This is a genomic window from Burkholderiaceae bacterium (assembly GCA_024235995.1).
Lineage (GTDB): Bacteria > Pseudomonadota > Gammaproteobacteria > Burkholderiales > Burkholderiaceae_C > Ottowia.
This window is the reverse complement of sequence record JACKLI010000001.1, coordinates 3,201,084-3,655,911: the sequence shown is the minus strand read 5'-3', so window position 1 is coordinate 3,655,911 and position 454,828 is coordinate 3,201,084. Positions and strand designations below refer to the sequence as shown.

General features: G+C 68.2%; 418 protein-coding genes, 6 tRNA genes, 1 other RNA gene, 10 pseudogenes and 1 riboswitch (2 of these 436 only partly in view). Of the genes and pseudogenes, 238 read left to right on the top strand and 197 right to left on the bottom strand.

What is annotated here, in order from left to right; genetic code table 11:
* From H6927_17485 to H6927_17460, 6 genes are all read left to right on the top strand, one after another.
* Positions 1-128, top strand: partial view of a biotin synthase gene (locus H6927_17485; GenBank protein ID MCP5219877.1) — the 3' end only. Its footprint begins 790 nt before the window's first position; 128 of the gene's 918 nt are visible here — the last part of the coding sequence; the start codon falls outside the window, past its left edge; it ends in the stop codon at positions 126-128.
* A 226-nt stretch (positions 129-354) separates the two neighbouring features.
* Positions 355-1,545, top strand: a complete 1,191-nt coding sequence (coxB, locus tag H6927_17480) for a cytochrome c oxidase subunit II (protein MCP5219876.1) — start codon at positions 355-357, stop codon at positions 1,543-1,545.
* 62 nt (positions 1,546-1,607) lie between these two features.
* The gene (gene ctaD, locus H6927_17475) at positions 1,608-3,239 is read left to right on the top strand and encodes a cytochrome c oxidase subunit I (protein MCP5219875.1); all 1,632 of its coding nucleotides are present in this window, start codon (positions 1,608-1,610) and stop codon (positions 3,237-3,239) included.
* Between the two features lie 173 nt (positions 3,240-3,412).
* A complete protein-coding gene (locus H6927_17470; GenBank protein MCP5219874.1) occupies positions 3,413-4,036 on the top strand; it encodes a cytochrome c oxidase assembly protein in 624 nt (207 codons plus the stop codon).
* Complete coding sequence (locus H6927_17465) at positions 4,033-4,281, top strand: DUF2970 domain-containing protein (GenBank protein MCP5219873.1); 249 nt, start codon at positions 4,033-4,035, stop codon at positions 4,279-4,281. Before H6927_17470 ends, H6927_17465 begins: the two co-directional genes overlap by 4 nt.
* Positions 4,282-4,358: 77 nt before the next feature.
* Complete coding sequence (locus H6927_17460) at positions 4,359-5,240, top strand: cytochrome c oxidase subunit 3 (GenBank protein ID MCP5219872.1); 882 nt, start codon at positions 4,359-4,361, stop codon at positions 5,238-5,240.
* A gap of 60 nt (positions 5,241-5,300) precedes the next feature.
* Here the strand turns inward: H6927_17460 and H6927_17455 are convergent, their stop codons facing one another.
* Positions 5,301-5,558: a DUF2909 domain-containing protein gene (locus H6927_17455; GenBank protein ID MCP5219871.1), complete on the bottom strand. Its 258-nt coding sequence runs from the start codon at positions 5,556-5,558 to the stop codon at positions 5,301-5,303.
* Positions 5,559-5,633: 75 nt separating this feature from the next.
* On the opposite strand from H6927_17455, the gene H6927_17450 reads away from it, so the two are divergent.
* The 5 genes from H6927_17450 (at position 5,634) to H6927_17430 (ending at position 9,831) form a co-directional block, all read left to right on the top strand.
* Positions 5,634-6,326, top strand: a complete 693-nt coding sequence (locus H6927_17450) for an SURF1 family protein (GenBank protein MCP5219870.1) — start codon at positions 5,634-5,636, stop codon at positions 6,324-6,326.
* The gene (locus H6927_17445) at positions 6,280-7,014 is read left to right on the top strand and encodes a hypothetical protein (GenBank protein ID MCP5219869.1); all 735 of its coding nucleotides are present in this window, start codon (positions 6,280-6,282) and stop codon (positions 7,012-7,014) included. The genes H6927_17450 and H6927_17445 overlap by 47 nt, the downstream gene beginning before the upstream one ends.
* Positions 7,015-7,020: 6 nt before the next feature.
* Complete coding sequence (locus H6927_17440) at positions 7,021-8,196, top strand: COX15/CtaA family protein (protein MCP5219868.1); 1,176 nt, start codon at positions 7,021-7,023, stop codon at positions 8,194-8,196.
* Between the two features lie 88 nt (positions 8,197-8,284).
* A complete protein-coding gene (locus H6927_17435; GenBank protein ID MCP5219867.1) occupies positions 8,285-9,205 on the top strand; it encodes a protoheme IX farnesyltransferase in 921 nt (306 codons plus the stop codon).
* A gap of 14 nt (positions 9,206-9,219) precedes the next feature.
* Complete coding sequence (locus tag H6927_17430) at positions 9,220-9,831, top strand: SCO family protein (GenBank protein MCP5219866.1); 612 nt, start codon at positions 9,220-9,222, stop codon at positions 9,829-9,831.
* 165 nt (positions 9,832-9,996) lie between these two features.
* Here H6927_17430 and H6927_17425 read toward each other — a convergent pair whose 3' ends face one another.
* The 3 genes from H6927_17425 to H6927_17415 all read right to left on the bottom strand — a co-directional run bounded on the left by H6927_17425 (position 9,997) and on the right by H6927_17415 (position 13,335).
* Complete coding sequence (locus H6927_17425) at positions 9,997-11,151, bottom strand: porin (GenBank protein MCP5219865.1); 1,155 nt, start codon at positions 11,149-11,151, stop codon at positions 9,997-9,999.
* Positions 11,152-11,315: 164 nt separating this feature from the next.
* Positions 11,316-12,209, bottom strand: a complete 894-nt coding sequence (locus tag H6927_17420; protein MCP5219864.1) for a LysR family transcriptional regulator — start codon at positions 12,207-12,209, stop codon at positions 11,316-11,318.
* A 109-nt stretch (positions 12,210-12,318) separates the two neighbouring features.
* On the bottom strand, positions 12,319-13,335 hold the full coding sequence (locus H6927_17415) for a LysR family transcriptional regulator (protein ID MCP5219863.1): 1,017 nt from the start codon (positions 13,333-13,335) through the stop codon (positions 12,319-12,321).
* A 99-nt stretch (positions 13,336-13,434) separates the two neighbouring features.
* On the opposite strand from H6927_17415, the gene H6927_17410 reads away from it, so the two are divergent.
* The 3 genes from H6927_17410 (at position 13,435) to H6927_17400 (ending at position 16,552) form a co-directional block, all read left to right on the top strand.
* Positions 13,435-14,463: a hypothetical protein gene (locus tag H6927_17410; GenBank protein ID MCP5219862.1), complete on the top strand. Its 1,029-nt coding sequence runs from the start codon at positions 13,435-13,437 to the stop codon at positions 14,461-14,463.
* 21 nt (positions 14,464-14,484) lie between these two features.
* Positions 14,485-15,600 (top strand): DUF2817 domain-containing protein, encoded by a 1,116-nt coding sequence (locus H6927_17405; GenBank protein ID MCP5219861.1) that lies wholly within the window; start codon positions 14,485-14,487, stop codon positions 15,598-15,600.
* 79 nt (positions 15,601-15,679) lie between these two features.
* Positions 15,680-16,552, top strand: a complete 873-nt coding sequence (locus H6927_17400; GenBank protein ID MCP5219860.1) for an MFS transporter — start codon at positions 15,680-15,682, stop codon at positions 16,550-16,552.
* Here H6927_17400 and H6927_17395 read toward each other — a convergent pair.
* Positions 16,543-17,631 (bottom strand): IS5 family transposase, encoded by a 1,089-nt coding sequence (locus tag H6927_17395; protein MCP5219859.1) that lies wholly within the window; start codon positions 17,629-17,631, stop codon positions 16,543-16,545. The genes H6927_17400 and H6927_17395 overlap by 10 nt on opposite strands.
* Before the next feature lie 24 nt (positions 17,632-17,655).
* Here H6927_17395 and H6927_17390 point away from each other — a divergent pair, with 24 nt between their 5' ends.
* Both H6927_17390 and kynU read left to right on the top strand, forming a co-directional pair.
* The gene (locus H6927_17390) at positions 17,656-18,321 is read left to right on the top strand and encodes an MFS transporter (protein ID MCP5219858.1); all 666 of its coding nucleotides are present in this window, start codon (positions 17,656-17,658) and stop codon (positions 18,319-18,321) included.
* A 175-nt stretch (positions 18,322-18,496) separates the two neighbouring features.
* Positions 18,497-19,780: a kynureninase gene (kynU, locus tag H6927_17385; GenBank protein MCP5219857.1), complete on the top strand. Its 1,284-nt coding sequence runs from the start codon at positions 18,497-18,499 to the stop codon at positions 19,778-19,780.
* Positions 19,781-19,840: 60 nt separating this feature from the next.
* Here kynU and H6927_17380 read toward each other — a convergent pair whose 3' ends face one another.
* Positions 19,841-20,836 carry a tripartite tricarboxylate transporter substrate binding protein gene (locus tag H6927_17380; GenBank protein ID MCP5219856.1) on the bottom strand — a complete coding sequence of 332 codons (996 nt, stop codon included), beginning with the start codon at positions 20,834-20,836 and terminating at the stop codon, positions 19,841-19,843.
* A gap of 136 nt (positions 20,837-20,972) precedes the next feature.
* On the bottom strand, positions 20,973-21,917 hold the full coding sequence (rpoH, locus tag H6927_17375) for an RNA polymerase sigma factor RpoH (protein ID MCP5219855.1): 945 nt from the start codon (positions 21,915-21,917) through the stop codon (positions 20,973-20,975).
* 147 nt (positions 21,918-22,064) lie between these two features.
* Here rpoH and xseB point away from each other — a divergent pair, with 147 nt between their 5' ends.
* The 4 genes from xseB to dctP all read left to right on the top strand — a co-directional run bounded on the left by xseB (position 22,065) and on the right by dctP (position 26,314).
* Entirely contained in the window at positions 22,065-22,301 is a 237-nt protein-coding gene (gene xseB / locus H6927_17370) for an exodeoxyribonuclease VII small subunit (GenBank protein ID MCP5219854.1), read from the top strand.
* Positions 22,294-23,199, top strand: a complete 906-nt coding sequence (locus H6927_17365) for a polyprenyl synthetase family protein (protein ID MCP5219853.1) — start codon at positions 22,294-22,296, stop codon at positions 23,197-23,199. Before xseB ends, H6927_17365 begins: the two co-directional genes overlap by 8 nt.
* Positions 23,200-23,201: 2 nt before the next feature.
* Positions 23,202-25,118: a 1-deoxy-D-xylulose-5-phosphate synthase gene (dxs, locus tag H6927_17360; protein MCP5219852.1), complete on the top strand. Its 1,917-nt coding sequence runs from the start codon at positions 23,202-23,204 to the stop codon at positions 25,116-25,118.
* Between the two features lie 113 nt (positions 25,119-25,231).
* A complete protein-coding gene (dctP, locus tag H6927_17355; GenBank protein ID MCP5219851.1) occupies positions 25,232-26,314 on the top strand; it encodes a TRAP transporter substrate-binding protein DctP in 1,083 nt (360 codons plus the stop codon).
* Positions 26,315-26,540: 226 nt separating this feature from the next.
* On the opposite strand, the gene H6927_17350 is transcribed toward dctP, so the two are convergent.
* The 5 genes from H6927_17350 to modA form a co-directional block, all read right to left on the bottom strand.
* On the bottom strand, positions 26,541-28,373 hold the full coding sequence (locus tag H6927_17350; GenBank protein MCP5219850.1) for a TRAP transporter large permease subunit: 1,833 nt from the start codon (positions 28,371-28,373) through the stop codon (positions 26,541-26,543).
* 24 nt (positions 28,374-28,397) lie between these two features.
* Complete coding sequence (locus H6927_17345) at positions 28,398-29,009, bottom strand: TRAP transporter small permease subunit (GenBank protein ID MCP5219849.1); 612 nt, start codon at positions 29,007-29,009, stop codon at positions 28,398-28,400.
* 445 nt (positions 29,010-29,454) lie between these two features.
* Complete coding sequence (gene modC, locus H6927_17340; protein ID MCP5219848.1) at positions 29,455-30,579, bottom strand: molybdenum ABC transporter ATP-binding protein; 1,125 nt, start codon at positions 30,577-30,579, stop codon at positions 29,455-29,457.
* Between the two features lie 44 nt (positions 30,580-30,623).
* Positions 30,624-31,298, bottom strand: a complete 675-nt coding sequence (modB, locus tag H6927_17335; protein MCP5219847.1) for a molybdate ABC transporter permease subunit — start codon at positions 31,296-31,298, stop codon at positions 30,624-30,626.
* Positions 31,299-31,400: 102 nt separating this feature from the next.
* Positions 31,401-32,159, bottom strand: coding sequence for a molybdate ABC transporter substrate-binding protein (gene modA / locus H6927_17330; protein ID MCP5219846.1), 759 nt, complete (start codon positions 32,157-32,159; stop codon positions 31,401-31,403).
* 116 nt (positions 32,160-32,275) lie between these two features.
* Here modA and H6927_17325 point away from each other — a divergent pair, with 116 nt between their 5' ends.
* The 6 genes from H6927_17325 (at position 32,276) to H6927_17300 (ending at position 38,135) form a co-directional block, all read left to right on the top strand.
* Positions 32,276-33,031, top strand: a complete 756-nt coding sequence (locus H6927_17325; protein MCP5219845.1) for a LysR family transcriptional regulator — start codon at positions 32,276-32,278, stop codon at positions 33,029-33,031.
* 142 nt (positions 33,032-33,173) lie between these two features.
* The gene (locus H6927_17320; GenBank protein ID MCP5219844.1) at positions 33,174-34,385 is read left to right on the top strand and encodes an amino acid ABC transporter substrate-binding protein; all 1,212 of its coding nucleotides are present in this window, start codon (positions 33,174-33,176) and stop codon (positions 34,383-34,385) included.
* Between the two features lie 43 nt (positions 34,386-34,428).
* The gene (locus H6927_17315) at positions 34,429-35,292 is read left to right on the top strand and encodes a branched-chain amino acid ABC transporter permease (protein ID MCP5219843.1); all 864 of its coding nucleotides are present in this window, start codon (positions 34,429-34,431) and stop codon (positions 35,290-35,292) included.
* Positions 35,289-36,242: a branched-chain amino acid ABC transporter permease gene (locus H6927_17310; protein MCP5219842.1), complete on the top strand. Its 954-nt coding sequence runs from the start codon at positions 35,289-35,291 to the stop codon at positions 36,240-36,242. The genes H6927_17315 and H6927_17310 overlap by 4 nt, the downstream gene beginning before the upstream one ends.
* 340 nt (positions 36,243-36,582) lie before the next feature.
* On the top strand, positions 36,583-37,404 hold the full coding sequence (locus H6927_17305; protein MCP5219841.1) for an ABC transporter ATP-binding protein: 822 nt from the start codon (positions 36,583-36,585) through the stop codon (positions 37,402-37,404).
* Positions 37,401-38,135 carry an ABC transporter ATP-binding protein gene (locus tag H6927_17300; protein ID MCP5219840.1) on the top strand — a complete coding sequence of 245 codons (735 nt, stop codon included), beginning with the start codon at positions 37,401-37,403 and terminating at the stop codon, positions 38,133-38,135. Before H6927_17305 ends, H6927_17300 begins: the two co-directional genes overlap by 4 nt.
* A 36-nt stretch (positions 38,136-38,171) precedes the next feature.
* On the opposite strand, the gene crcB is transcribed toward H6927_17300, so the two are convergent.
* The 5 genes from crcB to H6927_17275 form a co-directional block, all read right to left on the bottom strand.
* The gene (crcB, locus tag H6927_17295; protein MCP5219839.1) at positions 38,172-38,558 is read right to left on the bottom strand and encodes a fluoride efflux transporter CrcB; all 387 of its coding nucleotides are present in this window, start codon (positions 38,556-38,558) and stop codon (positions 38,172-38,174) included.
* A gap of 4 nt (positions 38,559-38,562) precedes the next feature.
* Positions 38,563-39,558 carry a recombination-associated protein RdgC gene (locus tag H6927_17290; protein MCP5219838.1) on the bottom strand — a complete coding sequence of 332 codons (996 nt, stop codon included), beginning with the start codon at positions 39,556-39,558 and terminating at the stop codon, positions 38,563-38,565.
* 62 nt (positions 39,559-39,620) lie between these two features.
* Positions 39,621-40,916 (bottom strand): TRAP transporter large permease subunit, encoded by a 1,296-nt coding sequence (locus H6927_17285; GenBank protein MCP5219837.1) that lies wholly within the window; start codon positions 40,914-40,916, stop codon positions 39,621-39,623.
* Entirely contained in the window at positions 40,909-41,421 is a 513-nt protein-coding gene (locus tag H6927_17280; GenBank protein ID MCP5219836.1) for a TRAP transporter small permease, read from the bottom strand. The genes H6927_17285 and H6927_17280 overlap by 8 nt, the downstream gene beginning before the upstream one ends.
* 179 nt (positions 41,422-41,600) lie before the next feature.
* Positions 41,601-42,587 (bottom strand): TRAP transporter substrate-binding protein, encoded by a 987-nt coding sequence (locus H6927_17275; protein MCP5219835.1) that lies wholly within the window; start codon positions 42,585-42,587, stop codon positions 41,601-41,603.
* Positions 42,588-42,815: 228 nt separating this feature from the next.
* On the opposite strand from H6927_17275, the gene H6927_17270 reads away from it, so the two are divergent.
* The gene (locus H6927_17270; protein ID MCP5219834.1) at positions 42,816-46,610 is read left to right on the top strand and encodes a hydantoinase B/oxoprolinase family protein; all 3,795 of its coding nucleotides are present in this window, start codon (positions 42,816-42,818) and stop codon (positions 46,608-46,610) included.
* 6 nt (positions 46,611-46,616) lie between these two features.
* On the opposite strand, the gene H6927_17265 is transcribed toward H6927_17270, so the two are convergent.
* From H6927_17265 to H6927_17255, 3 genes are all read right to left on the bottom strand, one after another.
* Positions 46,617-47,432 carry a thioesterase family protein gene (locus tag H6927_17265; GenBank protein MCP5219833.1) on the bottom strand — a complete coding sequence of 272 codons (816 nt, stop codon included), beginning with the start codon at positions 47,430-47,432 and terminating at the stop codon, positions 46,617-46,619.
* Positions 47,433-47,453: 21 nt separating this feature from the next.
* Entirely contained in the window at positions 47,454-48,038 is a 585-nt protein-coding gene (locus H6927_17260; GenBank protein ID MCP5219832.1) for an HdeD family acid-resistance protein, read from the bottom strand.
* 175 nt (positions 48,039-48,213) lie between these two features.
* Positions 48,214-48,744 carry an N-acetyltransferase gene (locus tag H6927_17255; GenBank protein MCP5219831.1) on the bottom strand — a complete coding sequence of 177 codons (531 nt, stop codon included), beginning with the start codon at positions 48,742-48,744 and terminating at the stop codon, positions 48,214-48,216.
* 159 nt (positions 48,745-48,903) lie between these two features.
* Between H6927_17255 and H6927_17250 the strand changes: the two genes are divergently transcribed.
* Positions 48,904-49,257 (top strand): helix-turn-helix transcriptional regulator, encoded by a 354-nt coding sequence (locus H6927_17250; protein ID MCP5219830.1) that lies wholly within the window; start codon positions 48,904-48,906, stop codon positions 49,255-49,257.
* On the top strand, positions 49,254-50,507 hold the full coding sequence (locus H6927_17245) for a HipA domain-containing protein (protein ID MCP5219829.1): 1,254 nt from the start codon (positions 49,254-49,256) through the stop codon (positions 50,505-50,507). The genes H6927_17250 and H6927_17245 overlap by 4 nt, the downstream gene beginning before the upstream one ends.
* Position 50,508: 1 nt before the next feature.
* On the opposite strand, the gene H6927_17240 is transcribed toward H6927_17245, so the two are convergent.
* The 9 genes from H6927_17240 to trxB all read right to left on the bottom strand — a co-directional run bounded on the left by H6927_17240 (position 50,509) and on the right by trxB (position 59,536).
* Positions 50,509-50,582: transfer RNA gene (locus tag H6927_17240), tRNA-Gly, on the bottom strand.
* Between the two features lie 15 nt (positions 50,583-50,597).
* The gene (locus tag H6927_17235) at positions 50,598-51,968 is read right to left on the bottom strand and encodes an FAD-dependent oxidoreductase (GenBank protein MCP5219828.1); all 1,371 of its coding nucleotides are present in this window, start codon (positions 51,966-51,968) and stop codon (positions 50,598-50,600) included.
* Positions 51,969-52,016: 48 nt separating this feature from the next.
* Complete coding sequence (gene hpnD, locus H6927_17230; GenBank protein ID MCP5219827.1) at positions 52,017-52,856, bottom strand: presqualene diphosphate synthase HpnD; 840 nt, start codon at positions 52,854-52,856, stop codon at positions 52,017-52,019.
* A 22-nt stretch (positions 52,857-52,878) separates the two neighbouring features.
* Positions 52,879-53,766, bottom strand: coding sequence for a prenyltransferase (locus H6927_17225; protein MCP5219826.1), 888 nt, complete (start codon positions 53,764-53,766; stop codon positions 52,879-52,881).
* A gap of 133 nt (positions 53,767-53,899) precedes the next feature.
* Entirely contained in the window at positions 53,900-54,883 is a 984-nt protein-coding gene (locus tag H6927_17220) for an extracellular solute-binding protein (protein MCP5219825.1), read from the bottom strand.
* An 18-nt stretch (positions 54,884-54,901) separates the two neighbouring features.
* The gene (locus H6927_17215) at positions 54,902-56,548 is read right to left on the bottom strand and encodes an iron ABC transporter permease (protein ID MCP5219824.1); all 1,647 of its coding nucleotides are present in this window, start codon (positions 56,546-56,548) and stop codon (positions 54,902-54,904) included.
* A 16-nt stretch (positions 56,549-56,564) separates the two neighbouring features.
* Entirely contained in the window at positions 56,565-57,644 is a 1,080-nt protein-coding gene (locus tag H6927_17210) for an ABC transporter ATP-binding protein (protein MCP5219823.1), read from the bottom strand.
* A gap of 66 nt (positions 57,645-57,710) precedes the next feature.
* Positions 57,711-58,559 (bottom strand): squalene synthase HpnC, encoded by an 849-nt coding sequence (hpnC, locus tag H6927_17205; protein MCP5219822.1) that lies wholly within the window; start codon positions 58,557-58,559, stop codon positions 57,711-57,713.
* Positions 58,560-58,582: 23 nt separating this feature from the next.
* On the bottom strand, positions 58,583-59,536 hold the full coding sequence (trxB, locus tag H6927_17200; GenBank protein MCP5219821.1) for a thioredoxin-disulfide reductase: 954 nt from the start codon (positions 59,534-59,536) through the stop codon (positions 58,583-58,585).
* Positions 59,537-59,730: 194 nt separating this feature from the next.
* On the opposite strand from trxB, the gene H6927_17195 reads away from it, so the two are divergent.
* From H6927_17195 to lolA, 3 genes are all read left to right on the top strand, one after another.
* Positions 59,731-60,405 (top strand): Crp/Fnr family transcriptional regulator, encoded by a 675-nt coding sequence (locus tag H6927_17195; GenBank protein ID MCP5219820.1) that lies wholly within the window; start codon positions 59,731-59,733, stop codon positions 60,403-60,405.
* A gap of 76 nt (positions 60,406-60,481) precedes the next feature.
* Positions 60,482-62,821 (top strand): DNA translocase FtsK 4TM domain-containing protein, encoded by a 2,340-nt coding sequence (locus H6927_17190; protein MCP5219819.1) that lies wholly within the window; start codon positions 60,482-60,484, stop codon positions 62,819-62,821.
* A gap of 83 nt (positions 62,822-62,904) precedes the next feature.
* Positions 62,905-63,564: an outer membrane lipoprotein chaperone LolA gene (lolA, locus tag H6927_17185; GenBank protein ID MCP5219818.1), complete on the top strand. Its 660-nt coding sequence runs from the start codon at positions 62,905-62,907 to the stop codon at positions 63,562-63,564.
* On the opposite strand, the gene gluQRS is transcribed toward lolA, so the two are convergent.
* The 3 genes from gluQRS to H6927_17170 all read right to left on the bottom strand — a co-directional run bounded on the left by gluQRS (position 63,554) and on the right by H6927_17170 (position 66,854).
* Positions 63,554-64,513 (bottom strand): tRNA glutamyl-Q(34) synthetase GluQRS, encoded by a 960-nt coding sequence (gene gluQRS / locus H6927_17180; GenBank protein ID MCP5219817.1) that lies wholly within the window; start codon positions 64,511-64,513, stop codon positions 63,554-63,556. The two genes, lolA and gluQRS, sit on opposite strands and share 11 nt — an antisense overlap.
* Positions 64,514-64,856: 343 nt before the next feature.
* Entirely contained in the window at positions 64,857-65,909 is a 1,053-nt protein-coding gene (locus H6927_17175) for an FAD-dependent oxidoreductase (protein ID MCP5219816.1), read from the bottom strand.
* Positions 65,910-65,918: 9 nt separating this feature from the next.
* Positions 65,919-66,854, bottom strand: a complete 936-nt coding sequence (locus H6927_17170; protein MCP5219815.1) for a LysR family transcriptional regulator — start codon at positions 66,852-66,854, stop codon at positions 65,919-65,921.
* A gap of 86 nt (positions 66,855-66,940) precedes the next feature.
* On the opposite strand from H6927_17170, the gene H6927_17165 reads away from it, so the two are divergent.
* The 3 genes from H6927_17165 to dnaE are packed head-to-tail and all read left to right on the top strand — an operon-like array spanning position 66,941 to position 71,703.
* Positions 66,941-67,642: a pirin family protein gene (locus tag H6927_17165; GenBank protein ID MCP5219814.1), complete on the top strand. Its 702-nt coding sequence runs from the start codon at positions 66,941-66,943 to the stop codon at positions 67,640-67,642.
* Positions 67,643-67,690: 48 nt separating this feature from the next.
* Positions 67,691-68,116: a DoxX family protein gene (locus H6927_17160; protein MCP5219813.1), complete on the top strand. Its 426-nt coding sequence runs from the start codon at positions 67,691-67,693 to the stop codon at positions 68,114-68,116.
* Between the two features lie 59 nt (positions 68,117-68,175).
* On the top strand, positions 68,176-71,703 hold the full coding sequence (gene dnaE, locus H6927_17155) for a DNA polymerase III subunit alpha (GenBank protein MCP5219812.1): 3,528 nt from the start codon (positions 68,176-68,178) through the stop codon (positions 71,701-71,703).
* Positions 71,704-71,769: 66 nt separating this feature from the next.
* Here dnaE and tolA read toward each other — a convergent pair.
* The 9 genes and pseudogenes from tolA to arfB form a co-directional block, all read right to left on the bottom strand.
* A pseudogene (tolA, locus tag H6927_17150) lies at positions 71,770-72,827 on the bottom strand (cell envelope integrity protein TolA).
* Complete coding sequence (locus H6927_17145) at positions 72,824-73,234, bottom strand: biopolymer transporter ExbD (protein MCP5219811.1); 411 nt, start codon at positions 73,232-73,234, stop codon at positions 72,824-72,826. Before H6927_17145 ends, tolA begins: the two are co-directional and overlap by 4 nt.
* A gap of 1 nt (position 73,235) precedes the next feature.
* A complete protein-coding gene (tolQ, locus tag H6927_17140) occupies positions 73,236-73,955 on the bottom strand; it encodes a protein TolQ (protein MCP5219810.1) in 720 nt (239 codons plus the stop codon).
* Positions 73,952-74,368, bottom strand: coding sequence for a tol-pal system-associated acyl-CoA thioesterase (ybgC, locus tag H6927_17135; GenBank protein ID MCP5219809.1), 417 nt, complete (start codon positions 74,366-74,368; stop codon positions 73,952-73,954). The genes tolQ and ybgC overlap by 4 nt, the downstream gene beginning before the upstream one ends.
* Positions 74,369-74,379: 11 nt before the next feature.
* Positions 74,380-75,597, bottom strand: coding sequence for a pyridoxal phosphate-dependent aminotransferase (locus H6927_17130; GenBank protein ID MCP5219808.1), 1,218 nt, complete (start codon positions 75,595-75,597; stop codon positions 74,380-74,382).
* Complete coding sequence (gene nusB, locus H6927_17125; GenBank protein ID MCP5219807.1) at positions 75,594-76,127, bottom strand: transcription antitermination factor NusB; 534 nt, start codon at positions 76,125-76,127, stop codon at positions 75,594-75,596. The genes H6927_17130 and nusB overlap by 4 nt, the downstream gene beginning before the upstream one ends.
* Positions 76,124-76,588 carry a 6,7-dimethyl-8-ribityllumazine synthase gene (locus tag H6927_17120; GenBank protein MCP5219806.1) on the bottom strand — a complete coding sequence of 155 codons (465 nt, stop codon included), beginning with the start codon at positions 76,586-76,588 and terminating at the stop codon, positions 76,124-76,126. Before H6927_17120 ends, nusB begins: the two co-directional genes overlap by 4 nt.
* 2 nt (positions 76,589-76,590) lie before the next feature.
* Positions 76,591-77,736, bottom strand: coding sequence for a 3,4-dihydroxy-2-butanone-4-phosphate synthase (gene ribB, locus H6927_17115; GenBank protein ID MCP5219805.1), 1,146 nt, complete (start codon positions 77,734-77,736; stop codon positions 76,591-76,593).
* A 323-nt stretch (positions 77,737-78,059) separates the two neighbouring features.
* Positions 78,060-78,464 carry an aminoacyl-tRNA hydrolase gene (gene arfB / locus H6927_17110; GenBank protein ID MCP5219804.1) on the bottom strand — a complete coding sequence of 135 codons (405 nt, stop codon included), beginning with the start codon at positions 78,462-78,464 and terminating at the stop codon, positions 78,060-78,062.
* Between the two features lie 232 nt (positions 78,465-78,696).
* Between arfB and H6927_17105 the strand changes: the two genes are divergently transcribed.
* Positions 78,697-79,611 carry a DUF3014 domain-containing protein gene (locus H6927_17105; protein ID MCP5219803.1) on the top strand — a complete coding sequence of 305 codons (915 nt, stop codon included), beginning with the start codon at positions 78,697-78,699 and terminating at the stop codon, positions 79,609-79,611.
* Between the two features lie 232 nt (positions 79,612-79,843).
* Here H6927_17105 and H6927_17100 read toward each other — a convergent pair whose 3' ends face one another.
* Positions 79,844-80,464, bottom strand: a complete 621-nt coding sequence (locus H6927_17100; protein MCP5219802.1) for a serine hydrolase — start codon at positions 80,462-80,464, stop codon at positions 79,844-79,846.
* 204 nt (positions 80,465-80,668) lie between these two features.
* Here H6927_17100 and H6927_17095 point away from each other — a divergent pair, with 204 nt between their 5' ends.
* On the top strand, positions 80,669-82,195 hold the full coding sequence (locus tag H6927_17095) for an IS21 family transposase (protein ID MCP5219801.1): 1,527 nt from the start codon (positions 80,669-80,671) through the stop codon (positions 82,193-82,195).
* Positions 82,164-83,003, top strand: a complete 840-nt coding sequence (locus tag H6927_17090; GenBank protein ID MCP5219800.1) for an ATP-binding protein — start codon at positions 82,164-82,166, stop codon at positions 83,001-83,003. Before H6927_17095 ends, H6927_17090 begins: the two co-directional genes overlap by 32 nt.
* Positions 83,004-83,273: 270 nt before the next feature.
* Here the strand turns inward: H6927_17090 and H6927_17085 are convergent.
* Positions 83,274-84,496, bottom strand: a protein-coding gene (locus H6927_17085) for an IS3 family transposase (GenBank protein MCP5219799.1) whose coding sequence is annotated in 2 segments (ribosomal slippage) — positions 83,274-84,229 and positions 84,229-84,496 — 1,224 coding nt in all. Because the reading frame shifts where the segments join, the coding sequence is not laid out codon by codon here.
* Between the two features lie 23 nt (positions 84,497-84,519).
* Between H6927_17085 and H6927_17080 the strand changes: the two are divergent.
* Positions 84,520-84,836, top strand: a pseudogene (locus H6927_17080) (hypothetical protein).
* A gap of 34 nt (positions 84,837-84,870) precedes the next feature.
* On the opposite strand, the gene H6927_17075 reads toward H6927_17080, so the two are convergent.
* The gene (locus H6927_17075; GenBank protein ID MCP5219798.1) at positions 84,871-85,074 is read right to left on the bottom strand and encodes a type II toxin-antitoxin system HicB family antitoxin; all 204 of its coding nucleotides are present in this window, start codon (positions 85,072-85,074) and stop codon (positions 84,871-84,873) included.
* A 194-nt stretch (positions 85,075-85,268) separates the two neighbouring features.
* Between H6927_17075 and H6927_17070 the strand changes: the two genes are divergently transcribed.
* The 5 genes from H6927_17070 (at position 85,269) to H6927_17050 (ending at position 90,452) form a co-directional block, all read left to right on the top strand.
* The gene (locus tag H6927_17070) at positions 85,269-86,576 is read left to right on the top strand and encodes a replication-associated recombination protein A (GenBank protein ID MCP5219797.1); all 1,308 of its coding nucleotides are present in this window, start codon (positions 85,269-85,271) and stop codon (positions 86,574-86,576) included.
* Between the two features lie 230 nt (positions 86,577-86,806).
* Positions 86,807-87,736, top strand: coding sequence for a branched-chain amino acid ABC transporter permease (locus H6927_17065; protein MCP5219796.1), 930 nt, complete (start codon positions 86,807-86,809; stop codon positions 87,734-87,736).
* An 18-nt stretch (positions 87,737-87,754) separates the two neighbouring features.
* Entirely contained in the window at positions 87,755-88,942 is a 1,188-nt protein-coding gene (locus tag H6927_17060; protein ID MCP5219795.1) for an ABC transporter ATP-binding protein, read from the top strand.
* Positions 88,943-88,957: 15 nt separating this feature from the next.
* Positions 88,958-89,734, top strand: a complete 777-nt coding sequence (locus H6927_17055; GenBank protein ID MCP5219794.1) for an ABC transporter ATP-binding protein — start codon at positions 88,958-88,960, stop codon at positions 89,732-89,734.
* 1 nt (position 89,735) lies between these two features.
* The gene (locus tag H6927_17050) at positions 89,736-90,452 is read left to right on the top strand and encodes an ABC transporter ATP-binding protein (protein ID MCP5219793.1); all 717 of its coding nucleotides are present in this window, start codon (positions 89,736-89,738) and stop codon (positions 90,450-90,452) included.
* 56 nt (positions 90,453-90,508) lie between these two features.
* Here H6927_17050 and H6927_17045 read toward each other — a convergent pair whose 3' ends face one another.
* The 9 genes from H6927_17045 to H6927_17005 all read right to left on the bottom strand — a co-directional run bounded on the left by H6927_17045 (position 90,509) and on the right by H6927_17005 (position 98,952).
* Positions 90,509-91,693 carry an acetyl-CoA C-acyltransferase family protein gene (locus H6927_17045; GenBank protein MCP5219792.1) on the bottom strand — a complete coding sequence of 395 codons (1,185 nt, stop codon included), beginning with the start codon at positions 91,691-91,693 and terminating at the stop codon, positions 90,509-90,511.
* A 177-nt stretch (positions 91,694-91,870) separates the two neighbouring features.
* Positions 91,871-92,641 (bottom strand): SDR family NAD(P)-dependent oxidoreductase, encoded by a 771-nt coding sequence (locus tag H6927_17040; protein ID MCP5219791.1) that lies wholly within the window; start codon positions 92,639-92,641, stop codon positions 91,871-91,873.
* A gap of 28 nt (positions 92,642-92,669) precedes the next feature.
* On the bottom strand, positions 92,670-93,281 hold the full coding sequence (locus H6927_17035; GenBank protein MCP5219790.1) for a twin-arginine translocation pathway signal: 612 nt from the start codon (positions 93,279-93,281) through the stop codon (positions 92,670-92,672).
* A gap of 325 nt (positions 93,282-93,606) precedes the next feature.
* Entirely contained in the window at positions 93,607-94,287 is a 681-nt protein-coding gene (locus tag H6927_17030; protein MCP5219789.1) for an RluA family pseudouridine synthase, read from the bottom strand.
* Between the two features lie 231 nt (positions 94,288-94,518).
* Positions 94,519-95,676: a hypothetical protein gene (locus H6927_17025; protein MCP5219788.1), complete on the bottom strand. Its 1,158-nt coding sequence runs from the start codon at positions 95,674-95,676 to the stop codon at positions 94,519-94,521.
* A gap of 120 nt (positions 95,677-95,796) precedes the next feature.
* Positions 95,797-97,089, bottom strand: coding sequence for a c-type cytochrome (locus H6927_17020; protein MCP5219787.1), 1,293 nt, complete (start codon positions 97,087-97,089; stop codon positions 95,797-95,799).
* On the bottom strand, positions 97,086-97,796 hold the full coding sequence (locus H6927_17015; GenBank protein MCP5219786.1) for a c-type cytochrome: 711 nt from the start codon (positions 97,794-97,796) through the stop codon (positions 97,086-97,088). The genes H6927_17020 and H6927_17015 overlap by 4 nt, the downstream gene beginning before the upstream one ends.
* A gap of 53 nt (positions 97,797-97,849) precedes the next feature.
* Positions 97,850-98,437 (bottom strand): OmpA family protein, encoded by a 588-nt coding sequence (locus H6927_17010; protein ID MCP5219785.1) that lies wholly within the window; start codon positions 98,435-98,437, stop codon positions 97,850-97,852.
* A complete protein-coding gene (locus tag H6927_17005; GenBank protein MCP5219784.1) occupies positions 98,437-98,952 on the bottom strand; it encodes a FecR domain-containing protein in 516 nt (171 codons plus the stop codon). The genes H6927_17010 and H6927_17005 overlap by 1 nt, the downstream gene beginning before the upstream one ends.
* A 137-nt stretch (positions 98,953-99,089) precedes the next feature.
* Between H6927_17005 and H6927_17000 the strand changes: the two genes are divergently transcribed.
* The 3 genes from H6927_17000 to H6927_16990 all read left to right on the top strand — a co-directional run bounded on the left by H6927_17000 (position 99,090) and on the right by H6927_16990 (position 102,111).
* Complete coding sequence (locus H6927_17000) at positions 99,090-100,091, top strand: tRNA-dihydrouridine synthase (GenBank protein ID MCP5219783.1); 1,002 nt, start codon at positions 99,090-99,092, stop codon at positions 100,089-100,091.
* Between the two features lie 37 nt (positions 100,092-100,128).
* Positions 100,129-101,103: a DUF808 domain-containing protein gene (locus tag H6927_16995; protein ID MCP5219782.1), complete on the top strand. Its 975-nt coding sequence runs from the start codon at positions 100,129-100,131 to the stop codon at positions 101,101-101,103.
* 169 nt (positions 101,104-101,272) lie between these two features.
* Positions 101,273-101,429: riboswitch (FMN riboswitch) on the top strand.
* 91 nt (positions 101,430-101,520) lie between these two features.
* A complete protein-coding gene (locus H6927_16990) occupies positions 101,521-102,111 on the top strand; it encodes a 6,7-dimethyl-8-ribityllumazine synthase (GenBank protein MCP5219781.1) in 591 nt (196 codons plus the stop codon).
* On the opposite strand, the gene H6927_16985 is transcribed toward H6927_16990, so the two are convergent.
* The 4 genes from H6927_16985 to H6927_16970 all read right to left on the bottom strand — a co-directional run bounded on the left by H6927_16985 (position 102,101) and on the right by H6927_16970 (position 106,355).
* Positions 102,101-102,943 carry a hypothetical protein gene (locus tag H6927_16985; GenBank protein ID MCP5219780.1) on the bottom strand — a complete coding sequence of 281 codons (843 nt, stop codon included), beginning with the start codon at positions 102,941-102,943 and terminating at the stop codon, positions 102,101-102,103. The two genes, H6927_16990 and H6927_16985, sit on opposite strands and share 11 nt — an antisense overlap.
* 117 nt (positions 102,944-103,060) lie before the next feature.
* The gene (locus tag H6927_16980) at positions 103,061-103,804 is read right to left on the bottom strand and encodes a LuxR family transcriptional regulator (protein ID MCP5219779.1); all 744 of its coding nucleotides are present in this window, start codon (positions 103,802-103,804) and stop codon (positions 103,061-103,063) included.
* Positions 103,805-103,886: 82 nt separating this feature from the next.
* Positions 103,887-105,440: an acyl-CoA synthetase gene (locus tag H6927_16975; protein MCP5219778.1), complete on the bottom strand. Its 1,554-nt coding sequence runs from the start codon at positions 105,438-105,440 to the stop codon at positions 103,887-103,889.
* Positions 105,441-105,467: 27 nt separating this feature from the next.
* The gene (locus tag H6927_16970; GenBank protein MCP5219777.1) at positions 105,468-106,355 is read right to left on the bottom strand and encodes an NUDIX hydrolase; all 888 of its coding nucleotides are present in this window, start codon (positions 106,353-106,355) and stop codon (positions 105,468-105,470) included.
* A 60-nt stretch (positions 106,356-106,415) separates the two neighbouring features.
* Here H6927_16970 and H6927_16965 point away from each other — a divergent pair, with 60 nt between their 5' ends.
* Positions 106,416-107,327 carry an SDR family NAD(P)-dependent oxidoreductase gene (locus H6927_16965; GenBank protein MCP5219776.1) on the top strand — a complete coding sequence of 304 codons (912 nt, stop codon included), beginning with the start codon at positions 106,416-106,418 and terminating at the stop codon, positions 107,325-107,327.
* A 249-nt stretch (positions 107,328-107,576) separates the two neighbouring features.
* On the top strand, positions 107,577-109,139 hold the full coding sequence (gene gshA / locus H6927_16960) for a glutamate--cysteine ligase (protein MCP5219775.1): 1,563 nt from the start codon (positions 107,577-107,579) through the stop codon (positions 109,137-109,139).
* 113 nt (positions 109,140-109,252) lie between these two features.
* Here gshA and lapB read toward each other — a convergent pair whose 3' ends face one another.
* The 9 genes from lapB to gyrA all read right to left on the bottom strand — a co-directional run bounded on the left by lapB (position 109,253) and on the right by gyrA (position 120,326).
* Positions 109,253-110,413 carry a lipopolysaccharide assembly protein LapB gene (gene lapB / locus H6927_16955; protein ID MCP5219774.1) on the bottom strand — a complete coding sequence of 387 codons (1,161 nt, stop codon included), beginning with the start codon at positions 110,411-110,413 and terminating at the stop codon, positions 109,253-109,255.
* Positions 110,403-110,693, bottom strand: a complete 291-nt coding sequence (locus H6927_16950) for a LapA family protein (GenBank protein ID MCP5219773.1) — start codon at positions 110,691-110,693, stop codon at positions 110,403-110,405. Before H6927_16950 ends, lapB begins: the two co-directional genes overlap by 11 nt.
* A gap of 39 nt (positions 110,694-110,732) precedes the next feature.
* Positions 110,733-111,023: an integration host factor subunit beta gene (locus H6927_16945; GenBank protein ID MCP5219772.1), complete on the bottom strand. Its 291-nt coding sequence runs from the start codon at positions 111,021-111,023 to the stop codon at positions 110,733-110,735.
* A gap of 58 nt (positions 111,024-111,081) precedes the next feature.
* Positions 111,082-112,764 carry a 30S ribosomal protein S1 gene (gene rpsA, locus H6927_16940; protein MCP5219771.1) on the bottom strand — a complete coding sequence of 561 codons (1,683 nt, stop codon included), beginning with the start codon at positions 112,762-112,764 and terminating at the stop codon, positions 111,082-111,084.
* A 219-nt stretch (positions 112,765-112,983) separates the two neighbouring features.
* Positions 112,984-114,987, bottom strand: a complete 2,004-nt coding sequence (locus H6927_16935; protein ID MCP5219770.1) for a bifunctional 3-phosphoshikimate 1-carboxyvinyltransferase/cytidylate kinase — start codon at positions 114,985-114,987, stop codon at positions 112,984-112,986.
* Positions 114,988-115,032: 45 nt separating this feature from the next.
* Positions 115,033-115,905: a prephenate dehydrogenase/arogenate dehydrogenase family protein gene (locus H6927_16930; protein MCP5219769.1), complete on the bottom strand. Its 873-nt coding sequence runs from the start codon at positions 115,903-115,905 to the stop codon at positions 115,033-115,035.
* Positions 115,898-117,004, bottom strand: a complete 1,107-nt coding sequence (pheA, locus tag H6927_16925; GenBank protein MCP5219768.1) for a prephenate dehydratase — start codon at positions 117,002-117,004, stop codon at positions 115,898-115,900. The genes H6927_16930 and pheA overlap by 8 nt, the downstream gene beginning before the upstream one ends.
* 55 nt (positions 117,005-117,059) lie before the next feature.
* Positions 117,060-117,662 (bottom strand): hypothetical protein, encoded by a 603-nt coding sequence (locus H6927_16920; protein MCP5219767.1) that lies wholly within the window; start codon positions 117,660-117,662, stop codon positions 117,060-117,062.
* Between the two features lie 6 nt (positions 117,663-117,668).
* Entirely contained in the window at positions 117,669-120,326 is a 2,658-nt protein-coding gene (gene gyrA, locus H6927_16915) for a DNA gyrase subunit A (protein ID MCP5219766.1), read from the bottom strand.
* Between the two features lie 231 nt (positions 120,327-120,557).
* On the opposite strand from gyrA, the gene H6927_16910 reads away from it, so the two are divergent.
* The 4 genes from H6927_16910 to ssrA all read left to right on the top strand — a co-directional run bounded on the left by H6927_16910 (position 120,558) and on the right by ssrA (position 123,147).
* Positions 120,558-121,220 carry an OmpA family protein gene (locus H6927_16910; GenBank protein MCP5219765.1) on the top strand — a complete coding sequence of 221 codons (663 nt, stop codon included), beginning with the start codon at positions 120,558-120,560 and terminating at the stop codon, positions 121,218-121,220.
* A 149-nt stretch (positions 121,221-121,369) separates the two neighbouring features.
* On the top strand, positions 121,370-122,089 hold the full coding sequence (gene ubiG / locus H6927_16905) for a bifunctional 2-polyprenyl-6-hydroxyphenol methylase/3-demethylubiquinol 3-O-methyltransferase UbiG (GenBank protein ID MCP5219764.1): 720 nt from the start codon (positions 121,370-121,372) through the stop codon (positions 122,087-122,089).
* Positions 122,089-122,757, top strand: a complete 669-nt coding sequence (locus tag H6927_16900) for an HAD-IA family hydrolase (protein ID MCP5219763.1) — start codon at positions 122,089-122,091, stop codon at positions 122,755-122,757. The genes ubiG and H6927_16900 overlap by 1 nt, the downstream gene beginning before the upstream one ends.
* 14 nt (positions 122,758-122,771) lie before the next feature.
* Positions 122,772-123,147: a transfer-messenger RNA gene (gene ssrA, locus H6927_16895) on the top strand.
* A 324-nt stretch (positions 123,148-123,471) separates the two neighbouring features.
* On the opposite strand, the gene H6927_16890 is transcribed toward ssrA, so the two are convergent.
* From H6927_16890 to H6927_16855, 8 genes are all read right to left on the bottom strand, one after another.
* Positions 123,472-124,566, bottom strand: coding sequence for a hypothetical protein (locus tag H6927_16890; GenBank protein MCP5219762.1), 1,095 nt, complete (start codon positions 124,564-124,566; stop codon positions 123,472-123,474).
* A gap of 172 nt (positions 124,567-124,738) precedes the next feature.
* Positions 124,739-125,167: a LacI family transcriptional regulator gene (locus tag H6927_16885; protein MCP5219761.1), complete on the bottom strand. Its 429-nt coding sequence runs from the start codon at positions 125,165-125,167 to the stop codon at positions 124,739-124,741.
* The gene (locus H6927_16880) at positions 125,164-126,519 is read right to left on the bottom strand and encodes a recombinase family protein (GenBank protein MCP5219760.1); all 1,356 of its coding nucleotides are present in this window, start codon (positions 126,517-126,519) and stop codon (positions 125,164-125,166) included. The genes H6927_16885 and H6927_16880 overlap by 4 nt, the downstream gene beginning before the upstream one ends.
* On the bottom strand, positions 126,516-127,022 hold the full coding sequence (locus H6927_16875) for a DUF2924 domain-containing protein (protein MCP5219759.1): 507 nt from the start codon (positions 127,020-127,022) through the stop codon (positions 126,516-126,518). Before H6927_16875 ends, H6927_16880 begins: the two co-directional genes overlap by 4 nt.
* Complete coding sequence (locus tag H6927_16870; protein MCP5219758.1) at positions 127,019-127,237, bottom strand: hypothetical protein; 219 nt, start codon at positions 127,235-127,237, stop codon at positions 127,019-127,021. The genes H6927_16875 and H6927_16870 overlap by 4 nt, the downstream gene beginning before the upstream one ends.
* 125 nt (positions 127,238-127,362) lie before the next feature.
* The gene (locus H6927_16865; GenBank protein MCP5219757.1) at positions 127,363-128,577 is read right to left on the bottom strand and encodes a hypothetical protein; all 1,215 of its coding nucleotides are present in this window, start codon (positions 128,575-128,577) and stop codon (positions 127,363-127,365) included.
* Positions 128,578-128,594: 17 nt separating this feature from the next.
* Positions 128,595-129,506, bottom strand: a complete 912-nt coding sequence (locus tag H6927_16860; GenBank protein MCP5219756.1) for an ImmA/IrrE family metallo-endopeptidase — start codon at positions 129,504-129,506, stop codon at positions 128,595-128,597.
* Positions 129,503-129,823, bottom strand: a complete 321-nt coding sequence (locus tag H6927_16855; GenBank protein MCP5219755.1) for a helix-turn-helix transcriptional regulator — start codon at positions 129,821-129,823, stop codon at positions 129,503-129,505. Before H6927_16855 ends, H6927_16860 begins: the two co-directional genes overlap by 4 nt.
* Positions 129,824-130,028: 205 nt before the next feature.
* Here H6927_16855 and H6927_16850 point away from each other — a divergent pair, with 205 nt between their 5' ends.
* The 14 genes and pseudogenes from H6927_16850 (at position 130,029) to H6927_16785 (ending at position 144,854) form a co-directional block, all read left to right on the top strand.
* Positions 130,029-131,258, top strand: a complete 1,230-nt coding sequence (locus tag H6927_16850) for a hypothetical protein (protein MCP5219754.1) — start codon at positions 130,029-130,031, stop codon at positions 131,256-131,258.
* Positions 131,221-132,225 (top strand): hypothetical protein, encoded by a 1,005-nt coding sequence (locus H6927_16845; GenBank protein MCP5219753.1) that lies wholly within the window; start codon positions 131,221-131,223, stop codon positions 132,223-132,225. The genes H6927_16850 and H6927_16845 overlap by 38 nt, the downstream gene beginning before the upstream one ends.
* A gap of 182 nt (positions 132,226-132,407) precedes the next feature.
* Positions 132,408-132,482 (top strand): annotated as a pseudogene (locus tag H6927_16840) (DNA-binding protein).
* A 116-nt stretch (positions 132,483-132,598) separates the two neighbouring features.
* The gene (locus H6927_16835) at positions 132,599-134,125 is read left to right on the top strand and encodes an IS21 family transposase (protein ID MCP5219752.1); all 1,527 of its coding nucleotides are present in this window, start codon (positions 132,599-132,601) and stop codon (positions 134,123-134,125) included.
* The gene (locus H6927_16830) at positions 134,094-134,933 is read left to right on the top strand and encodes an ATP-binding protein (GenBank protein MCP5219751.1); all 840 of its coding nucleotides are present in this window, start codon (positions 134,094-134,096) and stop codon (positions 134,931-134,933) included. The genes H6927_16835 and H6927_16830 overlap by 32 nt, the downstream gene beginning before the upstream one ends.
* A 415-nt stretch (positions 134,934-135,348) precedes the next feature.
* Positions 135,349-137,025 (top strand): DEAD/DEAH box helicase, encoded by a 1,677-nt coding sequence (locus tag H6927_16825; protein ID MCP5219750.1) that lies wholly within the window; start codon positions 135,349-135,351, stop codon positions 137,023-137,025.
* Positions 137,022-137,444, top strand: coding sequence for a hypothetical protein (locus tag H6927_16820; protein MCP5219749.1), 423 nt, complete (start codon positions 137,022-137,024; stop codon positions 137,442-137,444). Before H6927_16825 ends, H6927_16820 begins: the two co-directional genes overlap by 4 nt.
* On the top strand, positions 137,444-138,199 hold the full coding sequence (locus tag H6927_16815) for a hypothetical protein (protein MCP5219748.1): 756 nt from the start codon (positions 137,444-137,446) through the stop codon (positions 138,197-138,199). Before H6927_16820 ends, H6927_16815 begins: the two co-directional genes overlap by 1 nt.
* Positions 138,196-140,385 carry an AAA family ATPase gene (locus tag H6927_16810; GenBank protein MCP5219747.1) on the top strand — a complete coding sequence of 730 codons (2,190 nt, stop codon included), beginning with the start codon at positions 138,196-138,198 and terminating at the stop codon, positions 140,383-140,385. The genes H6927_16815 and H6927_16810 overlap by 4 nt, the downstream gene beginning before the upstream one ends.
* A 314-nt stretch (positions 140,386-140,699) precedes the next feature.
* Entirely contained in the window at positions 140,700-141,161 is a 462-nt protein-coding gene (locus tag H6927_16805; protein MCP5219746.1) for a hypothetical protein, read from the top strand.
* Between the two features lies 1 nt (position 141,162).
* Positions 141,163-141,375, top strand: coding sequence for a hypothetical protein (locus tag H6927_16800; protein ID MCP5219745.1), 213 nt, complete (start codon positions 141,163-141,165; stop codon positions 141,373-141,375).
* Complete coding sequence (locus tag H6927_16795; GenBank protein MCP5219744.1) at positions 141,368-141,772, top strand: helix-turn-helix domain-containing protein; 405 nt, start codon at positions 141,368-141,370, stop codon at positions 141,770-141,772. The genes H6927_16800 and H6927_16795 overlap by 8 nt, the downstream gene beginning before the upstream one ends.
* A 407-nt stretch (positions 141,773-142,179) precedes the next feature.
* Positions 142,180-143,595 carry a site-specific DNA-methyltransferase gene (locus H6927_16790; GenBank protein ID MCP5219743.1) on the top strand — a complete coding sequence of 472 codons (1,416 nt, stop codon included), beginning with the start codon at positions 142,180-142,182 and terminating at the stop codon, positions 143,593-143,595.
* The gene (locus tag H6927_16785; protein MCP5219742.1) at positions 143,592-144,854 is read left to right on the top strand and encodes a site-specific DNA-methyltransferase; all 1,263 of its coding nucleotides are present in this window, start codon (positions 143,592-143,594) and stop codon (positions 144,852-144,854) included. Before H6927_16790 ends, H6927_16785 begins: the two co-directional genes overlap by 4 nt.
* On the opposite strand, the gene H6927_16780 is transcribed toward H6927_16785, so the two are convergent.
* The 3 genes from H6927_16780 to H6927_16770 all read right to left on the bottom strand — a co-directional run bounded on the left by H6927_16780 (position 144,818) and on the right by H6927_16770 (position 146,147).
* Positions 144,818-145,183, bottom strand: a complete 366-nt coding sequence (locus H6927_16780; GenBank protein ID MCP5219741.1) for a hypothetical protein — start codon at positions 145,181-145,183, stop codon at positions 144,818-144,820. The genes H6927_16785 and H6927_16780 overlap by 37 nt on opposite strands.
* 99 nt (positions 145,184-145,282) lie before the next feature.
* Positions 145,283-145,846: a DUF3489 domain-containing protein gene (locus tag H6927_16775; protein ID MCP5219740.1), complete on the bottom strand. Its 564-nt coding sequence runs from the start codon at positions 145,844-145,846 to the stop codon at positions 145,283-145,285.
* 94 nt (positions 145,847-145,940) lie between these two features.
* Positions 145,941-146,147: a hypothetical protein gene (locus tag H6927_16770; protein MCP5219739.1), complete on the bottom strand. Its 207-nt coding sequence runs from the start codon at positions 146,145-146,147 to the stop codon at positions 145,941-145,943.
* 107 nt (positions 146,148-146,254) lie between these two features.
* Here H6927_16770 and H6927_16765 point away from each other — a divergent pair, with 107 nt between their 5' ends.
* Together H6927_16765 and H6927_16760 are read left to right on the top strand one after the other, a co-directional pair.
* Complete coding sequence (locus tag H6927_16765; GenBank protein MCP5219738.1) at positions 146,255-146,821, top strand: elements of external origin; 567 nt, start codon at positions 146,255-146,257, stop codon at positions 146,819-146,821.
* Positions 146,821-148,161 (top strand): annotated as a pseudogene (locus tag H6927_16760) (phage terminase large subunit family protein). Before H6927_16765 ends, H6927_16760 begins: the two are co-directional and overlap by 1 nt.
* A 151-nt stretch (positions 148,162-148,312) precedes the next feature.
* On the opposite strand, the gene H6927_16755 reads toward H6927_16760, so the two are convergent.
* Positions 148,313-149,401: an IS5-like element ISCte5 family transposase gene (locus H6927_16755; protein ID MCP5219737.1), complete on the bottom strand. Its 1,089-nt coding sequence runs from the start codon at positions 149,399-149,401 to the stop codon at positions 148,313-148,315.
* 82 nt (positions 149,402-149,483) lie between these two features.
* Between H6927_16755 and H6927_16750 the strand changes: the two are divergent.
* The 24 genes and pseudogenes from H6927_16750 (at position 149,484) to H6927_16635 (ending at position 171,989) form a co-directional block, all read left to right on the top strand.
* Positions 149,484-150,104, top strand: a pseudogene (locus H6927_16750) (phage terminase large subunit family protein).
* 22 nt (positions 150,105-150,126) lie between these two features.
* The gene (locus H6927_16745; protein MCP5219736.1) at positions 150,127-150,333 is read left to right on the top strand and encodes a hypothetical protein; all 207 of its coding nucleotides are present in this window, start codon (positions 150,127-150,129) and stop codon (positions 150,331-150,333) included.
* Positions 150,333-151,826 carry a phage portal protein gene (locus tag H6927_16740; protein MCP5219735.1) on the top strand — a complete coding sequence of 498 codons (1,494 nt, stop codon included), beginning with the start codon at positions 150,333-150,335 and terminating at the stop codon, positions 151,824-151,826. Before H6927_16745 ends, H6927_16740 begins: the two co-directional genes overlap by 1 nt.
* 1 nt (position 151,827) lies before the next feature.
* Positions 151,828-153,147, top strand: coding sequence for a S49 family peptidase (locus H6927_16735; GenBank protein MCP5219734.1), 1,320 nt, complete (start codon positions 151,828-151,830; stop codon positions 153,145-153,147).
* A 3-nt stretch (positions 153,148-153,150) separates the two neighbouring features.
* Positions 153,151-153,528, top strand: a complete 378-nt coding sequence (locus H6927_16730) for a head decoration protein (GenBank protein ID MCP5219733.1) — start codon at positions 153,151-153,153, stop codon at positions 153,526-153,528.
* A gap of 14 nt (positions 153,529-153,542) precedes the next feature.
* Positions 153,543-154,547: a major capsid protein gene (locus H6927_16725; GenBank protein ID MCP5219732.1), complete on the top strand. Its 1,005-nt coding sequence runs from the start codon at positions 153,543-153,545 to the stop codon at positions 154,545-154,547.
* Entirely contained in the window at positions 154,547-154,849 is a 303-nt protein-coding gene (locus H6927_16720) for a hypothetical protein (protein ID MCP5219731.1), read from the top strand. The genes H6927_16725 and H6927_16720 overlap by 1 nt, the downstream gene beginning before the upstream one ends.
* Positions 154,850-154,853: 4 nt before the next feature.
* Positions 154,854-155,300: a hypothetical protein gene (locus tag H6927_16715; protein ID MCP5219730.1), complete on the top strand. Its 447-nt coding sequence runs from the start codon at positions 154,854-154,856 to the stop codon at positions 155,298-155,300.
* 5 nt (positions 155,301-155,305) lie between these two features.
* Positions 155,306-155,527, top strand: a complete 222-nt coding sequence (locus H6927_16710; GenBank protein MCP5219729.1) for a hypothetical protein — start codon at positions 155,306-155,308, stop codon at positions 155,525-155,527.
* Positions 155,524-156,276 carry a hypothetical protein gene (locus H6927_16705; GenBank protein ID MCP5219728.1) on the top strand — a complete coding sequence of 251 codons (753 nt, stop codon included), beginning with the start codon at positions 155,524-155,526 and terminating at the stop codon, positions 156,274-156,276. The genes H6927_16710 and H6927_16705 overlap by 4 nt, the downstream gene beginning before the upstream one ends.
* Positions 156,277-156,293: 17 nt before the next feature.
* Positions 156,294-156,695 carry a hypothetical protein gene (locus H6927_16700; GenBank protein ID MCP5219727.1) on the top strand — a complete coding sequence of 134 codons (402 nt, stop codon included), beginning with the start codon at positions 156,294-156,296 and terminating at the stop codon, positions 156,693-156,695.
* 180 nt (positions 156,696-156,875) lie between these two features.
* Positions 156,876-157,520, top strand: coding sequence for a hypothetical protein (locus H6927_16695; protein ID MCP5219726.1), 645 nt, complete (start codon positions 156,876-156,878; stop codon positions 157,518-157,520).
* Between the two features lies 1 nt (position 157,521).
* Positions 157,522-161,574: a phage tail tape measure protein gene (locus tag H6927_16690; GenBank protein ID MCP5219725.1), complete on the top strand. Its 4,053-nt coding sequence runs from the start codon at positions 157,522-157,524 to the stop codon at positions 161,572-161,574.
* Between the two features lie 36 nt (positions 161,575-161,610).
* The gene (locus H6927_16685) at positions 161,611-162,018 is read left to right on the top strand and encodes a hypothetical protein (protein MCP5219724.1); all 408 of its coding nucleotides are present in this window, start codon (positions 161,611-161,613) and stop codon (positions 162,016-162,018) included.
* Positions 162,019-162,034: 16 nt separating this feature from the next.
* Positions 162,035-165,640: a hypothetical protein gene (locus tag H6927_16680; protein ID MCP5219723.1), complete on the top strand. Its 3,606-nt coding sequence runs from the start codon at positions 162,035-162,037 to the stop codon at positions 165,638-165,640.
* A 10-nt stretch (positions 165,641-165,650) separates the two neighbouring features.
* Positions 165,651-166,919: a hypothetical protein gene (locus H6927_16675; GenBank protein MCP5219722.1), complete on the top strand. Its 1,269-nt coding sequence runs from the start codon at positions 165,651-165,653 to the stop codon at positions 166,917-166,919.
* 3 nt (positions 166,920-166,922) lie between these two features.
* Positions 166,923-167,903 carry a hypothetical protein gene (locus H6927_16670; GenBank protein ID MCP5219721.1) on the top strand — a complete coding sequence of 327 codons (981 nt, stop codon included), beginning with the start codon at positions 166,923-166,925 and terminating at the stop codon, positions 167,901-167,903.
* Positions 167,900-168,289 carry a hypothetical protein gene (locus H6927_16665; protein ID MCP5219720.1) on the top strand — a complete coding sequence of 130 codons (390 nt, stop codon included), beginning with the start codon at positions 167,900-167,902 and terminating at the stop codon, positions 168,287-168,289. Before H6927_16670 ends, H6927_16665 begins: the two co-directional genes overlap by 4 nt.
* Positions 168,290-168,292: 3 nt before the next feature.
* Positions 168,293-170,173: a hypothetical protein gene (locus H6927_16660; GenBank protein MCP5219719.1), complete on the top strand. Its 1,881-nt coding sequence runs from the start codon at positions 168,293-168,295 to the stop codon at positions 170,171-170,173.
* Positions 170,166-170,387, top strand: coding sequence for a hypothetical protein (locus tag H6927_16655; protein MCP5219718.1), 222 nt, complete (start codon positions 170,166-170,168; stop codon positions 170,385-170,387). Before H6927_16660 ends, H6927_16655 begins: the two co-directional genes overlap by 8 nt.
* A gap of 78 nt (positions 170,388-170,465) precedes the next feature.
* Positions 170,466-170,771, top strand: a complete 306-nt coding sequence (locus tag H6927_16650; protein MCP5219717.1) for a hypothetical protein — start codon at positions 170,466-170,468, stop codon at positions 170,769-170,771.
* Complete coding sequence (locus tag H6927_16645; GenBank protein ID MCP5219716.1) at positions 170,768-170,995, top strand: hypothetical protein; 228 nt, start codon at positions 170,768-170,770, stop codon at positions 170,993-170,995. The genes H6927_16650 and H6927_16645 overlap by 4 nt, the downstream gene beginning before the upstream one ends.
* The gene (locus H6927_16640; GenBank protein ID MCP5219715.1) at positions 170,992-171,492 is read left to right on the top strand and encodes a lysozyme; all 501 of its coding nucleotides are present in this window, start codon (positions 170,992-170,994) and stop codon (positions 171,490-171,492) included. The genes H6927_16645 and H6927_16640 overlap by 4 nt, the downstream gene beginning before the upstream one ends.
* The gene (locus tag H6927_16635) at positions 171,489-171,989 is read left to right on the top strand and encodes a hypothetical protein (protein MCP5219714.1); all 501 of its coding nucleotides are present in this window, start codon (positions 171,489-171,491) and stop codon (positions 171,987-171,989) included. The genes H6927_16640 and H6927_16635 overlap by 4 nt, the downstream gene beginning before the upstream one ends.
* Before the next feature lie 14 nt (positions 171,990-172,003).
* Here the strand turns inward: H6927_16635 and H6927_16630 are convergent, their stop codons facing one another.
* The 5 genes and pseudogenes from H6927_16630 to pglZ (H6927_16610) form a co-directional block, all read right to left on the bottom strand.
* On the bottom strand, positions 172,004-173,017 hold the full coding sequence (locus H6927_16630) for a DUF4917 family protein (GenBank protein MCP5219713.1): 1,014 nt from the start codon (positions 173,015-173,017) through the stop codon (positions 172,004-172,006).
* A 6-nt stretch (positions 173,018-173,023) separates the two neighbouring features.
* The gene (gene mcrC, locus H6927_16625) at positions 173,024-174,163 is read right to left on the bottom strand and encodes a 5-methylcytosine-specific restriction endonuclease system specificity protein McrC (GenBank protein ID MCP5219712.1); all 1,140 of its coding nucleotides are present in this window, start codon (positions 174,161-174,163) and stop codon (positions 173,024-173,026) included.
* On the bottom strand, positions 174,163-176,385 hold the full coding sequence (locus tag H6927_16620; protein ID MCP5219711.1) for an AAA family ATPase: 2,223 nt from the start codon (positions 176,383-176,385) through the stop codon (positions 174,163-174,165). Before H6927_16620 ends, mcrC begins: the two co-directional genes overlap by 1 nt.
* 8 nt (positions 176,386-176,393) lie before the next feature.
* On the bottom strand, positions 176,394-177,116 hold the full coding sequence (locus H6927_16615; GenBank protein ID MCP5219710.1) for a hypothetical protein: 723 nt from the start codon (positions 177,114-177,116) through the stop codon (positions 176,394-176,396).
* Positions 177,113-178,168 (bottom strand): annotated as a pseudogene (gene pglZ / locus H6927_16610) (BREX-3 system phosphatase PglZ). The gene H6927_16615 and the pseudogene pglZ (H6927_16610) overlap by 4 nt, the downstream one beginning before the upstream one ends.
* Positions 178,169-178,283: 115 nt before the next feature.
* On the opposite strand from pglZ (H6927_16610), the gene H6927_16605 reads away from it, so the two are divergent.
* Both H6927_16605 and H6927_16600 read left to right on the top strand, forming a co-directional pair.
* Positions 178,284-179,810 (top strand): IS21 family transposase, encoded by a 1,527-nt coding sequence (locus H6927_16605; protein ID MCP5219709.1) that lies wholly within the window; start codon positions 178,284-178,286, stop codon positions 179,808-179,810.
* Positions 179,779-180,618 carry an ATP-binding protein gene (locus tag H6927_16600; GenBank protein ID MCP5219708.1) on the top strand — a complete coding sequence of 280 codons (840 nt, stop codon included), beginning with the start codon at positions 179,779-179,781 and terminating at the stop codon, positions 180,616-180,618. The genes H6927_16605 and H6927_16600 overlap by 32 nt, the downstream gene beginning before the upstream one ends.
* A gap of 72 nt (positions 180,619-180,690) precedes the next feature.
* Here the strand turns inward: H6927_16600 and pglZ (H6927_16595) are convergent.
* From pglZ (H6927_16595) to H6927_16555, 9 genes and pseudogenes are all read right to left on the bottom strand, one after another.
* A pseudogene (gene pglZ / locus H6927_16595) lies at positions 180,691-181,656 on the bottom strand (BREX-3 system phosphatase PglZ).
* Complete coding sequence (locus H6927_16590) at positions 181,653-184,460, bottom strand: DEAD/DEAH box helicase family protein (GenBank protein MCP5219707.1); 2,808 nt, start codon at positions 184,458-184,460, stop codon at positions 181,653-181,655. Before H6927_16590 ends, pglZ (H6927_16595) begins: the two are co-directional and overlap by 4 nt.
* A gap of 12 nt (positions 184,461-184,472) precedes the next feature.
* Positions 184,473-185,771: a hypothetical protein gene (locus H6927_16585; GenBank protein ID MCP5219706.1), complete on the bottom strand. Its 1,299-nt coding sequence runs from the start codon at positions 185,769-185,771 to the stop codon at positions 184,473-184,475.
* Positions 185,768-187,498: pseudogene (locus tag H6927_16580) on the bottom strand (DNA methylase). The gene H6927_16585 and the pseudogene H6927_16580 overlap by 4 nt, the downstream one beginning before the upstream one ends.
* A 42-nt stretch (positions 187,499-187,540) precedes the next feature.
* Positions 187,541-188,560 carry an IS30 family transposase gene (locus H6927_16575; protein MCP5219705.1) on the bottom strand — a complete coding sequence of 340 codons (1,020 nt, stop codon included), beginning with the start codon at positions 188,558-188,560 and terminating at the stop codon, positions 187,541-187,543.
* A 53-nt stretch (positions 188,561-188,613) separates the two neighbouring features.
* A pseudogene (locus H6927_16570) lies at positions 188,614-189,519 on the bottom strand (DNA methylase).
* A 48-nt stretch (positions 189,520-189,567) separates the two neighbouring features.
* Positions 189,568-193,296, bottom strand: coding sequence for an ATP-binding protein (locus tag H6927_16565; GenBank protein ID MCP5219704.1), 3,729 nt, complete (start codon positions 193,294-193,296; stop codon positions 189,568-189,570).
* Positions 193,297-193,331: 35 nt separating this feature from the next.
* Positions 193,332-193,787: a BREX-3 system P-loop-containing protein BrxF gene (gene brxF / locus H6927_16560; protein MCP5219703.1), complete on the bottom strand. Its 456-nt coding sequence runs from the start codon at positions 193,785-193,787 to the stop codon at positions 193,332-193,334.
* Between the two features lie 10 nt (positions 193,788-193,797).
* Positions 193,798-194,712, bottom strand: a complete 915-nt coding sequence (locus H6927_16555) for a WYL domain-containing protein (GenBank protein ID MCP5219702.1) — start codon at positions 194,710-194,712, stop codon at positions 193,798-193,800.
* Positions 194,713-194,871: 159 nt separating this feature from the next.
* On the opposite strand from H6927_16555, the gene H6927_16550 reads away from it, so the two are divergent.
* Together H6927_16550 and H6927_16545 are read left to right on the top strand one after the other, a co-directional pair.
* Positions 194,872-195,063: a hypothetical protein gene (locus tag H6927_16550; protein ID MCP5219701.1), complete on the top strand. Its 192-nt coding sequence runs from the start codon at positions 194,872-194,874 to the stop codon at positions 195,061-195,063.
* Between the two features lie 86 nt (positions 195,064-195,149).
* Positions 195,150-196,484, top strand: coding sequence for a hypothetical protein (locus tag H6927_16545; GenBank protein ID MCP5219700.1), 1,335 nt, complete (start codon positions 195,150-195,152; stop codon positions 196,482-196,484).
* Between the two features lie 304 nt (positions 196,485-196,788).
* Here H6927_16545 and H6927_16540 read toward each other — a convergent pair whose 3' ends face one another.
* Positions 196,789-197,817: an NAD-dependent dehydratase gene (locus H6927_16540; GenBank protein ID MCP5219699.1), complete on the bottom strand. Its 1,029-nt coding sequence runs from the start codon at positions 197,815-197,817 to the stop codon at positions 196,789-196,791.
* A 12-nt stretch (positions 197,818-197,829) separates the two neighbouring features.
* On the opposite strand from H6927_16540, the gene H6927_16535 reads away from it, so the two are divergent.
* The 3 genes and pseudogenes from H6927_16535 (at position 197,830) to H6927_16525 (ending at position 201,134) form a co-directional block, all read left to right on the top strand.
* The gene (locus tag H6927_16535) at positions 197,830-198,747 is read left to right on the top strand and encodes a LysR family transcriptional regulator (GenBank protein ID MCP5219698.1); all 918 of its coding nucleotides are present in this window, start codon (positions 197,830-197,832) and stop codon (positions 198,745-198,747) included.
* Positions 198,748-198,770: 23 nt separating this feature from the next.
* Entirely contained in the window at positions 198,771-200,219 is a 1,449-nt protein-coding gene (gene sbcB, locus H6927_16530; protein ID MCP5219697.1) for an exodeoxyribonuclease I, read from the top strand.
* 79 nt (positions 200,220-200,298) lie between these two features.
* Positions 200,299-201,134, top strand: a pseudogene (locus H6927_16525) (pyridoxal-phosphate dependent enzyme).
* Position 201,135: 1 nt separating this feature from the next.
* On the opposite strand, the gene serB reads toward H6927_16525, so the two are convergent.
* From serB to mfd, 4 genes are all read right to left on the bottom strand, one after another.
* The gene (gene serB / locus H6927_16520) at positions 201,136-201,870 is read right to left on the bottom strand and encodes a phosphoserine phosphatase SerB (GenBank protein MCP5219696.1); all 735 of its coding nucleotides are present in this window, start codon (positions 201,868-201,870) and stop codon (positions 201,136-201,138) included.
* A 66-nt stretch (positions 201,871-201,936) separates the two neighbouring features.
* Positions 201,937-202,542: a L,D-transpeptidase gene (locus H6927_16515; protein ID MCP5219695.1), complete on the bottom strand. Its 606-nt coding sequence runs from the start codon at positions 202,540-202,542 to the stop codon at positions 201,937-201,939.
* The gene (locus tag H6927_16510; protein MCP5219694.1) at positions 202,521-203,009 is read right to left on the bottom strand and encodes a GAF domain-containing protein; all 489 of its coding nucleotides are present in this window, start codon (positions 203,007-203,009) and stop codon (positions 202,521-202,523) included. Before H6927_16510 ends, H6927_16515 begins: the two co-directional genes overlap by 22 nt.
* Before the next feature lie 25 nt (positions 203,010-203,034).
* Positions 203,035-206,523: a transcription-repair coupling factor gene (gene mfd / locus H6927_16505; protein ID MCP5219693.1), complete on the bottom strand. Its 3,489-nt coding sequence runs from the start codon at positions 206,521-206,523 to the stop codon at positions 203,035-203,037.
* Between the two features lie 241 nt (positions 206,524-206,764).
* On the opposite strand from mfd, the gene H6927_16500 reads away from it, so the two are divergent.
* The 3 genes from H6927_16500 to H6927_16490 all read left to right on the top strand — a co-directional run bounded on the left by H6927_16500 (position 206,765) and on the right by H6927_16490 (position 210,365).
* Positions 206,765-209,095, top strand: a complete 2,331-nt coding sequence (locus H6927_16500; GenBank protein MCP5219692.1) for a xanthine dehydrogenase family protein molybdopterin-binding subunit — start codon at positions 206,765-206,767, stop codon at positions 209,093-209,095.
* Positions 209,096-209,169: 74 nt separating this feature from the next.
* Positions 209,170-209,871 carry a 2-C-methyl-D-erythritol 4-phosphate cytidylyltransferase gene (locus H6927_16495; GenBank protein ID MCP5219691.1) on the top strand — a complete coding sequence of 234 codons (702 nt, stop codon included), beginning with the start codon at positions 209,170-209,172 and terminating at the stop codon, positions 209,869-209,871.
* Positions 209,868-210,365, top strand: a complete 498-nt coding sequence (locus H6927_16490) for a 2-C-methyl-D-erythritol 2,4-cyclodiphosphate synthase (protein ID MCP5219690.1) — start codon at positions 209,868-209,870, stop codon at positions 210,363-210,365. The genes H6927_16495 and H6927_16490 overlap by 4 nt, the downstream gene beginning before the upstream one ends.
* 8 nt (positions 210,366-210,373) lie before the next feature.
* On the opposite strand, the gene H6927_16485 is transcribed toward H6927_16490, so the two are convergent.
* Positions 210,374-211,852 carry a HAMP domain-containing protein gene (locus H6927_16485; GenBank protein MCP5219689.1) on the bottom strand — a complete coding sequence of 493 codons (1,479 nt, stop codon included), beginning with the start codon at positions 211,850-211,852 and terminating at the stop codon, positions 210,374-210,376.
* A gap of 28 nt (positions 211,853-211,880) precedes the next feature.
* Positions 211,881-212,612, bottom strand: a complete 732-nt coding sequence (gene ompR, locus H6927_16480; protein MCP5219688.1) for a two-component system response regulator OmpR — start codon at positions 212,610-212,612, stop codon at positions 211,881-211,883.
* A 177-nt stretch (positions 212,613-212,789) separates the two neighbouring features.
* Here ompR and H6927_16475 point away from each other — a divergent pair, with 177 nt between their 5' ends.
* The 10 genes from H6927_16475 (at position 212,790) to H6927_16430 (ending at position 220,214) form a co-directional block, all read left to right on the top strand.
* Positions 212,790-213,113: a hypothetical protein gene (locus H6927_16475; GenBank protein MCP5219687.1), complete on the top strand. Its 324-nt coding sequence runs from the start codon at positions 212,790-212,792 to the stop codon at positions 213,111-213,113.
* A 109-nt stretch (positions 213,114-213,222) separates the two neighbouring features.
* Positions 213,223-213,945, top strand: a complete 723-nt coding sequence (locus H6927_16470; protein MCP5219686.1) for an SIMPL domain-containing protein — start codon at positions 213,223-213,225, stop codon at positions 213,943-213,945.
* A 189-nt stretch (positions 213,946-214,134) separates the two neighbouring features.
* Positions 214,135-215,067 carry an alpha/beta hydrolase gene (locus H6927_16465; protein MCP5219685.1) on the top strand — a complete coding sequence of 311 codons (933 nt, stop codon included), beginning with the start codon at positions 214,135-214,137 and terminating at the stop codon, positions 215,065-215,067.
* Positions 215,064-217,271: a bifunctional (p)ppGpp synthetase/guanosine-3',5'-bis(diphosphate) 3'-pyrophosphohydrolase gene (locus H6927_16460; protein MCP5219684.1), complete on the top strand. Its 2,208-nt coding sequence runs from the start codon at positions 215,064-215,066 to the stop codon at positions 217,269-217,271. Before H6927_16465 ends, H6927_16460 begins: the two co-directional genes overlap by 4 nt.
* A 54-nt stretch (positions 217,272-217,325) precedes the next feature.
* A tRNA-Val gene (locus tag H6927_16455) sits at positions 217,326-217,402 on the top strand.
* Positions 217,403-217,666: 264 nt separating this feature from the next.
* Positions 217,667-217,807, top strand: coding sequence for a hypothetical protein (locus H6927_16450; protein MCP5219683.1), 141 nt, complete (start codon positions 217,667-217,669; stop codon positions 217,805-217,807).
* 24 nt (positions 217,808-217,831) lie between these two features.
* Entirely contained in the window at positions 217,832-219,037 is a 1,206-nt protein-coding gene (locus H6927_16445; GenBank protein ID MCP5219682.1) for a hypothetical protein, read from the top strand.
* Positions 219,038-219,219: 182 nt separating this feature from the next.
* Positions 219,220-219,357, top strand: a complete 138-nt coding sequence (locus H6927_16440; GenBank protein ID MCP5219681.1) for a hypothetical protein — start codon at positions 219,220-219,222, stop codon at positions 219,355-219,357.
* Between the two features lie 255 nt (positions 219,358-219,612).
* The gene (locus tag H6927_16435) at positions 219,613-219,912 is read left to right on the top strand and encodes a type II toxin-antitoxin system RelE/ParE family toxin (GenBank protein ID MCP5219680.1); all 300 of its coding nucleotides are present in this window, start codon (positions 219,613-219,615) and stop codon (positions 219,910-219,912) included.
* 2 nt (positions 219,913-219,914) lie between these two features.
* Positions 219,915-220,214 carry a putative addiction module antidote protein gene (locus H6927_16430; protein ID MCP5219679.1) on the top strand — a complete coding sequence of 100 codons (300 nt, stop codon included), beginning with the start codon at positions 219,915-219,917 and terminating at the stop codon, positions 220,212-220,214.
* An 11-nt stretch (positions 220,215-220,225) separates the two neighbouring features.
* Here H6927_16430 and H6927_16425 read toward each other — a convergent pair whose 3' ends face one another.
* From H6927_16425 to H6927_16400, 6 genes are read right to left on the bottom strand one after another with little or no spacing between them, the layout of a single operon-like run.
* On the bottom strand, positions 220,226-220,921 hold the full coding sequence (locus tag H6927_16425) for a hypothetical protein (GenBank protein ID MCP5219678.1): 696 nt from the start codon (positions 220,919-220,921) through the stop codon (positions 220,226-220,228).
* A gap of 16 nt (positions 220,922-220,937) precedes the next feature.
* Positions 220,938-221,318 (bottom strand): single-stranded DNA-binding protein, encoded by a 381-nt coding sequence (locus H6927_16420; protein MCP5219677.1) that lies wholly within the window; start codon positions 221,316-221,318, stop codon positions 220,938-220,940.
* Complete coding sequence (locus tag H6927_16415; protein MCP5219676.1) at positions 221,315-221,641, bottom strand: hypothetical protein; 327 nt, start codon at positions 221,639-221,641, stop codon at positions 221,315-221,317. The genes H6927_16420 and H6927_16415 overlap by 4 nt, the downstream gene beginning before the upstream one ends.
* Positions 221,622-221,966: an AlpA family phage regulatory protein gene (locus H6927_16410; protein MCP5219675.1), complete on the bottom strand. Its 345-nt coding sequence runs from the start codon at positions 221,964-221,966 to the stop codon at positions 221,622-221,624. Before H6927_16410 ends, H6927_16415 begins: the two co-directional genes overlap by 20 nt.
* Positions 221,967-222,023: 57 nt before the next feature.
* Complete coding sequence (locus tag H6927_16405) at positions 222,024-222,716, bottom strand: hypothetical protein (protein MCP5219674.1); 693 nt, start codon at positions 222,714-222,716, stop codon at positions 222,024-222,026.
* The gene (locus H6927_16400; GenBank protein MCP5219673.1) at positions 222,713-223,864 is read right to left on the bottom strand and encodes a tyrosine-type recombinase/integrase; all 1,152 of its coding nucleotides are present in this window, start codon (positions 223,862-223,864) and stop codon (positions 222,713-222,715) included. Before H6927_16400 ends, H6927_16405 begins: the two co-directional genes overlap by 4 nt.
* Before the next feature lie 321 nt (positions 223,865-224,185).
* Here H6927_16400 and H6927_16395 point away from each other — a divergent pair, with 321 nt between their 5' ends.
* The gene (locus H6927_16395; protein ID MCP5219672.1) at positions 224,186-224,572 is read left to right on the top strand and encodes a DoxX family protein; all 387 of its coding nucleotides are present in this window, start codon (positions 224,186-224,188) and stop codon (positions 224,570-224,572) included.
* Between the two features lies 1 nt (position 224,573).
* On the opposite strand, the gene H6927_16390 is transcribed toward H6927_16395, so the two are convergent.
* Positions 224,574-225,170 carry a peroxidase-related enzyme gene (locus H6927_16390; protein MCP5219671.1) on the bottom strand — a complete coding sequence of 199 codons (597 nt, stop codon included), beginning with the start codon at positions 225,168-225,170 and terminating at the stop codon, positions 224,574-224,576.
* Between the two features lie 119 nt (positions 225,171-225,289).
* Here H6927_16390 and H6927_16385 point away from each other — a divergent pair, with 119 nt between their 5' ends.
* From H6927_16385 to glmM, 9 genes are all read left to right on the top strand, one after another.
* On the top strand, positions 225,290-225,706 hold the full coding sequence (locus H6927_16385) for an FKBP-type peptidyl-prolyl cis-trans isomerase (GenBank protein ID MCP5219670.1): 417 nt from the start codon (positions 225,290-225,292) through the stop codon (positions 225,704-225,706).
* A 100-nt stretch (positions 225,707-225,806) separates the two neighbouring features.
* Positions 225,807-226,514 (top strand): CoA transferase subunit A, encoded by a 708-nt coding sequence (locus H6927_16380; protein ID MCP5219669.1) that lies wholly within the window; start codon positions 225,807-225,809, stop codon positions 226,512-226,514.
* A 3-nt stretch (positions 226,515-226,517) separates the two neighbouring features.
* Complete coding sequence (locus H6927_16375; GenBank protein ID MCP5219668.1) at positions 226,518-227,156, top strand: CoA transferase subunit B; 639 nt, start codon at positions 226,518-226,520, stop codon at positions 227,154-227,156.
* An 85-nt stretch (positions 227,157-227,241) separates the two neighbouring features.
* Positions 227,242-228,015, top strand: a complete 774-nt coding sequence (locus tag H6927_16370) for a 3-hydroxybutyrate dehydrogenase (GenBank protein MCP5219667.1) — start codon at positions 227,242-227,244, stop codon at positions 228,013-228,015.
* Positions 228,016-228,198: 183 nt separating this feature from the next.
* Positions 228,199-228,972 carry a peroxide stress protein YaaA gene (yaaA, locus tag H6927_16365; GenBank protein ID MCP5219666.1) on the top strand — a complete coding sequence of 258 codons (774 nt, stop codon included), beginning with the start codon at positions 228,199-228,201 and terminating at the stop codon, positions 228,970-228,972.
* Positions 228,902-229,828, top strand: coding sequence for a 2OG-Fe(II) oxygenase (locus H6927_16360; protein MCP5219665.1), 927 nt, complete (start codon positions 228,902-228,904; stop codon positions 229,826-229,828). The genes yaaA and H6927_16360 overlap by 71 nt, the downstream gene beginning before the upstream one ends.
* Positions 229,829-230,710 (top strand): alpha/beta fold hydrolase, encoded by an 882-nt coding sequence (locus H6927_16355; GenBank protein ID MCP5219664.1) that lies wholly within the window; start codon positions 229,829-229,831, stop codon positions 230,708-230,710. It abuts the gene before it with no gap.
* Between the two features lie 14 nt (positions 230,711-230,724).
* A complete protein-coding gene (queF, locus tag H6927_16350; protein MCP5219663.1) occupies positions 230,725-231,585 on the top strand; it encodes an NADPH-dependent 7-cyano-7-deazaguanine reductase QueF in 861 nt (286 codons plus the stop codon).
* An 82-nt stretch (positions 231,586-231,667) separates the two neighbouring features.
* Positions 231,668-233,011 carry a phosphoglucosamine mutase gene (gene glmM / locus H6927_16345; protein ID MCP5219662.1) on the top strand — a complete coding sequence of 448 codons (1,344 nt, stop codon included), beginning with the start codon at positions 231,668-231,670 and terminating at the stop codon, positions 233,009-233,011.
* A gap of 65 nt (positions 233,012-233,076) precedes the next feature.
* Here the strand turns inward: glmM and H6927_16340 are convergent, their stop codons facing one another.
* Positions 233,077-233,898, bottom strand: coding sequence for a mechanosensitive ion channel family protein (locus H6927_16340; protein ID MCP5219661.1), 822 nt, complete (start codon positions 233,896-233,898; stop codon positions 233,077-233,079).
* A gap of 78 nt (positions 233,899-233,976) precedes the next feature.
* On the opposite strand from H6927_16340, the gene H6927_16335 reads away from it, so the two are divergent.
* The 8 genes from H6927_16335 to H6927_16300 all read left to right on the top strand — a co-directional run bounded on the left by H6927_16335 (position 233,977) and on the right by H6927_16300 (position 242,039).
* Positions 233,977-234,732: a spermidine synthase gene (locus tag H6927_16335; protein MCP5219660.1), complete on the top strand. Its 756-nt coding sequence runs from the start codon at positions 233,977-233,979 to the stop codon at positions 234,730-234,732.
* Positions 234,729-236,528, top strand: coding sequence for a Flp pilus assembly complex ATPase component TadA (gene tadA / locus H6927_16330; GenBank protein ID MCP5219659.1), 1,800 nt, complete (start codon positions 234,729-234,731; stop codon positions 236,526-236,528). The genes H6927_16335 and tadA overlap by 4 nt, the downstream gene beginning before the upstream one ends.
* Positions 236,529-236,664: 136 nt before the next feature.
* Complete coding sequence (locus H6927_16325) at positions 236,665-237,153, top strand: tripartite tricarboxylate transporter TctB family protein (GenBank protein ID MCP5219658.1); 489 nt, start codon at positions 236,665-236,667, stop codon at positions 237,151-237,153.
* 21 nt (positions 237,154-237,174) lie between these two features.
* Positions 237,175-238,686, top strand: a complete 1,512-nt coding sequence (locus tag H6927_16320; GenBank protein MCP5219657.1) for a tripartite tricarboxylate transporter permease — start codon at positions 237,175-237,177, stop codon at positions 238,684-238,686.
* 84 nt (positions 238,687-238,770) lie between these two features.
* Positions 238,771-240,117 (top strand): DUF3422 domain-containing protein, encoded by a 1,347-nt coding sequence (locus tag H6927_16315; GenBank protein MCP5219656.1) that lies wholly within the window; start codon positions 238,771-238,773, stop codon positions 240,115-240,117.
* Between the two features lie 43 nt (positions 240,118-240,160).
* Positions 240,161-240,313: a hypothetical protein gene (locus H6927_16310; GenBank protein ID MCP5219655.1), complete on the top strand. Its 153-nt coding sequence runs from the start codon at positions 240,161-240,163 to the stop codon at positions 240,311-240,313.
* Entirely contained in the window at positions 240,306-241,250 is a 945-nt protein-coding gene (locus H6927_16305; GenBank protein MCP5219654.1) for a DMT family transporter, read from the top strand. The genes H6927_16310 and H6927_16305 overlap by 8 nt, the downstream gene beginning before the upstream one ends.
* 3 nt (positions 241,251-241,253) lie before the next feature.
* Positions 241,254-242,039 carry an SDR family oxidoreductase gene (locus H6927_16300; GenBank protein MCP5219653.1) on the top strand — a complete coding sequence of 262 codons (786 nt, stop codon included), beginning with the start codon at positions 241,254-241,256 and terminating at the stop codon, positions 242,037-242,039.
* Between the two features lie 9 nt (positions 242,040-242,048).
* Here the strand turns inward: H6927_16300 and H6927_16295 are convergent, their stop codons facing one another.
* Both H6927_16295 and H6927_16290 read right to left on the bottom strand, forming a co-directional pair.
* The gene (locus tag H6927_16295; GenBank protein MCP5219652.1) at positions 242,049-243,017 is read right to left on the bottom strand and encodes an NADPH:quinone reductase; all 969 of its coding nucleotides are present in this window, start codon (positions 243,015-243,017) and stop codon (positions 242,049-242,051) included.
* 73 nt (positions 243,018-243,090) lie between these two features.
* The gene (locus tag H6927_16290; protein ID MCP5219651.1) at positions 243,091-243,789 is read right to left on the bottom strand and encodes an HAD-IA family hydrolase; all 699 of its coding nucleotides are present in this window, start codon (positions 243,787-243,789) and stop codon (positions 243,091-243,093) included.
* A gap of 16 nt (positions 243,790-243,805) precedes the next feature.
* On the opposite strand from H6927_16290, the gene H6927_16285 reads away from it, so the two are divergent.
* The gene (locus H6927_16285) at positions 243,806-244,837 is read left to right on the top strand and encodes a ferrochelatase (GenBank protein ID MCP5219650.1); all 1,032 of its coding nucleotides are present in this window, start codon (positions 243,806-243,808) and stop codon (positions 244,835-244,837) included.
* 21 nt (positions 244,838-244,858) lie between these two features.
* On the opposite strand, the gene H6927_16280 is transcribed toward H6927_16285, so the two are convergent.
* Positions 244,859-245,986: a homogentisate 1,2-dioxygenase gene (locus H6927_16280; protein MCP5219649.1), complete on the bottom strand. Its 1,128-nt coding sequence runs from the start codon at positions 245,984-245,986 to the stop codon at positions 244,859-244,861.
* A gap of 142 nt (positions 245,987-246,128) precedes the next feature.
* On the opposite strand from H6927_16280, the gene H6927_16275 reads away from it, so the two are divergent.
* Positions 246,129-246,887: an IclR family transcriptional regulator gene (locus tag H6927_16275; protein ID MCP5219648.1), complete on the top strand. Its 759-nt coding sequence runs from the start codon at positions 246,129-246,131 to the stop codon at positions 246,885-246,887.
* 12 nt (positions 246,888-246,899) lie between these two features.
* Here H6927_16275 and H6927_16270 read toward each other — a convergent pair whose 3' ends face one another.
* The 7 genes from H6927_16270 to H6927_16240 all read right to left on the bottom strand — a co-directional run bounded on the left by H6927_16270 (position 246,900) and on the right by H6927_16240 (position 254,527).
* Positions 246,900-247,787, bottom strand: coding sequence for an alpha/beta fold hydrolase (locus H6927_16270; protein MCP5219647.1), 888 nt, complete (start codon positions 247,785-247,787; stop codon positions 246,900-246,902).
* 2 nt (positions 247,788-247,789) lie between these two features.
* Positions 247,790-248,869 carry a branched-chain amino acid ABC transporter permease gene (locus H6927_16265; protein ID MCP5219646.1) on the bottom strand — a complete coding sequence of 360 codons (1,080 nt, stop codon included), beginning with the start codon at positions 248,867-248,869 and terminating at the stop codon, positions 247,790-247,792.
* 183 nt (positions 248,870-249,052) lie between these two features.
* Positions 249,053-250,036, bottom strand: a complete 984-nt coding sequence (locus H6927_16260; protein ID MCP5219645.1) for a branched-chain amino acid ABC transporter permease — start codon at positions 250,034-250,036, stop codon at positions 249,053-249,055.
* A gap of 76 nt (positions 250,037-250,112) precedes the next feature.
* Complete coding sequence (locus H6927_16255) at positions 250,113-250,841, bottom strand: ABC transporter ATP-binding protein (GenBank protein MCP5219644.1); 729 nt, start codon at positions 250,839-250,841, stop codon at positions 250,113-250,115.
* Positions 250,838-251,605: an ABC transporter ATP-binding protein gene (locus H6927_16250; protein ID MCP5219643.1), complete on the bottom strand. Its 768-nt coding sequence runs from the start codon at positions 251,603-251,605 to the stop codon at positions 250,838-250,840. Before H6927_16250 ends, H6927_16255 begins: the two co-directional genes overlap by 4 nt.
* Positions 251,606-251,690: 85 nt before the next feature.
* Positions 251,691-252,878, bottom strand: coding sequence for a substrate-binding domain-containing protein (locus tag H6927_16245; protein MCP5219642.1), 1,188 nt, complete (start codon positions 252,876-252,878; stop codon positions 251,691-251,693).
* Positions 252,879-253,054: 176 nt separating this feature from the next.
* Positions 253,055-254,527 (bottom strand): sigma 54-interacting transcriptional regulator, encoded by a 1,473-nt coding sequence (locus H6927_16240; GenBank protein MCP5219641.1) that lies wholly within the window; start codon positions 254,525-254,527, stop codon positions 253,055-253,057.
* 72 nt (positions 254,528-254,599) lie between these two features.
* Between H6927_16240 and H6927_16235 the strand changes: the two genes are divergently transcribed.
* The 4 genes from H6927_16235 to H6927_16220 all read left to right on the top strand — a co-directional run bounded on the left by H6927_16235 (position 254,600) and on the right by H6927_16220 (position 258,514).
* Complete coding sequence (locus H6927_16235) at positions 254,600-255,202, top strand: DUF2239 family protein (protein MCP5219640.1); 603 nt, start codon at positions 254,600-254,602, stop codon at positions 255,200-255,202.
* A 14-nt stretch (positions 255,203-255,216) separates the two neighbouring features.
* A complete protein-coding gene (locus tag H6927_16230; GenBank protein MCP5219639.1) occupies positions 255,217-256,566 on the top strand; it encodes an MATE family efflux transporter in 1,350 nt (449 codons plus the stop codon).
* A 64-nt stretch (positions 256,567-256,630) separates the two neighbouring features.
* Positions 256,631-257,443, top strand: coding sequence for a universal stress protein (locus H6927_16225; protein ID MCP5219638.1), 813 nt, complete (start codon positions 256,631-256,633; stop codon positions 257,441-257,443).
* Between the two features lie 153 nt (positions 257,444-257,596).
* The gene (locus tag H6927_16220; protein MCP5219637.1) at positions 257,597-258,514 is read left to right on the top strand and encodes a LysR family transcriptional regulator; all 918 of its coding nucleotides are present in this window, start codon (positions 257,597-257,599) and stop codon (positions 258,512-258,514) included.
* Positions 258,515-258,520: 6 nt separating this feature from the next.
* Here the strand turns inward: H6927_16220 and H6927_16215 are convergent, their stop codons facing one another.
* Both H6927_16215 and H6927_16210 read right to left on the bottom strand, forming a co-directional pair.
* Positions 258,521-259,456: an amidohydrolase gene (locus tag H6927_16215; GenBank protein MCP5219636.1), complete on the bottom strand. Its 936-nt coding sequence runs from the start codon at positions 259,454-259,456 to the stop codon at positions 258,521-258,523.
* Positions 259,457-259,479: 23 nt separating this feature from the next.
* Positions 259,480-260,430 carry a tripartite tricarboxylate transporter substrate binding protein gene (locus H6927_16210; protein MCP5219635.1) on the bottom strand — a complete coding sequence of 317 codons (951 nt, stop codon included), beginning with the start codon at positions 260,428-260,430 and terminating at the stop codon, positions 259,480-259,482.
* Between the two features lie 181 nt (positions 260,431-260,611).
* Between H6927_16210 and H6927_16205 the strand changes: the two genes are divergently transcribed.
* Positions 260,612-261,040, top strand: a complete 429-nt coding sequence (locus H6927_16205; protein MCP5219634.1) for an RNA-binding S4 domain-containing protein — start codon at positions 260,612-260,614, stop codon at positions 261,038-261,040.
* 7 nt (positions 261,041-261,047) lie between these two features.
* Positions 261,048-261,974, top strand: coding sequence for an alpha/beta fold hydrolase (locus H6927_16200; protein MCP5219633.1), 927 nt, complete (start codon positions 261,048-261,050; stop codon positions 261,972-261,974).
* Here H6927_16200 and H6927_16195 read toward each other — a convergent pair.
* Positions 261,943-262,839, bottom strand: coding sequence for a LysR family transcriptional regulator (locus tag H6927_16195; protein ID MCP5219632.1), 897 nt, complete (start codon positions 262,837-262,839; stop codon positions 261,943-261,945). The genes H6927_16200 and H6927_16195 overlap by 32 nt on opposite strands.
* A 112-nt stretch (positions 262,840-262,951) precedes the next feature.
* Here H6927_16195 and H6927_16190 point away from each other — a divergent pair, with 112 nt between their 5' ends.
* Both H6927_16190 and H6927_16185 read left to right on the top strand, forming a co-directional pair.
* Positions 262,952-263,725: an SDR family oxidoreductase gene (locus H6927_16190; protein MCP5219631.1), complete on the top strand. Its 774-nt coding sequence runs from the start codon at positions 262,952-262,954 to the stop codon at positions 263,723-263,725.
* A 170-nt stretch (positions 263,726-263,895) separates the two neighbouring features.
* Positions 263,896-264,549: a DsbA family oxidoreductase gene (locus H6927_16185; protein ID MCP5219630.1), complete on the top strand. Its 654-nt coding sequence runs from the start codon at positions 263,896-263,898 to the stop codon at positions 264,547-264,549.
* 46 nt (positions 264,550-264,595) lie between these two features.
* On the opposite strand, the gene H6927_16180 is transcribed toward H6927_16185, so the two are convergent.
* The 5 genes from H6927_16180 to H6927_16160 form a co-directional block, all read right to left on the bottom strand.
* Positions 264,596-265,408 (bottom strand): zinc-dependent peptidase, encoded by an 813-nt coding sequence (locus H6927_16180; protein MCP5219629.1) that lies wholly within the window; start codon positions 265,406-265,408, stop codon positions 264,596-264,598.
* Positions 265,409-265,412: 4 nt separating this feature from the next.
* Positions 265,413-266,183: a UDP-2,3-diacylglucosamine diphosphatase gene (locus tag H6927_16175; GenBank protein MCP5219628.1), complete on the bottom strand. Its 771-nt coding sequence runs from the start codon at positions 266,181-266,183 to the stop codon at positions 265,413-265,415.
* 6 nt (positions 266,184-266,189) lie between these two features.
* On the bottom strand, positions 266,190-266,696 hold the full coding sequence (locus tag H6927_16170; protein MCP5219627.1) for a peptidyl-prolyl cis-trans isomerase: 507 nt from the start codon (positions 266,694-266,696) through the stop codon (positions 266,190-266,192).
* A gap of 11 nt (positions 266,697-266,707) precedes the next feature.
* Positions 266,708-267,388 carry a peptidylprolyl isomerase gene (locus H6927_16165; protein ID MCP5219626.1) on the bottom strand — a complete coding sequence of 227 codons (681 nt, stop codon included), beginning with the start codon at positions 267,386-267,388 and terminating at the stop codon, positions 266,708-266,710.
* A 63-nt stretch (positions 267,389-267,451) separates the two neighbouring features.
* Positions 267,452-268,003, bottom strand: coding sequence for a tetratricopeptide repeat protein (locus H6927_16160; GenBank protein MCP5219625.1), 552 nt, complete (start codon positions 268,001-268,003; stop codon positions 267,452-267,454).
* A gap of 201 nt (positions 268,004-268,204) precedes the next feature.
* On the opposite strand from H6927_16160, the gene H6927_16155 reads away from it, so the two are divergent.
* The 3 genes from H6927_16155 to H6927_16145 all read left to right on the top strand — a co-directional run bounded on the left by H6927_16155 (position 268,205) and on the right by H6927_16145 (position 271,324).
* Complete coding sequence (locus H6927_16155; protein MCP5219624.1) at positions 268,205-269,581, top strand: cysteine--tRNA ligase; 1,377 nt, start codon at positions 268,205-268,207, stop codon at positions 269,579-269,581.
* A 46-nt stretch (positions 269,582-269,627) separates the two neighbouring features.
* A complete protein-coding gene (locus H6927_16150; GenBank protein MCP5219623.1) occupies positions 269,628-270,281 on the top strand; it encodes a DNA-3-methyladenine glycosylase 2 family protein in 654 nt (217 codons plus the stop codon).
* 68 nt (positions 270,282-270,349) lie between these two features.
* Complete coding sequence (locus H6927_16145; protein MCP5219622.1) at positions 270,350-271,324, top strand: acetyl-CoA carboxylase carboxyltransferase subunit alpha; 975 nt, start codon at positions 270,350-270,352, stop codon at positions 271,322-271,324.
* Between the two features lie 3 nt (positions 271,325-271,327).
* On the opposite strand, the gene H6927_16140 is transcribed toward H6927_16145, so the two are convergent.
* Complete coding sequence (locus H6927_16140) at positions 271,328-271,612, bottom strand: DUF1232 domain-containing protein (GenBank protein MCP5219621.1); 285 nt, start codon at positions 271,610-271,612, stop codon at positions 271,328-271,330.
* A 141-nt stretch (positions 271,613-271,753) separates the two neighbouring features.
* On the opposite strand from H6927_16140, the gene tilS reads away from it, so the two are divergent.
* From tilS to H6927_16125, 3 genes are all read left to right on the top strand, one after another.
* Positions 271,754-272,770, top strand: a complete 1,017-nt coding sequence (gene tilS, locus H6927_16135; protein ID MCP5219620.1) for a tRNA lysidine(34) synthetase TilS — start codon at positions 271,754-271,756, stop codon at positions 272,768-272,770.
* A 57-nt stretch (positions 272,771-272,827) separates the two neighbouring features.
* Positions 272,828-274,099: an aspartate kinase gene (locus tag H6927_16130; protein MCP5219619.1), complete on the top strand. Its 1,272-nt coding sequence runs from the start codon at positions 272,828-272,830 to the stop codon at positions 274,097-274,099.
* Between the two features lie 38 nt (positions 274,100-274,137).
* Positions 274,138-274,230: transfer RNA gene (locus H6927_16125), tRNA-Ser, on the top strand.
* A gap of 58 nt (positions 274,231-274,288) precedes the next feature.
* On the opposite strand, the gene H6927_16120 is transcribed toward H6927_16125, so the two are convergent.
* Positions 274,289-274,534, bottom strand: a complete 246-nt coding sequence (locus H6927_16120; protein ID MCP5219618.1) for a cold-shock protein — start codon at positions 274,532-274,534, stop codon at positions 274,289-274,291.
* A gap of 186 nt (positions 274,535-274,720) precedes the next feature.
* Between H6927_16120 and clpS the strand changes: the two genes are divergently transcribed.
* Positions 274,721-275,074: an ATP-dependent Clp protease adapter ClpS gene (clpS, locus tag H6927_16115; protein MCP5219617.1), complete on the top strand. Its 354-nt coding sequence runs from the start codon at positions 274,721-274,723 to the stop codon at positions 275,072-275,074.
* 107 nt (positions 275,075-275,181) lie between these two features.
* Positions 275,182-277,515 carry an ATP-dependent Clp protease ATP-binding subunit ClpA gene (gene clpA / locus H6927_16110; protein ID MCP5219616.1) on the top strand — a complete coding sequence of 778 codons (2,334 nt, stop codon included), beginning with the start codon at positions 275,182-275,184 and terminating at the stop codon, positions 277,513-277,515.
* Between the two features lie 63 nt (positions 277,516-277,578).
* Here the strand turns inward: clpA and H6927_16105 are convergent, their stop codons facing one another.
* The gene (locus tag H6927_16105; GenBank protein ID MCP5219615.1) at positions 277,579-278,478 is read right to left on the bottom strand and encodes a DMT family transporter; all 900 of its coding nucleotides are present in this window, start codon (positions 278,476-278,478) and stop codon (positions 277,579-277,581) included.
* 123 nt (positions 278,479-278,601) lie between these two features.
* Here H6927_16105 and H6927_16100 point away from each other — a divergent pair, with 123 nt between their 5' ends.
* From H6927_16100 to H6927_16080, 5 genes are all read left to right on the top strand, one after another.
* Positions 278,602-279,582 (top strand): quinone oxidoreductase, encoded by a 981-nt coding sequence (locus tag H6927_16100; GenBank protein ID MCP5219614.1) that lies wholly within the window; start codon positions 278,602-278,604, stop codon positions 279,580-279,582.
* Positions 279,583-279,673: 91 nt separating this feature from the next.
* Positions 279,674-279,820, top strand: coding sequence for a hypothetical protein (locus tag H6927_16095; GenBank protein ID MCP5219613.1), 147 nt, complete (start codon positions 279,674-279,676; stop codon positions 279,818-279,820).
* Between the two features lie 124 nt (positions 279,821-279,944).
* The gene (locus H6927_16090) at positions 279,945-282,080 is read left to right on the top strand and encodes a CHAT domain-containing protein (protein MCP5219612.1); all 2,136 of its coding nucleotides are present in this window, start codon (positions 279,945-279,947) and stop codon (positions 282,078-282,080) included.
* A complete protein-coding gene (locus tag H6927_16085; protein MCP5219611.1) occupies positions 282,077-283,708 on the top strand; it encodes a ShlB/FhaC/HecB family hemolysin secretion/activation protein in 1,632 nt (543 codons plus the stop codon). Before H6927_16090 ends, H6927_16085 begins: the two co-directional genes overlap by 4 nt.
* Positions 283,709-283,722: 14 nt before the next feature.
* Entirely contained in the window at positions 283,723-287,379 is a 3,657-nt protein-coding gene (locus H6927_16080) for a filamentous hemagglutinin N-terminal domain-containing protein (protein ID MCP5219610.1), read from the top strand.
* Between the two features lie 50 nt (positions 287,380-287,429).
* On the opposite strand, the gene H6927_16075 is transcribed toward H6927_16080, so the two are convergent.
* Positions 287,430-289,337, bottom strand: coding sequence for a response regulator (locus H6927_16075; GenBank protein MCP5219609.1), 1,908 nt, complete (start codon positions 289,335-289,337; stop codon positions 287,430-287,432).
* A gap of 186 nt (positions 289,338-289,523) precedes the next feature.
* Between H6927_16075 and phnD the strand changes: the two genes are divergently transcribed.
* The 23 genes from phnD to H6927_15960 all read left to right on the top strand — a co-directional run bounded on the left by phnD (position 289,524) and on the right by H6927_15960 (position 322,972).
* Positions 289,524-290,594 (top strand): phosphate/phosphite/phosphonate ABC transporter substrate-binding protein, encoded by a 1,071-nt coding sequence (gene phnD / locus H6927_16070; GenBank protein ID MCP5219608.1) that lies wholly within the window; start codon positions 289,524-289,526, stop codon positions 290,592-290,594.
* 247 nt (positions 290,595-290,841) lie between these two features.
* Positions 290,842-292,173: a type VI secretion system baseplate subunit TssK gene (tssK, locus tag H6927_16065; GenBank protein ID MCP5219607.1), complete on the top strand. Its 1,332-nt coding sequence runs from the start codon at positions 290,842-290,844 to the stop codon at positions 292,171-292,173.
* Between the two features lie 82 nt (positions 292,174-292,255).
* A complete protein-coding gene (locus tag H6927_16060; GenBank protein ID MCP5219606.1) occupies positions 292,256-293,581 on the top strand; it encodes a DotU family type VI secretion system protein in 1,326 nt (441 codons plus the stop codon).
* Positions 293,581-297,240 (top strand): type VI secretion system membrane subunit TssM, encoded by a 3,660-nt coding sequence (gene tssM, locus H6927_16055; protein ID MCP5219605.1) that lies wholly within the window; start codon positions 293,581-293,583, stop codon positions 297,238-297,240. Before H6927_16060 ends, tssM begins: the two co-directional genes overlap by 1 nt.
* Positions 297,237-297,824, top strand: a complete 588-nt coding sequence (gene tagF / locus H6927_16050; protein MCP5219604.1) for a type VI secretion system-associated protein TagF — start codon at positions 297,237-297,239, stop codon at positions 297,822-297,824. The genes tssM and tagF overlap by 4 nt, the downstream gene beginning before the upstream one ends.
* The gene (locus tag H6927_16045; protein ID MCP5219603.1) at positions 297,821-299,701 is read left to right on the top strand and encodes a protein kinase; all 1,881 of its coding nucleotides are present in this window, start codon (positions 297,821-297,823) and stop codon (positions 299,699-299,701) included. The genes tagF and H6927_16045 overlap by 4 nt, the downstream gene beginning before the upstream one ends.
* Before the next feature lie 228 nt (positions 299,702-299,929).
* Entirely contained in the window at positions 299,930-301,528 is a 1,599-nt protein-coding gene (locus H6927_16040; GenBank protein MCP5219602.1) for an MltA domain-containing protein, read from the top strand.
* A 51-nt stretch (positions 301,529-301,579) separates the two neighbouring features.
* Entirely contained in the window at positions 301,580-302,362 is a 783-nt protein-coding gene (locus tag H6927_16035; GenBank protein MCP5219601.1) for a hypothetical protein, read from the top strand.
* Between the two features lie 12 nt (positions 302,363-302,374).
* The gene (locus H6927_16030) at positions 302,375-303,499 is read left to right on the top strand and encodes a hypothetical protein (protein MCP5219600.1); all 1,125 of its coding nucleotides are present in this window, start codon (positions 302,375-302,377) and stop codon (positions 303,497-303,499) included.
* Entirely contained in the window at positions 303,496-305,487 is a 1,992-nt protein-coding gene (locus tag H6927_16025; protein ID MCP5219599.1) for a caspase family protein, read from the top strand. Before H6927_16030 ends, H6927_16025 begins: the two co-directional genes overlap by 4 nt.
* 44 nt (positions 305,488-305,531) lie before the next feature.
* The gene (locus tag H6927_16020) at positions 305,532-306,098 is read left to right on the top strand and encodes a hypothetical protein (GenBank protein MCP5219598.1); all 567 of its coding nucleotides are present in this window, start codon (positions 305,532-305,534) and stop codon (positions 306,096-306,098) included.
* The gene (locus tag H6927_16015; GenBank protein ID MCP5219597.1) at positions 306,095-306,934 is read left to right on the top strand and encodes a tetratricopeptide repeat protein; all 840 of its coding nucleotides are present in this window, start codon (positions 306,095-306,097) and stop codon (positions 306,932-306,934) included. The genes H6927_16020 and H6927_16015 overlap by 4 nt, the downstream gene beginning before the upstream one ends.
* Positions 306,934-307,449: a type VI secretion system baseplate subunit TssE gene (gene tssE / locus H6927_16010; GenBank protein ID MCP5219596.1), complete on the top strand. Its 516-nt coding sequence runs from the start codon at positions 306,934-306,936 to the stop codon at positions 307,447-307,449. Before H6927_16015 ends, tssE begins: the two co-directional genes overlap by 1 nt.
* Before the next feature lie 22 nt (positions 307,450-307,471).
* Complete coding sequence (gene tssF / locus H6927_16005) at positions 307,472-309,394, top strand: type VI secretion system baseplate subunit TssF (GenBank protein ID MCP5219595.1); 1,923 nt, start codon at positions 307,472-307,474, stop codon at positions 309,392-309,394.
* On the top strand, positions 309,370-310,521 hold the full coding sequence (tssG, locus tag H6927_16000; protein MCP5219594.1) for a type VI secretion system baseplate subunit TssG: 1,152 nt from the start codon (positions 309,370-309,372) through the stop codon (positions 310,519-310,521). Before tssF ends, tssG begins: the two co-directional genes overlap by 25 nt.
* A gap of 24 nt (positions 310,522-310,545) precedes the next feature.
* Positions 310,546-313,284 carry a type VI secretion system ATPase TssH gene (gene tssH / locus H6927_15995; protein ID MCP5219593.1) on the top strand — a complete coding sequence of 913 codons (2,739 nt, stop codon included), beginning with the start codon at positions 310,546-310,548 and terminating at the stop codon, positions 313,282-313,284.
* A gap of 20 nt (positions 313,285-313,304) precedes the next feature.
* A complete protein-coding gene (tssI, locus tag H6927_15990; GenBank protein MCP5219592.1) occupies positions 313,305-315,677 on the top strand; it encodes a type VI secretion system tip protein VgrG in 2,373 nt (790 codons plus the stop codon).
* Positions 315,678-315,689: 12 nt separating this feature from the next.
* Entirely contained in the window at positions 315,690-318,344 is a 2,655-nt protein-coding gene (locus H6927_15985; protein ID MCP5219591.1) for a DUF2169 domain-containing protein, read from the top strand.
* Entirely contained in the window at positions 318,341-319,399 is a 1,059-nt protein-coding gene (locus tag H6927_15980) for a pentapeptide repeat-containing protein (protein ID MCP5219590.1), read from the top strand. The genes H6927_15985 and H6927_15980 overlap by 4 nt, the downstream gene beginning before the upstream one ends.
* Positions 319,400-319,417: 18 nt before the next feature.
* A complete protein-coding gene (locus tag H6927_15975) occupies positions 319,418-320,056 on the top strand; it encodes a DUF3540 domain-containing protein (protein ID MCP5219589.1) in 639 nt (212 codons plus the stop codon).
* A gap of 18 nt (positions 320,057-320,074) precedes the next feature.
* Positions 320,075-320,473 carry a DUF4150 domain-containing protein gene (locus H6927_15970; GenBank protein ID MCP5219588.1) on the top strand — a complete coding sequence of 133 codons (399 nt, stop codon included), beginning with the start codon at positions 320,075-320,077 and terminating at the stop codon, positions 320,471-320,473.
* 24 nt (positions 320,474-320,497) lie between these two features.
* Entirely contained in the window at positions 320,498-322,159 is a 1,662-nt protein-coding gene (tagH, locus tag H6927_15965; GenBank protein MCP5219587.1) for a type VI secretion system-associated FHA domain protein TagH, read from the top strand.
* A 42-nt stretch (positions 322,160-322,201) separates the two neighbouring features.
* Positions 322,202-322,972 carry a serine/threonine-protein phosphatase gene (locus H6927_15960; protein ID MCP5219586.1) on the top strand — a complete coding sequence of 257 codons (771 nt, stop codon included), beginning with the start codon at positions 322,202-322,204 and terminating at the stop codon, positions 322,970-322,972.
* Positions 322,973-323,108: 136 nt separating this feature from the next.
* On the opposite strand, the gene H6927_15955 is transcribed toward H6927_15960, so the two are convergent.
* From H6927_15955 to tssA, 5 genes are all read right to left on the bottom strand, one after another.
* The gene (locus H6927_15955; protein ID MCP5219585.1) at positions 323,109-323,609 is read right to left on the bottom strand and encodes a peptidoglycan-binding protein; all 501 of its coding nucleotides are present in this window, start codon (positions 323,607-323,609) and stop codon (positions 323,109-323,111) included.
* A gap of 39 nt (positions 323,610-323,648) precedes the next feature.
* Positions 323,649-324,128, bottom strand: a complete 480-nt coding sequence (locus H6927_15950) for a type VI secretion system tube protein Hcp (protein ID MCP5219584.1) — start codon at positions 324,126-324,128, stop codon at positions 323,649-323,651.
* A gap of 134 nt (positions 324,129-324,262) precedes the next feature.
* Positions 324,263-325,756, bottom strand: a complete 1,494-nt coding sequence (tssC, locus tag H6927_15945; protein ID MCP5219583.1) for a type VI secretion system contractile sheath large subunit — start codon at positions 325,754-325,756, stop codon at positions 324,263-324,265.
* Between the two features lie 31 nt (positions 325,757-325,787).
* Complete coding sequence (tssB, locus tag H6927_15940) at positions 325,788-326,300, bottom strand: type VI secretion system contractile sheath small subunit (GenBank protein ID MCP5219582.1); 513 nt, start codon at positions 326,298-326,300, stop codon at positions 325,788-325,790.
* A 14-nt stretch (positions 326,301-326,314) separates the two neighbouring features.
* Positions 326,315-327,349 (bottom strand): type VI secretion system protein TssA, encoded by a 1,035-nt coding sequence (gene tssA / locus H6927_15935; GenBank protein ID MCP5219581.1) that lies wholly within the window; start codon positions 327,347-327,349, stop codon positions 326,315-326,317.
* Between tssA and tssJ the strand changes: the two genes are divergently transcribed.
* Both tssJ and H6927_15925 read left to right on the top strand, forming a co-directional pair.
* On the top strand, positions 327,348-327,950 hold the full coding sequence (gene tssJ / locus H6927_15930) for a type VI secretion system lipoprotein TssJ (protein ID MCP5219580.1): 603 nt from the start codon (positions 327,348-327,350) through the stop codon (positions 327,948-327,950). The genes tssA and tssJ overlap by 2 nt on opposite strands.
* 394 nt (positions 327,951-328,344) lie before the next feature.
* A complete protein-coding gene (locus H6927_15925) occupies positions 328,345-329,022 on the top strand; it encodes a response regulator transcription factor (protein ID MCP5219579.1) in 678 nt (225 codons plus the stop codon).
* A gap of 19 nt (positions 329,023-329,041) precedes the next feature.
* On the opposite strand, the gene H6927_15920 is transcribed toward H6927_15925, so the two are convergent.
* The 3 genes from H6927_15920 to H6927_15910 form a co-directional block, all read right to left on the bottom strand.
* Positions 329,042-329,557 (bottom strand): lipoprotein signal peptidase, encoded by a 516-nt coding sequence (locus H6927_15920; protein MCP5219578.1) that lies wholly within the window; start codon positions 329,555-329,557, stop codon positions 329,042-329,044.
* 1 nt (position 329,558) lies between these two features.
* Complete coding sequence (ileS, locus tag H6927_15915) at positions 329,559-332,393, bottom strand: isoleucine--tRNA ligase (GenBank protein ID MCP5219577.1); 2,835 nt, start codon at positions 332,391-332,393, stop codon at positions 329,559-329,561.
* Positions 332,394-332,526: 133 nt separating this feature from the next.
* A complete protein-coding gene (locus H6927_15910) occupies positions 332,527-333,549 on the bottom strand; it encodes a bifunctional riboflavin kinase/FAD synthetase (GenBank protein ID MCP5219576.1) in 1,023 nt (340 codons plus the stop codon).
* 169 nt (positions 333,550-333,718) lie between these two features.
* Here H6927_15910 and H6927_15905 point away from each other — a divergent pair, with 169 nt between their 5' ends.
* Both H6927_15905 and H6927_15900 read left to right on the top strand, forming a co-directional pair.
* A complete protein-coding gene (locus tag H6927_15905) occupies positions 333,719-334,276 on the top strand; it encodes an HNH endonuclease (GenBank protein ID MCP5219575.1) in 558 nt (185 codons plus the stop codon).
* Positions 334,277-334,316: 40 nt separating this feature from the next.
* On the top strand, positions 334,317-334,898 hold the full coding sequence (locus tag H6927_15900) for an ATP-binding protein (GenBank protein MCP5219574.1): 582 nt from the start codon (positions 334,317-334,319) through the stop codon (positions 334,896-334,898).
* A gap of 9 nt (positions 334,899-334,907) precedes the next feature.
* On the opposite strand, the gene H6927_15895 is transcribed toward H6927_15900, so the two are convergent.
* Genes H6927_15895 through H6927_15885 form a run of 3 tightly spaced genes read right to left on the bottom strand, consistent with a single transcriptional unit; the run spans position 334,908 to position 337,597 of the window.
* Positions 334,908-336,095 carry an amidohydrolase family protein gene (locus H6927_15895; protein MCP5219573.1) on the bottom strand — a complete coding sequence of 396 codons (1,188 nt, stop codon included), beginning with the start codon at positions 336,093-336,095 and terminating at the stop codon, positions 334,908-334,910.
* A gap of 24 nt (positions 336,096-336,119) precedes the next feature.
* Positions 336,120-336,827: a TetR family transcriptional regulator gene (locus tag H6927_15890; GenBank protein ID MCP5219572.1), complete on the bottom strand. Its 708-nt coding sequence runs from the start codon at positions 336,825-336,827 to the stop codon at positions 336,120-336,122.
* Positions 336,824-337,597 (bottom strand): ferredoxin--NADP reductase, encoded by a 774-nt coding sequence (locus tag H6927_15885; GenBank protein MCP5219571.1) that lies wholly within the window; start codon positions 337,595-337,597, stop codon positions 336,824-336,826. Before H6927_15885 ends, H6927_15890 begins: the two co-directional genes overlap by 4 nt.
* A 189-nt stretch (positions 337,598-337,786) precedes the next feature.
* On the opposite strand from H6927_15885, the gene H6927_15880 reads away from it, so the two are divergent.
* From H6927_15880 to H6927_15825, 12 genes are all read left to right on the top strand, one after another.
* Positions 337,787-339,409, top strand: coding sequence for a 6-hydroxynicotinate reductase (locus H6927_15880; GenBank protein ID MCP5219570.1), 1,623 nt, complete (start codon positions 337,787-337,789; stop codon positions 339,407-339,409).
* A 3-nt stretch (positions 339,410-339,412) separates the two neighbouring features.
* Positions 339,413-340,333, top strand: coding sequence for a UPF0280 family protein (locus tag H6927_15875; GenBank protein ID MCP5219569.1), 921 nt, complete (start codon positions 339,413-339,415; stop codon positions 340,331-340,333).
* On the top strand, positions 340,330-340,971 hold the full coding sequence (locus H6927_15870) for an amino acid synthesis family protein (protein MCP5219568.1): 642 nt from the start codon (positions 340,330-340,332) through the stop codon (positions 340,969-340,971). The genes H6927_15875 and H6927_15870 overlap by 4 nt, the downstream gene beginning before the upstream one ends.
* A gap of 27 nt (positions 340,972-340,998) precedes the next feature.
* A complete protein-coding gene (locus H6927_15865) occupies positions 340,999-341,583 on the top strand; it encodes an amino acid synthesis family protein (GenBank protein ID MCP5219567.1) in 585 nt (194 codons plus the stop codon).
* A 74-nt stretch (positions 341,584-341,657) separates the two neighbouring features.
* Positions 341,658-342,857, top strand: a complete 1,200-nt coding sequence (locus H6927_15860) for an ABC transporter substrate-binding protein (protein MCP5219566.1) — start codon at positions 341,658-341,660, stop codon at positions 342,855-342,857.
* A 177-nt stretch (positions 342,858-343,034) separates the two neighbouring features.
* Positions 343,035-344,930, top strand: coding sequence for an ABC transporter permease (locus tag H6927_15855; GenBank protein ID MCP5219565.1), 1,896 nt, complete (start codon positions 343,035-343,037; stop codon positions 344,928-344,930).
* The gene (locus tag H6927_15850) at positions 344,927-345,709 is read left to right on the top strand and encodes an ABC transporter ATP-binding protein (GenBank protein ID MCP5219564.1); all 783 of its coding nucleotides are present in this window, start codon (positions 344,927-344,929) and stop codon (positions 345,707-345,709) included. Before H6927_15855 ends, H6927_15850 begins: the two co-directional genes overlap by 4 nt.
* Positions 345,706-346,455: an ABC transporter ATP-binding protein gene (locus H6927_15845; protein MCP5219563.1), complete on the top strand. Its 750-nt coding sequence runs from the start codon at positions 345,706-345,708 to the stop codon at positions 346,453-346,455. Before H6927_15850 ends, H6927_15845 begins: the two co-directional genes overlap by 4 nt.
* A gap of 14 nt (positions 346,456-346,469) precedes the next feature.
* A complete protein-coding gene (gene pncA, locus H6927_15840) occupies positions 346,470-347,186 on the top strand; it encodes a bifunctional nicotinamidase/pyrazinamidase (protein MCP5219562.1) in 717 nt (238 codons plus the stop codon).
* A gap of 50 nt (positions 347,187-347,236) precedes the next feature.
* Positions 347,237-347,686: a winged helix-turn-helix transcriptional regulator gene (locus tag H6927_15835; protein MCP5219561.1), complete on the top strand. Its 450-nt coding sequence runs from the start codon at positions 347,237-347,239 to the stop codon at positions 347,684-347,686.
* Between the two features lie 17 nt (positions 347,687-347,703).
* Positions 347,704-348,198, top strand: a complete 495-nt coding sequence (locus H6927_15830) for a (2Fe-2S)-binding protein (GenBank protein MCP5219560.1) — start codon at positions 347,704-347,706, stop codon at positions 348,196-348,198.
* Positions 348,195-351,815, top strand: a complete 3,621-nt coding sequence (locus tag H6927_15825) for a molybdopterin-dependent oxidoreductase (protein MCP5219559.1) — start codon at positions 348,195-348,197, stop codon at positions 351,813-351,815. The genes H6927_15830 and H6927_15825 overlap by 4 nt, the downstream gene beginning before the upstream one ends.
* Here the strand turns inward: H6927_15825 and mdtD are convergent, their stop codons facing one another.
* From mdtD to H6927_15805, 4 genes are all read right to left on the bottom strand, one after another.
* A complete protein-coding gene (gene mdtD, locus H6927_15820; protein MCP5219558.1) occupies positions 351,816-353,246 on the bottom strand; it encodes a multidrug transporter subunit MdtD in 1,431 nt (476 codons plus the stop codon).
* Between the two features lie 88 nt (positions 353,247-353,334).
* Positions 353,335-354,450, bottom strand: a complete 1,116-nt coding sequence (locus H6927_15815) for an acyl-CoA dehydrogenase family protein (GenBank protein ID MCP5219557.1) — start codon at positions 354,448-354,450, stop codon at positions 353,335-353,337.
* A gap of 152 nt (positions 354,451-354,602) precedes the next feature.
* Complete coding sequence (locus H6927_15810; protein MCP5219556.1) at positions 354,603-355,811, bottom strand: acyl-CoA dehydrogenase family protein; 1,209 nt, start codon at positions 355,809-355,811, stop codon at positions 354,603-354,605.
* 15 nt (positions 355,812-355,826) lie between these two features.
* A complete protein-coding gene (locus H6927_15805) occupies positions 355,827-356,528 on the bottom strand; it encodes a YceH family protein (protein ID MCP5219555.1) in 702 nt (233 codons plus the stop codon).
* A 23-nt stretch (positions 356,529-356,551) separates the two neighbouring features.
* On the opposite strand from H6927_15805, the gene H6927_15800 reads away from it, so the two are divergent.
* Together H6927_15800 and H6927_15795 are read left to right on the top strand one after the other, a co-directional pair.
* Positions 356,552-357,133: a phosphoribosylglycinamide formyltransferase gene (locus tag H6927_15800; GenBank protein ID MCP5219554.1), complete on the top strand. Its 582-nt coding sequence runs from the start codon at positions 356,552-356,554 to the stop codon at positions 357,131-357,133.
* Positions 357,134-357,209: 76 nt separating this feature from the next.
* Positions 357,210-358,475: an RsmB/NOP family class I SAM-dependent RNA methyltransferase gene (locus H6927_15795; protein MCP5219553.1), complete on the top strand. Its 1,266-nt coding sequence runs from the start codon at positions 357,210-357,212 to the stop codon at positions 358,473-358,475.
* Between the two features lie 7 nt (positions 358,476-358,482).
* Here the strand turns inward: H6927_15795 and H6927_15790 are convergent, their stop codons facing one another.
* The 5 genes from H6927_15790 to H6927_15770 are packed head-to-tail and all read right to left on the bottom strand — an operon-like array spanning position 358,483 to position 363,169.
* Positions 358,483-359,451, bottom strand: coding sequence for a branched-chain amino acid ABC transporter permease (locus H6927_15790; GenBank protein ID MCP5219552.1), 969 nt, complete (start codon positions 359,449-359,451; stop codon positions 358,483-358,485).
* Positions 359,448-360,341 (bottom strand): branched-chain amino acid ABC transporter permease, encoded by an 894-nt coding sequence (locus tag H6927_15785; GenBank protein MCP5219551.1) that lies wholly within the window; start codon positions 360,339-360,341, stop codon positions 359,448-359,450. Before H6927_15785 ends, H6927_15790 begins: the two co-directional genes overlap by 4 nt.
* Positions 360,338-361,078, bottom strand: coding sequence for an ABC transporter ATP-binding protein (locus H6927_15780; GenBank protein MCP5219550.1), 741 nt, complete (start codon positions 361,076-361,078; stop codon positions 360,338-360,340). Before H6927_15780 ends, H6927_15785 begins: the two co-directional genes overlap by 4 nt.
* Entirely contained in the window at positions 361,075-361,899 is an 825-nt protein-coding gene (locus tag H6927_15775) for an ABC transporter ATP-binding protein (GenBank protein ID MCP5219549.1), read from the bottom strand. Before H6927_15775 ends, H6927_15780 begins: the two co-directional genes overlap by 4 nt.
* Positions 361,900-361,903: 4 nt before the next feature.
* Positions 361,904-363,169 (bottom strand): ABC transporter substrate-binding protein, encoded by a 1,266-nt coding sequence (locus tag H6927_15770; protein ID MCP5219548.1) that lies wholly within the window; start codon positions 363,167-363,169, stop codon positions 361,904-361,906.
* Between the two features lie 230 nt (positions 363,170-363,399).
* On the opposite strand from H6927_15770, the gene H6927_15765 reads away from it, so the two are divergent.
* Positions 363,400-364,530 (top strand): FAD-binding oxidoreductase, encoded by a 1,131-nt coding sequence (locus tag H6927_15765; protein ID MCP5219547.1) that lies wholly within the window; start codon positions 363,400-363,402, stop codon positions 364,528-364,530.
* 28 nt (positions 364,531-364,558) lie between these two features.
* Here the strand turns inward: H6927_15765 and H6927_15760 are convergent, their stop codons facing one another.
* The 4 genes from H6927_15760 to H6927_15745 all read right to left on the bottom strand — a co-directional run bounded on the left by H6927_15760 (position 364,559) and on the right by H6927_15745 (position 366,219).
* Positions 364,559-365,188 (bottom strand): Crp/Fnr family transcriptional regulator, encoded by a 630-nt coding sequence (locus tag H6927_15760; protein MCP5219546.1) that lies wholly within the window; start codon positions 365,186-365,188, stop codon positions 364,559-364,561.
* Positions 365,189-365,500: 312 nt separating this feature from the next.
* Positions 365,501-365,734 carry a ribbon-helix-helix protein, CopG family gene (locus H6927_15755; GenBank protein ID MCP5219545.1) on the bottom strand — a complete coding sequence of 78 codons (234 nt, stop codon included), beginning with the start codon at positions 365,732-365,734 and terminating at the stop codon, positions 365,501-365,503.
* Positions 365,731-366,009, bottom strand: coding sequence for a PIN domain-containing protein (locus tag H6927_15750; GenBank protein MCP5219544.1), 279 nt, complete (start codon positions 366,007-366,009; stop codon positions 365,731-365,733). Before H6927_15750 ends, H6927_15755 begins: the two co-directional genes overlap by 4 nt.
* Before the next feature lie 134 nt (positions 366,010-366,143).
* Positions 366,144-366,219, bottom strand: a tRNA-Thr gene (locus tag H6927_15745).
* 82 nt (positions 366,220-366,301) lie between these two features.
* Between H6927_15745 and H6927_15740 the strand changes: the two genes are divergently transcribed.
* Together H6927_15740 and H6927_15735 are read left to right on the top strand one after the other, a co-directional pair.
* The gene (locus H6927_15740; protein MCP5219543.1) at positions 366,302-367,213 is read left to right on the top strand and encodes a dienelactone hydrolase family protein; all 912 of its coding nucleotides are present in this window, start codon (positions 366,302-366,304) and stop codon (positions 367,211-367,213) included.
* Positions 367,214-367,310: 97 nt separating this feature from the next.
* Entirely contained in the window at positions 367,311-368,186 is an 876-nt protein-coding gene (locus H6927_15735; GenBank protein ID MCP5219542.1) for a ZIP family metal transporter, read from the top strand.
* Positions 368,187-368,369: 183 nt separating this feature from the next.
* Here H6927_15735 and H6927_15730 read toward each other — a convergent pair whose 3' ends face one another.
* The 5 genes from H6927_15730 to H6927_15710 form a co-directional block, all read right to left on the bottom strand.
* Complete coding sequence (locus tag H6927_15730) at positions 368,370-369,341, bottom strand: tripartite tricarboxylate transporter substrate binding protein (GenBank protein ID MCP5219541.1); 972 nt, start codon at positions 369,339-369,341, stop codon at positions 368,370-368,372.
* Between the two features lie 37 nt (positions 369,342-369,378).
* Positions 369,379-370,431 (bottom strand): adenosine deaminase, encoded by a 1,053-nt coding sequence (gene add, locus H6927_15725; GenBank protein MCP5219540.1) that lies wholly within the window; start codon positions 370,429-370,431, stop codon positions 369,379-369,381.
* A 13-nt stretch (positions 370,432-370,444) separates the two neighbouring features.
* Entirely contained in the window at positions 370,445-371,302 is an 858-nt protein-coding gene (locus H6927_15720; protein MCP5219539.1) for a sulfurtransferase, read from the bottom strand.
* A complete protein-coding gene (locus H6927_15715; GenBank protein MCP5219538.1) occupies positions 371,302-372,189 on the bottom strand; it encodes a DMT family transporter in 888 nt (295 codons plus the stop codon). Before H6927_15715 ends, H6927_15720 begins: the two co-directional genes overlap by 1 nt.
* Before the next feature lie 71 nt (positions 372,190-372,260).
* Positions 372,261-373,397 carry an aromatic ring-hydroxylating dioxygenase subunit alpha gene (locus tag H6927_15710; GenBank protein MCP5219537.1) on the bottom strand — a complete coding sequence of 379 codons (1,137 nt, stop codon included), beginning with the start codon at positions 373,395-373,397 and terminating at the stop codon, positions 372,261-372,263.
* Positions 373,398-373,461: 64 nt separating this feature from the next.
* Between H6927_15710 and H6927_15705 the strand changes: the two genes are divergently transcribed.
* Entirely contained in the window at positions 373,462-375,507 is a 2,046-nt protein-coding gene (locus tag H6927_15705) for a hypothetical protein (protein MCP5219536.1), read from the top strand.
* Here the strand turns inward: H6927_15705 and H6927_15700 are convergent.
* The 3 genes from H6927_15700 to H6927_15690 are packed head-to-tail and all read right to left on the bottom strand — an operon-like array spanning position 375,504 to position 378,098.
* Positions 375,504-376,409 carry a putative molybdenum carrier protein gene (locus tag H6927_15700; GenBank protein ID MCP5219535.1) on the bottom strand — a complete coding sequence of 302 codons (906 nt, stop codon included), beginning with the start codon at positions 376,407-376,409 and terminating at the stop codon, positions 375,504-375,506. The genes H6927_15705 and H6927_15700 overlap by 4 nt on opposite strands.
* Positions 376,402-377,148: a hypothetical protein gene (locus tag H6927_15695; GenBank protein ID MCP5219534.1), complete on the bottom strand. Its 747-nt coding sequence runs from the start codon at positions 377,146-377,148 to the stop codon at positions 376,402-376,404. The genes H6927_15700 and H6927_15695 overlap by 8 nt, the downstream gene beginning before the upstream one ends.
* Positions 377,145-378,098: a metallophosphoesterase gene (locus tag H6927_15690; GenBank protein ID MCP5219533.1), complete on the bottom strand. Its 954-nt coding sequence runs from the start codon at positions 378,096-378,098 to the stop codon at positions 377,145-377,147. Before H6927_15690 ends, H6927_15695 begins: the two co-directional genes overlap by 4 nt.
* 75 nt (positions 378,099-378,173) lie before the next feature.
* On the opposite strand from H6927_15690, the gene H6927_15685 reads away from it, so the two are divergent.
* On the top strand, positions 378,174-378,857 hold the full coding sequence (locus tag H6927_15685; protein MCP5219532.1) for an NUDIX hydrolase: 684 nt from the start codon (positions 378,174-378,176) through the stop codon (positions 378,855-378,857).
* A gap of 125 nt (positions 378,858-378,982) precedes the next feature.
* On the opposite strand, the gene H6927_15680 is transcribed toward H6927_15685, so the two are convergent.
* The 10 genes from H6927_15680 to H6927_15635 all read right to left on the bottom strand — a co-directional run bounded on the left by H6927_15680 (position 378,983) and on the right by H6927_15635 (position 392,082).
* Positions 378,983-379,579, bottom strand: coding sequence for a hypothetical protein (locus H6927_15680; protein ID MCP5219531.1), 597 nt, complete (start codon positions 379,577-379,579; stop codon positions 378,983-378,985).
* Between the two features lie 142 nt (positions 379,580-379,721).
* Positions 379,722-382,289, bottom strand: a complete 2,568-nt coding sequence (locus H6927_15675; GenBank protein MCP5219530.1) for a hypothetical protein — start codon at positions 382,287-382,289, stop codon at positions 379,722-379,724.
* A 9-nt stretch (positions 382,290-382,298) separates the two neighbouring features.
* Positions 382,299-382,595, bottom strand: coding sequence for an AlpA family phage regulatory protein (locus H6927_15670; GenBank protein MCP5219529.1), 297 nt, complete (start codon positions 382,593-382,595; stop codon positions 382,299-382,301).
* 99 nt (positions 382,596-382,694) lie between these two features.
* Positions 382,695-383,474 (bottom strand): hypothetical protein, encoded by a 780-nt coding sequence (locus H6927_15665; GenBank protein MCP5219528.1) that lies wholly within the window; start codon positions 383,472-383,474, stop codon positions 382,695-382,697.
* Positions 383,475-383,496: 22 nt separating this feature from the next.
* Positions 383,497-386,355, bottom strand: coding sequence for a DEAD/DEAH box helicase family protein (locus tag H6927_15660; GenBank protein MCP5219527.1), 2,859 nt, complete (start codon positions 386,353-386,355; stop codon positions 383,497-383,499).
* Positions 386,356-386,371: 16 nt separating this feature from the next.
* Complete coding sequence (locus tag H6927_15655; protein ID MCP5219526.1) at positions 386,372-386,659, bottom strand: BrnA antitoxin family protein; 288 nt, start codon at positions 386,657-386,659, stop codon at positions 386,372-386,374.
* Position 386,660: 1 nt separating this feature from the next.
* Positions 386,661-386,942, bottom strand: coding sequence for a BrnT family toxin (locus tag H6927_15650; GenBank protein ID MCP5219525.1), 282 nt, complete (start codon positions 386,940-386,942; stop codon positions 386,661-386,663).
* A gap of 40 nt (positions 386,943-386,982) precedes the next feature.
* The gene (locus H6927_15645; GenBank protein MCP5219524.1) at positions 386,983-388,629 is read right to left on the bottom strand and encodes a site-specific DNA-methyltransferase; all 1,647 of its coding nucleotides are present in this window, start codon (positions 388,627-388,629) and stop codon (positions 386,983-386,985) included.
* 256 nt (positions 388,630-388,885) lie between these two features.
* Positions 388,886-390,373, bottom strand: coding sequence for a site-specific DNA-methyltransferase (locus H6927_15640; GenBank protein MCP5219523.1), 1,488 nt, complete (start codon positions 390,371-390,373; stop codon positions 388,886-388,888).
* Between the two features lie 59 nt (positions 390,374-390,432).
* A complete protein-coding gene (locus H6927_15635; GenBank protein ID MCP5219522.1) occupies positions 390,433-392,082 on the bottom strand; it encodes a hypothetical protein in 1,650 nt (549 codons plus the stop codon).
* 71 nt (positions 392,083-392,153) lie between these two features.
* Between H6927_15635 and H6927_15630 the strand changes: the two genes are divergently transcribed.
* Positions 392,154-392,864 carry a hypothetical protein gene (locus H6927_15630; GenBank protein MCP5219521.1) on the top strand — a complete coding sequence of 237 codons (711 nt, stop codon included), beginning with the start codon at positions 392,154-392,156 and terminating at the stop codon, positions 392,862-392,864.
* A 15-nt stretch (positions 392,865-392,879) separates the two neighbouring features.
* On the opposite strand, the gene H6927_15625 is transcribed toward H6927_15630, so the two are convergent.
* The 5 genes from H6927_15625 to H6927_15605 form a co-directional block, all read right to left on the bottom strand.
* On the bottom strand, positions 392,880-394,124 hold the full coding sequence (locus tag H6927_15625) for an integrase arm-type DNA-binding domain-containing protein (GenBank protein ID MCP5219520.1): 1,245 nt from the start codon (positions 394,122-394,124) through the stop codon (positions 392,880-392,882).
* 316 nt (positions 394,125-394,440) lie between these two features.
* Positions 394,441-394,517, bottom strand: a tRNA-Arg gene (locus H6927_15620).
* A 44-nt stretch (positions 394,518-394,561) separates the two neighbouring features.
* A tRNA-Pro gene (locus H6927_15615) sits at positions 394,562-394,638 on the bottom strand.
* A 76-nt stretch (positions 394,639-394,714) separates the two neighbouring features.
* The gene (locus H6927_15610) at positions 394,715-395,296 is read right to left on the bottom strand and encodes a hypothetical protein (protein ID MCP5219519.1); all 582 of its coding nucleotides are present in this window, start codon (positions 395,294-395,296) and stop codon (positions 394,715-394,717) included.
* A 73-nt stretch (positions 395,297-395,369) separates the two neighbouring features.
* Positions 395,370-397,700: an FdhF/YdeP family oxidoreductase gene (locus H6927_15605; protein MCP5219518.1), complete on the bottom strand. Its 2,331-nt coding sequence runs from the start codon at positions 397,698-397,700 to the stop codon at positions 395,370-395,372.
* 242 nt (positions 397,701-397,942) lie between these two features.
* Here H6927_15605 and H6927_15600 point away from each other — a divergent pair, with 242 nt between their 5' ends.
* Both H6927_15600 and H6927_15595 read left to right on the top strand, forming a co-directional pair.
* On the top strand, positions 397,943-398,134 hold the full coding sequence (locus tag H6927_15600) for a DUF4160 domain-containing protein (GenBank protein MCP5219517.1): 192 nt from the start codon (positions 397,943-397,945) through the stop codon (positions 398,132-398,134).
* A complete protein-coding gene (locus H6927_15595; GenBank protein MCP5219516.1) occupies positions 398,131-398,580 on the top strand; it encodes a DUF2442 domain-containing protein in 450 nt (149 codons plus the stop codon). The genes H6927_15600 and H6927_15595 overlap by 4 nt, the downstream gene beginning before the upstream one ends.
* A 133-nt stretch (positions 398,581-398,713) precedes the next feature.
* Here H6927_15595 and H6927_15590 read toward each other — a convergent pair whose 3' ends face one another.
* From H6927_15590 to H6927_15575, 4 genes are all read right to left on the bottom strand, one after another.
* Positions 398,714-399,037: a DNA-binding transcriptional regulator gene (locus H6927_15590; GenBank protein ID MCP5219515.1), complete on the bottom strand. Its 324-nt coding sequence runs from the start codon at positions 399,035-399,037 to the stop codon at positions 398,714-398,716.
* Positions 399,034-399,405, bottom strand: coding sequence for a type II toxin-antitoxin system RelE/ParE family toxin (locus H6927_15585; GenBank protein ID MCP5219514.1), 372 nt, complete (start codon positions 399,403-399,405; stop codon positions 399,034-399,036). The genes H6927_15590 and H6927_15585 overlap by 4 nt, the downstream gene beginning before the upstream one ends.
* A 74-nt stretch (positions 399,406-399,479) precedes the next feature.
* Complete coding sequence (locus tag H6927_15580; protein ID MCP5219513.1) at positions 399,480-401,066, bottom strand: NAD(P)H-hydrate dehydratase; 1,587 nt, start codon at positions 401,064-401,066, stop codon at positions 399,480-399,482.
* Positions 401,067-401,102: 36 nt separating this feature from the next.
* Positions 401,103-402,347, bottom strand: coding sequence for a D-amino acid dehydrogenase (locus H6927_15575; protein ID MCP5219512.1), 1,245 nt, complete (start codon positions 402,345-402,347; stop codon positions 401,103-401,105).
* A gap of 217 nt (positions 402,348-402,564) precedes the next feature.
* On the opposite strand from H6927_15575, the gene rpsB reads away from it, so the two are divergent.
* The 24 genes from rpsB to H6927_15455 all read left to right on the top strand — a co-directional run bounded on the left by rpsB (position 402,565) and on the right by H6927_15455 (position 425,505).
* Positions 402,565-403,320, top strand: a complete 756-nt coding sequence (gene rpsB / locus H6927_15570) for a 30S ribosomal protein S2 (protein ID MCP5219511.1) — start codon at positions 402,565-402,567, stop codon at positions 403,318-403,320.
* Between the two features lie 114 nt (positions 403,321-403,434).
* On the top strand, positions 403,435-404,328 hold the full coding sequence (locus H6927_15565) for an elongation factor Ts (GenBank protein ID MCP5219510.1): 894 nt from the start codon (positions 403,435-403,437) through the stop codon (positions 404,326-404,328).
* Positions 404,329-404,432: 104 nt separating this feature from the next.
* Complete coding sequence (locus tag H6927_15560; protein MCP5219509.1) at positions 404,433-405,155, top strand: UMP kinase; 723 nt, start codon at positions 404,433-404,435, stop codon at positions 405,153-405,155.
* A gap of 16 nt (positions 405,156-405,171) precedes the next feature.
* Positions 405,172-405,732, top strand: a complete 561-nt coding sequence (gene frr, locus H6927_15555; protein MCP5219508.1) for a ribosome recycling factor — start codon at positions 405,172-405,174, stop codon at positions 405,730-405,732.
* A gap of 159 nt (positions 405,733-405,891) precedes the next feature.
* On the top strand, positions 405,892-406,617 hold the full coding sequence (gene uppS, locus H6927_15550) for a di-trans,poly-cis-decaprenylcistransferase (GenBank protein ID MCP5219507.1): 726 nt from the start codon (positions 405,892-405,894) through the stop codon (positions 406,615-406,617).
* A 2-nt stretch (positions 406,618-406,619) separates the two neighbouring features.
* Positions 406,620-407,483, top strand: coding sequence for a phosphatidate cytidylyltransferase (locus H6927_15545; GenBank protein ID MCP5219506.1), 864 nt, complete (start codon positions 406,620-406,622; stop codon positions 407,481-407,483).
* A complete protein-coding gene (locus H6927_15540; GenBank protein ID MCP5219505.1) occupies positions 407,480-408,676 on the top strand; it encodes a 1-deoxy-D-xylulose-5-phosphate reductoisomerase in 1,197 nt (398 codons plus the stop codon). Before H6927_15545 ends, H6927_15540 begins: the two co-directional genes overlap by 4 nt.
* Positions 408,677-408,725: 49 nt before the next feature.
* Positions 408,726-410,114, top strand: a complete 1,389-nt coding sequence (gene rseP, locus H6927_15535) for an RIP metalloprotease RseP (GenBank protein ID MCP5219504.1) — start codon at positions 408,726-408,728, stop codon at positions 410,112-410,114.
* A 53-nt stretch (positions 410,115-410,167) separates the two neighbouring features.
* Positions 410,168-412,465, top strand: coding sequence for an outer membrane protein assembly factor BamA (gene bamA, locus H6927_15530; GenBank protein ID MCP5219503.1), 2,298 nt, complete (start codon positions 410,168-410,170; stop codon positions 412,463-412,465).
* A complete protein-coding gene (locus H6927_15525; protein MCP5219502.1) occupies positions 412,465-412,980 on the top strand; it encodes an OmpH family outer membrane protein in 516 nt (171 codons plus the stop codon). Before bamA ends, H6927_15525 begins: the two co-directional genes overlap by 1 nt.
* Positions 412,981-413,027: 47 nt before the next feature.
* Positions 413,028-414,014, top strand: coding sequence for a UDP-3-O-(3-hydroxymyristoyl)glucosamine N-acyltransferase (gene lpxD, locus H6927_15520; GenBank protein MCP5219501.1), 987 nt, complete (start codon positions 413,028-413,030; stop codon positions 414,012-414,014).
* Positions 414,015-414,073: 59 nt separating this feature from the next.
* Entirely contained in the window at positions 414,074-414,517 is a 444-nt protein-coding gene (fabZ, locus tag H6927_15515; GenBank protein MCP5219500.1) for a 3-hydroxyacyl-ACP dehydratase FabZ, read from the top strand.
* Positions 414,518-414,525: 8 nt separating this feature from the next.
* Positions 414,526-415,326, top strand: a complete 801-nt coding sequence (lpxA, locus tag H6927_15510; protein ID MCP5219499.1) for an acyl-ACP--UDP-N-acetylglucosamine O-acyltransferase — start codon at positions 414,526-414,528, stop codon at positions 415,324-415,326.
* Between the two features lie 4 nt (positions 415,327-415,330).
* On the top strand, positions 415,331-416,539 hold the full coding sequence (gene lpxB / locus H6927_15505) for a lipid-A-disaccharide synthase (GenBank protein ID MCP5219498.1): 1,209 nt from the start codon (positions 415,331-415,333) through the stop codon (positions 416,537-416,539).
* Positions 416,511-417,143, top strand: a complete 633-nt coding sequence (gene rnhB / locus H6927_15500; GenBank protein MCP5219497.1) for a ribonuclease HII — start codon at positions 416,511-416,513, stop codon at positions 417,141-417,143. Before lpxB ends, rnhB begins: the two co-directional genes overlap by 29 nt.
* Positions 417,140-417,916 (top strand): RNA methyltransferase, encoded by a 777-nt coding sequence (locus H6927_15495; GenBank protein MCP5219496.1) that lies wholly within the window; start codon positions 417,140-417,142, stop codon positions 417,914-417,916. Before rnhB ends, H6927_15495 begins: the two co-directional genes overlap by 4 nt.
* Before the next feature lie 37 nt (positions 417,917-417,953).
* Positions 417,954-418,244, top strand: a complete 291-nt coding sequence (locus H6927_15490; protein ID MCP5219495.1) for a type II toxin-antitoxin system RelE/ParE family toxin — start codon at positions 417,954-417,956, stop codon at positions 418,242-418,244.
* 7 nt (positions 418,245-418,251) lie between these two features.
* Positions 418,252-418,554, top strand: a complete 303-nt coding sequence (locus tag H6927_15485; GenBank protein MCP5219494.1) for a putative addiction module antidote protein — start codon at positions 418,252-418,254, stop codon at positions 418,552-418,554.
* Positions 418,555-418,753: 199 nt separating this feature from the next.
* On the top strand, positions 418,754-419,929 hold the full coding sequence (gene carA, locus H6927_15480; GenBank protein MCP5219493.1) for a glutamine-hydrolyzing carbamoyl-phosphate synthase small subunit: 1,176 nt from the start codon (positions 418,754-418,756) through the stop codon (positions 419,927-419,929).
* 10 nt (positions 419,930-419,939) lie between these two features.
* Positions 419,940-420,302, top strand: a complete 363-nt coding sequence (locus tag H6927_15475) for a hypothetical protein (protein ID MCP5219492.1) — start codon at positions 419,940-419,942, stop codon at positions 420,300-420,302.
* Positions 420,295-423,591, top strand: a complete 3,297-nt coding sequence (gene carB, locus H6927_15470) for a carbamoyl-phosphate synthase large subunit (GenBank protein ID MCP5219491.1) — start codon at positions 420,295-420,297, stop codon at positions 423,589-423,591. The genes H6927_15475 and carB overlap by 8 nt, the downstream gene beginning before the upstream one ends.
* 115 nt (positions 423,592-423,706) lie before the next feature.
* On the top strand, positions 423,707-424,183 hold the full coding sequence (greA, locus tag H6927_15465; GenBank protein ID MCP5219490.1) for a transcription elongation factor GreA: 477 nt from the start codon (positions 423,707-423,709) through the stop codon (positions 424,181-424,183).
* A 9-nt stretch (positions 424,184-424,192) separates the two neighbouring features.
* Positions 424,193-424,618 (top strand): DUF4149 domain-containing protein, encoded by a 426-nt coding sequence (locus H6927_15460; GenBank protein ID MCP5219489.1) that lies wholly within the window; start codon positions 424,193-424,195, stop codon positions 424,616-424,618.
* Positions 424,615-425,505 carry a Kdo hydroxylase family protein gene (locus H6927_15455; GenBank protein MCP5219488.1) on the top strand — a complete coding sequence of 297 codons (891 nt, stop codon included), beginning with the start codon at positions 424,615-424,617 and terminating at the stop codon, positions 425,503-425,505. Before H6927_15460 ends, H6927_15455 begins: the two co-directional genes overlap by 4 nt.
* 6 nt (positions 425,506-425,511) lie before the next feature.
* Here H6927_15455 and H6927_15450 read toward each other — a convergent pair whose 3' ends face one another.
* Both H6927_15450 and H6927_15445 read right to left on the bottom strand, forming a co-directional pair.
* Positions 425,512-426,234, bottom strand: coding sequence for a glycosyltransferase (locus tag H6927_15450; protein MCP5219487.1), 723 nt, complete (start codon positions 426,232-426,234; stop codon positions 425,512-425,514).
* Positions 426,235-426,285: 51 nt separating this feature from the next.
* Positions 426,286-426,759 (bottom strand): YhbY family RNA-binding protein, encoded by a 474-nt coding sequence (locus tag H6927_15445; GenBank protein ID MCP5219486.1) that lies wholly within the window; start codon positions 426,757-426,759, stop codon positions 426,286-426,288.
* Positions 426,760-426,778: 19 nt separating this feature from the next.
* Here H6927_15445 and H6927_15440 point away from each other — a divergent pair, with 19 nt between their 5' ends.
* From H6927_15440 to folP, 3 genes are all read left to right on the top strand, one after another.
* Positions 426,779-427,444, top strand: coding sequence for an RlmE family RNA methyltransferase (locus tag H6927_15440; GenBank protein ID MCP5219485.1), 666 nt, complete (start codon positions 426,779-426,781; stop codon positions 427,442-427,444).
* A 133-nt stretch (positions 427,445-427,577) separates the two neighbouring features.
* On the top strand, positions 427,578-429,497 hold the full coding sequence (locus H6927_15435) for an ATP-dependent metallopeptidase FtsH/Yme1/Tma family protein (protein ID MCP5219484.1): 1,920 nt from the start codon (positions 427,578-427,580) through the stop codon (positions 429,495-429,497).
* A gap of 55 nt (positions 429,498-429,552) precedes the next feature.
* A complete protein-coding gene (folP, locus tag H6927_15430; protein MCP5219483.1) occupies positions 429,553-430,413 on the top strand; it encodes a dihydropteroate synthase in 861 nt (286 codons plus the stop codon).
* Here the strand turns inward: folP and H6927_15425 are convergent.
* Complete coding sequence (locus tag H6927_15425; GenBank protein MCP5219482.1) at positions 430,410-431,252, bottom strand: enoyl-CoA hydratase/isomerase family protein; 843 nt, start codon at positions 431,250-431,252, stop codon at positions 430,410-430,412. The genes folP and H6927_15425 overlap by 4 nt on opposite strands.
* A gap of 108 nt (positions 431,253-431,360) precedes the next feature.
* Here H6927_15425 and H6927_15420 point away from each other — a divergent pair, with 108 nt between their 5' ends.
* Positions 431,361-432,569: a beta-lactamase family protein gene (locus H6927_15420; GenBank protein MCP5219481.1), complete on the top strand. Its 1,209-nt coding sequence runs from the start codon at positions 431,361-431,363 to the stop codon at positions 432,567-432,569.
* On the opposite strand, the gene H6927_15415 is transcribed toward H6927_15420, so the two are convergent.
* From H6927_15415 to H6927_15405, 3 genes are all read right to left on the bottom strand, one after another.
* Positions 432,548-433,759, bottom strand: a complete 1,212-nt coding sequence (locus tag H6927_15415) for a DNA polymerase IV (protein ID MCP5219480.1) — start codon at positions 433,757-433,759, stop codon at positions 432,548-432,550. The two genes, H6927_15420 and H6927_15415, sit on opposite strands and share 22 nt — an antisense overlap.
* Before the next feature lie 155 nt (positions 433,760-433,914).
* Complete coding sequence (fahA, locus tag H6927_15410) at positions 433,915-435,231, bottom strand: fumarylacetoacetase (GenBank protein ID MCP5219479.1); 1,317 nt, start codon at positions 435,229-435,231, stop codon at positions 433,915-433,917.
* A 61-nt stretch (positions 435,232-435,292) separates the two neighbouring features.
* The gene (locus tag H6927_15405; GenBank protein MCP5219478.1) at positions 435,293-435,949 is read right to left on the bottom strand and encodes a hypothetical protein; all 657 of its coding nucleotides are present in this window, start codon (positions 435,947-435,949) and stop codon (positions 435,293-435,295) included.
* Between the two features lie 396 nt (positions 435,950-436,345).
* Between H6927_15405 and H6927_15400 the strand changes: the two genes are divergently transcribed.
* Positions 436,346-437,932 (top strand): DEAD/DEAH box helicase, encoded by a 1,587-nt coding sequence (locus H6927_15400; protein MCP5219477.1) that lies wholly within the window; start codon positions 436,346-436,348, stop codon positions 437,930-437,932.
* Positions 437,933-437,938: 6 nt separating this feature from the next.
* On the opposite strand, the gene H6927_15395 is transcribed toward H6927_15400, so the two are convergent.
* Positions 437,939-439,357, bottom strand: coding sequence for an FAD-binding oxidoreductase (locus H6927_15395; protein MCP5219476.1), 1,419 nt, complete (start codon positions 439,355-439,357; stop codon positions 437,939-437,941).
* Between the two features lie 61 nt (positions 439,358-439,418).
* Positions 439,419-439,862 (bottom strand): DUF2069 domain-containing protein, encoded by a 444-nt coding sequence (locus H6927_15390; protein MCP5219475.1) that lies wholly within the window; start codon positions 439,860-439,862, stop codon positions 439,419-439,421.
* Positions 439,863-439,869: 7 nt separating this feature from the next.
* Between H6927_15390 and H6927_15385 the strand changes: the two genes are divergently transcribed.
* Positions 439,870-441,099, top strand: a complete 1,230-nt coding sequence (locus H6927_15385) for a YihY family inner membrane protein (GenBank protein ID MCP5219474.1) — start codon at positions 439,870-439,872, stop codon at positions 441,097-441,099.
* 80 nt (positions 441,100-441,179) lie between these two features.
* Here H6927_15385 and H6927_15380 read toward each other — a convergent pair whose 3' ends face one another.
* From H6927_15380 to H6927_15355, 6 genes are all read right to left on the bottom strand, one after another.
* Positions 441,180-442,061, bottom strand: coding sequence for a LysR family transcriptional regulator (locus tag H6927_15380; protein MCP5219473.1), 882 nt, complete (start codon positions 442,059-442,061; stop codon positions 441,180-441,182).
* Between the two features lie 18 nt (positions 442,062-442,079).
* Positions 442,080-443,168, bottom strand: coding sequence for an ABC transporter ATP-binding protein (locus tag H6927_15375; protein MCP5219472.1), 1,089 nt, complete (start codon positions 443,166-443,168; stop codon positions 442,080-442,082).
* Between the two features lie 3 nt (positions 443,169-443,171).
* On the bottom strand, positions 443,172-444,842 hold the full coding sequence (locus H6927_15370; GenBank protein MCP5219471.1) for an iron ABC transporter permease: 1,671 nt from the start codon (positions 444,840-444,842) through the stop codon (positions 443,172-443,174).
* Between the two features lie 144 nt (positions 444,843-444,986).
* Positions 444,987-446,312, bottom strand: a complete 1,326-nt coding sequence (locus H6927_15365; protein ID MCP5219470.1) for an extracellular solute-binding protein — start codon at positions 446,310-446,312, stop codon at positions 444,987-444,989.
* Between the two features lie 125 nt (positions 446,313-446,437).
* A complete protein-coding gene (locus H6927_15360; protein ID MCP5219469.1) occupies positions 446,438-447,244 on the bottom strand; it encodes an alpha/beta hydrolase in 807 nt (268 codons plus the stop codon).
* Positions 447,245-447,246: 2 nt separating this feature from the next.
* Positions 447,247-448,557: an O-acetylhomoserine aminocarboxypropyltransferase gene (locus tag H6927_15355; GenBank protein ID MCP5219468.1), complete on the bottom strand. Its 1,311-nt coding sequence runs from the start codon at positions 448,555-448,557 to the stop codon at positions 447,247-447,249.
* Positions 448,558-448,611: 54 nt separating this feature from the next.
* On the opposite strand from H6927_15355, the gene H6927_15350 reads away from it, so the two are divergent.
* On the top strand, positions 448,612-449,073 hold the full coding sequence (locus tag H6927_15350; GenBank protein ID MCP5219467.1) for a CBS domain-containing protein: 462 nt from the start codon (positions 448,612-448,614) through the stop codon (positions 449,071-449,073).
* Between the two features lie 147 nt (positions 449,074-449,220).
* Here H6927_15350 and H6927_15345 read toward each other — a convergent pair whose 3' ends face one another.
* Positions 449,221-449,859 carry a Smr/MutS family protein gene (locus tag H6927_15345; protein ID MCP5219466.1) on the bottom strand — a complete coding sequence of 213 codons (639 nt, stop codon included), beginning with the start codon at positions 449,857-449,859 and terminating at the stop codon, positions 449,221-449,223.
* A 141-nt stretch (positions 449,860-450,000) separates the two neighbouring features.
* Between H6927_15345 and H6927_15340 the strand changes: the two genes are divergently transcribed.
* On the top strand, positions 450,001-451,011 hold the full coding sequence (locus tag H6927_15340) for a putative sulfate exporter family transporter (protein MCP5219465.1): 1,011 nt from the start codon (positions 450,001-450,003) through the stop codon (positions 451,009-451,011).
* A gap of 26 nt (positions 451,012-451,037) precedes the next feature.
* On the opposite strand, the gene radC is transcribed toward H6927_15340, so the two are convergent.
* Entirely contained in the window at positions 451,038-451,715 is a 678-nt protein-coding gene (gene radC, locus H6927_15335) for a DNA repair protein RadC (GenBank protein MCP5219464.1), read from the bottom strand.
* Between the two features lie 139 nt (positions 451,716-451,854).
* On the opposite strand from radC, the gene H6927_15330 reads away from it, so the two are divergent.
* The 3 genes from H6927_15330 (at position 451,855) to serS (ending at position 454,803) form a co-directional block, all read left to right on the top strand.
* On the top strand, positions 451,855-452,298 hold the full coding sequence (locus H6927_15330) for an FKBP-type peptidyl-prolyl cis-trans isomerase (protein ID MCP5219463.1): 444 nt from the start codon (positions 451,855-451,857) through the stop codon (positions 452,296-452,298).
* Positions 452,299-452,396: 98 nt separating this feature from the next.
* Positions 452,397-453,362, top strand: coding sequence for a 4-hydroxy-3-methylbut-2-enyl diphosphate reductase (gene ispH, locus H6927_15325; GenBank protein ID MCP5219462.1), 966 nt, complete (start codon positions 452,397-452,399; stop codon positions 453,360-453,362).
* Positions 453,363-453,492: 130 nt separating this feature from the next.
* Positions 453,493-454,803 carry a serine--tRNA ligase gene (gene serS / locus H6927_15320; GenBank protein ID MCP5219461.1) on the top strand — a complete coding sequence of 437 codons (1,311 nt, stop codon included), beginning with the start codon at positions 453,493-453,495 and terminating at the stop codon, positions 454,801-454,803.
* Here the strand turns inward: serS and H6927_15315 are convergent.
* On the bottom strand, positions 454,770-454,828 hold the 3' end of the coding sequence (locus H6927_15315; protein ID MCP5219460.1) for a LysR family transcriptional regulator. It continues 856 nt past the right edge of the window; the window shows 59 of its 915 coding nt (coding positions 857-915); the start codon falls outside the window, past its right edge; it ends in the stop codon at positions 454,770-454,772. The two genes, serS and H6927_15315, sit on opposite strands and share 34 nt — an antisense overlap.

The following is a 454,828-nucleotide window of genomic DNA, read 5'->3' as shown; positions in this document are numbered from 1 at the left end:
CGTTCGAAATCATCTACGGCCACGCGCTGCGGCCCTCGGCGCAGCGCGGCGCGCCGCGCGAGGGACTGACGGTGCACCGCACGCGCGCATCGTTGCGCGAGAGTTCCGCGCCGGTGCGCAAGCCTTGAGATTTGTCACGGAACGTCGAGATTGGAGTTGCGAGTCGGTTAAACTTATGTCCAACCACGCATGGAAGGCGCGGCGCCGCGGGTTGCCGCGCTGCAATGACCGACGATGCGTGATGCGACGCACGGGCAGGGCCTGGCGCGATGGCAGTGCCTGCTGCGGTCCGGGTGTCTCGTGGCCGCCGGCCAACGGGCGCATAAGGTTTGTGTTTGTGGAAGACGTGACACGATGAAGAGCATGATGAAAACCGTGGCGGGCATGGCCGGCCACAGCGCCGTCGCACTGATGGCTTGGGCCGCCACCGCCGCGCACGCGGCCAAGGTGAACGATCTGCCCGGTGGCCCGGGCGTGAATCAGCTCAACCTGACGACCGGCGTCACCCAGATCTCGCAGGCCCAGCACGAGCTGCACTGGATGCTGCTGATCATCTGCACGGTGATCTTCATCGGCGTGTTCGGCGTCATGTCGTACTCCATCTGGCACCACCGCAAGTCGCGCGGCGCCAAGTCGGCGCACTTCCACGAGTCGCTGGTGGTCGAGATCGCCTGGACCGTGGTGCCGTTCCTCATCGTCATCGGCATGGCGGCGCCGGCCACCAAGGTCATCATCGCGCAGAAGGACACCAGCAACCCCGACCTCACCATCAAGGCCACCGGCTACCAGTGGAAGTGGGGCTACGACTACCTGACGGGCGAGGGCGAGGGCATTTCCTTCCTGTCCACGCTCGACTCGTCGCAGCGCGCGCTGTCGGACGCCGGCACCCCGGCCGGCGACGACTACCTGCTGAAGGTCGACCACCCGCTGGTGGTGCCGGTGAACAAGAAGGTGCGCGTCATCGTCACGGCCAACGACGTGATCCACGCCTGGTTCGTGCCGGCCTTCGGCGTCAAGCAGGACGCCATTCCCGGCTTCGTGCGCGACACCTGGTTCCGCGCCGAGAAGGCGGGCGACTACTACGGCCAGTGCGCCGAGCTGTGCGGCAAGGAGCACGCCTACATGCCCATCCACGTGAAGGTGCTGCCGCAGGAAGAGTACACCGCGTGGGTCGAGGCGCAGAACAAGAAGATGGCCGCGGCCGCCGACGACCCCGGCAAGGTCTGGACCCTGGCCGAGCTGGAGGCCCGCGGCGCCAAGGTGTACGCCGCCAACTGCGCCGCCTGCCACCAGGAAAACGGCAAGGGCGGCGGGGCCATCAAGCCGCTGGACGGCAGCGCCATCGTCAACGGCCCGGCGGCCGAGCAGATGCACGTGGTGCTGGAAGGCCGCCTGAACGGCGCCATGCCTTCCTGGAAGCAACTGTCCGACGTGGAACTGGCCGCGGTGGTCACCTACACCAAGAACCACTGGAGCAATGCGACCGGGCAGCTCGTCCAGCCGTCCCAGTTCGCGGCCGCCCGGACCGGCAAGTTCCCCGGTTGAGCCGGGCCGCCGCCTCCTGACGCCCCTTCCATCGAACAAGCCTGATATCCGGAGAAATCTCCATGAGCGCCGTACTTCCCAACCCCCACGCCGGTCACCTCGATCACGCGCATGACGATCACGGCCACGCGCCGACGGGCTGGCGCCGCTGGGTGTTCGCCACCAACCACAAGGACATCGGCACGATGTACCTGCTGTTCTCGTTCACCATGCTGATGGTGGGCGGGTTGCTGGCCATGCTGATCCGCGCCGAGCTGTTCGAGCCCGGCCTGCAGATCGTCAACCCGGAGATGTTCAACTCGTTCACCACCATGCACGGGCTGATCATGGTGTTCGGCGCCATCATGCCGGCCTTCGTGGGCTTCGCCAACTGGATGGTGCCGCTGCAGATCGGCGCCTCGGACATGGCCTTCGCGCGCATGAACAACCTCAGCTTCTGGCTGCTGATCCCGGCCGGCATCACGCTGGCGTCCACCTTCTTCATGCCCGGCGGCGCGCCCGCCGGCGGCTGGACGCTGTACGCCCCGCTGTCGGCGCAGATGCCGATGTCGCTGGACGCGGCCATCTTCTCGCTGCACATCATGGGCGCGTCCTCCATCATGGGCGCCATCAACATCATCGTCACCATCCTGAACATGCGCGCGCCCGGCATGACGCTGATGAAGATGCCCATGTTCTGCTGGAGCTGGCTGATCACCGCCTACCTGCTGATCGCCGTGATGCCGGTGTTCGCCGGCGCCATCACCATGACGCTGACCGACCGCCACTTCGGCACCAGCTTCTTCAACGCCGCCGGCGGGGGCGACCCGGTGATGTACCAGCACATCTTCTGGTTCTTCGGCCACCCCGAGGTCTACATCATGATCCTGCCGGCCTTCGGCATGATCAGCCAGATCGTGCCCACCTTCGCGCGCAAGAAGCTGTTCGGCTACACCTCGATGGTCTACGCGCTGGCCTCCATCGCCACGCTGTCGCTGATCGTCTGGGCGCACCACATGTTCACCGTCGGCATGCCGGTCACGGGCCAGCTGTTCTTCATGTACGGCACCATGCTGATCGCCATTCCCACCGGCGTGAAGGTGTTCAACTGGACGGCCACCATGTGGCGCGGCTCCATGACGTTCGAGACCCCCATGCTGTGGGCCGTGGGCTTCATCTTCGTGTTCACCATCGGCGGCTTCACCGGCGTGATCCCGGCCGTGGTGCCGATCGACACCCAGATCCAGGACACCTACTACATCATCGCCCACTTCCACTACGTGCTGGTGGCCGGCTCGCTGTTCGCCATCTTCGGCGCCTACTACTACTGGTCGCCCAAGTGGACCGGCGTGATGTACAACGAGACGCGCGGCAAGATCCACTTCTGGTGGTCCATGGTGTCGTTCAACGTCGCCTTCTTCCCGATGCACTTCCTGGGCCTGGCCGGCATGCCGCGCCGCTACGCCGACTACCCCATGCAGTTCGCCGACTTCAACATGATCGCGTCCATCGGCGCCTTCTTCTTCGGCGCCGCGCAGCTGTACTTCTTCTTCGCCGTCGCGCTGCCCATGCTGCGCGGCAAGGGCGAGCCCGCGCCCCAGAAGCCCTGGGAAGGCGCCGAAGGCCTGGAGTGGGAAGTGCCCTCGCCGGCGCCCTTCCACACCTTCGAGACGCCGCCCAAGCTGGATGCGTCGGCCACCCGCATCGTCGCCTGACACGAACCCCAGGCGAGCGGACCGCGGCCATGACGAAGGACACGCCCGAACAGCGCGAACTGCGCCGGCGCAACGTGCGGCTGGGCTTGATCCTGGCCAGCGTGGTGGCGGTGCTGCTGATCGGCTTCGTGGTGCGGCGCTACATGCTGCTGGGGCATTGAGGGCGTGGCGCGATGAGCTTGCGGCTTGAAAACCTCAGGATGGTGGGCAAGCTGGCGGTGGTGGCCGCCGGCATGTTCGCCTTCGGCTATGCGCTGATCCCCCTGTACCGCACCATCTGCGAGGTGACGGGCATCAACATCCTGACGCTCTCGGGCGGCGCGCTGCCTGGCGACGCAGCCGCCACCGGCGAGGAGGCACGGCGCGTGGCGGCCAACACCCAGGTCGACCGCAGCCGCACCATCACCGTCGAGTTCGACGCCAACGCGCGTGGCGCCTTCAGGTTCAAGCCCGCGCTGCGCAGCCTGAAGGTCCATCCGGGCGAGCTGTCCACGGTGATGTACGAGTTCCAGAACGTGCAGGACCACCGCGTCACGGCACAGGCCATTCCCAGCTATGCGCCGCGGCAGGCCGCGCCGCACTTCAACAAGGTGGAGTGCTTCTGCTTCAACCAGTACACGCTGGAGCCGGGCGAGAAACGCGAGTGGCCGGTGGTGTTCGTGATCGACTCGCGCCTGCCCAAGGACGTGGCGACCATCACCTTGTCCTACACCTTCTTCGAGGTGGGCGGCAAGACGCCGGCCGCGCCCGACACCCGCAGCGCCGCCGTGGCGCGCACGGACGGGAAGGGCGCATGAACCGGCTTGACGCGAAGTCCGCGCGACCGGCGGCAGCCCCGGGTGCCGGCGCTGGCGCGCCCTCCCTGGGGCACTCGCTGAAGATCGTGGCCTGGGGCCTGCTGGGCATCCGCAAGTCCAGCGCGCACCGCGCCGACGTGGCGCGGGTCAGCCCCACGACCATCGTGGTGGCGGCCCTGCTGACCCTGCTGGTGTTCGTGGGCCTGCTGGTCGCGGTGGTGCGATGGGTGGCGGCCGGCGCCTGAAGGGCGCGGACCGAACGGACGACAGACGAGAACCAAGACCAGCAACAGAATCGAGAGAGAACAGGAGTGACGTTGACATGAGCAGCACCGCGAGCGGCACCGCGCCGTATTACTTCGTACCGCACCCCTCGCGGCACCCCATCATGGCGGCCATCGGCCTGTTCGCCATGATCATCGGCGGCACGCTGTGGATCAACCGCATGGACGCCGGTCACTGGATTTTCCTGGCCGGCATCCTGTGGTGGCTGTTCACCCTGTTCCAGTGGTTCCGCGAGGCCGCGCACGAAAGCGAAGGCGGGCTGTACGGCCGCCGGGTCGACACCTCGTTTCGCTGGAGCATGAGCTGGTTCATCTTCTCCGAGGTGATGTTCTTCGGCGCCTTCTTCACCACCCTGTGGTGGGCGCACAAGCACTCGCTGCCCGAGCTGGGCAACCTGAACAACGCCTTGCTGTGGCCCGACTTCAAGGCCGTGTGGCCCAGCGCCGCGCCCGGCACCACCGCCTCGCCGGCCGGCATCGTCGAGCCCTTCCAGACCATGGGGCCGTTCTGGCTGCCCACCATCAACACCGCGCTGCTGCTGTCCTCGGGCGTGACGCTGACCATCGCGCACCACGCGCTGCAGGCCGGCCACCGCGCGCGCTGCATCGCCTTCATGTGGGTGACGGTGCTGCTGGGCCTGACCTTCCTGTGCGTCCAGGGTTACGAATACCACCATGCCTACACCGAACTGAACATGACGCTGGCCTCGGGCATGTACGGCTCGACCTTCTTCATGCTCACCGGTTTTCACGGCTTTCACGTGCTGGTGGGCATGCTGATGCTGTTCTTCATCACGCTGCGCCTGATGAAGGGGCACTTCACGCCGCAGCACCACTTCGGCTTCGAGGGTGCCGCTTGGTACTGGCACTTCGTGGACGTGGTGTGGCTGTTCCTGTACATCCTGGTGTACTGGATCTGAACCTCCGCCGCGGTTTTGAATCCAACACAAAAGAGCGCCGCCTGGCGCTCTTTTGCTTGGTCACGGCTGGATCGGCAGCCCCGAGGGGTGGAGATAGCCCAGCTCCCAGGCCAGCAGGATGCACACGAACACCAACACCGACAAACCCACGCGCAGCGCCAGCGACCAGAACATGCCGCGCGCGCGGTGGCGGTCGTCCTGCAGGCGCTGCTCCTCCGAGCTACGCTCGCCATCGGGCCTGCGCAGCATGAAAAACAGGGCCGAACCGAGGCTGGCGACGATGGCCACGAACGCGATGCCAAGCAGCAATGACTTCATGGGCGCGATTATCCGGCGGTGGTGCGCGGCATGACGGGACGCCGGATTTTGCTGCTGGCGATTACCCTGGTCGGCATGGCGGTCACGGCGGGCCTGGGGCGCTGGCAGCTCGCCCGCGCGGCCGAGAAAGAGGCGGTGCTGGCCGCCGAGCAGGCGGCCGAGACCCTGCCGCCCGTCGACGCGCAGGCCCTTGTGGCGGCCCGCACGCAAGCGGAGCTGGGCGCGCTGGCCCAGCGCCGGGTGGCGCTGACGGGCCGCTGGGTCAGCGAGCGCACGGTCTTTCTGGACAACCGGACCATGGGCCAGCGCAGCGGCTTTTACGTGGCCACGCCCTTGCGCCTGGACGGCGGCGGCGCCGACGTGCTGGTGCTGCGCGGCTGGGTGCCGCGCAATTTCGACAACCGCCTGGCGCTGCCGCAGGTCGACACGCCTGCCGGCGAGGTGCGCGTGAGCGGGCGCGTGCTGACGCACGTGCCGTCCCTGTTTGCCCTTGGTCCGGAGTCGCCGGGCCCGATCCGGCAAAATATCGACCTGCCGGCCTACGCCCGCGAAACCGGCCTGCCCCTGCTGGCCGCCGTGGTGCAGCAAACCGGCGGCCCTGGCGAAGGCCTGGAGCGGGACTGGCCGCTGCTGGTGAGCGGCGCCGGCACCAATTACAGCTATGCATTTCAGTGGTTCAGCCTGTGCGCCTTGATCGGCGGGCTTTTTATCTGGTTCCAAGTTGTCCGACCTCTACGTTTCATCCGGCGCGGCTCCCGCGGCTCCTGACGCCGAGCAGCCGCTGGGCCTGACGGTGCACGCCCTGCCCACGCCCGACGCCACCCTGGCGCCCAACGCCCGCCGCACGCGTGTCGGACGTTGGCAGATGCTGCTGCTGGCGCTGGTGTGCGCCGCGCCCGTCGTCGCCTCGTACCTCAGCTACTACGTGATCCGGCCCCAGGGCCGCACCAACTACGGCCAGCTGATCGACCCGCAACGCCCCATGCCCGCGCTGCAAGCCACCGACCTGGACGGCAAGACCGTCGATCTGGAGCGGCTCAAGGGCCAGTGGCTGCTGATCAGCGTGGCCAGCGGCGCCTGCGACGCCGGGTGCGAAAGCAACCTGTATCTCGAGCGCCAGCTGCACGAGAGCATGGGCAAGAACCGCGACCGCATGGACTGGGTGTGGCTGGTGGACGACGAGCAGCCGGTGCGCGAGGCGCTCAAGCCGGCGCTGCGCGAGGCCGTGGTGCTGCGGGTGCCGCGCGCCGCGCTGACCCAGTGGCTGCAACCGGCCGAGGGCCAGCGCCTGGAGGAGCACCTGTACGTGGTCGATCCGCTGGGCCACTGGATGATGCGGTTTCCGGCGCGCCTGGACAAGGACGGCGCCGGCAAGGCCCGGCAAGACCTGGATCGGCTGATGCGGGCCTCGGCCGGCTGGGACAATGCCGGGCGTGAGTCGCCGGCCACCCAGTAAACGGTCATGGATTCGGTCGCCCTGTACAACCTGAGCCCGGCCCTGCACCTGATGGGCATGGGACTGGCCGTCGCGCTGGGGCCGCTGGCCTGGCTGGGGCTGCGCCACCGCGGCGCGGCGCCGGCGACGCAGTTGCGCGCGCTGACCCTGCTCACCCTGTTCCTGACCTTCGACCTGGTGCTGTTCGGCGCCTTCACGCGCCTGACCGACTCGGGCCTGGGCTGCCCCGACTGGCCGGGCTGCTACGGCCACATGAGCCCGGTGGGCGCGCGCGACCAAATCCAGGCCGCGCAGACGGCCATGCCGACCGGCCCCGTCACCCAAGGCAAGGCCTGGGTGGAGATGGTGCACCGCTACCTGGCCACCGGCGTGGGCGTGCTGATCATCGTGCTGTGCGTGGCCACCTGGCTGCAGTGGCGGCGCGCGCGGCGCGTGGCGGGCGCCGCGCCGGCGGCGGTCAGCCCGGGGTGGCCGCTGCTCACCCTGCTGTGGGTGCTTGCCCAGGGGGCGTTCGGCGCGCTGACGGTGACCATGAAGCTCTTTCCCGCCATCGTCACCCTGCACCTGCTGGGCGGCGTGGGCCTGCTGGTGCTGCTGACGATGCAGGCCGAGCGCTACCGCCAGGCGGGCGATGCCGGCGCGGCCGAGACCCTGGCACGCGGCCTGCGCGCGCTGCTGTGGCTGGCGACCGCGGCCGTGGGCCTGCAGCTGGTGCTGGGCGGCTGGGTCAGCACCAACTACGCGGTGCTGGCCTGCAGCGACTTTCCGACCTGTCAGGGCAGCTGGTGGCCGCCCATGGACTTCGCCCAGGGCTTCGAGTTGTGGCGCCCGCTGGGCGAGCAGGGCGGCGGCGGGCTGCTGAGCTTTGCCGCGCTGACGGCCATCCACTACACCCACCGCCTGTTCGCCTACCTCGTGCTGGCGCTGCTGCTGGCGCTGGTGTGGGGCCTGCACCGTGCGGCGGCGCTGCCGCGGCAGCGGCGGGCACTGCTGCTGCTGGCGCTGCTGCAGCTGGCCACGGGCCTGTCCAACGTGGTGCTGGGCTGGCCGCTGCTGGCCGCGGTGGTGCACACCGGCGGCGGCGCGGCCCTGATGACGGTGCTGGTCTGGGCGCTGTGCGCCAGCCGCGCCGCGCAACGCGAGCCGACGGGCGCGGGCCGGCCCGCAGGAGTGCATGCATGAGCCCCCGCCCGGCCGCCCCCGGCAAGCGAAGCGCAGCCTTCGGCAGCGCGGGGGCTCGCACCGCAGTGCGAAGCACGAAGGTTATCCCATGAGCCATGGTCCCATTCCCGCCGCGGCGGCGCAGGTTGCCGGCACGCCCGCCTTGCCGGTCTGGCGCCAGTACTACGAGCTGACCAAGCCGCGCGTGGTGCAGCTGATCGTGTTCTGCGCCCTGATCGGCGCCGTGCTGGCCGTGCCCGGCGTGCCCAGCTGGGCGCAGGCGGGCAAGATCGTCGTGGCGTCGCTGGGCATCTGGCTGGTGGCGGCGGCGGCGGCGGCGTTCAACTGCCTGATCGAGAAAAGCATCGACGTGCACATGAAGCGCACCGCCTGGCGCCCCACGGCGCGCGGGCAGCTGTCGGACATGCAGGCGCTGTGGTTCTCGGCCGGGCTGTGCATCCTGGGCTCGGCCATCCTGCTGGTGTGGATCAACCCGCTGACCATGTGGCTGACGTTCGCCACCTTCGTCGGCTACGCCATCGTCTACACCGTCATCCTCAAACCGCTGACGCCGCAGAACATCGTCATCGGCGGCGCCTCGGGCGCCATGCCACCGGTGCTGGGCTGGGCCGCCATGACCAACCAGGTCGGGCCCGAGGCGCTGATGATGTTCCTGATCATCTTCATCTGGACGCCGCCGCACTTCTGGGCGCTGGCGCTGTACCGGGTGGAGGACTACCGCAAGAGCGGCCTGCCCATGCTGCCGGTGACCCATGGCAACGCGTTCACCCGCCTGCAGGTGCTGCTGTACACGCTGATCCTGCTGGCCGCCTGCCTGCTGCCCTTCATCTACGGCATGAGCGGCTGGTTGTACCTGGCCGCCGCGCTGGTGCTGAACGCCGGCTTCATCTGGCAGGCCTTCAAGTTGTGGCGCGCCTATTCCGACGCGCAGGCGCGCAAGACCTTCCGCTTTTCCCTGATCCACCTGTCGCTGCTGTTCGCCGCGCTTCTGGTCGATCACTACGTTTGAGGCCCCGGGACCGCATGCAACGCCGATTAGCTCTTAAAAAAATAGCTGCTGGCGCCCTGTTGACGGGCGCCGTGCTTGGTTTTTCTGCCTGTTCGCCGGGCAAGGCGTCGTTTCATGCCACCGACATCACGGGGGCCGACTACGCCAAGGACTTTGCGCTCGTCGACTTCGACGGCAAGCCGCGCACGCTGGCCGACTTCAAGGGCAAGGTGGTGGTGGTGTTCTTCGGCTACACCCACTGCCCGGACGTATGCCCCACCACCATGAGCGAGTTGGCGCAGGTCAAGCAGGCGCTGGGTGCCGAGGGCGACAGGCTGCAGGTGCTGTTCGTCAGCGTCGACCCGGAGCGCGACACGCCGGCCGTGCTCAAGGCCTACATGCAGCCCTTCGATCCGAGCTTTCTGGCGCTGTACGCCCCCACGCCCGAGAAGCTGGCCGCGCTGGCCAGGGACTTCAAGGTGTTCTACCAGAAGGTGCCGCGCAAGGATTCGGCCGACTACAGCGTCGATCACACCGCGGCCAGCTACGTCTACGACCCGCAGGGGCGGCTGCGCCTGTTCGTGCGCTACGGCACGCCGCTGCAGGACTGGACGGACGACATCAAGCAGCTGCTGGGCGGCGCCTGAGACCAGGTTGCGGAGCGCCACAGCTGGCGCAGGTGTGGGTCGGCACCGGGACTTAGCCTACTGGCCGGGCGCACAAAAAAAACCCCGCCATGGCGATTGCCATCACGGGGTTTGCAACGTCGCGTGCGCGACGCACGCGGAACTTGCTCGGTGTTGTCCTGGCCTTTAGAACACGTGGCGGATACCCACCATCGTGGAGAACTGCGATCGTGATGAGGAAGCCAGCGCAGTAAACAGCTGGGCTTGGTTGTTGTTGGGACCCGACGCGCGCAGCGACGCGAAGTTGGCATAGACGTTGGTGCGGCGTGAGAAGAAGTACTGCACGCCACCCGTCAAGGTGGTCCAGCGCTTGTCGTCCATCTGGTAGAAGGACAGGGCGCCGCCGACCACCCAGCCGGGCGAGAACTGGTAGCTGGCCCCGATGTCCTGCATGTTCATCCGGGCCGAACTCCCGCCGCGGACCAGTTGGGCGGTCGTGAGCATGGCGCCCGCATACAGGCGGTCCTTGGCATAGCTCACGCCGATGCCGCCGGTGGTCAGCTTGTCGAACACGGCGCCGCTGGCGAAATTGATCAGCGAATAGCCCAGCACCTGGGTGCCGATGCCCAGCACCTGCGCGTGGTTGGCGACCGAGGTGTAGGCAGCGCCCACGCTCCACGGGCCGGCCGCATAGCTCGCCGTGAAGCTGCGGCCGACGTTGGAGGCGGGGTTGGCCGCCACCGCATCCCACGAGTACATGGCGCCGACCCTGAACCCACCCCATGACGGCGACTTGTACCGCACGCTGTTGTTCATGCGATCGCCGGCGGTCCGGTCCAGGTTGCCCAGGTGGAAGGCGTACAGGCCGCCGTTGCCCGTCGCCGCGGCGGAATAGCCCACCAGGTCGTACATGAAGTCGTACTGGTTGCCCAGCGTCACCTCGCCCCATTGCTGGTCGCGCAGGCCCACGATGGTGAGGCGACCGAAGGTGAGCCCGCCCTGGAGCGCCGCGCCGGTGCTCATGTTGATGCCGCCCTCGAGCACGAAGAACGCCTGCTTGCCGCCGCCCAGGTCCTCCCGGCCACGAACGCCCCAGCGGTTGCCGCGGTCGCCGCCCACGCCGAGCTGGGACAGCCTGCTGCTGCCGCCCTGGTTGTCGATGTAGGAAGCGGCCACGTCGACCAGGCCATACAACTCGACCCCGGGCCCCTGGCTGGGGGGCGGCCCCATCTCGAGCGCCAGCGTGCTCTGCGCACTGGCGGACAGGTGCAGCGCACCTGCCAGCGCGACGCACCACACCCCTTGGCGCTTTCCCAATCCTCTCGCAATCGCTGCTTTCATGTGTCTCTCTTCTTGTGTTTTCCGATGATGGAAACCGAGTCTAGAAGAGCCAAAACAATACGAACAGCGACTTTTTCCTTCCACTCGGGAACCAAAAGTTGGAGCGGCGAGAGCTTGTCCGGCAAGGGGCCGGCACGGGCGGGCCTGCAGCCCGGCGGACCTCTCTACCAGGGCAGCTGCGCCATCACCTGTCTGATGTGGTTCAGGCACTGGCGCGCCGTGGGCGTCAGGCGTATGTCTTTCCTGTGGATGATGCCGAGGCGGATTTCGGGCAAGGTGTCGGCGACCGGCACGATCCGGATGCCGTGGCGCACCAGCGGATGCTCGGCGTAGGGCCGGGAGAACAGGCCCAAGGTGTCTCCCTGCAGCATCAGTCCCAGGGCCAGCAGGGCCGAATCGCACGCGGTCACGCGCTCCGGCGCCCTGTGCCCCAGCGCCAGGAACACGTCGTCGAACTGCGCCCGGTCCACGACCGGCGCGGGGTAGAGCCATTCGTACGCCGTCAGTGCCTGCAGCGATGTCGCCTGCACGGCGGGGTGGCCGCTGCGCGCGGCGGCCACCAGGCGGCCCCTGGCAAGCTCCGTGGCGTCGCAGTCCGGCGGTATGACGGCCGGAAAGGGCGAGACGAAGAAATCGAGCGTGCCGTCCCGCAGGCGGTCCAGGTAGGTCCCCAGGGTCCACTCCGAGACCTCGATGCTGGCGTAGGGCAGGGACTGGCGCATTCTTTCCAGCACCGCGGGCATGGCGAACAGCGCCAGCGCCGAGGTCAGGCCGATGGCCACGCGGCCGCCCTGCCCGCCCTTGAGCTGGTGGATCTCTTCCTCGGCCCGGCGCAGGTCGGCCAGCACCTGCCTCGCCCGCACGCACAGCGTCTCTCCGTGCGCCGTCAGGGTGACCCCCTGCGCGCTGCGCACCACCAGCGGAACCCCCAGCGATACCTCCAGCTCCCGCACCGTCTTCGTCACCGCGGGGTGGGACAAGGCCAGGGCGTCGGCGGCCGCCCGCAGGCTCCGATGGTCGGCGCAGGCGACCAGCGCGCGCAGTTGATGTAGCTTCATCGCACACCCCCTTCTGGAAACGTGTTCACGATCGACCCATGGTATCTGCCGCGCCCCGCCAAGGCGGTGGCGGCAAGGCGCGGTGCGCCATCCCTGGCATGGCGTGTTGTCATGGCGCCAGGGGTCCGCTGGAGCCGCTGTCCGGCGCCTGAGCACCCTGCGGGCCGTTCTGCACGGGCCTGCGTGCCGCGCCGCTGCGCCAGCGGGCCGTCACGGCCCGCCGCAGGCAGTCGATGAACAGACGGGCCGCGGGGGTCAGCGCGGCCTCGTCGCGCACCAGCAGGTAGATGCGCAGATGCGGCAAGGGGGTTTCGGTCAGGGACAGCCAGCTCAGGCCGCGCGAATAGCGGCTGTCGCTGGCCATGTCCGAGGACATCAGCGCCAGCGCATCCGCACGGTGCATCAGCTGGGTCCCCAGCTGGGTCGACTGGCAGGCGATCACGTCGGGCGGAGGCGGCAGGCCATGGGCGGCGAACAGCCGCTCCAGCAGGGCCAGCCCGTAGCTGGGCGCCACCCACAGCGCGCCATGCAGGCGCTTGAGGGAGCGCGCCCGCGCCAGCGCGTGCCCCTGGCGCAGTCCCACCCGCAGCGGCACCTCGAGCAAGGCCTCGCTCTGCGCGCCATCCATCGGCGTGACGGCGCTCTCGCTGACCACGGCGAAATCGAAGCTGCCGGACTGCCAGCGCGGGTCGCTGCCGGCGGAGATCATTTCGTGCAGCTCCAGGGACACGCCGGGCCGGCGGGCGCGGAAATCGAGCAGCGCCGGCGGCAGCAGGGGGCCGGCGGCCGAGCTGAAGGCGATGGACAGCCGGCCGCCGGTGCCGTCGCGCAGCTCCCGGATCTCATCCTGCGTCCGGCGCAGCTCGTTGAAGACCAGCTCGGTGCGCCGCATCAGCACCGCCCCGACGTCCGTCAGCGCGACGCCTTTGGCGCTGCGCACGAACAAGGCGGTGCCCAGGCTCTGCTCCATGTCGCGCACGGCATGCGTGACCGCCGGCTGCGTCAGGTGCACCTGCCGCGCCGCCGAGCGCAGGCTCCCCGACTGCGCCACCGCGCGGAAGATGGCCATCTGCCGCAGGCTCAAGCGCCATCCGTCGTCGAGCATCACTCGGGTTGTGTTTGCCATATAAATTTTGATGTGATGTTGAAAAAATAATTGATCTTTTTTTTATACCCACAAGTTTCTACATTTCAGGCCTGATCCGCAACTCCCCTGGAGCACGACATGCCAACGAACCGCGCACCCCGCACACCTTCGACCGCATCGCCCCGCCGCTTGCAATGCCTCAGGGGCATCGCCCTGGTGGCCATGGGCTGGATGGCGGCGCTCACCGCGCCGGTGGCGCTGGCCCAGTCGGCGCAGCAGCCCATCCGCATCCTCGTCGGCTTTCCCCCGGGCGGGGGGCTGGATGCATCGGCCCGCATCCTTGCCGAAGGCCTGTCGACCGCGCTCGACCAGCCCGTCATCGTCGAGAACCGGCCCGGTGCCGGCGGCCTGATCGCGGCGCAGGCCCTCAAGGCCGCCGCGCCGGACGGCAAGACGCTGCTGCTGACCAACGACCACACCGTGGCGATCCTGCCGCACACGCTCAAGAACCCCGGCTTCTCGCCGCCGCGCGACTTCACGGCGGTCGCCCTGGTCACCGACAAGGGATTCATCGCGCTGGCCACCCACGCCAGCACGCAGATCACCCAGGTGAAGGACGTTGCCGAATGGGCGCGCAAGCATCCCGGGCAGGTCAACATGGGCGTGCCCGCGCCGGGCAGCATCCCGGAATTCGCCGTCGGCCTGCTGGCCAAGTCGCTGCACGTCGAAACCACCCCGGTGCCGTACCGGGGCGGCGCGCCGCTGCTGGCCGACCTGGTCGGGGGCCAGATCCCCTTCGGCATCACCTCCTCGGTGGAGCTCGCCCCCTACGCCAAGAGCAAGAAGGTGCGCCTGCTGGCGGTTTCCGGCACCAGCCGCCTGGCCGAATTTCCCGACGTTCCCACCTTCGGTGAAGCGGGCATCGCGGGCCTGGAGTCGAGCAATCTGGTCGGCATCTACGCGCCGGCCGGCACCGCCCCGAGCCTGATCGGCCGCTACAGCGAGGCGGTCCGCGCCACGCTGGCCAGCGACAAGACCAGGGCCCGGCTGGAAGGCCAGGGGGTTCCCATCAACTACGGCGGACCCGATGCGCTGGCGCAATCCGTGCAGCGCATCTCCGACAGCTGGGGCGCCGTCATCCGCCAGTCGGGCTATCAGCCCCAGTGAAGCCCACCCTCCACGCACACGATGTCCACGAACACGCCCGCCCATCCCGCATGGGTCCGTCATTGCTTTTCCGACAACTACGCGCAGGCGCGCCAGAAGTTCATCGCGGCTGCTGGCAAGGCCGGCGCCCGGCTTGAGCACCACGTGCTCGACAACGGCCCCCTCGGCGCCCAGGGCGAGCCCCTGGCCACCGACGTGGCCTTGTGGGGCGACCCCGATGCCCGCTCCCTGCTGATCGTCACCTCCGGCGTGCACGGGGCCGAGGGCTTCTGCGGCTCGGGCTGCCAGGTCGCATGGCTGGAGGACGAACCCGCCATGTCCCTGGCCCGGCGCCAGGGCGTGGCGGTGCTGCTGATCCACGCCGTCAACCCCTACGGCTTCTCGCACCTGTGCCGGGTCAACGAAGACAACATCGACCTGAACCGCAACTTCATCGATTTCGGCCGCCTCACCGACAACCCCGGCTACGCCGAGCTGCACGACCTGCTGCTGCCCGAGACCTGGCCCCCCACGCCCGACAACGAGAAAGCCATCGCCCAGTACATCGCGGCGCACGGCCGGACCGCCTTCCACCAGGCCATCAGCACCGGCCAGTCGGCCTTTCCGGACGGCTTGTTCTTTTCGGGCACCGCGCCTTCCTGGAGCAACCGCACGCTGCGCGGCATCCTGCGCCAGCACGGCGCGGGGCGCAGCCGCATCGCCTGGATCGACGTGCACACCGGACTGGGCCGGTTCGGCCATGGCGAGAAAATCCACGGTGGCCTGCCGGGGGCCACGGAAAACCTGCGCGACACCCGGGCCATCTGGGGCGCCGACGTGGTGGCGGCGTGGGAGGGCGAGTCCGCCTCCCGCCAGGTGGTCGGCCACGCCATCGGCGCCCTGTTCGACGAATGCCCGCAGGCCCATGGCGTGGGCATCGCGATGGAATACGGCACCCGCCACGACGCCGATTTCAACGTGCTGCGCGCCAGCCACTGGCTGCGCCGCTATCCGGGCCGGAGCACGCCCGAGCAGCAGGCACAGATCCGGCAGACGCAGTTCGAAGCCTCCTACGTGAACGACGACGAATGGCACGGGATGATCACCGGCCAGTTCCGCACCGCGGTCATCCAGGCCTGCCTGGGACTGGGCCGCTGACAACAAGCATCCCGGGCCCCCATCGCCTCCGCGCCTCGAGGGCATAGCCCCGCCATCCTTTCACCCCAAGGACTCTGTCATGCCCCAAGCAACTTCCATCGGCCATCCGCCCAGCCGGCGCACGACGATCGTGGCAACCACCATCGGCAACGCGCTCGAGTTCTTCGACTTCACGGTTTTCGGCTTCATGGCGATGCTGATCGGGAAATTGTTCTTCCCCACCTTCAGCTCCTACGGGCAGCTGTTGCTGGCGGTTGCGACATTCGGCGTCGGCTTCGTGATGCGGCCGTTGGGCGGCATCGTCATCGGCGCCTATGCCGACCGTGCCGGCCGCAAGAAGGCCATGCTGGTGACCCTCTTCCTGATGGCGCTGGGGTGCGGCCTGATCGCCGTGGCCCCCACCTATGCGCAGATCGGCGTCGCGGCGCCGGTCCTGATCGTGGTGGCGCGCCTGCTGCAGGGCTTCTCGGCCGGTGGCGAGGTCGGCGCATCGACCACGCTGCTCGTCGAGCATGCGACGCTCACCAACCGCGGCTACATGGCCAGCTGGCAGACGGCCAGCCAGGGGCTGGGCATCCTGGTCGGCGCCCTGGTCGTCAGCGCGCTTTCGTTCGGACTCGGTCCCCAGGCCATGGAGGCCTGGGGCTGGCGCGTGCCCTTCGCGCTGGGCCTGCTGATCGCGCCGGTCGGCATGTACATCCGCCGCCGCCTGCACGAATCGCTGCACCAGACAGAAACGCCGGCCATGGCCGCTCCCCGGCAGCGCAACAGCGTGGCCGAGCTCTGCCTTAACAGGCCGTTGAAAAAATGCTCATCGAACGCGCCAGGGTCGTGGATTTCGAAGAAACGGATCGCCCAAACTGGCCTGCGCAGCGATTGGAGCGGCCATTTCGGCCTGTTTGCAGGCCGTTTTGCCCGTTCCGGGCGCACGTATCCCATGGTTCACGCATGATGCGCGTCCCACCAGCCGCCCAGACTGCCCATGCGCACCAGGTTGTAGGTGGCAAAGCACAGCAGCGCCTGGCCCGCGAGCTTGGCCTGACCGATCAATTTGGTCTTGGCCAGACCACCCACTGTCTTGATCCAGCCAAAGGCCTCCTCGATGCGCTTGCGCACTTTGAGGCTGGTCTTGTAGCCCTCGTGGCGCCGGATGCGGCCATCGACCGCCGAGTGCTTGTCCTTGGCCGCCACGTGTGGCGTGACTTTGAGCTTTCGGCAGCCCTTGATGAAGGCCTGGCTGTCGTAACCTTTGTCGGCCCCGACCGTGGCCCGCTTGTTCTTGTTTCCCCGGCGTTTGAGCATCGCCAGCGCCGCCTCGCGCTCGGCGGTGCCACTGGCATGTGTGATCTCCACATCCACGATCAGCCCGTTGCGGTTCTCCATGAGGATGTGCCCCATGTGGCACAGGCGAGATTTGTCGCCCGCGCTCTTCTTGAACAGCCGGGCATCGGCATCGGTGGTGCTGGCGTGGGTGTCGTTGCAGCGCTCCTGCCCTTTGAAGTTCACCTCGGGGTTGCGTCCGGGTGGCGTGCCGCTGTCGTCGTCTTTGCGTTTGAAACTCTTGTGCGAGGCCCAGGCCTCAATCAGCGTGCCGTCCACGCTGAAGTGTTCGTCGCTGGCAAGCCGGCCCCACTGGGCGCTGAGCTTGACGCGCTCGAAGAAGGCGCGCGCCAGGTCTTCGTTGAAGAGGCGTTCGCGGTTGGCGCTGAAGGTGGAGTGGTCCCAGACCTTGTCTTCAATGTTCAGGCCCACGAACCAGCGGTACAGCAGGTTGTAGTTGACCGCCTCGACCAGCTGGCGTTCGCTGCGGATGGAGAACAGGATTTGCAGCAGCAAGGCCTTGAGCAGCATCTCCGGCGGCACCGAGGGGCGGCCACGGCGGGCGTACACCGCTTCGAACTCGCTGTTCATGCTCGACAGCAGCGCATCCACCACGGCGCGCAACTTGCGCAGCGGGTGTGCCGCTGGCACTCTTTCTTCAAGGCTGATGTAGCTAAACATCGCCCCCTGGAAGTCTTGGTTGCCTCTCATCTTTCTTGTCGCAGTTGTTCCGGGATGGCTTCAGATCGTAGCGGCCGACGCGGACGCTCGCAGGGGATTTTTCAACGGCCTGTTAAGTATCCGGGGACCTTGCTGACCGCCACGCTCAGCTCCATTGGGCCGACGGTCGCGGCGTTCGTCACGACCTTCTACATGCCCAACTACGCCATCCGCGAACTCGGGATGTCGCCCGTGGTCGCCCTGTTCGGCGCCGCGCTGACCGGCCTGGTGACCTTCTCCGGCTCTCCGCTGGTGGGCCGGTGGAGCGACCGCATCGGCCGCAAGCCCCTCATTTTCTGGAGCCGGATCGTGCTGGTCTTGTCGGTCTACCCAGGCTTCTTGTGGCTGAACGCATCGCCGACGCCCGCGGTGCTCTACACCGTCATGGGTGGGCTCAGCGTGTTGCTGACGATCCAGGGAACCCCCACGCTGACCATGCTGCCGGAGATGTTCCCGCGGCACCTGCGCGCCAGCGGCATGTCCCTGGTCTACAGCGTGGGCGTGACGATCTTTGGCGGCTTCTCGCCCTTCATCTCCACCTGGCTCGTGAACGCCACCGGCAGCAAGTTCGCGCCCGCCTGGTACCTGATGGGCATGACGCTCGCATCGCTGGTCGGCCTCAAGCTGCTCAAGGACTACACCGGCCGCGACATCGACGCCCTGCAAGCCGCCAACGCCTGAAAGCCTTCAGGCCCCAGGGCTTGGCCCGCAGGCATCATCCCCCCATGCCCCAGGCATGGATCGGGGAGCACCTGGCCCACGCCTGGCCGGTGCGCCCCCTGCCATCCTGAATTTGAATCAAACCCCCCGCTCGCGCCCGCCAGATGGGCGCAAGCAGCTATCTTTTGGAGAGCCAATGACTTCCCTGTCCGACTGCCAGGCGCATGACCGCGCCGATGTGCTGGCCCCGCTGCGCGAGCTGTTCGACCTACCTGCCGGCGTGATCTACCTGGACGGCAACTCGTTGGGCGCGCAGCCCCGCGCCGTGCCCGCGCGCGTGGCCGCCGTGGTGGCCCAGCAGTGGGGGCGCGACTTGATCACCAGCTGGAACAAGGCCGGCTGGTTTGCCCTGCCGCGCCGCGTGGGCGACCGCATCGCCCCCTGGATCGGCGCCCAGGCCGGCCAGGTGGTGGCCGCCGACACCACCTCGATCAACCTCTACAAGGCGCTGTCGGCCGCGCTGTCCATCGCCCGGCAGCAGGACGGCACGCGCCGCGTGGTGGTCAGCGAACGCAGCAACTTCCCCACCGACCTGTACATCGCCGAGGCCCTGTGCCGCGAGCGCGGCTGCACGCTCAAGCTGATCGAGCCGCACGAGGTGCTGCAGAGCCTGCAGCCCGACGTGGCGGTGCTGATGCTCACCCAGGTCAACTACCGCACCGGCGCGCTGCACGACATGGCGCACATCACCGCCGCCGCGCATGCCGCCGGGGTGCTGACGGTGTGGGACCTGTGCCACAGCGCCGGCGCGGTGCCGGTGGACTTGACTGGTGCCGATGCCGACTTTGCCGTCGGCTGCACCTACAAGTATTTCAACGGCGGCCCGGGCTCGCCGGCCTTCGTGTGGGTGCATCCGCGCCACGTGGCCCGCTGCTGGCAGCCGCTGGCCGGCTGGTGGGGGCATGCGGCGCCGTTCGACTTCACGCCCGAGTACCAGCCGGCCATGGACATCACGCGCTACCAGTGCGGCACGCAGCCGATCATCAGCCTGGCCGCACTGGATGCGGCGCTGGACGTGTTCGACGCCGCCGCCGGCCTGGGCGGCATGGCCGCGCTGCGTGCCAAGTCGCTGCAGCTGACCGATCTGTTCATCGAGCGGGTCGAGGCCCAGTGCCCGGGCCAGTTCGAGCTGGTCACCCCGCGCGAGCATGCCCGGCGCGGCTCGCAGGTGTGCCTGTCGCCGACGGCCAGGCTGCCGGCGGGCAGTGCGTATGCCATCGTGCAGGCGCTGATCGCGCGCGGCGTGATCGGGGACTTTCGCGCGGGCGACGCGCAGCAGCCGGACATCGTGCGCCTGGGCTTTACGCCGCTGTACCTGCGCCACGAGGACGTGTGGCACGCCGCGCGCCATCTGGCCGAGGTGCTGCAGAAGCAGGAATACCTGAAGCCCGAGTTCAATCAGCGCCATGCCGTGACCTGATCCGCTATCTCCTTCCCCGCCACGGGCAGCGGCCGATGGCGCCCAGGCCGGCTGGGAGGTTCACTGCACGCGGATGTTCTGCGCGCGGATGATGGTGCCCAGGCTGGTGGTGTCGGCCTTGATGCGGCGGGCCAGCCCCTCGGGCGAAGAGCCCACGGCCTGCCAGCCCTGCTGGAACAGTTGCGCGCGCATCTCGGGCGTGCGCACGATGGCGCCCAGCACCTCGGCCAGCTTGGCCACGTGGGCCGCCGGCATGCTGGCGGGGGCCACCACGGCGTTCCAGATCTCGAGGTTGAAGTTCTTCACGCCCGCATCGGCCAGGCTGGGCAGCCCGGGCATCAGGGGGCTGCGCCCGCTGCTGGTGACGCCGATGCCGCGCAGCTTGCCGGCGGCGATCTGGGTCTGGGCCAGCGCCGGCGGCAGCATCGACAGCTGCAGCTCGCCGCGCACCAGGCCGCTGAAGACCTGGGCGTAGCCGGGGTAGGGCACGTGCACCGGGGCGATGCCGGTGCGCGCCTTCAGCAGCTCCATGCCCAGGTGGCCCACGGTGCCGACGCCGGGCGAGCCGTAGCTCCAGCTGTTGCCGGCCTGGCGCGCGGCGTCCAGGAAGGCGCGCGCGTCGGCGCCCGGTGCGCTCACGGGCGCCACCAGCACCAGCGGCGCCACGCCGATCAGGCTGATGGGCGCGAAGTCGGTCGCCGGGTCGTAGCGCAGCGCGGGGTTGAGCAGCCTGGCGATGGTCAGGTTGCCGTTGATCATCAGGCCGATGGTGTCGCCATCGCGCGCCTTGGCCACCGCGTCGGCGCCGATGTTGCCGCCGGCGCCCACCTTGTTCTCGACGATCACGGGCTGGCCGAGCGCCTTGGCCAGCGGATCGGCCAGCGCGCGCGCCGTCAGGTCGGGCGAGGAGCCGGCCGGAAAGCCCACGATCATGTGCAGGGGCCGGTCGGGCCAGGCGGCGGCCGACTGGGCGCGTGCCTGCGGCAGCACGGCCAGGCCGGCCAGCAGGGCGGCGCCGGCCAGGGCGGCGCGGCGGCGGAGGATGGAATGGGTCATGGTGTCGATCGGGCGATGACTATGAAATATGTAGCTGCTCGCGCTTGCTTCACGCGGGCCAAGGGCCGATTTGATGCAAAAAAGCCCTGCCACCATGATAGCGGCAGGGCTGCGGGTCTGGGCGACCGGGCGAGATTCAGGCGTACTCGGCCAGCGCGGTCTTCATCTTCTTCATGGCCGCCACCTCGATCTGGCGGATGCGCTCGGCGCTGACGCCGTACTCGGCCGCCAGCTCGTGCAGCGTCATGCCGCCCGAGCCGTCGTCGTTGACGTTCAGCCAGCGCTCGGTGACGATGCGGCGGCTGCGCTCGTCCAGGCCCTTGAGCGCGCTGGCGATGCCGTCGGTGGCCAGGCGGTCGCGCTCGGCCGATTCGAGCATGGCGGTGGGCTCGTGCCGGTCGTCGGACAGGTAGGCGATCGGGCCGAAGGCGTGTTCGCCGTCGCCGTCGGCCGGCGTCGGGTCCAGCAGCACGTCGCCGCCGGACAGGCGCGTTTCCATCTCGCGCACCTCATTGGGTTTGACGTTCAGCTCGCGCGCCACCACGTCCACCTGCGCCGCGGTCAGCGCGTCGCGGTGGGTGATCTCGTCGGCCGCGTCCTCGGTCTTGAAGCCCTGCTTCATCGAGCGCAGGTTGAAGAACAGCTTGCGCTGCGCCTTGGTGGTGGCCACCTTGACCAGGCGCCAGTTCTTCAGGATGTATTCGTGGATCTCGGCCTTGATCCAGTGCAGCGCGTAGCTGACCAGGCGCACGCCCTGGTCGGGGTCGAAGCGCTTGACGGCCTTCATCAGGCCCACGTTGCCCTCCTGGATCAGGTCGCCGTGCGGCAGGCCGTAGCCCAGGTACTGGCGCGACACCGACACCACCAGCCGCAGGTGCGACAGCACCAGCCGGCCGGCGGCCTCCAGGTTGCCGTCCTCGCGCAGCTGGCGCGCGTAGCGCTGCTCCTCCTCGGGGGTGAGCAGCGGCAGGCGGTTGACGGCGGTGATGTAGGCGTCCAGATTGCCCAGCGGGGGCACCATCGCCCACGGATTCGCCAGGGCGACGGCGGTTGCCGGTGCGCTCTTGTCCAGTGAGGTCATCCTTGAATGTCCTTTCATCCCAGTTGGGAATTTTAGCACTCGCTTGAGTTGAGTGCTAAGACCGGGTGCCCCGTCCATAGTTCCGTCCATGCGGCCGCGCCGGGCGGGATCGAGGGCCACCGCCTAAAATAATGCCCTTCGCCTGCCATGACCAAGAAACCCCCACCGATTTCCGCCGCCCCCGCCAGCTACGGCGACGCCGTGCAGCAGCTCGAGCAGCTGCTGGCGCAACTGGAATCCGGCCAGCTGCCGCTGGAGGACCTGCTGGGCCAGTACCAGCGCGGCGCCGAGCTGCTGCGCTACTGCCGCGAGCGCCTGCAGGCGCTGGAGGAGCAGGTCAAGGTGCTGGACGAGCAGGGCGCCGTGCATGGGCTCGATGCCTGACATGGCGGTGCTGGATTTTTCAGCCTGGGCGCAGGCCCGGCGGCAACGCGTCGAGGCCGCGCTGGCCGACTGGGTGCCGCCCGACGCGCCGGCCGGCCTGGGCGCGGCCATGCGCTACGCCGTGCTGGGTGGTGGCAAGCGCCTGCGCGCGCTGCTGGTGCTGGCCGCCAGCGAGGCGGTGCATGGCAACCCGGACGCGGCCCTGCGCGCCGCCTGCGCGGTGGAGCTGATCCACGCCTATTCGCTGGTGCACGACGACCTGCCCTGCATGGACGACGACGTGCTGCGCCGGGGCAAGCCCACGGTGCACGTCAAGTTCGGCGAAGCCCAGGCGCTGCTGGCCGGCGACGCGCTGCAGGCGCTGGCCTTCGAATGCCTGCTGCCCGAGGGGCCGGCCGTGCCGGCCGCCATGCAGGCCAGCCTGGCGCGCCTGCTGGCGCGGGCCTCGGGCGCGCAGGGCATGGCCGGCGGGCAGGCGATCGACCTGGCCAGCGTCGGCAAGCCGTTGACCGAATCCGAGCTGCGCCACATGCACCAGCTCAAGACCGGCGCGCTGCTGCAGGCCAGCGTGGCCATGGGCGCCGCCTGCGCGCCGCAAGCCCTGGGCGGCCGTGCCCAGGCCGCGCTGGGCGACTATGGCGCGGCGCTGGGCCTGGCGTTCCAGGTGGTCGACGACATCCTGGACGTGACCGCCGATTCCGCCGCCCTGGGCAAGACCGCCGGCAAGGACGCCCAGGCCGACAAACCCACCTACGTATCCCTGCTGGGCCTGGCGCCGGCGCGGGCGCTGGCCGAGCGCCTGCGCGCGCAGGCCCACGACGCGCTCGGCGCCTGTGGCCTGCCCGACGTCGCCGCCCTGCGCGCGCTGGCCGACCAGGTGGTGCAACGCACGCATTGACCATGGCCAGCGACTTTCCCCTGCTCGACACCATCGACGACCCGGCCGCGCTGCGGCGCCTGCCGCGCGCCCAGCTCAAGCGGCTGGCCGACGAGTTGCGCGAGTGCGTGCTCACCAACGTGGCACGCACCGGCGGGCACCTCAGCTCCAACCTGGGCACCGTCGAGCTGACGATCGCGCTGCACACCGTCTTCAACACCCCGCACGACCGGCTGGTGTGGGACGTGGGCCACCAGACCTATCCGCACAAGATCCTCACCGGCCGGCGTGAGCGCATGCCCACGCTGCGCCAGCTGGGCGGCATGTCGGGCTTTCCGCGCCGCGACGAGAGTGCGTACGACACCTTCGGCACCGCGCACTCGTCCACCAGCATCTCGGCCGCGCTGGGCATGGCGCTGGCGGCGCGGCAAAAGGGCGAGGACCGCAAGGCCGTGGCCATCATCGGCGACGGCGCCATGACGGCGGGCATGGCCTTCGAGGCGCTCAACAACGCCGGCGTCGAGCGCGACGCGCGCCTGCTGGTGGTGCTCAACGACAACGATATGTCCATCAGCCCGCCGGTGGGCGCGCTCAACCGCTACCTGGCGCAGCTGATGAGCGGCAACTTCTACGCCGCGGCCAAGAACGTCGGCAAGACCGTGCTGGGGCCGGTGCCGCCGCTGTTCGAGCTGGCCAAGCGGCTGGAGCAGCAGGCCAAGGGCATGGTGGTGCCGGCCACCTTGTTCGAGAAGTTCGGCTTCAACTACATCGGCCCCATCGACGGGCACGACCTGGACGCGCTGATCCCCACGCTGGAGAACATCCGCGGCCTGATGGCCGCCAAGGCCGGCCCGCAGTTCCTGCACGTGGTCACCCGGAAGGGCCAGGGCTACAAGCTGGCCGAGGCCGACCCGGTGGCCTACCACGGCCCCGGCAAGTTCGACCCGGCCGTGGGCCTGGTGCCTCCGGCCAAGCCCGCCAAGCAGAGCTTCACCCAGGTGTTCGGCCAGTGGCTGTGCGACATGGCCGCGCACGACGCGCGCCTGGTGGGCATCACGCCGGCCATGCGCGAGGGTTCGGGCCTGGTGGAGTTTCACAAGCGCTTTCCCGAGCGCTACTACGACGTCGGCATCGCCGAGCAGCACGCCGTCACCTTTGCCGCCGGCCTGGCCTGCGAGGGGCTCAAGCCCGTGGTGGCCATCTACTCCACCTTTTTGCAGCGCGGCTACGACCAGCTCATCCACGACGTGGCGATCCAGAACCTGCCGGTCGTCTTCGCGCTCGACCGCGCCGGCCTGGTTGGCGCCGACGGCGCCACGCACGCGGGCAACTACGACATCGCCTTTCTGCGCTGCATTCCCAACGTCAGCGTGGCCTGCCCGGCCGACGAGCGCGAATGCCGCCAGCTGCTGAGCACCGCCTTCGAGCAGGACCACCCGGTCGCCGTGCGCTACCCGCGCGGCGCCGGCGTGGGGGTGGCGCCCCTGGCCGACTTGAGCAGCCTGCCCTTGGGCAAGGGCGAGCTGCGCCGCGCCGGGCAGCGCGTCGCCATCCTGGCCTTCGGCACCCTGCTGTATCCGGCCCTGGAAGCGGCCGAGCGGCTGAACGCCACCGTCGTCAACATGCGTTGGGCCAAGCCGCTCGACCTTGAACTGCTGCGGCAGGCGGCCGCCGGCCACGAGGCCCTGGTGACGGTGGAAGACGGTGCCATCATGGGCGGCGCCGGCAGCGCCGTGGCCGAGGCGCTGGCCGCCGCCGGCGTGGTCAAGCCGCTGCTGCAGCTGGGCCTGCCCGACCGCTTCATCGAGCACGGCGACCCGGCGCGCCTGCTGGCGCTGGAGGGGCTGGACGCCACCGGCATCGAGAATGCCATCCGCCGCCGCTTCGGCGCGCTGGTGGGCGCCGCGGGCGAGTTGCGCGCGGTGGCCGGGCAGAACTGAGTTATTGATCCCATGCCGCCGCTGGGGATAGTCCCCGGTGCGCCAGGGTCACATATGAATACACTCAAGCTTCCCCCGCGGATTTCCGCACCCATCAACCAGGAGAGAAACCTATGGATCGTCGTTCCCTGATCAAAAACGCCGGCATCGCTGGCGTGCTGGCCGCAGGGGTTGCCCCCGCGGTACACGCACAGCAAACCGTGCGCTGGCGCCTGGCCACGAGCTTTCCCAAGGCGCTGGAGACGCTGCACGGCTGCGCGGTCAAGTTTTCCGAGACCGTCAAGGCGCTGTCGGGTGGCAAGTTCGAGGTCTCGGTGCACGCCGCCGGCGAGCTGATCCCGGCCTTCGGCATCGTCGATGCGCTGGCCGACGACTCCATCGAAATGGGCGAGACCGCCGCCTACTACTTCACCGGCAAGGACCCGTCGTTCGCCTTCAGCTGCGCCATTCCGTTCGGCTTCACCGCCCAGCAGAACCAGGCCTGGAAGCTGCACGGCAACGGCCACAAGCTGCTCGACGAGCTGTTTGCCAAGTACAACTTCCACGCCCGCAGCGCGCTCAACACCGGCACCCAGATGGGCGGCTGGTACCGCAAGGAGATGAACAAGCCCGAGGACTTCAAGGGCTTGAAGATGCGCCTGGGCGGCGGCGTGTTCGGCGAGTCCATGGCCAAGCTCGGCGTGGTGGCGCAGAACATGCCGGGCGGCGACGTGTACCAGGCGCTGGAGAAGGGCACGCTGGACGCGGCCGAGTTCGTCGGCCCCTACGACGACGAGAAGATGGGCTGGAACAAGGTCGCCAAGTACTACTACTACGGCGGCTGGTGGGAAGGCGGCGCCGACCTGGAGTTCTTCATCAACAACAAGGCCTACGCCAAGCTCTCGCCTGAGTACAAGGCGATCGTGAAAGCCGCCATGGACACGGCGTACAACGACGGCACGTCCAAGTACCTGTACCTGAACCCGATCTCGCTCAAGCGCCTGGTGGCCAGCGGCACCCAGCTCAAGCGCTTCAACAAGGAGATCGTGCAGGCTGGCTTCAACGCCGCGCAGGAGGTCTACGCCGAGCACAGCGCCAAGGACCCGCAGTTCAAGAAGATCTTCGACGACCTGCGCGCCTTCCAGCGCGACCAGATCCTCTGGAACCGCATCTCCGAGCTGGTGTTCACGCAGGACATGGCCTCTCTCAAGATTTGAGTACAACCCCCTGAGCCGCTTCGCGTCTTCCCCCTTCTCTCACGCTGCGCGTGGGAAGGGGGACGCCACCAGCGCTGCGGGGCGGCCCTTGCGCGGTGACCTTGGTTTGGGCTGTGCCAGATTGAGGCGTCGCGGGTTACGCGATGCGTCGTGAAAAACTGAGAAGGTGTTGCCCACGAAAAACCGCGGCCATGGCCGCGGTTTTTTTGCGTCCGCGCCGGCGGCGCTACTTGCCGATCGCGTCCTGGATGGCCTTCATCGGGTCCGGGGCCTCGCCGCCGGCCGGGCCCGAGTGCTCGTCGCCGGCGCCCGGCAGGCCGCTGCCATTGGCCGGAGCCTGGCTGCCCTGGCCCGCGTCGCTGCCGCTGCCGGGCAGCGCCGGCGCGCTGTTGAAGTCCGAGCCGGTGTTCTGGTCCAGGTCGTGCAGCATCTGCTCGCCCACCGCCTTCATGTCCACCTTGGCCTGCTTGTCCAGGCCGCCCGTCACCAGCGCGGGGAAGGCGATCAGGATGGCCACCATCGACAGCTGCAGCAGCAGGAAGGGAATGGCGCCCTTGTAGATCTGCATGGTGGTGACCGGCTCCATGGTCTTGCCGGTGTGGCTGTCCACGTAGGGCTTCTCGGGCGCGACCGAGCGCAGGTAGAACAGGGCGAAGCCGAACGGCGGGTGCAGGAACGAGGTCTGCATGTTCACCGCCAGCAGCACGCCGAACCAGATCAGGTCGATCCCCATCTTGTCGGCGATCGGCGCCAGCACCGGCACCACGATGAACGAAAGCTCGAAGAAGTCGAGGAAGAACGCCAGGAAGAACACCAGCACGTTCACGAAGATCAGGAAGCCCAGTTGCCCGCCCGGCAGCTTGGCCAGCAGGTGCTCGACCCAGACCGGCCCATCGGCGGCCTGGAACACCATGCTGAACACGGTGGCGCCGATCAGGATGAACATGACGAACGAGGCGAGCTTGGTCGTCGTGTCCAGCGCCTGGCGCAGCAGCGCCCAGCTCAGGCGCTTGCGCATCACCGCCATGATGAGCGCGCCCATGGCGCCCATGGCACCGCCCTCGGTCGGCGTGGCCACGCCCAGGAAGATGGTGCCCAGCACCAGGAAGATCAGCAGCAGCGGCGGGATCAGCACGAAGGTCACGCGCTCGGCCAGCTTGGACAGCAGCCCCAGGTGCGTGACGCGGTTGGCGACGGCGATCAGCCAGGCGAAGAAGCTGCCGCCGCACATGGCGACGACGATCTTCTCGTCGGTCGGCACGAACTCCACCAGCTCGCCCTGCCACCAGGTGTGGATGGCCGCCATGTTCTTGCCCAGGAGCACGGCGACCGCGGTGGACAGCAGCGCCAGCAGCGTGAGCGAGAGGTAGCCGGAGCGGCCGCTGGGCTCGCGGAAGGTGCGCGCCTCGGGCGGCAGCGCTGGCACCATCTTGGGCCGGAAGATGGCCAGGGCGAAGACGAACAGGATGTACAGCCCCATGAGCGTGAAACCCGGGATGAACGCGCCCTTGTACATGTCGCCCACGCTCTTGCCCATCTGGTCGGCCAGCACGATCAGCACGAGGGACGGCGGGATGATCTGCGCCAGCGTGCCCGAGGCCGCGATCACGCCGCTGGCCAGGCTGCGGCTGTAGCCGTAGCGCAGCATGATGGGCATGGAGATCAGGCCCATCGAGATCACCGAGGCCGCGACTACGCCGGTGGTGGCCGCCAGCATGGCGCCGACCAGCACCACCGCCAGCGCCAGGCCGCCGCGCAGCGGGCCGAACACCTGGCCGATCGATTCGAGCAGGTCCTCGGCCATGCCGCTGCGCTCCAGGATCAGGCCCATCAGGGTGAAGAAGGGCACGGCCAGCAGCGTCTCGTTGGCCATGATGCCGATCAGGCGCAGCGGCAGCACGCTGAGGATGGCCGACGGGAAGATGTCCAGGTACACCCCGAGCAGGCCGAAGAACATGCCGGCCGCGCCGAGCGAGAAGGCGACGGGAAAGCCCAGGAGCAGAAAGAGGATCAGCCCCACGAACATGATGGGGGCGAAGTTGGATGCGATGAATGCCATGGTGTGGGTGCTCTCGCGCAGCGTTCAGTGGGCCTGCGCGCGGGCGGCGGCGGCTCGGGCGGTTTCCTGGCGCAGCGCTTCGATCAGCGCCTCCTCGTCGGTCTTTTCGCCGCCCTTTTCAGACGGGTCCGGCCCGAGACCCTTGAGGAACGCGATGCACTTGATCAGCTCCGACCAGCCCTGCAGCAGCAGCAGGGCGAAGCCCAGCGGCAGCGCCAGCCATACCGGCCAGCGGATCAGGCCGCCGGGGTTGCTCGACATCTCGCCCGTCTGGAACATCTGCAGGGTCAGCGGGATGGTGAAGTACAGCACCATCAGGCACAGCGGCGTGAGGAAGAACACCAGGCCGAGGATCTCGACCGCGACCTGCAGCTTCTTCGGGAAATGGCTGTTGAGCACGTCGATGCGCACGTGCTCGCGCTTGAGCAGCGTGTAGCCGGCCGCGATCAGGAACGACCAGGCGAACAAATACCACTGCACCTCCAGGTAGGCGTTGGAGCTGTAGTCGAAGAGCTTGCGGACGACGGCGTTGATCGCGCTGATGGCGGTGGCGCCGAAGATCAGCCAGATGGCGTATCGGCCGACGAAGGCATTGAGCCGGTCGATGGCTCGGGACAGTTTGAGCAGGGCTTGCATCGGGATCTCCGTGGACGGGGCGCGCGAGCGGTTGGCATGCGCTGGGCACGTGGGTGGGCCGGTCGGGCGCCACCGTGTGCAGGCCAAAGGCCGGCGGTTGCCGATTGTAAATAGCTGCCCCCGCGCTCCGGACGCAGGTATACCCGGTGTGAGGCGGTGGGAGCGATGCCTAGTCCAGTGAAACGGTGAAATCGGCTGTGCGTGAATACCTGGCAGGGCCGCAATCGAGGCGTCGGGCGCAGCCGGGTTGGACACCCGGCGAGCCCGGTAACGACGAGTGCGGCCCTGCCAGGCATTCACCCGAAGGGCTGCAGTTGCAGCAGGCGCATGCCGGCGTTGCGCACCTTGCCAAGGCAGCCAGCCTTGGCTGCGGCGCGCGCCTTGTCCTGCACCGCTGCAACTGCAGCACACAGCCGATTTCACCGTTTCACTGGACTAGACCGGCTCAGTCCAGCACCGCCACCCCCTTGATCTGCGCAAACACGCGCTGGCCGGGGCCCAGGCCCAGCTGCGCGGCCGACTTGCGCGTGATGCGCGCGAGCAGGCGCGTGCCGGACAGATCCAGCGCCACCAGCAGCTGGGCCGGCCCGTCGTCGGCCAGGGCCTGCACGGTGGCGGGCAGCACGTTCAGGATGCTGCTGTCGCGCGCCTGGGTGAGGGCCAGGCTGACGTCGCGCGCCAGCACCCGCACGCGCAGCGGCTGGCCGACGGCGCGCGGCGCCGACCCCGGCGGCGGCACGCAATGGATGGCGCCGCCGGCAAAGTCCAGTTGCAGCAGGTGGTGCGTGCCGTCGATGGCGCCGATGCGGCCGTCGATGATGGCGCCGGCGGCGTCGCCGTGGGCGCGGGCGATGTCCAGCTGCCCCAGCAGGGCTTGGGCCGGGCCCTGCGCGCGCACGCGCCCGCCCTCCAGCAGCAGCAGGTGGTCGGCCAGGCGCGCCACCTCGTCCAGCGCGTGGGTGACGTACAGCACCGGGATGCGCAGCTCGCGCGCCAGCCGCTCGAACCAGGGCAGCAGCTCGGCCTTGCGCGCGGCGTCCAGCGAGGCCAGCGGCTCGTCCATCAGCAACAGGCGCGGGCTGGTGGCCAGCGCGCGGGCGATGGCCACGCGCTGGCGCTCGCCGCCCGACAGGCCGGCGGGCCGGCGCGCCAGCAGGTGGCCGATGCCCAGCAGCTCGATGGCCTGCTCCAGCGACACGCGCCGCTCGGCGGCCGGCACGCGGCGCCGGCCGAAGTCCAGGTTGCGCTGCACCGTCAGGTGCGGGAACAGGCTGGCCTCCTGGAACACCATGCCCAGCGGGCGGCGGTGCGTGGGCCGCCAGACGCCGGCCGCGTCGTCCTGCCACACCTGGCCGCCCACCGCGACGTAGCCGCTGGCCGGCCGTGTCAGGCCGGCGACGCAGCGCAGCAGCGTGGTCTTGCCGCAGCCCGAGGGGCCGAAGATCGCGCTCACGCCCTGGCCGGGCAGGCGCACGTCCACCTCCAGGCTGAAGCCGGTGGCACGGCGCAGGGCCGCGCGCAGCGCCACGCCGGCGCCGGAATCCGAATCGAATGAGCCTTCAGCCAGCATCGAATATGCGCCAGATGCTCCTGAAATGAGAGTATCGGAAGGGCTCATGCAGGTTGGTGGCGCGTCTGCGTCAGGTGCAGCGCCAGAAGCACCGCGAAGCTGAAGGCCAGCATGCCGCCGGCCAGCCAGTGGGCCTGCGCGTAGTCCAGCGCCTCGACCTGGTCGTAGATCAGCACCGACACCGTGCGCGTCTGTCCCGGGATGTTGCCGCCGATCATCAGCACCACGCCGAACTCGCCCAGCGTGTGCGCAAAGCCCATCACCGCGCCGGTGACGTAGCCGGGCCGCGCCAGCGGCAGCGCCACGCTGCAGAAGGCGTCCAGCGGGCTGGCGCGCAGCGTGGCGGCGGCCTCCAGCGGGCGCTCGCCCAGGCTCTCGAAGGCGTTGACGAGCGGCTGCACCACGAAGGGCAGCGAGTAGATCAGCGAGCCCAGCAGCAGGCCCCAGAAGGTGAAGGCCAGCGTGCCCCAGCCCAGCGCCTGCGTGAGCCGGCCCAGCGGCCCGTTGGCGCCCAGCGCCACCAGCAGGTAAAAGCCCAGCACCGAGGGCGGCAGCACCAGCGGCAGCGACACCAGCGCGCGCACCGGCGGGCGCCAGCGCGAGCGCCCGCGCGCGATCCACCAGGCCAGGGGCGTGCCCAGCACCAGCAGCACCAGCGTGGTGACGAGCGACAGCTCGATCGTCAGGCGGATGGCGGCCAGGCTGTTGGCGTCGAGCATGGGCGAGGGGATGTCGGGTGTCGAATCGGAGCGATTCAAAAACAATAGCTTGTCGGGCTTGCAGGACAGGCGCTTGAGCTCGATTTTGCCTAAATTTTTGTCTTATTTCACCGCATAGCCGTAGCTGCGGATCAGGTCCTTGGCGCCGGCCGAGTGCAGCAGCTTGATCCACGCCTGGGCGGCCGGGTTGCCGGCGGCGCGCTTGAGCATCACGGCGTCCTGCACGATGGGCGCGTGGTACTGCGCCGGCACGACCCAGGCCGAGCCGGCCTTGAGCTTGCCGCCCTCGAGCACCTGCGACAGCGCGACAAAGCCCAGCTCGGCGTTGCCCGTGGCGATGAAGGTGTAGGTCTGGCCGATGCTCTCGCCCGTCACCAGCTTGGGCTGCAGCGCGGCCGCCAGGCCCAGCTTGTCCAGGGTCTGCATGGCGGCGGCGCCGTAGGGCGCCAGCTTGGGGTTGGCGATGGCCAGCTTGTTGAAGGCGCCGCCCTTGAGCACGGCGCCCTGCCCGTCGACGAAGCCGGGCCGGGCCGACCACAGCACCAACTGGCCGGTGGCGTAGGTGAAGCGCGAGCCGGGCACGGTGTCGCCTTCCCGTTCCAGCTTCAGCGGACGCTCGTCGTCGGCGGCCAGGAACACGTCGAAGGGCGCGCCGTTCCTGATCTGGGTGTAGAACGCGCCGGTGGCGCCGAAGGACAGCCTGGCCTCGTGGCCGGTGGTGCGCGCCAGCACCTCGGCCAGCGCCTTGGCCGGCGCGGTGAAGTTGGCGGCCACGGCCACCTGCACCACGTCGGCGCGGGCGGCACCGGCCAGGGCGAGGGCGGCAATCAGGGCAAGCAGGCGGCGCGGCAGGGGCGGCATGGCGGGGCTCCTTGGAGGGGGTGGGCGGTTGAAACGCTATTCACAAATGGAATAGCGAGTGTAGCGCCTTGGTCCGCTGGCCGTTCGGACGTAGCCGCGGCGGCACAATCGCGGGCATGAGGATCAAGCCCATGTCGCCCCGGTCGCTGGGCTACGCGCCGGCCGACAAGCGCATCGAGCTGCTGCGCCGGGTGGGCGAGTGCGGCTCCATCTCGCAGGCCGCGCGCAGTGCCGGCGTCAGCTACAAGGCGGCCTGGCAGGCGATTCACACCCTCACCAACCTGGCCGGCGAGCCGCTGGTCGACAGCAGCGTGGGTGGCGCGGGCGGGGGCGGCGCGCGGCTCACGGCGGCCGGCGCGCGCCTGCTGCGGGCGGCCGAGCAGATGGACGCCGCGCGGCACGACGTGCTGGCGCGCATCAACGACCCGGCCGCCCAGGCCCTGGCCGCGCCGCGCACCAGCATGCGCAACCACCTGCCGTGCACGGTGGCGCGGCTGGACAGCGTCGGCCCGGGCGATCCGCTGGTGCGCGTGGTGCTGGCGCTGCCCGAGGGCGGCGAGATGACCTCGCTCATCACGCGCGAGAGCGCCCAGCTGCTGGGCCTGGCGCCCGGCCTCGACCTGCTGGCGCTGTGCAAGGCGACGGCGGTGCGCATCGGGCCTTGGGGCGACGACGCGTCGCCGGCCGATGCCAACCGGTTGCCGGGGCGCGTGCTGCGCGCGGCGCGCGGCACCCGGCACGACGAGCTGACACTGACGCTGGCCGGCGGCCTGCAGCTGGTGGGCTTTGCCGCGCACCCCAATCGCCTGCGCGCCGGCAGCCGCGCGCAGGCGCAGGTGGAGCCCAGCGCCGTGGTGCTGGCCCTGCGCTGAGAGCCTGTGCAGCGGGCCCAGGCCCCGAAAGACACTGATGGCGGCAGCACTATGGGCACAGGAGTAGGCTGGTCGCGCCTGAGCGTTGCGCCATCAGGGCTGACGGCGAGCTCGACAAACAAAGACAAAGGGGACGACCGCCATGCAGTTCAAGCACTCGTTTTTGCTTTCTTCCTTGTTCGCGGCCGTGCTGGCCGCCGCGCCGGCCGCGTCGGCCTGGGCGCAGGACATCGTGCTCGGCGCCTCGGTGCAGTTGACCGGGCCGGTGGCCAACACCGGGCGCTACTACCGCGACGCCTACCAGATGGCCATCGACAAGATCAATGCCGAGGGCGGCGTCAAGGTCGATGGCAAGGCGCACAAGCTGGCGCTCAAGCTGTACGACAACCAGTCGGACGTGAACCTGTCGGTGCGCCAGTACACGCAGCTGGTGACGCAGGACAAGGTGAACCTGCTGCTGGGCGGCTTTGCCAGCAACTTCCAGCTGGCCGACTCGGTGGTGTCCGAGAAGTACAAGATTCCGATGGTGCAGGGCGGCGGCGCGTCCAACGAGATTTTCTCGCGCGGCTTCAAGTACATCTTCGGCACGCTGGCGCCGGCCAGCAACTACTTCGGCAGCACCATCCAGATGATGAAGGCGCTGAAGGACCCGCCCAAGTCGGTCGCGCTGCTGTATGCCGACGATTCGTTCGACGTCTCCACCGCCGACGGCACGCGGCCCTTGCTCAAGCAGGCCGGCTTCAACCTGGCGATGGACGAGCGCTACAGCAGCAACACCAGCGACTTCAGCACGCTGCTGTCGCAGGTCAAGGCCAAGAACGTCGACGCCGTGCTGGTGGCCGGGCACGAGACCGAGATCCTGAACTTCGTGCGCAACGCCAAGAGCCTGGCGATCGCGCCCAAGCTGTATTCGTTCACCGTGGGCGTGCCCAGCGAGGACTTTCGCAAGGCGCTGGGCAAGGATGCGGACTACGCCTTCGGCATGACGGCCTGGCTGCCCGAGGCTGCGCTGAAGGACCGCTGGTTCGGCGACGCGGAGCAGTTCGCCAAGGCCTACAAGGCCAAGTACGGCTATGACCCGGACTACCACGCCGCCTCGGGCGCGGCCGACGTGGAGGCGCTGGCGATGGCGATCGAGAAGGCGAGCAGCCTGAACCCGCAAAAGGTGCGCGACGCGCTGGCCAGCACCCGGTTCGACAGCCTGTATGGCCCGATCGCCTTTGCCGCCAACGGGCAGATCGACCTGCCGCAGCTGGTCATCCAGGTGCAGGGCGGCCAGGTGGCCGAGGTTTACAACGCCAAGGGCTTCGTGACACCGCCCAAGTACCCCATGCCGGCCTGGAACGCGCGCTGATCCTGCCCCATCGCTTAAGCGACGCCCGTCGGGAGCGGACGCCTTGGAATTGCTGGCGCAAGTCCTTGCCAACGGCGTCCTGCTGGGCGGTCTGTATGCCGTGATGGCGCTCGGCCTGGCGCTGGTGTGGGGCGTGCTCAACATCGTCAACCTGGCGCACGGCTCCTTCATCATGCTGGGGGCGTACTGCTCCTGGCACCTGTTTCGCTACCTGCACATCGACCCCTTCCTGGGCTTGCCGATCACGGCGGTGGTGATGTTCGCCGTGGGCTATGGCGTGCAGCGCGGCCTGCTCAACCTGATCGTGCGCGCGCCCATGTTCAACACCCTGCTGCTGACCTTCGGGCTGGACGTGGTGCTGACCTACCTGGCGCAGCTGGCGTTCTCGGCCGACTTTCGCGCCATCAACCCGGCCTACGCCGGCAACCAGGTGCACTGGGGGCCGATGGTGCTGCCGGTGGTGCGGCTGGGCGCGTTCGCGGTGGCGCTGGCGCTCACGGTGGGCATGTGGCTGTTCCTGCTGCACACGCGCCTGGGGCGGGCCATTCGCGCCACGGCGCAGAACCTGGTGGCGGCGCGCCTGCACGGGGTGGAGCCGCGCCACCTGTACGCGCTGACCTTCGCCATCGGCATCGCGCTGGCGGGCACCGCCGGCGGGCTGTACGGCACGGTGTCGCAGATCAACCCCTACATCGGCGCCTCGCTCACGCTCAAGTCCTTTGCCATCGCCATCATCGGCGGGCTGGACAACCCGCTGGGCGTGCTGGTGGGCGGGCTGTTCCTGGGCGTGGTCGAGGCGCTGACCACGCTGTACGTCGGCCCCACCTTCGTCGACGTGGCCAGCTTCGGCATCCTGGCGCTGGTGCTGATCGTGCGGCCCACCGGCCTGCTGGGGAGAACGGCATGAAGGCCTGGCGGTGGATCGGCCTGGCGATCGCCCTGGCGGTGCTGGCGAGCCTGCCCTGGTGGGGCTCGGACGTGATGGTGCAGTTCGGCATCAACGCGCTGCTGCTGGCGGTGCTGGCGCAGGGCTGGAACATCATCGGCGGCTACACCGGCTACGCCTCGTTCGGCAACTCGGTGTTCTACGGCCTGGGCAGCTACGGCGTGGCCATTGCCATGGTGCAGTGGCACCTGCCGTTCGGCGTGGGCCTGGCCTTCGGCGTGCTGCTGGCGGTCGCCTTTGCCCTGCTGCTGGGCGTGCCGGTGCTGCGCCTGCGCGGGCACTACTTTGCCATCGCCACGCTGGCGCTGGCCGGGGTGATGGCCGCCATTGTCTCCAACGTGCCGCTGGCCGGCCAGAACATCGGCCTGGTGCTGCCGCCGCTCAACGACGACCGCCTGTTCTACGGCCTGGCGCTGGGCCTGCTGGTGATCGCCACCGCCGTGGTGTGGTGGCTCACGCGCAGCCGCTTCGGCTTCGGGCTGATCGCCATCCGCGAGAACGAGGACGGCGCGGCGGTGATGGGCGTGAACACCACGCTCTACAAGGTGCTGGCCTTCGCGCTGTCGGGCGTGCTGAGCAGCCTGGCCGGCGGCATCCATGCGTACTGGATCACCTTCCTGGACCCCGAGAGCGCGTTCGACATCGGCCTGAACGTCAAGATGATCATCATGGCCGTGTTCGGCGGCGCGGGCACCGTGCTGGGGCCGGTGATCGGGGCCTTCACGCTGTCGGCCATCTCCGAGTGGCTGTCCAGCGAGGTGACCAGCATCGCCACGCTGTTCTTCGGCGTGGTCATCATCGCGGCGGTGGTGCTGATGCCCCACGGGCTGATGGACCTGGCGCGGCGCGCGCGCCTGCGCACGCTGACGTGGCGCTACCTGGGCGAGAACGTGCGGGCGAACAATCTATGAGCACCGCCGGGCCGCCCCAAGGTGCGAGCGCCCCCTCGGGGGGCAGCGAACCACGCGCAGCGGGGAGCGTGGGGGCCAATCTATGAGCACCGCCGGGCCGCCCCAAGGTGCGAGCGCCCCCTCGGGGGGCAGCGAACCACGCGCAGCGGGGAGCGTGGGGGCCAATCTATGAGCACCGCCGGGCCGCCCCAAGGTGCGAGCGCCCCCTCGGGGGGCAGCGAACCACGCGCAGCGGGGAGCGTGGGGGCCAATCTATGAGCACCGCCGGGCCGCCCCAAGGTGCGAGCGCCCCCTCGGGGGGCAGCGAACCACGCGCAGCGGGGAGCGTGGGGGCCAATCTATGAGCACCGCCGGGCCGCCCCAAGGTGCGAGCGCCCCCTCGGGGGGCAGCGAACCGCGCGCAGCGGGGAGCGTGGGGGCCAAGTCTCTCTCCTTGTTAGAAGTTCGCCACGTCACCCGGCGCTTTGCCGGCCTAGTGGCCGTGCACGACGTCGACTTTGCGCTGGGCCAAGGCGAGATCCTGGGCCTGATCGGCCCCAACGGCGCGGGCAAGACCACGCTGATCAGCCTGATCAGCGGCACGCTGGAGCCGAGCGAGGGCGAGGTGCTGTTCGACGGCCAGGCCATCACGCGCCTGCCGGCGTTCCGGCGTGCGCGGCTGGGCATCGGCCGCACCTTCCAGATCATGCGGCCGTTTCCCGGCCTGTCGGTGCTGGACAACGTGGCCATCGGCGCGCTGTTCGGCCACCGGGGCGGCCAGGCGCAGCTGGTGCGGGCGCGCGAGCAGGCGCGCGAGTGCCTGGATTTCGTCGGCCTGGGCGCCTTCATCGGCAAGCGCGCCGACGAACTGGGCGGGCCGGGCCGCAAGCGCCTGGAGCTGGCCAAGGCGCTGGCCATGAAGCCGCGCCTGCTGCTGTGCGACGAGGTGATGGCGGGGCTGAACCACGTGGAGATCGAGGAGGTGATCGCGGTGATCCGCAAGGTGCGCGAGCAGGGCATCAGCGTGCTGGTGATCGAGCACGTCATCAAGGCCATCCGCAGCCTGTCGGATCGGCTGCTGGTGCTGCACCACGGCGAGCTGATCGCCGACGGCACGCCCGAGCAGGTGCTGGCCGACGCCACGGTGGTGCAGGCCTACCTGGGCGCGAGGCGCACGCGATGAGCCCGACGCCAGCGCCATCGGCCGAAGCCCTGCTGCGGGTGGAGCAGGTGTCGGCCGGCTATGGGCTGATGCCGGTGCTGCACGGCCTGTCGATCGAGGTGCGCGCGGCCGAGATCGTGGCCCTGGTGGGCAGCAACGGCGCGGGCAAGACCACGCTGCTGCGCGTGCTCTCGCGCCTGCTGCCGTGCACCGGCGCGCTGCGCCTGGGCGGCCGGGACCTGGCGGCCATGACGCCGGACGAGGCCTTTGGCCACGGCCTGGTGCAGGTGCCCGAAGGGCGCCAGCTGTTCGACCGCATGACGGTGCAGGACAACCTGCTGATGGGTGCCTTTCGCCGCCGCGACAAGGCGGCGGTGGCGCGCGATCTGGATCGCATGTACGCCCTGTTTCCGCGCCTGGGCGAGCGCCGGCGGCAGCTGGCGGGCAGCATGTCGGGCGGCGAGCAGCAGATGTGTGCCATGGCGCGCGCGCTGATGGCTGCGCCGGTGCTGATGATGATCGACGAGATGAGCCTGGGGCTGGCGCCGGTGATCGTCGACCAGCTGACCGGGGTGCTGGCCGAGATCCGCAGGAACGGCGTGACGGTGCTGCTGGTGGAGCAGGACGTGCAGGTGGCGCTGGGCGCGGCCGACCGCGCCTACGTGATCGAGAACGGCCGCGTCACGCTGGCCGGCGCGGCGCGCGAGCTGATCGACGACCCGGCGGTGCAGCAGGCCTATCTGGGGGTTTGAGATTTTTGGATCGAATCGGCCTCTGGCCCGCATCGATCAAGCGCGAGATGCTTCAAAAAACAGAGCGCTGCGCAACCCCAGGAAGGTCAGCAGCAGCGAGCCGCCCAGGTGCGCCGCCAGCGTGGCCAGGGCCTGCGGCCAGCGCGCTTGCATCAGCATCTGCACCAGCTCGGCGCTGAAGCTGGAGAAGGTGGTCAAGCCCCCCAGCAGGCCGGTGACCCAGAACAGGCGCCAGGCCGGGTGCAGCTGGGGGTGCTGCTCCAGCAGGCCGATGACCAGGCCGACCACGTAGCCGCCGATCAGGTTGGCCGCCAGCGTGCCCCAGGGCAGCCAGGCGCCGTCGTGGTTGAGCGCCAGGCCCAGGCGCCAGCGGGCCAGCGCGCCGATGCAGGCGCCCAGGCTGATGGCGATGACGGGGTGCATTTATTCAAAACGGCGGATCGTCGGCGCTGGCCGCAGCCTCGTCGTGCGCGCGGTCGCCGGGCGCCGGCGCGTCGGTGAAGCCGGAGGGCTGGCCGGGCTCGGCCTCGCCGCCCAGGGCGGCCACCAGGTCGGTGATCAGGCCCGTCAGCTCGCCCGTGGCCAGCGCCACGTCGGCGTCGAAGCGCTCGTCGGCCGAGGCGCTGGTTTTTTCCTCGAACACGCCTTCGAGGAAAGCGATCTTCTTGAGCTGCAGCGCCTGCGTCAGCGCAAAGCCCACGCGGCCCTGCCAGCTGAGCGCCAGCCGCGTCGGCAGCTTGCCCTCGGCGATGTGCTGGCGCACCTCGTCGGTCACCAGCTCGTGGCGGCTGAACTTGACCACCGCCGGCTCCTCGCCGCTGCCCTTGAGCTCGCACTCGCGCTCCACGTGCAGGCCGGCGGGCCACTCGTCGGGGCTGGGCGCGGCCAGCCACGCTGTCATGGCCGCCTGGGGCGACTGCTGCGTCTGCAGCAGCGCGATGGTGAAGTCGCGCCCGGCCACGCGCACCAGGCTGGCAATCACCTCGTCGGCCTTGCCCTGGCTGCCGGCGTCCAGCGCCAGCAGGCGCGTTTGCGGGTTGATCCAGGCGGTGACCTGCGTGCGCCGCGCGAAGGCCTGCGGCAGCAGCGCCAGCAGGGCGTCGTCGCGCAGGTCGCGCAGCTCCTTCTTGCCCGGCTTGCGGCCGCTGGTCTGCTCGATGTGGTCCACGGCCTGCTGCACCTTGCGGCGCACCGCCTCGCCGGGCACGGCCTTGGTCTCGATGGCCAGGCGGGCGATCCATTGGCCGTCCACGGCCTCGACCAGCGCGCCGTGCTCTTGGCCGCGCGGCGGCACCCAGCCGCAGGACTTTTGCTGCGTGGCGCCGCATTCGGCAAAGGGCTCGCGCGCCAGCGCTTCCTCGAGCTGGGCCGCCGAGGCGGGCCAGGCGCCCGCCAGGCGGTAGAGCATCAGATTCTTGAACACGATGAAGACTTCCAAAAAACACGGCCCGCGCGGTGGCGGGCCGGGTCGTCATCATAGTGGGCTCACATGTGCCCCGGCATCCAGGTGGCGATCTGCGGGAAGAACCACAGCAGCAGCACCATGGCGCACATCAGGAAGAAGAAGGGCAGCGTGACGCGGGCGATGTAGGCGATGTCGCGCTTGGTCATGCCCTGCAGCACGAACAGGTTGAAGCCCACCGGCGGCGTGATCTGCGCCATCTCGACCACGATGACGACGAAGATGCCGAACCAGATCAGGTCCAGCCCGGCGGCCTGCACCGTGGGCAGGATCACGCCCATGGTCAGCACCACCATCGAGATGCCGTCCAGAAAGCAGCCCAGGATGATGTAGAAGATGGCCAGCGCGACGATCAGCATGAAGGGCGACAGGCCCAGGCCGCCGATGTATTCGGCCAGGTGGCGCGGCAGGCCGATGTAGCCCATGGCCAGCGTGAGGAAGGCCGCCCCGGCCAGGATCAGCGCGATCATGCAGTACAGGCGCGTGGCGCCCAGCAGCGCGGTCTTGAAGGTGTCCCACGACAGGCTGCCCTGCACCAGCGACAGCAGCAGCGAGCCCACCACGCCGACGGCCGCCGCCTCGGTGGCGGTGGCAAAGCCGGTGTAGATGGAGCCCAGCACGGCCGCGATCAGCAGCACCACCGGGATCAGGTGGCGCGACTCGTGCAGCTTCTCGCCCAGGCTCATGCGGTGGTCGGGCTCGGGGATCTGGCCCGGGTGCATGAGGGCCCACACCATCAGGTAGCCCGAGAACAGCGCCGCCAGCAGGACGCCCGGCAGCACGCCGGCGATGAACAGCTTGGCGATCGACACGTCGGCCGTGACGCCGTAGACGATCATGATGATCGACGGCGGGATGAGCAGGCCCAGCGTGCCGGCGCCGGCCAGCGAGCCGATGGTGATGTCGCGCGGGTAGCCGCGGCTGCCCAGCTCGGGCAGGGTCATCTTGCCGATGGTGGCGCAGGTGGCCGCCGACGAGCCCGACACCGCGGCGAAGATGGCGCAGCCGATGACGTTGGTGTGCAGCAGCCGCCCGGGCAGCCAGTTGACCCAGGGCGCCAGGCCGCGGAACATGCTCTCCGACAGCTTGGTGCGAAACAGGATCTCGCCCATCCAGATGAACAGCGGCAGGGCGGTGAGCGTCCAGCTGGAGGACGAACCCCAGATGGTCACGGCCATGGCATCGCCCGCCGGGCGGGCCGAAAACAGCTGCATGCCGATCCAGGCCACGCCGGTCAGCGTCAGGCCGATCCACACGCCGCTGCCCAGCAGGGCGAACAGCGAGACGATCAGCAGGGTGGTGATGGCGAAGTCACTCATTGTGCAGCGCCTCCTCGCTGTCGGCCTCGTGCGCGCGCAGGCCGCGCAGCTCCAGCACCCATTCGTCGACGAAGGCGATGAACAGCACCACGGTGCCCACGGCCATGGTGAGCTGCGGAATCCACAGCGGCGTGGCGTCGTTGGCGGTGGACATGTCGTTGTAGGCGTGCGAGAGCCAGGCCAGCCGGATCGAGAACCAGGCGAACAGCCCGGCCAGGAACACCGCCGCCGTCAGCGCCCAGATCTCCAGGCCGCGCCGCGCGCCGCCCGTCAGCCGCCCGATGACCAGCGACACCCGGATGTGCTCGTTCTTCTTGAGCGTGTGCGCCAGCGCCAGAAAGCCCGCCGCCGCCATGCAGTAGCCGGCGTAGGCGTCGGTGCCCGGCAGGTTGAAGTGCAGCAGCCGGCCCAGCACCGAGGCCAGCACCATCGCCAGCACCCCGATCATGGCCAGCGCGGCCAGCCAGGCCGCGGCGTCGTACAGGAAATCAAGACTTCGGCGCATCGCGCGCTCCCGGGTGGGGGTTCAACAAAAAGCTCCCTCGAGGCGGGCCTGGAGAGAGCCTGAAATGACAGGAATGACCGCCCGGCTATTGCCGGGCATGACGAAATGACCGATGGCGCTGGTCATTGACGCGCAGCGAAGTCATTTTTCATTCCGTCATCTTTGAATGCGAAACGGTATTACTTGCCCGCCCGATAGGCGTCGACCACGGCCTTGCCCTCGGGGCCGGCCTTGTCCAGCCATTCCTTGAGCATGGTCTCGCCCACCTTGTGCATGTCGGACTGCAGCTGGGCCGAGGGTGCGTACACGGTCATGCCGTTCTTGCGCAGCAGGTCCAGGTACTCGTTGGTTTTCTTCTCGCTGGTGGCCCAGCCGCGCTTCTCGGCCTCGGCGGCGGCCTTCAGCAGGCCGGCCTGCGTGGCCTTGTCCAGCGCGTCGAACGCCTTCTTGTTGGCGATGACCGCGTTCTTGGGCAGCCAGGCCTGGGTGTCGGCAAAGAACTTCAGGTGCTCGTAGGTCTTGGTGTCGTAGCCGGTGGAGCCCGAGCTCATGTAGCTCTCGACCACGCCGGTGGCCATGGCCTGCGACAGCTCGGCCTGCTGCACGGTGACGGGCTGCGCGCCCACCAGCTCGGCGATGCGAGCGGTGGCCGGGCTGTAGGCGCGCCACTTGATGCCCTTGAGGTCGGCCGCGCTCTCGATCTTCTTCTTGGTGTAGATGCCCTGCGGCGGCCAGGCCACGGCGTACAGCAGCATCATGCCCTGCTCGCCCAGCTTCTTCTCGATCACCGGCTTGCTGGCCTGGTACAGCTTGTAGGCCTGGGCGTAGCTGGTGGCCAGGAAGGGGATGCCGTCCAGGCCCCACATCGGCCATTCGTTCTGGAAGTTGACCAGCAGGATCTCGCCCGCCTGCGCCTGCCCGCCCTGCACCGCGCGCTTGATCTCGGGCGCCTTGAACAGCGCCGCGTTGTCGTGCACCTGGATTTTCAGCTTGCCGCCGGTGTCCTGCTCCACGTCCTTGGCGAACTGCGCCAGGTTCTCGGTGTGGAAGTTGCTGGCCGGGTAGGCGCTGGGCAGGTCCCACTTGGTCTGGGCGCCGGCGGGCAGGGCCAGGGCGCCCAGGCAAAGCGCGGCCACGGTGGCGGCGGTGCGGCGGGTCAGGCTCATGGGGTCTCCTCGGATTCGGGTTGAAAAGTGCCGCGAGCATAGTGCCCGCCGCTGCCGGCGAAAACGGTGAAAACACCAGTCGGGACGCGCCGGCGACAGGACGCCGCGCGGCCAATAATCGGGCCCACCGGCGCCCCCGGCTGCGGACAACTATTGAAACGATAGCTGACCGCGCACGGCCGATGCGGGCCAGAGCCCTGTTTTATTCAAATTTTGATGCCAGAACCGATGTCCGACACGCCCACCCAACCCGCCCGCTGGCAGTTCTGGATCGACCGCGGCGGCACCTTCACCGACATCGTGGCGCGGCGGCCCGACGGCGGCATCGCCACGCACAAGCTGCTGTCGGACAACCCCGAGCAGTACGCCGACGCGGCGGTGGCCGGCATGCGCCACCTGCTGGGGCTGCGGCCCGGCGAGCCGATCACGCCGGCGCAGGTCGAGTGCGTGAAGATGGGCACCACCGTGGCCACCAACGCGCTGCTGGAGCGCAAGGGCGAGCCCACGCTGCTGGTCACCACGCGCGGCTTTCGCGACGCGCTGCGCATTGCCTACCAGGCGCGCCCGCGCATCTTCGACCGCCACATCGTGCTGCCCGAGCTGCTGTACAGCGCGGTGGTGGAAGCCGACGAGCGCGTGGGCGCCGACGGCGCGGTGGTGACCTCGTTGGACGAATCGCTCCTGAAACAGGAGCTGCTCGGGCATTATGGGCGCGGGCTGCGCAGCGTTGCGATCGTGTTCATGCACGGCTGGCGCCACATTGCGCACGAGCAGGCGGCGGCGCGCATCGCGCGGCAGATCGGCTTCACGCAGGTCAGTGCCAGCCACCAGACCAGCCCGCTGATGAAGTTCGTCAGCCGCGGCGACACCACCGTGGTCGACGCCTACCTCTCGCCCATCCTGCGCCGCTACGTGGACCAGGTGGCGGCCCAGATGCCGGGCGTGCCGCTGTTCTTCATGCAGTCCTCGGGCGGGCTGGCCGACGCGCACGCCTTCCAGGGCAAGGACGCGATCCTCTCGGGGCCGGCCGGCGGCATCGTCGGCATGGCGCGGACGGCGGAGCTGGCCCATCGCCATGACGCGGCGCCGGCCGCCGGGCCATGCCGCGTGATCGGCTTCGACATGGGCGGCACCAGCACCGACGTGAGCCACTACGCCGGCGCCTTCGAGCGCGAGTTCGAGACCCAGGTGGCCGGCGTGCGCATGCGCGCGCCCATGATGAGCATCCACACCGTGGCGGCGGGCGGCGGCTCCATCCTGCGCTTCGACGGCGTGCGCTTTCGCGTCGGGCCCGACAGCGCCGGCGCCAACCCCGGGCCGGCCAGCTACCGGCGCGGCGGGCCGCTGGCCGTGACCGACGCCAACGTGATGGTGGGCAAGCTGCAGCCGGCGCATTTCCCGCGCGTGTTCGGCCCCGGCGCCGACCAGCCGCTGGACGCCGACGTGGTGCGCGCCCGCTTTGGCGACATCGCCGCCGCCGCCGGCCGCACGCCGGAGGACGTGGCGCACGGCTTCATCCAGATCGCCGTGCAGCAGATGGCCAGCGCCATCAAGAAGATCAGCGTGGCGCGCGGCTACGACGTCACGCGCTACACGCTGCAGTGCTTCGGCGGCGCGGGCGGCCAGCACGCCTGCGCCGTGGCCGACGCGCTGGGCATGACCCGCGTGCTGGTGCACCCGCTGGCGGGCGTGCTGTCGGCCTACGGCATGGGCCTGGCCGACCAGAACCTGATGCGCGAGCACGCGCTGGAGCTGCCGCTGGCGGCGCCCCACGTGGCCCAGCTGCGCGCCGCGCTCGACGCGCTGGCGCGGCAGGCCCGCGCCGAGCTGCAGGCCCGCCAGCCCGGCGGCGGCGACGCCGTGCAGGTGCACCACCGCCTGCACGTGCGCTACGCCGGCACCGACTCAGCCCTGGTCGTGCCCTTCGATGCCGGCGGCGAGCTGGGGGACGATGCCGCGCTGCAGGCCATCGCCCAGGCCTTCGAGGCGGCCTATCGCCAGCGCTTTGCCTTTTTGATGGAGGGCAAGGCGCTCGTCGTCGAGGCCGTGTCGGTCGAGGCCGTGGTGCCCGGCGCCGCCCCCGCCGAGCCCGAGCACCCGCTGCACCCGCCACGCGCCGCGCCGCGGCGGGGCACGGTGCCCATGTACACCAGCGGCGCCGACGGCCAGGCTGCCTGGCACGAGGCGGCGCTGATCGTGCGCGAAGACCTGCGGCCGGGCGACGCCATCATGGGTCCCGCCATCATCGCTGAGCGCAACGCCACCACGGTGCTCGAGCCCGGCTGGCGCGCCCGGCTGACCGCGCTGGACCACCTGCTGCTGGAGCGCACGGCCCCGCGCGCGCAGCGCTTTGCCGCCGGCACGCAGGTCGATCCGGTGCTGCTGGAGGTGTTCAACAACCTGTTCATGAACATCGCCGAGCAGATGGGCCTGCAGCTGCAGAACACGGCCTACTCGGTCAACATCAAGGAGCGGCTGGACTTCTCGTGCGCGCTGTTCGACGCCGCCGGCAACCTGATCGCCAACGCGCCGCACATGCCGGTGCACCTGGGCTCGATGGGCGAGAGCATCCGGACCGTCATCGACCGCAACCGCGGCGCCATGCACCTGGGCGACGTGTACGTGCTGAACGACCCCTACCACGGCGGCACGCACCTGCCCGACATCACGGTGATCACGCCGGTGTACCTGGACGGCCATGCCGAGCCCGATTTCTACGTCGGCTCGCGCGGCCACCATGCCGACATCGGCGGCCTCACGCCCGGCTCCATGCCGCCGTTTTCCACCCGCATCGAGGAGGAGGGCGTGCAGCTCGACAACGTCAAGCTGGTCGACCGCGGGCGGTTGCGCGAGTCGGAAATCCTGGATTTGCTCGGTGGCCGCGCCGTCGCCGGGCCGCCCCAAGACGGCGCAGCCCCCTCGGGGGGCAGCGAACCACGCGCAGCGGGGAGCGTGGGGGCCAAGTACCCCAGCCGCAACCCGCAGCAGAACCTGGCCGACCTGAAGGCCCAGATCGCCGCCAACGAAAAGGGCGCGCAGGAACTGCGCAAGATGGTGGCGCAGTTCGGCCTGCCCGTCGTGCGGGCCTACATGCGGCACGTGCAGGACAACGCCGAGGAATGCGTGCGCCGCGCCATCGCCAAGCTGGCGGCGCGGATCAAAAATGGGCGCTTCACGCTGCCGCTGGACAACGGCGCGCAGATCCAGGTGGCCGTGGCCATCGACGGCGCGCGGCGCACGGCGCGCATCGACTTTTCCGGCACCTCGCCGCAGCAGGCCAACAACTTCAACGCGCCCACGGCGGTGGGCATGGCGGCGGTGCTGTACGTGTTCCGCATCCTGGTCGATGACGACATTCCGCTCAACGCCGGCTGCCTGAAACCCATCGAGGTCGTCATCCCCGAAGGCAGCATGCTGCGCCCCGAGCCGCCGGCCAGCGTGGTGGCGGGCAACGTCGAGACGTCCACCTGCATCACCAACGCGCTGATCGGCGCGCTGGGCCTGATGGGCTCCAGCCAGTGCACGCTCAACAACTTCACCTTCGGCAACGCCGAGCACCAGTACTACGAGACCGTCTCCGGCGGCTCGGGCGCCGGCGGCGAGTTCGACGACCAGGGCCGGCTGGTCGGCGGCTTCGATGGCACCAGCGTGGTGCAGACGCACATGAGCAACTCGCGCCTGACCGACCCCGAGGTGCTGGAGTGGCGCTTTCCGGTGCGGCTGGAGAGCTACGAAATCCGCAGCGGCTCGGGCGGCGCGGGGCGCTGGCGCGGCGGCGACGGCGGCGTGCGCCGCCTGCGCTTTCTGCAGCCCATGACGGCCAGCATCCTCAGCAACGGCCGCGTGCACGGCGCCTTCGGCATGGCCGGCGGCGGCGCCGGGGCCGTGGGCATCAACCGCGTGCTGCGCGCCGACGGCCGGGTACAGGAGCTGCGCCACATCGGCAGTGCCGAGATGCAGCCGGGCGACATCTTCGAGATCCACACCCCCGGTGGCGGCGGGTTTGGATCGGGCGCGTCCTGACGTGCCTTATTGCTCGCGCAGGCGCACCGCCAGGCTTTGCGTCGCGTGCCCGACCAGGCCTTGCGCGTCGTACAGCGCCGACTGGGCCAGGCCGCCGCCGTGCGGGCCCCAGGCGGTGCGCGCATCCAGGCAGATCCACTCGCCTTCCGGCGGGCGCAGCAGGTTGATCGTGAGGTCGGAGTTGACGAAGGTGTAGCGCTCGTAATCGAGCACCGCGCTGATGCCGTTGCCCGAATCGGCCGCCACCGCCACGCGCTGCCAGGGGCTGGGCGCTTCGCCCGCGACCAGCGCATGGCGCATGCGGAACCACACCGCGCACGGCCCGTGCCAGAAGTCGCCGCCGGCCAGCCGCGTCTCGACCAGGTCGGCGTAGCCCGTCACCCTGCCGGCGAACGGAAACCGCGCCGCCGGCGAAGCCTCGGGCGGGCGGGGCGCCTGCGGCAGCGGATGCCCCGCCATGCCGGCGGGCAGCGCCACGTCCAGCTCGCGCTGGGCCAGCAGCGTGAAGCGCCCGACCTCCTTGCCCTGCGCCAGCAGGCGCGCCGAAAAATGGCCGGCGTTGCGCCCCACGTAGTCCTGCGCCACCTCGACGCTCAGGGTGTCGAGCGGCACCGGCCGCAGCAGGTTGGCCGTCAGCCGCGCAATGTGCGTCAGGCCATGCCCGCGCGCCACCTGCTCGACCGCGCGGCACACCAGCGCCACCGGCGGGCCGGCATGCTGGTGCCCGTGGTTCCAGGGGCCGCGGGTGAGTTCGCTGGAGGCAAAGCTGCCGTCCGCGAGGGCGGTGTAGGCGGCGTCGGGAAGAGCGGGGGTGGCGGGCATGAGGGGTTCGTTCACAGCTTCTCAGGGGGTCGCGCTGCGCACCAGGCGGCGCACCCGGAAGGCAAAGATGACGCGCAGAATGCCGATCGCCAGCGACCAGGCGCCCGCCATCAGGGACAGGCTCAGTCCGCCGATGCCCGGCGCCCATGCCAGCAGCAGGCCGAACAGGACCGAGACCACGCCGGTCACGTACAACACCCATTCGCCGCGGACGGCCTTGCGGATGTTGACGCCGAACATGAAGACCGTCACGCCGAACACGATGGCCTGGAAGGCGATCACGTAGACGAACAGCAGCACCGAGGTCACCGGCCCGAGCAGCGCGTACAGCCCGACCACGATGCTGAGCAGGCCGCCGAAGAACACCCACCACCGGCCGTCGGCCCCCTTGGCGCCGAGTGCGCGCACGACACTGAAGACCCCGTCCACCAGCAGGAACGCGGCGAACACCATCGCCAGGGCGAGCAGCGCGTTGGCCGGCCGCGCGAGCGCCAGCACGCCGAACAGGACGTAGAGCACGCCACCCAGCAAAAACGTCCACCAGTTGGCCTTGGCAAATTCCAGCGCGTCGCGCAGCAGGGGGGATGGGTTCGCATCGGTGCTCATGGTTTCATCCTTCTTGGTCAATCGAGCGAAAGGTGGACCTCCGCGGTGCCTGCCGGTGCGCCGCCACTGGGCGCCGCCCGGCGCGGCCCGCGGGGCTGCGTCGAATGCATGGTACATCCAGGCAAAAGGTTCGGCGTGTCGTCCGCTCGGGGGGCGGACCGGTTGACACGTGGGCTCAACCGTCCACCGGGTGCGGCGGCCCATCCAGCAGCAGCTGGTAGAACGCCAAATCGAGCCAGCGCCCGAACTTGAAGCCCACCTGCGGCAAGGTGCCCACATGCCGGAAGCCCAGGCGCTCGTGCAGCGCGATGCTGCCGGCGTTGCTTGCGTCGATGCCCCCGACCATGGCGTGCACGTCGCGCTGGCGCGCCGCCGCGATCAGGGCCTGCATGATTTCGCGGCCCAGTCCGCGGCCGCGATGGTCCTGGTGCACGTACACCGAGTGCTCGACCGTGTACTTGTACGCCGGCCAGGCCCGAAACGTGCCGTAGCTGCCGAACGCCAGCAACGCGCCGCCCTCGTCCTCCAGGCCGATGACCGGAAAGCCACCCTCGACCTTGGCCGCGAACCACGATCCCATGCTCTCGGGGGTACGAGGCCGGTAGTCGTACAGCGCGGTCGAATTCAGGATCGCCTCGTTGAAGATGTCCAGAATGGCCGGCGCGTGCCGATGCTGCGAGCACGCAACGAGGTGGTGTCGTGTCATGCCGATCAACCCATTGATTTGTAAAAATTTTTCCTGTTCGGAGAACGGGAATGGTCCCTATTTTGGACCCCTTCCGTGTCGGCTGAACAATGACCATTCAGACGCTAAATATTTATCTATAATGGACAAAAAATTGATTTTTTGACTTTAATAGCGAACATGCCACGCAAGCCGCCCCTTGTTTTTCCACAGGAGCAGCGCCTGCTCTCCGGGCTGGGCGAACGGCTGCGTCTGGCTCGGAAGAGGCGCCAGCTGAGCAATAGGGTGGTGGCGCAACGTGCGGGGGTTTCCAGAACCACCGTGTACAAGGTCGAGGCGGGCGATCCTGGTGCCACGTTGGGCGCCTATGTCCGGGTGCTGGCCGTGCTGGGCCTCGAAGGCGATCTCGATCTGCTGGCGGCCGACGACCGGATCGGGCGCAAGCTGCAGGACTTGGCGCTGGAGCCGTCACCCAGCGCCAGGCGCCGCAGGGTCACCCCTTCATTGGCTCGGAATCGCGAGGGGTCCTCATGACCAGGCAGAACAACGCCCTGGAAGTCTGGCTGGATGACGACCTTGGCCCTGCACGCCAGGTTTGCACGCTGGCCCATGACCGCGGCCAGATCCGCTTTCACTACGAACGGGACTGGCTCAAGGACCCTCGCGCCTTCGCGCTGGACCCTGACCTCTCCCTGGACGAGCACCCCTTCTTTCCGAAGCCGGAGCTGGGCAACTTCGGCATCTTCCTGGACTCATCGCCTGACCGCTGGGGCCAGACGCTCATGAAGCGCCGCGAGGCGCTGCAAGCCAGGGACGAGAAGCGGCCGCCCCGCACGCTCTACGCCTGGGACTTCCTCATCGGGGTGCAGGACCAGACCCGCCAGGGCGCGTTGCGCTTTCGCCGGCCGGGCACGGAAACCTTCCTCGGCGACGACAAGATGGCGGCTCCGCCGGTGACGACCTTGCGCGAACTGGAAGCGGTGGCCTACCAGCTCAGCAACCGGCGCATCGACGACCTCGATGCCCTGCGTAGGTGGCTGGCGGTGCTCGTCGCGCCGGGTGCCTCGCTGGGCGGGGCAAGGCCGAAGGCCAACTTCACCGAAGCCGACGGCTCGCTGTGGATCGCCAAGTTTCCCGCCCGCGACGATGACCGGGACGCCGGCGCCTGGGAGTATGTCGTTCACCAACTGGCTCAAAAAGCCGGCCTGGATGTGCCGCCCGCAAGGCTGATCAAGCTGGGCAACGGCTTCCACACCTTCTGCGTGCAAAGGTTCGATCGCGCGCAGGGTGCCAGGCGCTTCCATGCCTCGGCGATGACGCTGCTGCGCAAGACGCAGAGCGAAGGCACGAGCTACCTGGAACTGGCCCAGTTCATCCGGGCCCAGGGCGATGCGGAGCATGCAGGCGCGGATCTGGCGCAGCTGTTTCGCCGCGTGGCGTTCAACGTCGCGGTTGGCAACCGCGACGATCACCTGCGCAACCACGGCTTCGTGCTTGGCAAGACGGGGTGGCGCCTTGCACCGGCGTTTGATGTCAACCCGAACATCGACAAGGCGGAGCATGTCCTGAACATCGACGATGTCGACAACCGGCCCAGCCTACAGACCGTGCTGGCTACGGCAGCCTTCTACGGGCTCGGTGACGGACAAGCCCGGCGGCTTGTGGACGAGGTCGTCGCGGCGGTCGATGGCTGGAAGGAAACGGCTCGCAGCGCGCATATTGCCAGCGCGGACGTTGCACTGACGGCCGGGGCGTTCGGGGCGTGGGAAGAATTCCGAGGGTGATTGGAGCGGGTGAAGGGAATCGAACCCTCGTATGAAGCTTGGGAAGCTGCCGTTCTACCATTGAACTACACCCGCAAAGCAGGGCCGATTCTAGCCGAGCGCTGCCGGGGCGATGGCAGCGGCGGCGGCGATGCCGCTGCGCACCGCGCCTTCCAGCGTGGCGGGGTAGGGGCCGGCCACGTAGTCGCCGCAGGCCAGCAGGCCCGGCGCGATGAAGGCCGGCGGGCGCTGCAGCGCGGCGGTGCAGGCGAAGGTGGCGCGCCGTTCGGTCACGGTCAGCAGCGGCTGCACGGCCAGGCCCAGCTCGCGGCTGGCCTGGGCGACGATGGCGGCCTGCAGCGTCGGGCGCTCGCCGGCGCTGTCGCTGGCGACGAAGGCCAGCAACCCGGTCGGCTCGCGCGTGCCGGTGATGGCGTCGCGGTCGAACACGAACTGGGCCGGTGCATCGGGGCCGCTGCGCAGGGCCAGCATGGGCTGCGGCAGCAGGGCGGCGGATGCGGGCGCCTGGGCGTAGACCGTGGTGATGGCGCGATGCGCCAGCCGCGCCGTGGTGGCGCACCAGTCGCGCAGGCCGATTGCTATGTTATTTGGAGCTTCTGAGGCAGATTGGGTGAGGGCTTTAACCGCATGGGGCGCTGAAGTGGCCCAGATCACCCGGTCGAACGCCTGTCCGCCCACGTGCCAGTGCAGCCCTTGCGCGTGCAGCGTGTCGATGCGCTCGCTACGGCGCAGCACGGCGCCGCGCTGCTGCAGCCAGCGCGCGGCGGCCTGGGGCAGCAGCGCGCCCAGGTCGATGCGCGGCAGCAGCAGCCGGGAGTGGCCGCGCCCACCCAGCAGCGCGTCGTGCAGCACGCGCAAGAACACGGGGCCGCTGGCCTGGTCGACGGGCGTGTTGAGCGCCGCCACGCACAGCGGCTCGACGAACTCGGCCATCAGGCGCGGGGGCAGGGCGCGGCACAGCGTGGCCACGGTGACGTCGCTCGCGCAGGCAAAGCCGGCGCGCCGCCAGCCGAGGGCCGCGCGCAGCAGGGCCAGGCGCTCGGACCAGCGCCAGCCGCGGGCGCGCAGGATGCCGGCCACCGCGTCCAGCGGCTCGGGCGCGTTGGGCCAGCGCAGGCCCATGCCATCGGCAAAGCGCAGGGTGAGCGGCAGGCGCAGCAGGGCGCTTTCGGGATCGACGCCGACGGTGCGCATCAGCCGCAGCGATTCGGTGTAGGCGCCGATCAGGATGTGCTGGCCGTTGTCGACCATCAGCTCGCGCCCGTCGGGCAGCGTCAGGGGCACGCCGCGCGCGCGTCCGCCGGGCTGCGGCGCGGCCTCGAACACGGTCACCGCGTGGCCCGCCTGCACCGCGTGCACGGCGGCCGCCAGGCCGGCCCAGCCCGCGCCGACGATGGCGATGCGCAGCGGCGGGGCCGGTTGGGTGTTCATGGGTCGAAATGGGCTGTAGCCCGCGTGCATCAAGCGCGAGAAGCTATCAAATCGGGAATCATCGAAGCCGGGGCGAAATCAAAAACGCCCCAGCGCCTGCATCTTCCAGGCCAGCCAGAACTTGCGCAGCGGCGTCAGCGCGATGCGCTGGTGCAGCACCTGGAAGTCGGCCGCCTCGATCTCGCGCAGCAGGGTGCGGTAGATACTGGCCATCATCAGGCCGGGCTTCTGGCTGCGCCGGTCCACGGCGGGCAGCAGGCTGAGCGCCTCGTCGTACAGGCCGTGCGCGCGCTGGGCCTGAAAGCGCATCAGCGCCGCGAAGCGCTCGGAGTACTCGCCCTTCAGGATCTCGTCCGCACGCACCTCGAAGCGCTGCAGCTCGCTCACCGGCAGGTACACGCGCTCGCGCCGCGCGTCCTCGCCCACGTCGCGGATGATGTTGGTGAGCTGAAACGCCAGGCCCAGCGTGTGCGCATAGGCAGTGGTGGCCGGATCGGTCTGGCCGAAGATGCGCGCCGACACCTCGCCCACCACGCCGGCCACCCGGTGGCAGTAGCGCTGCAGCTCGGCAAAGTCGAAGTAGCGCGTGGGCTGCAGGTCCATCTGGCAGCCCTCAATGACGTCCAGCAGCGGGCCGGGCTCGATGCTGAAGGCCGCCGCATGCGGCATCAGCGCCTGCATCACCGGGTGCGTGGGCCGGCCCTCGAAGGCGCCGCGCACCTCGCCCTGCCACCAAGCCAGCTTGGCGGCGGCCACGCCGGGGTCGCTCACGGTGTCGGCCACGTCGTCGACCTCGCGGCAGAACGCATAGAACGCCGTGATGGCCGCGCGCCGCGGCGGCGGCAAAAACAGAAAGGCGTAATAGAAACTGCTGCCCGAAGCAGCCGCTTTTTGCTGCACGTACTGCTGTGGCGTCATGGGGCGCGATTGTCCCATGGGCTCAGTGTTGCGACGCGATCCATGCATAGCCCGCGGCCATGCCCAGGCCGTGCAGCAGCGTGGCCGCCACGGTCAGTGCCAGCGCGGGCTTCAGGCGCCGGGGCTGGCGCGCGTGGCGCCGCAGCAGCGCGGCGGCGGCCAGCGACAGGGGCAGCGACACCAGCCCCCACAGCGCCGCCGCCGGCGCCAGCCGCAGCCCCACGCTGGCGGCCAGCCAGCCGTGCGCGGCCAGCACCAGGGCCAGGTAGGCCCAGGCCGCGCCCACGGGGCCCAGGCGCACGGCCAGGGTGCGCTTGCCGACCTGGGCGTCGGCCGCGGCGTCCGGGCAGCCGTTGATGAGCAGCAGCGCCGCCACCAGCAGCGCCAGGCTCAGCGCCGCGCTGGCCGGGGTGGCGAAGAACTGGCGCCGCTGCACGTAGTCACTGCCCAGCACGACCAGAAACCAGGCGCCGGCCACCGCCAGTTCGCCCAGCCCGCGCGCCATCAGCCGCAGCGGCGGCGCCGAGTAGGCCCAGGCCAGCAGCAGCCCGGCCATGCCCAGCAGCAGCACGCCGGCGGCGGTCCGGGTGGCCAGCAGCAGGCCGGCCGGCACCAGCACCAGCAGCAAGCCGTAGGCCAGGGCGGCGGTCTGGCCTTCGGTGACGGCGCCGGTCTGGATCAGGCGCGAACCGCCGGTGAAGGGGAAGATGCCCTGGGTGTTGGCGGCGTCGGCGCCGTTGCGGGCGTCGTGCAGGTCATTCAGCACATTGCCCGCGGCGTGCGCCAGCACGGCCAGCAGCGTGGCGGCGGCCGCCAGCGGCCAATCCAGCCCATGGCCGCCGGCCGCCGCCGTGGCCGTGCCCAGCAGGCAGGCGACCACGGTGAGCAGCAAAAAGGCCGGGCGCGTCATGCGCCACAGCAGGGCCGGGGTGGGGGTTGCCATTTGAATTGCCGGCGCCATGCCTTTGGCTGCGCCCCGCGCCCTCACCCCTGCCCTCTCCCAGAGGGAGTAAAGATTGGGGCGGGGTAGGCTCGGCTTCAGCTCATCGCGCTTTGCTGACGGCTAGGTTCCACAGGGCCACCAGCTGCTCGTATTCGGCCGAGGCCTGCGCTTGGTCCAGCGGGAAGATCTTGATGGACTTCAGGTCGGGCAAGGTGGTGAGCTTGGAGACGGCGATGTCGCTGCGCGTGGGGCGGCGGAAGTTCTTGACCAGCTCGGCCTCCTGCACGTCCTTGCTCATCAGCGCGTCGTACAAGGTCTTGGCCGCTGCCATGTTCTTGGCGCCCTTGACGATGAACATGCCCTCGGGCGCCAGGTAGCTGCCCTCGGTGGGGTACACCAGCTTGATCTCCTTCTGGCCGCCGGCCACGTATTCCTGCGCGGCGTATTCGATGGTCAGGCCCACCGGGTATTCGCCCGCGGCCGTGCCCTTGTAGGTGCTGCCCGACGAGGACGTGACCACGGCGTTGGCGGCGATCTTCTCCAGCCCGTCCTTGCCGAACTGCTTGAGCAGGCCGTACACCAGCATGTAGGCGGTGGCGCTCTTGCTGGGGTCGGTGATGGCGAACTTGCCCTTCCACTCGGGCTTCATCAGGTCCGACCAGGTCTTGGGCGCGGGCAGGCCCTTGAGCTGGCGCTCGTTGACCATCATCACCATCACGTGCAGGTTGGTGCCCACCCACAGGTTGCCGGGGCCGCGGAACTCGGGCGGGATGGCCTCGATGCCGGGCGCCTTGTACGGCTCCAGCAAGTCCTTGTACGCGCCCAGGGTGCCGAAGCCGCCGCTCCACAGCACGTCGCCGCGCGGGTTCTTGGCCTCGGCCTGGATGCGCTTCATCAGCGAGCCGGTGCCGCCCGTGACCTGCTGCACGGTCAGCGACGGCGCCTTTTTCTTGACCACGTTGAGCGCGGTCTCGATGGTCTCGGTGTTGTTGGACGAGTACAGCACCACGGTTTGCGCCTGCGCCGACGCGGCCACCAGGCTGGCGGCGGCCAGCGTGCATTGCAGCAAGGTCTTGATCTTCATGCGAGTCCTTTCGTGGATTTACTTGGTGGAGAAAAGGTTGATGCGAAACACCTTGATAGCGATGACGATGGGCAGCACGATGACGCTGACCAGGGCCGCGCCATAGGCCGAGGCCAGGCCCAGGCGCCCGCCGTCGACCTGGCGGAAGATGGTGATCGGCATGGTCTCCAGCCCGCCGGTGTACACCACCATCGAGGCCGAGAGTTCGGAAATGGTGGTCACCCACATCAGGATGGCCGAGGAGATCAGCGAGGCCTTCATGGCCGGCAGCACCACCTTGAAGAAGGTCATCAGGGGCGACACGCCCAGGCTGATGGAGGCCTCCTCGATCGACTCCGGGATGTTGAACAGCGTGGAGGAGGCATTGCGCATGGCAAAGGGCAGGCGGCGCACGGCGTAGGCCAGCACCATGATGGTGGAGGTGCCGGCCAGCACCAGCCAGCCGGTGTTGAAGGTCTGCACCAGAGCGATGCCCAGCACCGTGCCCGAGATCGTCAGCGGCAGCACCACCACGTAGTCCAGCGCCTGGGTCGCCAGCGTGCGCTTCTTGATGATCAGGTAGCTGGCCAGCACCGCGAAGGCCACGCCCACCACCGTGGCCATGGAGGCAAAGCGCAGCGAGTTGACGATGGGCTCGGGCGCGGCCTGCAGCGCGCGTTGCAGGCTGTCCAGCGACCAGCTGCCCCAGTGCATGACGGGGCCGCTGGTGGCCGTGAAGGCGCCGACGAACACCACGATCAGCGGCAGCAGCGAGGCCAGCAGCACCAGGCCCACGGTGGCGGTGAACAGCAGCGAGGCGCCCGAGCGCACGCGCCGCGGCGCCGGCGCGCGCCCCTGCGTCATGGTGTAGACCTTGCGCTCGACCACGCGCTTTTGCACGAACAGCACCCCCGCCACGATGGCGATGGACACCACCGACATGGCGCTTTGCAGCGCGGGGTTGCCGCCCATTTCACTGACGAAGGTGTTGTAGGTCATCACCGACAGCAGGGGCACGCGGCTGGCCAGCAGCATGGACAGCGCGAAGTTGCCCACCACCAGCGTGAACACCACCAGCGCATTGACCAGCACCGCCGGCGCCACCACCGGCACCAGCACGCGCAGCCGGGTGACGAAGGGGGAGGTGCCCAGGCTCAGGCCCGCTTCTTCCAGCTGCCCGTCAAAGCCGCGCAGCGCGGCCAGCACGCCCAGGTAGATGTAGGTGTAATACACCAGCGTCATCGACAGCACCAGGCCCGTCCAGCCGTAGAACGAGGGCAGCTCGATGCCCCAGCCGGCCAGCCAGTTGGTCACCAGCCCGTTGTTGCCCAGCACCAGCAGCCAGGACTGGCCGACGATGATCTCGGGGATGACGATGGTCAGGATGGGCAGCACGGCCACCAGGTTCTTGAATGGAAATTCGTAGCGCGCCACCATGTAGGCGAAGGGCACGCCCACCATCACCGTGCAGGCGGTGACCACGACGCCCAGCAGCAGCGAATTCTGGAAGGCCTGCACGAACTGGCTATCGCGCGCCAGGGCGATGAAGGCGGCCAGCGAATACGCGCCCGACTCGTCCAGCACGCTGTTGCCGAACAGCACCACCAGCGGGTAGAGCACGAAAAACAGCAGCACCGCCAGGCAGGCCGCCGCCAGCAGGCCCCAGGGCCACCAGCGGATATTCATCGCAGGGCCTCCGGCTTCATGCGTTGTCGGCCGCGATCACGCGGCTGTGCGCCGGTATCAGCACCTGCACCGCGTCACCGACCTGAAACGCGCTGGCGTGGCTGCCGCCGTGCTGCTCCACGCGCAGCTCGGGGCCATCGTGCAGTTGCACGCGGTAGGCGGTCTTGAAGCCCAGGTATTGCCGGCGCAGGACGCGCCCCGGCAGGGCATTGGGCTGCGGGGGCGCCGCGGCGCCCAGCGCCAGCTCTTCGGGCCGCGCGATCAGCAGGCCCTGGCCCTTGCCCGGCGCCGGCCCGTCGCGGCGGCCCTCCAGCGCGTGCCCGGCCAGCTGGTAGCGCACGCGGCCGGGTTCGGCCGCGCCGGTGGTGGGCACCGGCAGCAGGTTGGCCGAGCCGATGAAGTCGGCCACGTAGGCGTTGGCCGGCGTGCCGTACAGCTCTTCGGGTGTGCCCAGCTGGGCGATGCGGCCGCGGTCCATGATGGCGATGCGGTCGGACATGGCCAGGGCTTCTTCCTGGTCGTGCGTGACGAACACGGTGGTGATGCCGGCCTCGCGCACCAGGTCGAGGATCACGTCGCGCATCTGCAGGCGCATCTTGGCGTCCAGGTTGGACAGCGGCTCGTCCATCAGCAGCACGCGCGGGCGGATCACCAGCGCGCGCGCCAGCGCCACGCGCTGGCGCTGGCCGCCGCTCATCTGCGCCGGGTAGCGCGCCGCCAGCTCGGCCAGGCCCACCTTGTCCAGGGCCTCGGCCACGCGCCGCGCGATCTCGGCCCGGGCCACCTGGCGCGCGCGCAGGCCGTAGGCGACGTTGTCGAACGCGGTCTTGTCCGGGAACAGGGCGTAGTCCTGGAACACCATGCCGATGTCGCGCCGGTGCGGGGGCGTGCGGGTGACGTCGTCACGGTCGAACAGCAGGCGCCCGCCGTCGGGCTCGTAGAACCCGGCGATGCAGCGCAGCAAGGTGGTCTTGCCGCAGCCGCTGGGGCCCAGCAGGGTGTAGAACGCGCCGTCGGGCACGTGCAGCGACAGCTGCTGCAGCACGGTGAGCCCGCCGAACTGCTTGACGATGCCGTCGATGGTGATGGCTGCCATGGTGAAGTGAAAGACCGTGTCGCAAAAGTAACCGACTGTGCCACAAGTGCCGGTGAGTCCGGGCGCTTACATCACCAGCGCGCGGGCCGCGATCACCCAGCCGTCGCGCCGCCGCAGGGTGGGGCGGCGGGCGAGGGTGTCGTGGTTCAGGGCGGTGATGCGGTCGAGCACGCGCAGACCGCCCTGCACCACGGCGCGCAGCTCCCAGCCGGCGCGGCCGGGGAGGCGCTGCACCAGGGGGGCGCCGGCCAGCATGGTGGCGCGGGCCTGATCGGCCAGGGCGCGGACCAGGCTCCGCGTGGCCTCGCTGGCCCGAAGGGCCGGGAACTGGGTGGCCGGGTCGTGGATGGCGATGCCGTGCGCGGCGCAGTCGGCCAGCGGCAAATAGAAGCGCCCGCGCGGGATGTCCACCGACAGGTCCTGCCAGAAGTTGATGAGTTGCAGCGCGGTGCAGATGGCGTCGCTTTCGGCCAGGGCCGCGGGTGTGCTCACGCCGTACAGGTGCAGCAGCAGGCGGCCCACCGGGTTGGCCGAGCGCCGGCAGTAGTCCAGCAGCACGGCCTGGTCGGGGTAGGCGGCGCCGGCGTGGGTCATGCGCACGTCCTGCTCGAAGGCGGAGAGCAGATCGAGCAGCGGCGCCTCGGGCAGCTGGAACGCCCGCATCTGGGCCGCCAGCGGGCCGAACACCTGCGGCCAGCGGCTGGCGGCCGGCGGCTGGTGGCTGCTGGCAGTGGCGATGGCGTGCAGCTCGGCGCGGTAGGCGGCCAGCTCGGCCAGGCGATGGGCGGCGGGGGCATCGCCCTCATCGGCGATGTCGTCGGCCGTGCGGGCAAAGTGGTAGATGGCCGCGATGGGCGCGCGCAGGCGCGGCGGGCACAGCCACGAGGCGACCGGGAAGTTTTCGTAATGGTCGATCGACGGACTGGCGCGATCCACGTTCAAGAGGCTTGCTGCTCCAGAAAGCGCTGCGCGTCGAGCGCGGCCATGCAGCCGGTGCCGGCGCTGGTGATGGCCTGGCGGTAGACGTGGTCCTGGACGTCGCCGGCGGCGAACACGCCCGGCACGCTGGTCTGCGTGGCCATGCCCTGCAGGCCGCCCTGGGTGCGGATGTAGCCGTGCTCCATGTCGAGTTGGCCGTTGAAGATCTCGGAGTTGGGCGCGTGGCCGATGGCGATGAAGCAGCCCTTGAGCGCGATGTCCTCGCTGGCGCCACCATCCACTGGGCGGATGCGGATGCCGGTGACGCCGCTGGCGTCGCCCAGCACCTCGTCCAGCACGTAGAAGGTCTTGAGCACGATCTTGCCCGCCGCCACCTTGTCCATCAGTTTGTCGATCAGGATGGGTTCGGCGCGGAACTTGTCGCGCCGGTGCACCAGCGTGACCTTGCGCGCAATGTTGGACAAATACAACGCCTCTTCCACCGCCGTGTTGCCGCCGCCGATGACGCACACGTCCTGCTCGCGGTAGAAAAAGCCGTCGCAGGTGGCGCAGGCCGAGACGCCGCGGCCCTTGAACGCCTCCTCGGACGGCAGGCCCAGGTATTTGGCCGAGGCGCCGGTGGCGATGATCAGGCTGTCGCAGGTGTAGGTGCCGCTGTCGCCCGTCAGCGTGAAGGGGCGCCGGGACAGGTCGGCCGTGTGGATATGGTCGAACACGATCTCGGTGGCAAAGCGCTCGGCGTGCGCCTGAAAGCGCTGCATCAGCTCGGGCCCCTGCACGCCGTCCACGTCGGCGGGCCAGTTGTCCACCTCGGTGGTGGTCATCAGCTGGCCGCCCTGGGCCAGGCCGGTGATGAGCAGGGGCTTGAGGTTGGCGCGGGCGGCGTAGACGGCGGCCGAGTAGCCGGCGGGGCCGGAGCCGAGGATCAGGACTTGGGCGTGGCGGGTGGTCATGGATGAATGCGGCTGGGGGGACGTGAAACGACGTCGGGCATGGAGCGAAAACCGGGCATGGGCCGGCGCGGACGCCAGGGCCTGCCCGGCCGGTTGGGGCTGAAAGGGCTTGGTGCGCTGACCAAGCACGGGGATAATGCTCCCATTTTATGAATAACCAACGAATGAAGTATTTGACTGCCGGAGACGTCTGAATGACGATGCTGTCCAGCCTGGAACTGATCCGTCGCGTGCCCCTGTTTTCGATGCTGACCGAGGCGCAAGCCATTTCGGTGGCCGATGCCGTGGTCAAGCGGCGCTTCAAGCGCGCGGAGGCCATTGTCGAGCAGGGCAAGAAGTCCAACGCCCTGTTCATTCTGCTCAATGGCCGCGCCCGCGTGATGACGGCCGACGGGCGCGGACGCGAGGTCATCCTGGCCACGCTGCGCCCGGGCGACCACATCGGCGAGATGAGCCTGATCGACAACGAGCCGCACTCGGCCACCGTGCGCGCCGAGGTGCAGACCGACGTGCTGATGCTGGGCCGCACCGAGTTCGCGCGCTGCCTGCCCGAGAACTCGTCCATGGCCTACGCCATCATGCGCGGCCTGGTGCAGCGCCTGCGCCACGCCGACCGCAAGATCGAGTCGCTGGCGCTGCTGGACGTGTATGGCCGCGTGGCGCGCGCGCTGCTGGAGTTTTCGGTCGACGAGGGCCAGGGCGAGCGCGTGATCCGCGAGAAGATCTCGCGCCAGGACATCGCCAAGATGGTGGGCGCCTCGCGCGAGATGGTCAGCCGGGTGATGAAGGACCTGGAGGAGCGCGGCTACATCCTCACGCAGGAAGACGGCTCGATCCTCATCCAGGAGCGGCTGAACACGATGGGCTGAGGCCGGCCCCGCCATGGCGGCCGGTCCGTTGCCCCCGGCATTCGCGTTAAGCTCGCGGACTGCTGTTGTTTGACCCATGGCCTATCCCCTCAATACCTTCAACGCCGACGACCGCGCGCCGCCCCGGCGCACGCCCGTGCAGCGCTTTGCACAAGAAATCGTGCTGGTGGTCGGCCTGGCGCTGATCCTGTTTTTGACGCTGGCGCTGGCCAGCTACTCGCCTTCCGATGCGGCCTGGTCCACCTCCGGCGCGGGCGGGCCGGTGCACAACTGGGCCGGCATGCTGGGCGCCTGGCTGGCCGATTTGCTGTACGTGCTGCTGGGCTTTTCGGCCTGGTGGTGCGTGGCCGCCGCCGCGCGCGCCTGGGCCGCCATGCTGCTGCGCTGGATGCATGGGCAGGCCGGCGAGGGCGCGGGCAAGCCGCTGTCGCCCTGGGGCCTGCTGGCCTCGGTGCGCTGGACGTCCTGGCTGGGGCTGGCGCTGGTGCTGGCCGCCAGCTCGGGGCTGGAGTGGAGCCGCCTGTACCGCTACGACGACGTGCTGCCCGGCGCGGCCGGCGGCGTGCTGGGCTACCTGGGCGGGCCGCTGGCGCTAAAGTGGCTGGGCTTTACCGGCTCCACGCTGCTGGGCATCGCGGCCCTGATGGTGGGCGTGGCGCTGCTGTTTCGCTTCTCGTGGGGGCGCGTGGCCGAGCACATCGGCGCGGCGCTGTACGCGCTGATCGAACGCCGCCGCTCGCGCAAGGCCCTTGCCGAGGACGTGGCGCTGGGCCGCCAGGCCATGCGCGAGCGCGACGAGGTGCTGACGCAGGAGCGCGAGGAGGCGCAGGAGCAGCCGCCCGCGCCGGTGCTGATCGAGCCTGCGTTGGTGGATGTGCCCAAGAGCGAGCGCGTGGTCAAGGAGCGGCAAAAGCCTCTGTTCACCGAGCTGCCCGACAGCAAGCTGCCGCAGGTCGACCTGCTGGATGGCGCCGCCGCGCGCCAGGAAACCGTGGCGCCCGAGACGCTGGAGATGACCAGCCGCCTGATCGAGAAGAAGCTCAAGGACTTCGGCGTGGAGGTGCACGTGGTGGCCGCGGCGCCGGGCCCGGTGATCACCCGCTACGAGATCGAACCGGCCACCGGCGTCAAGGGCTCGCAGGTGGTCAACCTGGCGAAGGATCTGGCGCGCAGCCTGAGCCTGGTGTCGATCCGCGTGATCGAGACCATTCCGGGCAAGAACTACATGGCCCTCGAATTGCCCAACGCGCGGCGCCAGTCGATCCGCCTGTCCGAGATCCTGGGCTCGCAGGTCTACAACGACGCCAAGAGCCTGCTGACGGTGGGCCTGGGCAAGGACATCGTCGGCAAGCCCATCGTCGCCGACCTGGCCAAGATGCCGCACGTGCTGGTGGCCGGCACCACCGGCTCCGGCAAGTCGGTGGGCATCAACGCCATGATCCTGAGCCTGCTGTACAAGGCCGAGCCCAAGGACGTGCGCCTGCTGATGATCGACCCCAAGATGCTGGAGATGTCGATCTACGAAGGCATTCCGCATCTGCTGTGCCCCGTGGTCACCGACATGAAGCAGGCCGCCAACGGCCTGAACTGGTGCGTGGCCGAGATGGAGCGGCGCTACAAGATCATGAGCAAGGCCGGCGTGCGCAACGTGGCCGGCTTCAACCAGAAGATCGACGACGCCAAGGCGCGCGGCGAGTTCATCTACAACCCCTTCAGCCTCACGCCCGAAGACCCCGAGCCGCTGGAGCGGCTGCCGCACATCGTGGTCGTCATCGACGAGCTGGCCGACCTGATGATGGTGGTGGGCAAGAAGATCGAGGAGCTGATCGCCCGCCTGGCGCAAAAGGCGCGCGCCGCCGGCATCCATCTGATTCTGGCCACGCAGCGGCCCAGCGTGGACGTGATCACCGGGCTGATCAAGGCCAACATCCCCACCCGCATCTCGTTTCAGGTCTCCAGCAAGATCGACAGCCGCACCATCCTCGACCAGATGGGCGCCGAGGCCCTGCTGGGCATGGGCGACATGCTGTACCTGCCCAGCGGCACCGGCCTGCCCATTCGCGTGCACGGCGCCTTCGTCAGCGACGAGGAGGTGCACCGCGTGGTGGACTATCTCAAGAGCCAGGGCGAGCCCAACTACATCGAGGGCGTGCTCGATGGCGGCACCGTCGATGGCGAGGAGGGCGGCTTCGGCGGCGGCGAGGACAGCGGCGGCGAGAAGGACCCGATGTACGACCAGGCCGTCGAGGTGGTGCTGAAAAACCGCAAGGCCAGCATCTCGCTGGTGCAGCGCCACCTGAAGATCGGCTACAACCGCGCCGCGCGCCTGGTCGAGGACATGGAGAAGGCCGGCCTGGTCAGCCCCATGACGGCCGACGGCAAGCGCGACATCCTGGTGCCGGCGCGGGCCGAGTGATGGTTTCGTTTCCGTCCGGCAAGTTCCTGTTTCAGCCGGTTGCGGGACCGAACCTTTGCGCCGCCGGCACGATCCGATCGCCCATGACCTTCGCTTCTTCCTGGCGCCTTCCGCGCCCCGCCGCCGTGCTGGCCGTCCTGGCGCTGACGGCATCCGCCGCCTGGGCCGACGGCCTGGACAGCCTGCAGAACTTCATCCAGCACGCACGCAGCGGCCGCGCCGACTTCACGCAGACGGTGACCGCGCCCCCGCGGGACGGCAAGCCGGGGCGCGCCAAGACGTCCAGCGGCACGTTCGAGTTCCAGCGTCCGGGCAAATTCCGCTTCGACTACCAGAAGCCCTTCGTGCAGACCATCGTCGCCGACGGCCAGACGCTGTGGCTGTACGACGCCGACCTGAACCAGGTGACCGAGCGCGCGCAGGCGCAGGTGCTGGGCCAGACGCCGGCCGCGCTGATCGCCGAGGCGACCGATTTGCGCGCGCTGCAGGCCGACTTCACCCTCGCTGCCCAGCCCGCGCGCGACGGGCTGCAGTGGGTCAAGGCCGTGCCCAAGACCAGGGACGGACAGCTGCAGCAGGTGCAGGTGGGCTTCGACGGCGAGCAGCTGGCGGCGCTGGAAATCCTGGACAACTTCGGCCAGCGCTCGGTGCTCAGGTTCGGCCCGATGCAGCTCAATCCGCAGCTGCCGGCCGGTGCGTTCCAGTTCAAGCCGCCCGCGGGGGCGGACGTGCTCAGGCAGTAAGGCGAGCCCGCCACGCGGCGACCCAGTGCGCCAGCAGGGCGCCGACGCTGGACTGGCCGGGGCCCGAATCCAGCTGCAGGTGCCGCGCCGCCTCGCGCAGGGCGCGCGCGGGGTCGCTCGCATCCAGCGCCTGCGCACCGTTTTGCTTGCTCAGTTTCTCGCCATCGGCGCCCCGCACCAGCGGGGTGTGCAGATAGCGCGGCGTGGGCAGGCCCAGGGCGGTCTGCAGTGCGATCTGGCGCGGCGTGTTGTCGGCCAGGTCCTCGCCCCGCACCACGTCGGTGATGCCCTGCGCGGCGTCGTCCACCACCACCGCCAGCTGGTAGGCCCACAGCCCGTCGGCACGCTTCAGGATGAAGTCGCCCACCTCGGCGGCCAGGTGCTGTTGCTGGAGGCCTAGGCGGCGGTCCTGCCAGCGGATGGGCAGCGCCAATGCTTCTGAATCGATAGCTGATTGGGCTGGATCGGTGCGGGCTGCAAGCCATTTTTGTTCAAATCGGCCGGTGTGCAGGCGCCAGGCGCGGGCGGCGCGCCCGCGCAGGCCCCCGCGCTCGGGGCGGCAGGTGCCGGGGTAGGGCAGCTCGCGGCCGCGCTGGCGCGCGATGCCGGCGGCGGCTTGTGCCTGGGCGATGTCCTGGCGCGAGCAGGCGCAGAGGTAGGCCAGGCCGTCGGCGATCAGGCGATCGAGCGCGGCCTGGTACGCGGCCGCGCGGGTGGACTGCCACAGCGGCGGCGCGTCGGGCTGCAGGCCGCAGCGCGCCAGCTGCTCCAGGATCAGGGTGTCGGCGCCGGGCACGCAGCGCGGCGTGTCCACGTCCTCGATGCGCAGCAGCCAGCGCCCGCCGTGGGCGCGCGCGTCCAGCCAGCTGGCCAGCGCGGCCACCAGCGAGCCGGCATGCAGCGGGCCGGTGGGCGAGGGGGCGAAGCGGCCGATGTATGTGGCCCCCACGCTCCCCGCTGCGCGTGGTTCGCTGCCCCCCAAGGGGGCCTTCGCGCCTTGGGGCGGCCCGTCGGCGCTCAACGGTGCCCCCACGCTCCCCGCTGCGCGTGGTTCGCTGCCCCCCAAGGGGGCCTTCGCGCCTTGGGGCGGCCCGTCGGCGCTCAACGGTGCCCCCACGCTCCCCGCTGCGCGTGGTTCGCTGCCCCCCAAGGGGGCCTTCGCGCCTTGGGGCGGCCCGTCGGCGCTCAACGGTGCCCCCACGCTCCCCGCTGCGCGTGATTCGCTGCCCCTCGAGGGGGCGCTCGCCGCCTTGGGGCGGCCCGGCGGCGGCTTGCAGGCGTGGGTCACGCTTTCAGCGAATGGCCAGCGCCAGCTCCAGGCCCGAGACAAAGGCGTCTTCCACGCGCTGGCCCAGGCACCAGTCGCCGCACAGGCCCAGGCCCAGCGGGGCGTCCCACACGAAGGGCTGGCCCAGCGGTGCCAGGGTGCGTGCATGCAGCCACAGCCGCGCCTGGACGTGGCCGGGGGCGGCGCGAATGCCGGTGATCTCGGCAAAGGCCTTGAGCAGCTTGGCGCCGGCGCGCTCGGCGTCGTCCTGCACGTGCTCGCGCGACCAGTCGCTGCTGGCCTGCACCGTCCAGCGCTCGATGCCGCCGCGCTGCGGCTTGGAGCTTTCGCGCGCCAGCCAGGCGATGCGGTGGTGCGTGCTGCGCGCGGCGTTCCACTGCGGGCCCAGGGTGTACAGGCCGGGCTGCGCCGCCTGCGGGAAGGCCAGCATCAGGGTCCAGCACGGGGCCATGTCGACGCGGGCGAGCGTGGCCGCCAGCGCGCCGGCCTGCTCCGATTGAAAGAGCAGGTTGCGCGCCCGGGGCGCGGGCAGGGCGCAGATCGCCACGTCGGCCTGCAGCGGCGCCGCGCCGTCGTCGGTGTGCAGCTGCCAGCGCTCGCCGTCGCGCTGCAGGCGGTGCACGCGCGTGTTGAGACGTAGGCGGCCGGCCTGGGCCAGCGGCTCGGCCCAGCGCTGGGGCAGGGCGGCCATGGCGGGTGCCGCCACCCAGTGCGCCTCGGTGGGCGGGGGCGCGGCCTCGATCTGGCGGCCGTGCTCGTCCAGCACGCGCACGGCACTGGCGCTCCAGCGGCGCGCCAGCTGCGGGGCGGTGGCCTCCAGCGCCTGCGCCAGCCGCGCGTCGCGCACGGTGAAGTACTGCGCGCCGCAGTCGAAGCCGCCGAAGGGCGAATCGCAGGTGGCCACGCGTCCGCCCGGCGTGCTGGCGGCCTCCAGCAGCGTCACGTCATGGCCGGCCTGCGCCAGCGTGCGGGCGCAGGCCAGGCCGGCGATGCCGGCGCCGATGACGGCGATGCGTTGGGGGGCGGGGGTTGGGGGGCGTGGGCGGGGGCGGCTCATGCGCTCACTCTACACGCTCGCGGGCGCTTGCAGCAGGGCGCGCCGGGTGATGGGGCGCTCCAGCCGATCCAGCCACCAGGACAGGGCCTTGCCCGGCTGCACGTGGGCCGGCCAGGCGTAGTGCAGCGTGGCGGTGCGCGTGCTGCGCTCCACGCGCCGCGCCACCAACTGGCCATTGGCCAGCCAGGGGCGCGCCAGCGGCTCGGGCAAAAAGCCCACGCCCAGGCCGCGCAGGTGGGCCTCCAGCTTGGCCTGCAGGCTGGAGACGGTGAGCGTCTGCTGCCCCGCCAGCAGGCCGAAGGACAGCGTGGCCGCGCCCGGCGTCGAATCGGCCACCACCACGGCGCGGTGCGCCAGCAGCTGCGCGTCGCTCAGCGGCTCGGGCTGCTGCGCCAGCGGGTGCGTGGGCGCCATGGCGTAGACGAAGCGCACGCTGCCCAGCGGCCGGGCGCGCAGGTTGGCGGCGCTGGCCGGCTCCAGCGTCACGCCCAGCGCCAGATCGGCCTGCCCGGAGGTGAGCGCGTCCAGCGTGCCGCTGAGGATTTCGGTGCGCAGGCGCAGCCGGGTGGGCGGGTTCAGGGCGTAGAAGTCGCAGCACAGGTCCAGCAGCACGGATTGCGCGACGACGCCATCGACGGCCATGGTGAACTCGGACTCCCAGCCGGTGGCCACGCGCTGCACGCGCCGCACCAGGGCGTCCACCTCCTGGCGCAGGCGCTCGCCCTGGGCCAGCAGCTCCATCCCCGCCGGCGTGGGGCGCGCCTGGCGGCGGCTGCGGTCGAACAGCAGCACGTCCAGCGCCTCCTCGATCTGGCGCACCCGGTAGGTCAGGGCGCTGGGCACCAGGCCCAGCGTGCGCGCCGCGCCGGCAAAGCTGCCGGCCTGCGCGATGGCGTGCAGCAGGCGGAAGGCGTCGGGGGTGAGGATGTCGGCGGGATCGTTCATTCAATCATTTTGAATGATGACGTTAAATTCGTGCGACCAAGTCCACGCAAAGAGCGCTGAAAATTCAGCCCCGAAAGGAGTTGACCATGATCAAGATCCGCCAATCCGAAGAGCGCGGCCTTGCCGACCACGGCTGGCTGAAGTCGCGCCACAGCTTTTCGTTTGCCGACTATCACGACCCGGCGCACATGGGCTGGGGCAACCTGCGCGTCATCAACGAAGACCGCGTTGCGCCCGGCACCGGCTTTGGCACGCACGGCCACCGCGACATGGAAATCATCAGCTACGTGCTGGAGGGCGAGCTGGCGCACCAGGACAGCATGGGCAACGTGGTGGCGATCCCGCCCGGCGACGTGCAGCGCATGAGCGCCGGCCGCGGCGTGATGCACAGCGAGTTCAACCATGCCGAGGGCCAGAGCACGCACTTCCTGCAGATCTGGATCGAGCCGAACGTGCGCGGCATCGCGCCCAGCTACGAGCAAAAGAGCGTGCCCGCCGCCGACAAGCGCGGCCGCCTGCGCCAGATCGCGGCCGGCCAGCCCGAGGCCGGCGCGGTGCGCCTGCACGCCGACGCCGCGGTGTATGCCGGGTGCTTTGACGGCGCCGAGGCCGCCACGCTGGCCATCGATCCGGCCCGCAAGGCCTACGTGTTCGTGGCGCGCGGCGCGCTCGACGTCAACGGCCACGCCCTGCGCGCGGGTGGCGCCGCGCTGCTGGCCGACGAAGCCGCCGTGCGCCTGGGCGCCGGGCACGATGCCGAGGTGCTGGTCTTCGACTTGGCCGCCTGACACCGATTTCCATTTCCCCCTGCAACCACCTTGAAGAAAGAACCTCCCATGCAAAACTGGACTGCCTTGATCGGCCGCATCCTCGTCGCCTACCTGTTCATCCCCGCCGGCATCGGCAAGCTGACCGGCTTTGCCGGCACGGTGGGCTACATCGCCTCCAAGGGCCTGCCCATGCCCACCGTGGCGGCGGGCATCGCGGTGGCGGTCGAGCTGCTGGTGGCGGCGGCCTTCCTGCTCGGCTACAAAACCCGTTGCGCGGCCGCCGTGCTGGCCGTGTTCACGGTGGCGGCAGGCGTGCTGTTCCACGACTACTGGACGCTGCCCGCCGCCCAGCAGATGGTGCAGCAGCTGCTGTTCACCAAGAACATCGCCGTGGCGGGCGGCCTGCTGGCCTTCGTCGCCTTTGGCGCCGGCGCCTTCAGCCTGGATGCGCGCCGCGGCAGCGCGGCAACCGGGTTGCCAGTGGCCGCCTGAAGCCGGCATGTCGGGACGGGCCGCCGCTGCCGGCCGGCCAGTTGCCCGACAATCGGCGCATGTTTGTCCACCTGCGCCTGCACACCGAGTTTTCCGTCGTCGATGGCACCACCCGCATCGACGACATCGTCCAGGCCGCCGCCGCCGACGCGCAGCCGGCCCTGGCGATCACCGACCTGAACAACCTGTTCGGCGCGGTCAAGTTCTACAAGGCCGCGCGCGGGGCGGGGGTCAAGCCCCTGCTGGGGGCCGAGATCGGGCTCGACGGCCTGACCGAGACGCCTGCACGCGTGCTGCTGCTGGCGCAAAACCAGGCTGGCTACCTGAACCTGTCGCAGCTGCTGACCCTGGCCTGGACCGAGGGCGTCAGCAAGGGCCAGGCCTTGGTGCGCTGGGACTGGCTGCGCCGGCACGCCGAAGGCCTGCTGCTGCTGTCGGGCGCGCAGGCCGGGCCGCTGGGTCCCAGCCTGCTGCAGGGCGACGCGCCCACCGCCAGCGCGCTGGCGCTGCAGCTGGCCGAGGCCTTTCCGCACCGCTTTTATCTGGAGCTGCAACGCGCCGGCCGTCTGGATGACGAGCAGCATGTGGCTGCCACCGTGCAACTGGCCGCGCGCCTGAAGCTGCCGGTGGTGGCCACGCACCCGGTGCAGTTTCCGACCGCGGCCGACTACGAGGCGCACGAGGCGCGCGTGTGCATCGCCGAGGGCGAGATCCTGGGCAACCCGCGGCGCGTGCGGCGTTTCACCACCGAGCAGTACTTCAAGTCCGGCGCGCAGATGGCTGCGCTGTTCGCCGACGTGCCCTCGGCGCTGGCCAACACGCTGGAGATCGCGCGCCGCTGCAACCTCACACTCACGCTGGGCAAGCCGCAGCTGCCCAACTTTCCGGTGCCCGAGGGGCACAGCATCGAGAGCTACTTCCGCCACGCCTCGCTGCAGGGCCTGGAGCAGCGCCTGGCCCACTTGTACCCCGACGCGGCGCGGCGCGAGGCCGAACGCGCGCGCTACCTGGAGCGCCTCGACTTCGAGATCGACACCATCCTGAAGATGGGCTTTCCGGGCTACTTCCTGATCGTGGGCGACTTCATCAACTGGGCCAAGCAAAACGGCTGCCCGGTGGGGCCGGGGCGCGGCTCGGGCGCGGGCTCGCTGGTGGCCTACACGCTGGGCATTACCGACCTGGACCCGCTGCAGTACAAGCTGCTGTTCGAGCGCTTTTTGAACCCCGAGCGCGTGTCGATGCCCGACTTCGACATCGACTTCTGCCAGGCCAACCGCGACCGCGTGATCGACTACGTCAAGGCCAAGTACGGGCGCGACGCGGTCAGCCAGATCGCCACCTTCGGCACCATGGCCGCGCGCGCCGCCATCCGCGACGTGGGCCGCGTGCTGGACATGAGCTACACCTTCTGCGACGGCATCAGCAAGCTCATCCCCAACAAGCCCGGCAAGCCCGTCACGCTGCAATACCCGCCGCCGGGCCTGAGTGCCGACGAGAAGGAAAAGTACGCCATTGCCGCCGAGCCGATCCTGGCCCAGCGCATCAAGAGCGAGGAGGAGGTGCGCACCCTGGTCGAGCTGGCGCAAAAGCTCGAGGGCATGACGCGCAACATCGGCATGCACGCCGGCGGCGTGCTGATCGCGCCGGGCAAGCTGACCGACTTCGGCCCGCTGTACCAGCAGCCCGGCAGCGACGCGGCCGTCAGCCAGTACGACAAGGACGACGTGGAGGCCGTGGGCCTGGTCAAGTTCGACTTTCTGGGCCTGGCCACGCTCACCATCCTGGAGCTGGCGCGCCAGTTCATCGTGGCGCGCCACCCGGGCCAGCAGGACTTTGCCTACGAGAACATCGCGCTCGACGACAAGGCCACCTACGAGCTGTTCCAGCAGGGCCGCACCGAGGCCGTGTTCCAGTTTGAAAGCCGCGGCATGCAGGGCATGCTGCGCGACGCCAGGCCCACGCGGCTGGAAGACCTGATCGCCCTCAACGCGCTGTATCGCCCGGGCCCGATGGACCTGATCCCCAGCTTCGTGGCGCGCAAGCACGGGCGTGAGCCGGTGGAATACCCGCACCCGCTGGTGGCCGACATGCTGTCGGAAACCTACGGCATCATGGTCTACCAGGAGCAGGTGATGCAGACCGCGCAGATCCTGGGCGGCTACAGCCTGGGCGGCGCCGACCTGCTGCGCCGTGCCATGGGCAAGAAAAAGGCCGAGGAGATGGCCCAGCACCGCGCCATCTTCCGCGCCGGCGCGGCCAAGAACGGCATCGGCGAGGCCAAGGCCGACGAGATCTTCGACCTGATGGAGAAGTTCGCCGGCTACGGCTTCAACAAGTCGCATGCCGCCGCCTACTCGCTGCTGGCCTATCACACCGGCTGGCTGAAGGTGCATTACACGGCCGAGTTCTACTGCGCCAACATGACGGTGGAGATGGACAACACCGACAAGCTCAAGGTGCTGCACGAGGACGCCTTGCGCGAGGGCATGGCTTTCGAGCCGCCCGACGTCAACCGCGGCACCTACCGCTTCGAGCCGGTGGGCGATGCGCTGATCCGCTACGGCCTGGGCGCCGTCAAGGGCACCGGCCAGCAGGCCATCGAGGCCATCGTGGCCGCGCGCGAAGGGCGCGGCACGGGGCCGGCGGGCGAGGAGAGCGGTCCTTTCAAGAGCCTGTTCGACTTTTGCCGCCGCGTCGACCGCACGCGCGTCAACAAGCGCACCGTGGAGGCGCTGGTGCGCGCCGGCGCCTTCGACAGCCTGCAGCTGAACCGCGCCGCGCTGGCGGCCGCCATCGACCTGGGTTTCGAGTTTGCCGCCGCCCACGAGGCCAACCTGAACCAGGGCGGTCTGTTCGACCTGCTGGACGACAGCTCGGGCTCCAGTACGCAGGAGCCCGAGCTGCCTGCGGTCATGCCCTGGGGCGTGAAGGAGCGCCTGTCGTTCGAGAAGACCGCCATCGGCTTTTACCTGTCGGGCCACCTGTTCGACGAATGCGAGCGCGAGGTGCGCCAGTTTGCGCGCCGCCCGCTGGCCGAGCTGGTGGACAGCCGCGAGCCGCAACTGCTGGCCGGCATCGTGGGCGACTTGCGCATCATCAACGGCCAGCGCGGCAAGCTGGCGCTGTTCAAGCTGGACGACAAGAGCGCCGGGCTGGACGCGCGCGCCGACGAGGCGCTGATCGACGCGCACCGCCACCTGCTCAAGGACGACGAGCTGATCATCGTGCAGGCCAAGGTCATGCCCGACCGCTTTTCGGGCGGGCTGCAGCTGAACATCACGCAGATCTGGGACCTGCCCGCCGCGCGCTGCCGCTTCGGCAAGTTCTTGCGCGTGGCGGTGGGCAGCCAGCCGCCCGAGGTGGCGCGCCTGCTGGCCGACTTTCCGCCCCGGCGCGAAAGCACCGAGGCGGGCGACGTGTGGCAGGGCCTGCCGGTGCGCCTGCTGCTGGAGCGGCGCAAGGACGGCGTGGGCGTGATGGCCCAGCTGCAGCTAGGCGAGCAGGCGAAGTTCTACCCCAGCGACGCCGCCCTGGCCGGCTGGATGGCGCAGGCCGACGAGGGGCGGGCGCAGGTGGTGTACGACTGACGATGCAAGGCGATTGACCTTCCAGTCCGCGTCGAACAAGCGCAAGGCGCTATCAAAAAATGAATTTCAGCCGTGCAGCTTGAACACGATTTCCATCGGGTTCCAGTAGCGGCCGTTGTCCGAGGGAAGCTTTTCGGTGCGGTCCAGTGCGCGCAGCACGGCATCGTCCCAGGACTTCACGCCGCTGGACTTCTTGATCTTGCGGCTGATGATCAGGCCCGTGGGGCCGGTCTGCACCTCGACGACGGCCACAGGGTTGCCTGAGACGTCGTCCGAGAACACGATGTTGGGCCGCACCGCCGCGCGGATCTTGGCGTCGTAGCCGGCCGAGGGTCCCGCGTCGTGCGCCGCCGTGCCGCCCGGCGTGCGCCCCGCGCCGCTGCTGGCGCTGTCGCCCGTGCCGGCCAGGCGCGCCAGGCGGTCCAGCTCGGCCTTGCGGCGCGCGTCGGCGGCCTTGGCTTCGCGCGCGGCCTCGGCTTTTTTCTCGGCCGCCTCGCGTGCGGCCTGGGCCTTTTCCTGCGCCTTCTTCTCGGCGGCGGCCTGGGCGGCGGCGGCCTGCTTGCGCTGCGCTTCCTCGGCGGCCTTCTTCTCGGCCGCCTGCTGGGCAGCGGCCTGCTTTTCGGCCTCCTGGCGTTTTTGCTCGGCCAGCTTCCTGGCTTCGGCGGCCTTTTTCTGCGCGGCTTCCTGGCGCTCGCGCTCCTGCTCCAGCCTGGCCTGGCGCTGCTGCTCGGCGCGGGCCTGCTGGCGCTGGGCCTCTTCCTGCTTCTTCTTCTGCTCCAGCGCGATCTCGGCGTCGCGCGCGGCCTGGTCGACCACGGGCGGTGGCGGCTTGGGCGCGGCCACGGGCGGCGGGGGAGGCGGCGGTGGCGGCGCGGGGGGGGGGGCGGCTCGGGCCTGGGCGGCGGCGTGACGGCGGCGGGGCGCGGCGCGGGCGCGGCCTGCTGCACGGCGGCGGCCCACAGCTCGGCGTCCACCGCCTCGTCGTTGGCGGTCTTCCAGCGCAGGCCCCAGGTCAGCGCCAGGATCAGCAGCACGTGGGCCAGGACGGCCAGCACCAGCGCGCGCCGCATGCCGCCCGGCGGCGGCGGCTCGAACTCGGTGCGCTGGGCCAGGGTCTCGGTCATTTCACGGACAGGCCCACGCGCTGCACGCCGGCTTCGCGCAGCTTGCGCATCATGGTGACGACCTGCTGGTAGCGCAGCTCGCGGTCGGCGGCCAACATCACGGGCAGTTCGGGGTTGCTGGCCAGGGCCTCCTTGATGCGGACGATGGCCTCGGTCTCGGTGACCTCGCGCGCGCTCAGCTCGCCGCCCAGCGACAGCTGGCCGTCCTCGTTCATCATCAGGTCGATGCGCTTGTCGGGCGCCTTCTGCGACTTGCCGGCGCTGGGCACGTTGATGGCGCCGGGCGTGATGACGGTGGCGGTGACCATGAAGATGATCAAGAGCACCAGCATCACGTCGATGAAGGGCACCATGTTGATCTCGTTGATGGTGCGGCGGCCGCGGCCGCGCGAGGCGATCGCCGGCATCTCAGTACCCCGTGGCCGATTCGATGGGGGCGGCGGCGGGCGCCGGGTGCACGCCCAGGTTGCGCTGCAGGATGTTGGAGAACTCCTCGATGAAGGTCTCCATCTTGATGGCCAGGCGGTCGATCTCGCGCGCGAAGCGGTTGTAGGCGATGACGGCCGGGATGGCGGCGAACAGGCCCAGCGCGGTGGCCACCAGCGCCTCGGCGATGCCGGGTGCCACCGTGGCCAGCGTGACCTGCTGCAGCCCGGCCAGGCCGGTGAAGGCGTGCATGATGCCCCAGATGGTGCCGAACAGGCCCACGTAGGGGCTGACCGAGCCGACCGAGGCCAGGAAGGACAGGTTGACCTCGGCGGTGTCCATCTCGCGCTGGAAGCTCGCGCGCATGGCGCGGCGGGCGCCGTCCAGCAGGGTGCCGGCGTCGTGGATGCGGCGCTCGCGCAGCTTCTGGTACTCGCGCATGCCGCTGGCGAAGATGCGCTCCATCGGCCCGGCGCTCTTGGCGTTTTGCGCGGCGGCGGCAAACAGCTCGTTCAGGCTGGTGCCCGACCAGAAGCTGCGCTCGAAGCCGTCGTTGAGCACGCGGATGTCCTTGAGCGCGCGCAGCTTGCGGAAGATGGCCGCCCAGCTGGTGACCGAGACGGCCAGCAGCAGCAGCATCACCAGCTGCACGACGAAGCTGGCGTTGATGACCAGCTGGACGATGGAAAGATCCTGGTTCATGAAGTCAGTCGTTCGATGAGCGATGAAGGAATGCGGGCGGGCGAAAGGCGCTGGGCATCGACCCAGCCGATGCGGATGCGCGCCTGGCTGAGCAGCGCGCCGCGCTGGCCCGGCGCCGTCTGCAGATACGCCTGCTGCGTCAGCGCCAGGCTGGCGCGGCCCGTTTCTTCGAGCCGGGCGGTGACGACAAGTTCATCGTCCAGCCGGGCGGCGCGCAGGTATTGCACGTGGCACTCGCTGACCACGAACATGCCGCCGGTCTGCTCGCGCAGCGCCTGCTGCTGCACGCCGCGCGCGCGCAGCCATTCGGTGCGCGCGCGCTCGAAGAACTTGAGGTAGTTGGCGTAGAACACGATGCCGCCGGCATCGGTGTCTTCCCAGTAGATGCGGATCGGGAGTTCGAAGTCCGCCATCGAGGCTTGCCTCAGGCCAATACGGTTTTCAGGCGCTCGATGGCGGTGTGCAGCTGGGCCATCGAGTTGGCGGTGGAAAAGCGGATGTGGCGTGCCGTGTCGGCGTGGCCGAAGTCGCGCCCCGGCGTGACGGCCAGGTGCGCGCGCTTCATCAGCTCGAAGGCGAATTCCCAGCTGCCCGGCGTTTGCATGCCGCTATTGTATTCGGAGCGGCCGGCAAACAGCTTGTCACAGGCGGCGCTGCAGTCGGCCCAGGCGTAGAAGGCACCGTCGGGCGTGACGGGCACCGTCAGGCCCAGGGCATTCAGCTGCGGCACGAACCAGTCGCGCCGCGCCTTGAACTCGTGGCGGCGGCGCTCGTACTCGGCCAGGCTCTCGGGCTCGAAGCAGGCCAGCGCGGCGTGCTGCGACACGCTGCTGGCGCAGATGAACAGGTGCTGGGCGATCTGCTCGATCACCGGCACCAGGGCCTCGGGCACCACCAGCCAGCCCAGGCGCCAGCCGGTCATGTTGAAGTACTTGCTGAAGCTGTTGATGCTGATGACGTCCTCGCCCAGCGCCAGCGCGCTGTGGCCGTAGGTGTCCTCGTAGGACAGGCCCAGGTAGATCTCGTCGATCAGCGTGATGCCGCCGCGCTCTTGCACGACGGCGTGGATGCGGGCCAGCTCGTCGGGGTGAATCGAGGTGCCCGTGGGGTTGGAGGGCGAGGCCAGCATCACGCCGCGCGTGCGCGCGCCCCAGGCCTCGGCCACCTTGTCCGCGCTCAGCTGGAAGCGCTCGCTGGCGGTGGACGGGATCATCACCGCGCGCCCCTCGGCCATGCTGACGAACTGCCGGTTGCAGGGGTAGCTGGGGTCGGGCATCAGGATTTCGTCGCCCGCGTCGATCAGTGCCAGGCAGGCCAGGTGCAGCGCGGCCGAGGCGCCGGCGGTGACGATGATGCGGCGCGCCGGCACGGCCACGCCGAAGCGCTGCGCGTACCAGGCGCTGATGCGCTCGCGCAGCTCGGGCAGGCCGGTGGACTGGGTGTATTGCGTGCGGCCCTCGCGGATGGCGCGCGCGGCGGCCTCCTGCACCTGCGGCGGCGCGGTGAAGTCGGGCTCGCCCACGTTCATGTAGACCATGGGGCGGTCGCTGCCGGCAGCTTCGCGGGCGATGGCGCCGGCCGTCTTGGCCATCTCCATCACGTAGAAGGGCTCGATGCGCTGGGCGCGGGCGGAAACTCTCATGATGCGTTGTCGTCGCTCGGGTGCCTGGCGGCACGCGGCCGGGCGCGGTCGGCGCCCACCTCGGCGGCGCGCAATTGGGGCGCCAGGCCATTGAGCACGCCATTGACGTACTTGTGGCCGTCGGTGCCGCCAAAGTCCTTGGCCAGCTCGATGCATTCGTTCAGCACCACGCGCCAGGGCACGTCGGGGCACTTCAGGAATTCGTATACGCCGATCCACATGCAGGCGCGCTCGACGGGCGAGATCTGGCCCAGCTCGCGGTCGAGCAGGGGCAGGATCAGCGCGTCCAGCTCGTCCGACAGCTCGATGCAGCCGTGCAGCAGCGCGTCGAAGTGCGCCGCGTCGGCCTTGGCAAAGCCCTGCAGCTCGCGCGTGAAGGCGTCGATGGCTGCCGCGTCGCCGCCGCCCAGCAGGTATTGGTACAGCCCCTGCAGGGCGAATTCGCGCGCGCGCGAGCGCGGCGGCTTGGCCGAGGACTTGCGGGTGCCGGGCTTGGTGGCGGGCGCGTGCCTGGACGGATCGGCGCTCATTGGAGGCGGTGCTTGAGCAAGGCCATCTCGACGGCCACGCGGGCGGCGTCGCGCCCCTTCTCGATCTGGCGCACGGTGGCCTGCGGCAGGTCTTCGGTGGTGAGGATGGCGTTGGCGATGGGGATGTCCAAATCTAGCCCCACGCGCGTGATGCCGGCGCTGGATTCGTTGGCGACCAGCTCGAAGTGATAGGTCTCGCCGCGGATGACGCAGCCCAGCGCGACGAGCGCGTCGTACTCGCCCCGGTGCGCCAGCCACCGCAGGGCCAGCGGCACCTCCAGCGCGCCGGGCACGGTGTGGTGGGCGATGTTCTCGCTCTTCACGCCCAGCGCGGCCAGCTCGGCCAGGCAGGCGTCGCGCAGGCCGTTGGTCACGCCCTCGTTGAAGCGCGCCTGCACGATGGCGATGCGCAGGCCGCTGCCGTCCAGCGGCGCGCTCCGGCCCTTGTCGGCTTCCAGCATGTTCAGTCCTTGGTGATGTAGCCGGCCACTTCCAGCCCGAAGCCGCCCGCCAGGCTGGGCAGGCGCCGCGGCGTGCCCAGCAGGCGCATGCGCTGCACGCCCAGCGCGCGCAGGATTTGCGCGCCGATGCCGTAGCTGCGCAGGTCCATGCGCCCGCGCGAGGGCGCGTGGGTGGCGCGTGCCGTGCCCTGGAACTGCGCAAGCAGTTGATCGGCGCTTTCGCCGCAGTTCAGCAGCACGGCGACGCCGCAGCCCTCCTGGTGGATGCGCGCCAGCGCCTCGTGCAGGGCCCAGCTGTGCATGCCGGGCTGCACGTCCAGCGCGTCCAGCACCGACAGCGGCTCGTGCACGCGCACCGGCACCGCGTCCTCGGGCGCCCATTGGCCCAGCACCAGCGCCAGGTGCAGCGCGCCGCTGGGCTGGTCGCGGAAGGCGTGGGCGGTGAACTCGCCCTGCGCCGTGGCCAGCGCGCGGGTGCCGATCTTTTCGACCAGCGTCTCGGTGCGGCTGCGGTATTCGATCAGGTCGGCGATGGTGCCGATCTTCAGCCCGTGCGCGGCGGCGAACACCTGCAGGTCGGGCAGGCGCGCCATGGTGCCGTCGTCCTTCATGATCTCGCAGATCACGGCGGCGGGCGTGCAGCCGGCCATGGCCGCCAGGTCGCACCCGGCCTCGGTGTGGCCGGCGCGCATCAGCACGCCGCCCTCGACGGCCTGCAGCGGAAAGATGTGGCCCGGCTGCACCAGGTCGGCCGCCTGCGCGTTGGGCGCCACGGCAGCCTGCACGGTGCGCGCGCGGTCGGCGGCGGAGATGCCGGTGGTCACGCCCTCGGCGGCCTCGATGGAGACCGTGAAGGCGGTGCCCATGCGCGTGCCGTTGCGCGCCACCATGGGCGGCAGGTGCAGGCGCTCGCAGCGCTCGCGCGTCAGCGTCAGGCAGACCAGGCCGCGGCCGAAGCGCGCCATGAAGTTGATGGCCTCGGGCGTGACGTGGTCGGCCGCCAGGATCAGGTCGCCCTCGTTCTCGCGGTCTTCCTCGTCCACCAGGATGACCATGCGGCCGGCGGCCAGCTCGGCCACGATGTCCTGCACGGGCGAGATGCTGGCGACGCCGGCGGGGGCGGCGGGAGTGGGTGTGGAAACGGTCATGGTCAGGTCAGGCAGCCGGCGTACCCGGCGATGCGGCATGGCGCGCCAGGGCGCCGATGGACAAGACGCGCATTATCCGCCCATCGGCGCCGGCGGCTGGCGGGCAGGGCACCCCGGCGCGGCCCGGGATGGGGCTTGAAAACTATCAATATGGTAGCTGCTTGCGCTTTGCCGTGGCTGGCTGCAGGCTGATTTGAGCCTTGGAATTCTTAAATGGGGTCAGATCACAATTCTTGAGATGCGATCTGGCCCCATGGATGCTTGTGCCAGGGATCCCTCATGGCCGATCCTGCCGAGGCATCGGCTTCATCCGATGCGCCGGGTCATTCGACATCCCCGCCCCGCCCACGGCTGGCCTTGATGCGCGAGCGCAGCGCCTTGCCCTGCAGCCGCCGCCGCTGCGACGCCAGCGTCGGCCGGGTGGCGCGCCGCACGGGTTGCACGCGCGCGGCCTCGTCGATCAGCGCCTGCAGCCGCGCCAGCGCCTCGGCGCGGTTGTGCGTGCGGCTGCGCGAGGTCTGGGCCTTGATGACGATCACGCCCTCGCGCGTGACGCGCTGGTCCTGCAGCGCCAGCAGCCTGTGCTTGACCGCCGCCGGCAGCGACGAGCGCGCGATGTCGAAGCGCAGGTGAACGGCGCTGGACACCTTGTTGACGTTCTGCCCGCCCGGCCCCTGCGCGCGCACGTCGCTGAGTTCCACCTCATGAAGGGGCACGGTGTGGCTCATGGTGACGGGCGTGGGTGGGTGTGGATGCGGGCGGATGCTGGCCGCATTGTCGGGGAGCCCGCCGCCAGGATCAACGCGGCGGTCGGCCCGGCCCCCTGATCGCGCCGGCATGTAAGCCGCGTAAGCTGCTGTCGTCGATGGCGCAAGGCGGCTTCGGTCGGCCTACCATCGGCCTGTTGCAACCCCTGCCGTGTGCCTGGGGCGCGCGGCGCCTGTCGTGGAAAGGAGCGTGATGCCCGAGCGAGACCCCGTCGATTTTCGTCCCCCGCAATCTTCGTCCAGGGCCTGGGCCGGCTGGGTCGTGGTGGTGGCGCTGGCCCTGGGCGCGGCCTGGTGGTTCGGCTGGCGGCCCGCCCATGCCCCCCAGGCGCCACCGCCAGCGGCCGATGCCGCCGCGCCCGCATCGGCGCCCGCCGCCCAGACGCCCGCATCCGCGCCCCTGGCCCAGGCATCCGGGCCCGCCAACCCGGTCGATGCGCTGGCGCCCGCCGACACCGCCTTGCCTTCGCTGGCCGACTCGGACGCCACCGTCGCCCAGGCGCTGCGCGATCTTCTGGGCGCCCAGCGCGTGGCCCGGTTCCTGCTGCTCGACGGCTTGGTGCGCCGCGCCGTCGTCACCGTCGACAACCTGGCGCAGCCCCACGCGCCCGCGCGCCTGTGGCCGGTGCAGCCCGCGCCCGGGCGCTTTCTGGTGACGGGCCTGGCCGACGCGCCCACCGCCACCATCGACCCGGCCAACGCCGCGCGCTACCACGCCTTCGTGGACTTTGCCGAGAGCGTGCCACTGGACGCCGCGGTCAAGCTCTACGCCCGGCTGTACCCGCTGTTTCAGTCCGCGTACGAAGAGCTGGGCTACCCAGGCCGCTACTTCAACGACCGCCTGGTGGCCGTGCTGGACGTGCTGCTGGCCACGCCCGAGCCCGCCGGCCCGGTGGCCGTGCAGCTCACGCAGGTCAAGGGCGAGGTGCCGTCCACCCGACCCTGGGTGCGCTACGAGTACGCCGACCCGCAGCTGGAGTCGCTGTCCAGCGGCCAGAAGATGCTGGTACGCATGGGCCCCGACAACGCCCGGCGCCTGAAGGCCGTCATGACCGAGCTGCGCCGCCGCGTGGCCACCGGCGCCGTGGCCAAGGCCAAGGGCGACTGAGGCCGGGCGCTCACGACCTGCGGTTTGCCCGGTTGGCCAAATGCTTGGGCGTCACTGGGCGGCCACTGGAACAAGGCCGTCATTTTTCATGAGCGCGACCAGGGTCGCCTTGTTCGGTGGGCCGCCCGTATTGACTACAGGGAACCTGGCGGATGGAATAAATCGCGGCCTGCCGCAGCGCGTCGGGGGTTGAGCGAAGGGTTAGGCGTCGCCACGCGGAGGTTCGCGGCGCTCATACTTGCGTGGCCGCCGCTGCGCGAAACAGCTCATTGCGGATGAGCGACAGTGCCTGCCCTCTGCGGTTTGCTTCCGCGGACACCGCGGAGGTTGCGGAGATCACAAGATCGAGCGGTGGATGGACCCATATGAACTGACCTCCCCAGCCACTTGCGAGAAAGGTCCGGCTTGGCGAAGGCACAACCCACCACATGTAGCCGTAGGACAGACCAACGGGCCTCCCGCCGGAGTTCTGGGGAGCGACAGCCTGACGCGCATAGTGCTCTGGGATCACTTGAATGCGTGACCACGTTCCGGCGTTCAGGGCGAGCTCTCCAAGCTTTGCCATGTCACGGGTACGCATCCGAAGGCCGCTGAAACCAAGGGTATGGCCGTTGGAACCTTTGGCCCAGTCGAAGGTGCTGATACCCAGTGGCCGAAACAGCGCCTGTTCCGCAAAGCTGGAGGTGGACTGGCCAGTCGCGGCCTCAAGTGCCACGGACAGCAGATTTGCTGAGAGGTTGTCGTAGGCAAAGACAGAGCCTGGGGGCTCGACTCGTTCGCGCTGAAGCAGGAAGGTCGGATCGTCGGCGGTGCCGGGAGCGAAACGCTCTTGAATCCGGAATCCCGCGGTCATGGTGAGTAGATGACGAATCGTGATCGGTGGTAAAGATGAGGCTGTGCCGGCACTCCGGCCGACGCCAAGAAGTTCCCCCACCGGTTGATTGTTGATTCATTTCCAAAGCTGGGCCATTTCGGGACGCATTCACGTTGAAATTTGAGCCACGTTGCCGCTCTATCCTGCTGAATTTTTCAGCACGGGGGAGCAGGAGTGATCAACGTGAGCACATTGAGCAAGTTACGCCGCCTCGTGCTGAGGCAGGACGTGTCGGTGCGCGAGGCCAGCCGGCGCCTGGGCATCTCGCGCAACACAGCCACCAAGTGGCTCAAAGACGGGCAGATGGCCGAACCCCGATACCCGCAGCGGGTGTCGGGCCCCAGCATCCTGGATCCGTACAAGGAGCAGTTGAGCCAATGGCTCAAGGCCGATAGCCATCGCAGCAAACGCGATCGACGCGGGATCAAGGCCATGTTTGAGGCGCTGCGCGCGCAGGGCTACAGCGGCAGCCGAGGGCCGGTCTACGCCTTTGCCCAGCGCTGGCAGCAAGAGCAAGGCAACGCTGCGCGTGGTGCGGGGTTCGTGCCGCTGAGCTTCGAGTTGGGCGAGGCGTTCCAGTTCGACTGGAGCTGCGAGTACCTGTTCATCGGCGGGCTGCGCCGCCGCCTGGAAGTGGCACACACCAAGCTGGCGGCCAGTCGCGCCTTCTGCCTGGTGGCGTACTACAGCCAAGCGCACGAGATGCTGTTCGATGCGCACGCACGGGCGTTCGCCCTCTTCGGTGGCGTGCCCCGGCGGGGCATCTACGACAACATGAAGACCGCTGTGGACAAGGTCGGCCATGGCAAACAGCGCAGCGTCAATGCACGCTTCGAGGCGATGACCGGGCACTACCTGTTCGAGCCGGAGTTCTGCAACCGGGCCGCCGGCTGGGAGAAGGGGGTCGTGGAGAAGAACGTTCAGGATCGGCGCAAGGACATCTGGCGTGAGGCCAGCGAGCGGCGCTGGGGGACGCTTGGTGAACTCAACGACTGGTTGCAGCAGGCCTGCGTGAAGGCCTGGGCTGAGATGAGTCACCCGGAATGGACTCAGCTCACGGTGGCCGATGTCTGGCAGGACGAACGTGCTCGTCTCATGCCCAACCCCCGTGCGTTTGATGGCTACGTGGAGCAGCCGGTACGGGTCTCTGCGACCGCACTGATCCACTTCCAGCGCAACCGCTACAGCGTGCCGTGTGAATGGATTCATGCGGTGGTCAGTCTGCGGGCCTACGCGGATGGCCTGCTGGTGGTCGGGCCCGATGGGCGACAGGTGCGCCTGGCGCGCAGCTTCGAACGTGATCAGACGCTCTACGACTGGATGCATTACATCGCGCTCATCGAGCGAAAGCCCGGCGCGCTGCGCAACGGCGCGCCCTTCAAGACCATGCCCGAGCCACTGCAGGAAATGCAGCGCCAGTTGCTGCGCCACAGCGGTGGCGACAGGGTGATGGCGCAGGTGCTCATGGGGGTGAGCCTGCATGGACTGGAGGCCGTGGTGGTGGCGGTAGAGCTGGCGCTGCAGTCCGGGCGGGTGAGTGCCGAGCACGTGCTCAACGTGCTCTCGCGTCTGAAGGAGCAGCGCGTGCCCGAGCCACCGGTGGCCACGATGCTCAAGCTCAACACGCCGCCACTGGCCAACCTGCAGCGCTACGACGCACTGCGCAACGTCCAGCCTCATGAGGCATCACCGGAGTCCGACCATGCATGACGTCATTGATGCCCTCAAAGCGCTGGGCCTGCACGGCATGGCCAGTGCCTGGCCGGAGGTACTGGGCACCGCCCGCATGAAGTCGCTGGATCATGAGGCCGTGCTGCACCAGCTCATCAAGGCCGAGACCGCTCAGCGTGAGGTGCGTTCCATGGCTTACCAGATGCGCGTGGCGCGCTTCCCTTCGCACCGTGACCTCGCCGGCTTTGACTTCGCCCACGCGCAGCTCGACGAAGCACTGGTGCGCCAGTTGCACACCCTTCGCTTCGTGGAGTCGGCGCACAACGTGGTGCTGGTTGGTGGCCCCGGCACGGGTAAAACCCACCTGGCCACGAGCCTGGGGATCGAGGCCATTCGCATGCATGGCAAGCGGGTGCGCTTCTTCTCAACGGTGGAGCTGGTCAACGCCCTGGAGCTGGAGAAGGCGCAGAACAAGGCCGGGCAAATGGCGCACCGCCTGATGTACGTCGATCTGGTGATCCTGGATGAACTGGGCTACCTGCCATTCACGCAGTCGGGCGGCGCGATGCTGTTCCACCTGCTCTCCAAACTCTATGAGCGAACGAGCGTGGTGATCACCACCAACCTCACCTTCTCGGAGTGGAGCAGCGTCTTTGGAGACGCCAAGATGACCACGGCCTTGCTTGACCGGCTCACGCACCATTGCCACATCGTCGAGACGGGCAACGAGAGCTGGCGATTCAAGCACTCCAGTGCCGCTGGCGCGGCTCCCCCAAAGCAACGCCCAAAGAGCCAGAAAGGAGATCGAAAAACAGCAGACCCGATAGACTTATCCACAACCGAATAGTCAAAGAATCCATCAACCCAGTGGCTCAATATTCAACGTGATCACTGGCTCAGTTGTGCTGATGAATCAACAGCGGTGCAATCGTCCCCAGCTTATCCTATGCCCACAGCAATTTGGACGGCCTAAAACTCCACAGATGGACGTGTCCTCCGTTCCACTCGCCCCCGCTGCGCCGCAGCCGCCTAAGTTGCTGAGTAACTGCGCCAGCGTATCCGGGTGCTGCACTGTTTGGAGTTGACCCACTTTCGTGGACGGGTATTGGTTTGATTCTCAAACCGTTTCGGGTGTTGTCTCGATATGCACGACGGCATCTTCGACAACATCAAACAGGGCTTCGTTGTTCCTTTCAAAGTTCAGGGGTGAGAGGTAGCCCAGGCCGCTGTGACGGCGCCGGGGGTTGTACCAGCCTTCAATCCAGGTGAAGACCGCCATGCGGGCCTGCGCCTTGCTCTGGAAGCTGTTGCGCTCGATGAGCTCGCCCTCCAGGCTGGCGAAGAAGCTCTCAGCCATGGCGTTGTCGTAGGCATCCCCTACCGTTCCCATCGAAGGGCGCACGCTCATCTGTCTGCACCGTTCACCAAAGGCCAGGCTGGTGTACTGGCTTCCTTGGTCCGAGTGGTGAATGACGCCCTTGGCTTTGCGCTGCTCCAGCGCCATGTTCAACGCTGCGAGCACGAGGTCTGCAGTCATGCGCTCGCCCATGGCCCAACCCACGACGCGGCGACTCCAGACGTCGATGACCACGGCCAGGTAGAGGAACCCCATCCAGGTAGGCACGTAGGTCATGTCCGCTACCCACAGCTGGTTCGGGCCACTGGCATGGAAACGCCGGTTGACCAGGTCACGGGCCGGCGTCTGGCGCTTGTCGCGATGGGTGGTCACGGTGAACCCTCGTCGCTTGCTGATGCCTTGAATGCCGGCCGCTCGCATGAGACGCGCCACACGTTGGCGGCTGATGCACACGCCTTGTTCGATGAGCTCGAAGCGCACCCTGGGCATGCCGTAGGACTCGTAGGATTCCTTGTGAATCTGGCGGATACGCTCGGTCATCACGGCATTGGCAATGCTGCGTTGTGAAGGAGCTCGCTCACGCCAGGCATAGAAACCGCTGGCGGAGACGCCGAGCACGCGGCACATGGTGCGAACAGGGAGGTCGGCCTGGTTTGCCATCACGAGTCCGAAGACTTCGTTGAAGTCGCATCGCTGCGACCCGCAAACCAGGCCGTAGCCTTTGCCAAGATGTCGCGCTCCGTCTGGACCTGGCGCAACTGCCGGCGCAAGCGCACCAGCTCTTCCCGCTCGGCAGTGGTCAGGCCTTCCTTGCCGGGCAAAGGCTTGCCCTCGTCAATGGCAGCCTGGCCGACCCAGTTGGTGATGGATTGGGCGGTGACGCCGAACTCGCGCGAGAGCTGCGCGGGTGCGCGGCCGGCTCGAACCAGCTCGACCATCTGCTGGCGGAATTCCGCCGGGTACGGCGGTCGTACTTTGGACATTTGCGACTCCTTGAACACAAAGAATGATGTGTCCACGGATTCGGGTCAACTCCAGTTCCATCCGTACCGAGCAGGCCTACGTGGATTGGGCGCGCCGCTTCATTCTGTTTCACGGCAAGCGCCATCCGCGCGAGATGGGGGCGCCCGCGTGCTGCGTCGCAAGGATCTGGACGCGGGGTTTGGCGCCGTCTGGCAACCTGGTGCGCTGACCGTCAAGTACGCGGCTGTCGTCACCGCCTGGGGCTGGCAGTACGTGTTTCCGAGCACGGTGCGTTTGGCGGACCCGCGCTCGGGGGCGCGGCGGTGCCACCCTCTGCTGGAGCCGTCGGTGCAGAAGGCGGCTTGGGCTCGGAAGCGGTGAGTCGGCCGAGCGTTCAGCCGGCCGGCTCCACGCCCTGCTGCCTGCAGTCGGCCAGATAGTCCTTGACGGCGTGCTCGAACTCGGTGCGAAGCCCAGCCACGGTTTGCCCGTGAAAGCTGATGATGCTGCGAATGCCCAGAATGCGGCCGACGAAGATGTCGTCACGCTCGTCGTATTCGACGCGGGCGGTGTAGCCCTTGAAGGTCATGGTGTTCATGGCAATATCCCCAGACGCTCCAGCAATTCGCGCGCTTCTTCAACCTGGTGGCGTTTGGCTTGTTTTCCAGGATGCGGCGTTCATTGGCATATGACGATAGCAAAAATTGATGGTCATGGAAGGTGCCTTCGGCAAGCTGACAGCAAGGCGCGCTCGCAGGCGTGCGCATGGGGCCGAAGCTGCGAGGGCGCGTTATGAAGGTTGTTGAGCCGTCGCCCACCCACACCCCCCTGGCCGAGCGCCTGCGCCCGCGCACGCTGGCCGAGGTGGTGGGCCAGCAGCACCTGCTGGGGCCGGGCATGCCGCTGCGCATCGCGTTCGAATCCGGCCGGCCGCACAGCTGCATCCTGTGGGGGCCGCCGGGCACGGGCAAGACCACCATCGCGCGGCTGATGGCCGATGCGTTCGACGCGCAGTTCATCGCCATCAGCGCGGTGCTGGGCGGGGTCAAGGACATTCGCGAGGCGGTGGCGCTGGCCGAGAGCGCGCGCGATGGCCTGCAGCGCCAGGCGACCATCGTGTTCGTGGACGAAGTGCACCGTTTCAACAAGAGCCAGCAGGACGCCTTCTTGCCGCACGTGGAGTCGGGCCTGTTCACCTTCATCGGCGCGACGACGGAGAATCCCTCGTTCGAGGTCAACTCGGCCCTGCTGTCGCGCGCCACGGTGTACGTGCTGCAGGCGCTGACCGAGGACGATTTGAAGCAAATCGTGGCCAAGGCCCAGGCGCAGCAAGCGCTGCCAGCTATCGAATCCGGAGCGCTCGAGCGTTTGATCGCCTACGCCGACGGTGATGCGCGGCGGCTGCTCAACACGCTGGAGACGGTGGCCGTCACCGCTGCGGCCGAGCAGCGGAGCGCGGTGGACGAGCCCTGGCTGCTGAAGGTGCTGGGCCAGCAGCTGCGCCGCTACGACAAGGGCGGCGAGCAGTTCTACGACACCATCAGCGCGCTGCACAAGTCGGTGCGCGGCAGCGACCCCGACGCCGCGCTGTACTGGCTGGTGCGCATGCTCGACGGCGGGGCCGAGCCGCGCTACCTGGCGCGGCGCCTGGTGCGCATGGCCAGCGAGGACATCGGCCTGGCCGACCCGCGCGCGCTGCGCCTGGCGCTGGACGCGGCCGAGGTGTACGAGCGCCTGGGCAGCCCCGAAGGCGAGCTGGCGCTGGCCGAATGCGTGGTGTATTTGGCCGTGGCGCCCAAGAGCAACGCGGTGTACAAGGCCTTCAACGCGGCGCGCGCCTTCGTCAAGCAGGACGTGACGCGCCCCGTGCCCATGCACCTGCGCAACGCGCCGACCAAGCTGATGAAGGAGCTGGACTACGGCAAGGGCTACCGCTACGCGCACGACGAGGAGGGCGGCTTCGCGGCGGGCGAACGCTACCTGCCCGAGGGCATGGCCGAGCCCGCTTTCTATCAGCCCGTGCCGCGCGGGCTGGAGATCAGGATCGGCGAAAAAATGGCCGAGCTGCGCCGCCGCAACCGCGATGCCGGCAAGCCCTGAGTCACCACGCGGGCAGTCAAAAAAGTTGTTTCAGTCAAGGGAAAACCCCGCCCTGAACAGGCCGGGCGGGCTGCACCGGCCCGATAAAATCGCGCCACTTTTTTGACCCGTACAACGGTTTGAGCGGGATTCATGTCCGATTGCCCGAGGCGCCCACAAGGCACCCGACGGCCATTGAGTGAACCACGGCGGCCTGGCGACAACGGGCCGTTCGACAGGAGACAAGCGTTATGGACATTCTGTTGCAGCAGATCATCAACGGGCTCGTGCTGGGAAGCATGTACGCCTTGATCGCGCTGGGCTACACGATGGTGTACGGCATCATCCAGCTCATCAACTTCGCCCACGGCGAAATCCTCATGGTGGGGGCGCTCACGGCCTGGAGCGTCATCGGCGGGCTGCAGGCCGCGGTGCCCGGCATGCCCACATGGATCATGCTGCTGCTGGCCACGCTGGCCGGCTGCCTGGCCTCCACCGTCGTCAACGTGCTGGTCGAGAAGCTGGCCTACCGGCCGCTGCGCAACGCGCCGCGCCTGGCGCCGCTGATCACCGCGCTGGGCGTGTCCATCCTGCTGCAGGCGCTGGCCATGATGATCTGGAAGCCCAACGTCAAGTCCTTCCCCTCCATGCTGCCGACCGACCCGTTCTTCATCGGCGAGGCGGTGATCACGCCCACGCAGATCATGATCCTGGTGGTCACCGTCGTCTCGCTGGCGGTGCTGACCTGGATCGTCAACTACACCAACCTCGGCCGCGCGATGCGCGCCACGGCCGAGAACCCGCGCGTGGCCGCGCTGATGGGCGTCAAGCCCGACTTCATCATCTCGGCCACCTTCGCCATCGGCGCCATCCTGGCGGCCATCGCCGGCGTGATGTACGCCTCCAACTACGGCACGGCGCAGCACTACATGGGCTTTCTGCCTGGCCTGAAGGCCTTCACCGCGGCCGTGTTCGGCGGCATCGGCAACCTGGCCGGCGCGGTGGTGGGCGGCGTGCTGCTGGGCCTGATCGAGGCCATCGGTTCGGGCTACCTGGGCACGCTCACGGGGGGCTTTCTGGGCAGCGACTACACCGACATCTTCGCCTTCATCGTGCTGATCTTCGTGCTGACGCTGCGGCCCTCGGGGCTGCTGGGTGAACGCGTCGCCGATCGCGCCTGAGCACAAGGGGTCATCACCATGGTGCAAAAAAACAAGTTCCTGGTCTTCCTGCTGTGCGCGGTGGCGCTGCTGCTGGTGCCGCTGGTGCTGCAGCAGTTCGGCAACGCGTGGGTGCGCATCGTCAACATCGCGCTGCTCTACACCATGCTGGCGCTGGGGCTGAACATCGTGGTCGGCTACGCCGGCCTGCTGGACCTGGGCTACGTCGCGTTCTTCGCCGTCGGCGCCTACCTATACGGGCTGCTGGCCTCGCCCCAGCTCAGCAGCAACTTCGAGTCGATCGCGGCGATGTTCCCCAACGGGCTGCACTTCTCGGTGTGGCTGGCCGTGCCGCTGGCGCTGGTGGTGGCGGCGGTGACGGGGGTGATCCTGGGCATCCCCGTGCTCAAGCTGCGCGGCGACTACCTGGCCATCGTGACGCTGGGCTTCGGCGAGATCATCCGCATCTTCATGAACAACCTGGACCACCCGGTCAACATCACCAACGGGCCCAAGGGCATCAACCAGATCGATCCGGTCCACTTCTTCGGCATCGACTTGTCCAAGCCGCTGCAGCTCGGGGGCTTCCAGGTGGCGTCGGTGTCCTTGTACTACTACCTGTTCCTGGTGGCGGTGATCATCACCGTGATCATTTGCCAGCGCCTGGAGGACTCGCGCATCGGCCGCGCCTGGATGGCGATTCGCGAGGACGACGTGGCCGCCAAGGCCATGGGCCTGAACGTGCGCAACCTCAAGCTGCTGGCGTTCGGCATGGGCGCCTCATTCGGTGGCGTGTCGGGCACGCTGTTCGCGGCGTTCCAGCAGTTCGTGTCGCCCGAATCGTTCAGCCTGATGGAGTCGGTGATGATCGTCGCCATGGTGGTGCTGGGCGGCCTGGGCCACCTGCCCGGCGTGGTGCTGGGCGCGCTGCTGCTGTCGGCGCTGCCCGAGGTGCTGCGCTACGTGGCCGGCCCGCTGCAGCAGATGACCGACGGGCGGCTGGACGCGGCCATCCTGCGCCAGCTGTTCATCGCGCTGGCGATGATCGTCATCATGCTGCTGCGCCCGCGCGGCCTGTGGCCCTCGCCCGAGCACGGCAAGGCCGACCCGGAGCCGGCCGACAGGATCACGCCCCTCAGCGCGCAGGAGAACCCGCCCGGCGTCGACTTTCCGGCCGATGCGGTGCCCGGCAACACCAAGCTGCGCCAGGACGCGGTCAATCCCTGAGCGAAAGACGCAGCCATGAGCAACAGCGACATCGTTTTGAACGTCCAGGGCGTGTCCAAGCGCTTCGGCGGCTTGCAGGCCCTGTCGGACGTGGGCATCACCATCCGGCGCGGCCAGGTCTACGGCCTGATCGGCCCCAACGGCGCGGGCAAGACCACCTTCTTCAACGTGTTGACCGGCCTGTACACGCCCGACACCGGCACGTTCGAGCTGGCCGGCCAGCCCTACAAGCCCACGGCGGTGCACCTGGTGGCCAAGGCGGGCATCGCGCGCACCTTCCAGAACATCCGGCTGTTCGCCGAGATGACCGCGCTGGAGAACGTGATGGTCGGGCGCCACGTGCGCACGCACTCGGGCCTGGTGGGCGCGGTGCTGCGCACCGCCAGCTTCAAGGCCGAGGAAGCCGCCATTCGCAAGCGCGCGCACGAGCTGCTGGAGTACGTGGGCATCGGCAAGTACGCGCACTTTCGCTCGCGCACCCTGTCGTACGGCGACCAGCGCCGGCTGGAGATCGCCCGCGCCCTGGCCACCGACCCGCAACTGATCGCGCTGGACGAGCCCGCCGCCGGCATGAACGCCACCGAGAAGCTCAACCTGCGCGAGCTGATCGACCGCATCCGCAAGGACAACCGCACCATCCTGCTGATCGAGCACGACGTGAAGCTGGTGATGGGCCTGTGCGACCGCGTGACCGTGCTGGACTACGGCAAGCCGATCGCCGAGGGCACGCCCGCCGAGGTGCAGAAGAACGAAACGGTGATCGAGGCCTATCTCGGCACCGGAGGACACTGAGATGGCACAAACGCTTTTGAAGGTTTCGGGCCTGAAGGTGGCCTACGGCGGCATCCAGGCCGTCAAGGGCACCGACTTCGAGGTGCGCGAGGGCGAGCTGGTGTCGCTGATCGGCTCCAACGGTGCCGGCAAGACGACGACCATGAAGGCCATCACCGGCTCGCTGCCGCTGGCCGGCGGCGACATCGAGTTTCTGGGCAAGTCCATCAAGGGCCAGGGCCCGTGGGACCTGGTCCGGCAGGGCCTGGTCATGGTGCCCGAGGGCCGCGGCGTGTTCACCCGCATGACCATCACCGAGAACCTGCTGATGGGCGCCTACATCCGCAGCGACAAGGCGGGCGTGGCGCGCGACTTCGAGAAGATCTTCACCATCTTCCCGCGCCTGCGCGAGCGCAAGGACCAGCTGGCCGGCACCATGTCGGGCGGCGAGCAGCAGATGCTGGCCATGGGCCGCGCGCTCATGAGCCAGCCCAAGCTGCTGCTGCTGGACGAGCCCTCCATGGGTCTGTCGCCCATCATGGTGGACAAGATCTTCGAGGTGGTGCGCGACGTGTATGGCCAGGGCGTGACCATCCTGCTGGTCGAGCAAAACGCCAGCCGCGCGCTGGCGCTGGCCGACCGCGGCTACGTGATGGAGTCGGGCCTGATCTCGATGAGCGGAAGCGGTAAAGACCTGCTGGCCGATCCGAAGGTGCGGGCGGCTTATCTGGGCGAGTGATCGCGCCGACAAAAAAGCCGGTCGCGTGCGACCGGCTTTTTGCTGCCCGGGTGTTTTTACATGCGCTCGAATATGGCCGCGATGCCCTGGCCGCCGCCGATGCACATGGTCACCAGCGCGTATTTGCCCTGGATGCGCTGTAGCTCATACACCGCCTTGACGGTGAGCAGCGCGCCGGTGGCGCCGATGGGGTGGCCCAGCGAGATGCCCGAGCCGTTGGGGTTGACCTTGGCCGGGTCGGCCCCCAGGCCTTTCGTCACGGCGCAGGCCTGGGCGGCAAAGGCCTCGTTGGCTTCGATGACGTCGATCTGATCCAGCTTGAGGCCGGTGCGCGCCAGCACGGCCTTGGTGGCCGGCACCGGGCCGATGCCCATGATCTTGGGGTCGACCCCGGCGTGGGCGTAGCCCACCAGGCGCGCCAGCGGCTTGGCCCCGCGCGCCTTAGCGGCGCCCGCTTCCATCAGCAGCACGGCGGCGGCGGCGTCGTTGATGCCGCTGGCGTTGGCGGCGGTGACGGTGCCGTTTTCCTTGACGAACACGGGCTTCATCTTCTGGAAGTCCTCCAGCTTGGCGCCGGCGCGGAAGTGCTCGTCCTGCGCGAAGGCGACCTCGCCCTTGCGGCTCTTGATCATGATGGGCAGGATCTGGCCGGCGAAGCGGCCCTCGGCCCAGGCGCGCTCGGCGCGCTGGTGGCTTTCCAGCGCCAGCGCGTCCTGCTGCTCGCGCGTGATGCCGAACTCCTTGGCCACGTTCTCGGCCGTCACGCCCATGTGGATGGTGTGGAAGGGGTCGTGCAGGGCGCCGACCATCATGTCGATCAGCTTGGCGTCGCCCATGCGCGCGCCGAAGCGGGTGGCCGGACTGATGTAGGGGGCGCGGCTCATGTTCTCGGCGCCGCCGCCGATGGCGACGTCGCAGTCGCCCAGCAGGATGGCCTGGCTGGCGCTGACGATGGCCTGCAGGCCCGAGCCGCACAGGCGGTTGACGTTCATGGCCGGCGTTTCCTTGGGGCAGCCGCCGTTGATGGCCGCCACGCGCGAGATGTACATGTCGCGCGGCTCGGTGTTGACGACGTGGCCGAACACCACGTGGCCCACGTCCTTGCCCTCGATGCCGGAGCGGGCGATGGCCTCCTTGACCACGGCGGCGGCCAGGTCGACGGTGGGGATGTCCTTCAGGCTGCCGCCAAAGGTTCCGATGGCGGTGCGCACACCGCTGGTGACGACGACTTCACGGCTCATGATGCGAGACTCCTGGGTTGTGGATGATGGAAAAATTCGGCTGCGAGGTCTGCAGTATGCCGTGAACCGGGCGGTTTGTTGCGTTGCAGCATGGCCGGATGGAGGGTTGCACACCACCCGGCCTTGCCGCCGAACCCGATGCCCTCCGTCATCGCGGGGAGCGAGGCGGCGTGGCGTTTAGGCCGGATCGCGCACGTCGGCCACCGGGTTGTGGCCGAAGTCGGGGCGCTGCAGGTAGGCCAGCACGCGCCGGGCGGCGGCTTCGGGGGAGGCCAGCTGGCCCGCGGTCTTGAGTTGCTCGAAGTTGGCGCGGTCGGGAAAGGCCGCGGCGTCGGCGCCGCGCAGATGCACCTGCATGTCGGTGTCGATCACGCCCGGCGCCAGCGAGCACACGCGCGCGCCGTTGGGCTGGCCGGCTTCGTCCAGCGCCACGCAGCGGGTGAACAAATCCAGCCCGGCCTTGGCCGCGCAGTAGGCGGCCTGCGAGGCCATGGGGCGGCGCCCCAGGCCCGAGGAGATGTTGAGCACGCGCCGCTGGCCGCGCCAGGCGCGCGTGGCGTCCAGGAAGGCGGCCGTGAGCAGCATGGGCGCCTCCAGCCCCACGCGCAGGGCGCCCTGGGTGCCTTCGTCGGGCGCGTCGCGCAGCGGGACGATGGCGGGGATGGCGCCGGCGTTGTTGATCAGCGTGACCTGCTCGATGGCGTCGCTGTCCTGGCCGGCCAGCCATTGGCGCAGGCGCGCGCTGGTGGCCGCGGCGTCGGCCAGGTCGACCGGCCATTGCGTGAGGCTGGCGCCGGCGGCCTGGGCCTGCGCCGCCAGCGCGGCGCTGGGGTGGCGCGCCAGGGTGAGCAGCGCGTGGCCGTCGGCCAGCAGCTGCTGCGCCATGGCCAGGCCCATGCCGCGCGAGGCGCCGGTGAGGATGGTGAGGCGGGAGGAGGTGGGGTTCATCCCGCCAATCTACCGCATCGGCGCCGGCTCAAAGCTTGATCGGGCTGATCTTGGCGCCCGTGAGCGACACGCCGACCTCGATGCCGACGTTGTTCATCACGAAGCTGACCACCGGCTGCTTGGCGGTCTCGGAGTCGACCGAGCCGTTGGCGCCGACCTTGCCGATGGCCACCGTGGCGTCGGCGCCGGCGGTCCAGCCCTTGCTGGCCTGGAACTTGGCCAGGGCCTCGCGCGTGCTGAAGATGTAGACCACTGCCTTGGACTGCCCGCCCACCTGCCAGCCGAGCGAGGCGCCGGTGGTGCTGTAGTAGGCCGCCGTATGGCCGCCCACGCGCAGCGCGCCGCGGCCGTGCTCGGCGCCGACGATCAGGGCGCCGCCGATCACCTCCGGGAACACCAGCACGCCGGCGGCGTGTTGCACCATCTCGCGCGAGCCCGGCGCGACGGTGTACAGGCGCTGGAGCGTGGCGTTGACCGCCGCGTCGAGCTTGGCGGCCGTGCTGAAGCTGCTGCTGGATGCCGGCGGCGGCGCATTGTCGAGCGTGGTGGTGCAGCCGGCCAGGCCGGCGGCGCCCAGGGCCAGGGCCAGCACCAGGCTGGTGGAGCGTGGCCGCGCGGGGCCGGAGAGCGTGCGTTTCATGAAAACTCCTCGTTGATGGACACGACCCAGCCACTGTAGGCGATTCGGCCGTCGCATGCCAGCGGCGGGCCGGCAGGCGTCAGAAGGTGTGAATGAATCCGGCGTGCCCGAGCAGACCGCTCAAACGCGGCCGATCAAGGCTGAGTGCCGCGGCTCCAATGGCGCCTGTGCGCCATTGGACGGCACGAAGAAGGCCAGCCTCAGGCTGGCCTGCGCCCTGCAAGGGCAAAGCGCAGACGTAGCTCGGGTTACGGAGAGCATTTGCAACGCCGAGCGGATGCGTTTGGGCGGGATGAGCGGGCATGGCGGGTTCGTTCATATCTTCTCAGAACGGCGGTGGCCGCTGCAGCACCAGTTCGGGGCCGCCCAGGGGGTGCGCCAGCCGCAGCGCGCGGGCGTGCAGCATCAGCCGCGCGGCGCTGTCGGGCGGGCCGTACAGGGTGTCGCCGACGATGGGGTGGCCGATGGCCTGCAGGTGCACGCGCAGCTGGTGCGAGCGGCCGGTGACGGGCTCCAGCGCCAGCCGGGTGGTGTCGCGGGCGGCATCGCGCCGCAGCACCCGCCAGCGCGTGCGGCTGGGCTTGCCGTGCGCGGCGTCGACGATGCTGCGCGGGCGCCGCGGCCAGTCCAGGCGCAGCGGCAGCTCGATCAGGCCCCAGCCGTCGGCGGCCTCGGCGTCGGGCAGCTGGCCGTGCACCAGGGCTTCGTAGCGCTTGTGCACGCGGCGCTCGGCAAAGGCCTGGCTCAGGGCGCGCTGCACGGCCGCGCCGCGGGCCAGCAGCATCAGGCCGCTGGTGGCCTGGTCGAGCCGGTGCACGACGAGCGCATCGGGCCAGCGCCGCTGCGCGCGTGCGCTCAGGCAGTCGGCCTTGTCGGCGCCGCGGCCGGGCACCGCCAGCAGGCCGGCGGGCTTGTCCAGCACCAGCAGGGCGGCGTCCTCGTGCACCAGCCATTCGTCGTCGAATGGGCCGATAGCCCCCGCTGGATCAGCGTAACTAGCTATCATTATGGTAGTCAATAACGCATCGAGCCCAAAGAGCCCTATGGCCGCGGAGCAGGCCCGGTCAGCGATCGCCGTGGCCGGGGTTTCCCCGATCACTGGCGATGCCCCCTTCGAGGGGGCTGAGGTCTGCGGCTCCAGACCTGCCTGCGCAGGTCTGGACAGACCGAAGGGCCGCAGCGTCTGGCGGCAAGCACCGGGCGAAGCGGAACGCAGTCCGCGTAGCCTGGGGGTGGTTCACAGCACCCGGCACAGCTCGAACACCAGGGCCGGCCCCAGGGCCTGGTTCAGCGCCGCGGCCGAGACGTGGCCGGTGGATTCGGCGCCGACGGTGGAGGCGTGAAAGTCGGCGATGCCGGCCTGGTCCTGGATCTCGATGAAGGCCGTGGGCGTGCCGGCGCTTTCCAGCAGCTGCGCGCGCAGCACGCCGACGTCGCGCGGCGCGACGCTGGCGTCGTACACCACGGCGTCGGGCAGGCGCTGCAGGGCCTGCTGGCGCGCCTGGTGCGTGTCCTCGGCGCTGTCCATGATCAGGCCGTAGCCGGCCAGCGCCTGCAGGCACTGGGCGCGCCGCTGCGCGTTGTTGGAGACGATGAGCACGCGGCAGCCCGCGATGCCGGCCGACACGCTGGAGGGCTCGACCTGCTCCTCGGCGGCGCGGCCGATCTGCTCGGGCGTGGCCGCCGGCAGGCTGACGCTGATGCGCACGTGCTGCTCCTTCAGGTCCAGCTCGGTCTGCGCGTCCAGCGCGCGCGCCAGCTGGTGCCACAGCACCCAGCGCACGCCGCGCCAGACGGCCGCCGGCGCGGTGGCGGGCGCGCGGTGCGAGATCACCTGCAGGCGCGGCCGGCCGGTGCTTTGCGAGGACTCCACGCTGATGGCGATGTCGGCGCCCAGCTGGCCCACCCACAGCAGCAGCTCGTCGATGAGCTGGTACAGCAGGCTGGAGTCGGCGTACACCAGCGCCGCCGAAAAGCCCTTGCGCACGCCGATGCGCCGGCGGCGCAGCCAGTCGCTGCGGGCGGTGAGCGCGGCGTGCGCGACGTCGGCCAGGTTGAGCACCTCGCGCCGCTGTGGCGGCGGGTCCTCGCACAGGCGCAGCACGTGCTGCGCGGCCATGCCGGCCTGGCGGGCGCGCTCCACCGCGTCCTGGATCGGCGCCAGGCTGCGCACCAGGCCGGGCTCCAGCCGGTTCAGGCGCGTGAGCTGCTCGTTGGCGGTGTTCAGCGAGGTGGCCACTTCCTCGCCCAGCTGGCGCACCATGTCCTGCCAGGACGGCCCCTGGGGGTCGGCGTCGGGGGCGTGGGCGGCGGCCGGCGATCCGGGCGCGAGCCGGTCCGTCTCCTGCGGAGCGGCGGTGCGGTTCTGCGCGTTGGAAAACCAGATCAAACCCATCGGAGACTCCCTCGTGCGGTTTTGCTGGCTGGCCGGGGTTGTTGGGGGTGAGCGTGCCTTGTATGGCCGCAAAGTATAGGCGGCCTGCGTGGCCGGGTGCCGGGATCGCCGACGGATGAATCAGTGCTTCGGCGTGGGCGCGTTGCGCTGGCGCAGGCCGTGCACCTCGAGCGCGCTGAGCTCGCTGGCCGAGTTGCCCCAGGCCGTGCGCACGTAGCTCAGCACGGCGGCGATCTCGGCGTCGCCGAGCGTGAGCACGAAGGGCGGCATGCCGAAGGGCCGCGGGTAGCCGGCGGTGGCGGCGTTGAAGCCACCGTACAGCACGTGCTGCAGCAGGTTGTCGGCTGGCGCCATGGTGACGGCGCGGTTGCCCGCCAGCGGCGGATAGGCCAGGCCGCCCATGCCCTGGCCCTGCGCGCCGTGGCATTGGGCGCAGTGCTTGTCGTACAGCCTGGCGCCGGCCAGGGCCAGCGGGCTGGGTGTGTGCGGCGCGGGCGCGGCCGGCGCGGTGGCCTGCGGCAGGGCCTTCAGATAGGTCGCCATGGCGGCGGCATCCTCGTCGCTCAGGTACTGGGTGCCGTGCCGCACCACCTCGGCCATGGGGCCGCTGGCGCGGCCGTGTTCGGTGACGCCGGTTTGCAGCAGGCGGGCGATGTCGGCCGTTGGCCAGTCGGCCAGGCCGGCCTCGCGCGCGTCGTGCAGCGAGGGCGCGTACCAGCCCTGCCCGCCCAGCAGGCTGCCGCGCATCTGGCGCCAGTCGGCGCCGCCCAGCGCGTCGCGCGTGGCGTGGCAGGCCGAGCAGTGCGCCACGCCGCGCACCAGGTAGGCGCCCCGGTTCCAGCGCGCGTCCTGCGCCGGCTCGGGCTGCCAGCTGCCGGGCCGGAAGTACAGCGCGCGCCACACCGCCAGCGCGGCCTGCGTGCCGTAGGGCCAGCGCAGCGCGTTGGGCGGGGTGGGCGCGGGGCTGGGGGGCAACTGGCGGAACCAGGCGTACAGCGCGTCGGAGTCGGCGCGCGTGAGCAGGGTGGTGTGCGTGTAAGGAAACACCGGCACCAGCAGGCGGCCGTCGGCCGCGCGGCCGTGGTGCAGGGCGCGCCAGAACGCCGCCGCCGACCAGCGGCCGATGCCGTGCGCGGGGTCGGGCGTGAGGTTGCTGGTGAAGACGGTGCCGAAGTCGGTGGCGATCGGCCGCCCGCCGGCGCCGGTGGCGCCGCCGCGCGCGGTGTGGCAGGCCAGGCAGTTGCCCACGCGCGCCAGGTAGGCGCCGCGCTGCAGCTGGGCCTGCGCGTCGGTCACCGGGATCGGTGGCTGCTCGAGGTCGACGCCGTCGTTGAAGTTGATCTGCCACAGCGCCGCCAGCGCCAGCAGCAGCACGGCCGCGGCAGCGGCCAGGATGCGGGTCAGGCGTTTCACCGGGCGGCCTCTGACGGCAGGGGGGCGCTGCCGCAGCGCAGGTCGGGCGCGGGCGGGCGGTCTTGCGCGGGCGCCGGCGCCGGGTGGGCCTGCGCGGGCACGGGCTGGCTGGCCAGCCAGCTGACGACGGCGTGGGCGTCGGCATCGCTCAGGCGGCGCACCACCTCGGCCATGCAGTCGGGCGCGTGGGCCTGGCGCTGGCCGGTTTTCCAGCCGCCCAGCTGTGCCGTCAGGTAGTCGGCCGGCAGGCCCAGCAGGGCCGGAAAGCGCGGCTGCACGCCCATCAGCGCCTGGCCATGGCAGGCGGCGCAGGCCGGCAGGCGCCGGGCGGCGTCGCCCTGCAGGGCCAGTGTGCGCCCGCGCTGCAGCACGGCGGCGGCCGGCGGCCGGGCCGGCGCGGCGGGGGGCGGGTAGGGCACGTCCAGCGCGGCGAAGTGCCGGGCGATGTCTATCAGGTAGGCGTCGCTCAGCACGTCCACCATGTGGATCATCAGCCCGTACTGGCGCCGGCCGTCGCGAAAGTTGAGCAGCTGGTTGTACAGGTAGCCGGCGGGCTTGCCGGCCAGGCGCGGGTAGTAGCCGTCGGGGCCGGCGCGGCCCTGCTCGCCGTGGCAGGCGGTGCAGGCCATGGTGCGCTGGGCCATGGTGTCTTCGAAGGGGGGCGCTGCCTGCAGCGCGGCGCTTGCCAGCGCGCTGGCGGCCAGCATCACCAAGGTGCGCAAGAGGGCCGGCCGGGGCAGCAGGCGGCCGCGCCCAGCCCTCATCGCACGATGACCTCGCTGCGCCGGTTGCGCGGCTCGGCCACTTCGTCGGGGGTGTCGACGGCGGGTTCGCGCTCGCCCCGGCCCACGGCCATGATGCGGTTGGGGTCGAAGCCGTCGGCGATGATGCGCTCGCGAATGGCGCGCGCGCGCTGCAGCGACAGCGCGTCGTTGCTCTCCATCGAGCCGACGCGGTCGGTATGGCCGGTGACCACGATTTCGCCGCCGGGCCGCGCCCGTGCCTGTGCCAGCACGGCCTCCAGGTTGGCCCGGGACTGCGCGGTCAGCTCGGTGCCGCCGGTTTCGAAATACAGGGTGAAGTCCTGCGCCGACGCCGGCTGCACGGCCAGCAGCGGCCCGTGGCGGGATTTGACCTGCTCGGCGTCGAGCTGCTTCAGGGCGATGGCGCCGCTGCCTTGCACCGCGGCCTCGGCGTAGCCATGGTCCAGGCGTTGGCTGGTGGTGGGGGTGGTCACTTCCACCGCGCCGGTGCCGCGTGCCTGGGGCAGCAGCACGACGCGCGTGGCGGGCGCGGCGCAGCCGGCGCACAGCAGGGCGATCAGGCTGAGGATGCTGGCGGCGCGCATCAGTTCTGCTCCACGATGAAATCGGTGCCACGCACCCCGATCACGGTGGTGGGAGTGGTCACCTTGACCTGTTCGGGCCGCAGCTTGGCGATCAGGCCCGTGACCAGGCGCAGGCTGCCCTTGGCCAGGGCGATCAGCACGTTGCCCTCCTGCGTGGTGGGGTCGAAGTCGAACTGCGCCAGGTCGACGGAGCTGTCGGGGCCGAGTGACAGCACCGTGCCGTCGAGCAGGGTCAGCGCGGCGGCGCTCTTCGGGCCGCTGAGCACGCGGTCGCCGACCCAGATCGGATCGCCCTCCGCAGCCGGGCTGTGGGTGCCTTCGTGCACCCGCGTGACCGTGCCCCGCACGGTCTTGAACGTGCCCTGCCGGCCGTCGCCGGCGGTGTAGGCGGGCGCGCTGGCCGATGCCGCGGGCGCCGCCGCACCGCGCGGTGGCGCGGGTTGTGCCAGCGCCGCGCCGGCCAGCAGCGCCAGCGCAGCCATCGTGCCCAGCGCCGGTTTGGAAAAACCGCTCATCATGCGACCCCCTTCGATGTTCGTTGCGCCAGCGCGGCCGTCGGCAGCGCGGGCAAAAGGTCGATGGTAGCCCACGCGAAGCTTGCAGCGACAATCCGGGCGTGACCGCAAACCCGCCGACCTTGATTCTTGCGCCCATGGAGGGCCTGCTCGACCACGGCCTGCGCACCGTGCTCACAAGGGTGGCTGGCGTGGACCGCTGCGTGTCCGAGTTCATCCGCGTGACCGACCAGCTGCTGCCGCTGCGCAGCTTCACGCGCGTCGTGCCCGAGCTGTTGCGCGGCAGCCGCACGCTGTCGGGGGTGCCGGTGCGTCCGCAGCTGCTGGGCAGCGACCCGGTGTGCCTGGCCGAGAACGCGGCGCGCCTGGCCGAGCTGCGGCCGGCCGGCATCGACCTGAACTTCGGCTGCCCCGCCAAGACGGTGAACCGCCACCGCGGCGGCGTGGTGCTGATGGACGAGCCCGAGCTGATGCACGCCATCGTGGCCGCCGTGCGCCGCGCGGTGCCGGCCGCGGTGCCGGTGTCGGCCAAGATGCGCCTGGGCATCGACGACGACCGGCGCGCGCTGGAGTGCGCCCAGGCGCTGGAGGCCGGCGGCGCCAGCGAGCTGGCCGTGCACGCGCGCACCAAGGCGCAGGGCTACCGGCCGCCGGCGTACTGGGAGTCGATTGCCGCCGTGCGGCAGCAGGTGCGCCTGCCCGTGGTCGCCAACGGCGACATCTGGACGGTGGATGACGCCCTGCGCTGCCGCGCGGTCACGGGCTGCGGCGCGCTGATGCTGGGCCGCGGCCTGGTGCGCCGGCCGGCGCTGGGGCGCGCCATTCGCCGGCACGACGCCGGCCAGGCGGGCGCCGTGGCGGGGCTGGACCCGGCCGTCGCCGCGCTGCCCTGGCCGCGGGTCGTGCCGCTGCTGGCCGAGTTCTGGCAGGACGTGTGCGGCCGCGTCGAGCGCCGCCATCGCGCCGGGCGCCTGAAGCAGTGGCTGAACCACCTGCGGCACGCCTACCCCGAGGCCCAGCAGGCCTTCGACGCGCTGCGCCCGAGCAACGAGCCCGAGGCCATCTCGGCCTGGTTGCTGCAAAATCAAGAGCTGACTGAGCTTGCTGCATGCGGGCCAGAGGCCGAAACCGTCGCATAAACCAAAATCCGCGCGCAATCCAGGAAAGGAACTCTCCATGGCATCCAGCCTGCTGGCCCTGCTCGACGACATCGCCACCGTGCTGGACGACGTTGCCGCCATGACCAAGATCTCGGCCCAAAAGGCCGCCGCCATGACCGACGACGTGGCGGCCCTGACCAAGCTGTCGGCGAACAAGACCGCCGGCGTGCTGGGCGACGACCTGGCGCTGAATGCCCAGCAGGTCAGCGGCGTGGCGGCCAGCCGCGAGATCCCGGTGGTGTGGGCGGTGGCCAAGGGCTCGCTCGTCAACAAGGCCATCCTGGTGCCGGCCGCGCTGCTGGTCAGCGCCTTCGCGCCCTGGGCGGTCACGCCGCTCCTGATGGTGGGCGGCGCCTATCTGTGCTTCGAGGGGTTCGAGAAACTGGCGCACAAGCTGCTGCACCCCAAGGCCGAGGACGACGCGCACGCCGCCGAGCTGGAGGCGGCGCTGGCCGACCCCGCCGTCGACCTGGCGGCGCTGGAAAAAGACAAGATCAAGGGTGCCGTGCGCACCGACTTCATCCTGTCGGCCGAGATCATCGCCATCACCCTGGGCACGGTGGCGCAGGCCGGCTTCTGGACGCAGGTGGCGGTGCTGGTGGGCATCGCCCTCGTCATGACGGCGGGGGTCTACGGCCTGGTGGGCGGCATCGTCAAGCTGGACGATGCGGGCCTGTGGCTGAGCCGGCGCGCCAGCGCCGCCGCGCAAGGCCTGGGCCGCGCCATCCTGGCGCTGGCGCCGTGGCTGATGAAGGGCCTGTCGGTGGCCGGCACGGCGGCGATGTTTCTGGTGGGCGGCGGCATCATCGTCCATGGCGTGCCGGCCTTGCACCACCTGCTGGACGACTGGACCCGCGGCCTGGCGGCGCTGGCCGCCTCGCTCGTCACCCTGGGCTTCAACGCCGTGACGGGCGTCGTCGTGGGCGCGCTCGCGATGGGGGTGGTCAGCTTGGTGGGCAAGCTGCGACCCAAGGCTGCAGCGGCGTCATGATTTTGAACATTTTCGGCCTGTGGCCGGCATACAGCAAGCGCAATTAGCTATCAATAAAATAGTCATCGAAGTCGGCCTTGTCGCCTGCGCGGCATGGCGGGGCCACCGCCGAGGCTAAGATGGCGGCGCGCGGCAGCCTGTGGGGCGTCAAGCTTTCGGCAGTGCCGCGCAGCGTTCTCAGGGCGGGGTGGAAGTCCCCACCGGCGGTATCGGGCCTGCGGCCCGGAGCCCGCGAGCGCCCGTGCCTTCGGCCTGAAGGCGCGGGGTCAGCAGACCCGGTGCGATGCCGGGGCCGACGGTCACAGTCCGGATGAAAGAGAGCGCGACGGCGTGCGGCTGGCGCGTGGGGCAACCTGCGTGCGGCTGCGCGTTCGCCGTGCGCCCTGATTCTGGCAACCCACTCGACTGGAGCTCACCATGAATCAGCCCACCCCATCCCAAACCCCCGCGCGGCCGGCCGGCGCGCCGCCGCGCATCGCCTTCGTGCAGGCCAGCTGGCACACCGACATCGTGCGCCAGGGCCACGCCGGCTTCGTGGCCGAATGCGCGCGCCTGTGGCCGGGCGCGCCACCGGACGTGGCGGTGCATCCGGTGCCGGGCGCGTTCGAGGTTCCGCTGCTGGCCCAGCGCCTGGCGCGCCTGGGCGCGGTGGATGCCATCGTCGCCTGCGCGCTGGTGGTCGATGGCGGCATCTACCGCCACGAATTCGTCGCCCGTGCGGTGATCGACGCCCTGATGCGCGTGCAGCTGGACGAGGGCGTGCCGGTGTTCTCGGTGGTGCTGACGCCCAAGGACTTTCACGAGCACGAGACGCACCGCGCCTTTTTCAGCCAGCACTTCGTGGCCAAGGGGGCCGAGGCCGCGCGCGCCTGCGCGCAGACGCTGGCGGCGCATGCGGCGCTGGATCGGGGTCAGGCGGTCGAGACGATTCGGTCGGCCGATATCCGACCCCGACATCTGTCCGCCGGGGGCTCCACTCCGGGAGCTTGCGCAGCGCTTACTGCTTGACGTAGCACGCGCCCGACGGAATGGACAGATCGGCATAACCTTCCACGTCAGCCGCTGTCGGCAGCACGCTCGGGTTTGCGTCGCCGATCAGGCAAAGCACGGTTTCGCCCTTCTTGGCCAGGATGACGTAGGCCTGCCCCGTGGGGTATGTCCACAGCCCCCAGTTGGCTGCGAGGGTGGCCGTCGCGGCGGAGCGCGAGAACGTCACGCTGCCCGTCGGTGTGGGGACACCCAGGGGCGAGCCACTGCCCGAACAGTTGGTGGCCGCGTAGACCATGAGATCGCGCTCGAGCGACACGCTGTCGGTGCCCGTCTGCGCCACGCGCAGGAGTTGCCGGTTGCCCTTGCCATTGGCCACCACGCACAGACTTTGCACCCAGGTGCCCGCCACGCCGGCCGCGCCTTGGGTCGGGCCCGTGGGTGTCGGGGTTGGCGTGGGCGTCGGCGTTGGCGTGGAACCGGTGACGCAGGTGACCGAGACGTTGCTTACGTCCGCGCTCACGTTGCCGCTGCCGTTGCTGACACCGCACGTCTGTCCCGCGGGCTGCGTCTTCACCGTCACCGCGTACGCCGCGCCCGCTGCGAGACGGCTGGGGAAATTGAAGGTGCCGTTGCTGGTGATGGTCAGATCATCGCCACCATTGTTCTGCAGGACCAGCTGTTTGCCCGAATCCAGCGCCGACACCACGCCGCCGATCTTGTAGGTGGCTGCGCCCGTGTCGCTGCCTCCGTCGCCGCCGCAAGCACTCAACAAGGCAGCGGCGCAGACAGCGGCGATGGTCAGGTCGACGTTGCGTGACCGGTGAGCGCCAATGAATATGGATCGAGACATGGTTTCCTCCAGGTTTTGATGGCTGTTCGCGCGGCGATCCGGCACGCGCGGCAGCTATTGGAGCGAAAACCCGGGCGGCAGAAAACTGGCAGATCTGACAGGGTGCGACGGCTGCTTCTACAGCTTGATCCACCCCAGCGCCAGTGCCTTGACGATCGCATGCTGGCGGCTGTGGCAGCCCAGCTTGCTCATGGCATGGCCCAGGTGGAAGTTGACGGTGCGCTCGGTGATGTGCAGCACCTGACCGATCTCCCAGGACGTCTTGCCTGCCGCCGCCCATTGCAGGCAGTCCTGCTCACGCCGCGTCAGGCGCGGCACATCCTTTTTTGGCGAGGCAGGCTGTGCCACCAGGCGCAGAAACGCTTCGTTGGCATAGGCGCCCAGTGCCGGCATCAGGGGCTGCGCATGCTGCAGCACATCGCGCGTCGCGCGTTGCGGCACGCGGCGCAGACCCGCGCACATCACGGTCAAGCGGCCATCCGCGTTGTGCGTGGGCGTGAAGATGCCGGCGCTGGCGCCGAAGTCCTGTTCCTCACGCGCCATGCGCATGGCTTCGGGGGTGGCGTAGCGGGTGCCGGCATGCCAATGAAAGGGCACGGTGCTGCGCAGGCAGTGCGCGATGCGCGGATCGAATTCGTAGTAACGCCGGCGCGCGTAGTGCGCGTTCCAGGGGTCGGAAATGGTGGTGGAGGCGTCCAGCCTGGGCGCGGTGGACTGCGCTCCACTTCGGTTTTGCAGGCCGAGGACCACGCTGTCAAACCCTGCTTGCCGGCAAGTCTGCGTGAGCAGGTGGGTCAGCTCCGGCACCGATGAAACGGTGAGGAAGCGCTCCAAGGTGGCAAACCAACGATTGATCGTCATGAGGTTGCAACAGCGGGATCGGACCCGCGCGGGAAAATGGGAGTCGGATGAAAAGTTCCCCTGCGCGGGGCGCCCCGGCTTCTCAATCCAGGGCCAGGGTCTTTCGCAATTCCCGCTTCAACAGCTTCCCGCTCGGGTTCTTGGGCAACGCCTTGACGAACACCACGCGCTTGGGGCTCTTGAAAGCTGCCATGTGGGCGTTGCAGTGGTCGATGACCGTGCGCTCGCTCAGATCCTGGTCCTGCTTGACGACGATCACCGCCGTCACGGCCTCCACCCACTTGGGGTCGGGCAGGCCGATGACGGCCACCTCGCTCACCTGCGGCAGGCGGTAGATCATCTCCTCCACCTCGCGGCTGGCGACGTTTTCGCCGCCGGACTTGATCATGTCCTTCTTGCGGTCGACCACGGTGATGTAGCCCTCGTCGTCGATGATGCCCAGGTCGCCCGAGTGGAACCAGCCGCCCTCGAACGCGGCCCTGGTGCGCTCGTCGTCGTGGAAGTAGCCCTGCATCAGGTGCGGCGAGCGGTGCACGATTTCGCCCACCTCGCCCACGGCCACGTCGCGCATGGCGTCGTCGACCACGCGCGTCTCGACGTTGAGGGCGGCACGGCCGGCCGAGCCGGGCTTGCGCAGCTGGTCGTCGGGGCCCAGCAGGGTGGCCAGCGGCGCGATCTCGGTCTGGCCGTACAGGTTCCACAGGCGCAGATGGGGCAGGCGGCGGCTGATTTCCTTCATCACCTCCACCGGCATGATCGAGGCGCCGTAGTAGCCCTTGGCCAGCCGGCTCAGGTCGGTCTGGTCGAACAGCGGCGAGCGCAGCAGCGCGATCCACACCGTGGGCGGCGCGAAGAAGCTGGTGATGCCGCGGTCGGCCATCATCGGCAGCAGGTTGTCGGGCGTGGGCGCGGCGGTGATGTGGTTCTCGGCGCCGATGTAGAGGGACGGGCCGAAGAACACGTCCAGCTGCGCGCAGTGGTACAGCGGCAGGGCGTGCAGGACGACGTCGCCGGCGGCGACTTCGGCGTCGATGCAGCAGCTGACGTACTGCCACAGCACGGCGTCGTGCGTCAGCATGGCGCCCTTGGGCGAGCTTTCGGTGCCGCTGGTGTAGACGATCTGCAGCAGGTCGGTGCTTTGCAGCGGCGTGTCGGGCAGCGGCGCGGTGCAGGCGGCCAGCTCGTGAAAGCTGGCCATGCCGGGCGCGGCGTCGCTCGGGGCCTCGGACGGCAGCCAGACGAAGTCCCTGACCTGCGTGTCCAGCGCCGCGGCGGCGCGCGCCAGCTCGGCCAGGCCGCTGTCGGTGGCCAGCATGCGGGCGCCGGCGTGGCGCAGGATGAAGGCCACCTCGTCGGCCTTGAGCATGAAGTTGATTGGCACCAGCACGGCGCCCAGGCGCGCCAGCGCAAAGCGCAGCGCGGCAAAGCCATGCGAGTTGCGCGCCAGCACGGCCACGCGGTCGCCGTACGCGATGCCGCGCCCGGCCAGCCCTGCTGCCAGGCGGGTGACCAGGGCGTCGAACTCGGCGTAGGTCCAGCGTGTGTCGCCGCAACGCACGGCCAGTTTGTGGGGCACGCGCTGCGCGCTGCGGCGCAACAGGTCGCCCAGGGTTTGACGGCGGGTGATGGGGTTCATGCGCAGGGTCTCCTCTTGGTGTTCGGTTCAGTCGAGCCAGGGGCCGAAGCCCTCGGGCGGTTGAAAGCGCCCGTCGCGCCACAGCAGGCGCGTGGGGTGCGCCAGCACGGGGCCGGCGACCGGGTATTGCGGGTCGCCCGGATAGCACATCATGCGCTCGGCGCCATGCTGCAGGGTGTGCGGCTCCACCAGCGGCGGCGGGCGCGTGCGGGCGTCGGCCAGGGCGGCGGCCACGCTGCCGTAGGACGACAGGTGCAGCAGGCTGAGGATCTGCGGCGGCGCCATGTCGATGCGGCCCTCGCGGTACTCGGCCAGCGCCGCGCGCGGGGTGAGCCAGCGCGCCTCGGTCACCTCGTGGTCGTCCTGCTGGGCCTCCTGCGCGTCGGGCACGGCGGCCAGGAAAAAGCGGGTGTCGAAGCGCCGGTTCATCATCGCCGGGCGGCGCGGCGTGATCCAGCGCGACCAGGGCGCCAGCGCGTGGGTGTCCAGCTGCCAGTCGTGCTGCGCCAGCAGCGTGGCAAAGGGCGTGCCGGCGCGGACGGCGGCCAGGGCCTGCTGGCGCGTGGCCGGCTCCAGCGGCTGGCCGGCGCGCGTGGCCAGCAGCACGCCCGATTCCTCGAACGCCTCGCGCAGCGCCGCCACGAACAGGCCGGCGGCCATGTCCGGGGGCAGCGCCGCCTCGCCCAGGGCCGCATGCAGCGCGGCGGCCGGCGCGTCCAGCCGCGCCTGGGTGGCGGGCGACGAGTCGCCGCGCTCGAGCTTGCCGCCCGGAAACACGTAGGCGCCGCCCAGCACGGCGGACTGGGTGTGGCGGCGCAGCAGCAGCGCCTGCGGGCCGGCCGCGCTGTCGCGCAGCAGCACCACGCTGGCGGCGTCGCGGGGCGGGGTGTCGATGGGGGTGTCGCGCAGGGGCATGGGGTGGCGCGTCGGCGCGGGTAAAGTCGGGATTCCCATTTTGACAAGGAATGCACGACGATGAGCTCAATCGATTTCACGGGCCGTGTCGCCATCGTGACGGGCGCCGGCGGCGGCCTGGGTCGCCTGCACGCGCTGGGGCTGGCCCAGCGCGGCGCCAAGGTGCTGGTCAACGACCTGGGCGGCGCGGTGGACGGCAGCGGCGGCTCGGCCACGGCGGCGCAGAAGGTGGTGGACGAGATCAAGGCGCTGGGCGGCCAGGCCATCGCCAATGGCGCTTCCGTCACCGACTTCGCCGCCGTGCAGGCCATGGTGCAGCAGGCCATGGACGCCTGGGGCCGCGTCGACGTGCTGGTCAACAACGCCGGCATCCTGCGCGACAAGACCTTCGCCAAGATGGAGCTGGCCGACTTTCGCCTGGTGCTGGACGTGCACCTGATGGGCGCCGTGCACACCACCAAGGCCGTGTGGCCCATCATGCAGGCGCAGAAGTACGGGCGCATCCTGATGACCACCTCGTCCACCGGGCTGTACGGCAACTTCGGCCAAAGCAACTACGGCGCGGCCAAGCTGGCGCTGGTGGGCCTGATGCAGACGCTGGCGCTGGAAGGCGACAAGCACGGCATCCACGTCAACTGCCTGGCGCCCACGGCCGCCACGCGCATGACCGAGAAACTGTTTCCGCCCGACATGCTGGACGCCTTCAAGCCCGAGGCGGTGGTGCCGGCCATGCTGGTGGCGGTGAGCGAGCAGGCGCCCACGCGCGCCATCTTCTGCGCCGGCGCGGGCACCTACGAGATGGCCAACGTCACGCTCTCGCGCGGCCTGCACCTGGGCCTGACGCCCGACACGCCCGAGCGCCTGCTGGCGGCGCTGGCGCAGGTGGGCGACCTGGCGGGCCTGAGCGTGCCGGGCAGCGGCGCGGGGCAGGGTGAAAACGAGATGCGCCAGGCCCTGGCGGCGCGGCGCTGAGGTCGCGGTTTCGTGGCGCTGGCCGGGCAAGCACCCGGGCCAGCGCGGGATTGGCGGCCTGTGTTACCGTGCTCGCCCCGCGAAAGCGTGAATGAGGTTCCCGGCCCGGACGCCTGAAGTCCCGGGCATGCCGGGTCTTGCCATGCCGCCGCGCAACCCCAAGTGGCGGCTGTGCCGGGCCCCCTGGCCTGGCGGCAGGCGCGGGCGCCTGGGCCCCATTCCCCTTTCGGATTCACCAAGGACAAGACGATGAACAAGCTGAGGGACCGGCTGGCAGCGCTGTCGGCCGAGCGGCTGCAGGGCATCGGTCGAGGCATCGAGAAGGAAAGCCTGCGCGCGCGGCCCGACGGCACGCTGGCCCTGACGCCGCACCCGGCCGCGCTGGGCGCGCCGCTCACGCACCCGCACATCACCACCGACTACAGCGAATCGCTGATCGAGCTGGTCACCGGCGTGCACCGCGACGCGGCGGCCTGCCTGAACGAGCTGACCGAGATCCACCAGGTGGTGGCCCACGAGATGGCGGCCATCGGCGACGAAAGCCTGTGGGTGGCCAGCATGCCCTGCCGCCTGCCGACCGACGAGAACATTCCGCTGGGGGTGTACGGCACCTCCAACGTCGGGCGCGCCAAGAGCGTGTACCGCATGGGGCTGGGGCACCGCTACGGGCGGCGCATGCAGACCATTGCCGGCATCCACTACAACTGGTCGCTGCCGGGCCTGGGCAACGACGACTACTTCGGCCTGATCCGCAACTTCCGGCGCAACGCCTTCCTGCTGCTGGTGCTGTTCGGCGCTTCGCCGGTGCTGGATGCGCCCTTCGTCGCCGGGCGCGACCACGGCCTGCAGCCGCTGGGCGAGGCCAGCATGTACCTGCCGCACGCCACCTCGCTGCGCATGGGGCGGCTGGGCTACCAGAGCGACGCGCAGGCCTCGCTGAACGTCAGCTACAACTGCCTGGACAGCTACGCCAATTCGCTGGAGGCGGCGCTGACCCAGCCCTATCCGGCCTACGAGGCGATCGGCATCCGCAACCTGGGCGGCGAGTACAACCAGCTGGCCACCACGCTGCTGCAGATCGAGAACGAGTTCTACGGCACCATCCGGCCCAAGCGCGTGATCCGCTCGGGCGAGCGCCCGCTGCACGCGCTGCGCGAGCGCGGGGTGGAATACGTCGAGGTGCGGCTGATGGACCTGGACCCGTTCGAGACCGTGGGCATCCACACCGACACCGCGCGCTTTCTCGACCTCTTCCTGCTGCACTGCCTGCTGACCGACAGCCCGCCCGACACGCCGCAGGAGATCGCCGCGCTCAAGCGCAACCAGCACCTGACGGCCGCGCGTGGGCGCGAGCCGGGCCTGCAGCTCGAGCGCGCGGGCCAGGCGGTGCGCCTGGCCGACTGGGCCGGGGAGCTGCTGGCGCAGCTGGCGCCCATCGCGCAGGCCATGGACCGGGTGGGTGGCGCCACGCGCTACGCCGCCGCGCTGGCGCGGGCGCAGGGCGCGTTCAAGGCCTTCGACGACCTGCCCTCGGCGCGCGTGCTGCGCCGCGTGCGCGAGCAGCACCAGGGCAGCTACATCGACTTCGTGCGCGCCTGCGCGCAGCGCTCGCGCGCCGAGCTGCTGGCGCGGCCCTGTCCGGCGGCGCTCAAGCAGCGCTTCGACGCGCTGGCGACCGAGTCCTGGACCGAGCAAAAGCGCATCGAGGCGAGCGACCGCATGGACTTCGAGACCTTCCGCCGCCAGTACGTCTCGCCCGAGCGCCTGGCGCCTGGCGCGCAGGCCAACATGGACAGCGAAGCGGCCATCTGACGGCACCCGTCACGGCGCGCCGCGATACGACGAATTTGAACGAAATCTGGATTTAGCCCGCATGGAACATGCCCGATAAGCTATCGTTATCGTAGTATTCTGGCGCCGCGGGCTCACAGCTCCTCGATGCGCAGCGGCGGAAAACTCTCCCAGGCCAGGCAGCCCGGGCATTGCCAGAAGTAGCCCTGGGTCTCGAAACCGCAGGCCGCGCAGCGGTAGCGCGCCAGCGGGCGGGCGGCGTGCTCGACCGAGCGCTGCACCGTGGCGTGCGCGCCGTCCTGCGCGAAGGGCTCGTGGGCCAGCCAGCGCGAGGCGGCGATCAGCGAGGGCTCCTGCGCCATGTGGCGCACATAGCCTTCGCGCGCCTGCCCGATCGGGGCGCCGCGCGCCACCTCGGCCTGCACCAGCGCGTCGGCCACGTCCACCGACGGGGCCAGGGCGTAGCCGCGGCCGAGCTGCTCGACAACCTCGGGCAGGCGCCCGGCCAGGCGGGCCAGGCGCACCCATTCGCTGGCGATCAGCGGCACGGCCTGCGGGGCGTGCTCGGCCACCTGCACCAGCTGCTCGTAGGCGCCGACGGCGTCGCCGGCGTCGGCCAGCATGCCGGCCAGCTGGATGCGCGGGCGGGCCGCCTGGGGCGCGCCGGCGATGGCCTCGGCGAGCAGCTGGCGCGCGGTGGCGGCGTCGCCCTTCTTGTGCAGCGCCTGCGCCGCCTGCTCGCACTGGTAGTGCGCCAGCCGGGCGCTGAAGTCGCCGTGCCCGGCCTGCTGCAGGCGCCGCGCGACGTCGGCTGCCTGCGGCCAGCTGCGCGAGCGCTCGTGCAGGCTCAGCAGCGTCAGCCAGGCCTGCTCCTGGTAGCGGGTGCCCTCGAGCTTGTGCAGCGCGGCCTCGGCGCGGTCGAGCAGGCCGGCCTTGAGAAAGTCCTGCGCCAGCGCGTGCTGCGCGCGCTCGTGGTCGCCCTTGCTCAGGTCGGCGCGCGCCAGCAGGTGCTCGTGCACGCGCACCGCGCGCTCGGTCTCGCCGCGGCGGCGAAACAGGTTGCCCAGGGCGAAGTGCAGCTCGGAGGTGTCGGGGTCCTTCTGCACCGCCTCGATGAAGGCGTCGATGGCCTGGTCCTGCTGCTCGTTGAGCAGGTAGTTCAGGCCGCGGAAGTAGGCCTTGGGCGCCTGGCGGTCCTCGATGCGCAGCTGGCGCAGGTCCAGCCGCGAAGCCAGCCAGCCGAGCGCGAAGACGATCGGCAGGCCCAGCAGGATCCAGGTGAAGTCAAATTCCATCGGGTGGCGCCATGGGGGCTTGGCCGGCCGGGGCCGATGATGTGGGAGCGGCAGGCGGCGTGGGCGCGGCGGGTGTGCGCCGTGCCCACCAGCCGGGCAGCATGCCCAGCACGCCCACCACCATGCCCAGGGCAAAGGCGGCCAGCACGATCAGGGTCACGGGGGCGCGCCACTGGTGCCCGAACGCCAGGTGCACCGTGGCGTCCTGCTGGTTGTTGAGCGCGAACGCGAACAGGGCAAAAAAAACGGCTGCCTTCAGTATCCACTTCAGCAGCCGGATGAGTCCGGTCATGGATTCCCCTTGCGGAATCCGCGAATTTTAGCGGCTGGGGGGCGCTTCGATCGCCTGGCGCAGGGCCTTGCCGGGCTTGAAGTGCGGCACGCGGCGCTCGGGGATGGGCACGCTCTGGCCGGTGCGCGGGTTGCGCCCCATGCGCGGCGGCCGGTGCGTGACCGAGAAGCTGCCGAAGCCGCGGATTTCGATGCGATGGCCGCGCACCAGCGAGTCGCCCATGGCCTCCAGGATGGCCTTGACGGCGCTGTCGGCGTCGCGCTGGGTCAGTTGGCCGAAGCGCTCGGCCAGTTGCTCGACGAGGTCGGAACGGGTCATGGTCGGATCGGTGGTGAACAGGCCCGGCGGCGCGTGCCGCCGGGCCTGCCACGCGAGCTTACTTCGACTCGTTGTTGTCCAGCTTGGCGCGCAGCAGGGCGCCCAGGCTGGTGGTGCCGGCGTTGCCGGTGGACTGGCTCAGGCTGGCCATGGCTTCCTGCTGGTCGGCGGCGTCCTTGGCGCGCACCGACAGCTGGATGTTGCGGCTCTTGCGGTCGACGTTGACCACCACGGCGGTCACTTCGTCGCCCACCTTCAGCACCTGGCTGGCGTCTTCCACGCGGTCGCGGCTGATCTCGGAGGCGCGCAGGTAGCCCAGCACGTCGTTGCCCAGGTCGATCTCGGCGCCACGCGCGTCCACGGTCTTGACGGTGCCGGTCACGCTCTGGCCCTTGTCGTTGACGGTGACGAAGGTGGTGAACGGGTCCTGGTCGAGCTGCTTGATGCCCAGGCTGATGCGCTCGCGCTCCACGTCGACGGCCAGCACGATGGCTTCCACGTCCTGGCCCTTCTTGTAGTTGCGCACGGCGGCTTCGCCGGGCTCGTTCCAGGACAGGTCGGACAGGTGCACCAGGCCGTCGATGCCGGCGGCCAGGCCGACGAACACGCCGAAGTCGGTGATCGACTTGATCGGGCCGTGCACGCGGTCGCCGCGCTTGGTGTTCTGCGCGAACTCCTGCCACGGGTTGGCGCGGCACTGCTTCATGCCCAGGGAGATGCGGCGCTTGTCCTCGTCGATCTCCAGGATCATGACCTCGACCTCGTCGCCCATGGAGACGATCTTGCTGGGGGCCACGTTCTTGTTGGTCCAGTCCATCTCGGACACGTGCACCAGGCCCTCGATGCCGGGCTCCAGCTCGACGAAGGCGCCGTAGTCGGCGATGTTGGTGACCTTGCCGAACATGCGCGTGCCCTGCGGGTAGCGGCGGCTGACGCCCAGCCAGGGGTCGTCGCCCATCTGCTTGAGGCCCAGGCTGACGCGCTGCTTCTCGGTGTCGAACTTGAGGATCTTGGCCGTGATTTCCTGGCCGGTCTGCACCACCTCGCTGGGGTGGCGCACGCGGCGCCAGGCCATGTCGGTGATGTGCAGCAGGCCGTCGATGCCGCCCAGGTCGACGAAGGCGCCGTACTCGGTGATGTTCTTGACCACGCCGTGCACCACGGCGCCTTCCTTCAGGGTCTCCATCAGCTTGGCGCGCTCTTCGCCCATGCTGGCCTCGACCACGGCGCGGCGGCTCAGCACCACGTTGTTGCGCTTGCGGTCGAGCTTGATGACCTTGAACTCGAGCGTCTTGTTCTCGTAGGGGGTCAGGTCCTTGGTGGGACGGGTGTCGACCAGCGAGCCGGGCAGGAAGGCGCGGATGCCGTTGACCAGCACCGTCAGGCCGCCCTTGACCTTGCCGCTGGTGGTGCCGGTGACGAACTCGCCCGACTCCAGCGCCTTTTCGAGCGCCAGCCAGGAGGCCAGGCGCTTGGCGGTGTCGCGGCTGAGGATGGTGTCGCCGTAGCCGTTTTCGATCGAGCCGATGGCCACCGGCACGAAGGCACCGGGTTCGACGTCGATCTCGCCCTGGTCGTTCTTGAATTCCTCGATCGGGATGTAGGCCTCGGACTTGAGGCCGGCGTTGACGACGACGAAGTTGTGTTCGACGCGCACCACCTCGGCGGGGATGACTTCGCCCGGGCGCATGACGGTGCGCTGCAGGGACTCTTCGAACAGGGCGGCAAAAGATTCAGACATGAGGGTTTCCTTGTCCACGCACGCAGGTTTGCGACGGCACGATTGCAATCGCTTCGAAGACTGTGTGGCGGAAGGGTGTACGGCAGGGGCCGTGGTTTGCGGTTGAAAAACCAGTCGGCCCGGTGCACGCGGAATGTGCGAAGGGAAGCCGGCTGGAGCCATGCGAACACCCGCTGGGCGGGTGTTCGTTTTGAGGGCCTCGCGGATTCGCCGGGCGAATCAGAAAGGCTGCCTCGCCTGCCACCAGGACAGCACCTGCGCAACCGATGACTCGATCGACAGCTGCGAGTTGTCCAGCAGCAAGGCATCCTGCGCGGCCTTCAGGGGGGCCGCCGCGCGGTTTTGGTCGCGGGCGTCGCGCTCCTGCAGGTCGGCGCAAAGGGCGTCCAGTGTAACGGAAATGCCCTTGGAAATCAATTGCTTGTGGCGGCGCTCGGCGCGCTGGCGCGCGTCCGCCGTCAAGAACACCTTCAGCGGCGCCTGGGGGAAGACCACGGTGCCCATGTCGCGCCCGTCGGCCACCAGCCCAGGCAGGCGGGCGGCATCCTGCTGCAGCGCCAGCAGGGCGGTGCGGACCAAGGGCAGGGTGGAGACGCGCGAGGCGTCCATGCCGGCCTGCTCGGTGCGGATGGCCTCGCTCACGTCGGCGCCGGCCAGCCACACGCGCTCGCCGTCGAAGCGCACGGGCAGGATGCGGGCCAGATCGGCCAGCGCGGCTTCGTGCGCCGGCTCGGGCGCCAGGCCCTGCTGGCGCGCGGCCAGGCCCAGCACGCGATAGAGCGCGCCCGAGTCCAGGTAGTGCCAGCCCAGCTGCTGCGCCACGCGGCTGGCCAGCGTGCCCTTGCCCGAGGCGGTGGGGCCGTCCACGCAGATCACCGGCACCGGTGCGGCCGGCTCGGCGATGGCAAACAGGGTCTCGAAATAGTCCGGGAAGGTCTTGGCCACGCACCGGGGGTCTTCGATGCGCACCGGCAGCCCGTCGGGGTTGAAGGCCGCCAGCGAGGCGCACATGGCCATGCGGTGGTCGTCGTAGGTGGCCATGGAGGCGGCGCGCCACGCGCCCGGCGCGATGGGCGTGATGCGCAGCCAGTCCGGCCCTTCGTCGATGGTGGCGCCCAGCTTGCGCAGCTCGCAGGCCATGGCGGCCAGGCGGTCGGTCTCCTTCACGCGCCAGCTGGCGATGTTGCGCAGGGTGCTGGGGCCGTCGGCAAACAGGGCCATCACGGCCAGCGTCATCGCGGCGTCGGGGATGGCGTTGCAGTCCAGGTCGATGGCTTTCAGCGGCCAGGCGCCGCGGCGCACCTGCAGCCCGTTGGGCCCGCCCGTGATGTCGGCGCCCATCTGCCGTGCGGCGTCGACGAAGCGGATGTCGCCCTGGATCGAGTCCAGGCCCACGCCCTCGATCTTCAAGCCATTTTGGCCTTCAGCCGTCACCGACAATGCGCCAGCAGCTATGAAATAACTAGCAGACGAGGCGTCGGCCTCGACGTGGATCTCGCCCGGCGACCGGTAGCGGCAGCCGTGCGGGATGGTGAAGCGCTGCCAGCCCTGACGCTGCACCGCCACGCCAAAGCGCGCCAGCAGCTGCAGCGTGATCTCGATGTAGGGTTTGGAAATCAGCTCGCCCTGCACCTCGATCACGATGCCGCCCGCCGGGGCCTGGTCGGCCGCCAGCGGCAGCGCCATCAGCAAGGCGGTGAGGAACTGGCTGGAGACGTCGCCGCGCACCGGGATGGGCCGGTCGAGCCGCAGCGTCGGCATGCCGATGGCCAGCGGCGGATAGCCCGGCTGGCCGCTGTAGTCGATGCGGCAGCCCAGCGCGCGCAGGGCATCGACCAGGTCGCCGATGGGGCGCTCGTGCATGCGCGGCACGCCGTGCAGGCTGTACTGGCCGCCCAGCACCGCCAGCGCGGCGGTGAGCGGGCGCATGGCCGTGCCGGCATTGCCCAGGAACAGATCGGCCTGGCGCCGCCGCGGGCCCTGGCCGATGCCGTCGATGGTGGCGCGCGTGCCCGCCAGCGTCACGCCGCAGCCGAGCTGGCGCAGCGCCTGCAGCATGACCTGGGTGTCGTCGGAGTCCAGCAGGTCGTGCACCACGGTGCGGCCTTCGCACAGCGCGGCCAGCAGCAGCACGCGGTTGGAGATGCTCTTGGAGCCGGGCAGACGCACGCTGCCGTGCACCGCGCGCAGGGCAGGCACATCGAGAAAGGGCAGGTCGTACACGGGATGAGCAGGGTGGGGCGCGGGCCACGTTGGGCGCGCCGGGGTTTACTGCGCGCCGGGGGCAACCCGCCAGGTGGCGCGGCTGTGGCTGGCCTGGGTGATGAGCTGCTCCAGCGCGTCGGCCTGGCCGGCGGCGATCAACTGCTCGAACTGGGCCAGCGCCTGCTGGAAGTGGCGCGTCTGCGCCGCCAGCTCCTCGCGGTTGGCGATCAGCACGTCGCGCCAGACCTGCGGGTCGCTGGCGGCAATGCGGCTGAAGTCGCGAAAGCCGGGGCCGGCCAGCGACAGGTAGTCCTTGCCATGCGGCTGGCCGGTGAGGCTGTTCATCAGCGCGAAGGCGATCAGGTGCGGCAGGTGGCTGACGGCGGCGAAGGCGGCATCGTGCGACTCGGGCGACATGCTGAACACGCGGCAGCCCAGTGCCTTCCACAGCGCCGTGGCCTGCTCGATCTTGCGCGTCAGCGTGCGCTCGATCGGCGTCAGGATCACCTGCTTGCCGTGGTACAGGTCGGCATCGGCGTTCTCGACCCCGGCCACCTCGCGCCCGGTGATCGGGTGGCAGGGCACGAAGGAGCCCACGCCGGTCTTGAGCGTGCGCCGCGCGGCATCCACCACGTCGCGCTTGGTCGAGCCGACGTCGATGACCAGCATCTCGGGCGTGAGCAGGTGGCGGATGGACTTGAAGGTGGCCTCGGTGGCGGCCACCGGCACGGCCAGCAGCACCAGGTCCGAGCCCGACACCGCCTGCAGCGCCGAGGGCGCCTCGATGTCGATCACGCCCATCTGGCGCGCGCGCTCGGTGGTGGAGGGCGACTTGCTGTAGCCCACCACGCGGCGCACCAGGCCCGCGCGCTTGAGCGCCAGCGCGAAGGAGCCGCCCATCAGGCCGCAGCCGATCAGTCCGAGTTGTTCAAACATCGTTTCCCAGGGGGTAGGCGCCCAGCACCTTGTAGAACGCGCACAGCTGGCGCAATTCACCCAGCGCCGCGTCGATGTGCGGCTCGCTCGGGTGGCCGGCGATGTCGATGTAAAAGTAGTATTCCCACTGGCCCGACTTGGCCGGGCGCGACTCGAAGCGCGTCATGCTCACGCCGTGCTTCTTCAGCGGCGTCAGCATGTCGTGCACCGAGCCGGGCTTGTTGGGCACCGACACCACGATGCTGGTGCAGTCGCGCCCCGAGGGCACCGGCATGCTGAGCGTCTGTGGCAGGCAGACGACGGCAAAGCGCGTGCGGTTGTAGGCCTCGTCCTGCACCGCGTGGGCCACGACGTGCAGGCCGAACTGCGCGGCGGCGCGCTCGCTGGCCAGGCTGGCCCAGGCCGGGTTGTCGGCCGCCAGGCGCGCGCCCTCGGCGTTGCTGGAGACCGCGCGGCGCTCGGCGTGCGGCAGGTGCTGCGACAGCCAGCGGTGGCACTGCATCAGCGCCTGCGGGTGCGCCATGACGACCTCGATGCCATCCAGCCCGGCCGTGCGCCGCAGCAGGTTGTGGCGCACCAGCAGGCTGACCTCGCCGATGATGTGCACCGGCGAATGCAGGAACAGGTCGAACGAGCGCGCCACCACGCCCTCAGTCGAATTCTCGACCGCCACCACGCCGAACTGCGCCGTGCCGGCGGCCGTGGCGTGGAACACCTCGTCGAAGCTCTGGCAGTAGATCAGGTTGGCGGCGCTGCCGAAGAACTCGACCGCCGCCTGCTCGGTGAAGGTGCCCTCGGGGCCCAGCACGGCCACGCGCTGCGGCACCTCCAGCGCCAGGCACGCGGACATGACCTCGCGCCAGATGGCGGCCACGTGCTGGTTGAGCAGGGGGCCGGGGTTGGCCCGCTGCACCTTGGCAATCACCTGGGCCACCCGGTCGGGGCGGAAAAACGGCGTGCCTTCCTGGCGCTTGAGCGCGCCCACCTCCTCGGCCACGCGGGCGCGCTCGTTGAGCAGGGCCAGCAGCTGGTTGTCCAGGGCGTCGATGCGCGTTCGCAGCTGCGCCAGGGCCTCGGTTTGGATGGGGGTGTTGCTCATGCCGGGTCAAAAAAGCGCCGGCCGTCGAGGCCGGCGCCCAAAGGACAAGGGGGGTTTACTTCTTCTTGCCGTTGGTGGCGGCGCCCGAGGCGGGTGCGGTAGCCGGTGGGGTGGCCGGCACGCCCACGATCTTGGTTGCGGCGGCGTCGAAGGACTTGACGTTGGTCTCGACCGTGGTGCGCGTGGCGTCGATCACCTTCTGCGCCCAGGCGTTGCCCGCGTCGGCGCTGAGGCCCTGGAATTTGAGCGCGGCGGGCGACTCCATGTAGGCGATGATGGTCTTCATCTCGTCTTCGCTCAGCTTGTCCATGAACAGGGGCACCAGCGCCGTTTCGGCGGCCTTGCCCACCTGCGCCTCGATCGCCTTGTGCGTGTTGTCGGCGAACTTCTTGAGCTCGACGTCCAGCTTGTCGCGCACGTCTTTCTGGCGCGCCGGCGGCACGGACTCGTCCAGGCGCTGCGACCAGGTGGACAGCGGCAACTGCACCGCGTCGGCCGTCAGCTGGTTGGCCATGGCGGCGCCGTCGGATTTGGCCTGCATCTGCGCCAGCTTGGTGGCCAGGGTCTTCTTGGCGTCCTGCGCGCTGGCGCCGGTGGAGACGGCGCAGAGGGCCACGAACAGGGCCGTTGCCGACAGTTTGGAAAGGGAAGTCTTCAAGATGGATTACTCCGTGGGTTCAGTGATTGAGGGGTCGTCGCCCGCCTCCTGGGCGTCATTTTCCACGATGCGCTGCAGGCCGCTCAGTTGCGTGCCTTCGTCCAGCGCGATCAGGGTCACGCCTTGCGTGGCACGGCCCATCTCGCGGATCTCGGATACGCGGGTGCGCACCAGCACGCCCTTGTCGGTGATGAGCATGATCTCATCGTCGGCGGCGACCAGCGTGGCGGCCACGACCCGGCCGTTGCGCTCGCTTTGCTGGATCGCGATCATGCCCTTGGTGCCGCGGCCGTGCCGCGTGTATTCGGTAATGTTGGTGCGCTTTCCGTAACCGTTTTCGGTGGCGGTGAGCACGCTGGTACGGGCGTCGGTGCCGGCCTGGTCGGTGCCGGCCTCGCCCTCGGCCACCAGCATGGCGATCACGCTCTGGCCGTCCTCCAGCGACATGCCGCGCACGCCGCGCGCGCCGCGGCCCATGGGGCGCACGTCGTTCTCGTCGAAGCGCACCGCCTTGCCGCCGTCACTGAACAGCATCACGTCGTGCGCGCCGTCGGTCAGCGCCGCGCCGATCAGGTAGTCGCCCTCGTCCAGGTCGACCGCGATGATGCCGGCCTTGCGCGGGTTGCTGAACTCCGACAGCATGGTCTTCTTGACGGTGCCCATGGACGTGGCCATGAACACGTAACGGTTGTCCGGAAAGCTGTGCATCTCGCCCGTCAGCGGCAGCACCACGTTGATTTTCTCGCCCTCGGCCAGCGGGAACATGTTGACGATGGGCCGCCCGCGCGAGCCGCGCGAGCCCGAGGGCACCTCCCACACCTTGAGCCAGTACACCCGCCCGCGGTTGGAAAAGCACAGGATGTAGTCGTGCGTGTTGGCGATGAAGAGCTGGTCGATCCAGTCGTCCTCTTTGGTGGCCGTGGCCTGCTTGCCGCGCCCGCCGCGCTTTTGCGCCCGGTATTCGGACAGGGGCTGCGCCTTGATGTAGCCGGTGTGGCTGAGCGTGACCACCATGTCGGTGGGCGCGATCAGGTCCTCGGTGGCCAGGTCCTGCGCATTGGGTTCGATGGTGGAGCGGCGCGCGCCGGCTTTGGTCTGGCCGAATTCGGTGCGCAGCGCGGTCAGTTCGTCGGCGATGATGGTCGAGACGCGTTCGGGCCGCGCCAGGATGTCCAGCAGGTCGTCGATCTGCGCCATCACGTCCTTGTACTCGGCGATGATCTTGTCCTGCTCCAGCCCCGTCAGGCGCTGCAGGCGCATCTGCAGAATCTCTTGCGCCTGCGTCTCCGACAGGCGGTACAGGCCGTCGGCCTGCAGGCCGCATTGGCGGTCCAGGTCGTCGGGCCGGTAGTCGTCGGCGCTGATGAGCACGCCATCGGCGCGCGTGCGGGTCAGCATCTCGCGCACGATCTGGCTGTCCCAGCTGCGCGCCATCAGCTCGGCCTTGGCCACCGGCGGCGTGGGCGCCTGCCGGATGATGCGGATGAACTCGTCGATGTTGGCCAGGGCGACCGCCAGGCCCTCCAGCACGTGGCCGCGCTCGCGCGCCTTGCGCAAGTCGAACACGGTGCGCCGCGTCACCACCTCGCGCCGGTGCTGCAGGAACACGCCGAGCAGGTCTTTCAGGTTGCACAGGCGGGGCTGGCCATCGATCAGCGCCACCATGTTGATGCCGAAGGTGTCCTGCAGCTGCGTCTGCTTGTATAGGTTGTTCAGCACCACCTCGGGCACTTCGCCGCGCTTGAGTTCAATCACCAGGCGCATGCCCGATTTGTCGGACTCGTCCTGAATGTGGCTGATGCCCTCGAGCTTTTTCTCGTGCACCAGCTCGGCCATGCGCTCCTGCAGTGTCTTCTTGTTGACCTGGTAGGGCAGCTCGTCGACGATGATGGCCTGGCGCTGGCCGCGGTCGATGTCCTCGAAGTGGCACTTGGCGCGCATCACCACGCGGCCGCGCCCGGTGCGGTAGCCGTCCTTCACGCCCTGGATGCCGTGGATGATGCCGCCGGTGGGAAAGTCCGGCGCCGGGATGATCTCCATCAACTCGTCCAGGCCGGCCTCGGGCGCGCGCAGCAGGTGCAGGCAGGCGTCCACCACCTCGTTCAGGTTGTGCGGCGGGATGTTGGTGGCCATGCCCACCGCGATGCCGCCCGAGCCGTTGACCAGCAGGTTGGGCAGGCGCGTGGGCAGCACCAGCGGCTCGGTCTCGCTGCCGTCGTAGTTGGGGCCGAAGTCGACCGTCTCCTTGTCGATGTCGGCCAGCATCTCGTGGGCGATCTTGGCCAGGCGGATCTCGGTGTAGCGCATGGCGGCGGCGTTGTCGCCGTCCACCGAGCCGAAGTTGCCCTGGCCGTCCACCAGCATGTGGCGCAGCGAAAAGTCCTGCGCCATGCGCACGATGGTGTCGTACACCGCGCTGTCGCCGTGCGGGTGGTACTTGCCGATCACGTCGCCGACGATGCGTGCCGACTTCTTGTACGGCCGGTTCCAGTCGTTGTTCAGCTCGTGCATCGCGTACAGCACGCGCCGGTGCACGGGCTTGAGGCCATCGCGCGCATCGGGCAGGGCCCGGCCCACGATCACGCTCATGGCGTAGTCCAGATAGCTTCGCCGCATCTCCTCTTCGAGCGTGACCGGGAGGGTTTCCTTGGCGAATGAAGTCATATATATGCAGGCGGGCCGTGCGGGCGAAAATCAATGATTTTAGGGGCTTTGAGTTGTTGCTTGAAGGCAACGGAACAGCGGATTTCCGGCCCGGCCGCAGGCTTGCGGGCCTTGTTTGCTTCGGTTTGCGCGGGGACGTGTGGCACAATCAATTTCAGCGTTTTCGGTGGTGGTCACTTGAAGCGTCCGTTTTTCGCAGCCCGGCTGCGGCTTTTTCCCATGAGGAGAATCATGAACAAACTGAACAAAATCGCGGTCTTGTTTGCCTCTGCTGCCATCGCTACGGCCGCTGTCGCGCAAGTGAAGGCTGCCAATGGCGGCAACGTCGTCGACAACTGGCAAAACGGCACCGGCGAGCTGGTCTGGAAGAACGGCACCAACGAACTGTGCTGGCGTGATTCCAGCTGGACGCCCGCCACGGCGGCCGTCGGCTGCGACGGCGCCCAGGCCGCGCCCAAGGCCGCGCCTGCTGCCCCGGCTGCTGCTCCCGCCCCGGCCGCTGCCCCGGCCCCGGCTGCTGCCCCGGCTCCTGTCGCCGCCCAGAAGGTCACTTTCGCCGCGGATGCGTTCTTCGATTTCGACAAGGCCGTGCTCAAGCCCGAAGGCCGCGCCAAGCTGGATGACCTGGTCAGCAAGATCAAGGGCATCAACCTGGAAGTGATCATCGCCGTGGGTCACACCGACTCCATCGGTTCGGTGGCCTACAACCAGAAGCTGTCGGTGCGCCGCGCCGAAGCCGTGAAGGCTTACCTGGTGTCCAAGGGCATCGAGCGCAACCGCGTGTACACCGAAGGCAAGGGCAAGTCCCAGCCGATCGCCAGCAACAAGACGGCCGAAGGCCGCGCCAAGAACCGCCGCGTCGAGATCGAGGTGGTTGGCACCCGCGCCAACTGATCGTTGGGTCGCTGATTCCGGTTTGTTCCGGAATCATCCGCAAAAGCCTTGGGGGTGCAAGCCTCCAAGGCTTTTTGTTTGGCTGAATGGCGCGGTGTCTTTGCGCCGGGCCAGGCGAGGCCCGGTCGGTGGCGTGGGACAATCGCGCCATGTCCGCAAGCAATGTCGATCAGGCCGAACTGGCCAAGTTTTCCGCGCTGGCCCACCGCTGGTGGGACCTGGAGGGCGAATTTGCCCCCCTGCACCAGATCAACCCCCTGCGCCTGGACTGGATCGACCGGATTCATCCCCTGAGCGGCACGCGCGTCGTCGACGTGGGTTGCGGCGGCGGCATCCTGGCCGATGCCATGGCCCGCCGCGGCGCCGACGTGCTGGGCATCGACCTGGCGGAAAAATCCCTCAAGGTGGCCCAGCTGCATGCCCTGGAGGCGCAAACGCCGCGCGTGGCCTACCGCACCGTCGCGGCCGAAGACCTGGCGACCCAGGAGCCGGGCACGTTCGACGTCGTCACCTGCATGGAAATGCTGGAGCACGTGCCCGATCCCGCCTCGGTGGTCCGGGCCTGCGCGGCGCTGGCCAAGCCGGGCGGAACGGTGTTTTTCTCGACCATCAACCGCAATCCGCGCTCGTTTGCGCTGGCCATCGTGGGTGCGGAATACGTGCTGGGCCTGGTGCCCCGCGGCACGCACGAGTACGCGCGCTTCATTCGGCCCAGCGAACTGGCGCGGTTCTGCCGCGAGGCGGGGCTGGAGCTGCAGTGCAGCAGCGGCCTGGCCTACAACCCCGTGTCGCGCCGCTATCGCCTGACGGACGATTGCGCGGTCAATTACATGGTCGCCGTCCGCAAGCCGGTGCCGGCCGCGCCGTGATGCGCTTGCGGGGCGTGCGCTGCGTGCTGTTCGACCTCGACGGCACCCTGCTCGACAGCGCCACCGACCTGGGCCAGGCCGCCGACGACATGCGGCGCGCCCGCGGTCTGCCTTCGTTGGCGGGGGACCTGTACCGAAGCAGCGCCGGCTCGGGCGCCCGGGGCATGCTGAAGGTGGCGTTCGGCCTGGCGCCAGGCGATGCCGGCTACGACGGCCTGCGCGACGAATTCCTGCTGCGCTACGAGCAGGTCATGATGCAGACCACCCGCCCCTTCCAGGGGGTCGAGCCGCTGCTGGCGGCGCTGCGCGAGCGCGGCCTCGACTGGGGGGTCGTGACCAACAAGGCCGCGCGCTTCACCCTGCCGCTGACGGCCAGCCTGCCGCTTTTTGCCAGCGCCCGCGTCGTCGTCTGCGGCGACACCACGCCCCATCTCAAGCCGCACCCCGCCTCCCTGATCGAGGCCATGCGCCAGGCTGGCACCGCGCCCGCGCACTGCATCTACGTGGGCGACGACGAGCGCGACATGCAGGCCGGCAGGGCGGCGGGCCTGCGCACCGTCGCGGCCCGTTATGGCTACCTGGGCGCGCAGGCCCGGGTCGACGCCTGGCCGGCCGATGCGGTGATCGACCAGCCGCTCCAGCTCTTGAATTGGCTCGAATTGACCTAAAATGTCAGGCTCCAGGGGCTGTATTGGTTTCGACGTGGGTTGGAATCGCCTCAGGGCATGCCGAGGTTCAGTCACCTCGTAAAACCGCTGAAACAAACCAACTGCAAACGACGAACGTTTCGCACTCGCCGCCTAAACACCGGTGAGCCTCGCAACAGCAGGCCGATGGGCTGGGCAAGGGCGGCGCAAGCCGTCCCGGCTGCGAGGGAATCCACATCGGCTGGCCTGCGTCCGGGTGCCTTGGACGCAGGCGAGACTCAAGGGCACTGGCTGCCCGCATAGCGTGCGACTGCGCGATGCGGGTGGCGAGATTCAAATCAGACCGCTAAGCATGTAGAACTGGGCGTGGAAGATTTGCGGACGGGGGTTCAAGTCCCCCCAGCTCCACCAATAACAAAACCCCAACCGTTCTCGGTTGGGGTTTTTTCTTGCCTGATCGCGCCGGTTCCCGCGTGTTGCTGGGGGTTCCTGCGGAAGCCTGCGGACTGCGCCTGCCGCCCGAATTGGCCGTTCCGGGCCACATTCCACTCTCTCCCGGCCATTCCTCGCTCCGACCTCGCTCCCTGGAACTGGCCCGAAGTCCGCAAAGGTCGCAACGCAGGCCCATACTGATCAAAGGGTTACGCGCGGACGAATCAAGCGGTTGGATTGCAGCATTGGCTACCGGAGTGGGCAAACGTCCCTGGCGCAAAGCCAGCAGTCTTACCGTGCGCTCTATTCGATCTGGTCAAACAGTTTCTGCGCAGCGAGCCTGGCAGCAGCGTCTTGCGCCGGAGCAAGCGGTTCAAGATCTACCCCGTCACGACCTGCGACGTAGACTGGACCGCCGACGTCATCGTCGTAGTCCGAACCGTCCTCGTTGATGGCGTAGTGCGCGTCCCGAGCCAGATCCGTTCCGACCAACTGCGAGAGATACACCCACGTCCAGCATCGCTGTAGGTCACCTTGATCGTGTTCCTCAATGAGCTGGAGCATGGCGTCCGTATCTCCCCTCTCGGCAGCCAGCGTCAGCCAATGCTTGGCGTCTGAAGTGCGGCCCATGCGTTCTGCGATCGCCGCAATCGCTGCTGGGTCAGCATCGACGCCGTGGCGCGGCTGCTCGAAGAAGGACGGATCGTCAAATCGATCCGCCAAGTCGAGAAGTGCATCCTGATTCCCCAGTCGACTGGCCTCCCTCAGGTGCCGCGAGTACTTCTCGGCTTGAGCGAGACGAGCCTCGTGGGCTTCGGCCCACTCCTTTTCCACCCCCGTCAGGACACGGCCCTGCTGCCCCTGGGAGTACCAATAGGAACTTCCAGCGTCCGGGTCGTCTTCATCGTCAGGGGCGTGTATCAGCGCCAGCGCGTAGTGAGCCAGGGCATTGCCCTTACTAGCCGCCGCAGCCAATCCATCTAGAAGGATCGGTCCGAACGCCTCGTCGGTAGGGTCGAATAGCTCATCCTCGTCGTATTCGAGCTCTTCGTCTTGGCTGGACGACTCCCCTCTCAGGCGACTGACCAATGACGAGATGCTGGCGACACCGATCTGGCGCTCTGCCAGGAAAGATTCCAACGCCGACGACGCCAGAATCACGGTGTCAGGTTGATACCCAAGCTCGATGCAACGCCGCTTGATGAGCGCACTTTGCGGGACCACCCGCCGGTCGTTCTGGCGAAGTTCCGTGAGCACGGTGTCAACGCCAAACGCGGCGTGAGAGTTGAAGCCGAAGGAAGCTGCCAACAGCTCGTAGACGTGGGCTCGCTTGAATGAGCCACCAGTGCTGGCCTGAAGGTGCTGCTGCGCGGAATACGCGAGTTCTTTGATTGTCATGACAAACCTTTCCTCAATGCCACGCCGATTTCGGGTCAGGCGCACACGTTTAAGTCCCCGACGACGAGGCTCAAAGAGAGGTTTTTAGTGACAGTGAGGCAACGCCTTTTTTTACTCGTGTGCAAGTAAGGTGGGCACCTGAAGCAATTTTACCCCTGTGCCCCCGCTCGGTCTACATGAGCCTGGCCCGCTGCTCATCCCACAGCGCTGGCGGATCAACCGCCAGATCAAACAGCGTGACGTGGTTCGGCAATACGTCGTCCAGGATGGCCGCCACGATGTCAGGTGCCAGCGTGGTCAGGTTGACCATCCGGCTGACGTAGCTGTTGTCGATTCCTTCCCTCGTGGCGATCTCCTTCAAGGACTTCGCCTCTCCTGACTCCAGCATCGCCAGCCAGCGGTGGCCCCTGGCCAGCGCCAGTTGGATGGAGGTCGGTGCTACGTCCCACGGTCTAACCGGCGCGGTTTCGCCGTTTGGCAAGGTGACCAGCTTGCGGCCGCTGCGGCGTTTGATCTGGATCGGCACGGACAAGGTCAGCCTGCCGTCGCTGGTCTGCAGGATGTCGGGCTCGCCGGCCTTCTGGATGCGGATGTCGCTCATGCCAGTGCTTCCTCTTGTTGCTCGACCGGCTCGGGGCGCAGCTCCAGCACCAGGCGTTCGATGCCGTTGGCGCGCAGCCGCACTTCGAGGTCGTTAGGTGACACGATGACTTTCTCGACCAGCAGTTTCACGATCCGGGTCTGCTCGGCCGGGAAAAGTTGATCCCAAATCGCGTCGAGCCGGGTCATGGCCACGGTGATCTTCGCCTCGTCCAAGGTTGGATCGAGCTTGATCGCCTGCGGCAGCATGTCGCCGAGTAGATTCGGGGCACGCAGGATCGCGCGCAGTTGGTCGAGTACCGCCGACTCGAGTTCGGCGGCCGGCAAGCGCGGCAGGCCTGAGGCGCCCGCGTGCTCCTTGGCGTCACGCTGAGGCACGTAGTACCGGTACCGACGGCCATTCTTCTTGGTCGTGTGCCACGGCGACAGTGCTCGACCATCGTTGCCGAATACGATGCCCTTGAGCAGATACGCCACGGTTGCCCGCGTTGCGTTGCCGCGCACCCGGCCATTGGTGGCCAAGATCGCGTGGACGCTGTCCCACAGTTCGCGGCTGATGATGGGTGGATGTTCGGCCTGGTACCACTGATCCTTGTGCCGCAACTCACCAAGGTAGGTTCGGTTGCTGAGGAGCTTGTAGATATGGCCCTTGTCGATCGGTCTACCATCGCGCGTCTTGCCGTCTTGCGTGGTCCACGCCTTCGACGTTACGCCATCCAGTTTCAGCTCCTTGACCAGCGCAGTACTGGAGCCGAGTTCGACGAAACGCTGAAAGATGTGCCTGATCAGTTTGGCCTCACGTTCGTTGGGCACCAGTCGGCGGTTCTCGACGTCGTAGCCGAGCGGTGGCACGCCGCCCATCCACATGCCCTTGCGCTTACTGGCTGCGATCTTGTCGCGGATGCGTTCGCCGGTGACCTCGCGCTCGAACTGGGCGAAGGACAGCAGGATGTTCAGCATCAACCGACCCATCGAGGTCGTCGTGTTGAACTGCTGGGTGACCGACACGAACGACACGCCGTAGCGCTCGAACACCTCGACCATCTTGGAGAAGTCCGCCAGGCTGCGCGTAAGGCGATCGATCTTGTAGATGACGACCACGTCGATCTTGCCGGCCTCGATGTCCGCCATCATGCGGCGCAGCGCCGGACGTTCCATGTTGCCGCCCGAGAAGGCGGGATCGTCGTAGTCGTCGGCTACTGGAATCCAGCCCTCGGCGCGCTGGCTGGCGATGTAGGCATGACCGGCGTCGCGCTGGGCATCGATGGAGTTGTATTCCTGGTCCAGCCCTTCGTCGGTGGATTTGCGCGTGTAGACCGCGCAGCGCATGCGGCGCTTCAAGACTTCGCTCATCGTCCACCTCTCTTCTTGTTGGACGGCTTGGTCTTGGCATTGGATGGCGGCTTGAGCCCAAAGAACAGTGGCCCCGACCAGCGCATGCCGGTGATTTCGCGGGCGATCATCGAGAGGCTCGGGTACATGCGTCCCTGGAAGTCATACTGGCCGTCGGCGGTGGCGATCACGCGGTACTCCACGCCTTTGTATTCGCGGACCAGTACCGTGCCTGCGGCCGGACGGTAATCGCGGTCGCGTTTTTTCACCTTGCCGGTTTCGACCAGAGATTCGATGCGACGCTGGTTGCGATCCAGCAGGTTGGCGTCGACCTTGCGGAATTCCAGCTCCTGCAGCCGGTAGGCAATCCGGCGTTCGAGGAACTGGCGGTTGTGGGTGGGCGTGTCGCCACCGACCAGCTTCTGCCAAAGCGCCCGGATCTCTGCCATCGGCATCTCGGGCAGCCTGGCGATCTGCGCCGCCACCGATGGCGGCGTGGAAAATGATGGTGTTTGCGTGCTCATTTCGACTCCGTAGTTGTCTTGTTGACGGGGTCTGTATGAACGCGCTGGTTGCCAGAGAAGCCAAGCTCAAACTCGCTCGCTTCGGCGCTATGTGCGCACTGTTCCGCGTCGCTGATCCGCATGCGTGCCAGGCCGTTAGCCAGCAACGACGCGATCTCGTGGCGACGCTGTTCTGGGGTCATCCGCTCCGGTGGTAGATGGTTGATTTGATGCATTGGTGGCGGTCCTCTCGGTCAAACTCACATGCAGTGAAATTGTCCGGATGGACTGCCGCCGACACCATGAGGGAGTTTCGGAGTCGTGCGAACCGATGCGGGTTGCTGCGAAAAGCAGGTCCCGTTTAATTCGCCAGATGACGGGCGAGGATGGTCGTCATCAACGAATTGCCGGGCTGGGTGCTGGCGATCATGTCCCGGATCCGCTCATTGACCTGCTGGGTTGGCACAACAGCGTTCACCGCCGCCTGCGTGACTGCCGAATAAGCATCGAGCACATCAGTGCCGGTGATCTCATAGCCGTGTCCAAGAGAGATCCAGCGCAACGCGGCCAAGCCGGCTGCGAGCGCGAATGCTGGCTGCTTCTCGGCATAGTCACGGGCAGCGCGTGTCAGCGTGCGCGGATCGGTCGGGCTGCGCGTGACCAGTTCGATCGCCACATCAAATAGGCCCGCATCCTTCGCGGCGGCGAACCACTTGCCCTCGGCGCCAGGCGCGCTGGCTACCAGGTCGCGCAGGATCTCTTCCGGTTGCTTGTGGGGATACTTCTTGGCGATGGCGCGAAACGTCGCCAGATTCGTCGTGCCCTGATTTGCCTCGATGGCATAGCGGCGGTAGGCTTCGTCGAGCAAACCGGAGGACAACAGGATCTCTTCGCAGGCTTGGGCAATCTGCCAGCCAGGATCATTGAGACCGCGCGACTCCTCGGCGTAGCGGATCGCCTCCGCCTTCTTGCCCATCGCTGACAACGCTTTCACACCCCAGCGCCGATCGTGCCACCACTTGAACGGCGCCTTGTCGAGCAGTGCCAGCAACTCCTGGTGGCGACCCGCCGCGTACATCGATGCCAGGCAAGCGCTGGTGCCTTTGAAGAATCCATGTCCGGAAGCCTTCGGGCTCCACACGCTCTCAACGACCGGCAAAAACTCATCGGCCCAGTGCGACGCCAGTTCCGGTGTCACACACAACTCGCCCCAATAATCGCCGAGCAGTTCGATGTAGGGCATCTCGTCGTCTTGCAGCGCTTGCCACAAGCGTTCGAGCCAGCGTTGCCGCAGCTTCGGCTCAACGTCAGCCTTGACGATGATGGGCACCAGGGTATCGATGGCCTTGTTGACGGCCGAACCCAGTGCGCCCGATGAACTGTCCACCTGTTCCAGCGCCGGGGAGAGCTTTTCCAGCAGGGTAATGGCGCCCTCAGCCGCGAGCACGGGCTCCTTGCGGGCGACTTGCTTGATCTCCGTGATGGCTTCCTTGATCCGCTGCACCGGCGTGTCGGACCGCCAGCCAAAGGCATGGCGGCGAAAACGGGAAGCGAATTGCCACTTGTGGGCGCTCATGATCGATCCACCATGAGCTATCGCACCGGGTATTGGCCGTTGCGGATGAATCGGTCGTAGGTGTCCTCCTCCGGCTCCTCGTCGTCGTGGCGTGCTCCCTGCCACTCGGCTTCGGGCAGCAGTAGCAAGGTCAGGGTGTAGTCGTATTGGCCTGCGACCCGTGTCATTTCGGTGATCGGCATGCTGGCAGGTTCGCGGGCAAACCAGGACTGGGCATGCCCTGTTCGAGTGTCAGCAATATCAAAAGCGTTGTAGCTGTGCGCCAGCGCATCACCCGGCAGTTCGATGGTGTTCCTGCGGGTCGCAAAGTAGGCGCCAGACTTCAGCGCCGCCTTGTTCGACTTGGCCCACAGCATGTGATCGTCGCGACTGGCCACGAGCACCGCTCGTTTGGGTGCAATCTCGGTCCAGCGCAAGGCGGCGGCCGTGAGCGATACACCATAGCGGTCTGCGCAGTGGCCCAGCAGATCGAAGCTGATCGGCTGGCCGTCGACTTGGCGCCGGAAGTCGTCCAGCGGCATCAGCAGGGTCGAAGCAAACAAGTCCGCCTCTGCCTCGATGTCGCGCTGGTTGTTGTCTCCCGTTTCGATGTCGCCGTCGCCGCACTCGAAAATGTCCTGCTGGTGACGGTGAAGGATGTAGTGGCCGAACTCATGCGCAATCGTGAAGCGTTTGCGACCCTCCGACGGGGTGGCACTGTTGTAGAGGACCAGCCACTTCGACCGCGACTTATTGGCTTTCAGCAGACCATCGAAACCGTCTAGATCTTCGCCCTGGACCTTGTCGATCGGCGAGTCTGAGAAGCACTGGCGGGAATACTCCAGCGCCAGCTCATCAACCTTGACCGGAAAGCGATCCGCACCGAGAACCGTGTTGAGCATGGACGAGATGCGATTGGCCTCGGCCATGGGCTTCTTCGCATCCGTCATTCATCTTCCCAGGCATCGAGGATCTTGCGGATCTTCTTCTTGTCCGGCTCCGACATGGTTTTGTACTTGCGGAAGAAGGCCTCATCGAGCACTTGCTCGTCCGGCGTGGCGGCCGACTCGGTCAACAGGAACTCCGTGGTGACATCGAGGACGGCGGCGATCTTGCCGATCTTGTCGGCCGATGGTTTCGGATCGTCCTTGTTCTCCAGCTCCCAGATGTAGCTCTTGCTGGAGTCCGTCAGCTCGGCCAACTGCTCCAGGCTGAGCTTCTTCTGCTTCCGCAATGCGCGGATCTTGTCCCCCAGGGGCGATGGCACCGTTATCTCCTCATGTGTTCGCGTCAGGCCGAAAATAATACCACTACGCCGAACGAATTCGTACCTGCTTGACAAACCCCTAATCGCTTCGAGACAATCACAATCGTTCGGTACACCGAACGTCATCGGTCTGCACACCCCACTCAGGAAAAGGGGCCGTCGGGGCTGATACCAAGCCAATCCAAACCTTTTGAGGGGTATGTAGATGAACGATGCAGAGAATTTGACCAAGCTCCTGGGCCACCTGCCGCCGGCAGTGTTCCGTGAATTCATCGTGGACGAGTTCAGCCTGGCCATGCCGGACCTGGACACCAAGAAGCCGAAAAAGGAGCAGCGTGAACAGATGGAGGCCGTGCTGTCCGCCCTTGGGGTGAGTGAGCGGCAGCGGATCGAGGAAGTGGCCGAACGAATCGTGCTGTTGTCGGACGGCGCCGGCCAGGACGTCATCGACGGCTTCAAGGACGACATTTTCGATGACGCCGCCCGGGAAGCCTTCGCCGCGATCCCGAACCAGTACCAGCGGGCGCTGTGGCTCCATGTCCATGAGCCCGCACTCTTCGAGGAAGCGCTGAACGCCCGGCAGGCCGACGTGTTTCGGCAAAGCGCCTCTTGTTACTCGGGCTTCATGGCGCCCGCCAACCTTGCTGTACTCGACGATGCAGCTGCCAAGACGGCGTTCCACCAAACCGTCGCCCAACAGCTCGGGTGTTCCGATGACGCCGTCGCGATCCAGATCTTCAAGCGCCTGCGGCCCGATACGCAGACCGGCGAAGACGTGGACCTCTACCAGATCAGCATCCACCACAACCGCCCGCCGGAAATCATCGACTGCGTGCAGGCCAGCGAACTGGTGCCACAAGAGGTGATCCGGGCGGTGTCATCGCACATCACCTATGAGCCGACCAATGGACACCTGGAGGTGCTGTCGAAGGATACGGATGGGCGCGAAGCGCTGGCCCGAATCGTGGCCGACTCCCTGCTGCAATCGCCGATCACCGGCGAGAAGATCCCGCTCAAGCAGTACGACTACCAGAGCCTGGCGGCACCACGAAACTTCGACATTGCCAGTGAGCTGGTGACGTCCGTCAAGGTCGTCGAGCTCGGCTATTCCGCTGCAAACGGTCGCTCGCTGCTCGTGAAAATCTGGACCAAGGATGCCGACGACATCTACACCGCTGCTCGGTCGTTGATCAGCCCCACCTTCGACTTCCGCGATCACCACCTGAACTACGCCAAGCTGTCCATCAAGCTGAAAAAGGTCGGCAAGGACCGCGCGCGGACGATCACCGTGATCCTGCGTGACGACAACAAGTGCAACATCAAGACGAAGCGGGAAAAGGACCGGGCGCTGTGCGATCGGCTGCTCGCCAAATGGAATCTGGTGAAGGAGATTGGCCATGTCGTCGAAGCCCCTGCCGACGCAGTCGCTGCTTGAGCTGATCGACCTGTTCGAGCAGTCGGGGCAGCCGATTCTCGATGGAGATGGACAGCGGCTTCATGGCGTCCCAGGGTGGAGCGCTTTCGGGCGTACCTCCCTGACCGCCAAGCAGTTGGAACACTGGGCGGATTGCGTCGGCTATTCCGGCAGCTACCCAGCGCCACTCGGCGATGACCGCGTGCATGTCGACCTGGCGGAGGATGACCAGCCTGACCGCTATCGATACCGGTGCCCCGAGACTTTTCGATGGAAGTTCGTCCCGGCCGCAGAGGTCGCAGTCTTCAGCGTCCGACCGCCAGCAATCCTGAACGTCGTCTCTGATCTTCTCGGTATCGCGCAGGCCCTGCGCAAGGGAATCGAGGCGCCCTTGCTGGACGATTCACTGTGGCATCTTGGCAAGACCAGAGTAGGACCAGCAATGACAGACGTCTGGCTTGTTCGTGGGTTGGCGCGATCCGTCGAACAGGTGTTTCGGCATTTCAGCCAAACCAGTCTGCCTGATCAGGGCCTGATCTTGTCGTCGGGCGGTGTGCTGCCGCAGTTTGTCCGGCCGCCGCGATGCTACCGATTCGCATCGCTACGAGCTTCAATCGTCGACTACGTCGCCACGCCGTGCATCGACATGGATCTCCTGCATCGAATACTGGCCGCTCCGCCCGATGGCGCGATCCGCCCCGTGTTGCCGGTGCACTTCGACGAGTACACCAACACGCTGACCATCCGCACCAAGACCAAGCCCTGGACGATCAAGGGCGAGCGTCAGGCTGCGGCAGTCCGCTACATGTTCGAGCAGGCTATCAACGACAGGTGGATTCTCCCAGCCGCTGAAATTCTCGACGCAGCCTATGCAGACAAGAAGACGGCACGCAGTCAGCGCATGCAGAACCTGTTCAGTGGCAACACCGACTGGGAGGACTACATCGACAACCCTGAAAAGGGGAAGTATGGCTTCCGCCGAGATTGACCGGCCACCAGTTGGCAGGACCACGCACAACCGCCTTCGGGCGGTTTTTTGCTTTCTGGGCCTCGTTTTTCCCCGCAGAAGCTGCGCCCGTACATCAGCCCGTACATGGCGGCGGCGGACGCCCGTACAGGCCGACTTCGAAACTGACCTCACGAATTCGCAACAACCAGAAGGAGTGCATCGTGAGTGTCAAACATCTGAATCAAGGCCAATTGGCCGAACGTTGGGGAGTCAGCGAAGCAACGCTTGAACGCTGGCTGTTGATTCATTTCCAAAGCTGGGCCATTTCGGGACGCATTCACGTTGAAATTTGAGCCACGTTGCCGCTCTATCCTGCTGAATTTTTCAGCACGGGGGAGCAGGAGTGATCAACGTGAGCACATTGAGCAAGTTACGCCGCCTCGTGCTGAGGCAGGACGTGTCGGTGCGCGAGGCCAGCCGGCGCCTGGGCATCTCGCGCAACACAGCCACCAAGTGGCTCAAAGACGGGCAGATGGCCGAACCCCGATACCCGCAGCGGGTGTCGGGCCCCAGCATCCTGGATCCGTACAAGGAGCAGTTGAGCCAATGGCTCAAGGCCGATAGCCATCGCAGCAAACGCGATCGACGCGGGATCAAGGCCATGTTTGAGGCGCTGCGCGCGCAGGGCTACAGCGGCAGCCGAGGGCCGGTCTACGCCTTTGCCCAGCGCTGGCAGCAAGAGCAAGGCAACGCTGCGCGTGGTGCGGGGTTCGTGCCGCTGAGCTTCGAGTTGGGCGAGGCGTTCCAGTTCGACTGGAGCTGCGAGTACCTGTTCATCGGCGGGCTGCGCCGCCGCCTGGAAGTGGCACACACCAAGCTGGCGGCCAGTCGCGCCTTCTGCCTGGTGGCGTACTACAGCCAAGCGCACGAGATGCTGTTCGATGCGCACGCACGGGCGTTCGCCCTCTTCGGTGGCGTGCCCCGGCGGGGCATCTACGACAACATGAAGACCGCTGTGGACAAGGTCGGCCATGGCAAACAGCGCAGCGTCAATGCACGCTTCGAGGCGATGACCGGGCACTACCTGTTCGAGCCGGAGTTCTGCAACCGGGCCGCCGGCTGGGAGAAGGGGGTCGTGGAGAAGAACGTTCAGGATCGGCGCAAGGACATCTGGCGTGAGGCCAGCGAGCGGCGCTGGGGGACGCTTGGTGAACTCAACGACTGGTTGCAGCAGGCCTGCGTGAAGGCCTGGGCTGAGATGAGTCACCCGGAATGGACTCAGCTCACGGTGGCCGATGTCTGGCAGGACGAACGTGCTCGTCTCATGCCCAACCCCCGTGCGTTTGATGGCTACGTGGAGCAGCCGGTACGGGTCTCTGCGACCGCACTGATCCACTTCCAGCGCAACCGCTACAGCGTGCCGTGTGAATGGATTCATGCGGTGGTCAGTCTGCGGGCCTACGCGGATGGCCTGCTGGTGGTCGGGCCCGATGGGCGACAGGTGCGCCTGGCGCGCAGCTTCGAACGTGATCAGACGCTCTACGACTGGATGCATTACATCGCGCTCATCGAGCGAAAGCCCGGCGCGCTGCGCAACGGCGCGCCCTTCAAGACCATGCCCGAGCCACTGCAGGAAATGCAGCGCCAGTTGCTGCGCCACAGCGGTGGCGACAGGGTGATGGCGCAGGTGCTCATGGGGGTGAGCCTGCATGGACTGGAGGCCGTGGTGGTGGCGGTAGAGCTGGCGCTGCAGTCCGGGCGGGTGAGTGCCGAGCACGTGCTCAACGTGCTCTCGCGTCTGAAGGAGCAGCGCGTGCCCGAGCCACCGGTGGCCACGATGCTCAAGCTCAACACGCCGCCACTGGCCAACCTGCAGCGCTACGACGCACTGCGCAACGTCCAGCCTCATGAGGCATCACCGGAGTCCGACCATGCATGACGTCATTGATGCCCTCAAAGCGCTGGGCCTGCACGGCATGGCCAGTGCCTGGCCGGAGGTACTGGGCACCGCCCGCATGAAGTCGCTGGATCATGAGGCCGTGCTGCACCAGCTCATCAAGGCCGAGACCGCTCAGCGTGAGGTGCGTTCCATGGCTTACCAGATGCGCGTGGCGCGCTTCCCTTCGCACCGTGACCTCGCCGGCTTTGACTTCGCCCACGCGCAGCTCGACGAAGCACTGGTGCGCCAGTTGCACACCCTTCGCTTCGTGGAGTCGGCGCACAACGTGGTGCTGGTTGGTGGCCCCGGCACGGGTAAAACCCACCTGGCCACGAGCCTGGGGATCGAGGCCATTCGCATGCATGGCAAGCGGGTGCGCTTCTTCTCAACGGTGGAGCTGGTCAACGCCCTGGAGCTGGAGAAGGCGCAGAACAAGGCCGGGCAAATGGCGCACCGCCTGATGTACGTCGATCTGGTGATCCTGGATGAACTGGGCTACCTGCCATTCACGCAGTCGGGCGGCGCGATGCTGTTCCACCTGCTCTCCAAACTCTATGAGCGAACGAGCGTGGTGATCACCACCAACCTCACCTTCTCGGAGTGGAGCAGCGTCTTTGGAGACGCCAAGATGACCACGGCCTTGCTTGACCGGCTCACGCACCATTGCCACATCGTCGAGACGGGCAACGAGAGCTGGCGATTCAAGCACTCCAGTGCCGCTGGCGCGGCTCCCCCAAAGCAACGCCCAAAGAGCCAGAAAGGAGATCGAAAAACAGCAGACCCGATAGACTTATCCACAACCGAATAGTCAAAGAATCCATCAACCCAGTGGCTCAATATTCAACGTGATCACTGGCTCAGTTGTGCTGATGAATCAACACGCACCTTCGTCAAGGCGATCCTCAACTCAGCGCGCGGCGTTCATCCTGGCGACAACAGTCCTGCCGCGCAGAACGCGCGCCGCATCAGCGGGTTTGCCGATCTCGATGGCATCGAGTTTCTCGGCAAGGTCGACTGGGACAAAGACCAGAACGGCCAAGACAAGAGCGTGATCAAGGCCGCGATCACGCCCGACCACAAGGACTACGCCGCCCTCATGGGTGGCGCGCAGGGAGCGGCGAAAGCGCCAGCACCCGCAAACGGGTCGAACGCGTATGCCCAGGCCACGGGCCGTGCCTCCGTGCCGGGTCGCCCGAGCTGGGCACAGTAAGGGGGACGCCGCCATGATGCTCCGCCCCCGCCAAGCCCTGCTGGTCGAGCGCTCTTTGGCGGCGCTCGCCCAACACGGCAACACCCTATCTGTTGGCCCCACCGGGTCGGGCAAGACCATCATGCTGTCGGCGGTGGCCGGCAGCTTGTTGGCCGAGCCAGATGCCAAGGCCTGCATCCTCGCTCATCGCGATGAACTGACCGGCCAGAACCTATCCAAGTTTGCACGGGTGAATCCGGGCGTCAGCACCTCCGTGTTCGATGCCAAGGACAAATCTTGGTCCGGGCGCGCCACGTTCGCGATGGTGCAAACGCTGTCGCGCGACAACCATCTCGCTGCCATCCCGATCCTCGATCTGCTGGTGATCGATGAAGCGCATCACGCAGCCTCGGCCTCGTACCGCCGCGTAATCGACCGGGTGCTGGACAAGAACTCGCGCGCCCAGATCTTCGGGGTGACGGCGACGCCTGCCCGCAGTGACGGCAAGGGACTGCGGGAGGTCTTCAGCAACGTCGCGGATCAAATCACCCTCGGCGAGCTGATCGCCTCCGGCCACCTCGTGCCGCCACGCACCTTTGTCATCGATGTCGGCGCCCAGGAGCAGTTGACGCGGGTCCGGCGCACGGCCACTGACTTCGACATGACGGAAGTCGAGGCGATTCTCAATAAGACTCCCATCACCGATGCCGTGATCCGTCATTGGCGTGAGAAGGCCGGCGACCGCAAAACGATCGTGTTCTGCTCGACCGTCGCCCATGCCGAATGTGTGCGCCACGCCTTTCAGGATGCCGGTGTATCCGCCGTGATCGTGCACGGCGAGCTCTCAGAATCTGAGCGAAAGACACGCCTGGCCGAGTACGAATCTGGTACCGCGCAGGTCGTGGTCAATGTGGCTGTGCTCACGGAGGGCTACGACTTCACGCCTACCTCCTGCGTGGTTCTGCTGCGACCCAGCTCGCACAAGTCGACTCTGACCCAGATGATCGGGCGTGGCCTGCGCACCATCGACCCATCGGAGCATCCGGGCGTCATCAAGACCGATTGCGTGGTCCTGGACTTCGGCACCGCGACCTTGATGCACGGATCTCTGGAACAGGACGTCAATCTCGACGGACACCAGCATCACGGCGAAGCGCCCACCAAGGACTGCCCGTCCTGTGAAGCCACCGTCCCGCTCGGCTGCCGCGAATGCCCGCTGTGCGGCTTCGTCTGGGACAACGAGAACACCGAAGAAGGAGATGCGCTGGCCGATTTCGTGATGACCGAGATCGATCTGCTCAAGCGCTCCAACTTCCGCTGGTGTGACCTGTTCGGCTGCGACGACGCACTGATGGCGACTGGCTTCAACGCCTGGGGTGGCGTGTTCTTCCTGAATGGGCGCTGGCACGCCGTGGGCGGAGGTAAGGATCTGCAGCCACGCTTGTTGGCTGTCGGCGACCGCACGGTTTGCATGGCCAAAGCCGATGACTGGCTGAACGACCGCGAGTCGGCTGACTCCGCGCACAAGACCCGTCGTTGGCTGAACGAGCCGCCGACCGCGAAGCAACTCCAGTATCTGCCGCAGGCGCTGCGCGCCGACTTTGGCATGACGCGCTATCAGGCCTCGGCGCTGCTGTCCTTCCAGTTCAACAAGTCGTCGATTCAGCGCCTCGTGGTGGCTGCCAACGATGCCCACCGGGAGGCCGCGTGAAATGTGCAGTCTGCTCACGAAAGGCCAAGGGCTTCGGATACTTCAATCCACGCCTGCCGCGCAGCGATCCACGACGTTACTCGGACCGCTGGGTGTTCTGCTCCATGCGCTGCCAGAACGCATTTTCGCGACTCATGGAAAAGACGGGAGGTCACATGATCGATCCCAGTGATATGGAGCTCGCCGCCATGACGTCCTGCTTGGCGCCGCTTGGCGAGTATGTCGGCTCCATCGGTATGCAGCGACCGCTGGCGGACTACAGCAAAGACGAAGTGCTGATGCTGATCGACGTGGTGGTGACTGCCTACCAGGAACACATGCTCGTCGAGCACGAGCGGATGGCAGAAAAGGATCGCGCGTTTCTTGAGGAGCGGCTCGCCCGGCAAGGCAAGCCGGCTTCGACGGGAGTGCCGTTCTGATGCTGGATTTCAATCACCGTCCCAAGATCCATGAGCTGATAGGCGTGCTCATCGACGCTGCACTAAGCGCCGACCGTGACAACCAATCCCGTCGCAACTACCTCGGTGCGTCGCGATTGGGCGTCGCCTGCGAGCGCGCGCTGCAATACGAGTATCTCCAAACCCCTGCCGATGCTGGAAGGGAAATCCCGGGTCGCGTGTTGCGCATCTTCGAGGTGGGACACGCTCTCGAAGAGCTGGCCATTCGTTGGCTGCGCATGGCCGGATTCGATCTGTACACCCAAAAGGCCAGCGGCGGTCAGTTCGGCTTTTCCGTTGCAGGCGGCCGTATTCAAGGGCACGTCGATGGCGTCCTGAACGGCGGCCCCGCAGAGCTAGGAATGAGCTATCCGGCCCTGTGGGAGTGCAAGACCATGAACGACAAGTCCTGGCGGGATACGGTCAAGCACGGCGTCAGCAAATCCAAACCGGTCTATGCCGCGCAGATGGCCATCTATCAGGCCTACATGGAAGCCAGCATCCCGGGCATTTCCGCGAACCCGGCGTTGTTTACCGCGATCAACAAGGACTCCGAGGAGATCTGGTTCGAGCTGGTGCCGTTCGATGGCGGCCTGGCGCAGCGGATGTCCGATCGCGCGGTTCGTGTCATCACGGCGACCGACAGCCAGGAACTGTTGCCGCGCCATGCGACTACACCGACGCATGTCGAGTGCAAGTTCTGCCCCTGGCAGGACCGCTGTTGGAGTTCGACATGATTGCCGACAACATCATCTGGCTCGACTTCAATGATGCCCCCGAGCAGCGCGACGAGCTGGCATCCGATACCGATGCGCTGCGTGCGGGGCTACTGGACCGGCTCGAAGCTGTTCTCCACTACCTGTTTCCGCAGGGGCGCATCCGAGGTGGCAAGTTCTACGTTGGCGATGTCGATGGCAACCCTGGCAAGAGTCTGGTGGTTGAGCTGGACGGACCACGGCGCGGCCTCTGGAAGGACTTCTCCACCGACGAGGGCGGCGATGTCATCGATCTGTGGGCGCGGTCGCAGGGTCGCTCCGCACGCAGCGACTTCCCGCGCATCGCTGGCGAGATCCGGCAGTGGCTCGGTCTTGCTCCACCGAACATCACGCCGATGCGCCGCGATGTTCGCAGCGTGCCGATGGACGACCTCGGCGCTTACACCGCCAAGTGGGACTATCTGTCACCCGAGGGCGAACTGATCGCCTGCGTCTACCGCTACGACCCACCGACGGGCAAGGAATATCGCCCCTGGGATGTTCGTGCCCGCATGTGGCGCGCGCCCGACCCCAGGCCGCTCTACAACCTCCCGGTCATCTCGAAGGCGCGAGAGGTCGTCGTGGTCGAAGGCGAGAAGTGTGCGGCTGCATTGATCGCCTGCGACATTGCGGCCACCACCGCGATGAACGGCGCCAAGGCTCCTGTCGACAAAACCGACTGGCGTCCGTTGGCGGGGAAATCCGTGGTCATCTGGCCGGACCGGGATGCACCCGGCTGGGACTACGCCGAGAGCGCAGCGCGTGCATGCGTGGCTGCGGGTAGCACATCAGTGGCCATCCTGGTGCCGCCCACCGACAAGCCACCCAAGTGGGACGCCGCAGACGCTGTCGACGAAGGGTTCGACTGCGCGGCATTCATCGCCCAGGGCGAACGTCGCGTGGTCAAGGCGGCGGCTGCCTCTCTGCCCACCTTCACGCTCGGTGAACTGCTCGACGACAACTCGCCGCTGCCACCCGATCTGATCTCGCCGCGCGTGCTGACGCCCGCAGGCATGTTGGTGTTCGGCGGTGCGCCCAAGGTCGGCAAGAGTGACTTCCTGTTGTCGTGGCTGGCTCACATGGCGGCTGGCGCTGCGTTTCTGGGCATGCATCCACCCCGTCCGCTGCGGGTGTTCTACCTGCAGGCCGAGGTCCAGTACCACTACCTGCGCGAGCGCGTGAAGGATGTCCGCCTGCCGTCCCATCGGCTTCTGGACGCCCGCGCCAACTTCGTGGCCACGCCGCAGTTGCGGCTGGTGCTCGATGACGCCGGTCTGGCACAGGTGATCCCAGCGATCGCGAAGGCTTTTGGCGGCGAGCCTCCTGACATCATCGCCATCGATCCGATCCGCAACGTGTTCGACGGCGGCGATGCCGGTGGAGAGAACGACAACGGCGCCATGCTGTTTTTTCTCTCGCAGCGGGTGGAGCGGATTCGCCAGGCGGTCAATCCCGACGCCGGGGTGATCCTCGCTCACCACACCAAGAAGCTAGGCAAGAAGCAGTTTGAGGAGGACCCGTTCCAGGCACTAGCCGGCGCAGGAAGCCTGCGCGGTTACTACTCGACCGGCATGCTGCTGTTCCGACCCGATGAAACGCGCACCACTCGCCAGCTCATCTTCGAGCTGCGCAATGGCGCGGGTATCCCGCAACGGCACGTCGACAAGATCAACGGTGAGTGGCGGGAAGTCGACGCCAACGAGCGGCTGGTGATGAAGGACTACGGCGAGCGACTGGATGCCGAGCGCCGCCGCAAACGCGACGCGATCCTTCAGATCCTGTTCGAGGAGGCCGGCAGCGGGCGCTGCTACACCGCAAACCAGTTCGCCGAGTCCTTCGAGGGCATGGCCGGTCTGGGCGGCGAGCGCACCATCCGCGAACGCATCTCTGCGCTGTCGACGCAGGGCTACATCAAGTATTTCCGCAACGCGGCTGACTACGGTCTGCCCTCCAGCGGCCGCACCAAGTTCGGCTATCTCTGCGTCGAAGGCATGGTGCTGCGCATGCCAGCGGGCGATGTCGACACGGCCACCGGCGAGCTGCCGATGCGCGAGCACACGGTGCTCCCCACCCACTACAAGTGCCCGCATTCCGGCGCCTCGATGCCCGTCGAGAACCCAGATGTGTGGGTCTATCACGACGAACTGAACGACCCGGAGGCCCCATGAATATTGCCCAATCGGCAGTTGGCAGCGCCGTTGCCAACTTCACTCATTTCCTTGCCAACTACCCGCAGTTGGCAAACCCCTGCCAACTGGAGGTCCAGTCAGATCAAGGCATTGCAGGAAATGACCCGCAGTTGGCAGTTGGCATCGCTGCCAACTTGCCAACTGGCGCAAACCCGCGCCGTTGCTGGACTTTCTCCCTTTCTCCAGTTGGCGAAAACTCCCCCTCCTACTACGTAGGAGAGGGACCAGGGGGTCCCTCTGCCCTACGTCGGGGACTTGCCGGCCACCCGGGCTCAGATCATCGGCGGCGATCCGTGCCATCGATCCTGGCACTGGACCTTGGCACCCAAACCGGCTGGGCAGTACGCGATCGCGACGGCGCCGTGACCAGCGGAACGGAATCCTTCAAGCCGCAGCGCTTTGAGGGTGGCGGCATGCGCTACCTGCGCTTCAAGCGCTGGCTCACCGAGATCAAGCAGTCCTGCGATGGCATCGAAGCGGTGTACTTCGAGGAAGTCCGCCGCCACGCCGGCGTCGATGCGGCACACGCCTACGGCGGGTTCATGGCCCACCTCACCGCATGGTGCGAGCACCACCAGATCCCGTACCAGGGCGTTCCGGTGGGCACGATCAAGAAGCACGCCACCGGCAAAGGCAATGCGAGCAAGGACCAGATGATCGGCGCCGTTCGTCTGCGTGGCCACGCGCCTGCCGACGACAACGAAGCCGACGCCATTGCCCTCCTGCACTGGGCGATCGAGACGCAGGAGGTGTGACATGAAGGTTCCGACTCCCGCATACCGCTGTGCCCTGGCTCGACTGCAACCCGATCCGCGACCCGATCCGGAGCAGATCAAGCGCGAGGGCTGGCGCGACCAACAGATCCTGGTGATATCGCCCGACGACACGCGGCTCGACTGGGTCGAACGTGAACTGCTTCGCCGTATCGGCGATCGGCTGTACGGGCCGAAGGAGCGTCGACATGGCTGAGTGGACGATCGAGACTGTGGCGGACCGATTCATCGAGGCCGCACGAACCGCCCACCGCCTTCCTCCGGTTCGTGTGCAGGGCTACTTCAACTGCTGGCCGGCGATCAAACGCATGCCATGGGAAAACCTGGGAGCTGAGCCACGGGTCTACCGCTTTCCTCCCGACCCTGCTGCCATCGACCGGATGCTGGAGACCATGCGGTGGGTTCAGTGGCTGGAAGAAGAACAGCGACACCTCGTCTGGATGCGAGCACAACGATATCCGTGGAAGGACATCTGCTGCCGCTTTGCCTGTGACCGGACAACCGCATGGCGTCGCTGGCAGACGGCACTGGAATTGGTCGCCGTGCACCTGCGGATGGAAAAGAAAACTGGGGCAGCCGGCAATTGCCGCTGACGTTGGGTGTAGTTGCGAACAGTCGCGAAGTCGTTGGGAATCCTGCGTGTCGATGCGGGTTTCGGTCGCTTTTTGGCGTGCAACATCCTGAGGTTTTTTCGCTAGTATTACGGCTAATCTTGCGAGCATTGAGTGCGTAAAGGCCACGGAGCGATCTGTGGCCTTCTTCGTTTCTGGCTCGCGATGGCCACGACCCGTTGCGACGGGTCCTTCCCGGCCAGAAAGCAATGCGGGGGGCGCGAGCGCGACGCTTCTCTAGCGTCAGGCTGCAAAATCAGGTTACCACCAGGGCAGGTTACCGGCCCCGGTTACCACCCAGCCAGGCGGTTACCACCGCACCAGATTTTTCATTCACCCGACCCGCCCAGCGGCAACGCTCGGCGGGTTTTGTTTTTGGGGCTTCCATTTTGAACACGCTCAACGTCGAGTACCGCAAGGTCGAGGCGCTGATTCCCTACGCCCGCAATCCGCGCACGCACGCCGAGAGCCAGATTTCCAAGATCGCGGCCAGCATCATCGAGTACGGCTGGACGAACCCGATCCTGGTCGATGGCGACAACGGCATCATCGCCGGGCACGGGCGTTTGGCCGCTGCGCGCAAGCTCGGCCTGGATCAGGTGCCGGTGATCGAACTGGCCCACCTGACCGTCGCGCAAAAGCGAGCACTGGTGATTGCCGACAACCGGCTGGCACTGGATGCAGACTGGGACGAAGAGATGCTGGCCTTGGAGCTGGCCGAGCTTGCCGACGCGGGATACGACCTCGCTCTGACCGGCTTCGAAAAATCCGAGATCGAGGCACTGCTCACCAGTGCGGTAGCCGTCGCTGATGATGAATCAGAGTCCGAACCCGACGAGCCTAACGCTGCCGACGACGTGCCGGAAGCACCCGTCGTAGCGGTGTCCCGGCCCGGCGATGTCTGGGCGATTGGCCCGCATCGCCTGATCTGTGGTGACGCCACCGACCGGGACGTGGTTGCTGCGCTGATGCAGGGTGACCTCTCTCGCCTGTGTTTCACCTCGCCGCCCTACGGCAACCAGCGCGACTACACCTCGGGTGGCATCTCCGATTGGGATGGTCTGATGCGTGGCGTGTTCGCGCACCTTCCGATGGCAGGCGACGGTCAGGTGCTGGTCAATCTTGGCCTGATCCACCGCGACAACGAGGTGATCCCGTATTGGGACGGTTGGCTATCTTGGATGCGCCAGCAGGGCTGGCGGCGCTTTGCCTGGTACGTCTGGGATCAGGGGCCTGGGATGCCCGGCGACTGGGCGGGCCGTTTCGCGCCGAGCTTTGAGTTCGTATTCCACTTCAACCGGGAGAGCCGCAAGCCCCACAAGATCGTGCCGTGCAAGCACGCGGGCCAGGAATCCCACCTGCGCGCCGATGGTTCGTCCACCGCGATGCGCGGCAAGGACGGCGAAGTGGGTGGCTGGACACACAAGGGCCTGCCGACGCAGGACACCCGCATCCCCGACTCGGTGATCCGCGTGATGCGCCACAAGGGCAAGATCGGGCAGGACATTGACCACCCGGCCGTGTTTCCGGTGGCGCTGCCGGAGTTCGGCATCGAGGCCTACACCGACGCGGGCGACATCGTGTTCGAACCCTTCGGCGGCAGCGGCACAACGATGCTGGCAGCCGAGCGCACCGGTCGGATCTGCCGCAGCGTGGAAATCGCCCCGCAGTACGTGGACGTCGCCATCAAACGCTTCCAGCAGAATCATCCCGGGGTGCCGATCACCCTGATCGCCACCGGCCAGTCCTTCGAGCAAGTAGTCGCCGAGCGCGCCGCCACCGTTAATGCCGAGGTGCTGACATGAGCTGGCTGGCCGACAAGATCGAGCAATGGCCGACTGGCAAGCTGCTGCCCTACGCCCGCAACGCGCGCACCCATTCCGATGATCAGGTGGCGCAGATCGCTGCCAGCATCGCGGAGTTTGGATTTACCAATCCGATCCTGGCGGGCAGCGACGGCATCATCGTCGCTGGCCACGGTCGCCTGGCCGCCGCCCAGAAGCTGGGTCTGGAACGGGTACCGGTGGTCGTCCTCGACCATTTGACGCCAACCCAACGCCGAGCTCTGGTGATCGCGGACAACCGCATCGCCGAGAACGCGGGCTGGGACGATGCGATGCTGCGGATCGAACTCGAAGCCTTGCAGCTCGAAGGCTTCGACCTGGACATCACCGGCTTCGACGCCGATGCGCTGGCCGAACTGATCGCGGGCGACGAGCCGGACAACGAAGGCCAGACCGATGAGGATGCGGTGCCCGAGGTCAGCGAGATGCCCATCTCGCGTCCGGGCGATGTCTGGATCATGGGTCAGCACCGACTGCTGTGCGGCGACTCGACCGTGGCCGAGAGCTACGACCACCTGATGCAGGGCACGGTGGCGGACATGGTCTTCACCGACCCGCCGTACAACGTGAACTACGCCAACAGCGCCAAGGACAAGATGCGCGGCAAGGATCGCGCGATCCTCAACGACAACCTGGGTGACGGCTTCTACGATTTCCTGCTGGCGGCACTGACGCCCACCGTGGCGCATTGCCGGGGCGGGATCTACGTGGCAATGTCCTCCAGCGAACTGGATGTGCTGCAGGCCGCCTTCCGCTCCGCCGGAGGCAAATGGTCGACCTTCATCATCTGGGCCAAGAACACCTTCACCCTGGGGCGCGCCGACTACCAGCGCCAGTACGAGCCGATCCTCTACGGGTGGCCCGAAGGCGCACAGCGCCACTGGTGTGGTGACCGCGACCAGGGCGACGTGTGGAACATCAAGAAGCCCCAGAAGAACGACCTGCACCCGACGATGAAGCCGGTGGAGTTGGTCGAGCGCGCGATTCGCAATTCGAGCCGCCCTGGCAACGTGGTTCTCGACCCGTTCGGTGGCTCTGGAACGACGCTGATCGCCGCCGAGAAGGCAGGCCGCATTGCGCGGCTGATCGAACTCGACCCCAAGTACGTCGACGTGATCGTGCGCCGGTGGGAGGAGTTCACCGGCAAGCAGGCCACCCGCGAGGCGGATGGCGCGGCGCTTGATCAGGCGGCCAGCGATTCTTCGACGATCTCGCAGTGAATCACAAAGCCCGTCAGGTAAGGCAGGCCGCGCGGGATGCCGTACTGCTTGCTGGTCTGGCGGCCAATCGTCCAGCCCATCCAACGCTGGGTGGCGGCGTTGATCGCGTCCGCCAGGGCCTTGCCCTCGTAAAGCCCGTTCTGGACGTCGTCGGCAAAGTGGCGTCCGTGGCGGCTGTCGAGGAAGATTCTCACCGATTCGAGGGGCCGGCTGGTGGCATCCGAGATGGCGACCATCGCCAGGGGCCATGCTGCGCTGGCGTGCTCGTTCATCGTGCCCCAAAAGCCCCAGTTGTCGTTCTGGGTGGAGGGGATCTGGTTGGTGGTCATGGTGGCTGCTCTTTCGGGTTGATCGTTGCGACACCCTTAGTAACGCGCTGTTCGATTGAGAAGCCAAGCGCTGCTTGGCCTCTCTCTCGATCTTTCTAATCAGGCAATCCGGTAGATCCGCTCACCGCCCGAAGCCTTGTCCGAGACGATAGTCAGGCCGAGCTTCTTCTTGAAGGCACCGGCGAAGGTGCCGCGCACTGTGTGCGCCTGCCAACCGGTGGCGGCGCAGATCTGGCCGATGGTTGCGCCCTCGGGGCGTTGCAGCATCCGGATCACTTCGGCTTGCTTGCTGTTGTCGCGGGTGCGCGGCTTGACCCACGTTGCTTCGGCGGCGGTTACGGCGGCTTCCAGTTCGGGATCGCTCATGGCGGCTCGCGCGCCTTCTGCGTTGGCGATGATCTGGTCGAGATTGGCTTCGAATTGACCGATGCCATTCTTGTTCACCCCCGGGCGTGGCATGCCCAGGGCGTCGTAGCCCTCGGCGGCGACGCACCAGCCCTCGCCATCGGGCGTGATCAGGGCACGGTTGAACATCCCGTCGAGCACTTTCTTGCGCGCGCCGCCTTTGATGTTGTCGGGGAACCAGTCGATCTTGCCTGCGCTGGTGTTGATGGCCTTGGCCAGGATGGCATGCTGGGCTGGGGTCAGGCTGGTGGTGGTCATTTGCTGCTCCTTCGGGGTGGTGGATGACGATGTGATGAACGCGCTGTCCGGGACTGAAGCCAAGCGCTTATCGCGGGGCTTCGCAGCTTTCCGATCAGTCCTTGGCGATTTCCGCTTCAGAGGCCTTCGGGCTCGCTGCGCCAAGTTCGACGCCCGCCTTGAAGGTCGCTTCCAGCGCATCCTTGAGGCACCACACCGCCGTGTCGTGGAAGTCGAGGCTGTCCGAGTTGCGGGTTTGCAGGGTTTCGATGCCGAGATGCTTCTGGGCGATCAGGGTCAGGATGGTGTCGATCTGGCTCATGGCGTGTTCCTTTCGGGGGGTGGTTGGCGTGACGTGATGAACGCGCTGTTCCCGATGGAAGCCAAGCTCAATCTGCGGACATGACGAAAAAATGAGTGAAGGTGACGATGGGACTCTCGATTCGCGCCTACGCGCGCCACCGTGGCGTGTCGCACGTGGCCGTGAAAAAGGCCATCGACACCGGGCGGATCACACCGCTGCCTGACGGCACGATTGATCCGGACACGGCGGACGCGCAGTGGGCGCAAAACACCCTGCAGCAACGCAAAGTCGCAGCACCAGAACCGGCACAAACATCTAAGGTGCAGGTCGAGCCTGCAGCCTCTAAACAGCCCGCGCAACGCGAAACCCCAGATGCAGGCGTCCCACCCTTGTCGACTGGTGGTACCTCACTGTTGCATGCGCGCACAGTCAACGAAGTACTGAAGGCCAAACTCAAGCAGGTCGAGCTAGCCGAGAAAAAGGAAGAACTGGTCGACCGGGCCAAGGCAGTGGCGCACGTATTCCATCTCGCACGCGTGGAGCGTGATGCTTGGTTGAACTGGCCCGCCCGTGTGTCTGGGCAGATGGCATCCCAGCTTGGGATTGATCCTCATCAGATGCATGTGGCCCTGGACGCCGTCGTCCGCGAGCACCTGATCGAACTGGGCGAACTGCGACCGCGCGTGGACTGATGATGAACGATTACGAGGGTGCTGCCGAGATCGAGCGCGCATGGCGCGAAGGGCTGACGCCGGACCCACTGCTCACTGTGTCCGAATGGTCGGATCGCCACCGGATGCTCTCCAGTAAGGCATCTGCCGAACCGGGACGCTGGCGCACCAACCGTACGCCCTACCTGAAGGCCATCATGGATTGCCTGTCGCCGACCTCGCCGGTCGAACGTGTGGTGTTCATGAAGGCGGCCCAACTCGGCGCGACCGAGATGGGATCGAACTGGATCGGCTACGTCATCCACCACGCGCCGGGGCCAATGATGGCCGTCTGGCCGACAGTGGAAATGGCCAAGCGCAACTCCAAGCAGCGGATCGACCCACTGATTGAGGAGTCGGGTGTTCTGGCCGATTTGATTGCACCGGCCAGGAGCCGGGACTCGGGCAACACTATTCTTTCGAAGGAATTCCGGGGCGGCGTCCTGGTGATGACGGGCGCCAACAGCGCGGTCGGACTGCGGTCGATGCCAGTGCGCTACCTGTTCCTCGACGAGGTGGATGGCTATCCGCTGGACGTTGAGGGTGAAGGCGACGCGATTTCACTTGCCGAGGCGCGTACCAGAACCTTCTCGCGCCGTAAGATTTTCATCGTTTCGACACCAACAATCTCGGGTGCGAGCGCCATCGAACGGGAATATGAAACATCCGACCAGCGTCGCTACTTTTTGCCGTGCCCGCATTGCTCGCACCGCCAATGGCTGCGCTTCGAGCAACTGCGCTGGGAGAAGGGACAACCGGACAGCGCCGCCTATGTTTGCGAATCCTGCGATGCGCCGATTTCCGAGCACCACAAGACCTGGATGCTGGAACACGGCGAGTGGCGCGCATTGGCACCAGAGAATGGCGCCAAGACGGCTGGCTTTCACTTGTCGTCACTCTACAGCCCGGTCGGCTGGCGCAGTTGGCGCGAGATCGCCGTCGCCTGGGAACTGGCTGTGAGCAAGGAGTCGGGTTCTGCGGCGGCCATCAAGACGTTCAAGAACACCGAACTGGGTGAGACCTGGGTCGAGGAAGGCGAAGCACCGGATTGGCAACGCCTCGTCGAGCGGCGCGAGGACTACCCGGTCGGATCGATTCCTCCCGGTGGACTCCTGCTCGTGGGCGGCGCGGATGTCCAGAAGGACCGCATCGAAGCCTCAATCTGGGCCTTCGGGCGCGGCAAGGAATCATGGCTGGTCGAGCATCGCGTCTTGATGGGCGACACCGCGCGGGATGCGGTTTGGAAACAACTGGCGGATCTGCTCGCGGAAAACTGGACGCACGCGTCCGGCGCGGCGATGCCGCTGGCACGGTTCGCCTTAGCAGGCCGTTGAAAAAATGCTCATCGAACGCGCCAGGGTCGTGGATTTCGAAGAAACGGATCGCGCAAACTGGCCTGCGCAGCGATTGGAGCGGCCATTTCGGCCTGTTTGCAGGCCGTTTTGCCCGTTCCGGGCGCACGTATCCCATGGTTCACGCATGATGCGCGTCCCACCAACCGCCCAGACTGCCCATGCGCACCAGGTTGTAGGTGGCAAAGCACAGCAGCGCCTGGCCCGCGAGCTTGGCCTGACCGATCAATTTGGTCTTGGCCAGACCGCCCACTGTCTTGATCCAGCCAAAGGCCTCCTCGATTCGCTTGCGCACTTTGAGGCTGGTTTTGTAGCCCTCGTGGCGCTTGATGCGCCCATCGACTGCAGAGTGCTTGTCCTTGGCCGCCACGTGCGGCGTGACCAAGAGCCGGCGACAGCCCTTGATGAAGGCCTTGCTGTCGTAGCCCTTGTCGGCGCCGACCGTGGCCCGCTTGTTCCTGTTGCCCCGGCGTTTGAGCATCGCCAGCGCCGCCTCGCGCTCGGCGGTGCCACTGGCATGTGTGATCTCCACATCCACGATCAGACCGTTGCGGTTCTCCATGAGGATGTGCCCCATGTGGCACAGGCGGGACTTGTCGCCCGCGCTCTTCTTGAACAGCCGGGCATCGGCATCGGTGGTGCTGGCATGGGTGCCGTTGCAGCGCTCCTGCCCTTTGAAGTTCACCTCGGGGTTGCGTCCGGGTGGCGTGCCGCTGTCGTCGTCTTTGCGTTTGAAACTCTTGTGCGAGGCCCAGGCCTCAATCAGCGTGCCGTCCACGCTGAAGTGTTCGTCGCTGGCAAGCCGGCCCCACTGGGCGCTGAGCTTGACGCGCTCGAAGAAGGCGCGCGCCAGGTCTTCGTTGAAGAGGCGTTCGCGGTTGGCGCTGAAGGTGGAGTGGTCCCAAACTTTGTCCTCGATGTTCAGGCCGACGAACCAGCGGTACAGCAGGTTGTAGTTGACCGCCTCGACCAGCTGGCGTTCGCTGCGGATGGAGAACAGGATTTGCAGCAGCAAGGCCTTGAGCAGCATCTCCGGCGGCACCGACGGTCGGCCACGGCGGGCGTACACCGCTTCGAACTCGCTGTTCATGCTCGCCAGCAGCGCATCCACCACGGCGCGCAACTTGCGCAGCGGGTGTGCCGCTGGCACTCTTTCTTCAAGGCTGATGTAGCTGAACATCGCCCCCTGGAAGTCTTGGTTGCCTCTCATCTTTCTTGTCGCAGTTGTTGCGGGATGGCTTCAGATCGTAGCGGCCGACGCGGACGCTCGCAGGGGATTTTTCAACGGCCTGTTAGACACTGGGTTTGCCACCCAAGAGGCCTATACCTTCGTGCGGGCCAGTCGCGACCCGCGCATCATGGCCATCAAAGGTGTCGCGCGCGGCGCGGCACTGATCGGGACCCCCACCGCCGTGGATATATCCAAGGGCGGCAAGAAGCTGCGCCGAGGCATCAAGGTGTTCTCGGTCGCCGTCGGCATTGCCAAGCTCGAGCTCTACAACAACCTGCGCAAATCGGCAGATGTGGCCGAGGACGGTATCACCGCGATCTATCCGGCCGGATTCATCCATCTGCCGAATGTGGACGCAGAGTTCATTCAGCAGCTCTGCGCGGAACAACTCATCACGCGACGCGACCGGAATGGCTTTCCCATCCGGGAGTGGCAAAAGATGCGCGAGCGTAACGAGGCGCTGGACTGCTACGTCTACGCCCGCGCAGCCGCTTCAGCGGCGGGACTGGATCGCTTCGACGAACGCCATTGGCGCGAGCTGGAGCGACAACTGGGGATGGCAGATCCGCCTGACCCCGTGACCACCACAACGACTGACGAGGCCACCCAACGCGGTGGCCTCGCTGTTTCTGCGCCCCGCAGCACCGGGCGACGAGTGATTAGGAGCCGCTGGCTCAGCTGACAGATGTGCCGATGAGGACACGATGACTTACACCACTACTGAGCTCGACGCGTTGAAGCGTGCGCTGGCCACTGGCGAGCGCCGTGTGAGCTTCGGCGACAAAACGATTGAGTACCGCTCAGTCGAAGAGTTGCAGGCCGCCATTCGAACTGTCGAGACAGAGATCGCCCGAAATTCAGGGAAAAGCCTCGTCCGTCAGTTGCGCGTCACGACCCGGAAGGCCACCTGATGAGCTGGTTCTCCAAACTTCGGCGCGGCATGTTTGGCGGCCCGTCGCCGACTTACGACGGTATCGGCGGTGGTCGGCGAGCGATTGCCTGGCAGGTCGGAAATCCTGGTGCCGTTGCCGCGCTGGCCTTCACCCAGAACGAGCTCCGCGCCAAAAGCCGCGATCTGGTGCGACGCAACGCTTGGGCGGCCGCCGGCGTGGAGGCCTTCGTCGCCAACGCGATCGGCACGGGCATCAAGCCGCAGTCGATGCTCGCGGACAACGCACTACGGGAAGCCATTCACGCCCTCTGGTGGGACTGGTGCAGCGATGCCGACGCAGCCGGCTTGACCGACTTCTACGGCCTGCAAGCACTCGCCTGCCGGGCAATGCTGGAAGGCGGGGAGGCACTGGTGCGGCTGCGCTATCGCCGACCCGAAGACGGTCTGGCGGTTGGCCTCCAGCTCCAGCTGCTGGAACCCGAACACTTGCCCATGACGATGAACCTGGAGCTACCTTCCGGCAACGTGGTACGGGCCGGCATCGAGTTCGATCGGCTCGGCCGCCGCGTCGCCTACCACCTGTATCGCTCGCATCCCGGTGATGGCGCCTTGGCGCCAATGTCCGGCACGGGTGGCATGGACACCGTGCGCGTGCCTGCCTCCGAGATCATCCACCTGTTCCGTCCGCTGCGTCCTGGCCAGATCCGGGGCGAGCCGTGGTTGGCGCGGGCGCTGGTCAAACTCAATGAGCTGGACCAGTACGACGACGCCGAACTGGTGCGCAAAAAGACGGCGGCGATGTTCGCGGGCTTCATTACCCGCCTGGCGCCCGAGGACAACCTCATCGGCGAAGGGCTGGCGGACGCCAACGGCGTGTCCCTGGCAGGACTGGAACCCGGGACCTTGCAGCTGCTGGAGCCTGGTGAGGACGTGAAGTTCAGCCAACCGGCTGACGTCGGAGCCAGTTATGCCGAGTTCCTGCGCATGCAGTTCCGGGCCGTCGCCGCCGCGATGGGCATCACTTACGAGATGCTCACCGGCGATCTGACGCAGGTGAACTACTCGTCGATCCGCGCCGGATTGCTGGAGTTTCGCCGCCGCTGCGAAGCGATCCAGCATGGCGTGATCGTCCACCAGCTCTGCCGCCCGATCTGGCGCGCATGGATGGAACAGGCTGCGCTCGAAGGTGCACTCGATCTCTCGGGCTTCGTCGGACGCAAACGGGAATACCTGGCCGCCAAATGGATTCCGCAGGGCTGGCAGTGGGTCGATCCGAAGAAGGAGTTCGACGCGATGCTCACCGCAATCCGTGCCGGGCTGCTTTCGCGCTCCGAAGCCATTTCCGCCTTCGGCTACGACGCCGAAGACATCGACCGCGAGATCGCGGCCGACAACCAGCGGGCCGATGAGCTGGGGCTGGTCTTCGACTCCGACCCGCGCCACGACAAATCGCCCGTCAACGCCTCGGCGACCGCCACTCCGGCTCCGCCGCAAGAACCCCAGGACAACTGATATGCAGCTCGTACACCTGGCGTCCCGTCTCTACGGGACGCCGCTTCTCATTGCGCGTTCGAAACTGGACGTGATCCTGTCCGTCCTCGGCCCGCGCATCGGATTGCCCGAGATCGATGCTGCCGTCCCGCTTCCCACTTCGAAAGCCGGCACTGCGGTCGGGCAGCCCGGCATCGCGATCATTCCCGTGCACGGCACCCTGGTACGACGGGCGATGGGACTGGAGGCGGCGTCTGGCCTGACCTCCTATGGGGAAATCGCGGCACGCCTCGACGCCGCGCTGGCGGACCCACAGGTCAGCGGCATCCTGCTCGACCTAGATTCGCCCGGCGGCGAAGCGGGTGGCGTGTTTGAGCTGGCCGAGCGGATTCGCGCCGCCAACGACATCAAGCCGGTGTGGGCGCATGCCAATGACTCCGCGTACTCGGCGGCTTACGCGATTGCCGCCGCCGCATCACGCCTGACCCTGTCCCAAACCGCCGGGGTGGGGTCCATTGGTGTTATTGCGCTGCACGTCGATCAGTCGGTCAAGGATGCCAAGGACGGCATCGACTTCACCGCAATCTACGCCGGCCACCACAAAAACGACTTTTCTCCCCACGCGCCGCTGTCCCCACAGGCGGCTTCCACCCTGCAGGCGGAAGTGGATCGGCTCTACGGAATCTTCGTCAGCCAGGTCGCGCAAATGCGAGCTCTGGACAGCGATGCCGTGCGGGCGACCGAAGCCAGCCTGCTCTTCGGCGAGGCTGCTGTGACGGCAGGCCTGGCTGACGCGGTGATGAGTTTCGATCAGGTCCTGATCGAGTTCTCCAACGCACTGGATGCGCAACGCCGGCTGGCGACACCCAGTACGGGCGCCGCGAAGCGCGGCCCGCTCGCCCGTGCCTCGCCTGCTTCACGGAACGCACCTCCGCAGATTTCCAGCCAACAACAGTCTCATTTGGAGAAAACCATGACCGATCACGAACAGCAGCCCCCTCTGGACGAATCCGAGCCGGAGGCCACGCCAGACCCGGCAGACACCCCAGCGCAAGAACCCACCACCCCGCCCGTGTCTGCATCGCTCGTCGGTGCGCACGCCAACGGCCGGATCGAGGCACAAGCCATTGCCGAGATCTGCCTGATCGCAGGCACGCCACAGCGCACGGCGGAATTCCTCGCATCCGGGATGAACGAGTCCCAAGTCCGCCGCGCACTGCTCGAAGCTCGCGCTGAACAGCCGGAGATTGCCTCACGCATCACCGCCGATGCGGGAACCACCGTGCAGCCGGAGAGCAGCCCGGTCGTTGCCGCCGTCAAGAAACTCGCCACGAAGGAGTAAGCCATGTCTGCCATTCAGGAAACCAACAACCTCGGTGATCTCCTCAAGTACGAGGCGCCGAATCTCTATTCACGCGACCTGGCCACGGTTGCTGCCGGTCAAAACCTGCAGCTCGGCGCCATCGTCGGCCGCGACAGTACGACCGGCAAGCTGAAAGCGCTCGACCCGGCCGCCACCGATGGCACTGAGAACGCGGTCGGCGTGCTCGCCGCTGACGTGGATGCGACCCTGATCGACCGGGAAGACGCGCTGCTGATCTCCCGCCACGCCATCGTCGCCAGCCATGCCCTGGTGTGGCCGGTCGCCATCACCCCTACCGAGAAGGCCACTGCGATCGCTCAGATCGAAGCGCGTGGCGTCCTCGTCCGAACCGCCGCCTGAATTAGGAGACAACCATGCAGAACCCTTTTACCAATCCCGCGTTCTCGATGGCGGCGCTCACGGCGGCCATCAACATTCTTCCCAACCGTTATGGCCGCATCGAGGATCTCGGTTTGATGCCGGCCAAGCCGGTGCGCCAGCGACAGGTCATCGTCGAGGAGATGAACGGCGTACTGAACCTGCTGCCGACCTTGCCGCCGGGCGCCCCGGGCACGGTCGGTGTGCGCGGTAAGCGCACCTTGCGTTCGTTCGTGATCCCCCACATCCCGCATGACGATGTCGTCCTGCCGGAAGAGGTTCAGGGCATCCGCGCCTTTGGCTCGGAGACTGAAACAGAAGCCGTCGCGGGCGTCATCGCGCGCCACCTGGAGACCATGCGTAACAAGCACGCGATCACGCTGGAACACCTGCGCATGGGTGCACTCAAGGGCGTCATTCTGGATGCCGATGGCTCCGTGCTGTACGACCTGTTCGACGAGTTCGACATCACGCCGCAGACCATCGCCTATGACCTCGGCAATGCCGGCACCAATGTGAAGGCGAAATGCCTCGCGACCCTGGCCGCGATCGAGGACAACCTCAAAGGCGAATTCATGACCGGAGTGCACTGCCTGTGCTCGCCCGAATTCTTCGCCGCCCTGACCGGCCATGCCAAGGTCGAGAAAGCGTTCGAGAACTGGCAGCAGGGTGCCATCCTGATCAACGACGTGCGCCGGGGCTTCACCTACGCCGGCATCACCTTCGAGGAGTATCGCGGGCAGGCAACCGATCCCACCGGCACCACCCGTCGCTTTATCGCGGCTGGCGAGGCCCATGCCTTCCCGCTGGGTACGGTGGATACCTTCGGCACCTACTTCGCGCCGGCTGACTTCAACGAGACGGTCAACACCATCGGGCAGACGCTCTATGCCAAGCAGGAGCCGCGCAAGTTCGATCGTGGCACCGACCTGCATACCCAGTCGAATCCGTTGCCCATGTGCCATCGGCCCGGAGTCTTGGTCAAGCTGACGGTGGCGTGATGAAGTTGATCGAACGCCTGTACCAGTCTGCCGCCAACGCGGGGCTGACGGTACGCTGCCATTGGCAGCCTTCCGATGGCTCGCCGTCGCAGACGCACGCGGTCGGCTTCACTGCGCCGGACGACACGGTGTTCGACGGGCTGGCTTCGTCCACCGATTACCAGATGTGCTATCCGGCTTCGGTCCTCAAAGGTCTGGGTCCGCGCGAGGCGGTCGAGATCGATGGCGTGATCTATCAGGTGCGTAGCACCCGGGCCGTGGGCGACGGCTCGGAGATGCGCGCACAGCTAACCCGGGTGTAGCGCCATGTCCGGCAACTCGATCCGCGAACAGATTCTGCTCGCGGTGATGGCGGCTGTCCGCACGCCGGTGGAGACGCTTGGGGCGACGCTGCACCGCTCGCCCACGGTGGCCATCAGCCGGGAGCAATGCCCCGCGCTGGTGGTGTTCCCCGAGTCCGAGTCGATCACCGAGCGCGCCAACGACCGCGTCACGCGCGAGCTCACGGTGCGCTTGGTCGCGCTGGCCCGCGCGGTGCCTCCCGCAATTCCGGAAACCGAAGCCGACCGGCTGATCACAGCCGCCCACGCCGCTCTGCTGGCCGACCGGAACCTGGGCGGCCTTGTCTTGGGGCTGCGCGAGCAGGAATGCGAGTGGGACGTCGAAGACGCCGATGCGGTGGCAGCCATGATCCCCGCGCGCTACGCGATCACCTACCGGACGCTCGACACCGACCTTTCAACCAAGGGATGACACCCATGACTTACATCGTTCTGACTCAGCCGCACACCCACGCGGGCCAAGCCCACAAGGCAGGCGACCGGCTCGATGTGGATAGCGGTACTGCCGACTGGCTCATCGCCAATGGCATCGCCCGCCATGACCGCCAGCCCGTACCCGAGCCCCAGCCGCAAGGCGACGGCGGACCCATCGAACCCATTCGCCCCATCACCACCCAACGCAAGGAATCCAAATCATGAGCACCTACGCCAGTTTTCAGGGCCGCGTCTTCCTCGGTAAACGCGACGCAGCGGGCCTGCCCATCGAAGTGCGCTCGCCCGGCAACGTCGCCGAGCTCAAGCTCTCGCTCAAGACCGACGTGCTGGAGCACTACGAGAGCCAGACCGGCCAGCGCTCGCTCGACCACCGGATGGTCAAGCAAAAGTCGGCCACCGTGAACCTCACCATCGAGGAGTTCACCAAGGAGAACCTCGCCCTGGCGCTGTACGGCAACCACATCACCGGCAGCACGGGCTCGGTGACCGCTGAGCCCATCGGCGGCGAGTCTCCGGTGGTCGGCGACCGCTACTTCTTTGCTCACCCCAAGGTGTCGGCGGTCGTGGTCACCGATTCGGCAGGTACGCCTGGGACGCTGACCGCAGGCACCCACTACACGGTGGATACCGACTTCGGTGCCCTCCAGTTTCTGGAGATCACCGGCTTCACCGCGCCTTTCAAGGCCGCTTACACCTACGGCGTGACCACCGAGATTGGCATCTTCACGCAGTCGGTGCCGGAGCGTTATCTGCGCCTGGAAGGTATCAACACCGCGCAGGGCAACGCCAAGGTTCTGGTCGAGCTGTACCGCGTCGCATTCGATCCGCTCAAGGAGATCTCTTTCATCTCGGACGAGTACAACAAGTTCGAACTGGAAGGCTCGCTCCTGGCCGACACCACCAAGCCCTATGACGCGGTGCTGGGCCAGTTCGGCCGCATCGTGCAGCTGTGAACGAGGTGAGGCCAACCATGAGCGATCTGGAAACCCTCATCCAGCAAGGGGTGGAACTGGTGATCGACGGCGAGCTGCTGGCCATCAAGCCCCTCAAGGTCGGGCAGATGCCCGCCTTCCTGCGCGCGATCACGCCGGTGATGCAGCAGATTGGTGGCGATGGCATCGACTGGCTGGCGCTGTTCGGCGAGCGCGGCGACGACCTGCTCACAGCGGTGTCGATTGCCGTCGGCAAGCCGCGCGCGTGGGTCGATGAGTTGGCCGCCGACGAGGCCATCCTGCTGGCGGCGAAGGTGATCGAGGTGAACGCGGATTTTTTTACCCGGACGGTGATGCCTCGTCTCGACTGTCTGATCGTGCAGACCAGCGCAGTGGCGGCCACAGCGGCCACGGCTGGTTCGACACCGTCCAGCACCTGATTGCCCACGGCCACCGACTGCCGGACATCCTCGACTACACCCTGGCGCAGGTGAGCGGCTTCGCAGCCGCCACCGTGCGGGAGGACGCGGCGCGCGATGCGCGCCTGCTCTCGCTGATCGCCATCGGCGCACGCGGCGATCCGCGTCACCTTGACCAGACCCTTGACAGGCTCCAAGACCATGCGCATCTCGGTTCGCATCGATAGCAAGGCCGCGCAGGCGCAGTTGCGTCGCTGGGGCGGCGAGTTCCGCGAGAAGGTACAGAAGGCGGTCGCACGCGGCATCGCCAGTGAGACCGCCGAACTCAAGCAGGACGTGCGCAGCCACGTTGCCGGTCAGATGACGGTGGTCAAGAAGTCCTTCGTCAAGGGCTTCACCGCCAAGGTGCTGGACAAGGACAAGAACCGGCTGCCCGCGCTCTACGTCGGCTCGCGCATCCCGTGGTCGGGCATCCACGAACGCGGCGGCGTGATCGGTGGCCGGATGCTGATCCCGCTGCACGGGCGGGTCGGCCGCAAACGCTTCAAGGCGCAGATCGCCGAGCTGATGCGCGGCGGCAACGCCTATTTCATCAAGAACGCCAAGGGGAACATCGTGCTGATGGCTGAGAACATCAAGGAACACGACCGACCATTGTCGGGATTCAAGCGCCGCTACCGAAAAGCCGAGGGCATCAAGCGGCTCAAACGCGGCGCGGATGTGCCCATTGCCGTGCTGGTGCCCCGGGTGCAGCTCAAGAAGCGACTGAACGTCGAAGGCATTGTCGCCGGGCGTATTCCGCGTCTCTCGGCCCGGATCGAGAAGCAGTTGCGGCTGGTGGACTGAGATGGCGAACCGCATTTCCATCCTCGTCGCCCTCGAAGGTGCAGACGAGGGGCTCAAACGCGCCATCACATCGGCCGAGCGCAGCCTCGGCGGGTTCGGCTCCAGCGCCAAGACCGCAGGCGACAAGGCCGCTGCCGGGGTGGCCGAGGTCAAGGCCGGAATGAACGCCTTTGGTGATCAGGTCGCCAAGGCCAAGACTCAGTTGCTGGCCTTCCTCACCATCAACTGGGCCAGCGGCAAGGTGCAGGAGATTGTCCAGATCGCTGACGCCTGGAACATGATGTCCGCGCGCCTGAAGCTGGCCACCGCAGGCAGCCGCGAGTACACGGTGGCCCAGAAAGAACTGTTCGCCATCGCGCAGCGCATCGGCGTGCCGATCCAGGAAACCGCCACGCTCTACGGCAAGCTCCAACAGGCGGTGCGGATGCTGGGCGGCGAGCAGCAGGATGCCCTCGCGCTCACCGAAAGTATCTCGCAGGCGCTGCGCATCTCCGGCGCATCGGCTGCCGAGGCGCAGTCGTCCCTGCTGCAGTTCGGGCAGGCCCTGGCCTCAGGCGTGCTGCGCGGCGAGGAATTCAACTCTGTCGTCGAAAACAGCCCGCGTCTCGCCAAGGCACTGGCCGACGGCCTGAACGTGCCCATCGGACGGCTGCGCAAGCTCGCCGAGGAAGGCCGCCTGACCGCCGACGTGGTGGTCAACGCGCTGATGAGCCAGAAGGACAAGCTGGCCGCCGAGTACGCGCAACTGCCGATGACCGTCAGCCAGGCCTTCACGCGTCTGTCGAACGCCTTCGGGCAGTGGGTCAGCAAGCTCGATGAATCGACCGGCTTCACCAAGAAGCTCGCCGAGGCCCTGACGTGGCTGTCGGAGAACCTGGACACGGTGATGAAGTGGCTGGGACGCATCGCCGAGGTCGGCCTCGCGGTACTGGTCTACCGCCTGATCCCGGCGCTGATCATCGCGTGGCAGACCGCAGGTGCGGCGGCGGTAACGGCGGCCAGCACCACGGCGGCGGCGTGGGCGGCGGCCAACCTGTCGATGTCGAACGCCATCGCCACCGTCGGCAAGCTGCGCGTCGCTTTCGGGGTGCTCGGTGCGGCCATCATCGGCTGGGAGATCGGGACGTGGCTGTCGGAGAAGTTCGAGATCGTCCGCAAAGCGGGCATCTTCATGGTCGAGGTGCTGATGAAGGGCATCGAGCACCTGCGCTTCCAGTGGGAGGTGTTCGCCGCCATCTTCACGTCCGACACCATCGCCGAAGCCACCAAGCGGCACGAACAGCGGCTTGCGGAGATGAATCGCATCTTCGCCGAGATGTACGCCGACGCCACCGAAGGCGCAAACGCAGCCCAAGGCGCGATGAACACCGCCGCGACCGCTGCCGAGGAGATCGCCAAGCGACTCGAAGCCGTGCGCCAGGGAACGCAGGAAGCGGTCGGGCGCGGCATCGAGGCCGTGCACGCCGCCCTGGAAAAACTCAAGTCCCGGCTGGGCGAGGTCGAACAGGCGGTCGGCAAGGCCCAAGGTGTGGTCAACGACGCCACCGCCAAAATGGCCGAGGCCTACAAAGGGTTCACCGCCATTGTCGAGGCCAATCTGCAAACGCAGATCACTGCGGTGAAGGCGCGCTACGAGCAGGAGAAGGCGGAACTAGAACGTACCCAGCAGTCCGAAACCGCCAAGATCACCAAATCCACGCAGCTCCTCACCGAAGCGCTGACGCAGCAGGCGACCCTGCGCCGTCAGGCCACGACCGAGACGCTCGGCCTGATCGATCAGGAAACGCAGGCGCGCAAGGAGGCTGCCGCCCGGCAAGGCCAGACCGAGGAGGAGCGCCGGGCCAACGTGCAGCGTGTCGAGAACGACATCCTCGCCACCAAGCGCCAGACGCTGGCGCAGGCGCTCTCCGAGTACCGCCAACACATCGACGCCCTCAACGCCGAGGCCAACCGGCATCTGGCGGAGGTGCAGCGCATCGAGGAAGCCAAGCGCCAGTTGTCGATGTCCACGGAGGAGCGCATCCGCGACATCCGCCGCCAGGGCATGACCGAGTACGAGGCGACCGAGGATCGCAAGCGCCAGATCGCCGAGATGCAGGAGCAGGCGCGACAGGCGCTGGCCAACGGTGAATTGGAGCTTGCACGCCAGCTCGCGCAGAAGGCGATGGACATGGCCGCGCAGGTGGCCACCAGTCAGACCAACGAGGCCAAGCGCGGCGAGGAGGCCCGCAGGCAGTCCGAGCAGGCAGTGTCACAGGTCACGCAACTGGAAGCGCAGTCGCGCGAGGCCTACCGCAGGCAGGAGTACCAGCAGGCGACCGAATTGATGCGGCAGGCTGACCAGTTGCGCGCGGAACTGGCGCAGAAGGCCAAGGATGCCGACGCTCAGGCGGTTCAAGGCAAACAGGGCGTGCGTGAGGCCATCGACCGCATCCGTGAGTCTGAAGAAATCCTCAACCAGACGCTGGATGCTGAAAGCGCGGCGCACCAAACGGCGGCACGCTCGGCGATCACCGCACGCGATGAGATTCAGCGCACGCTGGCCGAGACCACGCGCCAGATCGACGACATCACCGCCAAGCTCCGTGACGGGCTCAAGGTAACGCTCGACGCCGACACCACGCGCTTCGATCAGGCAATTACTGATCTGGACAAGGCGCTGGCTGAGAAAGAGTACCTGCTCCAGATCCAGGCCGACCTGCAGGAAGCGGAGCAGAAGCTCAAGGAATACGAGCAGTTGCTCAAGGAAGGCAAGACGCTGCCGGTCGATGCCGACGTCAGCAAGGCACGCGACGCGCTGGATCGGCTCAAGGCCTACGCCGACCAAAACGCGCAGTTCGAACTGAAGGTAGCGACCGAGAAAGCGCAGGCGGCGATCACCAATGTCGAAGGGATGATCAAGGCGCTGGATCGCATCCAGACCGAATCTCAGCATCAGGTCGCCAGCAACGTCGGCGCGGTGCGCGCGGAGATCGACAGCCTCAATGGGCGCAACACCTCGAGCACCCACACCATCTACGTGACCAAGGTGGAAACCAACGCCACTGGCGGTCTGGTTGGCGGTGGTGTTCGACGGTTTGCCGACGGCGGCGCGGTGGCTCCCGCCTTTCCCCGGATGAGCGGTGGCTCGGTGCCCGGCTCCGGCCACCACGATACCGTGCCACGCACCCTCGAGGCCGGTGCCTTCGTGATCCGCAAGGCGGCGGTGCAGAAGTACGGCAGCGGCGCGCTCTCGCGTTTGGCAAACAGTGTCGCTGGGGGCATCGCCCACTTCGCGGTCGGCGGGCGCGTTGCCTCATTGGGTGGCACCGGCTCCACAGGCTCCGATCCCAAAGACAAGCCGAGCAGGCCCAAGAAGAACCGCGAAGCGTTCGAGGCGCTCAAGATGATCGACCTCGGCCTGCAGGGGATGAACGAGTACACCAGCTGGCTGCAGTGGAACTACGGCGCATCGGTCAGTCTGGATATGCGCAGCAAGACAATGGACAACTATGGCAAGCAGGCGCAGGAAGATCGGCGCGTGCTGTCGGACTTCATCGGCCGCAAGACCCTGACCGGCAACGAGCGCCAGAACCTGGAGCGGATCAAGCAGACGTGGCGGCAAGCGATGGCCCAGCCGCTGCTCTGGGGCAAAGACCTGGAGCGCGAGCTGATCGACTACATGGAGCAAAACCAGGGCGAGTTCTACCGGCGCGGTGGCTTGGCGAAATCCGACACCGTCCCGGCGATGCTCACCCCCGGCGAGTTCGTCGTGAACCGGCAGGCCGTCGCCCGCTACGGTGCGGGCTTCTTCGAGGCTATCAACAACTTGAGCGCTCCGGCGCAGGCACTGGCCGGACGAGCGATGGCGAGCATCCAGGGCTTTGCCTCGGGTGGTTTGGTGCAACCCGTGGGCAGCAGCCTGCCACGTCCGTCACTGCCCGATAGTGCCCCGACCCGCACCGTGCGGGTGGAGTTGGCTGCAGGCGGCAACAAGGTCAATGCCACGGTCGATGCACGCGAGGAGTCGCGCTTGCTGCAACTGCTGGATGCTGCGCGCGGCCGCACGGCTTGACCGTGCGCTCCTGTTTCTCTGTCTGAGGTATTCCCGATGTACCTGAAGAACCTCGCTACCGGGGTGGCGTTGCCATTGCCGGACGACTTGCTGTGGGCGGACGAGCACGCGTGGTCGCCCGCCGTGGCCTCCGTGTCCTACCTGCTCACCGGCGCGCTGCTGGTGCAGTCAGCAACAAGGCAGGCGGGCCGCCCGATCACGCTGGTTGGCCCATCGGACATGGCGTGGGTGACACGCGCGACGGTGGCCACCTTGCACACCTGGGCCGCTGCGCCCCTGGCTGCGGCCAGTGGGCGGTTCGAGCTCACGCTGCGCGATGCGCGCGTGTTCACCGTGGCCTTCCGTCACGCCGACACCGCCATCGACGCCGAACCCGTGCTGGGCTTCCCGGCGCAATCCGACACCGATTTCTATCGCATCACCTTGCGGCTGATGCAGCTCTGATTCACTGGAGAATTCCATGCCCATTCTTGCAGGCGACGTGAAGCTGGTCGCCAGTCAGGTGATGGACGACGTCGCAGAAGGCGGCGGCGCGCCCACCTCCAACGTCATCGTGGACGGCGCGAGCAACTCGCTGTTCAACGACATCTCGGAACTGGATCGTGCGGGCGGGCGAGTGAACCTGCGCAAGGTGTTCGCGAGCATCCAGACCGACACCACCGACACCTATCTGGGCGGTAACGTGGTGGTGTCCGATCCGCCTGCCGATCCGCGCGTGGCCGTCACCGTCTTCTCCACCGAGGAGGTGTTCGACCGCCGCACCAACGCGCGCGACCGCATCGAGGCCTACCTCAACAAGGGTTCGATGTGGAACGGCTTTTTGCTTGAGAACCACATCGCGGGCCAACGCAGCATCCAGCTCTTCCAGCGTGTGGGCTCGGAGCTGCCGACCATCGGCAAGACCCTGTTCCTCGTGATGAGTGAAGGCCTGGCCAACGAGTATTCGCAATACATCCGTATTACGCGCATCGAGTCGGAAACCCGTACTTTCAGCTTTGGCTCGGGCAGCAGCATCCAGGACTACCAGGCGGTGGTGGTCACCTGCGACCTGTCGGACGCGCTGCGCTACGACTTCCCGGGCTCGCCGCCGGATCGCCTGTTCACAATGGCGAGCGGCAAGACCAAAACCCGCGACACCGTGGTGGCCGATGCCGCCAAGTACTGCGGCGTGGTCAAGACGACCCAGCCGGTTTCTATCGGCGATGTGGCCGCCAGCGTCACCAGCGTGTTCACACAGCTCGTGCCCTCGGCACAGACGGAGACACCGCTGCTTGATCTCACCGCAGGCGGCACCTCGGAAACGCTCATCGAGTCCGACAACGGCACGGTGTCCTACACCACCTCGGTCGCGTTCAATGCCTCGACCGTGCTGTCGGTGGGCAACGCCATTCAGCCTGGAACCCTCTCGATCACCGTCAGCGGTGCGACGCTTGTCGACAACGGTGGCGACCTGCTGTCGGGTGCGACCGTAGTGGGCACTGTGAACTATGGGCGGGGCCAGGTCGCGCTGGCATCGAGTGCGCCGACCTATTCGGGCAGCAAGACCATCACCTTCCGGCCCGCCGCCGCGCCGATCCGTGTGGCTGACACAGCGGGCATCCGGGTCGACATCGAGAGCCGCTCGTACAACTACATCCTGACCATCGTGCCCAGCCCGTCGCCCGGCACGATTCAGGTGAGCTACCGCGCCCAAGGAAAGTGGTACGACTTGCGCGACAACGGCGCGGGCGTGTTGAAGGGGGCCAGCCCGGAGTACGGTGTCGGCACCGTCAGCTACACCACCGGCACGGTCGCCGTCACCCTGGGGGCGCTGCCCGATGTGGGCAGTGAGATCGTCTATGCCTGGGGTGGCAAGGCCAACTACTTCAACCGATCTGGCGGCAGCATTGCGCCGCCAGCGGTCGCCTTCCAGCTCTCCAACGCAGGTGTGACGCCGGGTTCAGTGTCCATCACATGGAACGACGGCACTGCCCGCACCGCTACCGATGATGGCAAGGGCGCGATCAGCGGCCACGCCAGCGGCACCATCAACTACCAGACCGGCCTGATCCAGATCACACCTGCCGCACTGCCTGCGGGCGGCCAAACGTACAGCGTCGCCTATACCTGGGGCCCGCCGAACGAGGAGACGTTTCCGGCGCCACTGCGCAATGGCGACGGCAGCATCGACGTAGAGGTCGATTTCGACGGTCTGATCCCCGGCACGGTCGAGCTGGAGTGGAACCTGCTGATCGACCTGTACGAATACATCTCGACCACGCCTGCCGAGCTGCAACTGATCCGCCAAATCGACCCGATCAAGATCGTCAAGGACGATGGACTGGGCGTATTGCGTGACCCGCAGGGTACGGCCTTCGGTTCGGTGAACTACAGCACCGGCGTCATCCACTTCGTGCCAGACACGACCGTGCGGATTCCGGTGGCGCGCTACAGCGTCACGCGCATCGGCTGGACACGCAATGCCAGCAACGCGCTGGTGCCGGTGTACCGCAATCTGTTCTCGCATTGGGAGTACATCACGGCAGGTGCGTCGATGCCCATCGACGAATCCGGCTGGGCCAAGGTGCGCTTCCGCGCTGCGGGCACGTCCAACGCGGTCAATGACAGCTTCACCGCAGGCGCGCTGGCCATCGACCTCACGCCCAGCTTTGCCGAGAACATCGTGCCCGGCAGCATCAACTTCACGCTGGGCGGCAAGACCTACTTCGACCGCTTGGGCAGCCTCTACTACGACTTGAACCCGGTGACGGGTGCGGCCACGCTGGCGGGGAACATCAACTACGCCAACGGCGCAGCGAGCATCACGGCTTGGGTCCCTGCCGCCTCGAACGCCGTGGGACTGCGCTCACTGCTCACCACGCTGGACGGCACGCCGGTGGACGAGGTGACATTCCGCGTCCCGGCTTCGCCGGTGCGGCCGTCGAGCCTGCAACTGCTGGCCACGCGCCTGTCCGGCGGCACGATCAACGTCAACGCCAACAACAATGGCGACATCACCGGCACCGACGTGGTGGGCACCATCGACTACGAAACCGGCGTCGTTCGAGTGCGCTTTGGCTCGTGGGTGGTGGCGGCGGGCAACGAGGGGCAGAGCTGGTACGACCCGGATGCGGTGATCACCATCGACGGTGTTGCGAAGATCTTCAAGCCGGTGCCGGTGTTCGCCGACACCATCAAGTACAACGCAGTCGCGTACTCCTATCTGCCGCTGGACGCAGACATCATCGGCCTCGATCCGGTGCGCCTACCGCAGGACGGACGGGTGCCGATCTTCCGAGCGGGTGATTTCGCGGTAATTGGACACACCGCCACGGTCGGGCCGCTCACCGCCACCAGCGGGCAAGTCGTGGACTGTGGGCGCGAGCGCCTGTCGCGCGTGCGCGTGCTCGATGGCAACGGCGACGTCGTGACCACCGACTACACCGCCGATCTCGAAGCCGGAACTGTCACCTTCGGTGTGGTCACTGGCCTTGTGCAGCCGCTCACGGTCGAGCACCGCATCGAGGACATGGCGCAGGTATCGGACGTGCAGATCTCCGGGCGGCTGGCCTTCACCCGCCAGATCACCCACGACTATCCGGTCGGCTCGCACGTGTCCTCTGCGCTGGTGTCGGGCGACCTTCGCGCCTACGTCTCCAACCTGTTCGACCAGGCCACGTGGAACGGCACCTTCCTCGATGCCATCACCGGCAGCGCGGCGACCGCCACCTACAACGACGTGCTGGCCCCCATCGTTGTCACCAACGCAGGCGCGATCACCGAACGCTGGGCGATCCAGTTCACCAACGCGACCTCGTTCAACGTCATCGGCGAGCACGTGGGAGTGATCGCCACTGGCACCACGGGCAGCAACATCGCGCCGATCAACCCGGCCACCGGCAAACCGTACTTCACGCTGGCCGTCATCGGCTGGGGTTCGGGCTGGGCGACCGGCAACGTACTGCGCTTTAACACCACCGGTGCGCTGTTTCCTGTGTGGGTCGTTCGCACCATCCAACAGGGCCCGGAAACCGTCACCAACGACGCCTTCACCTTGCTGGTGCGCGGCGACGTGGATCGTCCTTGAGAGGAATGCGATGAGCAACAAGGTCAAATGGATGCACAACGGGTTTGCAGGCGCGCCGGTGCTGACCAACAACTGGGGCAGCCTCACGGCGCTGCTGGACGCCTGCCTGGTCAACGGCTTCAACCTCAAGACGGTGACGGCGCTTTCTCGTACGGACGATACCGCCACCGCGACCGTTGGCTCCGGGCACGGTTTCATAGTCGATCAGGTCGTGCTGGTGGAGGGCTGCGATCAGCCTTCCTACAACGGTGAGTTCACCGTTACGGCCATTACGTCGACCACGGTGAGCTTTCGCGTGGCAGGCGAACCCGCATCGCCCGCCACCACGCAGACCGGCATCACGCTGAAGATCGCGCCGCTGGGCTTCGAGATTGCGTTCACGGGCACCCACAAGCGCGCCTACCGCAGTCCGAACCCGCAGTCGAACCGTCACTTCCTGCGCGTCGACGACAGCCTGCCCACGGGCTACACCTCGACGTGGGCCAAGTTCGGGCGAGTGACCATCGCCGAGGGTATGGCCGACATCGACACCTTCGTCGGCGCGCAAGCGCCGTTCACGCCAGCCGCGCCGATGCGCAATGAGGTTCCGACCGGCAGTGGCACAACGATGTACGTGGGCTGGTTCAAGTGGTACTACGCGCGCCAGTCTTATGCCGAGACGTCCGGCGACAACGGCAACTGGGGCCGCAGCTGGGTGCTGATCGGCGACGACCGTGGGTTCTTTCTCATCAACTCGTCGGGCTACCAAGGCGACTGGCGCGTACTGCACGCCTTCACCGATTTCGACAGCTACAAGCCCGGTGACAACTTCGCGTCTTACCTGATCGCCTCGGAACGCTATCAGCAGGCCAACTACACGGGCGGCAGCTATCCCTACCAGGATGCCTACTCGTGTCAGTCGCTGGAAACAACCGGCAAGATCTGTCTGCGCGATTACACGCAACTTGGCGGTAATGTGCGCCTCGGGATGCTTTCGCTCAACGATCAGAACAGCCAAAACATTTCTGGTCGGTCCGCAGCCATCCCGTTTCCGAACGGTCCGGACTATGGCCTGATCCTGCATCCGATCTACCTGCGCGAAAGCGGAGGGCATCTGCGGGGCGTGCTGCCAGGGATGCTCTGGGTTCACCAGAACCAGCCCTACGGCCATCTGACCATGATCGACAACGTCATCGGCTACGAAGACCGCAAGTTCCTCTACGTCACGATCTCCTCGTACTCGAGCGAGACCAACAGCTGCGGCTTTTGCTTCGATATCACCGGGCCGTGGAGACCGTGAGCCGTGGCCTATCCATTTGAGGAGGATTTCGCCTCCGGCATCCCTTCGGGCTTTTCAAGCAACGGTGGCAATGGTGGGATCACGACCACGTGGAATGCAGTGGAGGAGTCCGCCGATCTCGTGTTCAACAACTCCCAGAGCTTTTGGCGCTTGTCGGACGCTCCGCTGAACACGGACTTCTGGTTCGAGATGGACGTGGAGATCGTTGCATCGGCATCGCCGCCTCCGCACTTCGGTTTCTGGCTCTGGACGGGGGTGGGCACCTACGAAGGGCATCGCCTCTGCGTCTACAACAGCAGTTGGGTCCACTCGTACTGGACAAGCGGCGGCTCTGAGTACGAACAGGTCACCGAAGCGTGGGCAGGCTGGGCTGTGGTTGGCGCGCGCCGCACGATCCGGCTAGAGATCAAGCGCCAAGCGAATCTCGATGTGTGGCTTCTGCAACTGTCGGTGGACGGTGAAATCGTCTGGCGCGACTTCAAGCGCTGGTATCCGTCCCTTCGTCCCTGCATCTTCGGCTACGGGATCACGCTGCGCGTGCATCGGGTCGCAGGCGATGTGAGCAGCGGTCTGGAGGACATGCCGCCACCCGCGCATCGTCGACTCCCTGTCGCACTGGCGAAACGTGTCCTCGTCCCAGACAACGCAGCAGCGCTTCGTTATAGCCATCGCGGCCTGCGCGCGCTGCTCGGCAAGCGCAACCACTACTACCACGGTAACCACCGCATTGCGGGCACGGTGAAGCACCGCGTGAAGGGCGTGATCGCCGATGAGCCGCTTCAGCGGCGCGTGCTGTTGATCGATCAAGCCACCTACGTCGTGGTGCGTGAGACCTGGAGCGACGCCAGTACCGGCGCGTACTCGTTCGATCACATCGATCCGGTGCCTCGCTACCTCGTCATCGCTTTCGACCACGCACGACAGCATCGCGCCGTCATCGCCGACAACCTGCGTGCGCAAACCATGATGGAGTCTCAACCGTGATCCAGATCTCGAACGCGCTCAACGACTATCGCCTGAACGCCGTGGTGAACTTCCTGGCCACCGGCACGGAGAACGCCTGTGTTCGGATCTACGGCGGCGTGCGTCCATCCTTCGGCGCGGCCCCGACCGGCGATCTGCTGGCCGCCATCGTGTTGGTCGAGCCCATCGGCGAGGTGGAGGACGGGATTCTGACCATCACGCCCACCGGCGAAGCCCTGATTCAAACCAGCGGCGAGGCGACCTGGGCGCGCATCGTCAATGGCGACGGTACGCTGGCCTGGGACTGCGACGTGTCCGACCTGAACGGCACAGGCGAATTGCGCCTCCCGTCGACCACGCTCTACGCCGGGGGCTACACCCGCATCGTGTCCGGCCTGCTGGGGTAGTCGATGAGCAATCCCGGCGACTTGATACTCGCCGCCACGCTGCCCGAACTGAGCTTCACAGCTACGGCGATTCCAAACGCCAACGCCGCGTTGCAGTCGGCGCTACCCGCACTGACATTCACGGCGCAGGCGGTAACACGCACGGATGTGGCGCTGGTGGGCAACTTCCCGCCGCTGGGGATGCTGGCTGAGGCACGGTATCAGTCCTACGCGGTGCGCCCCATCACTGGGCAGAGTTCGACCCGCTGGCAGCACGCCAGCAGGCACAGCAACGGTGCCGTGGATCGGCGCGAGGCTACATCACACCTGCACGAGGCTTCGCGCGCTCAGTGGCAGAGCGCTGGGCCTTGGGTGATCGGCGTGGAAAACCGCCGCACCAGCACGCGCGTGCGCGCCCCCCTGGCCCGACAAACGTGGCACCAAGGGGCTGCGCCCGTGCAGTCCGGTGCGAGCTTGGGCCAAGCCGACGCCATCCGGCTGCGCACGGCGCGTAGAACGGCCTTCGACGAGGCCATCCATGCAGAGTGGCTGAACTGGGCCATCCGGCACCAGGACGGCTGGCGCGACCGCCGGTTTGCGGCTGCATCACCCTATCAGGAGGCGAATCGGTACGCCGGGCATTTCCACGCCGAAGGCATCCGCAGCGCGGTCTACCTGCGCCGCTGGTGGGGGGCGCTCTGGCAGGCGGCGATGCGCCCCCGACCGGGTCGCCATCCGGCGGTGCCGTTCGTGCCGCCAGTGCCCCCAGCTTGTTACGCACCGAACGGGCATTTGCTGTTTGCCGAGGCCGCCGCCACCGATGGCGACCTCTTGTTCGTCTGCGAGCACTACGACCAGCCGCAGGCCGGGTCGGTGCCCGTTCCCATCCGGAGGGTGTATTTCGTGATCAATGAGGTGACGCTGACGCGCTGGCCCGATGGCACGCCGGTACCGGTGCTGGGCCTATCGCTATCGCTGGATGCCGATTCGTGGGCATGGGGCTTCGAGGCCACGCTACCGCAGGTGGCTGAGTCTCTGGTGGTGCCCGAAAACATTGACGGTCAGGGCGCGGGGCCCGTGGAACTGATCGCCACGATCAACGGCACGGCCTTCCATGTCCTAGCCGAGAATCTGAGCCGCGAGCGTGCGTTCGGCGACGCCAGCATCCGCCTCTCGGGACGCGGGCGCAGCGCGATGTTGGCCGCTCCCTACGCACCGGTCATCGCCTTTTCCAACACCGAGCCGCGCAGCGCGCAGCAGCTGATGGAGGACGTGCTGACGTTCAACGGCATCCCGCTGGGCTGGACAGTGGATTGGGCGCTGACCGACTGGCTGGTGCCCACCGGCGTGTTCGCCAAGCAAGGCACGTGGATCGAGGCACTGACCACCATCGTCGGAGCAGCCGGCGGCTACCTGCTGCCGCATCCGTCCGACAAGATTCTGCGCGTGCGCCATCGCTACCCGGTGGTGCCGTGGGACTGGTGGACGGATGTGACGCCGGACTTCGTGCTGCCAGTGGACACCGTGGGGCGCGAATCGCTGCGCTGGATCGACAAGCCCGCCTACAACCGCGTGTTCGTGGCAGGCCAGGAGACGGGTGTGCTTGGACAGGTCACGCGCACCGGCACGGCGGGCGATGTGCTCGCGCCGATGGTGGTCGATGCGCTGATCACCCAAGCGGCGGCGGCACGCCAGCGCGGCATTGCGGTGCTGTCGGACACAGGTCGCCAGATCGAGGTCACGCTGCGTCTGCCGGTGCTACCCGAAACCGGAATCATCGAACCGGGCGCTTTCATCGCCTACCAGGACGGTGGCGTGGCGCGGCTGGGGCTGGTGCGCTCGACTCGCATTGACGCAGGCTTGCCAGAGGTCTGGCAGACCCTGGGAGTGCAGAGCTATGCATAACCTCTACCAGCAGTTTCGGCAGTTGCTGCCTGACGCACCGCTGCAAGCAGGCACCGTGCTCGAGGTCGGCTCCGGTATCGCTTTGGTGGTTCTACCCGGTGGCGGCCTGATCCGCGCGCGTGGCAACGCAACCGTGGGTCAGACCGTGTTCGTGCGCGACGAAGTGATCGAGGGCATTGCCCCCTCACTGCCGCTGGAGCTCATCGAGATCTGACGTCCAACCTTCCTGCTGACCTCGAACCCGCCTTGGTGCTCACGCATCAGGCGGGTTTCGCATTTCTGGAGAACCGCAATGACTGAACCCGAACAACAACCCGCAGCACTCGTGGAGAACATGCTCCTGCTGCGCCGCGAGGACTTTGACGAGTTGCTGGACCGCGCCGCTGAACGCGGTGCCGAGCGCGTGCTGTCCCATCTCGGCCTCGAAAACGGCCACGCCGCGAAAGACATCCGCGAGCTGCGCGACCTGCTGGAAGCCTGGCGTGATGCGCGTCGCACGGCGTGGCAGACCACCGTCAAGGTCATCACCACCGGCATCCTGGCCGCGCTTCTGGTGGGGGCCGCTATCAAGTTGAAGCTGATGGGAGGTGCGCCATGACGGCCACCCGCAAGATCTGCCTGCTCGACGACTGGCGAAAAATCGCGCGCCGCGCCTGGAGCATCCGACTGTCTATCGTCGCCGCCATCTTCACGGCGGCGGAAGTGGTGGTGCCACTGCTCGGGGACGTGCTGCCGCGTGGCGTGTTCGTGCTGTTGGCCTTCAGTGCCAGCATCGGCGCGGCCATCGCCCGCTTGGTCGCGCAGCCGGAGATGCACCGATGATCCGGCCGCCGCAACGCCGGACAGTGGCCGCGCTCACGCTGTCCGCTGCAGCGCTGGTCGGCATCGTGCTTCACGAGGGCTACACCGACCGCGCAGTGATTCCGGTCAAGGGCGATGTGCCGACCATCGGGTTCGGTACCACCACCGGAGTGAAGCTGGGCGACACCACCACGCCGCCGAAGGCGCTGGCCCGGGCACTCACCGACGTGCAGCAGTTCGAGGGTGCATTGAAGCAATGCGTCACCGTGCCGCTGGCCCAGAACGAGTACGACGCGCTGGTGAGTTTCTCCTACAACGTCGGCAGCCGCGCGTTCTGCCAATCCACGCTGGTCAGGAAACTCAACGCCGAGGACTACGCCGGGGCCTGCGCCGAACTGCTGCGCTGGCGCTTCTTCCAGGGTAAGGACTGCGCGCTGCCCACCAATGCGCAGCTGTGCGGCGGGTTGGCCACGCGGCGGCAGGCCGAGTACCGCCAATGCCTCGGGGAAACGCCATGAACCTGATTCCGTGGCCTTACCGCTGGCTGGCCATCGCTGCTCTGGCTGTTGCGCTGATTGGCTTCGGCTGGATCAAGGGCGCGGGCCACGTGCAAGCGCAGTGGGACGCCGCCGCCCAGCAACAAACCCTGCAAACCGCCGCCATCCGCGAGCGTCAGGCACAAGCCACCGTCAAGGTCGTCACCGAATACGTCGACCGCGTCCGCGTCGTCCGCGAGAAGGGCGACACCATCATCAAGGAGGTTCCTGTCTATGTGCCCGTTCAAGCCGATGCTGCTTGCACTATCAACCGTGGCTTTGTGCGCCTGCACGACGCTGCCGCCGCCGGTGAGCTGCCCGAGCCCGCCCGAGATGCTGATGCGGCCGCCGCAGGCATTGCGCTCTCTGCCGTCGCTGGAACCGTTGCCGCTAACTACCAGATCTGCCACGAGAACGCCGAGCAACTGAGGGCGCTGCAAACGTTGATCAGGGAGATGAAGGTTGCCGGCGAGCAGTAGTGCTCAGCACGTCATCATGGATTGTTCCAGCAACCCGGGCTCCGCGAATCGAAGAACGTGACCTCTGTACCAGGCAAGGACCAGCCAGTGGCCTTGAGCACCTGATGGCAGAACGCCTGCTGATCTCCGTCTGGTTGACCCGTGAACACCGAGACAGCCATTCGCTTCGGCGTATTCGCCGAGATTGCATCAAGCACATGCTGGTCCCGTTCGTCAAAGCTCCAGCCATAAACGACCAAACTCTCGCCGATCGCTGGCAGGACTTCCTCGTACACGTTCGTCAGGTAGTGACTCCGGCGAATCGCGGCGACTTTCTCCTTGCTGGTTCCTTCGCTAACAAACACCGGTACGTAGTGCCCGGACGACCACTTTCGGGTTATCGCTTCGAGCAAATCGCCCGTCGCGCCAGTGGATGCCGCGATCTTTGTCTCGTCACCAATGTAGTCGCGAGCCACAGAAAGACTGCCGTGCGGGTAGAAAACCAGCGTTGCTCCGGCGGCGTGCCCATATGGCCTCCGGAGGTACTCCCAGTCCGTCTGAAATTCACCGTGATGGAAGGCATCCTTGAACCAGCTACCGTTTGCTGCATTGAACAGCAGCATGGCCCAGTACAAGGTGAGGTCGTAGTTCAGGCTGACGACAGTCGGGAACGCGCTCGCGAATGTACCGACCCGTTGTAATTCGGCGGCGACATCGGCATGTATCGGATGCACGCTGTGCACAGCTTCGATCAGCGCTGTTCGCACTTCCGCATATGCCGCAGAGATGTCGGCAGACGGAGTCCCCAAGGCAACGTTGACGTGCTCGGCATACCAGCAGGCGAGCAGAACATGTTCGAAGTCGGTCGTGCCGAGCTTGGCGAATATTGGCGCGGTGGTTGCGAGCAACCCTTTTGCGTCAGCAACGCTGTGAAGTGTTGGATAGGCAAACTCCTTGTGGATGGCGATGCTGGCGCCGTTGCCCAGAAGGAGGGAATTCCAACTTTCCGCGCTGATGTCTGCCCAAGTGTCGATTTCGATTCTGTCCATGTTCTTTCACGCGCCCGTATTCATCGCGTGGTCTGGCACGCAGAGTCGCAGCAGTTGCGCTCGGATGTCCGCAGGAGTTGCCGTCAAATCCACAGTGGCAAATCGAATGGCGTGCCCCTGGATCAGCACTGTCTCGTCGACCATCTGGCCGATCGCGGGATGCAACAACAATCCACTCGCGTGATCCGCAAGCGCATCACCGCACCCAACCTGGGAGCGCAGATAGGCGTAGATCTGGTACACGTATCCGCTGCGTAGGGTTTCCTCACGGTACCAACCGCTCGTCACAATCGAGGTGAACTTGGTATCGATGACGATCCTCTGCCCGGATGACGGGTGGTCGAGCACGACATCAGTTCGCATCGTCGGCAGGATCTTGTCGATCCCCGCCGTCTTCTGCTCGATCTGCCAGCCCATCGTCCCGCCGCATAGCACCCGCCAGCCCTGCGGACTCAATACGACTTCGTAGAAGCCGCCCACCGCCCGCTCGAACAAACGGCGTACCCACGTCGCTTCTCTGTCCGGCAGAGAGAGCACATTCGCACCCGACGCCTCCGTAGGTAGCACTAGGTCGAACGCCAGCTTTGCGGCTGCCACCATGAACCGGTCGTCCGCATCGTTACGGCCGAAACGATCGGTGCTCATTTGGGCGCGGGTCGGTGCGTCCCCTGATACACCCATTGCCTTCATGCCACCCGCAAGTGCGCGGCACCGATGGGCAACGTCCTTCCTCTGAACGATCGTGGAGATGGACTCCAATGCTGCTCGTACGAAACGATTGCGTGGGGTGTCGATGGTGAGTTCGTCGAACCGGCACGCCACCAAGCCTCTATCCATCAACTGATGGCGTTCGGTGGTCAGGACGTCGATCCGGCCACGCACGCGATTGATGACTGCGTCACGAGATCGATATCCAAGACTCAAGCGGCGACGCTGTCGCAGCTCAACCGCGTGGGCAAGGATCTCCGCGACTAGATCCGGTAGATCGTCCGGGCTGTCTTCCAAGCCGATCTTGCCGATGCCGCGAGTGCGGAACAGGTCAGAGGCGTAGAGCATCAGCAGCCAGAGGTTGCGCACCGGAATGCGTCCGATGAAACCCTCAGCGCTCATGGATGCACTTTCCACCTGTTCTGCGACGGCGGTCATCACCAGCCCTGCGTCAGCCGTGCAATCGCCTTTTGTGCTTCGTCGGGCGCGTCGAACCAGTATTCATCCAGCAACGGGCCGATCTCCGTTTCCACGACCTGCAGGAACCACTTCTTCGTGTCTCCGGCTTCCAGTCGATGTGCAGGGGTCACATAGCTGTGACCAATTCGGAATTGCTTGCCAAGGCGCGCGTCCGCCGCGATCTGGTCGTTCAGCTCGGCGATACGGCGCTCGATATCCGCGACCAAGCCCGGATCGACAGCACACTCCTTGACCACCCAATCCCGCCAAACCTGGCCCAGTCTTGGCTCCAGCCCAACGAAAGCAAAGCGGCGACGCAATGCCAGATCGACCAGTGCAAGTGATCGGTCGGCAATATTCATGGTGCCGACCACATAGAGATTCTCGGGAATATGGACGGGACGTCGTTTGCCGTCCGCATCCGGATAACAGAGTTCCAGCGCTTCGTTGGGCGTCCGTTTGCCCGCCTCAAGCAGCGTCAGCAACTCGCCGAAGATCTGCGCCGGGTTTCCACGGTTGATCTCCTCGATCACCACGACAAACTTCGACGAAGGCTCCTTCGATGCAGCCTTGATGGCTTCCATGAAGACACCGTCCGCCAGCGACAACTTGCCTTCGCCAGTGGGGCGCCATCCTCGAACAAAGTCCTCGTAGGACAGGTTGGGGTGGAACTGCACTGCGCGGACCTTGCTGTCGTCCTTCTGCCCCATCAGCGCGAACGCGAGCCGTTTGGCTAGCCAGGTCTTGCCCGTGCCCGGAGGCCCCTGAAGGATGAGGTTCTTTTTTGTGCGCAGACGATCGAGCAAGCGGTCAATCTCGGCCCGCTCCAGGAAACAGCCGTCCTTGAGGATGTCCTCCACCGAGTAGGGAACGATTGGCGCTGCCACCTGAAAGGCTTCGCGAACTTCACCTTCAGTTTCCTGTTCTGCTCCGGCATTGGTACCGATATCGCCAGCCGGCACAGGCTCGTCAACCGGATCTTTGTACATCCAGGACGCAAGCGACAAGTCCGGGAAACTGTGGACCGGATAGCCGTCTTCGCCGAAGCGCGAACGCAAATCGTCCAGCAGCTTCAGATAGGCCCGACCATCACATGGGCCTTGCTGACCACTGATGGCGACATTCAGGCCGAGCCGCTTGTTGATGTAGTGGCGCGACTGGCTATCAAGGGTCAGGAATTCCCACGGATGCGCCCAGTAGAGACCTGTCGAAAGGTTCCATGCGACACCCCACACTTGGGTTGCCTCGTCATAAGCCCGGATGAAGGCATCGCGAGTGTCCAACTGGTCGCCATCGACCATCTTGCTCGCGGCAACGAATACCTTCCATAGCGCGTCGATGTCGCCCGCACCACGCTTGTCGGCATAGGCGAAAAACCAGGAACGTTGGTTGTTGAGAACGGGAATGCCTTCGAATGAAAGCGGGACCGGCACCGTCACACCCAGCAACTTGGCAAGTTCGCCCGCGATGGTCTTGCGGTTGGCATCGGTCATGGACCGGTTAAAGGTGCCCATCGTGGTGAAAGGGCAAATGTCCCGCAGCGGACCACTGGTTCCATCGGGAAACTTATCCTGGAGATAGGTCAGCCCCGGCACCCGGGACGCGATCTCGTGGATGCCCTCGATGAGCGGAGTTCGATCGTCTGCGTGGACCAGCAGCTTTTCGGCCACTGCCTCGTAGAAGTCCGTCCACTCGAAGCGCTGCTTTTCTGGCGAAGTCGTGCCGTAACGCTCCCGCCAAAAGGGCTCGTTGCGAAAGCGATCTACATCCTGCGGCTTGCCGTCAAACGCAAATGCAATCAGCGCATCGTTCATCCATTCGCCGGGCAGCACGCGCCAGATCGTTGCTCGGTGAGTGTAGAAGTACCATTCCCGTACCGGCTCGACCTTGGCCCAGTCCACCTTCACCCGCTTCCCGTCGTTCAGGTTTTCGGTGATCGTGCCGACCGCCTTGATGCCCATAACCGAAACCGCCCGGCCTCGGCTATCGAATGGCAGACCGTGCTTTCGCGTGTAAGACGACTTGATGGCGATCCGCTCTCCCGGGCGCATGGAACGCACCACATCGAGGAGCTTGTCGTCGTAGCCGTTCTCCCAAATTCCTTCTGCAAGAAATCGCGGCATCTGATCATCAGTACCGCCATAGCTCGCGCCGACGAACCAATTTGCTTGCGCGCCTGTGCTGTCTGTTTTTGTATTCATGTCTGTCCTCAGAGGGTGGCGCGCAAAGCGACGAACTGGTTACTCGGGCCTTCCGACCGGAGGTCGAGGTTCGGGCTGTTCGACACCACGTAGGCCAGAGGCCGCGTCAAGTTGAACGGGAACAGCACGGGCAGCGACTGCAGACTGGGTACTGAAACGGGCTTACCTGCGTAGCGCACAGCAGCTTCGATCAGCCAAGCAGTGAGCGCATCGTTGTCGATACTCGTCTGTGGCAAGCGAATGACGCGCTTGCCTTTCTCGACCCGCTCCACAGCGCCCCAGCTCGCCTGGCTCTGGATGACCATGTTGGTCATACGCCGGGTGCCTTCGCGCTCCCCATAGGTTTCACTCATGCGCCGATGGACCTCGGCGGACGCACAGTCGCCCTGAATGGCGGACAAGCGGCCCACCAGCTCGGCCACCTTGCCAAAGAACGGGTACGTCGCCACGGACATGCCCCAGCACAGCGCCGCGACAGGTATGTCCGGCTGCGTCTTGTGGATGGCCACGCCGCGATCCGCGTAATCGACCAGTTCGGCGCGCGGCTCCAGCCACAGCCGATTCAGTACGGTGCGTGTTTTTTTCTTGGCTTCCACGCCAAGTTCGGCTGCATCAAGCAGTGCATTCAGATCATCTAGCCCAGCCACGCCTGCACGAACATTCAGTGCCGCAGCCGCCCAATCAAGCTGAATGAACCGATCAAAGCCTATTTTTGGGGCTGATGAATTCATTCGGTACCAATCACATAACTGACTTTCACAAAGGGCACGATCAACTCTTCGACCGACACCCCGCCGTGGACCACTACCTGCTCGCCCTCGGGCACAAAGGCGGTTCGTCCGCCCGCGAATAGGGGCATGAAGTTCGCGGGCAGTCCAGCGATGTCCAACCTGACTGTGGTGGGATAGGCCGCAGCGGAATCGGCCAGCAATGGCTCACTCCGGTAGACCCGGACGCGCTCTCCGCGCGTCTCAGCAATCACGCCCTGGCTGGGCCTGCCGACGCCGGTGGACTCCACGTTGCCGTGGTCCGCCGTGAGATAGATGTGGTATCCCTTGTCCAGCAGCAGCGAGAACAGCCGGTCGACGAAACCGGTCGTCAACCAGTTCCCAATCCACATCGCCACGTCCTTCTTGGAGCGCTCCTTGTGGAGCCGATCGTCCACCTCATCGATGACCAGGCCCACCACCTTCGGGCGCCGGTCGATCAAATCCGCTTCCAGTGCGTCGAGCTGATGGGTCTGACGCAGCGCGCGTCGATACATCACCTCATTCGAATTGACGCCTTCGTTCTGCCAGAACGTCTTCCACAAGGATTCCTCCTTGTCCGTCCTGTCGATGGAGTCGTCGAACTCTCGCGGTTTCAGCCCGGAGAACAGCGCCTGACGCGACACCGACGTCACGGTCGGCAGCCATGCAAACACGGTTCCCTCGTCGAACGCGAAACGTTTCGTGGTGGCGATCAGGCGCTCGCGGATCTGTACCCACTGGTCGAAGGCCAGCCCGTCGAATACCAGTAGAGCCACCTTGGTTTCCCCTGCGGACCGCCGATGGCGCAAGAAGCGCGGCACGTGGTGCACCATCACCGGGCCCTTGGTCACCGGCTGCAGGATCAGGTCGGCGTAATGCTTGGCTGCGACCCAGGCTCGCAGACCCTCGTCTGATTGCGCCTGCAAGGTCTTGATCCGCTCTCGAATCACCGGCAGGTGTTCGCTGCCTTCCGTACCTGGCAGACCATGCGTGCGGGCCAGGATCTCACCGTAGCGTTTGGCGAACTCGCTCCATGTTGATTCATTTCCAAAGCTGGGCCATTTCGGGACGCATTCACGTTGAAATTTGAGCCACGTTGCCGCTCTATCCTGCTGAATTTTTCAGCACGGGGGAGCAGGAGTGATCAACGTGAGCACATTGAGCAAGTTACGCCGCCTCGTGCTGAGGCAGGACGTGTCGGTGCGCGAGGCCAGCCGGCGCCTGGGCATCTCGCGCAACACAGCCACCAAGTGGCTCAAAGACGGGCAGATGGCCGAACCCCGATACCCGCAGCGGGTGTCGGGCCCCAGCATCCTGGATCCGTACAAGGAGCAGTTGAGCCAATGGCTCAAGGCCGATAGCCATCGCAGCAAACGCGATCGACGCGGGATCAAGGCCATGTTTGAGGCGCTGCGCGCGCAGGGCTACAGCGGCAGCCGAGGGCCGGTCTACGCCTTTGCCCAGCGCTGGCAGCAAGAGCAAGGCAACGCTGCGCGTGGTGCGGGGTTCGTGCCGCTGAGCTTCGAGTTGGGCGAGGCGTTCCAGTTCGACTGGAGCTGCGAGTACCTGTTCATCGGCGGGCTGCGCCGCCGCCTGGAAGTGGCACACACCAAGCTGGCGGCCAGTCGCGCCTTCTGCCTGGTGGCGTACTACAGCCAAGCGCACGAGATGCTGTTCGATGCGCACGCACGGGCGTTCGCCCTCTTCGGTGGCGTGCCCCGGCGGGGCATCTACGACAACATGAAGACCGCTGTGGACAAGGTCGGCCATGGCAAACAGCGCAGCGTCAATGCACGCTTCGAGGCGATGACCGGGCACTACCTGTTCGAGCCGGAGTTCTGCAACCGGGCCGCCGGCTGGGAGAAGGGGGTCGTGGAGAAGAACGTTCAGGATCGGCGCAAGGACATCTGGCGTGAGGCCAGCGAGCGGCGCTGGGGGACGCTTGGTGAACTCAACGACTGGTTGCAGCAGGCCTGCGTGAAGGCCTGGGCTGAGATGAGTCACCCGGAATGGACTCAGCTCACGGTGGCCGATGTCTGGCAGGACGAACGTGCTCGTCTCATGCCCAACCCCCGTGCGTTTGATGGCTACGTGGAGCAGCCGGTACGGGTCTCTGCGACCGCACTGATCCACTTCCAGCGCAACCGCTACAGCGTGCCGTGTGAATGGATTCATGCGGTGGTCAGTCTGCGGGCCTACGCGGATGGCCTGCTGGTGGTCGGGCCCGATGGGCGACAGGTGCGCCTGGCGCGCAGCTTCGAACGTGATCAGACGCTCTACGACTGGATGCATTACATCGCGCTCATCGAGCGAAAGCCCGGCGCGCTGCGCAACGGCGCGCCCTTCAAGACCATGCCCGAGCCACTGCAGGAAATGCAGCGCCAGTTGCTGCGCCACAGCGGTGGCGACAGGGTGATGGCGCAGGTGCTCATGGGGGTGAGCCTGCATGGACTGGAGGCCGTGGTGGTGGCGGTAGAGCTGGCGCTGCAGTCCGGGCGGGTGAGTGCCGAGCACGTGCTCAACGTGCTCTCGCGTCTGAAGGAGCAGCGCGTGCCCGAGCCACCGGTGGCCACGATGCTCAAGCTCAACACGCCGCCACTGGCCAACCTGCAGCGCTACGACGCACTGCGCAACGTCCAGCCTCATGAGGCATCACCGGAGTCCGACCATGCATGACGTCATTGATGCCCTCAAAGCGCTGGGCCTGCACGGCATGGCCAGTGCCTGGCCGGAGGTACTGGGCACCGCCCGCATGAAGTCGCTGGATCATGAGGCCGTGCTGCACCAGCTCATCAAGGCCGAGACCGCTCAGCGTGAGGTGCGTTCCATGGCTTACCAGATGCGCGTGGCGCGCTTCCCTTCGCACCGTGACCTCGCCGGCTTTGACTTCGCCCACGCGCAGCTCGACGAAGCACTGGTGCGCCAGTTGCACACCCTTCGCTTCGTGGAGTCGGCGCACAACGTGGTGCTGGTTGGTGGCCCCGGCACGGGTAAAACCCACCTGGCCACGAGCCTGGGGATCGAGGCCATTCGCATGCATGGCAAGCGGGTGCGCTTCTTCTCAACGGTGGAGCTGGTCAACGCCCTGGAGCTGGAGAAGGCGCAGAACAAGGCCGGGCAAATGGCGCACCGCCTGATGTACGTCGATCTGGTGATCCTGGATGAACTGGGCTACCTGCCATTCACGCAGTCGGGCGGCGCGATGCTGTTCCACCTGCTCTCCAAACTCTATGAGCGAACGAGCGTGGTGATCACCACCAACCTCACCTTCTCGGAGTGGAGCAGCGTCTTTGGAGACGCCAAGATGACCACGGCCTTGCTTGACCGGCTCACGCACCATTGCCACATCGTCGAGACGGGCAACGAGAGCTGGCGATTCAAGCACTCCAGTGCCGCTGGCGCGGCTCCCCCAAAGCAACGCCCAAAGAGCCAGAAAGGAGATCGAAAAACAGCAGACCCGATAGACTTATCCACAACCGAATAGTCAAAGAATCCATCAACCCAGTGGCTCAATATTCAACGTGATCACTGGCTCAGTTGTGCTGATGAATCAACAGCTCCAGTCCTTGTGCGATGAGGCGGCCGTTGGCGTCGTCTCGATCAGGCCATCGATGCCTTTGAGCACCAAAGCCTGCAATGCAGCGGGGTCCTGGACGATGCCGGCCTTGATCCAACTCGGCATCCCCGCCGGAACACTGTGCACCGCGAGCGGATGCAAGCTGCCGTCGAGGAACATGGAATCGACCAGCACCTGCACATCGGAGTGATCGAACGGAATCTCGATCTTGGCGAGGTAGTCTGGCGGTGGCGGTTCACCCGTGCGCGTGCCATCCAGCCCCAGGGTCTTCAGATAGCGGTACCACGCATCCTGTACCACGCGCAGCAGCGCGCTCTTGGATGCCAGCCATGTGGCGACGGGAAGGTCCGGGAACAGTCCCTTGCCCTGAAGGATGCTTGCCGCGTGCTGGGCAAACAGGGGCGGCAATGAGCGGTTGGCGAAGTGCATTCGCAGCAGCTCGCGCCAGAAGTCCACCGGGTTGCGAATCGACCTCGGCGCCAGTTGGTAGACGTGTTCGAGGATGAAGTCCTTAGACTCGTTCTCGCCGCGTGCATTCTGCAATTCCGTCTGGTGGGCATAAAACAGCCCGGCAAGATGCTCCGGCTCGACTTGTTGCACGGCGCTGTAGGCCAGCTTGGGGAACAGATCGGCAAGGCTGAGGCGCACCACACGCCCGTGATGCACGATGTCCCATGGCAACGCATTCGCATCGGCGCTGCGCAGATGCAAAACCAGCGAAGGCGCTGGGCCCGGCTCACCTCGATCCCATGCCGCGCGATAGCGTTCCTCGTATTCCGCGCGGAAGGCAAACGGGTCTTCGTACAGCATCAGTTCGAAGCCGCGACCGCGTAGCTCGGTCAACAGCTTCTCGTCGAGCAACACATCGTCAGGGTCGCACGCCACCCACAGCCGGGTGAGATCGGCCGTGAAATGGCTCAGGATGCGTTCCGTCCAAAGGCTCATGCATCACCTCCGACGCGCACCATCATCACGGCATTCAAATCCGGCACGCTGGCCTCCATGTCATCGAGAGCGGCCATGCGTGCATCGTGTTCTTGTTGCAGCCGCTTGCGCCGGTGCTCTCGCACGGCGGGCAAGCCGATTCGTCCAATCGCCTGGCTTCGTGCCTCGAACGCATACACCGCACGTTCGCGCTCTTCCTTCAGCCGGGCGCGATGTTCGGTCAACAGTTCGGTGAAGATCCGCTCACCTTGGGTACTGGCTGCCGCATGGGATGCCTCGAACCACTTCACAGACTCCTCTGCACCCGTCACGGCATGCACGTCCACGGTTTCAGTCAGCAGCAGGTCCCATACGCGTTTCGCGGTCGGTACGAAGGGCCGGCCTTCCTCGTTGATGAACACGGGCAGGAAGCGTTTCCGGCTCAAGCCTTCAGCCGCCAGACTGATCTCCCACAGCGACCAGATGCCGCGTACTGAATCCGGCAAGCCGGTCACGCGAATTACCGGAAGCGGCTGACCAGCGACAAAGCGCGGCAGCTCGCTGATCACTGCCCGAGCGCGTGGGTCTTCCATCGTGACCCATTCCAACTCCGGGTTCTCATCCGCCGTGCGGGCGTCAAAACAAGCCTGTGCCGACTCGCTGCCGTCCGCCCATTTCACCCGCCACGCATTGCCAACCTTCGTTGCCGAGCCGCCGCGCGCAGCCAACCCGCTGGTAATGGCGCGCTCCAGCCAGAACTGCGCCGGGTGGTCGCGCCACTTGCGGGCATCGTCGGCGTCCAGATCGTGCTCTGTGGTCAGCAGGTCGCTGTTCTTCTTCGACTCCGCCAGGGTGGATCGCAGTTGCGAAACCACGGCGTCGCATTCCTGTTCGATGGCATCCGGGTTCTGCAGACCATGCACGAACAGCTCGTCGAAGATCGGGTCGGCCTCGACCGAATCCATCACGTCGGCCGCCTTGTCGACGCCAAACTCCTGCGCAATGACTTCCAGCTTTTCTTCCAGAACCTGACGCACGCGATGCTCCACCGTGTCTTCAAGCACGAAGTTGATGGCGCGGACCACGTGCTTCTGTCCGATACGGTCCACCCGGCCAATGCGCTGCTCGATCCGCATCGGGTTCCACGGCATGTCGAAGTTGACGATGACGTGGCAGAACTGCAGGTTCAAACCTTCACCACCGGCATCGGTGGATATCAGCACGCGCACATCCTTGGAGAACGCCTGCTGCGCACGGGTACGGGTCTCCAGATCCATGCTGCCGTTGAGCGTCGTCACCGAAAAGCCACGGCTCTCCAGGAAATCGGCCAGCATCGCTTGCGTGGGCACGAACTCGGTGAAGATCAGCACCTTCAGCGCCGGGTCGCCTTCCTCCTGCTGCAGCTTGTAGATCAGCTCCAGCAACGCCTCGGCCTTGGCATCGGTGCCAGCGGCCTCCGTTTCCCGCGCCAGGTCTAACAGCATCTCGACTTCGGACTTCTCCAGCTCCCAACCGCTGGACTGCATCGCCAGATCCACCTGGGACTGGCCATCGAGATCGGCCCACTCGTCCTGGCTGGTGTTCTCAAAGAGATTCGCTTGGGGCTGTGGCTCATCAAGCAGGGCCTGGCGCTTCTCCAGCGTGGTGCGGATGGCTGCCGTGCTGGAGGTCACCAGCCGCTGCATCAGGATCATCAAGAAGCCGATGTGGCGCTGCTTGGCCGCCATGGCCTGGTTGTAGCCGTGGCGCACATAGTCGGTCACCGCCTCGTACAGGCGCTGCTGTGCGCCGTGTCGGGCCTGCCAGGCAACCGCCTGCAGCCGGGTAACTCGCGGCTTAAACAGCGGTTGGCCCTCGGCGTTGATGGATGCGCGCTTTTCGGTGCGGATCACGAAGGGGCGCACCCGGTCGCGGCTGACGCTGCTCTCGTCCGGGAAGGCTTCGCGATCCAGCAACTGCATCAGCCGCATGAACTGGTCGGTCTTGCCCTGGTGTGGCGTGGCCGACAGCAGCAAGAGATAGGGCGTGGCTTCAGCCAGCGCCGCGCCCAGCTTGTAGCGGGCCACTTGCTCGGTGCTGCCGCCCATGCGGTGGGCTTCGTCGATGATGACCAGATCCCACGACGCTGAGATCAGGTCCTCGAAGCGCTCGCGGTTGTAGGTGTTGAGTTGCTCCAGGCTCCAGCCGCGACGACTCTCCATCGGCTTCACCGAGTCCAGCGAGCAGATCACCTGGTCGTGCATGCGCCACAGGTTCTCTTCCTCGCCCGCGCCGCCACTGCGCCACTGCCGGAAGGCCGCCAGCTCGGACGGCTCGATGAACTGGAACTTCTCGCCGAAGTGCAGACGCATCTCAGCCTGCCACTGGCGCACCAGTCCCTTGGGCGCCACCACCAGGATTCGCTTCACCCGGCCACGCAATTTCAATTCGCGCAGCACCAAGCCGGCCTCGATGGTCTTACCGAGGCCCACCTCATCGGCCAGCAGGTAGCGAATGCGGTCGCGGCTGATGGCGCGGTTCAGCGCGTAAAGCTGGTGCGGCAGCGGCACCACGCTGGATTGGATCGGCGCCAGCAGCAGGTTGTCCTCCAGCGCATCCAGCAACTTGGCCGCCGCCGTGGTGTGCAGGATCTGCTCAACGCTCGGGCGCACGCTTTCCAGCGGTGCCAAGTCCACCGCCCGAGCGCGCACCACTGCGTCCTTGGCGGGTAGCCATACGCGATAGGCGACTTCGCCCCACACGTCCTGCCGTTCGATGACGCGGCAGGGCGATGCCTGCCGGGTGAACCAGCACCAATCGCCTACGTTAAACGCTTTGCCATTCATGATGATCAGCTCTCAGGAATGACTGACATTGACTTGGCCGTCTGCTGCCTTGGCCGCATCAAAGTCATGGTTCCAATCGCCTATCTGCTTGCGTTTGGCGGCTGGCAAGGCCTTTTCAACCTTGGCACGAAACTCCGGGTTTTTCGTTTGCTCGTAGGTCACATCCTTGAACACGAGCTTCACCTCAGGCACCTCATCTTTGGTCCGATCCAGGCTTTTTTGAATACTGTCCCGAAGTTGTTTCTCATCCAGCTTGGACCCCGTCCGGGCCGCACGTTCGGCAATCAGCTTGGCAGCTTCATCGATGATCTTGCCCGCCTGCGCGTCCAGTTTCTGCCGAATCGCCTCTGAGTAGGCTTCCAGCTGCAGGCGGTAGGCGGCGACCAACCGCTCCAAGTCTTGCTTGTCGTCCTTGGCGATCAGGCGGCCGAAACCCGGCACATTGAACAGGTAGCGGCGCTCCAGCTCATTGCGCTGCCTTTGCAGGGACGCTTCGCTGACCTTTTCAATCAAACGTTTCTGGCTGCTATCGAACACCTCATAGCCATTGCTGAACGCCGGTACTTCGACTTCCTCGTCTCGAAAGTCGCCAAAAGCGCGCAATCTGGATTCCACCAGACCCTTCAACTCGCCTTGGATATCCGCGTTCATGTAGTCGTTCGAAACCTTCAACTGACTTTTGGAGAATTTCGCTCCCTTCACCGTGAACTCGGCAAACTGCAGCTTGGTGCTGAATACACGGGTAATGCGTGCCAGATCCACCGGAATCGGTGGATTCTTTGCCAGACCATCCAGTGTCTTTTGCACCATCTCTTTGGTGACCACCTCTACGCCGACCTCCGCATCGAATGGGAGCGTATCGGTGCCGGCGGCAGACACAGCGTGCGCCAATTGCTCCCCGGGATTCGCGCCTAGCAACAGACCGTTGGGCGATCGTTCGGTGGGGGATGCAGCGTTTCCGACAGGGGCCGCTTCCACCGAGCGCGGTGTCGGCGACCACACCAAGGTGACATCGTCCACCAACAGCACACCCACCCGCAGCCCCGGCTGCGCCATCAACGCAAAACTCTGGCGGTCGGCGTAACTGCTCAGCAACTCAAGTCCCTTGGCATCGCCGTAGCCAATGCGGCACACATCCTCATCCGGATCGATCACTACAGTGACCTGCAGTCGATCGATCTCGGCCAGTCGCTGTCCAAGCGCCTCCGCAACGGTCTGATGCACGCCCGGCGCGACAAACACCACACGTTGCTGCGCCTCGCCGATGAGTTTGATCAGCGATGCATCATTGACCTCCTGGAAAGTGCTCATAGACCATCCTCGGTACGGGTCAGCGCGAGGTCATAGAGGGTGAGCAGCTTTTCGTCCTCTTGCAGCGCAGACTCAGGAACTTTGGCCGCGATGTCGATGATTGTCTGGTAGTCCTTATTGCCCCACGCGGTTCTGAAGCCAGCGCGCAGCGCTTCCAGGCGGAACTCCTTCAGACGGCGACCCGTGAACGCTCGATAGTGATCAAACTCCTTGAGCAGCGCCTTCTCGCGTTTCTTCTCCAGGTCCTGTGCTTTGTTCGGGTCGGGCACGTACCAGCGATCCTTGGCCTTGGCCACCAGTGCGGGACTATTCTTCTCCAGCCCGCGCAGATCCTTGTGGTTGGTCGAGAGGTAGCTGTGGATTTGGCTCGGCACCTCACCCGTGCCGTCGTACTGAATGAAGTTGTCTTCGAGCAGGGCGGCAAGTTCCGGCTTCGACTCGTGCTTCTTCCAGCCTGCCCCGAGCTGGCTGATGAAATCGGTGTGGATCTCTTGGTAGGTTGATGGGCGACGCTTCAAGAAATCAGTCAACCAATCAATCGCGCTGCGCTCATCGGAAACGAACATCTCCATCTGCGGTGCAATAGCCACCTGCATACGCTTCTTGTCGTACTCGGCTACCTGATCCGGCAAGAAGACCATTCCGTCACGTTCAACAAAGCGCTGGATAAGACCGGCCTGAAACTCCTGAGTAGACATTGGAACCTGTACGTTGTGCCGGAAGAACCAGGCCACCATCCGATCGAAAATAATGCGGGGGTCACGCTCCGAAATAAATTCCAGCTCGCCATTCCGAGTCTTTACTGTAGGCAGATACTGCAGATGTGTTCGAACAAAATCCCATACCGAATCTTCGCTTCCACCAGTTTTTGCGAACCTATCTTCAAGTCCGCCATTAGGCTTGTATGCCGATATAACAAGGTCTTGCTTCACTGAAGTTTTGTTGTTTACAGCGTTGAAGCTACCTTGCTTTTTGTCCAACGCCGAGACGTTTGCAACAACGAATCCTGCCTCTTGCAGTGCAGTTTGAATAGCATTCCATACCGCCGCCTGACTGTTTGAGAATTCCACGGTCATCCAGCGCCCAGGCTTAAGAACTCGGAAGGCTTCTTCAAAGCAACCAGTCATAAGTCGTCGATATACATCTAAAGACTTTGTTTGGCTTTTGTTTTCAATCGCCTCTGGTTTCGCGTTTGTTCTTACGCCAAGCCATCCTTCGGTGAGAAAATTTAACTCCGAATACATCAAGTTTCCTCCAAAGGGAGGGTCAACAAAAATGTAGTCTAGCGAGGAGTCTTTGACACTGTAGAGCTTGCCCATGGAGCCTGTTGATACGACGTTCTCGCCGCGAGACGAAATGAGTCTCTTCATGCGGAACGTCTTTTCGATGTGCTCTTTCAGTAGTTTTATGGCCGGAATTTCCTTGATGAGCGACGGCACATAAAGTGTTCCATTCATTGGGCCACCGCCCGCACCAAGACTCCCGTTCTGTGAACGGAATCGATACATTAAAGACGCCACTTGCGCCGTAGATGTGAGGTTGAATGCGTAACTCAGTGGGCGCGTCAAATCTCTGTAAGCGGCCAATACCTCCAGATTTCTCCTTGTGTAGAAATGATGCTGCTTTGTGATCCCAACGCTTAATGGGTCACTTGTCTTGTCGCCCTTTGGAATGTTCTCACTGGGAACATAGCGAGTAACGGGTAGCGCCTCGATCTTCTCAATCAATGGGCGATCTCAACTCTGAAGTGCAACACCAGTGGTTGAGAATCAATGAATCGTAGCCGAATCTTTCTCGCTGATGGCCGTCATGATGCGCTTGAAAGCTTGGTAGGGACTGTCCCATCCCAGCGTCTGCCTGGGTCGGTTGTTCATCAAGTCGGCAATCGAGTCCAGCGCATCTTGGTCATGCACCGACAGATCGGTGCCCTTGGGCAGGAACTGGCGCAGCAATCCGTTGGTGTTCTCGCAACTGCCCTTTTGCCAAGGACTGTGCGGATCGCAAAAGTACACCTTCACGCCCGTGGCCTCACTGAGCGCCTTGTGCCGCGCCATCTCCCGACCCTGGTCGTAGGTGAGCGTTTTGCGCAGCGGCGCAGCCACCGCATTGAGCTTGGCCGAGAACGCCGCCAGCGCACTTTCTGCCGTGCTGCTCTGCATCTTGCACAGCAGCACAAGACGCGTTGTACGCTCCACCAGCACACCGACCGCAGACTGGTTGCCCGCACCCTTGATCAGATCGCCCTCCCAGTGCCCGGGCATCAGGCGGTCTTCGATCTCGGGCGGGCGCACATGGATGCTCACCATGTCAGGGATCTTCCCTCGTCGATCCTGGCCCGCAGAGCGGGGCCTGCGCGTGCTCTTGCCTTGGCGCAGCAAGGCGATGAGCTGGCGGCGCAGCTCCCCGCGTGGGTAGGCGTAGATGGTGTCGTAGATCGTCTCGTGCGAGACGTGCCAGGCGGGCTCATCGGGATGCATGCGCCTGAGTGTGCTGGCAATTTGCTGTGGCGACCAGCACCAGCTGAGCAGCGTGCAAACCGTCTGCCACAAAGCGCCATCGGCATGCAGCTTGGGCAAGGGTCGGGCATCGATGCGGCGCTTCAGATATGCGTGGTGGGCGCTGCTGCTGGCGTAGCCGCTATCGCTGCTGTTGCGCCGCAGTTCGCGACACAGGGTGCTGGGGCTGCGCCCCATCAGTCGCCCCATGGCCCGAAGGCTCCAGCCTTGCTGGTGCAGCGAGCTCAGCGTCATGCGCTCTTCAGCCTGCAGTTGTTTGTATCGTGTTCCCATCGGTGCAACTTACCTCATGTGAGGGTGTTGCACTTCAAAATTGAGATCGCCCTCTTATCTACGGCTGTATCCCAATAGATAATCTCAGATGCGCATTCAGGACAGGAGAAGGCATCAGACCATACGGTGTAGTTAATTCGGCCAATGCGACCAGTCAGCTGAGGATGGCTTGACGCTTCTATTTCTCTTAGAGCTGAATTGATTTGATCTTCGGAAGGCTGGTGCAGAGTTTGAAACATCCACCCAAATTCTGTTTCTATCCGTCGAATGACGTCACGAGCCCGTACATCTTGCGCATCAACGTCGATTGGCGAGTTGTAGTTGTGGGATATATAGGTGGCTGCAGTCGATAGATCATTCAGTATTGCGTGACGCTCCCCCAGCTTGGAGAATATGACCCACGAAGCACCCTTATTGTCACCGGCTGGCGCGAGGATGTTTTTGTTTTGATCAACTTTGTAACCGAGCGATTCAACAACTGCTTTGTCTCCGCAAAGCCTTGCAGCCACACCAGTCATCCCAGTGCCGGCAAATCCGTCCAGAACGAAATCACCCGGCATGGTGTAGTGCAGGATGTACCGCATGATCGCCTTGTGTGGCACCTTTGTGTGGTAACTATGTGCCGTGTAAATTGGGTCGTTTTTCCCTTCACTTACATCAGATGTAAATGGCTCCTTGCTGTACTTCTCCGCAGATTGGTATGGCCTGCCATGAGTTTTGACGAAATCCTCTATGAAGGGATTAGGGCAAGCCGTGTAGTACGGTGGATCAGATAGCGCCAGAATGTTCTCGTCCGAGCCGATAGGAAAACCTTCGATCTTCCGGAACGCTGGATCTTTGAGCTTCTCGGCAAGCAGCTTCAGGTAGTGCTCGCGGCGAGCCCCATCACTCGGGAACGTCTGCCCGAGGCATTCAACGGGGCCGGACTTGGCCGCGTGTTTCTGGAAAAGATCACTCATCAGTCGTTCCTCAAATTCTTGTTGTCATGCCCGCGTGATCACGTCGCGTCACTCGATCACGAAGCGCAACTTGGTGGCGTCCTTGCCCTTGCAGCGCTCGTTCATGAAGGTGTCGAAGCGCTTGCGCAGGTCGTCCGGCGTGGCCGGCGAGCCGCCTTGCAGCAGTGCCTGCTTGATCTCGTCGCCCTTGACCGCGATCTTCTCCAGCCCCGACAGCGCCTCTTGCACGGCGTTAGCGAACTCGCTGGTCATCGGGTCCGGCAGCTTGCGCGAGGCCAGGAAGGCGTCGATCAGCTTCTTGGATGCTGGCGGCAACAAGCCCAGGCTGTCCTGCGTGAACGGGTCTTCCAGGTTCTCCAGCAGGGTCTGCTGCCAGTTGGCCACCAACTGATCCAGATCGTCGTCCAGCTTGTGCAGGCGGTTGGCCGCCGGGATCAGCTCCAATTGTTCGGCAGAGGGGCGGAACTGGCAGTGCGGGCAGACGGCAGCCGTGGCCAGGGTCGGCTCATCCAGCGAGGAACAGCTCTTCAGGCCATTCAGGGATTCTTCGAAGGCGGTGAGTTGGCTGGTGGGCATCAGCGACACGCCGGCCAACACGCGCAGCGCCAGCAGGCGGTCGTCCTTGCGCAAAGCGTTGCGGGTCTTGTCCTCAGCCACGCCCAGCCGCGCCTTACTGTGGCTGGCGATGTAGGCGGTGACGTAGTCCTTCTTGAGCTGGTTGAGCGTCTGCCGGTATTCGGCCGCGTGCTCGGCCGTGCGGTCCTGACTCAGCTTTTCCTGCAGCGCCTTGCGGGCGGTCTCGGCCTGCTTCACCCACGGGTGCTCGGCGGGCAACACCATCTCGGCCTGCGAGAGGTAGGACGCCGTGCTGCCCAACTCCACCACCAGTTCGAGCAGACGCTCGACGGCGGCCAGGATCTCCAGATTCTTCTTCTGGCCGTCCAGATCTTCCTGCGTGACGCGCAGGTTCTTGAGCTTGCCGACGGTGTTGTACGGCGCCAGCGACTCGGTGAACTTTTTCAGCGAATCCAGCCGGACGTGCCAATCTTTGGCTTCTTCTTCGCGCAGCAGGTTCTGGCCCCAGAAGCCGAGCTTGCCTTGCTGCAGGTCGGAACCGGCCTTGAGCACACGCGGCACCAGCGCGCTGACCTTCTCTTGCAGTTTGATGACCGGCTCGGTGTCGCCCTGGCTGGCTTTCTGGGCCAGACCGGACGGCAGGTCGAACAACTCGAACAAGGCACGCAGCACCGCGAGGTTGATCTCCTTGGGCGCCTCAACGTGCTTGAACTGCTTGAGTTCCTCCAGCGAGCGTTCTGCCAGCTGGGTCAGTTTGCCGGAGTCGATCTTGTCGCCGGTGATCGACAGCACGATGTCGCCGGAGTAGACCAGCCCGCCCAGCACAGTAACCAGCAGGTCAGGCTCCAGCCGGTACTTGATCGGCGCGAAATACTCGACGTCGGACGTACCCGACAGCAGTTCGCTGCGGTTGAGCACCTGGCCGTGGCCCTTGGCCTTCAGGCGATTGAGCACTTCCTGCGCGTAACGGGAGTTGGCCGGATCGACGCGGTCGCCATCGAGCAACTCCAGCGCATCGAGTACGGCGAGCGCATCCTTGGTGCGAGTGCCGCCGGCCAGGGCGCGCAGTGCATTGCCCACCAGTTGCTTGCGGTTGGCCTCGGTGACCAGCACCGAGAACGTGGGGTACTCGGGCGAGATGTCGGCAAAGCGCTGACCCAGTGCCAGGCCGGAGACGATGTTCACCACGTCGCGGAAGTTAATGCGCTCGTCCGGGCCCAGTCGCGCACGGTCGCGCAGGGACACGCCCTTGGACCAGTCCTGCAGCGTCTTGGTCTTGCCCTGGTAGGTGACCTCGAACGCGGTCATTTGCTTTTCCTGCAGCCACTTGCTCATGGACCGCAGCGAGTCCTGGGCCTTGGACAGGTAGATGGCCTTGGCGCCGCCGCTGGCGGTGGATGCCAGATCCAGTGCCGCCGCGTATTGCGACAGGTAGCGTTTGTAGTCCTCGTCCGGCGACTTCAGACGGAAAAACACTTCGTCCGCCAGGTTGTTGTCGCTGAACTTCGGCTTGTCGAAGGGCTGGATGAAGTAGATGTAGAAGTCGCGCTCGGGCTGCGCCGTGGGGCGATCATTGGGCGCGCCAAAGAACAGGTAGCCCATGCGCTCGACGCGGCGCTCCTGCCACTCGATCTGGTACTGCCAGATCTGGAAGCCGGGGTAACGCAGGTCGTCGCTGCATTCCATCAGCGCCTTGATGGCGCTGTAGTAGGCGCGGTCCAGCGCGTCATCGGAAAGGGCTTCGGCGCGTTTTTCAATCTGCGCGTCGTAGTCGATGTCTTTCTTGAGGTCGAGGTAGTACTGCTCAGTGTCCGGCGCCTTGGAGATGAACTGGCCGTTGACGGTCTTCAGCACCTCCCGCATAACGGTCTGCACCATCGACAGCAGGTTCTCGGCCGGATCGCCCGGCATGTCCTCCACGCCCGGCTGGAACAGGCACAAGGCGTCGCGCAGCTCGGCGGCTGTGGGGCCGATGGGCACATGGATGTCGCCGCCAGTTGTCAGTCGGTGGACGGCTAGGGCGTTGATGACGCGCAGCGCCATGGCTTTGTAGGCCGGGCGCGTGAAGGCTTGCTGGACCCGCGACTCCAATACTTCGGAGACGCGCATGACCTCCTTGATGTTCGGGTCGGCGCGCAGGACCGAGTTGGCCTTGACGGTGTTCCAGAAGCTCTCGTAGCTGATGAACAGCGGCTTGTCGGCGGGCACTTCCTGGTCGAGGATGGCCAGCATGGCGGCCTCGATGGTCTTGAGCGCGCCGCGCTTCTCGGTGAAGTGGATCTGCTCGAAGGTCTTCAGGTAATCTGGGTGAACCGGGAACAACCGCACGTACTCGTCCATGCGCTCGTTCATGGAGCCATAGAACTTGGCGAATGGCGTGAGGTATTCGCGAATCTTGTTCTGCTGGTCAGCCGTCTTCTTGAGCAGGCGCGCGGAGACGACGAAGCTCACGTCCTGGCGGTCGATCAGGATCTGGGTGAAGCGCTCGTTGACCCGCCGCATGCTGTCGGCCACATGCTGGAAGCGCACGCTGTCAAAGATGGCCTCCTGCACACCGGCCACGAAGCGGAACTTCAGGTGCTTGGTGACTTCGCCGATCTGACGCAGGATGGCCAAGTCCTGCACCAGCTCGTGATCGCGGCGGGACTGCAGGTACTCGAGGAACTCATCGACAACCAGCAGCACGCCCTGGTCCGGGAATTTCTCCGCGAACGCGGCCATCATCTCCTCGAAGGAGTCCTTGTTGTTGAGCTCCTTGTCGGCGGTCGGGAAGGTGTAGTCGACGCCGAGCTTTTCCAGGAAACGCTCAAGCTGCAGGGTGATGATCTGGCGCAGCGGCATCTGCAGGCCACCCACCTCGATGCGCAGCACCTTGAAGCGACCGGCGATCGGGGCAACCGCTTCGGCGACCTTCGGGTGGCGGATCATCGGCGCGTAAGCGGCGTCTTCTGCCACCAGCGACAGCACCGACATCAAGTGCGACTTACCGGTACCGTAGTTGCCGACGATCAGCACGCCCTTGTGATCGACCGAGTCGTCGAAACTGAGCTGGGGAACCATGAGCTTGGAGATCCGCTCGGCCATGTCATCGGAGATGACGTAGGTCGCGACGAGCTTCTTGGCCTCGTCCGGGCGTCCGGCATCGAGCAGCTGAATGACTGACTCGATCTGCTCGAACTGGATCAGATCTCCGTATTTCATGTTCTTGGCCATATGGTTCTCTCTTCCCCGTAGCGTCAAATTTCGAGTACGACCACGCCGTCGCGGCTGTAGTCACGATGTTCTGGATGGCTCATGTCGGCGTACACCAAGCGATCACCGCGCAGCTCGCCAGGCCAGACGGCCACGACGCGCTTGGAATGAGCCAGCCGCCTGACGAGGTCAAGCGGGTTGATCTGCAGACCCGGCTCGAACAACAACTCCAGGTTGTCGAGCAACAGCGGGTCTTCCGTTCGTTCCTTGTCCGCAATCTCCCGCAGCAGTTCGCCTGCCGAGAAGCCGCGCTTGTTGTTCGGCGTGGCTGCCAAACGGCGCCCCAGCTCCAGGCCAACGTTGAGCGGCTCGATGTTGAGCTTGGCGCTCAATTGTCGGAGCAGCTGGGTCTTGCCACTGCGGCTGGGACCGACCAGCAGGATCAACTTGCTGTTGAGGTCGCCGATTTCGCCGATGAGTCGTTCGAGTTTTGCGAGCATGCTCATTCCCTCAGTCCGACTCGGCTTCGAGCCGCTGTTGATCAGGGGAGCGGTAGCCCGGCGCCAGCACGGCATTGCGCACACCGTAGATGGCCAGATGATCCTTCAGCCACAACCGGTACTCGTGCCCGCGCAAGCTGTGGTCAGGGGAGCAGTCCACGCTCCATTGGCGAAGGATGTAACCGGCGGTGGCAGCGCGCAGCTTCATCCGCAGCACGCCGTCCTGCATGCCGTAATCCATCTCGGTGATCTCAGGCCGGGGCTGGTCCGGGTGCGGCACCAACTCGAGCTCGACGATCCGTGTCCACTGAATGTCCTGATCGCTCATCTCGTGGGGCGCTACGGGCTGCCCCTTGAGCACCACCGGGTGCTTGATCCGGGTGATGACGAAATCCCGGAACTCCTGCGACTTCCGGTCGAAGGCGCGGACGTGCCAACGGAGGCCGTTGTCGATCAGCGCGAACGGGACGACCTCCCGCTCGGTGCGGCCACTGGAGATGGAGTGGTACTCGATGCCGAGCGGACACTCCTGGTGAATCGCACGGGTCACGCTCGCAAGCACATCCAGATCCGGATGCGTGAGCCGTGACGGGCTCTCGCTGGCTACCCACGCCTTGAGCCGCATCGGCTCACCGTCGCCAAAGCCCTGGGTCAGCCACGACAGCACCCGCTCCGGGGGGAAGTCGAACACGGGCCGGAAATCCGGCCCCATGACGTAGGACTTGCCCTTGGGGTCGTAGTCGATGTTGCCCGGGGCCAACTCCTTGTACAGCGCCAGATCCCTGGATGCGGCGGCGGACTGGATGCCAAACCGAGTGACCAAGTCCTGACGGCGTATCTCCCCGATGAAGCGCACGCGCAACTCCACGAACGCGAGCCGGTCGCGTTGTGGCTGGGTTAGATCTGCAAGCTGTTCGTTCGACATCCTGGCTGGCTCGTTCGGGTTAGCGAATGCTTGTGCTGGTTATTGCGGAAAGTATATGGTCTGCCCTAGAATCTGTCCATGACTCTATTTTGATTTGTGTGTGCGTCGCATTGTGATAACCACAATTGGCGCAGCGATAAAAGGATCGGTACGGGCGCCATGCAAAATTTCGCAGAGCTTCACCTCAAGCCAGAGACGCTGGCGAAGTACGGATTGCCGGACATCCCGTACCGGATCGGCAGCCGGTTCAGCACCAAGACCTACGCAACCAAGGACGAAGCCAAGCTGGCGCTGTTCGATGACTTCTGGGCAGCGACCCAGGATGACGAGCGGTTATGGGCCAGTGACTGATCAGGGAAACAGATTCGATGTCGCAAAACTTACCCAGCAGCACACCGCGAGACGTAAGCCCACTGCTCAAGGGCAAAAGGCCTGACTTGATCGAACTGATCGCCGCTACCCTTCATTCAGTAAAGGCGTATGACTTGCCGGCGGAATGCGAGCGGCTCGGCTTGGCGACCGGGACGGGTAGCGAAGCGCACTCCAGCAAGCGCGTGTACGTGCGAAGCCGTCTCCAAGGATTGAGCAACGATCAGCTTCTCCAGCTCGCACGCCAGGTTGAACAGGATCACGTCAGTTTTTCGCTGAGCGAATTTCTCAGACTGTTGGATGAGTCGAGCGACGGTCAGACAGTCACTGAACTTACGCGGCGCTCGATCCTCAAGCTGCTGAACGACGTGGATCTCTTCGGGGAGCTCCCGCTTGTCGAGCAGTTGTCCAAGATCTGGCCATTACCCGAAATGCGTGGCGCGGGCTTCGAGGCAAATTTGGAGGAGTCCGTCATACGGCACTGCGTGAACAACGACGACTGGACCAACGCTGAATTGCTCGAGGTGGTGGGCGCACTGAGCTGCTCCCGACAACTGTTCTTCAAGTTGGTTGAGGCGGTCGTCTCTCCGAATGCCCGAAGAGGAAAGGAGCAGACGCAGCTCGTTGAGAAGCTGAATACTCTCCTCAAGGCGGACGGCTTCCAGCTAAGGCCATCGGGGAGCATCTCAGGACATTCGGCGTTCGCGGTGAATCGAATCACTGGTGGCGTATCTGGCGCACCCAAGAATTTGATTTTCGCGTCAACGGGTCCGAAGCCCGAGATCGTCATCCAGGATGCCATCAATAACGACATCCGAATCGTTAGGAATGAAGAGCACTGCCTCGTTTACGACCGCCCGATTCAGGCCAACGGACTTACCAAGGAGGAGATGCTCTCTTGGTGGAAGGAACGGCAAGGCATCCAGGACGAATCGGATGCGCGGCGATCGCTTTCTCAACGTCTGATGGCATCCCTTGCATCGGACGGCGAGCGAAACGTATTCAGCGTCTACTACCGGGCATTCAAGGATCTCGGCGATAAGCTGCCAGCCCTCGTTCCGCAGGTCTATCTGCATTACGACCCATACACGCTGGCACAGCTCGGTGGGGCTGGGCGCTTGTCTCGGCAACGCATGGACTTCCTGCTCCTCTTTAGTGACGCAGGCCGTGTGGTCGTCGAGGTTGACGGATCTCAGCACTTCGCTGAGGACGGGAAGCCATCCCTCGCCAGGTACGCGGACATGGTGGCGGCCGATCGTGACCTCCGGCTCGCCGGGTACGAGGTCTATCGCTTTGGGGCCAACGAGCTCACCGGCCACGGGTCGGCAGAACGGATCGAAGCATTCTTCCGGCGCTTACTTCGGAAGCACGCGGTCCTTCCCGGAGCCGGGTCGGCTGAGTGAAGCCATGCCAACCGATCCGGAGTTGCGGACGCGGGTTCAATTCCGCAAATGGGAATCGAACTGGCGTCCTGGCTTAGGCACTTGGCTGATGACCTCGGCCGGGCAGAACTGGTAGGATTGTTGGCAGTTGGGGCTGGATTCCGCACCTTTCCGCAGGAGTTCGCAGCGGCTCTAAGGCGCTGAGTTACATAGGTTTGGCGCGGGGTTCCACCCCACCACCACCTACCGAGGCCCGGATTCTCTCCGGGCCTTTTTTCCGGCATTTACGCGAGGCGCGCCCCTGTCTGCATGTGAGGTCCGCCTTTCAGGGCGCCGTGCGCAGCGAGTCCACCATCGCCGCCAGCCCTTGCACATAGGGCGTGATCCGAAAGTCGGGGTAGTGCGTCTCGAACTTCTCGCTGCTGAACACGTAGTCCTGCTGGTTCTGATACAGCATCTCGGCCACCTCGCGCATCAGTCCGTTCACCGGCGATAGCCAGCGCGCTAGCGCGGCGGGCAAGGCCCGCACCGCCGTCGGCGCGCCCAGCAGCTGCGCGCTTTCGGCCAGCAGCTGGCGCGGCGTGGGCGCCGGGCTGGCGGTGGGCAGGTGCCAGCTCTGCTGCCACGCGCCATCGTCCAGCGCCAGCTGCGCCAGCGCCCGGCCCGCGTCGGGGGTGTAGGTGAAGCTGTGGCGCTGGTCCGGCCGGCCCAGCCAGAAGGCGGCGCGGCCCTGCAGCTGGCGCTCCATCGCCGCGACGTAGAGGATCGACAGGCGCACGTCGGGCCCGTAGAAGTCGGCGCTGCGGGCGATCAGCCAGCGCAGGCCTCGGGTCGTGCCCGCCTCGTGCAGCATGGCCAGCAGCCGGGTGCGCACCTTGCCCTTACGGGAGGGTGGATCGAGCGGGTGGTCTTCGCGCATCGGCACGCGCAGCGGCAGCGGCCCGTAGGCGTAGAGGTTGTCGAACCAGATCAGGCCGGCGCCATGGGCCAGCGCGGCGTCGATCGCGTTGTGCAGGATGCGCGGCCAGTTGCGCTCCCACACCGCCGCCTGGTAGGGCAGGCCCAGGGTCAGGTAGAGGTGGCTCACGCCCTGGGTGGCCGCGCGCAGGGCCGCGCCGTCCAGTGCGTCCAGCAGCAACTGGGCGACGCCGGGCACTCCCGGGCCACCCGCGCTGCGGCTGGCCAGGACGACGGCCTCGCCCTGGGCGTGCAGGCTTTGCGCCGTGGCGCGGCCGATGGGGCCGTTGCCAACGATCAGGTGTTTGCGGGCATGGGTGGGGCGGATCGGGTCGGGTGTCATGGCGCCGATGATGGGCGCCGAGCCGTCGAAGCGGAAGTGGAGAAATAGAATCACCGAGATTCAAATATGAATGGCTCCATGATGACCGGCGTGACCCCCCATCCGCTCAAGACCATCGACTGGCGCCTGTTGCAGGCGTTCCTGGCGGCCGCCGAAGCCGGCTCGCTCGGCCGCGCTGCCCTGCAACTGGGCGACAGCCAGCCCACCCTGAGCCGGCGGCTGGCGCAACTGGAGGCGGCGCTGGGGCAGGCGCTGTTCGAGCGTTCGCCGCGGGGCCTGGCGCCCACGCCGGCTGGGCGCGCCTTGCTGGGCCCGGCGCGGCGCATGAGCCAGCAGGTCGAGCGCATGGCGCTGGCGATGGAGCAGCGCGCCCTCGGCCTGGCGGGTACCGTGCGCATCACCGCCAGCGAGATGGTGAGCCAGCATTTGCTGCTGCCCGCGCTGCGCCCCTTGCGGCAGGCGCACCCCGAAATCCAGATCGAGCTGGCTCCGGGCGACCACGTGGCCGACCTGCTGCGGCGCGAGGCCGACATCGCCGTGCGCATGTTCCGCCCCCAGGAGTCCGCCTTGATCGCGCGGCGCATGGCCGACCTGCCCCTGGGGCTGTACGCGCACCGCGACTACCTCGCGGCGCATGGCCCGGTGACCGAGGAGACCATGCAGCGCCACAGCTGGATCGGCGACGACCAGAATGGCTTGATGCTGCGCGGCTTCGCCCGCGCCGGCTACCGGGTCGCGCGCGATTTTTTTGCCATCCGCACCGACCACTCGGCGCTGGCCTGGCAGGCCGTGTGCGCGGGCCTGGGGGTTGGCGTGGCGCCCCGGCCGGTGGCCGAGCGCCGGCCGGAACTGATGCGCGTGCTGCCAGAAATGAGCATTGCGCCCATGCCGTGCTGGCTGGTGGTGCACCGCGAGTTGCGCGGCACGCCCCGCCTGCGGGCGGTGTTCGACGCGCTGGCGGCCGCGCTCGGCCCGCTGGCGTGACGGGCTTGGGTATGCTTGCCGCCATGTCCGCACCCACCTTCCTCTGGCACGACTACGAAACCTTCGGCACCAACCCGCGGCGCGACTGGCCGGCGCAGTTTGCCGCCATCCGCACCGATGCCGATCTGAACGAGGTGGGCGCGCCGATGATGTGGTACTGCCAGCCGCCGCAAGACCGCCTGCCCGAGCCCGAGGCCTGCCTGATCACCGGCATCACGCCGCAGGAGTGCGCCGCCAAAGGGGTGCCCGAGCACGAATTTGCCGACCGCATCAACGCCGCGCTGGCCGCGCCAGGCACCATCGGCGTGGGCTACAACTCGATCCGCTTCGACGACGAGGTGACGCGCTTTCTGCTGTGGCGCAACCTGATCGACCCCTACGCGCGCGAATGGCGCGACGGCTGCGGCCGCTGGGACCTGCTGGACGTGGTGCGCTGCGCCCACGCGCTGCGGCCCGAGGGCATCGAATGGCCCCAGGCCGATGACGGCACGACCTCCTTCAAGCTGGAGCGCCTCTCCGCCGCCAACGGCCTGGCGCACGAGAGCGCGCACGACGCGCTGTCGGACGTGCGTGCCACCATCGCGCTGGCGCGCCTGATCCGCACGACCAACCCCCGGCTGTTCGAGTTTTGCCTGGCGCTACGAAAAAAAGAGCGCGCGGCGCAGGAACTGGGCCTGCCTACCACGCTGCGCGAGGCACGGCCCTTTCTGCACGTCAGTGGCCGCTTTGGCGCCGCGCGCGGCTGCATCGCGGTGATGGCGCCGCTGGCCATGCACCCCAGCAACAAGAACGAGCTGCTGGCCTGGGACCTGAGTGCGGACCCCACCGAGCTGGCCGACCTGAAACCCGACGAGGTGCGCGCGCGCCTGTTCACCGCCGCGGCCGATCTGCCCGAGGGCGTGACGCGCCTGGCCATCAAGGGTGTGCACCTGAACAAGTCGCCCATCGTCATCGGCAACCTCAAGACTTTGCGGCCCGAGCTGGCCGCGCGCTGGGGCATCGACTTTGGCGTGGCGCAAACGCACTTCGAGCGCCTGCGCGCCTTGCCCGATCTGAGCGCGCTGTGGGCCCAGGTGTATGCGCGGCCGGCCGCTGCGGGCGCGGTGGACGTGGACGAGGACCTGTACGGCGGCTTTTTGGGCGATGCCGACCGGCGGCGCCTGAACCATTTGCGCGGCCTGGGCGGGCCCGAGCTGGCGCTGGCGCGCACCGGCTTCGACGATGAGCGCCTGGCCGAGCTGCTGCTGCGCTATCGGGCGCGCAACTTTCCCGCCACGCTCAATGCGGCGGAGCAGGCGCAATGGCAGGCGCACCGCAGCGCGCGCCTGATGGCGGGCGAGGGCGGCGCGCTGACCCTGGCCGCGCTGTTCGACCGCGTCGACGCGCTGGCCGAAACCACCGAGGACGAGCGTGGCCAGGGCGTGCTGGAGGCCCTGTACGAATGGGCCGAGCAGCTCGCGCCGGACACTTGATCTGCTACAAATAAAGAAGCTGCTGGCGTTTTCCCCGCAAGCGGTAATCGGGCCCGATGACCTGGCGCCGCTGTTTCCGATGGCGCTGATCCAGCAGGAGGTCAGCACCGAGCGCGAGATCGAGATCCCCGAGCCGGTGCGCGAGGTGTTCCGCCTGTGGCGCCCGGCGCCGCTGTTTCGCGCCCACCGGCTGGAGAAGGTGCTGGGCACGCCCGCCAAGATCTTCTACAAGTACGAGGGCGTCAGCCCCGCCGGGAGCCACAAGCCCAACTCCGCCATCCCGCAGGCCTTCTTCAACGCGCAGGCGGGCGTCAAGCGCCAGTCCACCGAGACCGGCGCGGGCCAGTGGGGCAGCTCGCTGGCCATGGCCGGGGAGATGTTCGGGCTGGACGTCACGATCTACCAGGTGCGCGTGAGCTACGACCAGAAGCCCTACCGCCGCGCGCTGATGGAAACCTATGGCGCGCGCTGCATCGCCTCGCCCAGCAACGAGACCGAGTGCCGCTGACCAAGATGCACACCCTGGGCAGCACCTTCACGCCGCCGGGCTTTCATACCGGGGGCCTGCGCTACCACGGCATGGCGCCGCTGATCAGCCACTGCAAGGAGCTGGGCCTGCTGGACGCCGTGGCCTACACGCAGAACCAGTGCTTCGAGGCCGGGGTGCAGTTTGCGCGCGCCGAGGGCATCGTGCCCGCGCCCGAGGCCAACCACGCGGTGCGCGGCGCCATCGAGGAAGCGCTGCGCTGCAAGCGCGAAGGCAAGGCCGAGACCATCCTGTTCAACCTGAGCGGGCACGGCCACTTCGACATGAGCGCGTACCAGGCGTATTTCTCGGGCAATCTGAAGGACGAGCACTACGACGAGCGCGAGCTGGCGCAGGCGCTGTCGGGGCTGCCGGCGGTGGCGGCTTGATTCAGCCCGCGGGCGGCTCGAACACTTCCAGCAGGCGGTCGAGCCCGCCCAGGTCGATCGCCACGCGGGCCTGCTCGCGCACGCGGGGCTTGGCGCGGTAGGCCACCGACAGGCCGGCGACGGCCATCATCTCCAGGTCGTTGGCGCCGTCGCCCATGACGATGGCCTGCGCGGGCGTGCAGCCGATCAGACTGCAGCAGTCCAGCACCGTCTGGCGCTTCATGGCGCCGTCGCAGATGTCGCCCCAGTCCTGCATCAGCAGGCGCCCGGTGAGCTTGCCGTCCACGATCTCCAGCCGGTTGCTGCGCGCGAAGTCCAGCGCCAGGCGATCGCGCAGGCGGTCGGCAAAGTAGGTGAAGCCGCCGCTCACCAGCAGCACCTTCAGCCCCGCCGCCTTGCAGGCCAGCACCAGCTCGGCGGCGCCCGGGTTCAGGCGCAGGCGGGCGCGGTACACGTGCGCCAGGTGCGCTTCGCTCACGCCGGCCAGCAGCGCCAGGCGCCGGCGCAGGCTGTCCTTGAAGTCGGTGATCTCGCCGCGCATGGCCGCCTCGGTGATGGCGGACACCTCGGCGCGGCGGCCGGCGGCGGCGGCGATCTCGTCCACGCACTCGATGTTGATCAGCGTCGAGTCCATGTCGAAGGCGATCAGCTTGTACTCACGCAGCGCCAGCGGCGGGCGCACGCCGCGCAGCACCAGGCCGGGGCTGATCTCATGGGCGGGGCTGGGCGTGCTCATTAGCTATAAAAATGGAAGCTTATTGCGCAGTCCATATGCGGGCTGCAGGCCGAAATGGTTGATATTCTAGCGGTTCAGCCCGGCCGCGAAGCCGAACAGCTCGCCCGGCGCGCGCGTTTCGGGCAGCACGTAGACCACGCCGGAGGAGCGGGCAAACAGCGGGTCGATGCGGCGGTCGTAAAAGCGCGTGGGCACGTTGATGCAGCCAAAGGAGATGCGCTTGTCGGCCGTGCCCGGCGTGCGCAGGCGCTCGGGGCGGTGCTCGCCCGGCACGTTGCGCACGCGGTGCATGGATAGGGCGGCGTCGTAGTCGAGCCAGACGATGTCCTCGCCCTGCGCGTTGCGGCCGGGTTCGGTCACGTAGCGGCCGGCGGCGGTGATCTTCTCGCTGGGCCTGACCTTGGACAGCGGCCGCGTGCCGATGTCCGGCGGCGCCACGTCGCCCGGGGCCTGGCCCACCAGCACCGCGCTGCGCTCCAGCAGCTGGCCCTGGCGGTCGAACACCCAGACGGTGGCGCCGGGCTTGTCCACGATGGCAAAGGCGCGTCCGCCGGCATCGCCCGCGCGCACCACGCTGTCGGCAAAGGCGCGCGCGCTGGCGTCGTCGAACGCCGCGGCCGGCAGGGCGGCCAGCGCCAAGGCGAGGGCGATCAGTCCAGCGCGTGCATGAATTCGCTGCACAGGGCCTCCATGCCCACCCGGTCGTCGTCGTCGAAGCGCGCCAGGGTGTGGCTGTCCACGTCCCACACGCCCAGCAGCGCGCCATCGGCATGCACCAGCGGCACCACGATTTCGGAGCGGGCCGCGCCGTCGCAGGCGATGTGGCCGGGGAAAGCCGATACGTCGGGCACCAGCTGCGTCTGGCGCGACAGGGCTGCCGCGCCGCACACGCCGCGCCCGCGGGCAATGCGCACGCAGGCCGGCGGGCCCTGGAAGGGGCCGACCACCAGGCCGTCGCCTTCGGCAAGGTAAAAACCGCACCAGCTGATGTCGGGCAGGGCGTGGAACACCAGGGCCGCAAAGTTTGCGGCGTTGGCGATCAGGTTGTGCTCGCCGTGCAGCAGGCCCTGCGCCTGGCGGGCCAGCTCGCGGTACAGCGTGGGCTTGTCGGCGGCGGTGATGGGGGCGGCTTCAAACATGGGGTGACCCGGGCGATGCAAGGGATCATACGGCGGTGGGCTCGGCGGCTGCCTGCGGAGCGGTGACGGGCTGCCCCAGGCTGCGCAGCACGTCGCGCACCAGCTGCACGCGCTCGCGCGGCTCGGGCAAGGCGCGCTCGATGCGCAGCTTGTCGTTGCCGGTCAGCTTGATGGCGCGGTTCTTCTGGATCAGATGGATGATGGCCATCGGGTCGATCGGCGGCTTGGGCTTGAAGTGGATGCTGATCGCGCCCGGCGCGGCGTCCACCTTGGTCACGCCGTAGGGCTGGCTGAGCACGCGCAAGCGGTGCACGTCGATCAGGGTCTGCGCCTGCGGTGGCAGCTTGCCGAAGCGGTCGACGATTTCTTCCACCAGGGTGTCGATCTGCTCGTTGCTCCTGGCCGTGGCCAGCTTCTTGTAGAAGGACAGGCGCAGGTGCACGTCGCCGCAGTAGTCGTTGGGCAGCAGGGCGGGGGCGTGCAGGTTGATGTCGGTGGCGGCCTGCATGGGGGCCAGCAGGTCGGGCTCGCGCCCGGCCTTCAGGCTGCGCACGGCCTCGGCCAGCATCTCGTTGTAGAGCTGAAAGCCGATCTCCATCATGTTGCCGCTCTGGTTCTCGCCCAGCACCTCGCCGGCACCGCGGATCTCCAGGTCGTGCATGGCCAGGTAGAAGCCGCTGCCCAGCTCCTCCATCTGCTGGATGGCGTCCAGGCGCTGCGCGGCCTGCTTGGTCAGGCCCTCGATCTCGGGCACCAGCAGGTAGGCATAGGCTTGGTGGTGGCTGCGGCCCACGCGCCCGCGCAGCTGGTGCAGCTGGGCCAGGCCGAACTTGTCGGCGCGCGCGATGACGATGGTGTTGGCCGTGGGCACGTCGATGCCGGTCTCGATGATGGTGGAGCACAGCAGCAGGTTGTGGCGCTGCGCCACGAAGTCGCGCATCACGCGCTCCAGCTCGCGCTCGGGCATCTGGCCGTGGGCGATGGCGATGCGCGCTTCGGGCAGGATTTTCTCCAGCGCCTGGCGGCGGTTCTCGATGGTCTCGACCTCGTTGTGCAGAAAGTAGACCTGCCCGCCGCGCTTCAGCTCGCGCAGCACCGCCTCGCGGATCACGCCGGTGCCCTCGTTGCGCACGAAGGTCTTGATGGCCAGCCGGCGCTGTGGCGCGGTGGCGATCACGCTGAGGTCGCGCAAGCCCTCCAGCGCCATGCCCATGGTGCGCGGGATGGGCGTGGCCGTCAGCGTGAGCACGTCCACCTCGGCGCGCAGCTGCTTCATGGCCTCCTTGTGGCGCACGCCGAAGCGGTGTTCCTCGTCGATGATGAGTAGGCCCAGGTTCTTGAAGTGCGCCTTTTCGCTCAGCAGCTTGTGCGTGCCCACCACGATGTCCACGCTGCCGTCTTCCAGGCCCTTGAGGGTGGCATTGACCTCCTTGGCGCTGCGAAAGCGGCTCATCTGCGCCACCTTGACGGGCCACTTGGCAAAGCGGTCGGCCAGGGTCAGGTAGTGCTGCTCGGCCAGCAGCGTGGTGGGCGCCAGCAGGGCCACCTGCTTGCCGCCGGTGACGGCCACGAAGGCGGCGCGCAGGGCCACCTCGGTCTTGCCAAAGCCCACGTCGCCGCACACCAGCCGGTCCATGGGGCGCGGGCTGATCATGTCCTGGATCACGGCGTGGATGGCGGCGCTCTGGTCGGCCGTCTCCTCAAAGCCGAAGTCGGCCGCGAACTGCTCGTAGTCGTGCGCCGAGTAGCGGAAGGCATGGCCCTCGCGCGCGGCGCGTCGGGCGTGGATGTTGAGCAGCTCGGCGGCTGCGTCGCGCACCTGCTCGGCGGCCTTGCGCTTGGCCTTTTCCCACTGGCCGCTGCCCAGCTTGTGCAGCGGCGCTTCTTCGGCCGACACGCCGGTGTAGCGGCCGATCAGGTGCAGCTGCGACACCGGCACGTACAGCACCGCGTCGCCGGCGTATTCGAGGTGCAGAAACTCCTGCGGCGCGGCGCTGCCGTCGGGGTTGGTGGCGCCCACGTCCAGGTTGACCAGGCCGCGGTAGCGCCCGATGCCGTGCTGGGTGTGCACCACAGGGTCGCCCACCTTCAGCTCGCTCAGGTCCTTGATCAGCGCCTCGACGTCGCTCTCCTGCTCCTGCTTCTTGCGCCGGCGCGTGGTGGCGCCCTGCGCGAACAGCTCGGACTCGGTGACGAAGTCGATGCCGCCGGCCAGCCAGGCAAAGCCCTGGGCCAGTGCGGCGGTGGCGATGCCGGTCTTTTCGTCGCTGGCCTCGAACTCGGCCAGCGAGTCGAAGGCGGGCGGGTTCAGGCCGCTGGCGCGCAGAAAGTCCAGCAGGCTTTCGCGGCGGCCCGCGCTTTCGGCCAGCACCAGCACGCGCTGGGCGCTGGTGCGGATGTGGGCTTGCAGGCGCGCCAGCGGGTCGTCGGCGCCGCGCGTGGCCGTCAGGTCGGGCAGCGCTTGCGCGAAGGCGCTTTCGCCCACATCGGCAATGCCGGGGCGCAGCGCCAGTTGAGGCAGCGGCTTGGCGGCCAGGTAGAAGTCTTCGGCGCTCAGGAACAGCGCCTCGGGCGGCAGCACCGGCCGCTCGGGGTCGCCTTGGGCCAGGCGGTGGCGCTCGCGCGTGTCCTGCGTGAACTGCTGGAAGGCCGCTTCCAGATCGCCATGCAGCACCAGCGTGGCCTGCTCGCCCAGGTAATCGAACACGCTGGCCGTGTGCTCGAAGAACAGCGGCAGGTAGTACTCGATACCGGCGCTGGCCACGCCGTTGCCCATGTCCTTGTAGAGGCGGCTGCGCGTGGGGTCGCCCTCCAGCAGCTCGCGCCAGCGGCTGCGAAAGCGCGCCTGCGCGGCCTCGTCCATCGGAAACTCGCGCCCCGGCAGCAGGCGCACGGCGGGCACGGGGTACAGGCTGCGCTGGCTGTCGGGGTCGAACGCGCGGATCGAGTCGATCTCGTCGTCGAACAGATCGACCCGGAAGGGCTGCGGCGAGCCCATCGGAAACAAGTCGATCAGCCCGCCGCGCACCGCGTATTCGCCGGGGCTGACCACCTGCGTCACGTGCTGGTAGCCGGCCAGGGTGAGCTGCGCCTTCAGCGCCGCCTCGTCCAGCTTTTGCCCCTGCTTGAAGTCGAAGGTGTAGCCGGCCAGAAAGCCGGGCGGCGCCAGCCGGTACAGCGCCGTGGTGGCGGGCACCAGCACCACGTCGGTCTGGCGCTGGCGAATGGCCCACAGCGTGGCCAGGCGCTCGCTGATCAGGTCCTGGTGCGGCGAGAAGCTGTCGTAGGGCAGGGTCTCCCAGTCTGGGAACAGCGTGACGCGCAGCTGCGGCGCGAAGAAGGCCAGCTCGTCCTGCAGGCGGCGCGCGTCCGAGGCGTCGGCCGTGACGATGGCGGTGAGCTGCCCGGCCGCCTGCTCGCGCGCCGCCAGGGCGGCCAGCCACAGCGCATCGCTGGAGCCGGGCGGGCGCGGCAGGGCGTGGCGTTTGCCGGGGATGAGCTTGGGCAGTTGCATCGAAGATCGGAAAGCAGAAACGACAAAAACCCCCGGCCGGGTGGGCGGGGGTGGCGGAGCTGATTTTAGTGATTCGGGGGTTCTTGCGCTTTTGCAGGACAAATAGGTTGCCAGCCAGTGCCAGACAAGCGCAATCAGCTATCACGACGATAGCTAACCAGGCCGGTGCGACCGCTCGCGGTGCGACCGGCGGCGGGCCGCCCTATAGTCCCAGCTTCACCGAAAAACCCGAAGGCCGACCATGACCGATGCATCCACTCCCATCGCCGCGCGCTTCGGCAGCGGCCAGGCCGTGCGGCGCCTGGAGGACGATGCGCTGCTGCAGGGGCGTGGGCGCTACACCGACGACCTGGGGCAGCCCGGCGACGGCTGGGCCGTGTTCGTGCGCTCGCCGCACGCCCATGCGGCCATCGTCGGCGTCGACGCCGACGCGGCCCGCGCCATGCCGGGCGTGCGCGGCGTGTTCAGCGGCGCCGACCTGCGTGCCGCCGGCGTGCCGCCCATGGCCACGGGCGCGCCCTTCAAGCGCGCCGACGGCAGCGACTGCGCCACCCCGGCGCGCCATCCGCTGGCGGTCGATGCGGCGCGCTTCGTCGGCGAGGCGGTGGCGCTGGTGGTGGCCGACACGCTGCAGCAGGCGCGCGATGCCGCCGAAGCGGTGTTCGTGGACTACGCCGAGCGGCCGGCCGTGCCCAGCCTGGAAGCGGCCTTGCGCGCCGAGGCCGTGGTCATGCCCGCGGCGCCCGACAACATCGCCTGCGAGGCGCGCCATGGCGACGCCGGGGCGGCGCAGGCGGCCTTCGGCCAGGCCGCGCACGTCGTGCGGCTGGAGCTGACGCACCAGCGTGTGGTGGCGCTGTCGCTGGAGCCGCGCAGCGTGCGCGCCGCGTGGGACGCGGCCCGTGGCCGGCTGGACATGCACCTGTCCTCGCAAATGCCCACCGGCGTGCGCGCGGCCGTGGCCGCCGCGCTGGGCCTGGCGCCCGAGTCGGTGCGCGTGCGCGTGGGCGACGTGGGCGGCGGCTTCGGCATGAAGACCGGCGCCTACCCCGAGGACGTGGTCCTCGCCTGGGCCGCGCGCGCCACCGGCCGGCCGGTGCGCTGGGCGGCCGATCGCAGCGAGGAGTTCCTCAGCACCACCCACGGGCGCGACCTGCAGGCGCACCTGGAGCTGGCGCTGGACGCGGGCGGCCGCATCCTGGCGCTGCGCGTGCACTCGCACGCCAACGTGGGCGCCTACGCGCAGGGCACCGGCGTGGTCATCCAGCTGCTGATCGGCCCCTGGGTGCAGACCAGCGTGTACGACGTGCCGGTGATCGACTTCCACTTCCGCGCCGTGCTGACGCACCAGGCGCCCACCGGCGCGTACCGCGGCGCGGGCCGGCCCGAGGCCATCTTCAACATCGAGCGCCTGATGGACGAGGCCGCGCGCCAGACCGGCATCGACCGCGTGCAACTGCGCCGGCGCAACTTCATCCGTCCCGAGCAGATGCCCTACACCAACCCCATGGGGCAGACCTACGACGTGGGGCGCTTCGAGCACGTGCTGGACCAGGCGCTGCCGCTGGCCGACTGGGACGGCTTTGCCGCGCGCGTGGCCGAGGCGAAGGCGCGCGGGCTGTGGCGCGGGCTGGGCATCGCCACCTTCCTGGAGTGGACGGGCGGCAACGCCTTTGAAGAGCGCGTGACCATCGACGTCAAGGCCGACGGCGTCATCGAGGTCTATTCCGCCGTCAACCAGATGGGCCAGGGTATCGCCACGTCTCTCGCGCAGCTGGTGGTCGATGTGTTCGACGTGCCGATCGAGCGCGTGCGCGTGGTGCTGGGCGACACCGACCGCGGCAACGGCTTCGGCAGCGCGGGCTCGCGCTCGCTGTTCACCGGCGGCTCGGCCATGCACACCGGGGCCGAGCGCGCGGTGCAGGAGGCCAGGCAGCTGGCCGCGCGCGAGCTGGAGGCCGCGCCCGAGGACATCCGCTACGCCGCCGGGCGCTTTGCCGTGGCGGGCACCGACCACGCGATCGATCTGTTCGAGCTGGCGAGGCGCCAGCCGGGCGGCCACATCGGGGTCGAGCACACGCACACCGTGGCGGGCCCCACCTGGCCCAACGGCGCGCACATCTGCGAGGTCGAGCTGGACCCGCGGACCGGCGTGGTGCAGCTGGTGGCCTACGCCAGCGTCAACGACGTCGGCCGCGTGGTCAACCCGCTGATCGTGCGCGGGCAGCTCGACGGCGGGGCGGTGCAGGGCATCGGCCAGGCGCTGCTGGAGCGCGTGGTGTACGACGAGTCGTCCGGCCAGCTGCTGACCGGCAGCCTGATGGACTACGCCGCGCCGCGCGCCGACGACATCGCCGCCCGCTTCAAGACCGAGATGGACCTGTCCACGCCCTGCACCAACAACCCCATGGGTGTGAAGGGCGTGGGCGAGCTGGGCACCATCGGCGCCACGCCCTGCGTGGTCAACGCCGTGGCCGATGCGCTGGCGCGCGCCGGCCGGCCCGAGCTGGCGCCGCGGCTGCAGATGCCTTTGAGCCCGGCGCGGATGTGGGCCTTGCTGCAAGAGGGATGATCCGTTTTTAAAGCAAAATAGGCCTCTCGACCGCATCCAACAAGCGCAACCAGCTATTGATTTGGTAGTTATTGATGTCCCTTGACGCCCCCCGCTGCTTTGCCCTGCTGCCCTGCGCCGGCAGCGGCTCGCGCGCGGGCACGGCCCAGCCCAAGCAGTACCAGCGCGTGGCCGGCCAGCCGCTGGTGCGCCACACGCTGGCGGCCTTCGTGGCGGTGGCGCGCATCGCCCGCGTGCTGGTGGTGGTGGCGCCGGGCGACGGCCAAATGGACGACGTGCGCGCGCCGGTCGAGCGGGCCCCCTGCGGCGGCGGCACGCGCGCCGAGAGCGTGTTCAACGGGCTGGGCTACCTGCTGGCCACGGGCGCCCGGCCAGGCGACTGGGTGCTGGTGCACGATGCCGCGCGCTGCCTGGTCACGCCGGCGCAGATCGAGGCGCTGATCGACGCCTGCCTGCCCGATGCCGTGGGCGGCCTGCTGGCGCTGCCGCTGGCCGACACGCTCAAGCGCGCGGCGGACGGGCGCGCGGTGGGCACTTTGGCGCGTGCCGACAAATGGCTGGCGCAGACGCCGCAGATGTTTCGCCTGGGCGCGCTGCACGCGGCGCTGGCGGCGCACGCCGGCAGCGGCTTTGCCGGCATCACCGACGAGGCCAGCGCCATCGAGGCCACGGGCCAGCAGCCGCTGCTGGTGCGCGGCAGCGCGCAGAACTTCAAGGTGACGTATCCGGAAGACTTTGCCTTGGCCGAGGCCATTTTGAGGAGCCGCCAGGCATGAACGCAAGCTCGACGCCCCCCGCGTTTCGCATCGGCGAAGGCTGGGACGTGCACGCCCTGGTGCGCGGCCGCCCGCTGGTGATCGGCGGCGTGAACGTGCCGCACACGCACGGCCTGCTGGGCCATTCCGACGCCGACGTGCTGCTGCACGCCATCACCGACGCGCTGCTGGGCGCGGCCGGGCTGGGCGACATCGGCACGCATTTCCCCGACACCGACGCGCGCTTTCAGGGCGCCGATTCGGCCGCGTTGCTGGCCGAGGCTTGGGCCCGCGTGCAGGCCGCGGGCTGGCGCGTGGGCAACGTGGACGCCACGGTGGTGGCGCAGGCGCCGCGCCTGGCGCCGCACCGCGCGGCCATGGTGGCGCGCATCGCCGCGCTGCTGGGCCTGGAGCCGGCGCAGGTCAACGTCAAGGCCAAGACGGCCGAGCGCCTGGGCCCGGTGGGGCAGGGCGCCGCCATCGAGGCGCGCGCGGTGCTGCTGCTGGTGCGGTAGCGGCCGCTCTACACCGAACTGGGCGCGGTACCGGGCGCGTCGCCGCTGTCGGCGCGGCGCAGGCGGACGGTGGCCATCAGGCCGCCGCTGGGGTGGTTGGCCAGCTGCAGCGTGCCGCCCATGTTCTCCACCATCTTGACGACGATGGACAGGCCCAGGCCCGAGCCGGTGGCCGAGGTGCGGGCGCTGTCGCCGCGAAAGAAGGGGCGCGTCAGCAGCGGCAGCTGGTCGGGCGGCACGCCCGGCCCCAGGTCGCGCACGCGCAGCACCACCCAGGGGTCCTGCGCCAGGGCGGCGATGCGCACGCGCGTGACGCCGTCGTCGGGCGAGCGGCCGTAGCGGCGCGCGTTCTCCAGCAGGTTGGACAGCACCCGCGTCAGCTCGATCTCGTCGGCGATCACGCACAAGGGCGCCGGGATCGTCACCTGCACCTGCATGTCCTCGTGCACCGCGAAGGGCTGCACGGCGGCCTGCACCAGCTCGGCCAGCGGCATGGGCGCCAGCGCGATGTGGTCGGGCCGCGCGTAGTCCAGGAACTTGCCGATGATGGTGTCCACCTGCGTGATGTCGGCCGCCATGTGCTCGCGCGCCTCGGCGTCGGGCACGCTCATCTCGGTTTCCAGCCGCAGGCGCGCCAGCGGCGTGCGCAAATCGTGCGAGATGCCGGCCAGCATCTCGGCGCGGTCCTGCTCGATCAGCGACAGCTGCTCGGCCATGCGGTTGAAGCTGATGTTGACCTCGCGGATCTCGCTGGCGCGGGCGCCTTCGTCCAGGTGCGTCTGCGCGTAGTTGCCCGCGCGCACGCGCGCCGCGGCGATCGACAGCTGCTTGAGCGGCCGGTTGATCAGCCGCGCCAGCACCGCCGCGCCGATCACCGACACCGCGCCCAGCGTGGCCAGCCACAGCAGCCAGGTCGGCCCGCCCAGCAGGGCGCCCACGCGCGAGCGGTCCATCAGCAGCCAGTACGAGTCGCCCTCGATCGAGAAGCCCACCCACAGCCCGGTCTCGCCGTTGACGCTGCCGGCCACCACCGTGCCCGCGCCCAGGCGCGCCTGCAGCTCGCGCGTGATGCGCTGCTCCAGCCGGTTTTGCGCGAAGGGCGTGAACTTGTCGCCCGGCTCGCGCGGCAGGATGCGCACCTTCTCCTGGTCGGCCAGGGTCTTGATGAGCGACACGCGGGCAATGGCGTCCGAGTGGATCAGCGCCGCGCGCGAGAGGTTGACCAGCGAGGCGATCTGCTGCGCGTTGGCCAGCACGCGCGGCTCGTATTCCTGCGTGCGAAACAGCTGGTACCAGCCCCAGGCGCTGGCCAGCAGCAGCACGCTCAGCAAAAAGAAGGTGCGCCAGAACAGGCTGACGCGCCAGCGCGGCGCCGGCCGCTCGCCTTCGAGCGGCGCGTTCAGCGAGTCGGCCGGCTCCAGCGGCGCGGGGTGGCTGGCGCCCGGTTCGGTGGGAAGGTCGATCTCGGTCGGCGCGGCCGTCGTCATCGCAAGGCCTGGGCGGCGAGGCGGCGGATCAGGCGTTGCCGTCGGGCACGAACACGTAGCCCACGCCCCACACCGTCTGGATGTAGCGCGGGCTGGCCGGGTCCTGCTCGATCAGCTTGCGCAGGCGCGAGACCTGCACGTCCAGGCTGCGGTCGAAGGGCTCGAACTCGCGCCCGCGCGCCAGCTGCGCCAGCTTCTCGCGCGACAGCGGCTGGCGCGGGTGGCGCACCAGGGCCTTGAGCATGGCGAACTCGCCGGTGGTCAGCGAGATCTCCTCGCCGTTCTTGTGCAGCGCGCGCACGCCCAGGTCGAACTGGAAGGGGCCGAAGGCGACCGATTCGTTCTCGGCCGAAGGCGCGCCGGGCGCCTCCTGCGGCGGGCGGCGGCGCAGCACGGCGTGGATGCGCGCCAGCAGCTCGCGCGGGTTGAAGGGCTTGCCCAGGTAGTCGTCGGCGCCGACCTCCAGGCCGACGATGCGGTCCACGTCCTCGCCCTTGGCCGTCAGCATGATGACGGGGGTCTTGTCGCCGGCCGCGCGCAGGCGCCGGCACACCGACAGGCCGTCCTCGCCCGGCATCATCAGGTCGAGCACGATCAGATCGATGGCCTCGCGCAGCATGATGCGCGCCAGCGCCTTGGCATCCTCGGCCACGATCACCTCAAAGCCTTCCTGCGCCAGGTAGCGGCGCAGCAGGTCGCGGATGCGCGCGTCGTCGTCGACGACCACGATCTTGTCGGTTCGGTTGACTGCCTGGTTCATCTTGTGAATGGACGGGTCGGTCCGATTTGTAACAGGCCCATTGTGACCTCGATGCGACAGGGATCGATCCATCGCAGGCCCTGATTTTCAGCATGTTACATCTGTTGCCCGAGGGAGAGGCGATCGAAAGGACGCTCACGGCCCCTCTGTGCGATCGTCGCGTGAGGCAGGTGCAGAATGAAGTGGACGATGGTTTTTTGTGCGGCGCTGGGCGCCTGGATGGGGGCGGTGCCGGCGGGCGCCCAGGTGGCGGCCGTGCCCGCCGATGACGGCGCGCGCGCGGCCAGCGCGGACAAGGCCGCCCCGCGCCTGCCCCAGCGCAGCCCCTTGTGGATGGCGGTCGAGGCCGAGTACCGCCAGCGCAGCGCCGAGCGCGCGATCGACGACCGGCGCTTGACGGCGGCGCAGCGTCAGGAGCTGCGCGAGCAGATCCGGCGCGGCAGCAGCCCGGAGCCGAACGCGCCCGCCGGTTCCGACACCGACGCGCGGCTCACCCGTTGAGCGGCGGCGCCTGAAGGCAGCCGGGGCGCATGCGGCCGCTATCATCGCCCGCAGCCCGTGCCGCCCTGGCATGGGCACCCAACCTCACTTGGACGTTCGCGCCATGCGCATGCTTTTGAACACCTCGGTGGCCTTGGCCATCGGCCTGGGCTGGACCCTGGCCCAGGCCGCCGGCACCCAGAACGTGGCCGCGGCCACGGCGGCCGGCCCGGCCAACGTGCTGCAGCTGTCGGCCAGCGGCCAGGCCGAGGCGCCGCAGGACCTGCTGACGCTCACCCTCGCCACCACGCGCGAAGGCACGGATGCCGCAGCCGTGCAGGGCGAACTCAGCCAGGCCGTCGACCAGGCGCTCGCCGTCCTGCGCAAGGACGTCCAGGCGGGCCAGATGGAGGTGCACACGGGCGAGTTCAGCGTGCTGCCGCGCTACGACCGCGAAGGCCGCATCAACGGCTGGCAGGGCCGCGCCAGCGTGGTGCTGCAGGGGCGCGACTTTGCCCGCATCACCCAGGCGGCGGCGCGCGCCAGCGCCATGAGCGTGGCCGGCATGGGCTTTGGCCTGAGCCGCGAGCAGCGCGAGCGGCTGGAGGGCCAGGCGCAGGCGCAGGCCATCGCGCGCTTTCGCGCCAAGGCGGGCGAGATCGCGCGCGCCTTCGGCTTGGGCGACTACACGCTGCGCGAGGTCAGCGTCAGCAGCGACGAGCAGGGCGATGCGCCGCGCCCCTACGGCCTGAACCGCATGGCCATGGCCGCGGCCGCCCCGGTGGCGCCGCCGGTGGAGCCGGGCCGCGGCATCGTCCACGTCACGGTGTCGGGTTCGATCCAGGCGCGCTGATTGCATGGCTTTCATGGCTGTAGCCCGCATGGATCATGAGCCGGCAGCTCTTGTTTGCATAGTATTTTCAAGCCACCCGGCGACGACTCCCCCAACCGGATGAGGGCGCTGCGCCCACCGCAGCCTTTGCTTTAGGATGCAGGCACGAGCCTTGTCGTGCCATTGGCGCCCGATGGCGCCGCATCCATCATGTCCGAGCCCACGCTGCACCACCTCGACTGTCCCGGTTCGACCGGCCAGCACCGCCTGGCGTGGTGGCAGTGGGGCGCGGTGCAGGCCGCGCACGTCATCGTTTGCGTGCATGGGCTGATGCGCCAGGGGCGCGACTTCGACGTGCTGGCGCGCGCGCTGGCGGCGGGCGCCGGCGCGCAGGGCATGGGCGTGCGCGTGGTCTGCCCCGACGTCGTCGGGCGCGGGCAGAGCGCCTGGCTGCAGGACCCCATGGGCTACCAGTACCCCACCTACGTGGCCGACATGCTGACCCTGCTGGCCCGGCTGCACGCGCAGGCGCCGATCGCGGCGCTGGACTGGGTGGGCACCAGCATGGGCGGCATCATCGGCATGCTGGTGGCGGGCACGCCCGGCCTGCCGCTGCCGGTGGCGCCCGGGCGGATGGTGCTCAACGACGTGGGTCCCACCATCGAATGGCTGGCCATCCAGCGCATCCAGCAATACGTGGGCAAGGGCCCCGAGCGCTTCGCTTCGGTGGAGGCCGCGGCCGCCTATCTGCGGGCCCTGTCCACGGGCTTCGGGCCCATCTCGGACGCGGACTGGCTGGTGCTGACACGGCCCATGCTGCAGGCCTTGCCCGAGGGCGGCTGGCGCCTGTGCAGCGACCCCGCCATCGCCGCGCCGCTGGCCGGCGTCACGGCCGAGGCGCTGGCGCAGGGCGACGCCATCCTGTGGCAGGCCTATGAGCAGATCAAGGCCCAGGTGCTGCTGCTGCGCGGCGCCGACTCGGACCTGCTGGCACCGGCCACCGCGCGCCGCATGGGCCAGTGCGGGCCGCGCGCGCGCCTGATCGAGTTTGCCGGCGTGGGCCACGCGCCCATGCTGATCGCCGACGATCAGGTGCGGGCGGTCACCGACTTTCTGCTGCCCGCCGCGGACGCACGCCCATGAAGCTGGCGGCCCCATCCTCCGCCACGCCCGGTGCCCCGCTGGCCGGGGTGGTCGTGGCCATCAACGAGCCCGATCCGCAGGCCGGCATGCGCGCCCGCGCGCGCGTTTTTGCCGAGCCCCTGCTGGCGGGCGAAACCACGCCCTCCGGCGAGAACCTGCTGGCCCATGCGGACGCGGTGGCCGACATCCTGGCCGGCATCGGCGGTGCCGAGACCATCCAGGCCGCGGCCTACCTGAGCTACGCCTGCGCGCAGCTGAGCCGCCCCGAGGAGGTGATCGGCAAGGCCTTTGGCGAGAACTTCGCGCGCCTGGCCATCGAGACCGCCAAGCTCGAGCAGGTGCAGCAGCGCTCGCGCGCCGGGCGCGCCGAGCTGCCTTCCGACTCCGAACTGGCCGGCCAGCAGACCGAGGCGGTGCGCAAGATGCTGCTGGCCTTCTCGCGCGACTTGCGCGTGGTGCTGCTGCGCCTGGCCTCGCGCCTGCAGACGCTGCGCTGGTGCACGGCGCAGCGCCTGCCGCTGGCGCCCAGCGTGCTGCGCGAGGCGCACGAGGTGTTCGCGCCGCTGGCCAACCGGCTGGGCATCTGGCAGATCAAGTGGGAGATGGAAGACCTGATCTTCCGCGCCCAGGAGCCCGACATCTACCGCCAGATCGCCCGCCTGCTGGACGAAAAGCGCAGCGAGCGCGAGGCCGCGCTGGAGCAGCGCCGCGCCGAGATCGAGGCCGCGCTGCGCGCCCAGGGCATCGAGGCCGCGGTGAGCGGGCGGCCCAAGCACATCAGCTCCATCGTGCGCAAGATGCGCGGCAAGCAGCTGGACTTCGAGCACGTGTTCGACGTGCGCGCGCTGCGCATCATCGTGGCCAGCGTGGCCGACTGCTACGCCGCGCTGGACTGGGTGCACCAGCACTTCGCCCCCGTGCCCGGCGAGTTCGACGACTACATCGCCAAGCCCAAGATCAACGGCTACCAGTCGCTGCACACCGTGGTGCGCGACGCTGATGGCCGTGCCTGGGAAATCCAGATCCGCACCCGCGCCATGCACCAGCACGCCGAGCACGGCGTGGCCGCGCACTGGGCCTACAAGGAGGCCGGCGCCAAGGGCTACGCCGGCGTCAGCGCCGCCAGCCAGTACGACGCCAAGATCGCCGTGCTGCGCCAGCTGCTGGCCTGGGAGCGCGACCTCTCCGGCGCCGCCCAGCACGGCCTGCTGGACGACCGCATCTACGTGCTGACGCCCGAGGCCGCCGTGGTCGAGCTGCCCGCCGGCGCCACGCCGGTGGACTTTGCCTACACCGTGCACACCGACCTGGGCCACCGCTGCCGCGGCGCGCGCGTCGACGGCGCCATGGTGCCGCTGAACACCGCGCTCAAGAACGGCCAGACGGTGGAGATCAGCGCCGCCAAGGACGGCGGGCCCTCGCGCGACTGGCTCAACGCCGAGCTGGGCTACCTGGCCTCCAGCCGCGCCAAGGCCAAGGTGCGCGCCTGGTTCAACGCCCAGCACGCGCGCGAGACCATCGCCCGCGGCCGCGAGATGGTCGAGAAGCTGCTGCAGCGCGAAGGCCGCACCGCGCTGGCGCTGGACCAACTGGCCGCCAGCCTGGGCTTCAAGACGCCCGAGGCGCTGTTCGAGACCGTGGGCAAGGATGAGCTGTCGCTGCGCAGCATCGCCACCGCCCTGCATCCGCCCGAGCCCGCGCCCGACGCCGACGCCCAGCTGCTGCAGCGCAAGGCCCCGGCCGAGGCCGGCGGGCGCGGCGGCGTGCTGGTGGTGGGGCTGGACTCGCTGCTCACCCAGCCCGCGCGCTGCTGCAAGCCGGCGCCGCCCGACCCCATCGCCGGCTACGTCACGCGCGGGCGCGGCGTGAGCGTGCACCGGAGCGACTGCCCCAGCTTTCGCGACCTGCAGGCGCGCGACCCGGAGCGCGTGATCGAGGTGGCCTGGAGCACGCCGGCCACCGGCCGCGCGCCGGCCTATCCGGTCGACGTCTCGGTCGAGGCGGTGGACCGCCAGGGGCTGCTGCGCGACATCTCCGACGTGTTCGCGCGCGAGAAGATGAACGTCATCGGCGTGCAGACCCAGTCCGTCAAGGGCTGGGCGCAGATGACCTTCACCGTCGAGGTGGCCGACACCGGCCGCCTGGCGCAGGTGCTGCGCGGCGTGCAGGACGTGGCGGGCGTGCGCCGCGCGCGCCGCAAATGAGTCGCGGGGGATGCCGGCCGATTTGCTATACTCGCCGGCTTCGAATCGATGTGCAGGCGCGTAGCTCAGTTGGTTAGAGCATCACCTTGACATGGTGGGGGTCGTTGGTTCGAATCCAATCGCGCCTACCAATAATCGCAAGCGACCGTGTAGCTTGCAACAGAAGTGCCCGCTAACTTAGCGGGCTTTTTTGTGCCTGGTACGGAATAAATACGGAAAACCGATCCTGCAGTCGCGCCACGCGCGTGGTTTCGGCGCCAGTTCATGACACATCGAGTTATCTGTACGCCTTCGACTCCCAGCGTGACCAACTTCATCCAGTTCAACGACTGGAGGAAGGTCACAAGTCCCGATTGTTCAATGCCAATGTCCTCGCCGGCCTGATATCTGACGACTTGGGCACCAACTTGAAGATGAAGGACGTCGAGCGTTCCGTCCCTCGCGTGAAGCGCGAGCACGAGGCGATCGACAACGAAAACGCCGACGCCATGGCTGTGGCCGACTTCGACGGCCTGGAGGGGCTGGCGGCGCAGTAGCGCGGGGGCCACCCGGCCGACGCCATGCTGGCGCGGCGCATCGTGCACGGCAACCGCCGCACGGCGGGCGATTCGGTGATTCCAGAGACGCCCGAGTACGGCGGCAACTTGACCGGCGACCTGGCGCAAGTGCCCGCAGGAAAGACCTTCAAGGCCGGGCCGATTCGACTGCCGGTAGGGGTGGCAGAAGGGCAGCATCGTGGCCGCGGAATTGAGCACATGGCCGACAACGCCAGACGCGATGCCGCGCGCATGCCCAAGGCGCAAACCGGCGAACTGGCCGAAGACCTGACGCGGCAGGCGGTGGAAGTGCTGCGCGGCGTGAATGAGGTTCATCACGAGGGCGGCAAGTTCATCTTCCCGAACCCGTTGATGAAACAAGCCGTGGTGGCCGCGTGGCGCGGCGACCATTATTCGATTACGACCATTCGGCCGTACAGCAATGCGCAGAGCTTGTGGGGGAATTCGGAGAGGGCGGGGCGCCTAACCTTCCCCGTCCGTGACGCTGCAACCACGCCACCCTCAAATACCGTCGCCAGGGAATCTACGCTGCACCCTGACCGTTTCGGGCTAGAAGCTATCTCCGAACGCTTCGATTTTAACGCCGGCGAGCCAAAGTCCGCAACCAAAGTCACCGTCAAGAAAAAGCGGACGATCCAGGTTCCCGGAGGCGCCAACCCGCCCTTGCTTTCGCGCGCTGCCCCCCTGCCATCGGCCGCCATCCAGCCGCAGCAGAACCTGACCCCGGCCGAGCGCGCCGACGCGCTGATCCAGAAGTCCGCGCGCACCGCGCAGCCGCTGGATGCGGTCGCCCGCGCCATAACGCGCGCCACCGGCGTGGAGTGGGCCACCAAGAAGCTGGGCGGCATCGTGAGCGGCGCCCTGAGCCGCTACACGCCCGAGACGGTCAAGGCCGGCCTGGTCAGCGACTACGGGCTCGACCCGCGCGTGCGCGACGAGCGCGTGCTGATGCAGGCGCGCCAGCAGGTGCAGCTGCGCAAGGCCGGCCAGATGATCGACAGCCTGGCCAGCCTGACGCGCGACGAGTCGGCCGCGGCCTACCGCTGGATGAACGAAACCGACCCGCAGGCGATCGTTCGCGGCATGGACGAGCTGCCCGAGGGCCCAGCTGATCCTTATGCCGTGCGACGACGCCAACCGATCGCCGATGCTTCTCTGCTCAATCACAGAAGTCCTCGTCGGTTGATGCATCCATCGACCATCCGTTGACCAGCATGGTGCCGGGCGTCCAGGCCATCTTGATCCAGCTGAGCCCACCTGACGGTGGACGAATCAAGCGATTTGTCCTGTTAACAAAAGCCAATGTTTGAGGCAGGCGGCTACCTGAGAAAACCTGAGATTCACGGCCCGGCCTGCTGAAAAAAGCAGACATTCCACAGGGAGCCGGACGAATGCTGGGCGGCAGGGTGCACGGCTGCGAATACCAAGGATTTACCAAGGTTGAGCGCGTCAAGGCGGATGAATCAGCGCGCATGAAAAAGCCCGCCGGGTCGCTGGCCTGGGGCGTGCTGGTGATGGTCCGCCATTGATTCACCTTGTTCGTGATTGATGATCAGGGGCCGGTCGGGGTTGCTGCACCTGATGGCCTCACCTGTTTGCCCCGCTCGATCCGCCGCAGGGCCTGGCGGTTTCTGCATCCGGCAGCCCGGCCCGCTCGATGCGCTCACGCACCCACGGCCCCGCGCCCAGTTTGTTCAGCTTCTCGCGCTGCTTCTCGCTCATGCACATGGAGAAGATGACATTGCCCTTTTGCGTCCTGTATTCGATCGAATACAATACAGACCATGCACTCCGTTCGCCTGCTGCCCGAATTCAGTCGTTGGCTCGACGGGCTGAAGGATCGCACGGTGCGCATGCGCCTGGCGCGGCGGCTGGAGAAGGTGCAGGCCGGCGGCCTGGGCGACGTGGCGCCGGTCGGCGAGGGCGTGATGGAAATGCGGGAGCACTTCGGGGCCGGCTGGCGCATGTACTACGTGCAGCGGGGCGCCGTGGTGATCGTGATGCTGGCCGGGGGCGGCAAGTCCACCCAGCAGAAGGACATTGAAACGGCCAAGAAGCGGGCCAGGACACTTGAAGGAGATTGAACATGGTCAAGGTAGCCGACCTCCCCGAATTCGACATGGCGCAGTATCTGGACAGCGACGAGGCCGTCGCCGAGTACCTGACGCTGGTCATGGAAGAAAACGACCCGGCCGCACTGGCGCAGGCGCTGGGAACGATTGCCCGTGCGCGCGGCATGAGCGAGATTGCGAAGGCGTCCGGCCTGGGACGTGAAGCGCTGTACAAGGCGCTGCGCTCGGGTGCATCGCCGCGCTTTGAAACCATCGCCCGCGTGTGCCAGGCGCTGGGCGTCAAGCTGGTGGCGCAGCCTGCAGGGGCGCATTGAGCCGGCCGGGGTCACCTACCCGCTCGCATCCGCTCCCTCGTCCGGCGCACCACGCGCGAGAAGCTGTCCCGGTTCATTCTGTGCGCCGTGCCGGTTTTCATCCGGTACACCAGCTCGCGGCGCTCCAGGTCGAAGCCCTCGATCCCCTCGACGCCCAGCGGCAGGGCTTGGCGGATCAGGAAGAACCAGGCGCGCTTGGGTTGCGCGTTGGGCTGGTCGGCCAGGTACCCGGTCAGCCAGGTGGTGATGGGCGAATGCGTGCGGATGGTCATGGTGGTTCCCTTCACAGGGGCGCGAAGCATCGTCAAGGTTTGGCCAGGGCCAATCTGCGGGCTTGGTGAGTCCGATTGCACGGAGTGGGGTGCGCGCTGTTGCTCAAAAGGGGTTGCGTGCCTGCCGGCCTGGGTGATGCGGTACATCGTGCACCTCGGATTTCGGACGTCGTTGTTGGCCGCCTCGATGTGGCCACGGCGCTTGAGCAGAAGCAGCGCCCAGCTCAGTTGTCTTGAGCCGCCGGCCGCCGCTGCGGACAGCTCGCGGTAGCTCCACCAGCGAGCCGGCGCCGCCGCCATGGCCTGCAGCAGGCGGTGTGTCGCCGATCCGGTCTGCACCGATCCCCGAGGCTTGGGGTTGAAGCTGGCCTTCCTGGCCTCCTGCACGCTGCTTGTGCTGCTCACTTGGGCGAGCTGGCGCAGCATCCAATCCATGCGCATGGGTGACCTTTCAAAAGCTCAGGTCGCCAGCGAAGGCAGGAGTGCGCTGTTCTGGCCCGTCGTTGTCCTGGGCGACCGCCTGGCGCTTGCGCGTGACGTGGTACGCCGTCAGCACGACGTGGGCCTGCAGGTTCAGGCTCGGGCGCACGCTGCCGTCCTTGTCTGTCCAGGTGCCGATGGTGAGTGCGCCGGACAGCGCCGCGCTGTCGCCTTCGCCGAGCGCCATCAAGGCCTCGCAGGCGGTGCGATGGAAGGCGATCACGTTGATGAACTGACCTTCGCCCTGGCCATCGGCCGCACGAAGCTTGGCGGTGACGTAGGGCTGGCCGGTCTTGCCGGTGCGGTGCTGGGGCTGGCCGTACAGCTTACCGGCGACGAGTGCGTCGATCATGGGGTGGCTTCCTTCGTGGTGGTGGTGATTTCGCGGAACACGGCCGCCCAGGCTTCGGGCGAGCCTTCGGTCGTCCATTCGTAGCCGCGCCACATGGCGGCGGTCGGCGGGGCCAGGGTGACGGATACCGGCCAGACGACGCGCCAGGCGTCACGGTCTTGGCGGTACACGAGCAGCGGGATGCCGCCGGCTCGATCGGCCTGGGTGACGGCCTGGGCCCACCAGCCGGCGATGCGGGCGCTGGTGGCGCGGGCATGGCGCTTGACCTCCACGCACCAGCCGGGCAGGCACTCCAGGTCGGAATCACCGTCGTGCTGGCGCACGCGGCGACGTACGTCGCAGCCGGTCAGCTCGGCCAGCAGGGCGGCGACCTCGCGCTCGCCGGCCTTGCCACTGGCGGCCCTCGGCCTGAGCCTTGAGCCAGTTGGTCAGCTCACCGGAAACCCACAGCTTGGAGTTGCCGATGCGACGGGGCTTCGGGAAGCGTCCCGCAAGTACCTCGCGGTAGATGGTCGAGCCTGACAGACCCGACGCCTCGATCACGATCGGCTCGCGGACCAGTGCGTCGGGGATACGCAGCACGTCGATGGACTGCGTGCGGATGCGCGGTTTGCGCGGCTTGGTCCGTTGGTGTTCGGTGGCGGTCATTGGTGGCTCCATCAGAGGATGGCGCCGATGTTTGACCACCGCAAAATGTCAAGGCGGCTAGCTTGGCATTTTTTGTTCTGTGCTGGCTTCTTTCTTTGGGCGTCCCCGCTTGCCCCTCAGGCCGGCTTTCGACGCGGCGTCGAGCACGTCTGTCCTGCAGCATTTGAACTCGGCCTTCATCTCCTCGATGAGGTCGGTGTTGTCCTTGAGACTGCCTACGATCCAGCCTCGGCGTTTTAACTTTCCGCCGATTCGATCCAGCTTCTCATCTCGTGGCTGGGCGTTCGGTCTGCCGAAGGTGGCGGTGACGCGCTGCGCAGCGCGCCACATTGCCTTGCTTAACCACTCGTCAACAATGAACTGGTCACAAATCCGAACGATGTGATCCAACTCAGCGATGGCCATATAGACACCGAACGGCCAACCGTACCTGTATTCTGACTCGTACATTTGCTGGTGCCGGTAGATACCGCGATATCGGTCTAGCAGAAGGGGGATTACCTGCAACTCAATCCACAGAGGTTTCTGAGTGTTGATGTGCCAATGCTGGAACGGAAATTCTGGCCATAACCCCTCGCTATAGAAGTGGTCGATTACACGCGCGGCATCGGAGTGCCTTTGACTCAGCATCCACCGCATCCGTTCAGGGAGGAGGTCGTCCGCTCCAGACGGCAGGCCGAAGCGCTTTATAGCATCCAGAACGCCGTTGCTGCGAAGCAGTTTGACAGGCGGAAGGTCGCCGCCACTCATGTAAGTGCCACCTTTTCGAGCGCGGTGGCCGTCACGTCGCTGCGTAGGTGCCCGTAGTGCTCCTCGATCATCCGCACGCTGGTGCCGGCCAGCTTGGCTACAGTGAACAGATCGACGCCGGCCACGACCAAATCGGTGATGACGGAGTGGCGCAGGGTGTAGAGCGTGGTTTCAGCAGGAAGGTCGGCCGCTGCGGCTGCAGCTTTCACCGGCCCCTTCCATTTGTCCTTGTCCCATGGCTCGCCGTCGCCGCGCGTGAACAGCAGGGCGCCGGGCAATTTGTTGGCGGTGGCTCGTTCGAACTGCGCGGCGGTGGTGGCCGGCAGCACGATCGAGCGCTCGGCACCGGCCTTGTCACTGCCTACGTGCAGGGCGCGCAGGCGCGCGTCATAGCGGCCAACGGTCAGGGAGGCCAGGGCGCCCGGGCGAAGTGGCACGTTGCTCATGGCGCGCGCGAACTCGGCCAGGTCGGCGTCCATGTGGTCGATCAGGGACTGGCGCTGCACTCGATCGAGGTAGAGGGTGCGCCGTCCGTCCGCGTCCCTGAGCGGGCGCAGCTTGGTTGACCACGCCATGTCCGAGGCAACCAGGCGGTCGTCCTTTGCCAGGTTCAAGGCAGCCCGCAGGCAGGTCATGTCTCGGTTGAGGGTCGAGGCCGTTCGCCTGACGCCGCGCGCGGTCGGCGTGTCCTGCAGGTGGTTGCGCCACGTCTGCACGTGGGATGGGCTGAGCTTCTCCAGCGACACCCTGGCGATGGGCTGCTCGTACACGTACTGCTTGAAGCGGCGCCGCACGTCGGCCGCAGCGTCCTCGCCCTTCTCGCGGGCGATCCGGTCGATGTACTGCTCGCAGGCCGTCTGAACGGTAGCCTTGGTGGCACGGCCGCCGGCGTTCACGTGCTGCAGCCAGTCATGGGCCGCTCGTGTGGCCGCATCAAATCGCGCGCTGGGTGGCAGTTCGTCGAACGACCCCAGCGCCCGGTACTTCTGGCCGCCCGTGTCGTCACGCCACCGGGTGACCCAGGTTCCAGCGCTTGACGCCGATTGCCGGCGGAAGCCGAGGTAGTTGCCCGCGCTGAGCTTGAGCCAGTAGGGCTCACGCCGTGGCTTGAGTTTGTCGCGACCGGCGACTGTGTTGATTGTTGCCATCCGTCAAGCCCCTTTGTACGGAAAGTACGGAACGAGTACGGAAAATTATAGGTGGACTTTGATGGATGATGGTGGCGTCTCTAGAGGGAAACAGGCCTTCATAGTCCGTCAGAAATCACCAAATACCGGCCTTGACATGGTGGGGGTCGTTGGTTCGAATCCAATCGCGCCTACCAATGAAACAAGCACCTGCGGGAAACCGCCGGTGCTTTTTTCTTGCCTGCGGGATCTTCGGGGGTCGCCAACGGCCGGCCCCGGTTGTCATGGCGGGCCTGCGTCCCTACACTGGCCATTCGGCCATCAACCAAGAGGAGATTGCTCATGGCTTTCCGCGACTCCGCGACGTCCGGACTGCGCCCCTATGCGCTCGCCCTGCTGCGCGTGGCGACGGCTTACATGTTCCTGCTGCACGGCTGGATGAAGTTCTCGGGCGGCGCGCCGCTGGCCTCGCTGTTCGGGGCGGCCATGGTGCTGGAGCTGGTGGGCGGCGTGCTGCTGGTGCTGGGCCTGTTCGTGCGGCCGGTGGCCTTCATCCTGTCGGGCGAGATGGCCTTTGCCTACTGGATGGCACATGCCAAGGCCGCCAACTGGTGGCTGCCGGTGCAGAACCATGGCGAGTCGGCGGCGCTGTTCTGCTTCATCTTCCTGTACCTGGCCGTGGCCGGCGGCGGCGCGCTGGCGCTGGACGACGCGCGCCGGCGGCGCTGACTCAACCCGCCTTCTTCTCGCGCGGCACGCGCCCCATCAGGTAGAACTCGGGGTTGGGCACCATGTTGCTGAACGAGGCCATGCGGTTGGACAGGCCGAAGAAGGCCGTGATGGCGGCGATGTCCCAGATGTCCTCGTCGTCGAAGCCGTGGGCGTGCAGGGGGGCGAAGTCCTCCTCGCCCAACTCGCTGGAGCGCAGGCACACCTTCATCGCAAAATCCAGCATGGCCCTTTGGCGCGGCGTGATGTCGGCCTTGCGCCAGTTGGTGGCCACCTGGTCGGTCACCAGGGGTTTCTTCTCGTAGATGCGCAGCAGCGCGCCGTGCGCCACCACGCAGTACAGGCAGCCGTTGGCGCTGCTGGTGGCCACCACGATCATTTCGCGGTCGCCCTTGGTGAGGTGGCTGGTGCGGCCCGCGCTTTCGGGCTCCATCAGTGCGTCGTGGTAGGCGAAGAAGGCGCGCCACTCGGCCGGGCGGCGCGCCAGCGCCAGGAACACGTTGGGGACGAAGCCGGCCTTGGCCTGCACGGCCAGGATCTGGGTCTTGATGTCCTCGGGCAGGCTGTTCAGCTCGGGCAGCGGGTAGCGGGCGGTCATGGGCGAGGTCCTTTCATCGAAAGCGGGCGGATGACGGGTTTGTATCACCCGCGGCGGGGCGCGCGCGTGGCGCAACCATAATCACGGCTTTCGTTCAACGTCTTTGCAAGGATGATCGCGTGAAAGCTTCCCAAACCCTGTGGCTGGGCCTGGCGGCCGGCCTGGTGCTGGCCACCAGCGCCTGCGCGGCCGGCCCCGAGACGAGCGCCAGCGGCCTGGTCTATGAATCGCTCAAGGACGGCGCGGGCCCCAGCCCCAAGGCGACCGACGTGGTCAAGGTCAACTACCGCGGCACCTTTCCGGACAGTGGCAAGGAGTTCGACAGCTCCTACAAGCACGGCCAGCCGATCGAATTTCCGCTCAATCGCGTGATCAGGTGCTGGACCGAGGGCGTGCAGAAGATGAAGGTGGGCGGCAAGGCCCGCCTGACCTGCCCGCCGGCCATTGCCTACGGCGCCCAGGGCGCCGGCGGCGTGATCCCGCCCAACGCCACCCTGGTGTTCGAGGTCGAGCTGCTGGCCATCAAGGGCCAGTGAGGCGGCCCGCTGAAGGGCGGGCGTCAACGGTGTATCGTTGCAGCCCGGTTTGATCGTCGGGCCCCGCGCGGGGCCCCAAACGCATAGGAGCATCCATCTCGTGAACAAGATCTATCCATCGGCCGACGCGGCGCTGAAGGGCGTGGTGAAGGACGGCCAGTTGATTGCCGTGGGCGGCTTCGGCCTGTGCGGCATCCCCGAGGCGCTGATCCAGGCCCTGCACGACAGCAAGGTGGGCAACCTGACCTGCATCGCCAACAACGCCGGCGTGGACGGCTTTGGCCTGGGCAAGCTGCTGGAGACGCGCCAGATCAAGAAGATGATCGCCAGCTACGTGGGCGAGAACAAGGAGTTCGAGCGCCAGTACCTGGCCGGCGAGCTGGAGCTGGAGTTCACCCCCCAGGGCACGCTGGCCGAGAAACTGCGCGCCGGCGGCGCGGGCATTCCGGCCTTCTTCACGCGCACCGGCGTGGGCACCATCGTCGCCGAGGGCAAGGAAACGCGCGAGTTCGACGGCCACACCTACCTGATGGAGCGCTCGCTGCTGCCCGAGGTGTCGCTGGTCAAGGCGGCCGTGGCCGACACCAGCGGCAACCTGCGCTTCAACCTGACGGCGCGCAACTTCAACCCGGCCGTGGCGATGGCCGGCAAGATCTGCATCGTCGAGGTCGAGAAGATCGTCGAGCTGGGCGGGCTGGCCCCCGACGACATTCACCTGCCGGGCATCTACGTGCACCGCATCGTGCTGAACGCCCATCCCGAGAAGCGCATCGAGAAGCGCACCTTGTCCGAGACGAAAGGAGCCTGAGAGATGGCCTGGACCCAAGATCAAATGGCCGCGCGCGCGGCGCAAGAGCTGCAGGACGGCTTCTACGTCAACCTGGGCATCGGCATTCCCACCCTGGTGGCCAACCACACCGGCAACAAGCAGGTGTGGCTGCAGTCCGAAAACGGCCTGCTGGGCATCGGCCCCTTCCCGACCGAGCAGACCATCGACGCCGACCTGATCAACGCCGGCAAGCAGACGGTGACCACCATCCCGGGCTCGTCCATCTTCGGCAGCCACGACAGCTTTGCCATGATCCGCGGCGGCAAGATCAACCTGGCCATCCTGGGCGCCATGCAGGTGAGCGAGAAGGGCGACCTGGCCAACTGGATGATCCCCGGCAAGATGGTCAAGGGCATGGGCGGCGCGATGGACCTGGTGGGCGGCGTGCCCAAGGTCATCGTGCTGATGGAGCACGTGGCCAAGAAGAAGGACGGCACCACCGACCTGAAGATCCTGCCCCAGTGCACGCTGCCGCTGACCGGCGTGGGCGTGGTGCACGAGATCATCACCGACCTGGGCGTGTTCGCGGTTACGCCCAAGGGCCTGAAGGTGGTCGAACTGGCCGAGGGCGTCACGTTTGACGAAGTGCAGGGCAAGACGGGCGTCACCTTGCTTCAATAACAGGAGCTTCCCACGCAGGTTGGATGCGGGCTGGCGGCCTGTTTGGCCTGCGTTTTCGTTTTTTGAACCCGAGGAGAATCACGTCATGCAACTCAAAGGCAAGACCGCCCTGGTCACCGGCTCCACCAGCGGCATCGGCCTGGGCATCGCCATCGAACTGGCCAAGCAGGGCGCCAACATCGTGATGAACGGTTTTGGCGACCACGAGGGCCCGCGCGCCCAGATCACCGCCCACGGCGTGCGCGCCGAGTACCACGGCGCCGACATGAGCAAGCCGGCCGAGATCGAGGCCATGATGGCCTTTGCCGCCGAGAAGTTCGGCGGCGTGGACATCCTGGTCAACAACGCCGGCATCCAGCACGTGTCGCCGATCGAGGGCTTTCCGCCCGAGCGCTGGGACGCCATCATCGCCATCAACCTGACCTCGGCCTTCCACACCACGCGCCTGGCCATTCCCTCCATGCGCCAGAAGAACTGGGGCCGCATCATCAACATCGCCTCGGTGCACGGCCTGGTGGCGTCGGCGCAGAAGTCGGCCTACGTGGCGGCCAAGCACGGCATCGTCGGCCTGACCAAGGTCACCGCGCTGGAGCTGGCCACCACCGGCGTCACGGCCAACGCCATCTGCCCCGGCTGGGTGCTGACGCCCCTGGTGCAAAAGCAGATCGACGCGCGCGCCGCGGCCGAGAAGATCAGCGCCGAGCAGGCCACCAAGGAGCTGCTGAGCGAGAAGGAACCCTCGCTGCAGTTCACCACCACCGAGCAGCTGGGCGGCATGGCGGTGTTCTTCTGCTCGCCGGCGGCCGACAACATTCGCGGCCAGGCCTGGGCCAGCGATGGTGGGTGGACGGCGCAATAAAAAGGCTCACCCCCAGGCTGCGCGGACTTCGTTCCGCTTCGCCTCCCCCCTTCCGGGGGCGCACCCAGTGAACGGGGGGACCCCGTCCACGGGTGCCCTGGCATGGCCTGCTCCGCGGCCTTTCGATCCGGGCTGAAGGATGCGTAGCTGGCCTGCGCTTCATCCTGGTACAAAATCAGCCGCATGCTTTTCCTCCTGTCTCCGGCCAAGGCGCTGGACTACGAAACTCCGTTACCACCCGGGCTGGCGCACACCGATGCGCTGTTCAAACCGCAGGCGGCCGAGCTGATCGCCGTGCTGCGTCAGCAATCGCCCCAGCAGATCGCCTCGCTGATGAGCCTGAGCGACGCGCTGGCCGGGCTGAACGTGGCGCGCTACGCGGCCTTCAGCCCGCGCTTCACGGCGGCCAATTCGCGCCCGGCCGTGCTGGCCTTCAACGGCGACGTGTACGACGGCCTGCAGGCGCGCACGCTGGCGCCCGCCGCGCTGGACTGGCTGCAGCAGCACGTGTGCATCCTGAGCGGCCTGTACGGCGTGCTGCGCCCGCTGGACCGCATGCAGCCCTACCGGCTGGAGATGGGCACGCGCCTGGCCACGGCGCGCGGCGCCAACCTCTACCAGTTCTGGGGCCCGCGCATCGCCGAATACCTGAACGAGCGGCTGGCCGATGAAAAATCGCCCATCGTCGTCAACCTGGCCTCGCAGGAGTACTTCAAGTCGGTCGATCGCAAAGTGCTGCAGGCCCGCGTGATCGACTGCGTGTTCGAGGACTTCAAGGACGGCCAGTACAAGGTCATCGGCTTCTTTGCCAAGCGCGCCCGCGGGCTGATGGCGCGCTGGGCGGCGCAGCACAAGGCGGCCACGCCCCAGCGGCTGCAGGCTTTCGATGGCGGCGGCTACGCCTTTGCGCCGGCCGCGTCGGAGGCCGACCGGCTGGTGTTTCGCCGCCAACCGTGAGCCGCGCATGACGCAGGCCATCACTTCCGAACTGCGCCAGTGGATCATCGCCCAGGCCCAGGCCGGACAGGGCGCCGAGGCCGTGCTGCAGGCGATGAAAGCCTCGGGCTGGGACGAGGCCGTCGCCATCGAGGCCATGGAAAGCACGCTGCGCGCCCATCTGGACGAACAGGCGGTGGCCCAGGCGCTGCCGCCCGCCGTGCCGGTGCCCGAGCCCGACCTGAGCGGCGCGCCCCTGTACCTGGATGGCGGCGACCGCCCGGTGGCGGTGCTGGGCACCATGGCCACGCCGCGCGTGGTGATGCTGGGCGGCCTGCTGTCCGACGACGAGTGCGAGGCCCTGATGGCCGCCGCGCGACCGCGCATGAGCCGCTCGCTCACCGTGGCCACGCAGACCGGCGGCCAGGAGGTCAATGCCGATCGCACCAGCCAGGGCATGTTCTTCACGCGCGGCGAGAGCGATCTGGTGGCGCGCATCGAGGCGCGCATCGCGCGCCTGGTCCGCTGGCCGGTGGAGCGCGGCGAGGGCCTGCAGGTGCTGCGCTACGTGCCCGGCACCGAATACAAGCCGCACTACGACTACTTCGACCCCGACCAGCCCGGCACCGCCACCCTGCTGCGGCGCGGCGGCCAGCGCGTGGGCACCGTGGTGATCTACCTGAACGAGCCCGAGCGCGGCGGCGCCACCACCTTTCCGGACGCGGGGCTGAACGTGGCGCCCCAGCGCGGCAACGCGGTGTTCTTCAGCTACGCGCGGCCGCACCCCGGCACGCGCACCCTGCACGGCGGCGCGCCGGTGCTGGCGGGCGAGAAATGGATCGCCACCAAGTGGCTGCGCGAGCGGATCTTCGAGTAAATGCAGGTCCAGGCCAACGGCATCCCCATCGAGGTCGAGGACAGCGGCGGCTCCGGCCCCGCCGTGCTGCTGGTGATGGGCCTGGGCATGCAGCTCATCGCCTGGCCCGACACGCTGGTGCGCGGGCTGGCGCAGGCCGGCTACCGCGTGATTCGCCACGACAACCGCGATGCGGGCCTGTCGCGCATCTTTGACGAGCTGCACCTGCCCAACCTGCCCTGGGCCATGCTGAGCCAGCGCCTGGGCTTGCGCGTGAACGCGCCCTACACCCTGGGCGACATGGCGCAGGACGCACTGGGCGTGCTGGATGCGCTGGGCGTGGCGCGGGCGCACGTGCTGGGCGCCAGCATGGGCGGCATGATCGCCCAGCGCATGGCGATGGCCGCGCCCGAGCGCCTGCTGAGCCTGACCAGCGCGATGAGCAGCAGCGGCGCGCGCGGCCTGCCCGGCCCCACGCACGAGGTGGCGCACGCCATGCTGACGCGCCCGCCCGCCGGTGACCGGCAGGCCATGCTGGCGCATTCGGTGCGGTTCTTTCGGCTCATCGGCGGGCCCGGCTTCGTGGTGCCCGAGGACGAGTTGCGCGCGCGCGTGGGCGCGGCCCTCAGCCGTGCCTACCACCCGCGAGGCGTGCTGCGGCAGCTGCTGGCCATCATGGCCGACGACACCCGCGCCGCGCTGCTGGCGCGCATCGCCACGCCCACCCTGGTGGTCCATGGCCGCGATGACCCGCTGGTGCCGCTGCCCTGCGGCCAGGACACGGCGCGGCGCATCCCTGGCGCGCGGCTGGAGGTCATCGACGGCATGGGGCACGACCTGCCCGCCAGCGTGGTGCCGCAACTGCTGCCGCTGCTGCTGGCACACTTTGCGCGTAACCCTTGATACCGGCCCGCCGCATGAACCCCCCCGCATCCGCAACCCCCGAGGGCAGCGCCCTGGGCAAGCCCACGGCCTACGTCGACCAGTACGACCCGTCCCTGCTGTACCCCATCGCCCGCGCGCCGCAGCGCGAGCGCCTGGGCATCGTCGGCCAGCCGCGCTTTTTCGGCGCCGACTGGTGGACCGCCTACGAACTGTCGTGGCTGAACGCGCGCGGCAAGCCGCAGCTGGCCATCGCCCACATCCTGGTGCCCTGCGAGAGCACGCACATCGTCGAGAGCAAGTCCTTCAAGCTGTACCTGAACAGCTTCAACGGCACCGTGTTTGCCGACGCCGCCGAGGTGCGCGCGCGCATCGAGGCCGACGTCAGCGCCGCCGTGTGGACGGGCGAGGCCGTGCGCGCGCGCGCGGCGGTGCGCCTGATCGCGCCCGAGGACTTCGACCGCGAGCCGATCCACGAGCTGGACGGCGTCAACCTGGACCGGCTGGACCTGGAGTGCACGCACGGCCAGCCCGCGCCCGAGCTGCTGGGCGCCGCCTTCGACGAACAGCCGGTGGAGGAGACGCTCACCAGCCGGCTGCTCAAGAGCAACTGCCCCGTCACCGGCCAGCCCGACTGGGGCAGCGTGCAGATCCGCTACGCCGGCCCGCAGATCGAGCAGGCGGGCCTGCTGCGCTACATCGTCAGCTTTCGCCGCCACAACGACTTTCACGAGCACTGCGTCGAGCGCATGTTCATGGACATCTGGCAGCGCTGCCGCCCCACGCAGCTGACGGTGTACGCGCGCTACACCCGCCGCGGCGGGCTGGACATCAACCCCTGGCGCACCAGCCACCCCGGCGCGCTGCCGAAAAACTTGCGGACCGCAAGACAATGAGGCGTTTGCCGGCACCCTTCATGCCTCGGATGCTATCGTTTCAATAGAATTTTCCAGCCATCGAACAAGCAGGGAGAACACCATGGCACGCCACTACTTCGGCACCGACGGCATCCGCGGCACCGTGGGGCAGGAGCCCATCACGCCCGACTTCGCGCTGCGCCTGGGCCATGCCGTGGGCCGCGTGCTCAAGGCCGCCGACGCCAGCCCGCTGGTGCTGATCGGCAAGGACACGCGCATCTCGGGCTACATGCTGGAGAGCGCGCTCGAGTCCGGCCTGATCTCGGCCGGCGCCGGCGTGATGCTGCTGGGCCCGGTGCCCACGCCCGCCGTGGCCTACCTCACGCGCGCGCAGCGCGCCAGCCTGGGCGTGGTCATCAGCGCCAGCCACAACCCCTATCCCGACAACGGCATCAAGTTCTTCGACGCGCAGGGCGCCAAGCTGCCCGACGCCTGGGAGCAGGCCGTCGAGGCCGCCCTGGCCGAGCCGCCGCAGTGGGTCGACTCGGCCGGCCTGGGGCGCGCGCGCCGGCTGGACGACGCGGCGGGCCGCTACATCGAGTTCTGCAAGAGCACCTTCAGCCACGCGCTCAGCCTGCGCGGCCTGAAGATCGTGGTGGACGCGGCGCACGGCGCGGCCTACCAGATCGCGCCGATGGTGTTCCACGAGCTGGGCGCCGACGTGGTGGCCATCGGCTGCGCGCCCGACGGCCTGAACATCAACGACGGCGTGGGCGCCACCCACCCCGAGGCGCTGGCGCATGCCGTGCGCGCCCATCGCGCCGACTACGGCATCGCGCTGGACGGCGACGCCGACCGGCTGCAGATGGTCGACGCCGGCGGGCGCCTGTTCAACGGCGACGAGCTGCTGTACGTGCTGGCCGCCAACCGCCTGGCGCGCGCCGGGGGCGTGCCCGGCGGCCCGCTGGCCGGCGTGGTCGGCACCCTGATGACCAACCTGGCGGTGGAGCAGGCGCTGCGCCGGCGCGGCTTCGACTTCGTGCGCGCCAAGGTGGGCGACCGCTACGTGCTGGAGGAGCTGAACCGGCGCGGCTGGCTGCTGGGCGGCGAAGGCTCGGGCCACCTGCTGGTGCTGGACCAGCACAGCACGGGCGACGGCTTGGTCAGCGCGCTGCAGGTGCTGCAGGCCTGCGTGCAGCAGGGCCGCGGGCTGGCCGAGCTGCTGGCCGGCGTGCCGCTGTTTCCCCAGGTGCTGATCAACGTGCGCCTGCAGCCGGGCGCCGACTGGCAGGCCAACGCCCGGCTGAAGGCCGAGACGGCCGCCGTGCAGGCCGAGCTGGGCGAGCGCGGCCGCGTGCTGATCCGCGCCAGCGGCACCGAGCCGCTGCTGCGCGTGATGGTCGAGGCCGTGGATGGCGAACTGGCGCGCCGCAGTGCCGAGCGCCTGGCGGCGGCGGCAGCTTGAGTCCAAACACTATCAAATACGGAGCTGATCGCGGTTGATGGATGCGGACTGCGGCCTGATTTGATTCAAACCTTGCCCGGCGTGCCGCGATAGGCCAGCGGGGTTTCGGGCACCGGGTAGCCGGCGCTGCCGAAGGTCTGCACGATGGCCTTGTGGGTGTCGAAGTAGACCTGCCAGTAATGGTCGGTGTGGGTGTAGGGGCGCACGCACAGCTTGGGGCCTTCGGGCGTGAACTCCAGGATCTCGATGTCGGGCGCCGGGCTTGGCGCCACGTTGGGGATGGCGGCGATGGCGGGCTTGAGCCGCGCGATGGCGTCCAGCGGGTCGACGCTGTTGGCCACCTTGGCCACGCAGTCCACCCGGCGCACGGGCAGGGCGCTGTAGTTCTGGATGTTGTCGCCGAACACCTTGCCGTTGCCCACCACGGTCAGCACGTTGTCGGGGGTGACGATGGTGGTGGCGAACAGGCCCAGCTCTTTCACCGTGCCCGCCACGCCGCCGGCGCTGATGAAGTCGCCCACCTTGTAGGGCCGCAGCACCTGCATGAAGATGCCGGCGGCGAAGTTGCCCAGCATGCCGCTCCAGGCCGCGCCGATGGCCAGGCCGGCGCCGGCCAGCAGGGCGGCGAACGAGGTGGTCTTGACGCCGAAGATGTCCAGGATCGCCAGGATCAGGACGATGTTGAGCAGCACCGAGATCACCGACTTGAGGTAGTGCGCCAGCGTGGCGTCGATGCGCCCGCCGCGCTCGAACACCTTGCCCAGCAGGCCCACGGCCAGGGCGATCAGCCAGCGGCCGACGATCCAGGCGACGATGGCCGTCGCCAGCTTGATGCCCAGCTCCGCGCCCTGGGTGGTGATGAAGTGCCAGATGTCTTGGGTGTTCATGATGAATGAAGGCAAAAAAGGTAGTGTTCAGCATAGCGCGGCAGCCGGGCGCGCCGCCCCAGGTGATACGCTTGGAGCGTGAAATCAAGCACGCCCCTGCCCAGCGAAGTCAACCTGTCCGAGGGCGGCGGCGTGCGCTGCCTGCACCTGGGCACCGAGTGGATCCAGGGCGCGATGCGCATCGACGCGCCGTTCGACATCGAGCTGGAGTACGTGCAGCGCATGATGGCCTGGCTGCTGTTCGTGCCGCCGGCCTCGGTGGCCGGGCGCCATGCCATGCAATTGGGCTTGGGCGCGGGCGCCATCACCAAGTTCTGCTACAAAAAACTGAGAATGACCTGCACGGTGGTGGAGCTGAACCCGCGCGTGGCCGACGTCTGCCGCGCCTGGTTCAAGCTGCCGCCGGACGACGAGCGCCTGCGCGTGGTGATTGCCGACGCGGCGCAGGAGATCGAGCGCGGCGAGTGGTGGGGCACGGTGGACGCGCTGGCGGTGGACCTGTACGACGACGACGCGGCCGCGCCGGTGCTCGACAGCGCCGAGTTCTACGCCGCCTGCCGTCGCCTGCTGACCGCCGACGGCTGCATGACGGTGAACCTGTTCGGCCGCGCGGCCAGCTTCGAGCGCAGCCTGGCGCGCATCGCCGAGGCCTTTGGCGTGCGCGCGGTGTGGGCCTTCAAGCCCACGCGCGAGGGCAATGCCGTGGTGCTGGCGCAGCGCACGCCCACGCGCCCCAAGCGCGCGGCGCTGCAGGCGCAGGCCGAGGCCGTGGAGGCGCGCTGGGGGCTGCCGGCGCGCAAGTGGCTGCGCGTGTTCAAGGCCCTTGAAAAATGAAAAAACACTCCCGCCCCGCGCCGCTCGAAGCCCTGGCACCGCGCCACCAGGGGCCGGTACCCTGGCACCTGCTGCTGCAGTGGCTGCACGAGGACGGCGTGATCACCGCCGAGGAGGCCGAGCGCACCGCGCGGCGCTGCTCGCAGGCCGAAAGCGCGCAGTCCGCGCTGGAGCGCCTGGCCAGCGTCGGCGTGGCGCGCGCCGGCGACGGCGCGGCGCTGGACATCGAGGAGCTGACGCGCTTTCTGGCCGGCCGCGCCGGACTGCAGTACCTGCGCATCGACCCGCTCAAGGTGGACGCCGGCAAGGTGGCCGACACCATGAGCGCCAGCTACGCCGAGCGCCACAAGGTGCTGCCGGTGCAGGCCAGCGCCACCGAGGTGGTGGTGGCCACCAGCGAGCCCTTCATCGCCGACTGGGTGGGCGAGGTGGAGCGCCAGGCGCGCCGCCCGGTGCGCTGCGTGGTGGCCAGCCCGGCCGACATCCGGCGCTACACGGCCGAGTTCTTCGCCCTGGCCAAGTCGGTGCGCGCGGCGCAAAGAAGCGGCGGCGCGGCCGCCGGCGCCAGCTTCGAGCAGCTGGTGGAGCTGGGCCGCGCCGGCCGCCAGCTGGACGCCAACGACCAGGGCGTGATCCAGGTGGTGGACTGGCTGTGGCAGTACGCCTTCAACCAGCGCGCCAGCGACATCCATCTGGAGCCGCGGCGCGAGCAGGGCGTGATCCGCTTTCGCATCGACGGCGTGCTGCACCCGGTCTACCAGGTGCCGCCGGGCGTGATGAACGCCATCACCGCGCGCGTCAAGCTGCTGGGGCGGATGGACGTGGTCGAGCGCCGCCGCCCGCAGGACGGGCGCATCAAGACGCGCAACCCCGCCGGCGACGAGATCGAGATGCGCCTGTCCACCCTGCCCACCGCCTTCGGCGAGAAGCTGGTGATGCGCATCTTCGACCCCGAGACCGCCGTCAAGGACCTGGCGGCGCTGGGCTTCACCCCGCACGACGCCGAGCGCTGGGAGCAGCTGGTGGCGCGGCCCAACGGCATCATCCTGGTGACCGGGCCCACCGGCTCGGGCAAGACCACCACGCTGTACTCCACGCTGCGGCGCGTGGCCACCGAGGAGGTCAACGTCAGCACCATCGAGGACCCGATCGAGAACATCGACCCGCGCCTGAACCAGACCCAGGTGCAGCCGCAGCTGGACTTCGGCTTTGCCGAGGGCGTGCGCGCGCTGATGCGCCAGGACCCGGACATCATCATGATCGGCGAGATCCGCGACCTGGAGACGGCCGAGATGGCGGTGCAGGCCGCGCTCACCGGCCACCTGGTGTTCAGCACCCTGCACACCAACGACGCGCCCTCGGCCTTCACGCGGCTGATGGAGCTGGGCGTGCCGCCCTACCTGCTGGGCGCCACGCTGCTGGGCGTGCTGGCGCAGCGCCTGGTGCGCACGCTGTGCCCGCTGTGCAAGCGGGTGGACGACGAGGCCAGCACCGCGCTGCTGGCCGAGGCCGTGCGGCCCTGGAAGATCAACAAGGGCAACTACCGCCCGTACCAGGCGGTGGGCTGCGTCGAATGCCGCATGACCGGCTACCGCGGGCGCATGGGCATCTACGAGCTGCTGGCGGTGAGCGACGCCTTTCGCGCCCAGGTGCGCGGCGACGTGGACCTGGCCGCGCTGCGCAAGCAGGCGGTGGCCGACGGCATGCGCCCGCTGCGCCTGGCCGGCGCGCTGCGCGCGGCCGACGGGCTGACCACGCTGGCCGAGGTGATCGCGGCCACGCCGCCGCTGCAATGAAGCGGGCCTGCAGCCCGGAGTACGAAGGGCAAACGTCTTTGGGGTAATCCCTAGGCGGGGTAGGTGGTATCCACATGGATCGGCCGCGGCGGGCCGGGAACAATGCGCGTTGTCTTGTCACTTCAGGAGATGACGCGTGCGCATCAAGAGTCAAAAGGACTTCTTCGCCGGACTGCTGTACCTGGTCATCGGCGGCGGCTTCGCCATCGGGGCCTTCAACTACACCATCGGCGACGCGGCCCGCATGGGCCCGGGCTACTTCCCGCTGCTGGTGGGCGGCCTGCTGGCCATCCTCGGCGCCATCATCATGTTCCGCGCGCTGGTGGTCGAGACCATCGACGGCGACCCGATCGGCAAGTGGGCCTGGAAGCCGCTGATCTACATCATCCTGGCCAACTTCCTGTTCGGCATCCTGCTGGGCGGCCTGCCCGCGCTGGGGATTCCGGCGCTGGGCGTGATGGTGGGCATCATCGTGCTGACCCTGGTGTCGGCCTACGCCGGCCCCGAGTTCAAGCTCAAGGAGGTGATCATCCTGGCCATCGTCCTGGCGGCCGGCAGCTGGGTGGTCTTTGTCTGGGGGCTCAACCTGCAGATGCAGGTCTGGCCGAGCTTCATTTCGGGTTGAGCGACACGAGGGATCACGATCATGGAATTGTTTCAACACCTCGCCCTGGGTTTCAGCGTCGCCTTCACGATGCAGAACCTGCTGTATGCCTTCGTCGGCTGTTTCCTCGGCACGCTGATCGGCGTGCTGCCGGGCGTCGGCCCGGTGGCTACCATCGCCATGCTGCTGCCCACCACCTACGCGCTGCCGCCGGTGTCGGCGCTGATCATGCTGGCGGGCATCTACTACGGCGCGCAGTACGGCGGCTCCACCACCGCCATCCTGGTCAACCTGCCGGGCGAGGCGTCGTCGGTCGTGACGGTGATCGACGGCTACCAGATGGCGCGCAAGGGCCGCGCCGGGCCGGCGCTGTCGGCGGCGGCCATCGGTTCGTTCATCGCCGGCTGCTTCGGCACGCTGGTGCTGGCGGGCTTTGCCATCCCGCTGACCGAGGTGGCCTTCAAGTTCGGCCCGGCCGAATACTTCTCGCTGATGGTGCTGGGCCTGATCGGCGCCGTGGTGCTGGCCTCGGGCTCGCTCATCAAGGCCATCGGCATGATCGTGCTGGGCCTGCTGCTGGGCCTGGTGGGCACCGACGTCAACTCGGGCGTGGCGCGCTACAGCTTCGACATCCCCGAGCTGACCGACGGCATCGGCTTCATCGCCATCGCCATGGGCGTGTTCGGCTACGGCGAGATCATCGCCAACCTGGGCCGGGCCGGCGAAAAGCGCGAGGTGTTCGACGTCAAGCTGCAGCACCTGTACCCCAGCAAGGAGGACTGGAAGCTGATGACCCCGGCCATCCTGCGCGGCACGCTGCTGGGCTCCATGCTGGGCATCCTGCCGGGCGGCGGTGCGGTGCTGTCGGCCTACGCGGCCTACACGATCGAGAAGAAGACCCGGCTCAAGCCCGGCGAAGTGCCCTTTGGCCAGGGCAACATCCGTGGCGTGGCGGCGCCCGAGTCGGCCAACAACTCGGGCTCGCAGACCTCGTTCATCCCGCTGCTGACGCTGGGCATCCCGCCCAACGTGGTGATGGCGCTGATGGTGGGGGCCATGACCATCCATAACATCCAGCCCGGCCCGCAGGTGATGACCAGCAACCCCGACCTGTTCTGGGGCCTGATCGCCTCGATGTGGATCGGCAACGCCATGCTGGTGATCCTGAACCTGCCGCTGATCGGCCTGTGGATCAAGCTGCTGACGGTGCCCTACCGCTGGCTGTTTCCGGCCATCGTGCTGTTCTGCGCCATCGGCGTGTACACCACCAACAACAACACCTTCGACATCTGGATCATGGGCTGGTTCGGCATCATCGGCTACATCTTCCACAAGCTGGGCATGGAGCCCGCGCCCCTGCTGCTGGGCCTGATCCTGGGGCCGATGATGGAGGAGAACCTGCGCCGCGCGCTGCTGCTGTCGCGCGGCGAGTGGAGCGTGCTGGTGACGCGGCCCATCTCGGCCACGCTGCTGGCGCTGGCGCTGGTGCTGCTGATCATCGTCGTGCTGCCCTCGGTCAAGAAGAGCCGCGAGGTGGCCTTCGTCGAGGACTGACGCCCGTCCCGGGAGCAAGCGGCGCCCCATCCGGGCGCCGTTTTTTTGGCAACGCACAATGCCGGCTTTGCCTTGCTGCCCACCATGCCCATCGATCCACTGACTCCCGCGCTGCGCCTGGCCCTGCACCAGGAGGTGCATGCGCGCCCGCCGCAGGCCGTGCAGGCGCCGCTGGCCGTTACGCACTGGGTGCAGTGGGTGGACGCCGAGGGGCGGGCGGCCAGCCGCGCGCACCTGGCCGCCCTGCTGGCCGCCCACGGCCTGGCGGCGCCGGCCGAGGACGCGGCCTTCGTGCAGGCCGAGTGGGGCGAGCTCAGCCTGCGCTGGGAGCTGCACACCGAGTTCGTCACCTGGTCCTTCCTGCGCCGGCTGCAGGCGGCGCAGCTGGCCGAGTTGGGTGGCGGCGAGTCTCCCACGGCGGCTGAGCAGCTGCCCGCCGCCTGGCGCGAGGCCTTGCCGGGCCAGGCGCTGACCGGCGTGCACCTGTGGGCCGTGCCGCGGCCCGCCGGCGGCGGCCAGGGCCTGCTGCACGCGCTGTTCGGCGAATCGCCCGGCGTGACCGGCTCGCGCGTGATCAGCCATGGCAGCGACCTGCACACCGACCTGCGCCTGCGCGCCGACGGCTGCCTGCGCGTGCTGGTGCTGACCGGCGACGAGGGCCCGGATGCCGTGACGCCGCGGCGCCTGGGCCGCCTGGTGCAGCGCGTGCTGGAGGTCGAGACCTACCGCATGGCGGCCCTGCTGGGCCTGCCGGCGGCGCGCCAGGTGGCGCGCTGGCTCGATCGCGGCGAGGCCGAGCTGGCCGCGCTGGCGCAGGCCATCGGCAGCGCCGCGCCCGCCGACGAGCCGGCGCTGCTGGACCGCTTGACCCGCCTGGCCGCCGAGCTGGAGAGCCTGTACGCGGGCACCCACACGCGCTTTTCGGCCAGCGCCGCCTACGACGAGCTGGTGCGCCAGCGCCTGAACGACATGGCCGAGGTCCGCATCGAGGGCATGCAGTCGCTGCGCGACTTCATGGATCGCCGCTACGCGCCGGCCATGGCCACCTGCCGCTCGGCCGACCGGCGCCAGGCCGCGCTGTCGGCGCGCATCGCCCGCGTGGGCGACCTGTTGCGCACCCGCGTGGAGGTCGAGCAGCAGCACAGCAGCCGCGAGCTGCTGGCGGCCATGAACCGGCGCCAGGGCCTGCAGCTGAAGCTGCAGTCCACGGTGGAGGGCCTGTCGGTGGCGGCCATCACCTACTACGTGGTCGGGCTGGTCGGCTACGTGGTCAAGGGCGCGCACGGCCTGGGCTGGCCGCTGGGCGTGGAAGCGAGCATGGCCATCGCCGTGCCGGTGGTGGCACTCATCGTGTGGGCCGGACTGCGGCGGCTGCACCACCGCATCGTCGACACCGATGCGACGCCGCCGGCCCCGCCGCAAGCCCAATAGGACTGCGCCCGGCATCCCTCATCGCCACGACGCCTGCGCCGGCATGGCCGATCCGCTATTCTCGACGGCCTGGCCGTTCAAGCGTTTCACCGCCATGCCGCTCAAGCTTCACGCCGTCATCCGCAGCACCCGCCCGGGCCGCATCGGACTCGCCGTCGCGCGCGGGTTCCACGGCTTGGCAAGCCAACATGGCTGAAGCGGGCATCCAGCCTGCCCCGGCAGCTATCAACAGCAGAGCCATCGGCATCGCGCTGGCGGCCGTGGGCGCCATCGGCTTCAGCGGCAAGGCCATCATCGTCAAGCTGGCCTACCGCTACGGGGTGGACGCCATCACCCTGCTGATGTACCGCATGCTGATGGCCCTGCCTTTCTTCGTGCTGATGGCCTGGTGGGGCGGGCGCGGGCGGGCGGCGCTGCGCCGCGACGAGCGCTGGGCGGTGCTGGGCCTGGGTTTTTGCGGCTACTACCTGGCCAGCATGCTGGACTTCGTCGGCCTGCAGCACATCAGCGCCGGGCTGGAGCGCTTGATCCTGTACCTCACGCCCACCCTGGTGCTGGTCTACGACTGGGCCTGGCGCGGACGCGCCATCACGCCCGGCCACGTGCTGGCCACGCTGGTGAGCTACGGCGGCGCGCTGCTGGTGTTCGGCTTCGAGCTGCATGCGGCGCCCGGCGGCGCCACGGCCTGGGGCGCGCTGTGGGTGCTGGGGTCGGCGGCGTCCTACGCGCTGTACCTGTTTTTCAGCGGCCAGTTCGTGCGGCGCATCGGCGCCCTGCGCCTGGTGGGCCTGGCCTCCACCGTGGCCAGCCTGTGCTGCATCGCGCACTTCGCCCTGGTCAACCCCCTGGACGCCGCGCGCGTGGCCGAGCCCGTGCTGTGGCTGTCGCTGCTCAACGCCACGCTGTGCACCGCCGCGCCGGTGCTGCTGGTGATGCTGGGGGTGGAGCGCATCGGCGCCGGCCTGGCCGCGCAGGTGGGCATGATCGGGCCGCTGTCCACCATCGCCATGGGCGTGCTGCTGCTGGGCGAGCCCTTCACGCCGGGCCTGGCGGCGGGCACGGTGCTGGTGGTGGCCGGCATCGCGCTGTTCAGCCGCGCCGGCCGGACGAGTTTGAAACCACAAGGAGCTTGAATCATGGACTTGGGAATTGCCGGCAAGTGGGCGCTGGTGTGCGGCGCCAGCAAGGGCCTGGGCCTGAGCTGCGCGCAGGCGCTGGCGCGCGAGGACGTGAACGTGGTGATGGTGGCGCGCGGCGCCGAGGTGCTGGAGGCGGCGGCCGCCGCGCTGCGCGCCGAGGCGGGCGTGCAGGTGCTGCCGGTGGCGGCCGACATCACCACGCCCGAGGGGCGCGCGGCGGTGCTGGCCCGGCGCTCGGACTTCGACATCGTGGTCACCAACGCCGGCGGCCCGCCGATGGGCAACTTCCGCGACTGGGACCGCGCGGCCTGGATCAAGGCGGTGGACGCCAACATGCTGACGCCGATCGAGCTGATCAAGGCCACGCTGGACGGCATGCTGGCGCGCGGCTTCGGGCGCGTGGTCAACATCACCTCCAGCGCGGTGAAGGCGCCGATCGACGTGCTGGGCCTGTCCAACGGCGCGCGCTCGGGCCTGACGGGCTTCATCGCCGGGCTGGCGCGCAACCCGCAGGTGGCGGCCCAGGGCGTGACCATCAACAACCTGCTGCCCGGCAAGTTCGACACCGACCGCCTGGCCGGCCTGGTGCAGGGCATGGTCAAGCAAAGCGGCAAGCCGGCGGACGAGGTGCGCGCCGCGCAGGCCGCGCCCATTCCGGCGCGGCGCTTCGGCACGCCGGCCGAGTTCGGCGCCGTGTGCGCCTTCCTGTGCAGCCAGCAGGCCGGCTACCTGACGGGGCAGAACATCCTGCTCGACGGTGGGGCCTATCCCGGGACGTTCTGACCGCCGGGGTCACACCGCAATCACGATGCGCCCGCGCGTGCCGCCGGCGGCCATGGCGGCATAGGCCCGGGCCACGTCGGCCAGCGCGTAGGTGGCGCCAATGCGTGCCCGCAGTTGGCCCGCGGCCAGCAGGCGGTTGATGGCGTGCGCCGCGGCGGCCAGGTCGTGGGTGCTGGCGTTGCTGATGGCAAAGCCATGCAGCGCGATGTCGCGCGTGTACAGCGCGCCCACCGGCAGCACCGGGTTGGTGTCGCGCAGGCCGGACATGAGGACGACGCGCGCTCCCACGCGCATCAGCGGCAGCACGGCGGCGAAGTCGTTGCGGCTGCTGCTGTCCCACCAGGCATCGATACCCTCGGGTGCCGCGTGGCGCACCTGCTCGTAGCGGTCTGCGCGGTGGTAGTCGATCACCCGCTCGGCACCGCATTGCCGGCACCAATCTTCGTCCGCCGCCGACGCAGTGGCGATGACGCGCACGCCCATGGTCCGCGCCAGTTGCAGCACCGCGCTGCCCACGCCGCCGCCGGCGCCTTCGAGCAGCAGGGTTTCGCCCGCCTGCAGGCCCGCGTGGCGCACCAGGCCAAGGTACGCGGTGGCGGCTGTGTGCAGCACGGCCACGGCCTGCTGTGCATCGGCCGCGTCGGGCAAGGGATAGAGCCGGTCGGCGGCCACCACGGCGTATTCGGCCAGTGCTCCCTGGCGCCCGCCATGACCCAGGCTGTTGCACCACACCCGGTCGCCGACCTTGAAGGCGGTCGCGCCCGGCCCGGCCTCGGCCACCGTGCCCACGGCGTCGCGCCCCAGCACGAAGGGGAAGGGTGTGGGCGTACGGTAGGCGCCCGAGAGCACGAAGCGGTCGACTGAGTTGACGCCGCTGGCCACCACGCGCACCAGCACGTCGGTGGGGCCGGGGCGTGGTACAGGCAGGGCGGCGATGCGGATCGGGCCACCAAGTTGGTCGATGCACGCGGCTTGCATGGTGGTGGGGGTGGACATGGCGTGAACTCCGGCGGGCACGCGGGCCGGATTGGCGGATGCTTTCCGGTGCTGCTCAGGCCAGCAGCTTACACAGCTGCGCCAGGTCGCGCAGCACCCCCTGCGGCGGCCGGCCGTGCTCGTCGGGCCATGGCGCGCCGCCGCGGTTGAGCCAGGCCACCTGCATGCCGGCGCGCAGCGCGCCGGCGGCGTCCAGCTCGGCGTCGTCACCGATGTGCAGCACCGCGTCCGCCGCCACGCCCGCGGCCTGCGCGGCGGCGTGGAAGATGCGCGCGTCGGGCTTGGCCACGCCCGCGCTGGCGGCCGACACGGCGGCCCTGAAGTAGCGCGCCAGGCCTACCCGGGCGACGTCGGCGTTGCCGTTGGACAGGGCGATGAGCGGGTAGCGCGCGGCCAGGAAGTCGAGTGCCGGCAGCGCGTCGTCGAACAGCGTGACGCGCTGGCGCTCGTGGTGGAAGACGTCGAAGGCGGGCTCGGCCAGCGCCGGGTCGTCGCCGGCGGTTCGCAGCAGCTGGCGGATGACTTCGCGGCGGATGGCGCCCAGGTCGTGCGCCAGCTCGGGCCGCGCCTGCAGCACCGCGCGGCGCGCCTGCTGGGCGCTGTTGGCGTCGGCCGCCAGCGCGGCGGCGCGCGGCGCGTGCGGTGCCAGCCAGTCGCGCATGGCCTGGTCGGCGCGCCGGATGGTGGGCCACACGGGCCACAGCGTGTCGTCCAGGTCCAGCGTGATGGCGCGGATGCGGGTGGCATCGATCATGCGGCGAGAATAGCGCATGCCTTTTTTCAGACCCGAGCCCGAGGCCGCCCGTCAGGCGAGCGGCCGCACGGGCGTGCTGCTGTGCAACCTGGGCACGCCCGAGGCGGCCACGCCGCCGGCCGTGCGCCGCTACCTGGCGGAGTTTTTGCGCGACCCGCGCGTGGTGGAGATCCCGCGCGCGCTGTGGCAGCCGCTGCTGCACGGCGTGATCCTGCGCCGGCGGCCGGCGGCGTCGGCCCAAAAATACCAGAGCATCTGGCTGCCCGAGGGCTCGCCCCTGCTGGTGTACAGCCGCCGGCAGGCCGTGATGCTGCGCGGCTACCTGGGCGAGCGCGGCGTCGACGCGAGCGTGCGGCTGGCCATGCGCTACGGCCAGCCGTCGGTGGGCGCCGAGCTGGATGCGCTGAAGGCCGAAGGCTGCACGCGCGTGCTGGTGTTGCCGCTGTACCCGCAGTATTCGGGCACCACCACGGCCAGCGTGATCGACGCCGTGACGGCCTGGTCACGCGCGGTGCGCCACGTGCCGGAGCTGCGCTTCGTCAACCGCTTTCACGACGATGCGGGCTACGTCGACGCCCTGGCCAGGCGCGTGCAGGAGCACTGGATGGCCCATGGCCGACCCGAGCGCCTGTTGATGAGCTTTCACGGCGTGCCGCAGCGCGTGGTGGACGCGGGCGACCCGTATTACGACGAATGCCAGCAGACCGCACGCTTGCTGGCGGGGCGGCTGGCGCTGAGCGAGGGCGAGTGGGCGCTGTCGTTCCAGTCGCGCTTTGGCCGCGCCAAATGGGTGGAGCCGGCCACGCAGACCACGCTGGAGCAATGGGGCCGCGCCGGCCTGCGGCGGGTGGACGTGGTCTGCCCCGGCTTCGTCAGCGACTGCCTGGAGACGCTGGAGGAAATCGCCATCGAGGGGCGCGCGGCCTTCCAGGCCGCCGGCGGCGGCGAACTGCGCTACGTGCCCTGCCTGAACGACCACCCGGCCTGGCTGGCGGCGCTGGCCAGCCTGGTGCAGAGGCATCTGCAGGGCTGGCCGGTGGGCCGCTGAGCGGCCGTTGCGCTCGCCGGCCTACTCCTTCCAGGAGTCCAGGTAGTCCGGCACCTTGACGGCGTCGACGTTGTCGAGCTCGAGCGGGTAGCGCGAGTCGATCATCACCGCCACCTCGTCGGTGTACTTGTGCTCGCCCTGGTTGTTGGCCGCCGCGGCCGCGAAGGCCTTGGGGTGCGGGCCGTGGTGGAAGCCCGAGGGGTGCAGCGTGAACATGCCGGGCTGGATGTTGTCGCGCGAGAAGAAGTTGCCCTGGTGGTAGAAGATGGACTCGTCGAACTCGTCGTTGTTGTGGAAGAACGGCACCTTCAGCGCGCCCGGGTCGCTCTCGATCGGGCGCGGCGCGAAGGTGCAGACGATGATGGTGTTGGACAGGAAGGTGGCGTGCACCGTCGGCGGCAGGTGGTAGCGGTCGGACAGCAGCTCGCGGATGTCGCGCCAGTTGAGCTTGACCGGCACGCAGGTGCCGTGCCAGCCCGCGGCGTCGAGGAAGTTGTAGGGGAAGGTGACGGTGGTGACCTGGCCGCGGCGCTTGGCGCGCACGCGGGTCTCGAACTCGCCCTGCTGGGCCTTGAAGGCCTCGTCGATCTTGGGCGTGTCCAGCACCGCCGGGTCGAACTGCGCGTGGTGGCCGAGGATGCCGCGCTCGGGCAGCATGAAGAAGTCTTCGGTGGCCTCGATGGTCAGCACCTCGTTGCGCACCTTGGTCTCCAGCCGCCAGCTGGTGCCGCGCGGGATGTTGATGTAGTCGCCCTCGCGGTACGTCATGTGCCCGTAGTCGCAATAGAAGTCGCCCTCGCCCTTGTGGAAGAACAGGATCATGTCGCCGTCGCCGTTGCGCGCCAGCTCGGGCATGGAGGCGCCGAACTTCCAGAAATGCACCTGCGTCTGCGCGTTGTGCATGAAGCGGCGCGCCTTCCAGGGGCAGGGGGCGCTGTCTTCGAGCTTGTTGAGGTCCAGCAGGGTCAGCTCCAGCGGGCCTTCCCACTTGGTCCAGCCGGTGGGCTTGTGCGTGTGCAGGATGTGGCTGGCCGGGCCGAAGAAGCCGTTGCGCCCGTGCTCGCGCTCGTACAGGCCGTCGGGAATGTCGCAGTGGGCCTGGCGGCTGTGCACGCCTTCGGCCAGGGGAAAGTTGATGAAGTTCTTCATGCTGGGTCTCCAGTGTGTTACGATTAAAATAACAACGTTATGAAATAAGGAACAGACGGAATTTAAGGCATACTCGTTCACACGTCAACCATCCGCCCGCCTGGCAGCAGGGGTATGCGCGCATCGTGTCAGCCGAAAACCCATGAACAAGCAAGCAGAGCCGCCATCCAGCGCCCCGGCCGAGCCGGTCGCCGCCGCGCCGGTGGGCATCCAGTCGGTCGAGCTGGGCCTGGCCCTGTTCGACGTGCTGGCGCGCCAACCCAGGGCCTGCGGACTGTCCGAGCTGGCGCGGCTGGCCGGCATGCACCGGGCCAAGGCCTACCGCTACCTGGTCAGCCTGGGGCGCGCCGGCTGGGTGCAGCAGGACGCGGCCAGCGGCGGCTACGAGGTCGGCCCGGCGGTGCGCAACCTGGCCCTGGCCTGGCTGGCGCGCCAGGACTGGATCGCGCTGGCCACGGCCGAGGCGCGCAGCCTGGCGCAGGCGCTGGGCTGCACCTGCCTGGTGGCGGTGCAGGGCGAGGCGGGGGTGACGGCGGTGCGCGTGTGCCAGCCAGGGCAGGGGGTGTCGGTGGGCGTGGTCGAGGGCGCCTTGTTCGACCTTCAGAGCTCGGCCACCGGGCGCGTCTTTGCCGCTTGGTCCGACGCGCATGCTGGCGTGCTGCCGGTTTTGCTGCGCGAGCAGATTCGCTGGCGCGGCGTGGCGGTGGTCGAGGGCGAATACGCCGCCGGCATCAACGCGCTGGGGGTGCCGGTGTTCGACGCCCAGGGCCAACTGCTGCTGGCCCTGACGCTGGTGGGTCCGGCCGCTTCGCTGCAGGCCGATGCCGACGGCGAGGCCGCGCAGGCGCTGCGCGCGGCGTGCCAGCGCATTTCGGCGGCGCTGGGCTGGCAGGGGCCGTAGTCAGGGCACCCGTCAGCGCGGGTGGGCGGCGGCTTCGATGAAGGCCGTGACCGGATCGAGCTGCGACGCCACGTTGAGCGCCGGCGCGTGGCCGCAGTCGGGCACCTCGATCCATTGCAGCTGCCCGCGCGCGCCGGGGCCGCGCGTGCGCATCTGTTCGGCGGTCTCGCGCCGCACTAGGTCGGACTGCGCGCCGCGCAGCAGCAGCACCGGGATGTGCAGTGCGTCGTAGTGGTGCCAGATCGCGTAGTCGTCGGGGTGGTGCGTGAACTGGCCGACGATGGCCGGGTCGTAGTGCGGCGTCACGCGCCCGTCGGGCAGGCGGCGCGTGCTGGTCTCGGCGAGGCGCCGCCATTGCGCGTCGCTGAGCCAGCCGTAGGACTGGTAGGCGGCGCGAAAGAAGGCCTCCAGCTCGGTCACGGTGGCAAAGGCGGGCGGGCTGCCGGCGTATTGCTTGATGCGCTCGATGGCGGCGGGCGCCAGCTGCGGCGCGTTGTCGTTGAGCACCAGGCTCTGGATGCGGTTTTTCAGCTCGGGCTCGAAGTAGCCCGATGCCGCCACGGTGCCGAGCGCGCCGCCCATCGAGGTGCCGACCCAGTGGCAGCGGGCGATGTCCAGCTGCACCAGCAGCTCGCGCGCCAGCCGGGCGTAGAAGGCCAGGCAGTATTCGTGCTCGGGCGCGCCGGCCCACTGGCTCAGGCCGCGGCCGATGGTGTCGGGGCAGACCACGCGCCAGCCACGCGCGGACAGGTGCGCGGCCAGCTCGTCCATGTCGCGCCCGGTGCGCGCCAGGCCGTGCCAGGCGATGACGGTGCCGCGCACCGGGCCGGCGGCGGGCTGCCAGTCGGTGTAGTGCAACTGGCGGCCAGAGCAGACGAGGTAGTTGGAGGTGAAGGGCATGGTCATCCGTGAGATGGGAAGGCCGCTTGGCGCGCGCGCAGCTTGCCCACCACGCCGGTGGGGAAGTAGTACACCGAAAGCACGAACAGCAGGCCCAGCCACAGCAGCCAGCGGTCGGGCGAGAACAGGGCGGGCAGCAGCGGCACGGCGGCGGTGGCCTCGCCGGCCAGGCGCAGCAGGTCCTGCAGGTAGCTTTGCGCCACCATGAACAGCACCGAGCCGACCAGCGCGCCGTACACGGTGCCCATGCCGCCGATGACGACGATCAGCAGCACGTCGATCATGATCTCGAAGGACAGCGAGGTGTCGGGCCCGTTGTAGCGCAGCCAGATCGCCAGCATGCAGCCGGCCAGCGTGGCGAACAGGGCCGACAGCACGGAGGACAGCGTGCGGTAGACGACCACGCGGTAGCCGATGGCCTCGGCGCGGAACTCGTTTTCGCGGATGGCCTGCAGCACGCGCCCGAAGGGCGAGTTGACGATGCGCAGCAGCGCCAGCACCAGCAGCACGCAGACGACGAACAGCAGGTAGTAGGCAACGACCTTGCCGTCGATCAGCACGCCCAGCACCTCGGTGTCGAACGGCTCGAAGCTGGGCGACAGCCACTCGGGCAGCTTGAAGCTCAGGCCGTCCTCGCCGCCGGTGATGGCCGACAGCTGCGAGGCCAGGGTCTGGAAGGCGGCGGCCACGGCCAGCGTGATCATGGCAAAGAAGATGGCGCGTACGCGCAGCGAGAACAGGCCGATCAGCAGCGCCAGCACCAGCGACAGCGCCAGCGCGCCCAGCGTGCCGGCGGCCAGCGCCGCCCAGTTGGCGCCCAGGCGCGTGCAGGCGATGGCGATGCCGTAGGCGCCGATACCGAAGAACATGGTGTGCGCAAAGCTGACGATGCCGGTGTAGCCCAGCAGCAGATCGAACGCCGCCACCAGCACGATGAAGATCAGCACCTTGGCCGCCACGTTGAGCGCCTTGACGCCCGGAAACACGAAGGGCGCGCAAGCCAGGCCCAGCACGATGAGCACGAGCACGGCGGCCAGCCACTTGCTGCGCGGCAGGTCGTTGGAGAGTAGGCGGCTAAACAGCATGTCAATGATCCCGGTTGCAATGCAGCGCAGCAGGCGCATCCACCTCAAAAATGCCGAAGGCCGCGGAGCAGGCCATGCCAAGGCTCCCGTGGCCGGGGTTTCCCCGGCCACAGGGTGCGCCCCCTCGCAGGGGGGAGGCGCAACAACGCGCAGCGTGTGGAGCCTGGGGGTGGGACACGATCATCGGTTGGTCACGGGATAGAGCCCTTGGGGGCGCCACAGCAGCACCGCCACCATCAGCGCGATGTTGGAGAACAGCGCCACCTTGGGGGCCAGAAAGCCGGTGTAGTTGGCCATCAGCCCCACCAGCAGCGCGCCGATCAGCGCGCCGGAGGTAGAGCCCAGCCCGCCGATGATGATGACGATGAAGATCAGGATGTTGACCTGCGAGCCCATCTGCGGCACCACGATCTGCTGGTACAGCCCCCACATCACGCCGCCCAGACCGGCCAGCGCGCTGCCGGCCACGAACACGCCGACGAACAGCCGCCGGATGCGGTAGCCCAGCGCCTCCACCATCTCGCGGTCCTGCACGCCGGCGCGAATGAGCAGGCCCACCTTGGTGCGCGCCAGCGTCCACAGCAGGGCGGCAAACACCACCGCGCCGACGATCACGGCCACCACACGGTATTTCTCGATCACGGCCTCGCCCAGCAGCCACGAGCCCTGCATGCCGGCCGGCAGCGGCAGCGGGATCTGCTGCGGGCCCCAGACGACCTTGATCAGCTCCTCGCCGATGATCATGCCGCCCATGGTGATGAGGATCTGCTTGAGGTGCTGGCCGTACACCGGGCGCACGATGAAGCGCTCGAAGGCCACGCCCACCGCGCCCGCCACCAGCATGGCCGCCGCCATGGCCGGCAGCACGGCCAGCAGGTTGCGCCACAGCTCGGGCGAGCCCGTCCAGCCGCCCATGGCGCCCAGCACGCTGGTGGCCACGAAGGCGCCCAGCGCGATGAACACGCCGTGGCCGAAGTTGAGCACGTCCATCAGGCCGAACACCAGCGTCAGGCCCGAGGCGATGATGAAGACGATCATGCCCATGGCCAAGCCCGCCACGGTGAGCGTCAGCCAGGTGGAGCCCGAGCCGATGAGCGGCAGTGCCAGGGCAGCCAGCACGGGCACCAGCAGCAGGGGCTTGTAGTCGAGGTCGAACGCTTTCATGCCCGCACCGATACTATGAATAAGTGAGCTGCTTGCGCAGGATGGATGCGGGCGACAAGCCGATTTGCCTTGAATTTCATGCCAGCGACAACCCCAGCAGCCGCTGCTGCAGCGCCTCGTCGGCGGCCAGCGCGGCCATGCTGCCGGCGTGCACGATGCGGCCGTCGTCCATCACGGCCACGCTGTCGCCCAGGCGCTGGGCGAAGTGGATGTTCTGCTCCACCAGCAGGATCGTCACGCCGCTTTGCTTGAGCTGGGCAAAGGCGTCGATCATGTTGTTGATGATGGCGGGCGCCAGGCCCTTGCTGGGCTCGTCCACGATCAGCAGCTGGCGCGGCTCGACGATGGCGCGGGCCACGGCCAGCATCTGCTTTTGCCCGCCCGACAGCTTGCCGGCCGGGTGGTTCCAGAACTTCTCGACCGCCGGAAAGAGCTGGAAGATCCACTGCAGGCGCGTGCCGTCGATCTGCGCCGCGGTGCGCGCGCCGCGCGCGGCCAGCACCATGTTCTCCTTCACCGTCAGGTCGGCGAAGATGCCCATGTTCTCGGGCACGTAGGCGATGCCGGCCTGCGCGATCTGCGGCGTATGGCGCGCCGTGATGTCCTGGCCGCCGAAGCGGATGCGGCCCTGGCTGGCGGGCCACAGGCCCATGATGGTGCGCAGCGTGGTGGTCTTGCCCGCGCCGTTGCGCCCCAGCAGCAGCGTGAGCTGGCCGCGCGGCACCTGCAGATCGACGCCGTGCAGGATGTGGTAGGCGCCGATGTGGGTGTGCACGCCTTCGAGCGTGAGCAGGTTGTCGCTCATGCTGCGGCCTCCTCATCCTGACCCACGCCCAGATAGGCTTTTTGCACCACCGGCGATGCGATCACCTCGGCCGGTTCGCCGTCGGCCACCAGCTGGCCGTTGGTCAGCACGATGATGCGGTCGGCCAGCTCGCGCACGACGTCCATCTTGTGTTCCACCAGCAGGATGGTCTTGCGCTTGTCCTTTTTCAGCGCGCGGATCAGGTTCAGGATCACGGGCGCCTCGTCGTGGCTCATGCCGGCGGTGGGCTCGTCGAACATGTAGACCTGCGGGTCGAGCGCCATCAAGAGCGCCACCTCCAGCTTGCGCTGGTCGCCGTGCGGCAGGCTGGCCACGGGCATGTCCTGCTGGCCCTGCATGGCCACCGATTGCAGGATGGCGTGGGCGCGCGCCGTCCAGTCGCGGTGGTCGCTCCAGATGCGCCAGGGGTTGAGCGCCTGCGCGCCGCCCTGCGTGGCCTGCACGGCCAGGCGCACGTTTTCCAGCACGCTCAGGTTGGGAAACAGGTTGGTGAGCTGGAACGCCCGCCCCAGCCCGGCCTTGGTGCGCGCCGACGGCGCCAGGCCCGTCAGCTCGCGCCCGTTCAGGCGCACGCGCCCGCTCGTGGCCTTGAGCTGGCCCGAGATCAGGTTGAAGTAGGTGGTCTTGCCCGCGCCGTTGGGCCCGACGATGGCCGTCAGAGTACCCGGCGCAAACGCGCACGTGACCGCGTCGACGGCCACGTGGCCGCCAAAGCGGATGGTGAGGTTCTCGGTCTCAAGCATGGGCAGAGGTTGAGCGTTGGGCGTTGAGCGTTCAGCGTGGAATACCGCTCGCTCAACGCTCAACGCTGAACGCTCAACCAGACAATCAGCGCTTGTTGCGGATCGGGATCTGCATGTCCTCGGGCTTGATCTCGCGCACCAGCTCGGGCACGCCCCAGGCAAAGGCCGGGTCCACCTTGATCTTGAAGTGGTACATGCTCTGCATGGCCTGGTGGTCTTCCTTGCGGAAGGTCATCTTGCCCTTGGGCGTGTCGAAGCTCATGCCCTCCATGGTCTTGATGAGCTTGTTGGTATTGGTGTCGCCACCCGTGGCCTTGAGCGCGGTGACGATGGCCTCGGCGGCGGCAAAGCCGCCGGCGGTGAAGAAGTCGGGCGGCGCCTTGAACTGCTTGTAGTGCATGGCCACCAGCGCGTCGTTGGCCGGGTTCTTGGGGATGCCGAAGTAGTAGTAGGTGGCGCCTTCCATGCCGGGGAAGTTCTTGTAGGCGGCCATGGCCGGCAGGATGTTGCCGCCGGTGAAGACCTCGATGCCGTAGCGCTTTTTCAGGTCCTGCGCGGCCAGGGCGGCGAACGGCGGCGTGCCGCCGGCCCAGATCACCTCGATGGCCTTGCGGCCGGGCTTGTCCTTCAGCGCGTCGATGGCGTGCTGGATGCCGGCCGTGAAGTCGGTGGTGCTTTGCGGCAGGTATTCCTCGTGCACGATCTTGGCGTGCTTGAGCGCCTCCTTGAAGGCCTTCACGCCGTCGCGGCCAAAGGCATAGTCCTGCGCCAGGGTGACGATGGAGACGCCGTCCTTGTCCATCGCGGCGGCGTTGCTGATGGCGTCCTGGCTGGAGTTGCGGCCGGTGCGGAAGATGTACTTGTTCCACTTCTCGCCGGTGATCGAGTCGGCCACGGCGGGCTCGACCAGCAGGATCTTCTTGTACTCCTCGGCCACCGGCAGCATGGCCAGCGCCACGCCCGAGCTGGTGGGCCCCACGGCCAGGTCGGCCTTGTCGTCGGCGTAGGCGGTGGCCAGCAGGCTCTTGCCCAGGTCGGGCTTGCCCTGGTCGTCCTTCTCGATCACCACGATCTTCTTGCCCGCCACCTCCATGGTGCCGCCGGTGGCGTATTGCAGCCCCATCATCAGGCCGGTCTGCGTCTGCTTGCCGTAGGCCTCCAGCGGGCCGGTCTTGCTGTAGACGTGGGCGATCTTGATCTCGCCGGCGGCCAGCGCCGAGGTGCTGACGAGGGCGGCCGCGGCGGCCAGGGCGATGAGGGAGCGACGTTGCATGAAGATGTCTCCAGTGGGGTAATCAAAGGCAAGGCGTGCAGACCTTAACGCAAAAGACGTGCCAGGATGCAAGTATTTGATTTGCTGGAGATTGACCAACCTCCAGCCATGAAATGTCTTAATTTTAGTCAAATAAACGACTGAAATTCAGACATTTGTCTGCCGTTCGATCAGTATCAACCCGCAGCCAGGCGCTCGTACAGCGTGGCGCGCGAAATGCCCAGCCGGCGCGCGGCCGCCAGCTTGTTGCCGCCAGTGGCACGCAGCGCCGCGGCGATGGCGCGCCGCTCCAGTGCGCGCACCTGCTCGGCCATCGGTTGCAGCAGGGTGGCCTCGTCGTCGGGCGGCGGCGCGGCGGCGGGCGGCGCGGGCTGGATCGGCGCCAGGCCCGACAGGCGCAGCACCGCCTCCATGTGCGCGGTGTCCAGCCGGTCGGATTCGGCGTGCAGCGCGGCCTGCTCCAGCACGTTGCGCAGCTCGCGGATGTTGCCGCGCCAGTGCTGCGCGGCCAGCAGCGCCAGCGCGCCGGGCGTCAGCTCGGGCGGTGGGGTGCCGCGCTGCGCCATGTCCTCGCCCAGCACCTCGACCAGCGCCGGAATGTCGCCGCGCCGCTCGCGCAGCGGCGGCACGCGCAGGGGCAGCACGTTCAGGCGGTAGTACAGGTCTTCGCGGAACTGCCCGGCCTGCACCAGCGCCGGCAGGTCGCGGCTGGTGGCGGCGACGATGCGCGCGTCGAACGGCTGCAGCCGGTTGCTGCCCAGCGGCTCGATCTCGCCGTCCTGCAGCGCGCGCAGCAGCTTGGCCTGCAGCGCCAGCGGCATGTCGCCGATCTCGTCGAGAAACAGCGTGCCGCCGTCGGCCAGCTTGAACTTGCCCTCGCGTCCCTTGCGCTCGGCGCCGGTGTAGGCGCCCGGCGCCACGCCGAAGAACTCGGCCTCCAGCAGCGTCTCGGGCACGGCGGCGATGTTGATGCCGACGAACGGCCCCGACGCGCGCGCCGACGCGGCGTGGATGCCGTGCGCCAGCAGCTCCTTGCCGGTGCCGGTCTCGCCCAGCAGCAGCACCGGGCTGCCCGACTGCGCCGCGCGCCGCGCCTGGCGCTTGACCTCCACCGCCGCCGGGCTGGCGCCGACGAAGCTGGCCAGCGTGTACTTGGTGCGCCTGGCCAGCGCGCCCTGGCTGCGCTGCGCGTCCAGCTCGCGCTGGGCGTCCTGCAGCTGCTGCTGCAGGCGCGCGAACTGCGCGGTCAGCGCCCGCATGTGGGCCGAGGTCTGGTCGAACAGCACGATGCCCAGCACGCCGATCACCTCGCCCGCGGCGTCGCGCAGCGGGATGCGGCTGACCACGAAGGTGCCCGCCTTGTTGCCCAGCAGGTCGATCAGGATCGGCTTGCCGGTGCGCAGCACCTCGTGCATCTGCGTGTTGTCCACCACCCGGGCCACCGGCTGGCCGACGAAGTCCTCCTCGCGCGCAAAGCCCAGCGCGGGCAGAAAGCGCCGGTATTGCTCGTTGATCCAGACCACGCGCGCGTCGCGGTCGATCAGCAGCATGCCCTCGCTGGCGTTCTCGAACAGCTCGAACATCGAGCGCGCGGCCAGCGCCAGGATGCGCTCGCTGTCGCGGGGCAGGGCGGGGGACGGTGCGGACATGGGGCGATGGTAGTCCGCGCGGTCGGCAATAAATACCCGGGCAAAATTATTTAACCCGGGTATAATTTTGGGATGAACACGCTTTTCCCATCCCGATACACCGCTTTCGTGGGCGAGCGCCAGGTGGCGCGCGGCTCGTATGCCGACATCGCTCAGGCCCTGGGTGCATTGGCCGGCTCCGACGCTCCCGTGTGGGTCTTCGACGACGCCACCGGCGCGCCGGTGGACGCGCCGCCGCGCCCCGAGCCGGCGGCGCTGCGGGCGCGCCTCGGCGGCGCGGCCGGTGCACCGGCCGCGCCGCGCCCGTCGCCCGGCCGCCCGCGCCTGGGCGTGGTGGCGCGCGAGGTGACCCTGCTGCCGCGCCATTGGCAATGGCTGGCGACGCAGCCGGGCGGTGCCTCGGCCGCTCTGCGCCGCCTGGTCGAGCAGGCACGCAAATCCGGTGACGCGGCCGACGGGCGGCGCCGGGCCGGCGAGCGGGCCTACAAATTCATGAGCGCCATCGCCGGCCACCAGCCGGGCTTCGAGGAGGCGGCGCGGGCGCTGTTTGCGGGCGATGGCCGCGCTTTCGCCGCGTGCACGGCACGCTGGCCGAAGGACGTGCGCGCGCACCTGGGCGAACTGGCGCGCGGCGCGTTCACCGCCCCGGCCGAAGACGGCGAGGCCGGCCGGTGAGCGCCGCAGCCCCCATGGCGCCCGCGCGCCCGCTGTGGCGCGCCTACCTGGCCTTTCTGGGGCCCATGGTGCTGGCCAACATCCTGCAGTCGCTGTCGGGCAGCGTCAACGCGGTCTACATCGGGCAGATGCTCGGCACCGACGCGCTGGCCGCCGTGGCGGGCATGTTCCCGGTGGTGTTCTTCTTCATCGCGCTGATCATCGGCGTGGGCGCGGGCGCCTCGGTGCTGATCGGCCAGGCCTGGGGCGCGCGCGAGCCGCACAAGGTCAAAGCCATTGCCGGCACCGCGCTGGCGCTGGGCGGCCTGATCGGCGCGGTGGCCGCCGTGCTGGGCGAGCTGCTGGCCCGCCCGGCGCTGGTTGCGCTGGGCACGGCGCCCGAGCTGCTGCCTGACGCGGTGGCCTATGCGCGGGTGATGATGCTGGGCATGCCGCTGCTGCTGGTGTTCATCCTGTACACCCAGCTCCTGCGCGGCGTGGGCGACACGGTGACGCCGCTGCTGGCGCTGTGCCTGTCCACCGCGGTGGGGCTGCTGCTGACCCCGGCGCTGATCCGCGGCTGGCTCGGCCTGCCGCGGCTGGGCGTGGTCAGCGCGGCGGTGGCGGGCTGGGTGTCGTTTGCGCTGGCGCTGGCTTTTTTGTGGGTCTATCTGCGCCGCAAGCGCCACCCGCTGGCGCCGGACGCCGAACTGCTGCGCGCGCTGCGCATCGATGCGCGCCTGCTGCGCGCGGTGCTGCGCATCGGCGTGCCCACGGGCGTGCAGATGGTGACCATCGCGCTGGCCGAGCTGGCCATCCTGAGCCTGGTCAACGGCTACGGGGCCGACGCCACGGCGGCCTATGGCGCGGTCAACCAGATCGTCAACTACGTGCAGTTTCCGGCCCTGTCGATTGCCATCACGGCGTCCATCCTCGGCGCGCAGGCCATCGGCGCCGGCCGCGTCGAGCGCCTGTCGGCCATCGTGCGCACCGGCTTGCTGCTGAACGGGCTGCTGACCGGCGCCCTGGTGCTGGCCGGCTACGCGCTGTCGCGCTGGCTGCTGGGCTTTTTCATCACCGCGCCGCAGGTGCTGGCGCTGGCGCAGGGCCTGCTGCAGGTGATGCTGTGGGGCAGCGTGGTGTTCGGCATGCAGGCCGTGGTGGCCGGTGTCATGCGCGCCAGCGGCACGGTGTGGGTGCCCACGGGCATCAGCGTGGCCTCGATCGTGCTGGTGCAGCTGCCGGCGGCGCACGCGCTGTCGGCGCGCCTGGGGCTGCCGGGCGTGTGGCTGTCGTACCCGGTGGTGTTTTGCGTCATGCTGGCCCTGCAAAGCGCTTTCTACCTGTGGGTGTGGCGCCATCGCAGGATCGAGCGGCTGGTTTAGCGGCTGTTGATTGGTCTACACTGATTCTGCCCAACGAACAACCCTGACTCTGGAGGTGCTTGCTGTGTACGAACGGATTCTGGTGACCCTGGACGGATCGTCCTATTCGGAGGAAATCATCGCGTATGCGGCCGGCCTGGCGGCGGCCCAGGGCAGCGACTTGACCCTGCTGCGCGTGGTGGACAAGGCGGCCGACGTGCCCGAGGCCGAGGGCTATCTGCAGCGGCTGGCCGCGGCGCACAGTGCCCGGGGCGAGAGCGTGGTGGCCTCGGGCGACGTGGCCGATGCCATCCTGGCACAGGCGCGCCAGGTGCCCGGCACGCTGGTGGCCATGACCTCGCACGGCCGCTCGGGCCTGCTGCAGGCCATGCTGGGCAGCGTGGCGCTGCGCGTGGTGCGCGCCAGCGCCGGCGCTCCGGTGCTGGTGTACCGCCCCACCGGCGATGCCCAGGTGGGCGCCGCGCCCCTGAAGGTGCGCAGCGTGGTGCTGCCGCTGGACGGCACCGAGCTGTCCGAGGCCATGATCGCGCCGGCCGGCGAGCTGGCGCAGCGCATCGGCGCCGAGTTGGAGCTGGTCAGCGTGGTCAATCCGACCGGTGGCGAAGTGCCCGACACCGGCGCCATGAAGGGCCTGGAGTCCGGCTACGTGCGCAACCAGGCGCGCGACCTGGCCAAGCGTTTCGGGGTGCCCGTCGACTGGGAGGTGCTGCACGGCGAGCCGGCCGAGGCCATCACCGGCTACCTGAGCGGCCGGCGCGACGTCATCCTGGCCATGGCCACCCATGGCCGCAGCGCGCTCAAGACCGCGCTGCTGGGCAGCGTCACCGCCGGCTGCCTGAGCACGGCCGGGGTGCCGGTGCTGATGCGGGTGCCGTGAGGTTCCAGGCCACCTGGTTGATCCGGATTCACGCTCGAGGCTACGTGCCGATTGCTATGATTTGCATAGCTTATTGGGCATGATCCATGGGGGCTGGGGCACGATTTGGCTCTAAGAGTTCGAGTCTGAGCGCGTCGCCCCGGAACCATTGACGTGGACCTCAAGGGCGTCGATCTCAACCTGCTGCCGGTGCTGGACGCGCTGCTGCGTCAGCGCAGCGCCACGCGCGCGGCGCGCGAGCTCGACGTCAGCCAGTCCACCCTGAGTTCGGCCCTGGGCCGTCTGCGCCAGCAGCTGGGTGACGAACTGTTCGTGCGCACCGGGCGCGGCCTGCGCCCGACGGCGCGCGCCGCCGCGCTGGCCGCGCCGCTGGCGGACATCCTTGAGCGCGTGCGCGACCAGGTTTTGGCCACGCAAAGCTTCGACGCCGCCACGGCGCAGCGCGAGTTCCGTATCGCGCACACCGACGTCGGCGCCTACGTGCTGTGGCCGCGCATCGTGCACGCGGTGCGCACGCGCGCGCCCCATGTGCGCCTGGCGCTGCGGGTGATGGACCCGGCCAGCTTGGGCCAGGCGCTGGCCGACGGCGCGGTCGACCTGGCCGTCGGCAGTTTTCCGCGCCTGCCGCCCACGCTGATCCAGCGGCGCCTGTATGACCGGCACTACGTGGCGGTGGTCAGCCGCACGCACACCCTGGCGGGCCGGCGCCTGAGCCTGCGGCGTTTTGCCGAAACGCCGCAGCTGGTGGTGCACGGCAACTCGGGGGTGCAGGACATGATCACCGAACTGCTGGCCGCGCAGCAACTGCAGCGCCGCGAGTTGCTGGAGCTGCCCTCGTACCTGATGGTGCCGCCGCTGCTGGCGCTGGGCGAGTTCCTGGCGGTGGTGCCGGCGCAGCTGGCCGACGTGTTCAACGCGCACGGCACGCTGGCGTTGCTGCCGCTGCCCTTCAGGCTGCCGCCCAGCACCGTGCGCCTGTACTGGCACCGCCGCTTCAACGACGACGCAGGCCTGCGCTGGCTGCGCGAGCTGCTGGTGGGCGAGCTGTCGCCCCGCAGCGCGAGCGTCTGAAGGGCCTTACGCCGGCACGCGTGCGGGGCTGCTGAACAGCGCCAGCGCGTTGTCGTGGTCGATGGCGCGGCGCTGCCCGGGCGTCAGCGGGTAGGCGTCCAGCAGCTGCGCGAAGTGCTGCGAGCGCTCGGCCGGCGCGTAGGGCCAGTCGCTGCCGAAGGTGATGTGCGTCGGGTCGGCAAACGCCAGCAGCGAGGGCAGGGCGTAGGGGCTGCTGCTGAGCGCCGTGTCGAAGTAGTAGCGGCGCAGGCGCTCGATGCCGTGGGCGGTGTCGCCGCGCTCGGAGCAGGTGCGCGCGATGCGCTCGGCCGCGTAGGGCACGAAGCCGCCGGCGTGCGAAAGGATGATGCGCACATGTGGATAGCGCTCCAGCCAGCCCGCGCGCGCCATGTGGATGGCCGCGCGCGTGGTGTCCAGCAAAAAGTCGGCCGCGAAGGGCGGAATGTCGGGCGGCGGCGGCGCGTTCAGCTCGGACGGGTGCACGAAGATCACCGCCGCGCGCCGGTTCAGCTCTTCCATCAGCGGCTCGATCGCGGCGTCGCCCAGGTAGCTGCCGCGCACGCTGGCCAGCAGCACCACGCCGTCGGCGCCCAGCACGTCGAAGGCGTGCGCCGCCTCGGCCAGGGCGCCATCGACGTCGGGCAGCGTCAGCGTGGCGAAGAAGCCAAACTGCGCCGGGCGATCGGCGCGCACGCGGGCGGCGAATTCGTTCACCTCGCGTGCCCAGCGGCGTGCCAGCGTGTCGTCGCCCAGGTGCACGCCGGGCGTGGACACCGACAGGATGCTGCGCGTCACGCCGATGCGGCTCATCAGCTCGAGCGCGGCATCGGCCGACCAGTCGGGAATGGCGCGGCCGCCCGCCGCGATGCCCTGGCGGGCCAGCCAGGCCTTGTAGCTGGGCGGGACGATGTGGTGGTGGGTGTCGATGCGGGTCAGGCTCATGGGCGGCGTCTCGGTGGGGCCATTCATTCGGGGTGGATGTCGGTGTTCTTCACGATGCCCGACCACAAGGCCTTCTCCTGCTTCAGGAAGGCCCGCGCGTCGGCCACCGAGCCGCCCAGGGGGTAGTTGGCCGTCCGCGCCAGCTTGTCCACCACGGCGGGCGACTGCAGCGCGGCGTTGACGATCTGGTTGATCTGCTGCACGCGGGCGGCGGGCGTGCCCTTCTTGGCAAACAGCATGAACCAGCCGGTGGCCTGCAGGCCGGGCACGATGTCCTTGGCCAACGGGTAGCCCTCCAGGCCCGGCAGCACCTTGGCCGACGTCACCGCCAGCCCCTTCAGGCGCCCGGACTTGACCAGGGGCAGCAGGGGTGCCACGCCGTTGACGGTCATGGCCGCCTCGCCGCCGACCACCGTCTGGATGCCCTGCCCGGTGGTGGCGGTGGGCACGATGTTGAACGGTGCCCCGGTGGTTTGGACCAGCAGCTCGGCCGTCAGGTGCGGGATCGAGCCGCGGCTGGTGGTGGTCAGGGTCACCGCGCCCGGGTCCTTGCGCGCCGCAGCCAACGCGTCGGCCAGCGTCTGCGGCCCGCGCTCGGCGTTGCCGACGAACATCATGGGCGTGTCGGCCACCGAGACGACCGGCTCCATGTCGGTTTCGAGGTCGTACCGCGCCGCGCGGTAGGTGAGCGGGGTGACGGTGACCACGGCCGCCTGCGCAAGCAGCAGGGTATCGGGGTTGCTGGCCGACTTGGCCGCCATCACCGCGATGATGCCGCCGGCGCCCGGGCGGTTGTTGACGACCACCGGGCGCTTGAGCCGTGTGCTCAGCTCGTCCCCGACGATGCGCGCGATGATGTCCGGCGCGCTGCCGGCGCCGGACGGCACGATGATGTCGATGGGCTCCTGGCTCCAGGCCGCGCCGCCGATGAGGGCGCCGAGTGCCAGGGCGACGAGTGCTCGTCGTGTTTGCATGGGTGTCTCCTTTGGTCCGTGGTCAAGGCCGGCCCACAGCTTAGGTAACACCAGAGCCTCGGAATAGGCCCGCGCAGGCCAATCTGATATCGATGGCGTCGATGAATGAGGAACAGCCCATGGGCGCGCCGCCGCTCGGCGCCGCGGTGCCGTAGCGCCGGCGGCACAATGGCGTCCGATCATGACCGAACCCCTGGAGCGCCAGCGCATCGACAAGTGGCTGTGGGCCGCGCGCTTTTTCAAGACCCGCGCCCTGGCCGTGCAGGCCATCGAGCGTGCGCGCGTGCAGGTGGGCGGCAGCCCGGTGAAGCCGGCGCGCGAGCTGAAGGTGGGCGACCTGCTGCGGGTGCGGCAGGGCGAGCTCGAACGCGAGGTGCGGGTGCTGGCGCTCAGCGCCCTGCGCGGGCCGGCGCCGGTGGCACAGCAGCTGTATGCCGAGACCGCGGTCAGCGTGGCCGCGCGCGAGCAGGCCGCCGCCGCGCGCCGCCTGGCGCCCGAGCCGGCGCGCAGCATCGCCCAGGGTCGCCCCACCAAGCGCGAACGCCGCGCGCTGGACGGCCAGCGGCGCGCCGACTGGGACCAGCGCTGGTCGGCCGCATGGGACGAATGAGCGCCAGATGGACGCAGGCACCCTGAAACATCCCGACGTGCCGCAGGCGTTGCCGCCCGTCGTGCGCGCGCGCCTGCAGGCCGGCCAGCGCCGCGTGACGGGGGCGGGCGACGAGCGCGTGGTCTGGCACGCCTGGGGCGTGCCAGACGGCGCGCCGCCGGTGGTGCTGCTGCACGGCGGCAGCGGCTCGTGGACGCACTGGGTGAAGAACATCGTGCCGCTGCTCGATGCGGGCCGCTGGGTGCTGGCGGCGGACATGCCGGGTTTTGGCGATTCCGACCCGCCCGCCGTGGGCAGCGACGCCGACGCCATGGCCGGGCCCCTGGCCGCGGGGCTGCGCGCGCTGGTGCCGGGGGTGGCGGTCGACTTGGTCGGCTTCTCGCTGGGCGGGCTGGTGTCCGCGCGCCTGCTGGCGGCACACCCCGAGCTGGCGCGGCGCCTGGTGCTGGTGGGCGCGCCGGCCATGGGGGTGGCGGCCGACCGGCCGGTGCAGCTCAAGGCCTGGCGGCACCTGGCCACGCGCGCGCTGCAGCTGGAGCACCACCGCCACAACCTGGCGGTGCTGATGCTGCACGATGCGCGCGCCGTCGACGCGCTGGCGCTGGAGCTGCACGCGGCCAACGTGGAGCGCGACCGCCTGCCGCGCCGGCGCCGCTCGTTCGCCGACTGGCTGGCGCGCACCCTGCCCGGGCTGGCGTGTCCGGTGCATGCCATCTACGGCGAGCACGATGCGCTGTACGTGCCCCGCGTGCACCAGCTGGCCGGCGCGTTCGCCGCGGCCGCGCCGGACTTTCGCGGCCTGCAGCTGATCGAGGGCGCCGGACACTGGGTGCAGTATGAGAAGGCGGCTGCCTTCGACGTCGCGCTGCAGGACGCGCTTGGGGCCTGTTGGTTAACAGGCCCTAATTCAGTGTCGGGCCAAGGATCTCGCTGAGCCAGCTGCCAAAGGCCTGCACGCGCCGCGAAAGGTGGCGGCGGTGCGCATAGACCAGTTGAATCGGCATGGGCGCCGCCGGCCAGCGGGCCAGCACCTCCACCAGCGTGCCCGCCCCCAGGTGCTCCTGCACATCGAAGGCGGGCACCTGAATCAGGCCCAGCCCTGCCAAGGCGCAGGCGATGTAGGCCTCGGCGTTGTTGACCGTGACCTGGGCCGTGGTGGGCAGCGTGCGCGTGTGGCCGCGCTCGTGCCACTCCCATGGCGCCACGCCGCCGCCCGACGTGGCGTAGTGCACGGCCCGGTGCCGCGGCATGTCTTGCAGGGAACGCGGCGTGCCCCAGCGCGCCAGATACGTCGGGCTGGCGCAGTTGACCATGCGCAAGCGCCCCAGCGGCCGGGCCACCAGGCTGCTGGATGCCATCTCGCCCACGCGCAGGGCGCAGTCGATGCCTTCGCGCACCAGGTCCACCGTCCGGTCGCTGCTGCCCAGGTCCAGCTTCACGTGGGGGTATCGGGAAAAAAAATCAGGCAAGGCGGGCGCGATCAGCCGCCGCGCCATGCGGCTGGGCACATCCACCCGCAAATGGCCGGCCGGTTGCGCCCCCTGGGCCTGAAACTGCAGCGCCAATTCGTCGGCATCGTGCACCAGCATGCTGGCGCGCTCCAGCAGGGCCTGGCCGTCCGGTGTCAGGCTCACGCGCCGGGTCGTGCGATTGAGCAGGCGCGTGCCCAGGCGAGCCTCCAATTGCTGCACCGCCAGTGACACCGTCGGTCGCGGCAAGTCCAGCTGCGCCGCCGCGGGCGTGAAGCCGCCGCTGTGAGCCACCTGGACAAAGGTGCGCAGTTGCTCGATGAGATCCATTCGATGTCATTGGTCATGAAACATGGATAGTGATTTTATTTTCATTCTATTTACTCCCATTATCTTGACCAATAAACTGGCTCGCATCCCATCACAGCAAAGGAGTTCGTTCATGTCCAGGCACAGCATCGAAGGCAAGGTCGTCTTGATCGCCGGTGGCGCCAAAAACCTGGGGGGCCTGCTGGCGCGCGACCTGGCCGCCCATGGCGCCAAGGCCGTGGCCATCCACTACCACAGCGCGGCCACCCAGGCGGCGGCCGATGAGACCGTGGCGGCCGTGCAAAAAGCGGGCGCCCGGGCCGTGGCCTTGCAAGCCAAGCTGAGCACGGCCGCAGCCATGGAAAAGTTGTTTGCCGATGCCGTGGCCGCCGTCGGCCGCCCGGACATCGCCATCAACACGGTGGGCAAGGTGCTGAAAAAGCCGATGCTTGAAATCTCGGAAGCCGAATACGACGAGATGAGCGATGCCAACGCCAAGTCGGCCTTCTTTTTCCTGAAGGAGGCGGGCAAACACGTGAACGACCACGGCAAGGTGTGCACGCTGGTGACCTCGCTGCTGGGGGCATTCACGCCGTTTTACGCCAGCTATGCGGGCACCAAGGCGCCGGTGGAGCATTTCACCCGCGCGGCGGCCAAGGAGTTCGGCGCGCGCGGCATCTCGGTGACGGCCGTGGGCCCGGGCCCCATGGACACCTCGTTCTTCTACGGGCAAGAGGCACCCGATGCGCAGGCCTATCACAAGAGTGCGGCAGCACTGTCGGCCTTCAGCAAGACCGGCCTGACCGACATCGAGGACGTGGTGCCTTTCATTCGCCATCTGGTCAGCGACGGCTGGTGGATCACCGGCCAGACCATCCTGATCAATGGCGGCTACACCACCAAATGAAAGAAGGCTGATCTTGCTCGACCCCTACCCGCGCAATGCGTTTCGCGGCACGGCGCGCATGCACGCCACCGACGGCCCGGCGAAGGCAAAACCCTGGGCGCGGCGCTGGTCCATGGGTGGGGCGCCTTGGCTGGCAAAATGTTCACCGTCGCTGCTGCACTGCCCTGTCCATGCCAACCCCGCTCCGAATCGATTTCGTCTCCGACGTGGCCTGCCCCTGGTGCGCGGTGGGCCTGGCCTCGCTGCAGCAGGCGCTGGCGCGCAGTGCGGATGCGGTGCCGGCCACGCTGCACCTGCAGCCCTTCGAGCTCAACCCCGACATGGGCGCCGAGGGCATGGACGTGGACGAGTACCTGCGCCGCAAGTGGGGCGGGGTGCCGGCCAACCGCGACCAGATCCTGGCCACCCTCAACGAGCGCGGCGCGGCGGTGGGCTTTGCCTTCAACCCGGCAGGGCGCGGGCGCATCGTCAACACCTTCAAGGCGCACCGGCTGCTGCACTGGGCTGGGCTGGAGAGTGCCGACCGGCAACTGGCGCTCAAGCGCGCGCTGCTGCAGGCCTACCACGGCCGCGGCGAGCGGGTGGACCATGACGAGGTGCTGCTGGCCGTGGTGGCGCAGGTGGGGCTGGACGCCGAGCGCGCCCGCGCCATCCTGGCCGGCGACGACTACGCCAGCGAGGTGCGTACGGCCGAGCGCCGCTGGCAGATGGCGGGCATCCAGTCGGTGCCGTCGATCGTCATCAACGAGCGCCACCTGATCTCGGGCGGGCAGCCGCCCGGGGTGTTCGAGCAGGCGCTGCGGCAGATCGCCGCCCCGCAATAGCTATTTGTTTGATAGCTGCTTGCGCATTATGTATGCGGGCTGGCGGCTATTTTTGCTTGAAGAACGCGCGCAGGCTGGCGCTCAGCGCCGGAAACTCCTGGGCAAAGCGCTCGGGGTCGACGAAGTGCGCCTCGCAGGCCACGGCGAAGAATTCCTCGGGCGCGCTGGCGGCGTAGGCGTCCAGCCAGGACAGGGGCTCGCCGAAGCGTTCGGCGCGGATCACCTGCTCGCGAAAGTGCCGGTAGGCCGGCGCCCAGGTGTGCGCCCAGATGGCGGCGGCCTCGCGCGCGCCGCGCGCGCCCATGAAGCCGCGCGGCAGCGGCGGCGCGCCGTGGGCGCCGCCGGCCTGCATGTCCATCTTGTGCATGAACTCGTGGATCACCACGCTGCTGGCCGTGCCCGTGCCGTCGCCCTGCACGGCCGGCCAGCTCAGCATGACGGGGCCGTCCTGCATGGCCTCGCCGGCCAGCACCTCGGCGTAGTGGTGCACCACGCCGGCGTGGTCCATCACCTGGCGGGCGGCCACCGCGTCGGCCGGGTGCATGACGATGCCCACGAAGTCGTCGTACCACGACAGCGCGTCCTCGGGCGTGTCGGCCGGCCCCAGGTGCAGCAGCGGCAGGCAGGCCTGCGCGGCCACGGCCACGGCCATGGCGTCGGTGACGCGCAGGCCGTGCGCGCCGCTGAACTGCTTGTGCGCCAGAAAGTGCGTGACCAGGCGGCGCAGCCGGGCCTTGTCGTCGCCGCTCAGGCGCTGCAGGAAGGCATAGCGCGCCAGCGTGGCCTGCCACAGCGCGTCGGGGATGGGCTTGGGCGGCCGCACCGCGCGGCGCCACCAGCGGGCGAGGGCGGGCAGCATGGATTTAAAGATCGATGCGCGTGCGGGCGCTGTCCGCCGTCAGCCGCAGCACCTGGGCGCGGTGGGTGCGCGCGTCGATGTGCCAGTCGCTCAGCACCACCTGCGTCAGGCCATCGCCCAGGGCGTGGTCGGCGGGCTGGTGGGTGTGGCCGTGGATCAGCAGGCGGGAGTTGGCGGCGTGCAGCCATTGGCGCGCCAGCGCGGCGTCGGCCTGGGCGTAGTCGGCGGGCGCGGTGGCGGCGTGGCGCGCCTCGCTGTGCTCGCGCATCTGGCGCGCGATGGCCTGGCGCTCGGCCAGCGGGCGGGCCAGGAAGGCGCTTTGCCATGCGGCGCTGCGCACCTGCTGGCGAAACTGCTGGTAGGCCACATCGGCCGTGCACAGCAGGTCGCCGTGGCTGAGGACGATGCGCTGCGCGTCCCATTCGAACACCGTGGGGTCGTCGGCCAGGTCGCGCACGCGGTGGCGCGCGAGGAAGTCGCTGCCCACCAGGAAGTCGCGGTTGCCGCGCATGAAGGCGAGGTCGGCGCGGCAGCCGTCCAGCACCTGGCCGCACTGGGCCTCGAAGCTGCCGGGCGCGGCGCCGTCGTCGCCCACCCAGGCTTCGAACAGATCGCCCAGGATGATGACGGCGTCGGCTGGCGTGCGCGCCACGTAGGCGGCCCAGGCCTCGAAGGTGGCCGGCTCCTCGGGCTTGAGGTGCAGGTCGGAAATGACATCGACCGTGCGCCAGGCCTCGGGTGCGGTCAGCACGCCGAAGGAGGGCACGGCCATCATGGGTGGTCAGACCTGCACGGCCTTTTCAATGACGACATCATCGCGCGGCACGTCGTCGTGAAAGCCCTTGCGCGTGGTGGGCAGGGCCTTGATGGCATCCACCACCTCCTGGCCCTTGACGACCTTGCCGAACACGGCATAGCCCCAGCCCTGGGCAGTGGGGGCCTTGAAGTCGAGAAAGTCGTTGTCCACCGTGTTGATGAAGAACTGCGCGGTGGCCGAGTGCGGGTCGCTGGTGCGGGCCATGGCCACGGTGTAGCGGGCGTTCTTCAGGCCGTTGTCGGCCTCGTTGGTGATGGACGCCTGGGTGCCTTTTTGCTTCATGCCGGGCTCGAAGCCGCCGCCCTGGATCATGAAGTTCTTGATGACGCGGTGAAACACCGTGTTGTCGTAGTGGCCGCCCGTCACGTAGGACAGGAAGTTGGTCACCGACTTGGGGGCCTTCTCATGGTCCAGCTCCAGCGTGATGACGCCGTGGTCCTTGATGTGCAGTTCGACTTGGGGGTTGCTCATGACAATGTCTTTCAGGGGATGAGGGTGGCGGATTGGATGACGACCGGCTTTTGCGGCACGTCGGAGGGGAAGGGGCCGCCGGCGCCGGTGGGCTCGTCGCGAATCTTGTCGACCGTGTCCATGCCGCTCACGACCTTGCCGAACACGGTGTAGCCGAACAGGGCGGGGTGGTTCTCGACCTGCGCGCGCGGGATGTCCTTTTGCAGCTGGCCCTGGAACTCGAAGGTCACCGGGTCGCCCGCCGGCAGGATCACCGGGTCGAGCCGCGGGTTGTCCACCACGTTGATGAAGAACTGCGCCTTGGCCGAATACGGGTCGTTGGTGCGCGCCATGGCGATGGCGCCGCGCACGTTCTTCAGGCCCTTGGCCAGGGCCTGGCGTCCTTCGTGGTTGATGGAGGCGCGGGTCGGCTTTTCCTTGTAGTCGGTGTCGTAGCCGCCGCCCTGGACCATGAAGCTCTTGATCACGCGGTGAAACACGGTGCCGTTGTAGTGCCCGTCCTTGACGTACTGCAGGAAGTTGGCCACGGTCTTGGGCGCGGCGTCGGGGTAGAGCTCGACGACGAAGTCACCGTCGGTGGTGACGAACTTGACGCGCGGGCTGCCGGCCAGCGCCGGCAGGGCGGTGCCCAGGGCGGCCGCGGCCACCACGGTGGCGCCCAGGCGGGCGAGCGTGCGACGGGACAGGATCATGGGTGGGGCTTTCGGGGACGGGAATCGTGGTTGGTGCGCCGGGGTTGCGCGCAAGTTCCCGGATCAGGGCTTGGCTTGGGCCGGGGCGCCCCACAGGTGCTGCAGCGCCTCGATCTTGGCCGGCAGCTGCGGGTCGTCGGCCTTGGCCTGGCGCGCGCGCTCGAACGACTGCAGCGCCTCGCGCGCCTGCACGTCGCCCAGGTTGGCCAGCGCGGTGGCGTAGTCGGGCTGCACGCGCAGGGCGTTTTGCAGCGCCTCGCGCGCCTGCGCCAGGTGCCCGCCGGCGGCGTACAGCACGGCCAGGTTGTTCCAGGGCTCGGCCAGCTCGGGGTAGTCGCGCGTCAGCTGCAGCAGCAGGGCCTGCGCCTCGGCGGCCTGGCCGCTGGCGCTCAGCACGTTGGCCTTGATGAAGCGCATCTGCGGATCGCGCGGATGGTCCTTGATGTAGGCATCGGCCGCGGCCAGCGCCTGCGCCGTCTGGCCTGCGGATTGCAACTGCTGTACCTGGGTGTAGTCGTCGGCGGCGCGGGCCGGGCCCGCCAGCAGCAGGCCGGCCAGCAGCAGGGCCAGGGTGGCGGGCCGGCGGGTGGACTGGGGTGGGCGGCGCAGGAGCATGAACGGGCGCGGGGCGCGGAGGGGGCCAGGCTGTGGGCCGGGGCGCCGGGGCAGGTTTTATACTGCGGGGCATTGTAGCCAAGCAGGATGTTTGCGCCGCCCGCGCCACCGCGAGCCGCGCTTTCCCTCTTGACGGGCGGCCCGCGGCGTCTGACGATGAGCCCAAACGGTTGGCCCGCACCTGCGGTATTCGGTTTTTCCATGACCCTTCGGATTTACAACACGCTCTCGCGTGGGTTGGAAGCTTTTGCGCCCATCGAGCCGGGCCACGTGCGCATGTACGTGTGCGGCATCACCGTCTATGACCTGTGCCACGTCGGCCACGCGCGCTCGGCCGTGGCCTTCGACGTGGTGCAGCGCTGGCTCAAGGCCAGCGGCCTGCGCGTGACCTTCGTGCGCAACATCACCGACATCGAAGACAAGATCATCCGCCGCGCGCTGGAGAACGGCGAGACCATCCGCCAGCTGACCGACCGCATGATCGGCGAGATGTACCGCGACTTCGACGCCTTGGGCGTGCAGCGCCCCACGCACGACCCGCGCGCCACCGACTACGTGCCGCAGATGCTGGACATCGTGGGCCGGTTGCAGGGCAAGGGCCTGGCGTATCGGTCGGACAACGGCGACGTGAACTACGCCGTGCGCAAGTTTCCCGGCTACGGCAGGCTGTCGGGCAAGACGCTGGACGAGCTGCAGGCCGGCGAGCGCGTGGCGGTGGCCGAGGGCAAGCACGACCCGCTGGATTTCGTGCTGTGGAAGTCCGCCAAACCCAGCGAGCCCGAAGGCGCCAAGTGGGACAGCCCCTTCGGCCTGGGCCGGCCGGGCTGGCACATCGAATGCTCGGCCATGAGCTGCGCGCTGCTGGGCGACACCTTCGACATCCACGGCGGCGGGGCCGACCTGCAGTTTCCGCACCACGAAAACGAGATCGCGCAGAGCGAAGGCGCCAACGGCCAGCCGCTGGCGCGCGTGTGGATGCACAACGGCTTCGTCAACATCGACAACGAGAAGATGTCCAAGTCGCTGGGCAACTTCTTCACCATCCGCGAGGTGCTCGAGCGGTTCGACGCCGAGACGATCCGCTTCTTCATCGTGCGCGCGCACTACCGCAGCCCGCTCAACTACAGCGACGTGCACCTGCAGGACGCGCGCGCGGCGCTGCGGCGCCTGTACACGGCGCTGGACGCGGTGCCGGCGGCCGAAGTGGCGATCGACTGGACCAATCCCTGGGCCGCGCGCTTCAAGGCCGCGATGGACGAGGACTTCGGCACGCCGGAGGCGGTGGCCGTGCTGTTCGAGCTGGCCAGCGAGGTCAACCGTGCGCGCCGACCCGAGGATGCCGGCCTGCTGAAGGCCCTGGGCGGCTGCCTGGGCCTGCTGCAGGCCGACCCGCAGGCCTTTCTGCAGGCCGGCAGCACGCTCGATGAAGCGGCCATTGCCGCCCAGATCGAGGCCCGCGCCGCCGCCAAGAAAGCCAAGGACTTTGCCCGCGCCGACCAGATTCGCGCCGAGCTGCTGGCCGCCGGCGTCGTGCTCAAGGATTCGCCCGCGGGCACCACCTGGGAGGCCGTTCCATGACCGATTTTTCAAGCCAAACAGGCTGTTTGCGCTGATGGGGCGGGCGATGGCAGCTACAAAAAACAAAGTCAACGGGGTGGTGATGACCCCGGCCTACTGGGACGCCGCCTGCGAGCACCTCACGCGCAAGGACCGGGTGCTGCGCCGCCTGATCCCGCGCTTTGGCGACGCCTGCCTGCAGTCGCGCGGCGACGCCTTCGTCACGCTGGCGCGCTCCATCGTCGGCCAGCAGATCTCGGTCAAGGCGGCGCAGTCGGTGTGGGAGCGCTTCGAGGCGCTGCCGCGGCGCATGACGCCCGCCAGCGTGCTCAAGCTCAAGGTGGACGACATGCGCGCCGCCGGCCTGTCGGCGCGCAAGGTGGAATACCTGGTGGACCTGGCGCTGCACTTCGACGCCGGCAAGATCCACGTCGATGAGTGGGTGGCGATGGACGACGAGTCCATCATCGCCGAGCTGGTGGCCATCCGCGGCATCGGCCGCTGGACGGCCGAGATGTTCCTGATGTTCCACCTGCTGCGCCCCGACGTGCTGCCGCTGGACGACGTGGGCCTGATCAAGGGCATCAGCACCAACTATTTCTCGGGCGAGCCCGTCAGCCGCAGCGAGGCGCGCGAGGTGGCCGCCGGCTGGGCGCCCTGGCGCAGCGTGGCCACCTGGTACATGTGGCGCTCGCTGGAGCCGCTGCCCGTCGCCTACTGAAGAGCAGGCCCGGCACGCCCGGGCACATCCGCTAACATTCCTTCCCTCCCGTCACCGAGGAGCCGCTTTTGGCCAAAAAGACCTTTCTGGATTTCGAGCAACCCATCGCCGAGCTGGAAAACAAGATCGAGGAGCTGCGCTACGTGCAGTCCGAAAGCGCGGTCGACATCTCCGAGGAGATCGACCAGCTGGGCAAGAAGAGCCTGAAGCTCACCAAGGACATCTACGGCGACCTGTCGCCCTGGCAGATCACCAAGATCGCGCGCCACCCCGACCGGCCCTACACGCTGGACTACGTGCGCGAGTGCTTCACCGACTTCGTCGAGCTGCACGGCGACCGCCACTTCGCCGACGACCAGAGCATCGTCGGCGGCCTGGCGCGCTTCAACGGCAACGCCTGCATGGTGCTGGGCCACCAGAAGGGGCGCGACACCAAGGAGCGCGCCGCGCGCAACTTCGGCATGACGCGGCCCGAGGGCTACCGCAAGGCCCTGCGCCTGATGAAGACGGCCGAGAAGTTCAAGCTGCCGGTGTTCACCTTCGTCGACACGCCCGGCGCGTTTCCGGGCATCGACGCCGAGGAGCGCGGCCAGTCCGAGGCCATCGGCCGCAACATCTACGAGATGGCGCAGCTCGAGGTACCCATCATCACCACCATCATCGGCGAGGGCGGCTCGGGTGGCGCGCTGGCCATTGCCGTGGCCGACCAGGTGCTGATGCTGCAGTACTCGATCTACTCGGTGATCAGCCCCGAGGGCTGCGCCTCCATCCTCTGGAAGACCAGCGACAAGGCCGAGGAGGCCGCCGCCGCCCTGGGCATCACCGCGCACCGCCTGAAGGCGCTGGGCCTGGTCGACAAGATCGTCAGCGAGCCGGTGGGCGGCGCGCACCGCGACCCGCGCCAGATGGGCGGCTTCGCCAAGCGCGCGCTGGCCGACGCCTGGCGCCAGATCGCCGACCTGAAGCTCAAGGACCTGCTGGACCGGCGCTACGAGCGCCTGCAGGGCTACGGCCGCTTTACCGACACCAAGGCGGAAAGGTAGGGTTCAGCGCGTGGCGCGGGCGTCCACCTTGGCACGCAGCGCCGCATGCAGCTCGGCCGGCAGGAGCTTGAAGGCCAGCTGCAGCAGCACGTAGGCCAGCAGCCCGTCGTCCAGCCAGCCCAGCAGCGGGATGGTGTCGGGGATCAGGTCGATGGGGCTGAGCACGTACACGATGGCCAGCACCGTGGCCAGCTTGGCGCCCTTGGGCGCGCGCGGATCGCGCAGCAGGCCCCAGGCCAGCAGCAGTTCCTTGCGCAGCACGGTCAGCAGTCGGGTCAGTTTCCACATCGAGCGCAGGCCTCCTTCAGGCTCGGCCGCTGCCCCAATGGGTGCGGCCTTGCCCTTAACGTGGGGCCGCCCGCTGGGATGACAAGGCCGGCTCGACGGCGCGCCCCCGGCCCGAGCGGTGGCCTACCATCGGCGCCAACCATGCCCCACGCACCCCCTCTTGCCGACCCCGCCGCGCTGGATCGCGCCATGGACGCCTTTGCCGCCAGCGCACCGGCGCTGCCGCTGGCCGTGGCCTTCAGCGGCGGCGCCGACTCCACCGCGCTGCTGCTGGCTTGCGCCGAGCGCTGGCCGGGCCAGGTGCAGGCCTGGCACGTGCACCACGGGCTGCAGGCGGCGGCCGATGGCTTCGAGCGGCACTGCGCGGCCCTGTGCGCCCGCCTGCGGGTACCGCTGCGCGTGCAGCGGGTGGACGCGCGCGCCGCGCCGGGCCAAAGCCCCGAGGCCGTGGCGCGCGCCCGTCGTTACGAGGCTTTTGATGCTTTGGCCCGCCCCGAACATACGCAATCAGCTATCAAAACAGTAGTCATCGCGCAACACGCCGACGATCAGGCCGAGACGGTGCTGCTGGCCCTCTCGCGCGGCGCCGGCCTGCCCGGGCTGGCCGCCATGCCGGCGCATTGGCGGCGCGGCGGCCTGGCCTACGCCCGGCCCCTGCTGGGCGTGCCCGCGCCGGCCATCCGCGCCTGGCTGCGCGCGCGCGGTGAGGGCTGGATTGAAGACCCCAGCAACGCCGACGAGCGCTACACGCGCAACCGCATCCGTGCCCGCCTGCTGCCGGTGCTGCAGGAGCTGTTTCCGGCGTTTCGCGCCACCTTCGCCCGCAGCGCCGCGCACGCCGCGCAGGCGCAGGACGTCCTGGCCGAGGTGGCCGCGCAAGACCTGGCGGCCTGCGGCCAGCCGCCGCGCCTGGCGGCGCTGCGCCAGCTGGGCCCGGCGCGGCGCGCCAACGCGCTGCGCCACTGGCTGCTGGCGGCGCATGGCCAGACCCCGACCCAGGCGCAGCTGGCGGCGCTGCAGGCGCAGATCGAGGCCTGCGCCACGCGTGGCCACCGCATCGATCTGAAGCTGGGCCAGGGCCGGGTGCGGCGCGTGGGCGAGGTGCTGCAGTGGCAGGCCGGACCCGCGGGCGCCGCCGGGGCATCGGCGCGCCGCTAAAATCGAAGGTTTGCCGCGTGGGCGCGCGGCGCGGCTTTTTATCCAACCTTTCAAATCATGGCTTTGATCGTCCAGAAATACGGCGGCACCTCGATGGGCTCGACCGAGCGCATCGCGCAGGTCGCCAAGCGCGTGGCCAAGTGGGCACGCGCCGGCCACCAGGTGGTGGTGGTGCCCAGCGCAATGAGCGGCGAGACCAACCGCCTGCTCGGCCTGGCCAAGGAGCTGGCGCCCAGCCACATCACGCGCGACTACTTTCGCGAGCTGGACATGCTGGCCTCCACCGGCGAGCAGGTGTCGGTGGGCCTGCTGTCGATCGCGCTGCAGGCCGAGGGCCAGCCCGCCGTCAGTTACACCGGCTGGCAGGTGCCGATCCGCACCACCAGCGCTTACACCAAGGCGCGCATCGAAAGCATCGACGACCGCAAGGTGCGCGCCGACCTGGGCGCCGGCAAGGTGGTCATCATCACCGGCTTTCAGGGCATCGACGAGGCCGGCAACATCACCACGCTGGGGCGCGGCGGCTCCGACACCTCGGCGGTGGCGGTGGCGGCGGCGCTCAAGGCGGACGAGTGCCTGATCTTCACCGACGTGGACGGCATCTACACCACCGACCCGCGCGTGGTGCCCGAGGCGCGGCGCATGGCCTCCATCAGCTTCGAGGAAATGCTGGAGATGGCCAGCCTGGGCAGCAAGGTGCTGCAGATCCGCTCGGTCGAATTCGCCGGCAAGTACCGCGTGCCGGTGCGCGTGCTCTCCAGCTTCACGCCCTGGGACATCGACGTGGCCCAGGAGGCCCAATCCGGAACGCTCATCACCTTCGAGGAAGACGAAAAAATGGAACACGCCGTCGTATCGGGCATTGCCTTCAACCGTGACGAGGCCAAGATTTCCGTGTTCGGCGTGCCCGACCGGCCGGGCATCGCCTACCAGATCCTGGGCGCCGTGGCCGACGCCAACGTCGAGGTCGACGTCATCATCCAGAACGTCAGCAAGGACGGCAAGACCGACTTCAGCTTCACCGTGCCGCACCCCGACCTGGCGCGCACGATGGAGCTGCTCAAGGACAAGGTCGTGCCGCAGCTGGGCGCCGCGGACGTGGTGGGCGATCCGCGCATCTGCAAGGTCAGCATCGTCGGCATCGGCATGCGCAGCCACGCCGGCGTGGCGGCCAAGATGTTCCGCACGCTGAGCGAGGAGGGCATCAACATCCAGATGATCTCCACCAGCGAGATCAAGACCTCGGTGGTCATCGACGAGAAGTACATGGAGCTGGCCGTGCGCGCCCTGCACCGCGCGTTCGAGCTGGACATGCCGAAGGCGGCCTGAACCAATGGCATAATGCAGGCCTTCGCCTTGAGGGCGCTGGAGACGTGACCGAGTGGCCGAAGGTGCTCCCCTGCTAAGGGAGTATGGGGTGTAGAGCCTCATCAAGGGTTCGAATCCCTTCGTCTCCGCCAGATGCAAGAAAACAAAACGGGCCCTCGGGCCCGTTTTGCTTTGGGCGCCTGGCCGCAGTCAGGCGGCGGGCGGCGCCTCGCTGCTGGCCACGGGGCTGGCGTCGGCCGTGCGGATGTTGGTGGCCAGCAGGCCCTTGGGGCCTTCGTTGACCTCGTAGCTGACGCGTGCGCCTTCCTTCAGGGTCTTGAAGCCCTCCATGGCGATGGCCGAGAAGTGGGCAAAGATGTCGGGCCCGCCACCGTCGGGTTCGATGAAGCCGAAACCCTTCAGGTCATTGAACCATTTCACGCGTCCGTTTGGCATGTCTTGCTCCTCTGCTGCCGCTTATTTCATGTAACGAACGAGTTTGGAACACGCCCGGCGCGCTTGTCAATCATGGTCAATCCCAGTGCACGAGCCGCCCCCGGCCTTGCAAGCGCGCCGGCCATCGCCATCTTGCAGGGGTGCCGTCGGCGCCGGCTCCTGCCGGGCGCGAGGCGCGTCGATAAAATGGATTTCATGGCAATCACGCAACCGATCAAGCCGGCCGGCGTACCCGAGGACGATGGCGCGTCGATCGTGCTCGAGCGCGTGCCGCAGAAGGTCAAGCCGCCGCAGATGCACCAGGTGGTGCTGCTCAACGACGACTACACGCCGATGGAATTCGTCGTGGTGGTGATCCAGGAGTTCTTCAGCAAGGACCGGGAGACGGCCACGCAGATCATGCTCAAGATCCACCTGGAGGGCAAAGGGGTATGCGGCGTGTACACCCACGACGTGGCCGCGACCAAGGTCGACCAGGTGCTGGACGCCGCGCGCCAGGCCGGCCACCCGCTGCAATGCGTGAGCGAGCCGGTGGACTGACGCGGACAGGCGTCGCCTTGGCGTTGAAATATGGGAAAACCTCCCCCATCTTTGCCAGTCAAAGTCTCGAGAACGTCGTAAGCTTGAGGCGCTAAAGGAAACACACCATGATTGCCCAGGAACTGGAAGTCAGCCTCCACATGGCCTTTGTCGAGGCGCGCCAGCAGCGCCACGAGTTCATCACGGTCGAGCACCTGCTGCTGGCGCTGCTGGACAACCCCAGCGCCGCCGAGGTGCTGCGCGCCTGCTCGGCCAACATCGACGACCTGCGCAAGTCGCTGGCCGGCTTCATCAAGGACAACACGCCGCAGGTGGCGGGCATGGACGAGGTGGACACCCAGCCCACGCTGGGCTTTCAGCGCGTGATCCAGCGCGCCATCATGCACGTGCAGTCCACCGGCAACGGCAAGAAGGAGGTGACCGGCGCCAACGTGCTGGTGGCCATCTTCGGCGAGAAGGATTCGCACGCCGTGTACTACCTGCATCAGCAGGGCGTGACGCGCCTGGACGTGGTCAACTTCATCGCCCACGGCATCCGCAAGAGCGACCCGCCCGAGGCCGGCAAGCCGGCCGAAGGCCAGCCCGGCGCCAGCGAGGCGGAAGAAGCGGCCAGCGAGAAGAGCGAGAAGGCCTCGCCGCTGGAGCAGTACACGCAAAACCTCAACCAGCTGGCCAAGGACGGCAAGATCGACCCGCTGATCGGGCGCGACTACGAGGTCGAGCGCACCATCCAGATCCTGTGCCGCCGGCGCAAGAACAACCCGCTGCTGGTGGGCGAGGCCGGCGTGGGCAAGACGGCCATTGCCGAGGGCCTGGCCTGGCGCATCACTGAGGGCACGGTGCCCGAGATCCTGGCCGAGGCCAACGTCTACGCGCTGGACATGGGCGCGCTGCTGGCGGGCACCAAGTACCGCGGCGACTTCGAGCAGCGCCTGAAGGGCGTGCTCAAGAGCCTGAAGGACAAGCCGCACGCCATCCTGTTCATCGACGAGATCCACACCCTGATCGGCGCAGGCGCCGCATCGGGCGGCACGCTGGACGCCAGCAACCTGCTCAAGCCGGCACTGTCCAGCGGTCAGCTCAAGTGCATCGGCGCGACCACCTACACCGAGTACCGCGGCATCTTCGAGAAGGACGCGGCGCTCTCAAGGCGCTTCCAGAAGGTGGACGTGGTCGAGCCCACGGTGCCCGAGACCATCGAGATCCTCAAGGGCCTCAAGAGTCGCTTCGAGGAGCACCACGCCGTCAAGTACGCCGCCGCCGCGCTGCAGGCCGCGGCCGAGCTGTCGGCCAAGTACATCACCGACCGCCACCTGCCCGACAAGGCCATCGACGTGATCGACGAGGCCGGCGCGGCGCAGCGCATTGCCCTGGCCAGCAAGCGCAAGAAAACCATCGGCAAGCACGAGATCGAGGAGATCGTCGCCAAGATCGCGCGCATTCCGCCGGCCAGCGTCAGCAACGACGACCGCGGCAAGCTGCAGACGCTGGAGCGCGACCTGAAAAGCGTGGTGTTCGGCCAGGACCAGGCGCTGGAGGTGCTGGCCGCCGCCGTCAAGATGGCGCGCTCGGGCCTGGGCAAGGGCGACAAGCCGATCGGCAGCTTCCTGTTCAGCGGCCCCACCGGCGTGGGCAAGACCGAGGCCGCCAAGCAGCTGGCCTACATCATGGGGGTGGAGCTGATCCGCTTCGACATGAGCGAGTACATGGAGCGCCACGCTGTCAGCCGCCTGATCGGCGCGCCTCCGGGCTACGTCGGCTTCGACCAGGGCGGCCTGCTCACCGAGGCCATCAGCAAGAAGCCGCACTGCGTGCTGCTGCTCGACGAGATCGAGAAGGCGCACCCCGACATCTTCAACGTGCTGCTGCAGGTGATGGACCACGGCACGCTGACCGACAACAACGGGCGCAAGGCCGACTTCCGCAACGTCATCATCATCATGACGACCAACGCGGGCGCCGAGACCATGAACAAGGCCACCATCGGCTTCACCAACGCGCGCCAGTCGGGCGACGAGATGGCCGACATCAAGCGCCTGTTCACGCCCGAATTCCGCAACCGGCTGGATGCCATCGTCAGCTTCAAGGCGCTGAACGAGCAGATCATCCTGCGCGTGGTCGACAAGTTCCTGCTGCAGCTGGAGCAGCAGCTGGCCGAGAAGAAGGTCGAGGTCACCTTCACCGACAAGCTGCGCAAGTTTCTGGCCAAGAAGGGGTTCGACCCGCTGATGGGCGCGCGCCCCATGCAGCGCCTGATCCAGGACACCATCCGAAAGGCACTGGCCGACGAGCTGCTGTTCGGCCGCCTGCAGGACGGCGGGCGCCTGACGGTGGACCTGGACGACAAGGACGAGGTGCTGCTGGACATCGTCCCGATGCCTAAGAAGGACCGCGCCAAGTCCGAGCCGGCCGAGCCGGAGGAAGAGCTGGCGGCGGACTGATCCGCCACGCTCGGGCGCCACCACAACCACCCGCTGCGCTGATCCGCAGCGGGTTTTTTTGCGTCAGCGCCGCGCCGCCGCCCAGATGCCGGCGACGATCAGGACGAAGGCCAGGACGTGAAAGGGCTGCGGTGCCTCGCCCAGGAACAGCGCCGACAAAATGGCCGCGAACACCGGCGTGAGGTTGGAGAAAAAGCCCGCCAGCGCCGGCCCCGCGCGCTCCACCCCCAGGCCCCAGCAGCGGTAGGCCAGCACGGCCGGACCGACCGCGACAAAGGCCAGGGCGGCGGCCAGTGGCCAACCCCAGGCGATGTGGGCGTCGGGGCTGAGCGCCCATTCGCTCGCCGCGAACAGGCCCGACCAGCCCAGGCCGAAGACCACCTGCGCCAGCAGCAGGGCAGCCCAGTCGCCGCGCAGCCGCGCCGGCTCGCCCGGGCGCGCCGGCAGCAGCCACGAGTACCAGGCCCAGGCGATCGTGGCCACCACCATGTACAGGTCGCCGGGCACCAACTGCAGCGTGACCAGCTGCTGCCAGCGCCCGCGTGCCAGCACCACCAGCACGCCGGCCATCGACAGCAGCACGCCCGCGACCTGGGCGAGGCTGACCCGCAGGCCGAAGAACAGCCGCCCCAGCGCCAGCATCCACAGCGGCATGCTCGACGCCACCAGGGTCACGTTCAGCGGCGTGGAGGTGCGCAGGGCCAGATACTGCAGCGCGTTGTAGCTGCCCACCCCCAGCAGGCCCAGCAGGGCGTAGCGGCGCCACAGCGGCCACAGCCCGCTGCTGCGGCCCAGCACCCAGGGCGCCAGCGGCAGCAGAATGGCGAAGGCCAGCAGCCAGCGGATGAAGTTGAGCGTGATGGGCGGCACCAGGCCGACCACCGCGCGCCCCACCACGGCATTGCCGGCCCACAGCAGCGTCGAGGTGGTCAGCAGGGCGGCAGTGGAGGCGGTCAGGCGCATGGCGGCGGCACAAGGGGCGGGGGGCTGAACATGGTCGTGCCAGGCCTGCGGCCGAACGGCCGATGGCGCGCGCCGTGGCACCATCGGCGTGAGTCGCGAGCTTAACCTCAGGAGAATGTCCCCATGTCCCTTGCAGTCCAGATTGCCCGCCAGGGCGGCATCGAAGAGATGAAGCTGGTCGACGTCGCCGTGGGCGAACCCGGTCCCGGCGAGGTGCGCATCCGCCACCGGGCCATCGGCCTGAACTTCATCGATGTCTACCAGCGCAGCGGCGTGTACCCGTTGCCCACGCCGCTAACGCTGGGCATGGAGGGCGCGGGCGTGATCGAGGCGGTGGGCGCGGGTGTCACGCACCTGGCGCCAGGCGATCGCGCGGCCTACGCCAGCAACCCGCCCGGCAGCTACAGCGAGGTGCGGGTGCTGCCCGCGCTGGCGGTGTGCAGGCTGCCCGATGCGATCGACTTCGACACCGGCGCCGCCATGATGCTCAAGGGCCTGACGGTGCAGTACCTGCTGCGCCGCACGCTGCCGGCCGAGGGCCTGCAGCCGGGCGACTTCGTGCTGTGGCACGCAGCGGCCGGCGGCGTGGGCCTGATCGCGTGCCAGTGGGCCAAGGCGCTGGGCTACCGCCTGATCGCCACCGCGGGTTCAGAGCAAAAATGTGCTCTGGCCAGCGCCAATGGAGCGCAACATGCTATCAATTACAGAGCTGAGAATTTTGCCGAACGGGTGCGCGACATCACCGGTGGCGCGGGCGTCAAGGTGGTCTACGACTCGGTGGGCAAGGACACCTGGGAGGGCTCGCTGCAGTGCCTGCGCCCCTTCGGCCTGATGGTGAGCTTCGGCAACGCCAGCGGCCCCGTGCCGCCGTTCGCGCCGGCCGTGCTGGCGCCCAAGAGCCTGTACGTCACGCGCGCCACGCTGTTCACCCACATCGCCACGCGCGAGCGCTGCCAGGCCATGGCCGACGATTTGTTCAAGGCCGTCGAGAGCGGCCAGGTCAGGATCCCCATCGACCAGCGCTTTGCGCTGGCCGACGTGCAGGCCGCGCACCGGGCGCTGGAGGCGCGCCAGACTACGGGCTGCAGCATCCTGACCTTGTGAGCGCGGCCATTCACACCATTCGCAAGCCGCGCCGGGCAGCCGGGTGCGCCTGAGCGTCGATGGACGCGCCCAGCCCATCACCGAGGGTCGCGTGATCGCGCTGCGCGGACTGGACCGCGGCTCGCACGTGCTCAAGGCCGAACTGCTGGCGGCCGACGGGCAGGTGATCGCCGCGTCTCCGCCGGTCACGGTTTATCTGTGGCACGCCTCGCGTCGCAACCCGCATCGCGCTCCGTAAGGGCTGTTGCTCAGGCGTTGGCCCGTCCATTCGGATTAGGCCGTTTTGCGCATTGGTGAGCGCGCGGGCCCCTCCTAGACTGCAGGGCTCGTAGGTTCACGTTGCAGGAAGCGAGGCAGGGCCCATGAACATCACCAGACGGCCGAACCGGCGCCTTTGGGCGGGCCTGGCCTCGATGGGGCTGGCAGCCATGCTGTCGTCGGGTGCCGCATGGGCACAGGCCGCAGCGCAGGCGCCCGACGCGGAAGCCGCGGCCACGCGGCAGTCCGAGGCGCGCCTGGCCGACACCGATACCTTGCTGGCGCTGACGGCCGACGGCGCGGCCCTGTATGCCCAGGACGACGTCAAGCTCGACGCCCTTCAGTACTGCAGCCAGGCCGTGGCCCTGGCCGAGGCCGGCGAGTTTCGCCTGAGCATCCGGGCCGCCAGCAAGGCGCTGCACCTGGCCGACGTCCAGCGCGACGACAACCTGCAGGCGCTGGCGCGGCGCGACCTGGCCATCGTCTACAGCTATTCCGGCCAGTACGACAAGGCGATCGACTTCGCCCGCCAGGCGCTCGGCTTCACGGCCAAGAACCCCCAGGCGGTGGCCGGCCCGGCCAACAAGATCATCGGCGACGTGCGTTTGCGGCGCGGCGATGTCACGGGCGCCATCCTCAGCTACCAGGATGCGCTGGCCAACAGCTCGGAACGCTATGCGCCGCTGGTGCGTGCCTCGCTGGCCAACGCCCTGATCGACGACGGGCAGACCGAGCGCGCGCGCCAGTTGCTGGCCGAGATCGCTCCCCCCAAGGACGCTGCCTTGCGTGCCCAGATCGACCGTTCGCAGGCGCGCCTGCTGCTGGCCGAGCACAAGCCCGCCCAGGCGCGGGCCAGCTTTCAGGCGCTGACCGGCAAGTCCTACGGGGTCGACAGCAACTACTTCCAGCTCTGGGCGTGGGACGGCGTGGCGCAGAGCGCCCAGGCCGAGGGGGACCCGGCCGGGGCGCTGGTGGCGATCAACCACGCGCTCGACGGCGTGGACCAGGCGCGCAGCCGCTTTCGCAGCGAGGAGTTCAAGATCGGGCTGTTCTCCGACCTGCAATCGGTGTTCGACCGCGCCATCGGCCTGCACCTGGCCGCGGGGGATGCGCGCGGGGCCTTCGACGTGAGCGAGCGCAGCCGGGCGCGCGCCTTGCTGGATGCGGTGCGGGGGCGCGCGCCGCTGGGGTCGGACGCCGGCAGCACCGTGCGCCTGGACCAGCTGCAGGCGGTCTTGCGGCCGGACGAACGGGTGGTGGAATTTCATGCGCTCAAGGATGCGCTGCAGGTGTGGGTGGTTGGGCCGGAGTCGCTCGAAAGCCGCAGCTATCCGGTGTCGCGCGACGAGTTGACCGAACTGGTCGAGGTGTTTCGCAACGCCGTGGTGCGCGGGCGGCGCACGGCGATCGCCAATGCCGACAAGCTGGGCCAGGCCTTGATCGCGCCGCTGGGGCTGGCCAAGGGCCAGCGGCTCATCATCGTGCCGCATGGGCCGCTGCACTACCTGCCGTTCCAGGCGCTGCGCGTCGATGGCGCCTACCTGATCGAGCGCCATCCGGTTGCCGTTGAGCCGTCGGCCAGCGTCGCGGTGCGCCTGGCGCGGCGCCCGGCCGTGATTCCCAAGGCCCTGACGGCGTTCGGCAACCCGCGCATTGCCGACAAGTACGACCTGCCGGGTGCCGATGCGGAGGTCGATCGGCTGGCGCGGCTGTTCCCGGACAGCCGCGTCTACACCGGCGTGCAGGCCACCAAGACGCAGTTTCGCGAGGCCGCGCGTCGCGCGCCGCTGGTGCACGTGGCCGCGCACGCCGAGGCCGACGAGGTGGATCCGCTGTACTCGCGCATCCTGCTGGCCAACGAGGGCGGCCGCCGCAGCTTTCTCGAGGCGCGCGAAGTGCTCGACATGAAGCTGCCCGACACCGCGCTGGTGACCCTGTCGGCCTGCGAATCGGGCCTGGGGCGCGTGGCCAGCGGGGACGAGGTGCTGGGCTTTCCGCGCGCCTTCCTGTCGGCGGGCAGCGGCTCGCTCATCGCCTCGCTCTGGCCGGTGTCGGACGACGCCACGGAGCTGCTGATGAGCACCCTCTACGGCGCCCTGGCCAAGGGGCAGGACGTGCAGCGGGCCATGCAGGCGGCCCAGATCGCCGTGCTGCGGCAGCCCAAGCTGGCCCACCCCTTCTTCTGGGCTCCGTTCAACCTGATTGGCGACTGGCGCCTCACCGTGGGGGATGAGTCATGAGCATTCGTCCTGCACCGTGGTCCGCTCACACCTTTTCAGCCCATCTTGTGGCCGCGCTGGTCACCGCGTTCGGTCTTGCACAGCCGGCATCGGCCCAGGCGCCAGCCAGCCAGAGCCTGCCGGGCACGGCCGCGCCGGCCGAGACGACGTTCCGCCTGAACGACGTCCGCCTGAAGGGCGTCGCGGCGCTGGACGAGCAGGAACTGCACCAGCTGGCCGCGCCCTACCTGGGGCGTGACGTGAACCTGGCCGAACTGCAGGCGCTGGCCCAGGCCATCACCGCGCAGTACCGCGAGCATGGCTACTTTCTGGCCCAGGCCATCGTTCCGGTGCAGCAGGTGAAGGATGGCGTGGTCGAGATCAGCGTCATCGAGGGCCGGCTGGGCCAGGTGAACGTCACCGTGGCGCCCGACGCGCCCATCACCGCCGAGCGCGTGCGCGCTTTCCTGGCGGCGGTGCCGGTGGGAGAGGCCGTCAATGCGGCCGCCTACGAGCGTGCCATGCTGCTGTTGTCCGACCAGCCCGGCATCAAGGTCACCTCGGGCCTGCAGCAAGGTGTCGCGACCGGCACGGTGGATTTGGCGGTCGAGGTGGTGGCGGCACGCCGCTGGAGCTTCACGGCCGAGGCCGACAACCACGGCACGCTCGAGACCGGGCGCTGGCGCCTGGGCGGCACGGCGCGCTGGAACAGCCCGGCCGGCGTGGGCGACAACCTGGACGCGCGGCTGATGGTGTCCGACCGTGGCCTGACCTTCGGCCGGCTCGGCTATGAGCTGCCGCTGGGGGGCAGCGGCCTGCGCCTGGGCCTGGGCGTGGCGCAGATGCAGTACGACATTGGCGGCGCCTTTGGTCCGCTGGACGCCCACGGCCAGGCCGACGTAGTGGATGCCTCGCTCAACTACCCGGTCATCCGCCAGCGCAACCAGAACCTGATGGCTCGCCTGGTGCTCGAATCCAAGCACCTGAGGGACGATTACCGCGCTGTCGGCGTCAGCCTGGGCAAGCGGGTCAACGACGTGGGGCTGGGCTGGGCCTGGGACCGGCGCGACGACTGGCTGGGCGGGGGCTACTTTGCCAGCAGCGGCACGCTCTACAGCGGGCATCTGCGCATCCAGGACGCGGGAGCCGAAGCAGCCGACCAGGCCGCGGGCGGGCTGCGCACCGCGGGTGGCTTCTCGCGCCTGGTGTTCCAGTTCTCGCGCCTGCAGTCCATCGCGCCGCGCCACACGCTGTACTACTCGATCGGCGGGCAATGGGCCAGCAAGAACCTGGACGCCTCCGAAAAGCTCGCCCTGGGCGGCGCGCGCGCCGTGCGCGCCTACGCGTCCAGCGAGGCCCTGGTCGACCAGGGCTGGATCCAGACCCTCGAATGGCGCTGGTCGGCCATGGACGAGATCACGCCTTACCTGTTCTTCGACGCCGCCCACGGCCGGCAGGCCAAGCGGCCTCTGTCGGAGGCCGACAACGCCATCAGCCTGCGCGGCGCCGGCATCGGCCTGGCCTGGGGCAAGCCGGGGGACTTCAGCCTGAACGCCACGCTGGCCTGGCGCACCGGCACCCGGCGCGGCCTGGCCGATGGCGGTGGCCGCAACCCGCGCTTTTTCATTCAGGCGCAGAAGGCCTTCTAACACGGAGTCCCATGATGACGTCCCTGCCCCCGGCCCGACCGCAACGCGCCTTGCGTCTTCATCCGCTGGCCCTGGCCCTGCTGGCTTGCGGCTTTGCGCTGCCAGGCCTGGCGCAGATGCTGCCGAGCGGCTTCTCGACGCCGACTGGAGGCGTGTCGAGCAGCGTCAACGCGGCCGGCAACGTCATGACCATCGACCAGTCGGTGCAGCGTGGCATTGCCAACTGGGACACCTTCTCGATCGGCTCGGGTGCCACGGTCAACGTACGTCAACCCAACGCGAGTGCCGTGCTGCTCAACCGGGTCACCGGTGAATCCATGTCGAGCATCGACGGCGCCCTCAACGCCAACGGCCACGTCTACCTGATCAACCCGAACGGCATCCTGTTCGGCCAGGGCGCGCGGGTGAGCGTGGGAGGCATCGTCGCTTCCACGCTGGATCTGGCCGGTGCCACCGAGACGGATCGAAACAACGCCTTCCTGGCCGGCGGCGCCATGAAGTTCGCCAATCCGGGGCCAGGCTCGGCGACGGTCATGGTCGATTCCGGGGCGTCCATCACGGCCAATGGCAACGGCGGCAAGGGCGGTGTCGTCGTCCTGATCGGCAATTCGGTGTCCAATGGGGGGGATATCCTGGCTCCGGGTGGAAGCGTGGCCTTGGCGGCCGGGTCGCAGGTCACGCTCGATCCGGTTGGCGATGGCCTGACCACCCTGCGTGTGGATGCCGGGGCGTTGGAAGGAAGACTGGCTGGTCGGGTCGAGAACGTCGGCGACATTCAGGCCGATGGCGGGCGCGTTCTGTTGCTGACGCAGGAGACCTGGGGCCTCATCGTCAACGGCATTTTCCCCGACGGATCGTTTGTTCCCACCGCGGGGCACATCCAGGCGCGGAGTGGCCAGATCGTTCTGGACGCCGGCAGTGGCGGCGTGGAGGTGCGCAGCGGCGCGTTGGACGTTGGTGGCGCCGGGTCGGCCCAGGGCGGCAGCGTCGACATTCGGGGCACCGACGTGAGCCTGACGGGCCAGATCGTCGCCGATTCCGGCCCGGGCGGCGGGCGCGGCGGCCAGGTGCAGGTGCATGCAAGCCACGACCTGACGCTCGACGGCCCGTTGAGCGCCCGCGGGCGAACCGGCGGCGGGCTGATCGAGACCTCGGGCAGTTCCTTCTACATCACCGATCGCTTTGCCGTCGATGCCTCGACGGCGTCTGGTGCGGCCGGCACCTGGATCCTCGATCCGCAGGACGTCGACATCTGGCATGGCAGCGCGCCTCCGTCGCCGTCGGCCAACGCCTTGTACGACAGCACCGTGAGCGCGGCACTGGATACGGGCACCAGCGTCACCGTCACCACGCCCGCCGGGGGCTCGTCGACGGCCGGTGACGTGATGTTTCATGAAGGCGTGGCCATCGCGCGCAACACGCCGGGTGTTCCCGTCACTTTCCAGGTCAACGCGCACCGCAGCATCCGGACCGAGTCGCCGACGGTGACGATCGAGTCGACGCCAGGCGCCGGCGCGCTGAACGTGTTTCTCAACGCCGATGCCGACAACAGCGGTCCCGCGGTCGGCGGGGGGCAGGTCAGTTTCGATGGTTCGATCCTGAGCAACGGCGGCAACATCCGCATGCACGGCAACTGGTCGACCAAGGGTCCGGGCGATGCTGGTGTGCATTTGGCCGATGCGACGCTCGACAGCCGGGCGCGTGCCACGCCGGGGCGCGGCGATGGCAACATCGATCTCGAGGGTCGCACCACCACGCCGGGCGCCAACGGGCTGTCCAGTCAAGCCGGTTTGCAGCTCGACGACGCGCACCTGTCGAGCGGACGTGGGTCGATCACGTTGAGCGGCAGCAGCACCAACAACGACGGGGTTGCTCTGTTTGGAGGCACCACGGTCGACAGCACCACCGGATCGATCCTGGTGCAAGGCGTGGGTGGCACGGTGGATCCCTTGCGGCGCCCGGTTCCGACCGGCAGCGGCGTCCACATGACGACCTCCAGTGTCCGCAGCGCGGGGGGTGACGTTTCCATCCACGGTCGCCTGGACGACAGCGTTCCCAACGTGCAGGGGGCGGGGGTCTTGCTGGACGACGGCCCGATCGACATTGCCGCGGGGCGCGATCTCGACTTGGCCGGCTCGGCCACGCATGGCGCGCCAGGCCTGCTGCTGAACGCAAAAGCCCCGTTGTCGGCCGGCCGCCATGCCACCGTGCGCGCGGGCAACAACGGGACCACCGATGCGATCGTGATCGGCAACGGCGTGACGATCCAGGCTGGGCAGATGCTCGATCTTCGCCCCGGCGAAGTCCTGACCAGTGGCGCGGCCGTCGATCGCGTCGCCGACCCGATCGATCTGGCCAGCCCCGGCGGGCAGGGCTTCGCGCTGTCGGCCGATGAGTTCTCGCGCTTGTCCGCAGGGACCATCGTGGTCGGCAGCAACGACCACCGCGGTGCCATTGCCGTCAACGGCGCCCTGACCTCCTACGATGCGCTGACCTTGCAGAACGGCGGCGCGGGCAGCGCCGGCATCCAGATCAACGCACCCCTGCAGGCGCCGCAACTGGGGCTGGTCAGCGCGGGCACTGTGACACAGGGCGCGTCGGGCGGGATCACCGCGGGCAGCGTCCTGGCCCGCTCCACCGGCGGCGACGTCGACCTGACCCACGCCGACAACAACGCCATGGCCCTGGGCGGGTCCGCTGCTGGCCGCTTCGCCTGGGTCGATCGCAATGACCTCATGCTGGCGCCGGTCACGGTGACGGGCGCGCTTGGCAGTGTCAACGTTGCGCAAGCGCTCGGCGCCAACACGCTGGGAGCCGATCGCGTCTACGTGCAGACCCTGAGTCAAGACCTGACCCTGGCCCTGCCGCTGAGCAGCAACAGCGGCGCCGACCTGGTGGCGGCCAACCGCTTCCAGAACCCGGGCGCCGGCCGCATCGACGGGGCTCCCTGGCGCGTGTGGGCCGATACCTGGGTAGGCGAATCGCGCGGGGGCGTCGCCGGGTCGGGCCTGAGGCCCAATCTTTATGGCTGCAGCTATGGCGGTGGCTGTGGCGTCACGATTTCGCCGGACGAGAACCATTTCGTTTATGTCCAGCGCCCCACCGCCACCGTCCACATCGGCGACGCCAGCCGCCCCGTCGGTGAGCCCAACCCGCCGTTCACCGTCTCGGTTACCGGCCTGCGTCCGGGCGACAGCCCGGACACGGTTCACGGCAGCGCCAGCACATCGGCCACGCAGGCGAGTCCGGCGGGCTCCTATCCGATCTCGGGCTCGTACAGCTCGGACATCGGCTACGTCGTGGCGGTGGTGCCGGGGACGCTCAGCGTGGGCAGCGCGCCGCCGGGGCCGGGTCCTGGGCCCGGACCAGGTCCCAACCCAGGGCCTGGTCCGGGGCCGAATCCAGGCCCAGGTCCAGGCCCTGGGCCAAGCCCAGAGACGGTCGGCGATGCCGTGCCGTCGCTGCCCTCGCTCAGCCTGCCGCGTGACAGCGCCACGTTCGACCAGAATCTGGCTGGCGCACCCATTTGTCTGGCGAGCGAACCGCTGGACGGTCTGCGCGAGGCGGCGAGCAACGAGGTGCTGGAACGCGAATGGGCACGCGTGCGCATCCGCCCCCGCCTGACCAACTGCGTGGCGACGGATCGGCGCAACGATTGTGGCGATTTCTGATCGCCGCGCGTGCAACCCCTTCGGTTTCGCGTTCGCCTGCCGTCACCGGGTCAGCCGGGACGGCTGTCGGCTTCACCGGCCACCATGGCGTGGCTTGGCAGTTGCTCCACGATGGCGCGGTGCAAGGTTGCCAGCGTGACCGGCTTGTACAGCACCGGAATCCCGCTGGCGGCGACGTCGAGCAGGCGTCGGGGCTGCGTTTCTCCCGTCACGAGCAGGCGCGCAGGCAGGGCACCCTTGCTGTGGGGGTGAGCGGCCAGTGCCGCCAGCACCAGCAAGCCGTTGTCACCGTCGGCCAGCAGCAGGTCGCAGATGATCACGTCGGGCGGGACCTGCCGCGCGTCCATGTGGGCCAGCGCCTCGGCGCGCGAGCGGGCCGTCAGCACGTGGCAGCCCCAGCCGCCCAGGCCCAGATGAAGCCCTTCCAGGATGGCCGGCTCGTCGTCGATGACCAGGATGGTCGATCCCGCAAGCCGGGCGCCGTAGGGCGGCAGGCTTGCGGCGGCGGTCGTCTCGGTTGGCGGCTCGGGCGGACAGGTCTTCACGCGCAGGCGCATGCAGGTGCCGCGACCGACCACCGACTTCAGTTCGACGCGGGTGTGCAGCAGATGCGCCAGGCGCCGCACGGTGGCCAGGCCCAGTCCGAGGCCGCGCGTTTCGCCGCGATGCGCGGTTTGCGGCAGGTTGTCGGCCTGGTAGAACTCGTCGAACACGCGCTCCCGAAGTTCGGCCGGTATGCCGACGCCCGTGTCGATGACGTCGATCTGCACGACTGCGCCGCGCGTGCGGGCCGCCACCAGGATGCCGCCGGTGACCGTATGGCGCAGGGCATTGGAGACCAGGTTGCCCAGGATGCGCGAGAGCATCGTGAAGTCCGAATGCACCCACAGCGCGGTCGGGCGCACCACCAGGCGCAGCCCGCGCTCCTCGGCCACGGGCCGATGGTCGCGGCTGACGTTGGCGAACACCTGGTCCAGGGCAAAGCGCCGCCAGTTGGGGCGCAGCACGCCGGCGTCCAGCTGCGACAGGTTCAGCAGTTCCGAGAACAACTGGTCGAGCGAGCTCACGCATTCGCGCACGTGGCCGATGCGCTGCAGCCGCACGGGGTCGGCTTCGCCGCTGGCCAGGCCCTCGGACAGCAGCGTGAGCGCGTGCAGCGGCTGGCGTAGGTCGTGGCTGGCGGCCGCCAGCAGCCGCATGCGTGCCTGGCTGGCGCGCTCGATCTGCTGGTTCTTGCGTGCCAGCTCGGCCGTCGCCTCGCGGATGCGGGTCTCCATCTCCAGCCGGCTGCCCGCCAGGGCCCGGGCCGACCGGTTGAAGCCCTGCAGCAGGCGCTGGATCTCGAGCGTGCCGGTCACCTCGACCTGGGTCGACTCGCCAGCGCCCAGCTTCTCCAGCGCCACGCCCAGCCGCGAGACCGGGGCGGTGATGCGCCGCGCGGCCCACGCGCCGGCAGTCAGCACGGCCAGCAGCGACACCAGCAGCGACACCAGCACGTCGCGCCAGCGCTTTTGCCGGGCGTCCAGCAGCTCCTGCAGGCTGGCCTTGATGTTGACTTGCCCGCTGGGCCGGCCCTGCGCGCCCAGGATGGGCGCCGTGACCTGAAAGCCCGGCGCGCCCTCCGCGCCCGGCTCATCGGCCTGGGCCAGCAGCTCGCCGTCGGCCGACCAGACGCGCACCTGCTTCACCTGGGGCTGCGAGATGCCTGCGCGGGCGATGCCAAGCAGCGCCCGCCGGTCCATGGCGCGCATCGGTTCCTCGGCCGCGGTGGCGATCTGGTAGGCCGCCGTCTGGGCATTGGCCCGGATCAGGGCCTCCACGCTGCCGAGGTACTGCCGCGTCGCCACCATCGAAACCGCCAGGGTGGCCAGCACCGCCGGCAACACCGCCAGCAGCACCAGTTGCGTGGTCAGCGACAGATGCGAGAACCACTGCCGAACCGTGGCCGAAAGGGTCATGTCCGAGTCTCCTGACCGGCGCGCGGCTGCCGTCCAGCCGGGTCGCGAAATCCATGCTCCACAGCGCGGCGGCATGGCACGGGTGATGGCCTCGAGGCCTTGCGATCACGCGGTGCGTTGGCCCGGAACATGTACCGCGGCGAGCCTGTCTGCGGCAGAATCATAACCATGGCCGAGTTCAAGCGGATGGAATCGACAGCCGGGCGCGAGCAGGCGCGGATCTCGCCCCGCTCGCGGCGGCATTGGCTGCGCACCGCGGTGCTGGGGGCGGCGGCGGCATGGCTTGCGGCCGACCCGGCGGCGGCGCAGGTCGCCGCGGAGGATCCCGATCGCGCCGCACGCATGGCGCTGCGCTTCGGTGTCCTGCCCATCGGCGGCACACTCGATTCGCGCAACGACTGGGCGCCCTTGCTGGCCGACCTGGAGCGTACGCTGGGACGCCCGGTCACCATGTTCTCGGCCAGCAGCTATGGCGCGCTGGCACGCGCCATCGAGCGCGACGAGGTGGACATCGCCTTCCTGTCGGGCGAGATGGCGCTGGAAGCCGTGACGCGGCGCGGCATGCGCGTGGTGGCGCAGGTGACGCGCCACGATGGCTTGCCAGGGTATCGGGCCATCCTGCTGGTGCGGGCCGAGGGGCCGCGCAGCACGCTGGCGGCCCTGCTGGCCGACCCCGACTCCTGGCGGATGGCGCGGGGGGAGAAGCACTCCCTGTCGGGCTTCATCGTGCCGCAGCTGGAGTTCTTCCTGCCGCATCGCATCGAGATGGAAACGCGCTTTGCCAGCGAGATCGTCGGCACCCATCAACGCATCGCGTTGGCGGTGGCCAATGGCGAGGCCGACATCGCGACCAGCAACACGGCCGATTTCGAGCGCTTCCAGCTGCAGTTTCCGGAGGAGGCCGCGCGCCTGCGCATCATCTGGTCGTCCGACCTGATCCCCCACGGCCAGATCGTGATGCGGCGCACCTTCAGCCCGGCGCTGCGGCGCGCGGTGCAGGATTTCCTGACGGGCTACGGGCGCGCACCCTCGCCCAAGGGCGATGGCCAGCGCGCGGTGCTCAAGGCCCTGCACGACCTGGCGGGCTTCATCGCCGCCGACAACCGATCGCTGCTGCCGGCGGCGAGCATCGCCGCCAAGTACGCCCGGCAGCAGGCCCAGCAGGCGCAGTGGATCAACGAAGAGGCACGCCAGGCGCGCTTCAAGCGCATCGACGCCGAGTACGCGGCCCAGGTCCGGATGCTCACGGCGGAATGAACCGGCGGGTGCGGACAGCCTATCCATAACTATAAAAAAGATAGCTGCTGGCGCTTGGTGCACGCTGGCCAAGGTCCGATTTGACCTCGAATCAATGGCTCCGCCCGACCGGCTAGGCCATTCGGAGGATTGGCTCGGCGCTCCGTCACCGGGAAACTGACAGCTCTGGCGTTTGGGGCGCGTGGTGCGCCGTGCCGCGTGTGTCGATGCCTGCCCGATGGCGGTTGGCCGTTTCCTGGAGCATGAGTTGAGCTGGCGATCCAAAGTGGTCTGGAGTGAGGGGATGCTGCTGCAACCCCAGCACCTGCAGCAAAGCGAACGCAACGCCGATCATGTTCGCCACGTGGCCATGCGCGCCACCGTGGCATGGGCCTGGGGTTTCAGCGAACTCGAGATCGACACCGCCGCCCTCGAACTGGGCAAGCTGGCGCTGGTGCGGGCCGTGGGCGTGTTTGGCGACGGCACGGTGTTCGACATGCCGGCGGTCGACCCCTTGCCCGAGCCACTGGAGCTGCCCTCCACGGCGCGCGATGTGGCGGTCGTCCTGGCGCTGCCGCTGCGCCGGCCGGGCGCGCGCGAGGCCGACGTCGAGGTTTTCGAGCCCCTGGTGCGCCATCGCGCGTTCGAGGAGGACGTGCCCGATTCCAACACCGGAGGCGAACGCACGGCCCTGCTGCAGCTCGGGCGCCTGCACGCACGGCTCATGCTGGCGGCCGACGCGGGCGATGCCTGGACCACGCTGGGCGTGACCCGCGTGCAGGAGCGGCGCGCCGACAACCTGCTGGTGCTGGCGCGCGAACAGCTCCCGCCGCTGCTGGACGTGGCGGCCCATCCGACGGTCCACGGCTGGGTGGGCGAGCTGCGCGGCCTGATCCACCAGCGGGGCGAGGCCCTGGCCGGGCGCCTGACGCAGGGCGGCACGGGCGGCGTGGCCGAGGTGGCCGACTTCATGCTGCTGCAGACGGTTAACCGGCACGAGCCGGTGTTCGACCACCTGATGCACAGCGCCAGCCTGCATCCAAGCCACTTCTTCGAATGCGCCCTGGCGCTGGCCGGTGACCTGGCGACGTTTCGCGAGGGGCGGCGGGCGGCGCAGTTTCCGCCCTACGTGCACGACGACCTGCAGGCCTGCTTTCGGCCCCTGATGGACGATCTGCGACGCAGCCTGTCGATGGTGCTGGAGCAGTCGGCCATCCGCATCGAACTGCACGACCGCAAGCACGGCGTGCGCGTGGCCCTGATCTCCGACGTGGAGCTGCAGCGCAACGCCACCTTCGTGCTGGCGGTGCAGTCGCAGATGCCCGGCGAGGCGCTGCGGGCGCGCTTTCCCACCCAAGTCAAGATCGGCCCGGTCGAGCGCATCCGCGATTTGGTCAACCTGCACCTGCCGGGCGTGACCCTGACGCCGCTGCCCGTCGCGCCGCGCCAAATCCCGTTTCACAGCGGCGCCAGCTACTTCGAGCTGGAGACGCGCCACAGCGACCTGTGGCGCCAGCTCGAGCAGTCGGGCGGCATGGCCATGCACATCGCGGGCGATTTCCCCGGCCTGGATCTGGCGTTCTGGGCCATCCGAGGCTGATGGCAGGAGGAAAGGCCATGAGCCCACGCCCGGCCGCTCCGAAGGGGGCTCATACCGCAGTGCGAAGCACGGAGGTTAGCCAATGAGCAATGCACCGGACCCCTTCGCGGCCTTCGAAACCGAGCGGACCATCGTCAAGCCGCAGCCGCGCCATGGTGCCTCGGCGCCGCCGCCGTCCTCGAGCGCCGGCGGGACGGCGTCCGATGCCCCGCCGGCCGACCTGGGGCATCTGGCCGCGCTCAATCCGCTGGTCGCCGCCGCGACGCCGCTGCTTTTGCTGGCGGCGCGCCTGCGCGGCATGGTCCAGCCCGCCGACGCGGGGGCCCTGCGCACGGCCGCCGGCGAGGCCGTGCGCCGCTTCGACGCCGATGCCAGGGCCGCCGGCTCCGCGCCCGAGGCGGTGCTGGGAGCGCGCTACGTCCTGTGCACCGCGGTGGACGAGGCCGTGGCCAACACGCCCTGGGGCGTGCAGGCGGGCTGGAACAAGCAGAGCCTGCTGGTTCAGTTTCACAACGAGACCTGGGGTGGCGAGAAGGTGTTTCAGCTGCTGGCGCGCCTGGCCCAGGACGTGCCGGCGCACCGATCCCTGCTGGAGCTGATCTACTGCGTGCTGGCGCTGGGCTTCGAAGGCCGCTACCGGGTGCTGGACAACGGCCGCAGCCAGCTCGAGAGCGTGCGCCAGCGCCTGGCCGAGCTGATCCACAAGGACCGCCCGCCCCTGGAGGCCGATCTCTCGCCGCACTGGCGCGGGCAGGGCCTGGTCGGGCAGGCCCTGCGCCACGCCGTCCCCCTGTGGGTGGTGTCGGCGGCATTGCTGCTGGTGCTGGCCGTGGCCTGGTTCGGCGCGCGCGTGGTGCTGGGCCAGCGCTCCGATTCCACCTACGCGGCGGTGGCGGCCCTGCGCGCGCCCGGGGTGCCCACGCCGCCGCCGGCCGCCATGCCGGCGGCTCCGCGCCTGGCGCGTTTTCTGGAGCCGGAGATTCGCGAGGGCCTGGTCACGGTCACCGACGAGGCCGACCGCAGCACCGTGCGCCTGCGCGGCGACAGCTTTTTCGCCTCGGGCAGCGCCGACCCGATGCCGCGCACGCACCCGGTGCTGGGGCGGATTGCCCACGCCCTGTCCGAGGTGCAGGGCGCGGTGCTGATCACCGGGCACTCGGACAACGTGCCGATCCGCTCGTTGCGCTTCCCGTCCAACTGGCAGCTCTCGACGGCCCGCGCCGAGGCCGTGAAGGCGGCCCTGGCCGTGACCGTGGCGCCGCAGCGCATGCGCGCCGAGGGCCGGGCCGACGCCGAGCCGGTCGCCTCCAACGACACCGCCGACGGCCGGGCCCAGAACCGGCGGGTCGACATCGTCCTGTTCACCAACCCCGCCAGCGCGTCCCCCGCGGGCTCGGGAGCACGGTGATGGGCTCCCTGCTGCGAACCCTGCTGTCGCCCATCGCCACGGTGCTGCGGGCGCTGCTGACGCCTGCCGTGCTCATGGTGCTGGCCCTGCTCACCCTGGCCCTGCTGGTCTGGTGGATCGGGCCGGTGGTGCGCGTCGGCGACGCCGCGCCGCTGGCCGGCGTGGGCGTGAGGGCGGCGCTGATCGGCGTGCTGGCGCTGCTGGTGCTGGGCCCCTACGTGTGGCGCCGCGTGCGCGCCCGGCGTGCCAGCCGCATCCTGACCGAGCAGCTGACGCGCGAAGCGCCAGGCAAGCCGGCCCGGCCTGCCGCGCCGGGTGAATCGCAGGTGCTGGGCGAGCGCTTTGGCGAGGCCATGCAGACCCTGCGGCAGATGCGCCTGCATCGCGCGGGCGGCAAGCCTGGCTGGCGCGACTGGCTGTCGGTGTCGGGTGGCAGCTACCTGTATGAATTGCCGTGGTATGTGTTTGTCGGCGCGCCCGGGTCGGGCAAGACCACGGCGCTGGTCAACTCGGGCCTGAGCTTTCCGCTGGCCGAGAAGTACGGGCCCGGTGCGATTGCCGGCGTGGGCGGCACCCGCAACTGCGACTGGTGGTTCACCGACGAGGCGGTGCTGATCGACACCGCCGGGCGCTACACCACGCAGGACAGCGACCAAAGCGGCGACAAGCAGGCCTGGGAGGCCTTCCTCGACCTGCTCAAGAAGACCCGTCCGCGCCGCCCGCTCAACGGCGTGGTGCTGACGCTCAGCGCGGCCGACCTGTTGCAGCAGGGCGTGGCCGAGCGCAGCGCGCACGCCGCCGCCCTGCGCGCCCGCCTGCAGGAGCTCGACGAGCGCCTGAAGGAACGCCTGCCGGTCTACGTGCTGGTCACCAAGGCCGATCTGCTGCACGGCTTCATGGCGTACTTCGACGACCTGGGCAAGGCCCAGCGCGCGCAGGTGCTGGGCTTTACCCTGCCGCCGCAGGAAGGCGGGGAACTGGCGGAAAAGGGCGTTTCGAGTTTCTTCGGGCGTGAGTTCGGCCTGCTCAGCCAACGCTTGGCGGACGGCTTGATCGATCGCCTGCAGCATGAGAGCGATCCCGCGCGCCGCACCGAGATCTTCGCCTTTCCGGCGCAGTTTGCCGCCCTGGGTCCCGCGCTGGAGGACGTGCTCGACCAGGTGTTCGTCGGCTCGCGCTACGCCCAGTCGCCCTGGGTGCGGGGGGTGTATTTCACCAGCGGCACGCAGGAAGGCAGCCCCATCGACCGGGTCATGGGCAGCCTGGCCCGCAGCTTTGCACTGCCGCGCGCCGCCCTGCCGGCCCAGACCGCAGGTGGACGAAGCTACTTCCTGACCACCCTGCTCAAGGAAGTGGTGTTCCCCGAGCAGCGCCTGGCCGGAACCGACCTGCGAGCCGAGCGGCGCCGCCACATCGGGCGCAACGCCGCCCTCGCGGGCGCCTTGCTGGTCACCCTGGGGCTCTTGGGGCTGGGCGGCTTCAGCGCCTGGCGCAACACGCGCTACCTGGCGGCGGTCGACGCCCAGGTGCCCGCGATGCGCGAACGCCTGGCGGCCTTGCCCGAGCAGGTGCAGGACCCCCGGCAGGGCATGGCCGCGCTGGGCCCGACCCTGCAGGCGCTGCGCGACGTCTGGCGCGTTCCCGAGAACGGTATGGGCCAGCCCCCGGTGACCATGACGCTGGGGCTTTATCAGGGCGACAAGATCGACACGGCGGCTGAGATCGCGCACCGCCACGCCCTGGATGAGGTGCTGCTGCCCCTGGTGGCGCGCCGGGTCGAGGCGCAGCTGCGCGGCGCTGGCAAGGACAACCTCGAATTCACCTACGAAGCCCTGAAGGCGTATCTGATGCTGTTCCAGCCGCAGCATTTCGATGCGCAGGCGCTCAAGGCCTGGGTCACGCTGGACTGGTCGCGCCTGCTCGATCAGGGCGTCACCGAGGAGCGCATGCGCCAGCTCGAGCAGCAGCTCGACGCGCTGGTGGCCAACGGCCCGCCGCGCATGCCCTTGCAGATGGACGAGGCCCTGGTGCGCGACGTGCGGGCGCTGCTGGCCAGCTATCCGCTCGAGCTGCGTGTCTTCAGCCGGCTCAAGCGGCTGCGCCTGGGCAGCGACGTGCCGGCCTTCAGCGTGGCCAATGCCGCTGGCCCGTCGGCGCCGCTGGTGTTCGAGCGCGCCAGCGGCAAACCGCTGACCGATGGCGTGCCGGGCCTGTTCACCTACGACGGCTATCACCAGCGCTTTCAGCAGGCTGTGGCTCAGATCACGCCCCAGCTGGCGGCCGAGGAGCCGTGGGTGCTGGGCCAGCCGGGCAACGTGGCATCGCGCCTGCAGGGCGCCGCGGCGCTGGGCGATCTGACGGACCGGGTGCGCGGCCTGTACCTGCAGGAATACGTCAAGCATTGGGAAGCCTTGCTGTCCGACCTGCACCTGGTGCGCGCCAGCGGGCTGGAAAAAAACATCGAGATCGCCCGCATCCTCTCCAGCGCCGACTCGCCGCTGGGTCGCCTGCTGCGCGCCGTGGTCAAGGAAACCACCCTGATTCCGCCCAGGAAGGATGGCGCCACGGCCGGCGCGCTGGACCGCGCCGCCGAGGCCGTGCGCGGCACGCGGCGCAACCTGGAGGAGCTGATCGGTGGTTCCTCGGCCACGGCCAAGGCCGCGCCCGGTAAACCCATCGAGAGCATCGTCGACGATCGCTTCGCGGCCCTGCGGCAGCTGGCCACGGCGCCGGCGCCCGGGCAGCCGGCACCGATGGACGATGTGCTCAAGCTGTTCAACGAGGTTTACGTGTACCTGAATGCGGTCGACACGGCCCTCAAGAGCCGCAACTCGCCGCCGCCCGGTGACGTCGCCGGCAAGCTGCGTGCCGACGCCGCGCGCCTGCCCGAGCCGGTGCGCTCGATGGTGGAAAACCTCAGCCAGACCGGCGCCGCACAGGCCCGGGTGGCCGAGCGCGGCAACCTCAGCCAGGACCTGCGACCGGTGACCGAGTTCTGCGAACGGGCCATTTCAGGGCGCTATCCGTTCGACCCCAACAGCCCGCGCGACGTGCTGCCCGAAGACTTCGGCCAGATGTTCGGGCCCGGTGGCCTGATGGATGATTTCTTCCAGAAACGCCTGGCGCCCTTGGTCGACACCAGCACGCGGCCCTGGCGCTACAAGCCGGTGGCCGATCGCGGCGCCGTCACGCCGGCGGCGCTGGTCCAGTTCGAACGCGCCGCACGCATCCGCGACATCTTCTTTCGCGCCGGCGGGCGCGCACCCTCGATCCGGCTCGACTTTCGCCCGGTGGAGATGGACGCCAGCATCACCCAGTTCATCCTCGACGTCGATGGGCAGCTGGTGCGCTACGCCCATGGTCCCGCGGTGCCCATGGCGGTGCAATGGCCGGGCCCGCGCGGCAGCAACCAGGTGCGGATTCAGCTCAATCCGCCGTCGGCCACGGGCGGTGCCTCGGGCATGACGGTCGACGGCCCGTGGGCCTTGTTCCGGGCGTTCGACAAGTCGCAGCTCGAACCGGGCGGCGCGCCCGAGCGCTTTTTCGTCACCTTCGCCATCGACGGTCGCCGCGCGCGCTTCGAGGTCACGGCCAACAGCGTGCAGCACCCGGTGCGATTGCGCGAGTTGCGGGAGTTCAAATGTCCGCAAGGTCTTTGAACGCGCTGCCTGGGTGGTGGGGCAAGCTGCCCGGGACCGGAGACTTTGTTTGTCGACGCCTGTCGGATGCCGTGCGCGCCCGGCTGGATGAGTGGTTGCAGGTGGAACTCGGCGCGCTGCGCCGGCGCCATGCGGGGTGGCAGACAGCGTACCTGGGAGCGCCGCTGTGGCAATTCGCAGCCGGCGCCGGGCTGCTGACGCAGGAGGCCTGGCTCGGCGTGATGATGCCGTCGGTCGATCGGGTGGGGCGGTATTTCCCCTTGCTGATCGTGCAGCCCATGCCGCAGATCGTTGTTGCGTCGCAGGCCTGGTGGGATGGTGCGACCCAAGCGGCCCTGCAGGCCCTGCACGACGATTGCGGCCCGCAGGGCCTGGACGATGCGCTGGTGGCCCGGTTCGGCGCGATGAAGCCGGGCGCGACGTCCACGGACGGGTGCCAGCGGGTCGAACCGGGCGGCAGCCTGTGGCGCAGCGCGGCGGGCACAGGGGCTCCACTGGCGTGCGCCGGCTGGCCGCGCGATGCGCATTTCGATCTGCTGTTCGATCTGGCGGGGCTGCCCGCCACGGCGGGGCCTGTTGGATGAGCACGCCCGACGACCTCACGCGCATCGCCACCGCCCCCACGGGCAGTGATGTGTCGGTTGCCGACGATGCCACCCGGGTGCTGTCCGCCGATTCGGCGGCGGCCATGCGGGCGGAGGAGTCGAGCGCGTCGATCGATCTTGGTGCCGGTGCGCTGGCGCCGGGCACCCGGCTGGTCGAGTTCGAGATCACGCGGGTGATCGGGCAGGGTGGATTCGGCGTGGTCTATGAGGCATGGGACCACACCCTGGAGCGTGTGGTGGCCCTGAAGGAATACCTGCCCACCACGCTGGCCACGCGCGCCGCGGACGGCACCATTCACCCCCTGTCGGAGCGCCAGCGCGAGACCTTCGAGCTGGGCATGCGCTCGTTCATCAACGAGGCGCGCCTGCTGGCGCAGTTCGACCACCCCTCGCTGGTCAAGGTCTACCGCTTCTGGGAAGAACGCGGCACGACCTACATGGTGATGCCATGCTACCAGGGGCGCACCCTGCGGCAGGCCCTGGCGGCCAGCGGGCCGGACGGCGTCGACGAGGCCTGGCTGCTGGCGGTGGTCGATGGCGTCAGCCAGGCCCTGGGCGTCATGCACGCCGCGCACTGCTTTCACCGCGACATCGCGCCCGACAACATCATGCTGCTGGAGGGCAGCGAACGCCCCGTGGTGCTGGACTTCGGCGCCGCGCGCCGCGTCATCAGCGACAAGACCCAGGCCATCACGGTGATCCTGAAGCCGGGTTACGCGCCGATCGAGCAGTATGCCGAGATGCCGGACATGAAGCAGGGCGCCTGGACCGACGTCTATGCCCTGGCCGCCGTGATGCACCTGGCGGTCACGGGACGGGTTCCTCCACCTTCGGTTGGGCGTGTGATGACCGACGGCTACGTTCCGCTGGCCAGCGATGCGGCCCTGTCGCAACGCTACAGCCCGGCGCTCCTGAGCGCCATCGACGCCGGCCTGGCCGTGCGGCCCGAGGCACGGCCGCAGTCCATGGCCGCGCTGCGAGCCCTGCTGGGGCTGGGCGCCGCGGCCGCCGATGGCGCGGCCACGGTGCTGGCCGCGGCGGCGCCCATGTCTTCCAGGTTGGCTCCCGCGGATCCGACGACGCAGGCCCCGTCGCGCCGCACCGCAATGCCCTGGACGATTCTGGCTCTCGTGCTGGCGCTCGTGGCGGCCGGTGGCGCCTGGTGGTGGAGCCAGCGCGGCCCGGCGCCCAAGCCCACCGGTACGCCGGCTGTTGCGCAGGGTTCCCCGGCGGCCGCAAGGGCTCCTGCGCCGCCTGCCGCCGAGCCAACCCCCGCATCCCAGCCGGCCCAGTCCAACGCGCCGCCACCCACGCCGCCCGCGCCGGCGCCATTGCCTGCCGCGCGCACGCCAGCGGAATCCTTGCGGGCCTTGGCACTCGGCGCTGCCGCCGACGTGCGCGTCACGGCGCGCCCCAACAAGCCCGAGGTCGCGATCGGCAAGGATCGGCTGGGCTTTTCCGTGACCAGCAACCGGGCGGGCTATGTCTATGTTTTCCTGCTGGACACCCAGGGCGAGCTCTACATGCTGTTTCCCAACGCGCTCGACAAGCGCAACCAGATCGCGCCCAACCAGACGATCGAGCTGCCGCGTGCCTCATGGCCCATGGAGTCCGGGGGGCCCGCCGGCACGGATCGGTTCGCCGTGCTGGTCAGCGCCCTGGAGCGCGACTTCACCCAGTCCGGGGTGCTTGCGCGCGGGGTGTTCGCGCAGTTTCCGGCCCCGGTGCTGGCTTCGCTGGAACGCACCCGCGGCAGCGGGCCGACGCCCCTGCTGGGCCAGCCCATGTGCCCCGGTGGGGCATCTCGCTGCGACGATGTCTATGGCGTCGCGCACTTCGAGATCGCCGAGAAATGAGCCCCATGAGTTCGCCGCCGATGAGCCCATGGGCTACGAGCGCCTGTTTGAACCCGCCGAGGCCCGTGCGTCTTGAGGGTGCAGGGACAGCCATGGTTTGGGCTGCCCGCGCTTCATGCCCTTGGACCCGTCTTCAAACGGGCCCGGTGCTCCATCGTTCACCGATCTTGCAAGGAGTTGATCATGAACTTCACCCATGAATGCCGAGCGCATCCTCCCCGGTCCCTGATGCGGTCCTTGCCGGCGTTGGCCGTGTTGCTGGCCGGCACGGCCTGCGCGCCCCTGTCGCAGCTGATGGCTCCGACGCCGGCACCCATGGCAGCGCCGCCAGCCGTCACGCCCGCGCCCGTGCCCGCGCCCGTGCCCGAGCCGGCACCCGCTGTCGTGCCGCCACCGGCACTCGAAGGCGGCAGCGTGGCGGGACGGGCACGCAGTTTCTCCACCCGCCTGGCCACCTACACGGCCGCCAGCTTCGATGCCTTGCCGGGCTGGGGGCGCGACGACTTCATTGCCGGCTGGCCGGCGTTTCTGGGCAGCTGCCAATCGCTGGCGCGCCGCAAGACCGAGTGGAAGGAACTGTGCGCGCGTGCGCGGCAGGTCGATGGCAAGAGCGAAGCGGCCATCCGTGGCTTCTACGAGCATGAATTCAGCGTCTACCAGATCCGGGATGACGATCGCCGTACCGAAGGCGTGGTCACGGGCTACTTCGAGCCCGAGGTGCCGGGCAGCCGGCGCTATGCGCCGCCGTTCGTGTACCCGGTCTACGCCACCCCGACCGACATGGTGATGCTGGATACGCGGACCCTTCCCAAGGGCAGCAAAGGCACCGTGGCCGCGCGGGTGGAGGGCAGGGAGGTCGAGATCCAGAAGGGGCTGTCCACGCGCGACATGAATGCGCGCAACCTCTACGCGCTGGATCTTTCCGATGTCGAGGCCAGCACGATCGATCGACGGGCGCGCCTGCGCATCGACGGGCGCCGACTGGTGCCGTACTACACGCGGCAGGAGATCGAGGCGCGTGGCGCGCCCAACGCGGCGGTGCTGGCCTTCGTGCGCGACGCCAATGCGCTGTACGAACTGCAGGTCCAGGGCTCGGGCCGCATCCGCCTGCCGGATGGCGAGATGATTCGCATCGCCTACGCCGAACAGAACGGCCACCCCTTCCGCCCGATGCTGGCGCATGCGTCCAATGGCAAGTCCAAGGGTGTCCGCGTGCGGGGCGCGTTCGTCGAACTTCAGCTGGATGAAGACGATGATCCGCAGGACGTGACGCAAGGCGTTCTCACGCGTGGTTTCGCACTGGTGCACCCCGCGCGCAGCGGTCCGATGGCCGTGCCGGGGCACAAGCTGCCGGCGGGCGTGGTCGCGGGGACGGGCAACACCGATCCCAGCTACGTGTTTTTCAAGGAAGAGCCCGCGAGCGTGACCGGGGTGGTGGGCGCGCTCGGCGTGCCCCTGACCGCCGGACGCTCGATCGCGGTCGACCCGCGCAGCACCCCGCTGGGTTACCCGGTCTTCGTGTCGACGCGCGACCCGGCCAGCGGCGCGCCCATTCAGCGCCTGACCCTGGCGCAGGATACCGGCGGCGCCATTCGTGGCGCGGTCCGGGCGGACTATTTCTTCGGCTTTGGCTCCGATGCGGCCGATTCGGCCCGCCGCATGAAGCAGCGCGGACAGATGTGGGTGCTGCTGCCGCGCGGCATGACGGTGGCGGCCGTCGCACCCGGCAGCGGACCGCGCACGCGCGGCGCCAGCGTCGACCTGGCCAACTGTCTGGTTGCCGATGACGACACCTGTGTCGAAGGCGGCGGCGATTCGGCTCCATGACGGCGATCGGCAGTCGATCGTCGTGATGTCCGCCTCGACGGGCCAACAAGCATGCTGGACACCCTGTCCACCGACGACAGCGCGGTACTGGCGCGTCTGTGGTGCCGGCGCCAGCGGCTGACACCCGACGACATGGCGCTCGGCTACCGTCTGGTGCAGCGCGCCCTGGCCGGCTGCACGCCGCCCGAGCTGAGCGCCCTCGGCGAATCCCGGCAGGAGCTGGTGGCCCAATTCATCTACCTGAAGGTGTTGCGCCTGGGGCCGACGGGCAGCGCGGACGGCGGCGAGCCCGAAGCCAGGTCGGCCCGCGGCGGGCACAGCGCGCCGTCCAGCGCGTTTGCCCTGTGCGCCTACTTTCGGCGCTACCTCATCGATTGCACGCGCGCCGTCGCGCATCGGCGCAGGGTACCCCTGGGGGAGAGCGATGCGCTGGACGATGCCCTGCTGGCTGCGCAGGTCGAGGCCAGCGGCGCGGAGGACGGGTTGGCCGCATTGGCCGAGCATGGCCTGACCGAGGCTGCCGTGGCCTTGGCGGCGCGTCGCTTCATCCGCGAGCTGCCCGCGGCGGAGCGGTTGTTGTTGAGCGAGGGGTTCGGACAGGAGCGGCCCGGTGGGCTGGCCGGGGTGGCCACCCGCCATGCCATTGCCTCGTACCACTATCGTGCCGGCCGGCTCGGCCTGGTGCATCGCCGCGCGGCCTTGCCGGCCGACTATGGCCGCACGCGGCTGGGCGCGTGGATCGAACAGACCTTGAAGATACCGATCGTGTCCGAAAATCGATCCGCGATCGGTCAGGTGTTTCAAATTCTCGCCGCCGAGGCGTCTTGGGTTTAGGGAGTAGCACCCATGACCTACGTGACGCTTTGGCCGCCCCTCGATGAAATCCGTCGTGTGCTCCAGGTCGTGCCCGATCGCCCTGATGACACGGAGGCGGGTGCACGATCGGCTGGCGCAGCGCCAGACCCCGGGACGGTGTGCGCACCTGTCGACGGGGACTTGCCCGACACGCTGCGGCTGCTGGTGGAGCGCCGTGCCGCCGCGGCCGCCCTGCCAACGGCAGAGCGCTGGACCTCGGGTGACATCGTGGCCGTACCCGCCGGCAAGGGCGTGACGGTGGGGGTGTTGCTGGATGAACCGGATGGCAGCGCCACGGCGCCCCAAGGCACGGTATGGCGAGGGTGGCTGACTTGCGCCGAAGTGGACTGGGCAGGAGCCCACGATCTTGTTCTGGAGCCGCAGGATGAGCCTTTCGATCCGGCCGTCGGCGTCGTGCAGGCCTGGCATCCGGTCTGGGTGCAGGAAGTGTCGGCGCCACGGCTGGGGCGGCTGACGGCAGCTCGGCTGGCGGCGGTGCGTGCGGTGCACGCCGAGTTCCTCGGCGGTGCTTCAGACCCCGGTGCGGTAGCGGACGCGCAACCGGGCTGGATCGGTCTGCGCACGGTCGGTGGTTTCACGGTTTTGACCGGAACGTCCTTGAGCGAGGGCGATCCTCGCATCGAATACCGTGCCGCGTATCGTGCGGTCGGTGAGCGCCTGACCGTCGCCAGGCCGGCCCGGAAGGCCGCGCCGACGATGGCGGTGGAGCCACCTGGACATCGAATCAGGCGCTGGCTGAAGAGCGCTCTGGCCGGTGGCGCGCCGAGCCGCATCGCGCTGGCCGGCGCCTGCGCCGTCGTCCTGGGGCTGACGGTGCAGGGCCTGTACGACACACCGCCGGTTTCCCGGGCCGGGGGGGACGATGACGTGCGTTTTCGGTCCATCCCGGCGCCCCAGGCGCGCGCCGAGCTGAGCGTGCGCTGGCGCGATGCGGCCGACGCCGGCGACATCGCGGTTCTGCTGCACAGCTTCGGTGGCGAGATCGTCGGCGGGCCCAATGCCGCGGGCCGCTGGCAGGTTCGTGTGCCGGATGCGGCCGTTGCCCAGCGTGCCATGCTGGCTTCGCCCCTGGTGGCCGAGGTGGTCAGCCCATGACGATGGGTCTGCCCAAGCGCACTCGGGCCGGCGTGCCCTGGCCATGCGGCGATGGGGTGCGCTGGCTGCTCTTGCTGGTGTGCCTGTGGCTGTGCCTGGGCGCACAGGCTCAGCCGGCGCGGCGGGCCCTGCTGGTCGGCGTGTCGGAACTGCCTGGCCAGCCGGAATCAAGCTGGTTGCGGGCGCCTCGGCATGACGTGCAGCTGATGCGCCAGACCCTGGCGGCGCAGGGCTGGCCGGCCCAGGGTGTCCAGGTTCTGGCCGACGGCGTTGCCGGCGCCGAATGGCCCCGGCTGGAGGCGATCCGTGCGGCGCTGGCCCAGCTGGTGGCGCAGGCGCAGCCTGGGGAGTTGGTCCTGCTTTATTTCTCGGGCCATGGCGTGCGCCTGCATGGCGCGGCCAAGAGCTACGACGAACCCGATGGCCTGACGGAGGTGTTCATGGCGCGCGATGGTGCGCTGCGGGACGCGGAGATGGGTGGGTGGATCCAGGCCATTTTGGCCAAGGGCGCGTTTGTGTGGGCGGTATTCGACACGTGCTCGGCGACCTCCATGACGCGCGGCGGTCCCGCGCAGCCGCCAAGACCGGTTTTTCCAGAAGCCGATGACGACGTGCGCTTTCGCGGCCTGAGCTGGTCCGACATGGATGCGGCGTTTCGCCGCTTGTTGCAGGCCAGCCTGAGCCAACCCACCGCCATTCCATCGGAGGCCAGCATGGTGCCGCCGGCACGGTACGTCGCGCTGTTTGCCGCCGAAAGCCATCAGCTGACGCCCGAATTGCGTTTGCCGCGCGGGCGGCCCGATGCGGCGCCGCATGGGTTGCTGACCTGGGCGATCACCGAGGCGCTGGCGCACAGGCCCGCGACGTGGCGCGATCTGTTCATCGACGTGCTGGGGCTGTATGGGCCGATCACGGACGAACTGGCCCAGCGCTATCCCGATCGGGAGCTGCCATCGCCCGTGATGGAGGGGGCGTTGGATGCGCGGCTGTTCGATGATCAAGGCGTTGTCGCGTCCACGTTGCCGGTATGGCCCGCTCGGCGCGATGGCGACATGCTGCGCGTGGCGGCGGGGCGCCTGGATGGACTGGCTCCCGGCCAGAGGCTGCATGTGACCGCGCGGCTGCCGAGCGGCCAGAGGCGGGAGTTCGAAGCCCGGGCCGGCTCGGTCGCTCTGGGGGAGGCCCAGGTCGCCTTGAGCGACGCCATGGGCAGCGTGCCCGCGGCATCGGGGTGGCAAGCCTGTGCATTCGAGGCGCCGGTCGAGCTGGCCTTGCGTGTCCGCGCCGAAGCCGGGCGCGCTCAGCGCGCCTTGCGTGGCCTGAGTTTGACCTACCCGGCTTCGATTCGCATGATTGCCGCCGGTGAAGCCGATTGGCAGGTCTCGGCGCGGGATTCGGGCTTTTGGGTCGAGTCGCCCAAGGCTGGGGTCGGCCGTGCCGTGGCAGACGCAGCGGCTTTACGCCGCTTTCTGGCCGACCAAGCCAGCTTTCGATGGTTGCAGAGCGTGGCCGACCTTGCGCAATGGGAGAAGCCCAGGCCGCTGGCGGGCTTTCGCGCCAGCCTGATCTCCGGACCCGGCGCCGACGGTGCCTGGAAGCAGGAACCGCTCAGTCCACGGCCTGCCGAGCCTTCGGGCCAATCCTCGATCGAAATCGAGAACGGCAGCGGCGCCTCGGTCGATTTGCTGGTCGTCGGCGTCACGGCCGGGCGGCGGCTGATCCCGATTTTTCCGGCCACCCTGGGCGAGACCAACCGCTTCGAGCGCGGTGACGCACAGGCTCCGGCACGCAAGCGCTTCGCGCTGCCGCCCCCACTGCTCGCCCCGGGTGGCGCCCTGCTGGTGATCGCCACGCCGGTGCGGCCGCGCAGCCCGGTGCGGCTGTACGGCTTTTCGCCCGCGTCCGACGACGTGCTGCCCGACGTCAGGTTGCGCAGCGCCGCGCTCGCGACCGGCGATATGGCCTATGTCGTCATGGCGCGCTGGTAGGGCGTGCCCTGGTTCATCATTCGTTCACTGGAGGATTTCACACCATGCCCACGAGTGCAACGTTCATGGAAGGCGACGGCGTCCTCGGCATCGAGCAGTTGGTGGCCATGCTCAAGCTGTCGGCCAGCAGAACCGAATTCGACCTGATGATGGCCGTCGAAGTGGATGGCAGTCCGGTGGCCAGCGACTTGCCACGCAAGTTTTCGGACGGCAAACCCCGCATGGAGGTCGACGGTTATCTGTGGGGCGTGGCGCAACGCAGCGGTGGGGGCGGAGCGGGCCGCGCGCCCTATACGCTCTATGTGCTGCGTCGCTCGGACGTTGCCACTGCGTCGCTGATGAGTGCCCTGATCAGGCGCTCCGACAAGGTCCACGTCATCCTGGGGGTCTACAAGGCGGGCGGTGGCAGCGATGTCGAGCCCATGCTGGAGATCGACATCGACAAGGCCCGCCTGGTCACGCATTGCATGCTGACCAGCACGGGGCTGGGCGGGCCGTCGGAGGTGCTGGGTTTTTCCGGTCGCAAGTTCGAAGTCCGCAGCGCGCCGCAACAGTCGAGCGGCATACGTGGCGGGCTGCGCACCTGCAGTTTCGAGGCCATCGAATTATGAATGCGCCACCTTCCATCGCCGCCGACCTGGTGCAGCAGGGACGCCCGGCCGACGCTCTCGCGGCCTTGACGCAGGACATTCGTGCGCGACCGGGCGACAGCCGTCTGCGCGTGTTCATGGCGCAGTTGCTGTGCGTGCTGGGCCAGTGGCAACGTGCCCTCACCCAACTGGACGTCGCGGCCGAGCAGGATGCCCTGGCGGTGCCGATGAAGCAGGTGTATGGCGATGCCATCCGTTGCGAGGCCTTGCGCGCCGAGGTGTTCGCCGGTCGGCGCACGCCGCTGGTGCTTGGCGAGCCGCCCGCTTGGCTCGCGCTGCTGGCGGAGTCCCTGCGCGTCGGCAGCAGCGGCGACTGGACTGGCGCCGATGTCTTGCGCCAGCGTGCCTTCGAGGCGGCACCCGCGCTTTCGGGAAACCTGCAGGACGGCCAGGCATCCCATGCATTCACCTGGCTGGCGGACGCCGACATGCGCTTGGGGCCGGTTCTGGAGGCGTTTGTCCATGGCCGCTACTACTGGGTGCCTTTTGAGCGGATGGCTCGCGTGCGGATCGATCCGCCGGAGGACTTGCGCGATGCGGTGTGGATGCCGGCGCACCTGGACCTGCGGCCGAGCGGCGAGGTGCTGGCGCTCATCCCCACCCGCTACCCCGGCAGTGAGCGCAGCGCCGACGGCGCGCTGGCCCTGGCCCGCCGCACCGAGTGGATGGAGCCTGCGCCGGGGGTGTGGCATGGCCTGGGCCAGCGGGTGTTCGCCACCGACGCGGGGGATCATGCATTGATGGATGTGCGCGACATCGCATGGAACGAGCCCGGCGCGGCGCAGGAGCCCGCGTGATGAACGACGCCCTGGCCCAGGAGCGCCTGCAGCCCTCGCTGTTCGACCGCTTGATCGACGAAGAACCCGATCATTCGATCGAAAGCGACGACAAGCGAACGTTGACCCGTGCCGCCCTGCGCCAGGCGGTGCTGCGCGACCTGGGCTGGCTGCTCAATGCCACCGGCCACGGCCTGGCCTTCGACGACCCGCGCCATCCCCACGCCGCGCGCTCGGTCCTCAACTACGGATTGCCTATGCTGTCTGGCCAGTTCACGTCCTCGATCCAGCGTGTCAGCATGGAACAAGCGCTCAAGCAAGCCATCGTGCAGTTTGAGCCGCGCATCCTGTCCCAAACGCTGGAGGTGGAACTCGTCATGGAAGGCCCGGCCCTCGAATCACACAACTGCGTCGGTCTCCAGATTCGCGGCACCTTGTGGGCGCAACCGGTGCCGCTGGAGTTCCTGATGCGCAGCCGGATCGATCTGGGCGAAGGGCGCATCGAGCTCGAGAGCGGATCGGGCGGGCGCGGCTGAGCGCGCACCGCAGGGCCTTGGCATGGACCCGCGCCTGCTGGATCTCTACGAACACGAACTGCGCTATTTTCGTGAGAGCAGTGGCGAGTTCGCGCGCGCCTACCCCAAGATCGCCCGCCGCCTGGGCCTGGACGGCCCGGAGGTGGCCGATCCCTACGTCGAACGCCTGATCGAAGCCAGCGCCTTCCTGTCGGCGCGGGTGATGCTCAAGCTCAACGCCGAGTACCCCCGGTTTGCCGCCCAGCTGCTGGACATCGTCTATCCGCACTTCATGGCGCCGACCCCGGCCATGCTGGTCGCCGAATGCGCCCCAAAACGGGACGACACCGCCCTGGCCAGCGGTCCCGTCCTGCCCCGTGGCAGTGCCTTGCGGCTGCGCCGCGCGCTGGGGCAGAACACGCACTGCGAGTTCCGCACGGCGCAGGACGTGCGCATCTGGCCGATCGAGCTGACGCAGGCGCGCTGCTTCAGCCATGCCCCCGACCTGCCGTTGGCGCGCCATCCCGGCGCGCGCGCGGTGCGAGGGGGTCTGCGCCTGACGCTGCGCACGCAGGGCGGGCTGCCATTCAACCAGATGGCGCTCGACGAACTGGTGCTGTTCCTCGGGGGGGCTGGCGATGACGTGGCCTGGCCGCTGCTGGAATGCGCGCTGGCCGATCCGGTCGGGGTGCTGATTTGCGCGCCGCCGGCGGAGGGAGCGGTTGGCGCTGCGGTTCAACTCCTGGGCGTGCAGGGGGCGGACGCGATGGGTCCGGTCGGTTTTGCCGCCGATGAAGCCATGCTGCCGCCAACGGCAACGGGCTTTTCCGGCCATCGGCTGGTGCAGGAGTATTTTGCGTTCGCGCCGCGTTTTCAGTTCGTCCGCGTCACCGGCCTGGGCCAGGCCGTGGCCCGTGCGCCGGGCGACGTGCTGGAGTTGGTGCTGCTGTTCTCGCGTGCGCGCCCGGAGCTGGAAAGCCTGGTCACCTCCGAGCATGTTCGCCTGCATTGCGTGCCGGCGGTCAATCTGTTTCCCAAGCGGCTCGACCGTGTCGTGGTGACGGAGCAGGTGACCGAATTTCACTTGCTTGCAGACCGCACCCGTCCGCAGGACTTCGAGGTGCACAGCGTGACCGAGGTGATCGGGCACGGGGCCGCTCGCGCGCAGGCTGGTTCCGTGAACGACGAGCCTGGCGGGCACACCCAGGTTTTCCTGCCGTTCTATGCGGCATTTCATGGCAGCCGCCAGCAGCACCCGGCCTACTACGCCACCAGCCGCGAGCCGCGCCTGCCTTCCGTGCGCCAGCGCAGCCAGGGGCACCGAAGCAGCCACATCGGCTCCGAGCTGTACCTGCAATTGGTGGATGCCGATCAGGCGCCGTATGCCGGCACGCTGCGCCAGCTTTCGGTGCAGGCCTTGTGCACCAACCGCGATCTCCCGCTGATGGTGACGGCGGGCAGCGACACGCTGGAATGCGTGGATGCCTTCGGCTTGAGCGAGGTGCGCATCCTGAGCGGGCCATCGCGCCCCTTCTCCCCCGTGGTGAGCGACGGTCTGGGCTGGCGGGTGGTGGACCATCTGGCGCTGAATTACCTCTCGCTGGCCGACAGCAACGCCCAGGAGGGCGCGGCGGCGCTGCGCGAAATGCTGCAGCTGTACGCGGGGCAGGCCGACGAGTCGCGCCGGGGGCAGGTGCAGGGGCTGCTGTCGGTGGTGGCGCGCCCGGTGACGCGGCGTTTGCCCGTGGCGGGCCCCATCGCGTTCGGACGTGGACTGGAGGTCACGCTCACCGTGGACCCGAGGGCGTTTCACGGCCACAGCGTCTTTTTGTTCGGCGCGGTCCTGGCCCAGTACCTGGCGCGCCACGTGGAGGTGAATCACTTCGTCGAGACGGTGCTGGTTGGTACCGGTGGCAACGAGATCATGCGTTGGAGGCCGCAATGCGGAACCCGGCCGATCCTGTAGCCCAAGCACCCGAGCGGCGGGACGCCGATGTTGAAGGCGCGCGGAGCCGTGTGGCGGCGCAGGTGCAGGCCTGGAGTGCCGAGCCATGGCCGTTGGACTACTTTGCCGCGCTGCGCCGGCTGGAGGCCCTGGCGGCGCCGGCGCCGCGCTGGGGCGAGGCGCCGCGGCCCACTGCCGAGGCGCTGCGCATCGGCCAGGATCCCTCGCTGTCGTTTGCTCCGGCCAGCGTGTCCGGGTTTGAGCCACCGGCGCGCGGCCTGGCGGTGCCGCGCATGCGCCAGTATTTCTTTGGCTACCTCGGTCCCAACGGCCCCTTGCCGATGCATCTGAGCGACCTGATTCGCGAGCGGGCGCACAACCACGGCGATGAAACCTGGCTGGCGTTCCTGGATTCGTTCGCGCACCGCTTTTCTCTGCACTTCTACCGTGCCTGGGCCCAGCCGCGCGCCGCTGTGGCGCTGGACCGTCCGGGCCGCGATGCGTGGCGGCGCTGGGTGGGCTCGTTCGTTGGCATCGGCGGCGCCGCGCGCCAGCGGCGCGACGCCATCCCCGACGATGCGCGGCTGCACTTTTCGGGCTGGCTGGCGCGCCGGGTGCATTGCGCCGAATCGGTGGAGCAGGTCGTCGGCTGCTTCTTCGGGGTGGGGGCGCGGCTGGAGCCATGGGTTGGCCAGTGGCTGCCGATCGCGCCGCAGGAGCGCACCCATCTGGGCAGCCTTGGTGCAGGCCCCGTGGCGGCGCGGCGCCTGGGGGGCGGGGCCGTGCTGGGGCGGCAGGTGTGGGATCGCCAGCACCGCGTGCGTCTGCGGCTGGGCCCGCTGGATCTGGCGAGCTACCGCAAGTTCCTGCCTCATGGCGACGCACTGGAGAGCCTGCGTTGCTGGATGCGCCAATTGCTGGGCGATGAATTGCAGTGGGATGCCGAGCTGGTGCTGCGCAAGGACCAGGTGCCGGCCACTCGCCTGGGCCAGTCGCGCGGCAACGCGCCGCGGCTGGGCTGGGTGTCCTGGCTGGGCGATCGGCCACGCCAGCGCGATGCCACCGACGTGCGCATGCGGGCGGAGGGGCATGCCGCCGGCAGCCCTGCGCCGGCGCTTTTGCAAACGGCGTCCCGCCCTTCGTCTTGAACCCAAGAAACCGGATGTCCATCCATGAGTGAAATCAGTCGCACCGCACTGTTCGGCAAGCTGAACCCGCTGGCCTACAAGGCCATCGAGGGCGCCACCGTGTTCTGCAAGATGCGCGGCAACCCCTACGTGGAGCTGGAGCACTGGATGGCGCAGCTGCTGCAGAACCCCGAGAGCGACCTGCAGCGCATCGTGCAGCACTACGGGTTGGACATCTCGGTGCTGGCCAAGGACGTGACGGCGGCGCTCGATCGCCTGCCGCGCGGCGCCACCGCCATCAGCGACTTCTCGCCGCACATCGAGAACGCCATCGAGCGCGCCTGGACCTACGCCACCCTGCAGTTCGGCGAGGCGCAGGTGCGCACCGGCTACATCGTGGTGGGCATGCTCAAGACAGCCAGCCTGCGCAACCCGCTGCTCTCGATCAGCAAGCAGTTCGAGAAGGTCAAGGTCGAGGACCTGGCGGACCACTTTGCCCAGATCTGCGATGCCTCGGCCGAATCGAGGATGCGCGCGCAGGACGGCACCGGCATGGGCAGCGGCGACGTCGGTGACGAGACCGGCGCCATGGCCCCCGCGGCGATGGGCAAGGGCGAGGCGCTGAAGAAGTTCGCGGTCGACCTGACCGAGAAGGCCAGAAAGGGCGAGATCGACCCGGTGACCGGCCGCGACGACGAGATTCGGCAGATCGTCGACATCCTGATGCGCCGACGCCAGAACAACCCGCTGCTGACGGGCGAGGCCGGCGTGGGCAAGACGGCGGTGGTCGAAGGCTTTGCCCTGCGCCTGGCGCGCGGCGACGTGCCGCCGCAGCTCAAGGACGTGAAGCTGCTGTCGCTGGACATCGGCCTGCTGCAGGCCGGCGCCAGCATGAAAGGCGAGTTCGAGCAGCGCCTGCGCAGCGTGATCGACGAGGTGCAGGCCTCGCCCACGCCCATCATCCTGTTCATCGACGAGGTCCACACCCTGATCGGCGCGGGTGGCGCCGCCGGCACGGGCGACGCGGCCAACCTGCTCAAGCCGGCGCTGGCGCGCGGCAACCTGCGCACGGTGGGCGCCACCACCTGGGCCGAGTACAAGAAGTACATCGAGAAGGACCCGGCGCTCACGCGGCGCTTTCAGGTGGTGCAGATTCTGGAGCCCGACGAGGCGCGCGCCATCGGCATGCTGCGCGGGGTGGCCAGCGTGCTGGAAAAGCACCACCGCGTGCAGCTGCTCGACGAGGCGATCGAGGCGGCGGTCAAGCTCAGCCACCGCTACATCCCGGCGCGCCAGCTGCCCGACAAGGCTGTCAGCCTGCTGGACACGGCCTGCGCGCGCGTGGCGGTGTCCCAGCACGCCACGCCTCCCGCCGTCGAGGACTGCCAGCGCCGCATCGAGGCGCTCACCGTGGAGCAGGAAATCATCGACCGCGAGGCGGCCATCGGCATCGACGTGGTCCAGCGCGCCGGGCAGGTGGGCGCGCTGCGCGCCGAGGCCGAGACCGAGCTGGCGGCGCTGCAGGCGCGCTGGCAGGAAGAAAAGACGCTGGTCGATCGCCTGCTCGAGCTGCGCGCCGCGCTGCGCGCCGGGGCGCAGCCGGTCGATCCGCCGGATGCTATCCAATCAGGAGCTTATGGGGCAGATTCAACGGGGGCTAGCGGCCAAAATGATTCACAGAATCCGGCCACCGACCGCACCGAGATGCTGACCGAGCTGCGAGAGCTGCAGGAGCGCATCCATGCACTGCAGGGCGAGTCGCCGCTGATCCTGCCCAGCGTCGACGCGCAGGCCGTGGCCTCGGTGGTGTCCGACTGGACGGGCATCCCGGTCGGCCGCATGGTCAAGAACGAGGTCGAGGCCATCCTGCAGCTGGCGGGCGCGCTGGGCCAGCGCGTGATCGGCCAGCAGCATGGGCTGGAGATGATCGCGCGGCGCATCCAGACCAGTCGCGCCCGGCTGGACAACCCCGGCAAGCCGATCGGCGTGTTCATGCTGTGCGGCACCTCGGGCGTGGGCAAGACCGAGACCGCGCTGGCGCTGGCCGAGGCGCTGTACGGCGGCGAGCAGAACGTCATCACCATCAACATGAGCGAGTTCCAGGAGGCGCACACCGTCTCCACGCTCAAGGGCGCGCCGCCGGGCTACGTGGGCTATGGCGAGGGCGGTATCCTGACCGAGGCGGTGCGCCGCCGACCCTACAGCGTGGTGCTGCTCGACGAGGTGGAGAAGGCCCATCCCGACGTGCACGAGATCTTCTTCCAGGTGTTCGACAAGGGCCGCATGGAAGACGGCGAGGGCCGCATGATCGACTTTCGCAACACCATCATCCTGCTGACCACCAACGTGGGCAGCGAGCTGGTGATGAGCATGTGCAAGGACCCGGAGCTGATGCCCACGCCCGAGGCGCTGGCCGAGGCGCTGAAGGGCCCGCTGATGAAGGTGTTTCCCCCCGCGCTGCTGGGCCGCATGGTCACCATCCCCTACTACCCGCTGTCGCCCGAGATGATGAAGCAGATCGTGCAGCTGCAACTGGGCCGAATCGCCAAGCGCGTGCAGGCCAACCACGGCGTGCCCTTCACCTACACCGACGCGGTGGTCGAGCAGGTCGTTGCCCGCTGCAACGACGCCGAGTCGGGTGGCCGCGTGATCGATGCGATCCTCACGAACACCGTTCTGCCCACCATTTCGGTGGAATACCTGAAGCGCCTGGCCGGCGGCGGCGCGATCGCCCGGGTGGCTTTGGACGTGCAGGGCAGCGACTTCAGCTATGCCTTCGATTGATGCGTTGTGGATGACAAGCCATGGCCGATGAATTGTTTCAGATCAAGGGTGACGCGCCCGCCGTGCCCGATCTCAAGTTCTGGAGCGTGCTGGGGCACGAGAGCCTGTCGCGGTCGGCGCACTACGAGCTGACGGTGCTGTCGGAGAACAAGAGCATCGCGGCCAAGGATGTTCTGGGTTACGCCTTCGACGTCGTCGTCAAGTTCCAGGACCGCTCCAAGGGCTGGCACGAGCGCCACTGCCAGGGGCATGCCGTGCGCTTTCTGCGGGTGCGGCAGGTGGGGCGCTACTTCGAGTACCGCATCACCCTGCGCTCGTGGTTCTGGCTGCTGACCAAGCGGCGCAACAGCCGCATCCTGCAGGACAAGCCGGTGCTGGACGTGCTGGATGCCGTGTTCGAGGACAGTCCCATCAAGCGCTTCAAGAAGACCCGCGCCGACCACGTGATCGACCCGCACCAGCCGCACCGCTACTGCGTGCAGTTCGAGGAAAGCGACCACGACTTTCTCTCCCGCCTGCTGGAAGAAGAAGGCATCTACTACTGGTTCGACGCGCACGCCGCACCCGGCACCATGCTGCTGGCCGATGTCAGCAGCGTGGCCCATGACAAGCTGCCGGCCGAGAGCACGCTGGACTGGATTTCGCTCGACCGCGGCGAGGCGCGCTTCAACGAGATCAGCACCTGGATCGCCGGCAAACGCCTGGACACCGGCAAGTGGGCAGCCACCGACAGCAATTTCAAGACCATCCGCAAGGATCTGGGCGTCAAGCTCGACGTGTCGGCCCAGCACGAGCTGCCCGATTTCGAGGCGTTCGAGTTTCCGGGGGACTACTTCACCAGCGACGACGGCGACATGATCAGCCGGCGCCGTGGCGACGAACTGCAGTCCCGGCGCGAGCGGCATTGGGCCGTGACCGGGTGGTCCGACGTGGCCGCAGGGCGCAGCTTCAAGTACCAAGGCGACCCGGATGCCAGCCGCAACGGCGAATACATCATCGCCTCGTGCACCTTCGTGATCGGTCACCCGGGCTACGAAGGTCTGGGAGACGGCCTGGCGGCGCCGGCCGCATCCAGCACCTTCGATGCCTTGCTGGCCGGCGATGGGGTGAGCGATGGCAGCCAGGACGTGCTGCGCGGCATCGTCGAATCGGCCCTGGAGCCCAAGGTGGGCGTGCGCGGCGCGCGATCCTTCGTGCTGGGCCTGGTCACGCCGTCCGTGCCTTTCAGGCCGCCGCGCGTGACGCCGCGCAAACGCATGCCGGGCCCGCAGTCGGCCATCGTGGTGGGCCCCAAAGGTGAAGAGTTGCACGTGGATGAGTTCGGCCGTGTCAAGGTGCACTTCCACTGGGATCGCTACGACGAAAGCAACGAGAAATCCACCTGCTGGGTGCGCGTGTCGCAGCCCTGGGCGGGCAAGGGCTGGGGCGGCTACTTCGCGCCCCGCATCGGCCACGAAGTGATCGTCGATTTTCTCAACGGCGATCCGGACCGCCCCATCATCATGGGCCGCGTCTACAACGACGACCAGCCTATCCCCTACGAGTCGCCCACGCAAAGCGGCTTCAAGACGCGCTCCACGCCCAAGGGCGGCACCAGCAATTTCAACGAGTTTCGGTTCGAGGACAAGAAGGGAAGCGAGCAGGTTTATCTGCACGCCGAGAAAAATTACGACATCGAGGTCGAGAACGATGAAACCCATCACGTGGCTCACGACCGCAGCAAGAAGGTGGACAACAACGAGACCACCAAGATTGGTGTCGACCGCACCGAAACCGTTGGCAACAACGAGAAGATCACGATTGGCGTGAACCGCACCGAATCGGTCGGCGTCAACGAGGACATCACGATCGGTGCCTCGCGCACCGAACAGGTGGGGGCCAGCGAAACGGTGACGGTCGGCGCCAACCGCACCCACACGGTGGCAGCCAGCGACACGCTGTCGGTTGGCAGCGCCCGCACCGAGACGATCGGCGCCGCGCTCACTCAGACGGTGGGCGCAACAGTGACGCAGACCGTGGGCGCCGCCTTGACGCAAACGGTGGGAGGGGCCATCACCGTGACCTCGGGCGGCCCGACGACGTTTACGGCTGCGGGGGGGTTCACCGTCATTGCGCCGGGGGGCACCAAGATCATTGACTTTTCGCTGGGTCAGATTGGTGGCCAGAACACGATTTTGTACGGCTTTCAATTTAACGGCACGGCCATCAACACCGAAGCCAATGGCCTGAAGGTCGAAACCACCGGATTCGGCTCCGCCGTCATCGGTGCCAAACTTGAAAAAGTGGGGGCCAACCTGATTTCCGGCACCCTCAAGGTCGAGCAAATCGCGGCGCTTGAGGCACTCAGCAACGCGACCGGAATCGAGATGGATACCCTCAAGATCTTCCTGTAGGCAGGCTCAGCCATGAAGGTGTTCAAGCCGCTTGCCATCTCGGTCCTGGCCCGTCCGTTCGAGTTCAGGGATCGGACCATGCTGGGCCTGACTGGGTTGGTTTGCGTCGGCATGGGTGCAATACCCGAGGTGTTTCCCGAAACGCAGCTTTGGCCGCTGTGGGCGTCGCGCCCCGAGTCGGCGGCTCCGCTTGACGAATGCATCCCGCGCAGCCGGTCCGAGTACCTGGTTTCCGGCGTTGCATACCCGCCTGGCCCGGCTCAGCGGGCCTGCGCCGTCGAGGTCGAGGTGGGGCGACTGCAAAAGCGCCTGCTGGTGCATGGCGATCGATTCTGGAACGGCGCCACACCCTCTGAACCGCAGCCGTTCGAGTCCATACCCCTGACCTGGTCGCGCGCCTTTGGTGGCCAGGAGGTGACCGAAAACCCCTTGGGCCGCGGTGCTGGGCCGACCAACGAAGCGGGAGTCCGCCTGCACTGGCTGCCCAACGTGGAGGACCCCCGGTGTCCCGTGACTTCACCGCGCGAGCGCGTGCAACCAGCCGGACTGGGCCCCATCGATCCCCTGTGGCCTCAGCGCAAGTGCCATCAGGGCACCTATGACGACGCATGGTTGAAGACTCAGTTTCCGGCCATCGCGGCGGACACCGACTGGCGTTTTTTCAACGTGGCGCCGGACGATCAACAGCAGGATGCCCCTTTTACCGGCACGGAGGCATACGCGTTTCGCCACCTCCATCCGGCGAAAGCGCAGCTGAAGGGGCAACTGCCGGGACTGTGCATGCGGGCGTTCGTCACGCAGCGCGTGGGCCAGCAGGAGAAATTCAAGGAAATCAAGACCCGTCTCAATACCTTGTGGTTCTTTCCCGATGCCGAGCGCGTGATCCTGGCTTTCCAGGGCATGCACGAGATCGCCGAGGACGACGGCGCCGATGTCGTGCATTTGCTGGCGGCCATCGAGCGCCTGGGCCAACCGCGGTCGGCCGAGCACTATCTGCACGTGCGCGACAAGCGGCTGGACAAGAACAACGGCGTCATCGAGGCGCTGCGCGAGGACGATCTGATGCCGGCCGACCTGGTGGTGCCGCTGGTTGACTTTTCTCCGCGCGAGAACCGGGCGCTGGAGCGCGGGCAAAGGCGTGCGGAGCAGGAGCGTGCCCGGGCGCGTGACGAGGTGGCCAGCCATGGGCTGGACCCCGACGCGCATGCCCCGCCCGCCAAGGGGGAGCCGGAACCCCAGGTGCGCAGCCTGGACGATTTGCTGCGCATGCGCGCGGACATCGAGTCGAAAGCAGAAAAAACCAGACAGCAGGCCGAGCGCCAGAAGGCCGAGAGCCTGCGTGAGACCCAGGCGCTGTTTCAGAAGCAGGGGCTGGATTTCGGCCCCATCGAGCGCGAAATGGCAGGCCTGCAGACGCGGGGCCCACCCAAGCCATTCGTCGACGATCTGCTCGGGAGCTTTCGCGACCACATCGCAGCCGGCCAGGGCAGCAAGGCCGGCAAGGCGGGCGTGGTCGAGCTCGAGCAGATGGTCGTCGATGGCCCACTGCAGTCCGGCTGGCGCGAGGGCGAGGCCAAGCAGCTTCTGGCCTACCGCCTGACGGCGCATTACCAGCCCCCGGTGGATCGGCTGGCCGGTGAGGCGGCGCAGGCACTGCGCCGGCGCGTCGCGGCTCATCATGCGGCCGGCGGCGGCTTTGCCCGCTGGGACTTGACCGGCGCCGACCTGTCGGGCCTCGATCTGACGGGCGCCAATTTCGAGGGTGCCCTGATGGAGCGCACCAACCTGAGCGGCACCAACCTGCGCGGCGCCAACCTGCGCGGCGTGGTGCTGGCCCACGCCGACCTGCTGTCGACCCAGCTGCAGCACGCCGCGCTTGCCGGCGCCAACCTGGGTGCGGCGCACATCGTCAAGTCCGACTTCGAGGGGGCCGATCTCAGGGCTGCCATTTTTGCCAAGGCGCAACTGGACGGTGTCAGCTGGCGCGACACCCAACTGGATGACGTGCGCCTGGAAGATGCACGGATGCTGGGCGTGGACTGTGCCGGCGCCCGTGCCGACACCCTGATCACCTTCCACCAGCTCGACCTGCGGGGCTTCAGCTTTGCCCGGGCGCGGCTGCGGCGTGCCGCGTTCATCGAGTGCGATGTCAGCGGCGTCGATTTCAGTGGCTCGGCGTTCGACAAATGCGCTTTTGTCACGCTGAAGGCGCAGGGCGCCGATTTTTCCGACATGCGTATCGAGTCGGGCTGCTTTGCCCAGGAGTGCGATCTGCAGCGCTGCAATTTCAGCGCTGCCCTGCTGCCAGGCCTGAGCTTTCGCGGCGCCCGGCTCGCCGATGCCGATTTTCGGGCCGCTCGCTTGTCCGGTTGCGACTTCAGCGAGTGCGACTTGAGCGGCGCCAGCCTGGCCGGTTGCGATGCGCGCCAGGCGCGCTTCGTTCGAGCACGGCTGGTATCGACCAGCTTCGAGGGGGCGAACCTGATGGATGCGGTTTTTCAGCATGCGCTGCTTGACCGCACCGACTATTGCCAGGCCAATCTGTTTCAAAGCGATTTCGCTCGCGTGCGCGTCGCGCCGGGCGTGCGCTTTGATGGCGCGCTCACGCCACGCATGCGGACCTATCCGCGGTGGCGCGAGCCTGCGCCAAAGGGGCGCGCGCCATGACACGCGACGAGGTCCTGCATGCCGTACAGCAGGCGCAACCGGTGCGTCAGTGCAAGCTGACGGGCATGGACTTTTCCCGGTGCGACCTGTCGGCCACCTTGTTCGAGCGCTGCGACTTTACGCAGGCCAGGCTGCAGGGCGCCGATCTGACCGATGCGCAGTTCATCGGGTGCACCTTCGCGCATGCCGATCTGAGCGGCTGCATTGCCAGTGGCGTGCTGTTTTTTGAATGCCGACTCGAGCGCGTGGCCATGTCCGACACGGCGCTGCGCAACGCGGCCTGGATGAAATGCGAGGTCAAGGGCCTTGCGCTGGTGCGCTGCACGCTGGACTTCGTCAATCTTGCGGACTGCCGACTCGATCAGGTGCTGTTTGACGAGAGCAGGCTGGACAAGCTCACGCTGGCCAGTTGCCGCACGGGCAAGCTGGGTTTTGCGCGCAGCCAGTTGACGCGCACGGTGCTGTTGGAGTGTGACCTGCGGCAGGCCGATTTTCGTGACGCGGCATTCGACACCGTGGTGATGACGAAAAGCGTGCTGGCCGGCCTGTCGTTTGCCGGCCGTACGCTGAACAACGTGCAGTTCATTGGCGCCGACCTGAGCGGTTGCGACTTCAGCCAGGCGCGGCTGAACCATGTCAACTTCCAGCAGGCCCAGGCCCCGGGCATCGTGCTGGCGGGTGCGCAGGCCACCGGGGCGCTGTTCGTCGACGCAAACATCGAGCAGGGGCGCTTCGAGCACGCCCATCTGCGCCAGGCCCTGTTTTGCGGCTCCCGGGCGGCCATGGGTCGTTTCGATGGCGCCGATCTGTACCAGAGCAACTGGACCGGCGCCAAGCTAAAGCAGGCGAGCCTACGTGATTGCGAGCTGACGTACGCGGATTTTTCGCACGCCGACCTGGACGGCGCCGACCTGCGCGGCAGCACCCTGTACCGCACCAAGCTGCACCAGGCATCGGACCGCCAAGCCCAATTCTCGGATCGCGCGCGCGCGCTCGAGTCCGACCCGGAACTGCTGACGGCCGAACGCTGGCAGCCATCGATTGATCCCGCTTGAAGAATGAGGAGCCCCGCTGTGAACGCACATGAAATCAGCTCGCATGAATCGGCTCGGCCGATGCTGGCATCGGGCACCGCGATCGTGATTCGAGTGGACGCCGAGCAGGGCCGCCTTGTCCTGGACGCGGCTGAAGGGCCGCGGCAGGCGGTGCGGGCCGCGAGCTGCCTGGTGCTTCCGGCGACCGGTGACACGGTGGCATGGATGGCCGCGGACGATGGCGGCGCCTTTGTCACCGCCGTCCTGCGGCGCGATGCCGATGTGCCGCTCACGCTGTCCCTGCCGGCCGGGGCCGTGCTTGAAAGTCCGGGCGGCGCGTTGACCTTGCAGGCCGACACCCTGGCACTGCGGGCCCGCACGCTCAGCGTTGAGGGGGAGAGTGCTCACATGAGCGTCGAGCAGGTGCGCGGCGTGGGGCAAACGGCATCCTGGTCCTTTGGGGTCGTCAAGCTGACGGCCGAGCTGCTGGAGTCGTTTGCCGAGCGCGTGCTGCAGTTTTCGCGCTGGAGCCAGCGCATGGTCGATGGGCCTGACCAGGTCCGCAGCCGCCAGATCGACTACCGCGCCGACCACACCCTGCAACTTCAGGCACACACCGTCATTGCCAATGCCGAGAAGCTGCTCAAGGCCGACGGCGATCAGATCCACCTGGGCTGATTCACGGGAGATCCAGCCATGTTTGCCAATTGCCAACTCGGCGGCCTGGACACCGCATTTCCCGATGTCTGCCTGACCCCGTCGCCGCCCGGAGTGCCCGTGCCATTGCCGTACCCGGACATCGCAGCCGGCCCCATGGCGGTGCCCAATGTGCCCACCATCCTGTTTTGCGGCGCGCCCGCGCACAACATGGGGACGACGATTCCGATGACCAATGGCGACAACGTCGGTTTGGCCACCGGCGTGGCGTCCGGAACGGTCATGGGGCCGAGCCGCCACCTGACGGGGGCCTTCACGGTCCTGCTCAAGGGCCTGCCGGCTACGCGCATGACCAGTGTTTCGCTGCAGAACAGCACCAACGCGCCAGGCTGCCGGCTGGTTCCCAGCCAGATCAAAATTCTGATGCTGGCGCCTTGAACCTCGCCTCGAAAGGATGCAGCCGTGCTCCACATTTCCATTGTTTCCCGGCAGGGGGTCAGCGTCGATGCGGCGGGCGCGCAGTTCGGCGAGGATGGCGGCACGATCGGCCGGGCCGACACCAACAAGCTGGTGCTCGACGACCCCGATCGCACCGTGTCGCGGGTGCATGCCCAGATCGTCTGCCGGGCGGGTGCCTACGCCATCATCGATCGTGGCAGCAACCCGTTGCAACTCAACGGCCGTCCCATCGGCGCCGGCAACGAGGCACTCCTGAACGCAGGCGACCGCCTGTTGGTCGGCGGCTTCGAACTGCTGGTTTCGCTGCTGCGGGAACAAGGCACGCCAGCCGCCGTCATGGCCGCGCCGGCTGAACCGGTCACTGCCGTCGAAGACCCTTTTTCCCATTTGCTCGATGGCCTGGTTGAGCCACCTGCCGGGCCGCCGGCCGAACCGCCATCGCGGCCAGCCAACCCCGATCCGACTGCCGGGCTGTTTCCCGACCCCTTGAGCGAGGGCGAGCCATCGCCCGCTGCGGTCGATCCGTTTGCCGATCTGCTGGCTCCACCTGCTGGCGCCTCAGTCGCCCGATCGGCTGCCGCGGCAGCGCCATCGCGCCCGGACGATTTTTCGGACCTGGTGACGCCGCCGTCGGCAGGGGGCGAGTCGATCGATGAGCTGTTCGGCCTGGGGGGCCCGCTGGCCCATGACCCACTGGCCATGACGCCGCTGGACGATCCGCTCAGCCAGCCCAACACCGCCTCGGCCGCCGACCCGCTGGCTGCGCTGGCGCGGCCGGTGGCGCCCCGGAAAACGGCACGGGGCGATCATCTGCCGGTCGATGAGTTTGCCTTTGTCGCCCCGGTGGCTCGGATCCCGGTGCCTGCGCCGCCACCGCCATCGGCGGTCTCGACGCCTGCGGTCATCGGGCCTGACATTGCACCGCCGGATGCTCCGGTCGACCGCTTCCAGGCAACGCTCGGGCCCAGTCGTGCCGAACCGAAAGCCCACCCTGCCGCCGCCATGCCGGCACCAGCGCCCGCGCCAGCCGTGGCAGTCCATGCGCCGCCGCAAGGCGAACAGGCCGCAGGCGACGCGCTGCTGGCCGCCTTGCTGCGGGGCCTGGGCCCCATGCAGAGCACGCCCGAGCTGCTGACACCGGGGTTGATGGAGCGCCTGGGCGAGCTGCTGCGGACCTCGACCGAAGGGACCCTGCAGCTCTTGCACACCCGGCAGGAGTTCAAGCACGAGGTGCGAGCCCAGGTCACCGTCATCGCCGCGCAGGCCAACAACCCGCTCAAGTTCTCGCCCACCGTCGAGGTGGCCCTGGCGCATCTGCTGGGGCCGGGAATGCGCGGCTTCATGCCGGCCGAGGCGGCGATGCGCGACGCCTACCAGGATCTGCGGGCGCATGAATTTGGCGTCATGGTGGGCATGCGCGCCGCACTGGAGCACGTGATCAAGCAGTTCGCGCCCGAAGCCCTGGAGCAGAACATCACGGCCAAGTCCCGCTTGGATGCCATCTTCACGGCCAACCGCAAGGCCAGGCTATGGGACCAGTTCGTCAGGCTCTACGACGACATCGCCCGCGAGGCCGAGGACGACTTTCATGCGCTGTTCGGCAAGGCCTTTTTAAAGGCCTATGAAGAGCAACTCGATCGTTTGAAGGGTGGCGGCCCCAAATAGGAGTCGAGCCGTGGCGTCGATCATTCTTGCAAGGGCACGGGCGTGAATTTCGAAATCGTTACCCTCTCCAAACCCGGTGGGCGCGAGTACAACGAGGACGTGTACGGCCACTGGAGCAACGGCCGCTTCATGGCGTGCCTGGTGGCCGATGGGGCTGGCGGGCATGGAGGCGGCGACGTGGCGGCCAGTACGGCGCGCAGCAGCATCCTGGGCGGGTACGCGCGCGTTCCGTCGCTGGACGGGACATTCCTGAAGCAATTGCTGGAGCAGGCCAACCTGGATGTGGTCGCCCGGCAGGCTGAAGGAGGCAAGTTGGCGGCGATGCGGACGACGGCGGTGCTCGCGGTGCTGGACACCCATGAGCAGGCCCTGATGTGGGCTCATTCGGGCGACAGCCGGGCCTACCTGTTTCGCGATGGCGCCATCGTCGCTCGCACCGTGGATCACAGCCTGGTGCAGCAGATGGTGGCGGGTGGCATGTTGGACGAGGAGGGCGCGCGCCTGCACCCGCAGCGCAACATGCTGCTGTCGGCGCTGGGCTCCGTCAGCGACCCGCTGGAGGTCGATGTATCCGGCCGCATGCGCCTGCAGACGGGGGACGTACTGCTGCTTTGCTCCGATGGCGTGTGGGAGGTGCTGGGTGACCAGCTTTTGCTCGAGTCATTGCACGCGGCCAGTGGTCCTCGGCAGTGGGCTGAGCTGCTCGATGCCCAGGTGCATGGCAGGGGCAAGGTCAATCATGACAACTACACGGCCCTGATCCTGTGGGCGAATGACAGCGATAACCAGACAACGCGCCTGTTGAACGCTTAGCCACAGCCTGCGGTAATTCACAGATTGCTGCTTGCAAAAAAACCGGCGCAACACAAGGTGCCGCCGGGGTAGTGAACGACTCGATGAAGGAGTAGCTTCCCGACTCGGGAATTTTCAGCCCTGAGCCACTATGCCCTCAACTGTACGCGGCGGCGGTGGATTTGCACGTTTTCAGTGCGTTGCGCAGCAGCAGGGGTATGTCTTCGCGATTCGGAAGCGCGGTGTAGTAGTCGACACCCTCCAACTTGCAGCAATTCCATATCTGAACGTTCAGAAAATCCAGTGCGTAGTAGGTTTTTGATATCGTGCTTCGTTGCCCTTCCTGGCGATATGGGTCGAAGATTCCATCCAGCAGCACGGAAGCACCGCGTTTTTTGCACTGTGTTTGAAAGTGGACGATGTGTCGAAGCGTCGCGGGGCCGGCGTAACCGTCCACTTTGATGACCTCGGATTCACCGGGAGGAGGCTCGAAGTTGTCATTGAATCCAAGCATCTCGTAGTAGAAGATCTTGAACAGCGCCTGCACCAGCATGACATCATCATGGATGTTGTTGCCAATTCGTCCGACGGGCCAGTCGATGTTGTAGAAGTTGACAACGCCTTCACTTTGGCTGCGGGCAGTGGTTGTGAATGCCATTTCTGCGGCTCCTCGGTTGGTGTGCCTGCAGGAGCGCGTTCAGCGCGTTTCGGTCGAAGCCACGTCCCAGCCAAACTTCGAATCCGCGCCGGTGCTGCCTTTCTCGGTTTGCGGCTTGTAGGTGAACTCGATGTCCTTGAAGCTCAGCTTGGCCACCTCCACCACGTCGCCGCCGGCGGTGCCGCCCGGGTGCACGGAGGTGACGAAGGCCTCCTTGAGGGTGACCTTCAGGTACTCCTGCTGCCCCTCGCCGGATTTGCGGCAGGTCAAGACCAGGCTGTCAAAGTGCTTGCCGGACACGCAGCTCTTGGCCAGGTTGGGTGATGCCTTGTCGTAGTTGTGCGTGAAGATGAACTCGCCGGCCACGGCCTTGCCCTTGCCCGAGCCGCTGCCGACGGCTGCGGAGGACGCGTTGGAAACGCTCCAACTCCAGGACTGAACCTCGATCTCGCCCTTGTGATCCTTGTGCTTTGACTCGCCTTCGACGCCGGCCAGCTTGATGTGGAAATCGGATGACATCTGCTTTCTCCTTCAGGGGCCCGTTATCTGGGCGGTTGAGTTGAGGGGTTGTGTGCGCGGGGCGAACCCGCAAGGCCGGGTCCGCCTGCATGCATGACGTTTGGGACCCCTGGGCTTCAAATCGGCCAAACGGCCTAGGCGGCACCTTTGGTGGAGGGCAGCTTGGAAACCAGGCGCAGCGAAACCGTCAGGCCTTCGAGCTGGTAGTGCGGCCGCAGGAAGAACTTGGAGGTGTAGTAGCCAGGGTTGCCCTCGACTTCCTCAACCACCACTTCGGCGGCGGCGAGCGGTTTTTGCGATTTGGTGATCTCCGACGAGTTGGCCGGGTCACCATCGACGTAATTCATGATCCACTTGTTCAGCCAGCGCTCCATGTCTTCGCGTTCCTTGAAGCTGCCGATCTTGTCGCGCACGATGCACTTGAGGTAGTGCGCGAAGCGGTTGCAGGCAAACAGGTAGGGCAGGCGCGCGGCCAGGTTGGCGTTGGCGGTGGCGTCGGGGTCGTCGTACTCGAAGGGCTTGTTGAGTGACTGCGCGCCGATGAAGGCGGCGAAGTCGCTGTTCTTGCGGTGGATGAGCGAGAGCAGGCCGGCCTTGGACAGCTCGGCCTCGCGCCGGTCGCTGATGGCGATCTCGGTGGGGCACTTCTGGTCGACGCCGCCATCGTCGCTGGGGAAGGTGTGCAGCGGCAGGTTCTCCACCGCGCCGCCCGACTCGATGCCGCGGATGCGCGAGCCCCAGCCGTACAGCTTGTACGAGCGGTTGATGTTGGTGGCCATGGCGTAGGCGGCGTTGGCCCAGGCGTACTTGGAGTGGTCGGCGCCAGCGGTGTCTTCCTCGAAGTCGAACTCCTCCACCGGGTTGGTGTGGGCGCCGTAGGGTGCGCGCGCCAGAAAGCGCGGCATGCACAGGCCCAGGTACTTGGAGTCGTCGGACTCGCGCAGGCTGCGCCAGGCGGCGTATTCGGGCGTGAGGAAGATCTTGGTCAGGTCGCGCGGGTTGGCCAGTTCCTGCCAGCTTTGCATCTGCATCAGGCTGGGGCTGGCGCCGGTGATGAAGGGTGCGTGCGCCGACGCACCGATCTTGGCCATTTCGCCCAGCAGCTCGACATCGGGTGGGGTCTGGTCGAAGTAGTAGTCGCACACGATGGCGCCGAAAGGCTCGCCGCCGAACTGGCCGTACTCCTGTTCGTAGATCTTCTTGAACACCGGGCTCTGGTCCCAGGCCGTGCCCTTGAACTTCTTCAGGTTTTTGGCCAACTCCTTCTTGGAGATGTCCATCACACGGATCTTCAGGTTCTCGTCGGTCTCGGTGTTGTTGACCATGTAGGCCAGGCCGCGCCAGGCGCTTTCGAGCTGCTGGTAATCCGGGTGGTGGATGATCTTGTTGACCTGCTCGGTCAGCTTGGCGTCGATGGCGGCGATCATGGCCTGGATCGAGCGCGTGACGTCCTTGCCGATGAGCTGGGTCTGGCTCAGCGCCTGCTGGGCCAGGGTCTGAACGGCCTGCTCGACGGCGCTCTTGGCTTCGTCGCTGCGCGGCTTGAACTCTTTTTGCAGCAGCGAGGCAAAGTCGCCGCCGGCGTATTCGACGTCCTTGAGGGCGCTTTGCTGGGTTGCTTCGGCCATGGTGGGGTTCTCCTCGGGTCAGTGCGGGGTCTCAGGCAGCGCCGCCGTCTTCGGCTTGCTTGGCGGTCGCCGCCAGGGACTGCAGCAGGGCCGGGTCGTCCAGCACCCTGGCCAGCAGCTCCTCGGCGCCGGTCTTGCCGTCCATGTAGGTGACCAGGTTGGACAGCTGGTTGCGCGCTTCCAGCAGCTTGTTCAGGGCGTCGACCTTGCGCGCGACGGCCGCGGGCGAGAAGTCCTCCATGCTCTCGAAGGTGAGTTCCACCTTCAGATCGCCCTCCCCGGTGAGGGTGTTCTCGACCGAAAACGCCGTGCGCGGCTTCATGGCCTTCATGCGGGCGTCGAAGTTGTCGATGTCGAATTCGAGGAGCTTGCGGTCGCCGACGGCGGGCAGCGGGTTTTCGGGCTTGCCGGAAAGATCGGCCATCACCCCCATCACGAAGGGCAGCTGGATCTTTTTCTCGGCGCCGTACAACTCGACGTCGTACTCGATCTGCACGCGCGGGGCGCGGTTGCGGGCAATGAACTTCTGGCTGCTTTGTGCCATGGAGGAACTCCTCTTCAGGATTCAGGCCGGGGCCCGGTGATGACTTGGATGGTGTCCAGCGCGTTGGGGGCCAGGTTGGCCATGATGTCGAGAAAGCTGACGCCGATGAGCTGCTTGGCGCGGGCAATCAGCAGCGGCGCCGGATTGCCGGGTTCGGCCTGCTCCAGGAAGCGAATGACCCGATCAAGCGTCTGCAGCGCGTCCTGTCGGGTGTGGATTTCTCCCCGTGGGACGTTTGCCGGTGAGCCCGAGGGGTCGCCGGCGTGGGTGGCACGATCTTCCGGTGTAGGCTCGGACGTGCCCTCGGTGGTGCTGGTGCCCGTGGGTGCGCTCTGACCCAGGAGCCGGGCCACGCCAGCCAGACGTGTCAGGTCGAGCGTGTCGGTGCGCCCGCTGCGCTCGGCCACCAGGTCGACCATGCGCGTCAGCAGCGGACTCAGGGCCCGCATGGTTTCGGCGCGCTCCGGCGCGGCAGCCAGGATGTCGTCGAGGCCGCCCTGCACCACGGTGGGGGACAAGCTCGAGCCGTCACCGGTGGCGGCCAGCGTGCCGCGCGCGGTGGCCAGGTCGCGCACGCGAATCGGGCCGATGCCGGCGGCGATGCCCAGGGTGACGTCGTACAGGTCGCGCACCACCGCGCCCTCGTCGTTGAGGGCGGCGAGCGCGTTCAGGCGCATGGTCGGGTCGTTGTCGTCGTCGGCGTCGAGCTGAGGGTGCACGCCGTCCCAGAACCGGTCGAGCAGGCCGGACAGCAACTCGAGCCCCAGACGCGCACCCTCCAACCCCTGGGTGCGCGTGGCGGCGCGCAGCAGCAGCACGGCGCCGCGCAGGTCCTTGGAGCGCTTCAGGATCCCGGTGGCTTGCGCTCCGATCTGGGCCCAGTCGGGCTCGATCGCGGCGATGATGGTGTCGCCGAACTGCTGCTCGGGCTTGCCCAGCGAATCGGCAACCAGCACCATGAAAGCCGGATCGTATTCAAGATCCGGCCCGCAGGGGTCGTCGGCCGCGATGGGCGCGAGCAGGTCGTTGACGAGGTCCGAAGTCAGCATGTTGCCAGTTCGCTTGAAGCAACCGGATAATCAAAGACGACACCCTCAGGGTCAATGCAACAAAGGAGATAGCGTGTCCCATTCCGATACCGTCCATTCGTCCTATGCGTCCCGTGACCCTGCGACGCAGGCGCCTGCGCACGGGCGGCGGGGCTGCCTGCTGGCCGTGGCGGCAGCGACGCTGCTGGCCGCCTGCGCCGCGCCCGAAAAGCCGGTGACCACCCCGGTGACGCTGACCCTGGTGGCGGCCCCCGACACCAACCCCGACGCCCAGGGGCGGGCCTCGCCCCTGGTCACGCGCTACTACGTGCTCAAGGCGCCGGGCGCCTTCGAGTTGGCCGACTTCTTTGCCCTGCAGGACAAGGACACCGCCACGCTGGGGGCGGACCTGGTGCAGCGCGAGGAGGTGGTCCTGCGCCCCGGGGAGCAGCGCGCCGTGCGGATGACGCTGGCGGCGGACGCGAAGGCCCTGGGCTTTACCGGCGCCTACCGCGACCTCAGCCATGCGCGCTGGCGCCAGAGCGCGACGCTGACGCCGGGCCAACCGCTGAATTTGACGGTGACCTTTGGCGCGCAGGGCATTGCGCTGACCCCGCGCTGAGGGGGCGGCTTGGGCTAGGGCCTGTGAACGCTATGAAAGGGGATCGCGTTGCCTCGCCAAGGGGCTGGATGCAAGGCGCCCGTGCGCAGCAAGGCTGGTGCCTTGCAAGCGCGGGCAACGCCGCAGACGGCCCCTTGGCGAGGCAACCCGAAGGGAAGCTCATGACAGCCCGCCCCTCGGCGTTGCGCTTCTTGTGCGTGCCGACGCACGCACGGCGTCGCGCGCCTTGATGGGCAGGCTGTCATGAGCTTCGCGACCCCTTTCATAGCGTTCACAGGCCCTAGCCCTCGAGGTCTAGTCCGTTTGGCCGGGCGGCAGCCGATTGTCTGCGCCGGGGTTCCGGTTTAACGTCAGCAGGTACACCGCCCAAGGTTCTTGCCCGCCCGTACATCCCATGAAAATCCTGATTGCAGACGATCACCGGCTCATCATCGATGCGGTGGCGGACAAGCTGTCGGAGCTGGAGCCGGGTATCGAGTTCGTGGCCGCGGTCAACGTGCGCGAGCTGATGGAGCGGGTGGACGAGCCGCTGGACCTGGCGCTGATCGATCTCGGCATGCCCGGCGCCGAGGGCCTGTCGCACATCCAGCAGGTGCGCCAGCGGTGCCCCGACTTGCCGATCATCGTGCTGTCGGGCCAGGAAGATCCGGCCGTGATGCGCGACGTGCTGGATTGCGGGGCGCAGGGCTATATCCCCAAGGCGTATTCGCCGGCCGTCATGGTGTCGGCCGTGCGCCTGGTGATGGCCGGTGGCGTCTACGTGCCGCCCATGCTGCTGTCGATGTCGGGCCGCGACGACGCTCTGGCGCCGGGCGCGGCCGGCCAGTCGGCGGCGGCAGGGGTGGAGGCGCTGGGCGACCTGCTGACCGAGCGCCAGGTCGACGTGCTGCGCCTGCTCTCGCAGGGCCAGCCCAACAAGGTGATCGGGCGCAGCCTGGGCATCAGCGAGGGCACGGTGAAGATCCACCTGGCGGCGATCTTTCGCGCCCTGAACGCGCGCAACCGCACCGAGGCGGTCATGAAGGCGCGCGTCCTGGCCGACAAGCCGGGGCCGGTGTCGCGAACGGTTTGAGCGCTGCCCCGCCTCGAACTTACCGGGCCTGCCGCACCCGCAGCAACTCGTCCAGGATCAGGCCGACAGCTCCAGCGGTGATGGCCGCATCGGCCAGGTTGAAGGCCGGAAAGTGGCCGCGGTAGAACAGGCCGCTCAGGATGGGCCAGTGAAAGTCCAGGAAGTCGACCACGTAGCCGTGCTGCAGCCGATCGACGACGTTGCCGACGGCGCCGCCCAGGATCATCGCCAGCGAAAAGGAAAACAGCCGCTGCCCCGCATGCTGGCGCAGCAGCCAGACGATGAAGCCGGACGCAGCCAGCGCCAGGGCGACGAAAAACCAGCGCTGCCAGCCGCTGCCACCGGCCAGAAACGAGAACGCGGCGCCGGTGTTGTGGGCCCGCACGAGGTTGAAGAAGCCCGTGACGGGCGTGGCGTCGCCCAACTGGTAGTGGCCCAGGATGAGCCATTTGGTGAACTGGTCGAGCACCACCACGAGGGTGGCCAGCGCCAGCCACAGGGCCAGACTGGCGCCGCTGGATTTGCCGCGCGCCATGTCAGGCGATGGTGCGCGTCTCGCCCGCGCCGTACAGGTTGCTCACGCAGCGCCCGCACAGGCTGGGGTGATCGGCATGCAGGCCGACGTCCGGCAGGTAGTGCCAGCAGCGCTCGCATTTGATGTCTTGTGAGCCGTTGACCCTAATGGATAGAGCGTCACCAGCTTTCAATTCGATAGCAGATACGATGAACACGAAGCGCAGGTCGGCCCCCAGGCTGGCCAGCAGCGCGTGGTCTTCGGGCGGCGCGGTCAGCACCGCCTGCGCCTGCAGCGACGAGCCGACCGCGCCCTGCTCGCGCAGGGTCTCGATCTGCTTGTTGACGGCCTCGCGCAGATCGCGGATGCGCGCCCACTTGGCGAGCAGGGCGGTGTCGGGTGCGTCGAAGGTCCAGAATTCTTCCAGAAAGATCGAGTCGCTTTGGCCCACCAGCTTCCAGGCCTCCTCGGCGGTGAAGCTGAGGAAGGGCGCCATCCAGCGCAGCAGGGCTTGCGTGAGCTGCCACAGCGCGGTCTGCGCGCTGCGGCGCGCCAGGCTTTTGGCCTGCGTGGTGTACAGGCGGTCCTTCAGCACGTCCAGGTAGAAGCCGCCCAGGTCTTCGGAGCAGAACAGTTGCAGCTTGGCGACCACGGGGTGGAACTCATACACGTCGTAGTGCGCCAGCACCTCGGCCTGGAACTGGGCCGCGCGTGACAGCAGCCAGCGGTCGATCTCCAGCAGCTCGGCGGGCGCCACGGCGTCGCGCGCCGGATCGAAGTCGCTGGTGTTGGCCAGCAGAAAGCGCAGGGTGTTGCGGATGCGGCGGTAGGCGTCGATCACGCGGGCCATGATCTTGTCGTCGCCAGCGATGTCGCCCGAGTAGTCGCTGGAGGCCGTCCACAGGCGCAGCAGCTCGGCGCCCCACTTCTTGTTGGCCTCCTGCAGGTCGATGCCGTTGCCCAGGCTCTTGCTCATCTTGCGGCCTTGCGCGTCGACCGTGAAGCCGTGCGTGAGCAGGCTGCGGTAGGGCGCGCGGCCGCGGATGGCGCTGGCCAGCAGCAGCGAGGAGTGGAACCACCCGCGGTGCTGGTCGTGGCCTTCGAGGTACATGTCGGCTTCGGGGCCGCTCAGGTGATGCTCGGCGGGGTGGGTACCGCACAGGACGTGGTCGAAGGTGGAGCCGGAGTCGAACCACACCTCCAGGATGTCGTTGAACTTGCGGTAGTGCTGGGCCTCGTCGGTGCCCAGGATCTGCTCGGCCGTCACGCGGCTCCAGGCCTCGATGCCGCCCTGCTCGATGATGTCGGCGGCCTGGTCCAGGATTTGGAGCGTGCGCGGGTGCAGCTCGTCGGTCTCCTTGTGCAGAAAGAACGCGATCGGCACGCCCCAGGCGCGCTGGCGGCTGATGACCCAGTCGGGGCGGCCGGCAATCATGTCGCGCAGGCGGGCCTGCCCGGACGGGGGGTAGAACCGGGTCTGCTCGATGGCGCGCAGCGCGGTGGCGCGCAGGGTTTCGGGCGCCTTGTCCTGGGTGAACACGCCTTCGCCCTCGTCCATGCGCACGAACCACTGCGAGGCGGCGCGGTAGATGACGGGCGACTTGTGGCGCCAGCAGTGCGGGTAGCTGTGCTGCAGGCTGCTGGTGGCCAGCAGGCGGTGCGCGTCCTTCAGGGCCTGGATGATGACGGGCACGGCCTTCCAGATGTCCATGCCGCCGAACAGCGGAAAGTCGGCCGCGTAGCTGCCCCCGCCCTGCACGGGGTTGAGGATGTCGGCGTGCGCCAGGCCGTGCGCCACGCAGGAGTTGAAGTCCTCCACGCCGTAGGCGGGCGCCGAGTGCACGCTGCCGGTGCCGTCGGTGTCGGTGGCGTAGTCGGCCAGGTAGACGGGCGACAGGCGGCGGTAGCCGGCGTCCACGTCGTACAAGGGGTGCTTGAAGTTCAGGCCCGCCAGCTTCTCGCCCTTGGCCGTGGCGACGACCTTGCCATCGATTTCGTAGCGCTTGAGGCAGTCCTCGACCCGGGCCGCGGCCAGCACCAGCAGGCCCTTGGGGGTATCGACCAGCGCGTAGTCGATCTGCGGGCCCAGGTTGAGTGCCTGGTTGGCCGGGATGGTCCAGGCGGTGGTGGTCCAGATGACGAGGAAGGCGGGTTTGCCCAACTTGGGCAGGCCGAAGGCGGCGGCGAGCTTGTCGGGCTCGGCGGCTTCGAAGGCGACATCGACGGTGTGGCTCTTCTTGTCCTGGTATTCGATCTCGGCCTCGGCCAGCGCCGAGCCGCAGTCGAAGCACCAGTACACGGGCTTGAGGCCCCGGTAGACGAAGCCGCGCTCGACGAGGCGCTTGAACAGCCGCAGCTCGCCCGCCTCGTTGGCGAAGTTCATCGTCTTGTAGGGGTTGTCCCACTCGCCCAGCACGCCCAGGCGCTTGAAGTCCTTCATCTGCAGGGCGATCTGCTCGGTGGCGTAGGCGCGGCCCTTGGCCTGCATCTCGTCGCGGCTCAGGTTGCGGCCAAACTGCTTTTCGATCTGGTTTTCGATCGGCAGGCCGTGGCAGTCCCAGCCCGGCACGTAGTGCGCGTCCATGCCCATGAGCTGGCGCGTCTTGACGATCATGTCCTTGAGGATCTTGTTGACCGCGTGGCCGGCGTGCAGCGTGCCGTTGGCGTAGGGCGGGCCGTCGTGCAGGATGAATTTTTCGCGGCCGGCGCGGGCCGCGCGCAGGCGCTTGTACAGGCCTTGCTCGTCCCATTGCTGCACCCAGCCCGGCTCGCGCTTGGGCAGATCGCCCCGCATGGGGAAGGGTGTGTCGGGCAGGTTCAGCGTGCTGCGGTAGTCGGTCTTGTTCTCGGAGCTCATGGCGTGCGGTATTTCGAATCAAATAGGGCTTTGGCCAGCACCCAGCTTGCGCGAGCAGCTATTGAAGTAGGAGTGGGGCAGGGTGCGGGGCCGCAAGCCGTGCTGGCAGGCGAGAGCGGGGCCCGCGGCCCCTTCAAATTCGCGCCGAGTGGGCGGCCAGCCAGGCGCGGGCGTCCTGCAGGTCGCGCGCGATGCCCTCGGTCAGTGCCGCCAGGCTGTGATAGCGCAACTCGTCGTGCAGTTTGTGCAGCAGTTCCACGCGGATGATTTTACCGTAGGCCCCCTCGGTGCCCAGGTGCTCGGGCCACTGCAGGCAGTGCGTCTCCAGCAGCACACGCCCGCCGTTGACGTCGTGCGCGTCCAGCGAGGGGCGCACGCCCAGGTTGGCCACGCCGGGCAGCGGGGACGCGCCCAGGCCATGCACGCGCACCACGAAGATGCCGCTGGCGGCGGGCTTCCACGCATGCGCGCGGCGCGAAAAGCGCAGGTTCAGCGTGCGAAAGCCGTCGGCGCGGCCCGCCGCGCTTTCGCCCAGCTTGCGGCCCAGGTGGCGCCCATGCACCACGTGGCCGCTGATGGCGTAGGGGCGGCCCAGCAGCGCGGCGGCATCCTGCATGCGGCCTTCGGCCAGCGCCGCGCGCACGGCGGTGCTGGACACGCGCACGCCATGCACCTCGTAGCTTTGCATGCGTGCCACGTCGAAGCCCCGCTGCTGGCCCGCCGCGTCCAGCATGGCGTAGTCGCCCGCGCGCTTGGCGCCGAAGCGGAAATCGTCGCCCACCAGCACATAGCGCACGCCCAGGCCGCGCACCAGCATGTCGTCGATGAAGGCCTCGGGCGGCTGGGCGGCCAGGCGCGCGTTGAAGGGCAGCACGATGGTCTGCTCGATGCCGCAGCGCGCCAGCTCGGCCAGCTTGTCGCGAAAGGTGACGATGCGCGCCGGCGCCAGCTCGGGCTTGTTCAGCAGCGCGGCAAAGTGGTCGCGCGGGTGCGGCTCGAAGGTCATCACGCAGCTTTGCACGCCACGCTGCGCCGCCTCGCCGCGCAGCAGCGCCAGCATGGCTTGGTGGCCGCGGTGCACGCCGTCGAAGTTGCCGATGGTGAGCGCGCAGCCCGGCGCGATGCCGGGGTGGCGCAGGCCGCGAAAAATCTTCATGGATTATTGAATTGATAGCGTCTGGCGCAAGCTGCACCCGCGCCAGACGGTCAAATCCCATCAAAAAAAAGAGTATATTGCCTGCGCGCATTCCGGATTTCGAAGGCGCAGGGCGGCCGGCGCTGGCAACGCTGGCCACACACAGGGGTTCCGCATCAGGAGTCGTTTTGTGAAGGTGCTCAAGCTGTCGGCCCAGGGGCTGCCGCAATCGTGGATTTCGCTGGAACAGGCGGTGATTCATTACGCCGCCGAAGAGGTGCGATGGGAGGCCGGCGGCTCCATCGCGGTGTTTCACGGCGGGTACAACGCCGTCACCGGCCAGCAGTCGGTGATCGAGGTCAACAGCATCATCGGCACGCGCGGCGTGCCCAACATCAACCCCTTCGACCTGCGCCCGGGCCTGACCAACGCCAAGCTGTTCGCGCGCGACCGCAACGTGTGCGCCTACTGCGGCGGGCACTTCCACGAGACCGAGCTGACCCGCGAGCACATCACCCCGCTGGCGCAGCGCGGGCGCGACCACTGGATGAACGTGGTCACCGCCTGCCGCGCCTGCAACCACCGCAAGAGCGACCGCACGCCCGAGCAGGCGCGCATGCCGCTGCTGTACGCGCCCTACGTGCCCAGCCTGTGGGAAGACTTCATCCTGCGCAACCGCCGCATCCTGGCCGACCAGATGGAGTTCTTGATGGCGCACCTGCCGCGCAACTCGCGCCTGCACGCGTAGCCGGGTGCCGCGGCGGCCTGCCTGCGGCTATGCTTGCCACATGCCCCGTCTCATCTTCTTCTGCGGCCATGCCGGCACCGGCAAGACCACCCTGGCCAAGCGCGCGTTGCCGCTGCTGCACCGGCGCAGCAGCGAGTCGTTTTGCCTGCTGGACAAGGACACGCTGTACGGCGGCTACAGCAGCGCCGTGATGGGGGTGCTGACGGGCGACGCCAACGACCGCGACAGCCCCCTGTACCTGCAGCACCTGCGCGGCCCCGAGTACGCGGGCCTGTTGAACACGGCGCGCGAGAATCTGGCGCTGGGCGTGAACTGCATCGTGGTCGGCCCGCTCTCGCGCGAGGTGCGCGCGCACCAGCTGGCCGACCGGGCCTGGCTGGGCGTGGCGGATGACGTGGTGGTGCGCGTGGTGTGGGTGCACCTGCAAGAAGATGAGGCGCGCCGGCGCATCCAGGCGCGCGGCAACCCCAACGACGCCTGGAAGCTGGCGCACTGGGACGATTACCGCACGCGCCTGTTCATGCCCGAGGCGGCGCAGTATCCCGAGCTGCTGCTGTACGACAACACGCAGGCGCCGGACGAGGCCTTCGAGGCCTTGCTGCAGCGGCTGGATTCGCGCTGACGCGCCGCGTTAAAGCACCACCGGCACCTCGGTGGCCGGCGGCGTGTTGCGGCTGCGCCCGCAGCGCACCAGGCCGTCGATCATGACCATGCCGATGCCCGGAATGTCGCCCAGCTGAACGCTGTCCAGCAGGTCGCGCCCGGCGCTGTGCTGGGCCTTGTCCATGAAGACCAAGTCGGCCGCCCGGCCCACCTCGATCAGGCCGCAGTTGAGCTGGCGCATGCGCGCCGTGTTGCCGGTGGCAAAGCCGAACACCACCTCGGCCGGGATGCCGGCAAAGCTGGAGATCAGCGCGATCATGCGCAGGATGCCCAGCGGCTGCACGCCCGAGCCGGCCGGCCCGTCGGTGCCCAGGATGACGCGGTGCGGGCATTTCAGCTCGATGGCGGCGCGCGCGGCCTCGATGGCGATTTTTTCGTTGCCGTTGTGCACCAGCTCGATGGCGCGGCTGGACTTCTCGCACAGCTCGCACACGTGCTTCCAGGGCAGGGCGGTGTGGCCGCCGTTGATGTGGCCGATGATGTCGGCGTCGGCCGCCAGCACCACGTCCTTGTCGATCAGGCCAGAGCCGGGAATGGAGGGCCCGCCCGTGTGGATGGTGCTCTGGATACCGTACTTGCGCGCCCAGGCTACCATCTGCCCGGCCTCCTCGCCGGCCTTGACCGAGCCCAGGCCCACCTCGCCCAGCAGCTTGACGCCGGCGTCGGCCAGGTCCTTGAAGTCCTGCTCGACCATGCCTTTTTCGATCACCGGCGCGCCGGCCAGCACCTTCACCCCGCCGGGGCGAAAGTTGTCGAACGCCCGCTGCGCCGTAATGGCCAGGGCCTTCAGGCCCACCACGTCTTTCGGGCGGCCGGGCAGGTGCACCTCGCCAGCCGAGATCATGGTGGTGACGCCGCCGTTCAGGGTCGATTCGATCCAGCCGAGCTGGTTTTGCCGCGGCGTCCAGTCGCCGAACACCGGGTGCACGTGGCTGTCGATCAGGCCCGGGGCCACGCAGGTGCGGCGCGCGTCGATGGTGTGGCGGGCGCCCTCCAGGTTGCAGTCGGCCTGCCGGCCCACGGCGGCGATCAGGCCGTCCTGCACCACGAGGGTGTCGGCGTCCAGGATGGGCCGGTCGATGTCGCCCGACAGCAGCAGGCCGATGTTCTGGATGACGACCTTGCCGGACTTTTCGGTGGTGGCGACTTCTGCCATGGCGATCTCCTGTTTCGTGGGGGTTCAGGGCTTGACGGCGCGCAGCACGGCGTCGACGACGAAGGCGTGCCAGTGCTGCAGCGCCTCGCTGCTGTCCAGCTTGCTGCCGAAGAAGGCCGAAAGCGTGTGGCGGTTGGAAAGATAGAAATAATTCAGGCTGGCGATCATCAGGTAGACGTCGCGCGCCGACAGGCCGGGGCGAAACAGGCCCTGGGCCACGCCGCTGGCCAGCACCGAGTCGATGATCTGCGTGGCGGGCGACGAATAGTCATGCGCCCGCAGCGACTTGGCGATGTGCTTGCCGTGGTGCAGGTTCTCGTCGTTCAGCAGGGTGATGAACTCGGGCTTGCGCTGGTAGTAGTTCCAGATGAAGCCGATCACGGCCACCAGCGCCTGCTCGGGATGCGTGGCGTCGATCTTGAGGGCCGCCTCGGCTTCGTTGAAGCGCCGATAGAGGTCTTCAAGCACCGCGATGTACAGGCCTTCCTTGCTCCCGAAGTAATAGTAGATCATGCGGTCGTGCGAGCCGGCCGCCTTGGAGATCTGGTCGATGCGCCCGCCCGAGAACCCGTGCTTGGAAAAGATGCGCGTGGCCGCGCGCAGGATGGCGTCCTGCGTCTCCTGCGCCGCCTGCTCGCGCACGCCGGCCTTGCGGCCGGGCTTGGCCAGGCCGCGGGGGCCCGGCCGTGCGGCGGCCGGCCGCGTGGGGACAATGGCCAGGTTGGTCTTCATGACTCGGCAAAGGCCCGTTCGATGACGAAGCTGCCCGGGCGCGAGGTGTTGCCCTCCGCAAAGCCGCGCGCCTCCAGCAGGTGCCGCAGGTCCTTGAGCATGGCCGGGCTGCCGCAGATCATGGCGCGGTCGTGCGCGGCGTCCAGCGGCGGCACGTCCAGGTCGGCAAACAGCTTGCCCGATTCGATCAGGTCGGGGATGCGCCCGACGTTGCGAAAGTCCTCGCGCGTGACGGTGGGGTAGTACCGCAGCTGGCTGGCGATCATGTCGCCCAGGAACTCGTGCCGCGGCAGGTGATCGACGATCACGTCGTGATAGGCCAGCTCGCCCGCGGTGCGCACGCCGTGCACCAGGATGATCTGCTCGAACTTCTCGTAGCTCTCCGGGTCGCGGATGATGCTCATGAAAGGCGCCAGCCCCGTGCCGGTGGAAAACAGGTACAGCCGCTTGCCGGGCAGCAGGTAGTCCACCACCAGGGTGCCGGTGGGCTTGCGCCCGACCACGATGGTGTCGCCCGGCTGGATGTGCTGCAGGCGCGAGGTGAGCGGGCCGTCCTCCACCTTGATGCTGAGGAACTCCAGGTGGTCCTCGTAGTTGGGCGATGCGATGCTGTAGGCGCGCAGCAGCGGCTTGGCGTCGATGCGCAGGCCGATCATGGTGAAGTGGCCGTTGGAAAAACGCAGCGCCGCGTCGCGCGTGGTGGTGAAGCTGAACAGCCGGTCGGTCCAGTGCCGGACGGTGAGCACGCGCTCCTCGATGAAGGCACTCATGATGCGCGGGCCGAGGCCGGCCGGATGGGGGACTGGCTTGCGTGGGGCGGCGATGGCCTTTTCATTCGGAAAAGACTACACGAAAAATTCCGGATTTGATTCAGGGTTTACTCCATGTTGATTCGGTGTCTGCTCCATTAAATTGGCGTGGCCGCCAGGTCGGATGCAACCGTTCCACAGCACAGCGAGATGACCGAACACACACGAACCGATGGCTTGCCCGAAGCCCCCGAGCCGCAGGTGCTGGAGCGCGCCCGCCCGCGCAACGAGCGCATGGCGGCCACCAAGGTCGAGTGCAACGCATGCCCCATCCTGTGCCAGATCGCCGAGGGCCGCACCGGCGCCTGCGACCGCTACGCCAACCAGGGCGGCGTGCTGATCCGGGTCGACCCGGTGCTGCTGCTGCGCAAGACCGTGGACGAGCAGCGCGCGCCGCTGGTGCAGTTCAGCGGCCGGGTGGTGCAGCAGGACACGGGCGAGGGCGAGGCGGCGCAGGACGTGTCGCAGGCGCCGGACTGGGACGGCGCGCTGCTGCGCGCCGACGAGGTCTTCGTCACCGGCGTGGGCTCGTCCACCACCTACCCCGACTACAAGCCGGCGCCCTTCATCGTCGGCTCGCAGGTGCAGGGCGTGGACATGGTGACGGTGGTGACCGAGGGTATCTTCAGCTACTGCAGCCTCAAGGTCAAGATCGACACCGACCGCTACCTGGGCCCCGAGCAGGCCAACGTGCGCTGCAAGGGCGAGGTGGTGGGCCACGTCACCACGGCCGAATACGGCTCGCAGATGCTGTCGCTGGGCGGCGTGCACCACCTGACGGGCGGCAGCAAGAAGGAAGGCCGCGTCACCGTCGAGATGATGGAGCAGCTGGGCAACCGGCAGGCCATGGAGCTGTCGATCGACGGCGGCGCGCAGCTCGTCATCCAGGCCGGGCGGGCGCCCATCGTCAACGGCGTGCAGGAGCAGCGCATGCGCGTGGGCTGCGGCTCGGCCACGGTGGGCATCTTCGCCAAGCAGCTGTACGGCCACGCCGACGAGGTGGTGGTGGTGGACGACCACATCACCGGCGTGCTGACCGAGCACCAGGCCGGCCGCTGTCTGGACATGCGGCCCTCGGGCATCGCCATGCGCGGGCGCAAGTCCACGCCCGGGCGCTACTTCCAGGTCGCCAACCCCGGCACCGGCTGGGGCGGCACCTCCATTGCCGACCCGCTGACGGTGCTCGACCCCTGGGACGCCAAACAGGGCTGGCCCGGCCTGCGCCTGCTGATGACCTCGACCACCGGCGAGCATGCCGCCTGGTACGTGCTGGACGAGCAGCTGGTGCCGCGCGAGCAGCCCATGCCCGATGCGGTGCGCGCGGTGGTCGACCGCATCGGCGAGAACTGCGAGCCCTCGCTCACCACCGTGCTGTTTCTGGGCGGCGCCGGCGGCAGCCTGCGCGCCGGCGCCACCGAAAACCCGGTGTTGCTCACGCGCGCCATCAAGAACGCCCTGGTCAACGTCACCTGCGGCGGCGCGCCCGCCTATGTGTGGCCGGGCGGCGGCATCACCGTGATGGTGGACGTGATGCGCATGCCCGAGCGCAGCTTCGGCACCGTGCCCACGCCGGCCATCGTGGCGCCCATCGAGTTCAGCATGCGCCGCGACGACTACGCGGCGTTGGGCGGGCACCTCAGGCACGTGCGCTCGCTGGAGGACGTGCTGCGCACGGGAGCCTGGCACAACGACGGCGCCCCCACGCGCCGCGCGTGGGCGGCCGGCAACCCCGCCAATCCCTGGCCGCTGGGCCATCCGCCGCAGCTGGGTTGAACCATGGGTGCGCAGCGCATGCTTCTGGGCGACGGCCGTCTGCACCTGCAGCACGGGCCGATGGACATCGTCATCGGCGCCGACGGCGAGCCGGCCGCCGTGCAGCAGGCGCACGAAGCCGCGTGGCAGCGCTTTCGCGGCCTGCTGCAGGAGCTGGTGGACGAGTTGCCGGCCTTGCGCGCGCCGGTGCATGGCGAGTGTCCGGTGCGGGGCGTGGTGGCGCGCCGCATGTGGCAGGCGGTGCGGCCCTATCGCGATGTGTACATCACCCCGATGGCGGCCGTGGCCGGCGCGGTGGCGCAGGAGCTGGTGGCGGCCTACCAACGGCCGGGCGTGCGCCGCGCGTGGGTCAACGATGGCGGCGACATCGCCCTGCACCTGACGCCCGGCGAGCGTTTCCGCGTCGGCCTGTTCGCCGACCTGGACCGGTGGCCGCGCGCCCTGGCCGCGCCGGGGCTGGAGGTCGATGGCGTGCTTGACGTGGCCCATGACAGCCCCGTGCGCGGCGTGGCCACCAGCGGCTGGAAGGGGCGCAGCTTCTCGCTGGGCATTGCCGACAGCGTGACCGTGCTGGCCGCCACCGCGGCCCAGGCCGACGCGGCGGCCACCGTCGTCGGCAACGCCGTGGATGTGCCGCACGCTGGCATCGTGCGCCGGCCGGCCAACGCCATCCGCGACGACAGCGACCTGGGTGCCATCCCGGTGACCGTGCAGGTGCCGCCACTGACGCCAGCCCAGGCCCAGGCGGCGTTGGCGGCAGGCTGCGCCAAGGCGCTGCAATGGCGTGACGCGGGCCACATCGTTTCGTGTGTAATCACGTGCCAGGGCTGGGCCGCGTCAACCGACGGCGGCCCGGCGCGTTTTTTGCCTCTTGGCGCCACGGCGCCGGGGCCCGCGCAGCGCATGCTGCTGGAGACCGCATGATCGAGATTCGAAGAACCTTCACGCACGTGGAAGACATCTTCCACGAGTTCGGTCCGCCGGCGGCCCAGCCGCTGCGGCGCGGCTTCATCGCCGCCGTGCTCGCCAACCCGTTTGCCGGCCGTTACGAGGCCGACATCCTGCCCATGATGGAGGTGCTCAATGCCGTCGGCACGCAGATGGCGCACCAGCTGCTGGCGGCCATGGCGGTGCCGGCCGAGCGCATCGAAAGCTACGGCAAGGGCGCCATCGTGGGCGCCGCCGGCGAGCTGGAGCACGGCGCCTTGTGGCACGTGCCCGGCGGCTACGCCATGCGCGAGCTGCTGGGCTGGAGCGGCGACCGCGTGGCCTACATGCAGGGCCGGGGCGAGGCGAAGACCGGCCAGCCCGGCAACGCGCTGTCCATCGTGCCCTCGACCAAGAAGGTCGGCCCACCCGGCTGCACGCTCGATGTGCCCCTGACCCACATCAACGCCAGCTACGTGCGCAGCCATTTCGACGCCATCGAGGCGCGCGTGCCCGGCAGCCCCCTGGCCGACGAAGTGGTCTATGTGCTGGCCATGTCCTGCGGCCCGCGCGTACACGCGCGGGTGGGGGGGCTCAAGGCCGCCGACATTTCCAAGTGGGACGGCCTGCGCTGACCCGACCGATCGAGAACGAGGAACACCATGGCTGCAAAGATTCGCAAACTGCTGGTGCAGGTCGACGAGACCCGCATCGAGATGGGCCAGGCCGTCAACCCGCCCACGCGCCGCGCGCTGGCGATGGCCGTGATCGAGAACCCCTATGCCGGGCGCTACGAGCCCAAGCTGGACGCCCTGATCGACATCGGCGAGGAACTGGGCGCGCTGCTGGGGCAGAAATGCGTGGCCGCCCTGGGCATCGCGCCTGGCCAGGCCCAGAGTTACGGCAAGGCCGCCATCGTCGGCGAGGCCGGCGAGCTGGAGCATGCCGCCGCGGTGTTGCACCCCAAGCTGGGCGCGCCGCTGCGCAAGGCGGTCGAGAAAGGTGCCGCGCTGGTGCCCTCGGCCAAGAAGCGCGGTGGCCTGGGCACGGCCGTGGACGTGCCCCTGGGCCACAAGGACGCCGCCTTCGTGCGCAGCCACTTCGACGCCATCGAGGCGCGCGTGTCCGACGCGCCGCGCGCCCATGAGATCGTGGTGGCCGTGGCCGTGACCGACAGCGGGCGCCCGCTGCCGCGCATCGGCGGCCTGCAGGTGGGCGAGATCAAGGGTGAAGACGGTTTGAGGTAGGCCAGGCAGTCCCTGAAAACGTGTGTTTGACGACTGAATCAACCAAGGAAGGAACGAGCATGTCGAAATTCAAGATGAACGCCCGGCGCCGCGCCCTGCTGGCCGGAGCCGCGGGTCTGGTGCTGGCCGCAAGCGCCCAGGCCCAGGGTACGCTCAAGATCGGCGAGATCAACAGCTACAAGGCGCAGCCCGCGTTCCTGGAGCCCTACCGCAAGGGCATGGAGCTGGCGGTCGACGAGATCAACGCCTCCGGCGGCCTGCTGGGCCGCAAGGTCGAGCTGGTGATCCGCGACGACAACGCCAACCCCGGCGAGGCCGTGCGCGCCGCCGAGGAGCTGCTCTCGCGCGAGAAGGTGGACGTGCTGATGGGCGGCTTCCTGTCCAACATCGGCCTGGCGCTGACCGACTTCGCCAAGCAGAAGAAGACCTTCTTCCTGGCCGGCGAGCCGCTCACGGACAAGATTGTCTGGGCCGACGGCAACCGCTACACCTACCGCCTGCGCGCCTCCACCTACATGCAGGTGGCCATGCTCATCCCCGACGTGGTGGCGATGAAGAAAAAGCGCTGGGCGCTGGTCTACCCCAACTACGAATACGGCCAGTCGGCCGCGGCCAGCTTCAAGACCCTGCTGAAGGCCGCGCAGCCCGATGTGGAGTTCGTGGCCGAGCAGGCGCCGCCGCTGGGCAAGGTGGACGCCGGCAGCGTGGTGCAGGCGCTGGCCGATGCCAAACCCGACGCCATCTTCAACGTGCTGTTCGGGGCCGACCTGACCAAGTTCGTGCGCGAGGGAAACACCCGCGGCCTGTTCAAGGGCATCGAGGTGGCCAGCCTGCTGACCGGCGAGCCCGACTACCTCGATCCGCTCAAGGACGATGCGCCCAACGGCTGGCTGGTGACCGGCTACCCCTGGTACGGCATCAAGACGCCCGAGCACGAGGCGTTTCTGAAGGCCTACCAGGCCAAGTTCAAGGACTACCCGCGCCTGGGCTCGGTGGTGGGCTATTCGTCCATCAAGTCCATCGAGGCGGGTGTCAAGAAGGCCGGCTCGACCGACTCCGAAAAGCTGGTGGCCGCCTTCAGCGGGTTGAACGTGGTCACCCCTTTCGGCCCCATCGTGTATCGCCCCGAAGACCACCAGTCGACCATGGGCGCCTACGTGGGCCGCACCAAGAACGAGGGCGGCAAGGGCGTGATGGTGGACTTCCGCTACGTGGACGGCGCCAAGGTGCTGCCCTCGGCGGCCGAAGTGAAAAAGCTGCGTCCTGCGGAATGACACTCACCCCCAGTCTCCACACGCTGCGCGTTGTTGCGCCTTCCCCCTCGAGGGGGCATCGCCAGTGGCTGGGGGAACCCCAGCCACGGCGATCGCTGGCACGGCCTGCTCCGCGGCCATTGGACACTTTGGGCTTCACACGATTGCCAGTAACGCGCAGCATCGTGGATTTCTGACATGAACTTTTCTGGTCTGGTGGTCCAGCTGCTCAACGGCCTGGCCGGGGCTTCGTCGCTGTTCCTGGTGTCGGCGGGCCTGTCGCTGATCTTCGGCGTCACCCGCATCGTCAACTTCGCCCACGGCTCGTTCTACATGGTGGGCATCTACGTGGCTTATGCGCTGGTCGAGCGGCTGGACTGGCTGGGCTTCTGGGTCGCGGTGCCGGTCGCCGCGCTGGTGGTGGGCGCGCTGGGCGTGGTGGTCGAGATGACGGTGCTGCGCCGCATCTACCGCGCGCCCGAGCTGTTCCAGCTGCTGGCCACCTTTGCCCTGGTGCTGGTGATCAAGGACGCCATGCTGTGGCTGTTCGGCCCCGAGGAACTGCTGGGCCCGCGCGCGCCGGGCATGAAGGGCGCGGTCGCCATCCTGGGGCGCAACTTCCCGTCCTACGACCTGTTTTTGATCGGGGTCGGCCCCATCGTGCTGGGCCTGCTGTGGCTGCTGTTCACGCGCACGCGCTGGGGCACGCTGGTGCGCGCCGCCACGCAGGACCGCGAGATGGTGGGCGCTTTAGGCGTCAACCAGGTGTGGCTGTTCACGGCGGTGTTTGCGCTGGGCGCGGCGCTGGCCGGCCTGGGCGGCGCGCTGCAGCTGCCGCGCGAGCCGGCCAACCTGGAGATGGACCTGAACATCATCGGCTCGGCCTTCGTGGTGGTGGTGGTGGGCGGCATGGGCTCGATCCCGGGCGCTTTCGTGGCGGCGCTGCTGGTGTCCGAGATCAAGGCGGTGTGCATCTGGCTGGGCCTGGTGCATGTCCTGGGTTTCGACATTTCCTTTTCCAAGCTCACGCTGGTGGCCGAGTTCGCGGTCATGGCCGTGGTGCTGGTGGTGCGCCCCTGGGGCCTGATGGGCAAGCCGCAGGCCGCGCCGCGCGTGATGGGCGAGGCCGAGCTGCCGATTCGCCCGGCCGACCGGACGGCCCTGGGCGTGGCCGCCTTCGTGGTGCTGGCGCTGGTCAGCCTGCCCGCCGTGTCCAGCGGCGACGCCTATGCCGTGGTGCTGGCCATCGACCTGCTGGTGGCGTCCCTGTTTGCCGCCAGCCTGCACTTCATCATGGGGCCGGCGGGCATGCATTCCTTCGGTCATGCGGCGTACTTCGGCCTGGGGGCCTACGGCGCGGCGCTGGCGGTGCGCAAGCTGGGCCTGCCGATGGAGGCGGCGCTGGTGGTGGGCCCACTCGCGGGCGCCCTGGGTGCGCTGATCGTGGGCTGGTTCTGCGTGCGCCTGTCGGGCGTGTACCTGGCGATGCTGACGCTGGCGTTCGCGCAGATCGTGTGGGCCGGTGTCTATCAGTGGGATGCCTTCACCGGCGGCAGCAACGGCCTGACGGGCGTGTGGCCTGCGCCCTGGTTGGCCGCCAAGCAAGCCTATTACTACCTCACCCTGGCGGTGGTGCTGCTGGCGCTGTGGACGTTGCGGCGCTTGCTGTTCTCGCCCTTTGGCTATGCCATGCGGGCGGGGCGCGACTCGCCGCTGCGCGCCGACGCCATCGGCATCCACGTCAAACGCCAGCAATGGGCGGCGTTTGCCATCGCCGGCGGCTTTGCCGGCGTGGCGGGGGCCCTGTTCGCGTTTTCCAAGGGCAGCATCTCGCCCGAGACGCTGGGCGTGGGCAAGTCGGTGGACGGCCTGGTGATGGTGCTGCTGGGCGGCATCCAGACCCTCGTCGGGCCGGTGGTGGGCGCCGTCAGCTACACCTGGCTGCAGGACGTGATGGCGCGCAGCACCGACTACTGGCATGCGCTGCTGGGCGCCGTGATCCTGATCCTGGTGCTGCTGTTTCCGCAGGGCATCGCGGGCTTCTTCGGGCAGCTGTGGCAGGCGCAGCGCGCAGCGCGGAGGGTCGTCCCGTGAGCCTGCTGCACGTCGAGAACCTGGGCAAGTCCTTTGGCGGCGTCAAGGCCGTGGACGGCATCCACTTCGAGCTGAAGGCGGGCGAGCTGCTGGCCCTGATCGGGCCCAACGGGGCGGGCAAGTCCACCACCTTCAACATGGTCAACGGCCAGTTGCGCGCCGACCGCGGCTCGATCCGCCTGGACGGCACCGAACTGGTGGGCCTGCAGCCGCGCCAGATCTGGCGCCTGGGGGTGGGGCGCACCTTCCAGATCGCCGCCACGTTTTCCTCGCTCACCGTGGTCGAGAACGTGCAGATGGCCCTGCTGTCGCAGGACCGCAAGCTGTTTTCGATGTGGACGCCGGCGGCACGCCACCGCCGCAGCGACGCGCTGGACCTGCTGGACATGGTGGGCATGGCCGCGCAGGCCGACCGCCCCTGCAGCGTGCTGGCCTACGGCGACGTCAAGCGCGTGGAGCTGGCCGTGGCCATGGCCAACAACCCCAAGCTGCTGCTGATGGACGAGCCCACCGCCGGCATGGCGCCCAAGGAGCGCAACGAGCTGATGGCGCTGACCAAGAAGCTGGTGGTGGAGCGCGGTATTGCCGTGCTGTTCACCGAGCACAGCATGGACGTGGTGTTCGCCTACGCCGACCGCATGGTGGTGCTGGCGCGCGGGCGCCTGATCGCCGAGGGGCGTGCCGAAGCCATCCGCAACGACCCCAAGGTGCAGGAGGTGTACTTCGGCACCGGCAAGACCTTTGAAAAACGCGGCGCGGCGCAGGAGCAGGCGGCATGACGGCGGTGCACCCCGATCACGCCGACGTGCTGCTGGACGCGCACGGCCTGTGCGCCTGGTATGGCGCGGCGCAAATCCTGTTCGACTTGAACCTGCAGGTGCGCCGCGGCGAGGTGGTGGCCCTGATGGGGCGCAACGGCGCGGGCAAGTCGACCACGCTCAAGACCCTGATGGGCCTGATGGACAAGCGCAAGGGCACGGTGCGCTTCATGCAGCGCGACGTCTCCACGCGCCAGCCCTACCAGATCGCCGCGCTGGGCATGGGCTTCGTGCCCGAGGACCGGCGCATCTTCGTCGACCTGACGGTGGCCGAGAACCTGGAGGTCGGCCGCCAGCCGCCGCGCCACTGGCCCGACGGCACGCCGGCGCCCACCTGGTCGCCCAGGGAGCTCTATCAGCTTTTTCCCAACCTGGGCGAAATGCCCGACCGCCCCGGCGGGCGCATGAGCGGCGGCGAGCAGCAGATGCTGACCGTGGGCCGCACGCTGATGGGCAACCCCTTTCTGGTGCTGCTCGACGAGCCCTCGGAGGGCGTGGCGCCGGTCATCGTCGAGCAGATGGCGGGCATGATCCTGGAGCTCAAGGCCAGGGGCGTGAGCATCCTGCTGTCGGAGCAGAACCTGCACTTCGCCGAACTGGTGTCGGACCGGGCCTACGTGCTCGAAAAGGGCCAGATCCGATTCGAGGGGACGATGGACGAGCTGGCGCAGGCGGATCTGGTCCGCCGCACGTACCTGAGTGTTTGACCAAGGAGATCATCATGCAACGCCGAAACTTCCTGCTTCAATCCGCCGCGGCCGCCAGCGTGGCGGGGCTGTCGGCGCCGGCCTGGGCCGCGGCCCGGATCAAGCCCGGCCCCCGGGCTGCCCTGATCGTGGTCGATGTGCAGAACTGCTTCGTCGATGGCGGCACGCTGCCGGTCAAGGGCGGCGCCGAGGTGGTGCCGGTCATCAACAAGCTGGCCGCGGCGTTCGACAACATCGTCGTCACCCAGGACTGGCATACGCCGGGCCACACCTCGTTTGCCAGCGCGCACCCGGGGCAAAAGCCCTTTTCCAGCATCAAGCTGGGCTACGGCAACCAGGTGATGTGGCCCGACCACTGCGTGCAGGGCACCGAGGACGCCGCGCTGCTCAGCGGGCTGAAGCTGCCCACCGCGCAGGTCATCATCCGCAAGGGTTTTCACAAGGACGTGGACAGCTATTCGGCCTTCGAGGAGGCCGACCGCAAGACCACCACGGGCCTGGGCGCGTACCTCAAGGCGCGCGGCATCAAAACCGTTTTCGTCACCGGCCTGGCCACCGACTTCTGCGTGGCCTGGACGGCGCTGGACGCGCGCAAGCTGGGCTTTCAGACCTATGTGATCGAGGACGCCACGCGCGCCATCGATCTCAACGGCTCGCTGGCCGCGGCTTGGAAGCAGATGGCGGCCAAGGGCGTCAAGCGCATCCAGTCCAGCGACATCGCCGACGCCTGACCAAGGGGACAGGCCGGCGTTTTTTTCCGCCATCCGCAAGCGAGGTTGCCATGAGCCCACCCGTATCTTCCGGCGAGTACCGCGTGACCGACCAGGTCGGTCACCTGCTGCGCCGCGCCTACCAGCGGCACACGGCCATCTTCCAGGCCGTGGTGCCGGCCAGCCAGCTTGGCGCGGCGCAGTTCGTGGTGCTGTGCGCGGTGCGCGACCATCCTGGTGCCACCATCGGCCAGATCGTCGAGGTCACCGCGATGGACGAGCCGGCGGTGCGCGGCATCGTCGAGCGGCTGCGCTGGAGCGGCCAGGTGGCGGTCGAGCATGTGCCGGGCGACAAGCGCCACGCCACGGTCACCCTGACCGAGGCGGGCCAGCGCACCATTGCCGATACCCTGCCGCACGCGCAGCAGATCACCGAGCTGACCTTTGGCGACCTGAATGCCGAGGAGCGCCGGCAGCTGGTGCACCTGCTGCGCCGCATCAGCGGCGCCGATCCGGGTTGAGCAGCAGCATGGCACCGATGGTTGAAGACGGCATCGAGATCACGCTGGACGTCAATGGCGCAGCGCAGCGTCTGACCGTGGGCCGCTCGGCCACGCTGCTGCAGGTGCTGCGCCACGACCTGCGGCTGAACGGCCCCAAGTACGGTTGCGGCCTGGGCCAGTGCGGCGCCTGCACGGTGCACGTGGACGGCGTGGCGGCGCGCGCCTGCGTCATCCCGGCGGCCCAGGTGCAGGGCCGGCGCATCACCACGCTGGAGGGCCTGGGCGATCGCGCGCGTCCGCACCCGGTGCAGGGCGCCTTCATCCAGGCGCAGGCGGCGCAGTGCGGCTACTGCCTGAACGGCATGATCATGACGACGGCCGCCCTGCTGGCGCGCGAACCCCAGCCCAGTGAACAGGCGGTGCGCGACGCGCTGGCCGGCAACCTGTGCCGCTGCGGCACGCACGTCGAAATCCTGGCGGCGGTCGTCCGAGCAACCGCCGAGCTGCCGTGCAACGCTCCGAGCGCCTGAGCCGCCTGCGCACGCGCGGCGACTTTTTGCGTGTCGAGGGCGTGCTGCTCGTCACGCGCGAGCCGCCGCCCCCGCCGCCACCCACGCCGGGCCAGCCCCCGTTCATCGCCAGCGACCCGGCCGAGGGTGTGGAGATCCTGCTGGCCGTGTGGGACGACGGTACGGCGCTGGGGCTGAATGGCCACGTGGATCTGGGCACGGGCATTCGCACCGCGCTGGGCCAGATCGTGGCCGAGGAGCTGGACCTGGCGTTCGAGCAGGTGGACATGGTGCTGGGCGACACCGGCCGCGCGCCCAACCAGGGCCCCACCATCGCCAGCGCCTCCATCCAGATCAGCGCCGTGCCGCTGCGCCAGGCGGCGGCGCAGGCGCGCGCCTGGCTGCTGGCGCAAGCGGCCGAGCGGCTGCAGGTGCCGCCTGGCCAACTGCAGGTCGATGCCGGCCGCATCAAAGTCGCCGGCGATGCCGCGCGCGGTGTCGCTTATGGCGAGCTGCTGCGTGGCCGGCGGGTGGTGCTGGGCCTGGACCCGAACACACCCGTCAAGCCCGTCGCCGAGCACCGCGTGGTGGGCCAGAGCGCGCCGCGCGTGGACATCGCGGCCAAGGCCTTCGGCGAGGCAGTGTTCGTCCACGACGTGCGCCTGCCCGGCATGCTGCATGGCCGTGTGGTGCGCCCGCCCTATGCCGGGGCCGACCACGGCGAGTTCATCGGCAACACGCTCGATAGCGTGGACGAGCGCTCCATTGCCCACATCCCCGGCATCCGCGCCGTGGTGGTGATCCGCGACTTCGTCGGCGTGGTGGCCGAGCGCGAGGAGCAGGCCGAGCAGGCCTGCGCCCAGCTGGCGGTACGCTGGAAGCCCTGGCCGGGCATGCCGCCGCTGGGCGAGCTGGCCCAGGCGCTGCGCGACAACCCCGCCACCGCGCGCCAGGTGGTCGACGAGGGCGACGTCAACGCCGCGCTCTCCGGCGCCAGCCAGGTGCTGGAGCGCACCTACGTCTGGCCCTACCAGTTGCACGCCTCCATCGGCCCCTCGTGCGCCGTGGCCGACTGGCGCGGCGCGGGCCAGACGCCCGCGCTGCGCGTGTACGCCGGCAGCCAGCACCCGCACGCGCTGCGGGCCGATCTGTCGCGCCTGCTGGGCGTGCCGGACGTGGCCGTGGACGTGGTGCGGCTGGAGGCCTCGGGCTGCTACGGGCGCAACGGCGCCGACGACGTGGCGGCCGACGCCGCGCTGCTGTCGCGCGCCGTGGGCGCGCCGGTGCGCGTGCAGCTCACGCGCGAGCAGGAAAACCTGTGGGAGCCCAAGGGCGCGGCGCAGCTGATGGAGGTGCGCGGCGGCGTGACGGCCGCCGGCGGCATCGCCGGCTACGACTTTCGCAGCAGCTACCCGTCCAACGCCGCGCCCACGCTGGCCCTGCTGCTCACGCGCGCGGTGGAGCCCGGCGCGCAGGCCTTCGCCATGGGCGACCGCACGGCGCGCCCGCCCTACGACATTGCCGACCTGCGCGTCACCATCAACGACATGGCGCCCATCCTGCGCGCGGCCTGGCTGCGCGGCGTGTCGGCCCTGCCCAACAGCTTCGCGCACGAGTCCTACATGGACGAGCTGGCGCACGCGGCCGGCGCTGACCCGGTGGCCTTTCGCCTGCGGCACCTGAAGGACCCGCGCGCCCACGAGCTGCTGCAGGCCACCGCCGCCCGCGCCGGCTGGAAGCCGCACGCCGCGCCGCAGCAGCAGGGCGCCAGCGGCGACTGGCTGCACGGCCAGGGCGTGGCCTATGCGCGCTACGTGCACAGCAAGTGGCCCGGCTTCGGTGCCGCCTGGTCGGCCTGGGTGGCGGATGTGGACGTCAACCGCACGACGGGCGAGGTGCACGTCAAGCGCGTGGTGGTGGGGCACGACGCGGGCCTGGTCGTCAACCCCGCGGGGGTGGAGCACCAGGTGCACGGCAACGTGCTGCAGACCACCAGCCGCGCGCTGAAGGAGCAGCTGCGCATCGACCCCGGCACGAGCCTGCCCGCCAGCCGCGAATGGGGCAGCTACCCGATCCTGAGCTTTCGCGAGGTGCCGGTGATCGAGGTGATGCAGATGCCCCGGCCCGACGAGCCGCCGCTGGGCGTGGGCGAGTCGTCTTCGGTGCCCGGCACGGCGGCCATCGCCAACGCCATCTTCGATGCCACCGGCGTGCGCTTTCGCCAGCCGCCCTTCACGCCCGAGGTGGTGCGCGCGGCGCTCCATCCAACGCCCTTGCCTACGGCCCCCAAGGCGGCCGCGCCGGCCCTGCCGCAGCCGCCGTCCAACGCCCCCTGGCCGCGCCGGCGCAAGCTGAAGGTGGGTGCGCTGCTCGCGGGAGCGTTCGGCGTGGTGCTGGGCCTGCTGGGCTGGCGCTCGGCCATCGCGCCGGTGGCGCCCGCGTCGGCTGCGGTCTACACCGCGCAGATCCTCGAAAAAGGCCGCCAGCTGGCCGCGCTGGGCAACTGCGCGCAGTGCCACACCACGCCCGGCGGCCCTGCGCTGGCCGGCGGGCTGGCCATGGACACGCCCTTCGGCACCGTCTACAGCACCAACATCACGCCCGACGTGGACACCGGCATCGGCGCCTGGTCCTTCAGCGCCTTCCAGCGCGCCATGCGCGAGGGCGTTGCGCGCGACGGCCACCGGCTGTACCCGGCCTTTCCCTACACGGCCTACACGCGGATGACGGACGAGGACCTGATGGCGCTGTATGCCTGGCTGATGAGCCAGCCGCCGGTGCGCGCCCAGGCTTCGTCCACGCAGCTGAAGTTTCCGTTCAGCCTGCGCCCGCTGCTGGCCGGCTGGAACGCGCTGTACCTGGAGAGCGGCCCCCGCCCGAGCGCCGAGGCTGCCCGCTCGGCGCAGTGGCAGCGCGGCGAATACCTGGTCAACGGCGTCGGCCACTGCGGCGCCTGCCACACGCCGCGCAACGCGCTGGGTGCGGAGCAGGGCGGCACGGCGTTTTTAAGCGGCGCCATGGTCAAGGGCTGGGAGGCGCCCTCGCTCACCGCCCGCCATCCCGGCCCCGTGCCCTGGACCGAGCAGGCCTTCTACGACTACCTGCGCCAGGGCCACAGCCCGCAGCACGGTGCGGTGGGCGGCCCCATGGCCGAGGTGGTGCGCAAGCTGCAGGACGTGCCCGAGGCCGACGTGCGCGCCATGGCGCACTACCTGGCCTCGTTCGGCACGGGGGCCACGCCGCAGCAGGCCGGGCAGGCGGCGGCCATGGCCATCGCCCAGGGCGCGCAGGCCGCGCCCGCGCTGCTGGGGCCGGCGCAGCGCCTGTTCGAGCAGGCCTGCGGCGCCTGCCACCACGACGGCAACGGCCCGCGCCTGCTGGGCCTGAACGTGCCGCTGGCGCTCAACGGCAATTTGCACAGCGACCGGCCCGACAACCTGCTGCGCACCATCCTGGAGGGCGTGCAGGAGCCGGCCACGCGCGACGTCGGCTTCATGCCGGCGTTCGGCCAGGCGTTCGACGATGCCCAGCTCGTCCAGCTGGCCGGCTACATGCGGGCGCGCTTTGCGCCGCAGCGCCCGGCCTGGGCCGATCTGCCCGAGGCGGTGGCGCGGGCGCGGGCGCAGGTTGCGCCCTGATCACACGTCGTCGACCGCGTGGCCCGGCGCCGGCACCGCGTGGCGGCCCTGCTCCAGCTGCCAGAAGATGGCGGCCGAGCCCATGGTCATCACGCCGATGGCGACGAAGGCGGCGCGAAACACCGGCAGCCCGTGGCCGCCACCTTCAGAAAACCAGTTGCTGAAGGCCACCAGCAGGGCGGCCGCACAGGTCACGCCCAGGCTCATGCCCAGCATCTGCACCATCGAGAACAGGCTGTTGCCGCTGGCCGCCTGCTGCGGCGCCAGGTCCTTGAGCGTCACCGCGTTCATGGCGGTGAACTGAAACGAGTTGATGGCGCCGAACAGGGCCAGCTGCACGATGCGCAGCCACAGGGGCTGGGTGGGCCCCATCAGGGCAAAGGAGGCGATCATCGCGCCCAGCAGCAGCGTGTTGCTCACCAGAACTGGCTGGTAGCCCCACTGGGTGATGATGCCCGTGGCGGCGCGCTTGCTGAGCATGCCGGCAATCGCCACCGGCAGCATCAGCATGCCGGCCTGTGCCGGCGAGTAGCCCAGGGCGAGCTGCAGCAGCAGCGGCAGCAGGTAGGGCATGGCGCCCGAGCCGATGCGGGCGAACAGGTTGCCCAGCAGGCCCACGCGGTAGCTCTGCATGGTGAACAGCGCGGGCGAGAAGATCGGCGCCGGGCTGCGCAGCGCGTGCAGCCAGTACGCCGCCAGCGCGGCCAGGCCCAGCACCATCAGCAGCACCAGCAGCGCGTGCGCCCAGCCCAGGCCCGACAGGCCGTCCAGCGCCAGCGAGGTGGCCACCATGGCCACCGCCAGCAGCAGGTAGCCGCCCAGGTCGAACCGGCCGGGCCGGGGGGCCAGGAAGTTGGGGATGTAGCGCTGCGAGGCGACGATGCCGAGCAGCCCCACCGGCAGGTTGATGAGAAAGATCCAGTGCCAGCTGGCGACCTCGACCAGCCAGCCGCCCAGCGTGGGGCCGATCAGCGGGCCCACCAGCGCCGGGATGGCGACGAAGCTGATGGCTTCCAGGAACTGGTCCTTGGGGAAGGCGCGCAGCACCACCAGGCGGCCGACGGGCATCAGCATGGCGCCGCCCACGCCCTGCAGCACGCGCGCGGCAATCAGTTGATTGAGGCTGGCCGAGGCCGCGCAGGCGATGGAGCCGGCGGTGAACAGGGCGATGGCGAGCGTGAAGATGCGCTGCGTGCCGAAGCGGTCGGCCAGCCAGCCCGTGCTGGGGATGACCACCGCCATCGTGAGCGCATAGGACACCACCACCGCCTGCATGCGCAGGGGCTGCTCGCCCAGGCTGCGCGCCATCGCCGGCAGCGCGGTGTTGACGATGGTCGAGTCCAGCAGCTGCATGAACATGCCGATGGCGATGATCCACAGCACCAGGCGCGGGTTGGCGGGACCTTGGGGAGCGTGGGCGTGCGTCGGCATGGGCGGGGAAACAAAAACGGCACTGCAGGTTTGCAGCGCCGTTCGGCATGATACGTCTGCGCCTGTCGGCGCGGTTGGGGCGTGCGGCTCAGGCGAACACGCCGGCGGTGTCCGTCATGTGCTCGCTCACCTGGCCCAGGTGGTGCAGGGTGTCGCCCCAGCTCATCTCCAGCTGCGTCAAGTATTTGAAGTAGTGGCTGCCCACGTACTCGTCGGTCACGCCGATGCCGCCGTGCAGCTGCACCGACTGCTGGCCGACGAAGCGCATCGACTGGCCCAGCTGCACCTTGGCGCGCGACAGCGCCTGGCGGCGCTCGGCCGCGGGCGCGCCCAGCTTGAGCGTGGCGTAGTAGCTCATGGAGCGCGCCAGCTCCAGTTGCATCTTCATGTCGGCCACGCGGTGGCGCAGCGCCTGGAAGCTGGCGATCACCACGCCGAACTGCTTGCGCTGGTTCATGTAGTCGACCGTCAGCTTGAGCGTCCGGTCCATCGCGCCCACGCCCAGGGCGCAGGCGCTGGCGATGCCGATGTCGGCGGCGTGCCGCAGGGCGGCCAGGCCGTCGGCGGTGATGAGCTGCGCGGGGGCGCCGTCCAGCTTGACGTCGGCGGCGCGCGACTCGTCCTGCGTCAGGTAGCCGCGCGTGTGCACGCCGGGCGCGCCGCGCTCGACCAGGAACAGCGCCAGCTTGCCCTCCAGCATGGCGGGCACCACGAAGGCGTCGGCCTGGTCGCCGGCGGGAACTATGTTTTTGAGAGCTTTCAGCGCATATCCCGCGCCGGCCTTGACCGCTTTTGCCTCGCAAACGTCGAGCCGGTAGCGCGCCTGGCGCTCCTGCTGCGCCAGCACCACCAGGGCCTCGCCGTTGGCGATCCGGGGCAGCCAGGCGCGCTTGACCTCGTCGCCGCCATGGGCCTGGATGACGGTGCCGGTGACGAAGGCCTGCGCCAGCGGCTCGCACACGATGCCGCGGCCCAGCTCCTCCAGCACCACCATGGCCTCCACCGGGCCCATGCCCAGGCCGCCGTGGTCCTCGTCCACGCAGATGCCGGTCAGGCCCAGCTCGGCCAGCTCTTGATAAACACCGCGGTCGAAACCGCCGGCGGCCACCACCTTCTTGCGGCGCTCGAAGTCGTAGCTCTTTTCAACCCACTTGGCGACGGCGTCGCGCAGTTGCAGCTGGTCGTCGGAAAAATCGAAATCCATGATGCTTGTCCTTGGAATCTGTCAATGCAGGGCAGCCGGACGCAGAAAACGCAAAGATGACGCAGAAGACGCAAAAGAAACCATTGAAATTGAATTCTTTGCGTTCTCTGCGAATCCTTTGCGCCCTCTGCGTCCGGTATTCAGGTTTTCGCTCAGCCCAGCACCGTCTGGGCCACGATGTTGCGCTGCACCTCGTTGCTGCCGCCGTAGATGGTGGTCTTGCGCATGTTGAAGTAGGTGGGCGCCAGCGGCGCGTTGTCCACGTTGCCGCCCGGAAAGCCCTGCAGCCCGGCGGCGGCGGCCTGGTCGCCCTGCCAGCCGGCTTCCATGGCCTCCTCGATGAAGGGCAGGGCATACGGCCCGGCGGCCAGCATCATCAGCTCGGAGTAGCGCTGCTGGATCTCGCTGCCCTTGATCTTGAGCAGGCCGGCGATGTCCAGCGCGTTGCGGCCCGACTTTTCGGCCGACAGCACGCGCAGCACCAGCATCTCCAGCGCCACCACGTCCACCTCCAGCAGGGCGATCTGATCGCGAAAGCGCTGCTCGTCCCACACGCCCTCGGCCTTGGCGATGCGCTTGAGGCGCTCCAGCTCGCGCTTGGCGCGGTTGACGTCGGCGATGTTGGTGCGCTCGTGGCTCAGCAGGTGCTTGGCGTAGGTCCAGCCCTTGTTTTCCTCGCCGATCAGGTTCTCGACCGGCACCTCGACGTTGTCGAAGAACACGTCGTTGACCTCGCAGCCGCCCTCCAGCAGCTTGATCGGGCGCACGCTGACGCCGGGCGACTTCATGTCGATCAGCAGGAAGCTGATGCCGGTCTGCGGCTTGCCCTCGTTGCTGGTGCGCACCAGGTTGAACATCCACTCGCCGTACTGGCCCAGCGTGGTCCAGGTCTTCTGGCCGTTGACGATGTACTTGTCGCCCTTGCGCTCGGCCTTGGTGCGCACCGAGGCCAGATCGGACCCCGAACCCGGCTCGCTGTAGCCCTGGCTCCACCACACGGAGCCGTCAGCGATGCCGGGCAGAAAGCGCTTTTGCTGCTCGGGCGAGCCGTAGGCCATGATGACGGGCGCCACCATCACCGGGCCGAAGGGCACGATGCGCGGCGCGCCGGCCATGGCGCATTCCTCTTCGAACAAATGCTTTTGCACCGCGCTCCAGCCCGGGCCGCCGAACTGCTTGGGCCAGCCGTAGCCCAGCCAGCCCTGCTTGCCCAGGATCTTGGCCCAGGTCTGCTGGTCGTCGCGCGTCAGCGTTTGCGCCTTGTGCACCTTGGCGGCGATCGCCGGTGGCAGGTTTGCCTTGACCCAGGCGCGGATCTCGTCGCGAAATGTCAGCTCGTCGGGGGTGAATGCCAAATCCATGGGGGGATCTCCTTGTCAGCCCGCGGTTGTAGCATGCGCCGGCGGGTTTGTCGGTCCGTCAGGCGACACGCCCAGCTCGGCGCACAGGCGGGCCACTGTGACGCTCAGGGCCGCCAGTTCCGACTCGAGCCGGGCGATGCGCTCGGATTGAGCGTCGAATGTGCCTGAAGCGCTTGATGGATGCGCGCCGGCAGCTATCGATTCGGTAGTGACGGGCCCGCACAGCAGCTGCGCCCAGCGCGCTTCGCGCTCACCCGGCGCGCGCGGCAGCAGCACGGCCAGGGGCCCGCCCTTGTCCTCGGTGCGTTCGGCCAGCTCGTTCAGGAAGCCCTCGACCGAGGAGATGTCGGCAAAGCGGTACCAGCGCTCGGCGTTCAGGCGCAGCTCGGCGGCGGTCTGCGGCCCGCGCAGCATCAGCAGGCCCAGCAGCACGGCCGACTGCTCGGGCACGCCCAGGCAGCGCTGCAGGTTGTGTTCGTACTTGGCCACCCGCCCGCCCTGCGACTCGATGACGAGCGACAGGCGCCTGAGATCGTCGAGCGCCTCCAGCACCTGGGCCTCGTCCAGGCTCATCACCGGGTCGCGGCTGGTCTTCTGGTTGCAGCCGGTGACGACCAGGTTGAGCGACAGCGGATAGGTGTCGGGCACCGTGCGGGCCTTCTCCATCAGCGTGCCCAGCACGCGCGCTTCGATCGGGGTGAGGGGGCGCAAAGTCATGGCGCAAGGATAATCGCCCCGGAATGAAAAACATCGTCATCCTGATCTCCGGCACCGGCAGCAACATGGCCGCCATCGTGCGCGCGGCGCAGCAGCAGGACTGGGCGCGGCGGCTCGACGCGCGGGTGGCCGCCGTCGTCAGCAACCGGCCGGACGCCAAGGGCCTGCAGACGGCGCGCGAGGCGGGCATCGCCGCCGCCGCGGTCGACCACAAGGCCTTTGCCGACCGCGAGGCCTTCGATGCCGCGCTGATGGCCGAAGTCGACCGTCACGATCCCACGCTGGTGGTGCTGGCCGGCTTCATGCGCATCCTCACGCCCGCCTTCGTGGCGCATTACACCGGGCGCCTGCTCAACATCCACCCCAGCCTGCTGCCGGCCTTTCCGGGCCTGCACACGCACCAGCGCGCCATCGACATGGGCTGCCGCGTGGCGGGGGCCACCGTGCACCAGGTGACGGCCGAACTGGACCACGGCCAGATCCTGGCGCAGGCCGTGGTGCCCGTGCTGCCGGGCGACACGGCCGACACGCTGGCCGCGCGCGTGCTGACGCAGGAGCACCTGATCTATCCGCGCGCGGTGGCCGAGTTGCTGCAAAAAACATAGCTTACAACGCTTGTTTCATAGGCGCTGGAGCCATTTCTGATTCATCAAGCACCGCTGCGGTGCGACAATCGCCGCCATGCATCCCAAAGCCCTGCTCGACGCCGCCACCGAATTGGTGCGGCGCGTTCTTCAACTCGAGCACCCGGCCGACGCCGTGGTGTCGCGCTTTTTCCGCGAGCAGCGCGCGCTGGGCCCGCGTGAGCGCGCCACGCTGGCCGAAACCGCCTACGCCGTGCTGCGCCACAAGCCGCTGTTCGAGCACCTGGCGCGCTCGGGCACGGGCGGGCGCGAGCGGCGGCTGGCGATCCTGGGCTTTCACGCCCCGCGCGACTTCCTCAAGCAGGCGCTGAGCGAGCCCGAGAAAGCCTGGCTCGACGCCTGCGACGCCGTGCCGCCGGCCGAGCTGGCGCCCGAATACCGCCACAACCTGCCGGCCTGGCTGGTGGCGCCGCTGCGCGCGCAGCTGGGCGATGGCTTCGATGCCCTGGCCGCCGCGCTGCTGGTGCCGGCGCCGCTCGACCTGCGCGTCAACACCTTGAAGGAAAAACGGCCTTCAGCCCAGGCGGAACTTGCCAAGGCAGCTATCAAATCGGTAGAAACCCCGTACTCGCCCTGGGGCCTGCGCATCGACGGCAAGCCGGCGCTCACGAGGCTGGACCTGTTCACGCGCGGCGCGGTGGAGGTGCAGGACGAGGGCTCGCAGCTGCTGGCCCTGCTGCTGGACGCGCACCGCGGCGAGATGGTGGCCGACTTCTGCGCCGGCGCCGGCGGCAAGACCCTGGCCATCGGCGCCACCATGCGCAACACCGGCCGGCTGTACGCCTTCGACGTCTCGGCGCACCGGCTGGAGGCGCTCAAGCCGCGCCTGGCGCGCAGCGGCCTGTCCAACGTGCACCCGGTGGCCATCGCGCACGAGCGCGACGAACGCGTCAAGCGCCTGGCCGGCAAGCTGGACCGCGTGCTGGTCGACGCGCCGTGCTCGGGCCTGGGCACGCTGCGGCGCAACCCCGACCTGAAGTGGCGCCAGTCGCCCGCCGGCGTGCAGGAGCTGGTGGCCAAGCAGCAGGCCATCCTGGCCAGCGCGGCGCGCCTGCTCAAGCCCGGCGGGCGGCTGGTGTACGCCACCTGCAGCGTGCTGCAGGACGAGAACGAGCAGGTGGCCGAGGCCTTCGGCGCCGCGCACCCCGACTTCGAGCCGCGCGCCGTGGCCGATCTGCTGACCGGTCTGAAGGTGCCGCAGGCGCCTGACTTGTGCAGTGCCGATGGGCGCTTCCTGCGCCTGTGGCCGCACCGGCATGGCACCGATGGGTTTTTTGCCGCCGTGTGGCAGCGCAAGGTCTGATCCTGCGCTAGGGCTTGCTGTTCCCAGCCTCGACCCGCGCCTCGGCCGACACCGTGGCCTCCTCGCCGATCAGCCCGCGCGGGCGCAGCACCAGCACCCCCATCAGCACCAGGCCGATCAGGATGATCTGCGCCGCGCCGCCCTTGACCTGCATGGTTGCCGGCAGCAGGGCCTGGGCGGCGCTGCCGCTGAGCGTCCACACGGCCCACATCAGCACCGCTCCCAGCACGGCGCCCTTGTTGTTGCCGCTGCCGCCGACGATCAGCATGCTCCAGATCTGGAAGGTGAGGATGGGCATGAAGTCCTCCGGGCTGATGTAGCCGATGAAGCTGGCGCCCAGCGCGCCGCCCAGGCCCATCACCGCCGAGCCGATGACGAAGGACTGCAGGCGCAAGGCGAAGGCGTTCTTGCCCAGCGACTCGGCCGCCGTCTCGTCCTCGCGGATGGCTTTCAGCACGCGGCCCCAGGGCGAGCGCACCAGGGCCTGCAGCGCCGCGTACAGCACGATCACGATGACGAGCAGCAGCCCCAGCAGCAGCAGGTTGCGGCCCGCCACGCTGTCGATCAGGCCGGGCAGTGGGCGCGGAATGTCGGTGATGCCGCGGCTGCCGCCGGTCAGCCAGGCGGTGTTCAGCGCGATCAGCTGCAGCGTGATGCCGATGCCGATGGTGACGATGGCCAGGTAGTCCTCGCGCAGCCGCAGCGTGGGAATGCCGACGACGAAGGCCACCACGCCCGCGGCCAGCATGGCGCCCAGCAGGCCGACGGCGAAGGGCAGGCCCCAGCCCGCCACGATGCCCGCATGGGCCGGCCCGCACAGCAGCGCGAACGCATAGGCGCCCACCAGGTAGAAGCCCGCCACGCCGATGTTGAACAGGCCCGTGTAGCCCCACTGCAGGTTCAGCCCCAGGCATACCACGGCAAACACCAGCGCCTGGATCAGGAAGAACACGAGGTAGGAGACGATGCCGCTCATGCTTTCTCTCCCAGGATGCCGGTGGGGTGAACCAGCAGGATCAGGAACATCAGCGCAAAGGCCACCGCCGGCTTGTAGGCCGGGTCGATGAAGGCCACCGACAGCGACTGCGCCACGCCGATGACCAGCCCGCCCAGCACCGCGCCGTAGATGCTGCCGATGCCGCCCAGGATGGCGGCGGCGAACATCGGCAGGATCAGGGTGAAGCCCATCTCGGGCGAGACCTGCACCGTCAGGCCGAACATGGCGCCGCCGACGGCCGCCAGCCCGCCGCCGATGATCCACACCCAGCGGACGATGCGCCGCACGTCGATGCCGGTGACCTGCGCCAGCGCCGGGTTGTCGGACACCGCGCGCATCTGCTGGCCCAGGCGCGTGCGCGTGAGGAACAGGTGCAGCGCCACCATCAGCACGGCGGTGAGGACCACCACGAACACCTCGTTGGCCGACAGGCGCACGCCCGGCAGCACCTCCTGCGCGATGGCGATGCTGCGCGTGTAGTACTCGGGCTGCGAGCCCCACGCGAAGACGACCAGGTTGCGCAGCATCAGCGAGGCGCCGAACGAGGCGATCACCAGCGCCACCGCCACGTCGCTCTTGCGCAGCGGGCGGAACAGCACCGCGTCCAGCACCAGCGCCAGCGCGGCCGTCAGCACCAGCGCCAGCACCAGGCCGCCGACAAAGCTCCAGCCGAAGGTGAAGGGCCCCAGTGCGGCGCCGCCGCCGAAGGCGCCGACGAACAGCAGCGCGAAGTAGGCGCCGAAGGTCAGGAACTCGCCGTGCGCGAAGTTGGCGAAGCGCAGGATGTTGTAGGTCAGCGTCAGCCCGATCGCGCCCAGCGCCAGCGTGGCGCCCAGCACGATGCCGTCGGCCAGGTACTGAAGGATCATGTCAGCCCCCTTCGGGCGCCCAGGTACAGCGCGCCCACCTCCGGGTTGGCCAGCAGCTCGGCCGCCGCGCCGCTGACCTGCTCGCGCCCCTGCGCCAGCACGTAGCCGCGGTCGGAGATGGCCAGCGCGGCGCGCGCGTTCTGCTCCACGATCAGCAGCGTCACGCCCAGCTCGCGCACCTCGCGCACCTTGGCGAACACCACGCCCACCAGCTTGGGCGACAGGCCGGCCGAGGGTTCGTCCAGCATCAGCATGCTGGGGCGCGCCATCAGCGCGCGCGCCAGCGCCACCATCTGCCGCTCGCCGCCCGACAGGGTGCCCGCCGCCTGCCGGCGCCGCTCGTGCAGGCGCGGAAACAGCGTGTACATGCGCGCCAGGTCCTCGGCGATGCCGGCGCGGTCGCGGCGTGCGCAGGCGCCCAGCTCCAGGTTGTCCTGGATCGTCAGGCGCTCGAACACGTTGGCGATCTGCGGCACGTAGGCCAGCCCGCGCCCGACCATGCGGTGCGCGGCCTCGCCCACCAGGGACTGGCCAAACAGCAGCACCTGGCCGTGGCGCACCGGCACCAGGCCGGCGATGGCCTTGATCAGCGTGGACTTGCCGGCGCCGTTGGGGCCCAGCACGGTGACGATCTCGCCGCGCGCCACCTGCAGGCTGGCGCCGCGCAGGATGTCCACCTCGGGCGTGTAGCCGGCCACCAGGTCGCGCACCGACAGCGCGAGTTCAGCCCGGTTCATGCTGCTTCTCCTCCCAGGTAGGCCTCGAGCACGCGCGGGTCGCTGCGCACCGCCTGCGGCGTGCCCTGCATCAGCAGCCGTCCCTGGGCCAGCACCAGCACCGGGTCGCACAGCTGCGTGATCAGGTCCATGTTGTGCTCGATGATGAGAAAGGTGATGCCGCGCGCGTGCAGCTCCTGCAGCTTGTCCATGATGGTGGCCAGCAGGGTGGGGTTGACGCCGGCGCCGGGCTCGTCCAGCAGGATCAGCCTGGGCTCGGCCATCAGCACGCGGGCCAGCTCCAGCAGCTTTTGCTGGCCGCCCGACAGGTTGCGGGCGAACTCGCCCGACAGCCGCTCCAGGCCGACGAAGTCCAGCACCTGGCGGGCGTGCTCGCGCACGCGCCGCTCCTGCGCGCGCACGGCGGGGCGCGCCAGCCAGTTGTTCCAGAACCGCTCGCCGGCCTGGCCCGCGGGCGCCAGCATGGCGTTCTCCAGCACGGTCATGCCGGCGAACGGGCGCGGGATCTGGAAGGTGCGCACCAGCCCCGCCGCAAAGATGCGGTGCGGCGGCAGGCCGCCGATGGGCTGGCCCAGGAACGAGATGGAGCCGGAGCTGGGCCGGTGCGCGCCGGCAATGGTGTTGAACAGCGTGGTCTTGCCCGCGCCGTTGGGGCCGATCAGCCCGGTGATGGTGCGCGCGGCCAGCGTGAAGGACACGCCGTCCACCGCGCGCAGACCGCCGAACTCCTTGACCAGGTCACGGACCTCGAGCATCGCTGTCCCCGGTTGTTGTTCACGTGGGCGGCGGCCGATTCGGCGCCGCCCACGCGGGGCCTGCATGCGGCTACTTTTTGGCCACGCGCATCGCGTCGATCTGGGCCACGGTCACCATGCCCGTGGGTTCGACCTTGCCCTGGGCCGAAACGTTCCACACCTGCATGGGCGCGGCGATGTCGCCGTTGGCGTCGAACTGCAGCGGCCCGGTGGCGCCCACGTACTGGATGCTCTTGCCCTCGGCCAGCAGCGCCGCGGCCTTCTTCAGCTCGGCCACGCCGGCGTACACCTTCTGGCCCTTCGGGTCGGTCACCTTGCGGATCGCGTCGCGAATGGCCGGGCCCTTGCTGCTCCTGGCCTGCTCCATGGCCAGCCCCACCAGCACCGTGGCGTCGTACGCGTTGGGGATGTAGGCCTGCGTCGGCAGGGTGCCGAACTTGGCCTGGAACTCGCCCTGGAAGGTGGCCAGCGAGGGCGTCTTGTCGGTGCCCGGCGCCGTGCCGTGCACGTCCTTCATGTACTGCGCGCCGACGTCGTTGACGAAGTCCTGCGACTCCAGCCCGTCCGGGAACAGGAACTTCTGCGGCCCGCCGGCGGCGATCCATTCGCGCGTGATGGTGGTGCCGTCGCCCGGGTAGCCGATCAGAAACAGCGCGTCCGGCGCGGGGCTGAGCGCCTTGCCGACCTCGGCGCGGTACGAGGGCTGGCTGGGGTTGTAGACCACGTTCTCGGTCACCGTGCCGCCCAGTTGCCTGAAGCCGGCCGTGAACTCCTGGCTCAGGCCCTGGCCGTACGGGTTGTTCAGGTACATCACGGCCACCTTCTGCAGGCCCGCGTCATGCGCCACCTTGGCCATGGCCAGGCCCTGCAGCGCGTCCGACGGGCAGGTGCGGAACCAGAAGCCGCCGGTCTTGCCCTGCCTGGCCAGGTCGCTGAAGGTCGGCGAGGTCGACGCCGGCGAGATCTGCACCACCTGGCTGGGCGCCGTCACCGAGGTCAGGATGGCCGCGCTCACGCCGCTGGACAGCGCGCCGATGAGGGCCGGCACCTGCTGCACGTCGACCAGCTTCTTGGCCGCGTCCACGCCCACCGAGGGGCTGGTCTGGTCGTCCAGCAGCGACAGCTTCAGCTCGCAGGTGTTGCCGCCGCGCGCGGCGTTCAGGTCGTTGATGGCCAGCTCGCTGCCCTTGGCGATCTGCTGGCCCAGCACGCCCAGCGAGCCGGTGAGCGACATCACGGCGCCCACCGTGGTGCTGCAGGCGGCATGGGCGGGCGCCGCGCCCAGCGTGGCCATCGCAAGGCCGATGGCGGCCAGTTTCAAGGACGGGTGTTTCATCTCGAAAACCTCCACAAGGTCAACTCGCCACAAACGGCGGCAACGGACCTGTCCCGAATGGGTGAAGGCATCGAGGCATTTGCCCAGCACCGGATGGCAATCCGAAAAACAGCGGGGAAAGTCATCTGGTGTTGACGATCCGGCCGCCGGGCAAAAACACTGTACATCGCATTGGCCGGCTTTGCAGGCCGGCTGGCCAGCTGGTGCGGGCCGTATGAAAGAATGCCGCCATGCAAGACGCGGACGTGCTCATCATCGGTGCCGGCATGGCCGGCGCATCGCTGGCCTGGCGGCTGGCGCGCGGCGGCCAGCGCGTGCGGCTGCTGGAGCGCGAGGCCCAGCCCGGCATGCACAGCACGGGCCGCTCGGCGGCGATGTTTATGGAAAGCTACGGGCCGCCCGGCGTGCGCGCGCTCACACGCGCCAGCCGCGATTTCTATCTGCATCCGCCCGCCGGTTTTGCCGACGTGCCCCTGCTCACGCCGCGCAGCGCCTTGTTCGTGGCCACCGCCGATCAGCGCGCCGCATTGGAGAGCCTGCAGGCCGAGCTGGCGGCCAGCGGCACCGCCTTGAAGCTATTGAATTCGGAGCTGATCGCGCAGGTGGCGCCCGGGCTGCGGGCCGATTTGTTTGAAAGTGCGCTGCTGGACGAGAACGGCTTCGACATCGACGTCGACGCGCTGCTGCAGGGCTTTTTGCGCGGCGCGCGCCAGGCCGGCGCGCAGCTGTCGACCGGCACGCAGCCGCAGTCAGCCGAGCGCGCCGCGGACGGCTGGCGGGTGCGGCTGTCCGACGGGCAGAGCGTGCAGGCGCGCGTGGTGGTCAACGCCGCCGGTGCCTGGGCCGACGAGCTGGCGCCCCTGTTCGGCGCCGCGCCGATCGGCCTGGTGCCCTGCCGGCGCAGCGCCTTCACCTTCCGCCCGCCGGCGGGCGTCGACGTGTCGGGCTGGCCCATGGTGGGCGACGTGGACGAGGCCTGGTACTTCAAGCCCGACGCGGGCCAGTTGCTGGGCTCGCCGGCCAACGCCGACCCGGTGGCGCCGCACGACGTGCAGCCGGAGGAGCTGGACATCGCGCTGGGCATCCACCGCATCGAGGAGGCCACCACGCTGCGCATTGCGCGGCCCACCGCCACCTGGGCCGGGCTGCGCAGCTTCGTGCCCGACGGCGAGATCGTGATCGGCTTCGACGACGCGTGCGCGGGCTTCTTCTGGCTGGCCGGGCAGGGCGGCTACGGCATCCAGAGCGCCGCCGGCGCCAGCGCGCTGGCAGCCAGCCTGGTCATGGGCGCGCCACTGCCTGACGAACTGGCGCGCCACGGCGTTGACGCGCAGGTGGTTGCGCCGCGGCGCCTGCGCTGACGGCGGGATAGCGTGGCGGCTTGAGCGGCTACGCGCCGGCCAGCGAACGCAGGCCGTTCACGTTGAGCAGGCGCAGCTGGCGCCCGCGGCCGGCGATCAGCCCGCGCTCGCGCAGCTGGCGCAGCACGCGCGAGAAGGTCTCGGGCGCGATGCCCAGTTGCGCGGCGATGGAGCGCTTGCGCTGCTGCAGCGTCACGGCCGGCTGTGGCGAGGCGTCGGGCGCGGACTCGACGTGGCGCAGCAGCCATTCGGCGCAGCGCGCCTCGGCGTCCTTGCCCAGCCGGCTGACGGCCAGCTCGGCCTGCTGGCGATGCGCCTGGGCCAGGTCGCGCACCAGCGCCAGCGTGGGCGCGGGCAGGGTGCCCAGGTCGGCCGAGAACTCGGCCAGCGGCACGGCGCGCGCCTCCACCGGCGTGTCGGCCACCACGTCCATCAAGGGGGTTTGTCCCAGCACGGCGCTGCCGGGGTCGAGCCAGCACGGGCCTTCGATCCAGCCCAGCTGATGCGCCAGGCCGTCGGGGCCCAGCAGGCCCATGGCCAGGCGGCCGCGGGCGATGTGGTAGATGGCGTCGTTGGGGCGGGCTCGGTGCAGCAGCACCGAGCCGGCCGGCAACAGCACGGCCTGGTGGGTCGGGTCGGGCAGGGGAACGGTGAGCATGGGCGCACTGTGCCTTTCGCCCACGGCGGGGGCATTGATGCATATCAACCACGCGAGAGTTGCGGAACCCTTGTCCGGGAGTTCTGAGATGACGCAAACGACCCTCGGCGCCGTGCGCCCGCGGACGATGGACATCACCGTTTCAGCTCCAGGATCAGGTGCGGGTTGGTTCACGCCGCCCAGCTCGGCCGTGTCGTATTAGGTCTGGAAGGGCGTCAGCACCTCGCCCGGATCGTTGACGAAGCTCAGCACATAGGTGATGCCTTTCAGCCCATACGGGCCGTTGTACGCCCGGTTCAGGTGGCTCAGGGTTCAGCGCGCGCCGCGGCTGGCGTCTTGCTGGTCGAGGCGATCCAGGATGGCCAGTGCCTGCCTTGCATCGCCGCGCGCGGCCAGCGTGCGAAATCGCGTTTCCACGTCGAAGGCGGCAATGGCCTGGGCGCTGAGCTCTTCCATCAGCTTGTTGATGCTTAGGCCCCGGGTCTGCGCAAGATACTTCAAGCGCTGCGCGGTGTCGTCGGGCAGGCGAATCGTCAGTGTGCTCATGGCTGTTCCTCCAGAAATTGGGCGGGGGTCAGAATGCGCAAGTGCGGCCAGGTCAGCTCGCCGCGCGTCAGGTCGCGCACGTTGTGTGTCACCACCGCCTGGGCATTGCCGGCAATGGCCAGCTCGATCAGGTGGTTGTCGCCCTCATCGCGCAAATTGGGGCGCCAGCCGTAATACATCTGCACCCAACGGCCCGCGCGTGCCAGGGCAGCCAGCACCTGCAGGCGTTCCAAATGAAACGATTGCCTGTCAAATAAAGAGCAATCAATTGCCAGCCCAGCCGTGCACGTCGATCTGGCCGGCGGCGGTGCCGTGCCTGCCTGGGGCTGGCGCGGGCAACAAAAAACCCGCGATGCGAGGCTGCATGCGGGTTTCGGGGCGTTCTTGGACTGGCGAAGAGACCTTGAACTGGTGCCGGCTGCCGGAATCGAACTGGCGACCTACGCGTTACGAGTGCGTTGCTCTACCAACTGAGCTAAGCCGGCTTTTCTCGTAAAGTCTGCGATTATAGCGGGCGACTCGCCCGTTTTTGCCCCCCTTCACCCACCGCCCAGGAGGCTCTCGAACATGCTGAAAACCGATCACCTGACCGATACCCGCGCGCTGCTGGATGTGGCGGCCGATCGCGGCGCGCCCTCGCGCCGCCAGGCGCTGGGGCTGGCGCTGGGCGTGGGCTATGCCGCGGCCACGCTGCCGGCGCTGGCGCAGTCGGCCATCAAGACCTCGTCGGACGGCCTGACCACGGGCGAGGTGACGATCGACGTGGCAGGCTTCAAGATGCCGGCGTTCCGGGCGCAGCCGGCCGGCAAGACCGGGCTGCCGGTGGTGCTGGTGCTGTCCGAGATCTTCGGCGTGCACGAGTACATCGCCGACGTCGCGCGCCGCCTGGCGCACGCGGGCTACCTGGCGGTCGCGCCCGAGCTGTTCGTGCGCCAGGGCGACGCGCAAAGCTACGGCGAGATGGCCAAGCTGATGAGCGAGGTGATCGCCAAGGTGCCCGACGCGCAGGTGATGGGCGACCTGGACGCCACCGTGGCCTGGGCCGGCGCCAACGGTGGCAACACCGACAAGCTGGGCGTGACCGGTTTTTGCTGGGGCGGGCGCCAGGCGTGGCTGTATGCCGAGCACAACCCCCGGCTGAAGGCGGCCGTGGCCTGGTACGGGCGCCTGGTGGGCCAGCCCACGCCGCTGGCGCCCACCAACCCGCTGGATGGCGCGGCGCAGCTGAAGGCGCCGGTGCTGGGCCTGTACGGCGGCGCCGACACCGGCATTCCGCTTGACACGATTGATACGATGAAAAAAGCCCTGGCCGAGGCCGGCGCCAAGGGCAACGCCGCCGCCAAGGCCTGCGAGTTCGTGGTCTACCCGGACGCGCCGCACGCCTTTCATGCCGACTACCGGCCCAGCTACCGCAAGGAAGCGGCCGAAGACGGCTGGAAGCGCGCCCTGGCGTGGTTCAAGGCGCACGGGGTGGCTTGACAGGCCGGGTACGCTGGTTGCACCAGCAAGCCGCCCGCGAGGCGGCTTTTTTTGATGTTTCATGCCTCTGGCCCCCGCCAAGCATGCGCGAGTAGCTATGAATTTGATTGCAATCCTGATCGGCACGCTGATCGCCGGCGTGGGCAGCGTGTGGATCGCCGCCACCCTGTCGTTCGGCGTGCTGGCGCGCTACACCCAGCACATGCTCAGCCTGGCGGCGGGCGCGCTGCTGGCCACGGCCTTCATCCGGCTGCTGCCCGAGGGCCTGGAGAGCGGGGTGGAGGTGCACGTGCTGTCGGCCACGCTGCTGGCCGGCCTGCTGTTTTTCTTTTTGCTCGACAAGGCCGAGCTGTGGCACCACGGCCATGAGCATCACCCCAGCCTGCCCACGCTGGACGAGGCCATGGTCGACGCCGACGTGATGCACGCGCACCCCCACGAGCACGCGCACGCCGGCGCCCATCGCCACGACCACGCCCACCACGCCGGACACGGCCACGCCGCGCCCCGGGCCGGCGGCGGCTGGGCCGTGCTGACGGGCGACGCGGTGCACTGCTTCGGCGACGGCGTACTGATCGCCTCGGCCTTCCTGTCCAGCCGCACGCTGGGCTGGGCCGCCACGCTGGCGGTGCTGGTGCACGAGGTGCCGCACCACATGGGCGACCTGGCGGTGCTGCACCAGGGCCGCCGGCGCGACTGGCGCGCGGCCCTGCTCAAGGTGTCGCTGGCCGGCGCGGTGACCGCGCTGGGCGGGCTGGCGGGCTGGGCGCTGGTCGAGGGCCTGGCCGGCCTGCTGCCTTATCTGCTGATGCTGGCGGCCAGCAGCTTCATCTACGTGGCGTTGGCCGACCTGATCCCGCAGCTGCAAAAGCGCCTGAACGCGCGGCAGACGGCGGCGCAGATCCTGTGGCTGCTGGTGGGCATGGGGCTGGTGATCGCCGTCGGCCTGGCGGGGCCGGAGCACGTGCACTGAGAAGGTGTGAACAAATCCGTCATGCCCGCTCATCCCGCCCAAACGCGCTCGCTCTGCGTTGCAAATGCTCGCCATAGCCCCAGCTATGGCTGCGCTTTGCGCCTTGATCGACCGCGTTTGGGCGGCCTGCTCGGGCACGCCGGATTCATTCACACCTTCTGAGCCGCGCCGCGGCGGCGCGCGCTACTCCTTGATGCCGGCGCTCTTCACGGCTTTTTCATAGCGCAGCTGCTCGGCCTTCACGAAACGGCCGAAGTCGGCCGCGCTGCCGCTGCCGGCGATGGCGCCCTGCTTTTGCAAGGTGGCGCGCACCTCGGGCAGGGCCAGCACGGCGTTCAGCTCGTGGTTCAGGCGCTCGACCACGGGCGCCGGTGTCTTGGCGGGCGCAAACAGCCCCGTCCAGGCCACCACGTCATAGCCCTTGAAGCCGGGCGTCTCGGCCACGGTGGGCACGCCGGGCAGGATGTCCAGGCGCCTGGCGCCGGTGACGGCGATGGCCTTGAGCTTGCCACTCTGCACGAAGGGCGCGGCCGAGACGCTGACCAGCATGGCCAGGTCCACCTGGCCGCCGATCACGTCGGCGGCGATCTGCGCGCCGCCGCGATAGGGCACGTGGGTGGCGAAGAACTGGCCCTGCTGCTTGATCAGCTCCATGGCCAGGTGCAGCACGGTGCCCACGCCCGAGGTGGCGTAGCTGAGCTTGCCGGGTTCCTTTTTGGCCAGTTGCACCAGCTCGGCCAGGTTGTTGGCCGGCAGGTCCTTGCGCGCCACCAGCACCATGGGCGCGGTGTTGACCAGGCCGATGGGCGCCAGGTCGCGTGCCACGTCGTAGCGCACGGCCTTGGGGTTGGCATAGGGGGCGATGGCCACCGGGCTGTCGGCGCCCATCACCAGGGTGTAGCCGTCGGGCGCGGCCTGCGTGCCCTTGGTCAGGCCGATGGTGCCGCCGGCGCCGGTGACGTTGTCCACCACCACGGACTGCTTCAGGCGCTCGCCCAGCTTGTCGGCCAGCAGGCGCGCCGTGCTGTCCACGCTGCCGCCGGCGCCAAAGGGGACGATGATGCTGATGGGCTTGGCCGTGGGCCACGCCGCCTGGGCGAAGGCGCAGGGGGCAGCCAGCAGCGCGGTACTGGCGAGGAAGAGACGTTTGTTCATGATGGCTTGGATGGCCGGGTCGGCCGTGGGTCTTGAATCAGGGGCTGGCGGGATCGAGCTGCGCGCGCAGCGCATCGAACTCGGCCAGGTGCTCGCGCCGCCAGGCGCGGCGCGTGTCCGCGTCGATCCAGGCCGCCTGCAGGCCGTTGTCGGTGAAGGCGCGCAGGCTGTCGAGCCCAAAGCCGAAGTCGCGCGCCATCATGCGCCAGGCACCGGTGGGCGTGACGTGGTGCAGCGTGGGGTCGTCGGTATTGGGGTGCACGCGCAGGCCCAGGCCGGGCATGCGGCGAATGGGGTGGTCCTGCGCCCAGCGCTCGGGCGCCAGCGTGCGCAGGTAGTACGAGTTGGTGGGCACCACGGTGAAGACGATGCCCGCGTCGGCGCACTGGCGGGCGAAGTCGGGCGCGTCCACCACCGTGTAGCCGTGGTCGATGCGATCGACCTTGAGCAGCTCGACGGCGGTCTGCACGTTGGTCCAGGGCATGCCGAATTCGCCGGCGTGGGCGGTGGTCTTCAGGCCGGCCTGGCGCGCGGCGCGGTAGGCGGCTTCGAACAGCTCGGGCGGGCGGTCGTTCTCGCGGTAGTCGATGCCGATGCCCACCACCTCCTCGCAGGGCCGGGCAATCACCCACCGCACCATCTCCAGCGCCGCCTCGGGGCTGGCCTCGCGGTCGATGGCGGCGATCAGGCGGCCGCTGATGCCGAAGTCGGTGCGCGCATCCGCCATGGCGCGGCGGATGCCGGCCAGCGCCTGGGCATAGGGCAGGCCGCCCACCTGCGCGGTACCCGTCGGGTTCCAGAAGAACTCGGCGTGGCGCACCTGGTGCGCGGCAGCGTCCTGCAGGTATTCGTAGGTCAGGCGATGAAAGTCATCGGGCGTGCGCAGCAGCCAGGCGTCGAGCGCGCGCAGCACGCGCAGCACGCCCACGGGCTTTTCGCCGCGGGTGTAGAAGGCGGCCATCTCCTCGTCGCTGATGGGCGCCTTGGCGCGCCGCGCCAGTTCGGTGAAGGTGGCACGGCGCACGGTGCCCAGCAGGTGGCAGTGCAGCTCCACCTTGGGCATGCGGGCGAGGAAGTCGTCGAGGGTCATGGCCGGCCGGGGATCACCCCTTGGCCACCGGCAGGCCGGGCGTGCGGCTCCATTCGCTCCAGCTGCCGGCGTACAGCGCCACCGGCGGGTAGCCGGCCAGCTCCATCGCGATGATGTTGGGCACGGTGCTGACGCCGCTGCCGCAGTGGTGCACCACGCCGGCGGCGTCGCGCCCGGCCAGCAGGGCGGCGAATTCGGCCTTGAGCTGCTCGGACGGCTTGAAGCGCCCGTCCGGTCCCAGGTTGTCGCCGAAGGGGCGGTTGAGCGCGCCGGGGATGTGGCCGGCGATCGGGTCCAGCGGCTCCACGTCGCCGCGGTAGCGCGGCGCGCCGCGCGCGTCGATCAGGGTTTGCGTGGGCTGGCCCAGGTGCCGGGCGACGTCCTGCGTGCCGACCCAGCGGCGCAGCTCGGGTTTCAACTCGAAGCGGCCCGGCGCACGTGCCGGCGCCGCCCCGCTTTCGGTGGCGCCGCCGGCCGCCAGCCAGGCCTGCAGGCCGCCGTCCAGCACGGCCACGGCGTCGTGGCCGGCCCACTTCAGCATCCACCACAGGCGCCCGCAGTAGTTGGCGCCGTTGCGGTCGTAGACCACGGCCTGCATGGTGTTTTCAAGGCCCAGCCGGCGCAGGGTCTGCGCCAGCAGCTCTTGTTTGGGTAGCGGGTGGCGGCCGCCGTTGACGGCGTCCTGCGGCGTGGGGGCGCTCAGGTCGCGGCCCAGGTGGGCCTGCACGCTGCCTGCGATGCGCTGCTCGGCGAACATGGCGTCGGCCTTGGCCGGGTCGGCCAGGTCGAAGCTGCAGTCGAACACCATCAGCGGCGCGCCGCTGGCCTGCAGGGCTTTCAGTTGATCGACGGAAATCAGGTGGGTGTGCATCAGAACTCCTCGGCCGGGGCGGTGGGCAGGGCGCGGGCGCGCAGCACGGTGGCGGCCATGCCGCAGGCGATGATGAGTGCCATGCCCAGCCAGCCCAGCGGCGGGATGTGGTCGCCAAACAGGGTCAGGCCGAACAGCGCGCCGAACACGATGCCCGAGTATTGCAGATTGGCCACCACGATGGTCGAGCCGTGGGTGTAGGCACGCGTCATGCACAGCTGGCCCAGGGCGGCCAGCACGCCCATGGGCAGCAGCCACAGCGCCTGCCGGGTGGCCAGGCTGTGCGCGCCGAAGGCCAGCATGCCCAGGCCGCCGGCCAGCAGCGCGGCCAGCGAGAAATAGAACACCGTGCGCGTCTCGGGCTCGCCCACGCGGCCCAGGGCGGCCACCTGCATGTAGGCCAGCGCCGCCATCAGGCTGCCCAGCAGGCCGACCAGGCCGGCGAACAGCTGGTTTTGCTCCAGCGTGGGGCGCAGCAGCAGCACCACGCCGCCGAAGCCCAGCATCACCGTCAGGATCAGCGGGCCCTGGCGGCGCACGTCGGCCAGCTTGCCCAGGGCCAGGGTGCCGCCGATGACGAAGGCGGCGATCCAGATGCCGCTCATGTAGTTGAGCGTGATGGCGGTGGACAGCGGCAGGTTGGCGATGGCGTAGAACCAGGCCACCAGCGAGGCCACGCCCACCACGTTGCGCCACACGTGCATCATGGGCACGTGGGTGCGCAGGCTGACGCCGCGCGAGCGCGCCAGAAAGCCGATGAAGACCACGCTGATGACGCCGCGGTAGAACACCACCTCCAGCGGGCCGAACGCGTCGGAGGCGAACTTGATGCACACGCCCATGCTGGCGAAGAACAGCGAGGCGGCGATCATCCACGCGGCTTGCATGATGTTTGATGAATGAAAAACGGCCTGGGCGCAGATGGATCGCGCGCAGGCCGCTATTGATAGAGTAGCAATCAGGTGGTGACCGCAAGGCCCATGGCGCGCCGGTACCACTCGTGGAAGTGCTGCATGCCGTCTTCCATCGGACTTTGGTAGGGGCCCACCTCGTTGTCGCCGCGCAGCATCAGGGCGCGCCGGCCGGCGTCCATGCGCTCGCCGATCTCGTCGTCTTCCACCGCGGTCTCCATGTAGGCGGCGCGCTGCGCCTCGACGAACTCGCGCTCGAAGCAGGCGATCTCCTCGGGGTAGAAGAACTCGACCATGTTCAGCGTCTTCTCGGGGCCGATGGGGTGCAGCGTGGAGACCGTCAGCACGTGCGGATACCACTCGACCATGATGTGCGGGTAGTAGGTCAGCCAGATGGCGCCGCGCGTGGGCAGCTCGCCGCCCTGGTAGCGCAGCAGAACCTCGTGCCACAGCTTGTAGGCGTCGCTGCCGGGCCGGCCGAAGGTGGGCGCGACGCCCACGGTCTGCACCGAGTAGTCGCGGCCGAACTGCCAGCTCAGGTCGTCGCAGGTGACGAAGTTGCCCAGGCCGGGGTGGAAGGGCCCGACGTGGTAGTCCTCCAGGTAGACCTCGATGAAGGTCTTCCAGTTGTAGTTGCACTCGTGCAGCTCGACGTGGTCCAGCGCGTAGCCCTCGAACGAGAGCTCGCCGGCCACCTTCATGCCGGCCAGGTCCTGGGCGATGTCGCGGCCGTTGTCCTCGAACAGCAGGCCGTTCCATTCGCGCAGCGCGTAGTTGCTCAGATCGAGCCCCGGGTCGTGCGCGAAGTGCGGCGCGCCCAGCAGCTGGCCGCCGGGCGCGTAGGTCCAGCGGTGGATGGGGCACACGATGTTGCCGCCCGCGTGGCCCTTGCCCTGGCCCTGCAGGTTGCCGCGCCCGCCCAGCATGATGGCCTGGCGGTGGCGGCAGCAGTTGGAGATCAGCTCCACCTGGCCCTGGGCGTTGCGCACCAGCGCGCGGCCGTTTTGCTCTTGCGCCAGCGTGCTGTAGTCGCCCGGGTTGGGCACCGCCAGGGCATGCCCGACGTAGCGGGGGCCGCCATCGAAGAGCAGCCTCTTTTCACGCTCGAACAGCGCCGGATCGAAATAGGAGTGGACGGGAAGTTGAGTTGCCGCCTGCTGGTGTTGAAGACTTAAATCAGACATCGAGTTCCGACCTAGAGACTCCCCCTATGAAGGGGCAGGAAAAAGCGCTTGGCATCCGCAGATCTTGGGCGCGCGAGTTCTCCGCGGGGATGGGTTGGGAGAACCGCGCATTTTAGCCGAGCTGGCCTGCCCGGAGGAAATCGAATCTCATGCGTCGTGCCGCGTGTGTACTCGCGTTCGATCAATTTGGATTGAAAGATACCAACAAAAATACCAACAAGCGCTGACGCTGGGCGGAGGTTGCTTCACCGGCAGCTACCTCTCGCCGACAACCATGGCAAGCATGGAGCGCGCCGAGCACGTGCTGGCCACGCACGAGGCGGGGCACGCCGGCCTGGCCGCGCTCCTGGGTGGCGACCGCATGCGGGTGATGCAGTCGCTGCTGAACCTGAACGACGATCTGAACCGCCGCGCGAACGCCGTGGCCAAGCGCCTGAACGTGCCGGTCACCACGGCCGTCGAAGAGTTGCTGGTCGATGTGCCGCCGGCCGATCTGGTCAAGCTCAATGGCTGGCGCCGGGTGGCGCACAAGGTGCAGCAGTGGCTGGAGCGCTCGGGCTTCACGGCGCTGGCCAAGCGCATGCGCGCATGGCTGGACGGCCGGCTGTCCGATCAGCAGAAGGCCGACCTGCTGGCCGCCGAGCTGATGACGGCCGCGCGCGACTACCTGGCGGGACGGCCGCCGCGGGTGCGCAGCAGCGCCGCCGACGCCCAGCAGCAGGCAAGGTGGCTGAACAAGCAGGCCGCCCAGCTGGGCTACGAGAATGCCGACGCCATGGCGCTGGCCGACTTCGACGGCCTGGAATCGCTGATGGCGCAGTGGCGCGGCAAGAACCCGGCGGCGGCGATGCTGGCGCGTCGCATCGTGCGCGACGGCTACCGCACGGTGAACGATTCGGTGATTCCAGAGACACCCGAGTACGAGGGCAACCTGACGGGCGATCTGGCGCAAGTGCCTGCGGGCGAGACCGTCAAGGCGGGGCCGATTCGCCTACCTGTTGGAGTTGCTGAGGGCGCGCATCGCGGACTTGGCATCGAGCACATGGCCGACAACACCAGACGCGACGCCACGCGCATGCCGAAAAAACAAACGGGAGACCTGGCCGAAGACCTGGTGCGGCAGGCGGTGGAAGTGCTGCGCGGAGTGAAAGAGGTTCACTACGACGGCAGCAAGTTCATATTCCCGAACCCGCTGATGAAGCAAGCCGTGGTGGCTGTGTGGCGTGGCGATCACTATTCGATCACGACCGTGCGACCGTACCGCAACGCTCAGAACTTGTGGGGGAATCCGGAGAAGGTGGGGCGCCTAACCTTCCCCACCCGTGACGCTGAAGCCACGTCACCTTCAATTGCTGTCGCCAAGGAATCTTCGCTTCACCCTGACCGCTTCGGGCTAGAAGTAGCCTCCGAACGCTTCGATTTTAACACCGACAAGCCAAAACCAGCAACTCAGGTTGTTGTCAAAAAGAAGCGGACGATTCAAGTTCCAGATGGCGCGCCGCGCCTGAGCCGTGCCATTTCTGCGGCCGTGGGCGGCGGGACTCAACAGAACCTGACCCCTTCTGAGCGCGCCGATGCGCTGATCCAAAAGTCCGCCCGCACCGCGCAGCCGCTGGATGCGGTGGCTCAGGCGATCACACGCGCCACCGGCGTGGAATGGGCCGCCAAGAAGGTGGGCGGTGTCATCGCGGGTGCCCTGAACCGCTACACACCCGAGTCGGTCAAGGCTGGCCTGGTCAGCGACTACGGGCTCGACCCGCGCGTGCGCGATGAGCGTGTGCTGATGCAGGCGCGCCAGCAGGTGCAGCTGCGCAAGGCCGGCGAGATGATCGACAGTCTGGCCAGCCTGACGCGCGAGGAGTCGGCGGCGGCCTACCGCTGGATGAACGAAACCGACCCCGACAAGATCATCCGTGGCATGGACGAGCTGCCCGAAGGCAGCGCGGAGAAGCTGCAGGAAATCCAGCGCGTGATCGACAAGTTGTCGCAAGAGGCGGTGGACCTGGGCCAGCTGGATCAGCGCAGCTACGAGCGCAACAAGTTTGCTGGCCTGCATAGCTGCCCGAATGTCGCACTCGCAGCAGTGCGCCCGATGGCCGTGGTCGGCTAACTTGATGAACGGTGCATCGCAGCAAGCAACTCGAAGGTCAATCCGTAGGCTCCGGGACGTTTGCTTTCCCTGGGGCCTGCAATATTCAGGGTCTTGATCTCATGGTCACGCAACCAAACCAGCACATCGTTTGCTGCTTCGGCTGTGATCCCTCCCGCCAACTGGATGACGAGATGGGGTTTGCCCAGAGCTTCGGCAAACTGCTGCGTCACCAGCGTCTCGCCATCGAGTTCACCAAGATTGACGACGAGCGTGCCGTCGCTGTCTTCGACGTTGCGCCGTGTGCGTTCGAGGTAGCCGCCCTCCGGCAGGACGGTGAGCTGATACTTCAGCGGGATCGTTCCATCCTCGGCTTGTCGCCCCGCGGGTGCCCAGCCGCCATGGGTGTAGCCATTTTCGATGGCGAAGTCCAGGGCCGCGCGATCAGCGCCGGTCTGCCCGCCCGACACGATGTGTCTGCAAAAGCGTGCGGGCTCAGGAAAAGGGCCGAGAAAGGGCAGTAGCGGCAGCAGTGATCCGTCCGCAAGGACTTCGGTACGTTCGCTCAGACTGCGGTTGGGGTCGCTCCCGTACTTGAGGTAAACCACCCGATACGCGCCGCCGACTTCATCCTTCAACCATCGGGAGAGCTGTAACCCTCGGGCATGAAAAGCCAGCCAGTCCCAATCATCGGGTATCTGGAAATATCCGCCCTCACTGAGGACTTGGTCGAACTCCCAAGCCCAATCATCGAACTTTTGCCACAAGCCGTGCGACATGGGAAAGCTGTCGTCCCATCCCATCAGAGAACACATGTTGCCCCCCACGCCACCTTCATCAGGGGACCGCACGACCCAGATGTACGCCGGACCTGGTTCCGCCAGCACCGTCAGAACCGGTACAAATTTGCTGTTCTCAGCCATGCGCGCGGCCTTCCTTGATCGCGCCGGCAAGCCATCCGTTGATGTGCAGACCGTCGGTCGCCCAATTCAGTCGAATCCATCCACCGCGAAGTGACCATGGCGGTGCGGCCAGAAGATCGTCCAATCGCACCGCTGCCGGAACAGCCCAGACGCCGCGTGCCGCGCAACCGTAGACTTGCCCTCCCACGTCAAGTCGTAGCAGACCGGCTTGAAAATCCAGATTGACCTGCCGGTCTTCGCCTGCTGCTTGCACCAGATCAGCTTGAAAGCGCCTCCTGATCCATTTGAGCGCGTGCCGCAAAGCGACGCCATCCACGGCGAGCGCGGGCATCTGGAGTGCAAACCCATTCAGCGCGCGCTTGGCGTGCGCATACTGCTGGCCGGATTGCAAGGCTTCGGGCGTTGATGCATCGACACCATGCAGCGCCTGCCACATTTCGAGCACGGCCAGAACGGTTCTTCCCCTTTCCTGACGGGCTGGAAGCATCCGCTCGTCGCAGAGAAACGAGTCGCCGCCTTGGTTGAAGCCGGTTCCAAGCACACGCCAGCGCCCATCCCAACCGACTTCGGCATTCACTTGCAGACGCCTGCCCTTCAGCGCGATGAAGCCTTGCAAGGCTGAACCATCGCTGACGGGTCGAATCCGCAGTTCCTGCAGGACGTTCTTGATCGGCACGTCCTCCAGCAACCACTCCATTTGGCGTTGCAGCGCCCTGCGCTGTTCCTCAAGATTCGTCATGCTTGCACCCAAAACAGTTTTTCGTCGCTCAACACATCTTCACCGTCCCACCGGTAGGCGACCAGCGGCCCGTCCTTGGCAGCCGACCAATCGAGGCAGGCGAGTTTGGGGCATTCCACCTTCGGCACGCCCTGGAACCAGTGGTGCCCGATCAGGATCGGCGAGCCCTCGATGGGACGAAGCTCCAGGCCGGCAGGCCAGTCCATCCCATGCAGAAGTTCTTCCTGGCCGGGCGGCACCAACGCCACCTGGCTGAAGTCCGTCGCATCGTGCCGCCAGTCGGCCACCCGCACATCCTTGTGCTCGTGGCCAGCCTTGTCACGGATGACGCGCCCCGATGGCAAGGGCAACTCCAGCCCGCAGGTCAGGCGCTTGCGTGCCTTGCCCACGGCGCCCTCTTCGTCATAGACCAGGTGCAGCAGCGCGTCGTCCAGGGCAACGCCATCCACCCAACCGGCGCTTTGCAGCGCAGCGACCGAGCCGTCGTCCCAACCCCCGTGCACCACGCGGACACCATCCAGGTCCAGGCACACCGGAAGCGTGCGGAACCAGCGCACCCAGTCCTGGTGCTTGGCCGAACCTTCGCCCACCTGGGCCAGAAACTCGGCGTGTTGCTCGCGGTTCTTTAGCGCCTTGGGCGTATCGCCCCGGTTGGGCCGGTAGGCTTCACCCGGTTTGCCTGGATCGTCCGTCAGGTAGCCGATGGCGTTGAACTCATGGTTGCCCAAGATGCAACGCGCCGAGCCTGAATCCACCATCGAGCGCACGATCGAGAGCACGCGCGCTTGATCCGGGCCGCGGTCGATCAGATCGCCCAGAAACACGGCTTGGCGACCCTGGGGCGCCCGATAGCCCGAGCCGGCTCGGACATAGCCCATGCGCTTCAGCAGCTCTTCCAGTTTGTCGGCATGGCCGTGGATGTCGCCGATCACGTCATAACCCAGTCTCATGGCAATTACCTTTCTTGTTGCTTGTTCGTTCATCAGATAAACTAAGTGTAACCTAGTTAGATCATTATTAAAACTATGTCGTCTCCGCAGCGCAACAGCGAGATCCCAGCCGGCCCCATCCACCCGATGCCGTTGGTACGGCTGGACCTGATCGTGTTTCGGGTAGAGGCCGACCGCCTCCAAGTGTTGCTGGCCAAGCGGCAGCAGGCGCCGTTCGTGGGAAAGCTGGGGTTGCCAGGGGGAGTGCTCAGAATCGACCTGGATGCTTCACTGGAGGCAGCGGCGCAGCGGGTGGCGCAGGAGCGTCTGGGAACAACCCTGCCTCACGTCAGACAGGTGGTGGCGGTCGGCGGGGCCCAGCGCGACCCACGGGCGCCGTGGGCGATGACGGTGGTGTACCGGGCCGTGCTGAGTGACGAGCTGCCGGTGCAACCGGGAAAGCGCGTGCAGGAATTGCTGTGGGTGGATGCCCATCAGGCCAGCCGGGACGAAAGCCTGGCGTTTGATCATGACCAGTTGGTAGGGCAGGCCATCGCGGGGCTGCGGGCCGAGTTGCTGGCGCTGCAGTTTGCGCCGGGGTTGATGCCCGAGGAGTTCACGCTGCCGCAGCTTCAGGCCCGATGCGAGGCGGTGCTGGGTGCGCCGCTCAACAAGGTGACATTCAGGCGCCGGGTCGAAGAAGCTGGAGCGTTGAAGCAGGTGCCGGGCAAGATGATTGGCGGGGCGCATCGGCCAGCGCAGGTGTGGCGTATCGCGTGAGCGAACCGCGCCAATGAAGAAGCTGGAGGTTGTCGAGTTGATCGCTCTTGGCGCAGCTCATGGGTGCCACGCTGGTTGGCTCTCTTGCTCCGAGCAATCCGGCACATCAGGTGTCCATGCCGGGTTTACTTGTCCAGCAACCTGAACCGCCGAGCCAAGCCGGTCAGCGTCACGTTGACGAAGGCATCGTGCTGGGCTTGCAGCCGCCAGAACGTGCGCCAGTGCATTCCCTTGGGTTTGACTCCGTTGCCGTTGAGAATGCCTGGTTCCCACTTCAGCCGCCGGCGCAGCGTGTTCGCGCGCCGGCTTGACCGGTCGTCACAGGTTTCGCGCTGGCTTGGATACGCCAGCTTGTAGCAGTGCCGGCATGCAAATACCTCGCCCGCGTACAGAACGGCCACCCGGCGCCCACAGTTGCGTGCAGGGCATCGCCACCAGACGCGCTGGCCGCCGAGATGGCATGGCGTTCGATCGAGGATCACCGGGTAACTCATGCTCTGCCATTCACCGCCGCGTTCCTGGTGCCGATAGGTGAGCCAAACCCGATCGCACTGCACAGAAAAGCTGATGGACGACACCACCTCACCGCGTCGCGTCCATTCCCATGAACAGGCTGTGCCCGGCGTCAGATGACCGTCACGTGCCAGCCGCCGCACATCCAGCGAGCGCCGGTCGTCAACCGTTGGTTTGCCCCACTTGCGTCCACTGCCAAAGCCACCCATGGTCAGACCTCCTTCCCAGTAGAGTTTTCCGAAATCATTTGGCAAATTTCACCAATGGCTGGCGCATCCAGAGCCGCATGCAAGGTGCCACGTCGGCGCCATAGGTGACCGGAATCGGCAGCGGGCTGTCCTTTGCTGGCACTCATGCTTCAACCTCTGCATTCTCTTGTGCGTGGACACTTTCCTCGGGTCGGCTGCGGGAAACCGCCGGAACCCCCATAACCACCTGCCAGCGTTCGCTACCGCTGATCCTGGAGGCCCTGACCAACTTCATGCCGTCAACGAGGCGGCCTTGATGTCGGGCGAGCCATCGGCCCAGACGGCGACGATTGATGACGCCACGCTCCTCCGAAACATCGCGAACCACTTCCGCCAGTTCCGGGTCGGGTACGAAGGCGTGCACTGCGGCCACGACTTCGCGCACCGCAGTAGGAGACTTGCCGAACCTGGCGTGCCAGGCCTGCAGCAGGCGCTCCAGTGTTTCGCGGTCGGGATCGTCTGCCATGCGGTCGAACACCGGTACCGCTGGGTCGGGCTGACCCAGCCACACCAGCGGCGACCGTACCAGGCGTGTCCACTGCGCGTAGCTGCCCAGCGGTTGCAACGGTTTGCCGTCAACAGCCACCGCGGGTGCGCCGGCGTGCAGATAGGCCAGCACCACCGTCAGGGCGAGGCTGACATAGTGGGCGCGACACGACTGCACTTTGGCCAGCGGGTCGTCGTTGAACTGCCTTGCCGCTGGTGTCTCGCACTGAGGATCGAGGGCAATCGTCACGGTGCGGCGGGTCATGTCGCCCACCGGTCCGACGTTGTTGCCGCTACTGAGCATGAGCGAGCGGGTGTTGACGGTGGCGGTCTTGCTGACCCCGAGAATGCGATCCGTCAACTGCTCCGAGGTCAGTGCACTGCACAGGCTCTTGAACGGGATCAGGTCGCTGGTCAGGTTGTCGAACATGACCACCGCAGGGCCTTCCAGGAGCGCCGACAGCAGCAGCTTGCTGCACTCCTCGTCCTTGGTCGGAAAGGCATAGGCCGAAACCGTGCCCGGCCCCGCCAGGGCGGCGACCATGCTCAAAAGGTAGGTCTTGCCGCTGGCAATCTGCGGCGCAAGTGCATGGAACATCGGCGCTACAGGCAGGGTCGGCCGCACCACGGCAGTCAGCATCGCGGCCAGGGCAGCGCTGCAGGCGGTGGCGTTGGCGAAGGCAAACTCCGACAGCAGCCCGTTCAACTCCGCCAATGCGCGCTGCGCGTCTGCTTTCGTCGGCGCCTGGGGGACACGAAACTCGCGCACGTCGAACGCCCCGAACATGCCGCTGGCGGCGTCGAAGCCGGCCTCGGTCATGAGGCTGCCGTCGGCGCGCAGGTACGGTTGACGGGCTATGCCTTGCAGCACCGGCAGGTGGTTGTAGGCCTCGGCATCGAACAGCACACTGGTATGACGCGCGGGCGGGTCACTGGGGACAAAGTCCCCTGTACGGCCGTCGTAGCGCTCCCAGTTCGCGCACTCCGACAGTGCGCGGGTCAGGGCGTTGCCGGTCAACGGCTTGATGCGTGTCTCCTGCGAGCCGGGATCGGTCAGCACACGCACGATCAGGTTTCCACGCTGGTAATACCTACCGCTGGCGGCCAACTCTCGCTCTGCGGCGTCTACCACGCGATCCAGTTCGCCCGCGCTGACACGGATCACCGCCTTGTGTTTTGCCTGCGCAGGCGTGACGCCGAGAAACTCCAGAAGGGCACCCATGCGCTTCTTGTCGCCGTGCGAATGCTGACACTTGAAGCCACCGATGGGGTAGAGGTCGGTCGGCTCGAAGTAGGCGCTGCCGTGGTCGATGCCGTCCGTATGCTCATGTGCCCACGGGCAGGTCATGTCGTGCTTGCCACTGCCCAGCGGGCGCTTGTACAGGCCACGCTGCGCCAGCGCGGCCAGGACGGGGTTCTCTGCCGCGCGGGGGATATGCACGGTGTCTGCACTCTGGTCGATCAGCTCGGCCAGGCGCTCGCCGGTCACCTTGGATTTTTTTTGGCGCTTTGGGCGCCCGGGCGGCGCAGGCGGTGTCAGTTCCAGGCGCTCGATCAGTTCGTCCATGCTGTAACGGCGCTCGGGATGCCACTCGCTCAGATGGCAGCGCCACGGAGTGCCGTCAGACTGCACGTACTTGGCTTTGCCATTGATGCCCACAGGCAGGCGCATCCAGCGGGCCGCTCCACCTGACGCGCCGGAATCACAGAGGTCGGCATCGATCAGCGCCTCCTTGAGCGCGTCGGCCTGCTTGGCGTCATCGATGGGCGTGCTGAAGATGTAGCCCGCCTGAAAGTTTCCAGGCGAGGTTTCCAGCAGCCAGGACGGCGGGCAGGCGGTCAGGCGAACCAGCGGAACCTTGGTGCCCACGTCATCCAGCATGACGGCGTGAACGGCCACGACGGCGGCTTTCTGCGCCCTCCACTTGCCGTCGATGCTGGCGAAAGTGCTCGGTTGCACGTACCAGTTCAGGTCCGGATTCTCGGGCCGGGTTTCACCCCATGGCTGAGGTGCCCATCCGGCTTTCTTGTTGTCCGGGTCGCCGTGTTTCGCGCACAGCAGCGGGCGCACGTCTGCGGCGGGGTTGCAGCGGCCAAAGATGGCTTCCAGGAAGGCCTGATTGGTGGTTTCAGCGGTTTCAGGGGTTTGCGTCAGACCGCTGGCAGAAAGTGTCGGCTCAGACATGACGCACCCTCACGATTGCGCTGCAATCCACGCCCGCACCTCGCCCACCTTCCACGCGGTCACGCGCTGGGACAACTTGACGGGTTTTGGGAAGGTGCCTGCCTTCACCTTGCGCCACAGCGTGGGTGCGCTGAAGGGCAAGGGGGCCAGGTTGTCCGGGCGTCTGGGGCTCTGCACCAATTGCGCTTCGCGGATGAAGGCACCGTCCGGCAGCGCATCGAAAAACGAAGGCCGAAATGTTGCATCGATCGGCGCAGACTTGATGGTGGTCGCCTTGACCGATGCGCTTTTGTGGTGATGTGACATGTTGCGCTGTCCTGTGAAGTTGAACGGCGCGACTGTCGGTTTGGCAGTCTAAAAATAGGGGCAACTGCCCAAGCAAAAGGGCAATTGCCCATGAAAGCCTTATTTCATGCGGCTTACCAAGGCTTCGGGAATTCGTTTCAGATGCATTTCGATCGTGGTTTCGCCGATCTGAAGCCCCATGTCCGCAGCCAATCCTTGAATTTCCATGGCTGCTTTTGCAGGTTTTCGATGGTCGATCTTGGCTTTGTTGCACAACGCCACGATGATGGTGAGCAGGGTATTGCGCTCCCTGGTGCCGAGCGCTTTCCCTTCGCTGGCCTCGGGGCTCGCTGCTGACATCGTCCGAGTGGAGGTCGCTGCGGCACCGGGCGTCGCTGGCGAGAACCCCTCCATCACCACACCCTGCAACTCGATGCTGGGAATGAAAGGGTCGAAGTCCAGTTGAATCGACTCGTTCCTCGGTGCGCGTTCGTCGCCTGAAATCCAGGTCATTTCACCGTCTGGCCCGAACTTGCGCCAAAAGCACTCTTCGAACTCGTCGCGCCAGACAAAAACCCCTGCCGGCAGCGTCACCAGCGATTCACGACGCCACTGGTCGTAGCCGTCTTCATGCGACACCTCGGAATGCTGGATGCGCTCGCTCACAGCCGCGAGCTCGCGCACCACGAAGTTCGCCCAGAAGCTCTTGGCTACCGGCTTGGACGTGCCGCCGTCGAGCAGTTGGTGCGCCAGCAGACTCTCGAAAGATTGATTGAAATCGTCCTCGCCCGTCAGCGCCGCGGCCAGGTCATCCGGCGAAAGCACTTCCCAGTAGGTCAACAGAGGTATTGCCCGCACCGGAATGGCCTCCCGGTCGTTGATCAGGATCACGACATTCAAAGTGAGCTCCTTCGCCTCATGTTCAGGATTCGGTCACGGCGTCGTCACGCGCCACGCGGGCCGGCACGTGTCCCGCGTGCTTGGCAATCACATCCTGCAGCCCCGCCGCGCTGCCCACCACCACATCCCACGCCCAGGTGCCAAAGCCGCGCTGCGCATTCACGGCCTGCACCCACTGGTCCAGCGCGCGCCGCTTGGCCTGATCCTGCGGTGAATCCTCGCCCTTGATCTCCAGCACCAGCGTTTTGCCGGATGTGTAGCGCACCAGAAAATCCGGCACGTACTTGCGCTTGGTGCCGTTCCACAGGTACAGGATGTGAAAGCCCAGGTGGTCGTTCTTTGCCCAGGCCGCCACGTCGGGGTGTTTTTCGACCACGTTGGCGGCGTACTTTTCCCAGCCGCTGTCCACCACGATGTGGCTGATCTGGCTGCGTTGTGTCGGCTCGGCCACGCGGGTGGTGTACCAGGGGCGCATGTCGCGCGTGCTGCCCACCGGGCGGTCGCCGTCGAACACGGCCTCCAGCCGCAGCGTGTTCTGCTCGATCACATGCGCCATCAGGTGCCCCACGATGGCGTCCATGTGCAGCGAAAACAAAATGCGCTGGCGCAGCGGGTCCTGGTGGAACAGCGATGGAATCTCCAGCTTGTCCGATGCCATGAAGGCTTCCACCAGCCGCACCAGCTGGAACAGCAGGTACTCGCGCTGCCCCTTGAACTGATCCTGCAGCTTCTCGAACCCCTTCTGCGCCGCCTTGAACACCAGGCGTTGCAGGCGAAACTCCTCCGGCAGCTTTTCCAGGTCGATGGTGACGATCTGGCTCCAGTCCGCCGCGCCGCCCAGTGCCGGCGCAATGTCCGCCGTCAGCGCCACCTGCGCCGGGTCGATCTTGAGCACCGGCACCTTGCTCCACTGCACCACCAACTGCGGGCGCACCACCTGATCCACGCGCAGGATGTTGGGCCACTTGATCTCGAACACCTGCCGCTCGGCCAGCGACTTGATCTGCACGCTGGGCTTGGGCGGCGGCGGCGGCTCGCCGCCTTCACCGGGCTGCAGGGCCACCGACAGGGGCACGCCGAACACGTTCACATACTCCGGCGCATACAAGCCGGTGTCGGGGTCGATGTCGTAGGCCACGCGGCGCAGGCCACGGCCAATCACCTGCTCGCACAGCAACTGGCTGGTAAAGGCGCGCAGGCCCATGATGTGCGTCACCGTCTTGGCGTCCCAGCCTTCCGACAGCATGGCCACCGACACCACGTTCTGCAAGTCTTGGCCGATCTGGCCCGGCTTGCCCACGGTGTCCACCAGCTCCCGCAGCACCTCCTCCTTCTTTACGCCGGGCGCCAGCCAGCGCTCCTGCTCCTGCGCGTCGATGCGGGCGGTTTCCACCACAGCGCGCAGGCGCGCCTCGTAGTCCTTGTTGGCCGTGGCGGCTTCGCCCAGCTCTGCCTTCTCCAGCACCTTGGAATCCACCCGCAGCGTGCGCGCGGGCGCCTGCAATTCCGCCCACTGCGCGTGACCCTGGGTGAAGTAGTGCTCCACCCGCGCCGCCGTCTCGGTGCGGTTGCACACCGTCAGCATCACCGGGGGCGACAAGTGGCCCTGGGCCGCCCAGTTGGCCGCCACCGCGCGCCAATCCGCGCCCAGCAGGGTGTAGGCCTGCTGCACCAGCGCCGGCAGCGGCTCGTGCGCTTCGGCCTTGCGGTTCAGGTCATCGGCCACGTCCGCTTCGCGGTACAGGTGGTACAGCTTGGGCCGCAGCGTCTGCGCGTTCGGCAGCGCATCGTCGCGCACCACCACGCGCGGGGTCTTCACCAGGCCGGCCTCGATGGCGTCGTTCAGCCCAAAGTCCGACACCACCCACTCGAACAGCCCCGCCTCGGTATTGGTGCGCCCGGTCGGCGCAAACGGCGTGGCCGACAGGTCGTAGCAGCGCGCAATGCGCCGCGTCTTGTGAATGCGGTCCAGCCCCTCGATCCAGCGCGTGGCCTCGTCCAGGTCGATGCCCAGCGCCTCGGCGTCGGCCCGGCTCACCTTGATGTCGGCCGGCTTGCGGTAGGCGTGGTGCGCCTCGTCGTTGATGACTACCACGTCCCGGTAGTCGGCCAGCTTGCCCATCACGCGCCGGGTGAAGGCTTCGTCGCTCTCCTGGCCCTTTTTCACCACCGAGCGTTCGGGCTCCTTGAGTGGCATCAGCGTGTGCCAGTTTTCGATCAGGATCGCCGCCCGGTTCAGCTTCTGGCGCAGCGCCTCCGACGGGCACAACTCGAACAGGTCGTAATAGTTCTGCGGGTGCCCCGGCATCAGCACCTGCAGGCGCGACTTCACCGTCAGCCCCGGCGCCACCAGAAAAATGGCGCTCGAATGCCGGCGCGGCGACTTGGGGTAGATCAGGGCATTGAGCACCTGCCAGGTGATGATCATCGCCATCACCGTGGTCTTGCCGCTGCCCGTGGCCATCTTGTTGCACAGCCGCTCGAAGCCGCCACCGTCGCCCGGCACATGCACGCCCTGGCGAAATTCCGGCGCCGCCTCGGCATGCCAGATCAGGGTCTCCACTGCCTCCAACTGGCAGAAGTAGAACGGCCATTGCCGACGCGACACCTTGTCCTCGTCCCACCAGTGCTGCAGCAGCGCCAGCGTCACCGCCGTGGTGCCGGGCCAGCCGGCGGCGCGCCACTGGCGCACGCGCTCACGGATGGCGTCCACCTGCGGCAGCGCCACCAGTCGGCGCGTGTTCTCGCGCGTGTCGATGATTTCGTAGCCCGCCGGCCGGCGCGTGGGCTCCAGCCGCAGCGTGCGGTCGGGGTTCTCCACCCAGTGCTGCGCCGGTTCGGTGAAGGCGTTGTTGATGATCAGGGAGGCGGGGGCGGTCATGCGTCGGGTTCGTGGCTCAAGCCGGGTTGTGCGTGCGCAGCCAGTCCTTGAGCGCGTCGTTCATGCGCGTCTGCCAGCCCGGCCCGGCGGCGCGAAAGGCCGCCAGCACCTCGTGGTCGATGCGAATGGCCACCTGCTCCTTGCTGCCGCTGCCGGCGGGGCGACCGCGCTTTCTGGCGGCGGCCATGCCGGCGCGCATTTCGCCCGGCTTGAGCGGGCGCTCGCTCTCGTCCTGGCCGTCCCACTCGAAGTGCCTGTCGGCCGGCACGGCGCGCACCGCCTTGGCCACCTGCTTGCGGTTCATCTCATTCACTTTCAAGCCAGTCAAGGTACACCTCGCTTTCTTCACTGCTTGCCGGGCGAAAACTGATCACGCGTACGGCGTCTTCGCGTTCGGTGTGCACCAGCGTCAGCACCGCCAGCACCTCGGCCACGTACGAAAACGACAACCACCGCAGCTCACCATCGCGCACCACCTCCACATCCAGGCGATAGGCCGAATCGAGCACCCAGTGTGCGTTGGCAAAGTCCAGGCCGTGCTTGGCCAGGTTGGAGGCGCGCTTGGCTTCGTCCCAGATCAGGCGCATTGTGGCATTATTTTTCGTAGATGCAAATATTATTCCGGTTTCAGGCCGATGCGCCTGTGGCCTCGGGCAGCGCCATCAGCTTCAGCGACTCGATGCCCCGGTCGTCCACGATCTTCACCGCCACCATGCGGTTGCCGCCCGCCGCGAAGGGCAGCGACACGGTGCCGGTGAAAGCCTGCAGCCGCGCCTCGTCCAGCTCGGCGCGGATGTCCTTTTTCAGCTTCATCCAGCCCTCGTCCCGGCCCGCCATCGGAAAGAACACCTGGTGCGGGAACAGGCTGCGCCCGTCGTAGTCCGTGTCCAGCGACCAGGCGGCGATCTTGCCCTTGCCGCCCGACACCAGCTCGCCCTTGACGGTGTCGAAGTAGTCGAAGCCGTTCACCTCCACCTGCCACAGCCCGCCCTTGGTCGGTGTCAGCAGCACGTCCGGCTGGCCCATCAGCCAGAAGCTCTGGTTGCTGCTGCGCGCCTTTTTCAAGTCCTCCGTCAGCAGGTCGGTGTTCATCTGCACCTTCAGCGCGGTGATGCCCTTCAGCGCGTCGATGTCCTTGGCCGCCTCGGGGTCGAAGGTGAAGGCGCAGAACACGATCATCTTCGGCCGCGGAAACAGCTCGGCCGCCTCGTTCAGCGCCCGCTCCACCTGGCGCTGCTCCAGCGCGCCATGCTCGGGGCCAAAGCTCACCACCACGCGTGCGCCCCCCAGGCCGCCGGCCTCGCTTGACTCCACCAGGTGGCCGCTGGCGTGCAGGTGCTGGGTGCCGGGCAGCACCTCCAGCTCGGCAAAGCGCAGCATCTGCCCGCCCTTGCCGCGAATGCCGGTCTTCAGCAACTCGTCGCGCCAGGCGTGCTGGCGGCTGGTGTGGCCGCTGCGGGCAATGCTCATATCAGTCAAATTGGCGTCCAGCGCTTGCCCAGTCTGCGCCGGCAGCTCTTCAAGTGATAGCACGGAGGGGAAGGGTACGGCCTCCACCGTGAACGGGCCGCACACCCGCAGCTTGGCCTTGTCGCGCTCGGGCTGGTCGTACAGCGTTTCGCTGTCGGCGTTGCTGGCGATGCTGCGGTCCATCTCGGCCTGCATCTTCTGGCGCGCGGTGTGGAAGGCTTGCAGCGGTGCGTCCAGCGCCGGCGCCCAGTCTGCGGGCCGCTCGAAGGGCACTTCCCATTCCTGCAAGTCCTGGCCCTGGCCGCCCAGCACCAGCTTCTGCCCCTTGCGCGCGCCCTCGGTCACGGCAAAGGGTGCGGCCGGGGCGTGGGCCTTCAGCGCGGCGTTCAAGTCAAGCAGCGCCGCGGCGATGGCCGGGTGCAGGCGCTCGTAGATCGCGTCGATCTCGGCATTGTTGGCAATGCTTTTGAGCGTGACATGCGGCACCGTCTTGTAGATGAAGCCGCCGCGCAGCCCCTCGTGCGGGTAGCGCAGGGCAAAGTAATCAAAGCTGGCCGTCATCAGCCGCTGCTTGGCCAGGGTGATCGCTACTCGGGAGGTGTCGCAGGTGATCCAGCGGCGGCCCCATTTCTCGGCGACATAGGCGGTGGTTCCCGATCCGCAGGTGGGATCGAGCACGAGGTCGCCGGGGTCGGTGGTCATGAGGAGGCAGCGTTCTCCGATCGTGGCATTGGTTTGCACCACGTAGACTTTTTTGTCAGAGAAGCCAGCTACCACCTGTGTCCGTCTGCCCGTTGTTACCAATTGGGGCGACTGGGGAAGTCGTCAAGAAACGCTTGTACTTCGGATGCTATGTTGCGAGATGACCAATCGCCGAGCGGCGAGCAAGTCGTCTAAGGCCATCCGGCCGGGTTTCCAGTGGTTGTTTGCACCTCGGATGTATCGATTCGATCTTGAAACGGAATTTCGACGGTTGTGAACTGGCGGAAGCCTTGGGAAACCATTTGTCATGGTTGAAACACGGCCAATCGTCAGCTTGCCGTAGCGAAGTCATCTCTTTTCAGTCAAGCCACGGCGTGCACCGTTGGCCATCTCGGTTCGCAGCGTTGTACTGCTCCTGCTTCGCGTCTGTGCTTCTTTTCATGTATGGCTGATGAAATTTAGTTTTAGCCTCTGACTTATTCTTCGCATACCAAACTAAATAATCACTTACGCCCGCAAGAAGATCACTGGTTTGTCCGCTGGTCTTCACGAAGGTAATGAGAGATACGAAATTCTCGACGCCGAAAATTTCATCACATAGATTTCTAACAAGGTGCAAGTTCTCATCCGAAATCTGCACAAACACGCTGCCCGAATCACTCAGCAACTCCTTGGCCAATAGCAGCCGGTCGCGCAAATACGTCAGGTACGAGTGAATGCCCAGCTCCCAGGTATCGCGGAAGGCCTTGATCATTTCGGGCTCTTGCGTCAAATCCGCATCGGCCCGGTCTTTCACGTCGCGCTTGCCCACAAAGGGCTGGAAGTTGCTGCCGTACTTGATGCCGTAGGGCGGGTCGATGTAAATCAACTGCACCTGCCCGGCCATGCCCTCCTTGTGCAGCAGGCTGTTCATCACCAGCAGGCTGTCGCCGGCCACCAGGCGGTTGGCCCAGCCCTTGTCGTGGCGGTAAAAGTCCACGGCGGTGCGCAGGGGCACGCTCTCGAACGGGGCCTCGAACAGGCCGGTCTGGAACTGTGACTGCAAGCCTTTTTGGCCTCTAGCGCTTGCCCCTTCTGCGCCAGCAGCTCTTTTTTTAATAGTGCCCTGGCGCTTGCTGACGCTGCTCAAGATGCTCATGGCGTCGATGCGCTCGTGCACATGCAGGCTCACGGTGTCCACCTCAAAGGCGGTGCGCTCGGCCTTGCCCGTCCACTGCAGGTAGGGCGCGCCCATGCGCTGCAGGGTTTGCAGGGCGGCGCGCATGGCGGCGGGGTCGTTGCCGGCCAGGGCGTCGGCGATCAGCGACTCTGCCTTGGCGCGGGCGCTGTCGAACTGCAGGGCGGGGTCCAGGTGCGGGTCGTATGCCCAACGGGTCTTGGGCTGCTCGGGGTCGGTCTCAAGGCTGACCAGGCCGACTTCGGGGTTGTTCACGCGCCGGTCGGCGTAGCGGTAGGCCAGCACCTGCGGGTCGCCGGGGGCGGGCCGGGCCGGGGCTGCCTTGGCCTTGGGCGGCTTGGGGGCTGGGGCTGCAAGGGGGAATTCGGCGTCGGTGGTGGGCGCTTTCAGCTCGAAGGCCGGCCTCGCGGCGCCGGTGGCGGGCACGGCGGCGCCGGTGGCGCGGGCGGTGGAGCCGCCGCGGCCCTTGCCCTTGACGGCCTGGCCCGACGCGACCAGGCTTTCGCGCGCGGCCTTGAAGTCGCCCTCGGTGGCGGCGGGGTGAACGCCTGCGGCCTGGGCGGCTTGCAAAAAGCGCTCCAGCAAGGCCATGTTGCCGATCGCGCCGTGGTCGGCAGGCAGCAGGTCCAGCAGCAGCGATTCGAGTTGTGTTGGTCGATCCTTGGACATGCGCCCGGCTTCCCCTCATCTTGTATCAAGGGAAAGTTATAGCAGGAGCGCGTGGCGGTTCAGACAGCCTGGGCCGCGGCGTGGGTCGCACCGTGTTGGTTGGCCACATGGGCCAAGCGCTGCGCGAAGAGGCGCACTCGCTCACTCACCTGCTGGTTACATGGGCCGGCCACGTTGTCGAAGCGCCACCGACCGCTGTAGAAGGCCAAGCCGACCAGCGCGCGTCTTTTGCCGCTGAGCTGTTCGCGCAGACTGAGCATCAGATACGCGCCTTGCCGGCACTGGGCCTGGTAGCCGTCGGCGCAATTTTTCAGGGCAATGGCTTCTTCCAGCAAATGCCGGCTGCTGGTGATTGGCACCACGCCCAGGCTGCCCAGGGCGGGCCAATCGACCTCGTGCGTCCAGGTCGACCATTCGTCGTCCTCGCCCTCGTACAGCGGGGCTAAGGCCCTTGCAGTGCGCTGCAGCCAGCGGATGGGGTGGCGCTGCTGGTTTCTGTCGGGGTGTTGGCCGCTGCGGCGCATCACCCAGGCCCACAGGGGCAGGGCGTCGTGCAGATCGGTGTAGGTCCGGGTGTCTGACTTGGCGTTGGCGGCCTCGGTGCAAACCACTTTCCACAACCATGCCTTGGCACTGTCGTCTTCCATCGAATCAGGATCCAGGTCTCCGACCACGTCGCTCAAGGTGTCGAGCATGCGCAGCGGTGGCGGAGGTGGCCATCCGCAGCGGCCCAGGGAATGCAGGGTGCTCATGAGGCGATACCAGGGCGAGTCGCCGAGGTCGTTGACCAGTTTTTCGATGCCGTGCTGGCACACATACCGCCATGCGCGCGGCGGCAGGCCGCAGGCCAGCACGGCTTGGCGCATGGCGGGTTGGGCGTGAAGGGGCTTGTCCTCATCGGGTATGACGCACACGTCCAACCAAGCGGTGACGGTGCGCAGCAGCCGCGGGTTTTCCTGTTGCACGGTTTCGTAAAGCTCCTGGTGCTGCCAGGTCAGGTTCAGGTGCCGACCCAGTAGCGTCCAGCGATCAGTGAGCAGGCGCGTGCGCATGGCCAGGTCCACCACACGGCTGCCAATCGCGCGGGTGATTTCACGGGCCAAGGCGGCGCGCATCTGGTGAAAGCGTGGCTCGCGCCACAAGATGCGGTGCGCTGCGGCTATCACGCCTTCCATGAACGAATCGGTGGCATCGTCGTCAGGCAACAAGGTGTTCAGTGCTTGCGTCACTTCCGGCGCGAGTCGGCGCAGCCAGTGGCCTTGAATGACGATCTCCAGCAGCCACGCCGGGCGACACAGCGGATTGAGTAGGTCGATGTTGGTGAAGGGGCCGACCGACGGCTCCAGCGCGCACCACGGCGCAAAGAGCAGCCGTTGGGGCGCCACGATGGAGCGCCAGAACACCTCACGCCGATGGGGATCGATCACATACTCCATCGCGCCCAAAATGCAGATCGTCCATGTTCCGTTTGCGCCGCCGCTGCTTCGAAAGCCCCCTTGGCGCACTTCGCCCATCGCATAATCAGCCAAGGCGCGGCTGGCAGCAACAGCGAGGTTGCCGTTTGACAAGGGCTGGTGCCAGTCTCCTGCAGACTGCGGCTTGGTGGGCTTGCAGATGATGTGGGCGCGGCGCACCATGGCCAGGCCGATGGCCTGATCCAGGTCCAGGGGAAGATGATCTTGCGCGAGACTGGGTGAGGTGTTGTGCATGGCCGGACGATAGGGGCGCGCTGCGCTGTCGGCACACCGTTCCCCGCAAAATGCACCGAAAAGGAAGAGCCATGTGGTGGTTTCTGCGAGCGCGATCCCGAGCCGATGCCATGGGCGCAGACGATGAGGCAACTGACCGCAGCACACAACCGACTGCGGCCCGCAATGCCTATGAGGCGGAAATGCTCCAGACCATCCCTGATATGCGCGGATGGGCCAGGCACGATGTGGCCATCAAGGTCTGGTTGCCGGAATCGGCGGCGCGGCTGCTGAAATGCGTGGCCGGCGCCGAGGGTGTCAGCCAGTCGAGTTGGGTGCGTGAGTGCCTGTTCGAGTACGTGTATGGCCGTGCGGCCGCCATGGCCTATCGACTTCGGCTGCGGCGCGATTCGGCTGGTGACATTCGCCTTTCACGTACGCCGGTGGATCGCACCAAAGGCCGCTACATCTACAAGGTGCCGCAGTTGGGCAAGGACATCATTGCGTTCAAGTTCTGGGTCAACGAGCGGCTGAAGGCGGACCTGGAAGTGCTGGCTCAGCATGCGCAAGTTCAGCTTTCGCCCTTTGTGCGTGAAGCGGTGTTGGGCCGTCTGTACGGCCGTGCCACCCTGCCCGAACGACCGAACGCGCTGGCGCCACCCACGCGGGCAGCCGCAAACTGGGACAGCGGTGGCGAGGTGGCCGTGACGGAGATCGAGGAAGCAGACTATCAGGACCTGGGCTGGGCGGAGAGAGAGTGGGTCGATGGTGGCTTGGCGGGCGACGCGACGCGCAATCCCTGATGTGGCACTCGATGCTCACGCCATCCTTGATAGGGAAATCACGTCGGCGCCACTGCGCAGTTTGTCCAGGTAGCCGGCCCAGGTCACCATCATCTGCCGGCGCTGCTGCATGAATTCGGCGCGGTCGTAGGCGGCGCCCAGCGGGCCGCTCTTGCCATGGGCGAGCTGGGCCTCAATCACATCCGGGTGGATGCCGGGAATGTTCTCCACCATCAGGGTGCGCGCCATGGCTCGAAAGCCGTGGGCGGTCATCTCCTCGCCGCTGAAGCCCAGCCGTCGCATCGCCGCGTTGACGGTGTTCTCGCTCATCGGCCGCTCGCCGGTGCGCAGGCTGGGGAAGACGTAGCGGCCATGACCGGTCAGCGGTTGCAGCGCGCGCAGCACCTGGACGGCCTGTGGCGCCAGCGGGACGAAGTGCGGACGGCCGTTGATCTTTTCGTGCAGACGGCGCTTCATGGATTCGGCGGGGATGGTCAGCACGCCGTCGTCCAGGTTCAGCCACGACCATTCCATGGCGCGGATATTGCCGGGGCGCAGAAACAGCAGGGCGGACAGCAGCAATGCGGCGCGGGTCATGGGCTGGCCGGTGTAGCCGTCGATGGCGCGCAGCAGTTCGCCCGCCTTGGCGGGCTCCAGCACGGCGGCCATGTGCTTGACCACGGCCGGTGTCAGGGCGCCGTGCAGGTCGGTGACCGGGTTGTGGGCACAGCGGCCGGTCTGCACGCCGTAGCGAAAGACCTGGCCGGCGCTTTGACGCAGGGTGTGGGCCACTTCCAGCACGCCGCGCTTTTCCGCCTTGCGCAGCGCGTCCAGCACCATTGGCGCGGTGATGTCGGCCAACGGGATGGCACCGATGTAGGGGAAAAGGTCTTTGCGCAGCAGCCGCAGCCAGCGTTCGGCGTACGCGGGTGACCACGCCGGCGACTTGCTGGCGTGGTATTCGGTGGCCACGGCCTCGAAGGTGTTGCTGGCGCACGCGCGCGCCGTGACCTTGGCAATGCGCTTGGCCAGGCCGGGGTCGGTGCCGGCTTCCAACAGGTGCTTGGCTTCGTCGCGCTTGCGCCGTGCCGCAGCCAGGGTCACGATGGGATAGACGCCCAGCGACAGCACCTTTTGCTTGCCGTCGAAGCGATACGCCAGCCGCCAATACTTGCCGGCCGCCAACACATGCAGGTACAGGCCGCCGCCGTCCGCATGCTTGTCACCGGCCGCGCGGCCGCTGTGCTTGACCTGTCGCACGAAGGTGTCCGTCAGCGCCATGTTCCATCCCCTGTTGGTATCTGTCCCACCGGTGGCCCGAAATACCAACACGAGCCCGGCACGAAGACGTTTTGGTCGCCCTCCCGCGGTTCGTCTTGGCCGCGTGTTCGATGCGCGTGGCGCGCGGTGCTCGCCAGGGCCATCGCCGTCATTTGTTGGTATATGCCCTGCTGGCAATCCGAACTACCAACAAAAATACCAACGAACTGTTGGTATGTGATGATAGGCTTTGACAGGGTGTGATGCAACAAAGAACCCGCAAATCCAGTGATCATGCGGGCTTTGAGATGGCCTGAAGTCTGGTGATGTGGGAATTTGGCCTGCCCGGAGGGACTCGAACCCCCGACCTGCTGCTTAGAAGGCAGCTGCTCTATCCAGTTGAGCTACGGGCAGTGAAAACGAAAACAGGCCCGGCGGGTGCGGGCCTGTGCGTTCGATGGTCGGAGCGGCGGGATTCGAACTCGCGACCCTCTGCTCCCAAAGCAGATGCGCTACCAGGCTGCGCTACGCTCCGACAAGGGGCGCATTCTACCGTGCGGTGCCGGCGATGCAGGCGCCGGGCCTCGTTGGCGTGGCGATCATGGGAACTCTCAGACACCCGTGACGAGCCGCGCCATCACCACGATGATGGCCACCTGCATCGCGCCCTGGCTGGCGACGACGTAGTAGAAGCGGCTCATGGTGCGGCCGATCCAGGCGCCGTCGGGCTGCTGCTTTTGCAGCTCCAGGCAGATGCGCAGGCTGGTGGGCAGCAGGTAGCCGATGCCCTGGATCGTCATCAGCGTCACCAGCACCAGGGCCGCGGCGATCCAGCCGAACTGCGGCCAGGGCAGGCGCGTCAGGCCCAGGTCCACGGCCAGGAACCAGCCCGCCGTGCCGGTGACGATGGACAGCGTGGGCAGCAGAAACAGCGTCACCGGCGTCAGCCGCGTCAGGATGGCCTTGCGCACCGGCACGTCCACGCGCCGCAGGATCGGCCCGATGACGAAGCCCATGAACAGGTCGATGCCCGTCCACAGCACGCCGCTCATCACGTGCACCCAGTTGAGGAACCACAGGTTGCCGATCTCGATGGCCGCCACCATGACGGCCAGCGCGGCGGCCACGTACCACAGGTAGCGCAGGCGGATCAGCGGGACGGGTTGGACGGCGGTGGCAGCGGCGGTGGCCATGGTGCGCCTCGCAGGCGATGACCGGGGCGAAGGCCATGGTACGCCGCTTGCCGCCGCCGTGCGCCGAGGTGCCTCAGGCCGCGTCCTGCGCCGCCGCCCGCACCAGCACCGGAATGTCCTTGTACGCCGGCGTGCGCGTGTGCAGGGACAGGTTGCTGGCCGCCAGCAGCGGCGTGGCCTCCGGAAAGTACGCCGCCGCGCAGCCGGCGGGGATGTCGTAGCGCACCGCCTTGAAGCCGCGCACGACGCGCGCGTGCTCGTCCTCGTCGCCGCAGCCGTGCAGGTCCACCAACTGGCCGTCGCGCAGGCCGCGCGCCTGCAGGTCGGCCGCGCTCATGAACACCACGCGCCGGCCGCCGAACACGCCGCGGTAGCGGTCGTCGGGGCCGTAGACGGTGGTGTTGAACTGGTCGTGCGAGCGCACCGTCATCAGCGCCAGCACGGCGTTGCCGTGGCGCTGGCGCGCGCGCGCCACGGGGCCGGCCGTGGGCACCGGGTGCACGTTGAACTCGGCCTTGCCGCTGGCGGTCTTCCACTGGCGCTCGCGGGCGCTGTTGGTCAGCGTCAGGCGGCCGCGCTCGGCCAGCTTGCGGTTGAAGTCGGCGAAGTCGTCGTTGATGCCGCGCTGCACGCGCTCGATGTGCTCGCGGATCAGGCCGTAGTCGCCGGCCATCGCCGCCCAGTCGATGCCGCCGGCGGGCACCAGCACCCGGCCCAGGCCGCAGACGATGGCCGGCTCGCTCATCATGGTGGCGGCCAGCGGCGCCTGGATGCCGCGCGAGCTGCGCACGGTGCTGGTGGAGTCTTCCACGCTCACCACCTGCGGGCGGCCCTGCTGCAGGTCCAGGTCGGTGCGCCCCAGCGTGGGCAGCAGCAGGCCGACCTGCCCGGGGTGGCAGTGCGTGCGGTTGAGCTTGGTGGCGATGTGCAGCGTGAAGCGGCAGCCCGACAGCGCCGCCAGCACGCGGGTGGAGTCGGGCCCGGCGACGGCGAAGTTGCCGCCCAGGCTGAGCAGCGCGCCCATGTCGCCGCGCAGCAGGCGCTCGGTCACGCCGGCGGCGTCCAGGCCCGCTTGGCGGGTGATGGCGGCCTGCGGGAACTCGGCCATCAGGTTGTCCAGCCAGCGCGCCGGCATGGTCGAGGTGGCGCCCATGGTGCGGTCGCCCTGCACGTTGCTGTGGCCGCGCACCGGCATGGCGCCGGCGCCGGGGCGGCCGATGTTGCCGCGCAGCAGCAGCAGGTTGGCCAGCGTCTGGATGGTGGCCACGCTGTGCTCGTGGTGCGTCAGGCCCATGCACCAGGTGGCCATGGTGGCGGGCGCCTCGGCGTACAGCTGCGCCAGCTCGTCGATCTGCTCGCGCCGCACGCCCGACTCGGCCACCAGCAGGTCCCACGGCTCGGCGGCCAGGTCGGCCGCCATGGCCTCGAAGCCGGTGGTGTGCTGGGCGATGAAGGCCTCGTCGATCAGGCGCGCCGCGCCGCGCCCGCGCGCCTGCTCGTCCTGCTCCAGCAGGCGCTTCATCACGCCCTTGAACAGCGCCAGGTCGCCGCCGATGCGCACCTGGACGATGCGGTGCGCCACCGCGATGCCGCGGCCGGTCAGCATCTCGCCCACCGCCTTGGGGTCGGAGAAGTTGGTGAAGCCGCGCTCGCGCAGCGGGTTGATGGCCACCACCTTGGCGCCGCGCCGCGCCGCGTCGTGCAGCGCGGCCATCATGCGCGGGTGGTTGGTGGCCGGGTTCTGGCCGATCACCAGGATCAGGTCCGCGCGCTCGAAGTCATCCAGCTGGCAGGTGCCCTTGCCCACGCCGATGGCGGCCTTGAGCGCGTAGCCCGAGGGCTCGTGGCAGAAGTTGGACGAGTCCGGCAGGTTGGAGCAGCCCCAGGCGCGCGCCACCAGCTGCCACAAAAAAGCCGCCTCGTTGCTGCTGCGTCCCGAGGCATAGAACGCCGCCTGCCCGGGCCCCAGCGCGCCCATCTCGCGGCCGACGATCTCGAACACCTGGTCCCAGCCGATGGGCGTGTAGTGGCCGCTCTCGGCCGTGTACAGCAGGGGCGCCGTCAGCCGCCCCTGCGACTCCAGCTCGTGGTCGCTGAGCGCGCGCAGCTGCTCCAGCGAATGCCCGGCAAAAAAGTCCGGCCCCGGCGCCTTGCGCGTCATCTCCCAGGCCACCGCCTTCTGGCCCTGCTCGCAAGTGTCCACCACGGCGCCGCCGGGCTTGTCCGGAAACGCGCAGCCCGGGCAGTCGAAGGCGCCGGGCTGGTTGGTGCGCAGCAGGCCGGCGCCGACCTTGCCGGCGATCTCCTGCAGGCGAAACACCTTGAAGGTGCTCTTGACCGCGCCCCAGCCGCCGGCGGGGTGGTTGCTGCGGTCGATGCGGATGGTGTCGGGATCGTCGGTCATGGGCAATTTCGGAGGCAGGACGTGCCCGCATCGAGGGTTCTTGACGAGGTCAAGTTTGTCACGATAACCGCACGGCGCCGGTAGTGCCAGCGTAGTGGTGGTCGACTGGCCTGCGGCGCGGCCGGTGACGAATGTCGCGCACATGGAACCAAAATGGTTGATCCAGATGGTTATCGGTGCAATGGTTGCACTATGATCGAGTCATGCCGACCGTCGCACGCCTGCACAGCTGCAAGATCGCCATGTACGCGGCTGACCACCTGCCACCGCATTTTCACGTGTTGGCCAACGACGGACGCGAGGCGCTGGTGGAGCTTGCCAGTCTGCAAATGCTGGCCGGCCATGCGGGTGCACGTGCTCAAGCCGAAGCGTTGGCGTGGGCGGCAGGTCATCGAACGCAACTGCAAATTTTGTGGAAGGAACTCAATCCATGAAAGCCAAACATTTTGTTCTGACGAGCGTGCGTGCCGTGGCGCCGGCCATCCTGGAACTGGTCTACGCCGATGGTGCATGTCTGAGCGTTGACCTGGCGCCGATCATTCGCGCACACAAGGTGCTGGCGCCGCTGCGCGAGCCGGCCACTTTTGCCAGCGCGCACCTGGTGGACCATGGTCATGCCGTGGCTTGGGAGGGCAGCGACCTGCTGGAGCTGGCTGCCGACAACCTGCGGGCGCGCGCCATCGAGCAGGCCGGTGGTTATTCGCATGAACTGATCTACAACTGGATGGCGCGCCACCAACTGACTCTGGACGACGCGGCCCAGGCGTTGGGGCTGTCTCGGCGCATGCTGGCCTACTATCGCAGCGGCCAAAAACCGGTGCCTCGCACGGTCGCTCTGGCCTGCCTTGGCTGGGAAGTTGAGCAACACGAAGTCGTGTGAGTGGGCGGGGGAGCTGTTTGTCGCCAATTTAATTTTGATTTGCGCCCGATTTCCCTGTGGCGGTCGGCTGGCTTGCCGCACGGCTTCGGTCCTCCATGTTCTGTGGTTCGACCCCGCTGCGGGGGGATCGAATTCACAGCACCGCTTCCAGTCCCTTGCGCTCGATGATGTCCAGCAGCTTCTGCGACGGGCCGCTGGGGCGCTTGTCGCCCACCTCCCATTTGCGGACGGTGGATAGGCTGGTGTTGAGCACGCTGGCCAGCACGGCCTGACTCAGGTGCAAGCGTTCGCGCAGCGCCTTGACCTTTTCGGCGTCGTAGTCCTGCACCGGATCGAGGCACAGCGCGTCGTACTTGCGCATCTTGCGTTTGTCGATGAAGCCCAGGCGGTGCAGATCGGCGGCCGTCTCATGGACGGCTTCGAGGATGCGGTTCCTGGTTTTGGTCTTGGTGGTCATTGGCAGATCTCCTGCAAAGTGCCGTCGGTAACGGCTTCGTCCAGTTGCTGACCGGTGCGGGCCAGCAGGTCGGCGGCGACGGCCTGCAACGCTTCGAGTTCTTCGGCACGGACGTTCGCCCGTTCGTTCTTCTCGAAGCCGAACACGAAGAACCAGTGGCTGCCCTTGTTGGTAGCGACCAGCGTTCTCGCGCCGCCACGCTTGCCGCGCCCGGCCAATCCGACGCGCTTCTTCACCACGCCGCCGCCGAGGTCGGCATCGATCAGCCCGGCAGTCATCTCCTCGACGGCCTTGCACAAGGCGGCATCGGTCACTTCCGTCTTGCGCATCCATCGCTGGAAGTAGCGGGTTTTGAAGACTCGCGTCATCGATTGGATTATGCCACTTAGTGGCATAGTTTTCTGAAAATTGTCCCATTCCCCCGTGCCCAAAGTCCCCGAGGTCAAGAGGCTTCGATGGGCGTGGCCGCTGGCGGCAGCGCGGCACCCGCGCACTGCGCCAGGGCGCTGGCGGTGAGCGTGCTGCCGGCCGGCCACTGGTCGGCGGCCCACCCATGCAGATAAACCGCCGCGCCCGCGGCCTGGGGCGCTGCCTGGCCGGCGGCCAGGCGGGCGCCGACCAGGCCGGCCAGCACGTCGCCGGTGCCGGCGGTGGCCAGGCGGGCGTTGCCGGTGGGGTTGATGCGGGGCGCCTGCCCGGGCGTGGCGATGACGGTGCCGGAGCCCTTGAGCACCACGGTGCAGGCAAAGCGCTGGGCCAGCTGGGCGGCGGCGCGCAGGCGGCCCTGCTGCACCTGGGCCGAGGTGGTGCCCAGCAGGCGCGCGGCTTCCAGCGGGTGGGGCGTGAGCACGGTGGCCTGGCCGGTGCCGGCGCGCTGGCGCAGGGCGGCTTGCAGGGCGGGGTCGGCGGCGATGACGTTGAGCGCGTCGGCGTCCAGCACCAGGCGTGCGGCGCCGTGCAGCACGGACGGCAGGACGGCAGCCACGGCGTCGCCGCCGCCGCAGCCGCACACGACGGTGAGCGCGGGTAGGTCGAGCCGCTCGAAGCGGCGCAGCATCAGCTCGGGCTGGCTGGTGATGGAGGTCAGCTCGCCGGCGTCGAGCAGGCTGAGCAGCACGCGGCCGGCGCCCCCGTGCAGCGCGGCGCTGGCGGCCAGCAGCGCGGCGCCGGTCATGCCCATGCCGCGCGCGGCCAGGGCCTCGCCGCCCACCACGGCGACGTCGCCGAAGCTGCCCTTGTGGCTGGCGTGCGGGCGCGGCGCTCTGGCGGGGGCGGCGTTGAGCCAGGCGGCGGGCGGCTCGGCATCCAGCAGGGCGGGAGGCACGTCCAGATCGTCCAGCCAGATCTGGCCGCAGGCGTCGCGCCCGTGGGCGGTGAACAGGCCGGGCTTGAGCGTGAGCAGGCTCAGGGTGTGGCGCCGGGGCGGCGGGGGTTTTGAATCAAATGGGCCGATGGCCCGCGTTGAATCTGCGTGAGCAGCTATCGAATCAATAGTATTCGGGGCTTGCAGCCAGCCGCTGTCGGCGTCCAGGCCGGTGGGCAGGTCGACCGCCAGGATGGGCGCCGCGCCGGCCTGCATCAGCGCCAGCCACTCGGCCATGCGGCCGGCGGGCGGACGGGCCGCGCCGATGCCCAGCAGGGCGTCGATGGCCAGGTCCTGCGGGCCCAGGTCAGACGGCGGGTGGTCGGCAAAAGGCACGCCGGCCTGCACGGCCCGCTGCCACGAGGCGCGGGCGTCGGGCGGGGCCTTGTCGGGCGTGCCCAGCCAGGTGACGACGGGGCTCAGGCCCCAGGCGTGCAGGTGCATGGCCGCTTCCAGCCCGTCGCCGCCGTTGTTGCCGGGGCCGGCGGCCACCCACACGCGGCGCGCGTGCGGCGCCAGCGCCAGGGCCAGGCGCGCGGTGGCCAGGCCGGCGCGCTGCATCAGCGTGTGCGGGGGCAGGGTGGCTGCGGCGGCCTGCTCGATGCGGCGGGTGGCGGCGCTGTCGTGCAGGGCCAGCGGGCGGGAGCTGCGAACCAGGGTGGGCATGGCCCGGCCATTGTGCCCCCGGCGCAGGCCGTGTTTTCAGCGGTAGCGGTCGATGCCGTAGCCGGCGGCGTCGATGGCCGGCTCGCGGCCGGCGATCTGGTCGGCCAGCAGGCGCGCCGAGCCGCAGGACAGCGCCCAGCCGCTGGAGCCGTGGCCCAGGTTGAGCCACAAGCCGGGCACGCCGCTGGCGCCGATCAGCGGCGGGCCGTCGGGCAGCATGGGGCGCGCGCCCTTCCACACCTGCACGCTGCCCGAGCGCCGCGCGGCGCCGGGAAACCAGTCGTCCAGCACCTTGTAGAGCGTCTGCACGGCGCGGGGGGCGATGGCGTCGGGCTGCCCGCCGATCTGGGCCGAGCCGGCCACGCGCACGCGCTGGCCCAGGCGCGAGATGGCGACCTTGTAGCGCTCGTCCATCACGCCGCTGCGTGGGCCGTGCTCCAGGTCGGGCATGTGCGCGCTGACCGAGTAGCCGTACACCGGCCGCAGCGGCACGCGCAGGCCCAGCGGCGCCAGCCAGGCCGCCGACTGCACGCCGGCGCACAGCACCACGGCGTCGAAGCGCGCGCTGCCGCCGTCCCACTGCAGCGTGGTCGGGGCGGCGGCGCCGGGGGCGTGCACGACGGTGTCGAAGCAAAAGCGCGCGCCCAGCGTCTGCGCGGCGTCGCGCAGGATGACGGCGAACTGGCGGCAGTTGCCCACCTCGTCCTGCGGCAGGTGGATGGCGCCCGCCAGCGGCGTGTCGGGCTTGAGCGCGGGCTCGATCCGGCGCGCCTGCTCGCCGTCGATCTCGTGAAACACCACGCCCGCCTCGCGCAGCACGGCCAGGCCAGGCTGCACGATGCGCTGTTCCTGCTCGCCACGCAGCAGCACCAGGTAGCCCTGGCTGCGCTCGAAGTCGTACTGCATGCGCGCGGCCACCTCGTGCAGGCGCTGGCGGCTGTAGAAGGCCAGGCGCTGCAGCTGCGCGCGGTGGGCGGCGTAGTGGCCGGCGTCGCAGGCGCGCAGCCAGCGGCGCATCCAGCCCAGGTCGGCCATGGCCAGCGGCCGTGTCACGCGCACCGGGGCGTGGCGCGCCAGCAGGTGCCCGATGACCTTGGCCGGCATGCCCGGAGCGGCCCAGGGCGTGACGTAGCCCGGGGCCAGCACGCCGGCGTTGGCAAAGCTGGCGCCCTCGGCCACGCTGGCGTGGCGTTCGAACACCGTCACCTGGTGGCCGTCGGCGGCCAGCTCGTACGCGGTGGACACGCCGATGATGCCGGCGCCGACGATGGCGATGTGCATGGGGGGAGAACAGCGAAGGCTGGCGCGCCGGGGCGGCCGGCGGCGCGAGACGTTATAATTCGACGGTTTTGTTGCGGCGGCTGGCTGTGAAGGCTCGGCCCCCTGGGCAACAAGACAAATCCCAAACCAGCCCTGACGAGGTGTCGCCTGTCGATCATTCGACGCGCCAGGCGATGAACGGGCTGGATTTTAGACCCAACCTTGCAAAGGTAAGACCATGTCCGTCACCATGCGTGAAATGCTGGAAGCCGGTGTCCACTTTGGCCACCAGACGCGCTTCTGGAACCCCAAGATGGCCCCGTTCATCTTCGGTCATCGCAACAAGATCCACATCATCAACCTGGAAAAATCGCTGCCGATGTTCCAGGACGCGCAAAAATTCGCGCGCCAGATCGTCGCCAACCGCGGCACCGTGATGTTCGTGGGCACCAAGCGCCAGGCGCGCGAGATCGTGGCCGAGGAGGCCCGCCGCGCCGGCATGCCCTTCGTCGACCAGCGCTGGCTGGGCGGCATGCTGACCAACTTCAAGACCGTCAAGACCTCCATCAAGCGCCTGAAGGACATGAAGGCCCAGCAGGAAGCCGGCCTGGACGCGATGAGCAAGAAAGAGCAGCTCATGTTCACGCGCGAGATCGCCAAGCTCGAGCGCGACATCGGCGGCATCCAGGACATGGCGGCGCTGCCCGACGCCATCTTCGTGATCGACGTGGGCTACCACAAGATCGCCATCTCCGAGGCGCAAAAGCTGGGCATCCCGCTGATCGGCGTGGTGGACTCCAACCACAACCCGGTGGGCATCGACTACGTCATCCCCGGCAACGACGACTCGGCCAAGGCCGTGACGCTGTACGCCCGCGGCATGGCCGACGCCGTGCTGGAAGGCAAGGCCAACGCCGTCAATGACGTGGTCAAGGCCGTGGCCGCCGCCGAAGGCAGCGACGAGTTCGTCGAAGTGCAGGACGGCGCCGCCTGATCGTTCCTCTCGGCCGCGCGCCCCGCGGCTGACGGCAAAGGGGCCCCGCAGCCCCTTTTTTCAATTCTTTCGGCCGCCTTCGAGCGCGGCCCCGAACACACTGGAGAAGCACACATGGCAGCAATCACCGCAAGCATGGTCGCCGAACTGCGCGCCAAGACCGACGCCCCCATGATGGAGTGCAAGAAAGCCCTGACCGAGGCCGCTGGCGACATGGCCAAGGCCGAGGAGCTGCTGCGCGTCAAGCTGGGCACCAAGGCCGGCAAGGCCGCCAGCCGCGTGACGGCCGAGGGCGTGATCGCCGCGCACATCGAAGGCAGCGCCGGCGCGATGCTCGAGGTCAACTGCGAGACCGACTTCGTCACCAAGAACGACATGTTCATCGCCATGGCCAACGCCGCCGCGCGCCTGGTGGCCGAGAAGAACCCGGCCGACATCGCCGCGCTGTCGGCGCTGCCCTACGAGCAGGACGGCTACGGCCCCACGCTGGAAGACGTGCGCAAGGGCCTGGTGGGCAAGATCGGCGAGAACATGAGCTTTCGCCGCTTCGTGCGCAAGGCCGGCGGCGGCAAGCTGACCAGCTACCTGCACGGCACGCGCATCGGCGTGCTGGTCGAATACACCGGCGACGAGACGGCGGCGCGCGACGTGGCCATGCACGTGGCCGCCATGAAGCCCAAGGCGCTGACCGCCGCCGACGTGCCGGCCGCGCTGGTCGAGACCGAGCGCAGCGTGGCCGCGGCCAAGGCCGCCGAGTCGGGCAAGCCGGCCGACATCGTCGCCAAGATGGTCGAGGGCTCGGTGCAGAAGTTCCTCAAGGAAGTGTCGCTGCTGCCCCAGCCCTTCGTGAAGAACGACAAGCAGAGCGTGGAGCAGATGCTGAAGGAAAAGGCCACCCAGGTCAGCGGTTTCACGCTGTACGTGGTGGGCGAGGGCATCGAGAAGAAGGCCGACGACTTTGCCGCCGAGGTGGCCGCGCAGGTGGCCGCCGCCCAGGGCAAGGCCTGATCCGCGCCATGACCAGGGGCGCGTCGCCGGCAGGCGGCGCGCCTTTGTCGTATCTGCGCCTTGATAACCGCTAAACTCGACCGATTGCCCCCTACGCCGCGCCCATGACCAAAGCCAAACCCGCCCACAAGCGCATCCTGCTCAAACTTTCCGGCGAGGCCCTGATGGGCGACGATGCCTTCGGCATCAACCGCGCCACCATCGAGCGCATCGTGGGCGAAATTGCCGAGGTCACGCGCATGGGCGTGCAGGTGGCGGTGGTGATCGGCGGCGGCAACATCTTTCGTGGCGTGGCCGGCGGCTCGGCCGGCATGGACCGCGCCACCGCCGACTACATGGGCATGCTGGCCACGGTGATGAACGCGCTGGCGCTGGCCGACGCCATGAACCACCAGGGCCTGGTGGCGCGCGTGATGAGCGCCATCGCCATCGAGCAGGTGGTCGAGCCCTACGTGCGGCCCAAGGCCCTGCAGTACCTGGAGGAGGGCAAGGTGGTGGTGTTCGCCGCCGGCACCGGCAACCCCTTCTTCACCACCGACACGGCGGCGGCGCTGCGCGGCGCCGAGATCGGCGCCGAGCTGGTGCTCAAGGCCACCAAGGTCGATGGCGTGTACACCGCCGACCCGCACAAGGACAAGACGGCCACGCGCTACGCCAAGCTGAGCTTCGACGAGGCCATGAACCGCAACCTGGGCATCATGGACGCCACCGCCTTTGCCCTGTGCCGCGACCAGAAGCTGCCGATCAAGGTGTTTTCCATCTTCAAGCCCGGCGCGCTCAAGGCCGTCGTGCTGGGCAGCGACGAAGGCACCCTGGTGCACGCCTGATTCGAGGAGTTTTGACATGACGATCGCCGACATCAAGAAGAACGCGCAAGGCAAGATGGACCAGTCCATCGCCGCCTTCAAAACCAACCTGACCAAGATCCGCACCGGCCGCGCCAACCCGGCGCTGCTGGACACCATCCACGTCGAGTACTACGGCAACCACGTGCCGCTGTCGCAGGTGGCCAACGTGGCGCTGCTGGACGCGCGCACCATCAGCGTGCAGCCCTGGGAAAAGGGCATGGGCGCCAAGATCGAGAAGGCCATCCGCGAGAGCGAGCTGGGCCTGAACCCGGCCAACATGGGCGACCTGATCCGCGTGCCCATGCCGCCCATGAGCGAGGAGCGCCGCAAGGAGATGACCAAGGTGGTGCGCCAGGAAGGCGAGCAGGCCAAGATCGCCATCCGCAACCTGCGCCGCGACGCCAACGACGCCATTAAGAAGCTGGTCAAGGACAAGGAGGCCACCGAGGACGAGCAAAAGCGCTCGGAGGCCGAGATCCAGAAGGTCACCGACAAGCACGTGGCCGACATCGATGCGCTGGTGGCGGGCAAGGAAAAGGACATCATGGAGGTCTAGACGGGGCTCCCCCCTGAGTCGCCTGCGGCGCCTTCCCCCCTCTCTGGCGCTTCGCTTGGAGGGGGGACAACGCCAGTGGCCGGGCCAAGCCCGCTCCACGGCGTTCCTTGCATGGCCTGCTCCGCGGCCTCTGGATGTTCGTTCAGACTTGATGCTCCCATGGCGAAAGCTCCTTCACCTTCTGCCGTTGTTCCCCACCACATCGCCATCGTGATGGATGGCAATGGGCGCTGGGCCAAGCGGCGCCTGCTGCCTCGCATTGCCGGGCATCGGCAGGGGGTGGAGTCGCTGCGCCGCTGCATCCGCGCCTGCGCCGAGCGCGGGGTGCGGGCGCTGACGGTGTTTGCCTTTTCGTCCGAGAACTGGAGCCGCCCGCCCGAGGAGGTCGGCGGCCTGATGGAGCTGATGGCCAAGGCGCTGGCGCGCGAGGTGCCCGAGCTGCGGCAAAACGGCATTCGTCTGCGCTTCGTGGGCGAGCGCGCCAGCCTGTCCGAGCGCATGAAGGCCGGCCTGGCCGAGGCCGAGGCCGCCACCGCCGCCGGCACCGGCATGGGGCTGAACGTGTGCTTCAACTACGGCGGGCGCTGGGACATCACGCAGGCCGCCGCCAGCCTGGCCGCCCGGGGCGAGCCGATCACCGAGGCCGCGCTGGCCGGCGCCATGGCGCTGGCGTACGTGAGCGACCCGGACCTGCTCATCCGCACCGGCGGCGAGCAGCGCATCAGCAACTTCCTGCTGTGGCAGTGCGCCTACAGCGAGCTGGTTTTCAGCGAGCGGCTGTGGCCCGACTTCGACGAGGCCGCGCTGGACGAGGCGCTGGCGGCCTACGCCGCGCGCGAGCGGCGCTTTGGCCAGACCTCCGAGCAGCTCGCGCAGCCGGCCTGACCATGCTGCGCACCCGCATCATCACGGCGCTGGTCTTGCTGGCCATCCTGCTGCCGGCGCTGTTGGCCGCCTCGCCCGCGCCCTTCATCGGCCTGACCCTGCTGTTCATCGCCGCCGCCGCCTGGGAGTGGGCGCGCCTGAACGGCGTGACGGGCGCCGGGGCGCTGGCCACCGGCGTGCTGTGCGCCGCGCTGTGCGCCGGCCTGTGGGGCGCCGGGGTGGTCGAGCGGCCGCTGCCTGGGGTGTGGACCGCCGCCGGCCTGGCCTGGGTGCTGGGCGGCATCTGGCTGCTGGGGCGCGGCGTGGCGGGCTGGCCGCGGCTGCCGCGTGCGCTGCGCTGGCTGCTGGGCCTGGCCATGCTGTGCACCGCCTGGCTGGCGCTGGCGCAGGCACGGCGCGTGGGCATCAACTTCCTGCTGTCGGCGTTGGTGCTGGTGTGGGCCGCCGACGTGTTCGCCTATTTCGCCGGCCGGGCGCTGGGCGGGCGCTTCACGGGCGGGCGCAAGCTGGCGCCCGGCATCAGTCCGGGCAAGAGCTGGGAGGGCGTGTGGGGCGGCATGCTGGGTGTGCTGGTGGTCGGCGCGGGCTGGATCGCTTACGACGGCGCGCACCCCGAGGCGGCGCCCAGCCTGTACAGCCGGCTGCACGAGTTCGGCCTGGCCGGCCTCGTCCTGGGCGTCGTGTTCCTGGCCGCCATGAGCGTGGTGGGCGATTTGATCGAGTCGCTGGTCAAGCGCAGCGCCGGCATGAAGGATTCCAGCCAGCTGCTGCCCGGCCACGGCGGCGTGCTGGACCGCATCGACGCGCTGCTGCCCACGCTGCCGCTGGCGATGCTGGCGGCGACCCTGGTGGCGAGGTTCGCATGAGGGCGCGGCAGCGCATCGCCGTGCTGGGCAGCACCGGCTCGATCGGCGTGAACACGCTGGACGTGGTGGCGCGCCACCCGGAGCGCTTCGAGGTGGTGGCGCTGACGGCCGCCACGCGGGTGGACGAGATGCTGGCGCAGTGCGCGCGCTTTCGCCCGCGCTGGGCCGTGATGGCCAGCGCCGCGCACGCCGCCGAGCTGGCGCGCAAATTAAAGGAAAATGGGCTTCCGACCAGCGTGGAACAAGCCCCGGATGCTCTTGAATCAATAGCTTTGTCGCCGGATGTCGACACCGTCATGGCGGCCATCGTCGGCGCCGCCGGGCTGGCGCCCTGCCTGGCGGCGGCGCGCGCCGGCAAGCGCCTGCTGCTGGCCAACAAGGAGGCGCTGGTGGTGGGCGGCGAGGTGTTCCTGCGCGCCGTGCGCGAGGGTGGCGCCACCTTGCTGCCGATCGACAGCGAGCACTCGGCGGTGTTCCAGTCGCTGCCCGAGGACCCCGCCACCTGGGCCGCGCGCATCGACAAGATCATCCTCACCGCCTCGGGCGGGCCGTTTCGCACGCGCGACGCGGCCAGCCTGCGCGACGTGACGCCCGAGCAGGCCTGCGCCCACCCCAACTGGGTGATGGGGCGCAAGATCTCGGTCGATTCGGCCACCATGATGAACAAGGCGCTGGAGGTGATCGAGGCGCGCTACCTGTTCGGCGTGGCGCCCGGGCAGATCGAGGTGGTGATCCATCCGCAAAGCGTGATCCATTCGATGGTGCAGTACCGGGACACCTCGGTGGTGGCGCAGCTGGGCACACCCGACATGCGCGTGCCCATCGCCTACGGCCTGGCCTGGCCCGAGCGCATCGCCTCCGGCGCGCAGGCGCTGGACTTCCGCACGCTGGCGGGCCTGAGCTTCGAGCCCATCGACGGCGACGGCCACCGCGCGCGCTACCCCGGCCTGGCGCTGGCCTGGGAGGCCTTGCGCGCCGCGCCCGGCACTTGCGCGGTGCTGAACGCCGCCAACGAGGTGGCGGTGGCGGCCTTTCTGGACCGGCGCATCCGCTTCGACCAGATTCACCAGGTCAACCGCGCCACGCTGGACGCGGTGCAGCCCGACCACCCCGACGCGCTGGCGGCGCTGCTGGCGCTGGATGCGCGCGCCCGCGCGCGGGCGGAACTTGCGGTGCGCGCCTGCAGTCCATGACGCATCGATGCCGCGCCGCGCGGGCGCCGGCAGGAGGACAATGCCAGCCATGCTGACCACCCTGATCGCCTTTCTGGCCGCTCTGGCGATCCTGATTGCCGTGCACGAGTGGGGCCACTACCGCGTGGCCGTGGCCTGTGGCGTCAAGGTGCTGCGCTTTTCGATCGGCTTCGGGCCCACGCTGGCGCGCTGGAAGCCGCGCAGGCAGCACCCCGGCCAGGACACCGAGTTCGTCATCGCCGCCTTTCCGCTGGGCGGCTACGTGAAGATGCTGGACGAGCGCGAGGGCCCGGTGGCGCCCGAGGAGCGCCACCAGGCCTTCAACACCCAGCCGCTCAGGTCGCGCGCGCTGGTGGTGGCCGCCGGCCCGGTGGCCAACCTGGTGCTGGCCGCGCTGCTGTACGCGCTGGTCAACTGGGTGGGCGTGCAGGAGCCGCGCGCCGTGCTGGCGCCGCCGGCGGCCGGCTCGCTGGCCGCCCAGGCCGGCCTGCAGGGGGGCGACCTGGTGGAGCGCGGCGCGCTGGACGGCGACGAGCTGGAGCCGCTGGCCTCGTTCGAGAGCCTGCGCTGGCTGCTGACGCGCGGCGCGCTGGACGGCCAGGACGTGGTGCTCGAAGTGGCCGGCGCCGCCGGCACTGGCCGTCACCGCGAACTGCGCCTGCCGCTGTCGTCGCTGGCCGGGCACGACCCCGACGCCAGCCTGTTTCGCGCCATCGGCATCACGGCGCCGCTGAGCCGCCCGCTGATCGGCGAGGTGGTGCCCGGCGGCGCGGCCGAGCGCGCGGGCCTCCAGCCGGGCGACCTGGTGCGGCGCATGGGCGACGTCGTGATCGACGACGGCCAGCAGCTGCGCGAGCGCATCCGCGCGTCGGCCAGGGACGGCGAGCCGCGCGCGAGCGACTGGCAGATCGTGCGCGGCGACCAGGTGATGGAGCTGAGCGTGCGGCCCGACGCGGTGCAGGAGCCGGGCCAGCCCAACCAACGTATCGGCCGCATCGGCGCCATGGTGGGCGGCGCCCCCGAGATGGTGCTGGTGCGCCTGGGGCCCGTCGACGGGCTGTGGTCGGGCGTGACGCGCGTGTGGGAGGTGTCGGCCCTGTCGCTGCGCCTGCTGGGGCGCATGGCGATGGGCGAGGTGTCGCTGCGCAACCTCAGCGGCCCGATCGCGATCGCCGACTACGCCGGCAGGTCGGCCAGCCTGGGGCTGACGTATTACCTGGCCTTCCTGGCCTTCATCAGCGTCAGCCTGGGGGTGCTCAACCTGCTGCCGATCCCGGTCCTGGATGGGGGGCACCTGATGTATTATCTTTGGGAGGCGGTGACGGGCAAGGCAGTCACCGGCGTCTGGCTGGAACGCCTGCAATACGTCGGCATGGCTTTGCTGCTGAGCATGATGGCGATCGCGATGTTCAACGACATCGCCAACCGGTTGGGCTGATTGATTTTTCTCCACGTCGCGGCCTCTGGAAGGCCGCTTGTTTTGCCGCATCCATGAAACGTTCAGCTCATCGCCTGCACCTGCGTGCCACGGCCGTCCTGGTTTCCCTGGCCTTCGCCGCGCAGCTGGCCTGGGCCGTGACGCCCTTCACCGTGCGCGACATCCGCATCGAGGGCCTGCAGCGCGTCGAGCCGGGCACGGTGTTCGCCTCGCTGCCGGTGCGCATCGGCGACACCTACAACGACGACCGGGGCGCGGCGGCCATCCGCGCGCTGTTCGCGCTGGGCCTGTTCTCCGACGTGCGGCTGGAGACCAGCGGCGACGTGCTGGTGGTGGTGGTGCAGGAGCGCCCGACCATCGCCGCGGTCGACTTCGCCGGCAACAAGGAGTTCAGCAACGAGGTGCTGCAGGGCGTGCTGCGCGACGCCGGCGTGACCTCCGGGCGCGCCTACGACCGCGCGCTGGCCGACCGCGCCGAGCAGGAAATCAAGCGCCAGTACATCAACCGCAGCCTGTACGGCGCCGAGGTGCAGACCACCGTCACGCCCACCGAGCGCAACCAGGTGCGCCTGACCTTCAACATCGTCGAGGGGCGGCCCGCGCGCATCAAGGACATCAGCATCGTCGGCAACCACGCCTTCGACGAGGGCACGCTCAAGGACCTGTTCAACCTGGACACCGGCGGCTGGCTGGCCTGGTACACCAAGAGCGACCAGTACTCGCGCAGCAAGCTCAACGCCGACCTGGAAGCGCTGCGCTCGTACTACCTCAACCGCGGCTACCTCGACTTCAAGATCGACTCCACCCAGGTCGCCATCTCGCCCGACAAGCAGTCGATCTCGATCACCGTCAACGTCACCGAGGGCCAGCGCTTCGTGGTCTCGGGCGTGTCGATCGACGGCAACCTGCTGGGGCGCGACGACGAGTTCAAGTCGCTCATCAGCATCAAGCCGGGCGAGGCCTACAACGCCGAGCAGGTGGCCGCCACCACCAAGGCCATCACCGACCAGTTGGGCAACTACGGCTACGCCTTCGCCAAGGTGGAGGCGGTGCCCGACGTCGACCGCGCCAACAACCGCGTGGCCATCGAGCTGCGCGTGGACCCCGAGCGCCGCGCCTACGTGCGCCGCATCAACATCGCGGGCAACAACCGCACGCGCGACGAGGTCATCCGCCGCGAGTTCCGCCAGTACGAGTCGAGCTGGTACGACGCCGAGAAGATCAAGCTCTCGCGCGACCGCGTCGACCGCCTGGGCTACTTCACCGAGCTGTCCATCACCACCGCCGAGGTGCCGGGCGCGCCCGACGAGGTGGACCTGAACGTCGAGGTCAAGGAAAAGCCCACCGGCAACATCTCGCTGGGCGCCGGCTACTCGTCGGCCGAGAAGCTCTCGTTCACCTTCGGCCTGTCGCAGGACAACGTGTTCGGCTCGGGCAACCGGCTCGATTTGCAGCTGAACACCGGCAAGTTCAACCGCACCCTGGTGGTCAGCGCGACCGACCCGTACTTCACCAGCAACGGCGTCTCGCGCACCGTCGAGGTCTACTACAAGACGCAGAAGCCCTACCAGGACCAGGGCGGCAACTACACCCTGGTCACCATGGGCGCGGGCCTGAAGTTCGGCGTGCCCGTGTCCGAGCTCGACACGGTGTACCTGGGCATGAACCTGGAGCGCACGCGCATCAAGCCCGGCACCAACATCCCGGCCTCCTACCTGGACTACGCCAACCGCTTCGGCTACAGCAGCACGGCCTTTCCGTTCACCCTGGGCTGGTCGCGCGACTCGCGCGACAGCGCGCTGGCGCCCAACTCGGGCCGCTACCAGCGCCTGATGGGCGAGCTGGGCCTGTTCGGCGATGCGCGCTACGCCAAGGCCGACTACCAGTACCAGCAGTACGTCCCGCTGTCCAAGGCCTACACGCTGGCCTTCAACGGCGAGGCCGGCTGGGGCAAGGGCCTGGGCGGGCGGCCGTTCCCGGTGTTCAAGAACTTCTACTCCGGCGGCCTGGGCTCGGTGCGCGGCTACGACCAGGGCACGCTGGGCCCGCGCGACGTCACCGGCGCCTTCATCGGCGGCACGCGCAAGTTCACGCTCAACACCGAGCTGATGACCCCCTTCCCCGGCGCCGGCAACGACCGCACGCTGCGCCTGTTCGCCTTCGTCGATGCCGGCGCGCTGTACGGCGACGGCGAGAAGATCAGCGCCAGTGCGCTGCGCTACTCCACCGGCATCGGCCTGTCCTGGATCTCGCCGCTGGGGCCACTGCGCTTTGCCTGGGCCGTGCCCCTGCGCAAGCGCCCCGGCGATAGAATCCAGCGCCTTCAGTTTCAGATCGGAACCTCCTTTTGATGTCCCCCTTCGTTCGTCGTTTGTCGGTGGCCCTGCTCGCGGGTGCCGCCTTGTGCGCTCCCGCCGCCTGGGCCCAGGATGTGGCCCGCATCGGCTTTGTCAACACCGATCGCCTGCTGCGCGAGGCCGCGCCGGCCAAGGCCGCGCAGTCCAAGCTGGAGCAGGAGTTTTCCAAGCGCGAGAAAGAGATCGATGACGCCAGCACGGCGCTCAAGACCGCCTCCGACCGCTTCGAGCGCGAGTCGCTCACCCTGAGCGAAAGCCAGCGCCAGACGCGCCAGCGCCAACTGGTCGACCAGGACCGCGAGCTGCAGCGCAAGCGCCGCGAGTTCCAGGAAGACCTGAACGCGCGCAAGCAGGAGGAGCTGCAGCAGATCCTCGACCGCGCCAACCGCATCGTGCGCCAGCTGGCCGAGTCCGAGAAGTTCGACGCCATCTTCCAGGAGGCGGTCTACATCAACCCGCGCCTGGACATCACCGACAAGGTGATCAAGGCGCTCAACGGCGGCAAGTGAGGGCGGCGCGCGCCGCTCCAGCCGGCCCCGACGCCCCCCGCGCAACCATGCCGCTGCGCATCGGAGCCATCGTCGAGGCCCTGGGCGGTGAACTGTCGGGCGACGCCGAGCGCGTCGTCACGCGCCTGGCGCCGCTGGAGCGGGCCCGGCCCGACGAGCTGAGCTTTCTGGTCGACCCCCGGCTCGCGCACCTGCTGCCAAGCACGCAGGCCGGCTGCATCATCGTCGGGCCCGCGCAGGCCGCGGCCGCGCGCCGGCGCGGCGACTGCATCGTGGCCGACAACCCGCACCTGTACTTCGCCCGCGTCACCCAGCTGTGGCGGCGCACGCACGGCGGCGCCCCGCGAGCCGGCGTGCATCCCAGCGCCGTGGTGGAGGAGGGCGCCCACATCGACCCCAGCGCCAGCATCGGCGCGCAGTGCTTCATCGGCCGCGGCGCGCGCATCGGCGCCGGCACCGTGCTGAAAGCCCGCGTCACCGTCGGCGAGGACTGCGTCATCGGCGCGCGCGGCCTGATCCAGAGCGGCGCGGTGATCGGCGGCGAGGGCTTCGGCTTTGCGCCGGACGCCGGGCGCTGGGAGCGCATCGAGCAGCTGGGCGCGGTGCGCATCGGCGACGACGTGGAGGTGGGCGCCAACACCTGCATCGACCGCGGCGCGCTGGAAGACACGGTGATCGAGGACGGCGTCAAGCTGGACAACCTGATCCAGATCGGCCACAACTGCCACATCGGCAAGCACACGGCCATGGCCGGCTGCGTGGGCGTGGCCGGCAGCGCGCGCATCGGCGCCTACTGCACGGTGGGCGGCGCGGGCATGATCCTGGGGCATCTGACGATTGCCGACCACGTGCACATCTCCTCGGCCTCCATCGTCACGCGCTCCATCCTCAAGCCGGGCCACTACACGGGCTTTTTCCCCATCGACGACAACGGCAGCTGGGAGAAGAACGCCGCCGCGCTCAAGCACATCCACGCGCTGCGCGACCGCGTGCGCGCGCTCGAAAAGCGGCGGGATGGCCCGTCTCATGCGTAGAATGGGCTGTCGCGCGGGCAGCTTCTGCGCCAATAGCTATTAAAATTGAAGCATTCGCCATGATGGACATCCACCGCATCCTCGAGAAACTGCCCCATCGCTACCCGTTTCTGCTGGTCGATCGGGTGCTCGACATCGACCTGCAGGCCAAGACGATCCGCGCCATCAAGAACGTCAGCGTCAACGAACCGTGCTTCACCGGCCACTTTCCCGGCCGTCCGGTCATGCCCGGCGTGCTGATGCTGGAGGCCATGGCCCAGTCCTGCGCGCTGCTGTCCTTCGAGACCGAGGGCGTCTCGCTGGGCGACAACCAGGTGTTCTACTTCGTCGGCATTGACGGCGCGCGCTTCAAGCGCCCGGTCGAGCCCGGCGACCAGCTCGTGCTGCACGCGGCGCTCGACCGTGCGCGCGCCGGCATCTACCGCTTCAACTGCAAGGCCATGGTGGGCGAGGAGGTGGCGTGCGAGGCGGCCATCATGTGCACCATGCGCGACGTCGGCTGACACCGGCCATGGCGAGCCACGGCGCGGCGATCCACCCGACCGCCCTGGTCGACCCCAAGGCCGAGCTTCATGCCTCGGTCCAGGTCGGCCCCTACGCGGTGATCGGCCCGCACGTGCGCATCGGCGCCGGCACCACGATCGGCGCGCACGGCGTGATCGACGGGCACACCACCATCGGCACCGACAACCGCATCTTCCCGTTCACCAGCATCGGCGCGCCGCCGCAGGACAAGAAGTACGCCGACGAGCCCACGCGGCTGGAGATCGGCGCCGGCAACACCATCCGCGAGTTCGTCACCATCAACACCGGCACCGTGCAGGACGCCGGCGTCACGCGCGTGGGCGACGACAACTGGATCATGGCCTACGTGCACATCGCGCACGACTGCCAGGTGGGCGACCACACCATCCTGGCCAACTCGGTGCAGCTGGCCGGCCACGTGCACCTGGGCGACTGGGTGTTTCTGGGCGGCCTGTCGGGCGTGCACCAGTTCGTGCGCGTCGGCGCGCACGCCATGACGGCCTTTCAGACCCGCCTGGCGCAAGACCTGCCGCCCTTCGTCACGGCGGGCGGCAACCCGGCCGAGGCGCAGGGCATCAACACCGAAGGCCTGCGCCGGCGCGGCTACGCGCCCGAGCGCATCGCCATCGCCAAGCAGATGCACCGCCTGCTGTATCGGCGTGGCCTGACGCTGGAGGCCGCGCGCCAGCAGATCGACGCGCTGCGCGGCGAAGTGGCCGACGCCGACGCGGACATCGCGCTGATGCAAGCCTTTTTGAGCACGGCGTCGCGCGGCATCGTTCGTTGAGGCGATGGAACACCAACCGCGCCTGGCGCTGGTGGCGGGCGAAAGCTCGGGCGACCTGCTGGGTGGCCATCTGCTGGCGGCGCTGCGCGCGCGCTGGCCCGGCTTGAGCGCGGTCGGCATCGGCGGCGCCCAGATGGCGGCCCAGGGCTTCGATGCCTGGTGGCCGATGGAGAAGCTGGCCGTGCGCGGCTACCTGGAGGTGCTGCCGCGCCTGCCCGAGTTGCTGCGCCTGCGCCGGCAACTGGGCGATCGGCTGCTGGTCGAGCAGCCCGAGCTGTTCATCGGCATCGACGCGCCCGACTTCAACTTCGGCCTGGAGGCGCGCCTGAGGGCCGGCGGCATCAAGACGCTGCACTTCGTCAGCCCCTCGTTCTGGGCCTGGCGGCCCGAAAAGCTCGTCAAGCTGAAGGCCGCCGCCGACCATGTGCTGTGCCTGTTTCCGTTCGAACCCGCCCTGCTGGCCGCGCACGGCATCGCCGCGACCTACGTGGGCCATCCGCTGGCCAGCGTCATCCCCATGCAGCCCGACCGCGCGGCGGCGCGCCAGGCGCTGGGCCTGTCCGCCGGCGGTCCCGTGGTGGCGCTGCTGCCGGGTAGCCGCGCGGCCGAGATCGAACACCTGGCGCCTCGCTTCTTTCAGGCTGCAGCCCGCATTAAACAAGCGCAATATGCTACTCAATTCATAGTACCCGCGGTACCGCACCTGCTGGCGCGCGTGCAGGCGCTGGCGCAGGCCAGCGGGCTGGGCGATGCCGTGAAGGTGCTGCCCGGCCAGTCGCACGCCGCGCTGGCCGCCTGCGACGTCACGCTGATCGCCAGCGGCACCGCCACGCTGGAGGCGGCGCTGTTCAAGCGCCCCATGGTCATCGCCTACGCCATGCCGCGCCTGAGTTACGCGCTGATGCGCCGCAAGCGCCAGCTGCCCTGGGTGGGCCTGCCCAATGTGCTGTGCGCGCCGCCCGATTGGCTGCAGCGGCCGGCGGACATGAGCGCGCGGCAGGCCGCCGACCGCCCCGGCGCGCCCTTCGTGGTGCCCGAGCTGCTGCAGGATGCCGCCACGCCTGCCGCGCTGGCGCGCGCCGTGCTGGACTGGCTGGCCGCGCCTGAGAAAATGGCGGCCCTGCAGGCGCGCTTTGGCGCGCTGCATGAGCAGTTGCGGCGCGACACCGCGCGTCTGGCCACCGATGCGATCCAAACGCTTCTTGCACGCTGAGCAAACGCCCTTCGACTGGGACGCGCCGGGCCTGGTGGCCGGCGTGGACGAGGCCGGGCGCGGGCCGCTGGCCGGGCCGGTGGTGGCCGCGGCCGTCATCCTCGATCCGCGCCAGCCCATTGCCGGCCTGGCCGACTCCAAGAAGCTCACCGCGCGGCGGCGCGAGCGGCTGTTCGACGCCATCCGCGCCAAGGCCTTGTGCTGTGCCGTGGCCGAGGCCAGCGTCGAGGAAATCGATCGCCTGAACATCCTGCAGGCCACCCTGCTGGCCATGCAGCGCGCCGTGGCCGGCCTGCGCCTGCCGCCGGCCAAGGTGCTGGTGGACGGCAACCGCCTGCCGCGGCTGGCCATGCGCGCCGAGGCCGTGGTGGGCGGCGATGCGCGGGTAGCGGCGATTTCGGCCGCCTCCATCCTGGCCAAGGTCACGCGCGACCGCTGGTGCGTCGAGGTCGATGCGCAGTGGCCGCAATACGGCTTTGCCGCGCACAAGGGCTACGGCACCGCCGCGCACCTGGCGGCCCTGCAGGCGCACGGTCCCTGCGCGCTGCACCGGCGCAGCTTTGCGCCCGTGGCGGCCGCGCTGGCGCAAGCGAGGGTGCCGTGACGAACCCCGTGCCGTTCATTCATTCGCGCGACAACCCGCTCGTCAAGGACCTGAAGCGCCTGGCCCAGGACAACGGCGCCTGGCGCAAGCAGGGCCGTGTGTGGGCCGAGGGCGATCACCTGTGCCGCGCGGCGCTCACCCGGGGCTGGCGGCCGGCGCTGGCGGTGTTTTCCGAGTCTTATTGGCCTGTGGCCCCAGTCGATCTTGCGCAAGCAGCTATCAAAACAATAGTTATCGACGATGCCCTGATGGCCCACGTCAGCGGCCTGCCGTCGCCCGCGCCGGTGGCCTTCGTGCTCGACCTGCCGCCCGCGCCCGCCGTGCAGCCCGGCGCGGCCACCGTGGTGCTCGACCGCGTGCAGGACGCCGGCAACGTCGGCTCCATTCTGCGCAGCGCCGCGGCCTTCGGCTTTGCGCAGGTGCTGGCCCTGCAGGGCACGGCCGGCCTGTGGTCGCCCAAGGTGCTGCGCGCCGGCATGGGCGCGCACTTCGGCCTGCGGCTGCTGGACGGGGTGGGGCTGGACGCGGTGGCGCAGCTGCAGGTGCCGCTGCTCGTCACCAGCTCGCACCAGGGCGCCAGCCTGCTGGGCGCGGCGCGTCCCTGGCCCTGCGCCTGGGTGTTCGGCCACGAAGGGCAGGGCGTGGCCCCGGCGCTGGCGGCGCGCGCCGCGCACGCGGTGCGCATCGAGCAGCCGGGCGGGGAGGAGTCGCTGAACGTGGCGGCGGCGGCAGCCATTTGCCTGCATGCCAGTGCGGCCGGAGCGGGGAGGTGATGGCTTGACAAAAGTATCCCATTTTATACAATAAGCCGTGAAAGCCATTCACACCACCGAGAACTTCGATGGCTGGTTTGCTGGCCTGCGCGACAAGCAGGTGGCGCGTCGGATCCAAGCCCGGATCGACCGGGCCGAGGATGGCAACTTTGGCGATTGCGAGCCGGTGGGCGAGGGTATTTCGGAGATGCGGATTCACTACGGGCCGGGCTACCGCGTGTATTTCACGCAGCGCGGGATGGAGATCGTGATCCTGCTCGCTGGTGGCGACAAATCCACCCAGAGCAAGGACATTAAGACCGCGCTGGAGCTGGCGCGGCAACTGTAGGGCCATCATGGAAACGACCAAGCTGCGCAAGTGGGACAGTGCCGAACACCTCCAAACCGAGGAGGACATGGTGCTGTACCTGGAGGCCTGCATGGAAGAAGCTGGCGATGACGCGGCCTTCATTGCCAAGGCGTTGGGCAACATCGCCCGCGCCAAGGGCATGAGCCAGCTTGCCAGGGACACCGGTCTGGGACGTGAAAGCCTCTACAAGGCCTTGTCCGGCGAAGGCAACCCGAGCTTCGGCACCATCCTCAAGGTGATGCACGCCCTGGGCCTCAAATTGCAGCCGCAAGCCGCTGCCCGCGCCTGACGCTGGCGCGCCAACGCCGTTTGGGGGAGAAACGGCCCCGGAAGAAACCAGCCCTCATCAAGCGCCCGCTATAATCAAGAGCTTTTCGCAACAGCGTCGCCCGACCGCCTCAAAAGCACTTCTTCATGCGTTCACCGCCGTCGCTTGTGCGACGCGCCACGCGCCGGCACGGGCGACCGTTACATCACGGAGAACCCCAGTGCTTTCTTCCCTGCAGGGGAAATTCCCACCCGCCATCCTGGCCCTCGCGGACGGCAGTGTGTTCATTGGCGAGGCCATCGGCGCCACCGGCTCCACGGTGGGCGAGGTGGTGTTCAACACGTCGATGACGGGCTATCAGGAAATCCTGACCGACCCCAGCTACTGCCAGCAGCTCGTCACGCTGACCTACCCGCACATCGGCAACACCGGCGTCAACCCCGAGGACGTCGAGTCCAGCAAGGTGCAGGCCGCCGGCCTGATCGTGCGCGACCTGCCGCTGCTGCACAGCAACTTCCGCGCCAGCCAAAGCCTGCCCGAGTACCTGAAGGCCGAGGGCGCGGTGGCCATTGCCGGCATCGACACGCGCCAGCTGACGCGCCTGCTGCGCGACAAGGGCGCGCAAAACGGCTGCATCCTGGCGCTGGCCGCCGGGCAGGCGGCCACGCCCGAGCGCATCGAGCAGGCGCTGGCCGCCGCGCGCGCCGCGCCCGCCATGAACGGGCTGGACCTGGCCAAGGTGGTGAGCACCCCCGCGCCCTATGCGTGGAGCCAGACCGTCTGGGGCCTGGGCGCCGGCTACGGCACGCAGGCCGCGCCGCGCTTCAAGGTCGTGGCCTACGACTTCGGCGTCAAGTTCAACATCCTGCGCATGCTGGCCGAGCGCGGCTGCCAGATCACGGTGGTGCCGGCGCAAACGCCGGCCGCCGAGGTGCTGGCGATGCGGCCCGACGGCGTGTTCCTGTCCAACGGCCCGGGCGACCCCGAGCCCTGCGACTACGCCATCGCCGCCACGCGCACCATCGTGGACAGCGGCATGCCCACCTTCGGCATCTGCCTGGGCCACCAGATCATGGCCCTGGCCGTGGGCGCCAAGACCTTCAAGATGGCCAACAGCCACCACGGCGCCAACCACCCGGTGCGCGAGCTGGCCAGCGGCCGCGTCAGCATCACCAGCCAGAACCACGGCTTCGCGGTGGACCCCGAGACACTGCCCGGCAACGTGCGCAGCACGCACATCAGCCTGTTCGACGGCACGCTGCAGGGCTTCGAGTTCAAGGACCAGCCGGCGTTCTGCTTTCAGGGCCACCCCGAGGCTTCGCCCGGCCCGCAGGACATCGGCTACCTGTTCGACCGCTTCATCACGCTGATGGAGCAGGCCCGCAAGCCCACCTGACCGCCACGCCATGAAGCTCTACCCCTTTCCCCAGGCCAGCCTCGAGAAAGCCATCGCCAAGCGCATGCTGGGCCTGGCTGCGCCCGAGCGCGCGTGGTTTGCCGAGCGCTGGAGCCAGAAGCCCTACAAGAAGTCCTTCATCGAGCTCAAAGCCATGCCGCTGGTGACCTTCCTGGCCAAGGGCAAGAGCTGGAGCGACGAAGAGTTTGCCGCCGAGCTGGCCGCCTGGGACGTGAAGTTCTACGCCCCCGAGGCCGCCGTGCTGCGCCCGCTGATCGAGGGCGACGGCCTGATCCAACTGATGCAAAAAAACATGCCTGCCGAGCGCGCCAAGGCCTTGCTCGACAAGCTCGACAACGACCGCCATGCCTAAACGCAACGACCTCAAGACCATCCTCATCATCGGCGCCGGCCCCATCGTCATCGGCCAGGCCTGCGAATTCGACTACTCCGGCGTGCAGGCCTGCAAGGCGCTGCGCGAGGAGGGCTACCGCGTGGTGCTGATCAACAGCAACCCCGCCACCATCATGACCGACCCGGCCACGGCCGACGTCACCTACATCGAGCCCATCACCTGGCAGACGGTCGAGAAGATCATCGCCAAGGAGCGGCAGCACAGCAGCGAGGGCTTCGCCATCCTGCCCACCATGGGCGGGCAGACGGCGCTGAACTGCGCGCTCGATTTGTGGCGCCACGGCGTGCTGGCCAAGTACAACGTCGAGCTGATCGGCGCGCGCCCCGAGGCGATCGACAAGGCCGAGGACCGCCTGAAGTTCAAGGAGGCGATGACGCGCATCGGGCTCGAGTCCGCGCGCTCCGGCATCGCGCACAGCATGGACGAGGCCTGGGCGGTGCAGAAGAAGGTGGGCTTTCCCACCGTGATCCGCCCCAGCTTCACCCTGGGCGGCACGGGCGGCGGCATTGCCTACAACCCGGAGGAGTTCGAGACCATCTGCAAGCGCGGCCTGGAGGCCTCGCCGACCAACGAGCTGCTGATCGAGGAGTCGCTGCTGGGTTGGAAAGAGTACGAGATGGAGGTGGTGCGCGATCCGGCCGACAACTGCATCATCGTCTGCTCGATCGAGAACCTCGACCCCATGGGGGTGCACACCGGCGACTCGATCACCGTGGCCCCCGCGCAGACGCTGACCGACAAGGAATACCAGCTGATGCGCAACGCCAGCATCGCCATCCTGCGCGAGATCGGCGTGGACACCGGCGGCTCCAACGTGCAGTTCTCGGTCAACCCGGCCAACGGCCGCATGATCGTGATCGAGATGAACCCGCGCGTCAGCCGCTCGTCGGCGCTGGCCTCCAAGGCCACGGGTTTTCCGATCGCCAAGGTGGCCGCCAAGCTGGCCGTGGGCTACACGCTGGACGAGCTGCGCAACGAGGTCACGGGCGGCGCCACGCCGGCCTCGTTCGAGCCGACCATCGACTACGTGGTCACCAAGATCCCGCGCTTCGCGTTCGAGAAGTTTCCCGCCGCCAACAACCGCCTGACCACGCAGATGAAGAGCGTGGGCGAGGTCATGGCCATCGGCCGCACGTTCCAGGAGTCGTTCCAGAAGGCGCTGCGCGGCCTGGAGGTGGGCGTCGACGGCATGAACGAGAAGACGCAGGACCGCGAGCTGCTTGAAAAGGAGCTGGGCGAGCCCGGCCCCGAGCGCATCTGGTACGTGGGCGACGCCTTCGCCGCCGGCTGGTCGCTGGCCGAGGTGCAGCAGATCACCAAGATCGACCCCTGGTTCCTGGTGCAGATCGAGGAGATCGTCAAGATCGAGCTGGAGCTGGACGCGCACACCGCGCGGCACGGCGCAAAGGCGCTGGCCATGCTCTCGAAGGAGGAGCTGCTGACGCTCAAGCGCAAGGGCTTTTCCGACCGCCGCCTGGCCAAGCTGCTCAAGACCACGGACCAGGCCGTGCGCGAGGCGCGCCGCGCCCAGGGCGTGCGCCCGGTCTACAAGCGGGTGGACACCTGCGCGGCCGAGTTCCCCACCAACACCGCCTACATGTACTCGAGCTACGAGAGCGAGTGCGAGGCCGCGCCGACGAACAAGAAGAAGATCATGGTGCTGGGCGGCGGGCCCAACCGCATTGGCCAGGGCATCGAGTTCGACTACTGCTGCGTGCACGCGGCCCTGGCAATGCGCGAGGATGGCTACGAGACCATCATGGTCAACTGCAACCCCGAGACCGTCTCGACCGACTACGACACGTCCGACCGCCTGTACTTCGAGCCGCTGACGCTCGAGGACGTGCTGGAGATCGTGGACAAGGAAAAGCCCACCGGCGTGATCGTGCAGTACGGCGGGCAGACGCCGCTCAAGCTGGCGCTCGACCTGGAGGCCGCGGGCGTGCCCATCATCGGCACCAGCCCCGACATGATCGACGCGGCCGAGGACCGCGAGCGCTTCCAGCACCTGCTGCAGCAGCTCGGCCTGCGCCAGCCGCCCAACGCGACCGCCCGCACCGAGGCCGAGGCACTCGAAAAGGCCACCGCGCTGGGCTACCCGCTGGTGGTGCGCCCCAGCTACGTGCTGGGCGGGCGCGCGATGGAGATCGTGCACGAGCAGCAGGGCCTGGAGCGCTACATGCGCGAGGCCGTCAAGGTGAGCAACGACTCGCCCGTGCTGCTCGACCGCTTCCTGTCCGACGCCATCGAATGCGACGTGGACGCCGTGCGCGACAGCGACGGCAAGGTCTACATCGGCGGCGTGATGGAGCACATCGAGCAGGCCGGCGTGCACTCGGGCGACTCGGCCTGCTCGCTGCCGCCCTACTACCTCAAGGCCGCCACCGTGGCCGAGCTCAAGCGCCAGACCGCGGCGATGGCCGAGGGCCTGCAGGTCGTGGGCCTGATGAACGTGCAGTTCGCCATCCAGGAGAAACCGCTGGAAGGCGGCGGCACGCAGGACGTGATCTACGTGCTGGAAGTCAACCCGCGCGCCAGCCGCACCGTGCCCTTCGTCAGCAAGGCCACCGGCGTGCAGCTGGCCAAGGTGGCCGCGCGCTGCATGGTGGGCCAGACGCTGGGCACGCAGGGCGTGGGCGCCGAGGTCACGCCGCCGTACTTCAGCGTCAAGGAGGCGGTGTTCCCCTTCGTCAAGTTCCCCGGCGTGGACACCATCCTCGGCCCCGAGATGAAGTCCACCGGCGAGGTCATGGGCGTGGGCAAGACCTTCGGCGAGGCCTACATCAAGGCCGAGATCGGCGCCGGCGAGCGCCTGCCGCGGCCCCTGAAGGCCGACGGCACGCCGGCCGGCAAGGTGTTTTTGACGGTCAAGAACCACGACAAGCCGCAGGCCGTGCAGATCGCGCGCGACCTGGTGGCCATGGGTTTTGCCCTGGTGGCCACACGCGGCACGGCCGCCGCCATCCAGGCCGCCGGCATCGCCTGCGAGACCGTCAACAAGGTGACCGAAGGCCGCCCGCACGTGGTCGACATGATCAAGAACGGCGACATCTCGCTGGTCATCAACACCGTCGAAGAGCGGCGCAACGCCATCGCCGACAGCCGGGCGATCCGCACCAGCGCCCTGGCCGCGCGCGTGCCCACCATCACCACCATCTTCGGCGCCGAGGCCGCGGTGGTGGGCATGAAGAGCATGGACCAGCTGGGCGTCATTTCCGTGCAGGAGATGCACGCGCAGTTGGCATAAATCAAACAAGCGGCCGGCCGCGGGCGCGGCATAATGCGGCCAAGCACCCCCACCACCGCCGAGGCGTCGTCCTCGGCGGTTTGCTTTTGGAACGAATCTCCCCGATCGACACGACATGGCTACCCTTCCCATCACCAAACGCGGCGCCGAGCTGCTCAAGGCCGAGCTGCAGCGCCTGAAGACCAAGGACCGCCCCGAAGTCATCGCCGCCATCGCCGAGGCGCGCTCGCACGGCGATTTGAGCGAGAACGCCGAGTACGACGCCGCCAAGGACCGCCAGGGCTTCATCGAAGGGCGCATCAAGGAGGTGGAGGCCAAGCTGGCCGCCGCCCAGGTGATCGACCCGGCCTCGCTCAACGCCGGCGGCCGCGTGGTGTTCGGCGCCACGGTGGAGCTGGAGGAGCAGGACAGCGGGGAGCAGGTCACCTACCAGATCGTGGGCGAGGATGAGGCCGATCTGAAGAAGGGCCTGATCAACGTCGGCAGCCCGATCGGGCGCGCGCTGATCGGCAAGGAAGAGGGCGACACCGCCGAGGTGCAGGCGCCGGGCGGCGCGCGGCACTACGAGATCATCGGTGTGAAGTACATCTGACCGAAGACCATGCGCGATCGCCTGCCCGTCTACGCCGCCGCCCTGTGGTGGGGCAGCCTTTCGGTGATCGGCTTCATGGCGGTGCCGCTGCTGTTTGCCAGCCTGCCCAGCAAGGCGCTGGCGGGCTACGCGGCCGCACATCTGTTTGCGGCGCAGACCTGGGTGTCGCTGGCCTGCGGTCTGGTGCTGCTGCTGGTTTATAGGCAGGAAAGGGCTCTGGCCCCCGCCAATCGTGCCCGAATAGCTATTGGTTTTGTAGTATTCGGCATGCTGCTGGCGCTGTTGCTGGAGTACGCCGTGGCGCCGCGCATCGTGGCGCGGCAGAACCTGCGGCTGTGGCACAGCCTGGGCGCGGCCCTGTACGTGGTGCAGTGGCTCAGCGCCGCCGTGGTGCTGTGGCCGCTGGCCGGCCGCCGAGGAGACGCGCCCGCATGAACTCGCCCATCGTCGAGATCGACGCCGCCGACTGGCACGTGGCCGGCCGCCCCGAATGGACCGCCGCGGTCGAGGCCGGCCGGGTGCTGTACTTTCCGCGCCTGGGCTTTGCCGTGCTGCCTGCCGAGCGCGCGCTGCTGCGCGCCGACATGCTCTCGCCCAAGGCGCGCAACGTCAGCCTGGGGGCGGACGGGGTGCTCAAGGGCGCCGGCGGCAGCGCCGCGGAGCAGGCGCAGCTGACGGTCATGGTGGCGCGCTTTCGCCAGCAGGCGCTGCAGCTCGTCGATGGCCTGCTGCCCGAATACAGGGGCCTGCTGCGCGCCGCGCCCACCAGCTTTCGCCCGCGCCAGGTCGAGACGCGCAAGCAGTCGGTGCGCGCCGACGACCAGCGCCTGCACGTGGACGCCTTCCCCTCCCGGCCCAACTACGGCGAGCGCATCCTGCGCGTGTTCGCCAACGTCAACCCCGCGGGCGTGCCGCGCGTGTGGCGCGTGGGCGATTCGTTCGAGGCGGTGGCGCGGCAGTTTTTGCCGCGCGCCAAGCCCTATCGCCTGTGGCAGGCCCAAGCCTTGAACGCGCTGCACGTCACCAAGTCGCTGCGCAGCGAGTACGACCACCTGATGCTGCAGCTGCACGACGGCATGAAGTTCGACGAGGACTACCAGAGGAACGGCGCGCAGCTCACCGTGCCCTTTGCCGCCGGCAGCGTGTGGGTGTGCTACTCCGACCAGGCCACGCACGCGGTGATGAGCGGCCAGTTCATGATGGAGCAGACCCTGTACCTGCCGCCGGGGCGCGAGGCCGACCCGCAGGCCAGCCCGCTGGCCATCCTCACGCGGCTGGTGGGACGGCCGCTGGTGGGGGTGGGCGCCGGCGTGGCGCGCTGAGCGGCCTCAATCGCCCCAGGCCTCGCCCACCCAGCGCGCCGGCTGGATGTGGCGCCAGCGCCGGTTGCGCCGGCCGGCCAGCGCGTCGTGCGGGTTGACCTCGCCGTGAAAGATCACGACGCGCGCGCCTTCGGGCGGCACCGGCTCGCGCCAGTAGTTGCTGGGCCAGGCGGGAATGCAGTGGTACTTGAAGCTGGGGCACCAGCCGGCGGGCCAGTACGCCAGCTTGCCCTGGCGGTGCAGGAAGTGCGAGAGGAACTCCTGCTCGTTGCGGTACCGCTTGGGCACCTCGTCCATGTGGCCGCGAAAGTACGCCAGCACGTCGGCGTGCGCACCCAGCTCGAAGCGGTACACCGACGAGTTGCCGACGATGCGCTCGCCGAAGCGCCAGAAGCGCGGGTAGTCGTGGATGATGAGGAAGTCGCCCGGCTGGGTGAAAAAGTCGTCCAGCGCGCCGACGATGACCACGTCCAGGTCCAGGAACAGCGCCGTGCCTTTGAGGCCGTGCAGGTCGGCCTCGAAGGTGGTCAGTTTCTTCCAGGCGCCGTCGCGCTGGCCGGGCTTGAGCTGCAGGTTCAGCGGCGGAATCGGCAGGCACTGCACCTCGGGCCGCACGCCGCGGCCGTCGTCGGTCAGGCACACGAAGTGGAAGTCGCCCTGCAGGTGGCGGCGCACCATGCCGTACAGGCGGTTGACGTACTCGGGGCCGTACTTGGTGCCCCATTTCATGCACAGAATGTGCCGCTGGCCCTTATCAGTCATGCGTGAGGCGCTATCAAATCAATCGTGCCGGGTCTTCTTGACCGACTTCTGCTTGACCGGCGCCTTCTTGAGCTTGCCGCCCGGCGTCAGGCGCTGGTTGCCCAGCACGCGCACCACGCGCACCTCGGGGCGCTGGCCGCCGCGCTTGCTGTACTTGAGCACCTTCACGTCCTTGGGGCCGGCGCGGCGCTCCTCGTGCTCGGCCTGCTCCTTGGGCGGCTTGGGGCGCCACAGCACCAGCAGCTTGCCGATGTGCTGGATGGGCGCGGCGTTCAGCTCGTCCGCCAGTTGCTGAAAGATGGCCTCGCGCGCGGCGCGGTCGTCGCCCAGCACGCGGATCTTGATCAGGCCGTGGGCGTTCAGCGCCAGGTCGGCCTCCTTGCGCACGGCGGGCGTCAGGCCGTCGCCCCCGATCATGACGACGGGGTCGAGGTGGTGCGCCTCGGCGCGGTGCGCCTTGCGCTCGGCGGGCGTGAGTTGGATTTGGGGCATGCCCGTATTATCCGGCCGCATGAAGCTGCGAACCAAAAGCAAGAAGGTCAACAAGGCCTGGCTGGTCGACCACATCAACGACCCCTACGTCAAGCTGGCGCAAAAGGACGGCTACCGGGCGCGCGCGGCCTACAAGCTCCAGGAGATCGACGAGACCCTGGGCCTGATCCGGCCCGGCCAGTGCGTGGTGGACCTTGGGGCAACGCCCGGCGCCTGGAGCCAGTACCTGCGCCGGCGCCTGTCGCCGCAGGGCGCGGCGGTGGGCGAGCTGGACGGCACCATCGTCGCGCTGGACATCCTGCCCATGGAGCCGATCGAGGGCGTGCAGTTTTTGCAGGGCGACTTCCGCGAGGACGAGGTGCTGGCGCGCCTGCATGCCGCCCTGGGCGGCCGGCCGGTGGACGTGGTGGTGTCGGACATGGCGCCCAACCTGTCGGGCGTCGAGTCGGTGGACGCGGCGCGCATCAGCCACCTGGTGGAGCTGGCGGTGGACTTTGCCGGGCAGCACCTGCGTCCCGAGGGCGCGCTGGTGGTCAAGCTGTTTCATGGCAGCGGCTACAGCCAGCTGGTCAAGCTGTTCAAGCAGCGCTTTCGCGTGGTCAAGCCGATCAAGCCCAAGGCCTCGCGCGCGCGCTCGACCGAGACTTTTCTGGTGGGCATCAGCCCGAAGCAGGCCGCCGCCTGACGCACTGGGGCCGCAACGGCCGTTTTCGTTACAGGGTCAGGGGCTTGCCCGCTGGGGTTTTGGGCTTGAAGCGCCTAAAATCACCCTTATCTGCACCCCTCGAGGGGCTGTTTCCCCACTGGAGCACAAGGCTTTGAATAATCAATGGTTTTCCAAGATCGCCGTGTGGATGGTGATCGCCATGGTGCTGTTCACGGTGTTCAAGCAGTTCGATGGCGGCCGCATGGCCACGGCCAATCACGTGGCCTACTCGGACTTCCTGGCCGACGTGCGGAGTGATCGCGTCAAGAGCGTCACCATCCAGGAAGGCCAGGGCGGCACCGACATCGTCGCCATCCTCAACGACGACCGCCGCGTGCGCACGCAGGCCACCTACCTCGACCGCGGGCTGGTGGGCGATTTGATCAACCACAACGTCAAGTTCGACGTCAAGCCGCGCGAGGAAGGCTCGCTGCTGATGACCCTGCTGGTCAGCTGGGGCCCCATGCTGCTGCTGATCGGTGTGTGGGTCTACTTCATGCGCCAGATGCAGGGCGGCGGCAAGGGCGGCGCCTTCAGCTTCGGCAAGTCCAAGGCGCGCATGCTCGACGAGAACAACAACACCGTCACCTTCGCCGACGTGGCCGGCTGCGACGAGGCCAAGGAAGAGGTCAAGGAGGTGGTGGACTTCCTGAAGGACCCGCAGAAGTTCCAGAAGCTGGGCGGGCGCATTCCGCGCGGCCTGCTGCTGGTGGGCCCGCCGGGCACCGGCAAGACGCTGCTGGCCAAGTCCATCGCGGGCGAGGCCAAGGTGCCGTTCTTTTCCATTTCGGGCTCGGACTTCGTCGAGATGTTCGTCGGCGTGGGCGCGGCGCGCGTGCGCGACATGTTCGAGAACGCCAAGAAGAACGCGCCGTGCATCATCTTCGTCGACGAGATCGACGCCGTGGGTCGCCAGCGCGGCGCCGGCCTGGGCGGCGGCAACGACGAGCGCGAGCAGACGCTCAACCAGATGCTGGTGGAGATGGACGGCTTCGAGACCAACCTGGGCGTGATCGTGGTGGCCGCCACCAACCGCCCCGACATCCTGGACTCGGCCCTGCTGCGCCCGGGGCGGTTCGATCGCCAGGTCTACGTCACGCTGCCCGACATCCGCGGGCGCGAGCAGATCCTGAACGTGCACATGCGCAAGATCCCGATCGGGCAGGACGTCAACCCCAGCATCATCGCCCGCGGCACGCCCGGCATGAGCGGGGCCGACCTGGCCAACCTGTGCAACGAGGCGGCGCTGATGGCCGCGCGGCGCAACGCGCGCGTGGTGGAGATGCAGGACTTCGAGAAGGCCAAGGACAAGATTTTCATGGGCCCCGAGCGCAAGAGCATGGTCATGCCCGAGGAAGAGCGGCGCAACACCGCCTACCACGAGAGCGGCCACGCGCTGATCGGCAAGCTGCTGCCCAAGTGCGACCCGGTGTACAAAGTCACCATCATCCCGCGCGGGCGCGCCCTGGGCGTGACCATGAGCCTGCCCGAGACCGACCGCTACGGCTACGACAAGGAGTACATGCTCAACCAGATCAGCATGCTGTTTGGCGGGCGCATCGCCGAGGAGGTGTTCATGGGCCACATGACCACCGGCGCCAGCAACGACTTCGAGCGCGCCACCAACCTGGCACGCGACATGGTCATGAAGTACGGCATGAGCGAGGCCCTGGGTCCCATGGTCTACGCCGAGAACGAGGGCGAGGTGTTCCTGGGCCGCAGCGTGACCAAGACCACCAACATCTCCGAGGAGACCATGCAGAAGGTCGACAAGGAGGTGCGCCGCATCATCGACGAGCAGTACGCCCTGGCGCGCCGCCTGATCGAGGACAACCAGGACAAGATGCACGTCATGGCCAAGGCCCTGCTGGACTGGGAAACCATCGACGGCGAGCAGATCGACGACATCATGGCGGGCCGCGACCCGCGCCCGCCCAAGGACTTCACGCCGCGCACGCCGCCCACCGGCGGGCCCAGCGGGGGCACCCCGGCCGAGGTCAAGCCGGCCGAACCGGCGCCCACGGTGGCTTGAGCGCTTCACCCTTCAACAGCCGGACGCCGTCCGGCTGTTTTTCTTTCCGCCCCCCATGAGCTGCTGGCAGACCACGCGCTTTCCAATCGACTTGGCCGAGCCCCGGGTGATGGGCATCGTCAACGTCACGCCCGATTCGTTCTCGGACGGCGGGCAGCACTTCGGCACCGCCGCCGCGCTGCGCCACTGCGAGCAGTTGCTGAAGGATGGCGCCGACCTGCTGGACATCGGCGGCGAGTCCACCCGCCCCGGCAGCCCGCCGCTGCCGCTGGCCGAGGAGTTGGCGCGCGTGCTGCCGGTGCTGCAAGGGGCGGTGCGCCTGGGCGTGCCGGTGTCGGTGGACACCTACAAGCCCCAGGTGATGCAGGCCGCGCTGGATGCGGGCGTGGACATCGTCAACGACGTGTGGGCGCTGCGCCAGCCGGGCGCGGCCGCCGTGGTGGTGGCGCACGGCCGCTGCGGCGTGTGCCTGATGCACATGCATGGCGATCCGCAAACCATGCAGCTGGCGCCCATGGCGGGCGATGCGGTGCCGCAGGTGCTGCAATTTTTACAGCATGCTGCGCATGACCTGCGCGGGCTGGGGGTCGAAAAGGCTCGCATCGTGCTGGACCCCGGCATCGGCTTCGGCAAGACCGTGGCGCAGAATTTTTCGCTGCTCGCGCGCCAGAGCGAGCTGTTGACGCTGGGCTATCCGCTGCTGGCCGGCTGGTCGCGCAAGTCCTCGCTGGGCGCCGCGCTGCAGGGCGCGGCCGCCGCGCCGCCGCCGCCGGCCGAGCGCGTCGGCGCCAGCGTGGCCGCCGCCCTGCTGGCGGTCGAGCGCGGCGCGCGCATCGTGCGCGTGCACGACGTGCGCGAGACGGTGCAGGCGCTGGCGGTGTGGCGGCACATGCGGTCGGCCGCCGCGCCGCCCTAGTCGCCAAAACCGCGCAGCGGCGCCAGCGGCGGAAACTGCGCCGCGCGCTTGTCCTTCATGGCGCCCACGGCCTCGCGCACGTGCGCATGGCTCCAGATCGCTCCCTGCACCCAGCCCATCTGGCGCAGGCTGTCGTGCGTGGAGTGCTCGCGCGCGTACTCGATGACCTGCTTGCTGCCCCAGATGGCCACCGGCGGCTTGGCGGCGATCTCGCGCGCGCAGGCCATGGCGCCTTCCAGGCAGGCGGCGGGCGAATCGAAAACCTCGTTGACCAGGCCCACCTCGCGCGCGCGGGCGGCGGGCATGCGCCGGCCGGTGTAGGCCAGCTCTTTCACCACGCCCAGCGGCACCAGCTTGGGCAGGCGCTGCAGCGTCCCCACGTCGGCCACCAGGCCGATGTTGATCTCCTGGATGCAGAAGAACGCGTCGGCGCTGGCGTAGCGGATGCAGGCGGCCGTCACCAGGTCCACCGCGCCGCCGATGCAGCCGCCCTGGATGGCGGCAATGACCGGGATGCGCAGCGTCTCCAGCCGGGTGAAGGTGGCCTGCAGCGCGCCGAGCAGCTCGAAGATGGCGGCACGCCCCTCGGGGCTCTGGTCGTCCATCTGGATGCTGCTGCCGAACACCTCCAGCGCCATGCCGGCCGAGAAATGCCGGCCCGTGCTGGAGATGACCAGCGCGCGCGCCTCGTTGCCGCGCTGCAGCGCGTCCAGCACGCCGTCCAGCTCGCGCCAGAACACCGGGTCCATGGTGTTCATGGCCTCGGGGCGGTTCAGCACCAGGTGGGCGATGTGGTCGTGGATGTCGAGCGTGAAGCAGTGCAGGGCAGGGGAGGTCATGGCAAGGGCGCGGGTGGTTGGATGTCGGAGCATTGTCGGGGCTGGCCGCGCCAACCCGCTGCGATGCTCTACGATGCCCGCTGCAACACGCATTCACAAGGAGACAGCATGACGACCGTCCAGGGTTTCGATCCTGCCCGCCTGGCCCGCATCGGGGCGCACTTTGCCGCCTACGTCGACGACGGGCGCCTGCCCGGCTGGCAGGTGCAGGTCAGCCGCCGCGGCGAGGTGGTCTACCGCGCCCAGCAGGGCTGGCGCGACCTGGAGGCGCGGCTGCCGGTCGAGGACGACAGCGTCTTTCGCATCTTCTCCATGACCAAGCCCATCACCTCGGTGGCGGCCATGATGCTGTACGAGCAGGGGCGCTTCGAGCTGACCGACCCCATCGCCAAGTACGTGCCCGCCTTTGCCGACATGCGGGTGCTGGAGGGCGGCACGGCCCTCAAGCCCGCCACCCGGCCGGCCGCCGGGCCCATCCGCGTGCAGCACCTGCTGAACCACACGTCGGGGCTGACCTACGGCTTTCACCACGTCCACGTGCAGGACGAGATGTACCGCAACGCCGGCTACGAATGGGGCGCGCCCAAGGGCCACACGCTGGAGCAGGCGGTGGCCGACTGGGCGCGCCTGCCGCTGCGCTTCGACCCCGGCACGCGCTGGAACTACTCGGTGGCCACCGACGTGCTGGGGCGCCTGGTCGAGGTGGTGTCGGGCCAAAGCCTGGACCAATTCTTTCAGCAGCACATCTTCGACCCGCTGGGCATGAAGGACACCGCGTTCAGGGTACGCGGCGACCTCGGGGACCGCCTGGGCGCGCTGTACGTGCCCGGCAAGGACGGCAAGGCCACGCGCAACGACGCCTTCGGCGACGCCGTGCGCGGCGAGATCACCTTTCTGTCGGGCGGCGGCGGCCTGTTGTCCACCACCGCCGACTACCACCGCTTCACGCAGATGCTGCTGCGCGGCGGCGAGCTGGACGGCGCGCGCCTGCTGGGCAGCCGCACCCTGCGCCACATGACCCGCAACACGCTGCCCGGCGGGCAGGACCTGACCCAGTTCGGCATCCCGCTGTTTGCCGAGGTCAAGTACGACGGCCAGGGCTTCGGCCTGGGCTTTTCGGTGCTGCAGGACCCGGTGGCCGCCGGCACCCTGGGGAGTAGGGGCGAATACGCCTGGGGCGGCGCAGCCAGCACCGCCTTCTGGGTCGATCCGGCCGAGCAGATCACCGCCATCTTCATGACCCAGCTGCTGCCCTCCAGCACCTACCCGATCCGCACGCAGCTGCGGCAGCTGGTTTATTCGGCGCTGGTAGATTGACCAAACAGCGGCAGGCTTTCGCCTGCGGACGGCGCTGGCGTGGCGCTGGCCACGTCGGCCGCATGCGCCAGCGAGCCCACGCGCACGCCCAGCAGGCGCAGGCGGCGGCTCAAATCGACGCGCTTGAGGCACTGGCCCGCCACCTGGCGGATGCGCCGGGCGTCGCTGGTGTATGCGTCGACGGTCTGGTCGCGCGTGGCGATCTTGAAGTCGTCGAAGCGCAGCTTGATGCCGATGGTCTTACCCACGTAGCCCTTGCGCTGCAAATCCGCCGCCACGGCCTCGGCCAGCTCGGTGAAGATGGCGCCCAGCTCGGCGCGGTCGCGCACGGCGTGCAGGTCGCGCTCGAAGGTGGTCTCGCGGCTCATGCTGACGGGTTCGCTCTCGGTCACCACCGGGCGCTCGTCGCGGCCCCAGGCGGCGTCGTGCAGCCAGGCGCCGTGGCTGGGGCCGAAGTGCTCGATCAGCCACGGCGCCTGCCGCGCCGCCAGCTCGCCGATGGTGTGGATGCCGTGCTCCTGCAGGCGCGCGTCGGTCTTGGGGCCGATGCCGTGGATCTTGCGGCAGGGCAGGGGCCAGATCTGCGTTTGCAGGTCGGCCTCGTGCACGATGCTGATGCCACCCGGCTTGTTGAATTCGCTGGCCATCTTGGCCAGCAGCTTGTTGGGCGCCACGCCCACCGAGCAGCTCAGGCCGGTGGCGTCGAGAATGCTTTTTTGCAGCAGCCGCGCCAGCACGCGCCCGCCCTCGCGCTGGCCGCCGGGCACGTGGGTGAAGTCGATGTACACCTCGTCGATGCCGCGGTCTTCCATCACCGGCGCGATGTCCAGGATGACTTGCTTGAAGGCGCGCGAGTACTTGCGGTACTCGGCAAAATCCACCGGCAGCAAAATGGCCTGCGGGCACAGGCGCGCCGCCTTCATCAGCCCCATGGCCGAGCCCACGCCGAACTGCCGCGCCGCGTAGCTGGCGGTGGTGATCACGCCGCGGCCCACGTAGTCCTGCAGCAGTGGAAAGAAATCGACCGGAATGTCGGCCAGATCGGCCGGCGTCCACGCGCGTTCGGGACGCTCGGTGTTCAGGCGCTCAATCAGCTCGTCCTCGCGCCTTCGCGAGCCGCCGATGACCACCGGCAGGCCCTTGAGCTGCGGGTAGCGCAGCCACTCCACGGAGGCGTAGAACGCATCCATGTCGAGGTGGGCGATGCGGCGAATCACGGGCAGGATTGTCGCCCAGCCCAATCAAGAGGCCGCGGAGCAGGCCGTGCCAGCGAACGCCGTGGCCGGACCCGCGCCGGCCAGGGGCGTTGTCCCCCTGGGGGGCAGGCGCGAAGCGACGCAGGGGGTTACTGTTTCGCGGGGAGCACCGTGCCGACGCATTCGCCAAAGCCGATGCGGGGCGCGCCGGGCTTCTCGCACCAGCCGCGCAGGATGATGGCGTCGCCGTCCTCCACCCAGGTGCGCACCTCGCCGTTGGGCAGGTGGATCGGGTTCTTGCCGCCCGCCGTCAGCTCGATCAGCGCGCAGGCCGAGTCCAGCGTGGGCCCCGACAGCGTGCCGGTACCCAGCAGGTCGCCCGGCTGCAGGTTGCAGCCGTTCACCGTGTGGTGCGTCAGCATCTGCGCGGCGGACCAGTAGGCGTGGCGGTAATTGGTCAGCGCCAGGCGCACCGGCGCGCTCTGGGCCTGGCGCATGCGGCGGGTTTCGATCAGGGCCTCCAGCTGGATGTCGAAGCCGCCCGCCGCGCTGTGGCCGCTGCTGGCCAGGTAAGGCAGGGGCTGCGGGTCGTCCGCCGGGCGGGTGAAGGGCACGCGGTACGGCGCCAGCGCCTCCATCGTCACCACCCAGGGCGAGACGGTGGTGGCGAAGTTCTTGGACAAAAAAGGCCCCAGTGGCTGGTATTCCCAGGCCTGGATGTCGCGCGCCGACCAGTCGTTGAGCAGGGCCAGGCCGAAGATGTGCGACTCGGCCTCGTCCAGCGCCACCGGCTCGCCCAGCGCGTTGCCGGGACCGACGTACACGGCCATCTCCAGCTCGATGTCCAGCCGCGCGCAGGGCGCCAGCCGCGGCGCGTCGGCGTCGGGCGGCTTGACCTGCCCGCGCGGACGCTGAAACGCCTGGCCCGACACGCCGATGGACGAGGCGCGCCCGTGGTAGCCGATGGGAATCCACTTGTAGTTGGGCATCAGCGGGTTGTCGGGGCGAAACAGCCGGCCGATGTTGGTGGCGTGGTGCACCGAGGTGTAGAAGTCGGTGTAGTCGCCGATGCGGCAGGGCAGGGTGTATTCGGCCTGCGCCTGCGGCACCAGGCAGGACTGCAGCGCGGCCTGCTGGCTGGACCCGGCCTGCAATGCATTCGATAGCGCCTGGCGCAGGATGGATGCCGACTGGGGCCCCATTTGCATCAGATCGTTGAGGCTGGCCTGCGCCGCCGCCCGGGCCGGCGCCAGCGCGGCGCCGGTGAACACGCCGGCCGCCACGGCCGCGGCCATATCCACGATCTGGTCGCCGATGGCCACGCCGCCGCGCCAGTTTTCACTGGAGCCCTGGCGGCGGAAGATGCCGTGCGGCAGGTTCTGGATCGGGAAGTCGGTGTTGCCGTCGTTGGCGGACGGCACCCAGCTGGTCCGTTGCGGGTCGTGCGTGGCGTTGAGGGCGGGCATGGCTTGTCTCGTGGGGTTGAAATGCAGCAGGCGAGCATAGCGGCAATGGCCATGCCCGAGGTCAGGGCGGGTTGTTTGCGCGCCAGGGGGCAAAGCGTTCGTCGGCCTGGTTGAGCCAGGGCAAGGCGTGGCTGGCGGTCAGCCAGGCGATGCCGAAGGCGGTCAGCGCCGCAGTTTCGCCGTACAGCACCAGGCGCGGCACGGCCTGCAGCCAGGCGTTGCCCAGCAGCCCGTTGAGCGCCAGCACGGCCATCGACAGCACGATGGCCGCCCCGCACAGCGCATACAGCCGCGCACGGCGCAGGGCGCGGGTGTGGCGCTTGGCGCGGGCGCGGCGCCAGAAGATCAGGCAGAACCACGCCAGGATCAGGAACATGACGGAGGCCGCGAGCCCATGCATCCACGGCAGCGGCACGGCGTAGCGCCCGCAGGTGCACGGAAACAGCGCCACGCCCAGGCCGGCCGCGGCCGCCCCCTTGCTCAGGATCATCTCGGTGCGCGAGAGCCCGTTGTAGGCCAGCAGCAGGGCCGCGATGGCGAACAAGAAGCCGACGAACACGCTTTGCGCCGCGCCGCCCTCGTGGTAGCTGGCGCTGATGGAGGCGATGGGCGCGGGCGACAGGGCGATGGTGAGCGGCGCCAGGCCGAGCGCCACGCCGCCGACGATCAGCTTGATCGTGCGGTGGTCGATCTCGGGGCGGTTGCCAAAGTGCGCCATGAGCGTGCTGCGTGCGGGCAGGCAGGGCTGCATTGTGCGCGTGCGGGGCCCGGTGGGCGAGCCGGGCTGCATGAATGCGGGTTAACCCGTGACAAACCGATCCATGCATGCGATAATCGAAGGCTCGCGCAAGAACGCATGCTTTTTGCGCAGATTGGTAAAGACCGCATCTTCCTTCTCGCTCTTGGCCGCCTGATTTCTGGGCTGGCTTGCACGAACCAAGGCCCTTGCGCGCTTCGCGCGTCGGCGGGTTCCTCAAAGGCTGAGATCACCCGCGGGTGATTCCCGGCAACGCTGTCGGATGGTGGGTGTCGATTCATGAACCCCGGCGCGCACATGTGCGCGCCACCCACCGACAAGCACGGGCTGCGCCGTGCCTGCAAGAAAGTCATCACCATGACCTCATTTGAGGAAGGCAGTGCCATGGCGCTGGATACCGCCCTGCCCGAAGCCGTCCAGGCCACGGCCGCCCCCAACCCCTTTGCCGAGCTGGGCCTGGCGCCCGAGCTGTTGGCCGCCATTGCCGACCTGGGCTACAGCGAGCCCACGCCGGTGCAGCAGCGTGCCATTCCGCTGGCGCTGTCCCAGGGTGCCGACAACGTCAACGACCTGATGGTCAGTAGCCAGACCGGCAGCGGCAAAACCGCCGCCTTTCTGCTGCCGGTGCTGCACACCCTGCTGACCATGCAGCGCGAGGCCGCCGCGCGCGAAAAGGCCGACTGGGACGCCAAGGTGGCCCAGGCCCTGGCCAAGGGCGAGCCCGCGCCCAAAAAGCCGCGCCGCCACAACCCGACCGACCCGCGCCGCTTCAAGCCCGCCGTGCCCGGCGCGCTGGTGCTGGCGCCCACGCGCGAGCTGGCGCAGCAGGTGGCGCGCGACGCCATCGACCTGGTGCGCCATTGCCGCAACCTGCGCATCGCCACCGTGGTGGGCGGCATGCCCTACCGCGAGCAGATCGCGCAACTGCAAAACGCCGCGCTGGTGGTGGCCACGCCCGGCCGCCTGCTGGACCTGGCCAGCAACGGCCAGATCGTGCTGGACCAGGTGCGCTTTCTGGTGGTGGACGAGGCCGACCGCATGCTGGACTTGGGCTTTGCCGACGCGCTGGCCGAAATCCATTTGCTGACGGCGCAGCGCCAGCAGACCATGATGTTCAGCGCCACCTTCGCGCCGCCCATCCAGCAGCTGGCCCTGCGCGTGATGCACGAGGGCGGCGCGCGCGTGCAGCGCCTGCAGATCGACACCCCGCAGCAAAGCCACGCCAACATCCGCCAGGAGCTGTACTGGGCCGACAGCCCCGAGCACAAGCGCCGCCTGCTGGACTACTGGCTGCGCGACCCCGGCATCGACCAGGCCATCGTGTTTGCCTGCACGCAGATCGAGTGCGACGAGCTGGCGGCCGACCTGCAGCAGGCCGGCTTTGCCGCCGTGGCGCTGCACGGCGCACTCAGCCAGACGCTGCGCAACCGCCGCCTGCGCGCGCTGCGCGAAGGCCAGGTGCAAATTCTGGTGGCCACCGATGTGGCCGCGCGCGGCATCGACGTGCCCACCATCACCCACGTGATCAACCACGGCCTGCCCATGAAGGCCGAGGACTACACCCACCGCATCGGCCGTACCGGCCGCGCCGGACGCGACGGCCTGGCGGTGACGCTGGCCGAAATTCGCGATCGCCGCCGCCTGGCCGACATCGAGGCGCACACGCGGCAGCCCTTCAAGCCGAAGCTGATCGACGGGCTGGAGCCCACGCGCTTTTTCCCACCCATCGCGCAGGCCGCGCCCGCACGCAAGGGCGGCGCGGCGCGCCGCGGCAACGGCCCGCGCCACGGCGCTGGTGGCAAGCCGGGGTTCAAGGCCAAACAGGGCTTTGGCCCGCGCAGGGAAAGCGCCGACAGCTACAAAAAGAGTGGCAAACCGGCACCGCGTTCGCACGCTGGCCGCAGCGCCGCACCGCGCGGCAAGGCCTACAGCCCGGCGCGCTGAAGCGCCTCAGGCCAGGATCCGTCCGGGGTTCATGATGCCCTGCGGATCGAGCGCGCCCTTGATGGCGCGCATCAGATCCAGCGCCACCTTCGACTTGTAGCGCGGCAGCTTGGCCGCCTTCAGGCTGCCCACGCCGTGCTCGGCGCTGATCGAGCCGGCGTGCCGCGCCACGCTGTCGAACACCAGGGTGTTGATGCGGTCTTCCTCGTCGCGCAGGAAGGCCTTGGCGTCGCCGCCCTCCGGCGCTTGCACGTTGTAGTGCAGGTTGCCATCGCCCAGGTGGCCGAAGTTGACCAGGCGCACGCCGGCGATCTCGCGCGCCAGCAGGGCGTCGGTTTCCTCGACGAAGGCGGGGATGCGCGCGATCGGGATGCTGATGTCGTGCTTGATGTTCAGCCCCTCCTCGGCCTGAGCCAGCGGAATGCTCTCGCGGATGTGCCACAGGCCCTGGGCCTGCGCCAGGCTCTCGGCCACCACGGCATCGCTGGCGCAGCCGGCCTCCAGGGCCGCTTCGAGCAGGTGCTCGAACAGGGCGCGCGCGTGCGCCTCGCTCTCGTGGTCGGAGTTTTCCAATAAAACGCAGTACGGCGCGTCGCGCCACAGCGGCACGCGCAGCTGCGGGTAGTGCTTGTCCACCAGGCCCAGGGCAAACTGGCCCATCACCTCGAAGCCCGTCAGGCCCGCGCCCAGGTGCCGGTGCGCCAGGCCCAGCAGATCCACCGCGGCTTGCATCGAAGGCACGGCGGCCCAGGCCGTCAGGCGCGCGGCGGGGCGCGGGTACAGCTTCAGGGTGGCGGCGGTGATCACGCCCAGCGTGCCCTCGCTGCCGATGAACAGATCGCGCAGGTCGTAGCCGGTGTTGTCCTTGCGCAGGCCGGTCAAGCCGTCCCAGATCTCGCCCTGCGGTGTGACCACTTCCAGGCCCAGGCACAGCTCGCGCGTGTTGCCGTAGCGCACCACGGCCGTGCCGCCGGCGTTGGTGCCCAGGTTGCCGCCGATGGTGCAGCTGCCCTCGGCTGCCAGGCTGAGCGGAAACAGAAAGCCCGCGCCCTCGGCGGCGGCCTGCAGGTTCTGCAGGATGCAGCCGGCCTCCACCGTCATGGTCAGGTTGGCGTCGTCGATGGCGCGCACCGCGTCCAGGCGCCGCAGGCTCAGCACCACCTGGCGGCCGCTGCCGTCGGGCACCGAGCCCACCGACAGCCCCGTGTTGCCGCCCTGCGGCACGATGGCCACGCCCTGCGCGGCGCAGGCGCGTACCACGGCGGCCACCTCGGCCGTGCTGCCCGGGCGCACCACGGCCAGCGCCTTGCCGTACTCGCGGCGGCGCCAGTCCTGCTCGTAGGCGGCGAGGTCGCCCTCGGTCAGCACGTGGGCGGCGCCCACGGCCTGGCGCAGGGTGTCGAGAAGGGAAGAGGGGAAGGTCATGGCAATTAGCTATCGAATAAAGAGCTGATGGCGCTTGTCCATCAAGCCTTGAAGGCCAAAATCATTCGGAACGGGTTGCGGCGCCGGCTTGCTGCCGCGCCTGCCTCTGGCGCAACCGCACGTGCGCCGCGCAGGCGGCAAACAGCAGCAGCACCAGCACCACCTGCAGCCCGGCCAGCCACGAGGACGGCGCGCGGTCGCCCGCCGCGCGTACCACGCCTTCGGTGAAGTACAGCCACACCAGCAGCGACAGCCAGCGGTAGGTGTGCATGCGGTAGCGCGCCAGGCCGGGCAGGGCGGCGGCCAGCGGCAGCACCTTCAGCGCCCACCACGAGCCGCCCGGGCGCAGCGGGGCCAGCCACAGCTCCCAGGCCAGGCCCAGGGCGATCAGCGCCAGCGTGGCGGCCAGGGCCAGGGCGCGGGTGCGGCGGGCGGCGGACGAGGGGGGAGCGGCAGGAGCCGCGAGCGAGGCGGTGGCGGAAGCGGACATCGGCAATGGCATCATACCCAGCATGCTGGGATCAAGACTTGGCGCGCGCCTGCGGCGCGCGGCGGCGCAGGTGGCGGATTTTCCGCTCTACCCCACGCTGCTCACGCTGTGGCAGCGCCTGCTGCAGGACCGCCTGGGGCTGACGGCCAGCTCGCTCACCTTCACCACCGTGCTGGCGCTGGTGCCGTTCTTTGCCGTCGCGCTGTCGGTGTTCACCGCCTTTCCGGCCTTCGCCCACCTGCAAGGCGCGCTGCAGCAGTGGCTGGAGGGCAGCCTGATCCCGCCCGGCATCGCCGCCAACGTCACCGGCTACCTGGCGCAGTTTGCCGGCAAGGCCAGCCAGCTGGGGGCGGCGGGCTTCGCCGGCCTGGTGGTCACCGCCGTGTCGCTGCTGCTGACCATCGACAAGACCTTCAACCAGATCTGGCGCGCCAGCAGCCGGCGGCCGCTGGGCCAGCGCGTGCTGGTGTACTGGGCCGCGCTCACGCTGGGCCCGCTGGTGCTGGCCGCCAGCCTGGCCATCACCTCCTACGTGGTCACGGCCGCGCGCGGCTGGCTGCCGCATCTGCCGGGCGGGGTGGGTTTTGCGCTGGCCGCGCTGCAGTTCCTGTTGACCACCGGCGCCTTCACCCTGCTGTACCGCTACGTGCCCAACACGCCGGTGCGCTGGCCGCATGCCGCCGTGGGCGCGCTGTTCGTCACCGTGTGCCTGGGCCTGGCGCGGCAGGCGCTGGGCTGGTACCTGACGAGCGTGCCGACCTACTCGGTCATCTACGGCACCTTCGCCACCCTGCCCATCCTGCTGCTGTGGATCGACCTGGGCTGGCTGATCGTGCTGTGGGGCGCGGTGATCGCCGCCTACCTGCCCAGCCTGCTGGGCGGCCCGGTGCGGCGCGCCAGCGGGCCGGGCTGGGAGTTTCAGCTGGCCTGCGAGGCGCTGCGGGCGCTGGCGCAGGCGCGCGGCGCGGCCGAGGGCGGGCTGACGCAGCCCGAGCTGGCGCGGCGCCTGCAGGTCGATCCGCTGGCGCTGCGCCCGGTGCTGGACGCGCTGCAGGCGCTGGACTGGACGGGCCCGCTGGCCACGTCCACGGAAAACCAGTTGCCCCGCCACGTGCTGCTGGTGGAGCCGGCCCGCACGCCGCTGGCACCCTTGCTCGATCGACTGCTGCTGGCGCCCGATCCGCGGCTGGCCGCGGGGTGGCGGGACAAGCCCCTGGAGGGGTTGATGCTGGCGGATGTGGTGGGCGGGTGAACCCCTGGATCGGGAACACCTCCAGGCTGTTCACCGACGGGCAAGCTTTGGCTCGGCTGTGGCGTCAAGCCTGAACCTTGTCACCGCAAGCGCCACACCCCCCGCAAGGCCGATAGCGCGGCCACGGTGGCGGGGTCGTGCTCGGCGGCGCGGGGATGGATGAAGGACAGTTGCGCGCCCACGCGCGCGTGCGGCCACACCACCAGCTCGCCTTGTTCGCTGGCGGGCAGGGCAAGCTCCTCGCGCAGCAGGGCCAGGCCCACGCCGGCGCGCACCATGCCCAGGGGCGATGCGCCGCCGTCCACCTCCACCACCTGGCGGTGCACCAGGCCCTGGCGGGCAAACAGGTCCTTGAGCAGTGTTTGCACATGGTGCTGCGCGGGCGCGCCGATCCAGGGCAGGTCGGCCAGGTCGCGCCAGCCGGCGCGCAGTACCCGCTGGCGCATGGCGGCCGGCGCCACCACCCGGTAGTGCTGGGTTTGCAGCGCCAGGCCCGCGGCCTCGCGCGGGATGTGCGGGCCGATGTAGAACGCGCCGTGCAGCGCGCCGGCGCCGATCTGCTCGCGCAGCTCTTCAGCCAGGCCGGCGCGGGTGCGAATCTCCAGCAGCGGCAGCGCCTTGACGATGGCCGCCAGCAGCGAGCCCAGGCGCAGCGCGTCGGGGTCGGCCACGGTGCCCAGCACGAACTGGCCGGTGACTTCGCCCTGCAGCTCGCGCGCCTTGCCCAGCAGGACGCTGGCGCTGTCCAGCAGCAGCTCGGCCTGCGGCAGCAGCGCCTCGCCCGCGCGGGTGACGCTGATGCGCCCCGGGCGGCGGTCGAACAGGGCCACGCCCAGCTCTTCCTCCAGCGCCTTGATCTGCGCGGTGACCGCCGGTTGCGTGACGTGCAGCACCTCGGCCGCGCGCGTGATGCTGCCCAGCTTGGCCACGGTGACAAAGGCGCGAACCTGGTAGATTTCCATGCGCCCGACGGTAACCGCTCAATGGCTGAGATAACGCAGCTGCGTGGGCTCGATGCCCAGGCGAACGTGCGAGCCCGGCTCGAACATCACGATGCCGGCGTAGTGCGGCTGGTCGCTGATGAGGGCCACCTCGCCCACCCGCACGCGGTAGCGCGAGAACTCGCCCAGGAACTCGGCGCTTTCCACCTGCCCGTCGAGCCACACGCGCGAGGCGTCGCCTTGTTCGTCGCGCACCGCGATGTGCACCTGGTGCGGGCGAAAGGCCAGCGCCGCCGGGCCCAGGATGGGCGGCTCCACCGGCGCGGGCAGCGTTAGGCGGCCCAGGCCCTGGGCGTTGAAGGTGAGCGTTTCGCCGTCCAGCGCGGCCACCGTGCCTTCGAGCAGGTTGGCGGTGCCGACAAAGCCTGCGACGAAGCGGTTTTGCGGGTAGTCGTACAGGCCGGCGGCCGAGCCCACCTGCTGCAGGATGCCTTTGTCCAGCACGGCCATGCGGTCGGCGGTGGTCATGGCTTCTTCCTGGTCGTGGGTGACGAAGACGGTGGTCAGGCCCAGGGTGCGCTGCAGGTTCTTCAGCTCCTCGCGCATCTGCACGCGCAGCTTTTTGTCCAGGTTGGACAAGGGTTCGTCCAGCAGCAGCAGCTTGGGCTCGATCACGATGGTGCGCGCCAGCGCCACGCGCTGCTGCTGCCCGCCGGACAATTGCCCGGGGCGGCGCTGGGCATAGTCCTGCAGGCCCACAAGCTCCAGCGCGGCACCCACCTTGCGGCGGATGGCGTCCCGGCTTTCGCGCCGCTCCACCAGGCCGAAGGCCACGTTGTCCCATACCGTCATGTGCGGCCACAGGGCGTAGTTCTGGAACACCATGCCCACGTTGCGCTGGTGCGGGGGCACGCCGGAGATGTCCTGCCCGTCGATCAGCAGCTCGCCGCTTTGATGGTGGTTGAAGCCCGCGATCAGGCGCAAAAGCGTGGACTTGCCCGAGCCGGAGGGGCCCAGCAGGGCGAAGAACTCGCCCGGTTCGATCTTGAGGTTGACGTCGCGCAGCACCGGCGTGGCGCCATAGGCCAGGCTGATGTGCCGGCATTCGAGGGAGGCTTTGCTGCTCATCGTTCAAGCCTTGTTGGTTGAAGCCACCGTGGCGCGCGAGCGCTCCACGAAGCGGTGTGAAAAATAGGTGCCCAGCGCCACCACGATGACGGCCAGCACGGCCAGCGCCGCGCCCGGTCCGCGCCCGGCAATGCTCTGCATGTAGAGGTAGATGCCCAGGCTCATGGGTGCCTGGCTTTCGGTGGACACCAGCACCAGCGTGGCCGACAGCTCCACCGCCGCGGTGATGAAGCTGGTGACGAAGCCGGCCAGGATGCCGCCGGCCATCAGCGGCACCATCACGCGGCGGATGGTGGACAGGCGCGAGGCGCCCAGGCTCTGCGCCGCTTCCTCCAGCGACACATGCACCTGCTGCAGCGCCGCCATGCACGAGCGCAGGGCGTAGGGCAGGCGCCGCACGGCATAGGCCAGCATGATGAGCACCCAGGTCTGCACCACCAGCGTGTCGCTGCCCGGAAGCTGGACGCCCTTGAACAGGCGCAGGTAGCCGATGGCCAGCACCAGGCCCGGAATGGCCAGCGCCGCCGAGGCCAGGTGGTCCAGCCACTGGCGCGCCGGCAGCCGCGTGCGCAGGATCAGGTAGGCAATGGCGGTGCCGATCACCACGTCCAGCCCGGCGGCCAGCACGCAGTACAGCAAGGTGTTGCCGATCATGCCCTTGGCGTCGCTGAACACGGTGGCGTAGTGCTCCAGGGTGTAGGCGTCGGGCAGTGCCGAAAAGCTCCACACCTGGGCAAAGGACATCAGCAGGATGCCGAGGTGCGGCGCCAGCACGATCAGCAGCACGGCCACGATCCAGCCGTAGGCCAGCACCGACTCCCACTGGCCCAGGCGCCGCTTTTGCAGCGCGCCGCCGCCTTTTTGCAGCGTGGCGTAGTCGCGGCCCTTCATCACCCGCGCGGCCAGCCACAGCGCCAGGATGGAAAAGCCGATCATGATCACGCTGATGACGTAGCCCAGCGGGTCGTCCACCCCTACCGAGGTGATGCGCAGGTAGGCCTGCGGCGCCAGCATGTTGGTGATGCCCATCACCAGCGGCGTGCCCAGGTCGTCGAACACCTTGACGAACACCAGCGCCGCGCCGGCCAGGTAGCCCGGCATGGCCAGCGGAAAGATCACGCGCCTGAAAAGGCGCCAGCCGCGCGCGCCCAGGTTGAGCGCCGACTCTTCCATCGCGCCGTCGATGTTGCGCATGGACGCCACGAGGTTCAGCAGGATGAAGGGGAAGTAGTGGATGCTCTCGACGAAGGTCACGCCCACCAGCCCGTCCATGATGGGGATGGTGAAACCCAGCCAATCGTCCAGCAGCAGGTTGACCGAGCCGTTCTTGCCGAAGATGAGTTGCAGCGCCACCGCGCCGACGAAGGGCGGCATGATGAGCGGCAGCACGCCCAGGGTCTGGATGGCCAGCGCGCCGCGGAACTCGAAGCGCACCGTGAGGTAGGCCAGCGGCACCGCGATCACGCTGGCAAAGAAGGTGCTGGCCAGCGCCACCCACAGGCTGTTGAAGAACGATTCGCGGAAAACACTCTGGTTGAAGAAGTTGCCGAAGTGGCCCAGGGTGAGTGCGCCGGTCTCGGTGACGAAGGCGGTGTAGATCACCGTGCCGACGGGCAACAGCAGAAAGACCAGCAGGAAGGCCAGGATCAGGCCGAAGGCGATCCACGGCCCCATGCGGGACAGCGCGGCGCCGCGCGCAGGCGCCGGGGAGCTCTGGCCGGGCGCGGCCGATGGCAGGGTGCTGGCAGGCATGCGAGTCCTTGCGCGCGTGCGCCGGCAGGGTGGCGCACGCGGGGGTAGGGTCGGTGGATGGAGGGTTTATTTGGCCAGGCCGCGCGCTTCATCGGCCAGCTGCCGCGCGCGCTCGTAGTTGGCGCGCGACTTGTCGGACCACATCTGCTCCATGCCCGTCAGTTCCTTGGAGACGGCCACGTCGCGCCGGCTCTTGCGAAACAGCTCCAGGAACTCCTTGTTCTTCACGTTCTCCGCGCCCACCAGTGGCGTGTAGGCCAGGCTGCGCGCCTGCGCCAGCAACTCGCTGCCGCGTGTGTTGGGCCTGGCCTTCAGGGCCGCCGTGGCCTCGTGGATGGACTTGGTGGCGGCCTGCAGCTCCTTCAGGCGGAAGGTCACCATCTGGTCGAACAGGCTGATGACCACCGGGTAGCGCTCGCCCGACAGCTCGGTGTTGAACTGCACCTTGGCGCGCTTGGCGATGTCCTGCGGCACGGGGTAGCCGGCCGGAGGCTTGAGCATGGAATACGGCAGGATCGGCAGGCGCCCGATCTTGGGCTCGAACAGGATTTGCTGGCCCGGCACGGACATGGTGTAGGCCATGAACTTCTTGGCCTCGTCGGCGTTCTTGGCGCCGGCCACCAGCGCGATGTTGGCCGGCACGACCGCCGTCATGGTGGGGTAGGTGAAGTCCACCGGATAGCCCGAGTACTTGCCCGCCAGCGCCAGGAAGTCGATCACGATACCGATGCCGTACTGGCCGTTGTTCACGCCGTCGGGCACGGCGAAGCTGCGGTCGGTGACGGCGGCGGCGTTGCCCATGATCTGCAGCAGCTGTGACCAGCCCTTGTCCCAGCCCTCGCCCTGCAGGATGGTCTCCACCGTGAGCTGCGTGGTGCCCGAGCGCGAGGGCGAGGAGATGGCGATGTGGCCGAAGTATTCGGGCTTGGTCAGGTCGCTCCACTCCTTGGGCGCGGCCAGCTTGTTGGCCTTGAGGTAGCGCGTGTTCCACTCGATGCCGTAGCCGGCCAGCGCCTGGCCGTAGTACATGCCCTTGGGGTCGTTCAGTGGGTAGCTGCCGATCTTGGCGGGGGCGTTCTTGTTGATCACCTCGGGCGCGCTTTGCAGCAGCTTGTAGCTGGCCAGCACCTCGAATGCGTCGGGCGCGCTGGCCCACATCACGTCGGGGCGCTGGCCTTCGGGCAGCTCGCGGATGTAGGCCACGGCCGCCGTGGTGTTCTTGTTCAGGATCTCCAGCGTGATGCCGGGGTTGGCTGCCTCGAAGGCCTTCTTGTAGGCGGCCGTCAGCTCCTTGGGGAAGGAGGTGATGACGGTGACGGTGCCGGCGCTGGCCAGTTGTGCGGCGCCAAACAGGCTGGCGGCCATCAGGGCGGCCAAGGTCTTGCGTTGCATCGGGGTTCTCCTGTGACAGTGCTTGCGGAACTTGCCACTGTAGGTGGGCCTTGTGATAAATGCCAATCATTGTTTCTGATTGCGCCCATCAATCGCCCGATGCATCGGGTAAACCCCGGTCTGCGCTACCGTGCCAGGAACGCCCGCAAGGCATCCAGCACCGGCCCCGGCGCCTCGGTCATCATCGAGTGGCCGGCGTTGACCTCGGCAATGCCCGGCTGCCTTGCCAACTTGGCCAGCGCGCGGGCGGACTTGGGCGGCGTCATCTGGTCGTGCGCGCCGATGACGAACAGCGTCGGGCATTGCACCGCCGCCATCGCCTTCTCGCCGCCGGCATAGCCGTCGCAGGCCTTGAAGCCGGTGTGGAACACGTTGACCTCGCGGTTGCTGGCCAGCATGCGGCGCATCAGCGCGCGGCTGGCGCCGTACAGCCAGGTGCCGGGGCCCAGGGCCGAAGGCGGCGGGCTGAGCGTGCTGTGCGAGAACACGTTGACCATGTGGATGGCCTTTTCGGGCGCGTTCAGCGCGTTGTCCAGCAGCGCGGGCGACACCTTCATCGGGAAGGCCGTGCCGCACAGCACCAGGTGGCTCACGCGATCGGGCGCGCGCGCCGCCGCCTCCAGCGCGATCAGCGAGCCGAAGCTGTGGCCCACCAGCGCGGCGCGGGGCGCGCCCACGGCGTCCAGCAGGGCCAGCACGGTTTGCGCGGCTTCTTCGACGCTGGCGGGCGGCGCGCCTTTGCTGCGGCCCTGGCCGGGCAGGTCGATGGCCAGCACGTTCCAGCCGTGGTGGGCGAAGTGGCGGCTTTGCAGAATCCACACGCTGTGGTCGTTGAGCACGCCGTGGATGAACACCACGGTGGGCTGCGCCGGGTCGAAGGGCTTGCCGCCGGTGTAGGCGTACAGGGCGTGGCCGTTGACGGGGATGTCCATGCTCAGGCTCCTGCTTTCTCGGCCGCCTTCAGGGCGCGCTTGAGGTCGTCGATCAGGTCCTGCGGGTCTTCCAGCCCGATCGACAGGCGGATGGTGCCGGGGCCGATACCGGCGGCGGCCAGCGCCTGGTCGGTCATGCGGAAATGCGTGGTGCTGGCGGGGTGGATCACCAGGCTGCGGCTGTCGCCCACGTTGGCCAGGTGGCTGAAGATCTTCAGGCTGTCGATGAAGGCCTTGCCCTGCGCGCGCGTGCCCTTCATGTCGAAGCTGAACACGCTGCCCGCGCCCCGGGCGCCGTGCTTGAGCAGGCGGCCCGCCAGCGCGTGGCTGGGGTGCGATTCGAGCAGCGGGTGGCCTACGCGGGCGACGAAGGGGTGCTCGGCCAGGAAGCGCACGAGCTGCTCGGTGTTGGCCAGGTGGCGCTCCATGCGCAGTGGCAGGGTCTCGATGCCCTGCAGCACCAGCCAAGCTGTGTGCGGGCTCATGCAGGCGCCGAAGTCGCGCAGGCCCTCGCGCCGCGCGCGCAGCAGGAAGGCGCCCACGGTGCTCTCGTCGCTGAACACCATATCGTGAAAGCCGGCGTAGGGCGCCGTCAGTTCCGGGAACCGGCCCGAGGCGTCCCAGTCGAAGCTGCCGCCGTCGACCAGCACGCCGGCGATCACCGTGCCGTGGCCGCCCAAAAACTTGGTGGCCGCGTGGTACACGATGTCGGCGCCGTGCTCGAAGGGCCTGAGCAGGTAAGGCGTGGTGAAGGTGTTGTCCACCATCAGCGGCAGGCCGGCCGCGTGGGCGATGTCGGCCACGGCGGCGATGTCCAGCACATCCAGGCCCGGGTTGCCCACGCTCTCGCCGAACAGCAGGCGCGTGCCCGGCCGGATGGCGGCGCGCCAGCCGTCCAGGTCGCCGGGCTTGACGAACGTCGTCTCGATGCCGAAGCGCGGCAGGGTGTAGTTCAGCAGGTTCTGGCTGCCGCCGTAGATGGCGCTGCTGGCCACGATGTGGCCGCCCGCGCCCATCAGGGTGGCGATGGCCAGGTGCAGCGCGGCCTCGCCGCTGGCGGTGGCGATGGCACCGATGCCGCCTTCCAGCGCCGCCACGCGCTGCTCCAGCACGGCGCAGGTGGGGTTGCTGATGCGGCTGTAGACGTGGCCGGCGCGCTCCATGTTGAACAGCTGCGCCGCCTGGTCGCTGGAGTTGAACACGAAGGAGGTGGACAGGTGGATCGGCACCGCGCGCGCGCCCGTGGTGGGGTCGGGCTGGGCGCCGGCGTGCAGGGCCAGGGTGTCGAAGCCGGGGTCGGAATAGCCGGGCATGGTGTCTCCAGAATGGGAAGGCAGCCGCTGATTGTGGGCTATATTCTTTCGATCATGAAAGTCCGCGACATCTTGCGCCTGAAGGGCCAGGCCCTGTACACCATCACGCCCGAGCACAGCCTGTCCGATGCCGCGCGCATGATGGCCGACAACGACATCGGCTCGCTGGTGGTGATGGCGCACGGGCGCGTGGTGGGCATCCTCACGTTTCGCGAGGTGATCCAGGCCACGGTCAGGAATGGCGGCAGCTTCGAGGGGCTGTCGGTGTACCGCAGCATGGACCCGGGCCCGCTGATCTGCACGCTGGAGACCGAGCTGGACGAGGTGCGCCGCATGATGATCGACCGCCACGCGCGCTACCTGCCCGTCATCGAAAGCCAGCAGCTGATGGGCGTCATCAGCTTCTACGACGTGGCCAAGTCGGTGGTGGACAGCCAGAACTTCGAGAACCAGATGCTCAAGGCCTACATCCGCGACTGGCCGGAGGACGGCAAGAACGAGCCGAACGTGCCGTAGGGGCCTCACCCAGCGCATGAACTCCGAAGGGCCGCGGAGCAGGCCAAGCCAGTAAGCCCCTGGCCGGGGTCCCCCCGGCCAGAGGGCGTGCCCCCGGAAGGGGGAAGGCGAAACAACGCGAAGCGTGTGGAGACTGGGGGTGATCCTTTATTGCCCCAGCAGCACCAGCAGGGCGCCTGCGCCGCCTTCCAGCGGCCTGGCCTGCACGAAAGCCAGCACCTCCTGCTTTTGCGCCAGCCAGCCGTGCACCTTGCCCTTGAGCACCGGCACGCGGCCGGGCGAGCCCAGGCCCTTGCCGTGCACCACGCGCACGCAGCGTAGGCCGGCGCGCCGGGCCTCGCGCAAGAAGGTGCCCAGGGCTTCGCGCGCCTCGTCGGTGCGCAGGCCGTGCAGATCCACCTGAGCCTGCACGGCCCAGTGGCCGCGGCGCAGCCGGGCGGTCACGTCGGGACCGATGCCGGGGCGGCGAAAACTCAGGTGCTCGTCCACGTGCAGCAGCGTGCTGGCGTCGAACTCGTCGCTCAAGGATTCGCGCAGCACCCGCGCCTCGTCCAGCTGGCGTTGCACGGGCAGGGGCTGGGGCGGTACGGGCGCGTGCCAGTGCCGCTCGTGCGGCGGGCTTTTGAGCGCCTGCACGGGGCCGACGGCGTCCCGAAACAGGCGGCCCTGCGCCTGGGCGCGGTGCTGGGCCTGCTGCTGCAGGCGCAACTGCTCGGCCTGGCGCGCGGCGGCGTCCGACAGCGCCTGGCGCAGCGCCCGCAAATCCTGGAGCGATTTGGCTTTCATGGCGATGGCAATGGGGTTGCCCATTGTGAGCGAAGCCGGGTTTTTGAGCGTCCGGCGCCACCGGTAAGATGCCGAACCCCGGGCCGCCCAGGCACGTTTCGATGGCTGCCGGCTGCTCCCCTATCCGACGGAGACTGATCCATGAAAATCCCCAGCGCATCCGGGCTCGCCCGGCAATGGCGCGCCGCGACCCCGGGTGTCATCGCCTGTTTCGTGATCGCTGCTGCGGCGACGTTCCTCGCCGAGCACTACCACACGCCCGTGATGCTGTTCGCGCTGCTGATCGGCATCGCGATGAACTTTCTGTCCGAGCAGAGTGCCTGCGTGCCCGGCATCGCGGTCAGCGCGCGCACGCTGCTGCGCTGGGGCGTGGCGCTGCTGGGCCTGCGCATCACCGTGGGCGACATCGCCGCGCTGGGCTGGCAGCCGGCGGCCATGGTCGTGCTTTCGGTCGGGCTGACGATCGGGCTGTCGATCGTCGGGGCGCGGCTGATGGGCTTTCGCACCGGCTTCGGCGTGCTGTCGGGCGGGGCGACCGCGATCTGCGGCGGCTCGGCGGCGCTGGCGCTGGCCGCCGCGATGCCGGCGCATCCGCTGAAAGATCGCGCGCTGAGCTTCACCCTGATCGGCATCAGCACGCTGTCCAACATCGCGCTGATCGTCTACCCGGTGATCGCCCGCATGCTCGATCTCAGCCCCACCCATGCCGGCATCTTCCTGGGCGGCACGATCCACGAGGTGGCGCAGGCCGTTGGCGCCGGCTACAGCATGTCGACCTCGGTGGGCGACACGGCGACGGTCGTCAAGCTGATGCGCGTGGTGATGCTGCTGCCGGTCATCGCGCTGACGGTGGTGCTGATGAGCTCGCCCGAATCGAAGGCCGGCGCGGAGCGCCCGCCGCTGCTGCCCTGGTTCATCGTCGTGTTCGCGGCGCTGGTGCTGGCCAACAGCATGGGCTGGATTCCCCAGCCGATCGTGAAGGCCGGGGTGTCGCTGTCGGGCTGGTGCCTGGTCGTGGCGATCGCGGCGGTCGGCGTCAAGACGCAGGTCAAGGACCTGGTGACGGTGGGCATCAAGCCCGTCATCCTGATGGTCGGCGAGACGGTGCTGCTCATCGCCATCGTGCTGGGGTTGCTACGGTTCTACGGCTGAGTGGGCCGGCTAATGCCGGCCGACGGTCAGACCAGGCCCTTTTCGGCCATCGACAGCGCCTGCCCCGGCGCGACGATGACGTGGTCGAGCACGCGCACGTCCACCAGCGCCAGCGCGGCCTTCAGGTTTTGCGTCAGCGCCTCGTCGGCGCGGCTGGGCGCGGTGCTGCCGCTGGGGTGGTTGTGCGCCAGCACCACCGCGCTGGCCTGGTGGTGCAGGGCGCGCAGCACCACCTCGCGCGGGTACACGCTGGTCTGCGTCAGCGTGCCGCGAAACAGCTCCTCCAGCGCGATCAGCCGGTGCTGGCTGTCCAGAAACAGCACGGCAAAGACCTCGTGCGCGCGCGCCGCCAGCTGAAGCTGCAGGTAGTGCTGGACGGCCTGGGGCGTGTCCAGCGCCGCGCGTTCGCGCAGCTGCTCGGCCAGCGCGCGGCGCGCCAGCTCCAGCACCGCCACCAGCTCGGCGCGCTTGGCGCTGCCACCCAGGCCCTTGATGCGTTTCAGGTCATCGGCGCTGGCGTGCAGCAGGCCGGCGATGCCGCCGAAGTGCTCCAGCAGCTCCTGCGCCAGCTGCAGCACGCTCTTGCCGGCCAGGCCGGTGCGCAGCAGCAGGGCCAGCAGCTCCGCGTCGCCGAGGGCGCCGGGGCCGCGCGCCAGCAGCTTCTCGCGCGGGCGGGCGTCGGGGGGCAGGTCTTTCAGGGGCATTGCGCAGGGGGGCTCGGATTCGGGCCATTATTGTGGAGAACCGAGCCCGCATTTTTGCCGCCGCCCAGGGGCGCAGTACCCGCAAGCGCCGCCGGGCCGGCGGTGCTTCTTAAAATCACGGGTTTTCCAAGTCCATGCCATGCCCCGCGTCGAACCTGCCTCCTTTCTGACCCTGCACTACCGCCTGGCGGGCCCGCAGGGCGATGTCATCAACACCTTTGCCGGCCGGCCGGCCACGCTGTCGCTGGGCACGGGCGAGCTGGCGCCCGCGGTCGAGCAGCGCCTGCTGGGGCTGGAGGAGGGCACGCGCACGGTGTTCGAGATCCCGGCCGGCGAGGCGTACGGCGAGCGCAACCCCGACTTCCTGCAGTGGCTGGCGCGCAAGGACCTGAACGAGCTGGGCGACCCCGACGAGCACTACGCCGTGGGCGACATCATCCAGCTGCCCACGCCGGGCGGCGAGGGCCAGATCGGCGCCGTGGTGCGCGCGGTGCGCGAGGATGGCGCGCTGCGGCTGGACTTCAACCACCCGCTGGCGGGCCAGCCGGTGACGTTCGAAGTGCATTTGATCGGCGTGCTGTGAGTCGGCACCACATAACCAACCCAACCCCTGCGCCGCCGGGCCGTCCCAAGGCGCAGGCGGCCCCCTCGGGGGGCAGCGCAGACACGCCAGTGCGGAGCGTGGGGGCACACATTCTTCTGGCCGAGCCGCGCGGCTTTTGCGCCGGCGTGGACCGCGCCATCGAGATCGTCGAGCGCGCGCTGGCCAAGTTCGGCGCGCCGATCTACGTGCGCCACGAGATCGTGCACAACACCTATGTGGTGAACGACCTGAAGGCCAAGGGCGCGATCTTCATCGAGGACCTGGCCGAGGTGCCGGCGGGCGCCACGCTGGTGTTCAGCGCGCACGGCGTGCCCAAGTCGGTCGAGCAGGAGGCCCAGCGCCGCGGCTTCACGGTGTTCAACGCCACCTGCCCGCTGGTGACCAAGGTGCACGTGGAGGTGGCCAAGCTGCACCGCGAGGGCTACGAGTTCATCATGATCGGCCACGCGGGCCACCCCGAGGTGGAGGGCACCATGGGCCAGCTCGACGCCGGCATCCACCTGGTGCAGGAGGTGCAGGACGTGGCGCGCATCCAGCCGGCGCAGACGGACTTGCTGGCGGTGGTGACGCAGACCACGCTGAGCGTGGACGACACGGCCGACATCATGGCGGCCATCAAGGCGCGCTTTCCCAAGATCCGCGAGCCCAAGCAGCAGGACATCTGCTACGCCACGCAAAACCGGCAGGACGCCGTCAAGCTGCTGACGCGCCAGGTGGACGTGGTGATCGTGGTGGGCAGCGCCACCAGCAGCAACACCAACCGCCTGCGCGAGGTGGCGCAGAAGCTGGGCACCACCACGCACATGATCGACTCGGCCGCCGAGCTGCGCGCCGAATGGTTCGAGGGCAAGCCGCGCATCGGCGTGACGGCCGGCGCCTCGGCGCCCGAAATCCTGGTGCGCCAGGTGCTCGCGCGCCTGGACGAGCTGGGCGTGAGCTCGGTGCGCAAGCTGGGTGGCATCCAGGAGACCATGAAGTTTCCGCTGCCCAAGGGGCTCAAGCTGATCGGCGAGGCCGAGCGCAAGCTGGAACACCTGCGCTGAGCCGGCGCTCGAGCCAGGAAAAAACTATCATTTGGATAGCTGGTTGCGCTTGATGCATGCTGGCCGGAGCCGTTTTTCACTTGAAATCTGGCCGCAACCCGCCCGCAGCCGCCACCCCTACAATCGCCCCATGCTAGATCCCGTTTTGCTCCGCAAGGACCTGGGCGCCGTGCTGGCGCTTCTCAACACCCGCAAGCATCCGCAGCCGTTCCTGGACGAGGCGGCGTTCAGCGCGCTGGAGGCCGAGCGCAAGACCATCCAGACCCGCACCGAGGCGCTGCAGGCCGAGCGCAACACCGCCAGCAAGCAGATCGGCCAGCGCAAGGCCAAGGGCGAATCGGCCGACGACCTGATGGCCCGCGTGGCCGGCATCAAGGACGAGCTGGACGCCTCGGCCGCGCGGCTGGACGCCATCCAGGGCGAGCTGAACGCGCTGCTGCTGGCCGTGCCCAACCTGCCGCACGCCAGCGTGCCGGTGGGCGCCGACGAGGCGGCCAACCTCGAGGTGCGCCGCTGGAGCCCCCATGGCGAGGGGCCGCGCGCGTTCGACTTTGCCGTGCGCGACCACGTCGAGCTGGGCGAGGCCCTGGGCCTGGACTTCGAGACCGCGGCCAAGCTGTCGGGCGCGCGCTTTGCCTTCATGCGCGGGCCGGTGGCGCGGCTGCACCGGGCGCTGGCGCAGTTCATGCTGGACGTGCACACGCGGCAGCACGGCTACACCGAGTGCTACACGCCCTACATCGTCAACGCCGAGACGCTGCGCGGCACCGGCCAGCTGCCCAAGTTCGAGGCCGACCTGTTCGCCGCCAAGAAGGGCGGGCAGGAGGGCGAGGGCGAGGCGCTGTACCTGATCCCGACCTCGGAGGTCTCGCTCACCAACAGCGTGCGCGGCGAGATCCTGGCCGAGGCCGAGCTGCCCATCAGGCTGACCGCGCACACGCCCTGCTTTCGCTCCGAGGCCGGCAGTGCGGGGCGCGACACGCGCGGGCTGATCCGCCAGCACCAGTTCGACAAGGTCGAGATGGTGCAGATCACGCACCCCGAGCAAAGCTACGCCGCGCTGGAGCAGATGGTGGGCCACGCCGAGGCCATCCTGCAGCAGCTGGAGTTGCCCTACCGCGTGGTGCTGCTGTGCACCGGCGACATGGGCTTTGGCGCCAGCAAGACCTTCGACCTCGAAGTGTGGGTGCCGGCGCAGGGCACCTACCGCGAGATCAGCTCGGTCAGCAACTGCGAGGCCTTCCAGGCGCGGCGCCTGCAGGCGCGCTTCAAGAATGCGCAGGGCAAGAACGAGCTGGTGCACACCCTCAACGGCTCGGGCGTGGCCGTGGGCCGCGCGCTGGTGGCGGTGCTGGAAAACCACCAGCAGGCCGACGGCTCGATCCGCATTCCGGCGGCGCTGCGCCCCTACCTGGACGGCCGCGACACCTTGGCCGCCTGATCCGGTTGCGCCTGCTGCAGGTGTT

Coding starts and splice junctions, on each gene's coding strand:
- H6927_17065 (MCP5219796.1), top strand. CDS start 86,807: ATGGACATTCTGTTGCAGCAGATCATCAACGGGCTCGTGCTGGGAAGC.
- H6927_15835 (MCP5219561.1), top strand. CDS start 347,237: ATGAGCCCACCCGTATCTTCCGGCGAGTACCGCGTGACCGACCAGGTC.
- H6927_15455 (MCP5219488.1), top strand. CDS start 424,615: ATGAACTCGCCCATCGTCGAGATCGACGCCGCCGACTGGCACGTGGCC.
- H6927_15770 (MCP5219548.1), bottom strand. CDS start 363,169: ATGAAACACCCGTCCTTGAAACTGGCCGCCATCGGCCTTGCGATGGCC.
- H6927_15545 (MCP5219506.1), top strand. CDS start 406,620: ATGCTGCGCACCCGCATCATCACGGCGCTGGTCTTGCTGGCCATCCTG.
- H6927_16535 (MCP5219698.1), top strand. CDS start 197,830: ATGAATGGCTCCATGATGACCGGCGTGACCCCCCATCCGCTCAAGACC.
- H6927_16230 (MCP5219639.1), top strand. CDS start 255,217: ATGGCGCCCGCGCGCCCGCTGTGGCGCGCCTACCTGGCCTTTCTGGGG.
- H6927_16150 (MCP5219623.1), top strand. CDS start 269,628: ATGGCAGCTACAAAAAACAAAGTCAACGGGGTGGTGATGACCCCGGCC.
- H6927_16910 (MCP5219765.1), top strand. CDS start 120,558: ATGAACAAACTGAACAAAATCGCGGTCTTGTTTGCCTCTGCTGCCATC.
- H6927_15895 (MCP5219573.1), bottom strand. CDS start 336,095: ATGGCAGAAGTCGCCACCACCGAAAAGTCCGGCAAGGTCGTCATCCAG.
- H6927_15805 (MCP5219555.1), bottom strand. CDS start 356,528: ATGACTTTGCGCCCCCTCACCCCGATCGAAGCGCGCGTGCTGGGCACG.
- H6927_15870 (MCP5219568.1), top strand. CDS start 340,330: ATGATCGAGATTCGAAGAACCTTCACGCACGTGGAAGACATCTTCCAC.
- H6927_15655 (MCP5219526.1), bottom strand. CDS start 386,659: ATGAACCGCAAGCAGGTGGCCAAGGCGGTGCGCGCCGTGCCGGCCGAC.
- H6927_17390 (MCP5219858.1), top strand. CDS start 17,656: ATGGCTTCAGATCGTAGCGGCCGACGCGGACGCTCGCAGGGGATTTTT.
- H6927_15485 (MCP5219494.1), top strand. CDS start 418,252: ATGGAAACGACCAAGCTGCGCAAGTGGGACAGTGCCGAACACCTCCAA.
- H6927_16290 (MCP5219651.1), bottom strand. CDS start 243,789: ATGATCGATGCCACCCGCATCCGCGCCATCACGCTGGACCTGGACGAC.
- H6927_15890 (MCP5219572.1), bottom strand. CDS start 336,827: ATGAAGACCAACCTGGCCATTGTCCCCACGCGGCCGGCCGCCGCACGG.
- H6927_15675 (MCP5219530.1), bottom strand. CDS start 382,289: ATGTCTGAGCCGACACTTTCTGCCAGCGGTCTGACGCAAACCCCTGAA.
- H6927_16785 (MCP5219742.1), top strand. CDS start 143,592: ATGAGCTGGCTGGCCGACAAGATCGAGCAATGGCCGACTGGCAAGCTG.
- ompR (MCP5219688.1), bottom strand. CDS start 212,612: ATGAACCAGGCAGTCAACCGAACCGACAAGATCGTGGTCGTCGACGAC.
- H6927_15855 (MCP5219565.1), top strand. CDS start 343,035: ATGAACTTTTCTGGTCTGGTGGTCCAGCTGCTCAACGGCCTGGCCGGG.
- H6927_15450 (MCP5219487.1), bottom strand. CDS start 426,234: ATGAAATGGGGCACCAAGTACGGCCCCGAGTACGTCAACCGCCTGTAC.
- H6927_16815 (MCP5219748.1), top strand. CDS start 137,444: ATGCTGGATTTCAATCACCGTCCCAAGATCCATGAGCTGATAGGCGTG.
- H6927_17465 (MCP5219873.1), top strand. CDS start 4,033: ATGAACCGGCTTGACGCGAAGTCCGCGCGACCGGCGGCAGCCCCGGGT.
- H6927_15425 (MCP5219482.1), bottom strand. CDS start 431,252: ATGACCTCCCCTGCCCTGCACTGCTTCACGCTCGACATCCACGACCAC.
- H6927_16020 (MCP5219598.1), top strand. CDS start 305,532: ATGCCCACGAGTGCAACGTTCATGGAAGGCGACGGCGTCCTCGGCATC.
- H6927_15715 (MCP5219538.1), bottom strand. CDS start 372,189: ATGCAAGCCGCGTGGATGATCGCCGCCTCGCTGTTCTTCGCCAGCATG.
- H6927_16710 (MCP5219729.1), top strand. CDS start 155,306: ATGACTTACATCGTTCTGACTCAGCCGCACACCCACGCGGGCCAAGCC.
- H6927_17300 (MCP5219840.1), top strand. CDS start 37,401: ATGAGCCCGACGCCAGCGCCATCGGCCGAAGCCCTGCTGCGGGTGGAG.
- H6927_17130 (MCP5219808.1), bottom strand. CDS start 75,597: ATGAGAGTTTCCGCCCGCGCCCAGCGCATCGAGCCCTTCTACGTGATG.
- H6927_16080 (MCP5219610.1), top strand. CDS start 283,723: ATGACGTCCCTGCCCCCGGCCCGACCGCAACGCGCCTTGCGTCTTCAT.
- H6927_16945 (MCP5219772.1), bottom strand. CDS start 111,023: ATGACCCGTTCCGACCTCGTCGAGCAACTGGCCGAGCGCTTCGGCCAA.
- H6927_17410 (MCP5219862.1), top strand. CDS start 13,435: ATGCCAACGAACCGCGCACCCCGCACACCTTCGACCGCATCGCCCCGC.
- H6927_15400 (MCP5219477.1), top strand. CDS start 436,346: ATGACCTCATTTGAGGAAGGCAGTGCCATGGCGCTGGATACCGCCCTG.
- H6927_16320 (MCP5219657.1), top strand. CDS start 237,175: ATGGAATTGTTTCAACACCTCGCCCTGGGTTTCAGCGTCGCCTTCACG.
- H6927_17275 (MCP5219835.1), bottom strand. CDS start 42,587: ATGAGCCTGACCCGCCGCACCGCCGCCACCGTGGCCGCGCTTTGCCTG.
- H6927_15845 (MCP5219563.1), top strand. CDS start 345,706: ATGACGGCGGTGCACCCCGATCACGCCGACGTGCTGCTGGACGCGCAC.
- H6927_15970 (MCP5219588.1), top strand. CDS start 320,075: ATGTTTGCCAATTGCCAACTCGGCGGCCTGGACACCGCATTTCCCGAT.
- H6927_15370 (MCP5219471.1), bottom strand. CDS start 444,842: ATGGGGCCGTGGATCGCCTTCGGCCTGATCCTGGCCTTCCTGCTGGTC.
- H6927_16025 (MCP5219599.1), top strand. CDS start 303,496: ATGACGATGGGTCTGCCCAAGCGCACTCGGGCCGGCGTGCCCTGGCCA.
- greA (MCP5219490.1), top strand. CDS start 423,707: ATGGCTACCCTTCCCATCACCAAACGCGGCGCCGAGCTGCTCAAGGCC.
- serB (MCP5219696.1), bottom strand. CDS start 201,870: ATGAGCACGCCCAGCCCCGCCCATGAGATCAGCCCCGGCCTGGTGCTG.
- H6927_16990 (MCP5219781.1), top strand. CDS start 101,521: ATGAATCAGCCCACCCCATCCCAAACCCCCGCGCGGCCGGCCGGCGCG.
- H6927_16140 (MCP5219621.1), bottom strand. CDS start 271,612: ATGTGGAAACTGACCCGACTGCTGACCGTGCTGCGCAAGGAACTGCTG.
- H6927_16440 (MCP5219681.1), top strand. CDS start 219,220: ATGCTGGGCGGCAGGGTGCACGGCTGCGAATACCAAGGATTTACCAAG.
- H6927_16085 (MCP5219611.1), top strand. CDS start 282,077: ATGAGCATTCGTCCTGCACCGTGGTCCGCTCACACCTTTTCAGCCCAT.
- H6927_17190 (MCP5219819.1), top strand. CDS start 60,482: ATGGCCTATCCCCTCAATACCTTCAACGCCGACGACCGCGCGCCGCCC.
- add (MCP5219540.1), bottom strand. CDS start 370,431: ATGACCCTCGACGACTTCCTCGCCCGCATGCCCAAGGTGGAGCTGCAC.
- H6927_16695 (MCP5219726.1), top strand. CDS start 156,876: ATGCGCATCTCGGTTCGCATCGATAGCAAGGCCGCGCAGGCGCAGTTG.
- H6927_17405 (MCP5219861.1), top strand. CDS start 14,485: ATGTCCACGAACACGCCCGCCCATCCCGCATGGGTCCGTCATTGCTTT.
- rseP (MCP5219504.1), top strand. CDS start 408,726: ATGCTGACCACCCTGATCGCCTTTCTGGCCGCTCTGGCGATCCTGATT.
- H6927_15810 (MCP5219556.1), bottom strand. CDS start 355,811: ATGGATTTGGCATTCACCCCCGACGAGCTGACATTTCGCGACGAGATC.
- H6927_15920 (MCP5219578.1), bottom strand. CDS start 329,557: ATGGCGCGCGGCAAATCCAGCGGCGCCAGTCTGGCCCTGTGGCTGGCG.
- H6927_16090 (MCP5219612.1), top strand. CDS start 279,945: ATGAACATCACCAGACGGCCGAACCGGCGCCTTTGGGCGGGCCTGGCC.
- H6927_17380 (MCP5219856.1), bottom strand. CDS start 20,836: ATGACCCATTCCATCCTCCGCCGCCGCGCCGCCCTGGCCGGCGCCGCC.
- H6927_17100 (MCP5219802.1), bottom strand. CDS start 80,464: ATGACCGCGGGATTCCGGATTCAAGAGCGTTTCGCTCCCGGCACCGCC.
- H6927_16510 (MCP5219694.1), bottom strand. CDS start 203,009: ATGTTTGAAGCCGCCCCCATCACCGCCGCCGACAAGCCCACGCTGTAC.
- H6927_15740 (MCP5219543.1), top strand. CDS start 366,302: ATGCTGAAAACCGATCACCTGACCGATACCCGCGCGCTGCTGGATGTG.
- H6927_17060 (MCP5219795.1), top strand. CDS start 87,755: ATGGTGCAAAAAAACAAGTTCCTGGTCTTCCTGCTGTGCGCGGTGGCG.
- H6927_17395 (MCP5219859.1), bottom strand. CDS start 17,631: ATGAGAGGCAACCAAGACTTCCAGGGGGCGATGTTTAGCTACATCAGC.
- H6927_15565 (MCP5219510.1), top strand. CDS start 403,435: ATGGCAGCAATCACCGCAAGCATGGTCGCCGAACTGCGCGCCAAGACC.
- H6927_16035 (MCP5219601.1), top strand. CDS start 301,580: ATGCTGGACACCCTGTCCACCGACGACAGCGCGGTACTGGCGCGTCTG.
- brxF (MCP5219703.1), bottom strand. CDS start 193,787: ATGCTCGCAAAACTCGAACGACTCATCGGCGAAATCGGCGACCTCAAC.
- H6927_15650 (MCP5219525.1), bottom strand. CDS start 386,942: ATGCGCCTGATCTGGGACGAAGCCAAGCGCGCCTCCAACCTGGCCAAG.
- H6927_16970 (MCP5219777.1), bottom strand. CDS start 106,355: ATGCCCCTGCGCGACACCCCCATCGACACCCCGCCCCGCGACGCCGCC.
- carB (MCP5219491.1), top strand. CDS start 420,295: ATGCCTAAACGCAACGACCTCAAGACCATCCTCATCATCGGCGCCGGC.
- H6927_17260 (MCP5219832.1), bottom strand. CDS start 48,038: ATGAGCACCGATGCGAACCCATCCCCCCTGCTGCGCGACGCGCTGGAA.
- tssF (MCP5219595.1), top strand. CDS start 307,472: ATGGACCCGCGCCTGCTGGATCTCTACGAACACGAACTGCGCTATTTT.
- H6927_16430 (MCP5219679.1), top strand. CDS start 219,915: ATGGTCAAGGTAGCCGACCTCCCCGAATTCGACATGGCGCAGTATCTG.
- H6927_15445 (MCP5219486.1), bottom strand. CDS start 426,759: ATGCCCCAAATCCAACTCACGCCCGCCGAGCGCAAGGCGCACCGCGCC.
- H6927_16985 (MCP5219780.1), bottom strand. CDS start 102,943: ATGTCTCGATCCATATTCATTGGCGCTCACCGGTCACGCAACGTCGAC.
- H6927_17015 (MCP5219786.1), bottom strand. CDS start 97,796: ATGCTGGCCGCCAGCGCGCTGGCAAGCGCCGCGCTGCAGGCAGCGCCC.
- H6927_17255 (MCP5219831.1), bottom strand. CDS start 48,744: ATGACACGACACCACCTCGTTGCGTGCTCGCAGCATCGGCACGCGCCG.
- H6927_16800 (MCP5219745.1), top strand. CDS start 141,163: ATGAAGGTTCCGACTCCCGCATACCGCTGTGCCCTGGCTCGACTGCAA.
- H6927_15800 (MCP5219554.1), top strand. CDS start 356,552: ATGAAAAACATCGTCATCCTGATCTCCGGCACCGGCAGCAACATGGCC.
- tssE (MCP5219596.1), top strand. CDS start 306,934: ATGAACGACGCCCTGGCCCAGGAGCGCCTGCAGCCCTCGCTGTTCGAC.
- H6927_15560 (MCP5219509.1), top strand. CDS start 404,433: ATGACCAAAGCCAAACCCGCCCACAAGCGCATCCTGCTCAAACTTTCC.
- ubiG (MCP5219764.1), top strand. CDS start 121,370: ATGTCCGCAAGCAATGTCGATCAGGCCGAACTGGCCAAGTTTTCCGCG.
- H6927_17030 (MCP5219789.1), bottom strand. CDS start 94,287: ATGATAGCTAGTTACGCTGATCCAGCGGGGGCTATCGGCCCATTCGAC.
- H6927_16340 (MCP5219661.1), bottom strand. CDS start 233,898: ATGAACACCCAAGACATCTGGCACTTCATCACCACCCAGGGCGCGGAG.
- H6927_17350 (MCP5219850.1), bottom strand. CDS start 28,373: ATGGCATTCATCGCATCCAACTTCGCCCCCATCATGTTCGTGGGGCTG.
- mcrC (MCP5219712.1), bottom strand. CDS start 174,163: ATGACCGCCGTCGCAGAACAGGTGGAAAGTGCATCCATGAGCGCTGAG.
- H6927_17035 (MCP5219790.1), bottom strand. CDS start 93,281: ATGAAACGCACGCTCTCCGGCCCCGCGCGGCCACGCTCCACCAGCCTG.
- H6927_15355 (MCP5219468.1), bottom strand. CDS start 448,557: ATGCCCGGCTATTCCGACCCCGGCTTCGACACCCTGGCCCTGCACGCC.
- H6927_16880 (MCP5219760.1), bottom strand. CDS start 126,519: ATGAGCGAAGTCTTGAAGCGCCGCATGCGCTGCGCGGTCTACACGCGC.
- H6927_16870 (MCP5219758.1), bottom strand. CDS start 127,237: ATGCATCAAATCAACCATCTACCACCGGAGCGGATGACCCCAGAACAG.
- H6927_15605 (MCP5219518.1), bottom strand. CDS start 397,700: ATGACCGACGATCCCGACACCATCCGCATCGACCGCAGCAACCACCCC.
- H6927_17220 (MCP5219825.1), bottom strand. CDS start 54,883: ATGAAGATCAAGACCTTGCTGCAATGCACGCTGGCCGCCGCCAGCCTG.
- H6927_15755 (MCP5219545.1), bottom strand. CDS start 365,734: ATGAGCACACTGACGATTCGCCTGCCCGACGACACCGCGCAGCGCTTG.
- H6927_15610 (MCP5219519.1), bottom strand. CDS start 395,296: ATGGCCACCGCCGCTGCCACCGCCGTCCAACCCGTCCCGCTGATCCGC.
- H6927_16745 (MCP5219736.1), top strand. CDS start 150,127: ATGACTTACACCACTACTGAGCTCGACGCGTTGAAGCGTGCGCTGGCC.
- H6927_15585 (MCP5219514.1), bottom strand. CDS start 399,405: ATGACGCGAGTCTTCAAAACCCGCTACTTCCAGCGATGGATGCGCAAG.
- mdtD (MCP5219558.1), bottom strand. CDS start 353,246: ATGCCGACGCACGCCCACGCTCCCCAAGGTCCCGCCAACCCGCGCCTG.
- H6927_17160 (MCP5219813.1), top strand. CDS start 67,691: ATGCAAAACTGGACTGCCTTGATCGGCCGCATCCTCGTCGCCTACCTG.
- H6927_15690 (MCP5219533.1), bottom strand. CDS start 378,098: ATGAGACTGGGTTATGACGTGATCGGCGACATCCACGGCCATGCCGAC.
- bamA (MCP5219503.1), top strand. CDS start 410,168: ATGAAACGTTCAGCTCATCGCCTGCACCTGCGTGCCACGGCCGTCCTG.
- H6927_17210 (MCP5219823.1), bottom strand. CDS start 57,644: ATGGCAGCCATCACCATCGACGGCATCGTCAAGCAGTTCGGCGGGCTC.
- tssI (MCP5219592.1), top strand. CDS start 313,305: ATGGCCGATGAATTGTTTCAGATCAAGGGTGACGCGCCCGCCGTGCCC.
- H6927_15790 (MCP5219552.1), bottom strand. CDS start 359,451: ATGAGCGGCATCGTCTCCTACCTCGTGTTCTTCCTGATCCAGGCGCTG.
- H6927_16645 (MCP5219716.1), top strand. CDS start 170,768: ATGACGGCCACCCGCAAGATCTGCCTGCTCGACGACTGGCGAAAAATC.
- H6927_16015 (MCP5219597.1), top strand. CDS start 306,095: ATGAATGCGCCACCTTCCATCGCCGCCGACCTGGTGCAGCAGGGACGC.
- clpS (MCP5219617.1), top strand. CDS start 274,721: ATGGATTTCATGGCAATCACGCAACCGATCAAGCCGGCCGGCGTACCC.
- H6927_17195 (MCP5219820.1), top strand. CDS start 59,731: ATGACGATGCTGTCCAGCCTGGAACTGATCCGTCGCGTGCCCCTGTTT.
- H6927_17105 (MCP5219803.1), top strand. CDS start 78,697: ATGCCCGAGCGAGACCCCGTCGATTTTCGTCCCCCGCAATCTTCGTCC.
- H6927_15955 (MCP5219585.1), bottom strand. CDS start 323,609: ATGGCATTCACAACCACTGCCCGCAGCCAAAGTGAAGGCGTTGTCAAC.
- H6927_15900 (MCP5219574.1), top strand. CDS start 334,317: ATGCCCCGTCTCATCTTCTTCTGCGGCCATGCCGGCACCGGCAAGACC.
- H6927_17425 (MCP5219865.1), bottom strand. CDS start 11,151: ATGAAAGCAGCGATTGCGAGAGGATTGGGAAAGCGCCAAGGGGTGTGG.
- H6927_16075 (MCP5219609.1), bottom strand. CDS start 289,337: ATGACCCTTTCGGCCACGGTTCGGCAGTGGTTCTCGCATCTGTCGCTG.
- H6927_17280 (MCP5219836.1), bottom strand. CDS start 41,421: ATGCGCCGAAGTCTTGATTTCCTGTACGACGCCGCGGCCTGGCTGGCC.
- H6927_15590 (MCP5219515.1), bottom strand. CDS start 399,037: ATGACCACCAAGACCAAAACCAGGAACCGCATCCTCGAAGCCGTCCAT.
- tssA (MCP5219581.1), bottom strand. CDS start 327,349: ATGCTGACTTCGGACCTCGTCAACGACCTGCTCGCGCCCATCGCGGCC.
- H6927_16215 (MCP5219636.1), bottom strand. CDS start 259,456: ATGAGCCTGACCCGCATCGACACCCACCACCACATCGTCCCGCCCAGC.
- H6927_15405 (MCP5219478.1), bottom strand. CDS start 435,949: ATGGCGCACTTTGGCAACCGCCCCGAGATCGACCACCGCACGATCAAG.
- H6927_16660 (MCP5219719.1), top strand. CDS start 168,293: ATGAGCAATCCCGGCGACTTGATACTCGCCGCCACGCTGCCCGAACTG.
- frr (MCP5219508.1), top strand. CDS start 405,172: ATGACGATCGCCGACATCAAGAAGAACGCGCAAGGCAAGATGGACCAG.
- modB (MCP5219847.1), bottom strand. CDS start 31,298: ATGCTCGACGCCAACAGCCTGGCCGCCATCCGCCTGACGATCGAGCTG.
- H6927_15440 (MCP5219485.1), top strand. CDS start 426,779: ATGAAGCTGCGAACCAAAAGCAAGAAGGTCAACAAGGCCTGGCTGGTC.
- H6927_17365 (MCP5219853.1), top strand. CDS start 22,294: ATGCCTGACATGGCGGTGCTGGATTTTTCAGCCTGGGCGCAGGCCCGG.
- H6927_16890 (MCP5219762.1), bottom strand. CDS start 124,566: ATGACAATCAAAGAACTCGCGTATTCCGCGCAGCAGCACCTTCAGGCC.
- H6927_16825 (MCP5219750.1), top strand. CDS start 135,349: ATGATGCTCCGCCCCCGCCAAGCCCTGCTGGTCGAGCGCTCTTTGGCG.
- H6927_16975 (MCP5219778.1), bottom strand. CDS start 105,440: ATGAACCCCATCACCCGCCGTCAAACCCTGGGCGACCTGTTGCGCCGC.
- H6927_16360 (MCP5219665.1), top strand. CDS start 228,902: ATGGCGGCGGCTACGCCTTTGCGCCGGCCGCGTCGGAGGCCGACCGGC.
- H6927_16120 (MCP5219618.1), bottom strand. CDS start 274,534: ATGCCAAACGGACGCGTGAAATGGTTCAATGACCTGAAGGGTTTCGGC.
- rpsA (MCP5219771.1), bottom strand. CDS start 112,764: ATGTCTGAATCTTTTGCCGCCCTGTTCGAAGAGTCCCTGCAGCGCACC.
- pncA (MCP5219562.1), top strand. CDS start 346,470: ATGCAACGCCGAAACTTCCTGCTTCAATCCGCCGCGGCCGCCAGCGTG.
- H6927_16465 (MCP5219685.1), top strand. CDS start 214,135: ATGTCCGAGCCCACGCTGCACCACCTCGACTGTCCCGGTTCGACCGGC.
- dxs (MCP5219852.1), top strand. CDS start 23,202: ATGGCCAGCGACTTTCCCCTGCTCGACACCATCGACGACCCGGCCGCG.
- H6927_16875 (MCP5219759.1), bottom strand. CDS start 127,022: ATGAGCACGCAAACACCATCATTTTCCACGCCGCCATCGGTGGCGGCG.
- rnhB (MCP5219497.1), top strand. CDS start 416,511: ATGCGATCCAAACGCTTCTTGCACGCTGAGCAAACGCCCTTCGACTGG.
- H6927_15340 (MCP5219465.1), top strand. CDS start 450,001: ATGAAAATCCCCAGCGCATCCGGGCTCGCCCGGCAATGGCGCGCCGCG.
- H6927_15360 (MCP5219469.1), bottom strand. CDS start 447,244: ATGGACATCCCCGTCAACGGCCACGCCCTGTACGCCTACACCGGCGGC.
- modC (MCP5219848.1), bottom strand. CDS start 30,579: ATGCTGGCTGAAGGCTCATTCGATTCGGATTCCGGCGCCGGCGTGGCG.
- tilS (MCP5219620.1), top strand. CDS start 271,754: ATGCCCCACGCACCCCCTCTTGCCGACCCCGCCGCGCTGGATCGCGCC.
- H6927_16420 (MCP5219677.1), bottom strand. CDS start 221,318: ATGATCGACGCACTCGTCGCCGGTAAGCTGTACGGCCAGCCCCAGCAC.
- H6927_15670 (MCP5219529.1), bottom strand. CDS start 382,595: ATGTCACATCACCACAAAAGCGCATCGGTCAAGGCGACCACCATCAAG.
- pheA (MCP5219768.1), bottom strand. CDS start 117,004: ATGAGCAACACCCCCATCCAAACCGAGGCCCTGGCGCAGCTGCGAACG.
- H6927_16705 (MCP5219728.1), top strand. CDS start 155,524: ATGAGCACCTACGCCAGTTTTCAGGGCCGCGTCTTCCTCGGTAAACGC.
- H6927_16130 (MCP5219619.1), top strand. CDS start 272,828: ATGGCTTTGATCGTCCAGAAATACGGCGGCACCTCGATGGGCTCGACC.
- H6927_16255 (MCP5219644.1), bottom strand. CDS start 250,841: ATGAGCGACAACCTGCTCACGCTCGAAGGCGTGCACACCCACATCGGC.
- H6927_16210 (MCP5219635.1), bottom strand. CDS start 260,430: ATGCAAACACGACGAGCACTCGTCGCCCTGGCACTCGGCGCCCTCATC.
- H6927_16060 (MCP5219606.1), top strand. CDS start 292,256: ATGAGCAATGCACCGGACCCCTTCGCGGCCTTCGAAACCGAGCGGACC.
- H6927_15395 (MCP5219476.1), bottom strand. CDS start 439,357: ATGACCTTCCCCTCTTCCCTTCTCGACACCCTGCGCCAGGCCGTGGGC.
- gshA (MCP5219775.1), top strand. CDS start 107,577: ATGAACAAGCTGAGGGACCGGCTGGCAGCGCTGTCGGCCGAGCGGCTG.
- H6927_16640 (MCP5219715.1), top strand. CDS start 170,992: ATGATCCGGCCGCCGCAACGCCGGACAGTGGCCGCGCTCACGCTGTCC.
- glmM (MCP5219662.1), top strand. CDS start 231,668: ATGGCACGCCACTACTTCGGCACCGACGGCATCCGCGGCACCGTGGGG.
- H6927_17000 (MCP5219783.1), top strand. CDS start 99,090: ATGGAGGGCCTGCTCGACCACGGCCTGCGCACCGTGCTCACAAGGGTG.
- H6927_15860 (MCP5219566.1), top strand. CDS start 341,658: ATGAACGCCCGGCGCCGCGCCCTGCTGGCCGGAGCCGCGGGTCTGGTG.
- H6927_17040 (MCP5219791.1), bottom strand. CDS start 92,641: ATGAACCCCACCTCCTCCCGCCTCACCATCCTCACCGGCGCCTCGCGC.
- H6927_16965 (MCP5219776.1), top strand. CDS start 106,416: ATGAGCTCAATCGATTTCACGGGCCGTGTCGCCATCGTGACGGGCGCC.
- serS (MCP5219461.1), top strand. CDS start 453,493: ATGCTAGATCCCGTTTTGCTCCGCAAGGACCTGGGCGCCGTGCTGGCG.
- H6927_15460 (MCP5219489.1), top strand. CDS start 424,193: ATGCGCGATCGCCTGCCCGTCTACGCCGCCGCCCTGTGGTGGGGCAGC.
- H6927_16590 (MCP5219707.1), bottom strand. CDS start 184,460: ATGAATGGCAAAGCGTTTAACGTAGGCGATTGGTGCTGGTTCACCCGG.
- H6927_16155 (MCP5219624.1), top strand. CDS start 268,205: ATGACCCTTCGGATTTACAACACGCTCTCGCGTGGGTTGGAAGCTTTT.
- H6927_16195 (MCP5219632.1), bottom strand. CDS start 262,839: ATGGATCTCATCGAGCAACTGCGCACCTTTGTCCAGGTGGCTCACAGC.
- H6927_15795 (MCP5219553.1), top strand. CDS start 357,210: ATGCATCCCAAAGCCCTGCTCGACGCCGCCACCGAATTGGTGCGGCGC.
- H6927_17025 (MCP5219788.1), bottom strand. CDS start 95,676: ATGGGTTTGATCTGGTTTTCCAACGCGCAGAACCGCACCGCCGCTCCG.
- H6927_16495 (MCP5219691.1), top strand. CDS start 209,170: ATGTCCCTTGACGCCCCCCGCTGCTTTGCCCTGCTGCCCTGCGCCGGC.
- H6927_16650 (MCP5219717.1), top strand. CDS start 170,466: ATGACTGAACCCGAACAACAACCCGCAGCACTCGTGGAGAACATGCTC.
- H6927_16550 (MCP5219701.1), top strand. CDS start 194,872: ATGCAAAATTTCGCAGAGCTTCACCTCAAGCCAGAGACGCTGGCGAAG.
- H6927_17050 (MCP5219793.1), top strand. CDS start 89,736: ATGGCACAAACGCTTTTGAAGGTTTCGGGCCTGAAGGTGGCCTACGGC.
- H6927_16375 (MCP5219668.1), top strand. CDS start 226,518: ATGGCCTGGACCCAAGATCAAATGGCCGCGCGCGCGGCGCAAGAGCTG.
- H6927_17245 (MCP5219829.1), top strand. CDS start 49,254: ATGACCAGGCAGAACAACGCCCTGGAAGTCTGGCTGGATGACGACCTT.
- H6927_16240 (MCP5219641.1), bottom strand. CDS start 254,527: ATGTCCGCACCGTCCCCCGCCCTGCCCCGCGACAGCGAGCGCATCCTG.
- H6927_15595 (MCP5219516.1), top strand. CDS start 398,131: ATGAAAGCCAAACATTTTGTTCTGACGAGCGTGCGTGCCGTGGCGCCG.
- uppS (MCP5219507.1), top strand. CDS start 405,892: ATGGCGAAAGCTCCTTCACCTTCTGCCGTTGTTCCCCACCACATCGCC.
- H6927_15625 (MCP5219520.1), bottom strand. CDS start 394,124: ATGGCGCTGACGGACACCTTCGTGCGACAGGTCAAGCACAGCGGCCGC.
- H6927_16735 (MCP5219734.1), top strand. CDS start 151,828: ATGCAGCTCGTACACCTGGCGTCCCGTCTCTACGGGACGCCGCTTCTC.
- H6927_16490 (MCP5219690.1), top strand. CDS start 209,868: ATGAACGCAAGCTCGACGCCCCCCGCGTTTCGCATCGGCGAAGGCTGG.
- H6927_16700 (MCP5219727.1), top strand. CDS start 156,294: ATGAGCGATCTGGAAACCCTCATCCAGCAAGGGGTGGAACTGGTGATC.
- H6927_17090 (MCP5219800.1), top strand. CDS start 82,164: ATGAGGCATCACCGGAGTCCGACCATGCATGACGTCATTGATGCCCTC.
- H6927_15710 (MCP5219537.1), bottom strand. CDS start 373,397: ATGTCTGATTTAAGTCTTCAACACCAGCAGGCGGCAACTCAACTTCCC.
- H6927_15875 (MCP5219569.1), top strand. CDS start 339,413: ATGGGTGCGCAGCGCATGCTTCTGGGCGACGGCCGTCTGCACCTGCAG.
- H6927_16175 (MCP5219628.1), bottom strand. CDS start 266,183: ATGATGGCCGTGCCCTCCTTCGGCGTGCTGACCGCACCCGAGGCCTGG.
- H6927_17055 (MCP5219794.1), top strand. CDS start 88,958: ATGAGCAACAGCGACATCGTTTTGAACGTCCAGGGCGTGTCCAAGCGC.
- rpoH (MCP5219855.1), bottom strand. CDS start 21,917: ATGACCTCACTGGACAAGAGCGCACCGGCAACCGCCGTCGCCCTGGCG.
- mfd (MCP5219693.1), bottom strand. CDS start 206,523: ATGCAACTGCCCAAGCTCATCCCCGGCAAACGCCACGCCCTGCCGCGC.
- H6927_16675 (MCP5219722.1), top strand. CDS start 165,651: ATGAGCAACAAGGTCAAATGGATGCACAACGGGTTTGCAGGCGCGCCG.
- H6927_16740 (MCP5219735.1), top strand. CDS start 150,333: ATGAGCTGGTTCTCCAAACTTCGGCGCGGCATGTTTGGCGGCCCGTCG.
- H6927_16370 (MCP5219667.1), top strand. CDS start 227,242: ATGCAACTCAAAGGCAAGACCGCCCTGGTCACCGGCTCCACCAGCGGC.
- H6927_16165 (MCP5219626.1), bottom strand. CDS start 267,388: ATGATCCTGTCCCGTCGCACGCTCGCCCGCCTGGGCGCCACCGTGGTG.
- H6927_16295 (MCP5219652.1), bottom strand. CDS start 243,017: ATGCAAGCCGCGTGCATCGACCAACTTGGTGGCCCGATCCGCATCGCC.
- H6927_16685 (MCP5219724.1), top strand. CDS start 161,611: ATGTACCTGAAGAACCTCGCTACCGGGGTGGCGTTGCCATTGCCGGAC.
- H6927_16630 (MCP5219713.1), bottom strand. CDS start 173,017: ATGGACAGAATCGAAATCGACACTTGGGCAGACATCAGCGCGGAAAGT.
- H6927_16730 (MCP5219733.1), top strand. CDS start 153,151: ATGTCTGCCATTCAGGAAACCAACAACCTCGGTGATCTCCTCAAGTAC.
- hpnD (MCP5219827.1), bottom strand. CDS start 52,856: ATGACGCCACAGCAGTACGTGCAGCAAAAAGCGGCTGCTTCGGGCAGC.
- H6927_16040 (MCP5219602.1), top strand. CDS start 299,930: ATGCGGTCCTTGCCGGCGTTGGCCGTGTTGCTGGCCGGCACGGCCTGC.
- arfB (MCP5219804.1), bottom strand. CDS start 78,464: ATGAGCCACACCGTGCCCCTTCATGAGGTGGAACTCAGCGACGTGCGC.
- H6927_16405 (MCP5219674.1), bottom strand. CDS start 222,716: ATGAGTGGCGGCGACCTTCCGCCTGTCAAACTGCTTCGCAGCAACGGC.
- H6927_16585 (MCP5219706.1), bottom strand. CDS start 185,771: ATGAGCACTTTCCAGGAGGTCAATGATGCATCGCTGATCAAACTCATC.
- H6927_15380 (MCP5219473.1), bottom strand. CDS start 442,061: ATGGAAATCTACCAGGTTCGCGCCTTTGTCACCGTGGCCAAGCTGGGC.
- H6927_16635 (MCP5219714.1), top strand. CDS start 171,489: ATGAACCTGATTCCGTGGCCTTACCGCTGGCTGGCCATCGCTGCTCTG.
- ctaD (MCP5219875.1), top strand. CDS start 1,608: ATGAGCGCCGTACTTCCCAACCCCCACGCCGGTCACCTCGATCACGCG.
- tadA (MCP5219659.1), top strand. CDS start 234,729: ATGAAAAAACACTCCCGCCCCGCGCCGCTCGAAGCCCTGGCACCGCGC.
- H6927_16280 (MCP5219649.1), bottom strand. CDS start 245,986: ATGAAGAACTTCATCAACTTTCCCCTGGCCGAAGGCGTGCACAGCCGC.
- H6927_16410 (MCP5219675.1), bottom strand. CDS start 221,966: ATGACCGCCACCGAACACCAACGGACCAAGCCGCGCAAACCGCGCATC.
- H6927_17455 (MCP5219871.1), bottom strand. CDS start 5,558: ATGAAGTCATTGCTGCTTGGCATCGCGTTCGTGGCCATCGTCGCCAGC.
- H6927_15420 (MCP5219481.1), top strand. CDS start 431,361: ATGACGACCGTCCAGGGTTTCGATCCTGCCCGCCTGGCCCGCATCGGG.
- H6927_15785 (MCP5219551.1), bottom strand. CDS start 360,341: ATGATCCTTCAGTACCTGGCCGACGGCATCGTGCTGGGCGCCACGCTG.
- H6927_15630 (MCP5219521.1), top strand. CDS start 392,154: ATGTGGTGGTTTCTGCGAGCGCGATCCCGAGCCGATGCCATGGGCGCA.
- H6927_16775 (MCP5219740.1), bottom strand. CDS start 145,846: ATGACCACCACCAGCCTGACCCCAGCCCAGCATGCCATCCTGGCCAAG.
- H6927_16615 (MCP5219710.1), bottom strand. CDS start 177,116: ATGAATTCATCAGCCCCAAAAATAGGCTTTGATCGGTTCATTCAGCTT.
- H6927_15780 (MCP5219550.1), bottom strand. CDS start 361,078: ATGAACCGGGCTGAACTCGCGCTGTCGGTGCGCGACCTGGTGGCCGGC.
- H6927_16885 (MCP5219761.1), bottom strand. CDS start 125,167: ATGAGCGACATCCGCATCCAGAAGGCCGGCGAGCCCGACATCCTGCAG.
- H6927_16205 (MCP5219634.1), top strand. CDS start 260,612: ATGACCGAACCCCTGGAGCGCCAGCGCATCGACAAGTGGCTGTGGGCC.
- H6927_16845 (MCP5219753.1), top strand. CDS start 131,221: ATGTCGTCGAAGCCCCTGCCGACGCAGTCGCTGCTTGAGCTGATCGAC.
- H6927_17400 (MCP5219860.1), top strand. CDS start 15,680: ATGCCCCAAGCAACTTCCATCGGCCATCCGCCCAGCCGGCGCACGACG.
- H6927_15525 (MCP5219502.1), top strand. CDS start 412,465: ATGTCCCCCTTCGTTCGTCGTTTGTCGGTGGCCCTGCTCGCGGGTGCC.
- lpxB (MCP5219498.1), top strand. CDS start 415,331: ATGGAACACCAACCGCGCCTGGCGCTGGTGGCGGGCGAAAGCTCGGGC.
- H6927_17165 (MCP5219814.1), top strand. CDS start 66,941: ATGATCAAGATCCGCCAATCCGAAGAGCGCGGCCTTGCCGACCACGGC.
- H6927_15415 (MCP5219480.1), bottom strand. CDS start 433,759: ATGGATGCGTTCTACGCCTCCGTGGAGTGGCTGCGCTACCCGCAGCTC.
- H6927_16500 (MCP5219692.1), top strand. CDS start 206,765: ATGACCGATGCATCCACTCCCATCGCCGCGCGCTTCGGCAGCGGCCAG.
- H6927_16445 (MCP5219682.1), top strand. CDS start 217,832: ATGCTGGCGCGGCGCATCGTGCACGGCAACCGCCGCACGGCGGGCGAT.
- H6927_16305 (MCP5219654.1), top strand. CDS start 240,306: ATGGCTGAAGCGGGCATCCAGCCTGCCCCGGCAGCTATCAACAGCAGA.
- H6927_17270 (MCP5219834.1), top strand. CDS start 42,816: ATGTCCGACACGCCCACCCAACCCGCCCGCTGGCAGTTCTGGATCGAC.
- H6927_17075 (MCP5219798.1), bottom strand. CDS start 85,074: ATGAACACCATGACCTTCAAGGGCTACACCGCCCGCGTCGAATACGAC.
- H6927_17225 (MCP5219826.1), bottom strand. CDS start 53,766: ATGACGCGCCCGGCCTTTTTGCTGCTCACCGTGGTCGCCTGCCTGCTG.
- H6927_17145 (MCP5219811.1), bottom strand. CDS start 73,234: ATGCCGGCGATCGCCTCGCGCGGCCGCGGCCGCCGCACCATCAACGAG.
- H6927_16460 (MCP5219684.1), top strand. CDS start 215,064: ATGAAGCTGGCGGCCCCATCCTCCGCCACGCCCGGTGCCCCGCTGGCC.
- H6927_15475 (MCP5219492.1), top strand. CDS start 419,940: ATGAAGCTCTACCCCTTTCCCCAGGCCAGCCTCGAGAAAGCCATCGCC.
- H6927_16100 (MCP5219614.1), top strand. CDS start 278,602: ATGTCCCTTGCAGTCCAGATTGCCCGCCAGGGCGGCATCGAAGAGATG.
- H6927_16770 (MCP5219739.1), bottom strand. CDS start 146,147: ATGAGCCAGATCGACACCATCCTGACCCTGATCGCCCAGAAGCATCTC.
- H6927_15330 (MCP5219463.1), top strand. CDS start 451,855: ATGCCCCGCGTCGAACCTGCCTCCTTTCTGACCCTGCACTACCGCCTG.
- H6927_16680 (MCP5219723.1), top strand. CDS start 162,035: ATGCCCATTCTTGCAGGCGACGTGAAGCTGGTCGCCAGTCAGGTGATG.
- dctP (MCP5219851.1), top strand. CDS start 25,232: ATGGATCGTCGTTCCCTGATCAAAAACGCCGGCATCGCTGGCGTGCTG.
- H6927_16425 (MCP5219678.1), bottom strand. CDS start 220,921: ATGGATTGGATGCTGCGCCAGCTCGCCCAAGTGAGCAGCACAAGCAGC.
- H6927_16470 (MCP5219686.1), top strand. CDS start 213,223: ATGCTTTTGAACACCTCGGTGGCCTTGGCCATCGGCCTGGGCTGGACC.
- H6927_15830 (MCP5219560.1), top strand. CDS start 347,704: ATGGTTGAAGACGGCATCGAGATCACGCTGGACGTCAATGGCGCAGCG.
- H6927_16850 (MCP5219754.1), top strand. CDS start 130,029: ATGAACGATGCAGAGAATTTGACCAAGCTCCTGGGCCACCTGCCGCCG.
- H6927_17325 (MCP5219845.1), top strand. CDS start 32,276: ATGAGGATCAAGCCCATGTCGCCCCGGTCGCTGGGCTACGCGCCGGCC.
- fahA (MCP5219479.1), bottom strand. CDS start 435,231: ATGCCCGCCCTCAACGCCACGCACGACCCGCAACGGACCAGCTGGGTG.
- yaaA (MCP5219666.1), top strand. CDS start 228,199: ATGCTTTTCCTCCTGTCTCCGGCCAAGGCGCTGGACTACGAAACTCCG.
- H6927_17345 (MCP5219849.1), bottom strand. CDS start 29,009: ATGCAAGCCCTGCTCAAACTGTCCCGAGCCATCGACCGGCTCAATGCC.
- H6927_15350 (MCP5219467.1), top strand. CDS start 448,612: ATGAAAGTCCGCGACATCTTGCGCCTGAAGGGCCAGGCCCTGTACACC.
- H6927_16180 (MCP5219629.1), bottom strand. CDS start 265,408: ATGCTGCCCGCCCTCGCCCGCTGGTGGCGCCGCGCGGTGCGGCCGCCC.
- H6927_16315 (MCP5219656.1), top strand. CDS start 238,771: ATGCCCATCGATCCACTGACTCCCGCGCTGCGCCTGGCCCTGCACCAG.
- H6927_16755 (MCP5219737.1), bottom strand. CDS start 149,401: ATGAGAGGCAACCAAGACTTCCAGGGGGCGATGTTCAGCTACATCAGC.
- H6927_16435 (MCP5219680.1), top strand. CDS start 219,613: ATGCACTCCGTTCGCCTGCTGCCCGAATTCAGTCGTTGGCTCGACGGG.
- H6927_17470 (MCP5219874.1), top strand. CDS start 3,413: ATGAGCTTGCGGCTTGAAAACCTCAGGATGGTGGGCAAGCTGGCGGTG.
- H6927_16715 (MCP5219730.1), top strand. CDS start 154,854: ATGTCCGGCAACTCGATCCGCGAACAGATTCTGCTCGCGGTGATGGCG.
- H6927_17285 (MCP5219837.1), bottom strand. CDS start 40,916: ATGAGTGACTTCGCCATCACCACCCTGCTGATCGTCTCGCTGTTCGCC.
- H6927_17070 (MCP5219797.1), top strand. CDS start 85,269: ATGAAGGTTGTTGAGCCGTCGCCCACCCACACCCCCCTGGCCGAGCGC.
- H6927_16725 (MCP5219732.1), top strand. CDS start 153,543: ATGCAGAACCCTTTTACCAATCCCGCGTTCTCGATGGCGGCGCTCACG.
- H6927_16565 (MCP5219704.1), bottom strand. CDS start 193,296: ATGAAATACGGAGATCTGATCCAGTTCGAGCAGATCGAGTCAGTCATT.
- H6927_16355 (MCP5219664.1), top strand. CDS start 229,829: ATGCAGGTCCAGGCCAACGGCATCCCCATCGAGGTCGAGGACAGCGGC.
- H6927_17005 (MCP5219784.1), bottom strand. CDS start 98,952: ATGAGCGGTTTTTCCAAACCGGCGCTGGGCACGATGGCTGCGCTGGCG.
- H6927_16795 (MCP5219744.1), top strand. CDS start 141,368: ATGGCTGAGTGGACGATCGAGACTGTGGCGGACCGATTCATCGAGGCC.
- H6927_16250 (MCP5219643.1), bottom strand. CDS start 251,605: ATGCTTGAGACCGAGAACCTCACCATCCGCTTTGGCGGCCACGTGGCC.
- H6927_17120 (MCP5219806.1), bottom strand. CDS start 76,588: ATGCTGGAAGCCGACAAGGGCCGGAGCGCGCCGCTGGACGGCAGCGGC.
- H6927_15390 (MCP5219475.1), bottom strand. CDS start 439,862: ATGATGCCATTGCCGATGTCCGCTTCCGCCACCGCCTCGCTCGCGGCT.
- H6927_16860 (MCP5219756.1), bottom strand. CDS start 129,506: ATGACGGATGCGAAGAAGCCCATGGCCGAGGCCAATCGCATCTCGTCC.
- H6927_16170 (MCP5219627.1), bottom strand. CDS start 266,696: ATGAGCAACCCCCAAGTCGAACTGCACATCAAGGACCACGGCGTCATC.
- crcB (MCP5219839.1), bottom strand. CDS start 38,558: ATGCACCCCGTCATCGCCATCAGCCTGGGCGCCTGCATCGGCGCGCTG.
- H6927_15700 (MCP5219535.1), bottom strand. CDS start 376,409: ATGGCTGAGAACAGCAAATTTGTACCGGTTCTGACGGTGCTGGCGGAA.
- H6927_15980 (MCP5219590.1), top strand. CDS start 318,341: ATGACACGCGACGAGGTCCTGCATGCCGTACAGCAGGCGCAACCGGTG.
- H6927_16810 (MCP5219747.1), top strand. CDS start 138,196: ATGATTGCCGACAACATCATCTGGCTCGACTTCAATGATGCCCCCGAG.
- H6927_15695 (MCP5219534.1), bottom strand. CDS start 377,148: ATGACGAATCTTGAGGAACAGCGCAGGGCGCTGCAACGCCAAATGGAG.
- xseB (MCP5219854.1), top strand. CDS start 22,065: ATGACCAAGAAACCCCCACCGATTTCCGCCGCCCCCGCCAGCTACGGC.
- H6927_17305 (MCP5219841.1), top strand. CDS start 36,583: ATGAGCACCGCCGGGCCGCCCCAAGGTGCGAGCGCCCCCTCGGGGGGC.
- H6927_16900 (MCP5219763.1), top strand. CDS start 122,089: ATGCGCTTGCGGGGCGTGCGCTGCGTGCTGTTCGACCTCGACGGCACC.
- H6927_16720 (MCP5219731.1), top strand. CDS start 154,547: ATGAAGTTGATCGAACGCCTGTACCAGTCTGCCGCCAACGCGGGGCTG.
- queF (MCP5219663.1), top strand. CDS start 230,725: ATGAACCCCCCCGCATCCGCAACCCCCGAGGGCAGCGCCCTGGGCAAG.
- H6927_15985 (MCP5219591.1), top strand. CDS start 315,690: ATGAAGGTGTTCAAGCCGCTTGCCATCTCGGTCCTGGCCCGTCCGTTC.
- H6927_15865 (MCP5219567.1), top strand. CDS start 340,999: ATGGCTGCAAAGATTCGCAAACTGCTGGTGCAGGTCGACGAGACCCGC.
- H6927_15765 (MCP5219547.1), top strand. CDS start 363,400: ATGCAAGACGCGGACGTGCTCATCATCGGTGCCGGCATGGCCGGCGCA.
- H6927_17320 (MCP5219844.1), top strand. CDS start 33,174: ATGCAGTTCAAGCACTCGTTTTTGCTTTCTTCCTTGTTCGCGGCCGTG.
- ybgC (MCP5219809.1), bottom strand. CDS start 74,368: ATGGCGGACTTCGAACTCCCGATCCGCATCTACTGGGAAGACACCGAT.
- H6927_16995 (MCP5219782.1), top strand. CDS start 100,129: ATGGCATCCAGCCTGCTGGCCCTGCTCGACGACATCGCCACCGTGCTG.
- trxB (MCP5219821.1), bottom strand. CDS start 59,536: ATGACCACCCGCCACGCCCAAGTCCTGATCCTCGGCTCCGGCCCCGCC.
- H6927_17265 (MCP5219833.1), bottom strand. CDS start 47,432: ATGCCCGCCACCCCCGCTCTTCCCGACGCCGCCTACACCGCCCTCGCG.
- H6927_15540 (MCP5219505.1), top strand. CDS start 407,480: ATGAGGGCGCGGCAGCGCATCGCCGTGCTGGGCAGCACCGGCTCGATC.
- H6927_17460 (MCP5219872.1), top strand. CDS start 4,359: ATGAGCAGCACCGCGAGCGGCACCGCGCCGTATTACTTCGTACCGCAC.
- H6927_16780 (MCP5219741.1), bottom strand. CDS start 145,183: ATGACCACCAACCAGATCCCCTCCACCCAGAACGACAACTGGGGCTTT.
- H6927_15345 (MCP5219466.1), bottom strand. CDS start 449,859: ATGAAAGCCAAATCGCTCCAGGATTTGCGGGCGCTGCGCCAGGCGCTG.
- H6927_16235 (MCP5219640.1), top strand. CDS start 254,600: ATGAACACGCTTTTCCCATCCCGATACACCGCTTTCGTGGGCGAGCGC.
- lolA (MCP5219818.1), top strand. CDS start 62,905: ATGACCTTCGCTTCTTCCTGGCGCCTTCCGCGCCCCGCCGCCGTGCTG.
- tolQ (MCP5219810.1), bottom strand. CDS start 73,955: ATGAACCAGGATCTTTCCATCGTCCAGCTGGTCATCAACGCCAGCTTC.
- H6927_16270 (MCP5219647.1), bottom strand. CDS start 247,787: ATGCCCTTCACCTCCAACTACCTCGTCTGCTCTGGCCGCCAGTTGCAC.
- H6927_15735 (MCP5219542.1), top strand. CDS start 367,311: ATGAATTTGATTGCAATCCTGATCGGCACGCTGATCGCCGGCGTGGGC.
- H6927_16485 (MCP5219689.1), bottom strand. CDS start 211,852: ATGACGACGGCCGCGCCGACCGAGATCGACCTTCCCACCGAACCGGGC.
- H6927_15680 (MCP5219531.1), bottom strand. CDS start 379,579: ATGGGTGGCTTTGGCAGTGGACGCAAGTGGGGCAAACCAACGGTTGAC.
- H6927_15910 (MCP5219576.1), bottom strand. CDS start 333,549: ATGAAGATTTTTCGCGGCCTGCGCCACCCCGGCATCGCGCCGGGCTGC.
- gyrA (MCP5219766.1), bottom strand. CDS start 120,326: ATGACTTCATTCGCCAAGGAAACCCTCCCGGTCACGCTCGAAGAGGAG.
- lpxA (MCP5219499.1), top strand. CDS start 414,526: ATGGCGAGCCACGGCGCGGCGATCCACCCGACCGCCCTGGTCGACCCC.
- H6927_16285 (MCP5219650.1), top strand. CDS start 243,806: ATGCCTTTTTTCAGACCCGAGCCCGAGGCCGCCCGTCAGGCGAGCGGC.
- H6927_17045 (MCP5219792.1), bottom strand. CDS start 91,693: ATGAGCCGTGAAGTCGTCGTCACCAGCGGTGTGCGCACCGCCATCGGA.
- tssJ (MCP5219580.1), top strand. CDS start 327,348: ATGTTGCCAGTTCGCTTGAAGCAACCGGATAATCAAAGACGACACCCT.
- H6927_16300 (MCP5219653.1), top strand. CDS start 241,254: ATGGACTTGGGAATTGCCGGCAAGTGGGCGCTGGTGTGCGGCGCCAGC.
- H6927_17430 (MCP5219866.1), top strand. CDS start 9,220: ATGCAACGCCGATTAGCTCTTAAAAAAATAGCTGCTGGCGCCCTGTTG.
- modA (MCP5219846.1), bottom strand. CDS start 32,159: ATGCCGCCCCTGCCGCGCCGCCTGCTTGCCCTGATTGCCGCCCTCGCC.
- ileS (MCP5219577.1), bottom strand. CDS start 332,393: ATGAGCTCCGAGAACAAGACCGACTACCGCAGCACGCTGAACCTGCCC.
- sbcB (MCP5219697.1), top strand. CDS start 198,771: ATGTCCGCACCCACCTTCCTCTGGCACGACTACGAAACCTTCGGCACC.
- H6927_17310 (MCP5219842.1), top strand. CDS start 35,289: ATGAAGGCCTGGCGGTGGATCGGCCTGGCGATCGCCCTGGCGGTGCTG.
- H6927_16575 (MCP5219705.1), bottom strand. CDS start 188,560: ATGGGAACACGATACAAACAACTGCAGGCTGAAGAGCGCATGACGCTG.
- nusB (MCP5219807.1), bottom strand. CDS start 76,127: ATGAGCGCCGATCCGTCCAGGCACGCGCCCGCCACCAAGCCCGGCACC.
- H6927_15635 (MCP5219522.1), bottom strand. CDS start 392,082: ATGCACAACACCTCACCCAGTCTCGCGCAAGATCATCTTCCCCTGGAC.
- H6927_17235 (MCP5219828.1), bottom strand. CDS start 51,968: ATGCACGCGGGCTACAGCCCATTTCGACCCATGAACACCCAACCGGCC.
- H6927_15685 (MCP5219532.1), top strand. CDS start 378,174: ATGTCGTCTCCGCAGCGCAACAGCGAGATCCCAGCCGGCCCCATCCAC.
- H6927_15575 (MCP5219512.1), bottom strand. CDS start 402,347: ATGCACATCGCCATCGTCGGCGCCGGCATCATCGGCGTGTCCACCGCG.
- H6927_17175 (MCP5219816.1), bottom strand. CDS start 65,909: ATGAGCCGCCCCCGCCCACGCCCCCCAACCCCCGCCCCCCAACGCATC.
- H6927_16200 (MCP5219633.1), top strand. CDS start 261,048: ATGGACGCAGGCACCCTGAAACATCCCGACGTGCCGCAGGCGTTGCCG.
- H6927_16190 (MCP5219631.1), top strand. CDS start 262,952: ATGTCCAGGCACAGCATCGAAGGCAAGGTCGTCTTGATCGCCGGTGGC.
- H6927_16690 (MCP5219725.1), top strand. CDS start 157,522: ATGGCGAACCGCATTTCCATCCTCGTCGCCCTCGAAGGTGCAGACGAG.
- H6927_17215 (MCP5219824.1), bottom strand. CDS start 56,548: ATGAATATCCGCTGGTGGCCCTGGGGCCTGCTGGCGGCGGCCTGCCTG.
- H6927_15950 (MCP5219584.1), bottom strand. CDS start 324,128: ATGTCATCCGATTTCCACATCAAGCTGGCCGGCGTCGAAGGCGAGTCA.
- H6927_16390 (MCP5219671.1), bottom strand. CDS start 225,170: ATGACCGCCCGCTACCCGCTGCCCGAGCTGAACAGCCTGCCCGAGGAC.
- H6927_17170 (MCP5219815.1), bottom strand. CDS start 66,854: ATGAACGATCCCGCCGACATCCTCACCCCCGACGCCTTCCGCCTGCTG.
- dnaE (MCP5219812.1), top strand. CDS start 68,176: ATGTTTGTCCACCTGCGCCTGCACACCGAGTTTTCCGTCGTCGATGGC.
- H6927_17250 (MCP5219830.1), top strand. CDS start 48,904: ATGCCACGCAAGCCGCCCCTTGTTTTTCCACAGGAGCAGCGCCTGCTC.
- H6927_16620 (MCP5219711.1), bottom strand. CDS start 176,385: ATGAATACAAAAACAGACAGCACAGGCGCGCAAGCAAATTGGTTCGTC.
- ribB (MCP5219805.1), bottom strand. CDS start 77,736: ATGACCGTTTCCACACCCACTCCCGCCGCCCCCGCCGGCGTCGCCAGC.
- lapB (MCP5219774.1), bottom strand. CDS start 110,413: ATGGAATTTGACTTCACCTGGATCCTGCTGGGCCTGCCGATCGTCTTC.
- H6927_15640 (MCP5219523.1), bottom strand. CDS start 390,373: ATGTCCAAGGATCGACCAACACAACTCGAATCGCTGCTGCTGGACCTG.
- H6927_16260 (MCP5219645.1), bottom strand. CDS start 250,036: ATGAAAGCGTTCGACCTCGACTACAAGCCCCTGCTGCTGGTGCCCGTG.
- H6927_17420 (MCP5219864.1), bottom strand. CDS start 12,209: ATGAAGCTACATCAACTGCGCGCGCTGGTCGCCTGCGCCGACCATCGG.
- H6927_17415 (MCP5219863.1), bottom strand. CDS start 13,335: ATGGCAAACACAACCCGAGTGATGCTCGACGACGGATGGCGCTTGAGC.
- H6927_16980 (MCP5219779.1), bottom strand. CDS start 103,804: ATGACGATCAATCGTTGGTTTGCCACCTTGGAGCGCTTCCTCACCGTT.
- H6927_16275 (MCP5219648.1), top strand. CDS start 246,129: ATGAACAAGCAAGCAGAGCCGCCATCCAGCGCCCCGGCCGAGCCGGTC.
- tssM (MCP5219605.1), top strand. CDS start 293,581: ATGGGCTCCCTGCTGCGAACCCTGCTGTCGCCCATCGCCACGGTGCTG.
- H6927_15760 (MCP5219546.1), bottom strand. CDS start 365,188: ATGCTCACCGTTCCCCTGCCCGACCCGACCCACCAGGCCGTGCTGTTG.
- H6927_15775 (MCP5219549.1), bottom strand. CDS start 361,899: ATGCAGGCCCCGCGTGGGCGGCGCCGAATCGGCCGCCGCCCACGTGAA.
- fabZ (MCP5219500.1), top strand. CDS start 414,074: ATGATGGACATCCACCGCATCCTCGAGAAACTGCCCCATCGCTACCCG.
- H6927_15815 (MCP5219557.1), bottom strand. CDS start 354,450: ATGGATTTCGATTTTTCCGACGACCAGCTGCAACTGCGCGACGCCGTC.
- tssG (MCP5219594.1), top strand. CDS start 309,370: ATGCGGAACCCGGCCGATCCTGTAGCCCAAGCACCCGAGCGGCGGGAC.
- kynU (MCP5219857.1), top strand. CDS start 18,497: ATGACTTCCCTGTCCGACTGCCAGGCGCATGACCGCGCCGATGTGCTG.
- H6927_16030 (MCP5219600.1), top strand. CDS start 302,375: ATGACCTACGTGACGCTTTGGCCGCCCCTCGATGAAATCCGTCGTGTG.
- H6927_15925 (MCP5219579.1), top strand. CDS start 328,345: ATGAAAATCCTGATTGCAGACGATCACCGGCTCATCATCGATGCGGTG.
- H6927_16930 (MCP5219769.1), bottom strand. CDS start 115,905: ATGTTTGAACAACTCGGACTGATCGGCTGCGGCCTGATGGGCGGCTCC.
- tssC (MCP5219583.1), bottom strand. CDS start 325,756: ATGGCCGAAGCAACCCAGCAAAGCGCCCTCAAGGACGTCGAATACGCC.
- H6927_17435 (MCP5219867.1), top strand. CDS start 8,285: ATGAGCCATGGTCCCATTCCCGCCGCGGCGGCGCAGGTTGCCGGCACG.
- clpA (MCP5219616.1), top strand. CDS start 275,182: ATGATTGCCCAGGAACTGGAAGTCAGCCTCCACATGGCCTTTGTCGAG.
- lpxD (MCP5219501.1), top strand. CDS start 413,028: ATGCCGCTGCGCATCGGAGCCATCGTCGAGGCCCTGGGCGGTGAACTG.
- H6927_15580 (MCP5219513.1), bottom strand. CDS start 401,066: ATGCCCACCCTGGTTCGCAGCTCCCGCCCGCTGGCCCTGCACGACAGC.
- H6927_16185 (MCP5219630.1), top strand. CDS start 263,896: ATGCCAACCCCGCTCCGAATCGATTTCGTCTCCGACGTGGCCTGCCCC.
- H6927_16245 (MCP5219642.1), bottom strand. CDS start 252,878: ATGCAACGTCGCTCCCTCATCGCCCTGGCCGCCGCGGCCGCCCTCGTC.
- H6927_17010 (MCP5219785.1), bottom strand. CDS start 98,437: ATGCGCGCCGCCAGCATCCTCAGCCTGATCGCCCTGCTGTGCGCCGGC.
- H6927_15730 (MCP5219541.1), bottom strand. CDS start 369,341: ATGAACAAACGTCTCTTCCTCGCCAGTACCGCGCTGCTGGCTGCCCCC.
- H6927_16045 (MCP5219603.1), top strand. CDS start 297,821: ATGAGCACGCCCGACGACCTCACGCGCATCGCCACCGCCCCCACGGGC.
- H6927_16160 (MCP5219625.1), bottom strand. CDS start 268,003: ATGCTCCTGCGCCGCCCACCCCAGTCCACCCGCCGGCCCGCCACCCTG.
- H6927_16600 (MCP5219708.1), top strand. CDS start 179,779: ATGAGGCATCACCGGAGTCCGACCATGCATGACGTCATTGATGCCCTC.
- phnD (MCP5219608.1), top strand. CDS start 289,524: ATGGAATCGACAGCCGGGCGCGAGCAGGCGCGGATCTCGCCCCGCTCG.
- H6927_16865 (MCP5219757.1), bottom strand. CDS start 128,577: ATGAGCGCCCACAAGTGGCAATTCGCTTCCCGTTTTCGCCGCCATGCC.
- H6927_15600 (MCP5219517.1), top strand. CDS start 397,943: ATGTACGCGGCTGACCACCTGCCACCGCATTTTCACGTGTTGGCCAAC.
- H6927_16395 (MCP5219672.1), top strand. CDS start 224,186: ATGGCTTTCCGCGACTCCGCGACGTCCGGACTGCGCCCCTATGCGCTC.
- H6927_15385 (MCP5219474.1), top strand. CDS start 439,870: ATGCTGGGATCAAGACTTGGCGCGCGCCTGCGGCGCGCGGCGGCGCAG.
- H6927_15885 (MCP5219571.1), bottom strand. CDS start 337,597: ATGAGTGCCTTCATCGAGGAGCGCGTGCTCACCGTCCGGCACTGGACC.
- H6927_16400 (MCP5219673.1), bottom strand. CDS start 223,864: ATGGCAACAATCAACACAGTCGCCGGTCGCGACAAACTCAAGCCACGG.
- H6927_16655 (MCP5219718.1), top strand. CDS start 170,166: ATGCATAACCTCTACCAGCAGTTTCGGCAGTTGCTGCCTGACGCACCG.
- radC (MCP5219464.1), bottom strand. CDS start 451,715: ATGCCCCTGAAAGACCTGCCCCCCGACGCCCGCCCGCGCGAGAAGCTG.
- H6927_16765 (MCP5219738.1), top strand. CDS start 146,255: ATGGGACTCTCGATTCGCGCCTACGCGCGCCACCGTGGCGTGTCGCAC.
- H6927_16105 (MCP5219615.1), bottom strand. CDS start 278,478: ATGCGCCTGACCGCCTCCACTGCCGCCCTGCTGACCACCTCGACGCTG.
- H6927_16555 (MCP5219702.1), bottom strand. CDS start 194,712: ATGTCGAACGAACAGCTTGCAGATCTAACCCAGCCACAACGCGACCGG.
- H6927_15375 (MCP5219472.1), bottom strand. CDS start 443,168: ATGAGCAGCAAAGCCTCCCTCGAATGCCGGCACATCAGCCTGGCCTAT.
- H6927_16310 (MCP5219655.1), top strand. CDS start 240,161: ATGGCCGATCCGCTATTCTCGACGGCCTGGCCGTTCAAGCGTTTCACC.
- tssB (MCP5219582.1), bottom strand. CDS start 326,300: ATGGCACAAAGCAGCCAGAAGTTCATTGCCCGCAACCGCGCCCCGCGC.
- H6927_15880 (MCP5219570.1), top strand. CDS start 337,787: ATGACCGAACACACACGAACCGATGGCTTGCCCGAAGCCCCCGAGCCG.
- H6927_17450 (MCP5219870.1), top strand. CDS start 5,634: ATGGCGGTCACGGCGGGCCTGGGGCGCTGGCAGCTCGCCCGCGCGGCC.
- tssH (MCP5219593.1), top strand. CDS start 310,546: ATGAGTGAAATCAGTCGCACCGCACTGTTCGGCAAGCTGAACCCGCTG.
- H6927_16830 (MCP5219751.1), top strand. CDS start 134,094: ATGAGGCATCACCGGAGTCCGACCATGCATGACGTCATTGATGCCCTC.
- H6927_17440 (MCP5219868.1), top strand. CDS start 7,021: ATGGATTCGGTCGCCCTGTACAACCTGAGCCCGGCCCTGCACCTGATG.
- H6927_16475 (MCP5219687.1), top strand. CDS start 212,790: ATGAAGTGGACGATGGTTTTTTGTGCGGCGCTGGGCGCCTGGATGGGG.
- H6927_15660 (MCP5219527.1), bottom strand. CDS start 386,355: ATGACCGCCCCCGCCTCCCTGATCATCAACAACGCCTTCACCGAACCG.
- H6927_15365 (MCP5219470.1), bottom strand. CDS start 446,312: ATGCAACGCAAGACCTTGGCCGCCCTGATGGCCGCCAGCCTGTTTGGC.
- H6927_15720 (MCP5219539.1), bottom strand. CDS start 371,302: ATGCACACCCACCTGATTTCCGTCGATCAACTGAAAGCCCTGCAGGCC.
- coxB (MCP5219876.1), top strand. CDS start 355: ATGAAGAGCATGATGAAAACCGTGGCGGGCATGGCCGGCCACAGCGCC.
- rpsB (MCP5219511.1), top strand. CDS start 402,565: ATGTCCGTCACCATGCGTGAAATGCTGGAAGCCGGTGTCCACTTTGGC.
- folP (MCP5219483.1), top strand. CDS start 429,553: ATGAGCTGCTGGCAGACCACGCGCTTTCCAATCGACTTGGCCGAGCCC.